At 54.6% G+C, this 461,373-nt stretch carries 394 protein-coding genes, 16 tRNA genes, 12 rRNA genes, 1 other RNA gene, 1 pseudogene and 3 riboswitches (2 of these 427 running past the window's edge); of the genes and pseudogenes, 260 read left to right on the top strand and 164 right to left on the bottom strand.

Annotated elements, in window-relative coordinates:
- The 7 genes and pseudogenes from hmsP to bcsR form a co-directional block, all read right to left on the bottom strand.
- A protein-coding gene (hmsP, locus tag FOC35_RS09355) for a biofilm formation regulator HmsP (protein ID WP_216845783.1) crosses the window boundary here: on the bottom strand, window positions 1-1,133 show its 5' portion. 853 nt of this gene lie to the left of the window's left edge; 1,133 of the gene's 1,986 nt are visible here — the first part of the coding sequence; its start codon is at window positions 1,131-1,133; its stop codon lies off the left edge, out of view.
- A gap of 201 nt (window positions 1,134-1,334) precedes the next feature.
- Window positions 1,335-4,827: pseudogene (gene bcsC / locus FOC35_RS09350) on the bottom strand (cellulose synthase complex outer membrane protein BcsC).
- A complete protein-coding gene (gene bcsZ / locus FOC35_RS09345) occupies window positions 4,809-5,915 on the bottom strand; it encodes a cellulose synthase complex periplasmic endoglucanase BcsZ (protein WP_172568755.1) in 1,107 nt (368 codons plus the stop codon). The pseudogene bcsC and the gene bcsZ overlap by 19 nt, the downstream one beginning before the upstream one ends.
- Before the next feature lie 5 nt (window positions 5,916-5,920).
- Entirely contained in the window at window positions 5,921-8,314 is a 2,394-nt protein-coding gene (bcsB, locus tag FOC35_RS09340; RefSeq protein WP_172568754.1) for a cellulose biosynthesis cyclic di-GMP-binding regulatory protein BcsB, read from the bottom strand.
- A 16-nt stretch (window positions 8,315-8,330) separates the two neighbouring features.
- A complete protein-coding gene (bcsA, locus tag FOC35_RS09335) occupies window positions 8,331-10,928 on the bottom strand; it encodes a UDP-forming cellulose synthase catalytic subunit (protein ID WP_172568753.1) in 2,598 nt (865 codons plus the stop codon).
- Window positions 10,925-11,659 (bottom strand): cellulose biosynthesis protein BcsQ, encoded by a 735-nt coding sequence (bcsQ, locus tag FOC35_RS09330; protein WP_016538730.1) that lies wholly within the window; start codon window positions 11,657-11,659, stop codon window positions 10,925-10,927. Before bcsQ (FOC35_RS09330) ends, bcsA (FOC35_RS09335) begins: the two co-directional genes overlap by 4 nt.
- A 12-nt stretch (window positions 11,660-11,671) precedes the next feature.
- On the bottom strand, window positions 11,672-11,857 hold the full coding sequence (gene bcsR, locus FOC35_RS09325; RefSeq protein WP_039898950.1) for a cellulose biosynthesis protein BcsR: 186 nt from the start codon (window positions 11,855-11,857) through the stop codon (window positions 11,672-11,674).
- Window positions 11,858-12,033: 176 nt separating this feature from the next.
- Here bcsR and bcsE point away from each other — a divergent pair, with 176 nt between their 5' ends.
- The 5 genes from bcsE (at window position 12,034) to FOC35_RS09300 (ending at window position 16,210) form a co-directional block, all read left to right on the top strand.
- Window positions 12,034-13,596, top strand: a complete 1,563-nt coding sequence (gene bcsE, locus FOC35_RS09320) for a cellulose biosynthesis protein BcsE (protein WP_172568752.1) — start codon at window positions 12,034-12,036, stop codon at window positions 13,594-13,596.
- A complete protein-coding gene (gene bcsF, locus FOC35_RS09315; protein ID WP_244878537.1) occupies window positions 13,596-13,787 on the top strand; it encodes a cellulose biosynthesis protein BcsF in 192 nt (63 codons plus the stop codon). The genes bcsE and bcsF overlap by 1 nt, the downstream gene beginning before the upstream one ends.
- Window positions 13,780-15,453 carry a cellulose biosynthesis protein BcsG gene (gene bcsG, locus FOC35_RS09310; protein WP_172568751.1) on the top strand — a complete coding sequence of 558 codons (1,674 nt, stop codon included), beginning with the start codon at window positions 13,780-13,782 and terminating at the stop codon, window positions 15,451-15,453. The genes bcsF and bcsG overlap by 8 nt, the downstream gene beginning before the upstream one ends.
- 254 nt (window positions 15,454-15,707) lie before the next feature.
- Window positions 15,708-15,959, top strand: a complete 252-nt coding sequence (gene yefM, locus FOC35_RS09305; RefSeq protein WP_039899469.1) for a YoeB-YefM toxin-antitoxin system antitoxin YefM — start codon at window positions 15,708-15,710, stop codon at window positions 15,957-15,959.
- The gene (locus tag FOC35_RS09300) at window positions 15,956-16,210 is read left to right on the top strand and encodes a Txe/YoeB family addiction module toxin (RefSeq protein ID WP_016538736.1); all 255 of its coding nucleotides are present in this window, start codon (window positions 15,956-15,958) and stop codon (window positions 16,208-16,210) included. The genes yefM and FOC35_RS09300 overlap by 4 nt, the downstream gene beginning before the upstream one ends.
- 67 nt (window positions 16,211-16,277) lie before the next feature.
- Here FOC35_RS09300 and FOC35_RS09295 read toward each other — a convergent pair whose 3' ends face one another.
- Window positions 16,278-16,940 (bottom strand): OmpA family lipoprotein, encoded by a 663-nt coding sequence (locus FOC35_RS09295; RefSeq protein WP_016538737.1) that lies wholly within the window; start codon window positions 16,938-16,940, stop codon window positions 16,278-16,280.
- Between the two features lie 153 nt (window positions 16,941-17,093).
- Between FOC35_RS09295 and FOC35_RS09290 the strand changes: the two genes are divergently transcribed.
- Window positions 17,094-19,424 (top strand): molybdopterin guanine dinucleotide-containing S/N-oxide reductase, encoded by a 2,331-nt coding sequence (locus FOC35_RS09290; RefSeq protein ID WP_172568750.1) that lies wholly within the window; start codon window positions 17,094-17,096, stop codon window positions 19,422-19,424.
- Here FOC35_RS09290 and FOC35_RS09285 read toward each other — a convergent pair.
- Complete coding sequence (locus FOC35_RS09285) at window positions 19,393-19,833, bottom strand: N-acetyltransferase (RefSeq protein ID WP_172568749.1); 441 nt, start codon at window positions 19,831-19,833, stop codon at window positions 19,393-19,395. The genes FOC35_RS09290 and FOC35_RS09285 overlap by 32 nt on opposite strands.
- Complete coding sequence (gene tag / locus FOC35_RS09280; protein ID WP_172568748.1) at window positions 19,833-20,393, bottom strand: DNA-3-methyladenine glycosylase I; 561 nt, start codon at window positions 20,391-20,393, stop codon at window positions 19,833-19,835. The genes FOC35_RS09285 and tag overlap by 1 nt, the downstream gene beginning before the upstream one ends.
- A gap of 362 nt (window positions 20,394-20,755) precedes the next feature.
- Between tag and FOC35_RS09275 the strand changes: the two genes are divergently transcribed.
- The 16 genes from FOC35_RS09275 (at window position 20,756) to FOC35_RS09200 (ending at window position 44,619) form a co-directional block, all read left to right on the top strand.
- A complete protein-coding gene (locus FOC35_RS09275) occupies window positions 20,756-21,964 on the top strand; it encodes an MFS transporter (RefSeq protein WP_016538744.1) in 1,209 nt (402 codons plus the stop codon).
- A gap of 218 nt (window positions 21,965-22,182) precedes the next feature.
- Window positions 22,183-23,868: an LTA synthase family protein gene (locus tag FOC35_RS09270; RefSeq protein WP_172568747.1), complete on the top strand. Its 1,686-nt coding sequence runs from the start codon at window positions 22,183-22,185 to the stop codon at window positions 23,866-23,868.
- A 245-nt stretch (window positions 23,869-24,113) separates the two neighbouring features.
- On the top strand, window positions 24,114-25,796 hold the full coding sequence (gene eptB, locus FOC35_RS09265; protein WP_172568746.1) for a kdo(2)-lipid A phosphoethanolamine 7''-transferase: 1,683 nt from the start codon (window positions 24,114-24,116) through the stop codon (window positions 25,794-25,796).
- Window positions 25,797-26,358: 562 nt separating this feature from the next.
- On the top strand, window positions 26,359-27,966 hold the full coding sequence (gene dppA / locus FOC35_RS09260; RefSeq protein WP_016538747.1) for a dipeptide ABC transporter periplasmic-binding protein DppA: 1,608 nt from the start codon (window positions 26,359-26,361) through the stop codon (window positions 27,964-27,966).
- 171 nt (window positions 27,967-28,137) lie between these two features.
- Entirely contained in the window at window positions 28,138-29,157 is a 1,020-nt protein-coding gene (gene dppB / locus FOC35_RS09255; RefSeq protein WP_016538748.1) for a dipeptide ABC transporter permease DppB, read from the top strand.
- Window positions 29,158-29,166: 9 nt separating this feature from the next.
- Window positions 29,167-30,084, top strand: a complete 918-nt coding sequence (gene dppC / locus FOC35_RS09250; protein WP_016538749.1) for a dipeptide ABC transporter permease DppC — start codon at window positions 29,167-29,169, stop codon at window positions 30,082-30,084.
- 10 nt (window positions 30,085-30,094) lie between these two features.
- Window positions 30,095-31,078 (top strand): dipeptide ABC transporter ATP-binding protein, encoded by a 984-nt coding sequence (gene dppD, locus FOC35_RS09245; protein ID WP_172568745.1) that lies wholly within the window; start codon window positions 30,095-30,097, stop codon window positions 31,076-31,078.
- Window positions 31,075-32,082: a dipeptide ABC transporter ATP-binding subunit DppF gene (gene dppF, locus FOC35_RS09240; RefSeq protein WP_016538751.1), complete on the top strand. Its 1,008-nt coding sequence runs from the start codon at window positions 31,075-31,077 to the stop codon at window positions 32,080-32,082. The genes dppD and dppF overlap by 4 nt, the downstream gene beginning before the upstream one ends.
- 329 nt (window positions 32,083-32,411) lie before the next feature.
- Window positions 32,412-32,975, top strand: a complete 564-nt coding sequence (locus tag FOC35_RS09235) for an AlpA family transcriptional regulator (RefSeq protein ID WP_254065379.1) — start codon at window positions 32,412-32,414, stop codon at window positions 32,973-32,975.
- Between the two features lie 495 nt (window positions 32,976-33,470).
- A complete protein-coding gene (gene bcsO, locus FOC35_RS09230; RefSeq protein ID WP_172568743.1) occupies window positions 33,471-34,043 on the top strand; it encodes a cellulose biosynthesis protein BcsO in 573 nt (190 codons plus the stop codon).
- Window positions 34,034-34,837: a cellulose biosynthesis protein BcsQ gene (bcsQ, locus tag FOC35_RS09225; RefSeq protein ID WP_016538754.1), complete on the top strand. Its 804-nt coding sequence runs from the start codon at window positions 34,034-34,036 to the stop codon at window positions 34,835-34,837. The genes bcsO and bcsQ (FOC35_RS09225) overlap by 10 nt, the downstream gene beginning before the upstream one ends.
- Before the next feature lie 17 nt (window positions 34,838-34,854).
- Entirely contained in the window at window positions 34,855-36,975 is a 2,121-nt protein-coding gene (gene bcsA / locus FOC35_RS09220; protein WP_172568742.1) for a UDP-forming cellulose synthase catalytic subunit, read from the top strand.
- On the top strand, window positions 36,972-39,326 hold the full coding sequence (gene bcsB / locus FOC35_RS09215) for a cellulose biosynthesis cyclic di-GMP-binding regulatory protein BcsB (RefSeq protein WP_172568741.1): 2,355 nt from the start codon (window positions 36,972-36,974) through the stop codon (window positions 39,324-39,326). Before bcsA (FOC35_RS09220) ends, bcsB (FOC35_RS09215) begins: the two co-directional genes overlap by 4 nt.
- Complete coding sequence (locus FOC35_RS09210) at window positions 39,316-43,140, top strand: cellulose biosynthesis protein BcsC (RefSeq protein WP_172568740.1); 3,825 nt, start codon at window positions 39,316-39,318, stop codon at window positions 43,138-43,140. The genes bcsB (FOC35_RS09215) and FOC35_RS09210 overlap by 11 nt, the downstream gene beginning before the upstream one ends.
- A gap of 2 nt (window positions 43,141-43,142) precedes the next feature.
- Complete coding sequence (bcsD, locus tag FOC35_RS09205; protein WP_172568739.1) at window positions 43,143-43,610, top strand: cellulose biosynthesis protein BcsD; 468 nt, start codon at window positions 43,143-43,145, stop codon at window positions 43,608-43,610.
- Between the two features lie 13 nt (window positions 43,611-43,623).
- Window positions 43,624-44,619 (top strand): glycosyl hydrolase family 8, encoded by a 996-nt coding sequence (locus FOC35_RS09200; RefSeq protein WP_172568738.1) that lies wholly within the window; start codon window positions 43,624-43,626, stop codon window positions 44,617-44,619.
- Window positions 44,620-44,662: 43 nt separating this feature from the next.
- Here FOC35_RS09200 and FOC35_RS09195 read toward each other — a convergent pair whose 3' ends face one another.
- Both FOC35_RS09195 and FOC35_RS09190 read right to left on the bottom strand, forming a co-directional pair.
- Window positions 44,663-44,959: a HigA family addiction module antitoxin gene (locus FOC35_RS09195; RefSeq protein WP_016538760.1), complete on the bottom strand. Its 297-nt coding sequence runs from the start codon at window positions 44,957-44,959 to the stop codon at window positions 44,663-44,665.
- A complete protein-coding gene (locus FOC35_RS09190) occupies window positions 44,959-45,237 on the bottom strand; it encodes a type II toxin-antitoxin system RelE/ParE family toxin (protein ID WP_172568737.1) in 279 nt (92 codons plus the stop codon). The genes FOC35_RS09195 and FOC35_RS09190 overlap by 1 nt, the downstream gene beginning before the upstream one ends.
- A 266-nt stretch (window positions 45,238-45,503) precedes the next feature.
- On the opposite strand from FOC35_RS09190, the gene FOC35_RS09185 reads away from it, so the two are divergent.
- The 5 genes from FOC35_RS09185 (at window position 45,504) to ghrB (ending at window position 50,706) form a co-directional block, all read left to right on the top strand.
- Complete coding sequence (locus tag FOC35_RS09185) at window positions 45,504-46,523, top strand: LacI family DNA-binding transcriptional regulator (protein ID WP_172568736.1); 1,020 nt, start codon at window positions 45,504-45,506, stop codon at window positions 46,521-46,523.
- A gap of 113 nt (window positions 46,524-46,636) precedes the next feature.
- Window positions 46,637-47,386: a sugar phosphate isomerase/epimerase gene (locus FOC35_RS09180; protein WP_172568735.1), complete on the top strand. Its 750-nt coding sequence runs from the start codon at window positions 46,637-46,639 to the stop codon at window positions 47,384-47,386.
- 2 nt (window positions 47,387-47,388) lie between these two features.
- Window positions 47,389-48,324 (top strand): sugar kinase, encoded by a 936-nt coding sequence (locus FOC35_RS09175; RefSeq protein ID WP_172568734.1) that lies wholly within the window; start codon window positions 47,389-47,391, stop codon window positions 48,322-48,324.
- Between the two features lie 67 nt (window positions 48,325-48,391).
- Complete coding sequence (locus FOC35_RS09170) at window positions 48,392-49,672, top strand: MFS transporter (RefSeq protein WP_016538765.1); 1,281 nt, start codon at window positions 48,392-48,394, stop codon at window positions 49,670-49,672.
- Window positions 49,673-49,731: 59 nt separating this feature from the next.
- Complete coding sequence (gene ghrB, locus FOC35_RS09165) at window positions 49,732-50,706, top strand: glyoxylate/hydroxypyruvate reductase GhrB (protein ID WP_172568733.1); 975 nt, start codon at window positions 49,732-49,734, stop codon at window positions 50,704-50,706.
- A 40-nt stretch (window positions 50,707-50,746) separates the two neighbouring features.
- Here the strand turns inward: ghrB and FOC35_RS09160 are convergent, their stop codons facing one another.
- The 3 genes from FOC35_RS09160 to FOC35_RS09150 all read right to left on the bottom strand — a co-directional run bounded on the left by FOC35_RS09160 (window position 50,747) and on the right by FOC35_RS09150 (window position 52,231).
- Entirely contained in the window at window positions 50,747-51,082 is a 336-nt protein-coding gene (locus FOC35_RS09160; protein WP_172568732.1) for a hypothetical protein, read from the bottom strand.
- 12 nt (window positions 51,083-51,094) lie between these two features.
- On the bottom strand, window positions 51,095-51,364 hold the full coding sequence (locus tag FOC35_RS09155) for a hypothetical protein (protein WP_172568731.1): 270 nt from the start codon (window positions 51,362-51,364) through the stop codon (window positions 51,095-51,097).
- A gap of 156 nt (window positions 51,365-51,520) precedes the next feature.
- On the bottom strand, window positions 51,521-52,231 hold the full coding sequence (locus FOC35_RS09150; protein ID WP_039899476.1) for a DUF3053 domain-containing protein: 711 nt from the start codon (window positions 52,229-52,231) through the stop codon (window positions 51,521-51,523).
- A gap of 402 nt (window positions 52,232-52,633) precedes the next feature.
- On the opposite strand from FOC35_RS09150, the gene FOC35_RS09145 reads away from it, so the two are divergent.
- Window positions 52,634-52,921: an HTH-type transcriptional regulator gene (locus FOC35_RS09145; RefSeq protein ID WP_016538770.1), complete on the top strand. Its 288-nt coding sequence runs from the start codon at window positions 52,634-52,636 to the stop codon at window positions 52,919-52,921.
- Between the two features lie 47 nt (window positions 52,922-52,968).
- Here FOC35_RS09145 and FOC35_RS09140 read toward each other — a convergent pair whose 3' ends face one another.
- The 4 genes from FOC35_RS09140 to FOC35_RS09125 form a co-directional block, all read right to left on the bottom strand.
- A complete protein-coding gene (locus tag FOC35_RS09140) occupies window positions 52,969-54,624 on the bottom strand; it encodes a methyl-accepting chemotaxis protein (protein WP_172568730.1) in 1,656 nt (551 codons plus the stop codon).
- A gap of 171 nt (window positions 54,625-54,795) precedes the next feature.
- Window positions 54,796-56,865 carry a glycine--tRNA ligase subunit beta gene (gene glyS / locus FOC35_RS09135; RefSeq protein WP_172568729.1) on the bottom strand — a complete coding sequence of 690 codons (2,070 nt, stop codon included), beginning with the start codon at window positions 56,863-56,865 and terminating at the stop codon, window positions 54,796-54,798.
- Between the two features lie 10 nt (window positions 56,866-56,875).
- On the bottom strand, window positions 56,876-57,787 hold the full coding sequence (gene glyQ / locus FOC35_RS09130; RefSeq protein WP_016538773.1) for a glycine--tRNA ligase subunit alpha: 912 nt from the start codon (window positions 57,785-57,787) through the stop codon (window positions 56,876-56,878).
- Window positions 57,788-57,895: 108 nt separating this feature from the next.
- Entirely contained in the window at window positions 57,896-58,234 is a 339-nt protein-coding gene (locus tag FOC35_RS09125) for a YsaB family lipoprotein (protein ID WP_083478390.1), read from the bottom strand.
- A 130-nt stretch (window positions 58,235-58,364) separates the two neighbouring features.
- On the opposite strand from FOC35_RS09125, the gene FOC35_RS09120 reads away from it, so the two are divergent.
- Window positions 58,365-59,360, top strand: a complete 996-nt coding sequence (locus tag FOC35_RS09120) for an acyltransferase (protein WP_172568728.1) — start codon at window positions 58,365-58,367, stop codon at window positions 59,358-59,360.
- On the opposite strand, the gene FOC35_RS09115 is transcribed toward FOC35_RS09120, so the two are convergent.
- From FOC35_RS09115 to xylA, 4 genes are all read right to left on the bottom strand, one after another.
- Window positions 59,353-60,279, bottom strand: coding sequence for a GlxA family transcriptional regulator (locus FOC35_RS09115; RefSeq protein WP_172568727.1), 927 nt, complete (start codon window positions 60,277-60,279; stop codon window positions 59,353-59,355). The genes FOC35_RS09120 and FOC35_RS09115 overlap by 8 nt on opposite strands.
- Window positions 60,276-60,818, bottom strand: a complete 543-nt coding sequence (locus FOC35_RS09110) for an isochorismatase family protein (protein WP_172568726.1) — start codon at window positions 60,816-60,818, stop codon at window positions 60,276-60,278. Before FOC35_RS09110 ends, FOC35_RS09115 begins: the two co-directional genes overlap by 4 nt.
- Before the next feature lie 236 nt (window positions 60,819-61,054).
- Complete coding sequence (xylB, locus tag FOC35_RS09105; RefSeq protein ID WP_172568725.1) at window positions 61,055-62,509, bottom strand: xylulokinase; 1,455 nt, start codon at window positions 62,507-62,509, stop codon at window positions 61,055-61,057.
- Between the two features lie 46 nt (window positions 62,510-62,555).
- Entirely contained in the window at window positions 62,556-63,878 is a 1,323-nt protein-coding gene (xylA, locus tag FOC35_RS09100; RefSeq protein WP_039899478.1) for a xylose isomerase, read from the bottom strand.
- Window positions 63,879-64,250: 372 nt separating this feature from the next.
- Here xylA and xylF point away from each other — a divergent pair, with 372 nt between their 5' ends.
- The 4 genes from xylF (at window position 64,251) to xylR (ending at window position 69,280) form a co-directional block, all read left to right on the top strand.
- The gene (gene xylF, locus FOC35_RS09095) at window positions 64,251-65,243 is read left to right on the top strand and encodes a D-xylose ABC transporter substrate-binding protein (protein ID WP_172568724.1); all 993 of its coding nucleotides are present in this window, start codon (window positions 64,251-64,253) and stop codon (window positions 65,241-65,243) included.
- Between the two features lie 49 nt (window positions 65,244-65,292).
- The gene (locus FOC35_RS09090) at window positions 65,293-66,834 is read left to right on the top strand and encodes a xylose ABC transporter ATP-binding protein (RefSeq protein ID WP_172568723.1); all 1,542 of its coding nucleotides are present in this window, start codon (window positions 65,293-65,295) and stop codon (window positions 66,832-66,834) included.
- On the top strand, window positions 66,812-67,993 hold the full coding sequence (xylH, locus tag FOC35_RS09085; protein ID WP_172568722.1) for a xylose ABC transporter permease XylH: 1,182 nt from the start codon (window positions 66,812-66,814) through the stop codon (window positions 67,991-67,993). Before FOC35_RS09090 ends, xylH begins: the two co-directional genes overlap by 23 nt.
- A 108-nt stretch (window positions 67,994-68,101) precedes the next feature.
- Window positions 68,102-69,280, top strand: coding sequence for a D-xylose utilization transcriptional activator XylR (xylR, locus tag FOC35_RS09080; protein WP_016538783.1), 1,179 nt, complete (start codon window positions 68,102-68,104; stop codon window positions 69,278-69,280).
- 61 nt (window positions 69,281-69,341) lie between these two features.
- Here the strand turns inward: xylR and FOC35_RS09075 are convergent, their stop codons facing one another.
- Window positions 69,342-70,178: a protein bax gene (locus FOC35_RS09075; protein WP_172568721.1), complete on the bottom strand. Its 837-nt coding sequence runs from the start codon at window positions 70,176-70,178 to the stop codon at window positions 69,342-69,344.
- A gap of 346 nt (window positions 70,179-70,524) precedes the next feature.
- Here FOC35_RS09075 and FOC35_RS09070 point away from each other — a divergent pair, with 346 nt between their 5' ends.
- The 3 genes from FOC35_RS09070 to avtA all read left to right on the top strand — a co-directional run bounded on the left by FOC35_RS09070 (window position 70,525) and on the right by avtA (window position 75,070).
- Window positions 70,525-71,292 carry a hypothetical protein gene (locus FOC35_RS09070; RefSeq protein WP_172568720.1) on the top strand — a complete coding sequence of 256 codons (768 nt, stop codon included), beginning with the start codon at window positions 70,525-70,527 and terminating at the stop codon, window positions 71,290-71,292.
- Window positions 71,293-71,412: 120 nt separating this feature from the next.
- Complete coding sequence (locus FOC35_RS09065) at window positions 71,413-73,443, top strand: alpha-amylase (protein WP_172568719.1); 2,031 nt, start codon at window positions 71,413-71,415, stop codon at window positions 73,441-73,443.
- Between the two features lie 376 nt (window positions 73,444-73,819).
- On the top strand, window positions 73,820-75,070 hold the full coding sequence (avtA, locus tag FOC35_RS09060; RefSeq protein WP_016538787.1) for a valine--pyruvate transaminase: 1,251 nt from the start codon (window positions 73,820-73,822) through the stop codon (window positions 75,068-75,070).
- Window positions 75,071-75,104: 34 nt separating this feature from the next.
- Here avtA and FOC35_RS09055 read toward each other — a convergent pair whose 3' ends face one another.
- From FOC35_RS09055 to hycA, 13 genes are all read right to left on the bottom strand, one after another.
- Window positions 75,105-76,127, bottom strand: coding sequence for a HoxN/HupN/NixA family nickel/cobalt transporter (locus tag FOC35_RS09055; RefSeq protein ID WP_172568718.1), 1,023 nt, complete (start codon window positions 76,125-76,127; stop codon window positions 75,105-75,107).
- Between the two features lie 4 nt (window positions 76,128-76,131).
- On the bottom strand, window positions 76,132-78,363 hold the full coding sequence (hypF, locus tag FOC35_RS09050) for a carbamoyltransferase HypF (protein ID WP_172570341.1): 2,232 nt from the start codon (window positions 78,361-78,363) through the stop codon (window positions 76,132-76,134).
- A gap of 104 nt (window positions 78,364-78,467) precedes the next feature.
- A complete protein-coding gene (fdhF, locus tag FOC35_RS09045; RefSeq protein ID WP_172568717.1) occupies window positions 78,468-80,618 on the bottom strand; it encodes a formate dehydrogenase subunit alpha in 2,151 nt (716 codons plus the stop codon).
- Window positions 80,619-80,654: 36 nt separating this feature from the next.
- Window positions 80,655-81,200: an electron transport protein HydN gene (gene hydN, locus FOC35_RS09040; RefSeq protein ID WP_016538791.1), complete on the bottom strand. Its 546-nt coding sequence runs from the start codon at window positions 81,198-81,200 to the stop codon at window positions 80,655-80,657.
- Between the two features lie 148 nt (window positions 81,201-81,348).
- Window positions 81,349-81,831: a hydrogenase maturation peptidase HycI gene (gene hycI / locus FOC35_RS09035; RefSeq protein ID WP_172568716.1), complete on the bottom strand. Its 483-nt coding sequence runs from the start codon at window positions 81,829-81,831 to the stop codon at window positions 81,349-81,351.
- Window positions 81,824-82,234 (bottom strand): formate hydrogenlyase maturation HycH family protein, encoded by a 411-nt coding sequence (locus tag FOC35_RS09030; protein WP_016538793.1) that lies wholly within the window; start codon window positions 82,232-82,234, stop codon window positions 81,824-81,826. The genes hycI and FOC35_RS09030 overlap by 8 nt, the downstream gene beginning before the upstream one ends.
- Window positions 82,234-82,998, bottom strand: coding sequence for an NADH-quinone oxidoreductase subunit B family protein (locus tag FOC35_RS09025; RefSeq protein ID WP_016538794.1), 765 nt, complete (start codon window positions 82,996-82,998; stop codon window positions 82,234-82,236). The genes FOC35_RS09030 and FOC35_RS09025 overlap by 1 nt, the downstream gene beginning before the upstream one ends.
- Entirely contained in the window at window positions 82,998-83,540 is a 543-nt protein-coding gene (locus FOC35_RS09020; RefSeq protein ID WP_172568715.1) for a formate hydrogenlyase complex iron-sulfur subunit, read from the bottom strand. Before FOC35_RS09020 ends, FOC35_RS09025 begins: the two co-directional genes overlap by 1 nt.
- A 154-nt stretch (window positions 83,541-83,694) precedes the next feature.
- A complete protein-coding gene (locus tag FOC35_RS09015) occupies window positions 83,695-85,404 on the bottom strand; it encodes an NADH-quinone oxidoreductase subunit C (protein WP_172568714.1) in 1,710 nt (569 codons plus the stop codon).
- Between the two features lie 17 nt (window positions 85,405-85,421).
- Entirely contained in the window at window positions 85,422-86,348 is a 927-nt protein-coding gene (locus FOC35_RS09010) for a respiratory chain complex I subunit 1 family protein (RefSeq protein ID WP_016538797.1), read from the bottom strand.
- A 9-nt stretch (window positions 86,349-86,357) separates the two neighbouring features.
- Window positions 86,358-88,166 (bottom strand): formate hydrogenlyase subunit 3, encoded by a 1,809-nt coding sequence (gene hycC, locus FOC35_RS09005; RefSeq protein ID WP_172568713.1) that lies wholly within the window; start codon window positions 88,164-88,166, stop codon window positions 86,358-86,360.
- The gene (locus tag FOC35_RS09000) at window positions 88,163-88,768 is read right to left on the bottom strand and encodes a 4Fe-4S dicluster domain-containing protein (RefSeq protein ID WP_172568712.1); all 606 of its coding nucleotides are present in this window, start codon (window positions 88,766-88,768) and stop codon (window positions 88,163-88,165) included. Before FOC35_RS09000 ends, hycC begins: the two co-directional genes overlap by 4 nt.
- A 90-nt stretch (window positions 88,769-88,858) precedes the next feature.
- Complete coding sequence (gene hycA / locus FOC35_RS08995) at window positions 88,859-89,314, bottom strand: formate hydrogenlyase regulator HycA (protein ID WP_016538800.1); 456 nt, start codon at window positions 89,312-89,314, stop codon at window positions 88,859-88,861.
- Window positions 89,315-89,610: 296 nt separating this feature from the next.
- Between hycA and hypA the strand changes: the two genes are divergently transcribed.
- From hypA to yiiM, 13 genes are all read left to right on the top strand, one after another.
- Window positions 89,611-89,973: a hydrogenase maturation nickel metallochaperone HypA gene (gene hypA, locus FOC35_RS08990; protein ID WP_016538801.1), complete on the top strand. Its 363-nt coding sequence runs from the start codon at window positions 89,611-89,613 to the stop codon at window positions 89,971-89,973.
- Window positions 89,966-90,829 (top strand): hydrogenase nickel incorporation protein HypB, encoded by an 864-nt coding sequence (gene hypB, locus FOC35_RS08985; RefSeq protein WP_172568711.1) that lies wholly within the window; start codon window positions 89,966-89,968, stop codon window positions 90,827-90,829. The genes hypA and hypB overlap by 8 nt, the downstream gene beginning before the upstream one ends.
- On the top strand, window positions 90,820-91,080 hold the full coding sequence (locus FOC35_RS08980) for a HypC/HybG/HupF family hydrogenase formation chaperone (protein ID WP_016538803.1): 261 nt from the start codon (window positions 90,820-90,822) through the stop codon (window positions 91,078-91,080). Before hypB ends, FOC35_RS08980 begins: the two co-directional genes overlap by 10 nt.
- Window positions 91,080-92,201 (top strand): hydrogenase formation protein HypD, encoded by a 1,122-nt coding sequence (gene hypD, locus FOC35_RS08975; RefSeq protein ID WP_172568710.1) that lies wholly within the window; start codon window positions 91,080-91,082, stop codon window positions 92,199-92,201. Before FOC35_RS08980 ends, hypD begins: the two co-directional genes overlap by 1 nt.
- The gene (gene hypE / locus FOC35_RS08970; protein WP_172568709.1) at window positions 92,198-93,208 is read left to right on the top strand and encodes a hydrogenase expression/formation protein HypE; all 1,011 of its coding nucleotides are present in this window, start codon (window positions 92,198-92,200) and stop codon (window positions 93,206-93,208) included. The genes hypD and hypE overlap by 4 nt, the downstream gene beginning before the upstream one ends.
- A gap of 108 nt (window positions 93,209-93,316) precedes the next feature.
- The gene (gene flhA / locus FOC35_RS08965; protein ID WP_039899479.1) at window positions 93,317-95,401 is read left to right on the top strand and encodes a formate hydrogenlyase transcriptional activator FlhA; all 2,085 of its coding nucleotides are present in this window, start codon (window positions 93,317-93,319) and stop codon (window positions 95,399-95,401) included.
- A gap of 45 nt (window positions 95,402-95,446) precedes the next feature.
- Window positions 95,447-95,794, top strand: a complete 348-nt coding sequence (yajD, locus tag FOC35_RS08960) for an HNH nuclease YajD (protein WP_016538807.1) — start codon at window positions 95,447-95,449, stop codon at window positions 95,792-95,794.
- A gap of 164 nt (window positions 95,795-95,958) precedes the next feature.
- On the top strand, window positions 95,959-96,927 hold the full coding sequence (locus FOC35_RS08955) for a chemotaxis protein (protein WP_016538808.1): 969 nt from the start codon (window positions 95,959-95,961) through the stop codon (window positions 96,925-96,927).
- Between the two features lie 77 nt (window positions 96,928-97,004).
- Window positions 97,005-97,721, top strand: coding sequence for an IclR family transcriptional regulator (locus FOC35_RS08950; RefSeq protein ID WP_254065378.1), 717 nt, complete (start codon window positions 97,005-97,007; stop codon window positions 97,719-97,721).
- 80 nt (window positions 97,722-97,801) lie between these two features.
- Window positions 97,802-98,212, top strand: coding sequence for a heme-binding protein (locus FOC35_RS08945; protein WP_016538810.1), 411 nt, complete (start codon window positions 97,802-97,804; stop codon window positions 98,210-98,212).
- Entirely contained in the window at window positions 98,212-99,378 is a 1,167-nt protein-coding gene (locus FOC35_RS08940) for an MFS transporter (RefSeq protein ID WP_172568708.1), read from the top strand. Before FOC35_RS08945 ends, FOC35_RS08940 begins: the two co-directional genes overlap by 1 nt.
- 162 nt (window positions 99,379-99,540) lie before the next feature.
- Window positions 99,541-100,161, top strand: coding sequence for a superoxide dismutase [Mn] (gene sodA, locus FOC35_RS08935; protein WP_172568707.1), 621 nt, complete (start codon window positions 99,541-99,543; stop codon window positions 100,159-100,161).
- 73 nt (window positions 100,162-100,234) lie between these two features.
- Window positions 100,235-100,912 carry a 6-hydroxyaminopurine reductase gene (yiiM, locus tag FOC35_RS08930; RefSeq protein WP_016538813.1) on the top strand — a complete coding sequence of 226 codons (678 nt, stop codon included), beginning with the start codon at window positions 100,235-100,237 and terminating at the stop codon, window positions 100,910-100,912.
- A 49-nt stretch (window positions 100,913-100,961) separates the two neighbouring features.
- Here the strand turns inward: yiiM and FOC35_RS08925 are convergent, their stop codons facing one another.
- The 6 genes from FOC35_RS08925 to pstS all read right to left on the bottom strand — a co-directional run bounded on the left by FOC35_RS08925 (window position 100,962) and on the right by pstS (window position 106,567).
- Entirely contained in the window at window positions 100,962-101,576 is a 615-nt protein-coding gene (locus FOC35_RS08925; RefSeq protein ID WP_172568706.1) for a lytic polysaccharide monooxygenase, read from the bottom strand.
- A 476-nt stretch (window positions 101,577-102,052) separates the two neighbouring features.
- Window positions 102,053-102,778 carry a phosphate signaling complex protein PhoU gene (gene phoU / locus FOC35_RS08920; protein ID WP_008457720.1) on the bottom strand — a complete coding sequence of 242 codons (726 nt, stop codon included), beginning with the start codon at window positions 102,776-102,778 and terminating at the stop codon, window positions 102,053-102,055.
- 13 nt (window positions 102,779-102,791) lie between these two features.
- Complete coding sequence (gene pstB, locus FOC35_RS08915) at window positions 102,792-103,565, bottom strand: phosphate ABC transporter ATP-binding protein PstB (protein WP_008457722.1); 774 nt, start codon at window positions 103,563-103,565, stop codon at window positions 102,792-102,794.
- 47 nt (window positions 103,566-103,612) lie between these two features.
- A complete protein-coding gene (pstA, locus tag FOC35_RS08910) occupies window positions 103,613-104,503 on the bottom strand; it encodes a phosphate ABC transporter permease PstA (protein WP_016538817.1) in 891 nt (296 codons plus the stop codon).
- The gene (pstC, locus tag FOC35_RS08905; protein WP_016538818.1) at window positions 104,500-105,462 is read right to left on the bottom strand and encodes a phosphate ABC transporter permease PstC; all 963 of its coding nucleotides are present in this window, start codon (window positions 105,460-105,462) and stop codon (window positions 104,500-104,502) included. The genes pstA and pstC overlap by 4 nt, the downstream gene beginning before the upstream one ends.
- Before the next feature lie 64 nt (window positions 105,463-105,526).
- The gene (gene pstS / locus FOC35_RS08900) at window positions 105,527-106,567 is read right to left on the bottom strand and encodes a phosphate ABC transporter substrate-binding protein PstS (protein ID WP_016538819.1); all 1,041 of its coding nucleotides are present in this window, start codon (window positions 106,565-106,567) and stop codon (window positions 105,527-105,529) included.
- Window positions 106,568-106,965: 398 nt separating this feature from the next.
- Here pstS and uraH point away from each other — a divergent pair, with 398 nt between their 5' ends.
- Entirely contained in the window at window positions 106,966-107,382 is a 417-nt protein-coding gene (uraH, locus tag FOC35_RS08895) for a hydroxyisourate hydrolase (RefSeq protein WP_172568705.1), read from the top strand.
- 108 nt (window positions 107,383-107,490) lie between these two features.
- On the opposite strand, the gene glmS is transcribed toward uraH, so the two are convergent.
- From glmS to asnC, 15 genes are all read right to left on the bottom strand, one after another.
- Window positions 107,491-109,320 (bottom strand): glutamine--fructose-6-phosphate transaminase (isomerizing), encoded by a 1,830-nt coding sequence (gene glmS / locus FOC35_RS08890; protein ID WP_172568704.1) that lies wholly within the window; start codon window positions 109,318-109,320, stop codon window positions 107,491-107,493.
- 240 nt (window positions 109,321-109,560) lie between these two features.
- A complete protein-coding gene (glmU, locus tag FOC35_RS08885) occupies window positions 109,561-110,931 on the bottom strand; it encodes a bifunctional UDP-N-acetylglucosamine diphosphorylase/glucosamine-1-phosphate N-acetyltransferase GlmU (RefSeq protein ID WP_172568703.1) in 1,371 nt (456 codons plus the stop codon).
- A 296-nt stretch (window positions 110,932-111,227) separates the two neighbouring features.
- On the bottom strand, window positions 111,228-111,647 hold the full coding sequence (locus FOC35_RS08880) for a F0F1 ATP synthase subunit epsilon (RefSeq protein ID WP_016538822.1): 420 nt from the start codon (window positions 111,645-111,647) through the stop codon (window positions 111,228-111,230).
- Window positions 111,648-111,666: 19 nt separating this feature from the next.
- Entirely contained in the window at window positions 111,667-113,049 is a 1,383-nt protein-coding gene (atpD, locus tag FOC35_RS08875; protein ID WP_016538823.1) for a F0F1 ATP synthase subunit beta, read from the bottom strand.
- Between the two features lie 156 nt (window positions 113,050-113,205).
- Window positions 113,206-114,069, bottom strand: coding sequence for a F0F1 ATP synthase subunit gamma (gene atpG / locus FOC35_RS08870; protein ID WP_016538824.1), 864 nt, complete (start codon window positions 114,067-114,069; stop codon window positions 113,206-113,208).
- Window positions 114,070-114,119: 50 nt separating this feature from the next.
- Window positions 114,120-115,661, bottom strand: coding sequence for a F0F1 ATP synthase subunit alpha (gene atpA, locus FOC35_RS08865; protein ID WP_016538825.1), 1,542 nt, complete (start codon window positions 115,659-115,661; stop codon window positions 114,120-114,122).
- Window positions 115,662-115,673: 12 nt separating this feature from the next.
- Entirely contained in the window at window positions 115,674-116,207 is a 534-nt protein-coding gene (gene atpH, locus FOC35_RS08860) for a F0F1 ATP synthase subunit delta (protein WP_016538826.1), read from the bottom strand.
- A 14-nt stretch (window positions 116,208-116,221) separates the two neighbouring features.
- Window positions 116,222-116,692 (bottom strand): F0F1 ATP synthase subunit B, encoded by a 471-nt coding sequence (gene atpF / locus FOC35_RS08855; RefSeq protein WP_016538827.1) that lies wholly within the window; start codon window positions 116,690-116,692, stop codon window positions 116,222-116,224.
- Between the two features lie 61 nt (window positions 116,693-116,753).
- On the bottom strand, window positions 116,754-116,993 hold the full coding sequence (atpE, locus tag FOC35_RS08850) for a F0F1 ATP synthase subunit C (protein WP_000429386.1): 240 nt from the start codon (window positions 116,991-116,993) through the stop codon (window positions 116,754-116,756).
- 47 nt (window positions 116,994-117,040) lie between these two features.
- Complete coding sequence (gene atpB, locus FOC35_RS08845) at window positions 117,041-117,859, bottom strand: F0F1 ATP synthase subunit A (RefSeq protein WP_016538828.1); 819 nt, start codon at window positions 117,857-117,859, stop codon at window positions 117,041-117,043.
- 8 nt (window positions 117,860-117,867) lie between these two features.
- Window positions 117,868-118,248 carry a F0F1 ATP synthase subunit I gene (gene atpI / locus FOC35_RS08840; protein ID WP_016538829.1) on the bottom strand — a complete coding sequence of 127 codons (381 nt, stop codon included), beginning with the start codon at window positions 118,246-118,248 and terminating at the stop codon, window positions 117,868-117,870.
- Window positions 118,249-118,867: 619 nt separating this feature from the next.
- Window positions 118,868-119,491 carry a 16S rRNA (guanine(527)-N(7))-methyltransferase RsmG gene (gene rsmG, locus FOC35_RS08835; protein WP_016538831.1) on the bottom strand — a complete coding sequence of 208 codons (624 nt, stop codon included), beginning with the start codon at window positions 119,489-119,491 and terminating at the stop codon, window positions 118,868-118,870.
- Between the two features lie 56 nt (window positions 119,492-119,547).
- Window positions 119,548-121,437, bottom strand: coding sequence for a tRNA uridine-5-carboxymethylaminomethyl(34) synthesis enzyme MnmG (gene mnmG, locus FOC35_RS08830; protein WP_016538832.1), 1,890 nt, complete (start codon window positions 121,435-121,437; stop codon window positions 119,548-119,550).
- Between the two features lie 369 nt (window positions 121,438-121,806).
- Window positions 121,807-122,256 carry an FMN-binding protein MioC gene (mioC, locus tag FOC35_RS08825; RefSeq protein WP_016538833.1) on the bottom strand — a complete coding sequence of 150 codons (450 nt, stop codon included), beginning with the start codon at window positions 122,254-122,256 and terminating at the stop codon, window positions 121,807-121,809.
- Window positions 122,257-122,345: 89 nt separating this feature from the next.
- Entirely contained in the window at window positions 122,346-122,804 is a 459-nt protein-coding gene (gene asnC / locus FOC35_RS08820; protein WP_008457765.1) for a transcriptional regulator AsnC, read from the bottom strand.
- Window positions 122,805-122,959: 155 nt separating this feature from the next.
- Here asnC and asnA point away from each other — a divergent pair, with 155 nt between their 5' ends.
- Complete coding sequence (asnA, locus tag FOC35_RS08815; protein WP_172568702.1) at window positions 122,960-123,952, top strand: aspartate--ammonia ligase; 993 nt, start codon at window positions 122,960-122,962, stop codon at window positions 123,950-123,952.
- Window positions 123,953-123,955: 3 nt separating this feature from the next.
- Here the strand turns inward: asnA and viaA are convergent, their stop codons facing one another.
- Together viaA and ravA are read right to left on the bottom strand one after the other, a co-directional pair.
- Window positions 123,956-125,407, bottom strand: a complete 1,452-nt coding sequence (gene viaA / locus FOC35_RS08810) for an ATPase RavA stimulator ViaA (protein ID WP_172568701.1) — start codon at window positions 125,405-125,407, stop codon at window positions 123,956-123,958.
- Window positions 125,404-126,897, bottom strand: a complete 1,494-nt coding sequence (ravA, locus tag FOC35_RS08805; RefSeq protein WP_172568700.1) for an ATPase RavA — start codon at window positions 126,895-126,897, stop codon at window positions 125,404-125,406. Before ravA ends, viaA begins: the two co-directional genes overlap by 4 nt.
- Before the next feature lie 221 nt (window positions 126,898-127,118).
- Here ravA and kup point away from each other — a divergent pair, with 221 nt between their 5' ends.
- From kup to rbsR, 7 genes are all read left to right on the top strand, one after another.
- Entirely contained in the window at window positions 127,119-128,987 is a 1,869-nt protein-coding gene (gene kup, locus FOC35_RS08800; protein WP_172568699.1) for a low affinity potassium transporter Kup, read from the top strand.
- A gap of 254 nt (window positions 128,988-129,241) precedes the next feature.
- A complete protein-coding gene (gene rbsD, locus FOC35_RS08795) occupies window positions 129,242-129,661 on the top strand; it encodes a D-ribose pyranase (RefSeq protein ID WP_172568698.1) in 420 nt (139 codons plus the stop codon).
- A 9-nt stretch (window positions 129,662-129,670) separates the two neighbouring features.
- Window positions 129,671-131,185 (top strand): ribose ABC transporter ATP-binding protein RbsA, encoded by a 1,515-nt coding sequence (gene rbsA / locus FOC35_RS08790; protein ID WP_172568697.1) that lies wholly within the window; start codon window positions 129,671-129,673, stop codon window positions 131,183-131,185.
- Window positions 131,182-132,147 (top strand): ribose ABC transporter permease, encoded by a 966-nt coding sequence (rbsC, locus tag FOC35_RS08785; RefSeq protein ID WP_016538841.1) that lies wholly within the window; start codon window positions 131,182-131,184, stop codon window positions 132,145-132,147. The genes rbsA and rbsC overlap by 4 nt, the downstream gene beginning before the upstream one ends.
- Before the next feature lie 27 nt (window positions 132,148-132,174).
- Complete coding sequence (gene rbsB, locus FOC35_RS08780) at window positions 132,175-133,062, top strand: ribose ABC transporter substrate-binding protein RbsB (RefSeq protein ID WP_172568696.1); 888 nt, start codon at window positions 132,175-132,177, stop codon at window positions 133,060-133,062.
- Between the two features lie 68 nt (window positions 133,063-133,130).
- Window positions 133,131-134,057, top strand: coding sequence for a ribokinase (gene rbsK / locus FOC35_RS08775; protein WP_172568695.1), 927 nt, complete (start codon window positions 133,131-133,133; stop codon window positions 134,055-134,057).
- A gap of 3 nt (window positions 134,058-134,060) precedes the next feature.
- Window positions 134,061-135,053 (top strand): ribose operon transcriptional repressor RbsR, encoded by a 993-nt coding sequence (gene rbsR / locus FOC35_RS08770; protein ID WP_172568694.1) that lies wholly within the window; start codon window positions 134,061-134,063, stop codon window positions 135,051-135,053.
- Here rbsR and mdtD read toward each other — a convergent pair.
- A complete protein-coding gene (gene mdtD / locus FOC35_RS08765) occupies window positions 135,050-136,444 on the bottom strand; it encodes a multidrug transporter subunit MdtD (RefSeq protein WP_172568693.1) in 1,395 nt (464 codons plus the stop codon). The two genes, rbsR and mdtD, sit on opposite strands and share 4 nt — an antisense overlap.
- A gap of 30 nt (window positions 136,445-136,474) precedes the next feature.
- Entirely contained in the window at window positions 136,475-137,173 is a 699-nt protein-coding gene (locus tag FOC35_RS08760) for a FadR/GntR family transcriptional regulator (RefSeq protein WP_172568692.1), read from the bottom strand.
- 473 nt (window positions 137,174-137,646) lie between these two features.
- Between FOC35_RS08760 and FOC35_RS08755 the strand changes: the two genes are divergently transcribed.
- The 4 genes from FOC35_RS08755 (at window position 137,647) to rrf (FOC35_RS08740) (ending at window position 142,678) form a co-directional block, all read left to right on the top strand.
- Window positions 137,647-139,188 (top strand): 16S ribosomal RNA (locus tag FOC35_RS08755).
- 85 nt (window positions 139,189-139,273) lie between these two features.
- Window positions 139,274-139,349, top strand: a tRNA-Glu gene (locus tag FOC35_RS08750).
- Between the two features lie 211 nt (window positions 139,350-139,560).
- Window positions 139,561-142,468: ribosomal RNA gene (locus tag FOC35_RS08745) — 23S ribosomal RNA — on the top strand.
- A gap of 94 nt (window positions 142,469-142,562) precedes the next feature.
- Window positions 142,563-142,678 (top strand): 5S ribosomal RNA (gene rrf, locus FOC35_RS08740).
- Together the 16S, 23S and 5S rRNA genes with 1 tRNA gene alongside form the textbook arrangement of a ribosomal RNA operon.
- 91 nt (window positions 142,679-142,769) lie before the next feature.
- On the opposite strand, the gene mobB is transcribed toward rrf (FOC35_RS08740), so the two are convergent.
- Window positions 142,770-143,294: a molybdopterin-guanine dinucleotide biosynthesis protein MobB gene (gene mobB, locus FOC35_RS08735; RefSeq protein ID WP_172568691.1), complete on the bottom strand. Its 525-nt coding sequence runs from the start codon at window positions 143,292-143,294 to the stop codon at window positions 142,770-142,772.
- On the bottom strand, window positions 143,279-143,860 hold the full coding sequence (mobA, locus tag FOC35_RS08730) for a molybdenum cofactor guanylyltransferase MobA (RefSeq protein WP_172568690.1): 582 nt from the start codon (window positions 143,858-143,860) through the stop codon (window positions 143,279-143,281). The genes mobB and mobA overlap by 16 nt, the downstream gene beginning before the upstream one ends.
- 74 nt (window positions 143,861-143,934) lie before the next feature.
- Between mobA and FOC35_RS08725 the strand changes: the two genes are divergently transcribed.
- The 3 genes from FOC35_RS08725 to dsbA all read left to right on the top strand — a co-directional run bounded on the left by FOC35_RS08725 (window position 143,935) and on the right by dsbA (window position 145,918).
- Window positions 143,935-144,204: a YihD family protein gene (locus tag FOC35_RS08725; RefSeq protein WP_172568689.1), complete on the top strand. Its 270-nt coding sequence runs from the start codon at window positions 143,935-143,937 to the stop codon at window positions 144,202-144,204.
- A 76-nt stretch (window positions 144,205-144,280) separates the two neighbouring features.
- A complete protein-coding gene (locus FOC35_RS08720; protein ID WP_172568688.1) occupies window positions 144,281-145,267 on the top strand; it encodes a serine/threonine protein kinase in 987 nt (328 codons plus the stop codon).
- Between the two features lie 27 nt (window positions 145,268-145,294).
- Window positions 145,295-145,918, top strand: a complete 624-nt coding sequence (dsbA, locus tag FOC35_RS08715) for a thiol:disulfide interchange protein DsbA (protein WP_016538851.1) — start codon at window positions 145,295-145,297, stop codon at window positions 145,916-145,918.
- A 14-nt stretch (window positions 145,919-145,932) separates the two neighbouring features.
- Here the strand turns inward: dsbA and FOC35_RS08710 are convergent, their stop codons facing one another.
- Window positions 145,933-146,841, bottom strand: a complete 909-nt coding sequence (locus FOC35_RS08710; protein ID WP_016538852.1) for an acyltransferase — start codon at window positions 146,839-146,841, stop codon at window positions 145,933-145,935.
- A gap of 40 nt (window positions 146,842-146,881) precedes the next feature.
- Here FOC35_RS08710 and FOC35_RS08705 point away from each other — a divergent pair, with 40 nt between their 5' ends.
- Complete coding sequence (locus FOC35_RS08705) at window positions 146,882-147,040, top strand: hypothetical protein (protein ID WP_172568687.1); 159 nt, start codon at window positions 146,882-146,884, stop codon at window positions 147,038-147,040.
- Window positions 147,041-147,287: 247 nt separating this feature from the next.
- Complete coding sequence (gene polA, locus FOC35_RS08700; RefSeq protein ID WP_172568686.1) at window positions 147,288-150,074, top strand: DNA polymerase I; 2,787 nt, start codon at window positions 147,288-147,290, stop codon at window positions 150,072-150,074.
- A gap of 293 nt (window positions 150,075-150,367) precedes the next feature.
- Here the strand turns inward: polA and yihA are convergent, their stop codons facing one another.
- Window positions 150,368-151,003 carry a ribosome biogenesis GTP-binding protein YihA/YsxC gene (gene yihA, locus FOC35_RS08695; protein WP_016538854.1) on the bottom strand — a complete coding sequence of 212 codons (636 nt, stop codon included), beginning with the start codon at window positions 151,001-151,003 and terminating at the stop codon, window positions 150,368-150,370.
- Between the two features lie 194 nt (window positions 151,004-151,197).
- Between yihA and yihI the strand changes: the two genes are divergently transcribed.
- Together yihI and hemN are read left to right on the top strand one after the other, a co-directional pair.
- Window positions 151,198-151,710 carry a Der GTPase-activating protein YihI gene (gene yihI, locus FOC35_RS08690; protein WP_016538855.1) on the top strand — a complete coding sequence of 171 codons (513 nt, stop codon included), beginning with the start codon at window positions 151,198-151,200 and terminating at the stop codon, window positions 151,708-151,710.
- 190 nt (window positions 151,711-151,900) lie between these two features.
- On the top strand, window positions 151,901-153,274 hold the full coding sequence (hemN, locus tag FOC35_RS08685; RefSeq protein WP_172568685.1) for an oxygen-independent coproporphyrinogen III oxidase: 1,374 nt from the start codon (window positions 151,901-151,903) through the stop codon (window positions 153,272-153,274).
- A 54-nt stretch (window positions 153,275-153,328) separates the two neighbouring features.
- Here hemN and glnG read toward each other — a convergent pair whose 3' ends face one another.
- From glnG to glnA, 3 genes are all read right to left on the bottom strand, one after another.
- Window positions 153,329-154,744 (bottom strand): nitrogen regulation protein NR(I), encoded by a 1,416-nt coding sequence (gene glnG, locus FOC35_RS08680; protein ID WP_172568684.1) that lies wholly within the window; start codon window positions 154,742-154,744, stop codon window positions 153,329-153,331.
- Window positions 154,745-154,752: 8 nt separating this feature from the next.
- On the bottom strand, window positions 154,753-155,802 hold the full coding sequence (gene glnL, locus FOC35_RS08675) for a nitrogen regulation protein NR(II) (RefSeq protein ID WP_016538859.1): 1,050 nt from the start codon (window positions 155,800-155,802) through the stop codon (window positions 154,753-154,755).
- 137 nt (window positions 155,803-155,939) lie between these two features.
- A complete protein-coding gene (gene glnA, locus FOC35_RS08670; RefSeq protein WP_016538860.1) occupies window positions 155,940-157,349 on the bottom strand; it encodes a glutamate--ammonia ligase in 1,410 nt (469 codons plus the stop codon).
- 376 nt (window positions 157,350-157,725) lie between these two features.
- Here glnA and typA point away from each other — a divergent pair, with 376 nt between their 5' ends.
- The 5 genes from typA (at window position 157,726) to fabY (ending at window position 162,584) form a co-directional block, all read left to right on the top strand.
- Window positions 157,726-159,552, top strand: a complete 1,827-nt coding sequence (gene typA / locus FOC35_RS08665) for a ribosome-dependent GTPase TypA (protein WP_016538861.1) — start codon at window positions 157,726-157,728, stop codon at window positions 159,550-159,552.
- A 152-nt stretch (window positions 159,553-159,704) separates the two neighbouring features.
- Complete coding sequence (gene yihX, locus FOC35_RS08660) at window positions 159,705-160,301, top strand: glucose-1-phosphatase (protein ID WP_016538862.1); 597 nt, start codon at window positions 159,705-159,707, stop codon at window positions 160,299-160,301.
- Window positions 160,298-161,170: a virulence factor BrkB family protein gene (locus tag FOC35_RS08655; protein WP_016538863.1), complete on the top strand. Its 873-nt coding sequence runs from the start codon at window positions 160,298-160,300 to the stop codon at window positions 161,168-161,170. The genes yihX and FOC35_RS08655 overlap by 4 nt, the downstream gene beginning before the upstream one ends.
- Entirely contained in the window at window positions 161,167-161,604 is a 438-nt protein-coding gene (dtd, locus tag FOC35_RS08650) for a D-aminoacyl-tRNA deacylase (protein ID WP_016538864.1), read from the top strand. The genes FOC35_RS08655 and dtd overlap by 4 nt, the downstream gene beginning before the upstream one ends.
- A gap of 38 nt (window positions 161,605-161,642) precedes the next feature.
- On the top strand, window positions 161,643-162,584 hold the full coding sequence (fabY, locus tag FOC35_RS08645) for a fatty acid biosynthesis protein FabY (protein ID WP_016538865.1): 942 nt from the start codon (window positions 161,643-161,645) through the stop codon (window positions 162,582-162,584).
- Window positions 162,585-162,600: 16 nt separating this feature from the next.
- On the opposite strand, the gene FOC35_RS08640 is transcribed toward fabY, so the two are convergent.
- Complete coding sequence (locus tag FOC35_RS08640; protein WP_172568683.1) at window positions 162,601-164,283, bottom strand: AsmA family protein; 1,683 nt, start codon at window positions 164,281-164,283, stop codon at window positions 162,601-162,603.
- A gap of 120 nt (window positions 164,284-164,403) precedes the next feature.
- Window positions 164,404-165,795 (bottom strand): NCS2 family protein, encoded by a 1,392-nt coding sequence (locus FOC35_RS08635; protein WP_172568682.1) that lies wholly within the window; start codon window positions 165,793-165,795, stop codon window positions 164,404-164,406.
- A gap of 227 nt (window positions 165,796-166,022) precedes the next feature.
- Here FOC35_RS08635 and gltS point away from each other — a divergent pair, with 227 nt between their 5' ends.
- A complete protein-coding gene (gene gltS, locus FOC35_RS08630; protein ID WP_016538868.1) occupies window positions 166,023-167,225 on the top strand; it encodes a sodium/glutamate symporter in 1,203 nt (400 codons plus the stop codon).
- On the opposite strand, the gene recG is transcribed toward gltS, so the two are convergent.
- Genes recG through gmk form a run of 5 tightly spaced genes read right to left on the bottom strand, consistent with a single transcriptional unit; the run spans window position 167,222 to window position 173,093 of the window.
- The gene (gene recG / locus FOC35_RS08625; protein WP_172568681.1) at window positions 167,222-169,303 is read right to left on the bottom strand and encodes an ATP-dependent DNA helicase RecG; all 2,082 of its coding nucleotides are present in this window, start codon (window positions 169,301-169,303) and stop codon (window positions 167,222-167,224) included. The two genes, gltS and recG, sit on opposite strands and share 4 nt — an antisense overlap.
- Before the next feature lie 3 nt (window positions 169,304-169,306).
- The gene (gene trmH / locus FOC35_RS08620; RefSeq protein ID WP_172568680.1) at window positions 169,307-169,996 is read right to left on the bottom strand and encodes a tRNA (guanosine(18)-2'-O)-methyltransferase TrmH; all 690 of its coding nucleotides are present in this window, start codon (window positions 169,994-169,996) and stop codon (window positions 169,307-169,309) included.
- Between the two features lie 4 nt (window positions 169,997-170,000).
- Complete coding sequence (gene spoT / locus FOC35_RS08615; protein WP_172568679.1) at window positions 170,001-172,121, bottom strand: bifunctional GTP diphosphokinase/guanosine-3',5'-bis pyrophosphate 3'-pyrophosphohydrolase; 2,121 nt, start codon at window positions 172,119-172,121, stop codon at window positions 170,001-170,003.
- Between the two features lie 18 nt (window positions 172,122-172,139).
- The gene (rpoZ, locus tag FOC35_RS08610) at window positions 172,140-172,415 is read right to left on the bottom strand and encodes a DNA-directed RNA polymerase subunit omega (RefSeq protein ID WP_008457417.1); all 276 of its coding nucleotides are present in this window, start codon (window positions 172,413-172,415) and stop codon (window positions 172,140-172,142) included.
- Between the two features lie 54 nt (window positions 172,416-172,469).
- Window positions 172,470-173,093, bottom strand: coding sequence for a guanylate kinase (gmk, locus tag FOC35_RS08605; protein ID WP_016538872.1), 624 nt, complete (start codon window positions 173,091-173,093; stop codon window positions 172,470-172,472).
- A 255-nt stretch (window positions 173,094-173,348) separates the two neighbouring features.
- Here gmk and ligB point away from each other — a divergent pair, with 255 nt between their 5' ends.
- On the top strand, window positions 173,349-175,040 hold the full coding sequence (gene ligB / locus FOC35_RS08600) for an NAD-dependent DNA ligase LigB (RefSeq protein WP_172568678.1): 1,692 nt from the start codon (window positions 173,349-173,351) through the stop codon (window positions 175,038-175,040).
- Here ligB and FOC35_RS08595 read toward each other — a convergent pair.
- Complete coding sequence (locus tag FOC35_RS08595) at window positions 175,034-175,651, bottom strand: trimeric intracellular cation channel family protein (RefSeq protein WP_016538874.1); 618 nt, start codon at window positions 175,649-175,651, stop codon at window positions 175,034-175,036. The genes ligB and FOC35_RS08595 overlap by 7 nt on opposite strands.
- A 194-nt stretch (window positions 175,652-175,845) precedes the next feature.
- Here FOC35_RS08595 and FOC35_RS08590 point away from each other — a divergent pair, with 194 nt between their 5' ends.
- Window positions 175,846-176,238 carry a hypothetical protein gene (locus FOC35_RS08590; protein ID WP_172568677.1) on the top strand — a complete coding sequence of 131 codons (393 nt, stop codon included), beginning with the start codon at window positions 175,846-175,848 and terminating at the stop codon, window positions 176,236-176,238.
- A gap of 37 nt (window positions 176,239-176,275) precedes the next feature.
- Here the strand turns inward: FOC35_RS08590 and FOC35_RS08585 are convergent, their stop codons facing one another.
- A complete protein-coding gene (locus tag FOC35_RS08585; RefSeq protein WP_016538876.1) occupies window positions 176,276-177,139 on the bottom strand; it encodes a YicC/YloC family endoribonuclease in 864 nt (287 codons plus the stop codon).
- Window positions 177,140-177,264: 125 nt separating this feature from the next.
- Here FOC35_RS08585 and rph point away from each other — a divergent pair, with 125 nt between their 5' ends.
- A complete protein-coding gene (gene rph, locus FOC35_RS08580; protein ID WP_039898994.1) occupies window positions 177,265-177,981 on the top strand; it encodes a ribonuclease PH in 717 nt (238 codons plus the stop codon).
- A gap of 65 nt (window positions 177,982-178,046) precedes the next feature.
- Window positions 178,047-178,688 (top strand): orotate phosphoribosyltransferase, encoded by a 642-nt coding sequence (pyrE, locus tag FOC35_RS08575; protein ID WP_172568676.1) that lies wholly within the window; start codon window positions 178,047-178,049, stop codon window positions 178,686-178,688.
- Window positions 178,689-178,721: 33 nt separating this feature from the next.
- Here pyrE and slmA read toward each other — a convergent pair whose 3' ends face one another.
- The 3 genes from slmA to coaBC all read right to left on the bottom strand — a co-directional run bounded on the left by slmA (window position 178,722) and on the right by coaBC (window position 181,086).
- The gene (gene slmA / locus FOC35_RS08570; RefSeq protein WP_016538879.1) at window positions 178,722-179,318 is read right to left on the bottom strand and encodes a nucleoid occlusion factor SlmA; all 597 of its coding nucleotides are present in this window, start codon (window positions 179,316-179,318) and stop codon (window positions 178,722-178,724) included.
- Between the two features lie 120 nt (window positions 179,319-179,438).
- The gene (dut, locus tag FOC35_RS08565) at window positions 179,439-179,897 is read right to left on the bottom strand and encodes a dUTP diphosphatase (RefSeq protein ID WP_172568675.1); all 459 of its coding nucleotides are present in this window, start codon (window positions 179,895-179,897) and stop codon (window positions 179,439-179,441) included.
- Window positions 179,875-181,086, bottom strand: a complete 1,212-nt coding sequence (gene coaBC / locus FOC35_RS08560; RefSeq protein ID WP_172570339.1) for a bifunctional phosphopantothenoylcysteine decarboxylase/phosphopantothenate--cysteine ligase CoaBC — start codon at window positions 181,084-181,086, stop codon at window positions 179,875-179,877. The genes dut and coaBC overlap by 23 nt, the downstream gene beginning before the upstream one ends.
- Before the next feature lie 164 nt (window positions 181,087-181,250).
- On the opposite strand from coaBC, the gene radC reads away from it, so the two are divergent.
- The 4 genes from radC (at window position 181,251) to mutM (ending at window position 183,445) form a co-directional block, all read left to right on the top strand.
- On the top strand, window positions 181,251-181,928 hold the full coding sequence (radC, locus tag FOC35_RS08555; RefSeq protein ID WP_172568674.1) for a DNA repair protein RadC: 678 nt from the start codon (window positions 181,251-181,253) through the stop codon (window positions 181,926-181,928).
- Window positions 181,929-182,142: 214 nt separating this feature from the next.
- Complete coding sequence (gene rpmB, locus FOC35_RS08550; protein WP_008457442.1) at window positions 182,143-182,379, top strand: 50S ribosomal protein L28; 237 nt, start codon at window positions 182,143-182,145, stop codon at window positions 182,377-182,379.
- Between the two features lie 20 nt (window positions 182,380-182,399).
- Entirely contained in the window at window positions 182,400-182,567 is a 168-nt protein-coding gene (gene rpmG, locus FOC35_RS08545) for a 50S ribosomal protein L33 (RefSeq protein ID WP_001051798.1), read from the top strand.
- 68 nt (window positions 182,568-182,635) lie between these two features.
- On the top strand, window positions 182,636-183,445 hold the full coding sequence (gene mutM, locus FOC35_RS08540; RefSeq protein WP_172568673.1) for a bifunctional DNA-formamidopyrimidine glycosylase/DNA-(apurinic or apyrimidinic site) lyase: 810 nt from the start codon (window positions 182,636-182,638) through the stop codon (window positions 183,443-183,445).
- Here mutM and coaD read toward each other — a convergent pair whose 3' ends face one another.
- Window positions 183,446-183,925, bottom strand: coding sequence for a pantetheine-phosphate adenylyltransferase (gene coaD, locus FOC35_RS08535; RefSeq protein WP_172568672.1), 480 nt, complete (start codon window positions 183,923-183,925; stop codon window positions 183,446-183,448). It abuts the gene before it with no gap.
- 8 nt (window positions 183,926-183,933) lie between these two features.
- Window positions 183,934-185,211: a lipid IV(A) 3-deoxy-D-manno-octulosonic acid transferase gene (waaA, locus tag FOC35_RS08530; protein ID WP_172568671.1), complete on the bottom strand. Its 1,278-nt coding sequence runs from the start codon at window positions 185,209-185,211 to the stop codon at window positions 183,934-183,936.
- A gap of 378 nt (window positions 185,212-185,589) precedes the next feature.
- Between waaA and rfaQ the strand changes: the two genes are divergently transcribed.
- The 6 genes from rfaQ to FOC35_RS08500 all read left to right on the top strand — a co-directional run bounded on the left by rfaQ (window position 185,590) and on the right by FOC35_RS08500 (window position 191,887).
- Complete coding sequence (rfaQ, locus tag FOC35_RS08525; protein WP_172568670.1) at window positions 185,590-186,660, top strand: lipopolysaccharide core heptosyltransferase RfaQ; 1,071 nt, start codon at window positions 185,590-185,592, stop codon at window positions 186,658-186,660.
- A complete protein-coding gene (locus tag FOC35_RS08520; RefSeq protein WP_172568669.1) occupies window positions 186,657-187,781 on the top strand; it encodes a glycosyltransferase family 4 protein in 1,125 nt (374 codons plus the stop codon). The genes rfaQ and FOC35_RS08520 overlap by 4 nt, the downstream gene beginning before the upstream one ends.
- Window positions 187,774-188,571: a lipopolysaccharide core heptose(I) kinase RfaP gene (gene rfaP / locus FOC35_RS08515; RefSeq protein WP_172568668.1), complete on the top strand. Its 798-nt coding sequence runs from the start codon at window positions 187,774-187,776 to the stop codon at window positions 188,569-188,571. Before FOC35_RS08520 ends, rfaP begins: the two co-directional genes overlap by 8 nt.
- 65 nt (window positions 188,572-188,636) lie before the next feature.
- A complete protein-coding gene (waaO, locus tag FOC35_RS08510) occupies window positions 188,637-189,647 on the top strand; it encodes a lipopolysaccharide 3-alpha-galactosyltransferase (RefSeq protein WP_172568667.1) in 1,011 nt (336 codons plus the stop codon).
- 71 nt (window positions 189,648-189,718) lie between these two features.
- Complete coding sequence (locus FOC35_RS08505; protein WP_172568666.1) at window positions 189,719-190,738, top strand: glycosyltransferase; 1,020 nt, start codon at window positions 189,719-189,721, stop codon at window positions 190,736-190,738.
- A gap of 6 nt (window positions 190,739-190,744) precedes the next feature.
- Window positions 190,745-191,887, top strand: coding sequence for a lipopolysaccharide N-acetylglucosaminyltransferase (locus tag FOC35_RS08500; protein ID WP_172568665.1), 1,143 nt, complete (start codon window positions 190,745-190,747; stop codon window positions 191,885-191,887).
- Between the two features lie 45 nt (window positions 191,888-191,932).
- Here the strand turns inward: FOC35_RS08500 and rfaL are convergent, their stop codons facing one another.
- From rfaL to rfaD, 4 genes are read right to left on the bottom strand one after another with little or no spacing between them, the layout of a single operon-like run.
- Window positions 191,933-193,141, bottom strand: coding sequence for an O-antigen ligase RfaL (gene rfaL, locus FOC35_RS08495; RefSeq protein ID WP_172568664.1), 1,209 nt, complete (start codon window positions 193,139-193,141; stop codon window positions 191,933-191,935).
- Window positions 193,142-193,169: 28 nt separating this feature from the next.
- Window positions 193,170-194,132, bottom strand: coding sequence for a lipopolysaccharide heptosyltransferase RfaC (rfaC, locus tag FOC35_RS08490; protein WP_172568663.1), 963 nt, complete (start codon window positions 194,130-194,132; stop codon window positions 193,170-193,172).
- On the bottom strand, window positions 194,132-195,181 hold the full coding sequence (rfaF, locus tag FOC35_RS08485; protein WP_172568662.1) for an ADP-heptose--LPS heptosyltransferase RfaF: 1,050 nt from the start codon (window positions 195,179-195,181) through the stop codon (window positions 194,132-194,134). The genes rfaC and rfaF overlap by 1 nt, the downstream gene beginning before the upstream one ends.
- Before the next feature lie 16 nt (window positions 195,182-195,197).
- Window positions 195,198-196,130 (bottom strand): ADP-glyceromanno-heptose 6-epimerase, encoded by a 933-nt coding sequence (gene rfaD / locus FOC35_RS08480; RefSeq protein WP_016538897.1) that lies wholly within the window; start codon window positions 196,128-196,130, stop codon window positions 195,198-195,200.
- 284 nt (window positions 196,131-196,414) lie between these two features.
- On the opposite strand from rfaD, the gene yibB reads away from it, so the two are divergent.
- The 3 genes from yibB to tdh all read left to right on the top strand — a co-directional run bounded on the left by yibB (window position 196,415) and on the right by tdh (window position 199,795).
- Window positions 196,415-197,272: a protein YibB gene (gene yibB, locus FOC35_RS08475; RefSeq protein WP_172568661.1), complete on the top strand. Its 858-nt coding sequence runs from the start codon at window positions 196,415-196,417 to the stop codon at window positions 197,270-197,272.
- Window positions 197,273-197,562: 290 nt separating this feature from the next.
- Window positions 197,563-198,759, top strand: a complete 1,197-nt coding sequence (gene kbl, locus FOC35_RS08470) for a glycine C-acetyltransferase (RefSeq protein WP_172568660.1) — start codon at window positions 197,563-197,565, stop codon at window positions 198,757-198,759.
- 10 nt (window positions 198,760-198,769) lie between these two features.
- On the top strand, window positions 198,770-199,795 hold the full coding sequence (gene tdh / locus FOC35_RS08465; RefSeq protein ID WP_016538899.1) for an L-threonine 3-dehydrogenase: 1,026 nt from the start codon (window positions 198,770-198,772) through the stop codon (window positions 199,793-199,795).
- Window positions 199,796-199,837: 42 nt separating this feature from the next.
- Here tdh and FOC35_RS08460 read toward each other — a convergent pair whose 3' ends face one another.
- Genes FOC35_RS08460 through gpmM form a run of 3 tightly spaced genes read right to left on the bottom strand, consistent with a single transcriptional unit; the run spans window position 199,838 to window position 203,596 of the window.
- Complete coding sequence (locus tag FOC35_RS08460) at window positions 199,838-200,728, bottom strand: divergent polysaccharide deacetylase family protein (RefSeq protein ID WP_254065389.1); 891 nt, start codon at window positions 200,726-200,728, stop codon at window positions 199,838-199,840.
- A 48-nt stretch (window positions 200,729-200,776) separates the two neighbouring features.
- Window positions 200,777-202,039 (bottom strand): murein hydrolase activator EnvC, encoded by a 1,263-nt coding sequence (gene envC, locus FOC35_RS08455; protein ID WP_172568658.1) that lies wholly within the window; start codon window positions 202,037-202,039, stop codon window positions 200,777-200,779.
- A gap of 9 nt (window positions 202,040-202,048) precedes the next feature.
- Window positions 202,049-203,596 carry a 2,3-bisphosphoglycerate-independent phosphoglycerate mutase gene (gene gpmM / locus FOC35_RS08450; RefSeq protein WP_172568657.1) on the bottom strand — a complete coding sequence of 516 codons (1,548 nt, stop codon included), beginning with the start codon at window positions 203,594-203,596 and terminating at the stop codon, window positions 202,049-202,051.
- A gap of 248 nt (window positions 203,597-203,844) precedes the next feature.
- On the opposite strand from gpmM, the gene FOC35_RS08445 reads away from it, so the two are divergent.
- From FOC35_RS08445 to cysE, 5 genes are all read left to right on the top strand, one after another.
- The gene (locus tag FOC35_RS08445; protein ID WP_016538904.1) at window positions 203,845-204,276 is read left to right on the top strand and encodes a rhodanese-like domain-containing protein; all 432 of its coding nucleotides are present in this window, start codon (window positions 203,845-203,847) and stop codon (window positions 204,274-204,276) included.
- A gap of 23 nt (window positions 204,277-204,299) precedes the next feature.
- Complete coding sequence (gene grxC, locus FOC35_RS08440; RefSeq protein ID WP_172568656.1) at window positions 204,300-204,551, top strand: glutaredoxin 3; 252 nt, start codon at window positions 204,300-204,302, stop codon at window positions 204,549-204,551.
- A gap of 57 nt (window positions 204,552-204,608) precedes the next feature.
- Window positions 204,609-205,076 carry a protein-export chaperone SecB gene (gene secB / locus FOC35_RS08435; RefSeq protein ID WP_016538906.1) on the top strand — a complete coding sequence of 156 codons (468 nt, stop codon included), beginning with the start codon at window positions 204,609-204,611 and terminating at the stop codon, window positions 205,074-205,076.
- Window positions 205,076-206,095: an NAD(P)H-dependent glycerol-3-phosphate dehydrogenase gene (gpsA, locus tag FOC35_RS08430; RefSeq protein ID WP_172568655.1), complete on the top strand. Its 1,020-nt coding sequence runs from the start codon at window positions 205,076-205,078 to the stop codon at window positions 206,093-206,095. Before secB ends, gpsA begins: the two co-directional genes overlap by 1 nt.
- A gap of 78 nt (window positions 206,096-206,173) precedes the next feature.
- Window positions 206,174-206,989 carry a serine O-acetyltransferase gene (cysE, locus tag FOC35_RS08425; RefSeq protein ID WP_016538908.1) on the top strand — a complete coding sequence of 272 codons (816 nt, stop codon included), beginning with the start codon at window positions 206,174-206,176 and terminating at the stop codon, window positions 206,987-206,989.
- On the opposite strand, the gene trmL is transcribed toward cysE, so the two are convergent.
- The 3 genes from trmL to cpxR all read right to left on the bottom strand — a co-directional run bounded on the left by trmL (window position 206,986) and on the right by cpxR (window position 209,606).
- Complete coding sequence (trmL, locus tag FOC35_RS08420; protein WP_016538909.1) at window positions 206,986-207,459, bottom strand: tRNA (uridine(34)/cytosine(34)/5-carboxymethylaminomethyluridine(34)-2'-O)-methyltransferase TrmL; 474 nt, start codon at window positions 207,457-207,459, stop codon at window positions 206,986-206,988. The genes cysE and trmL overlap by 4 nt on opposite strands.
- An 81-nt stretch (window positions 207,460-207,540) precedes the next feature.
- Window positions 207,541-208,911, bottom strand: coding sequence for an envelope stress sensor histidine kinase CpxA (cpxA, locus tag FOC35_RS08415; RefSeq protein WP_016538910.1), 1,371 nt, complete (start codon window positions 208,909-208,911; stop codon window positions 207,541-207,543).
- Window positions 208,908-209,606, bottom strand: coding sequence for an envelope stress response regulator transcription factor CpxR (gene cpxR / locus FOC35_RS08410; protein ID WP_016538911.1), 699 nt, complete (start codon window positions 209,604-209,606; stop codon window positions 208,908-208,910). Before cpxR ends, cpxA begins: the two co-directional genes overlap by 4 nt.
- A 150-nt stretch (window positions 209,607-209,756) precedes the next feature.
- On the opposite strand from cpxR, the gene cpxP reads away from it, so the two are divergent.
- From cpxP to FOC35_RS08385, 5 genes are all read left to right on the top strand, one after another.
- Window positions 209,757-210,266, top strand: a complete 510-nt coding sequence (cpxP, locus tag FOC35_RS08405; RefSeq protein WP_016538912.1) for a cell-envelope stress modulator CpxP — start codon at window positions 209,757-209,759, stop codon at window positions 210,264-210,266.
- 124 nt (window positions 210,267-210,390) lie between these two features.
- The gene (gene fieF / locus FOC35_RS08400) at window positions 210,391-211,293 is read left to right on the top strand and encodes a CDF family cation-efflux transporter FieF (RefSeq protein ID WP_016538913.1); all 903 of its coding nucleotides are present in this window, start codon (window positions 210,391-210,393) and stop codon (window positions 211,291-211,293) included.
- Between the two features lie 183 nt (window positions 211,294-211,476).
- Window positions 211,477-212,439 (top strand): 6-phosphofructokinase, encoded by a 963-nt coding sequence (gene pfkA / locus FOC35_RS08395; RefSeq protein WP_016538914.1) that lies wholly within the window; start codon window positions 211,477-211,479, stop codon window positions 212,437-212,439.
- Between the two features lie 148 nt (window positions 212,440-212,587).
- Window positions 212,588-213,577: a sulfate ABC transporter substrate-binding protein gene (locus tag FOC35_RS08390; RefSeq protein WP_016538916.1), complete on the top strand. Its 990-nt coding sequence runs from the start codon at window positions 212,588-212,590 to the stop codon at window positions 213,575-213,577.
- A 99-nt stretch (window positions 213,578-213,676) separates the two neighbouring features.
- Window positions 213,677-214,981, top strand: coding sequence for an SLC13 family permease (locus FOC35_RS08385; RefSeq protein ID WP_172568654.1), 1,305 nt, complete (start codon window positions 213,677-213,679; stop codon window positions 214,979-214,981).
- Between the two features lie 47 nt (window positions 214,982-215,028).
- Here FOC35_RS08385 and tpiA read toward each other — a convergent pair whose 3' ends face one another.
- Both tpiA and FOC35_RS08375 read right to left on the bottom strand, forming a co-directional pair.
- Complete coding sequence (tpiA, locus tag FOC35_RS08380; protein ID WP_039899006.1) at window positions 215,029-215,796, bottom strand: triose-phosphate isomerase; 768 nt, start codon at window positions 215,794-215,796, stop codon at window positions 215,029-215,031.
- 108 nt (window positions 215,797-215,904) lie between these two features.
- On the bottom strand, window positions 215,905-216,504 hold the full coding sequence (locus FOC35_RS08375) for a YiiQ family protein (protein WP_039899007.1): 600 nt from the start codon (window positions 216,502-216,504) through the stop codon (window positions 215,905-215,907).
- A gap of 115 nt (window positions 216,505-216,619) precedes the next feature.
- Here FOC35_RS08375 and FOC35_RS08370 point away from each other — a divergent pair, with 115 nt between their 5' ends.
- Window positions 216,620-217,039 (top strand): DUF805 domain-containing protein, encoded by a 420-nt coding sequence (locus FOC35_RS08370; RefSeq protein ID WP_016538921.1) that lies wholly within the window; start codon window positions 216,620-216,622, stop codon window positions 217,037-217,039.
- 1 nt (window position 217,040) lies between these two features.
- On the opposite strand, the gene fpr is transcribed toward FOC35_RS08370, so the two are convergent.
- The 4 genes from fpr to FOC35_RS08350 form a co-directional block, all read right to left on the bottom strand.
- Entirely contained in the window at window positions 217,041-217,787 is a 747-nt protein-coding gene (fpr, locus tag FOC35_RS08365; RefSeq protein ID WP_039899009.1) for a ferredoxin--NADP(+) reductase, read from the bottom strand.
- A gap of 99 nt (window positions 217,788-217,886) precedes the next feature.
- Window positions 217,887-218,897: a class II fructose-bisphosphatase gene (gene glpX, locus FOC35_RS08360; protein WP_172568653.1), complete on the bottom strand. Its 1,011-nt coding sequence runs from the start codon at window positions 218,895-218,897 to the stop codon at window positions 217,887-217,889.
- 119 nt (window positions 218,898-219,016) lie between these two features.
- Entirely contained in the window at window positions 219,017-220,531 is a 1,515-nt protein-coding gene (gene glpK / locus FOC35_RS08355; protein ID WP_039899011.1) for a glycerol kinase GlpK, read from the bottom strand.
- Between the two features lie 21 nt (window positions 220,532-220,552).
- Window positions 220,553-221,407, bottom strand: coding sequence for an MIP/aquaporin family protein (locus FOC35_RS08350; protein ID WP_016538925.1), 855 nt, complete (start codon window positions 221,405-221,407; stop codon window positions 220,553-220,555).
- 436 nt (window positions 221,408-221,843) lie between these two features.
- Here FOC35_RS08350 and zapB point away from each other — a divergent pair, with 436 nt between their 5' ends.
- A complete protein-coding gene (zapB, locus tag FOC35_RS08345; protein ID WP_016538926.1) occupies window positions 221,844-222,083 on the top strand; it encodes a septal ring assembly protein ZapB in 240 nt (79 codons plus the stop codon).
- A 64-nt stretch (window positions 222,084-222,147) separates the two neighbouring features.
- On the opposite strand, the gene rraA is transcribed toward zapB, so the two are convergent.
- The 7 genes from rraA to priA all read right to left on the bottom strand — a co-directional run bounded on the left by rraA (window position 222,148) and on the right by priA (window position 230,217).
- Complete coding sequence (rraA, locus tag FOC35_RS08340; protein WP_008457535.1) at window positions 222,148-222,633, bottom strand: ribonuclease E activity regulator RraA; 486 nt, start codon at window positions 222,631-222,633, stop codon at window positions 222,148-222,150.
- Between the two features lie 95 nt (window positions 222,634-222,728).
- Complete coding sequence (menA, locus tag FOC35_RS08335; protein ID WP_172568652.1) at window positions 222,729-223,655, bottom strand: 1,4-dihydroxy-2-naphthoate polyprenyltransferase; 927 nt, start codon at window positions 223,653-223,655, stop codon at window positions 222,729-222,731.
- A 78-nt stretch (window positions 223,656-223,733) separates the two neighbouring features.
- Entirely contained in the window at window positions 223,734-225,068 is a 1,335-nt protein-coding gene (gene hslU, locus FOC35_RS08330; RefSeq protein ID WP_016538928.1) for an HslU--HslV peptidase ATPase subunit, read from the bottom strand.
- A 9-nt stretch (window positions 225,069-225,077) separates the two neighbouring features.
- Window positions 225,078-225,608 carry an ATP-dependent protease subunit HslV gene (gene hslV / locus FOC35_RS08325; RefSeq protein ID WP_039899013.1) on the bottom strand — a complete coding sequence of 177 codons (531 nt, stop codon included), beginning with the start codon at window positions 225,606-225,608 and terminating at the stop codon, window positions 225,078-225,080.
- A gap of 89 nt (window positions 225,609-225,697) precedes the next feature.
- Complete coding sequence (ftsN, locus tag FOC35_RS08320; RefSeq protein ID WP_172568651.1) at window positions 225,698-226,747, bottom strand: cell division protein FtsN; 1,050 nt, start codon at window positions 226,745-226,747, stop codon at window positions 225,698-225,700.
- 88 nt (window positions 226,748-226,835) lie between these two features.
- Entirely contained in the window at window positions 226,836-227,870 is a 1,035-nt protein-coding gene (gene cytR / locus FOC35_RS08315; RefSeq protein WP_016538931.1) for a DNA-binding transcriptional regulator CytR, read from the bottom strand.
- Between the two features lie 148 nt (window positions 227,871-228,018).
- Complete coding sequence (gene priA, locus FOC35_RS08310; RefSeq protein ID WP_172568650.1) at window positions 228,019-230,217, bottom strand: primosomal protein N'; 2,199 nt, start codon at window positions 230,215-230,217, stop codon at window positions 228,019-228,021.
- A 206-nt stretch (window positions 230,218-230,423) separates the two neighbouring features.
- Between priA and rpmE the strand changes: the two genes are divergently transcribed.
- Window positions 230,424-230,639, top strand: coding sequence for a 50S ribosomal protein L31 (gene rpmE, locus FOC35_RS08305; RefSeq protein WP_016538934.1), 216 nt, complete (start codon window positions 230,424-230,426; stop codon window positions 230,637-230,639).
- A 106-nt stretch (window positions 230,640-230,745) separates the two neighbouring features.
- Here rpmE and metJ read toward each other — a convergent pair whose 3' ends face one another.
- A complete protein-coding gene (metJ, locus tag FOC35_RS08300; protein WP_008457553.1) occupies window positions 230,746-231,063 on the bottom strand; it encodes a met regulon transcriptional regulator MetJ in 318 nt (105 codons plus the stop codon).
- Window positions 231,064-231,338: 275 nt separating this feature from the next.
- Between metJ and metB the strand changes: the two genes are divergently transcribed.
- From metB to metF, 3 genes are all read left to right on the top strand, one after another.
- Complete coding sequence (metB, locus tag FOC35_RS08295; protein ID WP_172568649.1) at window positions 231,339-232,499, top strand: cystathionine gamma-synthase; 1,161 nt, start codon at window positions 231,339-231,341, stop codon at window positions 232,497-232,499.
- Window positions 232,500-232,501: 2 nt separating this feature from the next.
- The gene (locus tag FOC35_RS08290; RefSeq protein WP_016538936.1) at window positions 232,502-234,934 is read left to right on the top strand and encodes a bifunctional aspartate kinase/homoserine dehydrogenase II; all 2,433 of its coding nucleotides are present in this window, start codon (window positions 232,502-232,504) and stop codon (window positions 234,932-234,934) included.
- Between the two features lie 233 nt (window positions 234,935-235,167).
- A complete protein-coding gene (gene metF / locus FOC35_RS08285) occupies window positions 235,168-236,058 on the top strand; it encodes a methylenetetrahydrofolate reductase (protein ID WP_016538937.1) in 891 nt (296 codons plus the stop codon).
- A gap of 64 nt (window positions 236,059-236,122) precedes the next feature.
- On the opposite strand, the gene FOC35_RS08280 is transcribed toward metF, so the two are convergent.
- The 3 genes from FOC35_RS08280 to argE form a co-directional block, all read right to left on the bottom strand.
- On the bottom strand, window positions 236,123-237,856 hold the full coding sequence (locus tag FOC35_RS08280) for a phosphoethanolamine transferase CptA (RefSeq protein ID WP_172568648.1): 1,734 nt from the start codon (window positions 237,854-237,856) through the stop codon (window positions 236,123-236,125).
- 332 nt (window positions 237,857-238,188) lie between these two features.
- A complete protein-coding gene (ppc, locus tag FOC35_RS08275; protein WP_172568647.1) occupies window positions 238,189-240,840 on the bottom strand; it encodes a phosphoenolpyruvate carboxylase in 2,652 nt (883 codons plus the stop codon).
- A 234-nt stretch (window positions 240,841-241,074) separates the two neighbouring features.
- A complete protein-coding gene (gene argE / locus FOC35_RS08270; protein WP_039899019.1) occupies window positions 241,075-242,226 on the bottom strand; it encodes an acetylornithine deacetylase in 1,152 nt (383 codons plus the stop codon).
- A 48-nt stretch (window positions 242,227-242,274) separates the two neighbouring features.
- Between argE and FOC35_RS22880 the strand changes: the two genes are divergently transcribed.
- From FOC35_RS22880 to oxyR, 6 genes are all read left to right on the top strand, one after another.
- Complete coding sequence (locus FOC35_RS22880; RefSeq protein WP_256380167.1) at window positions 242,275-242,400, top strand: hypothetical protein; 126 nt, start codon at window positions 242,275-242,277, stop codon at window positions 242,398-242,400.
- A 9-nt stretch (window positions 242,401-242,409) separates the two neighbouring features.
- The gene (argC, locus tag FOC35_RS08265) at window positions 242,410-243,414 is read left to right on the top strand and encodes an N-acetyl-gamma-glutamyl-phosphate reductase (protein WP_172568646.1); all 1,005 of its coding nucleotides are present in this window, start codon (window positions 242,410-242,412) and stop codon (window positions 243,412-243,414) included.
- Window positions 243,415-243,430: 16 nt separating this feature from the next.
- Entirely contained in the window at window positions 243,431-244,207 is a 777-nt protein-coding gene (gene argB, locus FOC35_RS08260) for an acetylglutamate kinase (RefSeq protein WP_172568645.1), read from the top strand.
- 30 nt (window positions 244,208-244,237) lie between these two features.
- Window positions 244,238-245,455, top strand: a complete 1,218-nt coding sequence (locus tag FOC35_RS08255; RefSeq protein ID WP_172568644.1) for an argininosuccinate synthase — start codon at window positions 244,238-244,240, stop codon at window positions 245,453-245,455.
- A 77-nt stretch (window positions 245,456-245,532) separates the two neighbouring features.
- Window positions 245,533-246,906, top strand: coding sequence for an argininosuccinate lyase (gene argH / locus FOC35_RS08250; protein ID WP_039899024.1), 1,374 nt, complete (start codon window positions 245,533-245,535; stop codon window positions 246,904-246,906).
- Between the two features lie 256 nt (window positions 246,907-247,162).
- Window positions 247,163-248,080: a DNA-binding transcriptional regulator OxyR gene (oxyR, locus tag FOC35_RS08245; RefSeq protein WP_172568643.1), complete on the top strand. Its 918-nt coding sequence runs from the start codon at window positions 247,163-247,165 to the stop codon at window positions 248,078-248,080.
- On the opposite strand, the gene sthA is transcribed toward oxyR, so the two are convergent.
- On the bottom strand, window positions 248,063-249,463 hold the full coding sequence (gene sthA, locus FOC35_RS08240) for a Si-specific NAD(P)(+) transhydrogenase (RefSeq protein WP_016538947.1): 1,401 nt from the start codon (window positions 249,461-249,463) through the stop codon (window positions 248,063-248,065). The two genes, oxyR and sthA, sit on opposite strands and share 18 nt — an antisense overlap.
- A gap of 196 nt (window positions 249,464-249,659) precedes the next feature.
- On the opposite strand from sthA, the gene fabR reads away from it, so the two are divergent.
- Together fabR and FOC35_RS08230 are read left to right on the top strand one after the other, a co-directional pair.
- Window positions 249,660-250,301, top strand: coding sequence for an HTH-type transcriptional repressor FabR (gene fabR, locus FOC35_RS08235; RefSeq protein ID WP_039899028.1), 642 nt, complete (start codon window positions 249,660-249,662; stop codon window positions 250,299-250,301).
- Between the two features lie 10 nt (window positions 250,302-250,311).
- Entirely contained in the window at window positions 250,312-250,668 is a 357-nt protein-coding gene (locus tag FOC35_RS08230) for a YijD family membrane protein (RefSeq protein WP_016538949.1), read from the top strand.
- 42 nt (window positions 250,669-250,710) lie between these two features.
- Here FOC35_RS08230 and trmA read toward each other — a convergent pair whose 3' ends face one another.
- Window positions 250,711-251,811, bottom strand: a complete 1,101-nt coding sequence (gene trmA / locus FOC35_RS08225) for a tRNA (uridine(54)-C5)-methyltransferase TrmA (protein WP_172568642.1) — start codon at window positions 251,809-251,811, stop codon at window positions 250,711-250,713.
- A 132-nt stretch (window positions 251,812-251,943) separates the two neighbouring features.
- Window positions 251,944-252,133, top strand: a riboswitch (cobalamin riboswitch).
- Window positions 252,134-252,201: 68 nt separating this feature from the next.
- On the opposite strand from trmA, the gene btuB reads away from it, so the two are divergent.
- The 8 genes from btuB (at window position 252,202) to FOC35_RS08185 (ending at window position 260,628) form a co-directional block, all read left to right on the top strand.
- Window positions 252,202-254,049, top strand: coding sequence for a TonB-dependent vitamin B12 receptor BtuB (gene btuB / locus FOC35_RS08220; protein ID WP_172570338.1), 1,848 nt, complete (start codon window positions 252,202-252,204; stop codon window positions 254,047-254,049).
- Complete coding sequence (murI, locus tag FOC35_RS08215; protein WP_071704125.1) at window positions 253,994-254,875, top strand: glutamate racemase; 882 nt, start codon at window positions 253,994-253,996, stop codon at window positions 254,873-254,875. The genes btuB and murI overlap by 56 nt, the downstream gene beginning before the upstream one ends.
- Before the next feature lie 344 nt (window positions 254,876-255,219).
- A 16S ribosomal RNA gene (locus tag FOC35_RS08210) occupies window positions 255,220-256,761 on the top strand.
- Between the two features lie 74 nt (window positions 256,762-256,835).
- A tRNA-Glu gene (locus FOC35_RS08205) sits at window positions 256,836-256,911 on the top strand.
- A gap of 206 nt (window positions 256,912-257,117) precedes the next feature.
- Window positions 257,118-260,025 (top strand): 23S ribosomal RNA (locus FOC35_RS08200).
- A gap of 94 nt (window positions 260,026-260,119) precedes the next feature.
- Window positions 260,120-260,235 (top strand): 5S ribosomal RNA (rrf, locus tag FOC35_RS08195).
- A 190-nt stretch (window positions 260,236-260,425) separates the two neighbouring features.
- Window positions 260,426-260,502: transfer RNA gene (locus FOC35_RS08190), tRNA-Asp, on the top strand.
- A 50-nt stretch (window positions 260,503-260,552) separates the two neighbouring features.
- Window positions 260,553-260,628, top strand: a tRNA-Trp gene (locus FOC35_RS08185).
- 79 nt (window positions 260,629-260,707) lie between these two features.
- Here FOC35_RS08185 and hdfR read toward each other — a convergent pair.
- Window positions 260,708-261,532, bottom strand: a complete 825-nt coding sequence (gene hdfR, locus FOC35_RS08180) for an HTH-type transcriptional regulator HdfR (RefSeq protein ID WP_016538952.1) — start codon at window positions 261,530-261,532, stop codon at window positions 260,708-260,710.
- Window positions 261,533-261,651: 119 nt separating this feature from the next.
- Between hdfR and FOC35_RS08175 the strand changes: the two genes are divergently transcribed.
- Window positions 261,652-261,990: a DUF413 domain-containing protein gene (locus tag FOC35_RS08175; protein ID WP_016538953.1), complete on the top strand. Its 339-nt coding sequence runs from the start codon at window positions 261,652-261,654 to the stop codon at window positions 261,988-261,990.
- A gap of 26 nt (window positions 261,991-262,016) precedes the next feature.
- Here the strand turns inward: FOC35_RS08175 and FOC35_RS08170 are convergent, their stop codons facing one another.
- Entirely contained in the window at window positions 262,017-263,537 is a 1,521-nt protein-coding gene (locus tag FOC35_RS08170) for a YifB family Mg chelatase-like AAA ATPase (RefSeq protein WP_172568641.1), read from the bottom strand.
- A 353-nt stretch (window positions 263,538-263,890) separates the two neighbouring features.
- Between FOC35_RS08170 and ilvL the strand changes: the two genes are divergently transcribed.
- From ilvL to ilvA, 6 genes are all read left to right on the top strand, one after another.
- Complete coding sequence (gene ilvL, locus FOC35_RS08165; protein ID WP_071530467.1) at window positions 263,891-263,989, top strand: ilv operon leader peptide; 99 nt, start codon at window positions 263,891-263,893, stop codon at window positions 263,987-263,989.
- A gap of 140 nt (window positions 263,990-264,129) precedes the next feature.
- The gene (gene ilvG / locus FOC35_RS08160) at window positions 264,130-265,776 is read left to right on the top strand and encodes an acetolactate synthase 2 catalytic subunit (protein ID WP_172568640.1); all 1,647 of its coding nucleotides are present in this window, start codon (window positions 264,130-264,132) and stop codon (window positions 265,774-265,776) included.
- Window positions 265,773-266,030 (top strand): acetolactate synthase 2 small subunit, encoded by a 258-nt coding sequence (gene ilvM / locus FOC35_RS08155; RefSeq protein WP_016538957.1) that lies wholly within the window; start codon window positions 265,773-265,775, stop codon window positions 266,028-266,030. Before ilvG ends, ilvM begins: the two co-directional genes overlap by 4 nt.
- Before the next feature lie 18 nt (window positions 266,031-266,048).
- Window positions 266,049-266,978 (top strand): branched-chain amino acid transaminase, encoded by a 930-nt coding sequence (locus tag FOC35_RS08150; RefSeq protein WP_172568639.1) that lies wholly within the window; start codon window positions 266,049-266,051, stop codon window positions 266,976-266,978.
- A 74-nt stretch (window positions 266,979-267,052) separates the two neighbouring features.
- Entirely contained in the window at window positions 267,053-268,903 is a 1,851-nt protein-coding gene (ilvD, locus tag FOC35_RS08145) for a dihydroxy-acid dehydratase (RefSeq protein ID WP_172568638.1), read from the top strand.
- A 2-nt stretch (window positions 268,904-268,905) separates the two neighbouring features.
- Window positions 268,906-270,450 (top strand): threonine ammonia-lyase, biosynthetic, encoded by a 1,545-nt coding sequence (gene ilvA, locus FOC35_RS08140; protein WP_016538960.1) that lies wholly within the window; start codon window positions 268,906-268,908, stop codon window positions 270,448-270,450.
- On the opposite strand, the gene ilvY is transcribed toward ilvA, so the two are convergent.
- Complete coding sequence (gene ilvY, locus FOC35_RS08135; protein ID WP_039899035.1) at window positions 270,447-271,340, bottom strand: HTH-type transcriptional activator IlvY; 894 nt, start codon at window positions 271,338-271,340, stop codon at window positions 270,447-270,449. The genes ilvA and ilvY overlap by 4 nt on opposite strands.
- 165 nt (window positions 271,341-271,505) lie before the next feature.
- Between ilvY and ilvC the strand changes: the two genes are divergently transcribed.
- From ilvC to FOC35_RS08120, 3 genes are all read left to right on the top strand, one after another.
- Entirely contained in the window at window positions 271,506-272,981 is a 1,476-nt protein-coding gene (gene ilvC, locus FOC35_RS08130) for a ketol-acid reductoisomerase (RefSeq protein WP_172568637.1), read from the top strand.
- An 89-nt stretch (window positions 272,982-273,070) separates the two neighbouring features.
- A complete protein-coding gene (locus FOC35_RS08125) occupies window positions 273,071-273,511 on the top strand; it encodes an Rrf2 family transcriptional regulator (protein WP_172568636.1) in 441 nt (146 codons plus the stop codon).
- Window positions 273,508-273,885, top strand: a complete 378-nt coding sequence (locus FOC35_RS08120) for a hypothetical protein (protein WP_016538964.1) — start codon at window positions 273,508-273,510, stop codon at window positions 273,883-273,885. The genes FOC35_RS08125 and FOC35_RS08120 overlap by 4 nt, the downstream gene beginning before the upstream one ends.
- Window positions 273,886-273,914: 29 nt before the next feature.
- Here the strand turns inward: FOC35_RS08120 and ppiC are convergent, their stop codons facing one another.
- Window positions 273,915-274,196 (bottom strand): peptidylprolyl isomerase PpiC, encoded by a 282-nt coding sequence (ppiC, locus tag FOC35_RS08115; protein ID WP_008455569.1) that lies wholly within the window; start codon window positions 274,194-274,196, stop codon window positions 273,915-273,917.
- An 83-nt stretch (window positions 274,197-274,279) separates the two neighbouring features.
- Between ppiC and rep the strand changes: the two genes are divergently transcribed.
- A complete protein-coding gene (rep, locus tag FOC35_RS08110; RefSeq protein ID WP_172568635.1) occupies window positions 274,280-276,301 on the top strand; it encodes a DNA helicase Rep in 2,022 nt (673 codons plus the stop codon).
- Window position 276,302: 1 nt separating this feature from the next.
- Here the strand turns inward: rep and gppA are convergent, their stop codons facing one another.
- Both gppA and rhlB read right to left on the bottom strand, forming a co-directional pair.
- Window positions 276,303-277,787: a guanosine-5'-triphosphate,3'-diphosphate diphosphatase gene (gene gppA / locus FOC35_RS08105; RefSeq protein ID WP_039899040.1), complete on the bottom strand. Its 1,485-nt coding sequence runs from the start codon at window positions 277,785-277,787 to the stop codon at window positions 276,303-276,305.
- An 8-nt stretch (window positions 277,788-277,795) separates the two neighbouring features.
- Window positions 277,796-279,064, bottom strand: coding sequence for an ATP-dependent RNA helicase RhlB (gene rhlB, locus FOC35_RS08100; protein ID WP_016538968.1), 1,269 nt, complete (start codon window positions 279,062-279,064; stop codon window positions 277,796-277,798).
- Window positions 279,065-279,195: 131 nt separating this feature from the next.
- On the opposite strand from rhlB, the gene trxA reads away from it, so the two are divergent.
- The 19 genes from trxA to FOC35_RS08005 all read left to right on the top strand — a co-directional run bounded on the left by trxA (window position 279,196) and on the right by FOC35_RS08005 (window position 294,756).
- Window positions 279,196-279,525 (top strand): thioredoxin TrxA, encoded by a 330-nt coding sequence (trxA, locus tag FOC35_RS08095; protein ID WP_016538969.1) that lies wholly within the window; start codon window positions 279,196-279,198, stop codon window positions 279,523-279,525.
- A gap of 359 nt (window positions 279,526-279,884) precedes the next feature.
- On the top strand, window positions 279,885-281,144 hold the full coding sequence (gene rho / locus FOC35_RS08090; RefSeq protein ID WP_008455558.1) for a transcription termination factor Rho: 1,260 nt from the start codon (window positions 279,885-279,887) through the stop codon (window positions 281,142-281,144).
- Between the two features lie 253 nt (window positions 281,145-281,397).
- Entirely contained in the window at window positions 281,398-282,489 is a 1,092-nt protein-coding gene (gene wecA / locus FOC35_RS08085) for a UDP-N-acetylglucosamine--undecaprenyl-phosphate N-acetylglucosaminephosphotransferase (protein ID WP_172568634.1), read from the top strand.
- A 22-nt stretch (window positions 282,490-282,511) separates the two neighbouring features.
- On the top strand, window positions 282,512-283,558 hold the full coding sequence (gene wzzE / locus FOC35_RS08080) for an ECA polysaccharide chain length modulation protein (RefSeq protein WP_016538972.1): 1,047 nt from the start codon (window positions 282,512-282,514) through the stop codon (window positions 283,556-283,558).
- Between the two features lie 61 nt (window positions 283,559-283,619).
- A complete protein-coding gene (gene wecB, locus FOC35_RS08075) occupies window positions 283,620-284,750 on the top strand; it encodes a non-hydrolyzing UDP-N-acetylglucosamine 2-epimerase (RefSeq protein WP_172568633.1) in 1,131 nt (376 codons plus the stop codon).
- Window positions 284,747-286,009, top strand: a complete 1,263-nt coding sequence (wecC, locus tag FOC35_RS08070) for a UDP-N-acetyl-D-mannosamine dehydrogenase (protein WP_016538974.1) — start codon at window positions 284,747-284,749, stop codon at window positions 286,007-286,009. The genes wecB and wecC overlap by 4 nt, the downstream gene beginning before the upstream one ends.
- Window positions 286,006-286,683: a dTDP-4-amino-4,6-dideoxy-D-galactose acyltransferase gene (gene rffC, locus FOC35_RS08065; RefSeq protein WP_172568632.1), complete on the top strand. Its 678-nt coding sequence runs from the start codon at window positions 286,006-286,008 to the stop codon at window positions 286,681-286,683. Before wecC ends, rffC begins: the two co-directional genes overlap by 4 nt.
- Before the next feature lie 4 nt (window positions 286,684-286,687).
- Window positions 286,688-287,818 (top strand): dTDP-4-amino-4,6-dideoxygalactose transaminase, encoded by a 1,131-nt coding sequence (rffA, locus tag FOC35_RS08060; RefSeq protein WP_172568631.1) that lies wholly within the window; start codon window positions 286,688-286,690, stop codon window positions 287,816-287,818.
- Between the two features lies 1 nt (window position 287,819).
- Window positions 287,820-289,070, top strand: a complete 1,251-nt coding sequence (wzxE, locus tag FOC35_RS08055) for a lipid III flippase WzxE (protein WP_172568630.1) — start codon at window positions 287,820-287,822, stop codon at window positions 289,068-289,070.
- The gene (locus tag FOC35_RS08050; RefSeq protein WP_172568629.1) at window positions 289,067-290,146 is read left to right on the top strand and encodes a TDP-N-acetylfucosamine:lipid II N-acetylfucosaminyltransferase; all 1,080 of its coding nucleotides are present in this window, start codon (window positions 289,067-289,069) and stop codon (window positions 290,144-290,146) included. The genes wzxE and FOC35_RS08050 overlap by 4 nt, the downstream gene beginning before the upstream one ends.
- Window positions 290,143-291,504 carry an ECA oligosaccharide polymerase gene (gene wzyE / locus FOC35_RS08045; protein WP_172568628.1) on the top strand — a complete coding sequence of 454 codons (1,362 nt, stop codon included), beginning with the start codon at window positions 290,143-290,145 and terminating at the stop codon, window positions 291,502-291,504. Before FOC35_RS08050 ends, wzyE begins: the two co-directional genes overlap by 4 nt.
- 11 nt (window positions 291,505-291,515) lie before the next feature.
- Window positions 291,516-292,256 (top strand): lipopolysaccharide N-acetylmannosaminouronosyltransferase, encoded by a 741-nt coding sequence (gene wecG / locus FOC35_RS08040; protein WP_172568627.1) that lies wholly within the window; start codon window positions 291,516-291,518, stop codon window positions 292,254-292,256.
- Between the two features lie 251 nt (window positions 292,257-292,507).
- Window positions 292,508-293,893, top strand: a complete 1,386-nt coding sequence (locus FOC35_RS08035) for an amino acid permease (RefSeq protein WP_172568626.1) — start codon at window positions 292,508-292,510, stop codon at window positions 293,891-293,893.
- A 114-nt stretch (window positions 293,894-294,007) separates the two neighbouring features.
- Window positions 294,008-294,084: transfer RNA gene (locus FOC35_RS08030), tRNA-Arg, on the top strand.
- Window positions 294,085-294,140: 56 nt separating this feature from the next.
- A tRNA-His gene (locus FOC35_RS08025) sits at window positions 294,141-294,216 on the top strand.
- A gap of 15 nt (window positions 294,217-294,231) precedes the next feature.
- Window positions 294,232-294,318, top strand: a tRNA-Leu gene (locus FOC35_RS08020).
- A gap of 34 nt (window positions 294,319-294,352) precedes the next feature.
- A tRNA-Pro gene (locus tag FOC35_RS08015) sits at window positions 294,353-294,429 on the top strand.
- 103 nt (window positions 294,430-294,532) lie between these two features.
- Window positions 294,533-294,609 (top strand) — tRNA-Pro (locus FOC35_RS08010).
- A gap of 33 nt (window positions 294,610-294,642) precedes the next feature.
- A non-coding RNA gene (locus FOC35_RS08005) (RtT sRNA) lies at window positions 294,643-294,756 on the top strand.
- A 569-nt stretch (window positions 294,757-295,325) separates the two neighbouring features.
- On the opposite strand, the gene hemY is transcribed toward FOC35_RS08005, so the two are convergent.
- Genes hemY through hemC form a run of 4 tightly spaced genes read right to left on the bottom strand, consistent with a single transcriptional unit; the run spans window position 295,326 to window position 299,403 of the window.
- Window positions 295,326-296,522 carry a protoheme IX biogenesis protein HemY gene (gene hemY, locus FOC35_RS08000; protein WP_172568625.1) on the bottom strand — a complete coding sequence of 399 codons (1,197 nt, stop codon included), beginning with the start codon at window positions 296,520-296,522 and terminating at the stop codon, window positions 295,326-295,328.
- A gap of 2 nt (window positions 296,523-296,524) precedes the next feature.
- Window positions 296,525-297,700 (bottom strand): uroporphyrinogen-III C-methyltransferase, encoded by a 1,176-nt coding sequence (gene hemX / locus FOC35_RS07995; protein ID WP_172568624.1) that lies wholly within the window; start codon window positions 297,698-297,700, stop codon window positions 296,525-296,527.
- An 18-nt stretch (window positions 297,701-297,718) separates the two neighbouring features.
- Entirely contained in the window at window positions 297,719-298,465 is a 747-nt protein-coding gene (gene hemD, locus FOC35_RS07990) for a uroporphyrinogen-III synthase (protein WP_016538986.1), read from the bottom strand.
- Window positions 298,462-299,403 carry a hydroxymethylbilane synthase gene (hemC, locus tag FOC35_RS07985; protein ID WP_016538987.1) on the bottom strand — a complete coding sequence of 314 codons (942 nt, stop codon included), beginning with the start codon at window positions 299,401-299,403 and terminating at the stop codon, window positions 298,462-298,464. Before hemC ends, hemD begins: the two co-directional genes overlap by 4 nt.
- Window positions 299,404-299,691: 288 nt before the next feature.
- Between hemC and cyaA the strand changes: the two genes are divergently transcribed.
- A complete protein-coding gene (gene cyaA, locus FOC35_RS07980; protein ID WP_172568623.1) occupies window positions 299,692-302,241 on the top strand; it encodes a class I adenylate cyclase in 2,550 nt (849 codons plus the stop codon).
- Here the strand turns inward: cyaA and cyaY are convergent, their stop codons facing one another.
- Together cyaY and FOC35_RS07970 are read right to left on the bottom strand one after the other, a co-directional pair.
- On the bottom strand, window positions 302,242-302,562 hold the full coding sequence (cyaY, locus tag FOC35_RS07975) for an iron donor protein CyaY (protein WP_016538989.1): 321 nt from the start codon (window positions 302,560-302,562) through the stop codon (window positions 302,242-302,244).
- Window positions 302,563-302,625: 63 nt separating this feature from the next.
- Window positions 302,626-302,985, bottom strand: coding sequence for a DUF2620 family protein (locus FOC35_RS07970; protein ID WP_172568622.1), 360 nt, complete (start codon window positions 302,983-302,985; stop codon window positions 302,626-302,628).
- Between the two features lie 214 nt (window positions 302,986-303,199).
- Here FOC35_RS07970 and FOC35_RS07965 point away from each other — a divergent pair, with 214 nt between their 5' ends.
- The 8 genes from FOC35_RS07965 (at window position 303,200) to corA (ending at window position 310,154) form a co-directional block, all read left to right on the top strand.
- Entirely contained in the window at window positions 303,200-303,406 is a 207-nt protein-coding gene (locus FOC35_RS07965) for a lipoprotein (protein ID WP_016538992.1), read from the top strand.
- A gap of 38 nt (window positions 303,407-303,444) precedes the next feature.
- Window positions 303,445-304,269 carry a diaminopimelate epimerase gene (gene dapF, locus FOC35_RS07960; RefSeq protein ID WP_172568621.1) on the top strand — a complete coding sequence of 275 codons (825 nt, stop codon included), beginning with the start codon at window positions 303,445-303,447 and terminating at the stop codon, window positions 304,267-304,269.
- On the top strand, window positions 304,266-304,970 hold the full coding sequence (locus FOC35_RS07955) for a DUF484 domain-containing protein (protein WP_016538994.1): 705 nt from the start codon (window positions 304,266-304,268) through the stop codon (window positions 304,968-304,970). Before dapF ends, FOC35_RS07955 begins: the two co-directional genes overlap by 4 nt.
- On the top strand, window positions 304,967-305,872 hold the full coding sequence (gene xerC / locus FOC35_RS07950; protein ID WP_172568620.1) for a tyrosine recombinase XerC: 906 nt from the start codon (window positions 304,967-304,969) through the stop codon (window positions 305,870-305,872). The genes FOC35_RS07955 and xerC overlap by 4 nt, the downstream gene beginning before the upstream one ends.
- Window positions 305,872-306,588: a 5-amino-6-(5-phospho-D-ribitylamino)uracil phosphatase YigB gene (gene yigB, locus FOC35_RS07945; RefSeq protein ID WP_172568619.1), complete on the top strand. Its 717-nt coding sequence runs from the start codon at window positions 305,872-305,874 to the stop codon at window positions 306,586-306,588. The genes xerC and yigB overlap by 1 nt, the downstream gene beginning before the upstream one ends.
- Before the next feature lie 80 nt (window positions 306,589-306,668).
- Window positions 306,669-308,831, top strand: a complete 2,163-nt coding sequence (gene uvrD / locus FOC35_RS07940; protein ID WP_016538997.1) for a DNA helicase II — start codon at window positions 306,669-306,671, stop codon at window positions 308,829-308,831.
- 149 nt (window positions 308,832-308,980) lie between these two features.
- A complete protein-coding gene (gene ysgD, locus FOC35_RS22940; RefSeq protein WP_353591484.1) occupies window positions 308,981-309,037 on the top strand; it encodes a YsgD/CorL family protein in 57 nt (18 codons plus the stop codon).
- Between the two features lie 166 nt (window positions 309,038-309,203).
- Window positions 309,204-310,154: a magnesium/cobalt transporter CorA gene (gene corA, locus FOC35_RS07935; protein WP_016538998.1), complete on the top strand. Its 951-nt coding sequence runs from the start codon at window positions 309,204-309,206 to the stop codon at window positions 310,152-310,154.
- Window positions 310,155-310,192: 38 nt separating this feature from the next.
- On the opposite strand, the gene rarD is transcribed toward corA, so the two are convergent.
- Together rarD and yigI are read right to left on the bottom strand one after the other, a co-directional pair.
- Entirely contained in the window at window positions 310,193-311,089 is an 897-nt protein-coding gene (gene rarD, locus FOC35_RS07930) for an EamA family transporter RarD (RefSeq protein WP_172568618.1), read from the bottom strand.
- A 52-nt stretch (window positions 311,090-311,141) separates the two neighbouring features.
- Window positions 311,142-311,612 (bottom strand): acyl-CoA thioesterase YigI, encoded by a 471-nt coding sequence (gene yigI / locus FOC35_RS07925; protein ID WP_016539000.1) that lies wholly within the window; start codon window positions 311,610-311,612, stop codon window positions 311,142-311,144.
- 167 nt (window positions 311,613-311,779) lie between these two features.
- Here yigI and pldA point away from each other — a divergent pair, with 167 nt between their 5' ends.
- The 3 genes from pldA (at window position 311,780) to rhtC (ending at window position 315,224) form a co-directional block, all read left to right on the top strand.
- Window positions 311,780-312,646: a phospholipase A gene (gene pldA, locus FOC35_RS07920; RefSeq protein ID WP_016539001.1), complete on the top strand. Its 867-nt coding sequence runs from the start codon at window positions 311,780-311,782 to the stop codon at window positions 312,644-312,646.
- Window positions 312,647-312,709: 63 nt separating this feature from the next.
- Entirely contained in the window at window positions 312,710-314,539 is a 1,830-nt protein-coding gene (recQ, locus tag FOC35_RS07915; RefSeq protein WP_016539002.1) for an ATP-dependent DNA helicase RecQ, read from the top strand.
- 64 nt (window positions 314,540-314,603) lie between these two features.
- Window positions 314,604-315,224, top strand: coding sequence for a threonine export protein RhtC (gene rhtC / locus FOC35_RS07910; protein WP_016539003.1), 621 nt, complete (start codon window positions 314,604-314,606; stop codon window positions 315,222-315,224).
- Here the strand turns inward: rhtC and rhtB are convergent, their stop codons facing one another.
- Window positions 315,225-315,845: a homoserine/homoserine lactone efflux protein gene (rhtB, locus tag FOC35_RS07905; RefSeq protein WP_016539004.1), complete on the bottom strand. Its 621-nt coding sequence runs from the start codon at window positions 315,843-315,845 to the stop codon at window positions 315,225-315,227.
- Window positions 315,846-315,945: 100 nt separating this feature from the next.
- Here rhtB and pldB point away from each other — a divergent pair, with 100 nt between their 5' ends.
- From pldB to FOC35_RS07890, 3 genes are all read left to right on the top strand, one after another.
- On the top strand, window positions 315,946-316,938 hold the full coding sequence (pldB, locus tag FOC35_RS07900) for a lysophospholipase L2 (RefSeq protein WP_172570337.1): 993 nt from the start codon (window positions 315,946-315,948) through the stop codon (window positions 316,936-316,938).
- A gap of 33 nt (window positions 316,939-316,971) precedes the next feature.
- Window positions 316,972-317,778 (top strand): sugar/pyridoxal phosphate phosphatase YigL, encoded by an 807-nt coding sequence (gene yigL, locus FOC35_RS07895; RefSeq protein ID WP_016539006.1) that lies wholly within the window; start codon window positions 316,972-316,974, stop codon window positions 317,776-317,778.
- Window positions 317,779-317,890: 112 nt separating this feature from the next.
- The gene (locus FOC35_RS07890; protein ID WP_172568617.1) at window positions 317,891-318,790 is read left to right on the top strand and encodes a carboxylate/amino acid/amine transporter; all 900 of its coding nucleotides are present in this window, start codon (window positions 317,891-317,893) and stop codon (window positions 318,788-318,790) included.
- Here the strand turns inward: FOC35_RS07890 and metR are convergent.
- Window positions 318,678-319,631 (bottom strand): HTH-type transcriptional regulator MetR, encoded by a 954-nt coding sequence (metR, locus tag FOC35_RS07885; protein ID WP_016539008.1) that lies wholly within the window; start codon window positions 319,629-319,631, stop codon window positions 318,678-318,680. The two genes, FOC35_RS07890 and metR, sit on opposite strands and share 113 nt — an antisense overlap.
- A 117-nt stretch (window positions 319,632-319,748) precedes the next feature.
- Between metR and metE the strand changes: the two genes are divergently transcribed.
- On the top strand, window positions 319,749-322,010 hold the full coding sequence (metE, locus tag FOC35_RS07880; RefSeq protein WP_172568616.1) for a 5-methyltetrahydropteroyltriglutamate--homocysteine S-methyltransferase: 2,262 nt from the start codon (window positions 319,749-319,751) through the stop codon (window positions 322,008-322,010).
- Between the two features lie 38 nt (window positions 322,011-322,048).
- Here metE and FOC35_RS07875 read toward each other — a convergent pair whose 3' ends face one another.
- Complete coding sequence (locus FOC35_RS07875) at window positions 322,049-322,876, bottom strand: dienelactone hydrolase family protein (protein ID WP_172568615.1); 828 nt, start codon at window positions 322,874-322,876, stop codon at window positions 322,049-322,051.
- 254 nt (window positions 322,877-323,130) lie between these two features.
- On the opposite strand from FOC35_RS07875, the gene udp reads away from it, so the two are divergent.
- From udp to hemB, 10 genes are all read left to right on the top strand, one after another.
- Window positions 323,131-323,892, top strand: coding sequence for a uridine phosphorylase (udp, locus tag FOC35_RS07870; RefSeq protein WP_172568614.1), 762 nt, complete (start codon window positions 323,131-323,133; stop codon window positions 323,890-323,892).
- Between the two features lie 146 nt (window positions 323,893-324,038).
- On the top strand, window positions 324,039-325,472 hold the full coding sequence (rmuC, locus tag FOC35_RS07865; RefSeq protein WP_172568613.1) for a DNA recombination protein RmuC: 1,434 nt from the start codon (window positions 324,039-324,041) through the stop codon (window positions 325,470-325,472).
- Window positions 325,473-325,563: 91 nt separating this feature from the next.
- A complete protein-coding gene (ubiE, locus tag FOC35_RS07860) occupies window positions 325,564-326,334 on the top strand; it encodes a bifunctional demethylmenaquinone methyltransferase/2-methoxy-6-polyprenyl-1,4-benzoquinol methylase UbiE (protein WP_016539014.1) in 771 nt (256 codons plus the stop codon).
- A 14-nt stretch (window positions 326,335-326,348) separates the two neighbouring features.
- On the top strand, window positions 326,349-326,954 hold the full coding sequence (locus FOC35_RS07855; RefSeq protein ID WP_172568612.1) for an SCP2 domain-containing protein: 606 nt from the start codon (window positions 326,349-326,351) through the stop codon (window positions 326,952-326,954).
- The gene (gene ubiB / locus FOC35_RS07850; protein ID WP_172568611.1) at window positions 326,951-328,591 is read left to right on the top strand and encodes a ubiquinone biosynthesis regulatory protein kinase UbiB; all 1,641 of its coding nucleotides are present in this window, start codon (window positions 326,951-326,953) and stop codon (window positions 328,589-328,591) included. The genes FOC35_RS07855 and ubiB overlap by 4 nt, the downstream gene beginning before the upstream one ends.
- 77 nt (window positions 328,592-328,668) lie before the next feature.
- The gene (tatA, locus tag FOC35_RS07845) at window positions 328,669-328,923 is read left to right on the top strand and encodes a twin-arginine translocase TatA/TatE family subunit (RefSeq protein ID WP_016539017.1); all 255 of its coding nucleotides are present in this window, start codon (window positions 328,669-328,671) and stop codon (window positions 328,921-328,923) included.
- A 3-nt stretch (window positions 328,924-328,926) separates the two neighbouring features.
- Window positions 328,927-329,475 (top strand): Sec-independent protein translocase protein TatB, encoded by a 549-nt coding sequence (gene tatB, locus FOC35_RS07840; RefSeq protein ID WP_172568610.1) that lies wholly within the window; start codon window positions 328,927-328,929, stop codon window positions 329,473-329,475.
- Between the two features lie 2 nt (window positions 329,476-329,477).
- Window positions 329,478-330,257: a Sec-independent protein translocase subunit TatC gene (gene tatC, locus FOC35_RS07835; RefSeq protein ID WP_016539019.1), complete on the top strand. Its 780-nt coding sequence runs from the start codon at window positions 329,478-329,480 to the stop codon at window positions 330,255-330,257.
- Between the two features lie 45 nt (window positions 330,258-330,302).
- Window positions 330,303-331,103 carry a 3'-5' ssDNA/RNA exonuclease TatD gene (tatD, locus tag FOC35_RS07830; protein WP_172568609.1) on the top strand — a complete coding sequence of 267 codons (801 nt, stop codon included), beginning with the start codon at window positions 330,303-330,305 and terminating at the stop codon, window positions 331,101-331,103.
- Complete coding sequence (gene hemB / locus FOC35_RS07825) at window positions 331,100-332,122, top strand: porphobilinogen synthase (RefSeq protein ID WP_172568608.1); 1,023 nt, start codon at window positions 331,100-331,102, stop codon at window positions 332,120-332,122. Before tatD ends, hemB begins: the two co-directional genes overlap by 4 nt.
- Window positions 332,123-332,158: 36 nt before the next feature.
- Here hemB and rfaH read toward each other — a convergent pair whose 3' ends face one another.
- Window positions 332,159-332,647 carry a transcription/translation regulatory transformer protein RfaH gene (gene rfaH, locus FOC35_RS07820; RefSeq protein ID WP_039899059.1) on the bottom strand — a complete coding sequence of 163 codons (489 nt, stop codon included), beginning with the start codon at window positions 332,645-332,647 and terminating at the stop codon, window positions 332,159-332,161.
- A 178-nt stretch (window positions 332,648-332,825) separates the two neighbouring features.
- Between rfaH and ubiD the strand changes: the two genes are divergently transcribed.
- Complete coding sequence (gene ubiD / locus FOC35_RS07815; protein ID WP_172570336.1) at window positions 332,826-334,319, top strand: 4-hydroxy-3-polyprenylbenzoate decarboxylase; 1,494 nt, start codon at window positions 332,826-332,828, stop codon at window positions 334,317-334,319.
- A 47-nt stretch (window positions 334,320-334,366) separates the two neighbouring features.
- Entirely contained in the window at window positions 334,367-335,068 is a 702-nt protein-coding gene (gene fre / locus FOC35_RS07810; RefSeq protein ID WP_172568607.1) for an NAD(P)H-flavin reductase, read from the top strand.
- A gap of 119 nt (window positions 335,069-335,187) precedes the next feature.
- Here fre and fadA read toward each other — a convergent pair whose 3' ends face one another.
- Together fadA and fadB are read right to left on the bottom strand one after the other, a co-directional pair.
- The gene (gene fadA, locus FOC35_RS07805) at window positions 335,188-336,351 is read right to left on the bottom strand and encodes an acetyl-CoA C-acyltransferase FadA (RefSeq protein ID WP_172568606.1); all 1,164 of its coding nucleotides are present in this window, start codon (window positions 336,349-336,351) and stop codon (window positions 335,188-335,190) included.
- Between the two features lie 9 nt (window positions 336,352-336,360).
- Window positions 336,361-338,550 carry a fatty acid oxidation complex subunit alpha FadB gene (gene fadB / locus FOC35_RS07800; RefSeq protein ID WP_172568605.1) on the bottom strand — a complete coding sequence of 730 codons (2,190 nt, stop codon included), beginning with the start codon at window positions 338,548-338,550 and terminating at the stop codon, window positions 336,361-336,363.
- A 191-nt stretch (window positions 338,551-338,741) separates the two neighbouring features.
- Here fadB and pepQ point away from each other — a divergent pair, with 191 nt between their 5' ends.
- The 11 genes from pepQ to birA all read left to right on the top strand — a co-directional run bounded on the left by pepQ (window position 338,742) and on the right by birA (window position 350,677).
- The gene (pepQ, locus tag FOC35_RS07795) at window positions 338,742-340,073 is read left to right on the top strand and encodes a Xaa-Pro dipeptidase (protein ID WP_016539028.1); all 1,332 of its coding nucleotides are present in this window, start codon (window positions 338,742-338,744) and stop codon (window positions 340,071-340,073) included.
- Window positions 340,073-340,684 carry an IMPACT family protein gene (locus FOC35_RS07790; RefSeq protein WP_172568604.1) on the top strand — a complete coding sequence of 204 codons (612 nt, stop codon included), beginning with the start codon at window positions 340,073-340,075 and terminating at the stop codon, window positions 340,682-340,684. The genes pepQ and FOC35_RS07790 overlap by 1 nt, the downstream gene beginning before the upstream one ends.
- Before the next feature lie 43 nt (window positions 340,685-340,727).
- The gene (gene trkH, locus FOC35_RS07785) at window positions 340,728-342,179 is read left to right on the top strand and encodes a Trk system potassium transporter TrkH (protein ID WP_016539030.1); all 1,452 of its coding nucleotides are present in this window, start codon (window positions 340,728-340,730) and stop codon (window positions 342,177-342,179) included.
- Window positions 342,180-342,190: 11 nt separating this feature from the next.
- Window positions 342,191-342,724 (top strand): menaquinone-dependent protoporphyrinogen IX dehydrogenase, encoded by a 534-nt coding sequence (gene hemG / locus FOC35_RS07780; protein ID WP_172568603.1) that lies wholly within the window; start codon window positions 342,191-342,193, stop codon window positions 342,722-342,724.
- A 364-nt stretch (window positions 342,725-343,088) separates the two neighbouring features.
- Window positions 343,089-344,630, top strand: a 16S ribosomal RNA gene (locus FOC35_RS07775).
- A 69-nt stretch (window positions 344,631-344,699) separates the two neighbouring features.
- Window positions 344,700-344,776 (top strand) — tRNA-Ile (locus FOC35_RS07770).
- A 153-nt stretch (window positions 344,777-344,929) separates the two neighbouring features.
- Window positions 344,930-345,005: transfer RNA gene (locus FOC35_RS07765), tRNA-Ala, on the top strand.
- A gap of 195 nt (window positions 345,006-345,200) precedes the next feature.
- Window positions 345,201-348,108, top strand: a 23S ribosomal RNA gene (locus FOC35_RS07760).
- Between the two features lie 94 nt (window positions 348,109-348,202).
- A 5S ribosomal RNA gene (rrf, locus tag FOC35_RS07755) occupies window positions 348,203-348,318 on the top strand.
- A 371-nt stretch (window positions 348,319-348,689) separates the two neighbouring features.
- The gene (murB, locus tag FOC35_RS07750; protein ID WP_172568602.1) at window positions 348,690-349,718 is read left to right on the top strand and encodes a UDP-N-acetylmuramate dehydrogenase; all 1,029 of its coding nucleotides are present in this window, start codon (window positions 348,690-348,692) and stop codon (window positions 349,716-349,718) included.
- Window positions 349,715-350,677, top strand: coding sequence for a bifunctional biotin--[acetyl-CoA-carboxylase] ligase/biotin operon repressor BirA (gene birA / locus FOC35_RS07745; protein ID WP_172568601.1), 963 nt, complete (start codon window positions 349,715-349,717; stop codon window positions 350,675-350,677). Before murB ends, birA begins: the two co-directional genes overlap by 4 nt.
- A 27-nt stretch (window positions 350,678-350,704) precedes the next feature.
- Here the strand turns inward: birA and coaA are convergent, their stop codons facing one another.
- Window positions 350,705-351,658, bottom strand: coding sequence for a type I pantothenate kinase (gene coaA / locus FOC35_RS07740; protein WP_071704126.1), 954 nt, complete (start codon window positions 351,656-351,658; stop codon window positions 350,705-350,707).
- A gap of 450 nt (window positions 351,659-352,108) precedes the next feature.
- Here coaA and FOC35_RS07735 point away from each other — a divergent pair.
- The 13 genes from FOC35_RS07735 to rpoC all read left to right on the top strand — a co-directional run bounded on the left by FOC35_RS07735 (window position 352,109) and on the right by rpoC (window position 366,194).
- Window positions 352,109-352,184: transfer RNA gene (locus FOC35_RS07735), tRNA-Thr, on the top strand.
- A 12-nt stretch (window positions 352,185-352,196) separates the two neighbouring features.
- Window positions 352,197-352,281: transfer RNA gene (locus FOC35_RS07730), tRNA-Tyr, on the top strand.
- Window positions 352,282-352,398: 117 nt separating this feature from the next.
- Window positions 352,399-352,473, top strand: a tRNA-Gly gene (locus FOC35_RS07725).
- Window positions 352,474-352,482: 9 nt separating this feature from the next.
- Window positions 352,483-352,558, top strand: a tRNA-Thr gene (locus tag FOC35_RS07720).
- 112 nt (window positions 352,559-352,670) lie between these two features.
- Window positions 352,671-353,855, top strand: a complete 1,185-nt coding sequence (tuf, locus tag FOC35_RS07715) for an elongation factor Tu (RefSeq protein WP_115586309.1) — start codon at window positions 352,671-352,673, stop codon at window positions 353,853-353,855.
- A 234-nt stretch (window positions 353,856-354,089) separates the two neighbouring features.
- Entirely contained in the window at window positions 354,090-354,473 is a 384-nt protein-coding gene (gene secE / locus FOC35_RS07710) for a preprotein translocase subunit SecE (RefSeq protein WP_016517379.1), read from the top strand.
- A gap of 1 nt (window position 354,474) precedes the next feature.
- On the top strand, window positions 354,475-355,020 hold the full coding sequence (gene nusG, locus FOC35_RS07705) for a transcription termination/antitermination protein NusG (protein ID WP_003862341.1): 546 nt from the start codon (window positions 354,475-354,477) through the stop codon (window positions 355,018-355,020).
- A 155-nt stretch (window positions 355,021-355,175) separates the two neighbouring features.
- The gene (gene rplK / locus FOC35_RS07700) at window positions 355,176-355,604 is read left to right on the top strand and encodes a 50S ribosomal protein L11 (protein ID WP_016517380.1); all 429 of its coding nucleotides are present in this window, start codon (window positions 355,176-355,178) and stop codon (window positions 355,602-355,604) included.
- 3 nt (window positions 355,605-355,607) lie between these two features.
- Window positions 355,608-356,312: a 50S ribosomal protein L1 gene (rplA, locus tag FOC35_RS07695; RefSeq protein WP_016517381.1), complete on the top strand. Its 705-nt coding sequence runs from the start codon at window positions 355,608-355,610 to the stop codon at window positions 356,310-356,312.
- Window positions 356,313-356,610: 298 nt separating this feature from the next.
- Window positions 356,611-357,108, top strand: coding sequence for a 50S ribosomal protein L10 (gene rplJ / locus FOC35_RS07690; protein ID WP_007704673.1), 498 nt, complete (start codon window positions 356,611-356,613; stop codon window positions 357,106-357,108).
- Between the two features lie 66 nt (window positions 357,109-357,174).
- A complete protein-coding gene (rplL, locus tag FOC35_RS07685; RefSeq protein WP_000028882.1) occupies window positions 357,175-357,540 on the top strand; it encodes a 50S ribosomal protein L7/L12 in 366 nt (121 codons plus the stop codon).
- Between the two features lie 326 nt (window positions 357,541-357,866).
- Complete coding sequence (gene rpoB / locus FOC35_RS07680) at window positions 357,867-361,895, top strand: DNA-directed RNA polymerase subunit beta (RefSeq protein ID WP_016517382.1); 4,029 nt, start codon at window positions 357,867-357,869, stop codon at window positions 361,893-361,895.
- A 75-nt stretch (window positions 361,896-361,970) separates the two neighbouring features.
- Window positions 361,971-366,194, top strand: a complete 4,224-nt coding sequence (gene rpoC, locus FOC35_RS07675) for a DNA-directed RNA polymerase subunit beta' (protein ID WP_016517383.1) — start codon at window positions 361,971-361,973, stop codon at window positions 366,192-366,194.
- A 67-nt stretch (window positions 366,195-366,261) separates the two neighbouring features.
- Here the strand turns inward: rpoC and FOC35_RS07670 are convergent, their stop codons facing one another.
- The 8 genes from FOC35_RS07670 to FOC35_RS07635 form a co-directional block, all read right to left on the bottom strand.
- Window positions 366,262-366,579 (bottom strand): PTS lactose/cellobiose transporter subunit IIA, encoded by a 318-nt coding sequence (locus tag FOC35_RS07670; RefSeq protein ID WP_016517384.1) that lies wholly within the window; start codon window positions 366,577-366,579, stop codon window positions 366,262-366,264.
- A gap of 3 nt (window positions 366,580-366,582) precedes the next feature.
- The gene (locus tag FOC35_RS07665) at window positions 366,583-366,888 is read right to left on the bottom strand and encodes a PTS sugar transporter subunit IIB (protein ID WP_016517385.1); all 306 of its coding nucleotides are present in this window, start codon (window positions 366,886-366,888) and stop codon (window positions 366,583-366,585) included.
- A 319-nt stretch (window positions 366,889-367,207) separates the two neighbouring features.
- Window positions 367,208-368,341: a 2-iminoacetate synthase ThiH gene (gene thiH / locus FOC35_RS07660; RefSeq protein ID WP_172568600.1), complete on the bottom strand. Its 1,134-nt coding sequence runs from the start codon at window positions 368,339-368,341 to the stop codon at window positions 367,208-367,210.
- Window positions 368,341-369,120 (bottom strand): thiazole synthase, encoded by a 780-nt coding sequence (gene thiG / locus FOC35_RS07655; RefSeq protein WP_172568599.1) that lies wholly within the window; start codon window positions 369,118-369,120, stop codon window positions 368,341-368,343. The genes thiH and thiG overlap by 1 nt, the downstream gene beginning before the upstream one ends.
- Window position 369,121: 1 nt before the next feature.
- Entirely contained in the window at window positions 369,122-369,322 is a 201-nt protein-coding gene (gene thiS / locus FOC35_RS07650) for a sulfur carrier protein ThiS (protein WP_016517388.1), read from the bottom strand.
- On the bottom strand, window positions 369,306-370,061 hold the full coding sequence (locus FOC35_RS07645) for a HesA/MoeB/ThiF family protein (protein WP_172568598.1): 756 nt from the start codon (window positions 370,059-370,061) through the stop codon (window positions 369,306-369,308). Before FOC35_RS07645 ends, thiS begins: the two co-directional genes overlap by 17 nt.
- Window positions 370,054-370,737 carry a thiamine phosphate synthase gene (thiE, locus tag FOC35_RS07640; RefSeq protein WP_254065377.1) on the bottom strand — a complete coding sequence of 228 codons (684 nt, stop codon included), beginning with the start codon at window positions 370,735-370,737 and terminating at the stop codon, window positions 370,054-370,056. Before thiE ends, FOC35_RS07645 begins: the two co-directional genes overlap by 8 nt.
- An 87-nt stretch (window positions 370,738-370,824) precedes the next feature.
- A riboswitch (TPP riboswitch) is annotated at window positions 370,825-370,935 on the bottom strand.
- Between the two features lie 51 nt (window positions 370,936-370,986).
- Window positions 370,987-371,490, bottom strand: a complete 504-nt coding sequence (locus FOC35_RS07635) for an Rsd/AlgQ family anti-sigma factor (RefSeq protein ID WP_016517391.1) — start codon at window positions 371,488-371,490, stop codon at window positions 370,987-370,989.
- Window positions 371,491-371,587: 97 nt separating this feature from the next.
- Between FOC35_RS07635 and nudC the strand changes: the two genes are divergently transcribed.
- From nudC to FOC35_RS07605, 6 genes are all read left to right on the top strand, one after another.
- Window positions 371,588-372,361, top strand: coding sequence for an NAD(+) diphosphatase (gene nudC / locus FOC35_RS07630; RefSeq protein ID WP_172568597.1), 774 nt, complete (start codon window positions 371,588-371,590; stop codon window positions 372,359-372,361).
- 36 nt (window positions 372,362-372,397) lie between these two features.
- The gene (gene hemE, locus FOC35_RS07625) at window positions 372,398-373,465 is read left to right on the top strand and encodes a uroporphyrinogen decarboxylase (protein WP_016517393.1); all 1,068 of its coding nucleotides are present in this window, start codon (window positions 372,398-372,400) and stop codon (window positions 373,463-373,465) included.
- Window positions 373,466-373,479: 14 nt separating this feature from the next.
- Complete coding sequence (gene nfi / locus FOC35_RS07620) at window positions 373,480-374,151, top strand: deoxyribonuclease V (protein WP_172568596.1); 672 nt, start codon at window positions 373,480-373,482, stop codon at window positions 374,149-374,151.
- Window positions 374,152-374,194: 43 nt separating this feature from the next.
- On the top strand, window positions 374,195-374,785 hold the full coding sequence (locus tag FOC35_RS07615; protein WP_016517395.1) for a YjaG family protein: 591 nt from the start codon (window positions 374,195-374,197) through the stop codon (window positions 374,783-374,785).
- A 186-nt stretch (window positions 374,786-374,971) separates the two neighbouring features.
- Entirely contained in the window at window positions 374,972-375,244 is a 273-nt protein-coding gene (hupA, locus tag FOC35_RS07610) for a nucleoid-associated protein HU-alpha (protein ID WP_002884342.1), read from the top strand.
- Window positions 375,245-375,258: 14 nt separating this feature from the next.
- Window positions 375,259-375,951: a DUF1481 domain-containing protein gene (locus FOC35_RS07605; RefSeq protein ID WP_172568595.1), complete on the top strand. Its 693-nt coding sequence runs from the start codon at window positions 375,259-375,261 to the stop codon at window positions 375,949-375,951.
- A gap of 32 nt (window positions 375,952-375,983) precedes the next feature.
- Here FOC35_RS07605 and purD read toward each other — a convergent pair whose 3' ends face one another.
- Window positions 375,984-377,276: a phosphoribosylamine--glycine ligase gene (gene purD, locus FOC35_RS07600; protein ID WP_172568594.1), complete on the bottom strand. Its 1,293-nt coding sequence runs from the start codon at window positions 377,274-377,276 to the stop codon at window positions 375,984-375,986.
- Window positions 377,277-377,294: 18 nt separating this feature from the next.
- Window positions 377,295-378,884: a bifunctional phosphoribosylaminoimidazolecarboxamide formyltransferase/IMP cyclohydrolase gene (purH, locus tag FOC35_RS07595; protein ID WP_016517398.1), complete on the bottom strand. Its 1,590-nt coding sequence runs from the start codon at window positions 378,882-378,884 to the stop codon at window positions 377,295-377,297.
- A gap of 618 nt (window positions 378,885-379,502) precedes the next feature.
- Between purH and FOC35_RS07590 the strand changes: the two genes are divergently transcribed.
- From FOC35_RS07590 to aceK, 8 genes are all read left to right on the top strand, one after another.
- Window positions 379,503-381,044, top strand: a 16S ribosomal RNA gene (locus tag FOC35_RS07590).
- A gap of 85 nt (window positions 381,045-381,129) precedes the next feature.
- Window positions 381,130-381,205: transfer RNA gene (locus FOC35_RS07585), tRNA-Glu, on the top strand.
- A 211-nt stretch (window positions 381,206-381,416) separates the two neighbouring features.
- Window positions 381,417-384,324: ribosomal RNA gene (locus FOC35_RS07580) — 23S ribosomal RNA — on the top strand.
- 94 nt (window positions 384,325-384,418) lie between these two features.
- Window positions 384,419-384,534: ribosomal RNA gene (gene rrf, locus FOC35_RS07575) — 5S ribosomal RNA — on the top strand.
- Window positions 384,535-384,983: 449 nt separating this feature from the next.
- Window positions 384,984-385,913 carry a homoserine O-succinyltransferase gene (metA, locus tag FOC35_RS07570; RefSeq protein WP_016517399.1) on the top strand — a complete coding sequence of 310 codons (930 nt, stop codon included), beginning with the start codon at window positions 384,984-384,986 and terminating at the stop codon, window positions 385,911-385,913.
- Between the two features lie 246 nt (window positions 385,914-386,159).
- The gene (gene aceB / locus FOC35_RS07565) at window positions 386,160-387,758 is read left to right on the top strand and encodes a malate synthase A (protein WP_172568593.1); all 1,599 of its coding nucleotides are present in this window, start codon (window positions 386,160-386,162) and stop codon (window positions 387,756-387,758) included.
- A 30-nt stretch (window positions 387,759-387,788) separates the two neighbouring features.
- Window positions 387,789-389,096 carry an isocitrate lyase gene (gene aceA / locus FOC35_RS07560; RefSeq protein WP_016517402.1) on the top strand — a complete coding sequence of 436 codons (1,308 nt, stop codon included), beginning with the start codon at window positions 387,789-387,791 and terminating at the stop codon, window positions 389,094-389,096.
- A gap of 52 nt (window positions 389,097-389,148) precedes the next feature.
- A complete protein-coding gene (gene aceK, locus FOC35_RS07555) occupies window positions 389,149-390,891 on the top strand; it encodes a bifunctional isocitrate dehydrogenase kinase/phosphatase (RefSeq protein WP_172568592.1) in 1,743 nt (580 codons plus the stop codon).
- Here aceK and iclR read toward each other — a convergent pair.
- Complete coding sequence (gene iclR / locus FOC35_RS07550) at window positions 390,888-391,721, bottom strand: glyoxylate bypass operon transcriptional repressor IclR (RefSeq protein ID WP_172568591.1); 834 nt, start codon at window positions 391,719-391,721, stop codon at window positions 390,888-390,890. The two genes, aceK and iclR, sit on opposite strands and share 4 nt — an antisense overlap.
- Window positions 391,722-391,914: 193 nt before the next feature.
- On the opposite strand from iclR, the gene metH reads away from it, so the two are divergent.
- From metH to rluF, 3 genes are all read left to right on the top strand, one after another.
- Window positions 391,915-395,598, top strand: a complete 3,684-nt coding sequence (gene metH / locus FOC35_RS07545; RefSeq protein WP_172568590.1) for a methionine synthase — start codon at window positions 391,915-391,917, stop codon at window positions 395,596-395,598.
- 142 nt (window positions 395,599-395,740) lie between these two features.
- Complete coding sequence (locus FOC35_RS07540; protein WP_016517406.1) at window positions 395,741-397,372, top strand: Na/Pi cotransporter family protein; 1,632 nt, start codon at window positions 395,741-395,743, stop codon at window positions 397,370-397,372.
- Window positions 397,373-397,497: 125 nt separating this feature from the next.
- Window positions 397,498-398,379: a 23S rRNA pseudouridine(2604) synthase RluF gene (gene rluF, locus FOC35_RS07535; RefSeq protein WP_172568589.1), complete on the top strand. Its 882-nt coding sequence runs from the start codon at window positions 397,498-397,500 to the stop codon at window positions 398,377-398,379.
- Between the two features lies 1 nt (window position 398,380).
- On the opposite strand, the gene FOC35_RS07530 is transcribed toward rluF, so the two are convergent.
- Together FOC35_RS07530 and lysC are read right to left on the bottom strand one after the other, a co-directional pair.
- Window positions 398,381-398,653, bottom strand: coding sequence for a DUF3811 domain-containing protein (locus FOC35_RS07530; protein ID WP_016517408.1), 273 nt, complete (start codon window positions 398,651-398,653; stop codon window positions 398,381-398,383).
- A gap of 109 nt (window positions 398,654-398,762) precedes the next feature.
- The gene (gene lysC, locus FOC35_RS07525) at window positions 398,763-400,112 is read right to left on the bottom strand and encodes a lysine-sensitive aspartokinase 3 (RefSeq protein ID WP_016517409.1); all 1,350 of its coding nucleotides are present in this window, start codon (window positions 400,110-400,112) and stop codon (window positions 398,763-398,765) included.
- A 103-nt stretch (window positions 400,113-400,215) separates the two neighbouring features.
- A riboswitch (Lysine riboswitch) is annotated at window positions 400,216-400,435 on the bottom strand.
- Between the two features lie 240 nt (window positions 400,436-400,675).
- On the opposite strand from lysC, the gene pgi reads away from it, so the two are divergent.
- The 6 genes from pgi (at window position 400,676) to psiE (ending at window position 406,962) form a co-directional block, all read left to right on the top strand.
- The gene (pgi, locus tag FOC35_RS07520; RefSeq protein WP_172568588.1) at window positions 400,676-402,325 is read left to right on the top strand and encodes a glucose-6-phosphate isomerase; all 1,650 of its coding nucleotides are present in this window, start codon (window positions 400,676-400,678) and stop codon (window positions 402,323-402,325) included.
- A 369-nt stretch (window positions 402,326-402,694) separates the two neighbouring features.
- On the top strand, window positions 402,695-402,946 hold the full coding sequence (gene yjbE, locus FOC35_RS07515; protein WP_008455862.1) for an exopolysaccharide production protein YjbE: 252 nt from the start codon (window positions 402,695-402,697) through the stop codon (window positions 402,944-402,946).
- A 63-nt stretch (window positions 402,947-403,009) separates the two neighbouring features.
- Window positions 403,010-403,648 (top strand): YjbF family lipoprotein, encoded by a 639-nt coding sequence (locus FOC35_RS07510; RefSeq protein ID WP_172568587.1) that lies wholly within the window; start codon window positions 403,010-403,012, stop codon window positions 403,646-403,648.
- A complete protein-coding gene (locus FOC35_RS07505) occupies window positions 403,645-404,373 on the top strand; it encodes a capsule biosynthesis GfcC family protein (RefSeq protein ID WP_172568586.1) in 729 nt (242 codons plus the stop codon). Before FOC35_RS07510 ends, FOC35_RS07505 begins: the two co-directional genes overlap by 4 nt.
- Entirely contained in the window at window positions 404,373-406,469 is a 2,097-nt protein-coding gene (locus tag FOC35_RS07500) for a YjbH domain-containing protein (protein WP_172568585.1), read from the top strand. Before FOC35_RS07505 ends, FOC35_RS07500 begins: the two co-directional genes overlap by 1 nt.
- Window positions 406,470-406,554: 85 nt before the next feature.
- A complete protein-coding gene (psiE, locus tag FOC35_RS07495) occupies window positions 406,555-406,962 on the top strand; it encodes a phosphate-starvation-inducible protein PsiE (protein ID WP_016517415.1) in 408 nt (135 codons plus the stop codon).
- Window positions 406,963-407,063: 101 nt separating this feature from the next.
- Here psiE and malG read toward each other — a convergent pair whose 3' ends face one another.
- The 3 genes from malG to malE all read right to left on the bottom strand — a co-directional run bounded on the left by malG (window position 407,064) and on the right by malE (window position 410,875).
- Window positions 407,064-407,954 carry a maltose ABC transporter permease MalG gene (malG, locus tag FOC35_RS07490; protein WP_172568584.1) on the bottom strand — a complete coding sequence of 297 codons (891 nt, stop codon included), beginning with the start codon at window positions 407,952-407,954 and terminating at the stop codon, window positions 407,064-407,066.
- A gap of 11 nt (window positions 407,955-407,965) precedes the next feature.
- On the bottom strand, window positions 407,966-409,510 hold the full coding sequence (malF, locus tag FOC35_RS07485; protein ID WP_172568583.1) for a maltose ABC transporter permease MalF: 1,545 nt from the start codon (window positions 409,508-409,510) through the stop codon (window positions 407,966-407,968).
- A 174-nt stretch (window positions 409,511-409,684) separates the two neighbouring features.
- Window positions 409,685-410,875, bottom strand: a complete 1,191-nt coding sequence (malE, locus tag FOC35_RS07480) for a maltose/maltodextrin ABC transporter substrate-binding protein MalE (RefSeq protein ID WP_172568582.1) — start codon at window positions 410,873-410,875, stop codon at window positions 409,685-409,687.
- Between the two features lie 373 nt (window positions 410,876-411,248).
- Between malE and malK the strand changes: the two genes are divergently transcribed.
- The 5 genes from malK to ubiA all read left to right on the top strand — a co-directional run bounded on the left by malK (window position 411,249) and on the right by ubiA (window position 416,350).
- Window positions 411,249-412,358, top strand: coding sequence for a maltose/maltodextrin ABC transporter ATP-binding protein MalK (malK, locus tag FOC35_RS07475; RefSeq protein ID WP_016517419.1), 1,110 nt, complete (start codon window positions 411,249-411,251; stop codon window positions 412,356-412,358).
- A 24-nt stretch (window positions 412,359-412,382) separates the two neighbouring features.
- Complete coding sequence (locus FOC35_RS07470; RefSeq protein ID WP_016517420.1) at window positions 412,383-413,723, top strand: maltoporin; 1,341 nt, start codon at window positions 412,383-412,385, stop codon at window positions 413,721-413,723.
- Between the two features lie 99 nt (window positions 413,724-413,822).
- A complete protein-coding gene (malM, locus tag FOC35_RS07465) occupies window positions 413,823-414,773 on the top strand; it encodes a maltose operon protein MalM (protein WP_172568581.1) in 951 nt (316 codons plus the stop codon).
- 192 nt (window positions 414,774-414,965) lie between these two features.
- Window positions 414,966-415,478 carry a chorismate lyase gene (ubiC, locus tag FOC35_RS07460; RefSeq protein WP_016517422.1) on the top strand — a complete coding sequence of 171 codons (513 nt, stop codon included), beginning with the start codon at window positions 414,966-414,968 and terminating at the stop codon, window positions 415,476-415,478.
- The gene (gene ubiA / locus FOC35_RS07455; protein WP_016517423.1) at window positions 415,478-416,350 is read left to right on the top strand and encodes a 4-hydroxybenzoate octaprenyltransferase; all 873 of its coding nucleotides are present in this window, start codon (window positions 415,478-415,480) and stop codon (window positions 416,348-416,350) included. Before ubiC ends, ubiA begins: the two co-directional genes overlap by 1 nt.
- 49 nt (window positions 416,351-416,399) lie before the next feature.
- On the opposite strand, the gene plsB is transcribed toward ubiA, so the two are convergent.
- Complete coding sequence (plsB, locus tag FOC35_RS07450) at window positions 416,400-418,829, bottom strand: glycerol-3-phosphate 1-O-acyltransferase PlsB (protein ID WP_172568580.1); 2,430 nt, start codon at window positions 418,827-418,829, stop codon at window positions 416,400-416,402.
- Between the two features lie 131 nt (window positions 418,830-418,960).
- On the opposite strand from plsB, the gene FOC35_RS07445 reads away from it, so the two are divergent.
- The 4 genes from FOC35_RS07445 to FOC35_RS07430 all read left to right on the top strand — a co-directional run bounded on the left by FOC35_RS07445 (window position 418,961) and on the right by FOC35_RS07430 (window position 421,827).
- Entirely contained in the window at window positions 418,961-419,329 is a 369-nt protein-coding gene (locus FOC35_RS07445; protein ID WP_016517425.1) for a diacylglycerol kinase, read from the top strand.
- Between the two features lie 108 nt (window positions 419,330-419,437).
- On the top strand, window positions 419,438-420,046 hold the full coding sequence (gene lexA, locus FOC35_RS07440) for a transcriptional repressor LexA (protein ID WP_016517426.1): 609 nt from the start codon (window positions 419,438-419,440) through the stop codon (window positions 420,044-420,046).
- A gap of 75 nt (window positions 420,047-420,121) precedes the next feature.
- The gene (gene dinF, locus FOC35_RS07435) at window positions 420,122-421,456 is read left to right on the top strand and encodes an MATE family efflux transporter DinF (RefSeq protein WP_172568579.1); all 1,335 of its coding nucleotides are present in this window, start codon (window positions 420,122-420,124) and stop codon (window positions 421,454-421,456) included.
- A 161-nt stretch (window positions 421,457-421,617) separates the two neighbouring features.
- Window positions 421,618-421,827, top strand: coding sequence for a CsbD family protein (locus tag FOC35_RS07430; protein WP_016517428.1), 210 nt, complete (start codon window positions 421,618-421,620; stop codon window positions 421,825-421,827).
- A gap of 70 nt (window positions 421,828-421,897) precedes the next feature.
- On the opposite strand, the gene zur is transcribed toward FOC35_RS07430, so the two are convergent.
- Window positions 421,898-422,410: a zinc uptake transcriptional repressor Zur gene (gene zur, locus FOC35_RS07425; protein ID WP_172568578.1), complete on the bottom strand. Its 513-nt coding sequence runs from the start codon at window positions 422,408-422,410 to the stop codon at window positions 421,898-421,900.
- 95 nt (window positions 422,411-422,505) lie between these two features.
- On the opposite strand from zur, the gene FOC35_RS07420 reads away from it, so the two are divergent.
- From FOC35_RS07420 to dusA, 3 genes are all read left to right on the top strand, one after another.
- On the top strand, window positions 422,506-423,009 hold the full coding sequence (locus FOC35_RS07420; RefSeq protein WP_172568577.1) for a cupin domain-containing protein: 504 nt from the start codon (window positions 422,506-422,508) through the stop codon (window positions 423,007-423,009).
- Between the two features lie 171 nt (window positions 423,010-423,180).
- The gene (locus FOC35_RS07415) at window positions 423,181-424,488 is read left to right on the top strand and encodes a conjugal transfer protein TraF (RefSeq protein WP_172568576.1); all 1,308 of its coding nucleotides are present in this window, start codon (window positions 423,181-423,183) and stop codon (window positions 424,486-424,488) included.
- An 85-nt stretch (window positions 424,489-424,573) separates the two neighbouring features.
- A complete protein-coding gene (dusA, locus tag FOC35_RS07410) occupies window positions 424,574-425,572 on the top strand; it encodes a tRNA dihydrouridine(20/20a) synthase DusA (RefSeq protein WP_039897800.1) in 999 nt (332 codons plus the stop codon).
- A 199-nt stretch (window positions 425,573-425,771) separates the two neighbouring features.
- Here the strand turns inward: dusA and FOC35_RS07405 are convergent, their stop codons facing one another.
- Window positions 425,772-426,755, bottom strand: coding sequence for a quinone oxidoreductase (locus tag FOC35_RS07405; protein ID WP_016517433.1), 984 nt, complete (start codon window positions 426,753-426,755; stop codon window positions 425,772-425,774).
- Window positions 426,756-426,834: 79 nt separating this feature from the next.
- On the opposite strand from FOC35_RS07405, the gene dnaB reads away from it, so the two are divergent.
- From dnaB to FOC35_RS07380, 5 genes are all read left to right on the top strand, one after another.
- Window positions 426,835-428,241 carry a replicative DNA helicase gene (dnaB, locus tag FOC35_RS07400; RefSeq protein WP_016517434.1) on the top strand — a complete coding sequence of 469 codons (1,407 nt, stop codon included), beginning with the start codon at window positions 426,835-426,837 and terminating at the stop codon, window positions 428,239-428,241.
- A gap of 165 nt (window positions 428,242-428,406) precedes the next feature.
- Entirely contained in the window at window positions 428,407-429,486 is a 1,080-nt protein-coding gene (gene alr / locus FOC35_RS07395; RefSeq protein WP_172568575.1) for an alanine racemase, read from the top strand.
- 58 nt (window positions 429,487-429,544) lie between these two features.
- Window positions 429,545-430,738 carry an amino acid aminotransferase gene (locus FOC35_RS07390; RefSeq protein WP_172568574.1) on the top strand — a complete coding sequence of 398 codons (1,194 nt, stop codon included), beginning with the start codon at window positions 429,545-429,547 and terminating at the stop codon, window positions 430,736-430,738.
- 202 nt (window positions 430,739-430,940) lie between these two features.
- Window positions 430,941-431,654, top strand: a complete 714-nt coding sequence (gene aphA / locus FOC35_RS07385) for an acid phosphatase AphA (protein ID WP_016517438.1) — start codon at window positions 430,941-430,943, stop codon at window positions 431,652-431,654.
- 142 nt (window positions 431,655-431,796) lie between these two features.
- Entirely contained in the window at window positions 431,797-432,150 is a 354-nt protein-coding gene (locus tag FOC35_RS07380; RefSeq protein WP_172568573.1) for an MmcQ/YjbR family DNA-binding protein, read from the top strand.
- Here FOC35_RS07380 and uvrA read toward each other — a convergent pair whose 3' ends face one another.
- Window positions 432,151-434,976, bottom strand: coding sequence for an excinuclease ABC subunit UvrA (gene uvrA / locus FOC35_RS07375; RefSeq protein ID WP_016517440.1), 2,826 nt, complete (start codon window positions 434,974-434,976; stop codon window positions 432,151-432,153).
- A gap of 231 nt (window positions 434,977-435,207) precedes the next feature.
- On the opposite strand from uvrA, the gene ssb1 reads away from it, so the two are divergent.
- Window positions 435,208-435,741 carry a single-stranded DNA-binding protein SSB1 gene (gene ssb1 / locus FOC35_RS07370; RefSeq protein ID WP_172568572.1) on the top strand — a complete coding sequence of 178 codons (534 nt, stop codon included), beginning with the start codon at window positions 435,208-435,210 and terminating at the stop codon, window positions 435,739-435,741.
- Between the two features lie 148 nt (window positions 435,742-435,889).
- Here the strand turns inward: ssb1 and FOC35_RS07365 are convergent, their stop codons facing one another.
- Window positions 435,890-436,795, bottom strand: a complete 906-nt coding sequence (locus FOC35_RS07365; RefSeq protein ID WP_172568571.1) for a LysR family transcriptional regulator — start codon at window positions 436,793-436,795, stop codon at window positions 435,890-435,892.
- A 144-nt stretch (window positions 436,796-436,939) separates the two neighbouring features.
- On the opposite strand from FOC35_RS07365, the gene FOC35_RS07360 reads away from it, so the two are divergent.
- Window positions 436,940-437,875, top strand: coding sequence for an aromatic alcohol reductase (locus tag FOC35_RS07360; RefSeq protein WP_172568570.1), 936 nt, complete (start codon window positions 436,940-436,942; stop codon window positions 437,873-437,875).
- 54 nt (window positions 437,876-437,929) lie between these two features.
- Here FOC35_RS07360 and FOC35_RS07355 read toward each other — a convergent pair whose 3' ends face one another.
- The 3 genes from FOC35_RS07355 to FOC35_RS07345 form a co-directional block, all read right to left on the bottom strand.
- Window positions 437,930-439,402 (bottom strand): aspartate aminotransferase family protein, encoded by a 1,473-nt coding sequence (locus FOC35_RS07355; protein WP_172568569.1) that lies wholly within the window; start codon window positions 439,400-439,402, stop codon window positions 437,930-437,932.
- A 14-nt stretch (window positions 439,403-439,416) separates the two neighbouring features.
- Window positions 439,417-440,802: a diaminobutyrate--2-oxoglutarate transaminase gene (locus tag FOC35_RS07350; protein WP_172568568.1), complete on the bottom strand. Its 1,386-nt coding sequence runs from the start codon at window positions 440,800-440,802 to the stop codon at window positions 439,417-439,419.
- 372 nt (window positions 440,803-441,174) lie between these two features.
- The gene (locus tag FOC35_RS07345; RefSeq protein WP_172568567.1) at window positions 441,175-442,041 is read right to left on the bottom strand and encodes a LysR substrate-binding domain-containing protein; all 867 of its coding nucleotides are present in this window, start codon (window positions 442,039-442,041) and stop codon (window positions 441,175-441,177) included.
- A 97-nt stretch (window positions 442,042-442,138) separates the two neighbouring features.
- Here FOC35_RS07345 and FOC35_RS07340 point away from each other — a divergent pair, with 97 nt between their 5' ends.
- The 4 genes from FOC35_RS07340 to modA all read left to right on the top strand — a co-directional run bounded on the left by FOC35_RS07340 (window position 442,139) and on the right by modA (window position 444,696).
- Complete coding sequence (locus tag FOC35_RS07340; RefSeq protein WP_016517450.1) at window positions 442,139-442,471, top strand: carboxymuconolactone decarboxylase family protein; 333 nt, start codon at window positions 442,139-442,141, stop codon at window positions 442,469-442,471.
- Between the two features lies 1 nt (window position 442,472).
- A complete protein-coding gene (locus FOC35_RS07335; protein ID WP_016517451.1) occupies window positions 442,473-442,859 on the top strand; it encodes a tautomerase family protein in 387 nt (128 codons plus the stop codon).
- Between the two features lie 80 nt (window positions 442,860-442,939).
- Window positions 442,940-443,992: an ABC transporter substrate-binding protein gene (locus tag FOC35_RS07330; RefSeq protein ID WP_172568566.1), complete on the top strand. Its 1,053-nt coding sequence runs from the start codon at window positions 442,940-442,942 to the stop codon at window positions 443,990-443,992.
- Window positions 443,992-444,696, top strand: a complete 705-nt coding sequence (gene modA / locus FOC35_RS07325) for a molybdate ABC transporter substrate-binding protein (protein WP_016517453.1) — start codon at window positions 443,992-443,994, stop codon at window positions 444,694-444,696. The genes FOC35_RS07330 and modA overlap by 1 nt, the downstream gene beginning before the upstream one ends.
- 43 nt (window positions 444,697-444,739) lie before the next feature.
- Here the strand turns inward: modA and FOC35_RS07320 are convergent, their stop codons facing one another.
- Window positions 444,740-445,021: a YjcB family protein gene (locus tag FOC35_RS07320; RefSeq protein ID WP_016517454.1), complete on the bottom strand. Its 282-nt coding sequence runs from the start codon at window positions 445,019-445,021 to the stop codon at window positions 444,740-444,742.
- Window positions 445,022-445,461: 440 nt separating this feature from the next.
- Between FOC35_RS07320 and FOC35_RS07315 the strand changes: the two genes are divergently transcribed.
- Window positions 445,462-447,060, top strand: a complete 1,599-nt coding sequence (locus FOC35_RS07315; protein ID WP_172568565.1) for an EAL domain-containing protein — start codon at window positions 445,462-445,464, stop codon at window positions 447,058-447,060.
- Here the strand turns inward: FOC35_RS07315 and soxS are convergent.
- The gene (soxS, locus tag FOC35_RS07310; protein ID WP_016517457.1) at window positions 447,051-447,374 is read right to left on the bottom strand and encodes a superoxide response transcriptional regulator SoxS; all 324 of its coding nucleotides are present in this window, start codon (window positions 447,372-447,374) and stop codon (window positions 447,051-447,053) included. The two genes, FOC35_RS07315 and soxS, sit on opposite strands and share 10 nt — an antisense overlap.
- Window positions 447,375-447,454: 80 nt before the next feature.
- On the opposite strand from soxS, the gene soxR reads away from it, so the two are divergent.
- The 4 genes from soxR to FOC35_RS07290 all read left to right on the top strand — a co-directional run bounded on the left by soxR (window position 447,455) and on the right by FOC35_RS07290 (window position 452,340).
- Complete coding sequence (gene soxR / locus FOC35_RS07305) at window positions 447,455-447,910, top strand: redox-sensitive transcriptional activator SoxR (protein WP_016517458.1); 456 nt, start codon at window positions 447,455-447,457, stop codon at window positions 447,908-447,910.
- A 283-nt stretch (window positions 447,911-448,193) separates the two neighbouring features.
- Window positions 448,194-448,862 carry a glutathione S-transferase family protein gene (locus FOC35_RS07300; protein WP_172568564.1) on the top strand — a complete coding sequence of 223 codons (669 nt, stop codon included), beginning with the start codon at window positions 448,194-448,196 and terminating at the stop codon, window positions 448,860-448,862.
- Window positions 448,863-449,199: 337 nt separating this feature from the next.
- On the top strand, window positions 449,200-450,549 hold the full coding sequence (gene ghxP / locus FOC35_RS07295; protein WP_172568563.1) for a guanine/hypoxanthine transporter GhxP: 1,350 nt from the start codon (window positions 449,200-449,202) through the stop codon (window positions 450,547-450,549).
- A 144-nt stretch (window positions 450,550-450,693) separates the two neighbouring features.
- Window positions 450,694-452,340 (top strand): Na+/H+ antiporter, encoded by a 1,647-nt coding sequence (locus FOC35_RS07290; protein ID WP_172568562.1) that lies wholly within the window; start codon window positions 450,694-450,696, stop codon window positions 452,338-452,340.
- A 5-nt stretch (window positions 452,341-452,345) separates the two neighbouring features.
- Here FOC35_RS07290 and FOC35_RS07285 read toward each other — a convergent pair whose 3' ends face one another.
- Window positions 452,346-453,245 carry a LysR family transcriptional regulator gene (locus tag FOC35_RS07285; protein WP_016517463.1) on the bottom strand — a complete coding sequence of 300 codons (900 nt, stop codon included), beginning with the start codon at window positions 453,243-453,245 and terminating at the stop codon, window positions 452,346-452,348.
- Between the two features lie 101 nt (window positions 453,246-453,346).
- On the opposite strand from FOC35_RS07285, the gene FOC35_RS07280 reads away from it, so the two are divergent.
- Both FOC35_RS07280 and FOC35_RS07275 read left to right on the top strand, forming a co-directional pair.
- Window positions 453,347-453,772, top strand: a complete 426-nt coding sequence (locus FOC35_RS07280) for a CidA/LrgA family protein (RefSeq protein ID WP_039899072.1) — start codon at window positions 453,347-453,349, stop codon at window positions 453,770-453,772.
- Window positions 453,765-454,454, top strand: coding sequence for an LrgB family protein (locus FOC35_RS07275; RefSeq protein ID WP_016517465.1), 690 nt, complete (start codon window positions 453,765-453,767; stop codon window positions 454,452-454,454). Before FOC35_RS07280 ends, FOC35_RS07275 begins: the two co-directional genes overlap by 8 nt.
- 37 nt (window positions 454,455-454,491) lie before the next feature.
- On the opposite strand, the gene actP is transcribed toward FOC35_RS07275, so the two are convergent.
- From actP to acs, 3 genes are all read right to left on the bottom strand, one after another.
- The gene (gene actP / locus FOC35_RS07270) at window positions 454,492-456,141 is read right to left on the bottom strand and encodes a cation/acetate symporter ActP (RefSeq protein ID WP_172568561.1); all 1,650 of its coding nucleotides are present in this window, start codon (window positions 456,139-456,141) and stop codon (window positions 454,492-454,494) included.
- Complete coding sequence (locus FOC35_RS07265; RefSeq protein ID WP_172568560.1) at window positions 456,138-456,452, bottom strand: DUF485 domain-containing protein; 315 nt, start codon at window positions 456,450-456,452, stop codon at window positions 456,138-456,140. The genes actP and FOC35_RS07265 overlap by 4 nt, the downstream gene beginning before the upstream one ends.
- A 73-nt stretch (window positions 456,453-456,525) precedes the next feature.
- The gene (gene acs / locus FOC35_RS07260) at window positions 456,526-458,484 is read right to left on the bottom strand and encodes an acetate--CoA ligase (protein WP_172568559.1); all 1,959 of its coding nucleotides are present in this window, start codon (window positions 458,482-458,484) and stop codon (window positions 456,526-456,528) included.
- A 425-nt stretch (window positions 458,485-458,909) separates the two neighbouring features.
- Here acs and gltP point away from each other — a divergent pair, with 425 nt between their 5' ends.
- Window positions 458,910-460,223 carry a glutamate/aspartate:proton symporter GltP gene (gene gltP / locus FOC35_RS07255; RefSeq protein ID WP_016517470.1) on the top strand — a complete coding sequence of 438 codons (1,314 nt, stop codon included), beginning with the start codon at window positions 458,910-458,912 and terminating at the stop codon, window positions 460,221-460,223.
- A 60-nt stretch (window positions 460,224-460,283) separates the two neighbouring features.
- Here gltP and fdhF (FOC35_RS07250) read toward each other — a convergent pair whose 3' ends face one another.
- A protein-coding gene (gene fdhF, locus FOC35_RS07250; protein ID WP_083478377.1) for a formate dehydrogenase subunit alpha crosses the window boundary here: on the bottom strand, window positions 460,284-461,373 show its 3' portion. It continues 1,058 nt past the right edge of the window; 1,090 of the gene's 2,148 nt are visible here — the last part of the coding sequence; its start codon lies beyond the right edge, outside the window; its stop codon occupies window positions 460,284-460,286.

Genomic DNA, 461,373 nt, shown 5'->3' with positions numbered 1-461,373 from the left:
CGGTATAGCTGCTCGGCGCTGAGGCCCGCTTTAAACATCGCGATGCCGATGCTGGCAGTCGGCTTAAGCTGAATGGCCTGTACCGGCAACCGCTCGTTCAGCGTCTCCATAACCTGCTGTGCCAGCGTCATGGCGTACCACGGGTCGCTGGTGCCGTAAGCCAGTAGCGCAAAATCATTGCTGCTTAACTGGGCCAGCACGGTATGGGCGGGCAATACTGCCTTAATTTTCTCCACCAGCGTCAGCAGCAGCATTTCCCGCTGCTCTTCATTGAGCACCCCGGCAGCATCCTGCAACGTCTCGCTGGCGATAAGCATCAGCGCTCCGTGCTTTTCATTCGCCACCATCTGTTCAAGCAGCGCAATCAGCAGCGCTTTATTCGGCAGGTCGGTCAGCGGGTTGCGGGTGCTGAGGGTGTTCATCTGCTCCTGCAAACGCTGGGTTATCTGCTGGTTGCGGTTATAGCTGCGCACCAGCATGCCGATTTCATCGTCATGGTGCAGCGGCGGCAGCGCCAGCTGGTGCTCCCCTGCCTGCTGAGGGTTAAGCCCATCAAGCTCGCGGCTAATTTTACGGATTGGGTGCACAACCAGCCGGTTAATACACCAGCTAATCGCCACGGTGAGGATCAGCGCCAGCAGCAAATAGGTGGTTAACAGCGTGGAGATAGTGCTGATGATGATGCGATACATGCGCCAGGAATCGGCCTGTAACACCAGGTAGGCCAGCGGCTGCGGGTTAGCCGGTCGTTCAAGCGAATAGAGCGGCAGGGATATCTGCACCGGCAGCTCAAACACCCGGGCGATAAGCATCGGGATTTGGTGCTCCGGTATAAAGCTCAGGCGCAGCGCCTGGAACTGATTCGGCAGCACCACGTCCGCCCGGCTGATAATGCCCGAAGGCTGAATTTGATGCAGGATGGCTTCGGCCTGCGGAATATCGGCACGCAGGATTGCGTCAGACAGCGGAAGGCGCACGGAGTGGGCGATTTTCTCCATCTGCATGGCGGTGTCGTACCGACTTTGCTGAACGAAATGGAACAGCTGAATGACGATAAAAATGAAAATAAAGACCAGGGCCACGGCCGACACCATAGCCATCTGTTTTATCGTTAAGGAACGACTGACTCGCAAGCTGACTCTCCGATATTGCTTAACCCACGCCACGCCCGGCATCAGGATATTCTTATGCCCGCAGAGTATACTGCATTGTCACAGGTTTTAATCCTGGCGGCAGGATAATCGGGTAATTCTGCTTTTACCGGCAAAACCGGCTGAGTTTCGTCCGAATTAGCAGGCGACAAGAGCAATCCCGCCACCTTCATAAGCCGTTAATCAGAAGTCCGCATAAGGCACCAGCGGCTGCGGCGGCATATCCATATCACCCTGCCATCCCCCCATTGAATAGCGAACAAAAATCAGCGCATGGCTTGGGGTGTAATCCTTGGCCTGTTGAATATCAAACCCGGCACCGATTGACCAGTGCGAGCTGATACGGCGCTCCACCAGCGCCCTGGCGGTGTAGCCAAAGCCGTTGCTGCTGCTGGCGGCGAAAGGCTCGTTGCGATCCGGGTAGCCCACGGGGTTGCCTCTGGGCAAAGGATTCAGATCGTTCGGCACTAAATCAGGGAGAGGGTAGCGTCGGCCCGCATTACTGTGGGAATAAGACCACGAGCCGGAAGCGCCCAACTCCCAGGACCAGTTCTCCGTACGCTTGCGCCAAATCACCGGCACGGCAAACGAGAGGTATTTTTGCGGACTGTAATAGCCGCCCTGGCCGAGGAAATAGTCGCTGAGATCTTTTTCGTAGTGCCAGACCATATTGGTGAGGCCAACGGTCAGCCGCTGGTTATTCTCATTGATAAGCTTGTAGTAATAACCCGTCATCCAGCGTACACGCCAGTTATCGGCAACGTTTTTACCGGTCAGCGAGTCCGCGCTCAGGCTCGACCACACGCCGTTCGCTTCACCTTTATCGTAGCTGAGGCTAAGCCCGCCCCCCGTGGCACGCACGCCGCCCCATACGGTATTAGTATTCGGATCGCGCTGCCCGCCGAAAGAGAGCAGCGAGCTGGAGATGGACCGCCGGTGAGCATTAACGGTGTAGCCAAACGGGCCGAGATCGTTGCTGTAGCTAATGCCGCCGACAACATCAACAACGTCAAAACCTAGCGGCGTAGTGCCGACATCCGTTTGCCAGGTGTTATTTTTCCAGCCCACCGCCAGGCTTGCGCCGTTGGCGCTCTGGTTGGTGTTACCGTGGCAGGTATGTTCGTTACAGGTCCCCCAGCGCTCATGGTAGCCCGCGCCGCCATCTTTAAACGACCCGGCATCCATGTTTACCATATCGGTACGGAACCACATTCGCCCGTCGCTTAGCGGAGCATCAACTTCCAGCATCGTAGTATGTGCTTTCAGGTCAGAGTAGCCCGGCGTACCGCTGGATCCCCAGTATTCATGATCGAGGGTAACGTTCACATCTTGCTGACGATAAAGGTCAGCGGCATCGCTACGCACCCCGCGCTTCAGCCAGTCGTCTTTCTCATCGTTGCGGGTCAGGCGGGTAAAACTGTCGTTATCCATCGGGCGTTTGTCGGTAACGCCCGATGCAACCATCGCATCTTTATAGGTTTCCAGCGCCTGCTGTGGCTGGCCGTTAGCAGCCTGGAAGCTTGCGGCATCGCGCATCACCAGCGCACTTTCCATGGAAGGCGGCTGCCGTTTAGCACTTGCCAGAATAGGCGCAAAGGTTTTTTCAGCCCTGCTATTGTCGCCCAGCGCGGCCCACGCGTTGGCTACCCGCCGTTGGGTATTGATTGTCGGTGCTTCTGCCGTCGGAGCCTGCTCCAGTTTCGCCAGCTGCGCACGGGCCTGAACATTATCGCCATCGGCAATCAGCACCTCGGTTAGCCCGAGCAGGGCATCATCGTTTGCCGGAGAGCGCTGCAACACTTTTTGATACTGATTTTTAGCCTCAGCGCGGTCACCGCGCTCTGCTGCCCAGTCTGCCAGAGTCAGGTCTACGCGGTCGGAAACCGGCTGCTGGCGTAGCAACGCGATAGCTTCTGGCTCTTTGCCGCCATCCCGCAGGCGATTCACCGTTTGCATCACCTCGTTGAACCGCAACCGGCTCGCCAGCTCCTGGATATTGTCGTTCCACTGCGCTTTTGGCAGCGTATCGAGATGGCTGAGCGCCGCCGCATCATTATCATTGCCGGACAGATAAAGCCCGTAGGCATAAACCTGTTCAGGATCGCCCGGCTTACGCTGAGCAAGCCCGCGCATCAGGCCATCGGCCTCGCTATGCTGCCCCGCCGAATAAAGATCGTTTGCCAGGCGATAAGTTATCCACACGCTGCCCGGATCCATTTGCAAACGCTGACGCTGCACCTGCGCAGCCCTCGCCCATTGGCCCTGGCTTTCCAGCGCGCTGGCCTGCTGTTCAAGGCGCTCGCCCGTAATACTGCGCTCAATATCATCGATACTGCGGCGCTGGCTGGCCGACAGGCTTTGAATATAGGCCATAGCCCGCTCCGGGGACTGGCGGCGGTAGACATTAGCCAGACCGCGAACCGCGTTGCTGTTGCCGCGATCCATCCGCAGAGCCTGCTGGTAATAGCGTTCGGCGCTGGCGTCATCTTTTTTGGCCACGGCCACATCGCCAAAGCCCAGCACCGCATAGCTGTCGGTGTTATCAACCGACTGCGCCTGCTGATATTTGAGGCGTGCTGCATCAGGATTATTAGCCTTCAGCAGGGCGTCCCCCTGCTCGATAAGCAGCCAGTAACGGTTGGTTTTTAGCAGGCTGTCCCACTTGCCGCGATTGTCGCTGTCAGGGTCCATCTGAATGGCTTTCTGGAACTGCTGTACCGCCAGGGCGCGGTTGCCCTGCTGGGAATAAGCCTGCCCGAGCGCGCCCACAACCTCGCTGTCGTTTTGCTTAGCACTTAACGCCTCTTTCAGCTGCCCGATAGTTTTACTCCCACCGCCACTGCTTACCCCGGCAAGCCCCTGGGCGCGGGCGCGGAATGCAGGGTCAGCCAGCTGTTTTTGCTGCTGCTCGAGCCGCGCACGGGCGGTGGTCACCGTATCTCCATCGCTAAAAACGGTCAGGAAGCGCTGCAGGGCGGCAACGCTTATCGGCCCTGCGGGAAGGCTGTCTATTTGGTTGTACCAAAGCGTCGCGGCATCTTCACGGCTGGTATCAGACTTCGCCATCTGCTCCAGAATTTGAAACGCCTCGGCGCTGCGGCCGTTGGCAAACATCAGCCGCGCAAGGCTTCCCCGAAGCTCGGCGTTGCCCGGCGCTGCCGCATCCAGCGCTTTTAACTTATCAATGGCCTGATTAACGCCGCCTGGCCATCAGCGTCCAGTATTCAATCGCCAGGTCACCAGCCGGAGGGTTGCCGTTAAACAACTTTTCGTAAGCCGCGATAGCTTCATCGGTATGCCCGCTGGTCGCCAGCAAACGCGCCTGCTGTAGCTGCTGGCGGCCTTCTGCACCGGTCAGCATCATGGTGGTTTGCGACTGTTTGTATTCGTCGGAGTCCGGCGCCTGCTTTGCCAGCCGGTCTAGCAGTTTTTTCGCTCCGGCGTTGTCACCCTGGCGCAGCAGGTAGCGCATACGGGCGGCAATAACGTCCGGGTCGTCAGGCGCCATCAGCTCCAGCCGGTAAAGCGACTGGCGCACAATATCTTCGCGCTTGCTGGCCTCGCCAAGCCGCACCTGCTCAAGTAGCTGCTGCTGAGGCGTCAGCGCGGCCTGAGCTGCCGGTGTCAGCGCTATGGCCAGCGAGAGGGCGATAAAACTTAATGAGAACCTGCGCATACCTGCCCCCAGCCCGGGAGTAATTCACCCAGAGAATTAAAGCGAAAACGTTTTTGGTCCCATCCCTGACCAAAGAGCGTCAAGACGAAGCTGTAGTAGGCATCCGCCTGTGGAAAGTTATCGTTTACCCGCTGGCGCTGGACCTCACGCGCATTGCCGTCCTGTAAAAAGGGCAGCATGGCGGCAGAGAAACCAACCGGTCCTTTGCCCCGGGCAATGCCGCTTTTCACATCAACTTTTTCCGGCGGCACGCCCTGCCTCGTCGTAAGGTCGGCCATCGGCTGGAACCGTTTAAGCAGCAGTGCCTTGTGCGGATCGTTATCGGCCATCATGCCGACCCAGAGATACACACGAATAGCGTTATAGCTGCCGTAGCGGCTGTCATCTTCATTAAACTGCCAACCTTTACCCTGTTGCCAGCTGGCCCAGTCTGGCGAAAAGCCTTTGGGGGCCGTTTCCAGAAGCAAACGCTGGTTTGCGGCTCTCATGGCGGGCCATGGCCCTTCATAGCGAACAACGCGTTGCAACACCTGCGGCGGAATGTAGCTTGGGTTCAGCCGCCACGCAGGGGCATGATTAAAGCCGACTTTACCGGGCAAAAGCGTAAAACCGAGCCCCGGGATTTTGACCACTTCCTCTTTGGCGACGCGTTTGAGCAACTGCTCGCCGAGGCGGATATAATCGGGCTTTTTCCACAGCCTTCCGGCCTCCAGCAGGCTCCAGACTATCCACATATCGGCATCCGAGGCAGAGTTGCTGTCCAGCACCGTCCATTCACCCTTTTCATCCTTTCCCCACAGCCAGGCGGGAAGATGGGCTTTCAGCGCCCCTTCTGCGAGGTTGTTCTCGGTCCAGCGCAATAGCCTGTCGAACATGTCAGGATCGTTGGCGACCAGGGCAAAAAACAGCGCATAGCTTTGCCCCTCGGAGGTGGTGATTTTGCGCTCGTCGCTCGGGTCGATAACCCTTCCCTGGTCACTGATATAGTTCTGCCTGAACTGTTCCCAGGCGGGCCAGTTACAGGCCGCCCGCCCGCTGACGGCTATCAACATCAGCCCTGCCATTAGCAGCGCAGACCTTAATCTCATGGCAATTACTCGTCTTCCGGGTCGATACGGCGGCGGCTAAGAATACGCAGCACTCGCCACAGCACCCAGGCCAGCAGCACAACGCTTATTGCCGCGAAAATCGCCAGCAGAACCGGGTGGTTAGACAGCGCGTACCAGATACGCTCGAACCACGGCAAATGGCCGACATAGTAAATATCACCTACGCGAAGGCTATTCACCCCGGACTCGCGGATCACCGCAACCGAGCCCGAAATTGCCGCTCGCTTACCGCTGTCATTTAACGCGCCGTTCAACAACTCATAACCACGCGGGCTATCAGCCAACAGAGCAAGAACGCTGCGCTGGTCGTTATACGGTGACTGGAATCCAACAATAGCGGCCATCGGGCCGGCGGAGGATACCGTGGTCTGTATATCGGCCACGCGATCGTTCGGGTCAGAAACCGCACTCAGCAGAGGCGACTGGCGAACCGGCGTTTTCACCCAGCTCTGCGCCGCCTCGACCAGCAGATCGATACGTTTATCATCCTTCAGGCCCGGCGGAATAGAGCCGATTATTATGATATCGGCATCTTTGCCCTGAATAGCGCTGCCGTCATCGGTCAAATCGACATTCAGCGCCGGAAGCCCGGTCTGGGAGCCAAGGGTGCCGAGCGTATCCAGCAGGGCGGTCATCTGCGCTGGTTCAGGCGTTTTGCCTACGACCACGATAGTTTGAGACAGATCGGCCATGCGGCTGAACGGGAAGCCCGCATTAGCAAACGAGCGCAGATCCGGCATCGCGATAAAGTGGTGGTAGTTGGAGAAATCGATGGTCGATTCGTCCTCAACCACAACGTGGTTCTGCACCGGCTGGAAGGTAATACAGTTCTCAATTGAGCCACCCGGCATCGGGTTCATGTACGGGAAGTCAAAGCGCAGCTGATTGGCGGCACCCAGGCGCAAAGCCGGGATCGCCACATCGGTTTTGCCGTCCAGCAGCCCCTGTAACACCGGCAGGCGTAGCAGCAGCTTGTTATTTTCTTCGTTCGGCGTCAGGTTGAACGATTGCAGGAACTGGTTGTTCAGGCTGATGTCCATGCGCGAGCTGTCCTTCATCGCCGGTGCGGTATAGCGATATTTCAGGTTCAGATCGATACCGTTGCTGCGCAGCAGATAGAGATCCGGCGGCAGATTCATCGTGATGTTAATAGCGGCAGGTTCCAGCCCGCTGGACTGAAGCTGCTCCTGGTAGGTTTTTAGCTCGCCGAGGGTAATTGGCCTGTCGGTTCGTACCCAATTTGGCGCGTCGTATGGCTGGCGCGGCAGCAGCGGCTTCACGTCGTCGACGGTGACGCTGCTGCCCCGGAACAGAATATTCCCCTGAGCGATGCCTTTGGCGGCCTGCAGCAAGTCTTTATCATCGCGGCCAAAGACCACCAGCAACTTGATATACGGGTTGCCCGGATGGTTAATCATTTCAACGGTTGGCGCTTTCACCGGCGGGTGGTCACGCAGGAAGTCGGGCCGCTTATCGTTGGTGGCAAACACGATGCCGTTGCTGTCCGGCAGCTGGTTATACAATACCGGGAAGCTCTGGCCCCGCCAGGCGGTGCGGGAGCCAAACCATGAGGCCACAATCCCGGCGGCACGCTGCTGCTCTATATCCGGGCTGGCGGCGAAAACAAAAGGCAGGGTCAGCGGGCGGTCGTCGCGTGGGTCAAAGAAAGGTATCGGGAAGTGCGACAGATCGTTTTTCACCGCCAGCCGCTGGTAGGTCAGCGCCAGAGAGCTGCTGCGCCCGACGTCCATCCACAATGTGGTGCTGGCCGGGTTTTCACAGATATCGCGATAATGACCGACAAACTCCAGCCGCACGCGGTTAAAGTCGGTGATGTAGAGCGGGTTAATCGGCACCTGGGCGAAAGTTTTCTTGCCCAGTTGCTCTTTGGTCACCGGCAGAACGCCCATCAGCTCGTCGTTAAGATAAACCTTCAGCTGCGACTGCACCGGCAGCAGCGCCGGAGAAGGCGTGTACTCGAGGTTCAGAAGGGCTTTGGACACCACCTCATCGCTGCGCATGCCGAACTCGACCGAGCCGGTCGGGTTGACGCCGCGTAGCACCATACTGCCCGGCGGCGGCGCGATTTGTGCGAAATTCAGTTTTACATCGCGCGAAGGGATGTTTTCGGCGACGATCGGCGCATTTTCTCCGGTCACGCCCGGCAGCACTTGCCCCACCTGAGCCGCAGCATCCGGCGGAGTAGCCGGTATTAGCGCCTCCGTCTGAGCAGGCGCAGGTGTCACCGCCGCCTGGTTTGCCGTAGCCACCGTCGGCACCGTTGGGGTCGGCGTCGCATCAGCCGCATTCACCGCTGTAACAGGCAGGGCGCTCATGCCTACCGCCGCTGCGCAAAACCAGGATATTTTTCTTTTCATCGCGTTTTCATCAAAGTTAGGCCATTGCAGTTTTTGCCGGTTTAGCGACCGGGTTGTGCGGAATAAATGACACAACCCAGTCCACCAGCGCGGTGATGGCGTGGAAAATAAATTTCAAAGACGGCGGGGCAAACTCGGCCAAATGGCGGTAGCCCCGGAAGCCAAGTTTGAGAATATCCAGCAGGCTTTCCAGCGGCTTATCCTCGGGGAAACTGTCCTGCCACAGCGCCCATGTATCGGCCCGGGCAAAAGTACACTGGATAAAATCAATATGTTGCCGGGTCGTCATCTGAGCCAGCTGCAGGCCGACTTCATCCCCAAACACGCGGACCACCTGCGCCGGGAAGAAATATTCCTGCGCGCCACGCTTCAGCAGCAGGTTGATCTTCTGCCCTTCCAGCACCTGAGCAGGCCCATGAATTTTGATCCCCACGCCGCCGTCGGAGTAGTCATGAACCGTACACGGGAACAGGTGCCCGTCTTCACGGGCAAGCGCCGCAGGCATGGCTATTTCAACGCGGTGCGCCCGCCTGACCTGCTTGCTCTCAACTGAAACCGCCACCGCGCCGCCAAGGATTATCAGGTTGTAGAACACCCAAAGCAGGCTGACGACCACCGTTAGCGCTTCATTTTCAGGGCCGTAGAAGAAACGCCACGCGCCCACAACCACGCCGAGCAGGTTTATCAGGACCAGCATCAGATACGGCCTGGTGATGACCCAATCCACATACTCGTTCTCGACCAGACCGCCTTTTGCGGTAACGTTGAACTTGCCTTTATGCGGGTTAAACAGCGCCACCAGGGTCGGCTGGGCGATGTACCACGCCAGCACCGTTTCGTAGATTTCACTCCAGAAAGAATGGCGGTATTTGCCCTGAATTTTCGAGTTGGTCAGGCTGGCGTGGATCATGTGCGGCAGCACAAACAGGGCAATCATGATCGCCGGGGCATAAATGATGTAGGCGTGGAACAGCAGAAACGCCAGAGGTGCGGTCAGGAAGATGAGCCGCGGCACCCCGGAGAGGAAATGGAACATGGCGTTGGCGTAGCAGAGCCGCTGGGCGAACTTCAGCCCTTTGCCGAAGAACGGATTATCCAGGCGGAAGATTTGCGTCATGCCCCGCGCCCAGCGAATACGCTGCCCAATATGCGCCGAGAGGCTTTCCGTCGCCAGGCCCGCCGCCTGCGGGATCCGCAGATAAGCAGAGGTATAACCCCGGCGATGCAGGCGCAGAGAAGTGTGGGCATCTTCGGTAACCGTTTCGACCGCAATCCCGCCAATTTCATCCAGCGGCCCGCGGCGTATAACGGCGCAGGAGCCGCAGAAGAAGGTGGCGTCCCACATATCATTTCCGTCCTGCACCAGGCCATAAAACAGCGTGCCTTCGTTAGGCGTTTTGCGAAAACGCCCGAGGTTGCGTTCAAACGGGTCCGGGGAGAAGAAGTGGTGCGGGGTCTGCATCATCGCCAGCTGTTTCTCTTTGAAGAACCAGCCCATAGTCAGTTGCAGGAACGAGCGTGTCGGCACATGGTCGCAGTCAAAAATCGCCACAAAGTCGCCTTTGGCGTGCTTCAGGGCGTTATTAATATTCCCGGCTTTAGCATGTTCATGAGTGGTACGGGCGATGTAGTTCACCCCGACCATATCGGCAAACTGCTTAAACTCGTCCCGGCCGCCGTCGTCCAGGATCCAGATATTGAGCTTGTCCTTAGGCCAGTCGATACCCATCGAGGCATAAATCGTGCCCTTCACGACGTGCAAGTCTTCGTTATAGGTCGGGACAAAGATATCCACCACCGGCCAGGTGTTGATGTCTTTCGGCATCGGCACCGGCTGGCGGTTAAGCGGCCAGACAACCTGGAAATAGCCCATCACCAGCACCAGCCAGGCATAGGTTTCGGCGAACAGCAGGACAAGGCCAAACACCAGGCTGACAGGTTCGTTCCAGTTCAGGGTCGAGGTGTAGCGCCACCAGATGTAGCGACAGGAGACGGTGAGCGACAGCACTATCAGCATCAGGGCAGAGAAGCGCCCCGGCAGGCGACGCACCAGCAGCGCCACGCCCCACAGCAGCATCAGGAAGATAAATTGCGCCAGCGGGTTAAACGGCTGGGTAATACACAACAGCGCCAGAACGGAGGAGAACACGACGATAACGCCGAGAATAATGCGCCGGGCGGTATCGCTGATATGTCCCAGCTCTTTCTCATCTTCGAGGTGCTGAGTCTTCTGGCTAAAGCTTTCCGGGAGTTTATCAAGCCAGCCGTGCCAGCTCTCGCGCCATGCCTGCATACGGCCGAATGAGCGCAGGCGTGGGCGCCCAACCCGCCGCTGAGAAAACAGCAGCAGCCAGGCGCTTTGAATACCGTAGCGCAGGAAGTCCAGCGGGCGCGGTTTATTGGGGTTGATGTGGGGATAAAGCCTATGGTGTTCGTCGCGGACCCGGCTCCAGCGCTCTCCCTCCAGCGGCAACAGGGACCAGGCCACAATCAGCCACAGGCAGCCAAGCGCGGCGCTAAACGGAGGAGCGCCGTTGCGGCGAAAGGTGAGATAACGTTCCCCCAGCCGCTGGCTGGCAGCGGGGAGCAACAGCCACGACGCTATGCTGCTCATATATCCTTCCCAGGCAGATTCAGCAGGCACCAGTTGGCGAGCGTCATCATCTCTTCAGCGATGAGCGAGTCCGGGCGGTATTCCCCCAGAGGCTGTTTCACCGCCGCGCTTTCGGCCATCGCCTCATCGCGGTGAAGAATAATCGGGATCATCGCGCGCTGGCTTTGCAGCCAGAGTTGATAGATATCGTCCTGCAGCTGGCTGGCGACCAGCAAATAGTTCACCAGCAAATGCGCGCCCTGAGGCAGGGCCTGCTGGTGTAAACGGGTATGGCAGTTGGAGTCAGGCTTGGCTACCGTCAGCACGCTGTCCGTTTCGCTAAGCAGCTGGCGCGTCAGGGCTTCAAACCCGTGCGGCAGGTCTACCAGAATCCACCGGTAGCGCTGGCTTTCTTTCAGGTCGGCAAGGTAATGGCTGAACTGGCCCAATGCGGTTTCTACCGAGGAGAAGGTCTCACGCTCCGCCGGACTAAGCTTGCCAAACGGCAGCACGTCCAGATGGCTGGTATAGCGCCATGCGCTTTTACGCCAGTCCTGATTATCCAGCATGGCGCGCGCCCAGCCCTGAGGGTTGGCGAAATCAATATTAAAAAACAGGCGCAGCAGGTTATCCGGCGAGGTATCAATCACCAGCACCGTCTCCCCAAGCTGCTGCAATGACCAGCCCAGCGCCGCAGTGATAGAGGTGGTTCCTACTCCACCGCGCAACCCCTGTAACCCAATGACCGCCATCAGGCACGCTCCCTATTGTTGCGTTAACTCCGCCAGCAGCGGCCAGCGCTTAATTGCCGCCGCCAGTTGCTCTCGCTGAGAGATATCTGTGTAATCTATTTCAGGTATCGAAAAAGCTTTGCTTAGCGCCAGAAAATCATTCTGGAAGGCATACACAAGTTTACCCTCCTGAACATCATCAGTTTCATTCTCGGACATTACCCCTACCATCCTCAGGCAAATCATTGTTATCAACAATTAAAGACAAAGATGCAGAAAATGCAGTGTGATTTACAATACTAAAGCGGGTGAGATTTATTTTTAAGGGTAGATTTATTTCTCAACGTGCGCTAGTAAATTGACATGTATACTAAATTTATACCCAGGTGAAAGTCATGGAACCCATATTCTCGCTTGGCATTACATCTTTGTGGGACGAATTAAGCCACATGCCGACCGGTGGAGTCTGGTGGCTGGATGTGGGGCGCAGAGATGACGCCATCACCTTGATTAATCAAACCATTTCAAAGCAAAAAGAGCAGGATAACATTGCGGTTATTACGATGGGAGAAAAGCCCAAAAAGATAATAAAACTGGACGCACTTCACGGCCCCAAAAAAATTGATCTTTTTTCCATGCCAAATTCTTATAATGGTCTAAACTGCATGCCCCAAGATTTAATGTGTAGCGTTAATCCGAAAAATTATTTATTTATCCTGTTGAGTTCAGATAATGTCTGGGAAAATATACCCAGCGCCTCTTTGCTTCGCTGGATTCATTCTATTGGGCGATGGACAAAGCGCCACAATTGCAGCCTGCTGTTTGTGAATGTTGGAAATAATATCGACAAACAGTTTTCGTTATTAATTAACGAACACCGCAGCCTGTCCGGCCTTGCCAGCCTGCGGGCGCAAACGGACATTCACCGCTATGACGTTGCCTTCTGGTGCAACGAAAGAGGGGTGACCGCCGATCAACAGCTCGATGTCCAGTGGCATAAGCAAAGCTGGCAGGTGGTGGAAAACGTTGAAAATACGCCTCAGCCCCGCAGCGATGAAAAGCGGGTGATGAGCCATATTGCCGTGCTGGAAGGCGCACCCGCCCTGTCCGAAAACTGGCAGCTGTTTGAAAATAACGAGCAGCTGTTTGAAGCGGCGAGAAGCGCCCAGGCGGCGACAATCATTTTTTCCCTGACGCAAAACAGCCAAATAAACAGCATTGCCCGGCAAATCCACGCCCTGCGCCGCCAGCGAGGTAGCGCGCTGAAGCTGATCGTACGTGAAAATCATGCCAGCCTGCGCGCCACGGACGAACGCCTGATGCTCGGCTGCGGGGCTACGCTTATCATTCCGTGGAACGCGCCGCTCTCCCGCTGTCTGACGATGATAGAAAGCATTCAGGGCGTTAAATTTACCCGCCACGTACCGGAAGAAATTGGCGTGCTCATCGACCAGATGCAGCCGTTAAAACTGCGCGGCTACCAGCCCTGGGAAACGTTCTGCAACGGCATAGCGGCATTGATGAATAACTCGCTGCTGCCCCAGGACGGTAAGGGCGTAATGGTTGCCCTGCGCCCGGTACCGGGGCTACGCGTTGAACAGGCGCTTACGCTGTGCCGCCCAAACCGCATGGGCGATATCGTCACGCTCGGCGAAAACCGGCTGGTGCTGTTCCTTTCGTTCTGCCGTATTAACGATCTCGATACCGCCCTGAACCATATCTTCCCGCTGCCGGTTAACGATATCTTCACCAACCGCATGGTGTGGTACGAAGACGGCCAGATAGCCGCAGAGGTGTTACAGATGCAGGCCATGCGCCCGGAAAAATGGGCTAAACCTCTTGCCGCAACCCTCAACCAAAATGCCGTGCCTCAGGTAAGCCGCGAGGGCCACGGCTGGCGCCGCCAGCCCACCGCAATCACCCTGCTTGACGATACCGCCGGGGAGCAAACATCATGATGAATATCACCGACATCATTCAGCTGGTTGTGCTTTGCGCGATTATCTTTATCCCGCTGGGCTACACCGCCCACCGCTGGCTTCCCCGGCTGAGCAATTCAGTACGGTTAATGTTTCTAAAACCACGCTACGTCAAACCGGCCGGAACGCTGCGCCGGGCTTCAGTCAAGGCAGACCACCAACATGACTAATCACGCTCAAACGGCAAAACCGCTCGCATCTTTCCGGCAATACTGGCGCGGGCTGGGCGGCTGGAACTACTACTTTCTGCTGAAATTTGGGCTGCTGTGGACCGGCTATCTCAATTTTCACCCGCTGGCAAACCTGGTCTTTCTCGCCTTTTTACTGTTCCCGCTGCCGCCGATTAACCTCCACAAGCTGCGTAACTGGATAGCGCTGCCCATCGGTATCGGGCTTTTCTGGCACGATACCTGGCTGCCCGGCCCCGACAGCATTATTAGCCAGGGGTCGCAGGTCGCCGGTTTTAGCTTTGCCTATCTCGTTGACCTGGTTACCCGGTTTATTAACTGGCAGATGATAGGTGCCGCCTTTGTGCTGCTGGTTGCCTGGCTTTTTGTCTCACAATGGCTGCGCGTGACGGTATTTGTGGTCGCAATTCTGGTTTGGCTTAACCTGTTAACCGTGGCCGGGCCAGCTATCTCCCTGCTGCCTTCCGCCGCACAAACTACCGCTTCGGTTAATACCGGCGCACCGGCAGCTTCCGGTGCGGCTCCGGCTCCGGTGCCCGGCGACATTCCGGCACAGACCGCCCCTCCCACCAGCGATAACATTACCGCCTGGCTGAACAGTTTTTATGCCGGCGAAGCCAAACGGCAGACCAAATTCCCGGACGCGCTGCCCGCGGACGCTCAGCCTTTTGAGCTGCTGATAATAAATATCTGCTCGCTTTCATGGTCGGACATTGAAGCGGTCGGCCTGGATTCACACCCGCTGTGGAAACACTTCGATATTCTGTTCAAAAACTTTAACTCGGCCACCTCCTACAGCGGCCCGGCGGCTATTCGCCTGCTGCGTGCCAGCTGCGGCCAGTCTTCTCATAAAGGGCTTTACGAGCCTGCCGGTAATCAGTGCTATCTGTTTGATGATCTTGCCCGTCTGGGCTTTAAACAGCAGCTGATAATGGATCATAACGGCGTGTTCGGTGATTTCCTGAAAGAAGTCCGTGAGTACGGCGGCGTTCAGGTTCCGCTGATGGACCAGGGCGGGCTGCCGAGTGGGCTGCTCGCCTTCGATGGCTCACAAATTTATGACGACACGGCGGTGCTACATCGTTGGTTGCAGGGCGAACAGAACGACGGCGCTAACCCGCGTACCGCCACCTTCTATAATCTGGTGCCGCTGCACGACGGCAACCATTATCCGGGCAATAGCAAAACCGCCGACTATAAAGCCAGGGCGCAAAAGCTGTTTGACGAGCTGGACTCGTTCCTGACCGAGCTTGAAAAGTCGGACCGCAAAGTGATGGTAGTGATTGTGCCAGAGCACGGCGCGGCGCTGAAAGGCGATAAAATGCAGGTCTCCGGCCTGCGTGACATCCCGAGCCCGGACATCACCCACGTTCCGGCAGGCGTAAAATTTGTTGGGATGAAGGCTCCGCATCAGGGAGAGGCTGTCGAAATCAGCCAGCCGAGCAGTTATCTGGCCATTTCGGAGCTGGTTTCCCGTTCGGTTGACGGCAAAAATTTCGTGGCAGACCAGGTGGACTGGAATGCGTTAACCGGCAACCTGCCGCAAACCGCACCGGTCTCTGAAAACGCCACGGCGGTGGTGCTGAAATACCAGGATAAGCCGTATGTTCGGCTCAGCGGCGGCGACTGGGTGCCTTATCCGCAGTAATTTTTACGCGACGTTATCATCAGCAAAACCGGCACTCTGTTGCCGGTTTTTTTATCAGCTTATAGCTGCATCTCCAGAAAATAAATGCGATTTAGCACAATAGTTTGCGAGCCAGGTTCCTGAATTAAAAACAAAGACTGTGATCGGAAGTCGAGAGGGAATAGAGTGTTTACGGCGGCGCATTGTACTCAAAACTGTACAATATCTGTATAAATTATATACTGATGGAAATATTGTACATCCCGGGGGTTTCCGTGCGCACAATCACCTACAGTAAAGCTCGGCAGGAGCTGGCAGATACCATGCAAAATGCAATAGACGATCGGGCACCAGTCCTGATAACCCGACAGAATGGAGGCAACTGCGTGCTACTTAGTGAAGAGCAATATAACTCTCTGGAGGAGACGGCTTATCTGATGCGTTCTCCGGCCAACGCCGCGCGTCTGAATCAGGCCATAGAAGATATCAATAACGATCGGTATACAGAACGAGACCTTATCGAATGATCCTCTGCTGGCACCGTCAGGCCTGGGAGGACTATCTCTGGTTTCAGGCCAGCGATAAAAGAAGGGTGAAGCGCATTAACGATCTCATTAAAGATATCAAACGAACGCCGTTTCAGGGCCTGGGCAAACCTGAGCCGCTGAAATTTAACTGGGCAGGTTTCTGGTCACGCCGCGTAGATGAAGAGCATCGGCTGGTTTATACCGTTAAAGAAGATCGCCTGATTATCGTAGCCTGCCGCTACCACTACTAAAAATACCAGCAGGGTAGCGGCTCCCGGCGGCGGGTTTGCTGTTGCCAGGCCCACCGTCTGATTCAATTTACCCCAAAGGGCTAAGAGTGATTTCTACCCGGCGGTTCTGCGCTTTGCCTTCGGCAGTGCTGTTGCTGGCGATAGGGTTCGCCGGGCCAGCGCCGGAAGTGCGAACGCGGCTGGCGTCCACGCCCTGGGTAATCAACGCGCTGCCTACGCCGTCAGCACGCTGCTGAGAAAGACGCATGTTCAGCTCGTTGCTGCCGGTGCTGTCGGTATAGCCCACGACGTTTACCGCCGTTTTCGGATACTCTTTCAGCACCATCGCAACGCCGGTCAGGGTATTCGCGCCTGCGGGCTTCAGCGTCGCGCTACTGCTGTCGAAGGTAACGTTGTTCGGCATATTGAGCACGATATTGTCGCCGTTACGGGTCACGCTGACGCCGGTTCCGCGCATTTTGTCGCGCAGTTTCGCCTCCTGCACATCCATGTAATAACCCACGCCGCCGCCCAGTGCCGCACCGGCCGCCGCGCCAATAAGAGCGCCTTTGCCGCGATCTTTTTTCGACGAAGAGAGCACGCCGACTCCCGCACCCACCAGCGAACCAATCCCGGCTCCGATGCCGGATTTGCCCGCCTGGCTTTCGCCGGTGTAAGGGTTAGTGGTGCAGCCTGAAACCGCTAAGGTGCCGCAAACCACGGCAGCCATAATCATGACGCGTTTTTTCATCTTCTTTCCTTCAATCCTTATGAATCCTTGGCCGTATACGATATCGGCGATTGATTATGACGGCGGATCGTGTAGAAAATTCCGGGAAGTATTCTGATAGTTGTAAATAATATGCGTGGGCGCAGCCCACCACCTGCAAACGCGGAGCCCAAATTGGCAAACTCATCTTCTTCACGCAAACAGATCCTCACCGCCGCGCACTGGGGGCCGATGCTGGTTGAAACCGACGGCAAGCGGGTTTATAGCTCGCGCGGAGCGCTGGAAACCGGCCACCTCAACTCGTTACAAACGGCTGTTCCGGACCAGGTACACAGCAAAGCGCGAGTGGCGTTTCCGATGGCGCGAAAAGGATTTTTGGCCTCCCCGAATAGCCCACAGGGCATTCGAGGAAAGGACGAGTATGTGCGCATCAGCTGGGATGAGGCCCTTGAGCTTATCCACCGGCAGCATAAACGCATCAGGGAGAGCTACGGCCCGGCGGCGATTTTTGCCGGTTCCTATGGCTGGCGCTCTAACGGCGTGTTGCATAAAGCCTCCACCCTGCTTCAGCGCTACATGAGCCTGGCGGGCGGCTACACCGGGCACTCAGGCGACTACTCTACCGGCGCCGCGCAGGTGATCATGCCCTATGTCGTCGGCTCCAGTGAGGTTTACCAGCAGCAGACCAGCTGGCCGCTGCTGCTTGAGAACAGCGAAGTTGTGGTGCTGTGGAGCGCTAATCCGCTAAATACATTAAAAATTGCATGGAACGCCAGCGACGAGCAGGGCGTGAAGTTTTTTGAGCAGCTCAAAAACAGCGGAAAAACCATTATTGCCATCGACCCGATGCGCTCCGAAACCGTGGATTTTTTTGGCGAGCATGCTGACTGGATTGCGCCGCATATGGGCACCGACGTGGCGCTGATGCTTGGCATCGCCCATACGCTCGTCGCGCTTAATAAGCACGATACTGAGTTTCTGCAACGCTGCACCACCGGCTACGACAAGTTTGAAGCCTATCTGCTTGGCACCCGCGACGGCACGCCGAAAAGCGCGGCCTGGGCGGCAGAAATATGCGGCATTCCGGCAGAGAAAATCGAGAAGCTGGCGACGCTGTTCAGCGGCCAGCGCACCATGCTGATGGCGGGCTGGGGCATGCAGCGCCAGCAGTACGGCGAGCAGAAACACTGGATGCTGGTGACGCTGGCGGCAATGCTGGGCCAGATAGGCACGCCGGGCGGCGGGTTCGGCCTCTCCTACCACTTTGCTAACGGCGGCAACCCAACCCGCAGCGCGGCGGTTCTCGGTTCGCTGCAAGGCTCTCTGGCCGGGGGAACCGACGCGGTAGATAAAATACCGGTGGCGCGCATTGTCGAGGCGCTGGAGAATCCGGGTGGCGTTTATCAGCACAACGGTCGGCAGTACACCTTCCCGGACATTCGCATGCTTTGGTGGGCGGGCGGCAGCAACTTTACCCATCATCAGGACACTAATCGCCTGGCTGCCTCATGGCAAAAGCCTGAGTTTATCGTCATCTCCGAATGCTTCTGGACGGCGGCAGCTAAGCACGCCGATATCGTGCTGCCGGTAACCACCTCGTTTGAACGCAACGACATGACGATGACCGGAGATTACAGCAACCAGCATCTGGTGCCGATGAAGCAGGTTGTTGCGGCCCAGGGCGAAGCACGTAACGATTTCGATATTTTCGCCGAACTGAGCGAAATATGGGAAGCGGGCGGAAAACTGCGCTTTAACGAAGGTAAAAGCGAACTTGAATGGCTGGAAAGCTTTTATGAGATAGCTCGCCAGCGGGGAGCCGCACAGCACATTACGCTGCCAGCATTCAGTGAATTCTGGGAAGCTAACCAGCTGATAGAAATGCCGGAAAATGCGAAAAATGCAGAATTTATTCGCTTCTCCGCCTTCCGGGAAGATCCTCAGGCGAACCCGCTGAAAACGCCGAGCGGTAAAATTGAGATCTATTCCGAGCGTATAGCAAGCTTTGGCTATGAGGATTGTCCTCCGCATCCGAGCTGGCTGGCCCCTGATGAGTGGCAGGGCAACGCCGAGTCCGGCCAGCTTCAGCTGCTCTCCTCGCATCCGGCTCACCGCCTGCACAGCCAGCTCAACTATGCCACGCTGCGCGACCAATACACTGTTGCCGGGCGAGAACCCATCACGCTACACCCGGATGACGCAAAAGCTCGCGGCATCGCAGATGGTGATTTAGTTCGCGTCTGGAACGCTCGTGGGCAGGTATTGGTTGGTGCTCAGGTTACGGACGGCATCAGGCCAGGCGTGGTTTGCATTCATCAGGGTGCGTGGCCCGATCTCGACGAAAATCAGCTGTGTAAAAACGGGGCCGTTAACGTGCTGACGATGGATATCCCGTCTTCGCGCCTCGCAAACGGCTGTGCGGCAAATAATTCGCTGGTCTGGGCAGAGAAGTTTACCGGCCAGCCGCCGGTTGTTACCGCTTTTGACCCGCCTGCCAGCCCATAATCCAGGTCGGGTGCTGCGTTTCTTCCTGCCACGCGCTTTCCTCGATGTGAAAGCCGTGGCGGTGGTAGAAATGCACCGCCTTCCGGTTTTTCTGGTACACCTCAAGGCTTAAAGCCGGATATTCGGCTTTAGCCTGCTCAAGCAGCGCACCGCCAATCCCTTGCCCGCAGCAGGACGGGGCCACAAACAGCGCGCCGATAAACTGCTTCTCCATGACGCTGATAAACCCCACCAGCCTTTCCTGTTGCAGGTAAACCCAGGTTTTTGACTGCGGAATATAAACATTGCGTACCAGGTTTTCGCTCTCACGCCAGTAACTTTCGGCGATAAAGGGGTGCCCGGCGATTGTGCTCTCGAGCCACAGCGCCATCAGAACATCCATTTCCGATAACTCAAAACGGCGGATCATCAGCCGTGGTCCGGATGACAGAAGCAGCCGGTAACGTGATCGTTTACCAGCCCACAGGCCTGCATAAAAGAGTAGCAGATAGTCGAGCCTACGAATTTAAAGCCGCGTTTTTTTAGCGCTTTAGATAATGCATCCGACGCTGGGGTAAAGGCCGGGATTTCGCTCAGCGTGGCGGCATGCCTCACCTGAGGAGTATTGTGGACAAACGACCAGACGAATTCGGGGAATTTTTCGCCGTTTGCTTCCATCGCCAGAAACGCTTTGGCGTTATTAATGATGGCTTCAATTTTCCCCCGATGCCGGATAATGCCCGCATCCTGCATCAGCTCTTCAATCTCTTCCGGCTGAATAAGCGCAACGGCATAGGGATCAAAGTCTCTAAAACGGCGGCGATAATTCTCGCGTTTTTTCAGCACGATAATCCAGGAAAGCCCGGCCTGCTGGCCTTCGAGACAGATCATCTCGAACAGCTTTTGCCCGTCGGTTACCGGCACGCCCCACTCTTTGTCGTGATACTCAAGATACAGCGGATCCTGAGTCACCCAGCCACAACGTTCCATATTCTGCTCCCTGATTATTTTTTCGCATCGGCGAACAAATCTAGTACCAGGACAATAGCGAATCCCGCAAGATTCACAACCTTGATCGAATCAAAGTAAGGCTCTTTCCCGGCGACATTTTTGCAAACTGTTAACCACATCTCACTTATGATTTAACATTTAATATACAGCAAATACGCACCATACAACGATAGTAGGCACTAACAAACGAAAAGTAAAAACCGCTTTCAAGGTCATTCATACCCTCAGGGATGCATTTCATTCCGTTCTCCACGCATTTCATGCCGTTTTCTCCTGGAATAAACTGCACTTCGCTATCGTAGGCGGCAGATAACTTCCCTTAGATTCGCAGGACACCTGCCATGAATACTGCCACCTACAACCGTACACGCTGGTTAACTCTTATCGGCACCATCATTACCCAGTTCGCTCTGGGTTCCGTTTATACCTGGAGCCTGTTCAACAGCGCGCTGTCCGACAAGCTCAACGCCCCTATCAGCCAGGTCGCTTTCTCCTTCGGCCTGCTGAGCCTTGGTCTTGCCATCTCTTCCTCCGTAGCGGGCAAGCTGCAGGACCGCTTCGGGGTTCGCAAAGTGACGATGGCGGCGGGCGTGCTGCTTGGCGCGGGGCTGTTCTTCACCGCTCACGCAAACAACCTGATGATGCTGTGGCTAACCGCTGGCGTGCTGGTCGGTCTGGCGGACGGCGCGGGTTACCTGTTAACGCTTTCCAACTGCGTGAAGTGGTTCCCCGAGCGTAAAGGCCTGATTTCTGCCTTCTCCATCGGCGCTTACGGCCTCGGTAGCCTGGGCTTCAAATATATTGATACTCACCTGATGGCGGCCTACGGCCTGGAAAACACCTTCATGATTTGGGGTGGCCTGGCAATGGTGATGGTGCTGTTCGGCGCCACCATGATGAAAGATGCTCCGCTCCAGGAAACCAAAACCGCTGGCGGCGTGGCAAAAGCAGACTTCACCCTCGCCGAATCTATGCGTCAACCACAATACTGGATGCTGGCGCTGATGTTCCTGACCGCCTGCATGAGCGGCCTGTACGTTATCGGCGTAGCAAAAGATATCGCTCAGGGAATGGTACACCTGGATGCCCTGTCCGCCGCCAACGCGGTAACCGTTATCTCTATCGCGAACCTCAGCGGTCGCCTGGTGCTCGGTATCCTGTCAGACAAAATCGCCCGCATTCGCGTTATTACTATCGGCCAGGTAATTTCTCTGGTGGGTATGGCAGCCCTGCTGTTCGCCCCGCTCAACGAAGCAACCTTCTTCGCGGCCATCGCCTGCGTTGCCTTTAACTTCGGCGGCACCATCACCGTATACCCTTCTCTGGTGAGCGAATTCTTCGGCCTGAACAACCTGACTAAAAACTACGGTGTGATTTACCTGGGCTTCGGTATCGGCAGCATCTGCGGCTCTATTATCGCTTCGCTGTTCGGCGGCTTCTATGTGACCTTCTGCGTCATCTTCGCCCTGCTGATTTTGTCCCTGGCTATCTCCACCACAATTCGCCAGCCGGTTCGCGCCATGATGAAACATCGCCATGCACATGCCTGATACCCTCTAAGTATTCAGACTGCCCAAAACCGCCGCCAGGCGGTTTTTTTATTGCGGCTTTCCCGGTCACATGCATACGGCACAAAGTAGTCCTTTCACAAACAGAAGCACAACCAGCCTCATTCAATAGCAGTATTCAATACGATTTTTCTGGTTGAAGTTGTAGTATGCCGGACTGCGTTTGTTGCCCAGAAAAATAATACATCCCACAGGATAATATGAGCATGATGAAACCAGGCTCCGGCCGAAAAGCTCGTTGGACATACCTTTATGTCGCGCTGCTGCTCATTGCGGCCCTTATCATTGTCGCAGGTAATTCACCGCGTGATGTCTACCCGCTGGTTATCGCGGCATGTGCCTTTATTTTCTGCGGCGGGCTGCTTTATTTAGTCTCTGCCAGAGCCGCATTCGCCATCGCCACCAGCAGCCTGCTGGTCATCCTGCTGCAATTTTTAAACCAGCTTAAGGTTCACTATTACAAAGATCAGCTGCTGTTCCCTGATATCTTTATGATGGCCGACCCTTCCAACGCCGGCACGCTGCTGCACTATCCGTCCGCCGGTGTAGCCGTGGTGGCCATGCTAGCACTGCTTATATTAACGCTCGTCGTCAGCTGGCGCGTTGCGCCGCGCCGCGCCGGTTTGGCCGCACCGCTGGTCGCCGTTGGCATCATGCTGGGCAGCGCTGCGCTTTTAAGCCACAGCGTGCTGCGCAATCAGCATGACTGGTCAACCAAGCTACCGGGCGGCACCGGCGTGCTGTCCAACCTGGCGATGTCGGGAATACAGACGATTTATGACTCCCCAACCTTCCCTGAAGAACCAGCTCAGGAATTTATCACCCGTGCCGCAGCGCTCAATAAAGCTCAGCCAACGCCGAACGGCGTGCGCCCCGACATCGTTCTGCTATTGCAGGAGTCCACGGTTGACCCACGTCTTTACAAGGTGCCGACCCCGGGTGTGCTGCCGCATCTCGCTATGTTCGACCAGGACAGCAAGGTAAAAGCCCATTCTCTGATGCGCGTACAAACTTTCGGCGGCGGTACCTGGCTGTCTGAATTTGCGGCGCTCACCGGCCTGCGTAGCGATGATTTTGGCGCGATGAAAAACGCGGTGTTTTATTCCGTCATCGACCACGTCAACGACAGTCTGTTTAAACAGATGAAAGATAACGGTTATTACACCGTAGTCCTGACGCCATTCAATAAATCGGCCTACAACGCTGGCCACGCCTATAGCATGATGGGCGTGGATAAAATTATTCAGCCTCAGGAGCTGGGCTACCCTGGTGATATCTCGGAAAACCTTTGGCACATCAGCACTGGCGATGTTCTGAGCTACGTCAAAAAGCTCCTCGGCAGCCAGACCGACAAACCAATTTTTGTCTACGCCCTGACTATGTATGAGCACGGCCCTTACGATGCCTCTCATCACGATGATTACCAGCTGGCATCGGTGGTGAAAAATGAAGGTTCGGCGGGTAAATTCAGCCACTACGTGGAAAAAATCAAAAACTCCGACATCGCGCTCAAGGACTTCTTCCAGTTCGTTGACCAGCGTAAGCGGCCTACGATGTTCATGTATTTTGGTGACCACCAGCCCGCTATCGACTGGGCTAACGGCTATACCTCACCGCTGCCGGACGCCATGCACCTGTCGCAGTTCAGCCTGCGGGACAACTTCAATCTTCCGCCGGTTTCGGACCTGGGCCAGGTCACCGACATCGCATTCCTGGGTGGGATATTGCTCGAGCAGGCGCAGCTGAAAGTGTCTCCGTTCTACCAGGCCAATATCGACATGCGCCACTTATGCAAGGGCGAACTCAATGATTGCCAGGACACCGCGCTGTTTAACAGCTACAGAAACTACATTTACGACAAGCTGCATGCCGCCTCGAAAGAGTGAGTCATTCCGGCCACTTAGCTGAATAAAAACCTCGCCCGAAAGGCGGGGTTTTTCACTTTTCGCACCAAAGAGACTTTATCCGGGTGACCGCCAGGCAATCGGGCATTACAATCCCCCACCGTTCTAATTTGAGCCAGCGCCAGGAATTATCCCCTAATCGCAACTAATTCGGCTTCATTGAGAACTCCCCACCCGCCCTACGGTCTGAATAGCGCTTATATGTCTATATCGCCAGGATACCCTGCATGAATTACTTTAAAACAATGTCCCACCAGAAGTTGTGTTTGCTGCTGGCGGTATACATTGGTTGGTTTTTGAATATCTCTGTTTTCTACCAGCGCTTTGATAGCCGCGCACAAGTTTTCATTGCCTGGAAAGGAATAGCCGCGGCGGCAGAAGTGCTGGCCTGCCTGCTGGTCACCTTTTTCCTGTTCCGCCTCCTTTCGCTGTTCGGACGTTCCGCGTGGCGGATTCTGGCTTCGTTTGTGGTGCTGTGCTCGGTGGCCGCCGGCTATTACATGACGTTCTTTAACGTGGTGGTGGGCTACGGCATTATCGCCTCGGTGATGACCACCGATATCGATCTTTCTAAAGAAGTCGTAGGCTATCACTTCGCCATCTGGATGGTGCTGGTCAGCGCCATACCGCTGCTCCTTATCTGGATGAATCAATCCCGCGATACGCTAATTCAGCAGCTATTAACCCCCGGCCAGCGGACAAAAAATATCGCTATCGTGCTGCTTTCCGCCCTGCTGGTCTGGGCGCCTCTGCGTTTTTTAGGCGAGGTACAGTCCGACGATGAACAAGGCTCGACCACCGATATGGCCAGCTATGGCGGCGTGGTAGCAAGCTCCTATTTACCCTCTAACTGGGTCTCGGCCCTCGGTTTGTTCGCCTGGGCGCGCGCGGACGAATCCAGCGGCAATACCTCGTTGCTGAATCCGGCAAAGAAGTTTACCTATGTTGCTCCGCAGGGCATCGATGATACCTACATGGTGTTTATTATCGGGGAAACCACGCGCTGGGATCACATGGGGATACTCGGCTACGAACGTGACACGACGCCGAAGCTTTCAAAAGAGAAAAACCTTGTCGCGTTCCGCGGCGAGTCCTGCGACACCGCCACCAAACTTTCGCTGCGCTGCATGTTTGTGCGTGAGGGCGGTACGGCAGATAACCCACAGCGGACCCTGAAAGAGCAAAACGTCTTTGCGGTTCTCAAGCAGCTTGGTTTCAGCTCGGAGCTGTTCGCGATGCAGAGTGAAATCTGGTTCTACAAAAATGCCATGCCGGACAGCTTCTCCTTCCGCGAGCAAATTGCCGCCGAACCGCTTAATCGCGGCAAAACCGTTGATGACATGCTGCTGGTTGAGGAAATGAAGCAGTCGGTCGACGAGAACCCGGAAGGTAAACACCTGGTGATTCTTCACACCAAAGGCTCCCACTTCTCCTACGCGCAGCGCTACCCGCGCAGCTTCGCCAAATGGACGCCGGAGTGCATCAGTCTTGATAAAGGCTGCTCAAAAGAGATGCTGATTAACGCTTTCGACAACTCGGTGCTCTACACCGACACGGTTATCGACAGCGTGATTGATAAGCTGCGTGATAAGAAAGCCATCGTCTTCTATGCGGCAGACCACGGCGAGTCGATTAGCGAGTCCAAACACCTGCACGGCACCCCACGAGAAATGGCGCCACCGGAGCAGTTCCGCGTGCCGCTGCTGGTCTGGGCGTCGGATAAATATCTGGAAAATCCTGCCTCTGCCGAGTCGTTCAGGCATATGCAGGAACAGGCGAAAATGAAGGTACCGCATCGCCATGTTGAACTGTATGACACCATCCTGGGCTGCCTGGGCTACACCTCGCCGAACGGCGGGATCAACCAGAATAACAACTGGTGTCACGTACCGGAAAAAACTGCGCAATAGGGTTTAAAAAAACCGTGGGCGGCGGGAGTCACAACCTGCCGCCATGGCGAATCTGGCAGAATATAAGCCATCGAATTTAGTTATGAAAAAGCGTGGTTTTTTGCGCCATTACTTATGATGGCGGACAGCATTTTTCGCTGTGAGCGATGCAGATCACAAAATAAATCGTGCAACAATTCATCATTTAACACAAAATTTTGCCCATTGTAAGCAATCGATTACCACTAGCGTACGCAAAAGAAGCAGTTTAATATTCTGGTAACAAGCGCGTAGCATAATTTTCTCTGCTGGAAACTGCCCCCGAAGGTTTTTTTAATCTTTGCCCACCGAATCCCACCTTGCTTGTAAATCCCCGTGACCTGTATTGACGTTTCCTTAATCTGTTGACAGATTGTAGGACGAGAGGGGCTATTTACGGACCGTCTGTGCTACCTCCACGCATGACTCGCGAAAGGAACTGCTGACCTCACCATCGCCTCCGGGCACACCGTACCGACCTCACACAAATAACAATGGTCAGACGGTTACAAAACACAACACGACACATAATTGGAGCAGAATAATGAGTATTTCCTTGAAGAAGTCAGGGATGCTGAAATTTGGTCTGAGCCTGGTTGCCATGACCGTTGCAGCAAGCGTACAAGCCAAAACCCTGGTTTATTGTTCAGAAGGTTCCCCGGAAGGGTTTAACCCGCAGCTGTTCACCTCCGGCACCACTTACGATGCCAGCTCCGTACCGATTTATAACCGTCTGGTCGAGTTCAAAACCGGCACCACCGAAATCATTCCGGGCCTTGCTGAAAAGTGGGACGTTAGCGCGGACGGCAAAACCTATACCTTCCACCTGCGCAAAGGCGTGAAGTGGCAGGATAATAAAGACTTCAAACCGACTCGTGATTTCAACGCCGACGACGTAGTGTTCTCTTTCGATCGTCAGAAAAACAAAGACAACCCGTACCACAAAGTTTCTGGCGGCAGCTATGAATACTTCGAAGGCATGGGCCTGCCTGACCTGATTACTGAAATCAAGAAGGTGGACGACAACACCGTTCAGTTCGTTCTGGCTCGCCCGGAAGCGCCATTCCTTGCGGATATGGCCATGGACTTCGCCTCTATTCTTTCTAAAGAATATGCGGACAACATGATGAAAGCCGGCACCCCGGAAAAAACCGACCTGAACCCAATCGGCACCGGTCCATTCCAGCTGCTGCAATACCAGAAAGACTCCCGCATTCTGTATAAAGCGTTCCCTGGCTTCTGGGGCACCAAACCACAGATCGATCGCCTGGTGTTCTCCATCACCCCGGATGCTTCCGTACGTTACGCCAAGCTGCAGAAAAACGAATGTCAGGTAATGCCGTTCCCTAACCCGGCCGACATCGCCCGCATGAAAGAAGACAAAAACATCAATCTGATGGAACAGGCTGGCCTGAACGTGGGTTACCTCTCCTTCAACACCGAGAAGAAGCCGTTTGACGACGTAAAAGTTCGCCAGGCGCTGACTTACGCGGTGAACAAAGAAGCGATCATCAAAGCGGTTTACCAGGGCGCGGGCACCGCGGCTAAAAACCTGATCCCACCAACCATGTGGGGCTACAACGATGACGTGAAAGACTACACCTACGATCCTGAGAAAGCGAAAGCGCTGCTGAAAGAAGCGGGCCAGGACAAAGGCTTCACCGTTGAGCTGTGGGCAATGCCGGTCCAGCGTCCTTACAACCCGAACGCTCGCCGTATGGCCGAGATGATTCAGGCTGACTGGGCGAAAATCGGCGTTCAGGCCAAGATTGTGACCTACGAGTGGGGCGAATATCTGAAGCGTGCTAAAGCCGGTGAACACCAGGCCGTAATGATGGGCTGGACCGGCGATAATGGGGACCCGGATAACTTCTTCGCGACCCTGTTCAGCTGCGCGGCAGCCAAAGATGGCTCTAACTACTCCCGCTGGTGCTACAAGCCGTTTGAAGACCTGATTCAGCCGGCTCGCGCAACCGACGACCACAACAAGCGTATTGAACTGTACAAACAGGCTCAGGTTGTGATGCATGACCAGGCTCCGGCGCTGATCATCGCTCACTCCACCGTGTTCGAGCCGGTGCGTAAAGAAGTTAAAGGCTACGTGGTCGATCCGTTGGGCAAACACCACTTCGAGAACGTGTCCGTCGAATAATAAGTAGAGATCCCCCCTCTCCCTTGAGGGAGAGGGCCGGGGTGAGGGTGTTTTAATTTCCCCCTCACCCTAACCCTCTCCCCTCAGGGGAGAGGGCATTTATATTCATTATTTGTGAGCAATACAGACGAAGCGTCACCAGGCGCGCCGTCACTACAGAGAATCCGGGATATGCTGCAGTTCATCCTCCGAAGACTGGGGTTAGTCATCCCCACGTTTATAGGTATTACCCTACTCACCTTCGCTTTCGTTCATATGATCCCCGGTGACCCGGTGATGATCATGGCCGGAGAGCGCGGTATTTCTCCTGAGCGCCATGCCCAGCTGCTGGCTGAGCTTGGCCTCGACAAACCTATGTGGCAGCAATACCTCCATTACATATGGGGCGTAATGCATGGCGACCTGGGGATTTCATTAAAGAGCCGCCTTCCGGTATGGGACGAATTTGTTCCGCGCTTTAAAGCGACGCTGGAACTCGGCATCTGCGCGATGATGTTCGCCGTTGCGGTAGGCATCCCGGTGGGCGTACTCGCCGCCGTGAAGCGGGGTTCTATCTTCGACCATACCGCCGTTGGCATCGCGCTGACCGGCTACTCAATGCCGATTTTCTGGTGGGGCATGATGCTTATCATGCTGGTCTCCGTTCACTGGAACCTGACGCCGGTTTCCGGGCGAGTCAGCGATACGGTGTTCCTCGATGACTCCCTGCCTCTGACCGGTTTTGCGCTGATAGACACCGCAATCTGGGGCCAGCAGGGCGACTTTATTGACGCCGTTGCCCATATGATCCTGCCCGCTGTCGTGCTTGGCACTATCCCGCTGGCGGTTATCGTGCGTATGACCCGTTCTTCGATGCTGGAAGTGCTGGGCGAAGACTATATCCGTACCGCTCGCGCCAAGGGCTTAACCCGCATGCGCGTCATCGTGGTTCACGCTCTGCGCAACGCCATGTTGCCGGTTGTTACCGTTATCGGCCTGCAGGTCGGTACGCTGCTGGCGGGCGCAATCCTGACCGAAACCATCTTCTCCTGGCCGGGTCTGGGTCGCTGGCTGATTGATGCCTTGCAGCGCCGTGACTATCCGGTGGTTCAGGGCGGCGTGCTGCTGGTAGCGACGATGATTATCCTCGTCAACCTGCTGGTAGACCTGCTGTACGGCGTGGTGAACCCGCGTATACGCCATAAGAAATAAGGGGCCATCATGACGCCATCTACTGAAAATATAAGCACTGAAAACAAAGTGCAGGCAGCACCCAAGCCGATGACCCCTTTCCAGGAGTTCTGGCACTACTTTAAACGCAATAAAGGCGCGGTGATCGGCCTGGTGTACGTCGCCGTAATGATCTTCATCGCCGTGTTCGCCAACTTTATCGCTCCCCACGCGCCTGCCGAGCAGTTCCGCGACGCGCTGCTGCATCCGCCGGTCTGGCAGGAAGGCGGCAGCTGGAGCTACATCCTCGGCACCGATGACGTAGGCCGCGATGTGCTTTCCCGCCTGATGTACGGCGCACGCCTGTCGCTGCTGGTTGGCTGCCTGGTGGTGGTGCTCTCGCTGGTGATGGGCATCGTACTTGGCCTGGTCGCCGGTTACTTTGGCGGCGTAGTTGATAACATCATCATGCGCGTTGTCGACATCATGCTGGCCCTGCCAAGCCTGCTGCTGGCGCTGGTACTGGTAGCTATCTTTGGCCCGTCTATCGGTAACGCCGCGCTGGCGCTGACCTTTGTTGCGCTGCCGCACTATGTTCGCCTGACTCGCGCCGCCGTACTGGTAGAAGTAAACCGTGACTACGTGACCGCATCCCGCGTGGCGGGTGCAGGCGCAATGCGCCAGATGTTTGTGAATATATTCCCGAACACCCTTGCGCCGCTGATTGTTCAGGCGTCGCTTGGTTTCTCGAACGCCATTCTCGATATGGCCGCCCTTGGCTTCCTCGGCATGGGTGCGCAGCCGCCAACACCGGAGTGGGGCACCATGCTCGCCGACGTGTTGCAGTTCGCGCAGAGTGCCTGGTGGGTTGTGACCTTCCCTGGGGTTGCGATTCTGCTGACGGTACTGGCATTTAACCTGATGGGTGACGGTCTGCGTGACGCGCTCGATCCCAAACTGAAGCAGTAAGAGGTTCGAGATGGCGTTATTAAATGTAAATAAATTATCGGTGCATTTCGGCGACGAAAGCGCACCGTTCCGTGCCGTTGACCGCATAAGTTATAGCGTGGATCAGGGGCAGGTCGTCGGGATTGTCGGCGAGTCCGGCTCCGGCAAATCGGTCAGCTCGCTGGCAATTATGGGGCTTATTGACTTCCCGGGCCGCGTGATGCCTGAGAAGCTGGAGTTTAACGGCCGGGATCTGAAGCGCATTTCTGAGAAAGAGCGCCGCAACCTGGTCGGTGCCGAAGTGGCGATGATTTTCCAGGACCCGATGACCAGCCTGAACCCTTGTTACACCGTCGGCTTCCAGATTATGGAAGCGATTAAGGTGCATCAGGGCGGCAACAAGAAAACCCGTCGCCAGCGGGCAATCGACCTGCTGACCCAGGTAGGCATTCCCGATCCGGCTTCGCGCCTGGACGTTTACCCGCACCAGCTTTCCGGCGGTATGAGCCAGCGCGTAATGATTGCGATGGCGATTGCCTGCCGTCCTAAACTGCTGATTGCCGATGAGCCGACCACCGCCCTCGATGTCACCATCCAGGCGCAAATCATCGAGCTGCTGCTGGAACTTCAGCAGAAAGAGAACATGGCGCTGATCCTCATCACCCATGACCTCGCGCTGGTTGCCGAAGCGGCGCATAAAATCATTGTTATGTACGCAGGCCAGGTCGTAGAGGCCGGTTCGTCCCACGATATCTTCCGTGCGCCGCGCCATCCTTATACCCAGGCGCTGCTGCGTGCGCTGCCGGAGTTTGCTCAGGACAAAGCGCGCCTTGCGTCGCTGCCGGGCGTAGTACCGGGCAAATACGACCGTCCGAACGGCTGCCTGCTTAACCCGCGATGCCCGTACGCCACCGACAAATGTCGCAGCGAAGAGCCGGAGCTCACCATGCTGGCCGACGGGCGTCAGTCCAAATGCCACTACCCACTCGATGATGCCGGGAGGCCAACCCTATGAGTACCGAACAGGCCACCGCGCAACCGCTGTTGCAGGCCATCGACCTGAAAAAACACTACCCGGTGAAGAAGGGATTTTTTGCACCTGAACGCCTGGTCAAAGCGCTGGACGGCGTAACCTTTACCCTCGAGCGCGGCAAAACGCTGGCGGTCGTGGGCGAGTCCGGCTGCGGGAAATCCACCCTTGGCCGCCTGCTGACCATGATTGAAGTCCCGACCGGCGGTGAGCTGTACTACCAGGGGCAGGATCTGCTGAAACCAGACGCCTCGGCGGAAAAACTGCGCCGCCAGAAAATCCAGATAGTTTTCCAGAACCCTTATGGCTCGCTGAACCCGCGTAAAAAAGTGGGCCAGATTCTGGAAGAGCCGCTGCAAATTAACACCAGCCTGAGCAAAGCCCAGCGCCGTGAAAAAGCGCTGGAGATGATGGCAAAAGTCGGCCTGAAAACCGAACACTACGACCGCTATCCGCATATGTTCTCCGGCGGCCAGCGCCAGCGTATCGCCATCGCCCGCGGCCTGATGCTGGACCCGGACGTGGTAATTGCCGACGAACCGGTCTCCGCGCTGGACGTATCCGTGCGCGCTCAGGTTCTGAACCTGATGATGGATTTGCAGCAGGATTTGGGGCTCTCTTACGTGTTTATCTCTCACGACCTGTCGGTAGTGGAGCACATTGCCGATGAAGTGATGGTGATGTACCTCGGCCGCTGCGTGGAGAAAGGCAGTAAAGAGCAGATTTTCTCCAACCCGCTGCACCCGTACACTCAGGCACTGCTGTCCGCCACGCCGCGTCTGAACCCGGACGAACGCCGCGAGCGCATCAAATTGACCGGCGAGTTGCCAAGCCCGCTGAACCCGCCGCCAGGCTGCGCCTTTAATGCTCGCTGCAGCCGTCGTTTTGGGCCATGCACCCAGCTCCAGCCGCAGCTTAAGGATTACGGCAACGGCCAGCTGGTCGCCTGTTTTGCCGTCGATCAGGACGTCAACGGGGAAATTCGCTAACCGTTTTTACCCTCTCCTGCAAAGGAGAGGGTATCTGCCCCTCCTCCCACGCCTCTCCCACTTGCGCCTTCGGCGTGTACATTCCAGGTTGAGAAGTGGCTTCGCATGACTACCCTTTTTGCCTCAAAACACTGGCATTAAACCCAACCCCAATTTGCAGACAGCAGCATCTTGCTACCGCGGCAATCTATAGGGGTTGCGAAACACCCACTGTTGACACACGCTCACACACTGGTTATTATTTACGCAGAAGAAGGCTAATGAAGAAGCATCCAAACAATGAAATCCAAAGGCGGCGCCACTACCGCCTTTGTCAAGAAGGAGTCCATATGGAACTCTACAATTTCACGCTCACGGTATCCGGCATCACCCTCAATACACCGGGCCATGAAGATGCGCTTTTTGAGGCCGGTTGTGATGACGCCATGATTAGCTATTACGGCAACGCTATCTATCTTGAGTTCGACCGTGAATCCCCCTCCCTCAAGAATGCAATTGCTACGGCTATCCGGGATATCGAAAGTGCAGGCATTGGGGCGAGAGTCGAGTCTGTTGATTCCACGCTGGTCGGGCTAAGCGACATAGCTGAGCTTTCTGCTTTATCTCGCCAGGCTATCACCATGCTGAAAGATGGCATCCGTGGGAAAGGTGATTTTCCAAACCCAATCCAACGGATTACCGGCCAGTCACCGCTCTGGGATTGGGCTGAGGTAGCCGAATGGCTTGAGAATTGCGGCAGAATCGCTAAAGACTCCGGCCCGGCCGCTAATGCAAAGGAACTCAATACCTGGAACCTTGCACTTCGCATACGTGCCTCGCGAGCAGAAGCGAAGGTTGCAGAGCACCTGCATATGCTTGAGCATACTGAAACCCAGTCATACCGTCAGGCCTAACCAGCAAAGCAAACCTCTCCGGAGCCATTAAGTATTGTTCCGCTGGCTCCGGGCGCAACGTACCTACTCTTTCGTTTTTCACGAACGATAATTGCCACGTGCCCCCAAAAGAAAGTATTACCTGCCGACGAATCGAGCGCCGTAACTACCATTATTAATGCTAATAAAGAAATAAAAACCAGCATTTAAACCTGGGTAAACACTCCGAATTGAGGGGTGAATTTGATATTAATTAATGCTCTTTCACGCCAGATATGAATTTCTTCAAAAAAAGAAACAGAGTGCTCGTCAACGGCCGATATTTTGGCTTAATATCCGCGCTAATGGAGCCATCAATAATTATTCATAACAGAAGGCATCCACTCTCGATTAAACCCCAGCAAAAGGGTGAAAACGTTATAGGCTGTAATATAGACGGCGAATAATACCTCTCGCTAAGCGCCGCCCTGTAGCCGTGCGTGAGTTCATAAATAATTGTAAATCATGGATATATTTATGAAAAACTATGATGATTTGCAGCGTTTCAAGGAAAAGACACGCACAGGCGCCATTAAATTTAAGGACATGTCGGCGCAGACCCAGACCGCAGATAGCGGGCGCTGGGCGATTATTAAACAATTAAACCAGGTTCCGGGAGAGGAAAATGCCCTTTCCCACGCGGGCAGCGTGTCCGTTCCCGTTCCACAATCAGTTGCGGCGGATGCCTTCGATATTAGTCTGGCAAAACCTGCACCCGCCTCGCCGCAAATCCCTGCCGCCGGGCAAACCTCAATTCTCAATAGCGTAGCTTCCGCGGTTTCCTCCGCACAGGTACAACCTGCCCCTCAGCCGGTTCCTGAAGCGCCGGTTATCAAACCGCAACCAGCAGCGTCTTCTCTGTTTGATCAATTAACGCCTGCCCCGGTTGTCAGCCCTCAGGCTCCTGCTGTGCCGCCCGCTGCGCGCCAGCAGGCCGAAGCCATTCCGTTTAATAAACTGTTTGCCGCCAAAACCGCGCCAGCCGCGACTCAGGCCGGTAAAGACCTGCCGCTACAACCCTTGCTGGAGATGATTGCCTCATGCCGTTAGTTTGTGTTTGCTCGCCAAAAGGCGGCGTGGGGAAAACCACCGTTACCGCAAACCTGGCCTGGGCGCTGGCGCGCGCTGGCAGCAAAGTGTTAGCCATTGATTTCGACGTGCAGAACGCGCTGCGCCTGCATTTTGGCGTCCCGCTTTCGGACGGACGTGGCTATGTGGCAAAAGCGGGAGAGTCCTCCGACTGGAGCCAGTCGGTGCTGACCGCAGGCGGCAACATCTTTGTGCTGCCGTATGGCGACGCCACCGAAGCCCAGCGCCTCGACTTCGAGCAGCGCCTGGCCAACGATAGCCACTTTCTGCAACGCGGCCTCGGCACTCTGCTTAATTACCCGGGCCTGGTTATCATCGCGGATTTCCCTCCGGGGCCAAATCCGGCGCTGAAGGCGGTCTCCCGGCTTGCGGATTTACACCTCATCACCCTGCTCGCGGACACCGCCTCGCTGTCTCTGCTGCCGCAAATTGAAAACCACCGCCTGACCGGCGAGCCGCTGAATAACCGGCTGGGCCATTATTTCGTGGTTAACCAAAGCGACAGCCGCCGCCATATCAGCCGCGACGTCACGGCATTTATGCAGCAGCGGCTCGGCGACAGCCTGCTCGGGGTTATTAATCGGGATGAAAGCGTGGCGGAAGCCAATGCTTCGCAGCAATCGATATTCGATTTCAGCCCGGTTTCTGCGGCCGCATTCGATATTGAATTAATCAGTAAACGGGTTGCGGGCCTGCTGGGGATCCACGTTGGCGACGGCGCAGTTCATTCCGGTTTGAGAACATCAAACTTCTGAAATATTCAGGAAGTCCTATGAAAAAGGCTTTGTTTTATTTACTGCTGCTGGTGCTGGCACCGGTGGCGGTGTTGGTCATCATTACGCCTATGGACAGCCAGAAACAGTATATTTTTGGCTTAATCAGCATCGGAGTATTGCTGTTATTAGGCCTGAGCAAAAAGCGCAGCGTTTCCATCATATTGATTATCGTGTCGGGCTTAATGTCCACGCGCTATATCTGGTTTCGCACCACCCAGACGCTACATTTTAATTCCGAAATCGAGGCAATTCTCGGCATCGGGCTTTATCTGGCAGAACTGTATATTTGGCTGCTGCTGCTGCTAAGCCACCTCCAGACATTATTCCCGCTGAAGCGTGAAATTGTTCCCCTGCCGGACGACACTTCGCTTTGGCCAACCGTCGATGTCTATATTCCGACATATAATGAAAGCCTCGACGTCGTACGGGACACCGTGCTGGCCGCACAGTGTATTGATTATCCTCAGGATAAAATGAAGATTTACCTGCTGGATGACGGCAAGCGCAGCGAGTTTGCGGTATTCGCCGCCAACGTAGGCGTAGGTTACATTACGCGTAACGATAACTCGCACGCCAAGGCGGGCAACCTTAACCACGCCATGAAGCTGACCAGCGGCGAGTTAATTACCGTCTTCGACTGCGACCACGTCGCCACGCGTATCTTCCTGCAGGCAACCGTGGGTGCATTCCTGCAAGATCCTAAGCTTGCGCTGATCCAGACGCCGCACTACTTCTACTCGCCCGATCCGTTCGAGCGTAATCTCTCCGTAGGGCGCGATATCCCGAACGAAGGGGCGCTGTTCTATGGCCCAATCCAGCGCGGCAACGACTTCTGGAACGCGACCTTCTTCTGCGGCTCCTGCGCGGTTATCCGCCGCAGCGCGCTGGAAGAAATTGGCGGTTTTGCGGTTGAAACGGTGACCGAAGATGCTCACACCGCGCTGAAAATGCAGCGTCGGGGCTGGAAATCCGCATTCCTCGATATCCCGCTGGCGGCCGGGCTGGCGACCGAACGCCTGGTGCTGCACGTTATTCAGCGTACCCGCTGGGCGCGCGGAATGACGCAAATATTTCGCACCGATAACCCTCTGTTTGGCCGCGGGCTGGCCTGGCAACAGCGGCTGTGCTACCTGAGCGCGATGCTTTACTACCAGTTTGCCCTGCCGCGTGTCGCCTTCCTTACCGCACCGCTGGCTTACCTGCTGTTTAACCTGAATATTATTCACTCCTCGGCCAGCATGCTGTTTGCCTATGCGCTGCCGCACCTGTTCCTCGCCATCTGGCTGAACTCGCGGCTCAACGGCCGCTATCGCTACAGCTTCTGGGGGGAAATCTACGACCTGGTGATGGCCTTCCACCTGATCCTGCCGACGGCGATAACCATGCTCTTCCCGAAGCGCGGCAAGTTCAACGTTACCGATAAGGGAGACCTGCTGGATGTCGGCTATTTCGACTTCCGCGTTGTGCGCCCTCATGTGATTGTCGCCGTTCTGCTTGCGATGGCGGTGATTGCCGGGATTGTGCGCGCCTGCGCCCACGACTACTTCGGCGTTGACCCCAAAGTTATCGCCCTCAACGTAGGCTGGGGTTTGTATAGCCTGATCTTCCTGCTGGCGGCCATCGCCGTCGCCAGAGAAACGCGGCAGACCCGCAAAACGATTCGCATCGAGGTCGATGTCCCGGTGGTTATCCACTACGCCAGCGGCATCTCTTCCCGCAGCCATACGCTCGACCTGTCGATGGGCGGCTGCCGCATCAAAGTACCGGATGAGCGCCACCTGACAGACGAAATTGAAGAGGTAGAGTTACAGCTTCATTCCGGTGCCATCAGCATTCCGGTGAAAGTAATTGCCTCGGACGAGTCCACTATCCGCTTGATGTTTGAAGAGATCCCTCTGGCCCGCCGCCGCGAGCTGGTACGCGTGGTGCTTGCCCGCGCCGACGCCTGGATCCAGCCGCCAAAACCACAGGACAACCCGTTCCGCTCGCTGCTGACCATTATCCGCTGCGTGTTCGAGCTGTTCTGGCTGACCTGGAAAGATCGCCGCGCCGCTCGCCGGGCAAAGCATGAGCAACCCAACCGACTGGACGGTTCCGGTGAGGACAGCGCCCTATGAAAAGGATGACGAAAGTAGCAGCCGGGATCGTTCTGGCTCTGAGCGTGCTGGCGCTCCCCGCAGCGGCAGAAGAACCGGGCATGACTGAACAGCCAACCACGGTGGAGTCGATGCTGCCCGTCAGCCTGCCGCCGCCGGTTGAACAGACGCCGCAGCCGGTCCAGACGGCGATTAACCCCGGCACCGCGAGCAGCATTACCGTGGCGCAAATGGGCCAGCCGCGCGGCATCGTGCTTAGCGGCGGCCAGCTGCAAACGGGTATCGACTTTACGCTGCCTGCCGACCAGGTGATTACCAGCGCCCAGCTGACGCTGAACCTCAAAGTCTCCCCGGCGATGGCGGCACGTAACACGACCATGCAGCTGATGATGAACGGCCAGCCGCTCGGCAGCGTGCCGCTCGGTTCAGCCGACAGCAACGTCACCAGCTATCAGCTGGATATTCCGGCCGCGCTGGTGGTGTCCAGCAACAACATTAACCTCAAAATCAACGATGCCGACGCCCTGCTTTGCCAGCGCGACCTGAACGATAATTACCAGGTCACCATCATGCCGGACACGCGTCTCACTCTTGAAGGGCAGCAGTTGAATATCGGCTCCGACCTGAGCCACTTCCCGCGCCCGTTCTTTGACTCGATGCAGATGACGCCGACCACGCTGAGCTTCGCTTTCCCGGCGCAAACTCAGCCGGAGCAGGTAAGCGCCGCGGCGCTGGTGGCTTCGTGGCTTGGCATTGCCGCTGACTACCGCGGGATCTCTTTTGAAGCCCTCAACGACCGTCTGCCGGAGAAAAATGGCATTCTGTTCGGTAAACCCGGCGACACTATCGGCGGAATTACCTTACCGGCCAGCAGCGGGCCGCTGCTGAAGATGATTGATAACCCTGGGAACCCGGTTTACAAACTGCTGCTGGTGGTGGGTAACAACGAATCCCAGCTTCGCAGCGCGGCCTGGCGCCTGACTCGTGGGCAGTTTGAGCCGCAAACCGCCAGCCTGCCGATAGAACCTCAGACTATCCCGCTCAGCGCCCCATACGACGCCCCGCGCTGGATACGAACCGATCGCCCGGTGCGCCTGAGCGAACTGCTGCGTAAAGATCAAAGCCTCACGGCTCCGGGCATCTGGCATGATGCGGTAAACCTCGCGTTCCGCGCGGCGCCGGATCTGTTCCTCTGGGACGGCGAAGCCATCCCGCTGAAGATTGGCTACCGCTTCCCGTCAGAAAGCTGGATCGACGAACAGCGCTCTCTGCTGTCGATGACCCTGAACGGTACTTTCCTGCACAACCTGCCGGTTAACAAACAGGGCGCGCTGGAAACGCTGTGGCATAAGATTGGCGGCGATGCACGCCAGGAAAACTACGATATGGCTCTGGAGCCGTATCTCATCTACGGCGATAACCAGCTGGCGCTCTATTTTAAAATCGTACCAAAGGAAGATGCGCCGTGCAGCGTGCTGCTGAATAACAACATCAAGAGCCGCATCGATGAAAACTCGTGGATTGACCTGAGCAAAACTCGCCACTTCACGCTGCTGCCAAACCTCTCTTACTTCGTCGGCGCTTCGTTCCCGTTCACCCGCTTTGCCGACTATTCGCAGACCGTTCTTCTGCTGCCGGAGCATCCGGGCGAAACCGAGATATCCACCCTGCTTGACCTGGCGGCACGCTCGGGTAACGCCACCGGCACAGCGCTGAACAATAACCGCGTGATGTTCGGCCTGCCGGAGGGCGGCGCTAACCTGCTGTATTTGTCTCAGAGCGACGTGCTGGCGGTTTCAACGATGGAGCAGAGCGCTTTTAACCGCACCCTGCTCGCCGGGTCCCCGTTCGTCACCAATGAGCATTTATTTGGGGTACGCCAGCCCACCACCTGGGAAAAGGTGCAGCGCCTGCTGGCAGGCGACTGGAACTCCACGGGCGTTGAGGCAGACCGCTACTTCTCCTCTAATGAGGCCTGGCGCGGGTTTGTCAGCTTCCGCTCACGCTGGAACGCCTCGCGGGTTGTGGTGCTGGCTATCGGCAGCAATAACGACCAGCTTGCCCACCTGCACAGCGATTTGTCCTCTGCAAAAATTAACGCCAGCGTGCGCGGCGATGCCGCCATCATTACCGATGAGAACGGCGTTCGCAGCTTCCGGGTTGGGCCGCAGTTCCCGAGCGGAGAGCTGCCGTGGTACATGTTGATAGTTTGGTACGCCAACCAGCATTCTGCGCTGCTGGCGATTCTGGGCCTGCTGTTCGCCGCTATTGTCGGCGGCACCCTCTACCCGCTGCTGAAGCGCCGGGCAAGAAGCCGCATTAACCCGCAGGCTGAAGAGAGTGAGCAAAGGGATAACAATAATGAAAAATAAAAAGACCCCCCGCCGCTGGCCAAGGATTTGCCTGTCCGGCGCGCTCGCGCTGGCGGCGGTAAATGCCCTGGCCGCGGACAATAATCCCGCCCTCAAGGCGCTTTTCGACCAGGCAAACTACTGGCACGAAAAATCCCATGATGAGCTGGCGATGGAAGCCCTGAAAAAAGTGCTGATGGTGGATGCCAACAACGCGCAGGCCTTATATCTGATGTCGCTCTGGGCGCAGCAGAGCGGAGATTTGAAATCCGCCGCTCAGTGGCGCGGCCGCCTCTCGGCAGTATCGCCGCAGGACCCGAACCTTCAGGCGCTGGATAACGCGAAGCAGGTTCAGCAGATCCCACGCGGTCAGCTTGAGCTGGCTCGCCAGCAGGCCCGAAGCGGGAATATCAGCGCGGCGCTCGCCACCTGGCAAACGCTGTTCACCGGCGACCAGCCGCCGTCCGGGCTGGCACCTGAATATTATCTGACGATGGCCGGGGATAAATCACTTTATCCCCAGGCGGTTAGCGGGCTACAGCAGTTTATTGCTCAGCATCCGCAGGATAACGGCGCGCGCATTGCGCTCGGCAAGATCCTGACCTTCCGGGAGCCGACCCGGCGGGACGGTATCGGCATGCTCCAGGAGATGGCGAGCGGCAACCCGGACGCGGATAAATCATTGCGTCAGGCGCTGCTGTGGCTGGGGCCGACCGCCGGAGACGAACAGTATTATCAGACCTGGATCCAGCGCCATCCGGATGATAAAGAAGTGCAAAATCATTACCGGAACGCCATCGGCGGCGTGGCTAAAGGTGCGGGTTTTGCCGATCTTAATAGCGGCAATACCGACGCGGCGCGCGGCCAGTTTGAACAGGTACTTCAGGCCAATCCTCAGGATGCCGAGGCGCTGGCGGGGATGGGCTACATCGCGCAGCGGCGCGGCGACTATGCGGCGGCCGCGCAATATCTTAATCGAGCAGCAAGCCTCGGTGGCGACCAGTCTGCAGAGCGTAAACAGCAGGCGGATGACGCGGCATTTTACGGCCAGCTGGCGGGTGCTCAGGCGGCCTACAAACAGGGCAACGTTAGCCAGGCTCTGGCGCTCAGCGCCCCTTTGGCGGACGCCAGCGGCGAGCGCGGCACGGCGGTAAAACTGTTCCGCGCCGACGTTTTACGCCACAACAAAGACTACCCGCAGGCGGAGCAGACGCTGCGCAGCCTGCTAGAAGCACAGCCGAACAACGGCCCGGCTCGGGAAAACCTCTACTACGTGCTGCGTGATGCAGGCAAAACTGCCGAGGCTCAGGCGGTGCTGCAAACGCTGCCCGCTTCGCTCCAGGCCAAACTCCAGCCGCGCACGGGCGGAGGCAACCCGGCCGATCCGATTCGCCGCCAGGCCCAGCAGGCGGCGGCCGGAGGCAACGTCCAGCAGGCGATAGCGATTTTGCGCCAGGGGATGAGCCGCCTGCCGTCCGACCCGTGGCTGCGCCTCGACCTTGCCCGGTTGCTGCAAAAACAGGGCAACAGCGCCGAAGCGGCAGACCTGATGCAGCCCGCTTTCCGCCCCGGAGCCAGCAACACTGAAATCTACGCGGCGGCGCTGTTCGCCAGCGAAAGCAATGCGTGGCCGCAGGCGCAAAACCTGCTGTCACGTATACCGGCCTCTGCCCGCAACGGCGAGATGCGCGAACTCGGCCAACGCGTGAACTACAACCTGCAAATGGGCGTAGCAGAGCGCTATCTGGCTCAGGGGGATAACGTTGCGGCAGCTAACACCTTAAAAGCGCTCAGCGTTAATCCTCCGCAAAGCCCGGCAGACGCCGGTAAGCTGGCGCGCATGCTGGCGCAGAGCGGCGATATGAGCGGTGCTGTTGCGCTGGTACGCAATAACATGCGCCGTGGCGTGCAGGGCAATGCCGGTGATTATGCCGACCAGATAACCGTCCTGAACCAGGCGGGACTGGACAGCGAAGCACAGGCGTTCCTTGCGAACCCGGAGCTGCAATCCCACAGCACCACCGCCCAGCTGGCAGGTATTCGCAACGGCTATGTGATAAACGAAGCCGATCGGCTGCGAGCCCAGGGCAATTATGCTGCCGCCTACGACAAGCTCATCCGCGCCCTGCAAAGCGACCCGCAGAATACCGACCTGATGTTCGCGATGGCGAGGCTTTACCAGTCCGGCAAAATGAACAAAGAAGCGGGCGTAGTTTATGACTATCTGATGACCCGCGACACGCCGGACCAGGATGCCCGTGCGGGTGCTATCGACATCGCGCTGGCGGGCAATGACGTAGACAAAGCCCAACAGCTTACCACCGGGTTGCACAACACCAATACGCCTGAGCGCCTGATACTGCTGGCACGAGTGGCCGAAGCGCAGGGCAACCACCAGCAGGCCATGAGCTACCTGCGCACCGCGCGCGGCAGGTTAACGGGTATTCAGGGCAGCGACAGCGGCGTGACTCCAACCATCGGCGGGCTGGCTCTGGCGGACAACCCGTTCATCAGTACCAGCTCCGGCGGCAGCCAAAGCGGCAACGTTTATGGCCAGGCTTCGATGCCGTGGCAGGTTAACGAGCTGGCGCGCAACCCGCAGGCCGCGCCGCCGGGAACAGCACGCCAGGACTTACCGGTAGAAAACGCCAATGCGGGCATGCTGCGCCAGGTCAACAGCATGATGGAGCAGCTAACCGATAAAACCGCCACCTGGGCGCTGGGTTCGGTAGCGATGCGAAGCCGAGACGGTGAAAACGGTCTTAGCAAGATGACCGAGATAAAAGCCCCGCTCCAGTGGTCCACGGTGCCGTTTGGCGATTCGCGCTTCGACATCAACATTACGCCAATTACCTTAAATGCAGGCAGCTCTTCGGACCAGGCAAGCACGCGCTTTGGCACCGGGGCGCTGATTCAGGGCCAGGTGTCCGAAACGCTGCCCGAACAGCCGCCGGCGGTGCTGCCAATTGTGCCCTCCCAGGGCGCACAGAGCGCTTCTGGCGTAGAGCTCGGTATGGCGCTCACCGGGAATCAGTACAAACTCGACGTTGGCTCAACGCCGCTTGGGCAGGATCTAAATACCCTGGTCGGCGGCGTACAGTGGTCGCCGCAGCTCACCGACTACCTCCAACTTATCCTCACCGGCGAAAGGCGTGCGGTAGTGGACAGCCTGCTCTCTTATGTCGGCGCGAAGGATAAATACAGCGGTGAAAAATGGGGGCAGGTAACCAAAAACGGCGGTAACGCGCAGCTGAGCTACGACAACGGCGATGCCGGTTTCTACGCGGGCGTTGGGCTGTATAGCTATATCGGCACCAATGTCCCGAGCAACCAAAGCGTTAATGGGTCGGCCGGGGTTTATCTGCGTCCGTATCACTTTGACGACCGGGAGCTGAAAACCGGCGTCAGCATGAGCTATATGGACTTCTCCAAAAACCTTAGCTACTTCAGCTATGGCCAGGGCGGCTACTTCAGCCCGCAGAACTACATTAGCGTGTCGTTCCCGGTGGATTACACCCAGAAATACGACAACTGGAAAATGTCCGTTGGCGCGTCAATCGGCTACCAGGCCTACAGCCAGGATCCGAGCGCATACTTCCCTAACAACCCGGGCCTACAGGGCCAGTTGGAGGACTATGTTGCGCGCGGCATGGCAAAAGAAGCGTTCTATAGCGGCGGCAGCGAAAACGGCCTCGGCTATACTTTGCGCGCCTCAGCCGACTATAACGTGAATAAAGACATGAGCATTGGTGGCCGGGTTGGCTACGACACCTTTGGCAACTATAACGAAAGTACCGCTCAGCTTTACCTGCGCTACCTGCTTGGGGATCATTAATCATGCAAGAAAAGCAGCTTTTACACTATTTTCAGACCCAGCAAACGCCGCCGGGCTGGTTCGATCTGCTGAATATTATGCTTGAAGGGATGGTCAGCAATGCGGGCTACCACGACAGCCGTCCGTTCCTGAATCAAATGGGCGAAACTCTGGCCGAGCGCTACCCGCTGCCGCTCGCGGAAACCGTAGGTGAACTTGAGCAGCAAATTAATGCCCAGCTTGCTCGCTTTAACTGGGGCTATATCGAGATTGAAGCCAACGAAAAAATGCTGATTATCCACCACCAGGCGCTGCCCGTGACCAACGAACAGCACCGGCAGCAAAGCTGGAGCCAGGCGTTTAGCGCGGTGCTGGAAGGGCTGTACGCCCGCTGGCTTATCGCTCAGGGCGGCCAGCCGCATGTTTCGCTGTGGCAGGAGCCGTCTCATAACGCTTCGGCGGTCACCTTCAGATATCAAACCAGGGCATAAACGGAGAGACGTAATGGTTAACCGCCTGATAACGCTGTTATTCACCGGAATGGTATGGCTGATGGCGAGCCTGCCGGCTAAAGCCGCCGCCGAGTGGGACAGCTATAAATCCCGCTTTCTGATGGCCGACGGCAGAATTATTGATACCGGCAATAACAATGTCAGCCACACCGAAGGCCAGGGATTCGCCATGATGATGGCGGTGTCGAACGACGACCGCGCCAGTTTCGACAAAATCTGGAACTGGACCAACGCCACGCTGCGTAACCCAAAGAACGGCCTGTTTTACTGGCGCTATAACCCGGTAGAGGCTGACCCAATAGCGGATAAAAACAACGCGACCGACGGGGATACTTTTATCGCCTGGGCTCTGCTGAAGGCCGGGCAAAAGTGGCACGATAGCGGTTACCTGAAAGAGTCTGATGCCATCGCGAAAGCGCTGGTCACCCATAACGTCATTCAGTTTGCCGACAAGCGCGTGATGCTGCCGGGCGTAAACGGGTTTAACCTCAATAGTTCCGTCACGCTCAATCCGTCCTATTTTATCTTCCCGGCCTGGCAGGACTTCGCCCAACGCAGCCATTTAGTGGTGTGGAAAGAACTGATTACCGACGGCAAAACGCTGCTCGACAAAATGCGCTGGGGCAACAGCCAGCTGCCAACAGACTGGGTTTCGCTGGCCGCCGACGGCAAGCTAACGCCGGATGCCAACCACCCGCCGCGCTTTAGCTACGACGCAATACGCGTTCCGCTCTATCTCGCCTGGCAGGATCCTGCAAGCCCGGAACTGGCTCCTTTTAAAAGCTTCTGGAGCCGCTACCCGCGCGCGCAAACGCCGGCCTGGATAAACGTCGCCAATAACCAGACAGCGCCTTATATGATGACCGGAGGCCTGCTGGCAGTCAGAGATTTGGCGCTTGGCGACACCAGCCAGCCGCCTCATATCATCCCGCAGGATGACTATTACTCGGCCAGCCTGAAAATGCTGGTATTGCTGGCAAAACAGTAGGTTTTTCATGGCACGGGCCGCGCACTGCGTGGAACGTTTTGCCCTAAGCCCCGGGCGAAACTAACACCAGCCGGTGAAGACGGGAGGTATCAACGGTTTTTTCTGCCTGTGCCAGGCTAAAAGCGTTCTGAATTTTCATCCAGACATCGGGCGAACTACCGATCACGATCGAAAGCTTGAATGCCATTTCAGGCGTTAATGCCGCCTTTCCGGTAAGCAGGCGGCTGGCGGTTGAAGGGGCGATATCCATTGCCCGGGAGAAATCTCGCAGGCTCACGTTAAGCGCTTCAAGCGACTCCTGAATAATCAGCCCTGGGTGCGGTGGGTTTGCCATTTTCATCAGTGATAGTCCTCATAATCCAGTATCCAGGCATCGCCTTTCCAAAACTCAAAGGTTAACCGCCAGTTACCTGAAACATTAACTGCCCAAATGGACTCCCGCTCCCCCTGCAGGGCGTGCAAACGATAGCCCGGTAAGTCGATGTCGCTAATGTGGCTTGCAGCATCGATAATAGCCAACCGCGCCCGGAGCCTGTTGATATGCTCAAAACGGACGCCGCGGGCCTGGCTTTTCATAAATAAATCCCGCAGTCCTTTATGCCTGAAGCTTCTTATCATCCTGATAGTGTTCCGTTAGGAGGAACGTTACGGCATTGTTCCCTTACGCGCAACAATAAAGTCGCGCATCTGTGAATAGCGAGCAGAAAGAATATGAGGATATAAAGCAGCCGGAAAGTGGCCGTGGGCAAAGCAGGAATCCGTCTCGCAGAAACCCATTTTTATTATTTTAAGCGCTCAATATGCTCAGCATAATCCTCTGGCGTAGCCTTACCCTTCGAAAAAAATATGTTACTCTCCGCTGAGTTACCTCTCTGGAGACGGACATGAACGGCAAGGCTGCACGCCCCACGATAAGCGACGTCGCAAAAGCGGCGAAGACCGGTAAAACCAGCGTTTCGCGCTATCTTAACGGCGAGCAGAACGTGCTGTCCGACGACCTGCGCGGGCGCATTGAACGCGCCATTGCTGACCTCGATTACCGCCCAAACCAGATGGCACGGGGCCTGAAGCGGGGCAGAACGCGCCTGATTGGCCTGATCATCGCCGACATCACCAACCCTTATTCCGTTGACGTCCTCAGCGGTATAGAAGCCGCCTGCCACGAGAAAGGCTTTACCCCGCTGGTCTGTAACACCAACAATGAAGTGGACCAGGAACTGCATTACCTCGATTTACTGCGCAGTTACCAGGTTGAGGGCATCGTGGTTAACGCAGTTGGCATGCGTGAAGAGGGGCTAAACCGGCTCCAGCAGTCCGCGCTGCCGATGGTGCTTATCGACCGTAAGATCCCGGATTTTGCCTGCGATGTGGTCGGGCTGGATAATATTCAGGCCGCCACCACCGCCACCGAGCATCTCGTCGAGCAGGGCTTCGAAGCGATTCTGTTTCTCAGCGAACCGCTGGGCATGGTTAATACTCGCCGCGAGCGTTTGCGCGCATTTCGCAGCACGATTGAGCGTTATCCCGGCATCGTTGCTGAAAATGCCGAAACACCGCTTCATGAAACCGACCTACTGGATAACACGCTGCGCCAGTTCCATACCCGCCATCGCGGCATGCGCAAAGCGGTTATCTCCGCCAACGGCGCGCTGACGCTGCAAGTTGCCCGCTCCCTGCGCCGCATTGGCCTGCACTGGGGCAGCGATATCGGCCTGCTGGGGTTTGACGAACTGGAGTGGGCCGAGCTTGCGGGCGTGGGCATTACTACCCTGAAGCAGCCAACCTGGCAAATTGGCTATGCCGCGCTGGAGCAAGTAGTAAGGCGTATTGAAGGCACGGGCGAAACGGTGCGCGAACAGCTTTTCTCCGGCGAGCTTATCGTGCGCGGCTCCACCTCCCGCTAAATTTTATCTTCGTGATGTCGCTCAAAAATTAGCAGCAGTCCGCTTTTCTTTGGAACCGGTTCCATCTAGCGTAATAACTATATTATTTAGCCGTTATCGCTATGGGGCCTTCCATGCCGCGCAAAATTATCGTTGTTACCGCCGCCTACGGCCACGACCGCATTTCCGCCCTCGGCGGCCAGCAGGCTTTATTGCCGATTATCGCGGAAGCCGGTGCGGACGGCGTCGAAATCCGCCGTGAACTGTTTACGCCCTCCCAGCTGGATTTCCTCTCCGGAATAGCCGGAGAGATGACCCAGCTAGGCCTGGAGGCCTGTTATTCCGCACCTGAACCGCTGTTTGTCGGCGACGGCAGCCTCAACCCGCTGATCCCCTCTCTACTACAGGAAGCCCACCAGCTAAACGCGGCCTGGCTAAAGCTCTCGCTCGGCCAGTTCAACAACGCGCGCTCGTTTGGCACCCTGAAGCAGTGGCTAAGCGACAGCCCGGTCGCCCTGGTGGTCGAAAACGACCAGACCGCCTGCGGAAAACTGGCGCCAATGCAGCGCTTCCAGGCCGCCATCAAGGTGCACAACCTGCCGGTTACGCTCACTTTTGATATGGCGAACTGGCTGTGGGTGGATGACTCCCCGCAGCAGGCCGCCCGCGCCCTTGCGCCTTCGGTGAGCTATATCCACGTCAAAACGGCTGTTGCCCACCACAACCATTATCGCGCCGTACCGCCGGACGAGTCCGGCTCAGACTGGAAAGGAATGCTGAATATGCTGCCGGCGGATGCGCCACGCGGGATCGAGTTTCCGCTGGAAGGGCGAGATTTGGTCGCCGTTACCCGCCGCTACGTCAACCTGTTACGCGAGGAATAGAGATGAAACAGCTGGATGTCGTCACCATTGGCGAAGCCATGGCGATGTTTGTCGCAACCGAAACCGGAGATCTTGCCGCGGCGGAGCACTTTGTAAAACGTGCAGCCGGTGCCGAACTTAACGTTGCAACCGGCCTGGCGCGCCTCGGCCTGAACGTGGGCTGGGTAAGCCGCGTAGGTAACGACTCATTTGGCCGCTACGTGTTACGGCAGCTGGCAAAAGAGAACATCGACGGCCAGGGTGTCAGCGTTGATGAGCGCTATCGCACCGGCTTTCAGCTCAAATCTAAAGTCGAAGATGGAACCGATCCCATCGTGGAATATTTCCGCAAAGACTCGGCGGCAAGCCACCTGTCGATAGCCGATTTTGACGAAAAGTATTTTTTCTCCGCGCGCCATCTGCATCTCAGCGGCGTGGCGGCTGCGCTGTCACCAACGTCGCTTGAATTATTGAATCATGCAGCCAAAAGCATGAAACAGCAGGGGAAAACAATTTCCTTTGACCCAAACCTGCGCCCGGTGCTGTGGAGCAGCGAGGCCGAAATGGTGAAACAGCTTAATCACCTGGCATTCCAGGCCGACTGGGTTCTGCCGGGGCTGAAAGAAGGCGTCATTCTCACCGGCCAGACGACGCCGGAAGGGATTGCCGATTTTTATCTGCATCATGGGGTAAAAATCGTGGTGCTGAAAACCGGCGCGGACGGCGCCTGGTATAAAACCGCCAGCGGCGAGCAAGGTGCCGTGGCGGCGGTAAAAGTGGACAACGTAGTGGACACCGTGGGCGCCGGAGACGGCTTTGCGGTCGGGGTAATTAGCGCCCTGCTGGAAGGGAAACCTTTGCATCAGGCCGTAAGCCGGGGCAATAAAATCGGCTCGCTGGCGATACAGGTCATCGGTGATAGCGAAGGGTTACCTACCCGTAGCGCACTGGGCGAATAAATCATCCGACCTCGCCTGTACCCTACAAACAAGGCGATGCGGCTAACCTCAACATAGAGGCCTTATTATGAAAAACCAGACAATCGCGCCAAGGCGCTGGTGGTACATCATGCCTATCGTGTTTATCACGTATAGCCTGGCATACCTCGACCGCGCTAATTTCAGCTTCGCTTCCGCCGCCGGAATCAACGACGACCTCGGTATCACCAAAGGGATCTCTTCCCTGCTGGGTGCCCTGTTCTTCCTCGGCTATTTCTTCTTCCAGATCCCCGGCGCGATGTACGCCGAGCGCCGCAGCGTGCGCAAACTTATCTTCGTTTGCCTGATTTTATGGGGCGGCTGCGCGTCGTTAACCGGCATGGTCAGCAACATCCCGATGCTGGCGGCCATTCGCTTCGTTCTTGGCGTCGTTGAGGCGGCGGTCATGCCAGCGATGCTGATTTATATCAGCAACTGGTTTACTAAATCCGAACGCTCCCGCGCGAATACCTTCCTGATCCTCGGTAATCCGGTCACCGTGCTGTGGATGTCGGTGGTTTCCGGTTATCTGATTCAGGCCTTCGGCTGGCGCGAAATGTTTATCTTCGAAGGTATTCCTGCTGTCATCTGGGCGTTTGCCTGGTGGGTGCTGGTAAAAGATAAACCGGCCCAGGTGGGCTGGCTGTCCGAAGATGAAAAATCCGCATTGCAGGCGCAGTTGCTGAAAGAGCAGGAAGGCATCAAGGCGGTGCGTAACTACGGTGAAGCATTCCGTTCACGTAACGTTGTTATCCTGTGCATGCAGTATTTTGCCTGGAGTATTGGCGTGTACGGCTTTGTGCTGTGGTTGCCGTCAATCATCCGCAGCGGCAGCGCAGGAATGGGGATGGTGGAAGTAGGCTGGCTCTCTTCCGTGCCTTATCTGGCGGCCACTATCGCGATGATTGCCGTCTCATGGGCGTCCGACAAAATGCAAAACCGCAAGCTGTTCGTCTGGCCGCTACTGCTGATTGGCGCCCTGGCGTTCCTCGGTTCCTGGCTCGTCGGCGCTAACCATTTCTGGGCCTCCTACACGCTGCTGGTGATTGCCGGTGCTGCCATGTACGCCCCTTATGGCCCGTTCTTCGCCATTATCCCGGAGATGCTGCCGAGAAATGTCGCAGGGGGCGCGATGGCGCTGATTAACAGCATGGGCGCATTGGGCTCCTTCGTCGGATCCTGGTTTGTCGGCTACCTGAACGGCGCAACCGGCAGCCCGGCGGCATCCTATGTCTTTATGGGGCTGGCGCTGCTGGCCTCGGTATGGCTTACTTTGATTGTTAAGCCTGCTAAGCAACAACAAATCCCGGCGGGCGCTCACCGCGCCTGACCCCGCACCGGGTGGCGTTTGCCGCCCGGTTTGCGTTTACCCGAACAACGGAGAATCTCATGAAGCCGTCCGTCATCCTCTACAAGACGCTGCCTGATAACCTGCTGTCCCGTCTTGAAAGTCACTTTACCGTCACCCAGTTTGACGATATCAGCCCGGAAACCGTAAAGGCGAATGCCGACGTGTTCGCCAATGCCGAAGGTATCCTGGGTTCCGGCGGCAAAGTCGACGGCGCGTTTCTGGCGAGTACGCCAAAGCTACGGGTGGCTTCCACCGTTTCCGTCGGCTATGACAACTTCAATGTTGATGCCCTGAACGAACGCGGCGTAGTGCTGATGCACACCCCAACCGTGCTGACGGAAACCGTTGCCGACACGGCAATGGCGCTCATTCTCTCCAGCGCCCGCCGCGTAGTCGAAGTGGCCGAACGCGTGAAGAACGGCGAGTGGCAAAGCAGCATCGGCGCTGACTGGTTCGGTATCGACGTGCACCATAAAACGCTCGGCATTTTGGGTATGGGGCGCATTGGACTGGCGCTGGCGCAGCGCGCTCACTTCGGCTTCAGCATGCCGATTCTGTATAACGCCCGCCGCCATCACAAAGAAGCCGAGGAGCGTTTTAATGCCCGCTACTGCGACCTCGATACCCTGCTGGCGGAGTCTGATTTTGTCTGTATTCTGCTGCCGCTAAGCGACGAAACCCGTCACCTGATCGGCGCGGAGCAAATTGCAAAAATGAAATCTTCGGCAGTGCTGATAAACGTCGGGCGCGGCCCGGTAGTGGATGAGAAGGCGCTGATTCAGGCACTACAGGAAGGTAAAATTCACGCCGCCGGGCTGGACGTATTCGAGCAGGAACCGCTGGCCGTGGACTCGCCGCTGCTGAGCCTGCCGAACGTGGTCGCCCTGCCGCACATCGGCTCCGCAACCCATGAAACCCGCTATGGCATGGCGGAGTGCGCGGTAGAGAACCTGATTACCGCGTTAACCGGCAAGATTGAGGTGAACTGCGTGAATCCTCAGGTACTGAAGTAATCTGGTTAATAGAGTGGGTTACGCACAAGCTAACCCACCACTAATAAATCACACTGTGTCTATATAATGCGGCCTCGAAGTCTTCCTTCATGCTGGCGTAAAGCAAGATATTGACTGATGCAGGATCGCCGTCATCATAGAAACAGCGATAATCATTTTCAGTATCCAGCCATTCCCGAATTCTTATCCCTTTATCAGCCAGAATGCCATTAAAGCGATATCGGGTAGGATCTTGCGATATTGCCGCTACTGCACGCATAAGCAGAGAGTCGATTAGCTTTGCGGCCTCGGCATGGACGATAAACTGCGCCTTGAAAAACTCCAGATCCTGAAGGCTGATAACCGCAGTCCCCGCAAACTCGACTGGCTTATTCATCCCTGATTGCCCTTATTTTCTGGCTGACCGCAGTTTTGCTAATGCGTCTTCAGGAGAAAAGGTCTCGCCCGCCACAACATCCTGTTTTGCTTTCATAATAAGCTTCAGCAACGCATTACTCTGACGCTCCCTGGCCCGCTCTGCTTCTTCAAGCTGGCGCTCGGCAACTGTTTGCACAAATAACTCTGCAACACCATTTTTGGTCACGTAGACGCCCCCCTCAAACAGCTCTGGGTTGCTCAATCCTTCGCGGGGGGTTTTTTGCGACATGGTATTTGGCATGATTGTACCCTCAGCTTAAATAGACATGGTGATTTTATGAGCAATCAGGGGCGGGATCCAATTTATACTAAATTTACTCACGGATGCAGATATTAACGCCATAAAAAAGGTGGAGCAGCCGCGAGGCCCTCCACCTTTTTTTACTGCAAAATCAGCTTACTGCATTGCGCTCTGCGCGGCAGTCCAGGCCTGAGTAAATGCCTGATGCTGCGCGGCCAGCGGGGCAATCAGCGAGTTGTACTGGCTGGCCTGCTGAGAGGTCGGGAACTGGATACCGCCGTTGGCAAAGCCCACCTGATTATTCTGCTGAGCGATAAAATCGCCCACCTGCACCAGCTGCTGGGTCAGGGTCTGGGCCGCCGGGATCAGCGGAGCCATCGCGTTAGCCGGACCGGTTACCACTTTCTGGTACACCTGATAGTAAACGGTTTTCAGGTCATCCGGCTGTTTCAGCGCCGCAAGCGCGCCATCGGCCTGCATTTTTGCATTCTGAACCTGCTGGCCTAATACGTTCAGCGAGCCGTTAGCCTGGCGCAGCGCGTCGCGCTGGGTCATATAATCCTGTGGAGCTCGGATGCTGTTGACGCTGTCCACAACCGGCTTCATGCCTTCGTCCATTGCCTGGCTTACCTGCTGAGAGAAGCCGTACAGAATGGCGTAGTCTGATACCAGCGGGCCAAACTGTTTTTTCTGATCGGACGTCAGCGTCGGCAGGCGATCGCCGCTACGCATAGCCGTGTTTTGCAGAAAATCGATGAACGCCTTGCGCTGGTCGCCTTCTTTATCGAAGCAACCGCTGAGGCTCACCACCATTAACAACGCCGCCAGCGGCGCAAACCAGCGAGACCAGGACTTACCTGTCGCCATCATTTCTACTCCTATTACCAATGCACTACCTGGCAAATTGCCACCCAATAACGATGCTAAGAATAGTCCAAGCGCCCCTCGCAAGATACCCTTTCACGATAATCTCTTATGCCTGCCGCGTTCATCAGCCGGACCGCTAAAAAGGCCGCGGCGGTTGGCAGCTCTGCCCGCCGGTCTCAGCTTGCTAACTATTTGCATAACTATTTACAGTTTTATACTAACCCAGCGCTCTGAGAGCGTTTTCAAGCGCTTACTTCGCCTGAGCATTCAGCTGAAACGCATAAGCTTTTTCTAAAGCACGATTGGTTCAGGGCAGGACGATACGCGGGCGTCAAAGCAGACTACAGTTAATAAGCTTCTTAGCGTTCACGTTCTCGCTGTGTGATTTATGAGGAGTTCTCAATGGAATATAAAGATCCAATGATTGAGCTGCTTAGTAGCCTTGAGCAGATTGTTTTTAAAGATAAACAGGCTCTTAGCCTGAGTCAGAAATCCAACGCCTTCTCCGAATTTGAGCAACTGCGCAAAAGCACCGGACTAAAAATTGATGATTTTGCTCAGGCGATGGGTGTTAGCGTTTCCATGGTGCAGGAATGGGAGTCGCGACGACTAAAACCGTCAAGCACCGAGCTGAAACTGATGCGCCTGATTCAGGCGAATCCGGCACTCAGCAAGCAGTTAATGAGTTAGAAAAAACCCCGCTGCGATGCGGGGTTTGTCATTTCTGAGTCTAAGCCTTAGAAAGTTTCCCAGTTTGCATCCGCACCCGCAGTTTGCGGTTTTAAGGCTGCCGGTTGAGGCCGTAGTTTTTCGCCAACCGGCTCGGCCCGGCGTCCCCCGCCCTGTAGCTGGAACACCGCCACCGCCAGACGCAGCTCGCTGGCCTGATCTTCAAGCGCCGCCGCCGCCGAAGCGGACTCTTCCACCAGGGAGGCGTTTTGCTGGGTCACGCTGTCCATCTCGGAAACCGCCTGCGCCACCTGCTCAATGCCTTTGCTTTGCTCATCGGAAGCCGAAGCAATTTCACCCATGATGTCGGTTACGCGGGTCACCGCGGCGACTATCTCTTTCATGGTCGCCCCTGCCTCCCGCACCTGGCTTGAGCCGGTATCAATGCGTGAAACCGAGTTCTCAATCAGCACTTTAATCTCTTTTGCCGCCTGGGCGCTGCGGCTCGCCAGGGTTCTCACCTCGCCTGCTACTACGGCAAAACCACGCCCCTGCTCGCCCGCCCGCGCGGCTTCTACCGCGGCGTTTAGCGCCAGGATATTGGTCTGGAAGGCGATGCTGTCGATGACGCTGGTGATATCCACAATCTTGCCGGAGCTTTCGGCAATCTCGTTCATGGTGCTGACCACGCTTTCCACCACGCGCCCGCCTTTCTGCGCGGTTTCCGAGGCATTTTTCGCAAGGCCCGTTGCCTGGCGAGCGTTGTCGGTGTTTTGCTTCACGGTGGCGGTGAGCTGTTCCATGCTGGCCGCCGTCTCTTCAAGCGCCGCAGCCTGCTGCTCGGTACGGGAGGAGAGGTCGCTGCTGCCCGCTGAGATTTCGCTCGCGCCTGTGTAGATGGAGTCGGCATTGTCGCGCACCGAGCTTACGGTCTTAATCAGCGACTGCTGCATCGTCTTCAGCCCGGCCGAGAGGCGGCTCATTTCGCTGCGCCCTTCGGCTTCGATATTGCGCGTTAAATCCCCTTCTGAAATAGCCTGTATATGCCCCATAACGGTTTTTAAAGGCCACAGCAGCACGCGCTGCAACCCCAGCCAGATTATCACCAGCGCAGCAATCACGATCAGCAGAATAGCGCCAAGCGTCCACAGCATGCTGGTAAAACTACTTTGGTTCTGCTCGCTGGCCGCCTTCAACAGATGGGTATTTTGCGTCAGCCACTGGCCGTAAACCGCCTTGAAGTCGTCCTGAGCCTGCTGCGCATCCAGGTTGCCGTAGGCCTGGTAGTTATCGGCCTTCAGGAACTCAATGGACTGCAACAACACGTCATGCATCTGCTTAAAGCTGGCAGCGGCTTTATCGTCGATGGCTTTTTCCTGGCCGGGAACATCGTCAGAGTCCATGTAATTGGAAAACTGCTTCTGCGACTCGCCCAGCAAAACTCCGGCATTCGCCAGCAGCTTATTCATCGCCTCCAGCGCGGCGGGATCGCGCTGATTTTTTAGTACCCGAATGGCCACGCGGTTGATAGTAACGCGAGCCTCAACCAGCGTCAGGAAGCTGCCGCCCAGCTGTTCCTGCTGGTAATTCAGCAGCCCGGTTTTTTGGAAGTTAAGACGATCGCCGCTGACCGAGGAGTAAAAGAGCGCTCCGGTCAGCAGCAGCAGCGCGCTGAAGATCCCAAGCGTGGTAACGATTCCGGTGATGACTTTGACATTTTTCATGGGGCCGAACATTCCTGAGGTGGTAGGCGATATTAGATATATCGGTTCGGCGCGGATTAACCTTATCGCTGCTGGCAGAGTTTTTTGTTAATCCATTGATATTTGAAAGTAAAAAAATCGACAAAAAAACCCGCCGAAGCGGGTTTATGACAGAGAGTAGCTTTTAAGCGATTATTGCAGCAGAGAAATGTCCGCTACCTGCAAGAACAGCTCGCGCAGCTTGGTCAGCAAAGTCAGGCGGTTAATGCGCAGCTCTTTGTCTTCCGCGTTAACCATCACCTTATCGAAGAACTCATCCACCGGCTCACGCAGGTTAGCCAGCTCTTCCAGCGCTTCCTGGTAGCGGCCTTCCGCGAAGTACGGCTGCAACTTATCGCGCAGAACCACTACATTGGTCGCCAGGCGAATTTCTTCGGCTTCTTTCAGCACGGAGGCACGAACGGTCTCGTTCAGCGCTTCGTCGGACTTGGCAAGAATGTTGGATACACGCTTGTTAGCCGCCGCCAGAGAGGCCGCCGCTTCCAGAGTACGGAAGTGGGAAACCGCCTTCATACGGGCATCAAAGTCGGCCGGTTTGGTCGGACGACGAGCCAGTACCGCCTGGATGGTGTCAACCGCGTGACCTTCTTCCTGATACCAGGCGCGGAAGCGGCCCAGCATGAAGTCGATAACGTCATCAACCACATTGGCATTGGTCAGCTTGCTGCCGTAGAGGCGCACGGCTTCTTCGGCCAGGGTTTGCAGATCCAGCGGCAGGTTTTTCTCAACGATAATACGCAGCACGCCCAGCGCAGCACGGCGCAGCGCAAACGGGTCTTTATCGCCTTTAGGGTGCTGACCGATGCCGAAGATACCCGCAAGGGTGTCCATCTTGTCGGCAATCGCTACCGCACAGGCAACCAGGTTAGACGGCAGAGCGTCACCGGCAAAGCGCGGCTGATACTGCTCGTTCAACGCAACAGCTACATCTTCCGCTTCGCCGTCGTGGCGCGCGTAGTGCATGCCCATCACGCCCTGAGTGTCGGTAAATTCGAACACCATGTTGGTCATCAGGTCGCACTTGGAGAGCAGGCCTGCGCGGGTCGCGTGGTTCACGTCGGCACCAATCTGCCCGGCAATCCAGCCAGAAAGCGCTTCGATGCGGTTGGTTTTGTCGCGCAGGGTGCCCAGCTCTTTCTGGAACAGAACGGTCTCCAGACGCGGCAGGTTGTCTTCCAGGCGCTTTTTACGGTCGGTATTGAAGAAGAACTCCGCATCCGCAAGGCGCGGGCGCACAACTTTCTCGTTACCGGAGATAATCTGTATCGGATCTTTAGACTCGATGTTGGCTACGAAGATGAAGTTCGGCAACAGCTTGCCGTCGTCGGCGTAAACCGGGAAATACTTCTGGTCGCCCTTCATGGTGTAAACCAGCGCTTCGGCAGGCACCGCGAGGAATTTCTCTTCGAATTTCGCGGTCAGCACGACCGGCCATTCCACCAGCGAGGTGACCTCTTCCAGCAGGCTTTCGCTCAGGTCAGCGTTGCCGCCAATCTTACGCGCAGCTTCTTCGGCGTCGCGCTTGATAACTGCTTTACGCTGTTCGTAATCGGCGATCACCTTGCCGCGTTCCAGCAGGATTTGCGGATACTGTTCGGCGTTGTCGATGGTGAATTCCGGCTCGCCCATAAAGCGGTGGCCGCGAATCACGCGATCGGACTGAATGCCGAGAATGGTGGCGGGGATAAGCTCGTCGCCCAGCAGCAGCGTGAGGGTATGAACCGGACGCACAAAGTGGATGTCGGACGCGCCCCAGCGCATCAGCTTAGGAATTGGCAGCTTAGCCAGCGAAGTTGCAATCATGTTCGGCAGCAGCGCCTGAACGCTTTCGCCCTTCACATGAGCGCGGTACAACAGCCACTCACCTTTGTCGGTCGCCAGACGCTCGGCCTGGTCAACGGTAATACCGCAGCCGCGCGCCCAGCCTTCTGCCGCTTTGCTCGGCTTGCCTTCGGCGTCAAACGCGGCGGTTACCGCAGGGCCGCGTTTTTCAACTTCGCGATCCGGCTGAGAGGCAGCCAGGTTAGCGATTTTCAGCGCCAGACGGCGCGGGGCCGCAAACCATTTTACTTCACCGTGGGCGATGTTTGCCGCATCCAGCTCGGCGGTGACGTTGGCAGCGAAGGACTCAGCCAGGCTGCGCAGGGCTTTTGGTGGCAGCTCTTCAGTGCCAAGCTCCACCAGGAAAGTTTTTTCAGACATGCCAGCCTCTCTAGTTTTTCTTATTGCACATCGGGAAGCCAAGCGCTTCACGAGAAGCGTAGTAGGCTTCGGCCACGGCTTTGGTCAGGGTGCGAATGCGCAGAATGTAGCGCTGACGCTCGGTCACCGAGATGGCCTTGCGCGCATCCAGCAGGTTAAAGCTGTGAGCGGCTTTCAGAATACGTTCGTAGGCCGGCAGCGGCAGCGGAGTTTCCAGCGCCAGCAGCTGCTGGGCTTCTTTCTCATACTGCTCGAAGCAGGTGAACAGGAAGTCCACATCGGCGTATTCGAAGTTATAGGTGGACTGCTCCACTTCGTTCTGGTGGAACACGTCGCCGTAGGTGGTTTTACCCAGCGGGCCGTCGCTCCACACCAGGTCGTAAACGCTGTCTACGCCCTGAATGTACATAGCAAGACGCTCTAAACCGTAGGTGATTTCACCGGTTACCGGCTTGCACTCCAGGCCGCCAACCTGCTGGAAGTAGGTAAACTGGGTGACTTCCATACCGTTCAGCCACACTTCCCAGCCCAGGCCCCACGCGCCAAGCGTTGGGTTTTCCCAGTTATCTTCCACGAAGCGAATGTCATGAATCGTCGGATCCATTCCCAGCTCTTTCAGCGACCCGAGGTACAGCTCCTGAATATTGTCCGGGGAAGGCTTAATCACCACCTGGAACTGATAGTAGTGCTGTAAACGGTTCGGGTTTTCGCCGTAACGGCCATCGGTAGGACGGCGGGACGGCTGCACATAAGCGGTGGCCATTGGCTCCGGGCCTAAGGCACGCAGGCTGGTCATCGGGTGAGAGGTGCCTGCGCCTACTTCCATGTCCAAAGGTTGAACAATGGTGCAGCCCTGGCGAGCCCAGTAGTCCTGTAAGGTCAGGATCAGGCCTTGAAAGGTCTTGGTATCAAACTTTTGCATGTTGAATTCGCACGCGTTCGGTGGATTTAAGAGAAGCGGCCAGTATATACGCAAAAGCGGTTGAGTTGTATCAACACGGCAACGGAACGGCCCGGAGGCGAAAAGCCGTTAAGTTGTTGCGCGTTGGTTGAGGTTTTCGCGACTGGAAAGGTGTGAAAACTGACCACTTTGGTCAAAAGAACAGGTAAAGCCCTCTTTGCGGGCAGTATTGCCTGCCAGTTCATAGCTTGCCTGATACTGCTTAAAATCGGACACATTAATACGCTGCGGCTGGGTGTTGTAGCGTAATGCGGCTTCGTTTTTACACGCCAGCTCCATAGCACCGGCATTGACCCGCGGGCGAGCCTGCTGCGCATATTGGCTTTCCTGCTGTGGGGCGCTACACGCGCTCAGGAAAAACGCAAAAAATACCGTTAAGAGGAGTCGATTTCTTTTTTCTTCCATCATCATTCGCTGCCAGTACGTTAAACTCGGTTTCTTATTCATACTCCCCGTGAACCACGCATTCTGCGAAGCGACGGCGGGGATGACAAGATGCGCGGCACAAACTCAGAAATATCCAGGCTCAGGGGAACGAATGCAGCAGAAGATAAACTGGATCGATAACCTTCGTGGCATCGCTTGCCTGATGGTCGTCATGATCCACACCACGACCTGGTACATTACCAATCCACACAGCGTGACCGCTTTTAGTTGGGATCTGTCGAACGTACTTAATTCAGCCTCACGCGTCAGCGTGCCGCTCTTTTTTATGATTTCAGGTTATCTGTTCTTCGGTGAGCGCAGCGCTCAGCAGCGCCACTTCCTGCGGATTTCCAGCTGCCTGCTGTTCTATAGCGCCATCGCCCTGCTTTACATCTGGCTGTTTACGCCAATAAGCGTCGGCCTGGCGCTGCGCTACATCCTGCAAAAACCGGTGTTTTATCACCTGTGGTTTTTCTTCGCGATTATGGTGATTTACCTGCTTTCGCCGCTGATACAGGTCAAAAAGGTCAGCGCCGTCACCATTCTGGGCCTGATGGTGCTGCTGGGCGTAGTGGCGAACCCCAATACCGTGCCGCAGACTCTGGGCAATATGAAGTGGATGCCGGTTAATCTTTATATCAACGGCGATACTTTCTATTACGTGCTGTACGGGCTGTTAGGGCGGGCAATTGGCATGCTGGAGACGAGGAAAAACTGGGTTAGCGTGCTGGCGGGTGGCCTGTTCCTGCTGTGCGTGATGTCTATCTCTCTGGGCACCCGCAGGCAGCTGGAAATTAACCAAAACTTCGCCGAAACCTTTTACGTTTACTGCGGCCCGCTGGTGTTTATCGCCGCCATCAGCCTGCTGGTCTTCGCCAAAAACTGTCTTAACCAGCGCCCGCTGCCCGGGCTGGCGTTTATTTCACGTTATTCGCTGGGGATTTACGGTTTTCACGCGCTGATTATTCATTATCTTCGCACGCACGATATCGAGATAACCGCCTGGCCGGTGCTGGATATCCTCTGGATATTTGGCGCAACCCTTGCTGGCAGCCTGCTGCTGGCGTTGGCGGTTGGCAAACTCGACCGCTGGAAGCTGGTCAGCTAGCCCCGCTTGCTCTGGAGCGGGCCCGGTGCAGCTGTCGGGGTGAAGAAAACCCGGCGGCGCTGGCTGCCTGCTCCATGCGCTGCCCCTGCAATAGCCGCTGTTCGGCAACCGCAAGCCTTAGCTGCTCCAGATAGTCGCGTACAGAAATGCCAAGATGTTGCTGGAAAAGACGGGAAAGATGCCGAGGGCTGACGTGAACCCGGCTGGCGATTTCCGGCACCGGCCAGGGTAGCTCGGGGGCCCCGGACAGCAAATCCTGGGCGCGGTGTACCGCCGGATGAATATGGTTGCGGTAGCGCAGCCAGGGAGAAAGCTGCGGATCGTCGCCGGAACGCCGGAACCAGACCACCATTTCTCTCGCCACCTCCAGCGCCACGCGCGGGCCGCAGTAGCGGTTAATCAAATGCAGGGAAAGATCGATGCCGGAAGTGATCCCCGCGCTGGTCCAGATGCCCCGGTCCTCAACAAAAATTCGGTTGTCCTTTACCTGCGCGCCCGGTGCCGCCGCTTTTAAACGCTCGAGCACATCATGATGGGTGGTGCACTGCACGCCGTTCATCAGGCCCGCCCGTGCCGCCAGCAGCGAGCCGGAGCATACGCACATCAGATTAAGCTGCTGGCTGTGGATCTGCGGCTGAAGCCGGGTCAGCCAGCGCCGTACCTCTTCGGCCTGCGGCGTGGCAAAAAAACGGTTTGAATCGCACACCCCGGGCAGCACCAGCAGACTGCCCGGAGGAAGCCGCTCCGGCAGAGGCTGAATGCCGCTGAAGGTCAGGCCGATGGAGGTTTCTACCTGTGGGTCCGGGCCGATGTAGTGCAGATCAAACGCGTTCTTCGCCAGCCCCAGCGTTTCCGCCGGGCCGCTCAGGTCGAGGGATAACACCCCCGGCAGCACCACAAACCAGACCCCAATACTCATTCCAGCGACTCCAGACACTCGGCTACGGTTTGTATCTCTGCGAAGCGCCCTGCCAGTACCGTTTCAGTGCGATGGCGCAGGATCGCGGCGTCCAGCGTAACGCCTTTCCAGCTCATCGGGAAGGTCAGCATCGCTTCGCTGACGAAAGTAACGCGATAGCCCAAATCGGAGGCGACCCGAGTCGTTGTTTCGCAACACTGCTCGGTACGAATACCGCAAATAATCAGGTGGTTAATGTCCCGGTCGCGTAGCCAGCGATCCAGCCCGGTATCGGTAAAGGCGTTATGAACGTGCTTCCGAAAGCTGACGGCAGGTTGATGCTGTAAGAACGGCATCGGCGTCACAAAACCGGAATCCAGCGAAAACGCGCCGTCGCCGTCAACGTGGAAGATATCCACCACCGGCACGCCTTTGACCTGACAGCCGGCAATCAGTGCCAGTATGGCCTGCTGAAACGCCGGAACATCGTCCTCCTGCCAGTAGTCACGGTGGAAGAAGGATTGTTGAGTATCGATATTAATAAGCGCGTTGCGTGACATTTTCGGACTCCTCATCTGTTGGCCTGAAGCCATTCTGACAAGGCTTAACTGCAATGCTAATACCAAAAACGGACAGGATGAGGGTGGTTTGGGACGATCCGTTATCACTTGGTTACCGGTGTTTATGCTAATCCGGAGATAATTCCGTTCACGCAATATCCCGTTGCCACGCCATCGTCCCCGGCTTTGACCCAATTCAGGCGGGGTGGAGCTGCCGCGCTCCAGGGGAAGTGCTATCACGACATCAGCGGTAAAAGCTGCTGATAAATCTGATTAAACACCTGACGTCGCCCGGCGTAGCGCTGGTGGCGATTGAAATCAGGTTGATGCCTTTGCTCCAGCGGCAGCTGTGGGAGCAGAGATTGCAGCGACTGGCCGGGCGAAAGCGCGATTTGTGCCAGCCGCGCCGCGCCAAGCGCTGGCCCAACGTCGCCGCCGGTGCGGTAGTCCAGCACCTGGCCGCTGATATCCGCCAGCATTTGCCGCCAGTACGGGCTGCGCGCCCCGCCGCCTATCAGCGTTACGCTATCCGGCGTGATACCGCAAAGGTGTACCACATCCATGCCGTCCGCCAGGGCATAGCCCACGCCTTCAAGCACCGCGCGGGCAAGCTCTGCCGGGCCGTGTTGATGGGTCAGGCCGAAGAAGGTGCCTTTTGCCTGCGGGTTATTATGCGGCGTTCGCTCCCCGGAGAGGTACGGCAAGAACCAAACTACGCCAGCGTCCTGGTTAGCCTGCTCGGCGGCGGCCAGCAGGGCGGGAACAGAGCCAAGCCCGGTCAACTTAGCCGCCCAGTCAAGGCAGGAAGCCGCACTCAGCATTACCGACATCAAATGCCAGCGGTTCGGCAAAGCGTGACAAAAACTGTGCACCGCGCTTTCGGGGTTGCTGCGAAAGCCGTCGCTCACCGCAAAGTAAACGCCGGATGTCCCGAGGGAAAGCATTGCCTGCCCGGCATCCACCATTCCCACGCCAATCGCGCCCGCCGCGTTATCGCCACCACCGGCTACCACGGGAACCGCAGCCATATTCCAGGCCGCAGCCACTTCAGGTTTCAGCACGCCGGTGACTTCGCTGCCTTCAAACAGCTCCGGCATATGCTGGCGGGAAAGACGGCAGGCATCCAGCATGATGTCGCTCCAGTCGCGCTTCGCGACATCCAGCCACATCGTTCCCGCCGCGTCTGACATGTCGCTGGCGAACTCGCCGGTCATTCTCAGGCGCAGGTAATCTTTTGGCAGCAGCACTTTGTTAATCTGGGCGAAGACTTCAGGCTCGTGGCGCTCCACCCACAACAGTTTTGGCGCGGTAAAGCCCGGCATCATCAGGTTGCCGGTAATCGCCCGCGCTTCCTCAACATTGCTTTCAAGCAGCGCGCACTCTTCACCGCTGCGGCCATCGTTCCATAAAATCGCCGGGCGCAGCACCCGTTGTTTACTGTCCAGCAGCGTGGCACCGTGCATCTGCCCGGCAAGCCCGATAGCCTTTACGCCCTTCAGCGGATGCTCAGCGCCCAGGGCGCGCATTGCCCGATCGGTTGCGAGCCACCAGCTTTCGGGATCTTGCTCGGACCAGAGCGAATGAGGCCGGGACACGGTAAGCGGTTCGCTATGCGCGGCCAGCACCTCGCCTGCTTCACCCAGCAGGATTGCCTTCACGCCCGAAGTGCCAAGATCGATGCCGATATACATGGTAGCTCCTTAATATCGCGCCGCGTTACCGGCGGCGCAGGAAGGTTTATTTATCAAATAGATAGTGATTCACCAGGTTTTCCAGCAGCTCCTGATGCCCGCTCTGATGCTGGGGTGCCAGGTTATGCTGCTCAGCGTACTGTGCCAGCTGCGTGAGCGATATCTGCCCTTTAAGAATTTGCTGGCCCAGCTCACTATTCCACCCGGCGTAACGTTTGGCTACTCGCTTATCAAGCTCGCCGTCCTCGACCATGCGTGCGGCAATTTTCAGCGCCAGCGCCATGGTGTCCATCGCGCCGATATGGCCGTAGAACAGGTCATATTTATCGGTGCTCTGGCGCCGCACTTTGGCATCAAAGTTCAGGCCGCCGGTGGTTAACCCACCCGCTTTGAGGATTTCGTACATGACCAGGGCGTTTTCTTCCACGCTGTTCGGGAACTGGTCGGTATCCCAACCCAGCTGCGGGTCCCCCCGGTTGGCATCCACCGAACCAAAGATCCCCAAAGCAATGGCGCTGGCGATTTCGTGGTGGAAGGAGTGGCCCGCGAGCGTGGCGTGGTTGGCCTCAATATTCACTTTGATCTCTTTTTCCAGACCAAACTGCTTCAGGAAGCCGTAGACCGTCGCGACATCGTAATCATACTGGTGCTTGGTCGGCTCCTGCGGCTTAGGCTCGATAAGCAGCGTGCCGCGGAAGCCGATTTTATGTTTATGCTCAACCACCATCTGCATAAAGCGGCCGATCTGCTCGCGTTCCTGCCGCAGGTCGGTATTCAGCAGGGTTTCATAACCTTCTCGCCCGCCCCAGAGCACATAGTTTTCGCCGCCCAGCTGATGAGTCGCGTTCATCGCCGTTACAACCTGCGTGGCGGCCCAGGAGAATACGTCCGGATCGGGGTTAGTCGCCGCCCCGGCGCCATATCGTGGATGGGTGAAGCAGTTAGCCGTGCCCCACAGCAGCTTCACGCCGCTTTCCTGCTGTTTTTGCGCCAGCACTTCTGTCATCTGCGCAAAATTGTTCAGGTACTCTTTCAGGGAAGCGCCTTCGGGCGAGACGTCGACATCGTGGAAACAGTAGTAAGGCACGTTTAGTTTGTGGAAAAATTCAAATGCCACGTCGGCCTTGCGTTTCGCCAGCGCCATTGCGTCACCGGCCTGCTGCCACGGGCGCTCAAACGCCCCCACGCCGAACATATCCGCGCCGGTCCAGCAGAATGTATGCCAGTAGCAGGCGGCGAAGCGCAGGTGCTCTTCCATACGTTTGCCGAGAATCAGCTCGTCCGGGTTGTAGTGGCGAAACGCCAGCGGGTTGGTGGTTTTCGGCCCTTCAAAGCGAACGCGATCAAGTTGGTCAAAATAGGCTTGCATAATTAACTCCGTCATCAGGAAAACAGCTGCCAGGATAGAAAGTTATTTCATCCTGGTGTCTCCCGAACGGTTGCTCAATTACGTTATTTCACACCGGGATTAAGAGAATACTCAAACGTGCGCTGGCTCTCAAAAAAGAGGCTAAAAATAATTAGCAACAGCCTGAATCAGGGCAATAAATTATCTCCACAGGTTATTCACTCGATATAAAACCCGATCGCCATCATAAATTGACAATTAAACCAAAAAACATAATGCCAGGATAAAAATCTGTAATTGAAGGTTGCGCCCGCAGCGATAACAATCCGAAGGTCTACTGATGTGAACCATTCTTTACTCCGATAAGCCCTCTCTCCCTACAGGTAAAATAAAATGAAGATAAAGAACATCTTACTGACGTTATGTGCCGCACTTGTCCTCACCAGCGTGAGCGGCATGGCAAAAGAAGTCAAAATCGGTATGGCGATTGATGACCTGCGCCTCGAGCGCTGGCAAAAAGACCGCGATATCTTTGTTAAAAAAGCCGAATCTTTAGGGGCGAAAGTATTTGTGCAGTCCGCCAACGGCAATGAAGAAACGCAGATGTCGCAGATTGAAAACATGATAAACCGCGGCGTTGACGTGTTGGTTATTATTCCTTACAACGGCCAGGTATTAAGCAACGTGATCGCAGAGGCCAAACGTGAAGGCATAAAAGTATTAGCCTATGACCGTATGATAAATAATGCCGACATTGATTTTTATATTTCCTTCGACAATGAAAAAGTCGGTGAATTACAGGCTAAAAGCATTGTTAACAAAGCACCCCAGGGAAATTATTTTTTAATGGGCGGCTCGCCGGTGGATAATAATGCAAAATTATTCCGTGCCGGGCAGATGAAAGTATTAAAACCTTATATTGATGAAGGGAAAATTAAAGTCGTCGGCGATCAGTGGGTTGACGGCTGGCTGCCGGAAAACGCGCTGAAAATAATGGAAAACGCATTGACGGCGAATAATAACAAGATTGATGCGGTAGTGGCTTCTAACGATGCCACGGCCGGCGGCGCTATTCAGGCGCTTAGCGCCCAGGGGCTGGCGGGTAAAGTCGCTATTTCCGGCCAGGATGCGGACCTTGCGGGGATCAAGCGCATTATTGCCGGGACCCAGACCATGACCGTGTATAAACCCATTACCAAACTGGCAAATACCGCCGCCGAAATTGCCGTCGAATTGGGCGAAGGTAAGCAGCCAGCCTCCGATACCAAACTGAATAACGGCCTGAAAGAGGTCCCTTCCCGCCTGTTGACGCCAATCGAAGTGGATAAAACCAATATCGACAGCACCGTCATCGCCGATGGTTTCCACAAAAAAGCCGAGCTGTAGGCCGCAGGCCCGCCATAACGCGGGCCATCTCTGACCCGGAGGAGAGGTTATGCCTCATTTGCTGGAAATGAAAAATATCACCAAAGCCTTTGGCGCGGTGAAAGCGGTGGACAACGTAAGCCTGGCGCTCGAGGCCGGAGAGGTCATGTCGCTGTGCGGCGAAAATGGTTCGGGCAAATCAACGTTGATGAAAGTTCTGTGCGGGATCTACCCTCACGGCAGCTATGAAGGCGAAATCTGGTTTGCGGGCGAGCTGTTACAGGCCAGCCACATCCGCGATACCGAGCGTAAGGGCATCGCCATTATTCACCAGGAGCTGGCGCTGGTTAAGCACCTCACCGTGCTGGAAAACATCTTCCTCGGCACGGAGATAACCCGCCGCGGGGTGTTGGACTACGACACCATGACGCTGCGCTGCCAGAAGCTGCTGGCTCAGGTGAACTTGCCTCTCTCCCCGGATACCCGGGTGGGCGATTTAGGCCTCGGGCAGCAACAATTGGTGGAGATAGCGAAAGCGCTGAACAAGCAGGTTCGCCTGCTGATTCTGGATGAGCCGACCGCCTCGCTCACCGGGCAGGAAACCGACACGCTGCTGGGGATCATTCGCAGCCTTCAGGCCCACGGCATCGCGTGTATTTATATCTCCCACAAGCTCAATGAAGTGAAAGCCATCTCAGACAGCATCTGCGTTATCCGGGACGGGCAGCCCATCGGCACCCGCCAGGCCGCACAGATGAGCGAGGACGATATCATCACTATGATGGTAGGCCGCGAGCTTACCGCGCTCTACCCGAGCGAGCCGCACCAGGCCGGGGATGAAATCCTGCGCGTGGAACACCTCACCGCCTGGCACCCGGTTAACCGGCACATTAAGCGGGTTAACGATGCTTCTTTTTCCCTGCGCAAAGGCGAAATCCTCGGTATTGCCGGACTGGTCGGCGCAGGGCGAACCGAGGCGGTGCAGTGCCTGTTTGGCGTCTGGCCGGGGCGCTGGGAAGGCGAAGTGTACATTGACGGCCAGCGCGTCCATATCAACAACTGCCAGCAGGCGATTGCCCACGGTATCGCGATGGTGCCGGAAGACCGCAAAAAAGACGGCATCGTGCCGGTGATGGAGGTTGGGCAAAACATCACCCTGGCCGCGCTGGACAGGTTTTCCGGCCCTCTCAGCAGCCTGGACGAGGCGGCGGAGCAGGACTGTATGCTGCAATCGCTCAGGCGCCTGAAGGTAAAGACCTCATCGCCGGAACTTGCCATTGGCCGCCTCAGCGGCGGAAACCAGCAAAAAGCGATTCTCGCCCGCTGCCTGCTGCTCAACCCACGCATCCTGATACTCGACGAGCCAACGCGCGGGATCGATATCGGCGCGAAGTACGAAATTTATAAATTAATCAATCAATTGGTGCAGCAGGGGATTGCTGTGATTGTCATCTCTTCGGAACTGCCGGAGGTGCTCGGTCTCAGCGACCGGGTGCTGGTAATGCACGAAGGGCGCATAAAAGCCGATTTGATTAACCGCAACCTGACCCAGGAAAGGGTGATGGAAGCCGCCCTGAGGAGTGACCCCTATGTCGAAAAGCAACTCGCCTGAACTGAAACTTGCGGCACCGGGCCGCCCGGCATTTGGCGGCCTCAGGGCGCTTAATTTGCAGGTCTTCGTGATGATAGCCGCCATCGTCGTCATCATGCTGTTCTTCACCTGGCAAACCGAGGGGGCTTATCTCAGCGCCCGCAACGTCTCCAACCTGCTGCGCCAGACGGCTATCACCGGCATCCTGGCCGTGGGCATGGTGTTTGTGATTATTTCCGCTGAAATCGATCTCTCGGTGGGGTCGATGATGGGGCTGCTCGGCGGCGTCGCGGCGATTTTTGACGTCTGGCTCGGCTGGCCGCTGCCGCTGACGATTGTCGTCACCCTCGCGCTTGGCCTGCTGCTCGGGGCCTGGAACGGCTGGTGGGTCGCCTACCGTAAAGTGCCGTCGTTCATCGTCACCCTCGCCGGGATGCTGGCCTTTCGCGGCGTACTGATCGGCATTACCAACGGCACGACCGTATCGCCAACCAGCGCGGGGATGTCGCAAATTGGGCAGAGCTACCTGCCGGACGGTATCGGCTTTGGCGTTGGCGTCATCGGGCTGATGGGGTTCATTGCCTGGCAGTGGCGGCTGCGCATGCGCCGCCAGGCGCTTGGGCTTGTCGCTCCTGCATCCAGCGGCATGGTGGGTCGCCAGGCGTTAACCGCCGTGATTATCCTCGGGGCTATCTGGCTGCTGAACGACTACCGTGGCGTGCCAACCCCGGTATTAATCCTCGCCCTGCTGCTGCTGGCCGGCATGTTCATGGCGACGCGTACCGCCTTTGGCCGCCGTATTTACGCCATCGGCGGCAACATCGATGCCGCGCGCCTGTCCGGGATTAACGTCGAACGCACCAAGCTCGCGGTCTTCGCGATTAACGGCCTGATGGTGGCGATTGCCGGGCTGATTTTAAGCTCGCGCCTCGGTGCGGGTTCCCCTTCTGCCGGGAATATTGCCGAACTGGACGCCATCGCCGCCTGCGTTATCGGCGGCACCAGCCTGGCAGGAGGCATCGGCAGCGTGGCTGGCGCGATAATGGGGGCTTTTATCATGGCCTCGCTGGACAACGGCATGAGCATGATGGATGTGCCCACCTTCTGGCAGTACATCGTCAAAGGGGCCATTTTGCTGCTGGCGGTATGGATGGATTCCGCGACCAAACGTCGGGCTTAAACGACCAGCGGCAAAACGTGCAAGCGATCACAATGCCGGGGCGGCGTTCCCCGGCGCTGTTATGGCTGTGATATTGAGACACGAGGCTATTTTCAGGAAACCATCAGCATGTTTGAGAAACGTCATCGCATCACGCTGTTATTCAATGCCAATAAAGTGTACGACCGCCAGGTGGTCGAGGGCGTCGGTGAATATTTGCAGGCGTCTCAATCCGAGTGGGATATTTTCATCGAAGAGGATTTCCGCGCTCGTATCGACAACATAAAGGAGTGGCTGGGCGACGGCGTTATCGCCGACTTCGATGACCGGGAAATTGAGCGCCTGCTGGCCGGTGCCGGCGTGCCGATTGTCGGGGTGGGCGGTTCATATCATCTTCCTGAGCACTACCCGCCGGTGCATTACATCGCCACGGACAACCACGCGCTGGTGGAAAGCGCCTTTTTGCATTTGAAAGAGAAAGGCGTACAGCGCTTCGCTTTTTACGGGCTGCCTGGCTCCAGCGGTAAGCGCTGGGCCGCGGAGCGTGAGCACGCCTTCCGCCAGTTAGTGGCGCAGGAAAAATATCGCGGCGTGGTTTATCAGGGGATCGAAACCGCACCGGAAAACTGGCAGCACGCGCAAAATCGGCTCGCCGACTGGGTGCAAACCCTGCCTCCGCAAACCGGGATAATCGCGGTGACGGATGCGAGGGCGCGCCATCTGCTCCAGGTTTGCGAGCATCTTCATATCCCGGTGCCGGAAAAGCTGTGTGTCATTGGAATCGATAATGAAGAATTAACCCGCTACTTATCGCGGGTGGCGCTCTCCTCCGTTGCCCAGGGTACTCGCCAGATGGGCTACCAGGCGGCCAAGCTGCTGCACCGGCTGCTGGCTGATGAAAACCTGCCTTTGCAGCGCGTGCTGGTCCCGCCGGTGAGGGTCGTGGAGCGCAGCTCAACCGACTACCGCTCGCTGCACGACCCGGCGGTCATACAGGCGATGCATTACATCCGCAATCATGCCTGCAAGGGTATTAAGGTCGAGCAGGTGCTGGATGCGGTGGGTATTTCTCGCTCCAATCTGGAGAAGCGCTTTAAAGAGGAAGTGGGGGAGACGATCCACGCGGTTATCCACGCGGAAAAACTTGAAAAGGCGCGCAGCCTGCTAATTTCGACCTCGCTCTCTATCAACGAGATATCACAAATGTGCGGCTACCCTTCTTTGCAATATTTCTATTCGGTATTTAAAAAAGAGTACGACGCGACGCCAAAAGAACACCGCGACCGATTTAGCGAAGTTTTAGTTTAACACCATAAATAACAATGCCCTCCTGAGAGGGCATTTGTATTATTTCGCTAGCGTACCGACTTTAATTTGGCACCATTAAACGCTGGTTAGTCTGGAACATAGCAAACAGATAATTGTTATAGCTTGAACCCTTAGTCGAATACCCTTTCAGCTTATGGATCATATTGTTGGCGGTAACTTCCTGGTCCGCTTTACGCAGCTTGGCGCGCTCTTTGCGGAACGAAGAATAGGCCGGATGAGTATTCAGATTGGCAACATAAGAGCTCACGCCTTCTTTCAGCGAGCCGTAATGCAGGTAGCCCTTCACTTTTCCAGGCTCGCTGTTGCAGTGGCGCTTAGTGCACTTCATGCCAAACAGGTTGTTATTGCTTCGCGCCAGCTTCGAGGTTCCCCAGCCGCTTTCTGCAGCCGCCATCGTCGCCACCATATTGGTAGGGATGATATCAACCTTCTCCAGCAGATTGTTCCACGGCACGCGATTGGTGTTGCCGCGCCATGCGACCTTGTAGCGCTGGGTGATTCCTTTCAGACGAGCACGTTCGCTCGGCGACCAGCGCTTCTCGTACTGTTTTGAAATCAACCAGTTACGATCTGCGGTAATCGCTGCATTTTGGCGGGTAATATATGGCATGACCGTCCGGAGAAACGCTTTTTTCCTTGGTGTTCCGGAAGGGTATTTTCGCAAATCAGGAAGCGAACCATTTTCACTATTGCGAGAATACTCTTTTTTACTACTTGCCAGTTTACTACTTACCGTTTTTTTACTGCTTACTTTCGTTATATGGGCTTTACTGTGCGACTTAGGCTCATGTTTACTGGCTAATACCTGGCTTGAAAAGCCCACGGTCAGTAACATGAGTATCGCGGCCCCGAATCGTCGGAATGGGGGTGATATCATGAGTTCTCCTGGTCGGATCGATCGTTTCCAGTGCCTTATTTTATAAAAGGTTTTAGAAAATTAGGGGCGAATACTATCAAATTTAACCGTTCAGAGCACGTTAAGAAATAGTCCCATTCCGAAACAATGTCACCTAAGAACTTCTTATAGTGGTAAAAAGTATTGTAAAATTCGGGGGTTAATCACAGTTCAGCATTTCAGTAAAAAATGGACTGTTGAGGCTTATTCCTGGGTTTAGAGAGTTTAATTTTTGGTTATATTTTTAAGATGGCGGCAGCTGTGCTTCGGCGAGGTGTAACCGGGCAAAAGCGCTCAGATAACATTTAATACAGGAAAACTGGCAAACATGAGCCTGGTTCAGAACCTGATAAAAAAAGCCTTCGCTACCGCTAATGCAAATGAAGCCGCAAGCTTCTTAGCCAGCGCATGCAACCGTATGAAGATGCATAATAAAGAGCAAATTCAGGCGGAAGTCAGCGCGGCCCTGGTGAACGTAAATCTGGTACGCATTAGCGAGAAACCGCCGCAGGCCAAAACGGTTTATCAGGACTCTCCGGAAACCCTCAAACGCCTCAGAGAAGCCGAGTCGCTCTCCGCCAGCCTGCTTGCCCAGCTGCGCCAGGCGCAGCAAAACGCAGGTCAACAACCCTTACAGCAAGACAGGCCGGAAACCACCGAGCGCCTGCGTAAATATGAAAAACAGGTCTCCGAACTGCAAAAAGCCCTGAACATTAGCCAGGAGATGCACCTTAAGGAGTCGGCCCTGGTGCGCAGCGTCATGCAGCGCGAAATCGACGAGCTTAAAAGCCTGTTTAACCGCCAGAAAGAATCAGGCTCCGGGCTGGTTGAAAGCCACCAGCGTGAAAAAGCCGAGCTAAACCAGCGCCTGCAAGCCGCCGACGAGCTGATCAAAACCCAGCAGGAAGCACGCCACAGGGCCGAGGCGGAAGTCGCCAGCCTGCGCGAAAAACTCGAAAATCTGCGTGCCGACAGCCATTACAACTTCGAACAGTGTGAAACCCTGAACGCCAGGCTGACCAAAACCATCGACGAACTGCTGGCGACCCGCAATACCCTGAGCGCCCATTTCGGCCAGTGGCTGCCGAACAAATAGCAAAACGTTATCTCCGTCACTCACCCTCTCTGCTCCACCCCGCATAACGGGCAGGCGGGATGAGCGAAAAAACTTCATCCGGTGGCACACTGCGCAATAAATCCCCACCGGACGACGCGTATGAAACGGCTTACCCTCAGTCTGCTACTCGCTCCCTGCCTGGCCCATGCGGGCTGGAGTGCCTCTGGCCTGCCTCCCTTTCAGGAAACCAGCCCCGGCCTGTTTATCAGCAATGCTCAGTTGGATAAAGGCGCGCGTCCGCTGAGCCTGATGCTGGATAGCCGCTGCTGGCAGCCCGCAGAAGCCATCAGGCTGAATCAGGTACTCTCGCTTAAACCCTGTGAAGGCGATGCCCCCCAGTGGCGGCTTTTCCGTTCCGGGCAGTATCAGATTCAGGTGGATACCCGCAGCGGCACGCCAACCCTGCTGCTGAACGTTAAACAGGAAACCAGCAGCGAGCCTGAGCAAATCGTCAAACAGTGCCCGCGATGGGATGGCCAGCCGCTCACGGTTGACGTCAGCAGCACCTTCGCGGAAGGCTCTACGGTGCGGGACTTCTACAGCGGCGCAACGGCGAAAGTCGAACAGGGCCACATTACCCTGACTCCGGACGCAGGAAGCGGCGGCCTGCTGCTGCTCGAGCAGGCCGCCACGACCGGCACCGCGCCGTTCAGCTGGCATAACGCCACGGTTTATTTCGTCCTTACCGACCGCTTTGAGAACGGCAACCCGGCCAACGACAACAGCTATGGCCGCCATAAAGACGGCATGCAGGAAATCGGCACCTTCCACGGCGGCGATCTCGCCGGACTAACCGGCAAACTGGACTATCTTCAGCAGCTTGGGGTCAACGCGCTGTGGATAAGCTCGCCGCTGGAGCAAATCCACGGCTGGGTTGGCGGCGGCACTAAAGGCGATTTTCCACATTATGCCTATCACGGTTATTACACCCAGGACTGGACGCGTCTCGACGCCAATATGGGCGACGAGGCGGATCTACGAAGACTGGTCGATGAGGCGCACAAACGCGGGATGCGTATCTTATTCGACGTAGTCATGAACCACACCGGTTATGCCACGCTCGCCGACATGCAGGAATACCAGTTTGGCGGACTCTATCTCAAAGGCACAGAGCTTAAGGCGACTCTCGGCAAGCGCTGGACAGACTGGAAGCCGGGTCCCGGCCAGAGCTGGCACAGCTTTAACGACTACATCAATTTCAGCGACAAGGCCGCCTGGGATAAATGGTGGGGAAAAGCGTGGATAAGAACCGACATCGGCGACTACGACAACCCCGGCTTTGACGATTTAACGATGTCTTTGGCCTTCCTGCCAGACCTGAAAACCGAAGCTACTGCGCCCGCAGGGCTGCCAACCTTCTACGCCCATAAGCCGGATACCCATGCGCAGGCGCTGCCCGGCTATACCGTGCGGGATTATCTGACCCATTGGCTTAGCCAGTGGGTACGCGACTACGGCATTGACGGGTTCCGCGTGGATACCGCCAAACACGTTGAAAAGGCCGCGTGGCAACAGCTAAAAGACCAGGCCAGCACGGCATTAGTCGAATGGAAAAAAGCGAACCCGGAGAAAAAACTCGACGACGCGCCGTTCTGGATGACCGGCGAATCCTGGGGCCACGGCGTGATGAAAAGCGATTACTACGCCAGCGGCTTCGACGCAATGATCAACTTCGACTATCAGGAGCAGGCGGCGAAGGCGACGGACTGCCTGGCAAACATCGGCCCCACCTGGCAGCAAATGGCGGAGAAGTTGCAGCAATTCAACGTGCTGAGTTATCTATCCTCCCACGACACCCGCCTGTTCCGGGAGGGCGGCCAGAAACCGGCTGAGCTGTTAATGCTCGCACCCGGCGCGGTGCAAATATTTTATGGCGACGAAACCGAACGCCCATTTGGCCCAACGGGCTCCGACCCGCTCCAGGGCACGAGGTCAGACATGAACTGGCAGGATATTAACGGCAAGAGCGCCGCCACGCTCGCCCATTGGCAAAAACTCAGCCAGTTCCGCGCCCGCCACCTGGCCGTGGGAGCCGGAAAACAGACGACGCTAAGCGCGAAGCAGGGTTACGCCTTTAGCCGGGAGAGTGGAGATGACAAGGTGATGGTGGTTTGGGCGGGTAACCGGTAGCCGCCATTCTGAAACTTTGAATCCCACAGCCACGCCCTTTTCCCCGGCTCTCAGCGCCGGGGGTTGTCAGGGGGAATGGCGTAATTTCCCCTGACACGTTCACCGTTCTCTGCGCGTGCAGGGAAAACAAATTTACGGGTGAACGGAATATAACCGGGCTTGCAGAGGTTATTTGTTCTGTTTAGCTAACAGCCATCCTGAAAGTAAGCGTTGCTTTCAATCTCGCAGTTACGCCCTCACCATTCAACAGATCCTGCTGCATAGCACGAATCACACAGCACATTCACAAATAGAGGCTACGATTACCGGGTTTGCACGGCGTTATTTGTAGCGCTATGGTTAGCCTCTTTCTAAAAGTATTCAGCAGACCCACGTTATGACGTTTTCACTTTTCGGCGACAAATTTACCCGCCATGCAGGCATTACACGCCTGATGGAGGATCTCAACGACGGTTTACGCACCCCCGGCGCTATCATGCTCGGCGGCGGCAATCCTGCGCAAATTCCGGCGATGAACGATTATTTCCAGCAGCTGCTATCCGGGATGCTGGCCAACGGCCAACTGACCGATACGCTCTGCAACTACGACGGTCCGCAGGGGAAAAGTGAGCTGCTAAAACTGCTGGCCGAAATGCTGCGCGAAGAATTAGGCTGGGATATCGAACCACAGAATATTGCACTGACAAATGGCAGTCAGAGCGCGTTTTTCTACTTGTTTAACCTTTTCGCCGGACGTCATGCGGATGGCAGCACCAAAAAGGTGCTTTTCCCGCTTGCTCCTGAATACATTGGCTACGCGGATGCCGGGCTTGAAGAAGACCTGTTTGTCTCAACCCGCCCGAACATCGAACTGCTGCCGGAAGGCCAGTTTAAGTATCATGTTGACTTCGAACACCTCCATATCGGCGAAGATACCGGCATGATTTGTGTTTCGCGTCCGACCAACCCAACCGGCAACGTGATAACAGACGAAGAGCTGATGAAGCTCGATGCCCTGGCAAATCAGCACGGCATTCCGCTGGTTATCGATAACGCCTACGGCGTGCCGTTCCCCGGCATTATCTTTAGCGAAGCTCGCCCCCTGTGGAACCCGAACATCATTCTGTGCATGAGCCTTTCCAAGCTCGGCCTGCCGGGAAGCCGCTGCGGCATTATTATCGCTAACGAGAAAATCATCTCCGCCATCGGCAACATGAACGGCATTATTAGCCTGGCACCCGGCGGTATTGGCCCTGCCATGGCCTGCGAAATGATTAAGCGCAAAGACCTGCTGCGCCTGTCAGAGACGGTTATCAAACCGTTCTACTACCAGCGCGTGCACGAAACTATTGCCGTTATTCGCCGCTACCTGTCGCCGGAACGCTGCCTTATCCACAAGCCGGAAGGCGCAATCTTCCTGTGGCTGTGGTTTAAAGACCTGCCTATCACTACCGAGCTGCTGTATCAGCGCCTGAAAAAGCGCGGCGTGCTGATGGTGCCGGGCGACTACTTCTTCCCGGGGCTGGATAAGCCGTGGCCGCATACGCATCAATGCATGCGCATGAACTACGTGCCGGAGCCGGAGAAAATTGAAGCCGGAGTGAAAATTCTGGCAGAAGAAATTGAGCGAGCCTGGGCGGAAGCTTAAAAACAAAACGGGGCTTTGCGCCCCGTTTTTCATATTAATGAACAGCTAAAGAGTCATACCCCTTCCAGCGGTAGTTGAGCATCGAAACCCCCCAGCAGGCGATAAACAGCGCCACCACCACAAAACCGGCGTTGCCGAGGTTGTCATTCAGCATGCCGACCCATTCCCAGACGCCGCCCTGAAGATCCAGCTTATCCACCAACAGGCCAAGCGCCTCAAGGCCGCCGATGAACAATGCCACCACCACGGAAGTGCCGGTGATGGTCATGTTGTAGTAGAGCTTGCGCTGCGGCTTGTTGAAGGCCCAGCCGTACGCGCCCACCATAATCACGTTGTCGAGGGTGTCTATCAGCGCCATGCCGCTGGCAAACAGCGCCGGAAATACCAGAATTGACCAGATGGACATCCCGCTGGATGCGCTGGCGGCCGAGATACCAAGCACCCCAATTTCGGTGGCGGTGTCAAAGCCCAGGCCAAACAGGAAGCCCACCAGATACATATGCCAGCTTTTACCAATCAGTCGGAAGGTGGAGTTAAACAGCCAGCTCATCATGCCGCCGCCGGTGATTTCCGTCTGCTCGGCCGTTAACGCTCCGCCGCGCCTGAACTGGTTGAAGTTACGCCAGATGCCTTTCAGGATAATCAGGTTCACCAGCGCCATTGCCAGCAGGAAGCAGGCCGATACCGCCGTACCGATGGTGCCGCCGACATCATGGAACCAGCCCATATTTTTCTGGAAAGCCGCCGCCGTGGCGGCAATCGCTATCGACGCCAGGATAACAATGCTGGAGTGCCCGAGCGAGAACCACGCGCCGACGCCAAACGGGCGCTTGCCCTCCTGCATCATCTTGCGCGTAACGTTATCGATAGCCGCGATATGGTCGGCATCTACCGCATGGCTCAGGCCATAACACCAGGCGAGCAGGCTTGCCGCCATCAGCGCCGAACTGTGGTGAAAGGTCACCAGCGCCCAGGCCCAGGCCGCAAGATTAGCCGCCGCTAAAACCGCCAGCAGGAGACCGGCGCGTGGATTGGCACGAAGAACACGCAAAAACATCTTTTTATCCTTGTGGGTCGTTCATAAGACGGGCGGCAGCAACCACTGCCTGCCCCAGAGAAAGGGTACCGTCGCCCGCAGGCAACCGTGTCGGGAACAAAACATTTAAATCGCAGAGATAGAAGGCGAGACGTTCGCGCATCAGGCGGTTATGTAATACGCCGCCGCAGCAAACAACGGTCGTTGTACCGGCAAGTGCCGCATGGTGGCGAGCCAGCTCCGCCAGGCCTTTAGCCAGCGCGTCGTGGAACGCCCAGGCGCGGGCAGCGAGCGGTGCCTGCCAGCCAAGCCACTGCTGCCAGAAAACGGCCATATCGTGATGACCGTTCATCAACGACAGCGTCACCGGGTGGCGGCAAAAACCGCTTTCCAGCGCCAGAGTTTCAAGCTGACAGGCGGCCTCGCCCTCGTAGCTTTGCTCAAGCGGTGCGCAGCCAAGCGCGGCGGCAACCGCATCGAAAAGACGGCCACAGGAGGAGACGAGCGGCGAGTTAACGCCGCGCACAATGGCCCTCGCCAGCGGCTGCCAGTTCTGCTCGCGCAGCACCGCAGTGTCACAATACTGCTCCCAGCCGGGGACAAACGCCTCGCACTGAGCCAGCAGGTTGCGCCAGGGCTGCCGCGCCGCGAGGTCACCGCCGGGCAGCGCTACCGCAGGCAGGCCGCCAGCGTGAACGCAGGTCTGGTAATCCACCAGCAGGCATTCTCCGCCCCAGAGTTGGTCATCCGCGCCGTAGCCAATTCCGTCCAGCGCCAGAGCGATAACCTTGCCGCCGTCTAAAGGCCAGCCATGCTCGGCCAGGCAGGCGGCGGCGTGGGCATGATGATGCAGAACCGGGCTAACCGGGAGCGCCATCTCGCGCCCCAGGCTCGCGCTACGGTAAGCAGGATGAGCATCCAGGGCGACGTGCTCCGGCCTGAAGCTGTAAATATCGCACATCAGCGTCAGCGCCCTCCGCCACTGCTGCTCTACGCCTTCCTGAGCGAGATCGCCCAAATGCTGACTCAGCACGGCCTGCCCGCCGCGAACCAGGCAGAAGGTATTTTTGAGATCGCCCCCCAGAGCCAGAATCGGCGGCACGCCGCTAAATCCCGGCGGGAGAGGCAGGGCATCCGGCACAAAACCTCGGGCGCGGCGCAGCACCTCGCCGCTGGCGCGCACCACGGAATCATCCATGCGCTGGAGTATGTCGCGGTTGTGCAGCAGCCAGCCGTCGGCAATCTCCGCCAGCTCATCCAGAGCCTGCTGGTTGTCGATAGCGGGCGGCCTGCCGTTCACATTCCCGGAGGTCATCACCAGCGGGCCGTCGAAATCCTGCATCAGCAGGTGCTGAAGCGGGTTGGCGGGCAACATCACGCCGATTTCATTACGCCCCGGCGCAACGGCGCCGCTCAGCCCTTCCAGAGTGCTGCTCGCCACAAGAACAATGGGCGAGGCAGGCGTGGCAAGCTGGCTGACGGCCTGAGCTGGTAATCCTTCGGCATCCGGCACCATCACGGCCAGCGGTTTTGCAGGCCGCTGTTTACGCTTGCGCAGCCGCTCAACCGCAGCGGTGTTGCGGGCGTCCACCGCGAGATGGAAGCCACCCAGCCCTTTGATTGCGACAATACCGCCGCTTTTCAGGATGCTAACGGCCCGCTGAAGCCCCTGCTCGCCCCCAATACGCTGCTTGCCGCACTGCCAGAAGATCTGCGGCCCGCAGTCCGGGCAGGCCACCGGCTGGGCGTGAAAACGCCTGTCCATCGGGTTGCGATACTCTTCATCGCAGGCGGCGCAGAGCGGAAATGCCGCCATCACAGTTGCCGGGCGGTCATAAGGCATGGCGCGGATAATGGTAAAGCGCGGCCCGCAGTGGGTGCAGTTGATAAACGGATAGCGATAGCGCCTGTCAGCTGGATCGTTGAGTTCTCGCAGGCACGCCGGGCAGGTTGCGGCATCCGGCACAATCTGGGTATCCATCGAGCCGCTATTGCTGTGGCGGATAGTAAAGCCCCGGGGCAATGCCTCTCCCTCTAAGGGCCATTGTTCCACGCTGTCGATCCGCGCCAGCGGAGGGCATTCACGGTAAAGCGCGGCAATAAGCTCGTCCGGGCCGCAGCCAAGGCGCACCAGTACGCCTTCGCCGTCGTTGCAGACGTCGCCGCTTAGCTTAAGGCGCTGTGCAAGCTGCCAGACGAATGGCCGGAAGCCAACACCCTGCACTTTGCCGCGAATACGGAGTACGGTGCCCCTCACCCTCTGCCCAAAGGGACTGGAGGACGGATCGAGTTTTGGCTCTGCTCCGGACTCCGATCGTCCCTCGCTCTCTTCCAGAGAGAGAGCCGGGGTGAGGGTAAAGATCACGCTTCTACCGCCTCGCGCAGGCGAGCTTTCATCGCGTTATAGGTCGTTTGCGCATAATTCTCAGCCCAGGTCTGGTCCTCAATCGCACTCACGTTCACCGCGCAATATTTGGTCTCCGGCGTTTTGGAGATAGGGTCGAGGTTGTCCTGGGTAAGTTCGTTGCAGGCCCCGATCCACCACTGGTAGGTCATATATACCGAGCCTTTGTTAATGCGCTCGTTGACGTCCGCCCGGCTAATCACCTTGCCCCGGCGAGAGCTAACCCAAACCAGCTGATTGTTTTTGATCCCCAACTCGTCGGCATCCTGCGGGTTGATTTGCATAAAGCCCGGCTCGTCGGCGAGGGTTTGCAGCGCCGCGCAGTTGCCGGTCATCGAACGGCAGGAGTAGTGGCCCACCTCACGCACGGTACAAAGCACCAGCGGGTAAGTTTCGTCCGGGACCTCGGCAGGCGCACGCCACTCGGCGGCAAACAGCTGGCCTTTGCCGGTCGGCGTATCGAACTTGCTGTCTTTGTAGAGATAAGGCGTACCGGGGTGATCCAGCGTCGGGCACGGCCATTGTACATGCCCCATATCGCCCATTTTTTCGTAGGTCACGCCGTAGAACAGCGGGCATAGCTCGCGCAGCTCGTCCCAGATTTGCTGGTTATCTTCGTAGTGCATCGGGTAGCCCATCTCTGTGGCGAGAAGGCTGATGATTTCCCAGTCACGCTTGACGTTGTATTTCGGCTCAATGGCTTTTTCAAAGCGCTGGAAGCCGCGGTCGGCGCAGGTAAACACCCCGCCGTGCTCGCCCCAGGAGGTCGCGGGCAGCAGCACGTCGGCCACTTCGGCGGTCTTGGTCATGAAGATATCCTGCACCACGACAAAATCGAGCGCCTCAAAGCCTTTGCGTACCAGGCCCAGGTCCGCTTCGGTCTGGAGCGGGTCTTCACCCATGATGTAGTAGGCTTTTACCTTGCCCTCCATCGCCAGGTGCGGCACTTCGGTAATGCGCACGCCGACTTTGTCATCCATCACCGCCGGGTCGATTCCCCAGGCTTTGGCGAATTTAGCGCGAACCTCCGGGTCAACCACGTCCTGGTAGCCGGGGAACTGATTTGGCAGCACGCCCATATCACAGGCGCCCTGCACGTTGTTCTGGCCGCGCACCGGGCCAACGCCGACGTTCTCGCGTCCGAGGTTGCCGGTCAGCAATGCCAGGCTCGACAGCCCTTTCACCACGTCCACCGCCTGGCCAAACTGGGTTACGCCCATGCCCCACATAATGGTGGCGGACGGCGCGGCGGCGAAGGTGCGCATCGCCTGGCGAACCTGCTGAGCAGGAATGCCGGTTAAATGCTCCACGTCTTCCGGGGCATAGCCTTTAACGGTTTCGCGGTAGGCCTCCAGCCCTTCGGCATATTTCGCCACGTATTCTTTGTCGTACAGCTGCTCTTCCAGCAGCACATAGCCAAAGGCGTTGACCAGCGCCATATTGCAGCCGTTTTTGATTTGCAGATGCTGGTCTGCGATGCGGGCGGTTTCGATGCGACGCGGGTCGCAAACGATAATTTTTGCCCCGTTGCTTTTGGCCTTAATCACCCGGCGAGCCACGATGGGATGCGAGTCGGCGCAGTTGTAACCCACCACCAGCAGGCATTTGGAGTTTTCGATATCGCCGATGGAGTTGCTCATCGCCCCGTTCCCTAACGTGGCTTGTAGCCCGGCAACGGACGGCCCGTGGCAAACGCGGGCGCAGCAGTCTACGTTGTTGGTATTCAGCACCGCGCGGGCGAATTTCTGCATCACGAAGTTGGTTTCATTCCCGGTACCGCGGGAAGAGCCGGTGGTCATAATGGCGCGAGGGCCAAACTGTTCTTTAATCGCCTTCAGGCGTTTCGCGGTGTAGCTAATCGCCTCTTCCCAGCTTACCGGCTGAAGCTTGCCGCCTTTCTCGTAGCGAATCATCGGCTGAGTGAGCCTTGGCGTCAGCAGCTTGGTGTCGTTGAGAAAATCCCAGCCGTAATAGCCTTTCAGGCACAGCTGGTTCTGGTTTGTGACGCCTTCCGCCGCTTCGGCGCGAATAATTTTATTGTTCTCTACGACCAGTTTCAGTTTGCAGCCCGCACCGCAGTATGGGCAGACGCTGGTAATCTTTTTCATCAGTAACAGACCTGTTAAAAGTTGAAATGCTTGGGATTAAAAACTCAGGGAGACGTTGGTATCGAACGCGGCACGGCGGCGTTTTTCGGCGCTCATCTGCTCCAGCATATTGCGGTCAATGCAGAGGATGGCGTTGGTTGGGCAGGCTTCCATACAGGCAGGGCCAGCCTCGCGGTGATGGCAAAGGTCGCACTTGTTGGCTTCGGCTTTTTCAGCGCGCACCTTAAGCCCTGCGCCGCTGTTGCGGATAACCGGGCGGACAACGACTTCCATCGCACCGTACGGGCAGGCAACAACGCAGGTTTTACAGCCGATGCAGCGTTCCTGCATGACGTGGACAAAGCCTTTATCGCGGCTAATTGCGCCGTTCGGGCAGACGTTAGCGCAGGGCGCGTCTTCGCACTGGCGGCACATGGTTGCGGTGGAGATATCTACGCCTTTGATGACGTGAATACGCGGCAGAAAAGTTTGCGCGGTCAGCGCAGAGCAGTCCTGTTCTTCCTGGTGGGATACAACACAGGCTACCTCACAAGTGCGGCAGCCAATACATTTGCTCGAATCAGCAATGATGAAGCGGTTCATCATAAACTCCTGCAATAAGTGCGTTATTGCTGACTCTTATTCATAAACCGTGCCAGTTTTTAAAATTCAATATTTTCATTATGTTATAGAGAATCCCTTCTCTAACTTCGGTGACGTCGACACTTATGACGATGACATCACGGGCGACTTAGTCACCCGTGTCCTCGAAAGAAGCCTCCAGCGCCGCAAAACCACCGTCACCTTCCCAGCTTGCCAACCGCTGATAAACGGTTTCCACCGCCGTTTTTATCGCTTCGGTCATCGGGTAGTAAAAACCGACGATATCTGGCTGAATGCCGAGGAAAATAACTTCCCCCACGTCCTCTTTAAGCTGATCGACCAGATAATTCAGCGGCATATTGTGGGTGGTCATCATAAACATCTCGGCAATGTCGTCCGGGTCGATAGTGCGAGTCTCGCCGGGACTGAGCATCATGTCTGTAGCATCGACAATCAGCAGCAGCTCCGGGCGCCGCTCGCGAATAGCAACCACGTCGTTTTCCGGCGCGGTGCCGCCGTCAATGACAATCCAGTCGCCCTGAGGGGAGGCCTGGCACTTTTCTGCCAGCAGCGGGCCGGCGCCGTCGTCGCCCATCATGATATTGCCGACGCAGAGTAAAACTTTAGTCATAACGCCTCCGAACCATCAGGTAGATGGCGGGTTCCTGTTGAATGGCCTGAAGCATATCGAGCAGCGCCTGGCTCCAGGCCTGCTGCTCCGGGGTCTGAGTCGGTTTGGCCGCATCCAGCGCCCGCGCCAGCATCACAACGTGGTTCTGGTCGATGACGATTTCGCCGTAGCGCGGCACGCCTTCCATTTTGCGCCGCGCCTCGCTGCCGCCTTCAAGCGTGGAGATCCACTCCCGGTAAGCCTCATACGGGCAGACCAGACTCTCTTTCAGGCAATCAATGATGCCAAGATGATGGCCGATAGCCAGGCTGTAATAGACCACCTGCTGCGCGTCAGCCGGGGTATTGTCGTTATCATCGACAAATTTGCGGCTGAGCTGGCAAAACACCACCGACTCGCTCATTACACGCGCTCCTGATGCACCAGATTTTCAAGATTGGCCACAATCTCGGTCAGGCGCGGATCGTTTTCCGTGCTCAGCCACCGCTGCACGGCATCGCCGCCTGCGGTCAGGTTTGTCATGTAGTTGTCGGCAATCTGGCGGCCATAGCGGTAGCCCGCCAGGCGACGAGCGGCCCGGTCAATGCGCACGCGCAGCGGCTGAACCATATCCGGGTGCAGGATTTTCGCCGGTTCCACATCCAGCTCGCTTGCCGGACGGGCCTGAATTTTCTGCTCCAGCAGGCCGAGCGCCATCGCAAAGCCGTACAGCGTGGCGGCGGGCGACGGCGGGCAACCTGGGATATAAACGTCTACCGGCACTATTTTATCGGTGCCGCCCCACACGCAGTAAAGGTCGTGGAAGATACCGCCGCTATTGCCGCACGCGCCGTAGGAAATGCAGATTTTAGGGTCGGGAGCCGATTCCCACGCCCTCAGCGCCGGGGAACGCATAGCGCGGGTTACCGCTCCGGTAAACAGCAAAATATCAGCATGACGCGGAGAAGGAACCACTTTGATACCAAAGCGTTCAGCATCGAAAAGCGGAGAAAGCGTGGCAAAAATCTCAATTTCACAGCCATTGCAGCCGCCACAGTCCACGCGGTAAACGTAGGCCGAGCGTTTGATGTTTTTCAGCAGCGAAGCCTTCATGCTGGCGATGGACTCGTCCACCGTCAGCGGCACCGGAATGCCGTTATGGTCGCGTGGCCCAAGTAAATCACTCATTAGCTGGCCTCTCTCATCTGGCGGGTAAAATCAATACGGTCGGAAGACACCAGGCTCTGCTGGCGTTTGCATTCCGGGCAGGTTTCAAAGCCCTGGCGACGAGCCTGCGCGCGCGCATCGCCGTTGTGCTCCAGCAGCGCAATCGCGTAGTCGATCTCTTTTTGAACCGCGAATGGACGCCCGCACTCCCGGCAATTACACAGCGGGAAATGGGCTTCCTGGAGGAAGTCCGCCTTGTTCCACACCGCCAGCTCGTACTGCTGAGAAAGCTTAATGGCGGCGGTCGGGCAGACTTCTTCGCAGCGGCCGCAGAAGATGCAGCGCCCGAGGTTAAAGCGCCATGCCAGTTGCCCTTTAGCCAGATCGGTTTCCACGCTAAGAGCGTTGGAAGGACAGGCATTTACGCACGCCGCGCAGCCGATGCACTGCTGCGGGTTATGTTCCGGTTTACCGCGGAAATTTGGGTCAACGGCAATCGGCTGAAGCGGATATGACTCGGTTGCGACGCCGCCCTTGATGGCTTTTTTAATGAAGTTAAACATGCGTTTTCCTTGTTTGCTTGGTCTTAGAACAACCCCTCACCCCGGCCCTCTCCCTGGAAGGGAGAGGGGGGAAAGCTAGCTCGATCCAGTTCCCTCTCCCCTTTGGGGAGAGGGTTAGGGTGAGGGGCTGCTCATCACCGACCAGGCATCAAAATCATTTCAGCGGCGAATTCGTGCGCTCAATGCTGTAGCGCTCCAGCTCTTTGTAAGGCACCACCTTGCTTTTCTTCTTGCGCACATCGACCACCGTCATGCGGTCGGTGCAGGAATAGCAGGGGTCGAGGCTGCCGATAATCAGCGGCGCGTCCGATACCGTGTTGCCGCGCAGCATATAGCGCAGCGTTGGCCAGTTGGCATACGTCGCCGCACGGCAGCGCCAGCGGTAGAGTTTTTGGTTGTCGCCGGTCATGCTCCAGTGGATATCATCCCCGCGAGGCGCTTCGGAGAAACCGAGCGCAAAGCGGTTTGGAATATAGGTGAAACCCTCCACGGCAAGCGCGCCGCCCGGCAGGTTATCCAGCCCAAAATCAATCATATTCAGCGCGGTAAAGACTTCGTTGATACGCACTTTCAGGCGTGAGAGCACGTCACAGCCGTCGAGGCTGTGTACTTCCATCGGCAGCAGGCCGTAACCCACAAAGGGATGATCGGCTCGGGTATCCCTTGCATGGCCGCTGGCGCGAACCATCGGGCCAACGTTGCTGAAGTCACGCGCGATTTGCGGGTCGAGGCGGCCAATCCCGACGGTGCGCTGCTCAATGTTCGGCGTACTCATCAGGATATCCACCAGATCCTTCACTTCCCGGCGCATCTGCTGTGCCAGCTGGCGGGTCTGGATCATGTCGTCTTTCAGCAAGTCGCGGCGGATGCCGCCGATCAGGTTAAGGCCGTAAGTTTTACGCGCGCCGGTGAGGATTTCCGCCATCTTCATCGACATTTCACGTACCCGGAAGAACTGCATAAAACCGGAGTCAAAGCCGACAAAGTGGCAGGCCAGGCCGAGGTTAAGCAGGTGGCTGTGCAGACGTTCGACTTCCAGCAGGATGGCGCGGATCATTTGCGCACGCTCCGGCACCACAATCCCCATAGCGTTCTCGACCGAAGTGGTATAGGCGGTGCTATGGGCAAAGCCGCAAATACCGCACACGCGGTCGGACAGGAAAGTCACTTCGTTGTAACCCATGCGGGTTTCCGCCAGCTTTTCCATGCCGCGATGGACGTAGAACAGGCGGTAATCGGCGTCGATAATGTTTTCGCCGTCAACAAACAGACGGAAGTGGCCGGGTTCATCGGAGGTGACGTGCAGCGGGCCAATCGGCACCACGTTGTTCTTTTTCGACCCCAGTTCGTTAATGAACTCGTAGGTTTCTTTATCCGTGGTCGGGGCCGGACGCTGGCGGTAATCCATGCTGTCTTTACGCAGCGGATACAGATCGTCCGGCCAGTCGTCCGGCAGTACCAGGCGGCGCTCGTCCGGCAGGCCAACCGGCTGAAGTCCGTACATATCACGCACTTCACGCTCGCCCCATACGGCGGCGGGCACGCGCGGCGTAACGGACGGGAATTCAGGCTTGTCGGCATCCACTTCCACACGCACGGTAATCCAGCACTTCACGCCGCTTTCCATCGACAGCACGTAATAAACCGCATAGTTGCCGCACAGCTGGCGCTCGTCGTTGCCAAACAGCACCGACAGCCAGCCGCCCTGCTGGTAGTAAAGCCACTCCACCACTTCCGGCAGCATGTTGAGCTTCACGGTGACGGTGATTTGATCTTTAGTCTGCCAGGCCTCGTCGATCACGGCATGCGGAAATTGCTGATGCAGCGCGGCGAGGTAATGTTGACCAATCTTTTCTTCAGACATCGATAAATTCTCTTAAATCACGCCGCCAGCAAGGAGACGAAGGCTAAAAAGGCAAAGCCAAAACCGGCCCAGGTAATGCGGGAGGTTTCGAGCATCCGCAGGCGCGCCATGCTGTTTTCGAACAGCGCGATGATAAGTACGCCCGCCACCAGCTTCACGACCGCCAGCACCACGGCGATAGCCAGACCGCTCCAGCTGAAGGCGCTCATCTGGCCCCACGGCAGGAACACGCCGACAAACATTTGCAGCACCACTAACTGCTTGAGGGAAATGCCCCATTTGAGCACCGCAAAGCCCGCGCCGCTGTATTCGGACAGCGGGCCTTCCTGTAGCTCCTGCTCGGCTTCAGCGAGGTCAAACGGCAGCTTGCCCATCTCGATGAAAGTGGCAAAAGCGCAGGCGGCAAACGCCAGAATCAGCGTCAGGCTCTGGGCAACCGGCCAGGCATGAATCGTGCCTGCGATATTGCTGATGTGCGTGCTGCCGGCAACCTGCGCGGCAACCCACAGCCCGAGCAGCAAAATCGGCTCCACCAGCACCCCAAGCATGGCTTCACGGCTGGCACCGATGCCGGTGAACGGGCTACCGGTATCCAGCCCGGCAATCGCAAAGAAGAAACGGGCGATGGCGAACAGATAAATTAAGGTGATCAGGTCACCTAATGACGGCAGCGGCGAGGCGAGAGTGACAACGGGCAGCGCGGTAGCGATAGTCAGCATCACGCCGACCATCACAAAAGGCATCAGGCGGAATACCCAGCCGGACGCCGCCGGTGCCACACTCTGGCGGCCAAACAGCTTGAACAAATCACGGTATTCCTGGAGCACGCCAGGCCCGCGGCGGTTATGCAGCCGGGCGCGGGTTACGCGGGTAATGCCGGAGAGCAGCGGCGCGGCCAAAAACAGCACCAGCGCCTGGGTCAGGGCAAAGTAAAATGTAGTCATATCAGCTCCTCAGGCAACCATCGCGACCAGCAGAATCGCCAGCTCGACCATCGCCAGACGGCGGAACGTACCGGCGAGGCAGTCACACTGCCAGCCCGGCACCCATTTCCCCGGATTCAGGGTATTGCGCAGCTTGAGCAGCGGCGCAAAAGCCGCTTTCACCGGCTGTGCGAAGCCCGTCGCGGTAATAACCATCGCCTGCTCGTGATCGTAGCCGCAGACCCATGCCGCGCCGCGCGAACGGTTCGGTAAACGGTCGCCACGGAAAACGATCATCAAAATAAACGGCAGCAGCGGAGAGGCCACCAGCAGCAGCGTAATCATCGGTTGGGAAACGGCGGTATGCGCGGTTTGCAGCGGCAACGGAACGGCATGTTGCAGCAGCGGCAGCAGCCACGGAGCGGCAACACCTGCGGCAACGCAGCTCAGCGCCAGCAGGCCAACGGAGAGGTTCATCAGCCACGGCGCAGAGGTGGCGTTTTCAGCCTCCTTGCTGCGCGGCGCGCCGAGGAAGGTCACGCCGTAAACCTTCGCCATGCACATCACGGCCAGCGCTCCGGTTATAGCCAGCCCGACGGCCAGCAGCGGGCCGATAAAACGCCCGACAAACAGCGGCAGGCTGCCAAGACGGAAGAACGACTGGTAAATCACCCACTCACCGGCGAAGCCATTGAGCGGAGGCAGGGCCGCCATCGCCATCAAACCCACCAGCATAAAGAGCGAAATCAGCGGCATACGTTTGCCGATCCCGCCCAGTTTTTCGATGTCGCGATGCCCGGTGCGGAACCACACCGCGCCTGCGCCGAGAAACAGCGTGGTCTTAAACAGGCTGTGGTTGAACAGGTGATACAGCCCGCCGGTCATGCCAAGCGCCAGCAGCACCGGCTCGTTAAGCGCGATACCTATCATGCCGCAGCCCAGGCCCAGCAGAATGATGCCGATATTTTCCAGCGAGTGGTAAGCCAGCAGGCGGTTGATATTGTGCTCCATCAGCGCGTACAGCCCGCCAATGAACGCCGTCACCATGCCAAGCACCACGATAATCACGCCCCACCACAGCGGCAGCACGTTGCTGATAAGCGAGAAGCACATAATGCCGTAGAGGCCGATTTTCAGCACCACGGCGGAGAACAGCGCGGCGGCAGGAGCCGAAGCATTGGCGTGCGCCTGCGGCACCCAGCCATGCAGCGGGATTATTCCTGCGAGAATGCCAAAGCCGAGCAGCGCGAGAATCAATACCTGCGGAGGAAGAGAGGCCCCGCTGGTTAAATGGCGCAACTCGCCATAGCCGAGCGTGCCGAATTCCCGCCACAGCAGCCAGCAGGCAATCACCAGCAGCACGGTGCCAAGGCGCCCGAGCGCAAACCAAAGCTGCCCGGACTTCTGGCAGCCGGTAAGGAAGTAGCCCGCCAGAGAGATGATTTCCGCCATCGCCACCAGGGTGACGAAGTTATCGGCCACCAGGGCAGCCACGCTGGCGGCAAGGATCAGATTTATCAGCAGTCCGTTGGCTTTTACCGCGTGATGGCGATGCCATGAGAGGTTAAACAGCGAGATAAACAGGCCGCAGAACGCCACGGTGACCAGCCAGATGCCGTTGAAGGCGTTAAGCTGAAGGTGCCAGTGCCAGATTTCTGCGTCGCCGCTGAACCCGAGCAGGCCCTGCGCGCCAGCAATCAGCAGCAGTACCGAGCTAATTACGCCGCCAATTCCGGCAATAAAGCCGCTAACTGGCTTATAAAATGCGCTAACACCGGCCAAAACAGCGCTAATAACAAATCCCAGTAGCGCCCAGTGAATCAATAGAAAAGCATTCATTTTCTCGCCTCTGGCTGGGTAAACAGGGTCAGATCGCCGAGCGAGGCCCCAAGGGTTAGCTCACGTTTACGCTTGCTCGCCTGCGCGATGTCGCTGTTGTCGATAACCCGCAGCGCGCCGGTCGGACAGGTGCGAACGCACGCCGGGCCGCTTTCGTCGAAGCTGCACAGGTCGCATTTCACCGCGATAGCGCGAATGCCGGGAACCCAGTCAAGCAAAGTGCTGACGCGGGCAGGAGCCGGTGGCGCAGGCGGGGCTTTCGGGCTGTTGACGTTAGCGGGGATGTGCAGCGGGCGGCTGCCGGAGAATTCAATAGCGCCGAACGGGCAGGCAATGCCGCAAAGCTTGCAGCTTACGCACAGGCTTTCATGCAGCTGTACCGCGCCGTCCACCCGGGTAATTGCGTTCACCGGGCAGACCCCGGCGCAGGGCGCATCTTCGCAGTGGTGGCACATCTGCGGTGCGGATTCTGTCGCACTGCGCATAACTTTCAGGCGCGGCATAGACTGCAAACCGTGCAGGCGGTGCGTCTCCGCACAGGCGGCTTCACAGGTGTGGCAGCCGATACATAATTTGGAATCAGCGATTACAAAACGATTCACCAGGACTTCCTCAGGTGACTGTCGTCATTTTTGACGAAAACATGCCGAAAAGCTGTCGTTTCGACAGGCTTCCGACACCCCAGAGCGCATTCACGCCACGGCAGACTGCTGAAGCAGCGCCAGGGAAAGCGGGGTGTTGTCATGCACCGCCTGATAAAGGCTGTCGTACACCGGGCGAATAAGCTCGAGGTAATGGTCGAGCACTTTTTCGCGATCGCGGTTGCTGATGAGGTTGTCGATACGGCCATCGTCATCGATAACGGCTTTTGCAATCAGCACCTTATCGCTACCGTCCCGCAGGGCAATGGCGTACTCAATGGTGTGGCTGTTAAAGCCTTCGGCCAGGCTGATATGGATGGCGAAGTGGTCAAATAAAAAGAAGCGCAGGCTTTCGTCGGCATTGCAGCCCACGGAGTGGTGCAGCTTCGCTTTCGACAAGGTTATTCCCTGAATCAGGGTGTTACCGTAGTGATGCCACTGCGAAAGTAAGCGCTGATGCTTATCGGCAATATATTCAGCTTTCTCGCTCAGTTCCCAAATGTTCATTCTTTATTCACTCTGTATGTACTTGTTCCTCCGTAAGGCATGTTTCATGCCATGTTTTTAATTAACTGTATTTAAAGTATTTTATCACTTAGCCCTTCGAAATATGTGCGGGAGTGACATGTCATTTCGTCATCTTTGACTTTCAGTGACGGAGGTTTTTTACCCTAACCCTCTCCCTGGAAGGGAGAGGGAACAAACAAGAGGCCCTCTCTCACGCGAATTCCCCAGGGTAGAGAGGCAAACAAAAGGCCTGGCACCGTCTTTGCATTACCTCCCCCAGTTAACCCGGAGGCACCATGCACGAAATCACCCTCTGCCAGCGCGCAGTCGAATTAATTGATACCCATGCCCGTCAGAATCATGCCCGCCGCGTCACCGGCGTCTGGCTGGAAGTGGGTGCTTTTTCCTGCGTAGAAATCAGCGCCATGGAGTTCTGTTTTGAACTGGTCTGCCGGGGCACGCTGGCGGAAGGCTGTGAACTCCACATCCACCAGCAGGAAGCGGAATGCTGGTGCTACGACTGCCAGCAACACATCACCCTGCTGACCCAGCGAGTGCGGCTTTGCCCGCTCTGCGACGGCAGCAACCTGCGTATTGTGGCGGACGATGGCGTGCAGATTAAGCGTCTGGAAATTGATCAGGAGGTAGCTCATGTGTAGCACTTGCGGTTGTGGCGAAGGCAACCTGTATATCGAAGGGGATGAACGTAACCCGCATTCAGGATTTCGCAGCGCCCCTTTTTCCCCGGCATCCCGTCCGGTATTACAAATTACCGGCGTAAAATTTTCCCCAACGGCGGACGAGCAGGGCGACCTGCATTACGGCCACGGCGCGGCGGGAACCCATGCGCCCGGCATCACCCAGCGCAAAATGCTGGAAATAGAACTCAACGTGCTGGATAAAAATAACCAGTTGGCAGCCCATAACCGGGAGCAATTCGCCAAACAGAATCAGCTTGTGCTTAACCTCGTCTCAAGCCCCGGCTCCGGCAAAACCACCCTGCTGACCGAAACGCTAAAACGGCTCAATGGCGATGTGCCCTGCGCGGTCATTGAAGGAGACCAGCAGACGGTTAACGATGCGGCGCGCATTCGTGCCACCGGCACCCCGGCAATTCAGGTGAATACCGGCAAGGGCTGCCATCTTGATGCCCAGATGATCCGCGACGCCATGCTGCGCCTGCCGCTGGAGCGGGACGGAGTCTTGTTTATAGAGAATGTGGGTAATCTGGTGTGCCCGGCGAGCTTTGACCTTGGCGAACGCCACAAAGTGGCGGTGCTGTCGGTAACCGAAGGGGAAGATAAGCCGCTGAAGTACCCGCATATGTTTGCCGCCGCCTCGCTGATGCTGCTGAACAAAATAGATCTGCTGCCATACCTGCAATTCGACGTTGAAAAGTGCATGGCTTATGCCCGGGAAGTTAATCCGGACATCAAAATTATTCTGGTTTCCGCCACCAGCGGCGAAGGCATGAACGACTGGCTGGCCTGGCTGGAGGCGGAAAGATGTGCATAGGCATTCCCGGCCAAATCGTTGAGCGCCTGGCGGACGGCAGCGCAAAAGTTGACGTCTGCGGCGTGCAGCGCGATGTCAATCTGGCCCTGGTGGGAGACGCCACCGTCGGGCAATGGGTGCTGGTTCACGTAGGCTTTGCCATGAGCGTTATCGACGAAGCGGAAGCGCGGGATACGTTAGACGCTTTGCAAAACATGTTTGAAGTAGAGCCGGACGTGGGCGCGCTGCTGTACGGCGAGGAGCGTAGCTAATGCGCTATGTGGACGAATATCGCGACCCCGAACGCGTGATGCAGCTGATTGAGACCCTGAAACAGCGGGCACCGCTGCTGGCTAACACCGCTTCACGCCCGCTGCGCATTATGGAGGTCTGCGGCGGCCATACTCACGCTATTTTTAAATTTGGCCTCGACCAACTGCTCCCGGAAAACGTTGAGTTTATCCACGGCCCCGGCTGCCCGGTTTGCGTCCTGCCGATGGGCCGCATCGACAGCTGTATCGAAATAGCCAGCCACCCGGAAGTGATTTTCTGCACCTTTGGCGACGCTATGCGCGTGCCGGGTAAAAATGGCTCGCTGATGCAGGCGAAAGCCCGCGGAGCCGACGTGCGGGTAATTTATTCGCCGATGGACGCCCTGACGCTGGCGAGCCAGAACCCGCAGCGCAAAGTGGTGTTTTTCGGCCTCGGATTCGAAACTACCATGCCCGCCACCGCCATCATGTTGCAGCAGGCGAAAGCTCAGGGGCTGGAGAACTTTTACTTCTTCTGCCAGCACATCACGCTGATCCCAACTTTACGCAGCCTGCTTTCCGAGCCGGACAACGGTATTGATGCATTCCTCGCTCCCGGCCATGTCAGCATGGTGATTGGTACAGCCGCCTACGATTTTATTGCCTCGCAGCACCAGCGCCCGCTGGTTGTCGCCGGTTTTGAACCTATGGATCTTATGCAGGGCGTGCTGATGCTGGTGGAGCAAAAAATTCGCCAGCATAGCGAGGTGGAAAATCAGTACAAACGCGTGGTGCCCGACGAAGGCAACTTGCTGGCGCAGCGGGCGATTAGCGAAGTCTTCAGCGTGCAGGGCGAGGCCGAATGGCGCGGCCTGGGCGTTATCAGTGAATCCGGCGTGCAGCTTAACCCTGCCTATCGCCAGTTTGATGCCGAAGCCCACTTTAAACCGCTTCCGCAGCAGGTTTATGACGACCCGCAGGCACGCTGCGGCGACGTGCTGACCGGGCGCTGCAAACCGCAGCAATGCCCGCTGTTTGGCAGCGGCTGTAATCCGCAAAACGCCTTCGGCGCGCTGATGGTTTCCTCCGAAGGAGCCTGCGCGGCGTGGTATCAGTATCGTTCGCAGGAGTGTGAAGTATGAAAACCATTGAGCTGGCCCACGGCAGCGGCGGCCAGGCGATGCAGCAGCTGATCGCCGGGTTGTTTATGCGGGAGTTTGCTAACCCGTGGCTGGCAGAGCAGGAAGATCAGGCCCGGCTTCCGCTTGCACAACTGACCGCCAGCGGCGACAGGCTGGCGTTTTCTACAGACAGCTATGTTATCGACCCGCTGTTTTTTCCCGGCGGGGATATCGGCAAGCTGGCCGTTTGCGGAACCGCCAATGATGTGGCTGTAAGTGGAGCCATACCGCGCTGGCTTTCATGCGGTTTTATCCTCGAAGAAGGGCTGCCGCTTGAAACGCTGGAGCGCGTGGTCACCAGCATGGCCGGAGCCGCCCGCGCGGCGAATATTGCCATTGTTACCGGTGACACCAAAGTGGTGCCGCGCGGCGCGGCGGACAAAATTTTCATCAACACGGCAGGGATAGGCGCCATCCCGACATCCGTTAACTGGGGTGCGGCTCAAATAGAAGCCGGGGATGTGCTCATCGTCAGCGGAACGCTGGGCGACCACGGGGCTACGATCCTTAACCTGCGCGAGCAACTGGGAATGGACGGCGATTTACAAAGCGACTGCGCGGTGCTGGCACCAATGATTGCACCGCTGGTTAACATCCCGGGCGTAAAAGCCCTGCGTGACGCCACCCGCGGTGGAGTGAATGCGGTTCTGCACGAATTTGCCGATACCAGCGGCTATGGTATGGAAATCGTTGAAAATCAGCTTCCGCTAACGCCCGCGGTGCGCGGCGTTTGCGAACTCCTGGGGCTGGATGCCTTAAATTTTGCTAATGAAGGCAAGCTGGTTATTGCCGCCTCACGCGAGGCCGCTCCCGCCATTTTAAACGCGCTAAAGCAGCATGAGCTCGGTAAACAAGCCGCCATTATCGGCGAAGCCGTAGAACGCAAAGGCGTAAGGGTGACGGGGCTTTATGGCGTTAAACGCTCACTCGACCTGCCGCATTTTGAGCCGTTACCGCGCATTTGTTGACCTGCGCCATGACGCGTCCGCCCGGCACTGATTAAACTTAAACTATATTTATATTAATAAAATATTTTAACCCTTTGTTTTGCAAAGGGTTTTTCAATGGAAAGCAAAATGCCATACACCCCGATGAGCGATCTCGGGCAGCAGGGGTTGTTTGATATCACCCGGACTCTGCTGCAACAACCCAGTCTTACTGAACTCGCTACCTGCCTGACCCGGCTTGCAAAACAGTCCGGCCTGGCGGAGCGGGTCAACGTCCTGCTTTACCACCCTCAGCACCAGCGGGTGAGCTTTTATGGCAAGGATAAGCAGGGTAAAGAGCTGCACTACGAAGATGAGATGGCGCTGGCAAACGGCCCTGTCCGCCGGGTACTTTCACGCCCGGAGGCGCTGGTTTGCAGCCAGGATGAATTTTATGAAACATGGCCCCAGATGACAGACCTGGAGCTGTATGCGCCCTTTGGCCGCTACTGCCTGCTGCCGCTGGCCGCCGAGGGGCGGATCTTCGGCGGCTGCGAGTTTATTCGCAATAGCGAGACGCCCTGGAGTGAAAAAGAGCTTAACCGCCTGCACACTCTGGCCCAGGTTGTAGGCCTGGCGGCCGAACAGATCCAGACCCGGCTGGACACCAATCACGACCACCAGCTTTTATGCCGCGAGCGTGATGATTTTCGCATCCTTGTTGCGGTAACCAATGCGGTGCTGTCGAAGCTCGACCTGGACGAGCTGATTAGCGAGATTGCCCGCGAGATCCATTACCACTTCTCCATTGATTCCATCAGCATTGTGCTGCGAAGCAGCCGCAAATCCCGGTTAACGCTCTACTCAACCCATTTTGTTGATGAGGCCTCACCGATTCATGAGCAGAGCGATGTGATTGAAGCAGGCACGCTCTCGGAACGGGTGTTTAAAAGCGGCGAAATGCTGCTGCTTAACCTGTGTCCGGGAGACAAACTGGCGCCTTATGAACGTATGCTGCTGGAGATGTGGCGCAACCAAACCCAAACGCTTTGCCTGCTGCCGCTGAAGTTCGGCAACAATATGCTGGGCGTGCTCAAGCTTGCGAAGTGCGGCGAGCAGGGCTTTACCCCGGCCAACCTCAAGCTGCTGTGCCAGATTGCCGAGCGCATTGCCATTGCGGTGGATAACGCCCTCGCCTACCAGGAAATTAACCGCCTGAAAGAGAATCTGGTGGATGAAAACCTTTATCTCACCGAGCAGATTAACAATGTCGGCAGCGACTTCGGCGAAATCATCGGCCGGGGCGAAGCGATGTCTATCGTGCTCAAACAGGTGGAAATGGTCGCCAATAGCGACAGTACGGTGCTGATCCTCGGCGAAACCGGAACCGGCAAAGAGCTGATTGCCCGCGCCATTCATAACCTGAGCGAGCGCAATAGCCGCAGGATGGTAAAAATAAACTGCGCGGCGATGCCTGCCGGGCTGCTGGAAAGCGACCTTTTCGGCCATGAACGCGGGGCGTTTACCGGGGCCAATACCCAGCGCATCGGGCGTTTTGAACTGGCGGATAAAAGCTCACTGTTCCTTGATGAAGTCGGCGATATGCCTCTTGAGCTACAGCCCAAACTGCTGCGCGTATTACAGGAGCAGGAATTTGAACGCCTTGGCAGCAACAAAATCCAGCAGGTGGATGTGCGCCTGATTGCCGCCACCAACCGCAATCTCAAGCAGATGGTGGCCGACCGGGAGTTTCGCAGCGATCTCTATTATCGGCTAAACGTTTTTCCCATCACCCTGCCGCCGCTGCGCGAGCGCCCGGAAGATATCCCTCTGCTGGTGAAATCCTTCACCTTTAAAATTGCGCACCGCCTGAATCGCAATATCGACAGCATCCCGGCGGAAACGCTGCGCGCCCTGAGCCGTATGGAATGGCCGGGCAACGTTCGCGAGCTGGAAAATGTGATAGAAAGGGCGGTTCTGCTAACGCGGGGCAACGTGCTGCATCTTTCCCTGCCGGAGATGACGGTGCAGCCTCCGCTTGAGCGCAACCTATCCTCCTTCGTCAGCGAGGAAGTTCGCGAAGATGAGGACGAGCGCCAGCGCATTTTACGGGTGTTGAAAGAAACGAACGGCGTTGTTGCCGGACCGCGCGGCGCGGCACAGCGCTTAGGCCTCAAACGGACCACGCTGCTTTCACGTATGAAGCGCCTGGGGATTGATAAAGAGGCGCTTTAGCCGGAAACTGGGCATAACCCTGTCTTTCTGCCTGGAACAATAATTATGGCGATTATCCCGAAAAACTATACGCGGCTGGAGAGCGGCTACCGCGAAAAAGCGCTGAAACTCTTCCCGTGGGTATGCGGACGCTGCTCGCGGGAGTTTGTTTACTCCAATCTGCGCGAGCTGACCGTTCATCATATGGATCACGATCATACCAATAACCCGGAAGATGGAAGCAATTGGGAGCTTTTATGCCTGTATTGCCACGATCATGAGCACTCCAAATATACCGAAGCGGACCAATATGGCTCCAGGGTCATTGCCGGAGAAGATGCGCAGAAGGACGTTGGCGAAGCCACCTATAATCCGTTTGCCGATTTGAAATCGATGCTGAACAAGAAGAAATAAGCGCGATTGACCCGCTAAGCCGCCCTACAGAGGGAATTATTTCCCTCTAATCTAAATCATTTCCCCTCTTCCCCTTCATTTTTCCTCGCCGCTGCCGATAACTTATACAGAGTATTTATTCCGCACGGTTAGGTTCTCAGGCCGGGTTATCACTTGAGGTTAAAATGGATAGTTTTCAGAAAGATATCGATGAAAGGGCCAACCTGGCGTTATCCAACAAGTTTGAGCTGCTGCTGTTTCGCTTAGGCGCCAGCCAGCACGACAGCAAATCAGAGCTGTACGGCATTAACGTGTTTAAGCTGCGCGAAATCGTTCCGATGCCGAAGATCAACCGCGCCGCGGGCATGGAGTCACCGCTGCTGGGGATGGCGAATATTCGCGACCAGATTATCCCCGTCATTGACCTGCCTGCCGTGACCGGCTGCAAGCCAACCACCGGCCTGAATCTCTTGCTGATAACCGAATATGCCCGCAGCACTCAGGCCTTTGCCGTTGAGTCGGTGGAAAACATCATTCGCCTCGACTGGAGCCAGGTACACGCCGCCGAGGCCGGCGTCAGCAGCCGCAATATCACCAGCATCGCCACCATTGACGATCCGTTAACCGGCAAGGACCTGGCGCTGGTGCTGGACGTAGAGCAAATTCTCTATGACATCATTCCTTCGGGAAGGGACGTCAATATCGCAGCGATTGAAGAGAAAAATTACACCCTGAAGCCCGGCGCGGTAGCGATAGTCGCGGAAGACTCCAAAGTCGCCCGCTCGATGCTGGAGCAGGGTTTGAAAGGCATGGGTATCCCGGCAATCATGCACGCTACCGGCCTTGAAGCATGGGAGAAAATCAAAGCCATCGCCGCCGAGGCTAAAGCGTCCGGTACGCCGATAACCGACAAAATAGGCCTGGTGTTAACCGACATAGAAATGCCGGAAATGGACGGTTTCACGCTGACCCGTAATATCAAAACTGAGCCTTCGCTGAAGCATATTCCGGTGGTGATTCACTCCTCGCTCTCGGGCAGCGCAAACGAAGACCATGTGAGAAAAGTCGGTGCCAACGGCTACGTAGCAAAGTTTGACGTGGCCGAACTCTCTTCTGTTATCCATAAAGCGCTGGAAGACGCAGCTCAAGGATAAAACGCGACTTCATTACCTGGGGAAATATCACTATTATCAAAAGGTGATTATTTCCCCATGTTCAGGAAGGATGCGCGGTGAGCCAGGCTAAAAGTATTCAGTCCGTTGAGCGGGCAATGGCGGTGCTGGAAACCCTTGCGGCCCACGGAGGCGAAGCTCGCCTGACCACGTTATCCGAATCGCTGGGGCTGAATAAAAGCACCCTCCATGGCCTGCTGAAAACGCTATTAGAGCTGGGATATATTTCCCGCCGCGAGCAAAACTATACCCTCGGCCTGCGGCTCAGGGAGATAGCCCAGCCGCTTCAGGATGCAGACTCCTTGATTCGCACGGCCTTCAGCCCCGCTCTGCGTAGGCTTTCCGCCATGAGCGGCGAAACTTGCTGGCTGGCCGTCCCCTGCGGTACACGAGAATACCTGTATATTGATGCGGTTGAGGGCGGTAAAAACCTGCGTGTCGCCAGCCCCAGAGGCAAACGCGAGCGGCTCACAACTTCGGCCATTGGCCGCATTTTTCTGGCCTTTAATGACGACCTGCTGCGGGCGCTAAGAAAATCGGATGCGGTCTCCTCTGCACTAAATGGTGAAATATCCCGCATCCGCGAGCAGGGGTTTGCCCTGGATACCGGCGAGGCGGAAGAAGGCCTGCATTGCCTGGCTTTGCCGCTACGGCAATCCGGGCAGGTGATAGCCGCGCTGGGAATGGCCGGGCCAGCCGCCCGACTCCATCCCGATTATATGCGGCGCTTTGCGCAGCGCGTATTAAGCGAAATGTTCGACATTATCAAACTTTAGCCCTGCAACCGCGCTTCTGATTGGCGTGTTTCAAGTCACCTGCCACTATCGCGGCTCCCAAATTTTCAGGAGCCATATCCATGTTTGAACACATTACCCGCGATGCCATTCTCAAAATCACCGAGCTTGCTCAGTCCCGCAAACAGGCAGTCTGCATCAGCGTGGTGGACGATGCCGGGCTGCTAAGAGGATTCCTGCGCATGGACAGCGCGGTTGCTGGCGCGATTGATGTCTCAATTAAGAAAGCCCGCACCGCCGCTCTCTTCGGCAGTGATTCGCTTTCTCTGGGCCAGGAAGCACGCCCTGGAGGCAATATTTATTCCTTAGAATCGACTAACGGCGGCCTGATTAGCTTTGGCGGCGGCATCGTTTTACGCGGTGATAACGGGCAAATCATCGGCGGGCTGGGCGTAGCCGGAGCCACTGTCGATGACGATCAGTCTCTGGCGCTAGCCGGTGCGGCGGCAACCCAGGCGGCAGGGCGAGTGTAATGGATTCGCGACGAATACATCCGGGCCTGGTTGCGCTTTCGGTAACAGCATTCGCTATCGGGGTAGCCGAGTTTATTGTGGTAGGGATCCTGCCCGATATTGCCGCAGCCCTGAATATTGAGCTGACGCGAGCGGGCAATCTTGTGGGACTCTATGCCCTGGCGCTGGCGCTGGGTTCTCCGGCACTGGTGCTACTGTTGTCCGGGCTACCGCGCAAGCCGGTGCTGATGTCGCTTATCCTGCTGTTTTTGGTCGGCAGCCTTATCTCCGCCCTGTCCAGCAGCTATGCCCTTTTTCTCACCGGTAGAGTGCTTACCGCCGTTGCTCACGGCAGCTTTTTCGCCATCGGGTCAACCATCGCATCCCGCCTTGCACCAGCTGGGCAGGCTGGTAAAGCGATTGCCGTAATGTTTGCCGGGCTGACGCTGGCGATGGTGATTGGCGTGCCGCTGGGCAGCCTTGCAGGCCACACTCTGGGCTGGCGTTTTCCACTTTTCGCCGTCTCGGCTCTCGCCGTGCTGTCGCTGGTAGCTATTGCTTTATGGCTGCCAGAGATGCCAATGGCAAAAGCTGCAAAGATGGCGAAACAGCTGTCAGCGCTAAAGAGCCCGGCGGTGCTCACCATGATGCTGGTGACCATCTTTGGATTTGGCGCCAGTTTCGCGGCATTTACGTTCATCATCCCGCTGCTGACAACCGTAACAGGATTTTCATCAGCCGCGGCCAGTACGCTGCTGGTGGTGTTCGGGGCGGCAACGCTTGTCGGGAATCTGGTGGGAGGGAAAATGACCTCCACGCTTGGATGGGCTTCCTCATTGAGGATACTGTTTGTGTTGCTGGCGATTATTCTGGCCGCCATGACGCTGACGCTTAACCTCAAAATACCGGTGGTAGTGCTGCTCTTTTTATGGGGAATGATCGCTTTCGCCGTCTCACCCGCCGTTCAGCACGGCATGCTGACGACCGCCACCCGGCACACGCCCGGCGCGATCGACTTTGCCTCGGGCCTGAATATCTCTGCTTTTAATCTGGGGATATTCTTCGGGGAGAACGTCGGCGGATTGCTGGTGAAAATGGAACTGATGCGCTTTACGCCTTTGGCTGGCGTCGCAATGGTACTGGCGGCGCTTTTACCTCTGGCCTGGGTTACGGCTCGCAATCGATAGCTAATCGCTCATATTCTCGTCATCATGACAAAAAGTTATAACCTTATTAAAACTACGGCATTGATAAGCATTTTCAATATCATTTAATTAACTATAATGGACCAACTGATTACGCGGCGTTAACAGCATCACAGCCGCTCTACGTTAATGGAGACGATGAATATGAGCTATACACTGCCATCCCTGCCTTACGCTTACGACGCGCTGGAACCGCATTTCGACAAAGAAACGATGGAAATCCATCACAGCAAACACCACCAGGCTTATGTTAACAACGCGAACGCCGCGCTGGAGTCCCTGCCTGAGTTTGCCAACCTGTCTGCTGAAGAGCTGATTACTAAACTGGATCAGCTGCCTGCTGATAAGAAAACCGTACTGCGTAACAACGCCGGCGGCCACGCTAACCACAGCTTCTTCTGGAAAGGCCTGAAAAAAGGTACCGAGCTGAAGGGCGACCTGAAAGCCGCTATCGAGCGCGATTTCGGCAGCGTTGACGCGTTCAAAGCCGATTTCGAGAAAGCAGCAGCAACCCGTTTCGGCTCCGGCTGGGCGTGGCTGGTTCTGAAAGGCGACAAACTGGCTGTAGTGTCTACCGCTAACCAGGATAGCCCGCTGATGGGTGAAGCTATCTCCGGCGCTTCCGGCTTCCCAATTGTGGGCCTGGACGTTTGGGAGCACGCTTACTACCTGAAATTCCAGAACCGCCGCCCGGACTACGCTAAAGAGTTCTGGAACGTGGTTAACTGGGACGAAGCAGCAGCACGTTTCGCCGCTAAAAAATAAGGTTGCATTGTCGCCTTAGAGAAGCGAGCCTGATGGCTCGCTTTTTTTATGCCTATAACGCAGGGAACCGCTCATGCATCGCAATCCATTACAGGTTTACGTCGGCAAAATTCGTGACTATGACGGCAGCAGGCCAAGCGCCATCGCCAAAGTTCAGGTGGATGGAGAACTCCGGTTAACCGAACTCGGTATCGAAGGCGATGAGCAGGCGGAAAAGGTTATCCACGGCGGGCCGGACAGGGCGCTCTGCCACTATCCGCGCGAACATTATCAGTACTGGGCGCAGCTGTTCCCGGAAAAAGCAGAGCTGTTTAACGCCCCCGCTTTTGGCGAGAACCTTTCCACAGAAGGGATGACCGAGAAAAACGTCTATATGGGCGATATCTACCGCTGGGGCGAAGCGTTGATTCAGGTCACTCAGCCACGCTCGCCGTGTTTTAAGCTCAACTATCACTTTGGCGTCAGCGATATGTCATCAAGGATGCAGGAAGCGGGCTATTGCGGCTGGCTTTATCGCGTGATTCTGGCGGGGAGCGTTTCCGCTGACGCGCCGCTGGAGCTGGCATCACGCCTGAGCGATGTTACCGTGGCCGAAGCGATTGCCATAGCCTGGCATATGCCGTTTGATGATTCGCAATATCATCGCCTGTTGTCAGCCGCCGGGCTTTCGACCAGTTGGACAAGGACGATGCAGAAAAGGCGTATTTCAGGAAAGATTGAGGATAATTCGCGGCGTTTGTTCGGCAAATAATAACGTTGTGATAACCATGCCCTGAAAGCATGGTTATCATCCGTCAAGGCTATTTGATATCAGTATCAATTACCTGATAGAACGCATTACCGGTATCGGCAATATCCCAGACGCCGAGAATAACATGGTAGCCTTTATAATCTGTCGGGATAGTACAATCCTTGATGGTAATACTATTTGCAGGAACCTCACCTTTACCGTCCTGATCGCAAATTGGCTTATCAAGGTCAAACTGCGCACGGGTCAATTTCTTGCTTGGATCCCAGTCTTTTTTAGTAATAAAGAAACGCCATCTTTCGGTTTTATGAGCTGCGGTCAAAGTCCAGGTAAAACTTTGCTTACCTGTATTCAATTCCACCTTGTGCCAACGAGTAGGGCTTTGCTCATCAAGTTGCGCATAATTATCATGCCCGGCACTGGCGATGTGACCATCAGCAGGGCCGTTTGCAGGGAACCCTTTAGGCCCTTCCAGCGACTGCGGTTCATACTGAATAGCCCCGCAGTTTTTATTAAGATTACCGGCTTGTGAAGTACAAAGAAAAGCGCGTGAAGGCGGATTACTGACGTAGCCATGGAAAGGTTTTGCCTGCTCGGCATAACTTAGTGAAGATGCCGCCATTAAGACCAAACTGGCACAAGTAGTTAATACTGTCGTTTTACGCATGAACAGAACCCTCTATTTATTGTGAAAGAGTTAAATAAATACTTTATATATTCAAGGCTGGCTTTCATTCCGCTAATAAAATAAAAGCATGATATTGAACACACGATATAACCTTCGCGCGTGAAATACATAATAACAACCACCCTCAAACCATGGATTTTATTGCAACGACAATTAGTCTAGACCACAAATAAAAACATGAAAAAAATATATCTTTCTGCAACGTCAGGCAGAATAACGTGTAAAAACACAACGAGAAATAATGGGAAAACAATACCCACCCACAAAGAATAAAATATAGTTATCTAACAATATAATAAGAAAATATATTATTCACTGACGATGGTTATTTAGCCATTTCAGGAAACCGGGAGGGAATTTGCAGAAAACGCTCATTTTAAGGGAGAGGCGGATAACTCAGGAATTTGATTAAACGATCATCATCCCTCTCCCTGAGGAGAGGGAAACAGAGAAGCTTATTCTTTTGGGTCTTTACCTGCCAGCAGCTTGTCCAGCTCGTCGCCGCCAACGTGACGGAAGTCCTGACCCTTCACGAAGTAGAAAATATACTCACAAATGTTCTGGCAGCGGTCGCCGATGCGCTCGATTGAACGGGCGCAGAACAGCGCGGTCAGCACGCTTGGAATAGTGCGGGAGTCTTCCATCATGTAAGTCATTAGCTGACGCACGATGCCTTCGTACTCCTGATCCACTTTCTTATCTTCACGGTAAATACGCACCGCTTCGTCCAGATCCATACGCGCAAATGCATCCAGCACATCGTGCAGCATCTGTACGGTGTGGCGGCCCAGAGACTCCAGGCTCACCAGCAGAGGCTGGTGTTGCTGGGAGAATTTCTCCAGCGCGGTGCGGCAGATTTTATCCGCTACGTCACCAATACGTTCCAGCTCGGCGATGGTCTTGATGATGGCCATCACCAGGCGCAGGTCGCTGGCGGTTGGCTGGCGTTTAGCGATGATGCGCACGCAGGCTTCATCGATAGCCACTTCCATCATGTTGACCTTCTGGTCACCGGCAATAACGCGCTTAGCCAGTTCGCTGTCCTGGTTATGCATGGCGGTGATAGCGTCGGAAAGCTGCTGCTCCACCAGCCCGCCCATGGTCATGACCTGAGTGCGGATGTACTCCAGCTCGGCGTTGAACTGGCCGGAAATATGTTTATTTAAATTGAGGTTGTCCATCGCGCTCTCCAAATCAACCGTAGCGGCCAGTAATATAATCTTCGGTTTGTTTCTTCGCTGGCGTAGTAAACAGCGTATCGGTTTCGCTAAATTCAATCAGCTCGCCGAGGTACATAAACGCCGTGTGGTCAGAACAACGCGCCGCCTGCTGCATGTTGTGGGTCACGATCACCACGGTATAGTCTTCTTTCAGCTCGGTAATCAGCTCTTCAATGCGCCCGGTAGAGATTGGATCAAGAGCGGAGCACGGCTCATCCAGCAGTAACACTTCCGGGCGAATAGCGATACCGCGAGCGATGCACAGACGCTGCTGCTGGCCACCGGAGAGACTGTAGCCGCTCTGGTGCAGTTTATCTTTAGTTTCGTTCCACAATGCGGCTTTAGTCAAAGCCCACTGCACGCGCTCGTCCATATCGCTACGGGAAAGCTTTTCAAACAGGCGAACGCCGAAGGCGATGTTGTCGTAAATCGACATCGGGAACGGCGTCGGCTTCTGGAAGACCATGCCCACTTTGGCACGCAGCAGCGCGATATCCTGGCTCTGGGTGAGGATGTTTTCCCCATCCAGCAGGATTTCACCTTCTGCACGCTGCTCCGGGTAGAGCGAGTACATTTTGTTAAAGGTGCGCAGCAGGGTGGACTTGCCACAACCTGACGGCCCGATGAAGGCGGTAACCTGGTTCTTCGCGATATCCAGATTGATGTTCTTCAGGGCGTGGAACTTACCGTAGTAGAAGTTCAGGTCACGAACCTGGATTTTGCCTGGGGCTAAATCAACCTTACTCATCTGTTTCTTAATCTCCGTCCGGCGCCGCGATGGCCGCGCCGTAAAATTTAACCGTGTTTACTCTTTGAGAAAATCACGCGCGCCAGAATGTTCAGCAGCAGCACGCAGAGGGTAATAATCAGCACCCCTGCCCAGGCCAGCTGTTGCCATTCGGCAAACGGGCTCATAGCAAATTTGAAAATGGTCACCGGCAGGTTAGCGATAGGCTGCATCATGTCCGTACTCCAGAACTGGTTGGAGAGGGAGGTGAACAGCAGCGGCGCGGTTTCACCGGCGATACGGGCAATCGCCAGCAGCACCCCGGTGATAATCCCGGAGACCGACGCTTTCAGCGTAATGGCGGAGATCATTTTCCACTTCGGCGTACCCAGAGCATAAGCCGCTTCACGCAGGCTGTCCGGCACCAGTTTCAGCATGTTCTCAGTGGTACGAATCACGATTGGCACCTGCAGCAGCGCCAGCGCAATAACGCCCGCCCAGCCGGAGAAGTGCTCCATCTTCGCCACCACGATGGTGTAAACAAACAGGCCTACAACAATCGATGGCGCGGACAGCAGGATGTCGTTAATAAAGCGAATCACTTCAGCCAATGCAGATTTGCGGCCATATTCCGCCAGGTAAATCCCGGCCATGATGCCAAGCGGAGTCCCGATAACGGTCGCCCACAGGATAAGCAGGCCGCTGCCCGCGAGGGCGTTCGCCAGGCCACCGCCTGCGGTATTTGGCGGAGGCGTCATTTCGGTGAACAGCGCCAGCGACATACCGTCGATGCCGCGCGTCACCGTTGAAAACAGGATCCATACCAGCCAGAACAGACCGAATACCATGGTCGCCATTGAAAGCGTCAGGGCAATACGGTTTTTTACGCGGCGGCGCGCCTGCATCTTACGGCGCGATTCAGCCAGCGCCGCGTTGCTTTGCATTTCCATCGTGGTCATGAGCGAGCCCCTTCATTTTTCGCCAGGCGCATAATCATGAACTTAGAGATAGCCAGCACGATAAAGGTAATCACGAACAGAATTAAGCCCAGTTCCATCAGCGCGGCGGTATGCAGCCCGGATTCCGCTTCGGCAAATTCGTTTGCCAGCGCGGAGGTGATGCTGTTCCCCGGCATATACAGCGATGCGCTGTCGAGCTGGTAGGTGTTGCCGATGATAAAGGTCACCGCCATGGTTTCACCCAGCGCGCGGCCAAGGCCAAGCATCACGCCGCCGATCACGCCATTTTTGGTGAACGGCAGAACGATTCGCCAGATAACTTCCCATGTGGTGCAGCCTATGCCGTAGGCCGACTCTTTCATCATCACCGGGGTTTGTTCGAATACATCGCGCATGACTGAGGCGATGTAGGGAATGATCATAATCGCGAGGATCACGCCAGCAGCGAGGATACCAATACCGAAGGCCGGGCCAGAGAACAGCGCGCCAACAATAGGCACGGCGGACAGCACATCGCCTACCGGCTGCTGGAAGTAAGTCGCGAACAGCGGAGCAAAGATAAACAGGCCCCACATGCCGTACACGATACTTGGAATAGCCGCCAGCAGTTCAATAGCAATACCCAGCGGGCGCTTCAGCCAGCCGGGCGCAAGTTCGGTCAGGAACAGGGCGATACCAAAGCTTACCGGCACCGCAATAAGCAGCGCGATGAACGAGGTCACCAGGGTTCCGTAAATCGGCACCAGCGCACCGAAGACTTCGTTAGGCGCATCCCACTCTTTGGTCCAGAGGAAGGAGAAACCAAACTTCTCGATGCTCGGCAGGGAGGAGATAAACAGCGAGATGATAATCCCACCCAGCAGAAATAGCACAATCAGCGCAGCCAGTTTTACCAGCGCACTGAAAATTACATCGCCTTGTTTGCCAGGGGCTTTAAACGTCGGCTTAGTCACAGCCATAGCGTACTCTTTGTAGTTGCTGAATAAACCGGGGTAACATACCCGTTACCCCGGATTTTTGCACTTAGTACAGCGCCTTACCGGAGCTGTCTTTTACATTCGTTTTCCATGCAGCGCGAACCTGCTCAACCACGGAGGCTGGCAGCGTTGCATAGTCCAGCGCGTTAGCTTCTTTAGCGCCAGATTTGTATGCCCAGTCAAAGAACTTCAGCACTTCTGCGCCCTGCTCAGGGTTTTTCTGCTCTTTGTGGACCAGGATAAAGGTGGTGGAGGTGATTGGCCATGCTTCATCACCCTTCTGGTTGGTCAAGTCCTGTGCGAAGGATTTGCTCCAGTCAGCGCCTTTAGCCGCGTTAGCAAAGTTGGCTTCAGTCGGGCTAACCGGCTTGCCGTCAGCGGACAGCAGCTTGGTGTAGGTCAGGTTGTTCTGCTTCGCGTAAGCGTATTCAACGTAGCCGATGGAGCCTGGCAGACGCTGTACGAATGCAGCGATACCGTCGTTGCCTTTACCGCCCAGACCGGTTGGCCAGTTTACGGTAGAGCCTGCGCCGATTTTGGTTTTCCACTCTTCGTTCACTTTAGCCAGGTAGCTGGTGAACACGAAGGAAGTACCGGAGCCGTCAGCACGACGTACAACCGCGATGTTCTGATCCGGCAGTTTGTGGCCAGGGTTCAGTTTGGCAATCGCCGGGTCGTTCCATTTTTTGATGGTGCCCAGGTAGATATCACCCAGGGTTTTGCCGTCCAGCACCAGTTCGCCAGATTTGAAGCCCGGCAGGTTAACTGCCAGCACTACGCCGCCGATAACTGTCGGGAACTGGAACAGGCCTTCTTGCTGTAATTTGTCATCCGCCAGAGGGGCGTCAGAAGCGCCGAAGTCAACGGTGTTAGCAATGATTTGCTTAACGCCGCCGGAGGAACCGATACCCTGGTAGTTAACCTTGTTACCAGTTTCTTTCTGGTAGGTATCTGCCCACTTGGCATACACCGGCGCAGGGAAAGTTGCACCAGCGCCGGTCAGGCTTGCAGCTGCAAACGCAGTAGAAGCGCTCAGAGATAAGGTCGCGGCGACAACAGTTGCGACAGTGGTACGCATAACGTTCATAATGTCTCCTGCCAGATGTTCATAAATTGTTGTTTAATTAAATACAGGGTAGAAAATAGGACAGTTTGGTGACAGTTAAATGTACGAATTATGACAGTTTTATGACAAGGCGCTTCCAATAAAAAAAATAGCATCAATACATTGTTTATTAACTTCTTTTTAAAATAATCCGTCCAAAAAAAGCTCGAATGATGAGAATATATTTGTTCAATTTGCTTAGAGCCTCACTATTCATGGTGCCCCTTTTAACAATTTTGTATCAAGGGCTATAACGCAATCTGCAATCGCCACAGGTTCCTCAGCCATACAACCTGCGTTCAAGTATCACAATTTATTTAATTTTTATTCCCGCCCCCCACCACTAAGATGAGAGGACCTCAATAAAGAAGGGTTAAAGGATGAAAATAAAACAAGCTCTATTCATATCTCTGCTCGCCTGTTCTGCTTCCGTCTTCGCAGCCGATACGCCAGCCAAGAACCCGTTAAGCGTTCACGTCCTGAACCAGCAGACAGGTACGCCGTCGGAAGGGATAAAAGTCACGTTGGATAAGCAGGAAGGCGCAAAGTGGGTGAAGCTGGGTGAGGGTCTGACTAACGTTGACGGTCGAATCAGCGCGCTTTATCCAGCGGGAAAAGACATTGAGCCGGGTAACTATAAAGTGACGTTTGAAACCGGTGAGTACTACAAGGCGCACAACCAGGAGACATTCTTTGTGGATGTGCCGGTCGTCATCCATGTCAGTAAGTCGGGCGAGCATTATCACGTCCCACTGCTGCTGAGCCCCTACGGGTATTCGACCTACCGCGGCAGCTAGCCAATCAACATAAATAGAAAAGCCCCGTATCCTTTAAGATCAGGGCTTTTTATATATATTACGGAGAGTTTTCTTTATCCTTAATCGCAACCGATTGGTGGCAGAAAATTACTCAACCGTTACCGATTTCGCCAGGTTACGCGGCTGGTCCACGTCTGTGCCTTTGATAAGCGCGACGTGGTAAGAAAGCAGCTGTAGCGGCACGGTGTAGAAGATTGGGGCAATCACCTCTTCCACATGCGGCATCTCGATGATGTGCATATTGTCGCTACCGGTGAAACCGGCATCCTGGTCGGCGAAGACATACAGCTGGCCGCCACGGGCGCGCACTTCTTCAATGTTGGATTTCAGTTTTTCCAGCAGTTCGTTGTTTGGTGCCACAACGATAACCGGCATATCAGCATCAATTAACGCCAGCGGGCCATGTTTCAGCTCGCCTGCGGCGTAGGCTTCAGCGTGAATATAAGAAATCTCTTTCAGCTTCAGCGCACCTTCCATCGCGATCGGGTACTGATCGCCACGGCCAAGGAACAGCGCATGATGTTTGTCGGAGAAATCTTCTGCTAATGCTTCAATGCGTTTGTCCTGAGACAGCATCTGCTCGATGCGGCTCGGCAACGCCTGCAGGCCGTGAACGATCTCGTGCTCAACGGAAGCATCAACACCCTTAAGACGCCCCAGCTTAGCCACCAGCATCAGCAGAACGGTAAGCTGAGTGGTAAATGCCTTGGTGGAAGCTACGCCGATTTCAGTTCCGGCTTTGGTCATCATCGCCAGGTCGGATTCGCGCACCAGAGAAGAACCCGGCACGTTACAAATCGCCAGAGAGCCAAGGTAACCCAGCTCTTTGGAAAGACGCAGCGCAGCGAGCGTATCGGCCGTTTCGCCAGACTGGGAAAGGGTGATCATCAGGCTGTTACGGCGAACCGCAGATTTGCGATAGCGGAATTCCGAGGCAATTTCGACGTCACAAGGTACGCCAGCAAGCGCTTCGAACCAGTAACGGGAAACCATACCGGAGTTATAAGAAGTTCCGCAGGCGACGATTTGAATGTGCTCAACCTGAGACAGCAGCTCGTTGGCTTTTGGCCCCAGCTCGCTCAAGTCCACCTCACCGTGGCTGATGCGCCCGGTCAGCGTATTTTTGATGGCGTTTGGCTGCTCGTAGATCTCTTTCTGCATATAGTGGCGATAAATACCTTTGTCGCCCGCGTCATATTGCAGGTTTGATTCGATGTCCGGACGCTTAACCAGCTCGCCTGTATTATCGAAAATCGTCACCGAGCGGCGGGTGACTTCGGCAATATCGCCCTCTTCCAGGAAGATAAAGCGACGGGTCACCGGCAGCAGCGCCAGCTGGTCGGAAGCAATGAAGTTTTCGCCCATGCCGAGACCGATAACCAGCGGGCTGCCAGAACGAGCGGCCAGCAGGGTGTCAGGATGACGAGTATCCATGATGACCGTGCCGTAGGCACCGCGCAGCTGAGGGATGGTGCGCAGCACGGCTTCGCGCAGCGTACCGCCCTGTTCCAGCTCCCAGTGCACCAGGTGAGCAATCACTTCGGTGTCGGTTTCGGAAACAAAGACGTAGCCGCGCTGTTGCAGCATTTCGCGCAGCGGTTCGTGGTTTTCAATGATACCGTTGTGCACCACCACGATGTAGTCAGAGACATGCGGGTGAGCATTGGTTTCTGAAGGTTCGCCGTGGGTTGCCCAGCGGGTGTGAGCGATCCCGGTGCCGCCGTGCAGCTCGGTTCCCTCAACCGCTTCGGCAAGCTTTTGCACTTTACCCAGGCGACGCAGACGAGTCATATGACCCTTTTCGTCCACAACCGCCAGACCCGCAGAGTCATAACCGCGGTATTCCAGGCGACGTAACCCTTCAAGAAGGATTTCAGCGATATCACGTTGCGCTACTGCGCCAACAATTCCACACATAATTTTAAGTCCTGATAATGGCGTTAGCCATGTGTTGTCGCTGACCTGTTTTTTCCGGTTTTCCGGAGCCCCGAGCCTTGTAGAGAGTGGGGTTATTTTTATGCTTACTGCTTTTGGGTGGAGGATTATGTTATCCCCTCACCCCGGTCCTCTTCCCAAAGGGGCGAGGGAGAAAAACACCGCACCTAACGATCCCCTCTCCCCTGTGGGGAGAGGGTTAGGGTGAGGGGTATAAATCCGTTACTTTTTCTTCACCGGACGCTGCCAGCCCTGAATATGGGTCTGCTTCACGCGGCTAATCACCAGTTCGTTTTCCGCCACATCACGCGTGATTGTCGTCCCGGCGCCAATAGTTACGCCGCGAGCCACGGTGACAGGAGCCACCAGCTGAGTGTCGGAGCCGACAAAGACATCGTCGCCGATGATGGTTTTGTGTTTGTTTGCACCGTCGTAGTTACAGGTGATGGTGCCCGCGCCAATGTTTACGTTGTCGCCAATTTCCGCATCACCGAGGTAGCTCAGGTGGCCAGCTTTAGAACCTTTGCCCAGGCGAGCTTTCTTCATTTCAACGAAGTTACCGACGTGTGCGCCTTCTGCCAGCTCGGCGCCTGGGCGCAGGCGGGCAAACGGCCCAATGGTGCAGGCTGCTTCAAGCGTGGCGTCTTCGATAACGGTATAAGGACTGATTTCACAGTCATCACCGATTACCGCGTTCTTGATAACACAGCCGGTGCCAATTTTGACGCGATTGCCCAGCGTGACCTTGCCTTCCACAATCACATTAGTATCAATCTCGACATCACGCCCGTGAACCAATTCACCGCGCAGATCGAAACGTGCCGGATCGCGCAGCATGACGCCGGCCAGCAGCAGCTTGTCCGCCTGTTCGGTCTGGAATACGCGCTCAAGGCGGGAGAGTTGCAGGCGGTTATTCACGCCCTCAACTTCACTCAGTCGATCCGGATGAACGGCGGCGATTTCGCGCCCTTCACCGTGGGCCAGGGCAATAATGTCCGTGATGTAGAACTCGCCCTGGGCGTTGTTGTTATCCAGCTTACCAAGCCAGCGCTTCAGGTCTGCGCCGTTAGCCACCAGAATCCCGGTGTTGATCTCGTTGATTTTGCGCTGCTCTTCGCTCGCGTCTTTATGTTCAACAATGCCGACAACTTTCCCGTTTTCACGCGCAATACGGCCATAGCCGGTTGGATCGTCAAGCTTAACGGTCAGCAGGCCAATGCCGCCTTGCGGTTTGGCTTCACGCAGGCGCCGTAAAGTATCAACAGAGATCAGCGGCACGTCGCCGTAAAGCATCAGAATGTCTTCGTCATCGGCAAAGAAAGGCGCGGCCATTTGCATTGCGTGGCCGGTTCCCAGCTGTTCCGCCTGAAGCACCCAGTTCAGAGAGTCATCGCTCAGGGTCTGCTTAAGCAGTTCGCCGCCGTGGCCGTATACCAGGTTAACCCGCTGAGCGCCCAGCTTATTAGCCGCATCAATAACATGCTGAACCATTGGCTTTCCGGCCAGAGTGTGCAGCACTTTCGGGAGGTCTGAATACATGCGGGTCCCTTTGCCTGCGGCAAGGATAACCACGCTCATTGCACTGTTTGACATACGTGTCCTGAATCGTGTGAGTTCGAGAAGTAAACCGATTTAGCCTTGAAAATTCTACATATTTTGCAGCAAAAAATGCATTGCCGCTAAATCATCCATTACCGGGCGTTTTGGGGCCTGTTTTTTATAAACACCGGCACCAGCCTGAGGGTAAAAAGTAGAAATTTGGCCTAATCTCTCTTTGTTACAGCTATATAGCGAGTTTAGAGCTTATTTTAGCGCCGGAATAAAGCTGAGGGATAAAAAAAATGCCAGTCTGGTTTCCCGGACTGGCATTTGTCTTTTCAAGCAGGTAGTTACATCGCTTTTCTGGTTAACTCGATAACGCGCAGTTTGGCGATAGCCTTAGCCAGTTCAGCAGAAGCCTGAGCGTAGTCCACGTCGCCGTGGGAGCTATGCATGTGTTCTTCAGCTTTACGTTTCGCTTCCAGGGCTCGCGCTTCGTCGAGATCCTGGCCGCGAATCGCTGTGTCAGCCAGTACGGTTACGTTACCCGGCTGCACTTCCAGAACACCACCGGACAGGTAGATAAACTCTTCATGTCCGTGCTGCTTCACGATGCGGATCATACCAGGCTTAATGGCGGTGAGCAGCGGGGCGTGGCCCGGGAAAATACCCAGTTCACCTTCGCTACCCGTTACCTGGATCTTCTCGACCAGACCGGAGAACAGTTGCTTCTCCGCGCTGACGACGTCCAGGTGATATGTCATAGCCATGTCACCCTCCGATTAGGCGTTAAAGTTTTTTAGCTTTCTCAACGGCTTCGTCGATAGAGCCAACCATGTAGAACGCCTGCTCTGGCAGATGGTCGTATTCGCCGTCCATGATGCCTTTAAAGCCACGGATGGTATCTTTCAGCGAAACGTATTTGCCTGGAGAACCGGTAAAGACTTCTGCTACGAAGAATGGCTGGGACAGGAAGCGCTGGATCTTACGCGCACGTGCCACAACCAGTTTGTCTTCTTCAGACAGTTCGTCCATACCCAGGATGGCGATGATGTCTTTCAGTTCCTGGTAACGCTGCAGGATAGACTGTACGCCACGAGCGGTATCGTAGTGTTCCTGACCAACAACCAGCGGGTCCAGCTGACGGCTGGTGGAGTCCAGCGGGTCTACTGCCGGGTAAATACCCAGAGATGCGATCTGGCGGCTCAGCGTAACGGTTGAGTCCAGGTGCGCAAAGGTGGTCGCCGGAGACGGGTCAGTCAAGTCATCCGCAGGAACGTAAACGGCCTGTACGGAGGTGATGGAACCGGTCTTGGTGGAGGTAATACGCTCCTGAAGAACACCCATCTCTTCCGCCAGAGTTGGCTGGTAACCTACCGCAGAAGGCATACGACCCAGCAGCGCGGATACTTCAGTACCGGCCAGGGTGTAACGGTAGATGTTATCAACGAACAGCAGAACGTCACGACCTTCGTCACGGAATTTCTCCGCGATGGTCAGACCGGTCAGCGCTACGCGCAGACGGTTACCCGGTGGCTCGTTCATCTGGCCGTAAACCAGGGCAACTTTGTCCAGAACGTTGGAGTCGGTCATTTCGTGATAGAAGTCGTTACCCTCACGAGTACGCTCACCCACGCCCGCAAACACGGAGTAGCCGGAGTGCTCGATCGCGATGTTACGGATAAGCTCCATCATGTTTACGGTTTTACCCACGCCCGCACCACCGAACAGACCTACTTTACCGCCCTTAGCGAACGGACAGATAAGGTCGATTACTTTGATGCCGGTTTCCAGCAGTTCCTGAGAGCTGGACAGCTCTTCATAGGAAGGTGCCGCGCGGTGAATAGCCCAACGGTCTTCTTCGCCGATATCGCCTTTCATGTCGATCGGCTGACCCAGCACGTTCATGATACGGCCAAGGGTCGCTTTACCTACCGGGACTTCGATCGGGTGCTCGAGGTCTTTAACTTCCAGACCACGACGCAGACCGTCGGAAGAACCCATAGCGATGGTACGCACGATACCGCCGCCGAGCTGCTGCTGAACTTCCAGCACCAGCTGCTCGCTGTTATTTTGTACTTCAAGCGCATCATAAACGCGCGGTACGCCGTCCTGAGGGAACTCGACGTCCACCACGGCGCCGATTACCTGGACAATCTTTCCAGTAGCCATCTTGAATCCTCTACGTAATTCGTTTACCCGTCATATTTCAATTTGCAGACGCGTTGACTGCCTTCCCTCACCTCAGTCACTTACTTAAGCAAGCTCCGAAGGATTCGCTCAGTTGCCGTCTTTCTGCAAACCGAACTATTTAGGGTAATAACCTGGTTAAACCGCGGACGCGCCACCGACGATTTCGGTGAGTTCCTGAGTAATGCTGGCCTGACGAGCTTTGTTGTAGACCAACTGCAGCTCTTTAATCAGGCTGCCGCCATTATCGGTCGCGGCTTTCATCGCCACCATACGCGCGGCCTGCTCGCTGGCCAGGTTTTCTACGACGCCCTGATAAACCTGAGATTCGACATAACGACGCAGCAGGGTGTCCAGCAGCGCTTTCGGATCCGGTTCGTACAGGTAGTCCCAGGATTTACGCTTCAGCTCCTCATCTTCTGATGCCGGTAACGGCAGCAGCTGAGTGATGGTCGGAACCTGAGACATGGTGTTGATAAATTTGTTGCTTACAACGTACAGCTTGTCCAGACGACCTTCGTCGTAGGCCTGTAACATCACTTTCACCGGGCCAATCAGTTCGGACAGGGAAGGGTTATCTCCCATACCGGTCACCTGAGCAACCACGTTGCCACCAACGGAATTGAAGAAAGACACGCCTTTTGAGCCGATCATCGCGAGTTCGCTCTGAACGCCTTTATCGGACCATGCTTTCATATCCGCCAGCACTTTTTTGAACAGGTTGATGTTCAAACCACCGCACAGACCACGATCGGTCGACACCACCAGGTAGCCCACGCGCTTAACGTCGCGTTCTTCCAGGTAAGGGTGCTTATATTCCAGATTACCGGTTGCAAGGTGACCAATCACTTTGCGCATGGTATCTGCATAAGGACGGCTGGCCGCCATGCGATCCTGCGATTTACGCATTTTGGAAGCGGCGACCATTTCCATCGCTTTGGTGATCTTCTGCGTGTTCTGGACGCTTGCGATCTTACTACGTATCTCTTTTGCGCCGGCCATGAGCTTCTCCTCAATGCCTCGCGGCCTGCCCTAAGGCAAGCCGCCAGACGTTACCAGGACTGGGTTGCTTTAAACGAGTCGAGGATGCCTTTCAGCTTGCCTTCGATCTCATCGTTATAGCCACCGGTCTGGTTAATCTCTTGCATCAGCGGAGCGTGATCACGGTCAGCGTAAGCCAGCAGAGCGGCTTCGAAGCTACCGATTTTCGCCAGTTCCACGTCTTCGAGGTAACCGCGTTCAGCCGCGAACAGCACCAGGCCCTGCTGTGCAACAGACATTGGGGCATACTGTTTCTGTTTCAGCAGCTCGGTCACTTTCTGACCATGGCTCAGCTGTTTACGGGTTGCTTCGTCCAGATCGGATGCGAACTGAGAGAACGCAGCCAGTTCACGATACTGTGCCAGCGCGGTACGAATACCACCGGACAGTTTCTTGATGATCTTGGTCTGAGCAGCACCACCAACACGAGATACCGAGATACCCGGGTTAACTGCCGGACGAATACCGGAGTTAAACAGGTTGGTTTCCAGGAAGATCTGACCATCGGTAATCGAAATTACGTTGGTCGGAACGAACGCAGAAACGTCACCAGCCTGAGTTTCGATGATCGGCAGCGCGGTCAGGGAGCCGGTTTTACCTTTTACTTCACCTTTGGTGAAGTTCTCGACGTATTCAGCGTTAACGCGGGATGCGCGCTCCAGCAGACGGGAGTGGAGGTAGAACACGTCGCCAGGGAAGGCTTCACGGCCCGGTGGACGACGAAGCAGCAGGGAAACCTGACGGTAAGCAACAGCCTGTTTGGACAGGTCATCGTATACGATCAGCGCATCTTCACCGCGGTCACGGAAGTATTCACCCATTGCACAACCGGCATATGGCGCCAGGTATTGCAGTGCAGCGGATTCAGAAGCGGTCGCCACAACAACGATGGTGTTAGCCAGCGCGCCGTGCTCTTCCAGCTTACGAACTACGTTAGAAATGGTGGACGCTTTCTGGCCGATAGCCACGTACACACATTTGATGCCGGAGTCACGCTGGTTGATGATGGCGTCGATTGCCATCGCGGTTTTACCGGTCTGACGGTCACCGATGATAAGTTCACGCTGACCACGACCGATTGGGATCATGGCATCAACGGATTTATAACCCGTTTGAACCGGCTGATCGACGGACTGACGTTCGATAACGCCCGGTGCGATAACTTCGATTGGCGAGAAGCCATCGTTATCAATCGGACCTTTACCGTCAATTGGTGCACCCAGGGTGTTCACCACGCGGCCCAGCAGGCCACGGCCAACCGGTACTTCGAGGATACGGCCAGTACACTTAACTTTCATGCCTTCGGCAAGGTCAGCGTATGGGCCCATAACTACGGCACCTACGGAGTCGCGCTCCAGGTTCAGTGCGATAGCGTAACGGTTTCCCGGCAGGGAAATCATCTCACCCTGCATACAATCGGCCAGGCCGTGAACGCGGATAATACCGTCACTTACAGATACAATTGTACCTTCGTTGTGAGCTTCACTCACAACATTGAACTGAGCAATGCGCTGCTTGATCAGTTCGCTGATTTCGGTGGAATTCAGTTGCATGCTCCAGTCCCCTTAAGACTGCAAGACGTCTGCAAGGCGTTCAAGACGGCCGCGTACGCTACCGTCAATGACCATATCACCCGACTGGATGATAACGCCCGCCATAACAGACTTATCGATTTTGCAATTCAGCTTAACTTTGCGTGACAGACGTTTTTCCATTGCAGCGGTAATATTCGCAAGCTGTTCATCACTCAGGGAAGCCGCAGAAGTTACTTGAACTTCAGCAATGGCTTCGCTCAGGGCGCGTAAATGCGCAAACTGCTCGAGAACATCCGGGAGCGCTTTCAAACGACCATTATCAGCCATAACCCGAATCAGGTTTTGGCCGTTGGCATCCAGCTGCTCGCCGCAAATGGCGATGAACGAATCTGCGAGCGTTTCAGGTGCCAGTGCACCGGAAAGGAGCTCTTCCATTTGTTCGTTTTTCGTTACCTCGGCAGCAAACGCCAGCATGTTCTGCCAGCGGTCTACGCTCTGGTGTTCGACGGCAAAGTCAAAAGCTGCTTTGGCGTAGGGGCGAGCTACAGTAACAAATTCAGACATCAGCCCCTCCCTCCTTACAGTTCAGCGACCAGTTTATCGACGATGTCGCTGTTAGCAGCTTCATCTACGGAACGTTCGATTATCTTCTCGGCACCGGCAATTGCCAGCAGAGCGACCTGCTTACGCAGCTCTTCACGAGCGCGCTTACGCTCCGCGTCGATTTCTGCCTGAGCCTGTTCAACGATTTTATTACGTTCCTGCTCTGCCTCAGTTTTCGCTTCATCAAGGATCTGCGCACGGCGTTTGTTCGCCTGCTCAATAATCACCTGAGCTTCCGCTTTGGCTTTTTTCAGCTGGTCGGTCGCGTTGGCCTGTGCAAGGTCAAGGTCCTTGTGAGCACGTTCAGCAGAAGCAAGACCGTCAGCAATTTCTTTTTGACGTTTCTCGATGGCTGCCATTAAAGGCGGCCATACATACTTCATGCAGAACAGAACAAACAGGACAAACGCGATGGCCTGGCCGAGGATTGTTGCGTTAATGTTCACAGCACAATGCCTCTTTGTTAGTTAACGTTCTGATATTGCTTGATGACTCAAACATCGCTCACTACGCGACGGCGAACATCACGTACAGACCCAGACCAACAGCGATCATTGGGATTGCATCCACCAGACCCATAACGATAAAGAACTGAGTACGCAGCAGTGGAATCAGATCTGGTTGGCGTGCAGCGCCTTCCAGGAATTTGCCCCCGAGGATGCCGATACCGATCGCAGCACCGATTGCCGCCAGACCCATCATCACAGCGGCAGCCATGTACAGCAGATCCATATTCAGGTTTTCCATGACAGTCTCCAAGTTTGTTTCAGTTAAACGCAGTAGTGGTAAGTAAATTAATGTTCTTCAGACGCCATCGACAGATAGACGATCGTCAGAACCATGAAGATGAAGGCTTGCAGCGTAATAATCAGGATGTGGAAAATGGCCCATGGCACATTCAGAATCCACTGTGACCACCACGGCAGCAGGCCAGCAATCAGAATGAAAATCAGCTCACCGGCATACATGTTGCCGAACAGTCGCAGACCCAGCGATACAGGTTTGGACAGCAGGCTTACCCCTTCAAGGATTAAGTTGAACGGAATAAATGCCCAGTGATTGAACGGCTGCAGCGTCAGCTCTTTCGTGAAGCCGCCAATGCCTTTCATTTTGATGCTGTAGAACAGGATCAGGACAAACACGCCCAGCGCCATTGAGAGGGTGATATTCACGTCAGCAGACGGCACCACACGCAGGGCAGGGAGGCCAAAGATGTGCTCGCCGATGTACGGCAGCAGATCGATTGGCAACAGGTCCATCACGTTCATCAGGAAGACCCAGACGAAAATCGTCAGAGCCAGTGGAGCGATAACCTTGCTTTTGCCATGGTACATGTCTTTCACGCTGCCATGTACAAAGCCAATGATCAGCTCTACAAAAGTCTGAAATTTACCCGGGACGCCGCTGGTCGCGGTTTTCGCCACTTTACGGAACAACACCAGGAACACCAGACCCAGAAATACTGAGAAGAACATGGAGTCGATGTTGAGCGTCCAGAAGGTAGCCGGGGGGTTATGCGGATCCACCAGCGAGAAAGTACGCAGGTCCAGCTGAAGGTTATTCAGGTGGTGACCTATATACTCCTGCGGTGTAGAGATTTCTCCTGCAGACATGATGCCTCTTACCCTTTGTTGTTAATTACAGCTGGTGCGAGTATCTGCACAACCAGCACCGAAACCCACGTCACTATTAGCGGCAAAAACACCGCCTTAAAGTACGCCAGCGCCACCACCAGAATAGTAAAGGTCGCAATCACCTTCAGCACTTCGCCGATGGCGAATGTCCAGGCCACGCGGCCTTTAGAGGGTGTATGCGCCTGATGGCGCCAGGCAAAAATCATAAACAGTACGTTTGGCAGCCAAACTGCCATGCCTCCGCCAACGGCAGAAGCGCCCCATGAGGGAGCTTTCAGGCAAAACAGCAGTCCGATTGCCACTACAGCCAGAAGTTGGATGAACAGAAGCTTACGGGCTACGTTCTTACTCAAGAGCGACACTGACATGACGTTTCCTAACTCCTGCCACCTATGAGGTATGTCGCGTGTCGTATAAAACTGTCTTTGCGACTCTGAGTCAAGCCTCAAAAAGCGAGCAAATTATACGGTGCGGCCCAGTGATTTCAAACAATAAGTAGCGAAAAGGTGAACAAATGTTTAATTAATTTTCCGCACGGCCATTTTCTTACTTTTGATGAATCCCGTCAGCTTCCTCAAAAAGTGCAAATAAGCCGAAATAGCCAGCAGCAAAGCGTGCACGGGATCACAAATTAAACATCTTATCCCCGGCCGCGATTTTGCTGCCTCATAAAGCACTAATTACATATGACTGATAATTAAGCTGATTAATGCATACTCTGTTTAAAACAACCTGAAACGTCATTTAAACCTTTCATTGACATCGCAGTAAAACTTTTAACATCCAATACAGACCATTCTGCGACGTAATTTTAGCCGGATGATATTTTCAAATAAAACTATTACCCTGGTAATTAACTCATCCGGCGTTAAGGTTAGGATAATTCCTGGTTAAAGTTTGGTTAAATGTAACCAACCATTTCATCGGTAACGATGGGGAATTTTAACCTGGGTGAAACATCTCTATCGCGTCGTTTTTTGACAAATATTAAGTTTTGTTTGGCTTAATGCGCACCAAATGCCTCTCCCCTTCCAGGCCGGGGACCTCAAGTTTGACGATATCTTCGACGGCAAACCCTGCCGGTAAAGCGCTTATCTCGTCATCCGGGCGAATGCCTTTCAGCGCATAGAAGCGGCCGTGCTCACCCGGCAGGTGGTGGCACCAGGTCACCATGTCGTTCAGCGAAGCGAAAGCGCGGCTGATAACCCCGTCAAACGGCGGTTCTGCCGGGAAATCTTCAACCCTGCTCTGCACCGGCGTGATGTTCTCAAGCTTAAGTTCGTGCTGGACCTGGCGCAGAAAACGCACGCGCTTGCCGAGGCTGTCCAGCAGGGTGAAATGCGAGTCCGGACGAACGATCGCCAGCGGAATACCCGGCAGGCCAGGACCCGTGCCAACGTCGATAAAGCGACTCCCCTGCAGGTGAGGCTCAACCACGATGCTGTCGAGAATATGGCGTACCAGCATTTCGTCCGGATTGCGGACCGAAGTGAGGTTGTAAGCCTTGTTCCATTTGTCGAGCAGCGAGACGTAGCCCACCAGTTGCTGCTGCTGAGTTTCCGGTAGAGTGATGCCCGCTTCTTTCAGCAGACGGGATAATTTAGTCAGCACGTTGTAAAACCCATAAAAAAATAGGCCAGGTTTGCCTGGCCCGTTATCGTTTATTTTCAGGCGCTGCGTCGCAGCAGACCCTGTTTTTTCAGCCAGATAAGCAAAATAGAGATCGCCGCAGGGGTAATACCCGAAATGCGTGTCGCCTGGCCAATAGAAACCGGTTTATGATCGTTAAGCTTGGCAATCACTTCGTTGGACAGCCCGTTAACCTGGCTGTAATCAAGCGTCGCAGGCAGCAAAGTATTCTCGTTACGCTGCTGTTTTTCAATCTCATCCTGCTGGCGAGCGATGTAGCCTTCGTATTTCACCTGGATCTCAACCTGCTCTGCAGCCTGAGGATCTTCAAGCCCCGGAGCAAACGGCGAGAGCTGCATCATGGAAGCATAGGTCATTTCCGGGCGACGCAGCAGATCTTCACCGTTAGCTTCCCGCGAGAGCGGTGCGCTAAGGCGAGCATTTACTTCTTCGATTTGCTCAGAATGCGGGTGCAGCCAGACATCTTTCAGGCGCTGACGCTCACGCTCGATCATTTCAAGCTTGTCGTTAAAGCGTGCCCAGCGCTCGTCGTCAACCAGGCCCAGCTCGCGGCCCGCTTCGGTAAGACGCAGGTCGGCGTTGTCTTCACGCAGCATCAGGCGATACTCGGCGCGTGAGGTAAACATGCGGTACGGCTCTTTGGTCCCCAGAGTGCACAGGTCATCGACCAGGACACCAAGGTAGGCCTGGGAGCGCGCTGGCGCCCAACCGTCTTTTTCGGCCGAAGAGCGCGCGGCGTTCAGACCCGCGAGCAGACCCTGGGCAGCGGCCTCTTCATAGCCGGTCGTCCCGTTGATCTGTCCGGCAAAGAACAGGCCCTGAATATATTTACTTTCCAGCGTAGGTTTCAAATCACGCGGATCGAAGAAATCGTACTCAATAGCGTAGCCAGGACGAACGATCTTCGCGTTTTCCATCCCTTTCATCGAGCGGACGATTTGCATCTGCACGTCAAACGGCAGGCTGGTGGAGATGCCGTTCGGGTAAATTTCGTTGCTGGTCAGGCCTTCCGGCTCAAGGAAGATCTGGTGTGCGTTGCGGTCGGCAAAACGCATTACTTTATCTTCGATAGACGGGCAGTAACGTGGGCCAATACCTTCGATAACACCCGCATACATTGGGCTGCGGTCGAGGTTATTACGAATAACCTCGTGAGTTTGCTCGTTGGTATAGGTCATGTAACACGGCACTTGCGCAGGATGCTGGTTAACGTTCCCCATGAACGAGAACACCGGCATTGGATTATCGCCATGCTGCTGGGCAAGTACGCTGAAATCGATAGTGCGTGCGTCAATACGCGGAGGCGTGCCGGTTTTAAGGCGACCGACGCGCAGCGGGAGTTCACGTAAACGACGGGAAAGCGGGATCGAAGGAGGATCGCCTGCACGTCCGCCGCTGTAGTTATCCATCCCGATGTGGATCTTGCCGTCGAGGAAGGTGCCTACGGTGAGCACAACCGCTTTGGCGCGGAATTTAAGCCCCATTTGGGTCACGGCGCCGACAACGCGATCGTTCTCGACGATCAGGTCTTCAACCGCCTGCTGGAAGATCATCAAGTTAGGCTGGTTTTCCAGTGCGGTACGAACGGCTTGCCGGTAAAGCACGCGGTCTGCCTGAGCACGAGTGGCGCGAACCGCCGGGCCTTTGCTGGCGTTTAGTATCCTAAACTGGATGCCGGCACTGTCGATGGCCTTCGCCATCAAGCCACCGAGGGCGTCCACTTCCTTAACCAAATGTCCCTTGCCAATACCGCCAATTGCCGGGTTACAGGACATCTGTCCCAGCGTGTCGATATTGTGTGTCAGAAGCAGGGTCTGCTGACCCATACGAGCTGCGGCCATTGCCGCCTCTGTGCCTGCATGACCCCCGCCGATGATGATGACGTCAAAAGGATCTGGATAAAACATGGTAACTGCCTCGGTTGCGCGATGAGGGTTTGTGACTTCCCGGGCTGGGGATTCTACTCAACTTTAGTCTTTCGAGAAAGCATCGGGATCTTTGGTAATTAAAAGAAGATCTTTTTTATTTAAAGATCTCTTTATTATGATCTCTTATTAGGATCGACCACTTCTGTGGATAACCCATTTTACTGCATCAGGATCAATGACCTGGAAAGGATCGTTTGCTGTGAATGATCGGTGATCCCAGACAGTATAAGCTGGGATCAGAATGGAGGTTTATACACAACTCAAAAAGTGAACAGGAGTTATTATTTGGATAACTACTGCTTAATCCAAGCTTTTAACCAGACTTATCCACATCTGATCGGACGATCTTTACACTTCAGGGAGTAAATTTTTCCATGATCCGACCCAAACCTCTGCCGGATCTTCAGGAATATCGTGTTCGAGGATGTTTATTTTGAGCAATTCCCCCAAACGGGTGGCCCCACATTCACTCAGCAACAGGTCTATCTTCTCTATTGCACCGCAAAACGTATCGTATTCGCGGCTGCCTATTCCGACTGCGCCGTAGATTACGCCGCTCAAGTTCGGACGCTGTTCATTTATAGCGTCATATAAAGGCTGCAGGTTATCCGGCAGATCGCCAGCGCCGTGCGTAGAGGAGATAACCAGCCAGATACCGCTGGTGGACAGATCTTCCAGCAGAGGGCCGTGCTGAATTTCAGTGCTATGCCCCGCTTCCTCCAGCTTTTCAGCCAGGTGTTCTGCTACATACTCGGCGCTGCCAAGCGTACTGCCGCTAATCAGAGTGATATCTGCCATTATGTCCCGCCTTTTCAGATCGAGGCGTATTGTACGCTGTGAAAGAGCGGGGATCTACCTGTGGATAATATGGGTATTAAAATTAACGCTTAGGGGCGGATGGTGCGCATGATCGGGTTTTGCAGGGAGATCAGCGTTTCCGTGGACTGAATTTCATCGATTGTTTGGATCTTGTTGATAAGTACCTGCTGCAGGGCATCAATAGATCGGCACATTACTTTAATAAAGATGCTGTAGTGGCCCGTGGTGTAATAGGCCTCGGTCACTTCGTCGAGGTTTTCCAGCTTGGTCAGTGCCGAGGGGTAATCTTTGGCGCTCTTAAGAATAATGCCGATAAAGCAGCAAACGTCATAGCCGAGCTGCTTTGGACTGATGTCGATGCGTGCCCCGGTAATGATGCCAGCCTGCTTCATCTTCTCTACGCGAACGTGAATCGTCCCCGGGCTGACGCCAAATTGTTTGGCCAGTTCGGCATAAGCGGTGCGCGCATTTGCCATTAATGCTTCCAGTATCCCGCGATCGAGATTGTCGATCTGATAATTATCCATCACTTTTTCCTATGATAAATGCCGATTCTCCATTTTTTATAGCCTTAAATTCGTCGATTAAAAAGAGGAAGGGCTTTTTTATTATTGATTATTGAATCTGGTGCCATGTTTGTTGCTTAATCGTTGACAGAAACAACACAACAAAGAGAAAAACCATGAAAACTACCTACATTGCTAAACAGCGCCAGATTAGTTTTGTGAAAGCTCATTTTTCCCGTCAGCTGGAAGAGAAGCTTGGTCTGATTGAAGTCCAGGCCCCGATTCTTAGCCGCGTGGGTGATGGCACACAGGACAACCTCTCAGGCAGCGAAAAAGCGGTGCAGGTAAAGGTGAAAACCTTGCCTCAGGCGCAGTTTGAAGTGGTGCATTCGCTGGCCAAATGGAAAAGAAAAACGCTCGGCCAGCATGACTTCAGCGCGGGCGAAGGGCTTTACACGCACATGAAGGCCCTGCGCCCCGATGAAGACCGTTTATCACCGATTCACTCGGTATATGTGGATCAGTGGGACTGGGAACGCGTGATGGGAGACGGCGAGCGTCACCTGGGGACGTTGAAACAGACGGTAGAAAGCATTTGGGCGGCAATAAAAGCCACCGAAGCTGAAGTAAGCGAGCATTTTGGGCTGGACGCTTTCCTGCCGGAGCAGATTCATTTTGTTCACAGCGAAACCTTGCTACAACGCTTCCCTGAGCTGGACGCCAAAGGCCGCGAACGTGCGATTGCCAAAGAACTTGGCGCGGTATTTTTGATGGGCATCGGCGGCAAACTGTCGGACGGCAAGCGTCACGATGTTCGCGCCCCGGATTATGATGACTGGTCTACTCAGGCTGAAGGCGGCCTGGCCGGTTTAAACGGCGATATTCTGGTGTGGAACCCGGTGCTTGAAGACGCTATCGAGCTCTCTTCTATGGGGATCCGCGTGGATGCTGAAACCCTGAAGCGCCAGCTGGCTACAACCGGCGATGAAGATCGCATGGCGCTGGAGTGGCACCAGTCGCTGGTAAAAGGCGAGATGCCGCAAACCATCGGCGGCGGTATCGGTCAGTCACGCCTGACAATGTTGCTGCTACAGCTGCCGCACATCGGCCAGGTTCAGTGCGGCGTATGGTCGCCAGAGATTCAGGGCAAGGTCAGCGGTCTGCTGTAATTCTCAGCGCCGCCAGCGACGCAGCAGGCGGCTTCTCATCCCGGTATCAAAGCGCCAGATATGGTCGAAAATACGCATGATGCCGGGTTTCCCGTGCCCCGACATTGCCACGGCATGAAAACGGTTCTGATACTGGCGCTGTAGCGCTTTCACGCTGCTGACAACGTCGTCGGGCAACCGCTGGGCGATGAAATCAGAGATAACCACCGCATCGGAGTCGTGCCAGTCCCCGGTTTGCATTTTTTCAAGGATCGAGCGGAAGCAGCTGGCCAGATCGGTGCCGCCGCTGAAATGCTGGCTTAAAAAACGGATAGCCTGATCGATGCCGTCCCGGCCGCTCACCTCGTAACGCACCACTTCGCTGGAAAACAGCATAATGAAGCAGCGCCGGTTATCGGCCAGCGCGATGCGCATCAACGCCAGGCAGAAAGCCTTTGCGCACTGCTCGTTGAAACCGCCCATTGAACCGGAAGTGTCCACGCAGACGATAAACGGGCCGCGTGGCTGCTCGTCGAAGTCCTGGTGAGCAACCGGACGCTCCACTATCTTCTCTCGCCACGCGTCGCCATGGAGCCGGTAAGTGAGTAACTGCTTCTCCACCAGCCGCCGGTAGAACTCAAATTCCAGCTCGGTAATGCCCAGCGTTGCAAGCTCGGGGGGCAGCAGGCGCAGGATATCGTCGCTGCGTTGCAGGCCGTCTACCTGCTCCGGCACTGTTGCAGGTTCACGAACCAGCATGCGCCAGGGCTCGGTGGGAGAATCTTTACGCGGGACCGATTTGGCTTCGCGAGAGCGGCCAAGCTGTTCGGCAAGCTGCATCAGCTCCGGCTGGCCGGTAAGAAACTCGCCGTACTGGACAATCAGCTGATAGTCCCCGCGCTTTAACGTGCCTCCGCTCATATCCCACAGCTTGCCTGCGGCCTTGTCATTTTCCGCCAGGGCCGGGTCTAACTGACCGCTGAGCGCCAGGCGTTCCTGGATCTCTGCCAGCAGCTTATCGCGCTCATCGTCCAGTAACTGCTGGTTAAGGGAAGTCGCCTGAACCACCAGACTTAACCGCCAGCGTTGCAGAAACAGGGTATGGAGCGCCGGAGTAAAATGCGGATTGTCGGCGACCAGCCGTTTCGCCTGTTCATGAAAGGGAGAGCCGAGCTTATGCAAAAGCTCGATGATATCGGGCAGCCTGGCCGTAAGCTGCCCGGTCGTGAGCAGCTGACTCTGTTGGTAACAAAGCACCTCCTGGGCCAGCTCATCAGGAACGTGGCCATCTTTCAGGCGGCTTTTTAACTGGTCCCGCCAGCGAGGTAAGTCTTCACTAACTGCTTTCTTTAAACGCGGAAACTTTTCAAAGAACACCGCCAGCTGAGGCGCCGCCAGTAGCGTAATAATAATCTCTTCTATCAGCTCGCCTTCGCCAATAGCCAGGATCATATCCAGCGTTTCCACACTTATCATTGACGCGCCTGTTTCAGCTGGGCGGCGACATCCTGCAGGCTGGCCTCAATTTTCCCCAGCCATTCATTTTCGATAAACAGGCATTTTTGCTGATCATTAAAGCGTTCATGCTGCTGATGCAGCGCGGCGTCGAGATCGTCGAACTGCTTTTTGATTTCGTCAGGAACGCCCTGCTGCTGGTGGCCCGGCAGCGCGAGGCGCGTCCCCTGAAGGCTGACATCACGGATAGTCAGATGCTGGCTACCGTCTACTTCAAGGTTGAGCTGCTGAGCAAAACCGATCCCATTGAGCTTGCCGCGGATCTCGCCACCTTTATTAAGCCATAGCGCCAGCGCTTCACGGGCAAGGGTGATATGGATAACTTCAATATCGTGCAGCTTCAGCGGCTTCTGTAGCTGCAGGGTTAGCGTTTCTCCCGCGAGTTCGTCCGGCAGCTGATACTGCGGCTTACGGCTGAACATCCCGTTTTGTTTGATAACCGTGAAGGCGTCCCTGTCGCTGCTTTGCTGCTGGAGCTGGAGCCTGCGCTGTACGATGCCGCTCAGTTTGCTGAGGATGGCCTGCTGCTGCCACGCGTGTCCGGTCATCAATACTTCAATCTGCTGCTGCATTAAATTCATGGTGGCGGTGTCGTGCCACAGGCAGTCTTTGAGCAGGATAAGATCGATAGGCGCAACCGCGTCACGGCCGTTAAAGAAGGCGCTTGCCTGGAGCAGGCGAATGGCTTTCTTCCAGCGGCGGTCTGAGACATAAGGCGCGCCGGGCGTAGCCTCAAGCTGCTGTCTCAGAGTGAAAATCAGCTCAAAGACTTCATCCGGCAGCGCGACGCCGCCAATTTGCTGCTGCCAGCTGAAATACTCCTCGTCGGTGACCTGAAGGCTTTCAGGTACCGGATTAAAGTTTTCATCGTGCTGGCTTATCAGCATCGAACGGAAGTTGGCCTTGTCCTGGACTTTGTCCAGCCACAGGCGAATCAGCATGCGGTCATAAAGCGCTTCCAGGCTGTTGTCGGCTTCCGGCAGTTCGTTGGAAGCGGCCACCAGCAGGCGCATCGGGATTTTTTCTTCGCTGGCGCCGTTGCGGAAGCGACGTTCGTTAATCGCGGTTAGCAGGGTATTCAGGATTGCCGGTCCGGCTTTCCAGATTTCGTCGAGAAACACAATTTCTGCTTCCGGCAGGTAACCCGCGGTAAGGCGCTCATAGCGGCCTTCATCTTTTAAAGCCTGGATAGATAGCGGGCCAAAAACTTCTTCTGGCGTTGAGAAGCGAGTCATTAGATATTCGAAGGCACGAGCTTCGCGAAACGCGAACTTGAGGCGGCGAGCGATCAAACTTTTGGCTATTCCCGGCGGGCCGAGTAAAAAAACGCTCTCGCCGCTCAGCGCCGCCAGCAGGCAGAGGCGAACGGCGTGCTGACGCTCAAAAAGTCCTTTTTCCAGCGCCTGGCTGAGGCGTGAAATTCTTTCAGCCAGCAAATGTGATTGAGCCATAATTAGCTTTGCATCCTTACGCGGTTACCCAGGAGGAACGCGAGTATAGCGTTTATTTTTAGCCAGTTAATGTGCTGATTATGCCGCACACAACATTTGAGCTGAGTTAAGGCAAATGCATTTAGGGGTACGATTTACACAATAATCGTGCATACTGTGCGCCGTTTTGTGGGCCAAGGGACTAAGCACACGTTTTCGGGATTCCAACAAAAGATTAGTCTATGAGCGCTGATAATAAACAATCGTTGCCTGCCGTTACGCTGGCTGCTATCGGGGTTGTGTACGGTGATATCGGTACCAGCCCGCTTTATACCCTTAGAGAATGCCTGTCCGGGCAGTTTGGGTTTGGCGTTGAACGCGACGCCGTATTTGGCTTTTTGTCGTTAATTTTTTGGCTGCTGGTTCTGGTCGTCTCCATTAAATATCTCACCTTTGTGATGCGTGCGGATAACGCAGGAGAAGGCGGGATCTTAACCCTGATGTCGCTTGCCGGGCGCAATACGACGGCACGTATGACCTCGGTGCTTGTGATCATGGGGTTGATTGGCGGCAGCTTCTTCTACGGCGAGGTGGTTATCACGCCGGCGATATCGGTGATGTCGGCCATAGAAGGCCTGGAGATAGCCGCGCCGCAGCTGGATCAATACATCGTCCCGCTTTCTATCATTGTCCTGACGCTGCTGTTTATGATTCAGAAGCACGGCACCGGGATGGTGGGCAAGTTGTTTGCTCCGGTGATGCTGCTGTGGTTCCTGACGCTCGCCGTCCTGGGCGCGCGCAGTATTATCGGCAACCCGGAAGTCCTGCAGGCGCTTAACCCTGCCTGGGCGGTGAATTTCTTCGTGCAGTATAAAACGGTGTCATTCGTTGCCCTTGGTGCGGTGGTGCTGGCGATAACCGGCGTTGAAGCGCTGTATGCCGATATGGGGCACTTCGGTAAGCTCCCGATTCGCATCGCATGGTTTATTGCGGTTCTGCCTTCTCTGGTCCTTAACTATTTTGGCCAGGGCGCGCTGCTGCTGAAGAACCCGGAAGCGATTAAAAACCCATTCTTCCTGCTGGCCCCTGACTGGGCGCTGATCCCGCTGCTGATTCTGGCGACGCTTGCCACGGTTATCGCCTCTCAGGCCGTTATTTCCGGGGTCTTTTCGCTGACGCGCCAGGCGGTTCGTCTGGGCTATCTCTCGCCAATGCGCATCATCCACACCTCGGAAATGGAGTCCGGGCAGATTTACATTCCAGCGATTAACTGGATCCTGTATATCGCGGTGGTTATCGTCATTGTCAGCTTTGAACACTCAAGCAACCTGGCCGCGGCATACGGCATTGCGGTAACTGGCACAATGGTGCTGACCTCGATTCTTTGCTGCACCGTAGCGCGCAAAAACTGGCACTGGAATAAAATTGCCGTGCTCCTGATGTGTGCGGGCTTCCTGTTTATCGACATACCGCTGTTCTCCGCCAACCTCGAGAAGATCGTCTCCGGCGGCTGGCTGCCGCTGACGCTCGGCCTGGTGATGTTTACCATTATGACCACCTGGAAAAGCGAGCGTTTCCGCCTGCTGCGCCGCATGCACGAGCACGGCAATTCTCTGGAAGCGATGATTGCTTCGCTGGAGAAATCTCCGCCGGTTCGCGTGCCGGGCACGGCGGTGTATATGTCGCGCGCCCTGAACGTGATTCCGTTTGCCATGCTGCATAACCTCAAGCACAACAAAGTGCTGCACGAACGAGTGGTGCTGCTGACGTTGCGCACGGAAGATGCGCCGTATGTTCATAACGTGCGTCGCGTTTCCATCGAACAGCTGTCGCCGACTTTCTGGCGGGTTGTCGCAAGCTACGGCTGGCGTGAAACGCCGAACGTGGAAGAGATTTTCCATCGCTGCGGGCTGGAAGGCCTGAGCTGCCGGATGATGGAAACCTCATTCTTTATGTCGCACGAGTCGCTGATTATCGGCAAACGCCCCTGGTACCTGCGCCTGCGCGGTAAGCTATTCCTCGCCCTGCAGCGAAATGCGCTGCGCGCGCCTGACCAGTTTGAGATCCCGCCAAACCGGGTTATTGAGCTGGGAACCCAGGTCGAGATTTAACCCCTCTAATATTGCCCGGTGGCGCTATGCTTACCGGGCAATTTTTTTATTGTTGCGCGCAGATGCCCTCACCCCGGCCCTCTCCCACAGGGAGAGGGAGTAAACACTAAAAACGGCAACCCAAGTTGCCGTTTTACTTTTACTGTCGAAACGTTTCGATGCCGATCACATTTCTTTAACCTGGTGGTTGTTTTATCGGCACCTCATTTCCTACACTCATCATTAGCGAAACGTTTCGCTAGTGGAGCAGGAAAATGAAGAAAGGTACCGTTCTTAACGCTGATATTTCGTCCGTTATCTCCCGTCTTGGGCACACCGACACGCTGGTGATTGCCGATGCCGGGCTGCCAATCCCGCGCAATACGCCGCGCATTGATTTGGCGCTGACTCACGGCGTTCCGGGCTTTATGCAGGTCGTGGACGTGGTAACTCAGGAAATGCAGGTTGAGGCGGCTATTCTGGCTTCTGAAATCAAACAACATAATCCCGCGCTTCACGAAACGTTGCTCAAACAGCTTGAGCAACTGCAAAAACACCAGGGAAACACCATTACTATTCGTTACATCAGTCATGAGCAGTTCAAGCAGCACACCGCTGAAAGCCGGGCGGTTATTCGCAGCGGGGAGTGTTCCCCGTATGCGAATATCATTCTCTGTGCTGGCGTAACCTTCTAGGAGGCCGGTATGGAACCTTTACTGCAACTGAAAGGGATCGACAAGTCGTTCCCCGGGGTGAAAGCTCTGTCCGGCGCGGCGCTAAACGTCTATCCTGGCCGGGCAATGGCGCTGGTGGGTGAGAACGGCGCCGGCAAATCGACCATGATGAAAGTGCTGACCGGGATCTACACCAAAGATGCCGGTTCGCTGCTGTGGCTGGGCAAAGAAACCGCCTTCAGCGGCCCTAAAGCCTCTCAGGAAGCGGGCATCGGCATTATTCACCAGGAGCTGAACCTTATTCCGCAGTTAAGCATCGCCGAGAACATCTTCCTTGGCCGTGAGTTTGTCGGGCGTTTTGGCAAAATCGACTGGAAAAAGATGTACCGGGAAGCCGATAAACTGCTGGCTAAACTCAACCTGCGTTACACCAGCGAACGTCTGGTTGGCGAGCTGTCGATTGGCGACCAGCAGATGGTTGAGATTGCCAAAGTACTGAGCTTTGAGTCGAAGGTCATCATTATGGATGAACCGACGGATGCGCTGACCGATACCGAAACCGAGTCGCTTTTCCGCGTTATCCGCGAGCTGAAGTCTCAGGGCTGCGGCATCGTCTATATCTCCCACCGCATGAAAGAAATCTTCGAAGTTTGCGATGACGTTACCGTCCTGCGCGACGGGCAGTTTATTGCCGAGCGCGAAGTGGTTTCACTTAATGAAGACACGCTTATCGAGATGATGGTTGGCCGTAAGCTTGAAGACCAGTATCCGCATATCGATAAACAGCCGGGGGAGGTTCGCCTGCGGGTTGATAACCTCGCTGGCCCGGGCGTGAAGAATGTTTCTTTCGAGCTGCGTAAGGGCGAGATCCTCGGCGTTGCCGGGCTGATGGGCGCCGGGCGCACAGAATTAATGAAGGTGCTGTACGGCGCGCTGCCGAGAACCGGCGGTTATGTGGCGCTGGATGGCCGCGAAGTGGTGACCCGCTCGCCGCAGGATGGGCTGGCAAACGGCATCGTTTATATCTCTGAAGACCGCAAGCGTGACGGGCTGGTGCTCGGTATGTCGGTAAAAGAGAACATGTCGCTTACCGCGCTGCGCTACTTCAGCCGGGATGTTGGCAGCCTGAAGCATAAAGATGAGCAGCAGGCGGTGCAGGACTTTATCCGCCTGTTTAACGTGAAAACGCCTTCGATGGAGCAGCCCATCGGCCTGCTTTCCGGCGGTAACCAGCAGAAAGTGGCGATTGCCCGCGGCCTGATGACGCGCCCAAAAGTGCTGATCCTCGATGAGCCGACGCGTGGCGTTGATGTCGGGGCGAAAAAAGAGATTTATCAGTTAATTAACCAGTTTAAAGCTGATGGCTTGAGCATCATCCTTGTGTCCTCGGAAATGCCGGAAGTGCTGGGCATGAGTGACCGCATTATGGTTATCCACGAGGGGCGTCTGAGCGGAGAGTTCTCCCGCGAAGAGGCAACCCAGGAAGCGCTTATGGCCGCGGCCGTCGGCAAGCTTAATCGAGTGAATCAGGAGTTACATAAATGAGTACCCAGACCGTATCCACCCGTCGCTGGTTCACCAAAGCGTGGCTGCTGGAGCAAAAATCGCTGATCGCTCTGCTGGTGCTGATTGCGATTGTCTCTGCCCTTAGCCCGAACTTCTTTACCGTAAATAACTTGTTCAACATCCTGCAGCAAACCTCGGTCAACGCCATTATGGCCGTCGGGATGACGCTGGTTATCCTGACTTCAGGAATCGACCTGTCCGTCGGTTCTTTGCTGGCGCTGACCGGGGCGGTGGCCGCCTCGATTGTCGGTTTTGAGGTGAACGCTCTGGTCGCCGTTGCCGCAGCCCTGGCGCTTGGTGCTGCTATCGGTGCGGTGACCGGGGTCATCGTCGCCAAAGGCCGGGTGCAGGCATTTATCGCCACGCTGGTGATGATGCTGCTGCTGCGCGGGGTGACGCTGGTTTATACCAACGGCAGCCCGATGAATACCGGGTTCTCGGATAACGCGGATCTGTTCGGCTGGTTTGGTATCGGCCGCCCGCTGGGCATCCCGACGCCGGTATGGATTATGGGCGTTGTCTTCCTGGCCGCCTGGTACATGCTGCATCACACTCGTCTGGGGCGCTATATCTATGCCCTTGGCGGTAACGAAGCCGCAACTCGCCTGTCCGGGATTAGCGTCAACAAAGTTAAAATCATCGTCTACTCTCTTTGTGGCCTGCTGGCTTCGCTGGCCGGGATAATCGAGGTTGCACGTCTTTCTTCCGCTCAGCCTACGGCGGGTGCGGGCTACGAACTGGATGCCATTGCGGCGGTCGTGCTCGGCGGTACCAGCCTCGCAGGCGGTAAGGGACGGATTGTCGGGACGCTCATCGGGGCATTGATCCTCGGATTCCTGAACAACGGTCTGAATTTATTAGGTGTTTCTTCTTATTACCAGATGATCGTCAAAGCGGTGGTTATTTTGCTGGCGGTGCTGGTAGACAACAAAAAGCAGTAAAACCATAACCCTACAGGACATCTGACTATGAATATGAAAAAACTGGCTACTCTGGTTTCTGCCGTAGCGCTTAGCGCCACCGTAAGCGCCAATGCGATGGCTAAAGACACTATCGCGCTGGTGGTTTCCACTCTGAATAACCCGTTCTTCGTGTCGCTGAAAGACGGCGCGCAGAAAGAAGCCGACAAACTAGGTTACAACCTGGTCGTGCTCGACTCGCAGAACAACCCGGCTAAAGAGCTGGCTAACGTGCAGGACTTAACCGTTCGCGGCACCAAACTGATGTTGATTAACCCAACCGACTCTGACGCGGTAGGTAACGCCGTCAAAATGGCTAACCAGGCTAAAATCCCGGTGATCACTCTTGACCGCGTAGCCAGCCAGGGCACGGTTGTCAGCCACATCGCTTCTGATAACGTAGCGGGCGGTAAAATGGCCGGTGATTTCATTGCTAAGAAACTGGGCGAAGGCGCTAAAGTGATTGAGCTGCAGGGCATTGCCGGTGCATCCGCCGCCCGTGAACGTGGCGAAGGCTTCAAACAGGCTGTTGCGGCGCATAAATTTGACGTACTGGCCAGCCAGCCGGCCGACTTCGACCGCACCAAAGGCCTGAACGTTATGCAGAACCTGCTGACTGCGCACCCGAACGTGCAGGCCGTGTTTGCTCAGAACGACGAAATGGCGCTTGGCGCGCTGCGTGCGCTGCAAACTGCCGGAAAATCTGACGTGCTGGTGGTTGGCTTTGACGGTACGGCTGACGGAGTGAAAGCGGTTGAAGGCGGTAAGCTGGGCGCGACCGTGGCCCAGATGGCTGACCAAATCGGCGTTATCGGCGTGGAAACCGCTGATAAAGTGCTGAAGGGCGAGAAAGTGGATGCAAAAATCCCGGTAGATTTAAAACTCGTCACTAAATAAGACTAAAAGAAAAGCAGGGCACCGCGCCACTCCGCAGGGAGTGGCGTATCTAAACTGGATATTAAGAAATGAAAAGCACAGGCAAACTCGTCGTTCTTGGCAGCATCAACGCTGACCATATCCTTAACCTCGAAGATTTCCCTGCTCCGGGTGAAACCGTCACCGGCCAGGGCTACCAGGTGGCGTTCGGCGGTAAAGGTGCGAATCAGGCAGTTGCGGCAGGGCGCAGCGGAGCGGATATCGCTTTTATTGCCTGTGTTGGCGATGACGATACCGGCGGGCGCGTGTGCAAACAGCTCGCCAGCGACGGCATCGACACCGCGCCAATCAGCACTATTAAAGATGAAGCAACCGGCGTGGCGCTGATTTTCGTCAACGAGTCGGGCGAGAACGTTATCGGCATTCATTCAGGGGCCAACGCGGCCTTAACGCCGGATCTTGTTGCGGCGCAGCAGCAAAAAATCGCCGAGGCTTCTGCTTTATTAATGCAGCTAGAATCTCCGCTGGATAGCGTGCTTGCGGCGGCAAAAATAGCCCATCAAAACCAGACCAAAGTTATTCTCAACCCGGCACCGGCCTGCGAGCTTTCCGATGAGCTGCTGTCGCTGCTGGATATGATCACCCCGAACGAAACCGAAGCTGAAAAGCTGACCGGCGTGCGGGTAGAAAACGATGAAGATGCCGCTAAAGCTGCTGATGTACTGCACGGTAAAGGCATCGATACCGTCATTATTACGCTCGGTAGCCGCGGGGTGTGGCTAAGCGAGAAAGGTCACGGGCAGCGAGTGCCGGGCTTTAAAGTCAAAGCCGTAGACACTATTGCTGCCGGAGACACCTTTAACGGCGCGCTGGTGACAGCCCTGCTGGAAGAGAAGCCGATGGAAGAGGCCGTTCGTTTTGCCCATGCGGCAGCGGCAATTGCGGTCACTCGTAAAGGTGCTCAGCCATCGGTGCCTTGGCGCCATGAAATCGATGAGTTTCTGCAACAGAGGTAAACCGTGGCGACCATGAAAGATGTCGCCCGCCTGGCGGGCGTTTCTACCTCAACCGTTTCTCACGTCATTAATAGCGATCGCTTCGTTAGCGATGCTATTCGCCAGAAAGTTGAGGATGCGGTTAAGACGCTGAATTATGCCCCTTCTGCGCTGGCGCGAAGCCTCAAGCTCAATCAAACCCACACCATCGGGATGCTTATTACCGCCAGTAGCAACCCCTTTTATTCAGAACTGGTGCGTGGCGTTGAGCGCAGCTGCTTTGAACGCGGTTACAGCCTGGTGCTGTGCAACACAGAGGGGGACGAGCACCGCATGAACCGAAATCTGGAAACGCTGCTGCAAAAGCGGGTGGATGGATTGCTTCTGCTGTGCACCGAAACGCACCAGCCCTCACCGGAAATTATTAACCGCTATCCGACTATCCCGACCGTGATGATGGACTGGGCGCCGTTCGAAGGGCAAAGCGATGTCATTCAGGACAACTCGCTGCTCGGCGGTGAGATGGCGACACAGCATCTTATTGATAACGGCTATACCCGTATCGCCTGTATTGCCGGGCCGCAGGATAAAACCCCGGCGCGGCTGCGTCTTGAAGGCTACCGTAAAGCGATGGCGCAGGCGGGGCTGGAAATCCTCCCCGGCTATGAAATTATCGGTGACTTTGAATTCCAGGGCGGTTTCAGCGCAATGGGCGAGCTGCTGGCGCTCGAGGAGCGGCCCGATGCGGTATTTATGGGTAACGATGCGATGGCCGTTGGGGCTTATCATGCTTTATATCAGGCTGGCCTGAGCGTACCGCAGGATATGGCCGTTATTGGCTACGACGATATTGAGCTTGCCCGCTATATGACGCCGCCGCTCACCACTATTCATCAGCCAAAAGATGAGCTGGGAGAGCTGGCGGTTGACGTGCTTATCCATCGAATGGCGCAGCCCGACCTGGCGCAGCAGCGTTTACTGCTGACGCCAGAGCTGGTGGAACGCGGTTCGGTTTAGTGTTTATGACGTTCTTTAATTAAGTTGCGCCCGTCTTTTGGGCGCAGCAGCAGAAAGACCGCCGAGGAAACCAGCGTTATCGCTCCCATCGTCAGCAGGGTGTAGTGGAACTGCTCGATGGTATTGACGTTATCCACTCCTTCCCAGGCGCGCAGAACCGCGGCGCTAACCGCAACCCCCAGGCTTATCGAAAGTTGCTGAGTCACCGCCAGCACGCTGTTACCGCTGCTGGCGTTTTCGTCCGTCAGGTCGGCAAGGGTGATGGTGTTCATCGCTGTGAACTGAGTCGACATCGCCATACCTAATATAAAGAGAGGAAGAATCAGCAGCCAAACCTCCATCCCCGGCGATTGCAGCGAAAACTGGCCGATAAGCAGACCTATCACCAGCGTTATGCCGACCAGCGTTTTACGATAGCCAAGCCAGCGTAGTACCTGAGTGACTGTTGATTTGGCCAGGAGCGAACCCACGGCCGTGGGTGCCATCATGCAGCCAGCTATCAGCGCCGAGTAGCCAAAGCCAACTTGCAACATCAGCGGCATCAGGAACGGTACGCAGCCGGTACCAAGGCGTGAGGCAATATTGCCTACAATGCCAACCGAGAAAGTTCGTGTCTTAAAGAGAGGAAGAGGAATAAGCGGTGCAGGAACGCGGCGAGCGTGCCAGATATAGGCTAATAAAAGAAGGATGCCGCCGAAGATGACCAGCATGCCGATGTAGCTGGCAACAATCCGCTCCCCAAACAGCTCAACGCCGCTTGAGATCATCACCAGACCCGCGCCAAAAAGCAGGAAGCCGCTCATATCAAACCCGCGCTTCGGCGTAGTGAAGTTGGGCATATATTTGCGCGCGTACAGCAGTCCCAGGATACCAATTGGAATATTGATTAAGAAGATCCAGTGCCAGCTTGCCCAGGTGACCAGCACCCCGCCGAGCAACGGCCCCAGAATCGGCCCGACCAGGCCGGGCATGGTGACGAAGTTGAGCACCGGTAATAATTCGCTGCGCGGGTAGGCCCGCAGTAAAGCAAGCCGCGCCACCGGCATCATCATGGCCCCGCCAATCCCCTGAACGACGCGGAAAGCCACCAGTTCAGTTAAGGTGCCGGACATGGCACAGGCGAAAGACCCGAGGGTAAAGAGGCTAACGGCAATCATAAACACGCGCCGCGTGCCGAAACGGTCGGCCAGCCAGCCGCTAACCGGGATAAGCATGGCAACGGTTAAGGTGTAGCTAATGATGGCAGCCTGCATTGCCAGCGGAGAGCGGTTAAGGCTATGGGCGATAGCCGGTAGCGCGGTATTAAGAATGGTGGCATCCAGCGCCTGCATAAAGAAAGCCATTGCGGCTATCCACGGAAGCCCGGCCATGCTGCGTGCTGTTTTAGTCATTATGATCCTGAAGGTTGAATACGCCTGAAATTACCGATGAGTGAACGGTTCCTTTAACAGTGCCTGGCAGGCGTTAAGCGCGGCCTGCGCCTCTCCATGGACAATGGCATCGACAATGGCCTGATGCGAGTCGAGCTTAATCACTTCATTATCGGTAATCGCGGTGAAGTAATTGTAATAAATAGACCTGAATAAGTTCGCGAAAGATGTCATGAAAGGGTTACCACTCATTTCATAGATAAGCTCGTGATAAGCCATGTCCACCTCAACCCAGCGCTGGCGGTCGAAGGTGTGCTGCAATTCAATCATTTGCTCCATCAGGCGCATCAGTTCCGTACGCTGCTCTTCATTACTGTTTATTGCTGCTAATGCGCAGGCCTGCGGCTCCAGGCTATTACGCATAATCAGAAAGTCTTCTACTACATAGCTGAAGTTGTCTTTGGTCATCCACCAGGAGATAAGCTCCTTATCAAGGAAGTTCCAGTGGCTGCGTGGCATAACACGAGTGCCGATTCTCGGCCGGGATAACAGCATGCCTTTGGCGGTTAGCGTCTTTACGGCTTCACGAACTGCGGTGCGGCTGACGCCAAACAACTCTCCCAGCTCGATCTCACCCGGTAGAATGCTGCCGACAGCATATTCTCCCTTTAGTATTCGCTGGGCCAGGTTCTCCGCCAGCATATAAGAAAGGTTTTTTTGGGCGGCTAGTTGTTGGGTGGATAAAGACATAAAGCATTTCCTTAAGCAGTATTTCGCAGCCTAGTATGCCATTGGCAGCAATTTAGCGGTGATTTATGCAGCAAATGCCCGTTATTTGCTGGCTTTCTGTACTTGGTTGGTGAAAAAGAATGCGGTCAGAAAGTTTTTTCAAATTAGGGGTTGTCAGGCTCTGAGAACTCCCTATAATGCGCCTCCACTGACACGGCAAAGCGGCTTCGAAAGCGGCTTAACAACCCGGTAGTCAGTCAGACGAAAGCGAAAATAAACGCTTGACTCTGAAAGAGGAAGGCGTAATATACGCCACCTCGAGTTAGCAAGCGAAAGCGCGTAACTCACTGCTCTTTAACAATTTATCAGACAATCTGTGTGGGCACTCGCAGGATTGATATCTCAGCATCTTCGGATGCAAAAAAATATCAAGTCTTGAAGAGTGACTACTGATTTTATAAACAGTTTTAATTCTTTGAGCATCAAACACTTTTAAATTGAAGAGTTTGATCATGGCTCAGATTGAACGCTGGCGGCAGGCCTAACACATGCAAGTCGAGCGGTAACAGGGAGTAGCTTGCTACTTTGCTGACGAGCGGCGGACGGGTGAGTAATGTCTGGGGATCTGCCTGATGGAGGGGGATAACTACTGGAAACGGTAGCTAATACCGCATAACGTCGCAAGACCAAAGAGGGGGACCTTCGGGCCTCTTGCCATCGGATGAACCCAGATGGGATTAGCTAGTAGGTGGGGTAATGGCTCACCTAGGCGACGATCCCTAGCTGGTCTGAGAGGATGACCAGCCACACTGGAACTGAGACACGGTCCAGACTCCTACGGGAGGCAGCAGTGGGGAATATTGCACAATGGGCGCAAGCCTGATGCAGCCATGCCGCGTGTGTGAAGAAGGCCTTCGGGTTGTAAAGCACTTTCAGCGAGGAGGAAGGCATTAAGGTTAATAACCTTGGTGATTGACGTTACTCGCAGAAGAAGCACCGGCTAACTCCGTGCCAGCAGCCGCGGTAATACGGAGGGTGCAAGCGTTAATCGGAATTACTGGGCGTAAAGCGCACGCAGGCGGTTTGTTAAGTCGGATGTGAAATCCCCGGGCTCAACCTGGGAACTGCATTCGAAACTGGCAAGCTTGAGTCTTGTAGAGGGGGGTAGAATTCCAGGTGTAGCGGTGAAATGCGTAGAGATCTGGAGGAATACCGGTGGCGAAGGCGGCCCCCTGGACAAAGACTGACGCTCAGGTGCGAAAGCGTGGGGAGCAAACAGGATTAGATACCCTGGTAGTCCACGCCGTAAACGATGTCGACTTGGAGGTTGTGCCCTTGAGGCGTGGCTTCCGGAGCTAACGCGTTAAGTCGACCGCCTGGGGAGTACGGCCGCAAGGTTAAAACTCAAATGAATTGACGGGGGCCCGCACAAGCGGTGGAGCATGTGGTTTAATTCGATGCAACGCGAAGAACCTTACCTACTCTTGACATCCAGAGAACTTTCCAGAGATGGATTGGTGCCTTCGGGAACTCTGAGACAGGTGCTGCATGGCTGTCGTCAGCTCGTGTTGTGAAATGTTGGGTTAAGTCCCGCAACGAGCGCAACCCTTATCCTTTGTTGCCAGCGGTTCGGCCGGGAACTCAAAGGAGACTGCCAGTGATAAACTGGAGGAAGGTGGGGATGACGTCAAGTCATCATGGCCCTTACGAGTAGGGCTACACACGTGCTACAATGGCGCATACAAAGAGAAGCGACCTCGCGAGAGCAAGCGGACCTCATAAAGTGCGTCGTAGTCCGGATTGGAGTCTGCAACTCGACTCCATGAAGTCGGAATCGCTAGTAATCGTAGATCAGAATGCTACGGTGAATACGTTCCCGGGCCTTGTACACACCGCCCGTCACACCATGGGAGTGGGTTGCAAAAGAAGTAGGTAGCTTAACCTTCGGGAGGGCGCTTACCACTTTGTGATTCATGACTGGGGTGAAGTCGTAACAAGGTAACCGTAGGGGAACCTGCGGTTGGATCACCTCCTTACCTAAAAGATACAACCCGCGTAGTGCTCACACAGATTGTCTGATAGATGTAGAGAAGCAAGGCGTCTTGCGATTGAGACTTCAGTGTCCCCTTCGTCTAGAGGCCCAGGACACCGCCCTTTCACGGCGGTAACAGGGGTTCGAATCCCCTAGGGGACGCCACTTGCTGGTATGTAAGTGAAAGTTGCGTGCCGAACTATCTCAAAACTGACTTGAAAGAGTCATGTTTGAGATATTTGCTCTTTAACAATCCGGAACAAGCTGAAAATTGAAACGACACACTGTTTCTGTTCTCCGTAATAAGAACAGAATAGAAGTGTGTTCGAGTCTCTCAAATTTTCATAATTCGAAGCGAAACATCTTCGGGTTGTGAGGTTAAGCGACTAAGCGTACACGGTGGATGCCCTGGCAGTCAGAGGCGATGAAGGACGTGCTAATCTGCGATAAGCGTCGGTAAGGTGATATGAACCGTTATAGCCGGCGATTTCCGAATGGGGAAACCCAGTGTGTTTCGACACACTATCGTTAAGTGAATACATAGCTTAACGAAGCGAACCGGGGGAACTGAAACATCTAAGTACCCCGAGGAAAAGAAATCAACCGAGATTCCCCCAGTAGCGGCGAGCGAACGGGGAGCAGCCCAGAACCTGAATCAGTTTGTGTGTTAGTGGAAGCGTCTGGAAAGTCGCAGGGTACAGGGTGATACTCCCGTACACTAAAATGCACATACTGTGAGTTCGAAGAGTAGGGCGGGACACGTGGTATCCTGTCTGAATATGGGGGGACCATCCTCCAAGGCTAAATACTCCTGACTGACCGATAGTGAACCAGTACCGTGAGGGAAAGGCGAAAAGAACCCCGGCGAGGGGAGTGAAACAGAACCTGAAACCGTGTACGTACAAGCAGTGGGAGCCTCATTTATGGGGTGACTGCGTACCTTTTGTATAATGGGTCAGCGACTTATATTCTGTAGCAAGGTTAACCGTATAGGGGAGCCGCAGGGAAACCGAGTCTTAACTGGGCGTTAAGTTGCAGGGTATAGACCCGAAACCCGGTGATCTAGCCATGGGCAGGTTGAAGGTTGGGTAACACTAACTGGAGGACCGAACCGACTAATGTTGAAAAATTAGCGGATGACTTGTGGCTGGGGGTGAAAGGCCAATCAAACCGGGAGATAGCTGGTTCTCCCCGAAAGCTATTTAGGTAGCGCCTCGTGAACTCATCTTCGGGGGTAGAGCACTGTTTCGGCTAGGGGGCCATCCCGGCTTACCAACCCGATGCAAACTACGAATACCGAAGAATGTTATCACGGGAGACACACGGCGGGTGCTAACGTCCGTCGTGAAGAGGGAAACAACCCAGACCGCCAGCTAAGGTCCCAAAGTCATGGTTAAGTGGGAAACGATGTGGGAAGGCACAGACAGCCAGGATGTTGGCTTAGAAGCAGCCATCATTTAAAGAAAGCGTAATAGCTCACTGGTCGAGTCGGCCTGCGCGGAAGATGTAACGGGGCTAAACCATGCACCGAAGCTGCGGCAGCGACGCTTATGCGTTGTTGGGTAGGGGAGCGTTCTGTAAGCCGTTGAAGGTGGACTGTGAGGTCTGCTGGAGGTATCAGAAGTGCGAATGCTGACATAAGTAACGATAAAGCGGGTGAAAAGCCCGCTCGCCGGAAGACCAAGGGTTCCTGTCCAACGTTAATCGGGGCAGGGTGAGTCGACCCCTAAGGCGAGGCCGAAAGGCGTAGTCGATGGGAAACAGGTTAATATTCCTGTACTTGGTGTTACTGCGAAGGGGGGACGGAGAAGGCTATGTTAGCCGGGCGACGGTTGTCCCGGTTTAAGCATGTAGGCGGGAAGTTTAGGTAAATCCGGACTTCTGTTAACGCTGAGGTGTGATGACGAGGCACTACGGTGCTGAAGTAACAAATGCCCTGCTTCCAGGAAAAGCCTCTAAGCATCAGGTAACATTAAATCGTACCCCAAACCGACACAGGTGGTCAGGTAGAGAATACCAAGGCGCTTGAGAGAACTCGGGTGAAGGAACTAGGCAAAATGGTGCCGTAACTTCGGGAGAAGGCACGCTGTCGGTAGGTGAAACCCCTTGCGGGTGGAGCTGAAGGCAGTCGAAGATACCAGCTGGCTGCAACTGTTTATTAAAAACACAGCACTGTGCAAACACGAAAGTGGACGTATACGGTGTGACGCCTGCCCGGTGCCGGAAGGTTAATTGATGGGGTTATCCGCAAGGAGAAGCTCTTGATCGAAGCCCCGGTAAACGGCGGCCGTAACTATAACGGTCCTAAGGTAGCGAAATTCCTTGTCGGGTAAGTTCCGACCTGCACGAATGGCGTAATGATGGCCAGGCTGTCTCCACCCGAGACTCAGTGAAATTGAAATCGCTGTGAAGATGCAGTGTACCCGCGGCAAGACGGAAAGACCCCGTGAACCTTTACTATAGCTTGACACTGAACATTGAGCCTTGATGTGTAGGATAGGTGGGAGGCTTTGAAGCGTGGACGCCAGTCTGCGTGGAGCCAACCTTGAAATACCACCCTTTAATGTTTGATGTTCTAACGTAGACCCGTGATCCGGGTTGCGGACAGTGTCTGGTGGGTAGTTTGACTGGGGCGGTCTCCTCCTAAAGCGTAACGGAGGAGCACGAAGGTTAGCTAATCACGGTCGGACATCGTGAGGTTAGTGCAAAGGCATAAGCTAGCTTGACTGCGAGAGTGACGGCTCGAGCAGGTGCGAAAGCAGGTCTTAGTGATCCGGTGGTTCTGAATGGAAGGGCCATCGCTCAACGGATAAAAGGTACTCCGGGGATAACAGGCTGATACCGCCCAAGAGTTCATATCGACGGCGGTGTTTGGCACCTCGATGTCGGCTCATCACATCCTGGGGCTGAAGTAGGTCCCAAGGGTATGGCTGTTCGCCATTTAAAGTGGTACGCGAGCTGGGTTTAGAACGTCGTGAGACAGTTCGGTCCCTATCTGCCGTGGGCGCTGGAGAATTGAGGGGGGCTGCTCCTAGTACGAGAGGACCGGAGTGGACGCATCACTGGTGTTCGGGTTGTCATGCCAATGGCATTGCCCGGTAGCTAAATGCGGAAGAGATAAGCGCTGAAAGCATCTAAGCGCGAAACTTGCCCCGAGATGAATTCTCCCTGGGTCCTTGAGACCCCTGAAGGGACGTTGAAGACTACGACGTTGATAGGCTGGGTGTGTAAGCGTAGCGATACGTTGAGCTAACCAGTACTAATGACCCGTGAGGCTTAACCTTACAACACCAAAGGTGTTTTGCGAGACAAATCGATTTTCAGCGAAGTTCAGGATTGAACTGATGGTCACGAGATGACGGTCAGTAACAGAATTTGCCTGGCGGCCGTAGCGCGGTGGTCCCACCTGACCCCATGCCGAACTCAGAAGTGAAACGCCGTAGCGCCGATGGTAGTGTGGGGTCTCCCCATGCGAGAGTAGGGAACTGCCAGGCATCAAATAAAACATCAAGGCCACCCTTACGGGTGGCCTTTTTGTGTTATGAGACAGTAAAAATGCCACTTTGCGGCTCCTTCTATTATCCTCTACTGCTGTTTTATCCAGTCAAGAATGAAATCAGCAATCATTTCCGGGTCATTGAGATCAAGACTTGGTACCGGGACCGGCAGCGTGACGTCGCTGGCTACGGCGATAACATGCCGATCGAGCTCCAGATCTTCAGCGCTGTGCCCCGTTTCACTCCGATACAGCACTATTTTCGCTACCGGTTCATGCTTAAAACCCTCAACCAGTACCAGATCCAGCATGCTGGCATCCATTCTTGAAACCAGATAGTCCAGGTTTAACTCCGGTTCTTCTGGTGTTTCAGTCATCAATGCCCAGCGCTTCTGGCTCGCGACTATGGTTTGGGCCGCGCCGGCTTTACGAAGCTCATAGCTGTCCTTACCGGGTTTATCGACATCCATATCGTGGTGAGTATGTTTTATCAGCCCCGGGCGGATGCCTCTCGCGAGTAAAAGAGGGATTAATTGCCTGAGCAGGGTGGTTTTTCCTGTCCCACTCCAGGCAGCAATTGCCAGTAAGGGGGGTTTAGTTAGTTTTTTTGCCATTGGGATAGCTCATCTGGCGTGTTGATGTTGGCAAAGCTGGCTTTATCGTTATTGAAAATAACTGCATGCCCGCCAGCACTAAGTAAAAACTGCATCACTCGCCTTTCTCCGGAGCGCAAATACTCGCTCAGAGATGAACGTAATGAGCGATGAATCAAAGTGACGCCAGGGTGATCGCGTTGGCCGTCATTAGCCCAGACTGCTAGCGAGTTGCCGCGAGCCTGCCAAAGGCGCTGAGCCAGGTCGTAGGGAATATTTGGCGTGTCGCAGGGGCAGAATAATAGCCAATCGCTTTCAACGGCCTTGATAACGGCTAGCATACCGGCCAGAGGCCCCTGATAGTCTGCTAATGAATCCTCAATTACGCGAACGTTCTGCTCGCGGTAAGTTTCGATATTCCTGTTGGCGCTAATAACGACATTGCCGACCTGCGGGGCTAAGGCTTGCAGAACATAGAGAAAAAGAGGCTTGCCGTTTAACAGGGCTAACCCCTTATCCTTCCCGCCCATTCTGCTTCCCCGGCCGCCGGCCAATACGACACCCGTTATCTCAGTTAATCTCTGCACCAATATCGCCTCTTTTAATGTGGGTTTGAGCCTGCTAACGTGTTGCTTCTCGCATGTGATAAGGGAACACCAACATGAAATGTAAGCGCCTCAACGAACTTCTTGAACTGCTTCAGCCCGCATGGCAGAAGGAGCCAGATCTTAACCTGATACAATTCTTACAGAAACTCGCCAGCGAGTCAGGCTATAACGGTGAACTTACCGATCTCACCGACGATGTGCTGATCTATCACCTGAAAATGCGTGATTCTGCAAAAGATGAAGCCATTCCTGGTCTTAAAAAAGATTATGAAGTGGACTTTAAAACGGCCCTGCTGCGGGCTCGTGGAGTAATTAAAGAGTAAAAGCTTGTAAGTCGGGGCACTTAAGCGGTTTTGAAATGTTATCCTGAAGTATTCGTATTTACTTCCGGTTGCCGGGATGACAGACAGCGCTTTTAATTTCCAGACTCTACACCCGGATACCATCATTGATGCCCTATTTGAACAGGGTATAAGGGTGGATTCGGGGCTAACGCCTTTAAACAGCTTTGAGAACCGCGTCTACCAGTTCCAGGATGAAGATCGCCAGCGCTTCGTGGTGAAGTTCTATCGTCCTCATCGCTGGTCACCTGAGCAAATTGAAGAAGAGCATCAATTTGCGCTGGAATTGCAGGCCGACGAAGTTCCTTTAGCTGCCCCTCTGCGTTTTGCCGGCAAAACCCTGTTGCAGCATCAGGGTTTTATGTTTGCCGTCTTCCCAAGCCTGGGCGGTCGCCAGTATGAAACCGATAATCTCGATCAAATGGAGTGGGTTGGTCGTTATCTGGGGCGCATTCATCAAACGGGTCGGCAGAAGCTGTTTCAGCATCGGCCTGGCATCGGGCTGGATGAATACCTTTTCCAGCCTCGCGAGCTGTTCGAGCAAAGTAAGCTTATTCCCGCAGCGCTTAAGAAAGAGTTCCTGATAGCGACTGACTCGTTAATAGAGGAAGTAAAACGCAGCTGGAACGCTGACTTTGAGCCACTTCGCCTGCACGGCGACTGCCATCCGGGCAATATTCTTTGGCGCGACGGGCCGCTGTTCGTTGACCTGGATGATGCCCGCAACGGCCCGGCAGTACAGGATATCTGGATGCTGCTTAACGGCGACAAAGCTGAACAGCGCATACAGCTGGAAACCATCATTGAGGCCTACGAAGAGTTCTCCCCGTTTGATACCGGCGAGCTGGCTCTTATCGAACCGTTACGCGCTATGCGTATTGTTTACTATCTCGCGTGGCTAATGCGGCGCTGGGATGACCCCGCATTCCCCCGAAACTTCCCGTGGTTTAGCGAGGAGGATTTCTGGAGAAGACAAACTGCAACATATCTAGAGCAGGTCCGGGTTCTGCGTGAACCTCCATTACAATTAACGCCAATGTATTAATCAGTAAAATTCAGGAGAGAGTTGATTATGAAGAAGATTTGGCTGGCGCTGGCGGGCATGATCCTGGCATTTAGCGCATCTGCAGCACAGTTTACCGACGGTAAACAGTACGTTACCCTGGACAAGCCGGCTACCGGTGAGCCGCAGGTATTAGAGTTTTTCTCTTTCTATTGCCCACACTGCTATCAGTTCGAACAGGTTCTTCATGTTTCTGATAACGTGAAGAAAAAGCTGCCGGAAGGCACCAAAATGACCAAATACCACGTCGAGTTCCTTGGCCCGTTGGGCAAAGACCTGACTCAGGCGTGGGCCGTTGCAATGGCGCTGGGTGTGGAAGATAAAATCACCTCCCCAATGTTTGAAGCCGTGCAGAAAAGCCAGACCGTGCAGAACGATGCCGATATCCGTAAAGTGTTTATCGACGCTGGCGTGAAGCCGGAAGAGTATGACGCGGCGTGGAACAGCTTCGTGGTGAAATCCCTGGTCGCTCAGCAGGAGAAAGCGGCTGCCGATCTTCAGCTGCAGGGCGTACCGGCTATGTACGTTAACGGTAAATATCAGCTGAATATGCAGGGCATGGATACCAGCAGCATGGATATCTTTGTTCAGCAGTATGCCGACACGGTGAAATACCTGGTCGAGAAGAAATAATAAGGAAAAGCCGGTCATTGACCGGCTTTTTTACCTCCAGCATGTAGCTGTTCAAGCTGCCCATCTTTTTCACTCCACAGCGTATTAAGCCACAGCTGAAAACGGCGTTTAAAATTCTTATCGTTAACGTAATCACCGTGCAGCTCTTCGCTAATCGGCACCAGCGAAATCCTCACCACAATTCTCGTCATCTTTCCTGAGAGCATATCGTAGAACGGTGATGATACATTTTCTGGATAGCACAACGTAACGTTCAGCATCTTGTCGAACTGCTTTCCTAATACGCCCATCGCCATCGCTATACCGGCCGCTTTTGGTGGCAGCAGGTAGTTAAAAGCTGAGCGAGTCTGAGTCTGCTTTTGTGGCGTGAAGCGCGAGCCTTCGACAAAATTCACGATAGTTGTAGGATGCGAGCGAAATTTCATGCAGGAGCGGCGGGTGGTTTCCACATCTTTACCCCGGCGTTCCGGATGGCGTAGCAAATAGGCTCGCGAATAGCGCTTCATAAAAGGCATATCCAGCGCCCAGCAGGCCAGCCCCATAAAAGGAACCCAGGCAAGTTGCTGTTTAAGAAAGTATTTATTCATCGGAATATGCTTGCGGAACAGCACGCACAGAATAACGATATCGGCCCAGCTGCGATGGTTACAAATCAGCAGATACCAGTTCTTTTTACTCAGCCCTTCCAGACCTTCCACATCCCATTTTAAATAAGGGTTGAGGCGTAACAGCAGCGCCAGTCCTTCGCACCAGCAATACATCATAAAGTCAGCAAATGCCGAGATCGAACGCCAGATGGCCGGAACGGGTAATAGCAGCTTAACGATCCCGGCAATAATGATCGGAACGGAGCAGGCGACCGTGAGCAAAATAGTCAGCACAACACTTAAAGTCAGGGTGAGCGCTGCGAGTAATCTCGACATAAATAATATTTCAGAAGGTTAGAATAGTGGAGATGCTGGTATGAACGACAATAAGCGGCGAATTTTATCAGAAACCCCTAATGGCGGCTCGGCAAATGAAAAGGATTTTAATCCGTTGCTTTTCGCGGCAGAACAAACTCTCGCCAGTTGTGGCTCGTCTGAGTATATATCCACATCAAACGATCCACTGCCTATTTAGTGCGGCTAAACTATCATTTAGTTAACTTCATGAAAATTATAAATATTTAATGTTTTCCTGAGAAGGATCATTTTATGGAATGCATAAGCTAAAAAAATATGCACAAACTTATCCACAGCATTGATCCTGCGTAGGATCGCCCAAACTACGAATTCTTTTCAGCATATTGCTGCCAATAGTTCATGTTTTTGTTCAGGCTATGGCATCCTTGAACAATAAATTAATCACAGGCATGGAACGGAACACTATGGTCCAGATCGCAGACAACCCGCTTATCCTCGTTGATGGCTCCTCCTACCTTTACCGGGCATATCACGCCTTTCCACCGCTGACGAACAGCCGTGGAGAGCCAACGGGGGCAATGTACGGCGTGCTTAACATGCTGCGTAGCCTGATTCTGCAATACCAGCCTACGCACGCGGCGGTGGTGTTTGATGCCAAAGGCAAAACGTTCCGTGATGAGCTATTTGAAGACTATAAATCGCATCGCCCGCCGATGCCGGACGATCTGAGAGCGCAGATTGAGCCGCTCCACGCGATGGTCAAAGCCATGGGGCTGCCACTGCTGGCGGTATCCGGCGTTGAGGCCGATGACGTTATCGGTACGCTGGCGCTGGAGGCTGAAAAAGTCGGCCGCCCGGTGCTTATCAGCACCGGTGATAAAGACATGGCGCAGCTGGTAACGCCGGGCGTTACGCTGATTAACACCATGACCAACACGATTCTGGGGCCGGAAGAAGTTCAGACCAAATACGGCGTGCCGCCGGAACTGATCATCGATTTCCTGGCTCTGATGGGCGATTCGTCGGATAACATCCCCGGCGTTCCCGGCGTGGGTGAAAAGACCGCCCAGGCGCTGCTGCAGGGGCTTGGTGGTCTGGACACACTTTATGCAAACCCGGAAAAAATTGCCGAGCTTTCTTTCCGCGGTGCTAAAACCATGGCGGCGAAGCTTGAGCAAAGCAAAGAGCTGGCCTACCTCTCCTACAAGCTGGCGACGATTAAAACCGACGTTGAGCTGGAGCTGGGCTGCGAGCAGCTTGAAGTCCAGCAGCCGGCGGCAGAAGAGCTGTTGGGGCTGTTTAAGCAGTATGAGTTTAAACGTTGGATAACCGACGTTGAAAACGGTAAATGGATGCAGGCTAAAGGCGCAAAACCGGCCGCTCAGCCGCAGAAAACTATCGAAATTGAGGCCGAACCGGAAGAGCCAGCCAGCCAGCTCTCTTATGACAACTACGTCACGATCCTCGATGAGAAAGTGCTGGTGGAATGGATTGAGCGCCTGAAAAAAGCGCCGCTTTTTGCCTTCGATACCGAAACCGACAGCCTGGATAATATCAGCGCCAACCTGGTCGGACTTTCCTTTGCCACCGAACCGGGCGTTGCCTGCTACATCCCTGTGGCACATGACTACCTTGATGCCCCGGATCAGATTTCCCGCGAGCGTGCTCTTGAGTTGCTGAAGCCGCTGCTGGAAGACGAAAAAACGCTGAAGGTTGGGCAAAACCTGAAGTATGACCGCGGCATCATGCAGAACTACGGCATTGAGCTGCGCGGCATTGCTTTTGACACCATGCTTGAATCCTACACGCTGGACAGCGTTGCTGGCCGCCACGATATGGACAGCCTCGCCGACCGCTGGCTGAAGCATAAAACCATCTCGTTTGAAGAGATTGCCGGTAAAGGCAAAAAACAGCTGACCTTCAACCAGATAGACCTGGAAACTGCCGGGCGCTATGCGGCGGAAGATGCCGACGTTACCCTCCAGCTGCACCTGAAAATGTGGCCGAAGCTTGAGAAGACCGAAGGTCCTCTGAATATCTTTAAAAACGTTGAAATGCCGCTGGTGCCGGTGATTTCCCGCATTGAGCGCAACGGCGTTAAAATCGATCCGGCTATCCTGCACGCGCATTCCCTGGAATTAACCAAACGCCTGGCCGAGCTGGAGCTGAAGGCTCATGAGATTGCCGGTGAGGAGTTTAATCTCTCCTCCACCAAGCAGCTGCAAACGATTCTGTTTGAGAAGCAGGGTATTAAACCCCTGAAGAAAACGCCGGGCGGAGCACCTTCTACGTCAGAAGAAGTGCTTGAAGAGCTGGCGCTGGACTACCCGCTGCCAAAAGTTATCCTCGAATACCGCGGGCTTGCCAAGTTGAAGTCCACCTATACCGATAAACTGCCGTTGATGATTAGCCCAAAAACCGGGCGTGTGCATACCTCTTATCATCAGGCCGTTACGGCAACCGGTCGTCTGTCTTCAACCGACCCGAACCTGCAAAATATTCCGGTACGCAACGAAGAAGGCCGCCGTATCCGCCAGGCCTTTATTGCGCCTGAGGATTACGTGATCCTCTCTGCGGACTACTCTCAGATTGAGCTGCGCATTATGGCCCATCTCTCCCGTGATAAAGGCCTGTTGACCGCCTTTGCTGAAGGGAAAGACATCCACCGTGCCACCGCCGCGGAAGTCTTTGGGCTACCGCTGGAGAGCGTAACCGGAGAGCAGCGCCGCAGCGCCAAGGCTATTAACTTTGGCCTGATTTACGGTATGAGCGCGTTCGGCCTCTCCCGCCAGCTCAACATCCCGCGTAAAGAGTCCCAGAAATATATGGATCTCTACTTCGAACGCTACCCGGGCGTGCTTGAGTACATGGAGCGCACGCGGGCGCAGGCAAAAGATAAAGGCTACGTTGAAACCCTGGATGGTCGTCGCTTATACCTGCCGGATATCAGCTCCAGCAACGGTGCCCGCCGTGCAGGTGCAGAGCGAGCGGCTATCAACGCCCCAATGCAGGGAACGGCGGCGGATATTATCAAACGAGCGATGATAGCCGTGGATGCCTGGCTGCTGGCGGACAAGCCGCGGGTGAAAATGATCATGCAGGTACACGATGAACTGGTGTTTGAAGTACATCAGGACGATGTGGAAGCCGTCTCCCGGAAAATCCACGAGCTGATGGAAAGCAGTATGACGCTCGACGTGCCGCTGCTGGTGGAAGTGGGCAGCGGTAAAAACTGGGATCAGGCACATTAATGCTAAAAGCTCAGATCACGTTTTTGTAACTAAGCAACATAAGTCATAGCTTTTTGTGATGATGGTTCAAGAATGTGATGCAAAAAGTGAAAAAAAACTACAAAAAATGCTTTTTTGAGCGATTAAAAAGGAGTAGAGTTATTCGCGTAGGGTACAGAGGTAAGATGTTCTATCTTTCAGACCTTTTACTTCACGTAATCGGATTTGGCTGAATATTTAGCCGCCCCAGTCAGAAATGACTGGGGCGTTTTTTATTGGGCGAAAAAAAACACGGCCTCAGCCGTGCTTCGTGATTACTCTTCAGCCGCGTCTTCTTCTACCGCCGGCGGAAGGTCGTTGTACCAGCTGTCCAGCTTGAGGCGCAGCTTATCAACGCCGATTTTCTTCAGGGAAGAAAACGCTTCAATCTCAATATTACCGCCAAACGCCAGCGCGGCTTCACGCACCATATTGAGCTGTGCTTTGCGTGCGCCTGACGCCAGCTTGTCCGCTTTGGTTAACAGCACCATCACCTCAATATTGCTGGCGACGGCCCACTGGATCATTTGCTGATCGAGATCTTTAAGCGGATGGCGGATGTCCATCAGTACGACCAGCCCTTTCAGGCTGTTGCGCTTTTGCAGGTATTCTCCCAGCGCGCGCTGCCATTTGTGCTTCACTTCTTCAGGCACTTCGGCATAACCGTAGCCCGGTAAATCCACCAGGCGCTTGCCTTCTGCCACTTCAAACAGGTTGATAAGCTGAGTACGCCCAGGCGTTTTACTGGTACGTGCAAGGCCTTTCTGATTGGTCAGCGTATTCAGTGAGCTGGATTTACCCGCGTTAGAGCGGCCTGCGAAAGCAACCTCAATACCGGTATCAGAAGGAAGATGGCGAATGTCCGGTGCGCTGAGCACGAACTTAGTCAGTTGGTAGTTCCAGTTTTTCACAACGGTGTCCCCGTCAGGTAATCATTTGCCGGGGATTATACCTGAACGAGCAGAAAACGCCGTGTTTCTCGCCAGAAGAGGAACAAGATGAAGAAAATGACGGCTGGTTAACCTGTCGCCTTTTTTCTTTGCTTGCTTTCTGCTAGATTCCGCCGCAATTCTATACTGAATAAAATGGCTTAAGACGACTTATTATGAAGCAACAAAATGCAGCGCCGCAGGGCAAAAAACCGGCAAAAGTACGCCGTAAATCGCGTGAAGAAGTAGATCAGGAAGCGCGTGAGCGTAAACGTCAGAAAAAACACCGCGGTCACGCGGCTGGCAGCCGTGCAAATGGTGAAAGCCAGGCGCAGGGCGGCAAATCCGCAGGTAAGACTAAAGACCCGCGTATTGGCAGTAAAAAACCGATTCAACTGGGCGTAACCGAAGCACCACCGGTCGCTAAACAGCACAAACCGAAGAGCGAGAAACCTATGCTAACACCACAGGCTGAGCTGGATATGCTGGAAAACGATGAGCGCCTGGACGGGCTGCTGGAACGTCTGGAAGCGGGCGAAACCCTGAGTAAAGAAGAGCAGTCATGGGTTGATGCGAAGCTGGACCGCATCGATGCCCTGATGGCCGAGCTCGGCATCGCCTGGGAAGACGATGAAGAGGAAGAAGAGAAAGCCGACGATTTAATGCGTCTGCTCAAGGGCGGTAACTAAAGGTTACTCCCATGGGATTACCTGTTCTTATTATGGTTATTCCGCTGGTGTGTTATCTGCTGTGGTTATTCGTTAAACTACGGCGGCTGTCGCGGCTGCAGAATTCGCTGCGGCGAAGGGCGATGGCTCGTGGAATGAGCGGGCCTCCTTCGCCTCGTCGGCGCCGGCGACATCACCGCAAGGAGTGAGTATGTCTGAGCAGTTAATCGACTGGGATCTGGCCCTGATCCAGAAATATAATTATTCAGGGCCACGTTACACCTCTTACCCGACCGCGCTGGAGTTCTCTGAAGCCTTCGGCGAGCCGGAGTTTTTGCAGGCGGTTGCCCGTTACCCGGAGCGCCCGCTCTCGCTTTACGTGCATATCCCGTTTTGCCACAAGCTTTGCTATTTCTGCGGCTGCAACAAGATTGTTACCCGGCAGCAGCACAAGGCTGACCAATATCTGGACGCGCTGGAGCAGGAAATTATCCATCGCGCACCGCTGTTTAAAGGCCGCCATGTCAGCCAGCTGCATTGGGGCGGCGGGACGCCGACTTATCTGAGTAAAGCGCAAATCAGCCGCCTGATGGCGCTCCTGCGCACGCATTTCAGCTTTAATAGCGATGCCGAGTTATCGATTGAAGTTGACCCGCGAGAAATCGAACTCGACGTGCTGGATCACCTGCGCCAGGAAGGGTTCACCCGCCTGAGCATGGGCGTTCAGGACTTCAACAAAGAGGTGCAGCGCCTGGTAAACCGCGAGCAGGACGAAGAGTTTATCTTCGCTCTTATCAAGCGCGCCAGAAAGCTGGGCTTTACCTCAACCAATATTGACCTGATTTACGGCCTGCCAAAGCAAACTCCGGAAAGCTTCGCCTTTACGCTGAAACGCGTCGCGGAGCTTAGCCCGCACCGGCTTAGCGTCTTTAACTACGCCCACTTGCCAACGTTGTTTGCCGCCCAGCGCAAGATTAAAGATGCCGATCTGCCGAGCGCCCAGCAGAAGCTGGATATTCTCCAGGAAACCATCGCTTCGCTAACGGGATCGGGTTACCAGTTTATCGGCATGGATCACTTTGCCCGCCCGGATGACGAACTGGCGATTGCCCAGCGTGAAGGCAAACTGCACCGTAATTTCCAGGGCTACACCACCCAGGGCGATACCGACCTGCTGGGGCTTGGCGTCTCGGCCATCAGCATGATTGGCGATTGTTACGCCCAGAACCAGAAAGAACTTAAGCAGTATTATCAGCAGGTGGACGAGCGGGGCAACGGGCTGTGGCGTGGGCTTGCCTTAACGCGTGATGATTGTATTCGTCGCGACGTGATTAAGGCGCTTATCTGCAATTTCCAGCTCAACTTTGCTGAGATTGAACAGCTCTGGTCGCTAAACTTTGCCGACTATTTTGCCGAAGACCTGCGCCTGCTGGCGCCGCTGGCGAAAGACGGGCTGGTGGAGCTGGACGAGCAGGGAATTAAGGTGAGCGGGAAGGGGCGTTTGCTGATTCGCAACATCTGCATGTGCTTTGATACTTACCTGCGGCAAAAAGCGCGCCTCCAGCAGTTCTCACGCGTGATTTAAAAACGGCGGGGTTTAGCCCCGCCGTTATTTTACCCTTCGCAAAGCGCTGAAGCGCTACTCCATTCCCAGCTCTTTTAGCTTACGAGTCAGCGTATTTCGTCCCCAGCCCAGCAGGCGGGCCGCTTCCTGTTTATGCCCCTGAGTGTGGCGTAGCGCGGTAGTCAGCAGCGTTCGCTCCATCTCCGGCTGCGCTTCTGAAAGCAGGTCCTGGTGCCCTGAACGAAGCGCTCTCTCCGCCCACTGAGCCAGCAGCATAGCCCAGCTATCGGGATTGGTTTGCGCCACGCCGCCGCTCTCGGTCACGGTGGTCTCAAACAGCTCGCTCGGCAGGTCCTGAATCAGCACTTCCTGGCCCGCGGCCATCACGGTTAACCAGCGGCAGGTATTCTCCAACTGGCGCACGTTGCCCGGCCAGGCTAGGCGGGTTAAGGCATTTTCCGTCTCAGGATGCAGGAGCTTGGCTTCTACGCCCAGTTCACGGGCGGCCACCTGCAGGAAGTGGCGAGCCAGCCGGGGAATATCTTCCCGGCGTTCACGTAGCGGCGGTAAATGCACGCGGATAACGTTCAGGCGGTGGAACAAGTCCTCACGGAATTTGCCTTCCTGCACGCGCAGTTCAAGGTTCTGGTGGGTCGCCGCGATGATGCGCACGTCTACTTTTACCGCGGCATAGCCGCCAACCCTGTAGAACTGGCCGTCGGCCAGCACGCGCAGCAGGCGGGTTTGTACGTCCAGCGGCATATCGCCGATTTCATCGAGGAACAGCGTGCCGCCATCGGCCTGTTCAAAGCGTCCCTGACGGATCTGGTTAGCCCCGGTGAAGGCCCCTTTTTCATGACCGAACAGCTCAGACTCGATCAAATCTTTGGGGATAGCTGCCATGTTGAGTGCGATAAACGGTGATTTAGCCCGTGGGCTATGGCGATGCAGGGCATGAGCAACCAGCTCTTTACCGGTGCCTGATTCGCCGTTGATCAGCACGCTGATGGAGGAGCGCGACAGGCGGCCGATAATACGAAAAACGTCCTGCATCGCAGGCGCTTCACCGATGATATCGGTAGTTGGCCCGCTTGCTGGCGTGTTGCGCGGCTGCTGCTGCTCCTGATAATGGCTAATAGCGCGCTCTACCAGCGCCACGGCTTCATCGATATCAAACGGTTTTGGCAGGTAGTCGAAAGCGCCCTGTTGATAGGCGCTAACCGCGGCATCTAAATCAGAATGTGCCGTCATTATGATGACCGGAAGCATCGGATGGCGCTGTTTAATCTGTTTCAGCAGCGCAAGACCGTCCATGCCGGGCATGCGAATATCCGACAGCAAAACATCCGGGGTTTTGGTGGCAAGGGCGTCCAGCACCTCATTGCCACTTTCAAAGGTGGTGCAACTTAACCCGGCCCCGGTTAACGCGCGCTCAAGCACCCAGCGGATGGAGCTATCGTCGTCAACGACCCAAACTATCCCTCGTTGCATAAAGACCTCTACTTCCGAATAGGCAGGTAAACCGAAAATTCGGTATGACCCGGCCAACTGTTGAATTCGATTTTGCCCGAATGCTGATCGATAAGGCTGCGCGCTATAGAAAGCCCCAGTCCGGTGCCGCCTTCTCGTCCGCTGACCATCGGATAGAACAACGTATCCTGCAGATGAGCCGGGATACCCGGGCCGTTATCTTCAATATCAATTCTTGCTGCCAGCCGATAGCGCGTGCCGTGCAGCGTTAGCTGGAAGGCGGTACGGGTACGCAAGACTATCTCGCCTCCTTCGCTGCCCAGCGCCTGCAGCGCATTACGCACGATGTTCAGCAGAACCTGTTCTATCTGGTCGGGATCATGTGCAAACTCAGGCAGGCTGGGGTCGTAATCCCGCACCAGCGTGACGTTAGCCGGTAGTTCCATCGACACCAGTTTCACAACGCGCTCGGCGACTTTGTGAATGCTTTCGGTGACGTGCATACCGGGCTGCTGCGGCCCCAGCAGCCTATCGACAAGGTTTCGTAGCCTGTCGGCCTGCTCGATAATAACTTTGGTGTATTCCGCCAGCGACGGGTCCGGCAGCGCCTTACTTAGCAGCTGTGCCGCCCCACGCAGCCCGCCAAGCGGGTTTTTAATCTCATGTGCCAGCCCACGCACTAAATCTCGGGCGGCAATCTGCTGTGCGTGCTGTAGCTGTTCCTGGCTTAAACGACGCTGGTTATCCATCGGCGCCATTTCCATCAGGATGTACCCTTCGGGCAGCCTCTGCGCCGTCAGGGAAAGAATATGTGAGCGGCTATCTATCACCAGCGTCACTTCGTTATCGGTGAAGCCCTGGCCAGCCATCAGGCTTTCCTGCATAACGGCAATATTCAAAGAGAAATAGCTCAACAGATCGGGCAGCGGCGTGCCGTACAGCTTACGTGAGCTTTGCGCCAGCAGTTGCTGAGCCGCAGGGTTGGCGTAATGCACCGCCAGCTCGTCATCCACCAGCAGGATGCTGTTGATAAGAGAGTTCAGAATCTGCCCAGCATCGGGCAGCGCGCCAGTTGCCATACAGCAGTCTCCGTGCACCGTTTTAGTGCATTATAGTGTTTGGGTGACAAAAAGCAGCGTCACAGGGGATTCTGGTGGAGAAAAAAGCCCATCCGAAGATGGGCTAAAGTTTCCACGGCAACAAAAAACAACTTCAATTAGACGCTGTAGTACAGCTCAAACTCTACCGGGTGCGGAGTCATGCGCACGCGGTCGTTTTCTTCGGTACGCAGTGCGATGTAAGCATCGATAGCGTCGTCGGTGAATACGCCGCCCGCGGTCAGGAACTCGCGGTCTTCGTTCAGCGCGTTCAGTGCTTCTTCCAGAGAGCCAGCAACTTGTGGGATCTCTTTTGCTTCTTCCGGCGGCAGGTCGTACAGGTTTTTGTCCATTGCTTCGCCCGGATGGATTTTGTTCTTGATACCGTCAAGACCAGCCATCAGCAGCGCTGCAAAGCACAGGTACGGGTTAGCAGCCGGGTCAGGGAAGCGCACTTCGATACGACGTGCTTTCGGGGACGCTACGACAGGAATACGGATAGAGGCAGAACGGTTACGGGCGGAGTAAGCCAGCATAACCGGTGCTTCATAACCCGGGACCAGACGCTTGTAGGAGTTGGTGGTCGGGTTAGCCAGGGCGTTAATCGCTTTAGCGTGTTTGATTACGCCGCCGATGTAGTACAGCGCTTGCTCAGACAGGCCAGCATATTTGTCGCCGGAGAACAGGTTAACGCCGTTCTTGGACAGGGACATGTGGCAGTGCATCCCGGAACCGTTATCGCCAAACATTGGTTTTGGCATGAAGGTCGCGGTTTTGCCGTAGGCGTGAGCAACGTTATGTACGACATATTTGTAGATCTGAATTTCGTCTGCTTTCTTGGTCATGGTGTTGAAGCGGGTAGCCACTTCGTTCTGACCAGCAGTTGCCACTTCGTGGTGGTGAGCTTCAACAACCAGGCCCATCTGCTCCATGGTCAGACACATAGCAGAACGCAGGTCCTGCGCGGAGTCAACCGGTGGAACCGGGAAGTAACCGCCTTTAACCGCAGGACGGTGACCTTTGTTGCCGCCTTCGTATTTGGTGCCGGTGTTCCATGCGCCTTCGATATCATCGATAGCAACGTGGGAGCCGGAGATGGAGCTGCCGAAGCGAATGTCGTCGAACAGGAAGAACTCTGGCTCTGGCCCGAACAGAACGGTGTCTGCGATGCCGGTAGCGCGCAGGTAGTCTTCAGCGCGTTTCGCGATGGAACGCGGGTCACGGTCGTAGCCCTGCATGGTGCCTGGCTCGAGAATGTCGCAGCGGATAATCAGGGTAGAGTCCGCGAAGAACGGGTCAATCACGGCGCTAGTTGGGTCAGGCATCAGCACCATGTCGGATTCGTTGATACCTTTCCAGCCACCAATCGAGGAGCCGTCAAACATTTTGCCTTCTTCGAAGAAGTCAGCATTTACCTGATGAGCAGGAATAGTGACGTGCTGTTCTTTACCTTTGGTATCGGTAAAACGCAGATCGACAAACTTCACTTCATGCTCATTCAGCATCGTCAAAACGTGTTCAGCGGACATACTTAAACTCTCCCGGATTGGTCGTTGTCGTCGTGGTACGAGGTAATCAAACACTTCTTAATGTGGCTTTTCGCCATAAAATCTTTAAAGCGAAATCTGTGCCAACTTTTAAATCACCCTAAAAAGGCGCTATCATGCACACCATAGTGCAAAAGGGCTGCACCAGGATGAATAAATTGCACCAATATAGTGCCTCAGCATCATGCCAGAGCACCATATTGGTGCAATTTACGTTATGGCTCCCTTTTTAGCTCCGTGAAAGCGATCACAAACCCTTACTTTCTACATTGTTTGTAAAGGTTCTTTGTGATCCTGTTCTGTCCTTCGATTAATACGTGTACAATAACGCGCTATTTCTAATGCCTGAGGCAAAGTTGTGATCGAAAATCTGCGTAATATCGCCATCATCGCGCACGTTGACCATGGTAAAACTACCCTGGTTGATAAGCTGCTGCAGCAATCCGGTACTTTCAGTAACGAACGTGCTGAAGCTACTGAACGCGTGATGGACTCCAACGATTTGGAGAAAGAGCGTGGGATTACCATCCTCGCTAAAAACACCGCTATCAAATGGAATGACTACCGTATCAACATCGTTGATACCCCTGGGCACGCCGACTTCGGTGGTGAAGTTGAACGCGTAATGTCCATGGTAGACTCCGTTCTGCTGGTGGTTGACGCAATGGATGGCCCAATGCCGCAGACGCGCTTCGTAACCAAGAAGGCGTTTGCCCATGGTTTGAAGCCGATCGTGGTTATCAACAAAGTTGACCGTCCTGGCGCGCGTCCTGACTGGGTTGTTGATCAGGTCTTCGACCTGTTCGTTAACCTGGATGCGACCGACGAGCAGCTCGACTTCCCAATTATTTATGCATCCGCGCTGAACGGCATCGCGGGTATGGATCACAATGATATGGCGGCGGACATGACCCCGCTGTACCAGGCTATTGTCGATCGCGTACCGGCGCCAAGCGTTGACCGTGATGGTCCGCTGCAGATGCAAATTTCCCAGCTGGACTACAACAACTATGTTGGCGTTATCGGCATCGGCCGCATCAAACGCGGCAAAGTGAAGCCAAACCAGCAGATCACTATCATTGATAGCGAAGGGAAAACCCGTAACGGTAAAGTCGGTAAAGTTCTGACCCACCTGGGCCTGGAGCGTATCGAGTCTACCGAAGCCGAAGCGGGCGATATCATCGCCATCACCGGCCTGGGCGAGCTGAACATCTCCGACACCATTTGCGACCCGCAAAATGTTGAAGCGCTGCCGGCGCTGTCCGTAGATGAGCCAACCGTTTCCATGTTCTTCAACGTAAATACCTCTCCGTTCTGCGGTAAAGAAGGTAAGTTCGTGACCTCTCGTCAGATTCTGGATCGTCTGAACAAAGAGCTGGTACACAACGTTGCACTGCGCGTTGAAGAAACCGAAGATGCGGATGCATTCCGCGTATCCGGTCGTGGCGAACTGCACCTCTCCGTTCTTATCGAAAACATGCGTCGTGAAGGTTTCGAGCTGGCGGTATCCCGTCCGAAAGTTATCTTCCGCGAAATCGATGGCCGTAAACAAGAGCCATTCGAGAACGTGACGCTGGATATCGAAGAGCAGCATCAGGGTTCTGTGATGCAGGCACTCGGTGAGCGTAAAGGCGACCTGAAAAACATGAATCCGGACGGCAAAGGCCGCGTGCGTCTTGATTACGTTATCCCAAGCCGTGGTTTGATTGGCTTCCGTAACGAATTCATGACCATGACTTCCGGTACCGGTCTGCTGTACTCCACCTTCAGCCACTATGACGATATCCGTCAGGGCGAAGTGGGCCAGCGTCAGAACGGCGTACTGATCTCTAACGGTCAGGGTAAAGCGGTTGCGTTTGCTCTGTACGGTTTACAAGATCGCGGTAAGCTGTTCCTGGGCCACGGTGCTGAAGTTTACGAAGGCCAGATCATCGGTATTCACAGTCGTTCTAACGACCTGACTGTAAACTGCCTGACCGGTAAGAAACTGACCAACATGCGTGCTTCCGGTACTGACGAAGCGACCACCCTGGTTCCAGCTCAGAAAATGACCCTGGAGCAGGCTCTGGAGTTCATCGATGACGACGAACTGGTAGAGGTTACTCCGCTGTCCGTGCGTATTCGTAAGCGCCATCTGACTGAAAACGACCGCAAACGTGCGGGCCGTGGCAGCAAAGAAGCTTAAGTTTCTTTTCTGACGTCAAGTGAAGCCCTGCCTGAAAAGGCGGGGCTTTTTTTGTTTTATGTCTCGCAGAATGCTCATCCTCGCTTTCCTCTGATAGTCAAAGCCGCCCTTTCCCGCTACAGTTATTTCTCCATGTCGGAAAGGAGGTGCGCATGCTGTATATCTTTGATTTAGGTAACGTCATCGTTGATATCGACTTTAATCGAGTGCTTGGCGTCTGGAGTGATTACAGCCGGGTGCCGTTAGCCAACCTGCAAAAGAGCTTTGCAATGGGAGAGACCTTCCATCAGCACGAGCGCGGGCAGATTACCGATGAAGTTTTTGCCGAAAGGCTGTGCCATGAAATGGATGTTGCGCTGAGCTACGAGCAGTTTGCCGCGGGCTGGCAGGCCATCTTCGTCGGGCTGCGTAAAGAGACGATTACCGTGATGCAGACGCTGCGCGAGCAGGGCCATCGCGTGGTGGTGCTCTCCAATACCAACCGCCTGCATACCGGCTTCTGGCCGGATGAGTACCCGGAAGTTGCCCAGTCGGCGGATAAGATCTATCTCTCCCAGGAGATGGGCATGCGTAAGCCTGATGCGGAAATTTATCTCAAGGTGCTGGAAGAAGAGGGCTTTGCGGCTGATAAGGCGGTATTTTTTGACGATAACGTCGATAACATCAACGGCGCGCAGAAGCTTGGTATCACCTCTATTTTGGTGACCGATAAAAATACCATCCCCGACTGGTTCAGCAAAAAAGCATGATAAAAAGGGTTCATCGCAAAACCACTCATCGCCTCCGGCCTCTGTTGGCCTGGGCAAAACTGCTCTGGCAGCGCATCGACCAGGACAATATGACTACGCTGGCGGGTAACCTTGCCTACGTCTCGCTACTTTCTTTGGTCCCGCTGGTGGCGGTGGTTTTTGCGCTGTTTGCCGCATTTCCGATGTTTGCCGATATCAGCGTCCAGCTGCGCCACTTTATTTTTACTAACTTTATGCCGGCAACGGGCGACGTTATTCAGCGCTATATTGAACAGTTCGTTGCCAACTCCAACAAAATGACCGCCGTTGGCGCAATTGGGCTGATCGTCACCTCATTGCTGCTGATGTATGCCGTAGACAGCGCCCTGAATACCATCTGGCGTAGCAAGCGTGCTCGGCCAAAAGTTTACTCGTTTGCCATTTACTGGATGATCCTTACGCTCGGGCCGCTGCTGGCCGGGGCCAGCCTGGCTATCAGCTCATATCTGCTCTCCCTGCGCTGGGCTTCCGAGCTGAATAGCGTCCTGGACGAGGTATTACGCGTCTTTCCGCTGCTGCTCTCCTGGCTCTCATTCTGGCTACTCTACAGCCTTGTGCCGACCACCAGCGTACCGGCAAAGGATGCCATGATAGGTTCGCTGGTCGCCGCGCTGCTGTTTGAACTGGGTAAAAAAGGCTTTGCCCTCTACATCACAATGTTTCCGTCATACCAGCTGATTTACGGCGTGCTGGCGGTGATCCCCATATTATTTGTCTGGGTCTACTGGACCTGGTGTATTGTGTTGCTGGGCGCGGAAATTACCGCCACGCTGGGCGACTATCGCCACTTGCGGCAACAGGCAGAGCAGGAAGAACTGGAACAACCATGATTGCATTAATTCAGCGCGTAACCCGTGCCAGCGTCACCGTGGAGGGTGAGGTGACGGGCGAAATCGGCCCCGGACTTTTAGTCTTGTTGGGTGTCGAAAAAGAAGATAACGAGCAAAAAGCCAACCGCCTCTGCGAGCGGGTGCTGGGCTACAGAATTTTCAGCGACGAGCAGGGCAAAATGAACCTGAACGTTCAGCAGGCGGGAGGCAGCCTGCTGGTGGTTTCTCAATTCACCCTGGCGGCAGATACCGAGCGCGGTATGCGCCCGAGCTTCTCCGGAGGGGCGGCACCACAGCTGGCTGAGGCCCTTTATGAATACTTTGTTGAGCGCTGCAAACAGCAGGGGATTGAAACCTCAACCGGGCGCTTTGCCGCCGATATGCAGGTTTCGCTAATTAATGATGGGCCGGTGACGTTCTGGCTGCAGGTGTAAACCTTCGCCACCCGGCCCGCGCAACGAGAGAGCAATGTATGTATCACCTCCGTGTGCCCCAAACAGAAGAAGAACTCGACCGTTATTACCAGTTCCGTTGGGAGATGCTGCGTAAACCGCTGCATCAGCCAAAAGGCTCCGAGCGAGACGCATGGGATGCGATGGCGCATCATCAAATGGTGGTGGATGAAGAGGGCAATACCGTTGCGGTAGGCCGCCTCTATATTAACGCCGATAACGAAGCGGCTATCCGCTTTATGGCGGTGCATCCTTCGGTTCAGGATAAGGGGCTGGGCACGCTGGTGGCGATGACGCTGGAGTCCGTTGCACGTCAGGAGGGCGTTAAGCGCGTAACCTGTAGCGCCCGGGAAGACGCGGTCGCATTTTTCGCCAAGCTGGGCTTCGTCAATCAGGGCGAAATTACCACGCCGCAAACCACGCCGGTGCGCCACTTTCTGATGATTAAGCCGGTAGCGACGCTTGACGATATTTTGCATCGCGCGGACTGGTGTGGCCAGCTTCAGCAGGCCTGGTATGAGCATATCCCGCTTAGCGAAAAAATGGGCGTGCGCATTCAGCAGTACACCGGGCAGAAATTTATTACCACCATGCCGGAAACCGGCAACCAAAATCCGCACCATACGCTGTTTGCTGGCAGTTTGTTTTCGCTGGCAACTTTAACCGGCTGGGGGCTTATCTGGCTGATGCTTCGTGAGCGCCATCTTGGCGGCACCATTATTCTGGCCGACGCCCATATCCGTTATAGCAAACCGATCTCCGGAAAACCGGGGGCGAGTGCGAGCCTGGGATCGTTAAGCGGCGATCTCGACAGGCTGGCTCGTGGCCGCAGAGCTCGGGTCGTGCTGGAAGTCGAACTCTACGGCAATGACACCCTCGGCGCGGTATTTGAGGGCGTTTACATGGTGCTGCCCGCCAAACCGTTCGGCCCTCTGGAAGAGGGCGGCAACGAAGAGGAATAAACATCCGGCGCGCAGTTTATGCGCCGGGGACTACTCCGTTATGCATCGTTTGCTGGATTTGTTTCCCACCGGCGTCGGTGGCCTTCAGGCTCCCGTTAACGCTCGGCTTCAGGGCCGCGTCTGCCGCCAGATTTCCGCTTACCGAGAGCTGTAAATTACCGTCACCCTCGAGCGGCAGCGCAGGCCAGCCCCATGCCTGAAGCACGTTAACCGGTATGCTCTGGCCCTTCAGGTTAACGCTCACCGCCCTCTGAGGCGTCTGGCTCACGTTTGCCGTTGCCTCGAGTAATCCTTTACCGGTAAAGGCGCTAATCTCGTTTATCGCAATTTGATTCTGGCTGGCATTCAGCGAAATGGACGGGCGGCGGACATCAACGCGATTAAACGTCGCGGCGGCGGCATTGAACGACGCATTGCCCGCCCAAATTCCCCACTGATGCTCCCGCACCAGCTCAATATTGGTGGCCGTTCCGTCAAGCCCGGTTAGCTGGAACGGCCAGTTAGCATCGATATCAATAATCAGGTTGCGGTTAGCCGAGAATTTTTTCACCGTCACAGAACTCAGCCAGTCAGGCAGTTTCTCCATCCACAGCGCCTTCCAGTTTGCTGGAAGAGTATATTCGAGACCGCTAATCACGGCTTCGTCCACCAGAGCCCGGTTGCCGTCGCGCAGCCACTGGCCGGAAGCGCGAACCAGGCCGCCTTCCCAGCGCGAGCTGAACTGGCGCAGCGTGGCGCCCTCTGGAGCAAAATCGACATTCACAATCGGATCCTGCAAATGCAGAGAGCCGTTAATAAATTCGCTGGCGTTCATCGATAGCTGGCCGTCATCGCTCTGCCAGCCACCGTTGGCCAGCGTGAGATTGCGCAAGCTGAGAGCCAGGTCGTTTACCGCCCACTCTTTTCCTTCCAGACGGGCATCGGTGATTTCCAGCCGATCTATTTTGAGAGAAGGAACCGACGTGACCGGCGCGAGAAAATCGGTGAGCGACGAGGCGGTTTGCAGTCGAATATCGTTGAGCCGAAGGCTGCCAACCTGCCAGGAGCCATCGGCGTTACGGTGTGCGCTCCCCGTCAGGGAGCCGCGAGCAACATCCGCCCCGATAGTCGTCAGCGTGACCCGATCGTTGTCCAGCGCCCCCTGGAGCAATACATTGCTGGCGTTTATGCCGTTGAGCGTCAGTGAACCAGCGCTGAAGGAGATATTGGCTTTATTTCCGAGAACCTTGCCCGCTTCCGGTTGCCACGGAGAGACGCCGCCCTCTACGCGCTGGGCGCTGAGGCTCCATTCGCTGCCCGGGCTGTTAATAGCCATATCCTGAAGCTGGAGCTTGTCCGCATCCAGAGGCAGCGGAACGGCGCTGGCGCTGAGGCTTAGCGTGCCCTGTTGCAGCAAAATGGTGTCAACGTAGAAGGGTTGTGAGAACTGGCGCGTGCTCAGCCCAATATCCACATTCTTTGCCACCAGCGTGGCGGGCTGGCCGGACCGGCCAAATGTGACGTTATGAAACACCAGATGAGTGGGAGAAGACCAGCTGTGCTCCATCTCATTAAACGAGAGGTGATACTGGCTCTTTTCATTCACCCAACTGCTGATTTGGCTCGCGCCCCAGCGGGTCTGCAACAAAATATAAAAGGCGACCAGCGCCAGAATCACCAGGCCCAGCAGAGCAAGAATTAGCTTTCCGAGAAATTTCATTGTCTTCCGTCCCATGAAGTTTCGGTAAGGGTGTTATGCCCCATTTACCGCTTTAGCTCAAGGAAGGGATTGTCAGAGGAGGTTTCGCGCCGGCAAAAAGATCGCCGGCGCGTGAGGATATTACTCTTTTTCCGGCGGGAAAATCAGGTTCAGAACGATGGCCGTAATACCGCCGGCAGCGATACCTGAAGAGAGCAGAGTTTTCATCCAGTCAGGCGCGAACTGCAAAATCAGCGGCTGCTGTGATACGCCAAGACCTACGGCGAGAGACAGGGCAATTATCATAATAGCGCGGCGGTTTAACGGCTCGCGGGAGACGATACGCACGCCGGAAGCGGCGATAGTCCCGAACATGACGATAGTTGCGCCGCCGAGCACCGGCTCAGGGATATGCTGCACGAAGCCGCTTACCGCCGGGAACAGGCCGAGTACAATCAGCATCAGCGCCACCACAAAGCCCACGTAGCGGCTGGCTACGCCGGTCAACTGAATCACGCCGTTGTTCTGGCCGAAGCAGGAGTTGGGGAAGGTGTTGAACACCGCCGAAACGCAGGAGTTCAGGCCATTTGCCAGCACGCCGCCCTTGAGGCGTTTCATATACAGCGGGCCGGAAACCGGCTGCTCTGAAACGTCTGAGGTGGCGGTAATATCGCCGATGGTTTCCAGCGAAGTCACCATAAATACCAGCATCAGCGGGATAAGCAGGCTCCAGTCAATGCCCAGGCCGTAATACAGCGGCGTTGGAACCGTAATCAGGCTGGTATTGGTCGGTGCGGTGCTGGCAGGCAGCATGTCGAGTGCCCAGGCCAGCAGATAGCCGACGGCCATCGCGATAACCAGCGAGGCTACGCGCAGGTAAGGGTTACGCTGGCGGTTAAGCAGAATGATGACCAACAGTACGGCGCCGGCCAGCAGCAGGTTTTTAGGCGCGCCAAAAGAGTGATCGGCCATCGCACCATAGCCGCCGCCGATGGAGGTCAGCCCGACCTGAATCAGCGACAGGCCGATAATCATGACCACCACGCCGGAAACCAGCGGGGTAATGATGCGGCGGGCGAGATGCAATACGCGGGAAATAACCATTTCCGTGCAGCTGGCGAGCATCAAAGTACCGAACAGCGCGGCCATCATTGTCGGCACGTCGGCACCGCCGTTTTTCAGCGCCATACCGCCCATAATCAGCGGTGAAACAAAGTTAAAGCTGGTTCCCTGAATCGACAGCAGGCCAGAGCCAACCGGCCCCCAGGCTTTGATTTGAATAATTGAGGCTACGCCGGAGGCGAACAGCGACATACTGATGATGTGCTGAGTATCTGATGCCGGTAATCCTAATGCCTGGCAAATCAGCAGCGCCGGAGTGATAACCGCGACAAACATGGCCAGCAGGTGCTGACAGGCGGCGAAAAGCGTTTGCGGAAGCGGCGGGCGGTCTTCAAGGCGATAGATCAGTTCGCTCGGATGAGTCTGCGCAACCGGTTGCTCATTTTCTGACTCGACGGCATTTACGGACATCAGAGGTTATCTCGTGGCTGGAAAAGCGCTGATTTTAACGGACTGGGCGGCAAAAGCAAACGATTGCCAGTAAAAGTCAATAAGAGTGAAATTTCATAACTCTGCCGTTAGTTATAACTTTCACCCTGTTTTTGGTTAAAATATGGCAGCTGATTTCCCAAAGAGGGGAAATAACAGCAAAGGATAATCAAGCGCGCTGTCAGGCATGCGCAAAAAGGAGCACTGCAATGTTTCATCTTGATACGCTTTCTACTCTGGTCGCCGCCACGCTTGTTTTATTGCTGGGGCGAAAAATGGTCCATTCGGTCCCCTTTCTAAAGAAGTACACCATTCCTGAGCCGGTCGCCGGTGGCTTGTTGATAGCCGTTGCGCTGCTGGTGCTGAAAAAAAGCATGGGCTGGGAAATTGAGTTTGATATGAGCCTCAGAGACCCCCTGATGCTCGCATTCTTCGCCACTATCGGGCTTAACGCTAATATCGCCAGTTTGCGCAAGGGCGGAAGAGTGGTGGGAATTTTCCTGTTTGTCGTCGTCGGGCTGCTGGTGATGCAAAACGCCATCGGTATCGGTATGGCAAGCATGTTGGGATTAGATCCGTTGATGGGACTGCTTGCCGGTTCGATTACGCTTTCCGGCGGCCACGGTACGGGGGCGGCATGGAGCAAGCTGTTCACCGAGCGCTATGGCTTCCAGAATGCGACGGAAGTGGCCATGGCCTGTGCAACCTTTGGTCTGGTTCTGGGCGGTTTAATCGGCGGCCCGGTTGCCCGCTATTTGGTTAAGCACTCCTCAACGCCAAACGGCGCGCCGGAAGACAATGAGATCCCGGGGGCTTTTGAAAAGCCTGACGTTGGCCGCGTGATAACTTCCCTGGTGCTGATAGAAACCATCGCCCTGATAGCCATATGCCTGACGGCAGGGCGTGTCGTGGCCGGGCTTTTGCAAGGTACGGCGTTTGAGCTGCCGACGTTTGTCTGCGTGCTGTTTGTCGGCGTGATCCTCAGCAATGCGCTGGCAATTATGGGCTTTTATCGTGTATTCGAACGTGCGGTTTCGGTACTCGGCAACGTCAGCCTGTCGCTGTTCCTGGCGATGGCGTTGATGAGCCTCAAGCTCTGGGAGCTGGCTTCCCTCGCGCTGCCGATGCTGGCCATTCTGGCGGTACAAACGCTGTTTATGGCGCTGTATGCCATCTTTGTCACCTGGCGTTTGATGGGCAAAAACTACGATGCGGCGGTGCTGGCTGCGGGGCATTGCGGATTTGGTATGGGCGCAACGCCAACGGCGATTGCTAACATGCAGGCTATTACCGAGCGTTTTGGCCCTTCGCATATGGCGTTTCTGGTGGTGCCGATGGTCGGGGCGTTTTTTATCGATATTGTAAACGCAGTCGTCATCAAGCTGTTCCTGATGCTGCCGCTGTTTGGCTAAGCGTTTGAATAACGCTCGGTTTCCGGCATCCATCGCTCGATGAGCGCCAGAGCCTGCTCGGGATAGCGCTCATGAATATGGCGCGCCAGGCGCTGAACCTGCGGGATCATCCCCTGGTCCCGCAGCAGGTCGGCAACTTTGAACTCAGCGGTGCCGGTCTGGCGGGTGCCGAGCAGCTCGCCAGGACCGCGGATTTCGAGATCTTTCTGCGCGATAACGAAACCGTCATTACTGTCCCTTAGCACCTGCAGGCGCAGCTGGGCGGTTTTCGACAGCGGCGATTTATAAAGCAGTACGCAGTGGGAAGCAACCGCGCCTCGGCCAACGCGGCCGCGAAGCTGGTGGAGTTGCGCAAGACCCAGACGCTCCGGGTTTTCGATGATCATCAGGCTGGCATTGGGCACGTCCACGCCGACTTCGATGACCGTCGTCGCAACCAGGAGATGCAGTTCGCCCTGCTTAAAGGCCTGCATAACCGCCTGCTTTTCCTGCGGCTTCATGCGGCCGTGTACCAGACCGACGTTAAGCTCCGGCAATGCGCCTTTTAACTCTTCCCACGTCACTTCTGCCGCCTGGGCTTCCAGTAGCTCCGACTCTTCTATCAGGGTACAAACCCAGTAGGCCTGGCGGCCTTCATCGCGGCAGGCGCTGCGCACTCGTTCGATAATTTCATTGCGGCGCGTATCGGCTATTGCCACCGTGGTAACCGGCGTGCGGCCCGGCGGCAGCTCGTCAATAACCGAGGTATCAAGATCGGCGTATGCGGTCATCGCCAGGGTGCGTGGGATAGGCGTGGCGGTCATGATCAGCTGATGAGGGTGGAAGCCCTGTATCTGGCCTTTTTCCCACAACGCAAGGCGCTGGTGAACGCCAAAGCGGTGCTGTTCATCAATGATAACCAGCGCCAGGCCGGCAAACTGTACCTGTTCCTGGAAAATAGCGTGAGTACCCACCACCATAGAAACCTGGCCGCTGGCAATGGCTTCCTGTTGCGCAATCCTCGCTTTACCTTTCTGCTTCCCGGCCAGCCAGCCCACTTCTATGCCCAGCGGAGCAAACCACTGGCGGAAGTTATTGGCGTGCTGCTCTGCCAGCAGTTCCGTGGGGGCCATCAGGCCAACTTGTTTGCCGTGCGCAATAGCCCGCAGCGCGGCAAGCGCGGCAACCAGCGTTTTGCCCGATCCAACATCCCCCTGTACCAGGCGCATCATCGGCACGTCCTTCGCTAAATCCTGCTCTATCTCAGCGACTACGCGCGCCTGCGCCCCGGTTGGTTTAAACGGCAGCGCCGCCAGCAGCCTATTTTTTAGCTCGTCGTGATGGGTTAGCGGCAGAGCATGGTAGCGCTGCGCCCCGGCCCGGAGAGCGAGCATACTCAGGTTGTGGGCGAGCAGCTCTTCCAGAATGAGGCGCTGCTGAGCAGGGTGTTTACCGGTTTCGAGGTCGGCAAGCTTCATGTCCGGCGGGGGGCGATGCAAAGTACGCAGAGCTTCCGGCAGGCTAATCATGCCCTGGCTTAGCTCGGTCGGCAGCAGTTCGGCAATGGCGCAGGTATCCAGTAACTCAAGCGCCTGGTCGGTAAGCTTACGCAACGTGGCCTGGCGAATACCTTCGGTTGTCGGGTAAACAGGGGTTAGCGTTTCCTGTAGCTCAGGAGTGCTCAGGTCGCCCTGAATACGGTATTCCGGGTGGATCATCTCCGCGCCATATTTACCACGTTTGGCTTCGCCGTAAGCAAGCACGCGCTTGCCGGTGGCAAGGCTATTTTTCATCGCCGCGTTGAAGTTGAAGAAACGCATCGTCAGTATGCCGGTGCCGTCGCTTATCTGGCAGGTCATCATGCGGCGGCCGCCGAAAGTGATATTGCAGTTCAGCACTTCGCCTTCCACCGTGGCGTAAACGCCGGGTAGCAGGTCGTTAATCGAATAAAGATGGGTGCGGTCTTCGTAACGCAGAGGCAGATGAAGCAGCAGATCCTGGAGGGTGTGCAGGCCAATTTTGGCCAGCTTTCCGCTCTGGCTGGCACCCACTCCGGCAAGCGTGCTTAACGGTATGGCATCCAGCAGGCGGCCTTTCATGGCTTACTCCGCGGACTGCATCGTTGCCCACCATGCGGCATCAGCTTCTATCTCACCTTGCTGATTCACATGTGGGTAAGGCAGGCCTTTGCGGCGGGACACCTTCGCCAGCACCGGGTAACCGCCTTCAAATAACAGTCTTTGCTGCTCGGCTTCCGGCAGTGCGCTATTTTCGCGCTGGTACATACCTGCGTTCTGACGCTGGCGCTGGGCTTCATAAAGAATCAGCGCGGAAGCGACGGAGACGTTGAGCGACTGCACCATGCCCGTCATCGGAATAATGATGTCCTGGTCTGCGAGAGCCAGCGCTTCTGCGGTAATACCGGTTTTTTCCTGGCCCATCAGAATGCAGGTTGGGCGCGTATAGTCTATCTCGCGGAAATCTACGGCTTTGTCGGAAAGGTTGGTTGCCAGAATTTGCATACCGCTGCTTTTTAGCTGGCTAACGGCTTCGCCGATGGTGGCGTGGGTTTTCACTTCTACCCACGAGTTGCTGCCCGCGGCCGAGGAGGCCATGGTGCGCATACGGCTTCCCGGCCAGACCGCGTGCACTTCATGCACGCCGACGGCATCGGCGGTACGAATTATTGCGGAGACGTTATGGGGCTTGTGCACCTGCTCCATGCAAACGGTCAGGTCAGGCTGGCGTCTGGCGAGCATCTCGCAAATACGCGCATAACGTTGAGGATTCATAACACTAGTTTCTGTTGCGGGTAACTTTAATCACATCCGGCATCACGCGGATCTTGCGCATGATGTTTGCCAGATGGACGCGGTCCCGGGCGGTCAGTCGAATAAAGGCGCTGTAAACGCGGCCGTCTTTCTCTTCGGTATTCAGGCTCTGAATATTAGAACCCGCGGTGTTGATAGCCGCAGTCAGGTTGGCCAGCGCGCCCTGGTGGTTGAACATGTCCACCTTGATCTCGGTAATGAATTCCTGCTCGGTCTCTTTATCCCACTCTACCGCCATAAACTTCTCAGGCTCTTTCTGGTAGCCACGAATATTTCGACAGGACTCATGGTGGATAACCAACCCTTTTCCAGGGCTGACGTGAGCAACGATAGGATCTCCCGGGATAGGGCGACAGCACTTGGCGAAGGTAATCAGTACGCCGTCAGCGCCTTTGATTGGCAAGTTGCTGTGGGTTGACGTCGTCGCCGAGCTGGGTTGTGAGGTGACCGGAGCTTCACCCTGAAGGTTTTTTGCCACCACCACGCTCATCGCGTTGCCGAGGCCGATTTCTGCCAGCAGGTCGTCAAGAGACGCCAGTTTCATGCGTTCCAGCTCGCGCTGAACGTTCTCGGCCGGGATCTCGGCAAGCTTGCGGCTGCCGCCCAGCGCATGGTTGAGCAGGCGACGCCCAAGGCTGACGGAGTCGTCGCGCTTGAGGTTTTTCAGCATCTGGCGAATTTTGGCGCGTGCTTTGGAGCTGACGACAAAATTGAGCCACGCGGCATTCGGGCGTGCGCCCGGCGCGGTGATGATTTCGATAGTCTGGCCGCTGGTCAGCGACTGTGACAGCGGATATGGCTGGCGGTCTACGCGTGCGCCTACGCAGGCATGGCCGATGTCGGTATGAACCGCATAGGCAAAATCCACCGGCGTTGCGCCCGCAGGCAGCTCCACGATGCGGCCTTCCGGGGTGAAAACGTAAATCTCATCCGGGAACAGATCGGATTTTACGCTCTCGATAAATTCAAACGAGCTACCTGCGCTTTGCTGAAGCTCCAGCAGGCTTTGCATCCAGCGCTGGGCGCGGATTTGTGCGGTTGTGCTGCTTTCGCCCTGCTCTTTGTAAGCCCAGTGCGCAGCAACCCCCATTTCCGCCATCTGATCCATATCTTCGGTACGGATTTGCACTTCAACCGGCACGCCGTGTGGCCCGATCATTGAAGTGTGCAGGGACTGATAGCCGTTCGCTTTTGGAATGGCAATATAGTCCTTAACCCGGCCTGGACGCGGTTTATAGAGGCTGTGCATCTGCCCGAGTACGCGGTAACAGGTATCCATATCGTGAACGATTACGCGGAAAGCGTAGATGTCCATAATTGAATGGAAACGCTGCTCTTTGAGCGTCATCTTGCAGTAAATGGAGTAAAGGTGTTTTTCGCGACCGCTGACGCGGCATGGAATACCGGCTTCCTGCAAACGTCCGTCGATTTCTGAGAGGATTTTTTGAATCATCTCTTTGCGGTTACCGCGCGCCGCTTTTACCACTTCTTTAATTACGCGGTAACGGTTCGGGTAAAGCGCTTCAAAGCCTAGCTCTTCCAGTTCGGTTTTCAGATGATGAATACCAAGGCGGTGGGCCAGCGGGCTGTAGATTTCGAGGGTTTCACGGGCAATGCGGCGGCGCTTGTCCGGGCGCAGTGAACCCAGGGTTCGCATATTGTGGGTGCGGTCTGCGAGCTTGATCAAGATGACGCGGATGTCCTGCACCATCGCCATGATCATTTTGCGGAAGTTTTCGGCCTGCGCCTCTTTCTTATCGCGGAACTTCAGTTTGTCTAGCTTAGAGACCCCTTCCACCAGCTCGGCAACGCTTTTGCCAAACAGTTGTTCCATATCCTGGTAGGTGGCAGGGGTGTCTTCAATCACATCATGCAGCAGCGCCGCCATTAGCGTTTCATGGTCGAGTTTCATCTCGGCCAGAATGCAGGCGACGGCTACCGGATGGGTGATATAGGGTTCACCGCTTGAACGAGTTTGTCCCTCGTGAGCATCACGCGCGACAAGGTATGCCTGCCGAAGGCGCTTGATTTGCTCCTCGGGCAGATAGTTTTGAATCAGCTGATTCAGGCTCTCAAACAGATACAAGGGCTACCCGCGGGCTAATTAACGACGACCTTCAGCAATAGCAGTAACGGCCTGCAGTTCTGCGGCTTCCTGCTCTTGCTGTTCCTGGCGCTCACGTACATCGAGGATCTGGTTGGTTATCAACCCTTCTTCGATTTCGCGCAGTGCGATAACGGTCGTTTTGTCGTTTTCTTCCGGTACAAGCGGATCTTTACCGCCAACCTGCATCTGACGAGCGCGACGCGCGGCGACAAGTACCAGGTCAAAACGGTTACCAATTTTCTCTACTGCGTCCTGAACGGTTACGCGTGCCATAATTAAAATGCTCCACAGGTGAAGAAATGACTGGGCATGATACTGAAACTGGTGTCAGTCTGCCAATAGTTTGCTGATTAAAGCGTCATGTCGCATCTTTTGGCGACCCATTCGTAGACGCTCGGCACGAATGATTATCTTTAAATCAGACAGCGCGGTATCAAAATCATCATTAACGATGAGGTAATCATACTCCGCATAGTGACTCATTTCCGCAACGGCTTGTTCCATGCGTTTTGCAATCACTTCTTCGCTGTCCTGACCGCGGCCGCGCAGGCGTCTGTCCAGCTCGTCTTTTGACGGTGGCAGAATAAAGATGCTGCGGGCCTGAGGCATTTTCTGACGAATCTGCTGTGCGCCCTGCCAGTCTATATCCAGAAACACATCCACGCCCGTCGCCAGCACGTCTTCAATTGCGCGGCGTGAAGTACCGTAATAGTTGCCAAATACTTCCGCATGTTCGAGGAAAGCATCTTCAGCAATCATCTGCCGGAATTCATCTTTAGCCACAAAGAAATAGTGCTCGCCGTGGTTTTCGCCCGGGCGCATACCGCGAGTGGTATGCGAGATGGAAACCTGCGTGTCGTACAGCGGTTGTGTCTTTAACAAAGCCTGGATGAGGCTGGATTTACCCGCGCCACTTGGAGCGGAAACAATATAAAGCGTGCCTTGAGCCATGAGTTCTAACTTAGTCGGTATGCATAAAAGGAAGAGCGTCTACCGGCATATTATACACACCGCCGCCGCGCGACGAAGATTTTGTGATCGGCTACGGTGGTTTTTCTCGCGCTTTACGTGATGTTTCCCTTTTATTTACTTCATTTTCTGCAACGCCTCAGGTTTTCAGGAAGCACTGCCTCATAAATGAGATTCCTCGTTAGTGACCGGTCATCAATCCGGCTATATCTCCGTTCAGGCAGTTACGGAGGCAATATGAGAACAATAATAGGGGCGTTTATCTTAGTGTTACTGGCAGGCCAGGCTTCGGCCTCAGCGTCCTGTCCGGCATGGCCGGAAGTCAGAACCAGGCAGGAGATTGAAAAGCTGGCTCAGCAGGTCTCTGCCTGGGATGAAGCCTACTATCAACAAGGAAAGAGCCTGGTTAGCGATGCAGTCTACGATAGCCTGCTGGAAACGCTGGCGGCCTGGCGGGGCTGCGTGGGGTCGGGACAGCAGGCTCACCCTGTTCGGCTTGGGGCTGCCGGGCGCTTGTCCCACCCGGTCGCCCACACTGGAGTGAAAAAGCTGCGGGATAAGCAGGCTGTCGCTCTGTGGATGAGGGGGCGGAACGACTTATGGGTACAGCCAAAAGTCGACGGTGTTGCGATAACGCTTGTGTACCGTAACGGCAGGCTGGAAAAAATGCTCAGTCGCGGCGATGGGCTAAAAGGGGAGGACTGGACTCATAAGGCTACCGGGATAGCAGCAATTCCTCGCCAGGTCCCTGCTTCACTTGAAAATAGCGTGCTGCAAGGCGAATTGTTCCTTAAACGCAGCGGCCATATTCAAAGCAACATGGGCGGAGTTAATGCCAGAGCTAAGGTAGCGGGTGAAATGCTGCGTATCGGTTCAATCACCGATAGCGACGCATGGGGCGTTTTTATCTGGGCGTGGCCGGATGGCCCTGAAAATATGATTAAAAAGACTGAGCTATTGAAACAGGCCGGATTTTCGCTTACTGCGGCCTGGACGAAGCCGGTCTCTAACGTTGGAGAAATTGCTCTTCTGCGTGATAGCTGGTTTCGCCAGCCTTTGCCCTTTGTTACCGATGGCATCGTTATTCGGCAGGCGCGTGAACCGCAGGCGAAGTTTTGGCGCCCCGGCGAGGGTGAGTGGGTGGTGGCGTGGAAGTTTGCCCCGGCGGAGCAGCTCACCGGCGTCAGAAAAGTCCATTTCACCGTTGGCAGGACAGGGAAAATAGCGGTGGTGCTTGAACTTGAAGAGACACAGCTGGACGACAAACACGTCAGGCGGGTGAATATTGGCTCAGTGAAGCGCTGGCGGGAGTGGGATGTGGTCGCTGGCGATAGAGTGAAAATCAGCCTTGCGGGGCAGGGTATTCCCCGGCTGGAGAAGGTTGTCTGGCGCGTTGGTCAGCGGGATAAACCCAAGTCGCCTGGTGCTCAGGCTAGTGCGGTGAGCTGCCTTTTCGCATCAGTAGAGTGCCACGAGCAGTTTCTTGCGCGACTTACGTGGCTGAGCCAAAAATCGCTACTCGACTTGCCCGGGGTTAGCCAAAACAGCTGGCGGCAGTTGCTGACGGGCACGCGCTTGCAGCATATTTTTTCATGGCTGGCGCTGAGCCGGGAGGCGTTGTTGGGGCTACCGGGGTTAACGGCAAAAAAATCTGAATTGCTGTGGCACCGATTTTCTTTAGCAAGACAGCAGCCGTTTATCCGCTGGATACAGGCGATGGGAATGCCTTTACCGGCAAAGGCCCTGAATGAAATTAAAGAGAAGAGCTGGCAACAATTGTTGCGCCGGGACGAAACCGGCTGGCGTCGTCTGCCGGGCGTAGGCGCTACCCGGGCAAGGCAACTTATAGATTTTATGACGCATCCTCAGGTTGCTGCCCTGGCGATTTTCCTGGGGCAGCAAAAGATCGGCGGCTTTAGCCCTCAGTGATCGGCATGTTTGTAATGAAAAACGGGCAGGCCAAGCCGCAGGCGAAGCGCTAGCAGGCGCGTAGTGAAACCAAAGAGCAGGGTTGCTATCACCACAATATCGTGGCTGCTGACATAGTGCTGGAGTGCGATGTAAAGCACCGCTGAGGCAAAGGCGATGCCAGCGTACAGCTCTTTCTGGAAGACCAGAGGAATACGTTTGCAGAACATATCGCGCAGTACGCCGCCAAATACGCCCGTGACCACTGCCGCAATAGTCGCAATGATTGGGCCTTCACCCATATCAAGGGCGACCTGTGCGCCAATGATGGAAAAAACAACCAGCCCCAGCGCATCAAGAACTAAAAACAGCTTACGCAGGTGCGGCATAACAGGCGCCATGATGGTGGTGAGCACTGCGGCAATGGCCACGATAACAACATATTCAGGGTGTTTGACCCAGCCGAGGGGGTAATGGCCCAGCAGAATGTCGCGTACAGAGCCGCCGCCGAGAGCGGTTGCTGTGGCGATAATGATGACGCCAAAGGTATCCATACGGCGACGGCCAGCGGCCAGTGCGCCGGTCATAGCTTCCGCTGTGATACCGATAAGATAAAGGATGTGTAGCAGCATGAATGTCCCCTCAGAAGTTGCCCGAGGGTAGCGTTTTGTGCGTTGTATCACGATTGAGATTTTCTAAATTGAATGTGTATTGATTAGTTTTATTTATTCGAAAATATCAATTTATCCTCAATTATAGGGTTATCTATGAAATTAATCTTTAAAAAATGGATTAGTAGAACTATCGGTAACCGGAGGGGCTGACGATGAAAACTGTCTCTGCGGTGCTCAAGGCGTTAGCGAAAGGTATCAATCCTGAAACGGGAGAGCTGCTGGCATCCGGTTCGCTGGCGAATCAACCCGATGCGATAAGAATGCTGTTTGCACTTTCTGAGGAGCTGGCGGAGAGGCCGGAGAAGCAGAAACAGATCAAACTCACTCCCGAAGAACGGCAGCGAAAGAATATCGCTGAAGGCAGGCCAGCTAAAGCTTATTTTCCCTGGGCTGCCGATGAGAAAGTATTGCTGGACGTGAAGTATCGGCAAAATGAAGACATAAATGCATTAAGTCAGCAGTTCGGTCGCTCGGCGCGAGCGGTCGCTATTCAGCTGGAAAAGATGGGTTTAATTACGGCGGAACAGCTTCTGGCGACGCGCTGAGAAAGTTGAGAGGCCCATAAATCAGGGCCTCGCGGTATCACTCGATGTTCTGAATCTGCTCGCGCATTTGCTCGATCAAGACTTTCAGCTCGATGGCTGAGGTGGTGACATCTGAGTTTATCGATTTGGAGGCCAGCGTGTTCGACTCGCGGTTGAACTCCTGCATCATAAAGTCGAGGCGACGGCCAACGGCTTCTTTTTTCTTCAGGATGTTATAGGTCTCTTTAACGTGAGCTTCCAGGCGGTCAAGCTCTTCAGCGACGTCGATTCGCTGTGCCATCAGCACCAACTCTTGCTCAAGGCGGCTATTTTCAAGCTGTACTTCGGCTTCTTCCAGCTTGCTGACCAGGCGCTCACGCTGCCATTTAACCACTTCTGGCATTTGCGCTCGTACTTTCACCACTTCGGCGCTGACGCCTTCGAGGCGTTGCTCGATAAGCGCTTTTAATGCGTGGCCTTCAGTTTCGCGGGCAACAATAAAATCATCCAGTGCGCCATCCAGTGCGGCAAGGATCTCCGCGGCGATAGCGTCCAGGTCCTGCTCCTGAGCGGACATTACGCCGGGCCAGCGCAGAATATCAACCGGATTTATTTCCCCTTCGTCACTCTGCATTTTGACCCAGTTAGCGGCGTCAACCAGCTGCTTAGCCAGTTTTTCATTAAGGAGCAAAGCGCCTTGCGAGCGGGAGTCTGGTTCGAAGCGCAGGTTGCACTCGATTTTGCCGCGAGTCAGTCGATTGCGGATGCGTTCGCGCGCTACAGGCTCAAGGCTGCGGAACTGTTCCGGCATGCGGATGTAAGTTTCGAGATAGCGCTGGTTAACCGAGCGTAATTCCCAGGAGGCTGAGCCCCATTCACCTTTTACTTCACGCCGGGCGTAGGCGGTCATACTGCGGATCATAGCAGGTACCCGTTTTCAGCTAATGTATGAGGGGATTATAGCCATCAGGGGTCTTGCAGGATAGGAATAAGCGCCTGAAGTCCGTATAATGCGCAGCCACATTCGTTTTAGCCGGAGATAAGCCCATGCGTCCATCAGGTCGTAGCGCCGAACAAGTGCGCCCAGTTACCCTGACCCGCCATTACACTAAACACGCAGAAGGTTCCGTGCTTGTCGAGTTTGGTGATACCAAAGTGCTTTGCACCGCCACCCTTGAAGAAGGCGTTCCTCGCTTCCTGAAAGGTCAGGGCCAGGGCTGGATCACCGCCGAATACGGCATGCTGCCGCGTGCAACTCATAGCCGTAATGCGCGTGAAGCTGCAAAAGGCAAGCAGGGCGGCCGTACCCTTGAAATTCAGCGTCTGATCGCCCGCTCGCTGCGCGCGGCGGTAGATTTAAAGGCGCTGGGTGAATTCACCATCACTCTGGACTGCGACGTCCTGCAGGCCGATGGTGGCACCCGCACTGCTTCTATCACCGGTGCCTGCGTGGCGCTGGCCGATGCGCTGAACGGCCTTGTGGCTGCCGGTAAGCTGAAAACCAACCCAATGAAGGGAATGGTGGCGGCGGTTTCCGTCGGCATCGTCAAGGGTGAAGCGCTTTGCGATCTGGAGTATGTCGAAGACTCCTCGGCTGAAACCGATATGAACGTAGTGATGATGGAAGATGGGCGCATGATTGAAGTGCAGGGCACCGCCGAAGGCGAGCCGTTCTCCCATGAAGAGCTACTGGCGCTGCTAGCGCTGGCCCGAGGGGGAATTGATTCCATTATCGCGTCGCAGAAGGCGGCGTTAGAAAATTAATTTTTAAAAAGCGACTGAGAAGTCGCTTTTTTTATGTCCGTGTAACAACGCTAAGGAGCGAATCCATGAAACCGTATCAGCGCCAGTTTATTGAGTTTGCGCTTAACAAACAGGTACTCAAGTTTGGCGAATTTACGCTGAAATCCGGGCGTACCAGCCCCTATTTCTTCAACGCCGGGCTGTTTAATACCGGGCGCGATCTGGCGTTACTGGGGCGTTTTTATGCCGCCGCGCTGATGGATTCCGGTATCGACTTCGACCTGCTTTTTGGCCCGGCCTATAAGGGCATCCCTATCGCGACAACCACCGCGGTTGCGCTGGCCGAGCATCATGAACGGGATGTGCCTTATTGCTTCAACCGTAAAGAAGCGAAAGATCACGGCGAGGGTGGCAATCTGGTCGGTAGCCCGCTGAAGGGGCGTGTAATGCTGGTGGATGACGTGATAACCGCCGGAACGGCCATTCGTGAGTCGATGGAAATCATTGCCGCTAACGGTGCCAGCCTTGCGGGTGTTTTGATTTCTCTCGACAGGCAAGAACGCGGGCGCGCCGATATTTCTGCAATTCAGGAGGTTGAGCGTGATTATAAATGCCAGGTCATCTCTATCATCACTTTGAAGGACCTGATTGCCTATCTGGAAGAGAAACCAGAAATGGCCGACAAACTTGCTGCGGTGCGTAAGTATCGCGAAGAGTACGGCGTATAAGCCAGAAAAGAAAAGGGCCATCAGGCCCTTTTCTTAGTACAGCTGTGCGGCAATCAGCGGCCAGCGGGTATCGAAATCATCCGTGGGCAGATAGCGGAAGTCGCTGCGAACAAAACGCGAAAGCATCCCTTCACAGAAAGCCAGTAGCTGGCTTGCCAGCAGGGCTTCATCGGTAGTAAACCCTTCGCCTTCACGCATTTTCTTTTCGCGCATTACCTGACGCAGCTGAACCTCAATACGCTCAAACAGCTGATTGATGCGGTCCTGCAGGCGATCTTGTTCAAACATCAGCGCATGGCCGGTAAGAATGCGGGTTAACCCCGGGTTCCGTTCACCAAAACCCAGCACCAGCAGAACGATTAGCCGCAGGCGAGCCAGCGTATCTTTCTCATCTTTCAAAATCAGGTTAATGCGGGTAATCAGGCTGTCTTCGATAAACTCAATCAGGCTATCGAACATTTTCATCTTGCTGGGAAAATGCCGATAGAGCGCCGCTTCGGACACGCCAACCGTTGCCGCAAGTTTCGCGGTGGTAATGCGCTGGCTGCCGTCGCTGGATTCAAGCATTTGGGCCAGAGACTGAAGTATTTCCTCGCGACGATTCCTTTTCGCGGTCTGTTTTTCTGCCATGTTCTAAAATACCCCTGAAAATTACCTTGTCAGGCAAGCACCGCACCGCGCCCGCAAACGCCTGGTTTGCGGTCTGTTATAACGTTATCTACGCGGTAGGGTTACGTTTATAAAACGGTATTACTGGCGGCCAGAATGGCCAAAGCCGCCTTCGCCACGGTCGCTGGCATCAAAATCTTCGACCAGATTAAATTCTGCCTGTACCACAGGTACAAAGACCATTTGCGCGATGCGCTCGCCAGGCTGGATGATGAAGCTGTTCTGGCCACGGTTCCACACGGAAACCATCAACTGCCCCTGATAATCGGAGTCGATTAAACCCACCAGGTTGCCCAGCACAACGCCATGTTTATGACCCAGGCCTGAACGCGGGAGAATCACCGCCGCCAGGGATGCATCGGCAATGTGAATAGCCAGGCCGGTAGGCAGCAGCGTTGTGGCACCTGGAGCCAACTCTACGGCGTCATCTAAACAGGCGCGCAGGTCAAGACCGGCTGAACCGGAGGTGGCGTAGGTCGGCAGCGGAAATTGTTGGCCAACGCGCGGGTCCAGAATTTTAACGTCGATTTTTTTCATCATAGCGGGTAACGATCTCGTCCAGTAAAAGGTGGCCAAGGAGCTCTTTACGCTCAAGCGGTAAGACTTTATCTCCATCCTGCCAGAAAAGGTGTAATGCATTGCTGTCGCTGTTAAACCCCTGATTTTGCTTAGATACGTCATTAGCACAGATCAGGTCGAGGTTTTTAGCAGCGCGCTTTTTCCGGGCGTATTCTTCCACATTATTTGTTTCGGCGGCAAACCCTACAACATAGGGGCGACCTTCTGAAAGTGCGGCAACGCCGGCGACCACATCCGGGTTTTTCACCATTTTTAGAGTAATTTCATCACCTTGCTTTTTGATTTTCTCGTCAGCAACGGTGGCTGCCCTATAATCGGCAACGGCCGCACAGCCGATAAAAATCTGCTGGCTTGTGGCCTGCCGTTGTACGGCTTCGTTCATTTCCAGCGCGGTTGTTACATCTACCCGATTTACCCCGGCAGGCGTTGGCAAAGTTACCGGCCCGGCAACTAAAGTCACGTTTGCTCCGCGGGCGGCTGCGGCTGCGGCGATAGCAAAGCCCATTTTACCGGAGCTGTCATTGGTAATGTACCGAACGGGATCCAACCGCTCGCGAGTGGGGCCGGCGGTAATCATGACGTTCAGATGTTGCAGATCTTTGACTACCGAGAAATGCTCCACTGCCATGTCGACGAGTATTAACGGGTCCAGCATACGCCCCGGGCCGATGTCGCCGCACGCCTGGCTGCCGCTATCCGGCCCCCAAATCAGCAAGCCACGAGAGCCGAGTACGCCAAGATTATGTTGGGTTGACGCTGCCCGGTACATTTGCTGGTTCATGGCGGGAACGACCGCAACCGGTGCCGCAGTAGCAAGGCAGATGGTGCTGACCAGGTCGTTTGCCATCCCTGCTGCGATGCGGGCAATCAGGTCTGCGGTGGCGGGAGCAATAATGACTAAATCAGCCCATTTTCCCAGTTCGATGTGGCCCATTGCCGCTTCGGCAGCCGGGTCAAGCAGGCTGTCCGACACTGGATACCCGGAGACGGCCTGTAAGCTTAATGGTGTGATAAAGGCCTTCGCCGCCTCGGTCATTACCACTCGTACATCCGCTCCGCGATCGCGCAGACGACGCACCAGCTCAGGTGTTTTGTAAGCAGCAATACCGCCGCTGACACCAAGAACAATTTTCTTGCCGGAAAGCCCCATCATGATTTTTATCCGTTGGAAGTCACAGTCAGGAGGCTATTTTATCACAATCCCCGGCAAGGGACTTTTTGCTGTTTGCGAGGCATTACGCAAGACAGTAATCCGGAATCGCCCGATAAGAAAAAACGTCGCACTATAGCGTGGGTAAGCCAGGAGGGGATGCCATGAAAGGGAATAATGCTATTGAAAAATCGACGTTGCCGCGTGAAAAGTTGCTGAAGTTTGGCGTCAGTTCGCTAACCGATACCGAACTGTTGGCGCTATTTTTACGAACCGGGTGCCGGGGGATGCACGTTCTGGTTTTTGCCAACATGTTATTGCGTGAGTTTGGTTCACTGCATCGCCTACTGTCAGCCGACTTTTCTCATTTCGAAAAAGTGAACGGAATCGGTGTTGCAAAATATACCCAACTGAATGCAATAGCTGAGCTGGCAAGGCGCTATTACTCTTCTCAGGGAGTGAGTGAGCTTTCTCTGCTCAACCCTGGGAAGGTGCGCGAATACATCCAAAGCCAGATAATGACCGAAGAACGAGAGGTTTTTCTGGTGTTGTTTCTGAATAATCAGCATCAGGCCATCAAATGTGAGCGCCTTTTTGCCGGTACGCTGGGGCACGTTGAGGTTCATCCGCGAGAAATTGTGCGCGAAGCGATGAAATGTAACGCCGCAGCTATTATACTGGCGCACAACCACCCTTCAGGTAAGGCTGAGCCGAGCAAAGCCGACCGGGCCATAACAGAGCGTATCGTTAAAGTCTGCCTGTTTATGGAGATTCAGGTGCTTGATCATCTGGTTATTGGCCATGGAGAGTACGTTTCTTTCGCTGAGCGAGGGTGGATTTAGGCCAATGAGCGCGATCCATAGGGATCTTTGTCTGTTCGGGACTTGAGCACATGCCTCACACAGCGTATACTACGCCACCTTTGAGAATCTCGGGTTTGGCATTATGCGCCTGGCACTGTGGTTCACATTGAACCGCCAGGGACCAGGCTTGCAGCCTGACGAGGCGCCTAACCCTATACGAAGCTCGAGCTAATTTGATTTTTGGAGAATAGACATGTCCCGAGTCTGCCAAGTTACTGGCAAGCGTCCGGCGACCGGTAATAACCGTTCCCACGCACTGAACGCGACTAAACGCCGTTTCCTGCCGAACCTGCACTCTCACCGTTTTTGGGTTGAGAGCGAGAAGCGTTTTGTCACCCTGCGCGTATCTGCTAAAGGTATGCGTGTAATTGATAAGAAAGGCATCGATACAGTTCTGTCTGAACTGCGTGCCCGTGGCGAAAAGTACTAAGTACTTAGAGGAAATAAATCATGGCTAAAGGTATTCGTGAGAAAATCAAGCTGGTTTCTTCTGCTGGTACTGGTCACTTCTATACCACCACGAAGAACAAGCGTACTAAGCCGGAAAAACTGGAACTGAAAAAGTTCGATCCAGTTGTCCGTCAGCACGTTATTTACAAAGAAGCCAAAATTAAATAATTCTGGTAACTTTGTTGAAGAAACCCGGCTCAGGCCGGGTTTTTTTATGCCTGTTTCCCGGAGGAGCGATGCCTGAATTACCAGAGGTTGAAACCAGCCGCCGCGGTATTGAACCGCATCTGGTCGGCCAAACGATTTTGCATGTCGTGGTACGCAATTCACGTTTGCGTTGGCCGGTATCAGATGAAATTCATGCCCTGAGCGATAAGCCGGTGCTGAGCGTACAGCGTCGGGCAAAGTATTTACTGCTGGAACTGCCGGACGGCTGGATAATCATCCATCTTGGTATGTCCGGTAGCCTGAGGATCCTTCAGGACGAGCTTCCCGCAGAGAAGCACGATCATGTTGATCTGGTTATGAGTAACGGCAAAGTTCTGCGCTATACAGACCCGCGCCGTTTCGGGGCGTGGTTATGGGCTAAAGAGCTTGAGGGCAGTAATGTTCTGTCTCATCTTGGGCCAGAACCGCTGAGCGATGAATTTAACGCTGATTACCTGCGTGAGAAATCGGCGAAAAAGAAAACGGCGATCAAACCGTGGTTAATGGATAACAAACTTGTGGTTGGCGTGGGGAATATCTATGCCAGCGAGTCGCTGTTTGCCGCCGGGATCCACCCTGACAGGGCAGCAAATTCACTCTCGAAACGTGAGTCTGAAATTTTAGTCGCGACGATCAAAGCGGTACTGCTGCGTTCAATTGAGCAGGGCGGGACAACGCTAAAAGACTTTCTTCAGTCTGATGGTAAACCGGGATACTTTGCGCAGGAACTGCAAGTTTATGGCCGGGCAGGTGAACCGTGTCGGGTATGTGGTGCGCCGATTGTTGCCGGTAGGCACGGGCAGCGCAGCACTTATTATTGCCGCCGCTGCCAGCGGTAATTATTTAAGCCGTTCGATAAGAGCTTTGCAAACCTGCTCTGGCAGGAAGTGGGCGACGTCTCCGTGATGGCGGGCCACTTCTTTTACCAGTGAAGAAGAGACAAACGACCACTCTTTCGACGGCATCAGAAATACGCTTTCCAGCTCCGGCATTAAATGGCGGTTCATATGCGCCAGCTGCATCTCATATTCAAAATCAGCGGCGGTGCGCAAACCACGAACCAGCACATTTGCCCGCTGCTTACGGGCAAAATTTGCCATTAAATCACTAAAGCCGATCACCTCAACGCCGGGAAGATGCGCCACGGCCTGTTGTGCCAGAGCAACACGCTCTTCCAGCGTAAATAAAGCATTTTTGCTGGGGCTGGCAGCAATCGCAAGGATCACCCGATCAAACATACTGGCAGCACGGGTAATGATATCAAGATGGCCGTTGGTGATGGGATCGAAGGTTCCCGGATAGATTGCCCGCTTTTGCATATCAGACCTTAGTGTGTTTTTGGGGGGAGATAGGGTTCCAGCAGCTGTAGCAGGCGCTGTAAGGCGCCCTGATTCTGATAGAGCACTTCCACGGCATGGCGGCCATAGAAGTTACGATAATCTTCATCGGTGAGCAAAGACGCAATCTCTTTTACTAATGACTGGTCGTCGGTCACTGTAATCAGGCCGTCTGCCTGTGACAGACGGGCACAGATATCTTTGAAGTTAAAAGTGTGTGGCCCCATCAATACGGGAATGGCGTGTGCAGCAGGCTCCAGAGGGTTATGGCCGCCTCTTTCTACTAATGAGCCCCCCACAAAAGCTAAGTCTGCGATGCCGTACAGCAGCATTAACTCACCCATCGTATCGCCGATAACAACCTGAGTACCTGAGGACGGGACTTCGCCGGATGAGCGCGTTGTGTAACTTAATCCGGCATTTCGCACCAGGTTTACGGCGTCCGGGAAGCGTTCCGGGTGACGTGGCACGAGAATCAGCAACAAATTAGGGAATTGTTTGAGCAGCGTTTGATGGGCCTGAAGAATAATGCTCTCTTCACCTTCATGCGTGCTGGTTGCTATCCAAACCGGGCGATGAGGTGCCCACTGGCGGCGTAACGTTACCGCCCGGGCGGCAAGCTGAGGCGTAACTGAAATATCAAATTTCAGGCTGCCTGTTACCGTTAGCTGGCTGCGCTTTGCACCAAGCGCGACAAAGCGCTCGCCGTCTTCTTCATTTTGCGCAGCGATCAGAGTAATGCGCTGCAGCAGCGTGCGGACAAACTGGCCCAGTTTTGCATAACCTTTAGCGGAGCGAGCAGAAAGCCTGGCGTTGGCTATGACTAATGGAATGTAGCGTTTGTGCAATGCTGCTATCAGGTTTGGCCACAGCTCTGTTTCCATAATCAGCACCAGCTTCGGATCGACTTTATTCAGGAAACGGTTGAGCGCGCAGGGTAAATCGTAAGGCAGGTAGACGTGCTGAACGTCTTCCCCAAAAGCGGACATAACCCGCTCCGAGCCCGTTGGTGTCATAGTGGTGACGGTAATCGGGAGCTCAGGGTAGCGATGGCGCAGGGCCCGGACCAGTGGTATGGCCGCGAGCGTTTCCCCGACGGAAACGGAATGCAGCATGATGCCGCCTGGCTTAAGCGGTTTTTTATAGAAACCGTAGCGTTCGCCGATGCGTTTGCGGTATGCGGGAGCTTTACGACCGCGCACCCACAATCGCAGCCAGATGAGTGGCTGTATGAGGTAAAGCAGTGTGGTGTAAAGCAACTGAAGCATAGGACATGACTGACATTATGAATGTGCTGGGGATTCTATGTATTTAACCTGAGCTTTGCCATTACTTTTCCCCTATTTGGCTTAAAAGCTATGCGCATTGCACCGGGATGGTGCGCTCCCGGGTTTTCGCTTTCTGCTTAGGTTAGCTATAAAGGGGCTAAAATTGACCGGAAATAGCCTTTCGTCATGATGTACACGTAACAATATTTCTATTCTTATCATGTTGTTATGCTTAGGGATATTCGTTTCGGAATGGCCGGGAATAAGTGATACACTAGATATAAAAATGAACACGTTGTCAGTGGACAGGTAGCTGTTGAGCCTGGGGCGGTAGCGTGTTTTTTTGTTTTTCAGTATTGCTGATATTAAGAGCCGACGGTGAATACGACATTTAAAAGAATTCTGGTGATAAAAATGCGCTTTCACGGCGATATGTTGCTGACAACGCCCGTGATCGGTACCCTCAAGCGCAACTATCCTGAAGCAAAAATAGATGTCCTGCAGTATCAGGATACGATTCCGATTCTTTCTGGAAACCCAGAAATCAATGCAAGTTACGGTATAAGCAACAAAGGCGTAAAGACCGGAAAGAAAATCAGTAATTTCCTCTCGCTGATAAGCCGCCTGCGAAAGAACCAATATGATCTGATAGTAAACCTGACCGATCAGTGGAGCGTGGCAATGATGGTTCGTTGCCTTGGCCCGGCGGTAAAAATTTCCCAGGATTACGATCATCGGCAATCATCGTTCTGGAAAAATAGCTTCACCCATCTTGCTCCTGTTGTTGGCGATCATGTGGTTGAAGCCAGTCTTTCCGTTCTGGCTCCTTTGGGCATTACCGATTTCTGTACCGAAACGACCCTGTTTTATGCCCCGGCGGACTGGCAGAAGATTCGTGGAATGCTGGATGAGCAAGGTATCAGAGATAACTATGTTGTCATCCAGCCGACTGCCCGGCAGCTGTTTAAATGCTGGGATAACGACAAGTTTTCACGGGTTATTGATTTCTTGCAGGATAAGGGGTTTCCGGTTGTATTGACTTCCGGCCCAGGCGCTGCCGACCTTGCCTGCGTTAACGAAATTGCACAGGGTTGCCAGCGCCCCCCGATTGTGGCGCTCGCCGGCAAGACGAGTTTCCCCGAGTTGGGTGCATTAATCGATCACGCGGCATTGTTCATCGGCGTTGACTCTGCTCCCGGGCATATTGCTGCTGCGGTGAAAACGCCGGTAATTAGCCTGTTTGGCGCAACGGATCATGTTTACTGGCGTCCATGGACCGAGCAGATTACCCAGTTCTGGGCGGGTAACTATCAACCGATGCCCCCTCGAGCTCAGCTCGATCGGAATAAAAAATACATGTCGGTTATCCCCGCAGAGGATGTGATTGCCGCCGTTTCAAAAATGCTCCCCGTAACTGAGGCAGAGCCACAAACTGGCGGAACACTATGACCGTTGCTTTTTGCCTGTATAAATATTTTCCCTTTGGTGGCCTGCAGCGGGACTTCATGCGTATTGCGCAGGCGGTTGCAGCGCGTGGTCATGCTGTTCGCGTTTACGTGCAGTCCTGGCAAGGGGATAAGCCTGAAGAATTTGAGATTATTACCGTCCCGGTTCGCTCAAAGACAAACCATGGCCGAAATACCGAATATTATCAGTGGGTGAAGGCGCATCTTAGCCAGCATCCGGTCGCGCGAGTGGTTGGCTTTAATAAAATGCCGGGCCTGGATGTTTATTACGCCGCCGACGTTTGTTACGCCGAGAAAGTGGCAAAAGAAAAAGGTTTCTTTTACCGCCTGACTTCCCGCTATCGGCACTATGCGGAGTTCGAACGAGCCACATTCGAGCAGGGAAAACCGACAAAACTGCTTATGCTGACGGATAAGCAAATCGCTGACTTTGAAAAACACTACGGCACGGAATCCTCCCGTTTCCTGATCCTTCCTCCCGGCATCTATCCTGATCGTAGATTCGATAACCATCAGCCAGGAAGCCGGGATCGTTATCGGGAAAAAAATGAGATTGGCGCAGAGGACTACCTTGTATTGCAGGTAGGTTCCGATTTTTCGCGTAAAGGGGTCGATCGCTCTATTGAGGCGCTTGCTGCTTTGCCAGAAGCCATTCGCAACAGGACCACGTTATTTGTCGTCGGCCAGGATAAACCTGGGCGCTTTAAGGCATTAGCGCAAAAACGTGGCGTGGAAAACCGGGTTCGTTTCTTTTCCGGGCGAAATGACGTCTCTGAACTGATGATTGCCGCCGACTTGCTTATCCACCCTGCCTATCAGGAGGCGGCCGGGATTGTGCTGCTCGAGGCTATTGCAGCCGGATTGCCTATCCTTGTGACGGAGGTTTGCGGCTACGCGCATTATATTGCGGATGCAAAATGCGGCAGGGTAATTGCCGAGCCGTTTAATCAAAAGTCGCTAAATGAGGCTTTATCTGGCGCTCTGACGAACACAGAGCAGCGCCAGCTTTGGGCCGAACATGCCCGTCATTACGCCTGCACCCAGGACATTTATAGCCTGGCAGAAAAAGCAGCTGACATTATTGTGGGGGAGCCGCGTGGTTGATTTAAAAGAGCCTTTTGCCTCCCTTTGGCGGGGTAAGGATGTTTTTGCTGAAGTTAAAAAGCTTCAGGGTGAGGTTTTTCGCGAGCTGGAAACCCGGCGAACGCTTCGCTTCGAAGCCGCAGGAAAGAGCTATTTCCTGAAATGGCACCAGGGCACTGCCTTTAAAGAAGTCGTAAAAAACCTTATTTCATTCCGTATGCCGGTCCTGGGTGCCGACCGTGAATGGAAGGCTATTCATCGCCTGAAGGCGCTGGATGTGGACACCATGCAGGGCGTTGGATTTGGTGAAAAAGGGCTGAATCCAATCAATAAAACGTCATTTATCATTACCGAAGATCTGACCCCAACAATTAGCCTCGAAGATTACTGCGCCGACTGGGCAACTAACCCGCCTGATGTGAAAGTAAAGCGGATGCTGATCGGGCGTGTTGCCGCTATGGTGCGCAAAATGCACGGCGGCGGCGTGAACCATCGTGATTGCTATATTTGCCACTTTTTATTGCATCTGCCGTTTGATGGCCAGGAAAGCGACTTAAAGATTTCGGTAATTGACCTGCATCGCGCGCAGATTCGTTCAAAAGTTCCTCTCCGTTGGCGGGACAAGGATCTTATCGGACTTTACTTCTCATCGATGAATATTGGGCTGACTCAGCGGGATATTTGGCGGTTTATGAAGCGCTATTCTAATCAGCCTCTAAGAGAGATGATAGAAACAGAACATGCACTGTTGGCTAAAGCGGAAGAAAAAGCGAACAAAATAAAGGAAAGAACGATTCGTAAATCGTTATAGCTGCCTGTAAAGTGAACCTTAAAGGTTCCAGTGACCTATTCATTTAAATTGGATAAGAATTAAAAATGTCTCAATTCAGTGATGAAGATATCATGCTTTCGGCTTTCGAATTCAATCATCAGAGAGTGAATGCTGATGATGTTTTAAATATAGCTTTTGGTATTGATAAGAATTTTCTTTTTGGATGTGGCGTAGCTATTTCATCAATCCTGTTGAGTAATCCGTCAGCATGCTTTGAGTTTCATGTTTTCACTGACCATTTCAGTGAAGATGATAAAATTCGATTCTCGGCATTAGCTAAGCAATATAAAACATGTATTCATATTTATGTGATTAACTGCGAAAAACTTAAGTCCTTGCCCAGCACAAAAAACTGGAGTTACGCGACTTATTTTAGGTTTATTATTGCTGATTATCTTTATGGCAAGCTTGATAAGCTTCTCTATCTGGACGCGGATATTGCTTGTAAAGGAAGCATCCAGGAGTTAGCGAACTATACTTTTTCGGATAAAGAAATTGCCGCAGTAGTTGTTGAACGAGATATTGATTGGTGGACTAATCGTTCTATTACTCTTTCGACCCCAGAGTTGATTTCCGGCTACTTCAATGCAGGCTTTCTGCTTATTAATATTAATGAGTGGAATGCGAATAATATTTCCTCTAAAGCAATAGAAATGCTGCGTGATCCGGTGTGGGTTGAGAAAATAACTCATCTTGATCAAGACGTACTAAATGTGCTGTTGGTTGGGAAAGTTAATTTCATTAATGGGAAATATAATACACGTTTCAGCATAAATTATGAGTTGAAAGATAACGTTGTTAATCCCGTCAATGATGAAACCGTTTTTATTCATTATGTAGGGCCAACAAAGCCATGGCATAACTGGGCGAGTTATCCTGTTTCTCTGAGCTTCCTGACGGCTAAAGCAGCCTCGCCATGGCAGAGTGTTGAGCTTCTTAAGCCAATAAATAGTCATCAATATAGATACTCTGCTAAGCATCAATTTAATCAAAAGCGCTACTTCCATGGCATTATGAATTATATTAATTACTACGTTGCTAAATGCAAAGAATAATAAAGTGACGGCTGTAATATATAACCATAATTTTATACTGCACAATGAGTTGTGATGAAAGGTTATTAAAATTGGATTTTAAAAAACTTACTCAATTTAAAAATATAATCGTTCTGGATCGTCGCTCTGAAAAATGTGAAGATCGTTCGACTTTTAATATTTCTTGGGGGATTGATAGGAATTATCAGGTTGGTGCTGCAATATCTATTGCATCAATTCTTGAAAGTAATAAACAGCATGATACTGATTTTACCTTTCATATTATTGCTGACTATTTAGATAATGACTATATTGAGCTTTTAACACAATTAGCAGAGCAGTATAAAACTGTTATTAAATTATATCATATTGATTCTGCACCGCTGATTTCGCTGCCCAGAACCAACATTTGGCCTGTATCTATATATTATCGTTTGCTTTCATTTGATTATTTCTCTGAGCGCCTTGATAGTTTACTCTATCTGGATGCTGACGTTACATGTAAAGGATCCCTACAAGATCTTGTCTCTTTAGAATTTAATGAAGAGTATGGCGCTGTGGTGATTGACGTCGATTCAATGCAGAGAAAGAGTGCCGTACGGTTACAGAATTCAGAATTTGAAGGGCATTATTTTAATTCTGGAGTAATGTATATTAATTTAAAGCAATGGTTAAAGTCCGAGTTGACAGCAAAGTTTTTTAATTTACTCGCCGATGAAGATATTGTAGCTAAATTGAAGTACCCTGATCAGGATATTTTAAATATTATGTTCCTAAATCATGCAAAGATATTACCAGGGGAATATAATACTATTTACTCTTTGAAGTCAGAGTTTGAGAAAAAAGAAAGTGGTTACTATAAGAAATTTATCAAAGAGGATACTGTTTTTATACATTACACCGGTGTGACTAAGCCGTGGCATGATTGGGTTGATTATCCGGCAGCACAGTTTTTCCGTACGGTTTATGAGCTTTCACCATGGAAAGGAATACCTTACCAGGCTGCTGTAAAAAAACATGAGTATAGAGAGAAATATAAACACCTGCTTTATCAGGGTAAAGTAATAAGTGGCCTCTTAGCAGCAGCAAAATATAATTTAATGAAAGGTTAAGATTTTATGGTTGATAAAATTATATTTACTGTGACACCTATTTTCTCTATTCCTCCTCGTGGAGCCGCAGCTGTCGAAACATGGATGTATCAGGTAGCACAGAGAACATCAATTCCAAACCGGTTAGTGTGTATTAAAAACGAAGGATATGCGGATTTTACTCCGGTAAACGATAACTGCAGCATCTATCGAATTGGTTTTAGTCGAATCTATAAGCGTCTCTTCCAGAAGTGGACCCGCCTTGACCCGCTGCCGTACTCACAACGAATACTGAATATTGCAAAAGACTTTCATATCACAGATGAAAGTGTCGTTGTTGTGCATAACAGTATGAAGCTGTATCACCAGATTCGACAGCGTGCTCCACAACAAAAAATCGTTATTCATATGCATAATGCGTTCGAGCCTAAAATGCTTGAGCAAGATGTAAAAATGATTGTACCGAGTTTTTTCCTGAAGGATTACTATCAGAAGTATTTGCCAGATGCAGATATTGTGATTGTACCCAATGGAATTGATTTAGATATTTATCAGTCCTCTTATGAGTCGGTTTCCAGAGCAAGTTTGGATATTGCTGATAAGGACAAGGTTATCTTCTATGCGGGGCGTATTGTACCGGATAAAGGTGTCTTACTATTGATGCAGGCATTTGAAAAACTCACTGCGAAGCATCAAAATCTAAAGCTTGTGGTGGTTGGTGATCACCAGGAAGTGAATAAGGGTGAGAATGGTGCCTATCAACGTGAAGTTGTTGAGATTGCTGAACGTTTGCAGAACCAATGCCTCATGCTGGGAAGTATAGCACCCGAGCAAATACACCGTTACTACCCTCTTGCTGATTTAGTTGTTATTCCGTCTCAGTTCCAGGAACCATTCTGTATGGTGGCCATCGAGGCAATGGGAGCAGGTAAACCCGTGTTGGTTAGTACTCGTGGCGGTATGGTTGAGTTCGCCAGGAAGGGAGAAACAGGTTTTCATCTGCGAGAACCAATGACGGCGGACTCTATTGCTCAGGATATAATGAGTACGTTGCAAAGTAATGATATAGATATTGTTGCTAAACGTGGTCAGAGCTATGTATATGAACATTTTAGCTGGGATGGCGTCACACAACACTTTGAGGAAGTTATTCATAACTGGTTTCATTAATAAAAAAGGCTACGGAATGTAGCCTCTTTTATTTTTGAGGTTTTATTATTTATTTTTCATGGCTATCAGAAAACCAATCAGTATACCTAACAGGTCCAACTGTATTTGCTCAACATTTCCTCGAATAATGAAATAGCCGATAAATGATAATAAAATAATCATGTATGCATTTATTTGAGAGTACTGGCTTCTCTCAAAAGCGTTTGCAAGACACTCTTTTGTAATTGCTGCATAAATCAGTAACAGGCCAGTCAATCCGAGTAAACCGGTACCAAACCAAACAAATAATGCTAAATTATGTGGTCCAATAGATTCACGAAAAGTCCAGTCAGGATAATCAACAGCACGCTTATTGTAGACGTCTTTATAAGCAACGTTCCCAAAACCGTATCCAGTAATGGGGTTTTCCATAATAAGATCGTAGGCACTGCCTTGCGTACCATTTGTATAGCGATAAGAGCTGTCGGTTTGCTGAAGTTTAAATGTCAGATTTGCAGACATTTGCTTATGTGAGAAAATTGCTGCCAGCGCAATCGCTGAAATTATGATCCCTGTAATAAGCAGTTTCCATTGCTTATTTAATAAAACCCATATAAGGCTAACAACCAATACGGAAAGCCATGCACCCCGTGAAAGTGTACCTAAAATAAGAAGTAGATAAACCAGGCTCAGCATAATGAACCCAATCCTGTATTTTAGTGATTTAATTAACCACATGCTGAGGAGGGCCGGGAAGAGAAATACCATCGAATCAGAAATACTGCGATGCCGATAATCTGTAAACGGCATAATTCCCTGTTTATAATCCTGATAATAAAATATGAGTTCTGATAAGCAGCGTAAGCTCAGTGCCGTAATGAAAGAAAAGAAAATCAGCTTTGAAATTAACTCTTTGCTTTCATTTCTTAGCAAAACAGGGATAGCGATAGTGCACAATAGTGTGTTTTCTAAAACAGATCTGCTGATTTCTTTCAAACTGGCTTTGAAATCAGGGGTTTGTAGTAGAGAAAGTAATACAGCAACGGTTAAAAAAGCAACGCTGTAGAAGAGAAACGTTTTGAAAACAGGTAAGTAGTGCCGTGGTTGTCTACAAAGATATAAAATTGTCGTTATCGCCATCAGCATAACAATGAGATGCTTATAACGAGTGATATTTCCTAAAAAATAGGTGGCGATAAACAAGAATACAAGCGTTCTATTCCAGTATAAGGTCCAGTTTTTTTTCTCATTAGAAAAAAATAATATATGGGCCATCTCTTCTCCGCTGTCGAAATTCGAGTGCTTAAATATTAACCGTAAGTTGATTGAATACGGTAGAGGCAGTCAAATCACCAAGACTGCTGCTGGGCGACCGGCACTCGACCTGATTTTTCCCATACCCACCAATGAGACCCGGATCTGTCGGTCCGTAAAGCGTCACATTCGGCCGGTCTAATGCTGCGGTAAGATGACTTAATCCTGTATCAACGGAAACGACATATTTTGCCCCCGCCAGCACTTTAGCCACTTCCTCCAGCGTCATCTTCGGTAACACATCAACAAAATCAAACCCTTCTGCCAGTCTTTTTGCACGTGCTTCTTCATGAGGTGCTCCCCACGGCAGCTTAATGCGAATCCCTGAATCCTCCAGCAGACCAATTAGCTCTCGCCAGTTCGTCTCCGGCCAGTGTTTATCATCCCGCGTGGTCGCATGTAAGAATACGGCATATTGGCCGTTATCGGCGTTCAGATTGTTCAGGAAATGCCGCGCGATGGCGTAATCGCCCTGAGTTTGCGGCTTGCTATAGCCCAGACTTTTGGCAAAAAGCTCACGCACACGTTCAACAGCATGTTGCTGTTTGGCAACGCTGTGTTTTACGTTGTAGAACAGGCTGGCTAAAGGTTCACGGGCGCTGTTCCAGTCCATGCCATGTTTAACGCCATGCGCATTACGAGTCACCAGAGCCGCGCTCTTTACCAGGCCCTGAGCGTCGATAATGCAGTCATATTTCCTGGCTTTCAGGATCTGGTAGAATGCTTTGCGCTCGGCGCGCGTCTCAGAAGCAAACCAGCTCTTTCTCCAGCGACGGATAGCGACCGGAAACACATTCTCCACGGCAGGATGCCAGCCGGGGATCTGAGCGAAACCTTCTTCAACAACCCAGTCGAATTTGATACCCGGAATAGCATGCATCGCGTCGGTCAACGCGGGAAGGGAATGCAGTACGTCGCCCATTGAGGACGTTTTGACCAGAAGCACCCGCATTAGTCTTCCTTACTGGTAGTTAACAGCTCGGTTAACGCGACCAGCACGCTGTCCGGAGTAATATCAATCAGGCTCTGGTGATACCCTTCTGCCGCATCACCTTTGCGTACTTTATGGTAGCCGCTAATCAGGCGGATTACTTTTGCTTTGTGGGACAGCGGCGGCGTGAAGTCAGGGCTGCTTGGGCCATATAGCGCCACCAGGGGGCGCCCTAGCGCGGCGGCAACGTGCATCAGGCCGGAATCATTAGTCACTACGCCCTGGCAGGCGGAGAGCAGGATAACGGCCTGTTCAAGCTGAGTATCACCGGCAAGATTACGGCACCAGGCCTGCTGTTCGGTAGTAAGCGTGGCGAGAATATCGTTACCCGCATCTTTGTCTTTGGCTGAGCCAAATAGCACGACCTGATAGCCAGCATCGATGAGTTTGGCTGCCAGATCCGCGTAATGATAATGTGGCCAGCGTTTAGCCGGGCCAAACTCTGCACCAGGACAAAAACCTATAATCGGGCGCTGCTGGTCGAGATTGAAGGCGGCGCAGGTCTGCGCTTTCTCGCCCTCATTAACCTGTAACTTAGGCCACAGCAGCGGTTGGGGTAAGTCTTTGGCGGATTGCATAACGCCCTTGTCGTATGCAAGAGCGACATAGCGCTCCACCATTAGCGGCCACGCCTGTTTGTCCAACTTCCGGCTGTCGTTGAGCAGGCCATAACGCATTTCGCCTAGCCAGCCGGTACGATGAGGAATTTTGGCAAAGAAGGGAACCAGAGCGGACTTGAACGAGTTTGGCAGGACGTAAGCGCGATCGTAGTGCTTATTACGCAGGCTGTGGCCAAGACGGCGACGTTCGCCGATTTCCAGCGCGCCGTGGCCGAGCGGCATGGCTATTGCCTCGTTAACTTCCGGCATGCGGGATAATAATGGACGGCACCACGCGGGTGCCATCACATCAATTATCGCCTGGGGATAACGCGCCTTGAGCGTGCGATAGAGACTTTGCGACATCATCATGTCGCCCACCCATGACGGGCCAATCACCAGAATTTTCATGCTTCAGTTGGCCTGCTTATGCGTCACGATTTAACCATGTCATATACTCCGCAACCCCTTCGGCTACGGTTTTAAACGGCTTGTCGTAGCCGGCGGCGCGCAGGTTTGTTAAGTCGGCTTCGGTGTAAGCCTGGTAGCGGCCTTTCAGCTTATCCGGGAAAGGAATGTACTCGATACTGCCTTTCTTGTGGAACGCCAGCGCGGCATCCGCTACGGCCTGGAAGGACTCTGCACGGCCTGTTCCGCAGTTGAAAATACCTGACACGCCATTCTGCCAGAACCACAGATTGACCGCAGCCACGTCGCCCACATAGATGAAGTCACGTTTGAAACTGTCGCTGCCTTCAAACAGTTTTGGGTTCTCGCCGTTGTTTAACTGGGTATTAAGGTGGAATGCTACGCTTGCCATGCTGCCTTTGTGGCCTTCGCGCGGTCCGTAGACGTTGAAGTAGCGGAAGCCGGTAACCTGTGAGTTGGCTTCAGGCAGGATCTGGCGTACATATTCGTCGAACAGGAACTTTGAGTAGCCATAAACATTCAGAGGCTGCTCAAACTCGCGGGATTCAATAAAGTCTTTATTGCGGCCGCCGTAAGTGGCTGCGGAAGAGGCATACAGGAACGGAATTTCGTGCTCCAGGCAATAGTGAAGCACCTCTTTGGAGTACTGATAGTTGTTATCCATCATGTACTTGCCATCCCACTCGGTGGTGGAAGAGCAGGCACCTTCGTGGAAGATAGCTTCGATATCGCCAAACTCTTCACCGGCCATAATCTGGATCAGGAAGTCTTCCTTATCCATATAGTCGGCGATATCCAGGTCAACCAGGTTGGCGAACTTGGTGCCGTCCTTCAGATTGTCGACAACCAGGATATCCCGGTAGCCCTGATCATTCAGGGATTTAACAATGTTGCTGCCGATCATTCCGGCGCCGCCAGTAACGATGATCATAACTGTAACCTTCAAATTATGGAGTCAGAGACAATCTCAGACCTGAATGTGCATAATCATACCATCACATTTGCATCCCTTCAGCCATTTACACAGTGAGGTAAACCAACTGTCTCGGAGAGTTACATTGACGGGCTATTGGCTATGTTTTCAATTTTTATCGGGAAGGTTATTTAATTGAAAGCTGCTAATAAGATTGATGCCTGCACACAAAACGTACTGTGTACAGAGAGTAAGTTATTGTGATATAATATATTTCTTTATATTAATGGTTTTTATTGGCGATGAAATCATCTACCACGATTGTAACGGCATATTTTGATATTGGTAGAGGGGAGTGGACTGCTAATAAAGGGTTCCGTGATCAACTTGCCCGCTCTGTTGACGTCTATTTTAATTATTTCGAGCGATTGGCTGCTTTAGAAAATGATATGGTCGTTTTCACCTCACCCGATCTTAAGGAAAGAGTTGAAGCAATTCGACAGGGAAAACCTACGACAGTTATTGCCATTGATATAAAAAATAAATTTAAACATATTCGTGGTCTCATTGAGAAAATCCAACATGACGAAGCATTTACGGATAAGTTAGAGACCAGGCAGTTAAAAAACCCAGAGTATTGGTCTCCAGAGTACGTATTGGTCTGTAATCTAAAGACCTACTTTGTCAATAAAGCTATTAATTCTGGATTGGTAAAGACTCCACTGGTTGCATGGGTTGATTTTGGTTATTGCCGTGAGCTAAAAGTGACTCGTGGTTTAAAAGTTTGGGATTTCCCATTTAATAAAAATACTATGCATCTATTCACCATCAAGAAAGGGCTGAATGTAAAGTCATTGCAGCAGGCGTTTGATTTCATGATTGGTAACCATGTCTATATTATCGGTGGTGCTATTGTTGGCTCTCAGGATAAATGGAAAGAGTTTTATCCTCTGGTCATGGAAAGTCAAAAAATAACTCTGGAACATAACATTGTGGATGATGACCAGGGAATTTTTGTTATGTGTTATTACAAGCGGCCTGAATTATTTACCCTTAACTATCTTGGGAGGGGAAAATGGTTCGATTTGTTCCGTTGCTTCAAACGCTCAGCTTTGGGGGCCAGGCTGCAGGCGCTGAGAATTTTTCTTTCGAGGAAATAGTCGCCCTGGAGTTAATTATAATCCTGATGAATGTTATTTGAGCTGGCCCGATAGCGCTGAAGTTATCTGGCCTTTTATTTATGTTAATTTATGGCGTTTTTCACAAAGCTAATGGATTCAACACATTACGCCACTTTCGGATGTGTTTTTTATCCCGCTCAAAAGGGCGGCTGTCTACGTTTTGTTACGTGATTTATCCTGCAAAAATCAGATTCCCTGAAGCGTAATCTCGTCTCCTGGTATAGGTTTGGGTAATATGTGCCGAAATTTGCCATGCCTGGAGAATCGCGATGCGCGAAGATTTTTACAAGCAGTTGACCTCCCAGCTCGAGACGGCTCGTGCGGAAGGGTTATTTAAAGAAGAGCGTATTATCACCTCCGCCCAGAATGCGGATATCACCGTTGCCGACGGCAGCCACGTTATCAACTTCTGCGCCAACAACTATCTGGGACTGGCTAACCATCCGCAGCTGATTGAAGCGGCTAAGCAGGGGATGGACAAGCACGGGTTTGGTATGGCTTCTGTGCGCTTTATCTGCGGAACTCAGGACAGCCATAAAGCGCTGGAAGGCAAGCTGGCGGAATTCCTTGGAATGGATGATGCGATTCTGTATTCCTCCTGCTTTGACGCCAACGGCGGGCTATTTGAAACGCTGCTCGGCCCGGAGGACGCCATCATTTCTGACGCGCTGAATCATGCGTCAATCATCGACGGCGTTCGCTTGTGCAAAGCCCAGCGCTACCGCTATGCCAACAACGACATGCAGGAACTGGAAGCTCGACTCAAAGAAGCGCGTGCGGCCGGTGCTCGCCACGTCATGATTGCTACCGACGGCGTGTTCTCCATGGACGGCGTGATTGCCAACCTGAAAGGCGTTTGTGACCTGGCGGACAAATACAACGCGCTGGTGATGGTGGATGACTCCCATGCCGTCGGTTTTGTCGGCGAAAACGGGCGCGGTACACATGAATACTGCGAAGTGATGGATCGCGTGGATATCATCACCGGTACTTTAGGTAAAGCGCTCGGCGGCGCATCTGGCGGTTATACCGCAGGCCGCAAAGAAGTGATTGAGTGGCTTCGTCAGCGTTCCCGCCCGTATTTATTCTCCAACTCTCTGGCTCCGGCCATTGTTGCCGCCTCCATTACAGTACTCGAGATGCTGGCTTCCGGCGCCGACCTGCGTGAGCGTCTGTGGTCTAACGCTCGCCTGTTCCGTGAAAAAATGAGCGCTGCCGGCTTTACCCTCGCAGGGGCTGACCACGCAATCATTCCGGTGATGCTGGGCGAGGCGGTAGTGGCGCAAAACTTTGCTCGTGAACTGCAAAAAGAAGGTATTTACGTCACCGGCTTCTTCTACCCGGTGGTGCCAAAAGGTCAGGCGCGTATTCGCACCCAAATGTCGGCGGCGCATACCCCTGAGCAAATTGAACGTGCGGTGGATGCATTTACGCGCATCGGTAAGCAATTAGGCGTTATCGCTTAAGGGAGCGGTCATGAAAGCATTAGCAAAACTGAAAGCAGAAGAAGGTATCTGGATGACGGATGCGCCCAAGCCGGAAATGGGCCATAACGATTTGTTAATCAAAATCCGCAAAACCGCCATCTGCGGCACCGACGTGCACATCTACAACTGGGACGAATGGTCGCAAAAAACGATTCCAGTGCCGATGGTTGTCGGCCACGAATACGTGGGCGAAGTGGTGGGCATTGGTCAGGAAGTGAAAGGTTTTAAAATTGGCGACCGCGTTTCTGGCGAAGGGCACATCACCTGCGGCCACTGCCGTAACTGCCGCGGCGGGCGTACCCACTTGTGCCGTAATACTACCGGCGTTGGTGTGAACCGCCCCGGCTGTTTTGCCGAGTATTTGGTTATTCCGGCCTTTAATGCGTTCAAAATTCCGGACAATATCTCCGATGACCTGGCCTCTATCTTTGACCCATTCGGCAACGCAGTGCATACCGCACTTTCGTTCGATCTGGTGGGCGAAGATGTGCTGGTGTCCGGAGCTGGCCCAATTGGTATCATGGCGGCTGCGGTAGCAAAACACGTTGGGGCGCGTAACGTTGTCATTACCGACGTGAACGAATATCGCCTGGAGCTGGCTCGTGAGATGGGTATTACCCGCGCGGTTAACGTCAGCAAAGAAAGCCTGCAGGACGTGATGAGCGAGCTGGGGATGACCGAAGGATTTGACGTCGGTCTGGAGATGTCCGGTGCACCTCCTGCGTTTCGCGCCATGCTGGACACTATGAACCACGGCGGCCGCATTGCGATGCTGGGTATTCCGCCGTCCGATATGTCTATCGACTGGACAAAAGTTATCTTTAAAGGGCTGTTTATTAAAGGTATCTACGGGCGGGAAATGTTTGAAACCTGGTATAAAATGGCGGCTCTGATTCAGTCCGGTCTGGATCTTTCGCCAATCATTACCCACCGCTTCTCAATTGATGAGTTCCAGAAAGGCTTTGATGCGATGCGTTCCGGGCAATCCGGTAAAGTCATCCTGAGCTGGGATTAATCGTGCAGCCAGAGGACGAAAGTCCTCTGGCTTCTTCCTCGATCAGGCCTGCTTACCCCAGCCCTGCCACTGATGTTGTAAATATTTCACCAGCGAACTTTCGCTAATACTCTCGCTCAATACTTTGAAGTAGGTCGTCGCATACACCGGCTCAAGCGGCTTTTTCGGCTTACAAATTTTCACGCCCCGGAACGGGTTACGTGGTGGCTGTTGCTTGCCCGGCTGCGCGGTATTCGGCGTGGAGGTGTCAATTTGAGGTTCGTTCAGCAGGCTGCTCGGCCGCACCAGAGTAATGTCCGGCGGCAGGTTATAAATCATCTGCTGCAATACACGAACGGTCGCTGGATGCGGGTGGCCGATAGCAATGGCCGAGCCAGTTTTACGGGCCAGCTGAATCGCCCGATTAAACTGGAAGCGAATATCCGCTTCGTTCTGGGTATCGTCGAGAAACACTTTACGCTTAATCACTTTCACCCGGGTTCCGGCCGCGGCGCGCGTGGCCTGGCTGTTGCCGATGGTCATGCTATCGAGGAAGTAGAGATTATATTGCTCCAGGGACTGCATGACCTTTTGCATGCCGAACAGGCTGGAGGTCATAGCGCTGCCCATATGGTTGTTCATCCCGACCGCGTAAGGCACTTTATTCACCGCATCACGAATAATGCGTTCTATCTCCTCGCTGCTCATATCCGGGCGCAGCGTATCTTTCTCCAGAGGCTGCTTGCTCAGCGGAGCCATTGGCAGATGGATAAGCACTTCATGACCGGCATTATGAGCTTTGGTGGCCATTTCACGGGAGTGAGGAGCGTTGGGCAGGACGGCGACGGAGACATTGGTCGGCAGAGCCAGAACCAGATTTTCCTGCTGAGGGCGATAGCCAAAATCATCGATAACTATCGAGAGCTTACCGGCCCAGGCGGTTGTTGCCAGCATTAGCCCGCTGGCGGCGGCGAAAAAAAAGGTGCGAAACTGAGGCAAAACTTATCTTCCCAACCACGGTTGTGGATTCACTGCCTGGCCCTGGCGACGAATTTCGAAATAGAGTGACGGACGGCCCTGGCCGCCACTGCTACCCACGAGCGCGATAGCCTGGCCCGCGCGCACCTGGGTGCCCACGCTGACCAATGCGCTCTGGTTGTAGCCGTAGAGACTCATATCGCCTTTACCATGCTCGATTACCACCACAAGGCCGTAGCCCTGCAGCCAGTCGGCAAGAATAACGCGCCCGTCAGCAATGGCTTTAACTTCCGTTCCCTCTGACGCGCCGATAACGATACCTTTCCAACGTAGTTCACCTTGCAGCTGTTCGCCATAACGATGAAGTAACGAACCGCGAACCGGCCAGTACGCCTGGCCGCGAGGGGAACCCAGCCCGCCGGTTCTGGACATCAGCGAACGCTCGCTTTCGGTCGGCTTGTAGGTGGTGCCTTTGTTCGACGCCTGCTGCTGTTTGTCGCGAACCTGCTCTGCTTCTCGCGCTTCGCGTTCGGCACGGGCTTTGGCTGCGGCTTCCGCACGGGCAATCTGGTTTTGCAGGCGGCTCTGGTTTTGGCGCATCTCGCTCAGTTTCTGCTGATCTTGCTGGATGGATGACTCCAGCCCGGCGAGGGTTTTCTTGCGTTCGTTGCGTGCGCTTTCTAGTTTGGCCTGCTGCGCCTGTTGCTCATAAAGCAGCGTTTGCTGTTCGCTTTGTTTACCTTCCAGCTCGGACTTTTGCTGTGCAGCTTCCGCTTTGGTTTGCTTTAACTCTTCGATGGTCTGCTGGCGTGCGGTATTGAGATAGCCAAAATAGGCCTGCAGGCGCTGGCCACGCTGGCTTTCCTCACCGCTGAGGATCAGCTGAAGACCGGTATGCTGCCCCTGACGGAATGCGGCATCCAGCTGGGCCGCCAGGTTGCGTTCCTGGGTTGCCTGCTGTTTTTGCAGCTTTGCGAGAGAGTTATTCAGGGTGGCAATTTGATTATTTAAATCAGCGAGCGTGTTTTGCGTCTCGCGCAGCTTACGGCTGGCGGCAGAAATCGCTTCTTCCTGGGTCTTCAACTGAGCCAGCAGAACCGATCGCTGTTGCTGCTGCTGGCGTACCGCGCGCTCTTTGGCGGCGATATCCTGCTGAATAGACTGTAGCTGCTGTTTGTCATCGGCGTGACTGGAAAAAGAGCATAACAAGACGCCAGCGCTGAGCACGCTGGCGTAGATAACGGGCTTCACAGCCCAGGTGTTTGAAAAAATCGCCTTTCCCCTCATGGGGAGGGATTATTCCACGATGAACAGCGGCTTGCCAGTCATCTCTTGCGGGATTTCCATGTCCATCAGGCTCAGCATGGTTGGCGCGATGTCGGACAGCTTGCCGCCTTCTACCGCTTTCAGATTTTTCTCGCCAATATAAATCAGCGGAACCGGCAGGCTGGTGTGGGCGGTGTGCGCCTGGCCGGTAGCCGGATCGCGCATTTGTTCGGCGTTGCCGTGGTCTGCGGTGATCAGCAACTGGCCGCCAACGGCTTCAACGGCTTTAACCACCTGAGCAACGCAGTTATCCAGCGCTTCGACCGCAGAAATAGCCGCTTCATAAACACCGGTGTGGCCAACCATATCGCCATTCGGGTAGTTACAGATGATGGTATCGTACTTACCGCTGTTGATGGCGCTAAGCAGCTTGTCGGTCAGTTCTAACGAGCTCATTTCCGGCTGCAAATCGTAGGTTGCTACTTTCGGCGAGTTCACCAGCACGCGGTCTTCACCGGCAAACGGCTCTTCCACACCGCCGTTATAGAAGAAGGTAACGTGAGCATATTTCTCGGTTTCGGAAATACGCAGCTGGGTTTTGTTGTGCTTCGCCATCCACTCGCCGAAGGTATTGCTCAGGGAGGCTGGTGGATAAGCACAGGCAGTTTTAATGTCCGCAGCGTATTCAGTCAGCATCACGAAATCACCAAACTGAACGACTTTTTTACGGCTGAAGCCGTCAAAGTCGGCGTTAACGAAGGCGCGGGTAATCTGGCGGGCGCGGTCGGCACGGAAGTTCATGAAGATCAGCGCATCGCCGTCGTTCATGATGGACTCGGCTTCACCGGCGGCGCGGATAACGGTTGGTTTGACGAATTCGTCATTCTCATCACGCGCGTAGGCGGCTTCCAGAGCGGCGACCGCCGTTTCGGCCTGGTATTCACCTTTGGCCTGAGTCATCAGGTCATAAGCCAGTTCAACACGATCCCAACGGTTATCCCTGTCCATCGCGTAGTAGCGGCCAATCACGGTGGCGACACGGCCTTTGCCCAGAGCGGCAAATTTATCAGCAAATTTTTTCAGCGAAGATTCAGCGCTGCGCGGCGGCGTATCGCGGCCGTCGAGGAAAGCGTGCAGATAGATAGCTTCGGCACCGCGCTCGGCCGCCAGCTCGATCATCGCAAGGATGTGATCTTCGTGGCTATGAACGCCGCCTGCGGAAGCCAGCCCCATAATGTGAACGGCTTTTCCTGCGGCAACTGCTTTGTCAACGGCAGCGGTAAGCACCGGATTAGCAAAGAAAGTACGTTCTTTAATTTCAACGTCCAGGCGAGTCAGGTCCTGGTAAACAATACGCCCTGCGCCCAGGTTTACGTGGCCAACTTCGGAGTTACCCATTTGCCCGTCAGGCAGGCCAACTTCAAGCCCTGAAGCGTTGATCAGGGTATGCGGACGTTGAGCCCACAGGCTATCCATCACCGGAGTTTTAGCATTAAGAATGGCATTATCCTGCTGCTCTTCACGGTGGCCGTAGCCATCGAGAATCACCAGAACCATAGGTTTTTTAGTAACCGACATTGCAACAACCTCTGAGTCAAAGACAAAAAATTTGCGTAATTTTACTACAGGCGATCCCGGCAAATAGCCGCAGAAGATCAAAGAAAGGGGTTGGATGGCGATCGGATTGCTTCAGTCCGGTTCTTTTTTTCCGTAACAGCACGCAGAATCCACATAACATTATTCAGACTGGCTGTAATTGCCACAACGCGAAGGTATACTCCCCACCTGGTTTTCTCATCATTACTTAGTCGGGAGTTACTACCCCCATGCAAGAAATTATGCAATTCGTTGGCCGTCACCCCATACTTAGTCTGGCGTGGGTCGGTTTGCTGGCCGCGGTACTTTTCATGACCTTTAAGGGGTTAACCTCCAAAGTTAAAGTCATTACCCGTGGTGAAGCTACCCGCTTAATTAACAAAGAAGACGCGGTAGTTGTTGATGTGCGCCAGCGTGACGATTTCCGTAAAGGCCACATTGCTAACTCGCTGAACGTGCTGCCAACTGAAATCAAAAGCGGCAACTTCGGTGAGCTGGAAAAACACAAAGCGAAGCCGGTGATTGTGGTGTGCGCCAACGGCGTCTCTTCACAAGAGTCTGCCGCACTGTTAAATAAAGCAGGTTTTGAGCAGGTATCACTGCTGAAAGAAGGCATCGCCGGCTGGAGCGGGGAAAACCTGCCGCTGGTTCGCGGTAAATAATCTGGAACAGACTGAGGTAAACCATGGCGAATATTGAACTCTACACTAAAGCGACCTGCCCGTTTTGCCACCGCGCAAAAGCCCTGCTCACTAGCAAAGGGGTGACGTTCCAGGAATTGCCTATCGACGGCGATGCCGCTAAGCGTGAAGAGATGATCAAGCGCAGTGGCCGCACCACGGTTCCGCAGATTTTTATTGATGCACAGCACATTGGCGGTTGCGATGACTTGTACGCACTGGATGCGCGTGGTGGACTCGATCCCCTGCTGAGCTAGTGCGGTTTGTCTGCCGTGTATCGCAGATTAAGGACGTTTAAATTTTAAGGGTTAACAATGTCAGAACAAAATAATGCAGAAATGGCTTTCCAGATTCAGCGCGTTTACACCAAGGATGTTTCTTTTGAAGCACCAAATGCGCCGCACGTTTTCCAAAAAGACTGGCAGCCGGAAGTTAAACTGGATCTCGATACCGCGTCCAGCCAGCTGGCTGATAACGTGTATGAAGTGGTGCTGCGCGTAACCGTGACCGCAACGCTTGGCGAAGACACCGCTTTCCTGTGCGAAGTGCAGCAGGCCGGTATTTTCTCTGTTGAAGGTATCGACGGGAATCAACTGGCGCATTGCCTGGGTGCATACTGCCCGAACATCCTGTTCCCGTATGCGCGTGAATGTATCACTAGCCTGGTTTCTCGCGGTACTTTCCCTCAGCTGAACCTTGCACCGGTTAACTTTGATGCGCTGTTCATGAGCTATCTGCAGCAGCAAGCTGGCGAAGGTGCTGAAAACCATCAGGATGCCTGATGAACAGCCTTAATGCTTCAATGACTGTGATCGGTGCCGGTTCTTACGGCACCGCTCTCGCCATCACCCTGGCGAGAAACGGCCACCACGTTGTGTTGTGGGGGCACGATGCTCAACATATCGCAACGCTGCAGGCCGATCGCTGTAATGTTGCGTTCCTGCCGGATGTTCCTTTCCCCGATACGCTCCATCTGGAGAGTGATTTAGCCACTGCCCTGGCGGCCAGCCGCAATATTCTGGTTGTTGTCCCGAGTCATGTGTTCGGGCAGGTGCTGCGCCAAATCAAACCTCTGATGCGCCACGATGCGCGTATTGTCTGGGCAACTAAAGGCCTTGAGGCAGAAACGGGCCGCTTATTGCAGGATGTTGCTCGCGAAGCGCTGGGCGATGATGTGCCACTGGCCGTTATCTCCGGGCCGACTTTTGCTAAAGAGCTGGCCGCAGGTTTGCCGACGGCTATTGCTCTTGCGGCGACAGACGACCAGTTTGCGCACGACCTCCAGCACCTGCTGCACTGTGGTAAAAGCTTCCGCGTCTACAGCAATCCCGATTTTATCGGCGTACAGCTGGGCGGGGCGGTGAAGAACGTTATTGCCATCGGCGCAGGGATGTCTGACGGCATCGGCTTTGGCGCTAACGCTCGTACCGCGCTCATTACCCGTGGTCTTGCAGAGATGACGCGTCTGGGCAGCGCGCTTGGCGCTTCGCCTGAAACCTTTATGGGGATGGCGGGCCTGGGTGACCTGGTGCTGACCTGTACCGATAACCAATCCCGCAACCGTCGCTTTGGCATGATGCTGGGTCAGGGTATGGATGTGGACGGTGCGCAGCAGAAAATCGGCCAGGTGGTTGAAGGGTATCGCAACACCAAAGAAGTTCGCGAGCTGGCAGCGCGGGTAGGTGTTGAAATGCCAATAACCGAGGAAATTTATCAGGTATTGTATTGCGGAAAAAACGCGCGCGAGGCAGCATTAACGTTGCTTGGTCGTACCCGTAAGGATGAACGAAGCGGCAACTGACGGATCGTTTAATTCACCGCAATAACTGAAACGTCCCGACCCTGGTGTCGGGCGTTGTTTTTCTGTCTGGAGAGAGCAATGTCATCTGAAGAACTGGATTTGGTGTGGAGCAATATTAAAGCCGAAGCGCGTGCGCTAGCGGATTGTGAACCCATGTTGGCCAGTTTTTATCACGCGACGCTGCTCAAGCATGAAAACCTCGGGAATGCGCTGAGCTATATGCTTGCCAACAAACTGGCTTCGCCCATCATGCCGGCGATTGCGATTCGTGAAGTGGTTGAAGAGGCTTATGCGGCCGACCCGCAAATGATAGCCTCTGCGGCCTGTGATATTCAGGCGGTGCGCACCCGTGACCCGGCGGTGGATAAATACTCCACGCCGCTTCTTTACCTCAAAGGCTTCCATGCGCTGCAGGCTTACCGCATCGGGCACTGGCTCTGGCTCGAAGGGCGCCAGGCGCTGGCGATTTTCTTGCAGAATCAGGTTTCCGTCTCTTTCCAGGTGGATATTCACCCGGCGGCAAAAATTGGCTGCGGCATTATGCTCGACCACGCTACCGGCATTGTGATCGGTGAAACGGCGGTAGTAGAAAATGACGTCTCGATTCTGCAATCTGTGACGCTGGGCGGCACCGGGAAAACCAGCGGTGACCGCCATCCGAAGATCCGTGAAGGCGTGATGATTGGCGCCGGGGCGAAGATCCTCGGCAATATTGAAGTGGGAACGGGCGCTAAAATTGGCGCGGGTTCCGTCGTGTTACAGCCGGTGCCACCGCATACCACTGCCGCTGGCGTACCGGCAAGAATCGTCGGCACGCCGGAAAGCGACAAACCGTCGATGGACATGGATCAGCACTTCAACAGCATCGGCTTCGAGTTCGGAGACGGTATCTAGCTTCTGAGAACGGCGCCGCGGTATCCCAGCTGGCGCCAGGCTTCATACACTACAACAGAAACCGAGTTCGACAGGTTCATGCTACGGCTGTCGGGCATCATCGGGATGCGAATTTTTTGCTCCGGCGGCATCGCATTCAGGATCTCGGCAGGTAGCCCGCGGGTTTCCGGGCCAAACATCAGATAATCCCCTTCTTGATAACTCACCGCGCTGTGGGCTGGCGTTCCCTTGGTGGTTAAAGCAAACAGGCGCTGGGGCTTTTCTGCCTCCAGAAACGCGCTGTAGTCGCGATGGCGCAGAACGGTAGTAAATTCGTGGTAATCCAGTCCGGCGCGACGCAGGCGCTTATCATCCCAGGGAAATCCCATTGGCTCAATGATGTGCAACCGAAACCCGGTATTTGCACACAGGCGAATAATGTTCCCGGTATTGGGCGGAATTTCTGGCTCAAACAAAACGATATTTAACATACAACCCCCATCGACAAGGGGCGCAGAATAGCAAAATTGCTGCTAAGCAGAAATGAAAACAGGCTCCGTAGAGCCTGCTTGTTAACGGTGATAAAGCGGCAGCCAGAGCGTCAGGCGCAGGCCGCCTAGCGGGCTGTCATCTGCTTTGACCCAGCCGCGATGCTGCTGTACCGCAGTCTCAACGATAGCGAGGCCAAGGCCGGTGCCGCCGGACTCGCGGTCGCGTGCTTCATCGGTGCGGTAGAACGGGCGGAAAATTTGCTCGCGATCTTCCGGGCTAACGCCCGGGCCATCATCGTCAACCGTCACCGTAATGCCCTGGTTATCCACGGAGAAGTTAACGGCAATTTTAGTATGCGAGTAGCGCAGTGCGTTGCGAATGATATTCTCAAGCGCACTTTCCAGCGCATTTGGGTTGCCGTACATCAGCCACGGACCGGGTGGATAGGTAATTTCCAGAGATTTACCCATCTGTTCGGCTTCGAAAGCGGCGTTATCCAGCATTTCCGTCCAGATCTGGTTTGCCTTCATGGTTTCGCTAACCAGCGCATTTTTCTGCTGATTACGCGACATAACCAGTAAATCGTTGATCATGCCATCCAGCCGCTGAGCTTCGGTTTCTATACGCCCCAGCTCCTTACTCTCACCGCTGCGGCGGCGAAGCAGGGCAGTACCAAGCTGCAGTCGAGTGAGCGGAGTACGAAGCTCATGAGAGATGTCGGACAGCAGCCGCTGCTGCGCCGTCATCATTCTTTCCAGCGCGGTCACCATCTGGTTAAAGCTGGCGCCTGCGGCCTGGAACTCCTGCGGCCCGGCTTCCAGCTCAGGATGCTGACGCAAATTCCCCTGCGCAACCTCATCCGCCGCGTTTTTCAGCTTACGAGCCGGTTTTGCCAGGCTCCATGCCAGCCACAGCAGCAGTGGAGAGCTCACCAGCATGGTGACAATCAGCAACAGCAGAGGCCGGTCGAACAGCAGGTTGATAAAGTCGGACTGTGAGCTGCTGGCGGGGCGAATTAGATAAAGTTGGTAGTTATCTTCGCCATCTCGTACCGAAAATGGGCCAACAAGCTCAACCCGGCCATATTTCTTTTTCTGGGGATGATCGGCGTTATCGGACTGGCCGATAAAGTTACGGATGATCTGCATTTCGTTGCGTTGGGCGCCAATGACTCGCCCTTCGCTGGTGACCAGCAGCAGGCGCTGGCCAGGAGGTGCCCATTTGTCGATGGCGCGAAACAGACGCCTCCACCACATTAAATCATTGGGCGGATCGGTCGCCAGCTCGGCTTCGACGTGCTGCTCAATCATGTAGCCCTGACGTTGCTCATTCTCCATCAGCTCGGTCATCTGGCGTGAATCCAGCTTTGGCAGCATTAAAACTAACATCAGTACCAGAGCCAGCGTCAGCCAGAAGATGGCAAAAATGCGCGCGGTAAGGCTACTTATCATGAAGCGGAAACCATCAGATAGCCGCGACCACGTAATGTTTTAAACCACGGGTGACCGTCTTTGCGATCCGGCAATTTGCGGCGCAGGTTGGAAATATGCATATCGATTGCGCGATCGAATGGCGTCAGGCGTTTACCGAGGACTTCCTGGCTAAGATGTTCACGTGAAACTACCTGACCAAGATGCTGGGCCAGAAGATAGAGCAGGGTGAACTCGGTGCCGGTTAAATCCAGCGCCTGGCCATCGAAGCTCGCTTCCTGACGGCCCGGGTTCAGGCTCAGCCCGTCCACCTCTACCGTTGGAGAACTGCTGTCGCTGTTTTGTTGTTGCTCGCTCCAGTGTGAGCGACGCAGGATGGCGCGAATACGCGCAACCAGCTCGCGGTCGTTAAAGGGTTTTGGTAAATAGTCATCGGCACCCAGCTCAAGGCCGAGTACGCGGTCAAGTTCGCTCCCGCGTGCGGTAAGCATAATGACTGGTGTCTGGTGTGTCTGGCGAAGCTCTTTCAAGGTATCGATACCGTTTTTCTTCGGCATCATTACGTCGAGCAATAACAGGTCGATGCTGTCGTCCAGAAGGGCCAACGCTTGCTCGCCGTCGTGGGCGACAGTTACGTCAAAACCTTCCATGTCGAGCAATTCCTTTAGCAGGGAAGTCAGCTCTCGGTCATCATCAACTAACAGGATTTTATTCATTGTGAAATTACCTCCGAGGCAGAAATTACGTCATCAAGCGGCGCTAATCCATGACTTTACGTTGTTTTACACCCCCTGACGCTAGTTTGCAGCGGGAATCGTAGACTGGCTCTCGTTGAATCGCAGCACAAAAGATTTTGGGAGCAAGTGATGCGCAATGTTACCGCTGCCGTCATGGCCTCAACGCTGGCGTTTATCTCTTTAGCCAGCCAGGCCGCTGATTTACAGACCGGCGTTAACTGGCCGCAAAGCGACAATCTGGCAAAGCGCAGTAACGCTCAGAATCATATGTTTGACGGCATAAGTTTGACCGAACAGCAGCGCCAACAGATGCGCGATCTTATGCAACGGGCAAGGCATGATAGCCCACCCGTTAATGTTAGCGAAATGGAGATCATGCATAGGCTGATCACCGCAGATAAATTTGATGAAGCGGCAGTAAAAGCCCAGGCTGAAAAAATGGCACAAGAACAGGTTGCCCGCCAGGTAGAGATGGCAAAAGTACGCAACCAAATGTACCACTTGTTAAGCCCGGAACAGCAGTCCGCTTTAAATGAAAAACACCAGCAGCGCATGGATAATCTCCGTGAACTGTCGGACCAGCAGCAGGGCATTTCGCTGCAGGCAATGAGTAGTAGCAGTAACCGTAGTAACCAGTAACAAACCCTGTTTTCCTTGCCATAGACACCATCCCTGTCTTCCCCGCCTACCCAGGCGGGTTTTTTTTGCCCAAAGCTCAGAGCGGGATCCGCTATACTAGCCGCATTCACCTGCGGGAGCCTCCATGAATCAACAATATGGGCAGCTGGTTAGCCGGGCCGCAATAGCAGCGACCGCCATGGCCTTGCTGCTGCTGATCATTAAAATTTTTGCCTGGTGGTACACCGGTTCGGTCAGTATTCTGGCGGCGCTGGTGGACTCGCTGGTTGATATTGCCGCCTCGCTGACCAATCTGCTGGTGGTGCGCTATTCACTGCAACCGGCAGATGAAGAACACACGTTCGGCCATGGCAAAGCAGAGTCGCTTGCCGCGCTTGCGCAAAGCATGTTTATCTCAGGGTCGGCATTGTTCCTGTTTTTGACAGGTATTCAGCATCTTGCCGACCCTTCCCCAATGAAGGATCCCGGTATCGGCATCGCCGTGACGGTCGTTGCGCTGTTAAGTACCTTAATTCTGGTGACCTTTCAGCGCTGGGTGGTGCGAAAAACTCAAAGCCAGGCCGTCCGGGCAGATATGCTTCATTATCAGTCTGATGTTATGATGAATGGCGCAATTCTTATTGCGCTGGCTCTGTCCTGGTACGGCTGGCACCGCGCGGATTCGCTGTTTGCATTGGGCATTGGCGTCTACATTTTATATAGCGCGCTGCAAATGGGTTATGAAGCCGTGCAATCGCTGCTTGATCGGGCGTTACCGGATGAGGAGCGCCAGGCTATTATCGATATCGTGAATACGTGGCCCGGGGTAAGAGGGGCACACGATCTTCGAACGCGGCAGTCAGGGCCGACCCGCTTTATACAGCTTCATATTGAAATGGAAGATAATTTGCCGCTGGTTCAGGCGCATATTATCGCCGAACAGGTGGAACAGGCGATCCTTCATCATTTTCCGGGGTCGGATGTCATTATCCACCAGGATCCTTGCTCGGTTGTACCGACCGGGCGACAGGGACATTTCGAGCTTTAGTTTTACGTTGGAAGGTTGGTGCTAACGGGCAGTTTTTGCACAAAGTACCGCCAGTTGGCCTGACCTGAATCAATTCAGCAGGAAGCCGTTGTTATACTATTTGCTGCAGAGTCGAGGCTTCGGATTGCCCGCAGCGGTTTCCGGCACCAGGATTAATTTTGCTTTCAAAGTTCAGAGGTAGTCATGATCAAAAAAATTGGTGTGTTGACGAGTGGCGGTGATGCGCCGGGCATGAATGCGGCAATTCGCGGCGTAGTGCGTGCGGCATTGTCAGAAGGTCTGGAAGTCATGGGCGTCTATGACGGCTACCTGGGCCTGTATGAAGACCGTATGGTGCAGCTGGACCGCTATAGCGTGTCCGACATGATCAACCGTGGCGGCACATTCCTGGGTTCAGCTCGCTTCCCGGAATTCCGCGACGAAAATGTTCGTGCAGTGGCTATCGATAACCTGAAAAAGCGCGGTATCGATGCGTTGGTTGTTATCGGCGGCGACGGTTCCTACCTGGGCGCGATGCGCCTGACCGAAATGGGCTTCCCGTGCATCGGCTTACCTGGCACCATTGATAACGATATCAAAGGCACCGACTACACCATCGGCTACTTCACCGCGCTGGAAACCGTCGTTGAAGCCATTGACCGCCTGCGTGACACCTCTTCTTCCCACCAGCGTATCTCCATTGTGGAAGTGATGGGCCGCTATTGTGGCGACCTGACTCTGGCTGCGGCTATCGCCGGTGGCTGCGAGTTTGTGGTACTGCCAGAAGTAGAATTCAGCCGTGAAGATCTGGTGGCAGAAATTAAAGCCGGGATTGCCAAAGGTAAGAAACACGCGATAGTGGCTATCACCGAGCACATCTGCGACGTGGACGAGCTGGCGAAATATATCGAAACCGAAACCAAGCGTGAAACCCGCGCGACCGTTCTGGGCCACATTCAGCGCGGCGGTTCTCCGGTAGCTTACGATCGCATTCTGGCTTCCCGCATGGGCGCTTACTCTATCGAGCTGCTTTTGCAGGGCTTCGGTGGTCGTTGCGTCGGCATCCAGAATGAAAAACTGGTTCACCATGACATTATTGACGCCATCGAAAACATGAAGCGTCCGTTCAAAGGTGACTGGCTGGACTGCGCTAAGAAGCTGTACTAAGAGTATTTTTCTCAGAAACCGGGCCTGGCCCGGTTTTTTTATGGGTTGTTATATCTCCAAAAGTTATAGCCAATCTTTTTTTATTCTTTAATGTCAGAAATAGTTTCTGGCACGCTGGGTTCATCAAACTTCATAAAGAGAACGAGCGATGAATAAGTGGGGCGTGGGTTTAACATTACTTTTGGCTTCTGGCGGCGTGCTGGCAAAGGATATTCAGCTACTTAACGTGTCTTACGATCCGACTCGTGAACTGTATGAAGAATATAACAAAGCGTTTAGCGCTCACTGGAAGCAGCAGACCGGCGATACCGTGACCGTGCGCCAGTCTCACGGCGGCTCCGGCAAGCAGGCGACTTCGGTTATCAACGGCATTGAGGCGGACGTTGTCACCCTCGCGCTGGCCTATGATGTTGATGCGATTGCCGAGCGTGGCCGTATCGACAAAAATTGGATCAAGCGGCTGCCGGACAACTCCGCGCCGTACACTTCCACCATCGTTTTCCTGGTGCGTAAAGGCAACCCGAAACAAATCCATGACTGGAACGACCTGATAAAACCGGGCGTCTCGGTTATTACGCCTAACCCGAAAAGCTCCGGTGGCGCACGCTGGAACTATTTAGCCGCATGGGGTTACGCCTTGCATCACAACAATAACGATCAGGCAAAGGCTCAGGACTTCGTAAAAGCGCTGTTTAAGAACGTTGAGGTGCTGGACTCCGGCGCCCGTGGCTCGACCAATACCTTTGTAGAACGCGGGATTGGCGACGTGCTGATTGCGTGGGAAAACGAAGCGCTGTTGGCAACCAATGAACTGGGCAAAGATAAATTCGAAATCGTGACGCCAAGTGAATCGATTCTGGCGGAGCCGACCGTCTCGGTAGTTGATAAAGTGGTTGAGAAGAAAGGCACTCAGGCGGTGGCGGAAGCCTACCTGAAGTATCTCTACTCTCCGGAAGGGCAGGAAATTGCCGCGAAAAACTACTATCGCCCGCGCGATCCTGATGTAGCGAAGAAATACGAAAAAGCGTTTCCTAAACTCAAGCTGTATACCATCGACGAAGAGTTCGGCGGCTGGACTAAGGCCCAGCAAGAGCACTTCTCCAACGGCGGCAGCTTCGACCAAATCAGTAAACGTTAATCAGAATGGCCCTGCGGGGCCATTTTTGTTTCCATCGTCTTACATTTACTCGCTGAATATCTTCCCGTAGAGTGCTGAAAAACTCTACAGGAGACAGGTATGTCACTCTGGTTTTCAGACCCACTTTTCCTGCCCGGAATGATTGTGCTGGTGACTATCATCCTTTGGGCGACATCGGCCCTGCCTGAATACCTCACTGCTCTGCTGTTTTTTGCCGCCGCGATGGTGGCAAAGATTGCTCCTGCCGGGGTTATCTTTAGCGGCTTTGCCTCTTCAGCTTTCTGGCTGGTATTCAGCGGTTTTGTGTTGGGAATTGCGATTCGTAAAACCGGCCTTGCCGACAGGGTCGCCCGTGCGCTTTCCGCCCGGCTTACCGACTCCTGGCCTCATATGGTTGGAAGCGTGGTCTTGCTTAGCTACGCGCTGGCTTTTGTCATGCCTTCTAATATGGGGCGGATTGCCCTCCTGATGCCGATTGTTGCCGCCATGGCCAGGCAAGCCGCTATTGGTGAGGGGACCCGAGCCTGGTACGGTCTGGCGCTGGCCGTGGGGTTTGGGACATTCCAGCTTTCAGCAACGATTTTGCCCGCCAACGTCCCTAATCTGGTAATGAGCGGCGCCGCAGAGGGCTCTTACGGTCTGCATCTCAATTATCTGCCATACCTGCTGCTGCATACGCCGGTGCTGGGCATTCTTAAAGGACTCATTCTGATTGGTCTTATCTGCTGGCTATTTCCCGGCAGACCTCAGCCGCCGCAGCATATTGAGCATCCTGGGCCGATGAGCGTTGAAGAAAAGCGTCTGGCGTGGCTGCTCGCTGTAGTTCTTGGTCTGTGGGTAACGGAAAGCTGGCACGGCATTGGTCCGGCATGGATAGGGCTGGTGGCCGCCTGTATTACGCTGCTGCCGCGTATCGGGTTTATCACCAGCGAGGAGTTTGCCAGCGGGGTAAATGTGCGGACCTGTTTCTATGTGGCGGGCATTCTGGCTCTGGCAACTACGGTTACGCATATCGGGCTTGGCGCTATCGTAGGTGAAAAACTGATGGCGATAATGCCGCTGGATGCGGATAAACCTTTTACCAGTTTTGCCGCGCTGACCGGCATTACCAGCCTGCTCAACTTTATCGTTACCGCTAACGGGGTGCCTGCGCTGTACACCACTTTTGCCGAAAGTTTCTCTCAGGCAACCGGGTTCCCGCTGCTGTCGGTCATTATGATTCAGGTTCTGGGATATTCCACGCCGCTGCTGCCGTATATGGCCTCGCCGATTGTGGTGGCGATGGGGCTGGGGAAGGTTCCTGCGAAAGAGGGAATGAAGCTTTGCCTGGCGCTGGCCGTCGTGACTTTTCTGCTGCTTTTGCCGCTGGACTACGGTTGGTTCCGGCTGTTGCATAAGCTATAAAAAAACGGCTCCGCAAGCGGAGCCGTTTCGTTTAATCGAGTGCGGGATTACGCTTTTTTCGCTTCAGCCGCAGCTTTAACGATAACGGCGAAGGCGTCGGCTTTCAGAGAAGCACCGCCAACCAGCGCGCCGTCGATATCCGGCTGAGCGAACAGCTCGGCTGCGTTTTTATCGTTAACGGAACCGCCGTACTGGATGATCACTTGCTCAGCCACTTTAGCGTCAGCTTTAGCAATGTGGTCACGAATGAATTTGTGTACTGCCTGAGCCTGAGCTGGGGTAGCAGATTTGCCGGTACCGATTGCCCAAATTGGTTCGTAAGCGATAACCGCGCCTTCGAAAGCAGCCGCGCCCTGAGTCTTCAGTACGGCGTCAATCTGGCGAGCACAAACTTCTTCAGTTTTGCCGGCTTCGTTTTCTGCTTCGGTTTCACCGATGCACAGAACCGGAGTCAGGCCAGCTTCTTTCAGCACGGCGAATTTCTTCGCGATGAACTCATCAGACTCTGCGTGGTAAGTACGACGCTCGGAGTGGCCGATGATGATGTATTTAGCGCCGATATCTTTCAGCATTTCTGCGGAAACTTCACCGGTGAACGCGCCGGACAGGTTCACGTCAACGTTCTGCGCGCCAAGAATGATGTGGCTACCGGAAGCAGCGTGTTTTGCCAGGTCCAGATACATAGTTGGTGGGGCAATAGCTACGCCACAGCCGTCAACGCCGGACAGCTCTTTACGCAGGTTGGCGATAAGCTCGTGAACCATGTGTTTGCTGCCGTTCAGTTTCCAGTTACCCATCACTAAAGGATGTCGCATTTTAATTCTCCACGCGGTAAGCAATAAAAAGAATCACTGCCCTATGGGCAGCTTGGTCTGTGAAACAGTATAGAGATCCAACGGGCGAAAGGCTTTGCTTTTTGTCATTTATTCGCCGTTGTTTAGCGCCTCAGATAGCGCCAGCTTAATCGGTTCAACCGCGAAGGTAAGCCCCTTTTCGCCGTTATCCGCTACAACATAGCGAATGGCGCCGTCGTTCTGCGAAAAATAGCGTTTATTCTTGCCGTCGCTCAGTAATTTGGTCAGTTTTTGCTGGCTCTGTGCTTTTGAAAGCGAAGGCGTGAAGCTACGAATAATCGCGGCCATATACTCCAGCGCTTTGCCGCGAGCGGCCTTTTGTTCCGGGCCCTGAATCGGCAGCCAGGTTATCTGTATCGATTTAACCTTAAGCGTTCCGCGCTCCAGCGCCGCCGAGGCGTAGAGGTTTTCGTTGATCTTGGTCGCGGCTCGCGTCAGGTTAGCTTTATCGCGGCTGTTTTCAACGGCGCGAAACTCGTTTAACGGCAACGAAGGATTATCGATATTGAATTTGCCGCGAAACTGGGTAATGGTCAGATCGAACGTTGGGGCGCCCGGCAGCAGGTAAGGCGCGGCCGGGAGCTGAGAAGCCGTATCTGACGGAGGATCCGCCCGGCTCACCGCCAGAGGCAGCGCCAGCAGCACGAGGGCAGGTAGCAGATATTTCATCGACACACTTCTCCTGTAATTTGTCTTCCCGATTAAATCGGCAATCCGTTGGCTTGTCAAAACGGGTCGCGACCAGGGTACACTACGCCGCGATAAAATAATAAGGACCTTACCCATGACCATACAGCAATGGTTGTTCTCTTTTAAAGGGCGCATTGGGCGCCGCGATTTTTGGATCTGGATTGGGGCCTGGATTATCGGCCTGATTATTCTGTTTACCCTGGCGGGGGCGGAAATCATGCCTTACTCCACGGCGGGCTTCTTCCTCACTGGTTCGCTTATTCCGACTGCCGCGGTTATCGTCAAGCGGCTGCACGACAGGGATAAAAAAGGCTGGTGGGCGCTGCTGTTCATTCCTGCGTGGCTTCTGCTGGCAGGGAACTGGGAGACCTTTGGTACTTTGTGGCAGTGGGGGCTTGGGCGCTTCATCCCGACATTGATTCTGGTGATGGTCATCATGGACCTGGGCGCGTTTATTGGCACCCAGGGCGAGAATCGCTTTGGTAAAGAGACCAGCGAAGTTAAATTCCGCTGAATTACCAGTAATGCTCCGCAGTCATATGGCCCGGTCGGCGACGCAGATGTTTGCTCATCTGCCGGGTATCTTTCAGTAGTTGCTGGGTATCACGCACCATCTGCGGGTTACCGCACAGCATCACATGGCTGGTTTCGGTATCCATCGGCAGGCCGACAGCCTTTTCAAGCTCCCCGCTTTCAATCAGCGCCGGTACGCGTCCGGTGAGAGAGCCGGATACCGTTTCGCGGCTAACCACGGTCTGAACACGTACTTTGCCCTGATAACGTTCCTGTAGCTCCAGCATTAGCGGCAGATAGCTTAAATCGCTGGCGTAGCGCACGGCGTGAAGCAGCACGATATTTTCAAAGCGCTCAAGGTCTTTGCCTTCCTGGAGAATAGACAGATAGGGGCCGAGCGCGGTGCCGGTCGCAAGCATCCACAGCGTTTTGCAGTCGGGAATTTCTTCGAGGACGAAGAACCCGGCGGCCTCGCTTACCAGCTGAACTTCATCGCCGGGCCGCAGGGCGTGCAGGCGTGGGCTGAGTTTACCCTCCGGCACGGTGACCAGATAGAATTCAAGGTCGGGATTACTCGGGGCGTTGACGTAGGAGTAGGCACGCTGCACGCGCTCGCCGTCTATCTCTAACCCAAGCTTGGTAAACTGCCCGGCCGTAAACGGGGGGACCGGGGCGTGAACCGTCAGGCTAAAGAGAGAATCTGTCCAGTTTTGAACCCGGGTGACTTTACCTGTAACCCAATCCGCCATGTTGCTCTCCAGTCGTTGCTTTTTGCCTATCTTCACCAGGTTGCAGAGACATTTCCAGCCCAAACGAGCCGGAAAGCTCGAACCAACAAATGAGAAGCGTTACAGAATATGCTTCTGTACTTCGGTATCTTTACGATCGAGATAATGAATCGACTGAATGCGGCGGATGGTACGGGATTTGCCGCGGATCAGCAGGGTTTCGGTGGTTGCCATGTTGCCTTTGCGGGTGATCCCGTCCAGCAGGTCGCCTTTGGTGATACCGGTGGCGGAGAAGATAACGTTGTCATTGCGAGCCATTTCGTCGAGCGCTAATACCCGTCCGGCCTCAATGCCCATTGCTTTGCAGCGCGCCAGCTCCTGTTCGCCGATGCGGCGATTCTCTTCGCTGTCGCCTTTTACGTGATGGCGAGCCAGCAGGCGGCCCTGCATGTCGCCGTCCAGCGCGCGGATCACCGCCGCGGAAACAACACCTTCCGGTGCGCCGCCGACGCCATACAGCACGTCCACTTCGCTATCCGGCATGCAGGTCAAAATGGATGCGGCTACGTCACCGTCGGGAATGGCAAATACGCGCACGCCCAGCTGCTGCATTTCTTTAATGGTCGCATCGTGGCGAGGTTTAGCCAGAATGGTGACCGTCAGTTCGCTAAGCGGCTTGTTCAGCGCGGCGGCAATATTGCGCAGGTTGTCGCTAAGGCTGAGATTAAGGTCGATAGCGCCTTTGGCTCCCGGGCCGACAATCAGCTTTTCCATATACATATCGGGCGCGTTGAGGAAGGTGCCCTTATCGCCGACGGCTAGTACGGCCAGAGCGTTGGCCTGGCCCATTGCCGTCATGCGTGTGCCTTCAATTGGGTCTACGGCAATATCTACCGCGTCGCCTTTTCCGGTGCCGACTTTCTCGCCGATGTAGAGCATTGGCGCTTCGTCGATTTCCCCTTCGCCGATGACAATCTCACCGTCGATATTGATTTGGTTTAACACGATACGCATTGCATTTACGGCCGCGCCGTCGGCGACGTTTTTATCGCCCCGGCCAAGCCATTTGTAGCCAGCAAGCGCTGCGGCTTCGGTCACGCGGGAAAATTCGATGGCAAGTTCTCGTTTCATAGCAGACTCATTTAGCAAACAGAATTGCCGGGGAGTTTAGCACAGGCGGGGAAGGGGGCGGGAAACCGCCGGGCAGGGCAGCTAATGAAAAAGGCCCCTGAGAGGGGCCTTTTGAGAGATTACTGTTCTTCGTGATCTTCCCAGGCAAGGGCGCGTTTAACCGCTTTTTTCCAGCCTGCATAGCGATAGTTACGCTCGGTAGTTTCAATCCCCGGACGGAACTCTTTCTCGATGACCGATTTTTCCTGCAGTTCGTCGAGATTCTGCCAGAAACCGACTGCCAGACCGGCGAGGTAGGCCGCACCCAGGGCGGTAACTTCGCGTACTTCAGGGCGCTCAACGCGCGTGCCGAGAATATCGGACTGGAACTGCATCAGGAAGTTGTTTGCTACCGCACCGCCGTCCACGCGCAGGGCGTGCAGACGAATACCGGAGTCGGCCTGCATGGCTTCCAGCACATCGCGGGTTTGGTAAGCGATAGACTCAAGCGTTGCGCGAATGATGTGGTTGGAGTTCACGCCACGGGTCAGGCCGAAAATCGCGCCGCGGGCATACGGGTCCCAGTAAGGTGCGCCGAGGCCGGTAAACGCGGGAACCACGTACACGCCGTTAGTATCTTTCACCTTGTTGGCGAAATATTCGGAGTCAAATGCATCGCCAATCAGTTTCATCTCATCACGCAGCCACTGAATTGACGCCCCGGCCATAAACACCGCACCTTCCAGCGCATAGTTCACTTCGCCTTTAGGGCCGCAGGCGATGGTAGTCAGCAGGCCGTTGGTGGAGGCTACCGCTTTTTCACCGGTGTTCATCAGCATGAAGCAGCCGGTGCCGTAGGTGTTCTTCGCCATACCTTCTTTGACACACAGCTGGCCAAACAGGGCCGCCTGCTGGTCACCGGCGATACCGGCGATAGGAATACGCGTGCCGCCTTTACCGCCGATGTTGGTCTGGCCATAAACTTCTGACGACTTACGGACTTCAGGCAGCATCTCGCGCGGGATATCCAGCGCTTCCAGCATACGGTCGTCCCAGTCCAGCTCGTGAATGTTGAACAGCATAGTACGAGAGGCATTCGTGTAGTCGGTAACGTGAACGCGTCCCTGGGTCATTTTCCAGATAAGCCAGGTATCCACGGTACCGAACAGCAGTTCGCCGCGGCGAGCGCGCTCGCGTGAACCTTCTACGTGGTCGAGGATCCACTTCACCTTGGTGCCGGAGAAATACGGGTCAACGACCAGGCCGGTATTGTGGCGAACATACTCTTCCATGCCGTTGCGCTTCAGCTCTTCACAGATATCTGCGGTACGGCGGCACTGCCAGACAATCGCATTGTAAATCGGCTTACCTGTTTCACGCTCCCAGACCACGGTCGTTTCGCGCTGGTTAGTGATACCGATAGCGGCAATTTCGTCAGAGTTAATATCGGCTTTGGCCAACACTTCTACCAGCGTGGAGCTTTGGGTGGCCCAGATTTCCATCGGGTCATGCTCTACCCAGCCTGGCTTAGGATAGATTTGCTCAAATTCACGCTGCGCGACGCTGATGATGTTGGCGTCATGATCCAGGACAACGGCACGCGAGCTGGTGGTTCCCTGGTCGAGAGCGACGATGTATTTTTTCTCTGTAGTCATAATCATGTCCTGAAGTCAGTATTACAGTGCTTTTTGCTGAGTGGTCGCTTTGCTGTCCGGTTTATCTTCTTCGACAACGCAGACATCGCAAGGAAGGTGACGGCCAATCAATTTACGGTAACCGAATGCGCCAAGCGACGCGCCGACGATTGGAGCGAACAGCGGCACCAGGAAGTAAGGAATATCTTTCCCGCCGGTGAAGGCTACGTCGCCCCAGCCTGCCAGCCATGCGAAGGTTTTCGGCCCAAGGTCACGAGCCGGGTTCATCGCAAACCCCGTCAGTGGCCCCATAGAGGCGCCGATAACCGCAATCAGCAGGCCAATCAGCAGCGGAGCCAGCGGGCCACGCGGCACGCCGTTGCCGTCATCGGTCAGGGCGAGGATCACGCCCATCAGAATAGCGGTAATCACCATCTCTACGGCAAACGCCTGCACAAAGTTAATGTGCGGGTTAGGATAGGTGGAGAAGATACCGGCTAAATCCAGGCTTTCTACGCTGCCGCGAACCATATGATGCGTCTGCTCATAATCGAAGAACAGATTGTAATACAAGCCATAAACCAACGCTGCGGCGCAAAACGCGCCAAGGAATTGTGAAATAATAAACGGCACGACTTTGCGTCCGTCAAAACAGGCGAACAGCCATAGTGCAATCGTCACCGCCGGGTTAAGATGTGCGCCAGATACCCCTGCGGTCATATAGATAGCCATCGCTACCCCTAAGCCCCAGATGATACTGATTTCCCACTGCCCGAAGGTGGCTCCTGCCACTTTCAATGCAGCAACACATCCCACACCGAAGAAAATCAACAACGCGGTACCCATGAATTCGGCGATGCACTGGCCTTTTAAGGTTGTTGTAGCTGTCTGACTCATAGTCGGGTCCTGAAGGCAAATTGATGATTATTGTTAGTCGAGCGTCCTTGCCACCCTTTATGCCATGTAGGCACGGTGTTAATTTATCGTTAACGAACACAAACGAGAAATATCGAACTTAAAATGTGCGTGGTGCGTCAAGAAAATGAGCGTTTTCGCGCTAAAAAGTGAGCACATCCTCACGTGTGACGGGCCGAAATTCCCCGTGAGCACAACGATTTTTTTAACAATTCAGGCTAGCAACCCGGCCATGCTTTCGGCATAGACTGAAAAACGTCATGTTACGCAAAGAGCGCCGTAAGCCGCTGGACACGGGCATCCGCGCTACTTACAATCGAGTTACGCTACGTGTGCGCATACGTTCATAAAGGCGTCGCCGAAGAATCGGGACGAGGATAGCCATCCATCTACGCCTTGCAATTCAGGAGAGTTCGAAATGTCATTTGAAGTGTTTGAGAAACTGGAAGCAAAAGTTCAGCAGGCGGTTGACACGATTACGCTGTTACAGATGGAAATCGAAGAGCTGAAAGAGAAAAATAACAGCCTGGCTCAGGAAGTACAGCAGGCGCAGAGCAATCAGGAAGAGCTGGTGCGTGAAAACGGCAGCCTGAAAGAACAACAGCACGTCTGGCAGGAGCGTTTGCACGCGCTGCTGGGCAAAATGGAAGAAGTGTAATTACTCCCTGCGGGTAAAAAAGAACGGGCGCCTCAGGCGCCCGTTTTGCTATGCATCAGCTGGACTATTCGATATCCAGCGGATCTTCGGAGAGAATAATTCCGGTGTTGTCGGCATACAGATGGTCGCCGGAGAAGAAGGTTACGCCGCCGAAATTAACGCGTACGTCACTCTCGCCGATGCCTTCGCCAGCGGAACCCGCCGGAATAGCCGCAATGGCCTGAATGCCAATATCCAGCTCTTCAAGGTCGTCCACCTGGCGTACCGCGCCGTAAACCACAATGCCTTCCCACTCGTTTTGCAGGGCAAGGCGAGCCAGTTCAGCATCGATCAGCGCGCGACGTACTGAACCGCCGCCGTCTACCAGCAATACGCGTCCACGGCCATTCTCTTCGAGCAGATCGTACAGCAACCCGTTGTCCTCGAAACATTTCACCGTGATGATTTGCCCACCGAATGACGAGCGGCCACCAAAATTGGAGAACAACGGCTCAACGACGTTGACCTCTTCCTGGTAGATGTCACAAAGCTCAGAAGTATCGTATTTCATAGGATTAAGGTTCTTTTGCTGCAGGAGCTGTCAGTATATCGCGTTCTGTTAACTGTTGGCAAAATCATCAATTGTTAATTGATATTTGTCAGTCATCAGCCAAAGGTGCTTAGCACCACGCCAAGCGCGAACAGCAGGTTAGTCAGCAGCGCCGCTTTGACGGTACGTTCCAGCATCGGGCGCATTGCAACGGGTTCCCGCTCGCGCAGCACGTAGGCGACTTGTTTTATCAGCAGCGGTGCCGCCAGCACAAACAGCCAGCCCCACAGGCTTTTGAGCCAGATGAGGTTAAACAATGCGAGGCAGACCAGCGCGCCAACCAGCAGGCAGGCATGGTAGCGGCGGGCGATAACCGGACCAAGGCGAACCGCCAGCGTGTTTTTACCGTTCTCACGGTCGCTGTCGATATCGCGCAGGTTATTAATATTCAGCACCGCCGTTGCCAGCAGGCCGCACGCGGTTGCGGGCAGAATAACTAAAGGTGCCAGCGAATGAGCCTGCAAATACCAGGTCCCGGCCACGCTAATCCAGCCGAAGAATACCAGCACTGAAATATCCCCCAGGCCCATATAGCCATAAGGGCGGGTGCCAACGGTATAGCTGATGGCGGCAACGATAGACAGCACGCCGAGCAGCAAGAAGCCCATAAAATCAGCAAAGGTGTTGCAGGCAAGCGCCACCAGAGACAGACCGGAGAGGCAAATAAGCACCACCGTTATCACCAGCGCGCGTTTCATCTGGGCCTGGGTAATCACTCCTTTCTGCATGCCGCGCAGCGGCCCGATGCGGTCTTCGGTGTCGCTACCCTTAACGGCATCGCCATAGTCGTTGGCGAGGTTTGACAGAATTTGCAGCAGCCCGGCGGTTAACAATGCCAGCAGCGCAACGGCGGGATCGAATACGCCCTGCCACCAGGTCAGCGCAGAGCCACAGACTATTGAGGCAAATGCCAGAGGCAGCGTGCGTGGGCGCAGGCTTTCCAGCCAGGCCTGGGTGACACTAATAGGTTGCGAATTGCTCATAGTTTTGGTTGCCAGTTTAGATAAAAAAATGGAGGGCATAAGCCCTCCATTTCAAATGAAGAAAATGCGTTAGCCGGATTATAGGATAAAACGGCTCAGGTCTTCATCTGCAACCAACTCATCCAGATGCTTACCAACATATTCCGCATCAATCACGATAGACTGGCCGTTCAAATCGCTGGCGTCATAGGAGATATCTTCCATCAGGCGCTCAAGTACGGTGTGCAGACGGCGGGCACCGATATTTTCGGTAGACTCGTTCACCTGCCATGCGGCCTGGGCAATACGGCGAATACCGTCTTCGGTGAAGTCGATATTCACGCCTTCGGTCGCCATCAGCGCTTTGTACTGAACGGTCACGGAGGCATTTGGCTCGGTCAGGATGCGCTCAAAATCGTCAACCGTCAGCGCCTGCAGCTCTACGCGGATCGGCAGGCGACCCTGCAGCTCAGGGATCAAGTCTGACGGGCTGGCGACCTGGAATGCGCCGGAAGCGATAAACAGAATGTGGTCGGTTTTCACCATCCCGTGCTTGGTCGAAACGGTGCAGCCTTCCACCAGCGGCAGCAGGTCACGCTGTACGCCCTCGCGGGACACGTCCGGGCCAGAGCTGTTGCCGCCGCGCTTACAGATTTTGTCGATTTCGTCGATGAACACGATACCGTGCTGCTCAACCGCATCGATAGCGTCCTGCTTCAGCTCTTCCGGATTCACCAGCTTCGCGGCTTCTTCTTCCACCAGCAGCTTCAGTGCATCTTTGATTTTCAGCTTACGCGGCTTCTGCTTCTGGCCGCCGAGGTTCTGGAACATGGACTGCAACTGGCTGGTCATCTCTTCCATGCCCGGAGGAGCCATAATCTCTACGCCCATTGGCGCAGCGGCGAGATCGATTTCAATCTCTTTGTCATCCAGCTGGCCTTCGCGCAGCTTTTTACGGAACGACTGGCGTGCCGCAGACGGCTCTGGCTGGGTTTCGGATTGGCCCCAGTTATTCTTCGCCGGCGGGATCAGCACGTCGAGAATGCGTTCCTCGGCCATTTCTTCGGCACGATAACGGTTTTTCTCGATGGACTGCATGCGCACCATTTTTATGGCCGAATCGGTCAAATCACGGATGATAGAATCCACTTCTTTACCAACATAGCCAACTTCGGTGAACTTAGTCGCTTCAACTTTGATGAACGGCGCATTAGCCAGTTTTGCCAGGCGACGGGCGATTTCGGTTTTACCTACGCCGGTTGGGCCAATCATCAGAATATTTTTTGGAGTCACTTCGTGACGCAGCTCTTCATCAAGCTGCATACGGCGCCAGCGGTTACGCAGGGCGATTGCAACGGAACGTTTGGCGTTATCCTGGCCGATAATGTGTTTGTTCAGTTCGCTGACAATTTCGCGTGGGGTCATTTCAGACATGGGAGATCCTTACGCTTTAGACGGTAATTCTTCGATGGTATGGAAGTGGTTGGTATAAATGCAGATATCGCCTGCAATATCCAACGCCTTGACAGCGATATCGCGCGCGTTCATGTCGGTGTTTTCCAGCATGGCGCGGGCTGCGGCCTGGGCGTACGGGCCGCCGGAGCCGATAGCAATCAGGTCGTTTTCCGGCTGAACGACGTCGCCGTTGCCGGTGATAATCAGAGAGGCGTTTTCGTCGGCCACCGCCAGCAGCGCTTCGAGCTTGCGCAACATTCGGTCGGTACGCCAGTCTTTCGCCAGCTCAACGGCCGCTTTAACCAGATGGCCCTGGTGCATCTCAAGCTTACGTTCAAACAGCTCGAACAGCGTGAAGGCATCCGCCGTACCACCGGCAAAACCGGCGATCACTTTGTCGTTGTACAGGCGGCGGACTTTTTTGACGTTGCCCTTCATTACGGTGTTACCCAGTGTGGCCTGGCCATCACCGGCAATCACCACCTGGCCGTTACGGCGTACGCTTACTATTGTTGTCACGGGCAGACCCCTTTTGCATCAGCTAAACACGAGCCCTGCGCGTTACGCAGGGCCTAATGCCAATATAAATGGGGGGCAATTTTGGGGTTTCAACCCCCGGAAGCAAGACGAATGCAGCTGGTGTGGCCGGCCATCTTCAGGCGGTTGATAGTGATATCGGCATTATCTTTACCTTTGATTGGGCCAATCACTACGCGGTTCCAGCCGTTGTTGGTGGTAATGCGGGAGTCAAAGCCTTCAAACGCCAGCTGCGCACGAACGGTTTCCGCCTGCTCGCTGCCTTTGAATGAGCCGCACTGAACCATCCAGCGCTTCTCATCCTTCTTCTCCTGGGTCGCAGGAGCGGCCTGCTTCGCCACTTCCGGCTCGCGCGTTATTGGGGCGGCCTGCTGCGTCTCACGCTGGGCCGGTTTTGGCTGCTGAGGCGCTTTTTGCTGGCTGTGTGGCGGCGTTTGCAACAGATCCTGATAAGGCTGCTGATTGCTGCTGGCGGTGGCCTTCGGCTGTTGCTGCTGCACGGTACGCGGCTGTTGATAAGGCTGGGTAGTTTGCTGCGTGCTGCGTGGCTGCTGGTAAGGCTGCTCGGCTACGCGTTGCTGAACGCGCGGTTGCTGCTGTGTTTGCGTATTCCACTGCTGCTGTACCGGCTGAGTTTGCTGTATTTGCTGCTTTTGGCGCTGCAGCGTTTGCTGGCGCTGGGCAGGAGTTTGCTCGTTCCACGGCACTTCATTCAGCTGCGTTGGCTGCTGGCGCATATCCGCCTGCATCTGCTCAAGCAACTGACGTTGTTCGTTGGTTAACTGGCTCTGATTTTGCACTTCGCCACCGGCGGTCGGTTCCGTAGGCGTGCGCACGCCCGGCTGGCGGTTCTCCAGCTCTTTAATATAACGCCAGCGTTCTTCCGGTTTTGGCGGCAGGCCGTTTCCGGTCACTTTATGGCCGGGAAGCGTGTCGCTCTCTTCTTTTTTATGGTGAGTAATAAAGTAAAGGGCGCCGACGAAGGCCACCACGACAGCCGCCGCAATGGCTACCATTGTCGGAGAGACGGATGGCAGACTACGTTGCTTTTTGCGGGATGTACTTTTCTTGCGCCGCGTCCCTGCCGACTGCCCGCGGCTTACATAATCTCGTTGTGCCACTATCGTTTCGCTGTCTTTATTCGTTTATCAGTCCGCCATGTTACTTAAGGGGCGGGGCTTTGACCAGTTTATGGAGTCCTAAAACGGCTCATTTTCTGCTGCCGGGAGCAGCGGTGCTGCCGCGCTCAATAAGGTCACAGTCCAGCAGCCGGGATCCGCTGTTAACATCTTCGCCGTTCATGTTGTCCAGCAGTAGCAGCATAGCTTCCCTGCCTATATCGAAGCGGGGTTGTGCCACTGTGGTGAGGGGCGGGTCACAAAACTGCGATAGCGCGATATCGTCGAAGCCCATGATCGATAAATCTTCCGGTACTTTCAGGCCGCTACGCTTAGCCTGAGAAAGCGCGCCCAGCGCCATGACGTCGCTGTGGCAGAAAATGGCGGTCGGCGGTTCCGGGAGTTCAATTAGCTGCGCCAGTGCCGCGGCGCCCGCTTCAAAGGTGAAGTCGCCGCGCGCAATATAGTGAGGATCGACCACAAGCCCGTTGCGGCGCAGCGCCTGGACATAGCCCTGTAGGCGATAGTGGCACAGCGGCATCTCTTCCGGACCGGCAATGCAGGCGATGCGTTTGTGGCCCAGCTCCTGGAGGTAATAAACGGCGTTGAAGGCTGCGGTGAGGTTGTCGATATGCACCGTCGGTAATTCCAGCTCCGGGGCAAATTCGTTCGCCATTACCATCGGCGGCAGGTTGCGCTGCTCTTCCTTGCTGGCATCAAACGGCAGGCGGGATCCGAGCAGCAGCATGCCATCAATCTGTTTGGTGATAATCAGGTCGATAAAGGTTTTTTCTTGCTGATTCTGGTGGGCGCAGTCGCCAATCAGCACCAGATAACCCTGCGAAGCGGCGGTCACTTCAATGCCGCGTATGATTTCGCTAAAAAACGGATCGCAGATATCAGGCACGATGACGAGGATAGTGCGCGACTCACTGCGTTTGATACTGCGGCCTAAAGAGCTGGGCAAATAGCCCACTTCAATCGCCGCCTGCTCCACGCGGTTACGGGTGCTTTGAGAGACTTTATCAGGGTTCATTAAGGCGCGGGACACCGTCGCAGTAGACACTTTCGCCTGCACGGCCACATCTTTCATGGTGGCATTGGCCACCTGTTTCTTCGGCTTCACTTCTTCTCCTCACATGCACACCGCCGTCGTCAACGCATCCTGTGTATCTGACAGTCATCACATTCTTAGCAGAAGTTGGCTGTAAGCGGTTACAATTTTTTCACAAGAAATGTGATGAGCATTAGATTTTTCGATCCGCTTCTCATAACTAGCCGTCGATAGGGTCGACATCCAGCATCCATTTCACCTTGCGCGCCTCGGGCAGCGTATTAACCAAAGCCAGCGAGTGGCTAACCAGCTTTTGCAGGCGCGCTCGGGAAGGATGCTGGAGCAAAATTTGCCAGCGGAAACGGCCGCCGCGTTTAGCCTGCAACGACGGAACGGGTCCCATAATCCAGAGCTGTTCATCCCGCAGCGGGCTGGCTTCCAGCAGGTTGCGAAGCTGCTGTAAAAACAGCGGTGCCTGCTGGTTATTCTGATCCTCAGCGCGGATGAGCACATGGCTGGTGTACGGCGGTAAGAACACCGTCTTACGTTCGCCGAGCGCCTGGCTGGAGAAAGCGTCATAACCTTTTGTGAGCAGCGTTTGTAGCAGAGGGTGGTCGGGGTGATGCGTTTGCAGCAGCACCTCACCCTGTTTTCCCGCACGCCCGGCGCGGCCGGAAACCTGAACGTAAAGCTGAGCAAAACGCTCGGCGGCGCGGAAGTCAGCCGAAAACAGCGCTCCGTCTACGTCCAGCAACGCAACCAGCGTGACGTCAGGGAAGTGGTGCCCCTTGGCCAGCATCTGGGTGCCGATTAAGATACGCGCCCCGCCGCGATGCACTTCTGCAAGCTGCTGCTCGAGCGCCCCTTTGCGGCTGGTGGTATCGCGATCGATACGGGAGATCGGTACGTTCGGGAACAGCGGCTCAAGGCTATGCTCAAGCTGTTCCGTACCCATCCCCACGGGGACCAGGTTTGTTGAACCGCACTGAGGGCACTGGTGCGGAATGGCCCGCTGGCTATCGCAGTGGTGGCAGCGCAGATGCCGCTGCCCCTGGTGCAGCGTGTAATAGTGATCGCAGCGCGTGCATTCTGCTATCCACCCGCACTCATGGCACAGCAGCGCAGGAGCAAAGCCCCGGCGGTTAAGAAACAGAATCACCTGGTTGTCGGCGGCCAGGTGCTCACCTATCTTTTTGATCAGCGCCGGAGCCAGCCCTGATTTCAACTGCTGGCCTTTCAGGTCAACCACCTGCTGATGTGCAGGCCGCGCGTTCCCGGCTCGTTTGGTGAGCCGCAGCTGGCGATATTTCCCCAACTCGACGTTATGTAACGTTTCCAGCGCTGGGGTAGCAGAACCAAGGATGATGGGAATGTCTTCTGCGTGAGCGCGATAGACGGCGAGATCGCGAGCGTGATAGCGCCAGCCTTCCTGCTGCTTGTAGGAGCTGTCGTGCTCTTCATCGATAACGATAACGCCGAGGCGGCAGAAAGGGGTAAACAGCGAAGAGCGCGTACCAATAACGATTGCCGTCTCGCCGCTGCGTGCTTTCAGCCAGACGTTTAATCTTTCGCTGTCATTTAGCCCGGAATGCAGCACTTCAACCGGGGCGTTAAAACGCTCGCGGAAGCGGGCAATAGTTTGCGGCGTCAGGCCAATTTCGGGAACCAGAACCAGCGCCTGCTTGCCCTGGGCCAGCACGTTCTCCAGTACGCTAAGGTAAACCTCGGTTTTCCCCGAGCCGGTGATACCTGCCAGCAGCCAGGCGGAAAAATGGTCGGACTCGCTGTGGATGGCTCCAACGGCGGTGGCCTGCTCGGTATTCAGCCTTAAACGCTCTCCGGCAACGGAATAGTTTTTACGCCAGTCCTCTTCTTCCGGGGCCGCACTTTTCAGGTCGCACAGCCCTTTGGTCCGTAGCGCCTGCAGGCCGGGTTCGTTTATCTCCAGCTCGCCAATTTGATGCCGCCAGATGATATTGTGACGCAGCGCCGCCAGCGCCTGCTGCTGTTTGGGCGCACGTTTCAGGCTATTGAGATCGACTGCTTTTCCTTCTTCGGTCGCAAACCAATACCAGAGCGGAGCGTGGTGCGCGGGTTTGCCCTGGCGAAGCAATATCGGCAGAGCGTGAAACAGCACTTCGCCAATCGGGTGATGATAATACTCCGCCGACCACAGCAGAACGCGCCACAGAGAAGGGGTGAACAGCGAAACGCCGTCGAGTACATCGGCGACCGGCTTGAGCTTCTCAAGAGGAAGATCGCTGTTATCGCTGACGGCCATAACTATGCCGACAGCCTGGCGCTGCTTGCCAAATGGCACCTGCACGCGGCAGCCGACATTGACCTGCATGCCCGCGGGAAGCAGATAATCAAAGGTGCGGGCCAGAGGAACCGGCAGGGCGACATGGGCTACGGGCATGAAAGCGTCCAGGCTGAAAAAAATGACGTATTAGTGTACACTGTGTGCTTGCAAAAATGCGGATCAGTTTGCACCGGCAGGTTAATCTCTGTATGATTCGCCGCCTTTGATGCGCAGTTTTGGTATCGAAAAAACCTAATTATTAACATCGCGTGGTGTCTGGCGTTAGGGCTGGAAGAGCGACGCGGCCTTTACCGAGGTTTACCATGAAAAAAGATATCCATCCTAAATACGAAGAAATTACTGCAAACTGCTCTTGCGGTAACGTTATCAAAATCCGCTCTACCGCGGGTCACGACCTGAACCTGGACGTATGTGGCGAATGCCACCCGTTCTACACTGGTAAACAACGTGATGTTGCTACCGGCGGCCGTGTTGATCGCTTCAACAAGCGCTTCAGCGTACCAGGCGCGAAAAAATAAGTTTCGCGAGCTGGAAAGAGAAAGGCACCCAAGGGTGCCTTTTTTGTGCCCGCAATCCGGCAAACGGATAAAGAAAAGGCGCCTTTCGGCGCCTTAACCATCGAGCTTAATATTCCCACGTATCCGGATCGATACCCAGTTCACGCATAATGACCTTGGCATCTTCCGGGATCTCATCGCTGCGTTCTTTACGCAGGTCAGCATCGTTCGGCAGCGGCTGGCCGGTGAATGCGTGCAGAAAAGCTTCGCACAGCAGTTCACTGTTGGTCGCATGACGCAGGTTATTCACCTGGCGACGAGTGCGCTCGTCGGTGAGGATCTTCAACACTTTCAGAGGAATGGAAACCGTAATTTTCTTTACTTGCTCACTCTTCTTACCGTGCTCAGCGTAGGGGCTGATATATTCGCCGCTCCATTCAGCCATGAGATACCTAATCCTCTTAATCTATGAAAATGTGCCAAAGCCGGGCATAACCGCGGCGCTGACGATTATCTCTTTTAGTGTACAGCGTAGGATAACCCTTTACCGAGCGCGAAACTCAGACACATACACTCTAAAACGCATAATTTTAACGGCTATTTGTCTTTTGCTCAATCTATACGCAAAGAGGTTTAGATGTCCAGATGTATTGACGTCTATATCGGGGTTGTTTACTCTGAGGCCTGACTTTTATTCGACCAGCAAGGATCGGGAACACCATGACGCGTAAACAGGCAACTATAGCAGTACGTAGCGGTTTGAATGATGACGAGCAGTACGGCTGCGTCGTTCCGCCTATCCATTTGTCCAGCACCTATAACTTCACCGGCTTCAACGAGCCGCGTGCCCATGACTATTCGCGCCGTGGCAACCCGACGCGTGATGTAGTGCAGCGCGCGCTGGCGGAACTGGAAGGTGGCGCGGGTGCGGTAATGACCAATACCGGCATGTCTGCGATTCACCTGGTGACGACGGTGTTCCTCAAGCCCGGCGATCTGCTGGTAGCGCCTCATGACTGCTATGGCGGCAGCTATCGCCTGTTTGATAGTCTTGCAAAACGTGGGGCTTATCGCGTTTTATTCGTCGATCAGGGTAACGAAGAAGCTTTAAAATCTGCGCTGGCGGAAAAACCCAGGCTGGTACTGGTAGAAAGTCCAAGTAATCCATTGTTGCGCGTCGTAGATATTGCGAAAATCTGCGCCGCCGCTCGCGAAGCGGGTGCGGTTAGCGTGGTGGATAACACGTTCCTGAGTCCGGCGCTGCAAAATCCGCTGGAGCTGGGTGCCGACCTGGTGCTGCATTCCTGCACCAAATACCTTAACGGCCACTCGGATGTGGTTGCTGGCGTAGTGATTGCGAAGGATCCTGAAACCGTCACCGAACTGGCATGGTGGGCGAATAATATCGGCGTAACCGGTAGCGCGTTTGACAGCTATTTGCTGCTGCGCGGCCTGCGTACCCTGTCGCCGCGTATGGAAGTGGCCCAGCGTAACGCCCAGGCGATTGTTGAGTTCCTTAAGCAGCAGCCGCTGGTGAAAAAGCTGTATCATCCTTCCCTGCCGGAAAACCAGGGCCACGAGATTGCCGCTCGCCAGCAAAAAGGCTTTGGGGCGATGCTGAGTTTTGAACTGGACGGCGATGAGCAAACGCTACGTCGTTTCCTGAGCGGCCTGTCGCTGTTTACCCTGGCGGAATCGCTGGGGGGCGTTGAGAGCCTGATTTCTCACGCCGCAACCATGACCCATGCGGGCATGGCTCCGGAGGCGCGTGCCGCCGCCGGTATTTCTGAGACGCTGCTACGTGTTTCAACGGGTATAGAAGATAGTGAAGATTTAATTGCCGATCTGGAAAATGCCTTCCGGGTCGCTGCCGAGGGGTAAGCATGAGTGTTTCAGCACCAGCAGGGACGCCGGTTCGTCAACTGCACAAGTTTGGTGGCAGCAGTCTCGCCGATGTGAAGTGTTACCTGCGCGTGGCGGGTATCATGACCGAGTATTCCAGACCGGGTGACATGATGGTGGTTTCGGCCGCCGGTAGTACTACTAACCAGTTGATTAACTGGCTCAAATTGAGCCAGAGCGACAGGCTTTCCGCCCATCAGGTTCAGCAGACGCTGCGTCGCTATCAGAGCGACCTTATCGGCGGACTGCTGCCGCCGGATATTGCCGACGGCCTGATTAGCGATTTTGTCCACGATCTGGAGCGCCTCGCTGGCCTGCTGGATGGCAAAATGACCGATGCGGTCTACGCCGAAGTGGTTGGGCACGGCGAAGTCTGGTCTGCACGCCTGATGTCGGCGGTGTTGAATTTACAAGGCGTAGAAGCCGCATGGCTGGATGCGCGCGATTTTATGCGTGCCGAGCGTGCTGCGCAGCCGCAGGTCGATGAAGGGCGCTCCTGGCCGCTGCTGCAAAACCTGCTTGCCCAGCATCCGAATAAACGCCTGGTGGTTACCGGCTTTATCTGTAGCAACGAAGCCGGTGAAACCGTGCTGTTGGGCCGTAACGGCTCCGACTATTCCGCCACGCAAATTGGCGCGCTGGCCGGGGTTTCCCGCGTGACCATCTGGAGCGACGTAGCCGGCGTTTACAGCGCGGATCCGCGCAAAGTGAAAGATGCCTGCCTGCTGCCGCTGCTGCGCCTTGACGAAGCCAGCGAGCTGGCTCGCCTTGCCGCTCCGGTGCTGCATGCCCGTACTTTGCAGCCGGTCTCCGGCAGCGATATCGATCTTCAATTGCGCTGCAGTTATTCCCCGGAACAGGGTTCCACACGCATTGAGCGTGTACTCGCTTCCGGTACCGGCGCACGTATTGTTACCAGCCACGACGACGTTTGCCTGATTGAGTACCAGGTACCGTCGCATCAGGATTTCAAGCTGGCGCAAAAAGAGCTGGATCTGATTCTAAAACGCGCTCAGGTGCGGCCGCTCTCTATTGGCGTGCATCCTGACCGTAACCTGCTCCAGCTTTGCTATACCTCGGAAGTAGCCGGAAGTGCGCTGCACATTCTGCAGGATGCGGCTTTACAGGGCGAACTGCGTCTGCGGGAAGGGCTGGCGCTGGTAGCGATGGTCGGGGCAGGTGTTTGCCGCAATCCGCTGCACAGCCACCGTTTCTGGCAGCAGTTAAAAGATCATCCGGTGGAGTTTATCTGGCAGTCCGAAGACGGCATCAGCCTGGTTGCGGTGCTGCGGGTTGGCCCGACCGAAAGCCTGATTCAGGGGCTGCACAAGTCGCTGTTCCGCGCCGAGAAGCGCATTGGCCTGATGCTGTTCGGAAAAGGTAACATCGGCTCCCGCTGGCTTGAGCTGTTTGCCCGCGAGCAGGAAATCCTCTCCGCGAGGACCGGCTTTGAATTTGTGCTGGCCGGGGTCGTGGACAGCAGCCGCAGCCTGCTGAATTATGAAGGGCTGGATGCCAGCCGCGCGCTGGCGTTCTTTAACGACGAGGCCGTTGAGCAGGATGAAGAATCACTGTTCCTGTGGATGCGCGCCCACCCTTATGACGATTTAGTGGTGCTGGACGTGACCGCCAGCGAGCAGCTTGCGGATCAGTATCTTGATTTCGCCAGCCACGGTTTCCATGTGATCAGCGCCAATAAGCTGGCCGGGGCAGGGAATGGCCATAAGTATCGCCAGATTCGTGATGCGTTTGAGAAAACGGGGCGTCACTGGCTGTACAACGCGACGGTAGGTGCAGGCCTGCCGGTTAACCACACGGTGCGTGACCTGCGCGACAGCGGTGACGCGATTCTTGCCATCAGCGGTATTTTCTCCGGCACGCTCTCCTGGCTGTTCCTGCAATTCGATGGCACGGTTCCGTTTACCGAGCTGGTGGATCAGGCTTGGCAGCAGGGGCTGACCGAGCCGGATCCGCGAGTTGATCTGTCCGGTAAAGATGTGATGCGTAAGCTGGTGATCCTTGCCCGTGAAGCGGGTTACGACATTGAGCCGGATCAGGTGCGCGTGGAGTCTTTAGTGCCTGCGGGTTGTGAAGGTGGCTCCATCGATCATTTCTTTGAAAACGGCGACGAGCTGAACGACCAGATGGTGCAGCGCCTGGAAGCGGCTCAGGAAATGGGGCTGGTGCTCCGCTATGTGGCGCGGTTCGATGCGAACGGCAAAGCGCGCGTTGGCGTTGAGGCTGTGCGCCCTGAGCATCCTTTGGCCGCTCTGCTGCCGTGCGATAACGTATTCGCCATCGAAAGCCGCTGGTATCGCGATAATCCGCTGGTTATCCGCGGGCCTGGCGCAGGCCGTGATGTGACGGCAGGCGCTATTCAGTCTGATTTAAACCGACTGGCGCAACTGCTGTAGCTATTTTGGCCCTCTTCTTCCGGGAGAGGGCCAGTTATCCTCCATTTTCGCTTCACACCTTCTCCCCGTCCTGAAAAAAATTCATCTTGAGTGAGAATTCCTCCACTCCCAGTAATGATATTTCTGTTGACGCCTTTGTTCTTTTCGGTCATCTTTCTATCTGGACGTCTAAACGTCTGGGTGGCAGTAGGCATAAAAACACACGATAACGATGCGATTGAAGAGGTAAGGGTATGAGCTTTTTTCACGCCAACCAGCGGGAAGCGCTGAACCAGAGTCTGGCCGAAGTGGCCGGGCAGATTAACGTTTCTTTTGAGTTTTTCCCGCCGCGTACCAGTGAAATGGAGCAGACTCTGTGGCGCTCAATTGACCGTCTTAGCAGCCTGAAGCCCAAATTTGTTTCCGTTACCTACGGCGCGAACTCCGGCGAGCGAGACCGCACCCACAGCATCATTAAAGGCATTAAAGAACGTACCGGCCTGGAAGCGGCACCGCATCTGACCTGCGTGGATGCTACTCGCGATGAGCTGCAAACCATTGCGAAGGACTACTGGGACAACGGCATTCGCCATATTGTTGCCCTGCGCGGCGACCTGCCCCCCGGCAGCGGCAAACCGGAGCTCTATGCCACCGATCTTGTGGCCTTGCTGAAGGACGTGGGCGACTTTGATATCTCCGTTGCCGCCTATCCTGAAGTGCACCCGGAAGCCAAAAGCGCCCAGTCAGACTTGTTGAATCTGAAGCGCAAAATCGAAGCCGGTGCTAACCGGGCGATTACCCAGTTCTTCTTTGATGTTGAAAGCTACCTGCGTTTTCGCGACCGCAGCGTGGCTGCCGGGATTGACGTCGAAATTATTCCTGGCATCCTGCCGGTGTCTAACTTCAGGCAGGCGAAGAAATTTGCCGACATGACTAACGTGAGAATTCCGGCGTGGATGGCGCAGATGTTTGAAGGGCTGGATAATGACGCGGAAACTCGCCAGCTGGTCGGCGCGAATATCGCAATGGATATGGTGAAGATCCTGAGCCGCGAGGGCGTGAAGGACTTCCACTTCTACACCCTGAACCGCGCGGAAATGAGTTACGCTATTTGCCACACGCTCGGCGTTCGCCCCGCGCTTTGAGTGCAGTTCCAAAATAAAAAGCCCCGCTAATTAGCGGGGCTTTGTGTTTATATCGGCGAAATCATTACTGATTGCCAACCTCATTGCCGTAAGGCAGCGTGTCGTAATCTTTCAACGCACCCTTTTCATACGGGTTGCCAATCCAGCGGGTTGCTTCAACAAACTGCGGGCTGGTTATTGAGCGAGTCTCATCATAGCCGTCGTAGGTTAAGCCAGCCAAATCAGACCAGGTATGAATAAGCTGTGAGCTGCTGTATTTGCGGTTCACGTCAGCGGAGAAATCGCGCGGATGCGTCTGCTGCCAGGTCGGCGATGTCCAGACGATAAACGGCACGGTGTACATATGGCGCGTTGGGTTGCTTTCATTACGCCCCTGGGTCTGGTGAGGCGTGGTGTCGTAAACCTCTTCCCCGTGGTCGGAGAAATAGAGCATAAAGCCGTTAGGATCGCTGGCCTTAAAGTCTTTTATCAGGGTAGCAACCACATGGTCATTAAACAGATTGGCGTTGTCGTAGCTGTTATACGCTTCCTGCTGATCTTTGCTTAACCCTGCCGGTAAATCGTCGGTTTTGCCGTCAAATTTGTTCCAGTTTTCCGGGTAGCGGAAATCGTAGCGGATATGGGTTCCCAGCAAATGCACGACGATGAATTTCTTCGGCGCCGGGTCGGCTAATACTTCTTTAAACGGTGCCAGCACGTTGGTGTCATATTCGCGTGCGCTCTGGGTGCGCTGCTGGTTCATGTAATATTGCTTGTCGGTCTGCTTTGAGAACACCGCCAGCATGGTGTTGCGCTCGGTCATCGTCTGCTGGTTGGTTATCCAGAAGGTTTTATACCCGGCCTGCTTCATCATGTTCATTAGCGACGGTTTGGTCAGGTAGAGGTCCGGATTTTTTTCGTCCGCGAACGTCAGCGCCTGCTGAAGAATTTCAATGGTGTAAGGACGCGAAGTCACTACGTCATTGAAGACGGTCATCTGCGGGTCGGTTTTATGTAACTCATCCAGCTCAGGCGTGGTCTGGCGATGATAGCCGTACAGGCTCATACGGCCGCGCTGCGTGGACTCGCCAATGACCAGAACCAGCGTGCGCGGCTCGTTGCCGGAAGCGTCTTTCATGTTTGCCAGCGGCGGCAGCGCATTGTTGGTGCTGAGCAGGCTGTTCAGGCTGTCCAGTTGCTGGCGATATTCGGTATAAGCCACGATGAACTGCCACGGTGCCGCAGGCTCCAGACGGTAGGAGATGCTGGAGAAAGCATCGGCCAGGCTGCTCTTTTTGATAAGCCACTCTTTGCCGACCGGGTTGAGGATCAGGCCGAACAGGATCGCGAAGGAAACCAGCCAGCGCCATGGGTTTGGAATATAGACCGGGCGCAGGCGAGTCCACAGCAGTATCGCCACCAGGGTGTAGGCAAGCGTGATGAGCAGCAATTTCAGGCTGAAATACTGGCTGAGGTATTCGCTGGCTTCATTGGCGTTGGTTTCAAACATTACAAACAGAACGCTTTGCGAAAACTCCTGCCCGTAAACCACATAGTAGCCCAGCGCGGCAATTGAGGCCGCCCATAAGACGACACCGATAACGGCGGCAATAATCTTGGTGCGCTGTGGGAAAAGAAATACAGGAATAAACCACAGGGAGCTGAACAGCAGGGAATCACGTAAGCCGGTCGTACCGCTGTATCCCGTGGCTAAAATGGCAACCTGAAGAACCGAAGAGAAGTACCAAAAATAGAGCAAAACCCATCCAAGGGCTTTTAAACTGAACTTTCGTTCAGAATGATTCTGTGTGAAGTGCATACTCTTGCCTGTGCTATAAAATAATCATTAACCGTAATGAGAAAACCTTAAGTAAGCCTTAGTTATGGACGCTACGGTGGCTTGTAATCACGAAAAAAGCCACCCATGAATGGGTGACTTTTGCGCACAATATAGAAAATGTGTCGGAACAATGACAGCGGAATTTAAGGCTCGTTCCACTGCGATTTACGGTGGCGATATTTTTGAGTGTTTATTGCCGTTTTATTTAAGAAGAATAAGAAGTTAAGGTAAATGAAATAATGATGAGCCTTTTAATTAGCCTGCAATAAAAAACCCCGCCGAAGCGGGGTTTGGGTGTGGCGCAAAAACAATTAACCGGTATTACGCATCCCGGCGGCTACGCCAGCGATGGTCACCATCAGCGCCTGCTCAACGCGCGCATCCGGTTCTTCACCTTTCTCTTCGGACTGGCGCGAACGATGCAACAGCTCGGCTTGCAGAACGTTAAGCGGGTCGGTGTAGATATTACGCAGGGTAATCGACTCGGCAATCCACGGTAAATCGGCCATCAGATGCGAGTCGTTGGCGATATCCAGCACCACTTTGATATCGGCTTCCAGCTGGTCGCGAAGCTGTTTGCCCAGGGCCCACAGTTCTGGCTTCACCAGACGCTGATCGTAATATTCCGCCAGCCACAGGTCGGCTTTTGCGAAGACCATTTCCAGCATGCCCAGGCGAGTGGAGAAGAACGGCCAGTCGCGGCACATGGCTTCAAGCTCATCCTGCTTACCATCTTCCACGACTTTTTGCAGCGCGGCGCCCGCGCCCAGCCAGGCCGGAAGCATCAGGCGGTTTTGCGTCCAGGCGAAGATCCACGGGATCGCACGCAGTGATTCTACGCCGCCGTTTGGACGGCGTTTGGCCGGGCGTGAACCCAGCGGGAGCTTACCTAATTCCAGCTCCGGCGTAGCGGAGCGGAAGTATGGAACGAAGTCTTTGTTTTCGCGGATATAGCCGCGATACATTTCGCACGACGTTGCTGAGAGCGACTCCATAATATGGATCCACTCTTTCTTCGGCTCCGGCGGCGGCAGCAGGTTCGCTTCAAGTATTGCGCTGGTATACAGCGACAGGCTGCTGATGGTGATTTCCGGCAGGCCGTATTTAAAGCGGATCATCTCGCCTTGTTCGGTTACACGCAGGCCGCCTTTCAGGCTTCCCGGCGGCTGGGAAAGCAGCGCGGCATGAGCCGGAGCGCCGCCACGGCCGATGGAGCCGCCACGACCGTGGAACAGCGTCAGGGCAATGCCGGCCTTCTCGCAGGTTTTAATCAGGGCATCCTGCGCTTCGTACTGCGCCCAGGATGCGGCCATTACGCCCGCGTCTTTTGCCGAGTCAGAATAGCCAATCATGACCATCTGTTTGCCCTGGATAAAGCCGCGATACCAGTCGATGTTCAGCAACTGGGTCATTACATCGTCGGCGTTGTTCAGGTCGTCGAGGGTTTCAAACAGCGGGGCAACCGGCAGGGCGAAGGTACAGCCAGCTTCTTTCAACAGAAGGTGAACGGCCAGCACGTCGGACGGCGTTTTGGCCATTGAAATCACATACGCTGCGATGGAGCCGCGAGGGGCTTCAGCCACCACTTTACAGGTGTCCAGCACTTCACGGGTGTCTTCGCTTGGTTCCCACTGGCGCGGCAGAAGCGGGCGCTTGGAGTTCAGTTCGCGGATCAGGAATGCTTGTTTATCGGCTTCAGACCAGCTTTCGTAGTCGCCAATGCCGAGATAGCGGGTCATTTCACCCAGCGCCTCGCTGTGGCGGGTGCTTTCCTGGCGGATATCAATACGCACCAGCGGCACGCCGAAGCATTTCACGCGGCGCAGCGTATCCAGCAGTTGGCCGTTGGCGATAATGCCCATGCCGCAGGCCTGCAGGGATTGGTAGCAGGCGTAGAGCGGGTCCCACAGCTGCTCGTTCTGGATCAGCAAACCTTCCGGCTTCGGCAGGCGCTGGCCTTTCAGGCGCGCTTCGAGCCAGGCCTGGGTGGCCAGCAGCTGCTGACGCAGGCCTTTCATGATGTGGCGGTAAGGTTCCTGCCCGGCGTCCGGCCCTGCCAGCTCGCTCAGTTCGTCGGTGCATTCCACCATCGAAAGTTCGGAAACCAGTACGGCGATATCACGCAGGAACAGATCGGTTGCTTTCCAGCGGCTAAGCAGCAGCACATGGCGCGTGATTTCTGAGGTGACGTTCGGGTTGCCGTCGCGGTCACCGCCCATCCAGGATGTGAAGCGCACCGGTACGAAATCCACCGGCAGCTTGTAGTTCAGGTTCTCTTCGAGCTGTTCGTTTAGCTCGCGCAGGTAGTTTGGCACCCCTTCCCAGAGGCTATTTTCCACCACCGCAAAGCCCCATTTGGCTTCGTCCACCGGTGAAGGGCGATGCTTACGAATCTCATCGGTATGCCAGGCCTGGGCAACCAGCTGGCGCAGGCGGCGCATGATTTGGTTGCGTTCGTAGTCCGCGAGGTCGCTGTGGTCGAGCTGCTTGAGACAGCTATTAACCTCAACCAGCTTGTGAATCAGGGTACGGCGGGTAATTTCCGTCGGGTGGGCTGTCAGAACCAGCTCAAGAGAGAGAGACTCAACGGCTTCGCGGATGTCGGCTTCGCTGATATCGGGCTGGTTCTTTAATTTTTGCAGCGTCTTAGCGATAACTTCCGGGTTGCTTGCTGCTTCACCCGTCGCGGAGATGCTGTGGTATTGCTCTGCGGTGTTGGCGAGATTAAGAAACTGGCTAAAGGCGCGGGCGACGGGCAGCAGTTCATCATTTGAGAGGTTCTGCAGCGTGCTCAGCAGCTCCTGACGATTCGCTTCATTACCGGCGCGGGAGGACTTGGATAACTTACGGATAGTTTCAACGCGGTCGAGAATATTCTCTCCCAGCGCATCTTTGATAGTATCTCCGAGCAGTTTACCGAGCATGCTGACATTACTTCGCAAAGCAGAATAGCGTTCGTTCATATGACTCCAGCCCAATCTAATATGTAACTTAATTTCACCCGTGAAGGTTCAACACCGCCTTTTATAAAGCCACGTCGCTACCCATTCGTCAATTGCTACGAAATCGTTTCAGCAAACGAAGAAATGACGCGAATTTATGAAATTTAATTACCAACTTCGCTCATAAGCATTTCTTATAAGAATAGCGGTAAAACCAGATAAAAAGGGGGTAAAAACCCCCTTTCCCGCTATTTATCAATGCCAGCAAAAATGATGAACCACCTGGGTAATTAATTTTCTGGTCGGCTCAATAAAGCGTGTTTCGATGTATTCATCCGGCTGATGCGCCTGGTTGATGGAGCCGGGGCCGAGGACAAGCGTCGGGCAGACGGTCTGGATAAACGGCGCTTCGGTGCAGTAATTCACCACTTCGGTCTGCGCGCCCAGCAGTTTTTCGACGACCTGAACTAAATGATGATCCTGAGGGCATTCGTAGCCGGGGATCGGCGGATGCAGTTCGGAAATCGTCAGGCGGCCCGGCCAGCGCTGGCTTACCGGCTCTAATGCTTCGCTCAGCAGACCGTTAAGGTCGTTTAATGTCATTCCCGGCAGCGGGCGAATGTCCATATGCAGGTCACAGCAGGCACAAATACGGTTGGCCGCGTCTCCGCCGCTGATATGGCCGAGGTTGAGGGTCGGATATGGCACGGTGAACGCATCGTGGTGATAGCGATCCTTGAGCGTATTTCTCAGCGTCAGGATGTGGCCAATGGCGTCATGCATCAGTTCGATGGCGTTTACACCGCGAGCCGGGTCGCTGGAGTGGCCGGACTGGCCAAGAATGCGGATGGCATTAGATATATGGCCTTTGTGCGCGCGAACCGGCTGCAAGGAGGTTGGCTCGCCAATAATTGCGCAGTCCGGGCGCAGGGCGGTGGTTTCAGAGAAGTAGCGTGCGCCCGCCATGGTGGTTTCTTCATCGGCGGTTGCCAGCACGTAGAGCGGCTTTTTCAGGGTTGTCACATCCACGTCGCGCAGCGCATCCAGAATAAAGGCGAAGAAGCCCTTCATGTCCGCGGTGCCCAGACCGTAAAGCTTATTGTCGTGTTCGGTCAGGCTAAACGGGTCGCGCGTCCAGCGGCCGTCATCAAACGGAACGGTATCCGTATGCCCCGCCAGCAGCAGGCCACCGGCGCCCTGGCCGGTACTCGCCAGCATATTAAATTTATTGCGCGTGCCGGGAACGGGCTGGATTTCGACGCTAAAACCGAGGTCGCGGAACCAACCTGCCAGTAAATTGATTAAAGACTCATTGCTCTGATCCAGCGCGCTATCGGTGGCGCTGATGGAGGGAGTCGCGATCAGAGCGCGGTAGATCTCGATAAAAGGCGGTAATTTCATCTTCACTGTTGACAGGCCTTAGGTTAGGATAGTATCAATATTCATGCAGTAATTATGAATAAAAATACAGTAACGTTGAGCGTAAAGGAACAGTTAAGCGTTCCGGTGAATAAAACCACGCTTGCGGACGTGGGTGAAAGCTTCTGGCTGCACCCTGAATTGACCGACCAGACAAGGTGAACGACCCCGATGTTGAATACGCTGATTGTGGGTGCCAGCGGTTATGCAGGCGCAGAGCTTGTGAGCTACTTGAATCGCCATCCTGATATGAACATAACCGCTTTGACGGTTTCAGCGCAAAGTGCAGATGCAGGAAAATTGTTATCTGATTTGCACCCGCAATTAAAGGGCATCGTTGATTTGCCGCTGCAGCCGATGTCCGACATCAGCGAGTTTAGCAAAGGGGTGGACGTGGTGTTTCTCGCCACCGCTCACGAAGTCAGCCACGACCTGGCGCCGCAGTTCCTCGCGGCGGGCTGCGTGGTTATCGACCTCTCCGGCGCGTTTCGTGTTAACGACGCCGAGTTTTATCAGCGCTATTACGGTTTCACTCATCAGCATCCTGAGCTGCTGGAACAGGCGGCATATGGCCTGGCCGAGTGGGAAAACGAAAAGATTAAGCAGAGCAAGCTGATTGCGGTGCCGGGCTGCTACCCAACGGCGTCACAGCTGGCGTTAAAACCGCTTATCGATGCAGGCCTGTTGGAGTTGAGCCAGTGGCCGGTTATCAATGCGACCAGCGGCGTCAGCGGCGCGGGCCGTAAAGCGGCAATAGCTAACAGCTTCTGCGAAGTTAGCCTGCAGCCGTACGGCATCTTTAATCACCGGCACCAGCCGGAAATTGCTGCTCATCTCGGGGCGCAGGTTATCTTTACTCCGCATCTGGGCAACTTCCCGCGCGGCATTCTGGTGACGATTACCTGCCGCCTGAAGCCCGGCGTAAGCCAGCAGCAGATTGCCGATGCTTTTACTCAAGCCTACGGAGATAAACCGCTGGTACGCCTTTACGAAAAGGGCGTTCCGGCGCTGAAAAACGTCGTTGGCCTGCCGTTCTGCGATATCGGCTTTGCCGTGCAGGATGAGCATCTGATTGTGGTCGCAACCGAGGATAACCTCCTTAAAGGTGCCGCGGCCCAGGCAGTACAGTGCCTGAATATTCGTTTTGGCTTCGCCGAAACGCAGTCTCTTATTTAACCGTCGGTCGGGTGAAATGATGAATCCTTTAATTATCAAATTAGGCGGCGTTCTGCTGGATAGCGAAGAGGCGCTGGAGCGCCTGTTTACCGCGCTGGTGAATTACCGTCAGGCGCATCAACGCCCGCTGGTTATCGTCCACGGCGGTGGCTGCCTGGTAGACGAGCTGATGAAAAAGCTGGCGCTGCCTGTAGAGAAGAAAAACGGCCTGCGCGTTACCCCGGCTGACCAGATAGACATTATCACCGGCGCTCTGGCCGGTACGGCCAACAAGACGCTGCTGGCGTGGGCGAAGAAGCACGGCATTAACGGTGTTGGGCTTAGCCTGGGTGACGGCGATAGCGTAACGGTGACTCAGCTTGATGAAGCATTAGGGCACGTAGGGCTGGCTAAGGCGGGTTCGCCAAAACTTATCAACACGCTGCTGGAAGGCGGCTTCCTGCCGATTGTTAGCTCTATCGGCGTGACCGCAGAAGGCGAGCTGATGAACGTTAACGCCGACCAGGCTGCGACGGCACTGGCGGCCACGTTGGGCGCAGACCTGATCCTGCTGTCTGATGTAAGCGGCATTCTTGACGGCAAAGGCCAGCGCATCGCCGAGATGACCGCCGCCAAAGCCGAGCAGCTGATTCAGCAGGGCATTATTACCGACGGCATGATAGTGAAAGTAAACGCGGCACTGGATGCGGCCCGCACCCTGGGACGCCCGGTTGATATCGCCTCCTGGCGTCACGCGGATCAGCTACCCTCTTTATTCAACGGCGTGGCTATCGGCACCCGGATTCTGGCATAGACAAAGAATAGATTTAACAAGGACAAGACAATGCAAAATCACGGCATCAAAAAAATCGTTCTCGCATACTCTGGCGGCCTCGACACTTCAGCCATCATTCCATGGCTTAAAGAAAACTACGGCGGCTGCGACGTTGTCGCCTGCGTAGTGGACATCGGCCAGGATCGTGAAGATCTGAAAGGCGTTGAGCAGAAGGCGCTGCGCTCCGGCGCTTCCGAGTGCTACGTGGTGGATGCGCGTGAAGAGTTCATCAGCGACTATGTTTATCCGGTATTGCAGACCGGTGCGCTGTATGAGGGAAGCTACCTGCTGGGCACTTCTATGGCTCGCCCGCTGATCGCCAGGGTGCTGGTGGATGTGGCAAACAAAGTCGGTGCTGATGCGCTGTGCCACGGCGCGACCGGCAAAGGTAATGACCAGGTACGTTTTGAGTCAACATGGGCGGCGCTGGCTCCGCACCTGAAAGTAGTAGCACCGTGGCGTGAGTGGAACCTGCGTTCCCGTGAAGCGCTGCTCGACTACCTGAAAGAGCGTGATATTCCGACCACCGCGTCGCTGGAAAAAATCTACAGCCGTGACGAGAATGCGTGGCATATCTCCACCGAAGGCGGCGTGCTGGAAAGCCCGTGGAATGCCCCGAACAAAGATTGCTGGGTGTGGACCGTTGACCCGCAGGAAGCCCCGGACCAGGCCGAGCAGGTGAGCGTTACCGTCAAGCAGGGCAAAGTTGTTGCCGTTAACGGCGAAGCTATGAGCCCGTTCAAGTGCCTGGAAGCGCTGAATGCTATCGGTTCTAAACACGGTATTGGCCGTATCGATATCGTAGAAAACCGCCTGGTGGGGATTAAATCCCGCGGCTGCTATGAAACCCCAGGGGGCACTATCATGATGGCCGCTCTGCGCGGCGTTGAGCAGCTGGTGCTGGATCGTGATTCCTTCAAATGGCGTGAGCAGTTGGGCCTGGAAATGTCCTACGTGGTGTACGATGGCCGCTGGTTTGCGCCGCTGCGTAAATCTCTGCAGGCTTCTGCCGAGTCGCTGGCGGAAGAGGTGAATGGCGAAGTTGTGCTTCAGCTGTACAAAGGCCAGGTGACTGCGGTTCAGAAAAAATCTCAGAACAGCCTCTACAGCGAAGAGTTCGCTACCTTTGGCGAAGATGAAGTATACGATCACAGCCACGCTGGCGGCTTTATCCGCCTGTTCTCGCTCTCTTCACGTATCCGTGCGCTGAACGAACTTAAGAAGTAATTTTTTACCCTCACTCTTTCCCCGTATGGGGAGAGGGTGAGGGGCAATGAACATCAATAATGTAATGGAGCATGACTATGGCACTTTGGGGTGGGCGTTTTACTCAGGCAGCAGACCAGCGGTTTAAGCAGTTCAATGACTCTTTACGCTTTGACTACCGCCTGGCTGAGCAAGACATCGTAGGTTCCGTCGCCTGGTCCAAAGCGTTGGTCACCGTGGGCGTGCTGACTGCGGCTGAGCAAGTTCAGCTTGAGCAGGCGCTGAACGTGCTGCTGGAAGAAGTGCAGTCCAATCCGCAGGTTATTCTCGAGAGCGATGCGGAAGATATTCATAGCTGGGTGGAAGGCAAGCTTATCGACAAGGTGGGCGCGCTGGGTAAAAAACTCCACACCGGCCGCAGCCGCAACGACCAGGTCGCGACCGACCTGAAGCTGTGGTGCAAAATGCAAATTAGCGAACTGCTGGCGGCAACTCGCCATCTGCAGCAGGCGCTGGTGGAAACTGCCGACGCAAACCAGGATGCCGTAATGCCGGGCTATACGCACCTGCAACGCGCGCAGCCGGTAACGTTTGCCCACTGGTGCCTGGCATACGTTGAGATGCTGGCGCGTGATGAAAGCCGCCTGCAAAGTACTCTGACCCGGCTCGACGTTAGCCCGCTGGGCAGCGGCGCGCTGGCGGGAACGGCCTATGAGATTGACCGCGAGCAGCTGGCCGGTTGGTTAGGTTTTGCTTCTGCGACCCGCAATAGCCTCGATAGCGTTTCCGACCGCGATCATGTTCTGGAGCTGCTGTCTGATGCTTCTATCGGCATGGTTCACCTGTCCCGTTTTGCAGAAGATCTTATTTTCTTCAACACCGGGGAAGCCGGTTTTGTTGAGCTGTCTGACCGCGTGACTTCCGGTTCTTCACTGATGCCGCAGAAGAAAAACCCGGATGCTCTGGAGCTTATCCGCGGCAAATGTGGCCGCGTGCAGGGCGCATTGACCGGCATGATGATGACCCTGAAAGGTCTGCCGCTGGCGTATAACAAAGATATGCAGGAAGACAAAGAAGGCCTGTTCGACGCGCTCGACACCTGGCTCGATTGCCTGCATATGTCGGTACTGGTGCTGGACGGCATTCAGGTGAAGCGCCCGCGTTGCAAAGAAGCCGCAGAGCAAGGCTATGCCAATGCGACGGAACTGGCTGATTACCTGGTTGCTAAAGGCGTGCCGTTCCGTGAAGCTCACCATATCGTGGGTGAAGCGGTGGTTGAGGCCATTAAGCAGGGGAAAGCGCTGGAAGCTCTGACGCTGGCTGATTTACAGAAATTCAGCCCGGTAATTAGCGACGATGTTTATCCGATTCTGTCGCTTCAGTCGTGCCTGGATAAGCGAGCTGCAAAAGGCGGCGTTTCGCCGACTCAGGTTGCTCTGGCGATTGCCGAGGCTAAACAGCGTCTGGTGTAAGTTCCTTTCAAATCTCCCTTCAGATTTTGAACAAAAAAAAGCGGACATAATGTCCGCTAAAAGTTCACGTTGGCTTTAATAATTCGTCAGGTTCAGAGAACAGAGAGTCTCTGCAACAGGTGCTTCGTTTCCGGGTAAGGTAGAGTGAAGCACCTGCTGTTGCTGGCTATTATTCATCAACATCGCTTGATAGGGATAATCGTTCGTTGCTATGCTATCTATCGCCATGAACTATCGTGGCGCAGGAGGATGGATAATGAATATTCGAGATCTTGAATACCTGGTGGCGCTGGCCGAGCACCGCCACTTTCGCCGCGCGGCGGATTCTTGTCACGTTAGTCAGCCCACGCTGAGCGGCCAGATCCGCAAGCTGGAAGATGAGCTGGGCGTAATGCTGCTGGAGCGTACCAGCCGCAAAGTGTTATTCACCCAGGCAGGTTTATTGCTGGTTGATCAGGCGCGTACCGTTCTGCGTGAAGTTAAAGTGCTGAAGGAGATGGCGAGCCAGCAGGGCGAAGCGATGTCTGGTCCGCTGCATATCGGCCTGATCCCGACCGTCGGGCCTTATCTGCTGCCGCAAATTATTCCGATGCTGCACCAGACTTTCCCGAAGCTGGAAATGTATCTGCACGAAGCGCAGACCCATCAGCTGCTGGCGCAGCTCGATAGCGGCAAGCTCGACTGTGCGATTCTGGCGCTGGTGAAAGAGAGTGAAGCCTTTATTGAAGTGCCGCTGTTTGACGAGCCGATGGTACTGGCGGTTTATCAGGATCACCCGTGGGCGAACCGCGACCGCGTGCCGATGTCTGACCTGGCCGGTGAAAAACTGCTGATGCTGGAAGACGGCCACTGCCTGCGCGACCAGGCTATGGGCTTCTGTTTTGAAGCCGGAGCGGATGAAGATACCCATTTCCGTGCCACCAGTCTGGAAACGCTGCGCAACATGGTTGCCGCGGGGAGCGGTATCACGCTGCTGCCGGCGCTTGCCGTACCGCAGGAACGCCAGCGCGACGGCGTAGTCTATCTGCCATGTTATAAACCAGAACCACGGCGTACCGTTGGCCTGGTTTATCGTCCGGGTTCACCGCTGCGCGGCCGCTATGAGCAGCTGGCAGAGGCCATCCGCACGCAGATGGATGGCCATTTCGATTCGGCGTTAAAACAGGCGATTTAAGCCGTTTAGCGCCGCTACCCGGTAGGCTTCCGCCATTGTCGGGTAGTTGAAGGTGGTGTTAACGAAGTATTCGATAGTGTTACCGCCACCTTTCTGCTCCATTATCGCCTGGCCGATGTGAATGATTTCGGCCGCGCGCTCGCCAAAGCAGTGGATCCCCAGAATCTCTTTTGTTTCACGGTGGAACAGGATCTTCAGCGTCCCCACGTTCATGCCGACAATTTGCGCTCGCGCTAAATGCTTGAACTGCGCGCGGCCCACTTCGTAAGGCACTTTCATTGAGGTCAGCTGCTGTTCGGTTTTACCCACCGAGCTGATTTCAGGAATGGTGTAAATCCCGGTTGGGATATCTTCTACCAGATGGCCGGTCGCCTCACCTTTGACCAACGCCTGAGCCGCAATGCGCCCCTGGTCGTAGGCCGCAGAGGCCAGACTTGGGTAGCCAATAACGTCGCCCACTGCGTAAATGTGCGGTAGCGCGGTCTGGTACATGCTGTTGACCTTGATAAGCCCGCGGCTGTCGGCTTCGAGACCGATATTTTCCAGCGCCAGCGAATCCGTGTTCCCGGTACGTCCGTTGGCGTACAGCAGGCAATCTGCCTTCACTTTTTTGCCGGATTTCAGGGAGACAATTACGCCATCGTCCACGCCTTCAATCTTCTCGAACTCTTCGTTGTGGCGAATCACCACGCCGCTGTTCCAGAAGTGGTAGGAGAGCGAGTCTGACATCTCCTGATCGAGGAAGGCGAGCAGGCGGTCACGGGTGTTGATCAAGTCAACTTTTACGTTCATTCCGCGGAAGATAGAAGCATATTCGCAGCCGATGACCCCCGCGCCATAAATGATCACATGGCGCGGTTCATGATGCAGGCTGAGAATGGAGTCGCTGTCGTAGATTCGCGGGTGGGTGAAATCGACTTCCGGCGGGCGGTATGGACGCGAGCCGCATGCAATAACAAACTTCTCGGCGGTATAGGTTTCTACCGAACCATCGTGGCATTGCAATGCGATGGTATGCTCATCAACAAAATGCGCATCGCCCTGCAACATCTCGCAGCGGTTGCGCTCGTAAAAGCCCTGGCGCATGCGGGTTTGCTGGTTAATCACGCTATCAGCGTGGTTAAGGATATCGGCAAAAGAGGAACGGAGAAGGTGAGTATGGTCGCTGTATAACGGGTTTTGATTGAATTCAATGATGCGGCTGACGGCGTGTCGGAGGGCTTTCGAAGGAATGGTGCCCCAGTGGGTGCAACCGCCGCCGACATTATGGTAGCGCTCAATCACCGCTACCCTGGCTCCCTGTTTCACCAGACCCATGGCAGCACCTTCGCCCCCGGGACCGGAACCAATCACTATTGCGTCATAATCGTAGGTTTGTGGCATGGTATGACTTACCTGTTTTTATACATAAAGGCAACACGATGGTAACATCAACCGGGGAATTACCCAATTACCGTTGTGCTTTTTACCGTTACAGCGCGTTAATATCGCGTAAACAATCATTCACAATACACTATAAAAGCGGTAGCTTGATTCTCTGATATAGTTCCAGCTCTGTTTGAAGGATTCAGGCAATATAATGGGTGTAAGAGCGCAACAAAAAGAGAGAACACGGCGTTCTTTGGTAGAAGCCGCGTTTAGCCAGCTAAGCGCCGAAAGAAGCTTTGCCAGCCTGAGCCTGCGAGAGGTTGCCCGCGAAGCCGGTATCGCTCCAACATCATTTTATCGCCATTTTCGCGATGTTGATGAACTCGGTCTTACCATGGTAGATGAGAGTGGCCTGATGCTGCGCCAGCTGATGCGGCAGGCACGTCAGCGCATCGCAAAAGGCGGCAGCGTTATCCGCACGTCGGTCTCAACCTTTATGGAATTCATCGGCAATAATCCCAACGCCTTCAGGCTGCTGCTGCGCGAGCGTTCGGGAACCTCGGCGGCTTTTCGTGCCGCGGTAGCGCGTGAAATTCAGCACTTCATTGCGGAACTTGCCGATTATTTAGAACTCGAAAACCGCATGCCCCGCAGCTTCACCGAAGCGCAGGCAGAAGCGATGGTCACGATTGTTTTTAGTGCGGGCGCCGAAGCGCTGGACGTTGATATCGATCAGCGTCGTCAGCTCGAAGAGCGACTGGTGCTCCAGCTGCGTATGATCTCGAAAGGGGCTTACTACTGGTATCGCCGGGAACAAGAAAAAATGGCGCTTGCTCAATTTTCCGAAGAGTGAAGGACGAGCAATGAAACAGTTGCAAGATAGAGGTACGCTGGTGCTGGCGTTTGTCGCTGGCCTGTCGATTAACGGATCTTTTGCCGCGCTGTTTAGCTCGGTAGTGCCGTTCTCGATTTTCCCGATAATTGCGCTGGTGCTGACGGTTTATTGCCTGCATCACCGCTATCTTAACCGCACGATGCCGGTAGGCCTGCCAAGCCTTGCCGCCGCCTGTTTTGTGCTGGGCGTGCTGCTTTATAGCTCGGTTGTTCGCGTGGAGTACCCGGCTATTGGCTCAAACTTCCTGCCTTCGATTCTTTCGGTGGTGGTGCTGTTCTGGATCATGTTTAAGCTGAGAACCCGCAAGCCGGAAACTTCTGAGTAATCAGAAAAACAAAAGAGAGAAGGACGCCGTGGCGTCCTTTTTTTATTTGCGAGTGAGCAGCACGCCGCACTCCATATGGTGCGTGTAGGGGAACTGATCGAACAGCGCAAGCCTTGCCACCTCGTGAGTTTGAGACAGCGTTTCGAGGTTCTCACAAAGCGTTTGCGGATTGCAGGAGATGTAGAGAATATTTGGGTATGCCTGCACCATTTTCACCGTGTCCGCATCGAGGCCGCTGCGCGGCGGATCGACAAAGATGGTTTCACACTGATAGCTCTTCAGGTCTATGCCCTGCAGGCGATTAAATTCCCTGACGCCGTTCATCGCCTGGGTAAACTCTTCGGCCGCCATGCGGATAATCTGCACGTTGTCGATGTTATTGGCCGCAATATTGTACTGCGCTGCCGCCACCGATGGCTTAGCGATTTCCGTCGCCAGCACGCGATTAAAGTTACGCGCCAGCGCTAAAGAGAAGTTGCCGTTGCCGCAATACAGCTCGAGTAGGTCACCGCTGGAGTGTTGGGTGGCGTTCAGCGCCCATTCCAGCATTTGAATATTCATCGCCGCGTTTGGTTGGGTAAAGCTGTTTTCAACCTGACGATAAATCATCTCTTTGCCCGCGACGGGCAGGCGTTCATCGATGAAGTCCTGGTCCAGCTCAATCTTGGTTTTGGTCGCCCGACCAATCAAGTGCACGTTAAAACCGCGTGCACGGAGGCTGTCGCGTAGCGCCTGAGCATGCAGCTGCCACTCGTCGTCCAGCTTACGGTGGTAAAGCAGAGAAACTACCGCCTGATTGCTCAGGGTGGTGAGATAGTCAATCTGGAACAGTTTGTGGCGCAGAGCCGGGATATCGCGCACACCGTCGAGCATGGCGGGCATCAGGGCATTAATGAGCTCGCTTGCGGCCGGAAAGCTGTTTACGCGGATGCGGCTTTTGGTCTGCTGGTCGAACATGATGTGGTAAAGGTCGTCGCCTTCATGCCAGATACGAAACTCTGCCCGCATACGGTAGTGGCTTACCGGTGAACGGAATACCTCCGGGGCAGGCGCGGCAAAGGGTGCCATCATGCCTTGCAGGCGAGTGACTTTTTCCGCCAATTGCGCGTCGTACTGATCTGTCGGGAGGTGTTCAGGGGTCATGGCAAGCTATCCAGTCGGTCAATGAATACGTGAATATAAACTACGCGGCGATTGTAGGGATTCAACTCACGATGTCCAGCCCGATCGGTATAAGAAGTTCTGCGGGAAGTCTGGACATCTTTATAAGCCTAACGGTAGCATGGCTTTTCCGGCCTCCTGAGAGTTAAAAGGGAACCCAGTGCAATTCTGGGGCTGACGCGCAGCGGTAAGGAACGGCGAGATGAATGCATAACGCAGACACTGCTTTCTATATATAAGCGGGAAGTCCTCATCTCAATAAAGCCCCCAAGCCCGAAGACCTGCCGGAATGACGTCGCAAGTGATATGGCTATCGCGTGCTATCTGCCATATCTGCGGCATCCTATTCGAAAGCGGATGCTTATATAAATGATGATAAAGAAGGTTTCGCTGTTGTCGGCTCTGTCCGCAACGGCTTTTTCAGTTTGGGCGCAGGACAGCAACAACGATAATACCCTGATGGTAACGGCTAACCGTTTTCAGCAGCCGGTGAACAGCGTGCTGGCGCCGAACTCTGTGGTGACGCGCGAAGACATCGACCGCTGGCAGTCAAAATCACTGACCGACGTGATGCGTCGCCTGCCTGGCGTTGATATTGCGCAGAGCGGCGGACTTGGCCAGTTTTCCTCCGTGTTTGTTCGCGGGACTAACTCCAGCCACGTGCTGGTGCTTATCGACGGTATCCGCCTCAATCAGGCCGGAGTGACCGGCTCTTCCGACCTCAGCCAAATCCCTGTTTCTCTGGTCCAGCGCGTGGAGTACATTCGCGGGCCTCGTTCAGCAGTCTATGGTTCTGATGCGATCGGCGGGGTTATCAACATCATTACCACGCGGGATAAAGACGGCACGACGCTGACTGCGGGAATGGGATCGAATGGCTACCAGAACTATGATGCCAGCACCCAGCAAAAGCTTGGAGAAAATACGCGAGTGACCCTGGCGGGTAACTATGAGTATACCAAAGGCTTTGATGTAGTTGCGGATGGCAATACCGGCGGCCTGCGCCAGCCTGACCGCGACGGCTTTATGAGCAAATCCCTGTACGGAGCGCTTGAGCATAATTTCTCTGAGCAGTGGAGCGGCTTTGTGCGCGGCTACGGCTACGACAATCGCACGGCTTATGACGGTTTCTACAGCAGCTTCACGCCGAATCAGCTGGTGGATACCCGACAGCTCTACAGCCAGACCTGGGATACCGGGCTGCGCTTTAATAACGATATATTCCATTCACAGCTGATCTCCAGCTACGGCCACAGCAAAGATTACAACTTCGACCCGCGCCTTGGCCGCTACGACTCCAGCGCCACTCTCGACGAAATTAAGCAGTACAACCTGCAGTGGACTAACTCCGTTGATGTCGGGGCCGGGAACGTAGGTGCGGGCGTTGACTGGCAGAAGCAGAGTACCGAGCCGGGCACCAACTACGTAACCAACGGCTACGACCAGCGTAATACCGGTGTCTATCTGACCGCGCTGCAAAAACTGGGTGATTTCACCTTCGAAGGCGCTGCACGTAATGATGATAACTCTGAGTTTGGCAATCACGGGACCTGGCAGAGCAGCGCCGCATGGGAATTCGTAGAGGGCTATCGCTTTATTGCATCCTACGGCACCGCCTTTAAGGCGCCAAACCAGGGGCAGCTGTTTGGTTTCTACGGGAACAGAAATCTGAATCCAGAAGAAAGCCGCCAGTGGGAAGGGGCATTTGAAGGTCTGACCTCGGGTGTGAACTGGCGCGTTTCTGGTTATCGCAACCTTATTGATAACCTGATCGACTTCAACAATAACACGCTGAGCTATTACAACGTCGGCAAGGCCAATATTAAAGGGATTGAAGGTACGGCTTCCTTCGATACCGGGCCTGTACAGCATAGTATCAGCTATGACTATGTTGATGCCCGTAACGGCCTGACCGATGCACCGCTGGCCCGCCGCGCTAAGCAACAGGCGAAGTACCAGCTTGACTGGCAGCTTTACGATTTGGACTGGAGCGTAACGTATCATTACCTGGGGTCACGTTACGACACCGACTACAACACCGGTCAAACGGTGAAAATGGGCGGTGTGAGCCTGTGGGACGTTGCCTTGTCATATCCAGTCACGTCACAACTGACCGTTCGTGGTAGAATAGCTAACCTGTTCGATAAAGATTACGAGACGGTTTATGGCTACCATACTGCAGGACGGGAATACTACTTGTCTGGCAGCTACACCTTCTGATGCACATCCCACCGTGCTGGTTTTTGACTCCGGCGTCGGTGGGCTGTCCGTCTACAATGAGATTCGGCAGCTTTTGCCGAATCTCCATTACATCTACGCTTTCGACAATGTGGCGTTTCCTTACGGTGAAAAAAGCGAAGAGTTCATCGTCGAGCGAGTCGTATCGATAGTCACTGCCGTACAGCAACAATATCCTCTGGCTCTTGCCGTTATCGCTTGTAATACCGCAAGCACCGTATCTCTCCCTGCGTTACGTGAAAAGTTTGGCTTCCCGGTAGTTGGCGTTGTGCCTGCCATCAAACCGGCCGCCCGCCTGACGACGAACGGCGTGGTGGGGCTGCTTGCAACACGCGGCACGGTAAAGCGTCCTTATACTCATGAGCTAATTTCTCGGTTTGCCACAGAGTGCAAAATTGAAATGCTGGGTTCAGCGGAGCTGGTGGAGTTAGCCGAGGCGAAGCTGCACGGTGAGCCGGTATCGCTGGACGAGTTGCGCAGGATCTTGCGCCCGTGGCTGCGTATGGCCGAGCCGCCGGATACCGTCGTGCTGGGCTGCACCCACTTCCCTCTATTACAGGAAGAGCTGCTGGCAGTATTGCCGGAAGGTACAAGGATGATTGATTCCGGGGCCGCAATTGCAAGGCGCACCGTTTGGTTGTTGGAGCATGAAGCACCCGATGCTTCTTCAGCGGATCAGAATATTGCTTATTGTATGGCGTTTACGCCCGAGACTGCGCAATTAATGCCCGTTTTACAACGTTATGGCTTCGAAAAGCTCGAAAAACTGGCACTTCAGGGCGATTCTGAGCAAAAAAGCGACGCTTAAACATTTTTTTCAAATTAGGGGTTGTCAGGCTCTGAGAACTCCCTATAATGCGCCTCCACTGACACGGCAAAGCGGCTTCGAAAGCGGCTTAACAACCCGGTAGTCAGTCAGACGAAAGCGAAAATAAACGCTTGACTCTGAAAGAGGAAAGCGTAATATACGCCACCTCGAGTTAGCAAGCGAAAGCGCGTAACTCACTGCTCTTTAACAATTTATCAGACAATCTGTGTGGGCACTCGCAGGATTGATATCTCAGCATCTTCGGATGCAAAAAAATATCAAGTCTTGAAGAGTGACTACTGATTTTATAAACAGTTTTAATTCTTTGAGCATCAAACACTTTTAAATTGAAGAGTTTGATCATGGCTCAGATTGAACGCTGGCGGCAGGCCTAACACATGCAAGTCGAGCGGTAACAGGGAGTAGCTTGCTACTTTGCTGACGAGCGGCGGACGGGTGAGTAATGTCTGGGGATCTGCCTGATGGAGGGGGATAACTACTGGAAACGGTAGCTAATACCGCATAACGTCGCAAGACCAAAGAGGGGGACCTTCGGGCCTCTTGCCATCGGATGAACCCAGATGGGATTAGCTAGTAGGTGGGGTAATGGCTCACCTAGGCGACGATCCCTAGCTGGTCTGAGAGGATGACCAGCCACACTGGAACTGAGACACGGTCCAGACTCCTACGGGAGGCAGCAGTGGGGAATATTGCACAATGGGCGCAAGCCTGATGCAGCCATGCCGCGTGTGTGAAGAAGGCCTTCGGGTTGTAAAGCACTTTCAGCGAGGAGGAAGGCATTGAGGTTAATAACCTCAGTGATTGACGTTACTCGCAGAAGAAGCACCGGCTAACTCCGTGCCAGCAGCCGCGGTAATACGGAGGGTGCAAGCGTTAATCGGAATTACTGGGCGTAAAGCGCACGCAGGCGGTTTGTTAAGTCGGATGTGAAATCCCCGGGCTCAACCTGGGAACTGCATTCGAAACTGGCAAGCTTGAGTCTTGTAGAGGGGGGTAGAATTCCAGGTGTAGCGGTGAAATGCGTAGAGATCTGGAGGAATACCGGTGGCGAAGGCGGCCCCCTGGACAAAGACTGACGCTCAGGTGCGAAAGCGTGGGGAGCAAACAGGATTAGATACCCTGGTAGTCCACGCCGTAAACGATGTCGACTTGGAGGTTGTGCCCTTGAGGCGTGGCTTCCGGAGCTAACGCGTTAAGTCGACCGCCTGGGGAGTACGGCCGCAAGGTTAAAACTCAAATGAATTGACGGGGGCCCGCACAAGCGGTGGAGCATGTGGTTTAATTCGATGCAACGCGAAGAACCTTACCTACTCTTGACATCCAGAGAACTTTCCAGAGATGGATTGGTGCCTTCGGGAACTCTGAGACAGGTGCTGCATGGCTGTCGTCAGCTCGTGTTGTGAAATGTTGGGTTAAGTCCCGCAACGAGCGCAACCCTTATCCTTTGTTGCCAGCGGTTCGGCCGGGAACTCAAAGGAGACTGCCAGTGATAAACTGGAGGAAGGTGGGGATGACGTCAAGTCATCATGGCCCTTACGAGTAGGGCTACACACGTGCTACAATGGCGCATACAAAGAGAAGCGACCTCGCGAGAGCAAGCGGACCTCATAAAGTGCGTCGTAGTCCGGATTGGAGTCTGCAACTCGACTCCATGAAGTCGGAATCGCTAGTAATCGTAGATCAGAATGCTACGGTGAATACGTTCCCGGGCCTTGTACACACCGCCCGTCACACCATGGGAGTGGGTTGCAAAAGAAGTAGGTAGCTTAACCTTCGGGAGGGCGCTTACCACTTTGTGATTCATGACTGGGGTGAAGTCGTAACAAGGTAACCGTAGGGGAACCTGCGGTTGGATCACCTCCTTACCTAAAAGATACAAACCCGCGTAGTGCTCACACAGATTGTCTGATAGAAATTAACGAGCAACAGTAGTACCAGAGTCCCCATCGTCTAGAGGCCCAGGACACTGCCCTTTCACGGCTGTAACAGGGGTTCGAATCCCCTTGGGGACGCCATACCGATAATGAGTGAAAGACATTATCACTGAATATCTTAAAGATGACTTTCGAGTCGTGTTTAAGATATTGCTCTTTAACAATCCGGAACAAGCTGAAAATTGAAACGACACACTGTTTCTGTTCTCCGTAATAAGAACAGAATAGAAGTGTGTTCGAGTCTCTCAAATTTTCATAATTCGAAGCGAAACATCTTCGGGTTGTGAGGTTAAGCGACTAAGCGTACACGGTGGATGCCCTGGCAGTCAGAGGCGATGAAGGACGTGCTAATCTGCGATAAGCGTCGGTAAGGTGATATGAACCGTTATAGCCGGCGATTTCCGAATGGGGAAACCCAGTGTGTTTCGACACACTATCGTTAAGTGAATACATAGCTTAACGAAGCGAACCGGGGGAACTGAAACATCTAAGTACCCCGAGGAAAAGAAATCAACCGAGATTCCCCCAGTAGCGGCGAGCGAACGGGGAGCAGCCCAGAACCTGAATCAGTTTGTGTGTTAGTGGAAGCGTCTGGAAAGTCGCAGGGTACAGGGTGATACTCCCGTACACTAAAATGCACATACTGTGAGTTCGAAGAGTAGGGCGGGACACGTGGTATCCTGTCTGAATATGGGGGGACCATCCTCCAAGGCTAAATACTCCTGACTGACCGATAGTGAACCAGTACCGTGAGGGAAAGGCGAAAAGAACCCCGGCGAGGGGAGTGAAACAGAACCTGAAACCGTGTACGTACAAGCAGTGGGAGCCTCATTTATGGGGTGACTGCGTACCTTTTGTATAATGGGTCAGCGACTTATATTCTGTAGCAAGGTTAACCGTATAGGGGAGCCGCAGGGAAACCGAGTCTTAACTGGGCGTTAAGTTGCAGGGTATAGACCCGAAACCCGGTGATCTAGCCATGGGCAGGTTGAAGGTTGGGTAACACTAACTGGAGGACCGAACCGACTAATGTTGAAAAATTAGCGGATGACTTGTGGCTGGGGGTGAAAGGCCAATCAAACCGGGAGATAGCTGGTTCTCCCCGAAAGCTATTTAGGTAGCGCCTCGTGAACTCATCTTCGGGGGTAGAGCACTGTTTCGGCTAGGGGGCCATCCCGGCTTACCAACCCGATGCAAACTACGAATACCGAAGAATGTTATCACGGGAGACACACGGCGGGTGCTAACGTCCGTCGTGAAGAGGGAAACAACCCAGACCGCCAGCTAAGGTCCCAAAGTCATGGTTAAGTGGGAAACGATGTGGGAAGGCACAGACAGCCAGGATGTTGGCTTAGAAGCAGCCATCATTTAAAGAAAGCGTAATAGCTCACTGGTCGAGTCGGCCTGCGCGGAAGATGTAACGGGGCTAAACCATGCACCGAAGCTGCGGCAGCGACGCTTATGCGTTGTTGGGTAGGGGAGCGTTCTGTAAGCCGTTGAAGGTGGACTGTGAGGTCTGCTGGAGGTATCAGAAGTGCGAATGCTGACATAAGTAACGATAAAGCGGGTGAAAAGCCCGCTCGCCGGAAGACCAAGGGTTCCTGTCCAACGTTAATCGGGGCAGGGTGAGTCGACCCCTAAGGCGAGGCCGAAAGGCGTAGTCGATGGGAAACAGGTTAATATTCCTGTACTTGGTGTTACTGCGAAGGGGGGACGGAGAAGGCTATGTTAGCCGGGCGACGGTTGTCCCGGTTTAAGCATGTAGGCGGGAAGTTTAGGTAAATCCGGACTTCTGTTAACGCTGAGGTGTGATGACGAGGCACTACGGTGCTGAAGTAACAAATGCCCTGCTTCCAGGAAAAGCCTCTAAGCATCAGGTAACATTAAATCGTACCCCAAACCGACACAGGTGGTCAGGTAGAGAATACCAAGGCGCTTGAGAGAACTCGGGTGAAGGAACTAGGCAAAATGGTGCCGTAACTTCGGGAGAAGGCACGCTGTCGGTAGGTGAAACCCCTTGCGGGTGGAGCTGAAGGCAGTCGAAGATACCAGCTGGCTGCAACTGTTTATTAAAAACACAGCACTGTGCAAACACGAAAGTGGACGTATACGGTGTGACGCCTGCCCGGTGCCGGAAGGTTAATTGATGGGGTTATCCGCAAGGAGAAGCTCTTGATCGAAGCCCCGGTAAACGGCGGCCGTAACTATAACGGTCCTAAGGTAGCGAAATTCCTTGTCGGGTAAGTTCCGACCTGCACGAATGGCGTAATGATGGCCAGGCTGTCTCCACCCGAGACTCAGTGAAATTGAAATCGCTGTGAAGATGCAGTGTACCCGCGGCAAGACGGAAAGACCCCGTGAACCTTTACTATAGCTTGACACTGAACATTGAGCCTTGATGTGTAGGATAGGTGGGAGGCTTTGAAGCGTGGACGCCAGTCTGCGTGGAGCCAACCTTGAAATACCACCCTTTAATGTTTGATGTTCTAACGTAGACCCGTGATCCGGGTTGCGGACAGTGTCTGGTGGGTAGTTTGACTGGGGCGGTCTCCTCCTAAAGCGTAACGGAGGAGCACGAAGGTTAGCTAATCACGGTCGGACATCGTGAGGTTAGTGCAAAGGCATAAGCTAGCTTGACTGCGAGAGTGACGGCTCGAGCAGGTGCGAAAGCAGGTCTTAGTGATCCGGTGGTTCTGAATGGAAGGGCCATCGCTCAACGGATAAAAGGTACTCCGGGGATAACAGGCTGATACCGCCCAAGAGTTCATATCGACGGCGGTGTTTGGCACCTCGATGTCGGCTCATCACATCCTGGGGCTGAAGTAGGTCCCAAGGGTATGGCTGTTCGCCATTTAAAGTGGTACGCGAGCTGGGTTTAGAACGTCGTGAGACAGTTCGGTCCCTATCTGCCGTGGGCGCTGGAGAATTGAGGGGGGCTGCTCCTAGTACGAGAGGACCGGAGTGGACGCATCACTGGTGTTCGGGTTGTCATGCCAATGGCATTGCCCGGTAGCTAAATGCGGAAGAGATAAGCGCTGAAAGCATCTAAGCGCGAAACTTGCCCCGAGATGAATTCTCCCTGGGTCCTTGAGACCCCTGAAGGGACGTTGAAGACTACGACGTTGATAGGCTGGGTGTGTAAGCGTAGCGATACGTTGAGCTAACCAGTACTAATGACCCGTGAGGCTTAACCTTACAACACCAAAGGTGTTTTGCGAGACAAATCGATTTTCAGCGAAGTTCAGGATTGAACTGATGGTCACGAGATGACGGTCAGTAACAGAATTTGCCTGGCGGCCGTAGCGCGGTGGTCCCACCTGACCCCATGCCGAACTCAGAAGTGAAACGCCGTAGCGCCGATGGTAGTGTGGGGTCTCCCCATGCGAGAGTAGGGAACTGCCAGGCATCAAATTAGCAGTAATGGTAGTAATACGAGGCAGTTCGCTACTCTCAGAGAGTAGGACTGACAAACCGAAAGGTGAGTCTGAACGCTGCGAAGCAGCGGCCCGTAGGGTGAACGTAAGTTCATCAACTGCCAGGCATCAAATTAGCAGTAAACCGGGGAAACAAACCGGTGGTTGTAAAGAAATTCGGTGGAGCGGTAGTTCAGTCGGTTAGAATACCTGCCTGTCACGCAGGGGGTCGCGGGTTCGAGTCCCGTCCGTTCCGCCACTTATTAAAATTAAGCCTGCTAAATTAGCAGGCTTAATAGCAAGAAATTTAGGGGCGTAGCTCAGTTGGTAGAGCACCGGTCTCCAAAACCGGGTGTCGCGAGTTCGAGTCTCTCCGCCCCTGCCATATATAATCCTTTGCTTCGGCAAAGGATTTTTTTTGTCCAAAATTTCCCTCATTCTTTTCCTCTGCGATTAAAAGCGCATTACTGCGCCATTAATTGTGTCTTTAATAACTCTTTGATTATGCTTTGTTTATCGGTGTTTTGTAGCCAGACGGCATACAAAGGTCTGGATAAAGTCGTACTCTCCGCTACCGGCCAGATCTCTGCTTGCTCTTTTGCCCATTCAACCGGCAGGTAGGTACAACCGTTGAGTTCCGGCATCAGCTTACAGGCCATTTTTGCCGAACTGGTGGTTAAAACAGGAATATCATCGCTGCCAATCAACTCCCCTTCATACTGATGAAAATCGGCTCCCCACTCAATACGTAGATAGTTGAGAGAAGCTTTATGACTTTCCGCGGAGGAGGAATAAAGCGCCAGGCTGAAATGGCCGAGCAGCTGGCTGGCGAACTCATCCATTTTTGGTGTTTCCGTTGTTAGCAACAGATCCAGCTGGCGCTCATGAAGCTGTTTTACCAGCGACTGTCGTTGTGCAATTCGTGCTTCAAACTGCAGGCCACTATGCTGTTGATAAAGTGAGATTAACCATTCGGAAAGCATACATTCCCAGAGCGAAGCGCTTGCCCCCAGGGTTAACTGATTATGCTGAGAAGTATGTGATACCTCTTTTTTCGCGGCCAACCAGGTATTCATCAGGTTTTCCGCGTAGGGCAGCAGCCGTTCTCCGGCAGTTGTCAGCCGTATGTTATTGCGATGACGGGTAAAAAGGTTTACACCCAGCTGATTTTCGAGCTGTCGAATACGAAAGCTGACCGCTGACTGCGTCAAATAAAGTGCTTCTGCAGCACGTCCAAAATGTCGGGTTCTACTCACTTCCAGGAAGGTTTTTAGTAATTCGGTATCCACGCCTTACTCCCAAAAATAATTTGTCGTTATGATTTAAATGTTTTGTTTTACACTCTGTCAAGCGTAACTAATACTCCGCGCCATAAATAGCTCGACCAAGAAAATCAGGAGCGTGTAGGATGGCGGAAAGCTTTACGACGTCTAATCGGTTTTTCGACAATAAACATTATCCGCGTGGGTTTGCTCGCCATGGTGATTTCACCATCAAAGAGGCGCAGCTGTTAGAACGCCATGGTTTTGCGTTTAATGAGCTGGATCTCGGCAAACGTGAACCCGGAACTGAAGAAGAAGTTCAGTTTGTTGCTGTATGCCGCGGTGTACGCGAGCCTTCCACAGAGGCAGAACGTGTCTGGAGCAAGTATATGGCACGTATTAAGCGTCCAAAACGTTTTCATACTCTGTCCGGCGGTAAACCGCAGATGGACACCGTTGAAGACTACACGGACAGCGATGACTAAGAAAAATGGGGCGAAAGCCCCATTTTTTATTCAGCCAGTCTTTGTAGATGCAGCAGCAGGCGATCTATAGCCCGATAGCTGAGTGCTTCCCGAAGATGCTCCCGCTCTATCTTCTCAGCATGCTGCATATCGGCAATCGTGCGCGCGACTTTCAGCAGCCGCTGCCAGGCTCTTACCGACAAGCCCAACTTCACCAGCGTATCCTCCAGCCAAACGGAATCATCCGGCTGAAGCCTGCAGTACTCGCGTATTTCATGATTGCTTAGCAGCGCATTGAGCTTATTCTGGCGGGCAACCTGGCACTCTCTTACCCCGGCGACTCTCTTCCTTATTACGGCGCTGCCTTCGCCGTTATGCCCAGACTGGCTTAGCATTCCTGCAGGAAGGAGGGGAATATCTACGGATAAATCAAAACGATCCAGGAAAGGGCCCGAGAGACGGTTCATGTAGCGTAATGTCTGCTGTGGGCTAGAGCGATTATGCTTACCTTCAAAATGCCCGGTCGGGCCAGGATTCATGGCGGCAATGAGCTGGAATCTTGCCGGGTAGGTAATTTTTGCCCGGGTGCGTGAAATATGAATTTCACCCGACTCAATAGGTTCCCTGAGCGAGTCCAGCACCCGGCGTTCAAATTCGGGAAGCTCATCCAAAAATAGCACGCCGTTATGCGCAAGGGAGATCTCCCCGGGCTGTGGAAGAGATCCACCTCCGACGACGGAGGTAAGGGAGGCGCTGTGGTGCGGGGCCCTGAACGGACGCTGTCGCCAGTGTCGCTTAAGAAGCGAGGACTGCACCAGGCTAAGAATAGCCGCACTCTGAAGCGCCTCAGCGTCATTTAACGGGGGAAGAAGGGTGTTTAGCCTGCTTGCCAGCATCGTTTTGCCGGTACCCGGAGGGCCAATAAGCAGGAGATTGTGCCCGCCGGAGGCTGTAATCTCGAGCGCCCGTTTCCCCAGGCTCTGCCCGATAATTTCATTCATATCCTCGGCGTAGTCTGCCTGCCAGGACGAAGGGCTTGCAGGCTCACGAAGCTCTCCTTTTCCTTCAAGCCAGGCGCAAACCTCGCTCAGATGGCTGGCAATGAAACAGCCGGGCTGGCTTATCAGGCCCACCTCATCCTCATTTTCTGCGGCAACAACAATTCTCCTTCCGGCTTTTAATGCCTCCGTTGCAGAAGATATTGCCCCTGAAACCGCGCGTAATTCACCCGTGAGCGCAAGTTCGCCGATAAACTCAAGCTGTGGCAGTCTTTCGCCGCTGAGCTGCTCAGAAGCGGCCAGCAGCGCTAATGCTATGGGGAGATCGTAGCGCCCACCCTCCTTGGGAAGGTCTGCTGGCGCGAGGTTGATGGTTATCTTACGTGCGGGAAAGGTATAACCGCTGTTAATCAGCGCGCTCCTGACCCGATCCCTTGCCTCTCTGACGGTGGTTTCCGGCAGACCAACAAGCGTTAGCCCGGGAAGCCCGGCACTGATATGTACTTCAACAGTGACCTGTGGCGCATGAATGCCCAGTGCTGCTCTGGTGAAGACAACAGACAGTGACATTATTCCTCCGCGTAAAACTCCATGTTGCGGGAGGATATGGTGATTAAATATTACCCTTTTCTTTTTCCAGGAAACGCTTCGCGGACTTTTTCATCCGCACTCTTTTTTGCAAACTTCGCTGCGAGGCAGATCCCAGAACGATAATTTTTTTCTGGGTTTCATCGGGGAAATGGCTGAGTGAACCTGTTTTATGAATTATTTTCACTTTGCCCTTATTAACTGAAATTAAATAGTTTTTATGCTAATTATTTTTTGCTTGATTCTTTTCGTCATAAAAAAATATTGTGCTTTGCGTCAACTCTGTGATAACTCTGTAGGCATTACTTCGAACTAGACGTTAGAACATACAGAAAATGACAGCCCTTCTACGAGTGATTAGCCTGGTCGTGATTAGCGTGGTGGTGATTATTATCCCACCGTGCGGGGCTGCACTTGGAGAAAGAAAGGCTTAAAAATCAAGCCTGAATCGAAAAGAACCCCCGCACCGAAAGGTCCGGGGGTTTTTTGTTGACTGAAGAATGTGAAGCGAGGAACAGAGCATGCGTTGCAGAATAAAATGCTGTTTCTCCGGTAATGAGACGGGGAACTAACTATGAATGGTGCACAGTGGGTAGTACATGCGTTGCGAGCGCAGGGTGTTGAGACAGTTTTCGGTTATCCGGGCGGCGCAATTATGCCGGTGTACGATGCATTGTACGACGGCGGTGTGGAACATCTACTGTGTCGCCATGAGCAAGGTGCTGCGATGGCGGCCATCGGTTATGCGCGTGCAACCGGCAAAACCGGAGTGTGTATCGCGACTTCCGGCCCCGGCGCCACCAACCTGATAACCGGTCTGGCCGATGCTCTGTTAGATTCTGTTCCGGTTGTGGCTATCACCGGCCAGGTGGCCGTTCCGCTGATGGGCACCGATGCTTTTCAGGAAGTTGATGTTCTGGGCTTATCCCTTGCCTGTACCAAGCACAGCTTCCTGGTTGAATCTCTCGATGAGCTGCCGCGTGTGCTCGCTGAGGCGTTTGAGATAGCGAATTCTGGCCGTCCTGGCCCGGTGCTGGTTGATATCCCTAAGGATATCCAACTGGCTTCCGGCGAACCTGAACCGTGCTTGTCCACCGTTGATGATGAGCCAGATTTGCCTTTTGCTGCACTGCAACAGGCCCGCGAGATGATTTCGCACGCCAAAAAGCCGATGCTTTACGTCGGTGGTGGCGTTGGGATGGCTCAGGCTGTGCCTGCATTACGTGAGTTTATCGCCGTCACAAATATTCCCTCTACCGCCACTTTAAAAGGGCTGGGTGCGGTGCCTGCCGGGCATCCTTTTTACACCGGCATGCTCGGCATGCACGGGACAAAAGCAGCGAACCTGGCGGTTCAGGAGTGTGATTTACTGATTGCCGTGGGCGCTCGCTTTGATGACCGCGTAACCGGCAAGCTGAATACCTTTGCCCCACATGCCAAAGTTATTCATATGGATATCGACCCTGCCGAGCTGAGCAAACTGCGCCAGGCGCACGTTGCTTTGCAGGGGCCCTTGAACCAGCTGCTTCCCGCTTTACAGCAGCCTGTGCATATTGCTGAATGGCAGCAGCATATCGCCGCGCTGAATGAAGAACATCAGTGGCGCTATGACCATCCGGGTGAGGCAATTTATGCTCCTCTTCTGCTGAAGCAGCTTTCCGAACGCAAGCCGAAAGAATCCATTGTGACCACCGACGTGGGCCAGCATCAGATGTGGACCGCGCAGCATATGACCTTCACTCGTCCGGAAAATTTCATTACCTCAAGCGGTCTGGGCACCATGGGGTTTGGCCTGCCTGCCGCTGTAGGTGCGCAGGTTGCCAGACCGGAAGATACGGTTATCTGCGTCTCTGGCGACGGTTCATTCATGATGAATGTCCAGGAGCTGGGTACGATTAAGCGCAAGCAGCTGCCGGTAAAAATCCTGCTGCTGGATAACCAGCGTCTGGGGATGGTGAGACAGTGGCAGCAGCTGTTTTTCGACGAGCGTTACAGCGAAACAACCCTTACCGACAACCCTGATTTCCTCACGCTGGCCAGCGCCTTTGGCATTCCTGGACAGCACATCACCCGTAAAGACCAGGTAGAAGCCGCGTTAGACGCCATGCTGAACAGCGACGGCCCGTACATGCTTCACGTCTCAATTGATGAGTACGAAAATGTCTGGCCGTTGGTGCCGCCCGGTGCCAGTAACTCGCAAATGCTGGAGAAATTATCATGATGCAACATCAGCTCGCAGTACAGGCACGCTTTCGTCCGGAAACTTTAGAGCGCGTTTTGCGCGTAGTGCGCCACCGTGGCTTCCAGATCTGCGCCATGAATATGGCCGCGGCGGGAAATACCGACAATATTAATATTGAATTGACCGTTGCGAGCCTGCGACCTGTCGAATTACTGTTTACTCAATTAAGCAAGCTGGTTGACGTTGCCTGCGTTGAAATCCAGCAACCAACATCACAACAAATTCGCGCCTGAGCGTAAAGGAAGAGAACAATGACGACCAAGAAAGCTGATTACATCTGGTTCAACGGCGAGATGACTCCGTGGGGCGAAGCAAAAGTACACGTCATGTCCCACGCGCTGCACTACGGGACTTCGGTATTTGAAGGCATCCGCTGCTATGACTCGCACAAAGGACCAGTGGTGTTCCGCCATCGTGAACACATGCAGCGCTTGCGTGACTCAGCAAAAATCTATCGCTTCCCGGTATCGCAGAGCGTCGATGAACTGATGGAAGCCTGCCGCGCGGTTATCCGTAAAAACAACCTCACCAGCGCTTACATTCGCCCGTTGGTCTTTGTGGGTGACGTGGGCATGGGCGTTAACCCGCCTGACGGCTACACCACCGACGTCATTATCGCGGCCTTCCCGTGGGGCGCTTACCTGGGTGCAGAAGCGCTGGACCAGGGCATTGACGCGATGGTTTCTTCCTGGAACCGTGCGGCGCCTAACACTATCCCAACCGCGGCTAAAGCGGGTGGTAATTACCTGTCTTCCCTGCTGGTTGGGAGCGAAGCCCGCCGCCACGGCTATCAGGAAGGGATCGCGCTCGATGTGAACGGCTTCCTGTCAGAAGGCGCAGGTGAAAACCTGTTTGAAGTGAAAGATGGCGTTATCTATACCCCGCCGTTCACCTCTTCCGCACTGCCGGGCATCACCCGCGATGCCATTATCAAACTGGCAAAAGATTTGGGGATCGAAGTTCGCGAGCAGGTATTGTCCCGTGAATCGTTGTACCTGGCGGATGAAGTATTTATGTCCGGCACCGCGGCGGAAATCACCCCGGTGCGCAGCGTAGACCGTATTCAGGTTGGCGAAGGCCGTTGTGGCCCGGTCACCAAACGTATTCAGCAGGCATTCTTTGGCCTGTTCACCGGCGAAACCGAAGATAAATGGGGCTGGCTGGACCCGGTAAACCAATAAGTTTTACATAAAAAATATAATCAGGCGGGCGGCGACAGACCGCCTGCGACCCGACAGACTGGAGTAAATAAAGCATGCCTAAGTATCGTTCTGCCACCACAACCCATGGCCGTAATATGGCGGGTGCCCGCGCTCTGTGGCGCGCAACGGGGATGACCGACGCCGATTTCGGCAAACCTATTATCGCGGTAGTGAACTCCTTTACCCAATTCGTTCCGGGCCACGTTCACCTGCGCGACCTGGGTAAGCTGGTTGCTGAACAAATCGAAGCGTCCGGCGGCGTAGCCAAAGAGTTCAACACCATTGCGGTAGATGATGGCATTGCGATGGGACATGGCGGCATGCTTTATTCACTGCCGTCTCGCGAGCTGATTGCCGACTCGGTTGAGTACATGGTCAACGCCCACTGCGCCGATGCCATGGTGTGTATTTCGAACTGCGACAAAATCACCCCGGGGATGTTAATGGCGTCTCTGCGCCTGAATATTCCGGTTATCTTCGTTTCCGGTGGCCCGATGGAAGCCGGGAAAACTAAGCTCTCGGACCAGATAATCAAACTGGATCTGGTTGATGCGATGATTCAGGGCGCGAACCCGAACGTTAGCGACGAGCAAAGTGAGCAAATTGAGCGCTCCGCCTGCCCGACCTGCGGCTCCTGTTCCGGGATGTTCACCGCCAACTCGATGAACTGCCTGACCGAAGCGCTGGGCCTGTCGCAGCCAGGCAACGGCTCGCTGCTGGCGACCCATGCCGACCGCAAAGAACTGTTCCTCAATGCCGGGAAGCGTATTGTCGAACTGACCAAACGCTATTACGAACAGGACGATGCCAGCGCGCTGCCGCGCAACATCGCCAGCAAAGAAGCGTTCGAAAACGCCATGACGCTGGATATCGCAATGGGCGGCTCAACCAATACCGTGCTGCACCTGCTGGCCGCTGCTCAGGAAGCCGAAATTGACTTCACCATGACCGATATTGACCAGCTGTCCCGCAAAGTCCCTCAGCTGTGTAAAGTGGCGCCAAGTACCCAGAAATACCATATGGAAGACGTGCACCGTGCGGGTGGCGTTCTCGGCATCCTCGGCGAGCTGGATCGCGCCGGGTTGCTGAACCGTGAAGTGAAAAACGTGCTGGGTCTTTCCCTGCCGCAGACCCTTGATCAATACGATGTGATGTTGACCAAAGACGAGGCAGTGAAAACCATGTTCCGTGCGGGCCCTGCGGGTATTCGCACCACCCAGGCCTTCTCCCAGAGCTGCCGCTGGGACACGTTGGATGACGATCGCGCTGAAGGCTGTATCCGCTCGCTGGAAAATGCCTACAGCAAAGATGGTGGTCTGGCCGTTCTGTACGGCAACTTCGCTGAAAACGGCTGTATTGTTAAAACGGCCGGCGTTGATGAAGGCAGCCTGGTATTCTGTGGCCCGGCGAAAGTCTACGAGAGCCAGGATGACGCGGTAGAAGCTATCCTCGGCGGAAAAGTGATCGCAGGCGATGTGGTCGTTATTCGCTACGAAGGGCCGAAAGGCGGGCCGGGTATGCAGGAAATGCTCTACCCAACCACCTTCCTGAAATCTATGGGCCTCGGTAAAGCCTGCGCCCTGGTCACCGACGGCCGTTTCTCCGGCGGCACCTCCGGCCTGTCGATTGGTCACGTTTCACCGGAAGCGGCCAGCGGCGGCAACATTGCCCTGATTGAAGACGGCGACATGATTGCCATCGATATTCCAAACCGTGGCATTGATTTGCAGCTTAGCGAGCAGGAGCTGGCGGCTCGCCGTGAAGCGCAGGAAGCTCGCGGCAGCGAAGCCTGGACGCCGCGCAACCGTGAACGTCAGGTTTCCTTCGCACTGCGCGCTTACGCAAGCCTGGCTACCAGCGCGGACAAAGGCGCAGTACGCGATAAAAGTAAGCTTGGAGGCTAACCATGGCTGAGTCACAACCGCTACCCGACGCCCCCTGCGGGGCGGAGTATCTGCGAGCGGTGCTGCGCGCGCCGGTTTATGAAGTCGCACAGGTCACGCCGCTGCAGAAAATGGACAAGCTTTCTTCGCGCCTGGATAACGTTATCCTGGTGAAGCGCGAAGACCGCCAGCCGGTGCACAGCTTCAAGCTGCGCGGGGCATATTCGATGATTGCCGGGCTGAATAGCGAGCAGAAAGCCTGCGGTGTAATCACCGCTTCCGCAGGGAATCACGCTCAGGGCGTGGCGCTTTCTTCCACGCGGCTTGGCATCAAGTCGCTGATCGTTATGCCGGTGGCAACGGCGGATATCAAAGTGGACGCCGTGCGGGCGTTCGGTGGAGAAGTGTTGCTGCACGGCGCGAATTTCGACGAAGCAAAAGCTAAGGCCATCGAGCTTTCGCAATTGCAGGGGCTGACCTATGTTCCTCCGTTTGACCACCCGGCCGTCATTGCCGGGCAGGGGACGCTGGCGCTGGAGCTGTTGCAGCAGGATGCCCACATCGATCGAGTCTTTGTACCGGTTGGCGGCGGCGGGCTGGCGGCGGGCGTGGCGGTTCTGATCAAGCAACTGATGCCGCAGATCAAAGTGATCGCGGTGGAAGCGGAAGACTCAGCCTGCCTGAAGGCGGCGCTCGATGCCGGTAAACCTGTCGATCTGGCTCGGGTTGGGCTGTTTGCGGAAGGCGTCGCGGTTAAACGCATCGGGGATGAAACATTCCGCGTTTGTCAGGAATATCTGGACGACATCATCACCGTGGATAGCGATGCCATCTGTGCGGCGATGAAGGACCTGTTTGAGGATGTGCGTGCCGTTGCTGAGCCTTCCGGGGCGCTGGCGCTGGCCGGAATGAAAAAGTACATCCAGCAGCACAATATCCGCGGTGAACGCCTGGCGCATGTGCTGTCCGGAGCTAACGTTAACTTCCACGGATTGCGTTATGTTTCCGAACGCTGTGAGCTGGGTGAACAACGTGAAGCGCTGCTGGCGGTAACCATTCCCGAGCAGAAGGGCAGCTTCCTGAAGTTCTGCCAGCTGCTGGGCGGACGTTCGGTAACCGAGTTTAACTATCGCTATGCCAGCTCCGACAATGCCTGCATTTTTGTCGGCGTACGTCTGACCCGGGGTGTGGACGAGCGTAAGGAAATTATCGGCCAGCTGAGCGAAGGCGGTTATGGAGTGGTCGATCTCTCTGACGATGAGATGGCGAAGCTTCATGTTCGCTACATGGTCGGCGGGCGGCCTTCCAAGCCGCTGCGCGAAAGGCTCTACAGCTTTGAATTCCCGGAATCTCCGGGCGCGCTGCTGAAGTTCCTCAGTACGTTGGGTACGCACTGGAACATTTCCCTGTTCCATTACCGTAGCCACGGCACCGACTACGGACGGGTACTGGCGGCGTTCGAGCTGGGTGAGAACGAGCTGGATTTCGAAACCCGCCTCAACGAGCTGGGCTACGAATGCCACGACGAAACCAATAACCCGGCGTTCCGTTTCTTCCTGGCCGGTTAATGACTGCCGGGCAGTAGTTTCCAGAACGCACTAACAAGCGGCTCATTGAGCCGCTTTTTTTGTACACAAACGCCAAGCTCGAACGGCGTGTTCTCATCGCTACGCTCCAGGATCAGCACGCGGTTGCGAACCGGCTCGGGGCTGTTTTCCAGCACTATCTCGGGGATTAGCGCTACGCCGCAGCCCAGCGCCACCATCGAAACCATGGCTTCGTGCCCGGCAACCGTGGCGTAAATCAGCGGGTTACTGACTTTCTGGCGGCGGAACCACAGCTCAATACGGCGGCGGACCGGCCCCTGTTCGGGCAGGATAAACGGAATTTTGGCCCAGTCGGGTTCCGGCTGGCTGACCTGAGCGCGAACCGGGCAAGGAAGCGCGGGGGCAATGAGCGCGACGGACAAATTTTCTAGCATCGAAAAAGCGACGCCCGGCGGCAGAGATTCCGGCTTTCCGGCAATGGCGAGATCGGCTTCGTTGGAGTCGACTTTTTCCACCGCATCGGCAGCATCGCCGGTAGTGAGCTTGATTTCAACGGAGGGATGCTCGGCTCGGAAGCGGTCAAGGATCGGCGGTAAGTGACTGTAGGCGGCGGTGACCGAGCAAAACAGATGCAGCTCGCCGCTCAGGGAAGGCCCCTGCTGGCCTAGCGTATGCCGCATCTGCTGATATTGAAGCAGCGTATGCTGGGCAAACTGGCGCAGCTGCTCCCCGGCCTCGGTCAGCGTAACGGTGCGGTTATCACGTAAAAATAGCGGCTGACCAAGGTCGTCTTCCAGGCGCTGGATCTGGCGCGAAAGTGTAGAGGGGCTGACGTGCATCGCGCGGGCGCTACGCCCGAAATGACGGCTTTCGGCCAGATGCAGAAAGGTTTTCAGATCGCGTAAATCCATGGTTGCCTGCCCTCGGTTTGGCATTGCAATAATTGCAACGCGACGTTGTTAATATATCAATTTAAGCAACGCATTTCCTGTCATATAGTGGGTTCATTCTATGCAGCACGACACGGCTGCAGAGCCCTTACAATAAGCACAACACGACACATACGGAGTTCTACGATGGCTAATTATTTCAACACTTTGAACCTGCGTCAGCAGTTAGCGCAGTTGGGTAAATGTCGCTTCATGGGGCGCGATGAATTCGCCGATGAAGCAAGCTACCTCAAAGGTAAAAAAGTGGTCATCGTCGGCTGTGGCGCTCAGGGTCTTAACCAGGGCCTGAACATGCGCGACTCCGGGCTGGATGTTTCCTATGCTCTGCGTGCAGAAGCGATTGCGGAAAAACGTGCTTCATGGCGTAAAGCGACCGAAAACGGCTTTAAAGTAGGAACTTACGAAGAGCTGATCCCGCAGGCCGACCTGGTTGTTAACCTGACGCCTGACAAGCAGCACTCCTCCGTCGTTCAGGCCGTGCAGCCGATGATGAAAGATGGCGCTGCGCTGGGCTATTCCCACGGCTTCAACGTGGTTGAAGTGGGCGAAACCATCCGTAAAGACATCACCGTTGTTATGGTGGCGCCGAAGTGCCCGGGTACTGAAGTTCGTGAAGAATATAAACGTGGTTTCGGCGTGCCGACGCTTATCGCCGTTCACCCGGAAAACGACCCGAAAGGCGAAGGCATGGCTATCGCTAAAGCCTGGGCTGCTGCAACCGGCGGCCACCGTGCTGGCGTGCTGGAGTCTTCCTTCGTGGCTGAAGTTAAATCTGACCTGATGGGCGAGCAGACTATCCTGTGCGGTATGCTGCAAGCCGGTTCTCTGCTGTGCTTCGACAAGCTGGTGGCTGAAGGGACGGATGCGGCCTATGCCGAAAAACTGATTCAGTTTGGCTGGGAAACCATCACCGAAGCATTGAAGCAGGGCGGTATTACGCTGATGATGGACCGTCTGTCCAACCCGGCTAAAATCCGCGCTTATGCGCTGTCTGAGCAGCTGAAAACCATCATGGCGCCGCTGTTCCAGAAACATATGGATGACATCATCTCCGGTGAATTCTCCTCTGGCATGATGGCTGACTGGGCAAACGACGATAAAAACCTGCTGACCTGGCGCGAAGAGACCGGCAAAACCGCGTTCGAAACCGCTCCGCAGTTTGAAGGTAAAATCTCCGAGCAGGAATACTTCGATAAATGCGTTCTGATGATCGCCATGGTGAAAGCGGGCGTTGAGCTGGCCTTCGAAACCATGGTAGACGCGGGCATCATCGAAGAGTCTGCTTACTACGAATCACTGCACGAACTGCCGCTGATCGCCAACACCATCGCTCGTAAGCGTCTGTACGAAATGAACGTGGTCATCTCTGATACCGCTGAATACGGCAACTACCTGTTCTCCTATGCAGCCGTTCCGCTGCTGAAAGAGTTTATGACGACTCTGCAGGCGGGCGATCTGGGCAAAGAGATCCCGGCTGCCGCGGTAGATAACGCCCAACTGCGCGATGTGAACGAAGCGATTCGTAACCACGAAATCGAAAACGTGGGCAAGAAACTGCGTGGCTATATGACTGATATGAAACGCATTGCTGTTGCTGGCTAATAGCTCAGTGAAAAGGAAAAGGCGCTCAGGCGCCTTTTTTTGTGCCCGTCATCTTGCCCCCTCTCTTTTTATGTAATATTGTAAGTTACATGAAAACAAACAACTCCTTCTCAGCAACGCTGCACATCCTGCTCCACCTCGAGCAGATGGAAAAACCGTTAACATCGGAGCAGATGGCCGCTTTTATCGACGGCAACCCGGCATTTATTCGTAAAGTTCTGGCTGGCCTGCGCGAGAGCAAAATCGTCTGCTCGACCAAAGGGCATCACGGCGGCTGGAAGCTCTGCCGCCCGGCAAGCGAAGTCACGCTGCTGGATATTTATCTGGCGCTGGGTTCGCCTGGGCTCTTTGCCCTGGGCAACCGTAATGAAAACCCGGAATGTCTGGTTGAGCAGGGGGTTAATCGGGTGATGTCCGATACCTTCGCCGCGGCCGAAGAGCTGGTGCTGGCGCGCTTTAAAAGCCTGACATTACGGGATATAGGCAGCGAATTTATCAGCTATTTCAATGAAAAGGGGCACGATGAATGATCTCTACTTTAACTACTGACCTGCCGGTCTGCCTGATGATAGCGCTGGCCGCCGCCAGTATTTCGATGACGATTACGCAAACAGAGCTGTTTGCCGGTTTACGCGGCTGGACGGCAAGAAAGAATGCCATGCTGGGCCATCTATTCCAGTGTTTCTACTGCCTTAGCCACTGGGTTGTATTTGCAGGCATGCTTGTTTATCGCCCGTATCTGCTGCACAGCGGAATGCCGGTAATTGACTGGATCATGACGGCGTTTATTACCCTCACGCTGACCACTTTTGTGAACGGGATTATCTTTAAAGTGTTCCAGATGGCGGTCGGTACCCATTTGCTGAAGCATGAGGCTCAGCAGACGTTACACCCGACAAAATAATGTAAAGGCCGGGAAACCCGGCCTTTAACTTAGTTGCGGTACAGCACCTTGATGATGTGGTAACCGAACTGAGTGTGCAGCGGGCCATAAGGCTCCAGCAGCGGGCAGGAGAAAACCACTTTATCGAAAGCAGGAACCATCTGGCCCTGGCGGAATTCACCCAGGTGGCCGCCTTTTTTACCCGATGGGCAGGTGGAGTGTTTCTTGGCCAGTTTTTCGAAGTCGCCGCCGTTTTTCAGCTGTTCGAGAAGGTCTAAAGCCAGTTTTTCTTCCTTTACAAGGATATGCAGTGCTGCTGCGGTTTTTGCCATGATAGTGCCTTGAGTCATGTTGATTACGCTCGCTATACTACCACGCTGTTTTTCTCCCCTCCCGACTTTCATTGAGTGACCTTATGCGTTTAAACCCTGGCCAACAACAAGCCGTCGAATTTGTCACCGGACCCTGCCTCGTATTGGCCGGCGCTGGCTCGGGTAAAACTCGCGTAATCACTAATAAAATCGCCCATTTGATTCGCGAGAGTGGCTACCAGGCTCGGCACATTGCGGCGGTGACTTTTACCAATAAAGCCGCGCGCGAAATGAAGGAGCGTGTGTCGCAAACGCTGGGGCGTAAAGAAGCCAGAGGGCTGATGATTTCCACCTTCCACACTCTGGGGCTGGAAATTATCAAGCGCGAGTACGCGGCATTGGGAATGAAGTCTAATTTCTCGCTGTTTGACGATACAGACCAGACGGCGTTACTAAAAGAGTTAACCGAGGGGCTGCTGGAGAATGACAAAGTTCTGCTCCAGCAGTTGATTTCGACTATCTCTAACTGGAAAAACAGCCTGCTGACTCCGGCTCAGGCCGCGGCACAGGCTAAAGGCGAGCGGGATCGTATTTTTGCCCACTGCTACGGGCTTTATGACACGCACCTGAAGTCCTGTAACGTTCTGGACTTCGATGATTTGATTCTGCTGCCAACTCTGCTTCTGCAACGTAATCAAGAGGTTCGGGAGCGCTGGCAAAACCGCATCCGTTATCTGCTGGTGGATGAATATCAGGATACCAACACCAGCCAGTACGAGCTGGTGAAGCTGCTGGTAGGCGCCCAGGCACGATTTACCGTGGTAGGCGATGACGATCAGTCGATTTACTCGTGGCGTGGTGCGAACCCACAAAACCTGGTTTTACTGAGTAAGGATTTCCCGGCGCTGCAGGTGATTAAGCTTGAGCAAAACTACCGCTCATCTCGCCGCATTTTGAATGCGGCAAATATCCTGATAGCCAATAATCCGCACGTTTTCGAAAAGCGGCTTTTCTCCGAGCTTGAACACGGCGCGGCGTTAAAAGTAGTGACGGCGAATCATGAAGAACATGAGGCGGAGCGGGTAACGGGGGAGCTTATCGCTCACCACTTTATCAATAAAACTGACTATAAAGATTACGCCATTTTGTACCGCGGTAACCATCAGTCGCGGGTGTTTGAAAAGATGTTGATGCAAAACCGCATTCCGTATCGTATTTCCGGCGGCACCTCATTTTTCTCGCGTCCTGAAATTAAAGATCTGCTGGCTTACCTGCGCGTGCTCACCAACCCGGATGACGATAGCGCCTTCTTGCGCATCGTTAACACGCCGAAACGCGAAATTGGCCCGGCAACGCTGCAAAAGCTTGGCGAGTGGGCGACGCAGCGCAATAAGAGCCTGCTGACCGCCAGTTTTGATATGGGGCTGAGCCAAACCCTCAGCGGGCGAGGGCTGGAGTCTTTACAGCGTTTTACCCACTGGCTGCGCGAAGTGGCTACGCTCGCCGAACGGGAGCCGGTTGCCGCAGTACGTGACCTTATCCACGGCATTGATTACGAAAGCTGGCTGTATGAAACGTCGCCCAGCCCGAAGGCCGCCGAAATGCGCATGAAAAACGTTAATCAGCTGTTCAGTTGGATGACGGAAATGCTGGAAGGAAGCGATCTGGACGAACCGATGACTCTGGTTCAGGTGGTGACTCGTTTTACCCTGCGCGACATGATGGAGCGCGGCGAAAGCGAAGATGAGGCCGATCAGGTCCAACTGATGACGCTGCACGCATCCAAGGGGCTGGAATTCCCGTACGTCTATCTGGTTGGCATGGAGGAAGGGATCCTGCCGCATCAGAGCAGCATTGATGAAGATAATGTGGATGAAGAGCGTCGGCTGGCTTACGTGGGCATTACGCGCGCTCAAAAAGAGCTGACCTTCACGCTTTGCAGGGAGCGCCGTCAGTACGGTGAACTGGTGCGCCCCGAGCCGAGCCGCTTCCTGCTGGAGCTGCCGCAGGATGATTTAAGCTGGGAAACCGAGCGTAAAGTCGTTTCTGCTGAAGAGCGAATGCAAAAGGGACAGAGTAATGTCGCCAACATCCGCGAAATGTTGGCAAAAGCGCGTAAAAGCTGAGTTAGTTAACGTTAAGCGGCCAATGAACGTAGCTTTGCCAGAGTTTTTCCTGCTCGAGCAATTCGGCGCCGAGCGGGTGGCAGGCCAGCCAGTGTTCAGGCAGCCCGAGATGCAGCATTTCACCCTCTGCCCGAAGGTCGATAACCGGCAAAATGTCGTCGCGACGGCGGCTGGCGAAAATAATAGCCAGACGCAACAGGCGGCAAAGGCGCTCGGCCACGCGCGGCGGCACCGCGTTCTGCTGGTGCAAAGATGAAAGATCGACGGGATTGGTCTGATTAAGCAACAACGTTGCCAGCAGTTTTTTCTGGGCAGGCGTGTAGCCCGGCAGGTCCAGATTTTTCACCAGATAGGCCGCGTGCTGTGGCGCATGTCTGAAATCAATGCTTAGGCCAATTTCATGTAGCAGAGCGCTGCTTGCGAGCATTTGCTGACTGAGGGGATCGAGTTCCCACGGCCCAGCGACCTGGGAAGCAAAGTTTTGCGCCAGCTGTTCCACGCGGGCAGCCTGGCCGGTATCTACCATGAAACGCCGCTGTACGTTACGCAGCGTTCTCTGGCGAATCTCCTGGTCGACCGCGAGATGCAGCATGCCGTACACCAAACCCTCACGCAGCGCGCCGCCGGCGAGCGTCATGCATTCGATGCCGAGTTGCTCGAAAATGGCGATAAGTATGGCTAAACCACTTGGGAAAACTAAAGCGCGTTCCAGGGTTAAGCCTTCTATTTCAAGCTCTTCAAGGCGACCACATTGTATCGCTCGCTGTTTTAGCTGTTGCAGTTTTGCCAGGGTAATGCGTTCATCCATCCCCTGCGCCATCATGATTTCCTGCAAAGCCTGAACGGTACCTGAGGCACCCACGCAGATTTTCCAGCCATGGCTTTTGAGCTCGTCAATGACCGGCTTGAGCACTTCGCTGGCCGCTGCTTCAGCAGCAGCAAAGTTTTCCTGGGCGAGATTGCGGTCACTAAAGAAGCGTTCCAGCCAGGTCACACAGCCCATAGAAAGGCTGAACAGGGAAGTCGTTTGCGCCCCCGTACCCGTCACCAGTTCGGTGCTCGCGCCGCCGATATCCACTACCAGGCGCTGGTCAGCGCCGCCGGTCGTATGGGCCACGCCCTGATAAATCAGGCGAGCTTCTTCTTCGCCGCGTATAACCTGCACCGGGCAGCCGAGGATCTGCTGAGCTTTTTGCAAAAAAACGTCGGCGTTAACCGCAAGACGAAGCGTCGCTGTGGCTACCACGCGGATTTGGCTCTGAGGAATATCCTGAAGACGTTCGGCGAATAAGCGCAGGCATTGCCAGCCGCGCTCCATTGCTTCCGGGGAGAGAACGCACTCGCTGTTTAAACCGGCAGCGAGGCGAACTTTTCGTTTGATGCGGGTTAAAGTTTGTATGCTTCCCGCCACCTCACGCACAACCAACATATGAAAACTGTTAGAACCCAGATCAATTGCTGCATACAGTGAGGTGGAGCTAAGCATAGATTTTTTTAACCTGCGCGACGACGATTACCACGGGGAGCACCACCGCGACGTGGGCCGTTGCCCGGGCGGGCGCGGGTCAGACGTTTTGGCGGAGGAAGCTCGTTTAACAGCGCTTCGGCATTGTATTTACTGACCGGAATCGAGTGGCCGATATAGGTTTCGATCGCCGACAGGTTCAGGGCGTAATCTTCACATGCGAGGCTTATCGAGTGACCGCTTGCCCCGGCACGACCGGTACGGCCAATGCGGTGCACGTAATCTTCGCAATCGTCAGGCAAATCGTAGTTGAAGACGTGAGTGACGGCCGGAATGTGTAAGCCACGAGCCGCAACGTCGGTTGCTACCAGAATATCGAGGTCGCCACGGGTAAATTCTTCGAGAATGCGCAGACGCTTCTTCTGTGCAACGTCGCCGGTTAACAGCCCAACGCGGTGGCCGTCTGCGGCCAGATGACCCCAGATATCTTCGCAGCGATGCTTGGTGTTAGCAAAGATGATGGCGCGGTCCGGCCATTCTTCTTCGATGAGCGTTTGCAGCAGGCGCATTTTTTCATCGTTAGAAGGATAGAACAGCTCTTCTTTAATGCGGTGGCCGGTTTTCTGTTCCGGTTCAACTTCTACATATTCCGCATTGTTCATCTGCTCAAAGGCAAGTTCACGTACGCGGTAAGAGAGGGTGGCGGAGAACAGCATGTTCAGGCGCTGGGTAACCGGCGGCATGCGGCGGAACAGCCAGCGAATATCTTTAATAAAGCCGAGGTCGTACATGCGGTCGGCTTCATCCAGCACCACAACCTGAATGGCGCCTAAATTAATGTGGTTCTGTTTGGCATAGTCGATTAAGCGACCGGTAGTGCCAATCAAAATGTCTACGCCGCTTTCCAGCACTTTCAGCTGTTTATCATAGCCGTCGCCGCCGTAGGCAAGGCCAAGCTTCAGGCCGGTGGCCTGCGCGAGAGGCTCGGCATCCGAGTGAATCTGTACCGCTAACTCGCGGGTTGGCGCCATAATCAAGGCGCGCGGCTGATTCACCTGACGGTTCTCAGGAACCGGGTGTGAGAGTAAATAGTGGAACGTTGACGTCAGAAACGCCATCGTTTTGCCTGTACCGGTTTGCGCCTGCCCTGCAACGTCACGATTCGCCAGTGTCAGCGGAAGTGCCAGTGCCTGAATTGGGGTGCAGTTATGAAAGCCTTTACTTTCAAGGGCTTCAATCACCTTAGGGTGCAGGGCGAAGTCGGAAAACTTCTTTTCGGTCAAATGTGTTTTGCTCATAGTGTGGTAGAATATCAGTTTACTATTGCTTTACGAAAGCACATCCGTTGAAATAAACCGGGTGAAATAAAGTCACCCCAAGTTGGTTAATGCTACACCAACAAGGTAGACACAATCCTGTGGAGTAGAACATGAGCGATAAAATTATTCACCTGACTGACGGCAGTTTCGACACGGACGTGCTTAAATCTGACGGGTTGATTCTGGTTGATTTCTGGGCAGAGTGGTGTGGTCCTTGCAAAATGATTGCCCCGATTCTCGACGAGATCGCTGATGAATATCAGGGCAAACTCACCGTGGCTAAGCTGAACATCGACCAGAACCCGGGTACAGCGCCAAAATACGGCATTCGCGGTATCCCAACCCTGCTGCTGTTCAAGAACGGTGAAGTGGCCGCCACCAAAGTGGGTGCGCTGTCTAAAGGCCAGTTAAAAGAGTTCCTCGACGCTAATCTGGCATAATGGAATCTCAGCCGGTGCGTGCCGGGCTTGCATTTTTTTGTGAGCTGCTGGACGCCCGGCGTCAGTCATGCTAAGTTAAGTTTGACTTCGCTTTGAACTTGCCTTTTAGTTTGAATCTTTGTATTACCTAATGCTTCCCGCTCGCTGTCAAATCAACTCTCTTTTACAGCAATCACAGCGGATGCATAACCGATTTCGGGCTTATCACTCATTCCGTTATATCGTTTCAGTTCTGCGTTTTTCCTATGACCAGGCAGCGATTAGCATGTGTGGTAGCCATTAAACAGGCATGGATGACCCTGCCATACCATTCACGAAACTAAGTTCGAGATTTACCCCGAGTTTAAGAACCCACCATTATGAATCTTACCGAATTAAAGAATACGCCGGTTTCTGAGCTGATTACTCTCGGCGAAAATATGGGGCTGGAAAACCAAGCCCGCATGCGCAAGCAGGACATCATTTTCTCCATCCTGAAGCAACACGCTAAGAGTGGCGAAGATATCTTTGGTGATGGCGTGCTGGAGATACTGCAGGATGGATTTGGTTTCCTCCGCTCCGCAGACAGCTCCTACCTTGCCGGTCCCGATGACATCTACGTTTCTCCCAGCCAAATCCGCCGTTTCAACCTCCGCACAGGGGATACCATCTCCGGTAAGATTCGTCCGCCGAAAGAAGGCGAACGTTACTTTGCGCTGTTGAAAGTTAACGAAGTTAACTATGACAAGCCGGAAAACGCCCGTAGCAAGATCCTGTTTGAAAACTTAACCCCGCTGCATGCCAACTCTCGTCTGCGCATGGAACGTGGTAACGGTTCAACCGAAGACTTGACTGCTCGCGTACTGGACCTGGCATCGCCTATCGGTCGTGGCCAGCGTGGCCTGATCGTCGCGCCGCCAAAAGCCGGTAAAACTATGCTGCTGCAAAACATCGCTCAGAGCATTGCTTACAACCATCCGGACTGTGTGCTGATGGTTCTGCTGATCGATGAACGTCCGGAAGAAGTGACCGAGATGCAGCGTCTGGTAAAAGGTGAAGTTGTTGCTTCTACCTTTGACGAACCAGCTTCCCGCCACGTTCAGGTAGCCGAAATGGTTATCGAGAAGGCGAAGCGCCTGGTTGAGCATAAGAAAGACGTTATCATCCTGCTGGACTCCATCACCCGTCTGGCTCGTGCGTACAACACCGTGGTTCCGGCCTCAGGCAAAGTGCTGACCGGTGGTGTGGACGCTAACGCCCTGCACCGTCCAAAACGCTTCTTCGGCGCCGCGCGTAACGTGGAAGAGGGCGGCAGCCTGACCATCATTGCTACCGCGCTTATCGATACCGGCTCTAAAATGGATGAAGTTATCTACGAAGAGTTTAAAGGCACCGGCAATATGGAACTGCATCTCTCCCGTAAGATCGCAGAAAAACGCGTCTTCCCGGCTATCGATTACAACCGTTCCGGTACCCGTAAAGAAGAGCTGCTGACGACCCAGGAAGAGCTGCAGAAAATGTGGATCCTGCGCAAAATCATCCACCCTATGGGTGAGATCGATGCAATGGAGTTCCTCATCAATAAGTTGGCGATGACTAAAACCAACGACGACTTCTTTGATATGATGAAGCGCTCTTAAGTAACAAAAACTCGGGGAACGCCACGCTTAGTCGTGGCGTTTTTCTTTTCTGCTCTATACGATATGCTCGCGGCAAATTCCTATAGCTTGCCTTCATCCAACAATGGATACTGCGTTATCTTTCGGATTATGCATCAGCCTGGATTAATAATGAGCAATTATTTCAAGGAGGAGCCGTGACGAATACCGGTCTTGCAGAGAGATACTATGATGCTAATGAGCCTGGTCTTTTATTTTGTCGAGAGTTTTCACTGTGAATCTATTCACCGCTGGAACTGAGCTAACTCTGGTTTTTTTATTTACTACCGCATTTCTCTTTTGCGCGCGTAAGGTTGCTCGCAAAGTTGGGCTGGTCGATAAACCCAATTTCCGTAAGCGCCACCAGGGCTCTATTCCGCTGGTAGGCGGCATTTCCGTATACGCCGGAATATGTTTTACCTTTTTAATCAGCAACTATTATATTCCTCATCTCTGGCTCTATATGTTCTGCGCTGGGGTGTTGGTTTTGGTCGGTGCGCTGGATGATCGCTTCGACATCAGCGTAAAGATTCGGGCCTTTGTGCAGGCTGTTATCGCTATAGTTATGATGTCAGTCGGCAAGCTTTATCTCAGCAGTCTTGGCTACATCTTTGGTCCCTGGGAGCTGCTGCTTGGCCCGTTCGGCTACTTCCTGACGCTGTTTGCCGTCTGGGCGGCTATCAACGCCTTTAATATGGTCGACGGCATTGATGGCCTGCTGGGTGGACTTTCCTCTGTTTCCTTTGCGGCAATGGGTGTAATCCTTGTTCTTGAAGGTCAGTACAGCCTGGCAATGTGGTGTTTTGCCATGATAGTTGCCATTCTTCCCTACATTCTCCTGAACCTTGGGGTGCTGGGCCGCCGTTACAAGGTCTTTATGGGGGACGCCGGTAGCACACTAATCGGCTTTACTGTTATCTGGATTTTGCTGGAAACAACACAGGGTAAAACACCTTCTATAAGTCCGGTGACCGCCCTGTGGATAATAGCTATCCCGTTGATGGACATGATAGCTATTATGTATCGTCGCCTACGCAAAGGGATGAGTCCGTTCTCTGCCGATCGCCAGCATATTCACCATTTAATTATGCGAGCTGGCTTTACTTCACGACAGGCCTTTGTGCTGATAACCCTTGTAGCAGCGCTGCTTGCAGCGTTCGGTGTTGCTGCCGAATATGCCCATTTCATCCCTGAGTGGGTAATGTTGGCATTGTTCTTGCTTGCATTTGTACTATACGATTTTTGTATTAAACGAGCCTGGAAAGTGGCCCGCTTTATCAGACGTCATAAGCGTCGCATTCGCAGAAACAACAACGTAAACATTTAGTCTGACTTGAATTGGGGAAGCGATGAAAGAGAACGTGCCGGGCAGCAACCCTGCGGTGGATAATGAGCTGGATATCCGCGGCTTGTTTCGTACGCTGTGGCAGGGCAAATTCTGGATTGTTGGCATTGCGTTTATTTTTGCCATTATCGCACTGACCTACACCTTTTTAGCCAAACAAGAGTGGAGCGCGACGGCGATAACCGATCGTCCAACGGTCAATATGCTGGGGGGGTACTACTCCCAGCAGCAGTTCCTGCGCAACCTGGATATCAAATCTGATATGGCTTCGACGGACAGGCCATCGGCCATGGATGAGGCGTATAAAGAGTTCATCGTTCAGCTCTCCGCCTACGATACCCGAAGAGATTTCTGGCTGCAGACCGATTACTACAAGCAGCGTCAGGTCGGCAATAGCAAAGCGGATGCCGCGCTGTTGGATGAAATTACCGACAATATTCAGTTTACCTCCGGGGATGCCGCCCGCAACATCAGCGATAGCGTGAAGCTGACGGCTGAAACCGCGGCGGATGCCAATAACCTGCTTCGTCAATATGTTGCCTTCGCCAGCCAGCGTGCGGCCAGCCATCTCAACGAAGAGCTGACCGGAGCATGGGCGGCGCGAACCACTCAGATGAAGGCCCAGGTCAAACGTCAGGAAGCAGTGGCGCAGGCTATCTACGACCGTAAAATGAAAAGTATTGAGCAAGCGCTGAAGATTGCTCAACAGCAGAATATCACCCGCAGCGAAACCAACGTACCGGCAGATGAACTTCCTGATTCAGAGATGTTTATGCTCGGTCGTCCGATGCTGCAGGCGAGGCTGGAAAGCCTGCAGGCCGTAGGGCCTGATTTTGATATCGACTACGATCAGAATCGGGCGATGCTAAATACCCTGAACGTCGGCCCTACCGTCGATGCTCGTTTCCAGACCTATCGTTATTTACGCACTCCTGAAGAGCCGGTCAAACGCGACAGCCCACGTCGTGCGTTCCTGCTCATCATGTGGGGCGCGGTCGGGGCGCTTATCGGTGCTGGCGTGGCATTGGCTCGCCGCCCCAAAATCGCTTAAGCCCTTTATTAGTGGAGGAGCGATGGAATGCCTCCACTTTATTCAAAAGAAGAGAATCACCGTGAAAGTGTTAACTGTTTTTGGCACGCGTCCTGAAGCTATAAAAATGGCTCCTCTGGTGGACGCGCTGGCGAAAGACGCGTTTTTTGACGCGAAAGTATGTGTAACGGCGCAGCATCGCGAGATGCTGGATCAGGTATTACATCTGTTCTCAATTAAACCTGATTATGATTTAAATATTATGAAGCCGGGGCAGGGCTTGACGGAAATCACCTGTCGGATCCTGGAAGGCCTGAAGCCTATTCTGGAGTCTTTCAAGCCGGATGTTGTTTTGGTGCATGGCGATACCACCACGACCGTTGCGGCCAGCCTGGCGGCGTTTTACCAGCGTATTCCCGTGGGGCACGTTGAGGCGGGCCTGCGCACCGGTGATATTTATTCTCCGTGGCCGGAAGAGGCGAACCGTACTTTGACGGGGCATCTCGCCACCTGGCATTTTGCGCCAACGGAAACTTCCCGGCAGAACCTGCTGCGGGAAAACATTGCTGAACAGAAAATTTCGGTCACCGGAAATACGGTTATTGATGCGCTTCTTTCCGTACGTGACCGCGTCTTAATGCAGGATGATGTACGCAAGGAAATTGAGGCGAAGCATACTTTCCTCGATGCCAGCAAAAAAATGATCCTGGTCACCGGGCACCGTCGCGAAAGCTTTGGCGATGGCTTTGAGCGTATTTGCCACGCGCTGGCGAAAATAGCCGAACAAAACAGTGATGTGCAGATAGTTTATCCGGTTCACCTGAATCCAAACGTTAGCGAGCCGGTTCGGCGCATTCTGGGCCATGTGGACAACGTCGTCCTGATTGAGCCTCAGGAGTATCTGCCGTTTGTTTACCTGATGAATCACGCCTGGCTTATCCTCACCGACTCCGGCGGTATCCAGGAAGAGGCTCCGTCTCTCGGCAAACCTGTGTTGGTGATGCGCGAAACCACCGAGCGCCCTGAAGCTGTGGCCGCAGGTACTGTGCGCCTGGTCGGAACCAATGAAGAGACGATCGTAGCCGAAGTGACCCGGCTGCTTCGTGATGAGCAGGAATATCATGCGATGAGCCGCGCTCACAACCCTTACGGGGATGGCGAAGCCTGCAGCCGAATTCTGAATGCTTTGAAACAAAATCAGGTGACATCATGAGTTTTACCACCATCTCCGTCATTGGCCTGGGTTATATCGGTTTGCCTACCGCAGCGGCGTTTGCTTCCCGTAAGCGTAAAGTTATTGGCGTTGATATTAATCAGCGCGCGGTAGATACCATTAATCGCGGGGCGATTCATATCGTCGAGCCTGATTTAGACAAGGTGGTGAAATCTGCGGTGGAAGAGGGGTTCTTGCGGGCCACCACCCAGCCGGTTGAAGCAGATGCTTATCTGATTGCTGTTCCAACGCCTTTTAAAGGCGAGCACCAGCCGGATATGGTGTATGTCAAATCCGCGGCGGACTCCATTGCACCTGTGCTAAAAAAAGGCGCTCTGGTGGTGCTGGAGTCTACCTCACCGGTCGGCGCTACGGAGCAAATGGCCGAATGGCTGGCTGCTCTGCGCCCCGATTTAAGCTTCCCTCAGCAGGTCGGAGAAGAGGCTGATATCAACATAGCCTATTGCCCGGAGCGTGTCTTGCCGGGGCAGGTAATGGTTGAACTCATTAAAAACGATCGTGTGGTTGGCGGAATGACGCCGGTATGCTCGGCTCGTGCCAGCGAGCTCTACAAAATCTTCCTCGAAGGTGAATGCGTAATCACTAATTCCCGCACCGCCGAGATGTGCAAGTTAACCGAAAACAGCTTCCGTGATGTAAACATTGCCTTTGCTAACGAACTGTCGCTTATCTGTGCCGACCAGGGAATTAACGTCTGGGAGCTGATTCGCCTTGCGAATCGTCACCCTCGGGTCAATATTTTGCAGCCGGGGCCAGGCGTAGGCGGGCACTGCATTGCGGTCGACCCGTGGTTTATCGTGTCGCAAAATCCTGAACAGGCTCGCCTGATTCGTACCGCGCGTGAAGTGAATGACGGCAAGCCATTCTGGGTTATCAATCAGGTAAAAGCAGCGGTTGCCGACTGCCTGAGTGAAACCGGCCGCCGTGCCAGCGAACTGAAAATCGCCTGCTTTGGGCTGGCGTTCAAACCGAATATTGATGACCTGCGCGAAAGTCCGGCGATGGAAATCGCTGAGCTGCTGGCCGAATGGCATAGCGGAACAACGCTAGCGGTCGAACCCAATATTCATGAGCTTCCGGCAAAATTGACGGGCCACTGCGAGCTGGTGTCTACCGACGTGGCTCTGGAACAGGCCGATATCCTGGTGATGCTGGTCGATCACAAAGAATTTAAAGCTATTCCGGCCACAAGCGTACGGCAGCCGTGGATTGTCGATGCTAAAGGCGTGTGGCGATGAGCCTGATTTACGCAACCCTGAACGCTCTGGAGTGGGAAAACCATTTCTTCGGGATCAACAGCAGCGCGGTGCGAATTGCTGAGGATGCCCCGGCGCTGACGCCAGAACGGTTAAACGCCTGGGGACGGGTTCAGGCAAAGATCCCAACGCATCGAACCGACTGGCTCGATGCCCTGCAGCAGCTCGGTTTTCAACTGGTTGAAGGTGAAGTGGATTTAGCGCTTTGTGTTGGCACGCAAAATGCAGATATTCACGTCGATATTGCTCAGCCAGATGAGATCCCGGCCCTGCGTAACGCGGCGGCTCAGGCTTTTAAGCAAAGCCGCTTTCGCGCACCCTGGTTTCAGGAGGCGGACAGCGGTCGTTTCTATGCTCAGTGGATTGAAAATGCGGTACTCGGCACCTTTGATAACCAATGCCTGTTGCTGAAAGATACCGGCACTATGCGGGGCTTTGTGACGCTGCGCCAGCTTAACGGCGACGAAGCGAGAATTGGCCTGCTCGCCGGGCAGGGTGCGGGCGGTGAGCTTATGGCCGCGGCAAAATATTGGTGCCAGCAGCGCGGTATCCGGACGCTACGGGTAGCTACCCAGGTGAGCAATATCGCCGCTCTGCGTCGCTATATTAACAGCGGCGCCACGATAGAAAGCACGGCTTTCTGGTTATACAGGTGAAAAAATGATCCCATTTAACGCTCCGCCGGTTGTAGGTACAGAACTCGAATATATGCAGGCTGCAATGGGCAGCGGCAAGCTTTGCGGCGACGGCGGTTTTACCCGTCGCTGCCAGCAGTGGATGGAGCAACGTTTTGGCAGCAAGAAAGTCCTGCTGACTCCGTCCTGCACCGCTTCACTGGAAATGGCCGCCATCCTGCTTGATATCAAGCCAGGCGATGAAGTGATTATGCCGAGCTACACCTTCGTCTCGACGGCAAATGCTTTTGTGCTGCGTGGAGCCGTTATCATATTCGTGGATGTTCGTCCTGACACCATGAATATTGATGAAACCAAAATTGAAGCGGCTATCACCGAGAAAACCCGCGCCATCGTGCCGGTGCATTACGCGGGCGTTGCCTGTGAAATGGACACCATCATGGCTATCGCCAATAAACACGGCCTGTTTGTGGTGGAAGATGCCGCCCAGGGCGTGATGTCGACCTATAAAGGGCGGGCGCTGGGCTCAATTGGCCATATCGGCTGCTTTAGCTTTCATGAAACTAAAAACTACACCGCGGGCGGCGAAGGCGGAGCGACGCTGATTAATGACCCGTCGCTTATCGAGCGTGCGGAAATTATTCGTGAAAAGGGCACTAACCGCAGCCAGTTCTTCCGCGGGCAGGTGGACAAATACACCTGGCGCGATATCGGTTCAAGCTACCTGATGGCAGACTTGCAGGCCGCTTATCTGTGGGCGCAGCTTGAGGCCGCCGAGAAAATTAATCAGCAGCGCCTGAAGCTATGGCAAACCTACCATGATGCGCTTGCTCCGCTGGCAACATCCGGGCGTATTGAGCTGCCGTCGATACCGAAAGACTGCGTGCAGAATGCCCATATGTTTTATATCAAGCTGCGTGATATTGAAGACCGCAGCGCGCTGATTGCCTACCTTAAAGAAGCGGAAATCATGGCGGTGTTCCATTACATTCCGCTTCACGCTTGCCCGGCCGGTGAGCGGTTTGGCCGCTTCCACGGCGAAGATAGTTTCACTACCCGTGAAAGCGAGCGCCTGCTGCGCCTGCCTCTGTTCTACAACCTTTCTGCCGTGAACCAGCGTACCGTTATCAATACGTTGCAAAGCTACTTCGCCTGATATGTCTCTTGCCAAAGCTTCGGTGTGGACCGCGGGGTCCACGCTAGTCAAAATCGGCGCGGGCCTGCTGGTGGTCAAAATGTTGGCGGTGGCTTTTGGGCCTTCCGGCGTAGGGCTTGCCGGTAACTTTCGTCAGATGGTTACCGTGCTTGGCGTGCTGGCGGGTGCAGGCATTTTTAATGGCGTAACCAAATATGTTGCTGAACATCATGACGATCCGGCTCAACTTAAACGAGTCATAGGCACGTCGTCGACAATGGTGCTCGGCTTCTCATCCGTACTGGCGGTTATTTTTGTTCTGGCCGCCCGCCCAATCAGCATTGGATTATTTGGCCACGCTGACTATCAGAACCTGGTACGCCTGGTGGCGCTGGTGCAAATGGGCATAGCCTGGGCGAACCTGTCGCTGGCTATAATCAAAGGTTTTCGGGATGCGGCAGGCAACGCCTTTGCGCTGATCGCCGGCAGTATAATCGGGGTTATCGCTTATTATCTTTGTTACCGCTTGGGCGGCTATCCGGGCGCACTGCTGGGCCTGGCCCTTGTGCCTGCTCTGGTCGTTATCCCGGCGTCGCTTATGCTGCTAAGGCGCGGGCATATTCCTCTGGATTACCTGAAGCCGGGCTGGGATAAGCTGCTGGCAAGCCATCTGGGTAAGTTCACCATTATGGCGCTGATTACTTCCGTCACGCTGCCGGTGGCTTACGTGATGATGCGAAATCTGCTGGCCGCGCACTATAGCTGGGACGAGGTTGGTATCTGGCAAGGGGTGAGCAGTATTTCAGATGCCTACCTGCAATTTATCACCGCGTCCTTTAGCGTTTATTTATTGCCGACGCTGTCGCGGCTGAAGGAAAAAAGCGCCATCACGCGTGAGATTACGCGTTCGCTGAAGTTTGTGCTGCCTGCGGTGGCCGCTGCGAGCCTGACCGTGTGGCTGCTGCGCGACTTTGCCATCTGGCTGCTGTTTTCGCCTAAATTTATTGCGATGCGCGATCTGTTTGCCTGGCAGCTGGTTGGCGATGTATTAAAAGTGGGGGCTTATGTATTTGGCTATCTGGTCATTGCGAAGGCATCGCTGCGTTTTTATATTTTGACTGAAATTAGTCAGTTTGCTTTATTGACCGGCTTCTCACGCTGGTTAATACCGGCTCATGGCGCGCTGGGTGCAGCTCAGGCCTACATGGCAACTTACATTGTCTATTTTGCGCTCTGCTGTGGCGTTTTCTTTATTTATCGTAGACGAGCATGACAACACTGATTCACGTTTTGGGATCTGATATCCCGCATCATAATCAGACGGTACTGCGTTTTTTCAATGACGTTTTAGCCGCCACGACTCCCCATGCTCAGGAATTTATGGTGGTCTCCGGGGATAGCTCTCTGCCGTCCGCTTTTCCGTCTCTTTCCGTCTCGCTTTACGCCTCTAAGCAGGCTATCGCTGCTGAAGTGCTGGCAAAAGCACGAGCCAACCGCCAGCAGCGTTTTTTCTTCCACGGGCAGTTTAACAGCAGTCTGTGGATTGCTTTATTAACCGGCGGTCTGAAACCGGAACAGGTGAACTGGCATATCTGGGGAGCCGACCTTTACGAGGTTTCCCGTAGCTTTAAATTCCGCCTGTTTTACCAGCTGCGCCGGTTTGCTCAGGGACGCGTTGGGCAGATCTTTGCGACTCGCGGCGATTTAAACTATTTCCATCAGCGGCATCCGCAGGTGCCGGGTGAACTACTTTATTTCCCTACGCGCATGGACCCGAGCCTTAACGCAATGGCTACGGACAAAGAACCCGGTAAGCAGTTGACGCTGCTGGTGGGCAATTCCGGCGACCGCAGTAACCAGCACATTGCCGCGCTTAAGGCCATTCACCAGCAGTTTGGCGATGCGGTTCGCGTGGTGGTGCCGATGGGCTATCCTGATAATAACCAGCCGTATATCTCGGAAGTACAGCAGGCCGGGAAAGCCTTATTCAGCCCGGAAAATCTGCAAGTGCTGACGGAAAAAATCGAATTCAACGCCTACCTGGCTCTGCTCCGGCAGTGCGACCTGGGTTATTTCGTTTTTGAACGCCAGCAGGGCATTGGTACGCTATGCCTGCTTATTCAGGCCGGGATCCCTTGCGTACTGAATCGCAAAAATCCTTTCTGGCAGGATATGGTTGAGCAGCATGTTCCGGTGCTGTTCACCGAAGATGCGCTGGATGAAGCGACCGTGCGTGAAGCGCAGCGTCAGCTTCGCCTGCTGGATAAGCAGAATATCGCCTTCTTTAACCCGGGCTTTATCGACGGTTGGCACCAGGCCCTTAACGTGGCCGCGGGAGAGAATGCATGAGCCTCACGCAATTTGGCGGTTTATTTGTCGTCTGGTTCCTGTCGGTCATGTTCATCGGGCTGCTGACTTACCAGGAGTTCCGTCGCGTACGGTTTAACTTCAACGTATTCTTCTCGCTGCTCTACCTGCTGACCTTTTTCTTTGGTTTTCCGTTCACCTGTACCCTGGTGTTCCGGTTCGGCGTTGCCGTGGTGCCTGCGGACGTCCTGCTCCAGGCGCAGCTTGCGGCAGCATGCTTCTACGGGATTTATTACGTCAGCTATAAAACCCGGCTGCGGGCCAAAAGTGAGGGCAGAGAACGCCGCCCATTATTCCGAATGAACCGCGTCGAGACGCATCTTACCTGGCTCATGCTGGTGCTGGTGGCGCTTATCAGCGTGGGGATTTTCTTCGCCCACAACGGGTTCCTGCTGTTTAAGCTGCACTCTTACAGCCAAATTTTCTCCAGCGAAGTTTCCGGGGTAGCGCTCAAACGTTTCTTCTACTTCTTCATCCCTGCGATGCTGGTGGTGTATTTCCTGCGTCAGGATAGCCGCGCCTGGATTTTCTTCCTGGTGAGCACCGTGGCCTTTGGTCTGCTGACTTACATGATTGTGGGCGGCACGCGCGCCAATATCATCATCGCCTTTGCCATCTTCCTGTTTATCGGCATTATCCGCGGCTGGATCTCGCTGTGGATGCTGGCGGCGGCGGGCGTGCTGGGTATTGTCGGTATGTTCTGGCTGGCGCTAAAGCGCTACGGACTGAACGTCAGCGGAGACGAAGCGTTTTATACCTTCCTCTACCTGACGCGCGATACCTTTTCGCCGTGGGAGAACCTGGGGCTGCTGCTGCAAAACTACGATAAAATCGAGTTTCAGGGGCTGGCTCCAATTATCCGCGACTTCTACGTATTTATTCCCGGTTGGCTGTGGCCGGACCGGCCTGGTACCGTGTTGAATACTGCGAACTACTTTACCTGGCAGGTGCTGAATAATCACTCCGGGCTGGCCATTTCACCGACGCTGATTGGTTCGCTGGTGGTCATGGGCGGCGTGTGGTTTATTCCACTTGGCGCGGTTGTGGTGGGACTCATCATCAAATGGTTTGACTGGCTTTATGAGCTGGCAAATCGGGAAGCGAACCGCTACAAAGCCGCGATAATCTACGCATTCTGCTTCGGAGCCATTTTCAATATGATTGTGCTGGCCCGCGAAGGGCTGGACTCATTCGTTTCGCGAGTGGTGTTTTTCCTGGTAATTTTTGGCGCCTGCCTGGTAGCGGCCAAACTTCTTTATTGGCTATTTGAAAGCGCGGGCCTTATTCATCAGCGCCTGCGCCGCGTGTCTCGTCCCATGACGAATACGCAAAATGCATGACAAGGATATTCATGAATAACCCTATTGATGCCCCTTTTTACTCGATTCGAGGCCTCAATCTGCTGGGATGGCGAGATATGCAGCACGCGCTGGACTATCTCTATGCCGACGGCCACCTGCGGCAGGGAACGCTGGTTGCGATTAATGCTGAAAAAGTGCTTACCGCAGAAGATGATGAGCAAGTTCGCGGCCTGATTGCCGCAGCGGAATATAAATATGCCGATGGTATCAGCGTCGTGCGTTCAATCCGCAAAAAGTATCCTGAAGCGCGGGTAAACCGTGTCGCAGGGGCCGACCTGTGGGAAGCGCTGATGCTGCGTGCCGGGCGGGAAGGTACGCCGGTCTTTTTGATAGGCGGCAAGCCCGAGGTGCTGGCACAAACCGAGGCAAAATTGCGCCAGCTTTGGCAGGTTAACATCGTTGGCAGCCAGGACGGTTATTTCACGGCATTGCAGCGGCAGGCGCTGTTTGAGCGAGTGCGCGACAGCGGAGCCGCCATTGTGACGGTAGCCATGGGCTCTCCACGCCAGGAGCTCCTGATGCAGGAATGCCGCAAGGTTCATCCTCATGCGCTGTATATGGGCGTGGGCGGGACTTATGATGTCTTTACCGGGCGCGTAAAGCGTGCGCCAAAGATCTGGCAAAATCTCGGTCTTGAATGGTTGTACCGCCTGCTTTCACAGCCGAGCCGGATTAAACGCCAGTTGAGACTGCTGCGTTACCAGGGCTGGCACTTTAGCGGCAAGCTCTGACTCATAACGCGCCCATCCGGGCGCGTTTTTACTTCCGCGATTTTCCACCACTCTCCTTGCGATTTGTTACGCGTTTATTTGTAATTTTTTAAAAAATGCGAAACCATTGCGCCCACTCAATGCAGTGCCGTAGTGATGTTGCGCCAGCAAATCTATTGCCGGTGCTGCATGGCCTGTTATTGAGCTATGGCTTTGACCATCACAATAACCGGTAAAAACCGGAGTAAAAGCAAACACAAAACAGAGGATTTATGGCAGAGAAACAAGCAGAGCTGCAGCGCGGGCTGGAAGCTCGACATATTGAACTTATTGCCCTTGGGGGGACAATTGGCGTTGGCCTGTTTATGGGCGCCGCCAGTACCCTGAAGTGGGCGGGCCCCTCGGTATTGCTGGCGTACATTGTTGCGGGCCTGTTCGTCTTCTTCATTATGCGTTCGATGGGGGAGATGCTGTTCCTTGAACCGGTAGCCGGTTCCTTCGCGGTTTATGCCCACCGTTATATGAGCCCTTTCTTTGGCTATCTTACCGCCTGGTCCTACTGGTTTATGTGGATGGCGGTGGGGATCTCCGAGATAACGGCGATAGGCGTTTATGTCCAGTACTGGTTCCCTGAGTTACCCCAGTGGCTCCCGGCTATCTTTGCCGTTGGCCTGGTCGCGCTGGCAAACCTTGCCGCGGTGCGCCTGTACGGTGAAATAGAGTTCTGGTTCGCAATGATTAAGGTCACAACCATTATTGTGATGATTGTCGTGGGGCTTGGGGTTATCTTTTTCGGATTTGGGAATCACGGCCAGGCCATCGGCTTTAGCAACCTGACCGAGCACGGCGGCTTCTTTGCCGGAGGCTGGAAGGGCTTCCTGACGGCGTTATGTATTGTTGTGGCTTCCTATCAGGGCGTTGAGCTTATCGGCATTACCGCCGGTGAAGCGAAGAACCCGCAGGTCACTCTGCGCAGCGCCGTGGGTAAAGTTTTATGGCGTATTCTGATTTTCTATGTGGGCGCCATTTTCGTTATCGTGACTATCTTCCCGTGGAACCAGATTGGTACCACCGGCAGCCCGTTTGTGCTGACCTTCGCCAAAATCGGCATTACCGCGGCGGCAGGTATTATCAACTTTGTGGTGCTGACCGCCGCGCTCTCCGGCTGTAATAGCGGGATGTATAGCTGCGGGCGTATGCTGTATGCGTTGGCTAAAAATCGCCAGCTACCGGCTAAAATGGCTAAAGTCTCGCGCAGCGGCGTGCCCGTGGCAGGCGTTGCCGTTTCCATTGTGATTTTGCTGCTTGGTTCATGCCTGAACTACGTTATCCCTAACCCGCAGCGCGTATTCGTTTATGTCTACAGCGCCAGCGTATTGCCGGGAATGGTGCCATGGTTTGTTATCCTGATAAGCCAGATTCGCTTCCGTAAAGCACATCGCCAGGCGATTGCCAGCCATCCTTTCCGTTCCATTATGTTCCCGTGGGCAAATTACCTGACGATGGCATTCCTGGTATGCGTGCTGGTCGGCATGGGGCTGAATGAAGATACGAGAATGTCGCTGACGGTAGGGGTTATCTTTTTGGCCGCCGTAACGCTGATATACAAGGTCTTTGGCCTGAATAAGCATGTCGTTAGCGAAAAACTGGATGGATAAGCATCAGGATGCGCAAAGCATAACCAAACGCGCAGTTTTACGAGTATTTTATTGAAATAACCACTAGACAGCTGAGCACGAAGCCCGTATTATCCGACCCCGCAACGGCGCTACGCGCCCGTAGCTCAGCTGGATAGAGCGCTGCCCTCCGGAGGCAGAGGTCTCAGGTTCGAATCCTGTCGGGCGCACCATTTTATATGGCGCTAGAGCTGCGGTGGTATTTATACCGCGTGAAAGATTGACAGTGGTGGCTATAGCTCAGTTGGTAGAGCCCTGGATTGTGATTCCAGTTGTCGTGGGTTCGAGTCCCATTAGCCACCCCATTAATTTAGATGTATGCGAAGGTGGCGGAATTGGTAGACGCGCTAGCTTCAGGTGTTAGTGTTCTTACGGACGTGAGGGTTCAAGTCCCTCTCTTCGCACCACACCTAAATTAATAAAGCAGTAAGGGCAGTATTTCGGCGAGTAGCGCAGCTTGGTAGCGCAACTGGTTTGGGACCAGTGGGTCGGAGGTTCGAATCCTCTCTCGCCGACCACATTTAGAAAGCCCTGCTAAAGCAGGGTTTTTGCTTTCGACACCGAATGTTTAAGCTCACAGAGTTTAGCCGAGTGTAGAAAGCGGCAGTAAAAGCAGTATTTCGGCGAGTAGCGCAGCTTGGTAGCGCAACTGGTTTGGGACCAGTGGGTCGGAGGTTCGAATCCTCTCTCGCCGACCACCTTAAAAAAGGCCAGCTTTCGAGCTGGCCTTTTTGCATCCGTAATTAAAGAGGATGAGAACCTCCGAAGGAGGTTTGAGCCGAGCGTAGCGAGACAACGTTGCTTTAGCAACGGCCCGCAGGGGAATAATCCTCTCTCGCCGACCACCTTAAAAAAGGCCAGCTTTCGAGCTGGCCTTTTTGCTTTTCTGAATCCACCATTTGCTCTCCGGCATTGTCGTTGAACCGCGACAAATCGCCCATTTCTCGTCTCTAAATGGAGACATTTAATTCATTGATTAGTAGGCGATTTTAAATTGAATCGGTTAACCGTCTCTTATGGGAGACACTCTGGTTAAGTGGGGCTGGCGCACTTTATCTCTCAGGCAGCAAAATTCCCTCCGAACTAATACTATGAAACTACTAATATTAGCGGTTGGTTTACTTTTCAAATGCAAACATGGCATGCATTGTGCAATAATAACCGGGTAGATGCTCATTCCACTTCTTATGTTCGCTTAGGCTTCATAAACCAAGGAATGACGCAGAGCCAATTACGGTGCTTATCGTCCACCCACAGATGTCGCCCCAAAGGGGTCTCATCCAACACCATGGACATAACGTTGAGTGAAGCACCACTTAGTTGTCAAACAGACCTGTTTTAACACCAGCCAATTGGCTGGTGTTTTTTTTTGTATGCGGGAAAGAAAAGGGCGACTGAACGCCGCCCCTGAATGCTATGAATTGGGATTGTTTTGCAGCGTCAACAACAGGCCATCGCGGCGCATCATTGCTGCTTCTTCCGGTTTGTGAAGCTTGTCGAGAGAGTCCGCAAGCCAGGCATAATCGAAGGCATCCGGGCGCTGTTTAATCGCTTCGCGGAACGCATCCGCCGCCTGCTGCCATTCACCATGCTTCATCAGCAACTGGCCCAGCGTACTTAGCAGTAGAGGAAGCGCGCCCTGGGTTTTGATCTGCTGGCGCAGCGCTTTCTCGAGCTGTTCCGGGTTGCCTGACTTCAGGCGCGGCATCAGCAGCACCAGACGATCGTCGTACTGGCGTTTCAATCCGTCGAGAACTATCTCCTGGGCGGCATCGCTATCGTCACATTCGATCAAATGCTCGGCCATTGCCACCTGCAACGTGGTTTGATGACGCGTTTTGCGGCTCTGGTTGCGCCACCAGCTTTTCAGCCCGTCGTTACCTTGATCGGCCATAGCCTGATCCATCAGCCCGATCCACGCTTGCTGTTGCAGAGCCGTGCGCTGTGCCTCGTCGCCTATTTGAACCTTTTCCATTGCGGGCAGAATATCCAGCAGCGAGCCCCAGGCTCCGGTTCGTAAATAGGCCTGCTCTGCCAGACGCAGCACCTCAGGGTGGCGAGGGGCAACTTCCAGAAGCTTATCAACGCCGTGTCTTGCCGCGTGGTTTTCATTGCGGGCCAGCTGCAGGCGAACGCGAGTTATCTCAACAGGCAGCTGATCGTTATCCGCCAGTTCGGCAGCGCGTTCCAGATGCTGATTGGCACGGATCTCATCGCCACGCTGCTGGGCAGCTTCGGCGGCGAGAAGGTAATTCACCACCGGCTGCTCCGCATGGTCGGCATTTTTACTCATCAGCTTTTCAACTTGCTGATAATCGCCCTCGGCCAGTTTTAGCAGCGCGGCTTTGGTTTGCTTACGAGCGCGGCTGCGTTTACGGCCAAGGAACCAGCCGCGAGTGCGCGCTCCGGTGCGGAAAATACGGCGCAGCACCCACTCGATAGCAAACAGCACGAGCATGGTCAGAACCAGAATAATGACTAAGCCGGTCACGCTGGTTTCGATGTTGTAGTTATCGGTTTGGATCAGCACATATCCCTGATGTCCCGCCAGCATGGGGCCGAGCACGATACCCGCAATCAGCAGCAGGAAGAGCAATAAGACTTTAATCATGCTTATTCCCCCTGGCTTACGGCAGGAGCAGGTTGCTCAGGCGCGGAGTTAAGCGGCGCTGCGTTTGCTGTCGGCTGGGACAGCAAATTACGCACTCTGGTCTGCATCAGCTTTTCCAGCAGGGCCTGGCTTTGCAGGGTCTGCGGAATATCCATATGTATGCTCTGCTGGCTCAGGCCATCAAGCTCATCCAGAAACGCTTTAGTGGCCGAGTCGTTGGTATCGTAATAAGCGCGAACCCAGGTAGAGACGTTATCCAGCGCCTGTTTATAGGTTTCTTCCTGATGGCGAGGCACCGCCTGGGCGGCAACCAGCAGGCGAGAGCGGATGTTCTCGCGCAGGTAGATATCCTGATTTGGCGCCAGCAGCGGTACGGCGGTTTCATCGCGGCGGCGAATGGTAATAAAGCTGTCCATAAAGTTGTGCCAGCTCTTCACCAGATTTTGACGCCACTCGGTGATGCTGCCCGAAAGCTCGCTGCTGTCCGAGTCCATCGGTGAATCATCGCTGTCGTTATCGGCGAGGCGCAGGTTGTCCAGGCCGTTAGACAGCTGGTTTAGCTTGAGAATAATGCCGTCGTAATCAACCTGAGTAACCGTGGAAAGCGTCGAGATATCGTCCGTCAACGCGCGACGGGCGGTTATCAGACTTGGATCATTCATGTCCGCCAGGCTGGCATCGGCGCTTTTCAGCAGCGCGGCGGCGGTCGTCACGTCCTGGTCGCTCCACAGCTTGCGGCCGGCCAGCTTAACGAGGAAGTCGGCCTGAGCCAGCAGCCATGTTTTGGAATCACTGTCGGAAATGGTGGCTACTTTTTGCTGCACTTCGTCCAGCTGGCGCGTTAATGCAGCCTGCTGTTTCCCGGCTTCACCCAGGGCATCGGCCTGCTTCTTCAGCGTGGTTTCAAATTCGCTTTTTTGCGCATCCTGCTGTTTTTGCAGGGCGATCAGCTGGTTTGCCAGCGCATCGCTGGTTGCGGTTTGCGTGGAGACCTGATGCTTGCCATAGCTATAAAGCCCGCCGCCTAACGCCAGAGCGATGGCTATTGCTATCGCCCCCAGCGCGATGCCCGCCACGCCGGAACGACTCTTCTTCGGCGTTGAATCGGGCTGCGATGGCGTTTCCACCGTCGATGTGGTTTCCTCAACCATGGCGGAGGAATTATTTTGTTCCGTCATTGTGGCGTCCTGTTATTGTTAGGTTTGTTGTAACGCGCGCAACAGCGCGTCATTGTCCGCATTCGCGGCGACCTGAATATTCTGCCAGCCCATCTCCCGGGCAAGGCTCGCCAGGCGCTCGCTGACAACCAGCAGCCGGCAGCGGAGCAGCCAGTTTTCGCGATACCAGGCTGGCGTTAGCGTGTAGAGCTGTTGCAGCATTTCACCGCTGGTCACAACCAGCGTCGAGACACCTCGTTCCCGCCAGCGGTGCGCCTCTTCTGTTCCATCATAAATGATAGCGCTTCGCTGATAACACTCACAGAAGCTTACCTGCGCGCCGCGCGCTTCAAGCGTTTCGCCCAGTAGTTCACGGCCGCCGTTACCCCGCAGAATCAGCGCACGTTTTCCGGCAACATTCTGTAATTCAGGTAATTGTAGCAAGACTTCGCTGGTTTCCCGATCTTGCGGGTAGCGAATCGGCAGATGGCTGACGGTATGCAGAGCCAGCGCCGTGGTACGGCCAATGGCAAACCAGGAGAGATGCTCAGGCCAGGTTATACCCTGGCGGCGTAAAAGAGGGCTGGCATATTCGATAACATGCTGCGAAAGCACAAACACCAGATCGCCAGGCGCAAGCGCCGCCAGCAGGGCCGGTAGCTGAGCGAGCTGTCGGCCTGGAGAGAATTCAATAAGCGGGAAGCTATACGCCACCTGCCCGAGTGCGCGCAAACGGCTCACTAACTCTTCCCCGGCTGGGGAGGGGCGGGTGACAAGAATAGTCATGCGGGAGCGTCTCCGTTATAGACTTCGGCCAGGATCTCGCGTGCGCCTTTATTCAGCAACTCTTCTGCCAGCGAAACGCCCATGGCAACGGCATCTTCCGGTTTGCCCCGGCGTTCGCCGCGAACCATCACCGAGCCGTCCGGCGCGCCCACCAGCGCACGCAGCCAAAGCTCATTATCTTTCAATTCTGCATAGCTGCCGATTGGCACCTGGCAGCCGCCTTCAAGGCGCATGTTCATCGCCCGTTCGGCGCTCACACGAACCGCGGTTTCATGATGATTGAGGGGGGCAAGCAACGCTCGCGTGCGCTCATCATCCAGGCGGCACTCAATGCCCACGGCACCCTGGCCGACGGCAGGTAAGGAGACTTCCGGCGGTAACGCGTAGCGGATACGGTCCTGCATCTCAAGGCGTTTCAGCCCGGCCACGGCAAGAATAATGGCATCATATTCGCCTTTATCCAGCTTGCCCAGACGGGTGCCCAGGTTGCCGCGCAGGGAGCGAATGACTAAATCTGGGCGCTGCTCGGCAATTTGGCACTGTCGGCGCAGGCTCGAGGTGCCGACGATGCTGCCCGGTGGAAGGCTGTCCAGCGTTGGATAGTGATTCGAGACAAAGGCATCACGCGGATCGTCGCGCTCGCAGATGGTGACCAGCCCAAGACCCTCGGGGAACTCCACCGGCACATCTTTCAGCGAGTGAACGGCGATATCCGCCCGCCCGTCCAGCATTGCCAGCTCCAGCTCTTTAACGAACAATCCTTTCCCGCCTACTTTGGCTAATGGCGTGTCCAGCAGGACATCACCGCGCGTCACCATAGGCACCAGCTCAACGGTCAGCTGCGGGTGGAAAGCTTCAAGATGTTGCTTAACATAATGTGCTTGCCAAAGTGCAAGAGGACTTTGGCGAGTGGCAATTCTGAGTATATTGTCTAACATGCTTGTTACCGTAATTATCGTCCACCGACCATCCTACCACTGTTAGCGGAAGGCTGTCAGGTACGGCGGCTTTTGCGGCAACAGAGGGACGAGATTCGTATTATGGAAGAAATCGCCTTTGGCCGGGCGTTTACCCTTTTTGGTAGCGCATCTTTCTTTACGGTCAACAGGCAAGGTGTTAAATTGATCACGTTTCCAGCAATTGCTGTCCCGATCGTTTATAATCACGGGGACAACAAACCACGAAACGGGTTTTTTCGTAATACTGAAACCATCAGGCGATATGTCTTGTACCTCTATATTGAGACACTTAAACAGAGACTGGATGCCATCAACCAACTGCGCGTAGATCGCGCGCTTGCTGCCATGGGGCCTGCTTTCCAACAGGTCTACAGTCTACTGCCAACGTTATTACATTATCATCACCCGCTGATGCCGGGTTACCTTGACGGTAACGTTCCCCGGGGCATCTGCATTTACACGCCTGATGAAACCCAGCGCCACTACCTGGACGAACTCGAACTGCAGCGCGGAATGCCGCGGCAGGAGTCGGCCACGGGCGAACTGCCGATTACCGGCCTCTATTCTATGGGCAGCACCTCCTCCGTGGGGCAGAGCTGTTCATCCGACCTCGATATCTGGGTATGCCACCAGTCCTGGCTCGATAACGACGAGCGCCAGCTGTTGCAGCGCAAATGCAGCCTGCTTGAAAGCTGGGCCGCATCGCTTGGCGTCGAGGTTAGCTTCTTCCTGATTGACGAAAACCGCTTCCGCCACAATGAAAGCGGCAGCCTGGGCGGCGAAGACTGCGGCTCCACTCAGCACATCCTGCTGCTGGATGAGTTTTACCGCACCGCTGTTCGCCTCGCCGGGAAACGTATTCTCTGGAACATGGTCCCGGGCGATGAAGAAGAGCATTACGACGATTACGTCATGACGCTTTATGCCCAGGGCGTACTGACGCCGAACGAATGGCTGGATCTCGGAGGGTTGAGCTCGCTCTCCGCCGAGGAATACTTTGGTGCCAGCCTGTGGCAGCTCTATAAAAGTATCGACTCGCCTTACAAAGCGGTGCTTAAAACGCTGCTGCTGGAAGCCTACTCCTGGGAATATCCGAATACGCGCCTGCTGGCAAAAGATATCAAGCAGCGCCTGCACGATGGCGAAATTGTCTCGTTTGGCCTCGATCCATACTGCATGATGCTGGAACGCGTGACCGACTACCTCACGCAAATTGAGGACAACGCGCGCCTTGACCTCGTACGCCGCTGCTTCTATCTGAAAGTCTGCGAAAAACTGTCACGGGAACGCGCCTGCGTCGGCTGGCGCAGAGAAGTGCTGACCCAACTGGTGAAAGGCTGGGGCTGGGACGAGGCTCGCCTCACCATGCTGGATAACCGCGCCAACTGGAAAATAGACCAGGTGCGCGAAGCGCATAACGAGCTGCTCGACGCGATGATGCAAAGCTATCGCAACCTGATTCGCTTTGCGCGCCGTAATAATCTGAGCGTTTCCGCCAGCCCGCAGGATATCGGCGTGCTTACGCGTAAGCTGTATGCGGCTTTTGAAGCGCTTCCGGGGAAAGTCACGCTGGTTAACCCGCAGATCTCGCCCGATCTCTCCGAGCCAAACCTGACCTTTATCCATGTGCCGCTGGGCCGCGCAAACCGCTCCGGCTGGTATCTGTACAACCGTGCGCCGAACATGGATTCCATCGTCAGCCATCAACCGCTGGAATATAACCGTTATCTTAATAAGCTGGTGGCATGGGCCTACTTTAACGGCCTGCTGACCTCACGCACTCGCCTGTTTATTAAGGGCAACGGCATTTGTGATTTACCGAAGCTGCAGGAGATGGTGGCGGATGTTTCACATCACTTCCCGCTGCGTCTTCCGGCCCCAACGCCAAAAGCGCTCTACAGCCCGTGCGAAATTCGCCATCTGGCGATAATCGTCAACCTCGAATATGACCCGACGGCTGCCTTCCGCAATCAGGTGGTTCATTTTGATTTCCGCAAGCTGGATGTGTTCAGCTTCGGTGAGCAGCAGCAATGCCTGATAGGCAGCGTCGACCTGCTGTACCGCAACTCCTGGAATGAAGTGCGTACCCTGCACTTTAACGGCGAGCAGGCGATGATCGAGGCGCTGAAGACTATTCTGGGCAAAATGCACCAGGACGCCGCGCCGCCGGATAGCGTTGAAGTGTTCTGCTATAGCCAGCATCTGCGCGGACTTATCCGCACTCGCGTTCAGCAACTGGTCTCCGAGTGTATTGAATTCCGCCTTTCCAGCACCCGCCAGGAACCCGGCCGCTTTAAGGCGCTACGCGTTTCCGGCCAGACATGGGGCCTGTTCTTCGAACGCCTGAATGTTTCGGTTCAGAAACTGGAAAACGCCGTCGAATTTTATGGCGCTATCTCGCACAACAAGTTGCACGGCCTGTCCGTTCAGGTTGGCACTAATCAGGTTCAGCTACCCGCCGTGGTAGACGGTTTTGCCAGCGAAGGGATTATTCAGTTCTTCTTCGAAGAGGCTGGTGAAGATCAGGGCTTCAATATCTATATTCTGGACGAAAGCAACCGGGCGGAGGTTTACCACCACTGCGAGGGGAGCAAAGAGGAGCTGGTGCGCGACGTTAGCCGCTTCTATTCGTCATCCCACGACCGCTTTACTTACGGCTCAAGCTTTATCAACTTCAACCTGCCGCAGTTCTATCAAATCGTGAAGGTCGATGGCCGGATGCAGGTCATTCCGTTCCGCACCCAGTCGATAGCAACAGCCGCGCCGGTTAATCAGGACGACAACTCAGCGCCGCTGCTGCAGCAGTATCAGCAGTAATTAGCGGAAGCTAACGGCTTCACCCGCCTGCTGGGAACTTGCTTCTTCCATTAACTGCCAGAATTCAGCGCCGCTGCGGTCGCAAATCCACTCATCACCTTTGAGGTTGAAATGGTAGCCGCCGCTTTTGGTTGCCAGCCACACCTGATGAAGCGGCTCCTGGCGATTGATAATAATTTTGCTGCCGTTTTCGAAGCTGATGGTCAGCACCCCGCCGTTGATTTCGCAATCAATGTCGCTGTCGCCGTCCCAGTCATCGAGACGTTCTTCAATGGTGCGCCACAGGTCATCGGCTAATAGATGAAATTCGCTGTCGTTCATGTCTGCTTCCTGTTGGTATTTCAGGGCAGTATAAAAGCATCGGGGATATTAAGAAACTCTGCTTCAGGCATCATCGAGATAGTGAACCAGCAGGGGGATGGCGCGGGAAGCATTCTCGATGGAAATGCCAAATGCGACCTTCCCATCCCGCACCCAGCGCGCAATTTGCTGCTCTCTGGCCGGTGAGTCCGGGCTGGAGATTGTGCAGCATTTCTCTGAACCCAAAACGGCGACTGCAACGGCCAGAGCCGGGCCAATCCCGGAGTGAAAAGCGCCGATGGTATAATGGAGATCGCCACGCTTGACCGAATTTGCCGCTTCCATATCGCTGACCAGCTGTGTGGTAAATCTGCCGGGGGCCGCCTGTTCAATTAAAATCTGCACTGCTTCACGTTCCAAATCCGTTATGCCGATCCGTTTCATCTATGTCACCTCATTAAAAGACAACAAGCGTTCGTTCCGAGCAGCTGCGGGGCGGCAATCGAAGATGCCCCTTAATCAGGGTAAACCAGAGATTATTTTCTTGCCTGGTTTGGCAGGTGACGATTTTCAGCGGTAATGGGCAACGAGAGTATTGCTTTTCAGGGTTCACCTGCGATGATAGACGGCAGAATAGTGAATCACAGGCAACCCCATAATGAAGAAGATTTTCTGCCCTCTTGCTCTGGCGCTGATGCTTGCAAGCCTTACCGGCTGCGGCCTGAAGGGGCCTCTTTACTTCCCGCCGGCGGATACCAAAGCCAAGCCGACGACCCATAGCGCAACCCCTGAACAGACAATCCAGACGACGCCATCCCGTAACAGCCGTGGTACGGACAATGGGCCGACTCAGGTTATTTACTAGCTAAACCGTGCTTTGTCACCGCGCTAATGGAGCAGAAGATGCAGTTCTCTAAAATGCATGGCCTTGGTAATGACTTTATGGTCGTGGACGCGGTAACGCAGAATATCTATTTCTCTCCGGAACTGATCCGGCGTCTGGCGGATCGTCATCTCGGCGTAGGCTTCGATCAGCTATTGATCGTCGAACCGCCGTACGATCCCGATCTCGACTTTCATTACCGGATCTTCAACGCAGACGGCAGCGAAGTCTCCCAGTGCGGCAACGGCGCGCGCTGCTTTGCCCGTTTTGTGCGTCTCAAGGGGCTGACCAATAAGCGAGAAATTCGCGTCAGCACCGCGAATGGCCGCATGGTGCTCACCGTGACGGAAGATGAGATGGTGCGCGTCAATATGGGCGAACCAAACTTCGAGCCTTCTCAGGTTCCGTTCCGGGCAAACAAAGCGGAAAAGACCTATATTATGCGTGCCGCCGAGCAAACCATTATGTGCGGCGTGGTCTCGATGGGTAATCCCCACTGTGTGATTCAGGTCGACGATATAGAAACCGCAGCGGTGGAAACTCTGGGGCCTGTGATGGAAAGCCATGAGCGTTTTCCTGAACGAGCCAACATCGGTTTTATGCAGGTTGTTAGTCGCGAGCACGTAAAGCTGCGCGTTTATGAGCGCGGAGCCGGTGAGACTCAGGCCTGCGGCAGCGGAGCCTGCGGTGCGGTAGCGGTTGGCATTCAGCAAGGTTTACTGGCGGAGCAGGTGCGCGTTGAGCTGCCCGGCGGCCGCCTTGATATCGCCTGGAAAGGGCCGGATTCACCGCTGTATATGACCGGCCCGGCGGCCCATGTCTACGATGGATTTATACATCTATGAAGAACGCCGAGGAACAGCAAGAAGCCCTTCTGGAACTTAACGATCTCGCGGTTGCCGAGTACCTTCAGCGCAACCCCGATTTCTTTATTCGTAACGCCCATCAGGTGGAGAGCATGCAGGTGCCGCACCCGGTGCGCGGCACCGTTTCGCTGGTGGAGTGGCATATGGCCCGGAGCCGTAACCACATTAACCACCTTGAAGAGAACATGACGCTGCTCATGGAGCAGGCAAGCGCTAACGAAGGCTTGTTCTACCGTCTGTTGAAGCTTCAGGGGCGTCTGGCTTCGGCCTCCAGCCTGCAGGAGATGCTTAATCGCCTGCACCGCTGGGCGCGGGAAATGGGGCTGGCGGGTGCGAACATCCGGCTTTTTGCTGACCGCTGGCGTATCGGCGCGCCGTCCGACTTTACTCATCTGGCGCTAAACCGGCAGGCGTTTGAGCCGCTGCGTATTCAGCGCCTCGGTGAAAGCCAGCACTATCTTGGCCCGCTGAACGGCCCGGAGCTGCTGCTGGTGCTGCCGCAGGCGAAAGCTATTGGCTCGGTAGCGCTGTCGCTGATGGGCAACGAAGGTGACCTTGGCGTACTGCTGTTCAGCAGTCGTGATCCCCAGCATTATCAGCAGGGTCAGGGTACACAGCTGTTGCACGAACTGGCGCTGATGCTGCCCGACCTGCTGGAGCGCTGGATTGAACGCGCATGACGGACTCCTCGCTACAGCTCCATGTTGATGGCTTCCTGCGTTATTTGAAGGTTGAGCGCCAGCTCAGCCCGCTCACCCTGCTTAACTACCGGCGCCAGCTGGGGGCGATTGTCCACCTTGGCGAAGAGATGAAGCTGAAAAGCTGGCAGCAGTGCGATGCCGCCACGGTTCGCTCGCTGGCGGTACGCAGCCGCAGAGCCGGTCTTCAGGCTTCCAGCCTGGCGCTCAGGCTCTCTGCATTACGCAGCTTTTTCGACTGGATGGTCAGCCAGGGCGAGCTAAAAGCCAACCCGGCGAAAGGCATTACCACCCCGAAGGCCGGGCGACACCTGCCAAAAAACATTGAAGTGGATGACGTTAATCATCTGCTGGATATCGATCTCAACGATCCCCTGGCGGTACGCGACCGGGCGATGCTGGAAGTGATGTACGGTGCGGGTCTGCGCCTTTCCGAGCTGGTGAACATGGACTGCGGCCATATTGACTTGTCTACCGGTGAAGTGTGGGTCATGGGCAAGGGCAGCAAAGAACGCCGCGTACCCGTTGGCCGCAGCGCCGTAACATGGGTTGAGCACTGGCTTGATCTGCGTGAGCTGTTTGGCCCGGACGATGACGCTTTGTTCCTCGCCAAAACAGGGAAAAGGATCTCCGCACGTAATGTGCAAAAGCGTTTTGCCGAATGGGGCATCAAGCAGGGGCTAAGCAGCCATGTACACCCTCATAAGCTGCGCCATTCGTTCGCCACGCACATGCTGGAGTCCAGCGGCGACTTGCGAGCGGTTCAGGAGCTGCTGGGCCACGCTAACCTCTCTACCACGCAAATCTATACCCATCTCGACTTTCAACATTTAGCCTCGGTGTATGATGCAGCGCATCCACGCGCCAAACGGGGGAAATCGTAATGCATTTTTACCGCCCGCTCGGGCAAATTGCCGCTCTGACCTTCGATCTTGACGACACGCTGTACGATAACCGCCCGGTTATCCTGCGTACCGTGCAGGAATCGCTGACTTTCGTGCAGAATTACCATCCAAACCTTAGCACTTTGACCACGTCGGACTTCTACCGCAGGCGTGAAGCATTGCTAAAGAAAGAGCCTGAAATTTATCATGACGTTACGGAATGGCGTCGCCGTTCCGTTGAACAACTCATGCTGGATGCCGGCCTAAGTGCGGAAGACGCTTTTGCCGGTGCCGCCGCCGCGATGGAAAACTTTGCCAAATGGCGCAGCCGGATTGATATCCCACAGGAAACTCACGACACGCTGGCCGCGCTCGCCGCGAAATGGCCGCTGGTGGCTATCACCAACGGCAATGCTGAGCCTCACCTGTTTGGGCTGGATAAATACTTCAAATTCATTCTGCGTGCCGGGCCGGATGGCCGTGCCAAGCCGTTCAGCGATATGTATCACCTGGCCGCGAGCAGGCTGGGCGTGCCGCTGGAGCAAATTCTGCACGTTGGCGATGACCTGACGACCGACGTGGCGGGCGCGGTTCGCTGCGGCATGCAGGCATGCTGGATAAATCTGCGCGAAGGCGACCTGATGCGGATAGATGACAGCCGTTTGTTGCCCCATCTGGAGATTTCGCGGTTGGCATCCCTGAGCGCGCTGATATAATCGTCAATAATTCTGTATAAATCACCAGTGGTTAATACTCGTCATCATTCGAGTTTTAACAACTTTACACGGCGGTGCCAATGGACGTTTCTTACCTGCTTGATAGCCTCAATGATAAACAGCGTGAAGCGGTTGCCGCCAAGCGCAGCAATATGCTGGTGCTGGCCGGGGCGGGCAGTGGTAAGACTCGCGTGTTGGTTCACCGCATCGCGTGGTTGATGACGGTCGAAAACTGTTCACCGTATTCCATTATGGCGGTGACCTTTACCAACAAAGCGGCGGCGGAAATGCGCCATCGTATTAGCCAATTGATGGGCACCAGCCAGGGCGGCATGTGGGTTGGCACCTTCCACGGGCTGGCTCACCGCCTGCTGCGCGCCCACCATATGGATGCCAACCTGCCGCAGGATTTCCAGATTCTCGATAGCGAAGACCAGCTGCGCCTGCTCAAGCGCCTGATTAAGGCGATGAACCTTGACGAGAAGCAGTGGCCACCGCGTCAGGCTATGTGGTACATCAACGGCAAAAAAGACGAAGGCCTGCGCCCCCACCACGTCGAAAGCTATGGCAATCCGGTGGAGCAAACCTGGCAGAAGGTTTACCAGGCTTATCAGGAAGCGTGCGATCGCGCCGGGCTGGTGGATTTTGCCGAGCTGCTGCTGCGTGCCCACGAGCTTTGGCTGAACAAACCGCATATCTTGAACCACTACCGCGAACGCTTCACCAATATCCTGGTGGACGAATTCCAGGATACTAACAACATTCAGTACGCGTGGATCCGCCTGCTGGCCGGGGATTCCGGCAAGGTAATGATCGTCGGCGATGATGACCAGTCTATCTACGGCTGGCGCGGCGCTCAGGTTGAAAACATTCAGCGCTTCCTTAACGACTTCCCCGGCGCACAAACTATTCGTCTGGAGCAAAACTACCGCTCGACGAACAACATTCTGAACGCCGCCAACGCCCTGATTGCCAACAACTCGGGCCGCCTCGGGAAAGAGCTGTGGACCGACGGTAGCGACGGCGAACCTATCTCTATCTATTGCGCCTTCAACGAGCTGGATGAAGCGCGCTTTGTGGTAAACCGCATCAAGACCTGGCAGGAAAACGGCGGCGTGCTGGAAAAATGCGCCATTCTTTACCGCAGCAACGCCCAGTCGCGTGTGCTGGAAGAGGCGCTGCTTCAGGCCAGCATGCCTTACCGTATCTACGGCGGCATGCGATTCTTCGAACGCCAGGAAATCAAAGACGCGCTTTCTTATCTGCGCCTGATGGCAAACCGCAATGACGATGCCGCCTTCGAGCGTGTGGTCAATACGCCAACCCGCGGCATCGGCGACCGCACCCTGGACGTCGTGCGCCAGGCGTCCCGCGACCAGCAGCTAACGCTGTGGCAGGCCTGTCGACTGCTGTTGCAGGAAAAAGCGCTGGCCGGGCGCGCGGCCTCGGCGCTCCAGCGCTTTATGGAGCTTATCGATGCTCTGGCGCATGAAACTGCCGACATGCCGCTGCACGTTCAGACCGATCGCGTGATTAAGGATTCCGGCCTGTTCATGATGTACGAGCAGGAGAAAGGCGAGAAAGGCCAGACCCGTATTGAGAACTTAGAGGAGCTGGTCACCGCTACGCGCCAGTTTAGCTATCAGGATGAAGACGAAGATCTGATGCCGCTGCAGGCGTTTCTCTCCCACGCCGCGCTGGAAGCGGGTGAAGGGCAGGCGGACACCTGGCAGGATGCGGTGCAGCTGATGACGCTTCACTCGGCAAAAGGCCTCGAATTCCCGCAGGTGTTTATCGTCGGGATGGAAGAAGGGATGTTCCCGAGCCAGATGTCGCTCGACGAAGGCGGGCGCCTGGAAGAAGAGCGTCGCCTGGCCTACGTGGGCGTCACCCGCGCGATGCAGAAACTGACCCTGACCTACGCCGAAACCCGCCGTCTGTACGGTAAAGAGGTCTATCACCGGCCTTCACGTTTTATCGGGGAACTGCCGGAAAACTGCATTGAAGAAGTTCGCCTGCGCGCCAGCATCAGCCGACCGGTAAGCCATCAGCGTATGGGCACGCCGGTTGCGCAGAATGATTCAGGCTTTAGTCTTGGGCAGCGCGTGCGCCATCCTAAATTCGGCGAAGGCACCGTGGTTAACCTTGAAGGTAGCGGCGAGCACAGCCGCCTTCAAGTGGCGTTTCAGGGGCAGGGAATTAAGTGGCTGGTTGCCGCCTATGCCCGCTTGGAAACCGTGTAAGTTACAGAAAATAATCGCAATTATCTGAGTTTGCGCTACCCTTTATGTGTCACTGGTATGAACTTATTCAGCCGTGTCCCGTTGCGTGTTGACGCCATATTAGCGGTGGCGTAACATGCGCGCACGATTACGCTAAGAGGACACTCGCCTTGGACACACCCAGTAGATGCTGGCTCAATAACCTGTCATCCAGGTACAACTTCTAAGGCTATCCTCCGGTGCTGATAGCCTTCGTGGTTGTCAGCGACCTCATATATTTTATATCCCGTCGCCCCTTGAGTCAGACTGTTTAATGGTCTGAAACCTCTATCGTTTCTGTCTGTGTGCCAACCGAATTGTCCCTGATATTTTTTTGCATTGGGAGTCCCGGTCATGCTGAGCGCATTTCAACTGGAAAATAATCGCCTTGCCCGCCTCGAGCTGGACGAGACCGATAACCTGACCAATTCGGTCTGGGTTGACTTGGTCGAGCCGGAAGAGAGCGAGCGAGAGCGTGTGCAAACGGAACTTGGCCAAAGCCTGGCAACCCGACCAGAGCTGGAAGACATCGAAGCATCCGCGCGTTTCTTTGAAGACGAAGACGGGCTTCACATCCACTCCTTTTTCTTCTTTGAAGATGCGGACGACCACGCGGGCAACAGCACGGTAGCCTTTACTATTCGTGAAGGCCGCCTGTATACGCTGCGCGAGCGCGAACTGCCGGCGTTTCGTCTTTACCGCATGCGCGCCCGCAACCAGTCGATGGTAGACGGCAACGCCTGGGAGCTGCTGCTTGACCTGTTTGAAACCAAAATCGAACAGCTGGCGGATGAAATAGAAAACATCTACAGCGACCTCGAACAGCTGAGCCGCGTGATCATGGAAGGGCATCAGGGCGATGAATACGACGCCGCGCTTTCCACCCTGGCCGAGCTGGAAGATATCGGCTGGAAGGTGCGCCTGTGCCTGATGGATACCCAGCGTGCGCTGAACTTCCTGGTGCGTAAAGCCCGCCTGCCGGGTGGGCAACTGGAACAGGCTCGCGAGATCCTGCGGGATATCGAATCCCTGCTGCCGCACAACGAATCGCTGTTCCAGAAGGTTAACTTCCTGATGCAGGCGGCGATGGGCTTTATCAACATCGAGCAGAACCGCATTATCAAAATCTTCTCGGTGGTTTCCGTCGTCTTCCTGCCGCCAACGCTTGTGGCCTCCAGCTACGGGATGAACTTCGAGTTTATGCCCGAGCTGAAATGGAGCTTTGGTTACCCCGGGGCGATTATCTTTATGATGCTCGCGGGCTTAGCGCCGTATCTCTACTTTAAGCGTAAGAACTGGTTGTAAGAAAAAAGGAGCCGCAGGGCTCCTTTTTCGTATCTGGCTTAACGGCCGGATTTCGTTCGCCGTTGGGTATAAATAGCATCGGCAATAAATAGCGCCAGCGCCGCCCAGATAAAGCCGAAGGTTATCATTTTGTCCTGGGTGATAACTTCATCGTAGAAGCTCACGGCCAGCAGGAACATCAGCGTTGGCCCCAGGTACTGGAAGAAACCGAGCGTTGAGAGGCGCAGGCGGGTTGCGGAGGCGGTGAAGCACAGCAGCGGCACGGTTGTGATAACGCCTGCGGCGATGAGCATCATGTTCAGAGACCACGGGTTCAGCCCCATATGGCTGGTGGCACTATCGGCAATGCCAAACAGATAAATCGCCGCAATCGGCAGCAGCCAGAGCGTTTCGAACAACATCCCGGTCTGCGCGTCGACGGCAATTTTTTTACGGATAAGTCCGTAAAAAGCAAAGCTGAAGGCCAGGCCAAGGCCGATGAGCGGCAGCGAGCCGAAGGTCCACAGCTGTACCAGCACGCCGCAGACCGCCAGCAGCACGGCGACCCATTGCATACGGCGAAAACGCTCGGCTAAAAACAGCATCCCCAGCACAACGTTAACCAGCGGGTTAATAAAATACCCGAGGCTGGCTTCCAGCATATGGTGGTTATTAACCGCCCAGATATACAACAGCCAGTTGCCGCCGATAAGCACGGCGGTCAGCGCCAGCGCTAAGATTTTTTTGCGGTTCTGGCAGGATCTTTTCACCTGCGGCCACTGGCGGCAGACGCTTATCAGGGCAAGCATAAAGAAGAATGACCAGATAACGCGGTGGGTAAGAATTTCGGTGGCCGGTACGTAGTGTATAAATTTGAAGTAAACCGGCGCGATGCCCCAGATAAAATAGGCAGTCAGAGCAAGCATCACTCCCTGACGAGTCTGTTTCGGATCCATGAAAAACGCTCAGCAAAAAAATAGTGCGCAAATAGTAACAGGATTTATCTTCTCACCCTACCATGTAGGTTGCGGTTGCGCTGGCAATGTAGACCTGGTCCTGGTTATGCAGCTCGACCCTGGCGACCGCGACCTTATTACCGGCACGAAGCAAGCTGCTGCTGGCGGTAAAACGCTCTCCGCGGCCGGGGCGCAGATAATCGACGCGTAAATCGATGGTGCCCATTTTGGACAGGCGCTGGCGCAGTTCGTCTTCGGTTATCGTATCGTGGCGGGTGAGCGTGCTGCCGACGCAGACCAGCCCGGCCGCCACGTCCAGTACGGAAGCAATAACGCCTCCGTGTAAAATGCTTTGCGCCCAGTTCCCGACCATCATCGGCTGGTTATTAAAGCTAAGCTGGGCGAATGCCTTTTCGTAGCGCTCCAGTTCAAGGCCGAGGGCGCGGTTAAAAGGCATGTGGTAAACGAAAATTTCGCCCACCAGCTTTAGCGCTTCTTCGGTGGTCAGCAGAGGGGAAGACATGGTTCATTCCTCGAACAAATAATGAATAAGTTAACAAGGTGTTTATTTTATGCTTCTCATTTGTTGCTTTCCACTTTAAGAGTGATAGCTATCGGGCGGAAACCCTGAGTCTGTAGAATGAATGCCGCTTAATATTTTGAAACCTTGTGTTATGGAGAACGAGACTAATGCTGAAATCTCTGGGATGGGGAATGGCCGCGCTGCTGCCGCTCTCCGCCTTTGCTCAAGAAGCCACTATTGATAAAGTTCACGACAAGCCAGCGGTACGCGGCAGCGTTATTGCCAACCTGCTGCAAGAGCATGACAACCCCTTTACGCTTTACCCGTACGACACGAACTACCTGCTCTACACCTGGACCAGCGACCTGAATAAAGAAGCCATTAGCTCCTATGACTGGGCCAGCAACGCCCGTAAGGATGAGGTGAAATTTCAGCTCAGCCTGGCATTCCCGCTGTGGCGCGGCATTCTTGGGGATAACTCGGTGCTGGGAGCCTCTTATACCCAGAAGTCCTGGTGGCAGCTTTCCAACCGCAATGAGTCCTCGCCGTTTCGCGAAACCAACTATGAGCCGCAGCTGTTCCTGGGCTTTGCTACCGATGCGAGCTTCGCCGGCTGGACGCTGCGCGACGTTGAATTTGGCTATAACCACGATTCAAATGGCCGCTCTGACCCGACTTCACGCGGCTGGAACCGCCTGTATACGCGCCTGATGGCGCAAAACGGCGACTGGCAGGTAGAAGTTAAGCCCTGGTACGTTGTGGGCAGCGTTGACGACAACCCGGATATCACCAAATACATGGGTTATTACCAGCTCAAAGTTGGCTATGCGCTTGGCGATGCGGTATTCAGCGTGAAAGGGCAGTACAACTGGAATAGCGGCTACGGCGGCGCGGAACTCGGCGTTAGCTACCCGATAACGAAGCACGTTCGCTTCTACACTCAGGTGTACAGCGGCTATGGTGAATCGCTCATCGACTACAACTTTAACCAGACACGGGTTGGCGTAGGCGTTATGCTTAACGATCTTTTCTAAAGCATTGCAGTTTCTTTTCCGGGCGCTGAAAATGGCGCCTGAATTTTAGGTAGTGGGGATAGCGTGACACAGGCGGAAGTAATCAATCAGGCGTCGCTGGCAAGGCAGGTTTTGCAGGAAACCTTCGGGTATCAGCAATTCCGTCCGGGCCAGGAAACCATCATCGATACGGTGCTGGAGGGGCGTGACTGCCTGGTGGTGATGCCGACCGGCGGCGGTAAATCGCTGTGCTATCAAATACCTGCTCTGGTATTTGGCGGCCTTACCGTAGTGGTCTCTCCGCTTATTTCCCTGATGAAAGACCAGGTCGATCAGCTGCTGGCTAACGGCGTAGCGGCGGCCTGCCTCAACTCGACCCAAAGCCGTGAGCAGCAGCAGGAAGTGATGGCTGGCTGCCGTACCGGGCAAATTCGCCTGCTGTATATCGCGCCCGAACGCCTGATGATGGACAACTTTATTGACCATCTCAGCAACTGGCAGCTTTCGATGGTAGCGGTGGACGAAGCGCACTGTATTTCCCAGTGGGGGCACGACTTCCGCCCTGAGTATGCCGCGCTTGGTCAGCTTCGCGAGCGCCTCCCGGCTGTGCCCTTTGTCGCATTAACCGCGACGGCGGACGATACTACCCGGCTGGATATTGTGCGCCTGCTCGGCCTTAACGATCCGCTCATCCAAATCAGCAGCTTTGACCGGCCCAATATCCGCTACATGCTGATGGAGAAATTCAAACCTCTCGATCAGCTGACTCGATATATTCAGGAGCAGCGCGGCAAATCCGGCATTATTTACTGCAACAGCCGCGCCAAAGTGGAAGACATTGCCGCCCGTCTGCAAAGCAAGGGCGTGAGCGCCGGAGCCTACCATGCCGGGCTGGAGCACCAGGTCCGCGGCGAAGTGCAGGAAAAATTTCAGCGTGACGATCTGCAAATCGTGGTGGCTACCGTCGCGTTTGGTATGGGCATCAACAAGCCGAACGTGCGCTTTGTTGCCCACTTTGATATTCCGCGCAACATCGAATCCTATTACCAGGAAACAGGGCGCGCCGGGCGAGATGGTCTTCCTGCGGAAGCGATGCTGTTTTACGATCCTGCCGATATGGCCTGGCTGCGTAAGTGCCTGGAGGAGAAAGCCCCCGGGGCGCTCCAGGATATTGAGCGCCACAAGCTCAACGCGATGGGCGCTTTTGCCGAAGCGCAAACCTGCCGCCGTCTGGTGCTGCTCAACTATTTCGGCGAAGGCCGCCAGCAGGCCTGCGGCAACTGCGATATCTGCCTTGACCCGCCGCGTCGCTACGACGGGCTGATGGATGCCCAGAAAGCGCTGTCCTGCATTTACCGGGTCGGCCAGCGGTTTGGTATGGGCTATGTGGTTGAAGTGCTTCGCGGCTCCAATAACCAGCGTATTCGCGACCTCGGCCACGACAAGCTGAAAGTTTATGGCGAAGGCCGCGACCACACGACGGAGCACTGGGTGAGCGTTATTCGCCAGCTGATCCACCTTGGCGTTGTCACGCAGAACATCGCCGCGCACTCGGCATTACAGCTGACGGAAGCGGCCCGCCCTTATCTGCGTGGCGAAGAGCCGCTGATGCTGGCGGTGCCGCGCGTTGTGGTGCTCAAGCCGCGCGCCAGCCAGAAAGTGTTTGGCGGCAACTACGACCGCAAACTGTTTGCCAAGCTGCGCAAACTGCGAAAATCTATTGCCGACGAAGAAAATATCCCGCCATACGTGGTGTTCAACGATGCAACGCTTATCGAAATGGCGGAGCAAATGCCGCTCTCTCCGGGTGAAATGCTGGGGATTAACGGCGTGGGCACCCGCAAACTTGAGCGCTTTGGTCGCCCGTTTATGACGATGATCCGCGACCATGTTGACGGGGTTGATGAAGAGTAGCCTGCCTGCAGGAAAAGTGGCAGGATACTGACTCTATGAATTATCTGCACGCGAGCTATCTCCTATGTTAATGCTATTCCTGACCGTGGCGCTGGTGCACATTGTTGCCCTGATGAGCCCGGGCCCTGACTTTTTCTTTGTTTCCCAGACCGCCGTAAGCCGCTCCCGCAAAGAAGCGATGATGGGCGTAATGGGCATTACCGCTGGCGTGATGGTTTGGGCGGGTGTTGCGCTGCTTGGCCTGCACCTGATCCTCGAAAAAATGGCGTGGCTTCATAACGTCATTATGGTCGGCGGCGGCCTGTATCTGTGCTGGATGGGCTATCAAATGCTGCGCGGTGCGCTGAAGAAAGAGGTCAAAAGCGAGGAAGCGCCGACGGTGGAGCTGGCGAGCGGCGGAAAGAGCTTTGTTAAAGGGCTGCTGACCAACCTGGCTAACCCGAAAGCGATTATCTACTTCGGCAGCGTGTTCTCGCTGTTCGTGGGCGACAATGTGGGCAGCGCGGAACGCTGGGGCCTGTTTGTGCTGATCGCGATTGAAACCTTTGCCTGGTTCAGCCTGGTGGCGAGCCTGTTCGCGTTACCGAAAATGCGTCGCGGCTATCAGCGCCTCGCCAAATGGATCGACGGTATGGCGGGCGCGTTGTTCACCGGATTTGGTATCCACCTGATCATTTCCCGATAATCAGGCCTGGCGCGCTCCGGCAAGCAGCGCGCCAATCAACATAAACAACGAACCAAATACCCGGTTCAGGGCTTTCATCTGGCGCGGCCCTTTTATCCAGCCGGCAATGCGTTTTGCCAGTGTCGCATAGCCAATCATCACGAACACATCCACAACCACCGTTGTTACCCCCAGCACCACGTACTGCATCATCTGTGGCTGGTGCGGCACGATAAACTGCGGGAATAATGCGGCAAGAAACACGATGCTTTTGGGGTTGGTCAGGTTGACGAACACCGCTCGTTTGAACAGCCTGCTGCGCGGCTGGCTGGTGGCCAGCGTGTTCAGGTCTAGCGCCCCGGCGGCACGCCATTGCTGAATGCCCAGCCAGATAAGATAGGCGGCACCGGCCCATTTCAGGACTTCGAAAGCCAGTAAAGAGCGCGAGAAGAGCGCACCAAGGCCGATGCCAACCAGCACAATATGGGTCGCCAGCCCGGTTTGCAGCCCGGCAATAGACGCCACCGTGCCGCGGTAGCCGTGGCTGATGGCTGTCGTCATGGTGTTAATGGCCCCGGAACCGGGTGAAAGGCTAAGAATTAATGTGGTTAGCAGGTAGGTAAACCACCACTCGAAGGTCATGCTAAGCTCCCTGGATGCGCACTTTTATGCCACAATACGCTATTGTTGATAAGCGTGCCACGAGCCACAAAAAAACCAAAGATACCTGATGCCGACCCCTATGTCTCAGCATAAAAATGGATGGTTAGAACGCGAAGACGCATTTGCTGCTTTCGCGACAGGCCCGCTTACGGAATTCTGGCGCAGGCGTGAAGAGCGTGAATTCACCGGCGTTGATGACATTCCTGTGCGCTACGTCCGTTTCACTTCGCCACAGCACGATCGCGTTATCGTGGTCTGCCCTGGCAGAATCGAAAGCTATGTGAAATACGCCGAGCTTGCCTGGGACTTATTCCACAGCGGTTTCGATGTTCTCATCATCGACCACCGCGGGCAGGGGCGATCCGGACGACTGCTTTCGGACAGCCACCGCGGGCATGTTGTGAACTTCAGCGACTACGTTGAGGATTTTGACCGTTTTTACCAGCAGGAAGTTGCGCCGGGCAGCTGGCGTGAACGCTATATGCTGGCCCACTCAATGGGCGGCGCGATTGCCGCACTCTGGCTACAGCAGAACCCCGATGCCTTCAGCGCGGTTGCGCTTTGTGCGCCGATGTTTGGTATTACGCTGCGTTGGCCAGAGTGGATGGTTCGCCATATTCTTGACTGGGCTGAAGGGCACCCGCGTATTCGGGAAGGCTACGCAATAGGAACAGGTCGCTGGCGTGCGCTGCCGTTTAGCGTTAACGTCCTGACCCACAGTGAGGAGCGCTACCGCCGTAGCCTGCGTTTTTATGCTGATGAGCCAGCATTGCGGGTGGGGGGGCCAACGTTCCACTGGGTACGAGAAGGAATACTCGCCGGAGAAAAGGTGTTAGCAGGAGCCGCTGCCATCACCACGCCGATTTTTTTACTCCAGGCAGAAGAGGAGCGCGTGGTGGACAACCGTGCGCACCAGCGTTTCTGCGAAATTAAGGCCGCGGCGGGTCATCCCTGTGAGGGGGAATCACCTTACGTTATTGAAGGTGCGTATCACGAGATCCTGTTTGAAAAGGACACTATGCGCGCCAGAGCGCTGTCTGCCGTACTCGAGTTTTTCGACCGGCATAACTAATTGAAAATATCTCACCAGAGGCTGAATAATCCTATGTACCACGTCGTTGCATCCGATTTAGATGGCACGTTGCTGTCTCCCGACCATTTCCTCTCCGCTTATGCGAAAGAAACATTAAAACTGCTCACAGCCGAAGGCGTTAACTTTGTTTTTGCCACCGGCCGCCATCACATTGATGTGGCACAAATCCGCGATAATCTTGAGATCTCGGCCTACATGATCACCTCCAACGGTGCTCGCGTGCACGACACCGACGGCAATCTGGTGTTCTCTCACGACCTTGACCACGATATCGCTCAGGACTTGTTTGGCGTGATGCACAACAGCCCTGACATCGTGACCAACGTCTACCGCGGCGACGAGTGGTTTATGAACCGTCATCGTCCGGAAGAGATGAAATATTTCCAGGAAGCTAAATTTAGCTACACGCTGTTTGAACCTGGCCTGCTGGAAGCCGACGGGGTCAGCAAAGTGTTCTTCACCTGTGACGACCACGACGCGCTGCTGCCGCTTGAGCAGGCCATTAACGCCCGCTGGGGTGACCGTGTAAACGTGAGCTTCTCTACGCTCACCTGCCTCGAAGTGATGGCGGGCGGCGTTTCCAAAGGCCATGCGCTGGAAGCGGTGTCTAAAGCGATGGGCTTTGGGCTGAAAGACTGTATTGCCTTCGGCGACGGGATGAACGATGCCGAGATGTTGAGCATGGCCGGAAAGGGCTGCATCATGGGCAACGCCCACCAGCGCCTTAAAGACCTGCTGCCGGAGCTTGAGGTTATCGGCACCAACGGGGATAACGCGGTGCCGCACTATCTGCGTAAACTGTTCCTGAAAGCCGAGTAATGGGCAAAATGACGGGTGGTTTAATAATGACCACTCGTCAACTAAATAGTTAAGCCAGCCTGCTGTCCACTGGTTACAATGGCGCAATATCGTTCGCTTCGGATTGCTCATCGTGCCATTACTTATCATCACCACAATTCTGTGGGCCTTCTCTTTTAGCCTGATAGGCGAATACCTTGCCGGGCATGTAGATAGCTACTTTTCCGTGCTGATGCGCGTTGGGTTGGCGGCACTGGTGTTCCTGCCGTTCCTGCGCTTTAAGGGCTACCGGCCAAAAACGCTGCTGCTGTACATGCTGGTGGGGGCGCTTCAACTGGGCGTAATGTACCTCTTCAGCTTCCGCGCCTACATGTACCTGACGGTTTCCGAATTCCTGCTGTTTACGGTGATGACGCCGCTGTACGTGACGCTTATCTACGATCTGTTGAGCGGCAATAAGCTGCGCTGGGGCTACGCTCTGAGCGCGGGGCTGGCGGTGATTGGGGCGGCGATTATTCGCTATGACAAAGTGAGCGAGCACTTCTGGATTGGCCTGCTGCTGGTGCAGGGGGCTAATATTTGCTTCGCTATTGGGATGGTGGGCTATAAGCGCCTGATGGAAACCCACCCGATGCCGCAGCATTGCGCGTTTTCCTGGTTTTATCTCGGGGCATTTATTGTCGCCGTCGTGGCCTGGTTCACCCTCGGTAATCCGCAGAAGCTTCCTGCCACTTCGCTACAGTGGGGGATTCTGGTTTGGCTGGGTGTGGTGGCTTCCGGGCTGGGCTACTTTATGTGGAACTACGGCGCGACTCAGGTGGATGCCGGTACGCTCGGCATCATGAATAACGTGCACGTTCCGGCCGGGCTGCTGGTCAACCTTGCTATCTGGCAGGAGCAGCCGCACTGGCCGAGCTTTATCATTGGGGGAACGGTGATAATGGCCTCGCTGTGGGTACATCGCCGGTGGGTCGCTCCGCGTTCTTCACAAACGGAAGGTGGTCGCAGGCATGCTGGCGCGTCGAGCGAATAAACGCCTCGGTTACCGGCTGGCGCTGCTCTCCGTCGCGCACTGCCGCATACAGGCGGCTCCATAATCCCTCGCCCAGGGTTTTGGTGACTATCAAACCCTGGTGCTCAAAACTCTCCACCACCCAGTGCGGTAGGGCGGCAATGCCCATCCGCGCCGACACCATCTGGATCAGCAGCAGCGTGTTATCTACGCTTTTCAGCGAAGGGCTAACGCCCGCTGGCTGGAGGAAGTTACGCCAGATGTCCATGCGGCTACGCTGTACCGGGTAAATCAACAGCGTTTCGCTGGCTAAATCTTCAGGTTCAATACTCGCTTTGTGCGCCAGCGGATGGTCAGTGGCGACAACCAGGCGCACTTCAAAATCAAACATCGGCGAATAATGCAGCCCGCTGCGCGGCAGGATATCGGAGGTTAATACGATATCCAGCTCGCCTTGTTGCAGGGCCGGCTGCGGGTCAAAAGTGACGCCTGATTTAAAGTCCATTTCCACCTGCGGCCAGTGCAGACGGAAGTTTTCCAGCGCCGGGGTCAGCCATTGAATACAGCTGTGGCACTCAATCGCAATGCGCAGCCGCGTTTGATGAGGCTCGTTACATGCCTGCAGGGCGCGGCCAATTTGCGGAAGCACCTGCTCCGCAAGCTGCAACAGAATTTCGCCCTGAGGCGTAAAACGAAGTGGCTGACTTTTACGAACGAACAGGCGGAAGCCGAGACGCTGCTCCAGATCGCTGAACTGGTGAGAGAGAGCAGACTGAGTCTGATGCAGGGCCGCAGCCGCGGCGGCGAGGGAGCCGCAGTTTTGCAACGCTTGCAGCGTCCGCAGGTGTTTAATCTCGATCATGAAAGTCCTTCACTTCGTCATGAACAAATTGCGCTTGAGGAATATACAGTACCTGCTGATTATAGCGGTGTAAACATCTGGATGGCTAAATACATCGAACCGAATAGAGGAAACACCATGACAATCCATAACCACACCCTCGGGTTCCCTCGCGTCGGCCTCAAGCGCGAGCTGAAAAAAGCACAAGAAAGCTACTGGGCAGGCAATACCTCCCGCGAAGAATTACTGGCGGTTGGCCGCGAACTGCGTGCCCGCCACTGGGACCAACAAAAACAGGCTGGCGTTGAGCTGCTTCCGGTGGGCGATTTCGCCTGGTACGACCATGTTCTGACCACCAGCCTGCTGCTCGGTAACGTGCCGGCTCGTCATCAGAGCAAAGATGGCAGCGTAGATATCGACACCCTGTTCCGTATTGGCCGCGGCCGCGCACCGACCGGTGAACCGGCTGCCGCCGCTGAAATGACCAAGTGGTTCAACACTAACTACCATTACATGGTGCCGGAATTCACCAAAGGCCAGCAGTTCAGACTCACCTGGACCCAACTGCTGGAAGAAGTGGATGAAGCGCTGGCGCTGGGCCATAAAGTGAAGCCTGTGCTGCTGGGGCCGGTAACTTACCTCTGGCTTGGCAAAGTGAAAGGCGAGCAGTTTGACCGCCTCAGCCTGCTGAAAGATATCCTGCCGGTGTACCAGCAGGTGCTGGCCGAGCTGGGAAGACGCGGCGTTGAATGGGTACAAATTGACGAACCTGCGCTGGTTCTTGAACTGCCGCAGGCATGGTTAGATGCCTTTAAACCGGCCTATGACGCGCTGACCGGCCAAGTTAAGCTGCTGCTGACTACTTACTTCGAAGGCGTTGGCCCGAACCTGAACACCATCACCGCGCTGCCGGTGCAGGGCCTGCACGTAGACTTCGTGCACGGTAAAGACGACGTGAACGAAATCCACAAGAAGCTGCCTGCTGACTGGCTGCTGTCCGCCGGAGTAATCAACGGTCGTAACGTATGGCGTGCTGACCTGACCGAGAAATACGCGCAGCTTAAAGCGCTGGTGGGCAAGCGTGACCTGTGGGTGGCTTCTTCTTGCTCCCTGCTGCACAGCCCAATCGACCTGAGCGTGGAGACTCGTCTGGATGCGGAAGTGAAGAGCTGGTTTGCCTTCGCCCTGCAAAAGTGTGCCGAACTGTCTCTCCTGACCGAAGCTCTGAACAGCGGCGACACCGCTAAAATTGCCGAGTGGAGTGCGCCGATTCAGGCTCGCCGTAATTCTAAACGCGTACATAATGCCGCCGTTGGCGAGCGTCTGGCGCAGGTAACGGCTCAGGATAGCCAGCGTCAGAGCAGCTATAACGCCCGTGCCGTTGCCCAGCGCGCGCGCTTTAACCTGCCGGCATGGCCAACGACGACCATCGGTTCCTTCCCGCAAACCACTGAGATTCGCGGCCTGCGCCTGGACTTCAAGAAGGGGAATCTGGACGCTAACAACTATCGCACCGGCATTGCCGAACACATTAAGCAGGCGATTATCGAGCAGGAACGCCTGGGGCTGGACGTGCTGGTACACGGCGAAGCCGAGCGTAACGACATGGTTGAATACTTCGGTGAGCACCTGGATGGCTTCGTATTCACCCAAAACGGCTGGGTACAGAGCTACGGTTCCCGCTGTGTTAAGCCGCCGGTTGTTATCGGCGATATCAGCCGCCCTGAGCCAATTACCGTTGAGTGGGCTAAGTATGCGCAGTCCCTGACCGACAAACCGGTTAAAGGCATGCTGACCGGGCCTGTAACCATCCTCTGCTGGTCTTTCCCGCGTGAAGATGTGTCTCGCGAGACTATCGCTAAGCAGATTGCGCTGGCGCTGCGCGATGAAGTGGCGGACCTCGAAGAAGCGGGTATCGGCATCATTCAGATTGATGAACCGGCCCTGCGCGAAGGCTTACCGCTGCGCCAGTCCGACTGGCAGGCTTATCTGGAGTGGGGCGTTGAGGCCTTCCGCCTGAACGCCGCCGTGGTGCGAGATGACACCCAGATCCACACCCACATGTGTTACTGCGAGTTCAACGACATCATGGACTCCATTGCGGCGCTGGATGCGGACGTTATCACCATCGAAACCTCGCGCTCAGATATGGATCTGCTGGAGTCGTTCAAAGAGTTCGAATACCCGAACGAAATTGGGCCGGGCGTTTACGACATCCACTCCCCGAACGTGCCTGATGTGGAATGGATCGAGGCCCTGCTAAAGAAAGCGGCTGAGTCTGTCCCTTCAGAACGCCTGTGGGTTAACCCAGACTGCGGCCTGAAAACACGCGGCTGGCCGGAAACCCGCGCGGCGCTGGCTAATATGGTGAAAGCGGCGCAGAACCTGCGTAACGAATAATCCAAAAAAACAAAGCGGGGGCATTTAGCCCCCGTTTCTTACTTCCTTACCCCATAGCGCTTAAACCACGCCAGCATTCGCTCCCAGCCATCCTTCGCCGACTCCTCATGATAGCTCGGGCGATAGTCCGCATTAAAAGCATGGCCCGCTTCCGGGTAAACTATGATTTCAGCATTGGCATTGGCCGCGCGTAAAGCCTGGCGCATGCTTTCAACGCTCTCCTGTGAAATGCCGGTATCCTGGCCGCCATAAAGTCCGAGAACTGGCGCATTAAGATTGATGGCGATATCGACCGGGTGATGCGGAGAGTTCATCGTTTTCTCGCCAGTCAGCTTGCCGTACCAGGCCACTGCGGCTTTAAGCTGCGGGTTATGCGCCGCGTACAGCCATGCTATGCGCCCGCCCCAGCAAAAGCCGGTGACCATCAGGCGGTGGGCGTCGCCGCCGTTGCGTGAAGCCCAGCTGGCTACGTGGTCGAGATCGCCCAACACCTGGCTGTCCGGTACTTTAAAGACCAGGCCGCTTAGCAACGTGGGGATATCGGCGAAATCTCCCGGCTCGCCCTGGCGAAAATAAAGTTCGGGGGCGATGGCCAGATAGCCCTCGAGGGCCAGACGGCGGCAGACATCACGGATATATTCATGTACGCCAAAGATTTCCTGAATAACGATAACTACCGGCAGCGGGCCGTCGGCGTTTTTGGGCCTGGCATGGTAAGCAGGCATGTTGTCGCCCTGGCTTGGAATAGATGTTTCCCCGCACTGGATTGCTTCCTCCGGAGTGGAAACGACGGTAGAGGCAACGGGGGAGGCCGCCGGTGCGAAGCCTTCGCCCGGTGTGTTATGTGTTGTTTGCTTTTGTTTCATGGTTTTCTCCGAACCAGCATTAGCGCAGTGTGATAACTATAGCCAGGATTAGTAACAAATCTGGTCGGCAAAAAACGCGAGCAATGGACAAAAAACAGGCCGATCGTCCTTTATGTGTGATGTGAATCACTACTGTGAATACAAATAATGTAATTTGTTTCATTCAAAGTGAGCGTCATCACGAAATTATGCTCAGGGGTTCTGTAAAGTACCGCTTTGCTTCTCCTGAAACCTACTCTACAGAGGAGTCTGTTATGTCCAAGTCTGATGTTTTCCATCTCGGCCTCACCAAAAATGACCTCGAAGGGGCTACGCTTGCGATTGTCCCGGGCGATCCTGAGCGTGTGGAAAAAATCGCCGCGCTGATGGATAAGCCGGTTAAGCTGGCTTCCCACCGTGAATTCACTTCCTGGCGTGCTGAACTGGACGGCAAGCCGGTTATCATCTGTTCTACCGGTATCGGCGGCCCTTCTACTTCTATCGCGGTTGAAGAACTGGCGCAGCTGGGTATTCGTACCTTCCTGCGCGTGGGCACGACCGGCGCCATTCAGCCAAATATCAACGTGGGTGAGGTGCTGGTGACAACCGCCTCCGTTCGCCTCGACGGTGCCAGCCTGCACTTTGCGCCGATGGAATACCCGGCAGTGGCAGACTTCGCTTGTACTACCGCGCTGGTGGAGGCCGCTAAGGCCGTGGGCGCAACCACCCACATCGGCGTGACCGCTTCTTCAGACACCTTCTATCCGGGCCAGGAGCGCTATGACACGCTGTCCGGCCGCGTAGTGAGCCGCTTTAAAGGCTCCATGAAGGAGTGGCAGGAGATGGGCGTGATGAACTACGAAATGGAATCCGCAACTCTGCTGACTATGTGTTCCAGCCAGGGCCTGCGTGCGGGGATGGTTGCCGGGGTAATCGTGAACCGTACCCAGCAAGAGATCCCGAACGCTGAAACCATGAAGAAAACCGAAAGCCACGCGGTAAAAATCGTGGTGGAAGCGGCACGCCGCCTGCTGTAGTTTTCCCCTCATGATGTCAAAGAGCCGGCGCTTGCCGGCTTTTTTTATGCTTTGCGCACCTCCTTCCGGAAAATCCCTTTTCATCTGGACATTTATACAGCAGAATTTTACCGTGCAGCTGTTAGCGATGGTTTCTGGGGGGAAGCATGGATATTTCACTGTTGTTTGGGCTGGGTATTGGGCTGGTCGGCTTATTAACCGGCTGGCTGCTCGCGAGCTTGCGTGCGGCTCAGCGCCGGGCGCTATTGCATGAAGAACAGCGTGAAATCTATGGCGAGCTGGCTGCGGCACGGCAAGAGCTACAACAGAGCCAGCACTGGCGGGAAGAGTGCGAGCAGCTCAACAGTGAAGTCCGTGCCCAAATGGAGATCAACAGCGGGCAGGAGGCGGATATCCGCGAGCTGACCACGCTGCTGGAGCAAACCCGGCTGAATGCCGAAGACAAACATCGCCAGATGCTCAACAGCGAGCAGCGCCTGAATGAACAGTTCGAAAATCTGGCTAACCGCATCTTCGAGCAGAGCGGGCGCAAGGTGGAAGAGCAAAATCGCCAGAGCCTGAACTTACTGCTGTCGCCGCTGCGTGAACAGCTGGACGGTTTCCGCCGCCAGGTGCAGGAAAGCTTTGGCCAGGAAGCGCGTGAGCGCCATACGCTAACTCACGAAATCAGGAACCTACAGCAGCTTAATGCACAAATGGCGCAGGAAGCCCTGAACCTGACAAAAGCGCTGAAGGGCGATAATAAAACCCAGGGCAACTGGGGCGAAGTGGTGCTAACTCGCGTACTTGAAGCTTCCGGCCTGCGTGAAGGGCATGAATACCAGACCCAGGTAAATATCCAGCTGGAAAACAACAGCCGCATGCAGCCGGATGTGATAGTTCGCCTGCCGCAGGGCAAAGACGTAGTTATTGACGCTAAAATGACGCTGGTCGCCTACGAGCGCTATTTTAACGGTGAAGATGAGTTAACGCGTGAAAGCGCGCTGAGCGAGCACATCGCCGCCGTTCGCAACCATATCCGCCTGCTGGGCCGCAAAGATTATCAGCAGCTTCCGGGGCTGCGCTCCCTCGACTACGTGTTGATGTTTATTCCCGTCGAGCCCGCTTTCCTGCTGGCTATCGACCGTCAGCCCGAATTGATTAGCGAAGCGTTGAAAAACAATATTATGCTGGTCAGCCCAACGACGCTGCTGGTGGCGCTGCGCACCATCGCCAATTTATGGCGCTATGAGCATCAGAGCCGTAATGCCCAGCAGATTGCCGAGCGGGCTGGAAGGCTGTACGACAAGATGCGCCTGTTTGTTGACGATATGTCCGCCATCGGCCAGAGCCTCGATAAAGCGCAGGACAATTATCGCCAGGCGATGAAAAAACTTTCCTCCGGGCGTGGCAACATTCTGGTGCAGGCGGATGCCTTCCGCGGGCTTGGCGTTGAGGTTAAACGTGAGATTAATCCCGAATGGGTAGATAAGGCCCGTCAGGATGACGAAGATAACGCGGCGCGTCTTGGCCACGAAGACGAAGAGTCGGCAAGCGAGGTCAATGATTTAACGCCGCGACGGTCGGTTGGAGAGCGTTGAGCTAAGGTTTAGTCGCGCGGTTGAATCATAGGGCTTTAGCGCCCATTCTGTTACACTTCACGAACATTTTCTTGATTAAGCAGGCATTGAGATGGTTGACGAATCCCAGGAATCTAAGTCCCAGGAAACAACGCACTTTGGCTTCCGTACCGTAGCTAAAGAGCAAAAGGTCGATATGGTGGCGAATGTGTTCCACTCTGTTGCGGCAAAATACGATGTGATGAACGATTTAATGTCGTTCGGTATTCATCGCCTGTGGAAGCGCTACACGATTGACTGCAGCGGCGTACGCCGCGGCCAGCGCGTGCTCGATCTGGCGGGTGGCACCGGTGACCTGACGGCGAAGTTCTCGCGTCTGGTGGGTGAAACCGGCGAAGTCGTACTGGCGGATATCAACGACTCAATGCTGAAAATGGGGCGCGAAAAACTGCGCAACATCGGGATTGTCGGCAATGTAAGCTACGTTCAGGCCAACGCCGAAGCGCTGCCGTTCCCGGACAATACTTTTGACTGCATCACCATCTCCTTCGGTTTGCGTAACGTTACGGATAAAGACGCCGCGCTGCGCTCGATGTTCCGCGTGCTGAAGCCGGGCGGCCGCCTGCTGGTGCTGGAGTTCTCCAAACCTGCCTTTGAGCCGCTGAATAAAGCTTATGATGCTTATTCGTTCCACATTCTGCCGCGTATCGGCGAAATGGTGGCTCAGGACGGCGAAAGCTACCGTTATCTTGCGGAGTCCATCCGCATGCACCCTGACCAGGAAACGCTGAAGGCGATGATGGAAGAAGCCGGGTTTGAAAACACCACCTATTTCAATTTGACCGGCGGGATTGTTGCCCTGCACCGCGGTTATAAATTTTAACCAGGGGAGCATCGATGCCATTCACTCCGCTTATCACCGCCGGAATTGAGGGTGTGCTTAACACCTTCCTCTGGCGCGATCGCAGCCTCAAATCAGCGCGCCAGCGTCTTCAGGGCAAGACGCTTCGCGTAACGTTGAAAGAGATTTCTTCGCCGCTGGTGCTGGTGTTCAGTGAACAGCAGCTGGACGTCTTAAGCCAGTGGGAAGGTGAGGCGGACTGTAGCGTCACGACCCGCATCGGCGTGCTGCCTAAGCTGCGCGACCGCCAACAGCTCACCGCGCTTATCCGCAGCGGCGAGCTGGAAGTGGAGGGCGATATTCAGGTGGTACAAAACCTGGCTTCGTTGATGGATCTCGCGGAATTCGATCCTGCGGAGCTGCTGGCGCCGTATATCGGTGACATCGCGGCTGAAGGTATCAGCAAAGTGGCCCGTAACGGCGGTAAGCTGCTCAAAAAGGGTTTTAGCCGTAATCGGCAATACCTGGCTGAAACGCTTACCGAAGAGTGGCGCGTGGCGCCGGGGCAGCTGGAAGTGGCATGGTTCGCAGAGGAAACCGCAGCGCTGGCACGCTCGGTCGAAGCCTTTCGCGAGCGTCTGGACAAGCTGGAGGGCAAATGACGCCAGGAGAACTTCGTCGTCTTTACTTCATTGTCCGTATCTTCCTGAGCTATGGTCTCGATGAGCTAATCCCCAAAATTCGCCTTACGCTGCCGCTTCGAATCTGGCGGCGCTGCCTGTTCTGGATGCCAAATCGCCACCGCGACAAGCCGCTTGGCGAACGCCTGCGCCTTGCGCTGCAGGAGCTTGGGCCGGTGTGGATAAAGTTTGGTCAAATGCTCTCCACGCGCCGCGATCTCTTCCCGCCGGTGATTGCCGACCAGCTTGCGATGTTGCAGGACAGGGTTGCCCCGTTTGACGGCAAGCTCGCGCAGCAGCAGATAGAGCTGGCGATGGGCGGGATCCCGGTGGAAAGCTGGTTCGACGATTTTGACATTAAGCCGCTGGCTTCCGCCTCTATTGCTCAGGTGCATACCGCGCGCCTTAAAGAGAGCGGCAAAGAAGTGGTTATTAAGGTTATCCGCCCCGATATCCTGCCGGTGATTAAGGCGGATATGAAGCTTATCTACCGCCTCGCCCGCTGGGTTCCGCGCCTGCTGCCTGATGGCCGCCGTTTGCGCCCGCTCGAAGTGGTTCGCGAGTATGAAAAGACGTTGATCGACGAGCTAAACCTGCTGCGTGAAGCCGCGAACGCCATTCAGTTGCGGCGGAACTTCGAAAATAGCCCGATGTTGTATGTGCCTGAGGTTTACTCGGACTACTGTAGCGAAAACATGATGGTAATGGAGCGGATTTACGGTATCCCGGTTTCCGATACCGCCGCGCTTGAAGCCCAGGGCACCAACATGAAACTGCTCGCCGAGCGAGGCGTGCAGGTGTTCTTTACCCAGGTATTCCGCGACAGCTTTTTCCATGCGGATATGCATCCGGGGAATATCTTTGTCAGCTATGAGCACCCGGAAGATCCGAAGTATATCGGCATCGACTGCGGCATTGTCGGCTCACTCAACAAGGAAGATAAGCGCTATCTGGCGGAAAACTTTATCGCCTTCTTTAACCGCGATTATCGTAAAGTGGCCGAGCTGCATGTGGACTCAGGCTGGGTTCCGCCGGACACCAATGTTGAAGAGTTCGAGTTTGCCATTCGCACAGTTTGCGAGCCGATTTTTGAGAAACCGCTGGCGGAGATTTCGTTTGGTCACGTGCTGCTGAACCTGTTCAACACCGCGCGTCGCTTCAATATGGAAGTTCAGCCACAGCTGGTTTTACTGCAAAAGACGCTTTTATACGTTGAAGGGGTCGGTCGGCAGCTCTATCCACAGCTTGATTTGTGGAAAACGGCGAAACCTTTCCTGGAAAGTTGGATCAAAGATCAGGTGGGTATTCCTGCCCTGGTGAGAGCTTTTAAAGAAAAAGCGCCCTTCTGGGTGGAAAAAATGCCGGAGTTGCCGGAACTGGTGTACAACAGTTTGCGCCAGGGCAAGCAATTACAGCATAGCGTTGATAAAATTCAGCGCGACCTGCAACTTCATCACGTGCGGCAGGGACAGTCGCGTTATCTGTTCGGCATAGGCGCCACGCTGATTTTGAGCGGCACGCTGCTGCTCATCAATAAGCCGGAGTGGGCGTTGATGCCCGCCTGGCTGATGGCGGGCGGTATCGTCGTCTGGCTGATTGGCTGGCGGCGCTCTGCCTGAACTTTAATCGGAATTAACGGATGATTGCCGTATAATAGCGGCTCTCATTTCCTGAATATCTTTATACGGGAGTCGGTATGGGCATCAGTTGGCCACAATTGTTAATCATTGTTGTTATCGTTGTTTTATTGTTTGGCACCAAGAAACTGGGCTCTTTAGGCTCGGATCTCGGCGCATCAATCAAAGGCTTCAAAAAAGCCATGGGCGATGATGACAGCAAAGAGAAAGAAAATGGCGAGAAGGATGCTGATTTTGCAGCGAAATCCCTCTCTGAGAAACCGAGCGACGTGAAAAAAGACGAAGCTAAGAGCAACGATAAAGAGCAGGTATAAATCGTGTTCGACATTGGTTTTGGCGAACTGCTGCTGGTATTCGTGATTGGCCTCATTGTGCTGGGCCCCCAGCGGCTGCCGGTGGCGGTAAAAACGGTGGTGGGTTGGGTGCGCGCGCTGCGTTCACTCGCCACTACGGTGCAGAACGAACTCGCTCAGGAACTGAAGCTGCAGGAACTGCAGGACAGCCTGAAAAAGGTCGAGAAAGCCAGCATGGACAATCTGACGCCCGAGTTGAAGGCGTCGATGGACGAGCTGCGCCAGGCCGCCGAGTCGATGAAACGTTCCTATACCCAACACGATCCTGAAAAGAAAAGTGACGAAGCCCATACTATCCATAACCCGCTGGTGAAGGATGAGGAGCTAAGTCACGAAGGCGTGACGCCAGCCGCAGCGGCGCACCAGGCCAGCGCGCCTGACGTTGTTCCGCAGGAGCCTGCTCCTGAGCCTGCGGCGGCAGTAGAGCCGGCTGTGGTTGAACACCCGGTTAAACCTGCCCCGGAAGCCGCGCCCGTCGCGCCCTCAATGCAACCCCCGAGTGAAAAATCGTAATCATGGCTGTTGAAGATACCCAACCGCTCATCAGTCATCTGATAGAGCTGCGCAAGCGCCTGCTGAACAGCATGATTGCCGTGCTGGTGATTTTCCTGGCGCTGGTTTATTTTGCCAACGATATCTACCAGCTGGTTTCAGCTCCGCTGATCAAGCATATGCCGCTGGGGTCAACGATGATCGCGACGGACGTAGCGTCGCCGTTCTTTACCCCAATTAAGCTGACTATCTACGTCTCGGTGTGTTTGGCCGCGCCGGTCATCCTGTATCAGATCTGGGCCTTTATTGCTCCTGCGCTGTATAAACACGAACGTAAGATGGTGATGCCGCTGCTGTTCTCCAGCACGCTGCTGTTTTATATCGGCATCGCTTTTGCCTATTTCGTGGTCTTCCCGCTGGCCTTCGGCTTCCTGACCAAAACCGCGCCGATAGGGGTGGTGGTGTCAACGGACATCACTAAATACCTCGATTTTGTCATGGCGCTGTTTATGGCGTTTGGCGTCGCGTTTGAAGTCCCGGTAGCAATAATCCTGCTGTGCTGGATGGGCATTACTACGCCGGAATCTCTCAAGCAGAAGCGTCCTTATATTCTGGTTGGCGCTTTTGTTGTCGGGATGCTGTTAACGCCTCCGGACGTGTTCTCGCAAACGCTGCTGGCTATCCCGATGTACTGCCTGTTTGAAGTAGGCGTGTTCTTCTCTCGCTTCTACGTCGGCAAAGGCCGGGGGCAAGGCGAAGAAGACGAGCCTGAAGTTGAAGACGAGCGCTCTGAAAAAGAGTAATGATTAAAAGCCGCCCTCAGGGGCGGTTGTCGTTTGGAGGGACAAATGTTTGATATCGGCGTAAACCTTACCAGCTCGCAGTTTGCAAAAGACCATGCTGAAGTGGTTGCCCGCGCGAAGCAGGCTGGCCTGAGCGGTTTGATGCTGACCGGCACGAACCTCCACGAAAGCGAACAGGCGCTGCTTATGGCGCAGCAGTACGACAACTGCTGGTCCACGGCGGGCGTGCATCCGCATGATGCCAGCCAGTGGCAGGACAGCACCGCAGAGTCTCTTCGCAGGCTGGCCGCGGCGCCTCAGGTAGTCGCGATAGGTGAATGCGGCCTGGACTTTAACCGCAACTTTTCTACGCCTGCCGAGCAAGAGCGCGCTTTTACCGCTCAGCTTGCGCTGGCCGCAGAATTGATGATGCCGGTATTTTTGCACTGTCGCGATGCCCACGAGCGCTTTCTTGCCCTGCTTGATCCGTGGCTCGAACAGCTGCCCGGCGTCGTGCTGCACTGTTTTACAGGCACCGAAGCAGAGGCGCGTGATTGCCTGCTGCGCGGGCTATTTATCGGTATCACCGGCTGGATCTGTGATGAACGGCGTGGCCTGGCGCTGCGCGAACTGCTGCCGATTATTCCGGCCCAGCAACTGCTGCTGGAGACCGATGCTCCCTATTTGTTGCCCCGGGATCTACAACCAAAACCTGCGTCCCGCCGCAACGAACCCTGTTATCTGCCCCATATCCTGAATAAGGTAGCCGAGTGGCGCGGTGAAGATCCGGCCTGGCTTGCGCAGGTAACAGATGACAATGCTCGTCGGTTATTCCGACTGGGTTTTAACCAGGAGAAAGTTAAATGAGCTATGCATTTCCAGGTACGTTTCCCGGCCGCCGTATGCGCCGCGTACGCCGCCATGACTTCAGCCGCCGCCTGGTGGCCGAAAATCAGCTAACGGTAAACGACCTGATCTACCCTGTGTTTGTCATGGAAGGCCACAATCAGCAGCAGGAAGTGCCGTCGATGCCGGGCGTGTACCGCATGACCATCGACCAGCTGTTGAAAGAAGCTGAAGCGGTAGCGAAGCTGGGGGTGCCGGTGCTCTCCCTGTTCCCGGTTATTGAAAGCGACGGTAAATCACTGCATGCCGAGGAAGCGTACAACCCGAACGGGCTGGTACAGCGTGCCGTTCGTGCGCTGAAAGATGCTGTGCCGGAACTGGGACTGCTGACCGACGTAGCGCTCGACCCGTACACTACTCATGGCCAGGACGGCGTAATTGATGCCGACGGTTATGTCATTAACGACGTGACCCGTGAAATTCTGGTGCGCCAGGCGCTTTCCCACGCGGAAGCCGGAGCGGAGATTGTTGCGCCAAGCGACATGATGGACGGGCGTATCGGCGCCATTCGCGATCAATTGGAAGCCGATGGCTTCGTTAATACCCAGATTATGTCTTATGCCGCGAAATACGCCTCCTGCTATTACGGTCCGTTCCGCGATGCTATTGGTTCTTCGGGGAACCTGAAGGGCGGCAATAAGAAAACCTACCAGATGGACCCTGCCAACGGCGATGAAGCGCTGCAGGAAGTGGCGCAGGATCTGCAGGAAGGGGCTGATATGGTGATGGTTAAGCCGGGGATGCCGTATCTGGACGTGGTGCGCCGCGTAAAAGATACCTTCGGCGTAGCGACTTTTGCCTACCAGGTTTCCGGTGAATACGCGATGCATATGGCGGCAATTCAGAACGGCTGGCTGGCAGAGAAGCCCGCTATTCTGGAATCACTGATGTGCTTTAAGCGTGCCGGCGCCGATGGTGTGCTGACCTACTTCTCAAAACGTGTCGCCCAGTGGCTGCACGACGAGCAGATGCAGCGCTAGAAACAAAAAGGCCAGCATATGCTGGCCTTTTTACTGTTAAACCTTGCGGAAGTCGGTATTACGTACGCTTTGCCGTACCTGCTTATTTAACAGGTTAAGCAGCAGCATGGAGCGAGCTTCCCCGTCCGGCTCGGCAAAAATCGCCTGCAACCCTTCGAAAGCCCCCTCGGTAATCACCACGCTGTCGCCGGGATACGGCGTTTCCGGGTCGGTGATATTGTCCGCCTGGTAATGCATCAGCTCACAGATAACCTTTTCAGGCACCGTTGCCGGCTGTGCGCCAAAGCGAACAAAATGGCTGACGCCACGGGTCGAATGGACCGTGGTGGTATGAATAGATTCGGGGTCGAATTCGACAAAAAGATAGTTGGGGAACAAAGGCTCACTGACCGCAGTTCTTTTGCCACGCACCATTTTTTCCAGCGTGATCATTGGAGTAAGGCAATTCACCTCCTGGCGCTCAAGATGTTCTTTCGCACGCAGCAATTGGCCTCGTTTACAGTACAGAAGATACCAGGATTCCATAATTTCTCTTTCCACCCGCTCAAGCGCGCCAGAATAACAAAACGTCCCGCGCAGAGATAGACGACATTAGTATAACCTGGCTGTCGGCGGCGACCTGCGGCGGTTTCACGCTAATTTAACAAAAATACAGCATGGCGGCAGTGAAGTCCGTATAATGGCGGCAAAATCCGACGTCATGATAAATTGCATGAAATACCACGACCTACGCGAATTTCTTGCGCTGCTCGAGCAGCAGGGCGAACTCAAACGTATCGCATTGCCTGTCGATCCGAACCTGGAAATGACCGAGATTGCCGATCGCACTTTGCGGGCGGGCGGCCCGGCGCTGCTGTTTGAAAACCCGAAGGGCTACGACATGCCGGTGCTCTGCAACCTGTTTGGCACGCCAAAACGGGTGGCGATGGGCATGGGGCAGGATGATGTTTCTGCGTTACGTGAGGTGGGAAAACTTCTGGCGTTTCTCAAAGAGCCGGAGCCGCCGAAAGGCTTCCGCGATCTGTTCGATAAACTCCCTCAGTTTAAGCAAGTTTTAAATATGCCGACCAAACGGCTGCGCAACGCGCCTTGCCAGGAGCAGGTTTGGGAAGGCGATGAAGTTGACCTGAACCGCATTCCTATTATGCGCTGCTGGCCGGATGATGTTGCCCCGCTGATTACCTGGGGCCTGACGGTTACCCGCGGCCCTCATAAAGAGCGGCAAAATCTGGGCATTTATCGCCAGCAGCTGATTGGTAAAAATAAGCTGATCATGCGCTGGTTATCTCATCGCGGCGGCGCGCTGGACTTCCAGGAGTGGTGCGAAGCACACCCAGGCGAGCGTTTCCCGGTATCTGTCGCTCTCGGGGCAGACCCCGCAACGATTCTTGGTGCGGTTACGCCGGTGCCTGATACGCTTTCTGAATATGCCTTTGCCGGTTTGCTGCGTGGCACTAAAACCGAGGTCGTTAAATGTATTTCTAACGATCTTGAGGTGCCTGCAGGTGCGGAAATCGTGCTCGAGGGCTATATTGAGCCGGGTGAAATGGCGCCTGAAGGCCCTTACGGAGACCACACGGGCTACTACAATGAAGTGGATAGCTTCCCGGTGTTTACCGTGACGCATATTACCCAGCGTCAGGATGCGATTTATCATTCGACCTATACCGGGCGTCCGCCGGATGAACCTGCGGTCTTAGGCGTGGCGCTGAATGAAGTGCTGGTTCCTATTTTGCAAAAGCAGTTCCCGGAAATTATCGACTTCTATCTGCCCCCTGAAGGCTGCTCTTATCGCCTGGCGGTGGTGACGATTAAGAAACAGTATGCCGGGCACGCCAAGCGAGTCATGATGGGCGTCTGGTCATTCCTGCGCCAGTTTATGTACACCAAATTCGTTATCGTCTGCGATGACGATGTTAACGCCCGCGACTGGAATGATGTTATCTGGGCTATCACTACGCGTATGGACCCCTCCCGTGATACGGTACTGATTGATAACACACCAATAGATTATCTGGATTTTGCCTCGCCGGTTTCCGGGCTTGGCTCAAAAATGGGACTGGATGCCACCAATAAATGGCCAGGGGAAACCCAGCGTGAATGGGGACGTCCAATTAAAAAAGATGCCGAAGTTTGCGCTCGCATCGACGCCATCTGGGATGAACTGGCTATTTTTGATAAACACAAAGACGCCTGAGCGGCAGTCTATACGGTATAGCTTTATTGACCCGACAGAGGGGACGCATGACAACCTTAAGCTGTAAAGTGACCTCGGTAGAAGCGATAACCGATACGGTATATCGCGTTCGATTGCTGCCGGAAGCAGAATTCTCATTCCAGGCCGGGCAGTATTTGATGGTGGTGATGGACGAGCGGGACAAGCGCCCGTTCTCTATGGCATCCACGCCGAGCGAACATGAGTTTATCGAGCTGCATATCGGTGCATCTGAACTCAACCTCTACGCCATGGCGGTGATGGAACGTATTCTGAAGCAGCAGGAAATCCTGGTAGATATGCCCCACGGTGATGCCTGGCTGCGAGAAGATGAAAGCCGGCCGCTGATCCTGATTGCCGGTGGCACCGGTTTCTCCTACGTTCGCTCTATTCTGCTGACGGCGCTGGCCCGTAATCCGCAGCGTGAAATTGCTATCTACTGGGGCGGGCGTGAAGAGAAGCATCTTTATGACTTGTCCGAGCTTGAGGGGCTGACGCTCAAGCATGAGAACCTGCGCGTTGAGGCGGTGGTTGAGCAGCCTGAGGAAGGCTGGCGTGGCCGCAGCGGCACGGTTCTTACCGCGGTGATGCAGGACTACGATTCATTAAGCGGGCACGATATTTATATTGCTGGCCGTTTTGAGATGGCAAAAATCGCCCGTGACCTGTTCTGCAATGAGCGCGGTGCGCTGGCTGAACACATGTTTGGTGATGCTTTCTCGTTTATCTGAGATAGGCCGCAGGTAAGCTAAGCCACCGCTTCGTCGGTGGTTTTTTTATTTCTGCACCATAAAAAAACCCGCCCCTGACAGGCGGGAAACACGGCAACTAAACTCGGCTAAGTTTTTTATTAAACGCGTTCAAACACGGTTGCGATGCCCTGACCCAGACCAATACACATGGTCGCAAGGCCAAACTGCGCATCGCGGCGCTCCATCAGGTTTATCAGCGTCGTGCTGATACGTGAACCGGAGCAGCCCAGCGGGTGACCCAGAGCAATAGCCCCGCCGTTCAGGTTAATCTTCTCGTCGATCTTATCCATCAGCCCCAGATCTTTAATGCACGGAAGGATCTGCGCGGCAAAGGCTTCGTTCATCTCAAACAGGTCGATGTCCTGGGCGGTTAGCCCGGCTTTTTTCAGCGCCAGTCTTGATGCCGGGACCGGACCATAGCCCATAATGGATGGGTCACAGCCGACCACCGCCATGGAACGGACGCGAGCGCGTATTTTCAGCCCCAGTTCTTTAGCGCGCGATTCGCTCATCAGCAGCATGGCCGAAGCCCCGTCGGATAATGCTGACGAAGTCCCTGCGGTGACGGTGCCGTTGACCGGATCAAACGCTGGCTTCAGCGCGGCAAGACCTTCGACGGTGGTTTCCGGGCGGATAACCTCGTCGAAGTCATAGCGCTTCAGCACGCCGTCGGCATCGTGGCCAGTGGTAGGCATGATTTCGTTTTTGAAATGGCCTGCTTCGGTGGCGGCCCAGCCGCGCTGGTGAGAGCGAGCGGCAAACTGATCCTGCATTTCACGGCTGATACCGTGCAGGCGGGAGAGCATTTCAGCCGTCAGGCCCATCATTCCGGCGGCCTTAGCAACGTTGCGGCTCATGCCCGGGTGAAAGTCAACGCCGTGGTTCATCGGCACATGGCCCATATGCTCCACGCCGCCAATCAGGCAGGCATGTGCATCGCCGGTTTGGATCATGCGTGCCGCGTCGTGCAGCGCCTGCATTGAGGAGCCGCAAAGGCGGTTTACCGTCACAGCGGGAACCGAATGCGGGATTTCAGCCAGCAGTGAAGCATTACGGGCAATATTAAAGCCCTGCTCAAGGGTCTGTTGCACGCAGCCCCAGTAGATGTCATCCAGCGCCGCAGCTTCCAGAGCCGGGTTGCGGGAAAGAATACTGCGCATCAGATGCGCCGACAGATCCTCGGCACGCACGTTGCGGAACGCGCCTCCTTTGGAGCGACCCATCGGCGTACGGATGGCATCAACAATAACAACCTTTTCCATAATCACTCCTCAGGCGCTTTTCAGGTCACTGGCCGGGCGGGCTGGCTCGACCGGGGGATAGTACGGCTCATTGCGTGAAGCTTTCGCTTTCAGGCCCTCAGGCACGGCATACAGCGGGCCGAGGTTTTCATATTGTTGCGCCATATCGAAATATTTCGCACTGCCCAGCGTATCCAGCCAGCGGAATGCGCCGCCGTGGAACGGAGGGAAGCCAAGGCCGTAAACCAGAGCCATATCGGCTTCTGCCGGGCTGGCGATAACGCCTTCCTCGAGGCAGCGCACAACTTCGTTAACCATTGGGATCATCATGCGGGCGACAATCTCTTCGTCGGTAAAGCTGCGCTTCGGCTGGCTGACTTCTGCCAGCAGGCTATCAACGGTTTCGTCCTGCTCTTTACGCGGTTTACCTTTGCTGTCTTCTTTAAAGCGGTAGAAGCCATGCTGGGTTTTCTGCCCGTAGCGCCCGGCGTCGAACAGGACGTCAATGGCGTCACGGTAATCTTTGCTCATGCGCTGCGGGAAACCGGCGGCCATGACTGCCTGTGCGTGGTGCGCGGTATCAATCCCGACAACGTCCAGCAGATAAGCCGGGCCCATTGGCCAGCCAAACTGTTTCTCCATGACCTTGTCGATTTGGCGGAAGTCAGCGCCGTCGCGCAGCAGCTGGCTAAAGCCTGCAAAGTAAGGGAACAGAACGCGGTTAACAAAGAAGCCCGGGCAGTCGTTAACCACAATCGGGGTTTTGCCCATTTTACTTGCCCATGCCACGACTTTAGCGACGGTCGCTTCTGAGGTCTTCTCTCCGCGAATGACTTCAACCAGCGGCATACGATGAACAGGGTTAAAGAAATGCATGCCGCAGAAGTTTTCCGGGCGTTTCAGAGCGTTTGCCAGTTCGCTGATTGGAATGGTCGAGGTGTTTGAAGCCAGGACGGTATCGGCACGAACTTTATCTTCGGTCTCGGCCAGCACCGCTTTTTTCACTTTCGGATTTTCTACAACCGCTTCTACCACAACATCCACGCGATCGAACCCGGCGTATTCCAGCGTTGGCTGAATAGTCGCGATGATTTGAGCCAGCTTCAGGCCGTCAATTTTGCCGCGTTCCAGCTGTTTGTTCAGCAACTTGCCCGCTTCGTTGATGCCCAGAGCCAGAGACTTCTCATTAATATCCTTCATTAACACCGGCAAGCCTTTCCAGGCCGACTGGTAAGCGATGCCGCCGCCCATAATTCCGGCACCAAGCACCGCGGCGTGCTTAGGTGTTTCGATATCTTTGGTCAGCTTTTTCGCCTGGCTTTTAACGAACTGGTCATTAAGGAAAATGCCGACCAGCGCGCGTGCTTCGTTAGAACGAGCCAGCGGGACGAAGCTTTGGGTTTCAAGTTTTAGCGCTTCGTCGCGGCCCAAACCAGCGGCTGCTTCGATAGTTTTTACCGCGGTCATCGGGGCCGGATAATGCTTCCCGGCAATCCGTGCAACCATGCCTTTGGCAATGGTGAAGCTCATACCGGCTTCGATTTTGCTTAAGTGCAGCGGCTCAAGTTTTGGCGCACGGCGAGCCTTCCAGTCCAGCTCGCCTTTAATAGCCTGGCGCAGAATGGCGAGCGCGCCATCACGCAGTTTTTCGTTTTTAACGATACCGTCGACCAGGCCGATTTTTTGCGCTTCTACTGCACCGACATCTTTACCGGCGGTGATTATCTCGAGCGCGCTGTCTGCACCCAGAAGGCGCGGCAGGCGAACGGAGCCGCCAAAGCCCGGCATGATCCCGAGTTTAGTTTCCGGCAGGCCGATACGGGTATCCGGCGTCGCCAGGCGGAAGTCGGTCGCCAGCACACATTCGCATCCGCCGCCCAGCGCGTAGCCATTGACGGCGGCGATGGTCGGAACCGGCAAATCTTCCAGTCGGTTAAACACGCTATTAGCGAATTGCAGCCAGTGGGTCAGCTGTTCGGCAGGAACCAGGAACAGCGATAAAAATTCGGTAATATCAGCGCCGACGATAAAGGCGGATTTGCTTGAGCTTAGCAGCAGACCTTTGAGGTTTGGCTGCTTTTCAAGCACGGCCAGCGCTTCGCCGAGGCTGGCGACGGTTGCCGTGTCCAGCTTGTTGACGGAGCCGGGAGCATCGAACACCAGTTCGGCGATGCCGTCTTCCAGCCAGTCGAGATGTAGGGTTTCACCTTGGTAGAGCATGTCAGTCTCCTGAATCCAGCAATGGGATCTGGTCGTACCAGATGAAGCGGAGTGTGGAATTGATGTTAATGAAATGCAAATTTCTGTTTAAATATTTGCTAACAGGATCACAGGTGGCGGAAATAACTCGGCTGTTTTACCGGTGTGCTAAGATGCGTGGCGAACAGGTAAAAAAAACAGAAGGGTAAATTATGGAATCACTGGCCGCGCTGTATAAAGATCATGTGGCAACTCTGCAGGAGCGTACCCGTAACGTTCTGGCGCGTTTTAACCTTGATGCATTACTTATTCATTCCGGGGAGCTGTTCAACGTCTTCCTCGATGACCATGCCTATCCGTTTAAAGTTAACCCGCAGTTTAAAGCCTGGGTTCCGGTAACGCAGGTTCCTAACTGCTGGCTGCTGGTGGATGGCGTGAATAAGCCGAAGCTGTGGTTCTATCTGCCGGTGGACTACTGGCATAACGTAGAGCCGCTGCCGGAATCCTTCTGGACCGACGATATCGACGTCATTGCGTTGCCGAAAGCCGACGGTATTGGCAGCCAGCTGCCGGCCGCTCGTGGCAACATCGGTTATATTGGCCCGGTGCCTGAGCGCGCTTTGCAGCTTGATATTGCCGCTGCCAACATCAACCCGAAAGGGGCGATCGACTACCTGCATTATTACCGCGCCTATAAAACTGACTACGAACTGGCGTGTATGCGGGAAGCTCAGAAAACGGCGGTTGTCGGCCACCGGGCAGCCCATGAGGCATTCCTGTCCGGGATGAGCGAGTTTGATATCAATAGTGCTTACCTGACGGCGACCGGCCACCGCGATATCGATGTGCCTTACGGCAACATCGTTGCGCTAAATGAGCACGCGGCGGTACTGCACTACACAAAACTGGATCACCGTGCTCCCGCTGAGTCACGCAGCTTCCTGCTGGACGCTGGGGCAGAGTACAACGGGTATGCCGCCGATCTGACGCGCACCTGGACCACTCATGCCGACAGCGACTTTGCACAGCTGATCAAAGACGTTAATACCGAGCAGTTGGCGCTTATTGACACCATGAAGTCCGGCGTGCGCTATACCGACTACCACATCCAGTTCCATCAACGCCTTGCTAAGATCCTGCGTCGCCATAAGCTGGTGAACGATATTAGCGAAGAAGCCATGCTGGAAGCCGGTATTACCAGTCCGTTTATGCCGCACGGTATTGGCCATCCGCTGGGTCTGCAGGTGCATGATGTCGCCGGGTTTATGCAGGACGACACCGGGACACATCTTGCTGCGCCAACCCAACACCCTTACCTGCGTTGTACCCGCGTGCTGGAACCGCGCATGGTGTTGACCATTGAGCCTGGTCTCTATTTCATTGAGTCCCTGCTGGCTCCATGGCGCGAAGGGAAGTACAGCAAGCACTTCGACTGGAAGCGCATCGAAGCGCTGAAGCCGTTTGGCGGCATCCGCATCGAAGATAACGTTGTTATCTATGAAAACAGCACCGAAAACATGACGCGTAATCTGAAGCTCGCGTAATGGAAAGCTGGCCAATCCCCGCTGAGCCAGTAACGGTCAGCGAGGAAATCAAAAAAAGCCGTTTTATTACCCTTGTCGCGCATACCTACGGGGTTATAGCGGCTAAATCATTCGTAGAGAAAGTACGCGCCGAACACCCGGATGCTCGGCATCACTGTTGGGCCTGGGTGGCGGGGGCGCCGGATGATTCGCAACAGCTGGGGTTTTCCGATGACGGCGAGCCTGCCGGAACGGCGGGGAAACCTATCCTGGCGCAGCTGATGGGCAAAGGTATTGGTGAAATAACAGCGGTAGTCGTGCGCTATTATGGCGGGGTCAAGCTAGGCACTGGCGGCCTGGTCAGGGCCTATGGAGGCGGCGTGCAGTTGGCGCTAAATCAGCTGCCGGTGGTGCTCAAAGTACCGCTGACCGAATATACTTTGCAGTGCGACTATTCGCATCTGGCGGGCGTTGAAGCTTTGCTCAAGCAGTTCGAAGGAATCATTGTCGAAAGTGACTTCCAGGCTTCCATTGCGTTGCGCGTTGCTCTGCCGCAAAACCAGGTGGCGACCTTCGGCGCACGGCTGACTGATTTTAGCCGTGGTGCATTGCATTTATTGCCGTTTGAATAATAATCCCCCTCGTTATTTATAGATATTTAAGGAAACGGCTGAAATGCATTTTCGCGCCATAACCCGAATCGTTGGCCTGTTGGTTATCCTCTTTTCCGGAACCATGATACTTCCCGGCTTAGTGGCTCTGATCTATCGCGATGGTGCCGGCCGCGCCTTTACTCAGACGTTTTTTGTCGCCCTCGTTATCGGCTCCCTGCTGTGGTGGCCTAACCGGCGGGAGAAGGGGGAGCTCAAACCGCGGGAGGGCTTCCTTATAGTCGTCCTGTTCTGGACCGTGCTGGGAAGTGTGGGGTCGCTGCCGTTTATCTTTTCCGAGCGGCCAAACCTGACGGTGACCGATGCATTCTTCGAGTCCTTTTCCGGGTTGACGACGACCGGTGCGACGACGCTGGTGGGCCTGGACTCCTTACCTCACGCGATTCTCTTTTACCGTCAGATGTTGCAGTGGTTCGGCGGGATGGGGATCATCGTCCTGGCTGTGGCAATCCTGCCTATCCTCGGCGTCGGGGGGATGCAGCTTTACCGGGCGGAAATGCCGGGGCCGCTGAAAGATAATAAGATGCGCCCGCGTATTGCCGAGACGGCGAAAACGCTGTGGCTGATTTATGTCCTGCTGACGGTTGCCTGTGCGCTGGCGCTTTGGTTCGCGGGAATGCCCGCATTTGATGCCATCGGCCACAGCTTCTCCACTATCGCTATCGGCGGCTTCTCTACTCATGATGCCAGCGTCGGCTACTTTAATAGCCCGACGATTAATACCATCATCGCTATCTTCCTGCTGATATCTGGCTGTAACTACGGCCTGCACTTCTCTTTACTCAGCGGACGCAGCCTGAAAGTGTACTGGCGTGATCCCGAATTCCGCATGTTCATCGGCGTGCAGTTAACGCTGGTATTAGTTTGTACTCTGGTGCTGTGGTTCCACAATACTTACCAGTCAGCGCTGCAAACGCTAAATCAGGCCTTCTTCCAGGTTGTCTCAATGGCGACAACGGCGGGCTTTACCACAGACAGTATTGCCCGCTGGCCTCTATTCTTGCCGGTGTTGCTGCTTTGTTCCGCGTTTATCGGCGGCTGCGCAGGCTCTACCGGCGGCGGCCTGAAAGTTATCCGTATTCTTCTGCTGTTCAAACAGGGTAACCGCGAGTTGAAAAGGCTGGTGCACCCGAATGCGGTTTACAGTATTAAGCTGGGTAACCGTGCGTTGCCGGAGCGTATTCTTGAAGCGGTGTGGGGCTTCTTCTCCGCTTATGCGCTGGTCTTCATCGTCAGCATGCTGGCGATTATTGCCACCGGGGTCGATGACTTCTCCGCGTTTGCTTCTGTTGCGGCAACCCTCAACAACCTGGGGCCTGGCCTTGGGGTGGTGGCCGATAACTTCGCCAGCATGAATCCCGTTGCCAAATGGATACTGATCGTGAATATGCTGTTTGGTCGTCTTGAAGTCTTTACCTTGTTAGTACTGTTCACGCCTACATTCTGGCGAGAGTAACCGGAGCCTGTGTGAAAACCTTAATTCTGTTTTCGACCCGAGATGGTCAAACTCGTGAGATTGCTTCTTATATAGCATCCGAGCTGAAAGAGCTGGGTGTAGACAGTGATGTGGTGAATCTACATCGCTGCGACGATATCGCCTGGGCTAATTATGATCGAGTGGTGATTGGGGCTTCCATTCGCTATGGGCATTTCCACTCCTCGGTTGATTCCTTCGTTAAGCAATACCAGCAGCAGCTTAATCAACGTGCCAGCGCATTCTTCTCTGTAAACCTGGTTGCGCGTAAGCCGGAGAAGCGTTCCCCGCAAACCAACTCTTATACGCGTAAGTTCTTGCTCAACTCGGTCTGGCGTCCCGATCATTGTGCTGTGTTTGCCGGTGCGCTGCGTTATCCACGTTACGGCTGGCTGGACCGCTTCATGATTCGCTTAATTATGAAAATGACCGACGGTGAAACGGATACCAGTAAAGAAGTGGTTTATACGGATTGGCAGCAAGTCGCCCGTTTTGCCCATGAAATTGAACAGTTAAACACCAAATAGCGTTGTAAATAAGCGAGTTGGCGAAAAAGAATGCGGTCAGAAAGTTTTTTTAAATAAACCCTTGTCACCGCCGAAGAACTCCCTATAATGCGCCTCCACTGACACGGAACAACGGCTTGCAAAGCGGCGTGTCAGGCGGAGTGAAGCGAGAAATAAATGCTTGACTACGCAGCGGGAAAGCGTAATATGCACACCCCGCGCTACTGAGAAAGTAGCACTGCTCTTTAACAATTTATCAGACAATCTGTGTGGGCACTCGCAGGATTGATATCTCAGCATCTTCGGATGCAAAAAAATATCAAGTCTTGAAGAGTGACTACTGATTTTATAAACAGTTTTAATTCTTTGAGCATCAAACACTTTTAAATTGAAGAGTTTGATCATGGCTCAGATTGAACGCTGGCGGCAGGCCTAACACATGCAAGTCGAGCGGTAACAGGGAGTAGCTTGCTACTTTGCTGACGAGCGGCGGACGGGTGAGTAATGTCTGGGGATCTGCCTGATGGAGGGGGATAACTACTGGAAACGGTAGCTAATACCGCATAACGTCGCAAGACCAAAGAGGGGGACCTTCGGGCCTCTTGCCATCGGATGAACCCAGATGGGATTAGCTAGTAGGTGGGGTAATGGCTCACCTAGGCGACGATCCCTAGCTGGTCTGAGAGGATGACCAGCCACACTGGAACTGAGACACGGTCCAGACTCCTACGGGAGGCAGCAGTGGGGAATATTGCACAATGGGCGCAAGCCTGATGCAGCCATGCCGCGTGTGTGAAGAAGGCCTTCGGGTTGTAAAGCACTTTCAGCGAGGAGGAAGGCATTGAGATTAATAACCTCAGTGATTGACGTTACTCGCAGAAGAAGCACCGGCTAACTCCGTGCCAGCAGCCGCGGTAATACGGAGGGTGCAAGCGTTAATCGGAATTACTGGGCGTAAAGCGCACGCAGGCGGTTTGTTAAGTCGGATGTGAAATCCCCGGGCTCAACCTGGGAACTGCATTCGAAACTGGCAAGCTTGAGTCTTGTAGAGGGGGGTAGAATTCCAGGTGTAGCGGTGAAATGCGTAGAGATCTGGAGGAATACCGGTGGCGAAGGCGGCCCCCTGGACAAAGACTGACGCTCAGGTGCGAAAGCGTGGGGAGCAAACAGGATTAGATACCCTGGTAGTCCACGCCGTAAACGATGTCGACTTGGAGGTTGTGCCCTTGAGGCGTGGCTTCCGGAGCTAACGCGTTAAGTCGACCGCCTGGGGAGTACGGCCGCAAGGTTAAAACTCAAATGAATTGACGGGGGCCCGCACAAGCGGTGGAGCATGTGGTTTAATTCGATGCAACGCGAAGAACCTTACCTACTCTTGACATCCAGAGAACTTTCCAGAGATGGATTGGTGCCTTCGGGAACTCTGAGACAGGTGCTGCATGGCTGTCGTCAGCTCGTGTTGTGAAATGTTGGGTTAAGTCCCGCAACGAGCGCAACCCTTATCCTTTGTTGCCAGCGGTTCGGCCGGGAACTCAAAGGAGACTGCCAGTGATAAACTGGAGGAAGGTGGGGATGACGTCAAGTCATCATGGCCCTTACGAGTAGGGCTACACACGTGCTACAATGGCGCATACAAAGAGAAGCGACCTCGCGAGAGCAAGCGGACCTCATAAAGTGCGTCGTAGTCCGGATTGGAGTCTGCAACTCGACTCCATGAAGTCGGAATCGCTAGTAATCGTAGATCAGAATGCTACGGTGAATACGTTCCCGGGCCTTGTACACACCGCCCGTCACACCATGGGAGTGGGTTGCAAAAGAAGTAGGTAGCTTAACCTTCGGGAGGGCGCTTACCACTTTGTGATTCATGACTGGGGTGAAGTCGTAACAAGGTAACCGTAGGGGAACCTGCGGTTGGATCACCTCCTTACCTAAAAGATACAAACCCGCGTAGTGCTCACACAGATTGTCTGATAGAAAACGAGCAGTAAAACCTTATAGGCTTGTAGCTCAGGTGGTTAGAGCGCACCCCTGATAAGGGTGAGGTCGGTGGTTCAAGTCCACTCAGGCCTACCAAATTCTCCCTGATACTGCGTTATGAAATAACTCACATACTTTAGTATGCTTCGTTATTCCATGCCTTGTCTCAGAACGAATTGCATTTTCTTTTTCGGAAGAAAAAGGAAAGGCCTCAGTGTGAGTGGTAATCAAAGGTTTTACGAAATCGATGGGGCTATAGCTCAGCTGGGAGAGCGCCTGCCTTGCACGCAGGAGGTCAGCGGTTCGATCCCGCTTAGCTCCACCATCATTTCATGCACCAAACCTACTTCAGAGTGTACCGGCAACGGTGTACTGCGAAGTATTTGCTCTTTAACAATCCGGAACAAGCTGAAAATTGAAACGACACACTGTTTCTGTTCTCCGTAATAAGAACAGAATAGAAGTGTGTTCGAGTCTCTCAAATTTTCATAATTCGAAGCGAAACATCTTCGGGTTGTGAGGTTAAGCGACTAAGCGTACACGGTGGATGCCCTGGCAGTCAGAGGCGATGAAGGACGTGCTAATCTGCGATAAGCGTCGGTAAGGTGATATGAACCGTTATAGCCGGCGATTTCCGAATGGGGAAACCCAGTGTGTTTCGACACACTATCGTTAAGTGAATACATAGCTTAACGAAGCGAACCGGGGGAACTGAAACATCTAAGTACCCCGAGGAAAAGAAATCAACCGAGATTCCCCCAGTAGCGGCGAGCGAACGGGGAGCAGCCCAGAACCTGAATCAGTTTGTGTGTTAGTGGAAGCGTCTGGAAAGTCGCAGGGTACAGGGTGATACTCCCGTACACTAAAATGCACATACTGTGAGTTCGAAGAGTAGGGCGGGACACGTGGTATCCTGTCTGAATATGGGGGGACCATCCTCCAAGGCTAAATACTCCTGACTGACCGATAGTGAACCAGTACCGTGAGGGAAAGGCGAAAAGAACCCCGGCGAGGGGAGTGAAACAGAACCTGAAACCGTGTACGTACAAGCAGTGGGAGCCTCATTTATGGGGTGACTGCGTACCTTTTGTATAATGGGTCAGCGACTTATATTCTGTAGCAAGGTTAACCGTATAGGGGAGCCGCAGGGAAACCGAGTCTTAACTGGGCGTTAAGTTGCAGGGTATAGACCCGAAACCCGGTGATCTAGCCATGGGCAGGTTGAAGGTTGGGTAACACTAACTGGAGGACCGAACCGACTAATGTTGAAAAATTAGCGGATGACTTGTGGCTGGGGGTGAAAGGCCAATCAAACCGGGAGATAGCTGGTTCTCCCCGAAAGCTATTTAGGTAGCGCCTCGTGAACTCATCTTCGGGGGTAGAGCACTGTTTCGGCTAGGGGGCCATCCCGGCTTACCAACCCGATGCAAACTACGAATACCGAAGAATGTTATCACGGGAGACACACGGCGGGTGCTAACGTCCGTCGTGAAGAGGGAAACAACCCAGACCGCCAGCTAAGGTCCCAAAGTCATGGTTAAGTGGGAAACGATGTGGGAAGGCACAGACAGCCAGGATGTTGGCTTAGAAGCAGCCATCATTTAAAGAAAGCGTAATAGCTCACTGGTCGAGTCGGCCTGCGCGGAAGATGTAACGGGGCTAAACCATGCACCGAAGCTGCGGCAGCGACGCTTATGTGTTGTTGGGTAGGGGAGCGTTCTGTAAGCCGTTGAAGGTGGACTGTGAGGTCTGCTGGAGGTATCAGAAGTGCGAATGCTGACATAAGTAACGATAAAGCGGGTGAAAAGCCCGCTCGCCGGAAGACCAAGGGTTCCTGTCCAACGTTAATCGGGGCAGGGTGAGTCGACCCCTAAGGCGAGGCCGAAAGGCGTAGTCGATGGGAAACAGGTTAATATTCCTGTACTTGGTGTTACTGCGAAGGGGGGACGGAGAAGGCTATGTTAGCCGGGCGACGGTTGTCCCGGTTTAAGCATGTAGGCGGGAAGTTTAGGTAAATCCGGACTTCTGTTAACGCTGAGGTGTGATGACGAGGCACTACGGTGCTGAAGTAACAAATGCCCTGCTTCCAGGAAAAGCCTCTAAGCATCAGGTAACATTAAATCGTACCCCAAACCGACACAGGTGGTCAGGTAGAGAATACCAAGGCGCTTGAGAGAACTCGGGTGAAGGAACTAGGCAAAATGGTGCCGTAACTTCGGGAGAAGGCACGCTGTCGGTAGGTGAAACCCCTCGCGGGTGGAGCTGAAGGCAGTCGAAGATACCAGCTGGCTGCAACTGTTTATTAAAAACACAGCACTGTGCAAACACGAAAGTGGACGTATACGGTGTGACGCCTGCCCGGTGCCGGAAGGTTAATTGATGGGGTTATCCGCAAGGAGAAGCTCTTGATCGAAGCCCCGGTAAACGGCGGCCGTAACTATAACGGTCCTAAGGTAGCGAAATTCCTTGTCGGGTAAGTTCCGACCTGCACGAATGGCGTAATGATGGCCAGGCTGTCTCCACCCGAGACTCAGTGAAATTGAAATCGCTGTGAAGATGCAGTGTACCCGCGGCAAGACGGAAAGACCCCGTGAACCTTTACTATAGCTTGACACTGAACATTGAGCCTTGATGTGTAGGATAGGTGGGAGGCTTTGAAGCGTGGACGCCAGTCTGCGTGGAGCCAACCTTGAAATACCACCCTTTAATGTTTGATGTTCTAACGTAGACCCGTGATCCGGGTTGCGGACAGTGTCTGGTGGGTAGTTTGACTGGGGCGGTCTCCTCCTAAAGCGTAACGGAGGAGCACGAAGGTTAGCTAATCACGGTCGGACATCGTGAGGTTAGTGCAAAGGCATAAGCTAGCTTGACTGCGAGAGTGACGGCTCGAGCAGGTGCGAAAGCAGGTCTTAGTGATCCGGTGGTTCTGAATGGAAGGGCCATCGCTCAACGGATAAAAGGTACTCCGGGGATAACAGGCTGATACCGCCCAAGAGTTCATATCGACGGCGGTGTTTGGCACCTCGATGTCGGCTCATCACATCCTGGGGCTGAAGTAGGTCCCAAGGGTATGGCTGTTCGCCATTTAAAGTGGTACGCGAGCTGGGTTTAGAACGTCGTGAGACAGTTCGGTCCCTATCTGCCGTGGGCGCTGGAGAATTGAGGGGGGCTGCTCCTAGTACGAGAGGACCGGAGTGGACGCATCACTGGTGTTCGGGTTGTCATGCCAATGGCATTGCCCGGTAGCTAAATGCGGAAGAGATAAGCGCTGAAAGCATCTAAGCGCGAAACTTGCCCCGAGATGAATTCTCCCTGGGTCCTTGAGACCCCTGAAGGGACGTTGAAGACTACGACGTTGATAGGCTGGGTGTGTAAGCGTAGCGATACGTTGAGCTAACCAGTACTAATGACCCGTGAGGCTTAACCTTACAACACCAAAGGTGTTTTGCGAGACAAATCGATTTTCAGCGAAGTTCAGGATTGAACTGATGGTCACGAGATGACGGTCAGTAACAGAATTTGCCTGGCGGCCGTAGCGCGGTGGTCCCACCTGACCCCATGCCGAACTCAGAAGTGAAACGCCGTAGCGCCGATGGTAGTGTGGGGTCTCCCCATGCGAGAGTAGGGAACTGCCAGGCATCAAATAAAACATCAAGGCCACCCTTACGGGTGGCCTTTTTGTTTTTATCAGAACCATGGAAATTTTCTACACGAGCATGGCCATGCGACAAACGTGTCGGGAACACGTTTGAACGCCGCGAGCGGCGGCCCCGGAGGGGCGAGTATCAGGATGATACGAGTAGTGTGGGAACTGCCAGGCATCAAATAAAACAAAAGACCTCAGCCTGACGGCCGGGGTTTTTTGCTTTCTAAGAAATATTCAAATCAGGTGAAAGGGCTCAATCAAAAGACTGGGCCCTTTTGCTATGCGCGTTATACGGAGACAGGCAAGCCAATCCCGGCAGGATCGGGTAAACTACTTCGGTTTATATTCCGGAAAATGGCTGACATGAACTCCTCTCTTAAAACCTTCAATACCTTCGGTATTCAGGCAAATGCAGCGCAGATAGTCGTTGCTGAATCTGCACAACAACTTACAGAATCATGGGCGAAAGCCGCTCGTGCTGGGCAGCCGGTACTTATTCTGGGTGAAGGAAGCAATGTTCTATTCCTGAAGGATTTTGAGGGAACGGTAATTGTGAATCGTATTAAAGGGATTCAGGTTACTGAATCTGACGATGCATGGTTACTTCATGTCGGCGCAGGCGAAAACTGGCATCAGCTGGTTGAATATACGTTACAGCAGGAGATGCCGGGCCTGGAAAACCTTGCTCTTATACCCGGCTGCGCAGGGTCTTCGCCAATTCAAAACATTGGCGCTTATGGCATGGAGATCAAAAAGGTCTGCAATTATGTGGACTGTATTGAGTTGAGTACCGGTAAGGCTCTGCGTTTGAGTAATGAAGAGTGTCGGTTTGCTTACCGTGACAGTATCTTCAAACATGAATATCAGGACCGTTTTGCCATTGTGGCCGTTGGTTTCCGTCTTCCTAAAGTATGGCAGCCAATACTGAGCTACGGCGATCTGACCAGGCTTGATCCTGCCAGCGTAACCCCACGACAAATATTTGATAGTGTTTGCCACATGAGAATGTCGAAGCTTCCCGATCCTAAAGTAAATGGCAACGCGGGTAGCTTCTTTAAAAACCCGGTTATTACCGCCGAGCAGTCTGAAAAGTTATTATCCAGCTTTTCTAACGTACCACATTATCCTCAGCTGGACGGCAGCGTTAAACTTGCTGCTGGCTGGCTTATCGATCAATGTCAGCTAAAAGGTCATCGCATAGGTGGGGCAGCCGTTCATCGCCACCAGGCATTGGTGATAATTAATGAAGATGGCGCAAGCAGCGCCGATGTTATTGCTTTGGCACACTACGTCCGCCAACAGGTCGGGGTGAAATTTGATGTCTGGCTTGAGCCTGAAGTTCGCTTTATTGGCAGCACGGGTGAAGTCAGCGCTGTGGAGACGATTGCGTGAAAGATAATAAAGTCCCTCTGACGCTAATTAGCATTCTGGCCGACGGTGAGTTTCACTCTGGCGAACAGCTGGGTGAGCAGCTTGGCATGAGCCGGGCCGCAATCAATAAGCATGTTCAAACCCTGCGGGACTGGGGCATTGATGTCTTTACCGTACCGGGTAAGGGCTACAGCCTGCCGGAGCCTATTCAACTCCTGGATGAATCATTTATTAAATCTCAGGTTGCTGAAGGAACAGTTGCCGTATTACCGGTGATTGATTCAACCAACCAATATTTGCTTAACCGGCTCGATACGCTCCAGTCTGGTGATGCTTGTATAGCCGAATATCAACAAGCCGGGCGCGGTAGAAGAGGGCGCCAGTGGTTTTCCCCCTTCGGCGCCAATCTCTATCTTTCTATGTACTGGCGTCTTGAGCAGGGGCCAGCGGCGGCTATTGGTCTGAGTTTAGTCATCGGTATCGTTATGGCAGAAGTGTTGCAACGGCTTGGGGCCGAAGATGTCAGAGTTAAATGGCCAAACGATCTCTATCTCAACGACCGCAAACTTGCCGGGATCCTGGTAGAGTTGACCGGTAAAACCGGCGATGCCGCGCAGATTGTCATTGGCGCAGGAATTAATCTCGCCATGAGAAATGTAGCGGCCGATGTCATTAATCAGGGCTGGATCAACCTGCAGGAAGCCGGGATAAGCATTAATAGAAATACGCTGGCAGTGACCCTGATCCAGGAGCTGCGTACAGCGCTTCAGCTGTTTGAGCAGGAAAGTCTGGTTCCATTCCTTCCTCGCTGGGAAAAACTGGATAATTTCATTAATCGACCGGTTAAATTGATTATCGGGGAACGAGAAGTTCTTGGTATTTCCCGCGGTATTAATGAGCAGGGTGGGTTATTGCTGGAACAGGACGGAATAATAAAGGCCTGGGTTGGCGGTGAGATCTCGTTGAGAGGGGCAAATTAATAAAGGGGGGTATTCCCCCTTTATTTTCTATTTCCGCAATTTAACGCAGTCCACGGCGTGATTGGCGCTCTTTGTCATAATCAGGCTAGCGCGATCGCGTGTTGGGAGTATGTTCTGATTTAAATTCAGAAGGTTAATTTCTTTCCAGAGCTGAGTCGCAATATTAATTGCCTCATCTTCTGAGAGTTTTGCGTAGCTATGGAAATAAGAGTTAGGATCGGTAAACGCACCTTCACGGAATTTCAGGAAACGATTGATATACCAATTCTGTAATAATTCTTCAGGCGCATCCACATAAATAGAGAAGTCCACAAAATCCGAAACAAATACATGATGAGGATCGTGTGGATAGTCCATGCCGCTTTGCAGAACATTTAATCCTTCAAGAATTAGGATATCCGGCTGAGCGACGATTTTATCTCCATCCGGGATAACATCGTATACCAGGTGCGAATAGACCGGAGCGGTGACGTTGGTTGCGCCGGATTTAATATCAGACACAAACTTCACCAGACGATGCATATCGTAGGACTGAGGGAAGCCTTTCTTCTTCATCAGATTGCGCTCTTTAAGCACTTTGTTCGGATGAAGGAAGCCATCGGTGGTAATCAGCTCAACACGTCTATGCTCAGGCCAGCGGCTTAACAGGGCCTGTAAGACACGAGCTGTCGTACTTTTCCCCACGGCAACGCTTCCGGCGATGCTGATAACATACGGAATACGCTGCCCATTAGTGCCGAGGAACTGCTCAAGCACTGCCTGGCGGCGCAGATTCGAACTGATATAAAAATTAAGCAGACGAGACAGCGGCAGGTAAATCTCCGCCACTTCCTCAAGGGAAAGGTCTTCGTTAATGCCTTTTAACCGTGCGATTTCCCCTTCTGTCAGGGTCATGGGGACCGAGTCGCGCAAAGCTGCCCACTGGCTCCGGTTAAATTCTAAATAAGGGGTCGTTGCTAACATTTGCTCTTTATTACTCATAAGCATGCTTCTGCCTGTAATTCAGGACAAAATTTACGCACTACACCCACTAACGAATGCAATCAAACGCCGTGGATTAAAGGTATGTAGCGTATTTAACTTTTCAATAGTGGCAGGAGGGTAACACCGGAAGGGAGAGATCGATAAGAAAAAATCGACGGCAGTGATGTATTACGATGGATACATCACGTTGTCAGTTAGGCCAGAACATCAGTCTTATGAGTCCGTTTGCCCAGATTTCCTCTTTGATCGGGAAAAAGCCGGCGAATATTGCGCGGCTAAAAGCTGAGGTATGAAAAAACGTATTCGAAGTGGGTTAAATTTGCTCCGGGTTGCTTCTTTAGTCGCCAGATTTTCGAGATCTCGCGCAAAATGTGAGCGGTAGTGCATTTTATGCGATTTTTTTGTTGCATGAGCGGCTCTGTCTTCCTAGAATGCGCGCTACTTGATGCCGGCTTAGCTCAGTAGGTAGAGCAACTGACTTGTAATCAGTAGGTCACCAGTTCGATTCCGGTAGCCGGCACCATCAAGTACCCCAGGTGGGGTTCCCGAGCGGCCAAAGGGAGCAGACTGTAAATCTGCCGTCATCGACTTCGAAGGTTCGAATCCTTCCCCCACCACCATATTCGGCAACGCATTGCGTGGCCCGAGACGATAAGCACTTAGTTTGTCGGCTCGAATACTGAGAGGCTTCCTCTCATATTCACTACAGAAAGATTCAGGTAGCCGAGTTCCAGGATGCGGGCATCGTATAATGGCTATTACCTCAGCCTTCCAAGCTGATGATGTGGGTTCGATTCCCACTGCCCGCTCCAACAAGATGTGCTGATATAGCTCAGTTGGTAGAGCGCACCCTTGGTAAGGGTGAGGTCGGCAGTTCGAATCTGCCTATCAGCACCACTTCTTTATCTCCTCCCTGTTTCTCTTCTGTTAATGCATTCAGCTAATTCAGGCATATGCCTGGTTGATGTGGTGATACCACCGATTTATCCGTGTCTTAGAGGGACAATCGATGTCTAAAGAAAAGTTTGAACGTAAAAAACCGCACGTTAACGTCGGTACTATCGGCCACGTTGACCATGGTAAAACAACGCTGACCGCTGCAATCACTACCGTTCTGGCTAAAACCTACGGTGGTTCTGCTCGTGCATTCGACCAGATCGATAACGCACCAGAAGAAAAAGCTCGTGGTATCACCATCAACACTTCCCACGTTGAATATGACACCCCGACTCGCCACTACGCGCACGTTGACTGCCCAGGGCACGCCGACTACGTTAAAAACATGATCACCGGTGCTGCTCAGATGGACGGCGCTATCCTGGTTGTTGCTGCGACTGATGGCCCAATGCCACAGACCCGTGAGCACATCCTGCTGGGTCGTCAGGTTGGCGTTCCGTACATCATCGTGTTCCTGAACAAATGCGACATGGTTGATGACGAAGAGCTGCTGGAACTGGTAGAAATGGAAGTTCGTGAACTTCTGTCCCAGTATGACTTCCCGGGCGACGATACTCCAATCGTTCGTGGTTCTGCTCTGAAAGCGCTGGAAGGCGAAGCAGAGTGGGAAGCTAAAATCGTTGAGCTGGCTGGCTACCTGGATTCTTACATCCCTGAGCCAGAGCGTGCTATCGATAAGCCGTTCCTGCTGCCAATCGAAGACGTATTCTCCATCTCCGGCCGTGGTACTGTTGTTACCGGTCGTGTAGAGCGCGGTATCATCAAAGTTGGTGAAGAAGTTGAAATCGTTGGTATCAAAGATACTGCGAAATCTACCTGTACCGGCGTTGAAATGTTCCGCAAACTGCTGGACGAAGGCCGTGCTGGTGAGAACGTTGGTGTTCTGCTGCGTGGTATCAAACGCGAAGAAATCGAACGTGGTCAGGTACTGGCTAAGCCAGGCTCTATCAAGCCACACACCAAGTTCGAATCTGAAGTGTACATCCTGTCCAAAGACGAAGGCGGCCGTCATACTCCGTTCTTCAAAGGCTACCGTCCACAGTTCTACTTCCGTACAACTGACGTGACCGGCACCATCGAACTGCCAGAAGGCGTTGAGATGGTAATGCCTGGCGACAACATCAAAATGGTTGTTACCCTGATCCACCCAATCGCGATGGATGACGGTCTGCGTTTCGCAATCCGTGAAGGCGGTCGTACCGTTGGCGCGGGCGTTGTTGCCAAAGTTATCGCTTAATCGCGGATAATATTTGACGCAATGTGCAAGAAAAGGGCATCATTTGATGCCCTTTTTGTACGCTTTCGAACCAGAACCTGGCTCATCAGTGATTTTTTATCGATAATCATTGCTGAGACAGGCTCTGAAGATGGCGTTTATGCCGGATTGCGCCTGAAAAGAGCCATTCGGTTTGGTTTGCCTCGCCTGCGCGGGGCAAAAATGTTTGTCTGATTTATTGTGACAGGTTGGTTTATGAGTGCGAATACCGAAGCTCAAGGGAGCGGGCGTGGCCTCGAAGCGATGAAGTGGCTGGCAGTAGTCGTTTTGCTGCTCGTGGCAATCGTGGGCAACTACATTTATCGTGATATCACTCTGCCTCTGCGTGCGCTGGCTGTGGTAATTCTGATTGCAGCGGCGGGCGGTGTTGCTCTGCTGACCACGAAAGGCAAGGCGACCGTTTCCTTTGCCCGTGAAGCGAGAACTGAAGTACGCAAGGTTATTTGGCCTACCCGCCAGGAAACTCTGCACACCACTTTAATCGTGGCAGCCGTTACCGCTGTGATGTCACTGATTTTGTGGGGGCTGGATGGTATTCTGGTCCGCCTGGTATCTTTTATTACTGGCCTGAGGTTCTGAGATGTCTGAAGCCCCTAAAAAGCGTTGGTACGTCGTTCAGGCGTTTTCCGGTTTTGAAGGCCGCGTAGCGACCTCGCTGCGTGAGCATATCAAATTACATAACATGGAAGAGCTGTTTGGCGAAGTCATGGTTCCGACCGAAGAGGTTGTTGAAATCCGTGGTGGCCAGCGTCGTAAAAGCGAGCGTAAATTCTTCCCGGGTTACGTTCTGGTTCAGATGGTGATGAACGATGCAAGCTGGCACCTGGTGCGCAGCGTTCCACGTGTGATGGGGTTCATCGGTGGAACCTCTGACCGTCCAGCGCCTATCAGCGACAAAGAAGTTGATGCGATCATGAACCGTCTGCAGCAGGTTGGTGACAAACCGCGTCCGAAAACGCTGTTTGAGCCGGGCGAAATGGTTCGTGTTAACGATGGTCCGTTTGCTGACTTTAACGGTGTGGTCGAAGAAGTGGATTACGAGAAGAGCCGCCTGAAGGTCTCCGTATCGATCTTTGGTCGTGCAACGCCGGTTGAACTGGACTTTGCTCAGGTCGAAAAAGCCTGATAATTTGATCGTTAATGCAGCGATTTTTCGTTGCGAAGGGCGCGAAATTGACATACAATTTCGCGCCTTTTGTTTTTATGTGTCTCGTACACATAAAACGATTTATTCACGGGGAGCCTTGTAAGAGGCGCTATAACCCACTAGAGGAAATTTAGATGGCTAAGAAAGTACAAGCCTACGTCAAGCTGCAGGTTGCAGCTGGTATGGCGAACCCAAGTCCACCAGTTGGTCCAGCTCTGGGTCAGCAGGGTGTTAACATCATGGAATTCTGTAAAGCGTTTAACGCCAAAACTGATTCCATCGAGAAAGGTCTGCCAATTCCGGTTGTTATTACCGTTTACGCTGACCGTTCTTTCACTTTCGTTACTAAAACCCCACCGGCTGCTGTTCTGCTGAAGAAAGCTGCTGGCATCAAGTCTGGTTCCGGCAAGCCGAACAAAGACAAAGTGGGTAAAGTAACCCGTGCTCAGGTACGCGAAATCGCAGAAACCAAAGCTGCGGACATGACTGGTTCCGACATTGAAGCGATGACTCGCTCCATTGAAGGTACTGCTCGTTCCATGGGCCTGGTAGTGGAGGATTAAGAAATGGCTAAACTGACCAAGCGCATGCGCGTGATCCGTGACAAAGTTGATGCGACCAAACAGTACGACATCAACGAAGCCATTGCTCTGCTGAAAGAGCTGGCCACTGCTAAATTCGTTGAAAGCGTAGACGTTGCCGTTAACCTCGGCATCGACGCTCGTAAATCTGACCAGAACGTACGTGGTGCAACTGTACTGCCGCACGGTACTGGCCGTTCAGTTCGCGTAGCCGTATTTGCACAGGGCCCTAACGCTGAAGCAGCTAAAGCTGCTGGCGCAGAGCTGGTAGGTATGGAAGATCTGGCTGATCAGATCAAGAAAGGCGAAATGAACTTTGACGTTGTTATTGCTTCCCCGGATGCAATGCGCGTTGTTGGCCAGCTGGGCCAGGTTCTGGGCCCACGCGGCCTGATGCCAAACCCGAAAGTTGGTACCGTAACCCCTAACGTTGCTGAAGCAGTTAAGAATGCTAAAGCGGGTCAGGTTCGTTACCGTAACGACAAAAACGGCATCATCCACACCACCATCGGTAAAGTGGACTTTGACACTGACAAACTGAAAGAAAACCTGGAATCTCTGCTGGTTGCGCTGAAAAAAGCAAAACCATCTCAGGCGAAAGGCGTGTACATCAAGAAAGTTAGCCTGTCTACCACCATGGGTGCAGGTGTTGCGGTTGACCAGGCTGGTCTGAACGCAGTGGCGAACTAATAATCGCCTTTACGCGGGCGAAAGATTAGTCTAATATCTTACGCCCGTTGTTCTGCTTATGCAGAGCACAAGAATTTTCGGTTGGAGCCTGGCCTTATCCAGGCCTCCGTCCAAGACCGCAGGTGTTTCGCAAGAAACTTAATTGCCTGCGTAGACGGTGACAGAACCTGAAGAATATTTTTAGATAGTCTTTAGCTTGTTTCTGCTCACCGTATGTAGACGCGTTTTTCCATTGTGGGTAAACGCGAAGTGAGTTTCGGGACGTAATGTCCCGGCTAAAACCCAGGAGCAAAAGCTAATGGCTTTAAATCTTCAAGACAAACAAGCGATTGTTGCTGAAGTCAGCGAAGTAGCCAAAGGCGCGCTGTCTGCAGTAGTTGCGGATTCCCGTGGCGTTACTGTAGACAAAATGACCGAACTGCGTAAAGCAGGTCGCGAAGCCGGCGTTTACATGCGTGTTGTTCGCAACACCTTGCTGCGCCGTGTTGTTGAAGGTACTCAGTTTGAGTGCCTGAAAGACGCGTTCGTTGGTCCGACCCTGATTGCATATTCTATGGAACACCCGGGCGCTGCTGCTCGTCTGTTCAAAGATTTCGCGAAAGCGAATGCAAAATTTGAGGTCAAAGCCGCTGCCTTTGAAGGTGAGCTGATCCCGGCGTCTCAGATCGACCGCCTGGCAACTCTGCCGACCTACGAAGAAGCAATTGCACGCCTGATGGCAACCATGAAAGAAGCTTCGGCTGGCAAACTGGTTCGTACTCTGGCTGCTGTTCGCGATGCAAAAGAAGCTGCTTAATTGCCGCTTTCTTTATCAAGCATCTGCTTACGTATAAACTTATTCTGATATTCAGGAACAATTTAAATGTCTATCACTAAAGATCAAATCATTGAAGCAGTATCCGCTATGTCCGTAATGGACGTTGTAGAACTGATCTCTGCAATGGAAGAAAAATTCGGTGTTTCTGCTGCTGCTGCTGTAGCTGTTGCTGCTGGCCCAGCTGAAGCTGCTGAAGAGAAAACTGAGTTCGACGTTATTCTGAAAGCTGCTGGCGCTAACAAAGTTGCCGTAATCAAAGCAGTTCGCGGCGCAACTGGCCTGGGTCTGAAAGAAGCTAAAGACCTGGTTGAGTCTGCACCAGCTGCACTGAAAGAAGGCGTGAGCAAAGATGACGCTGAAGCACTGAAAAAATCTCTGGAAGAAGCTGGCGCTGAAGTTGAAGTTAAATAAGCCAACCCTTCCGGTTGCAGCCTGAGAAATTAGGCTGATGGCTGGTGACTTTTTAGTCACCAGCCTTTTTGCGCTGTAGGGTATCAGTAGCGTTTCACGCTGTTTGACTGCTGATTACCTCCCAATGTTTGTTCCTATCGACGCCTTAATATATTGCGACTTTCTGCGCCGGGAGTTCCGGGGCAAAGCGTAACGAAATGGTTTAAGAGTGATAGAAACAAGTATTGCGGGAAGTGTTCCACTTTCCGGTCCACAAAATAGTGTTGCATAAACTGCCCCTTTCGACGGGCAGATGGGTCGACTTGTCAGCGAGCTGAGGAACCCTAATGGTTTACTCCTATACCGAGAAAAAACGTATTCGTAAGGATTTTGGAAAACGTCCGCAAGTGCTGGACATTCCTTATCTCCTTTCTATCCAGCTTGACTCGTTCCAGAAGTTCATCGAGCAAGATCCCGAAGGTCAATACGGCCTGGAAGCGGCATTCCGCTCCGTATTCCCGATCGCAAGCTACAGCGGCAATTCTGAGCTGCAGTATGTTAGCTATCGCCTGGGCGAACCTGTATTTGACGTTAAAGAATGTCAGATCCGTGGCGTGACGTATTCTGCTCCGCTGCGTGTAAAACTGCGTCTGGTGATCTACGAGCGCGAAGCGCCGGAAGGCACCGTTAAAGACATCAAAGAACAAGAAGTTTACATGGGCGAAATTCCGCTCATGACCGACAACGGTACTTTTGTTATCAACGGTACTGAGCGCGTTATCGTTTCTCAGTTGCACCGTAGCCCGGGCGTGTTCTTTGACAGTGACAAAGGTAAAACCCACTCCTCAGGGAAGGTACTGTATAACGCACGTATCATTCCTTACCGTGGTTCCTGGCTGGACTTCGAATTCGACCCGAAAGATAACCTGTTCGTGCGTATTGACCGTCGCCGCAAACTGCCTGCGACCATCATCCTGCGCGCGCTGAACTTCACCACTGAGCAGATCCTTGACCTGTTCTTTGAGAAAGTTAATTTCGAAATCCGTGACAACAAGCTGCAGATGGAGCTGGTGCCGGAACGCCTGCGTGGCGAAACCGCATCCTTCGACATCGAAGCTGACGGCAAAGTGTACGTTGAAAAAGGCCGCCGCATCACAGCGCGCCACATTCGCCAGCTGGAAAAAGACGATATCAAACATATCGAAGTTCCAGTTGAGTACATTGCCGGTAAAGTTGCGGCTAAAGACTACGTTGACACTTCTACCGGCGAACTGATTTGCCCGGCGAACATGGAGTTGTCACTGGACCTGCTGGCTAAGCTGAGCCAGTCTGGCCACAAACGTATCGAAACGCTGTTCACCAACGATCTTGATCACGGTGCTTACATCTCCGAGACCATCCGCGTCGACCCTACCAATGACCGCCTGAGCGCGCTGGTTGAGATCTACCGCATGATGCGTCCTGGTGAGCCACCAACGCGTGAAGCAGCTGAAAGCCTGTTCGAGAACCTGTTCTTCTCCGAAGACCGCTATGACCTGTCTGCGGTTGGTCGTATGAAGTTCAACCGTTCTCTGCTGCGTGATGAAATCGAAGGCTCCGGCATCCTGAGCAAAGACGACATCATCGAAGTGATGAGAAAACTGATCGGTATTCGTAACGGTCAGGGTGAAGTGGATGACATCGACCACCTCGGCAACCGTCGTATCCGTTCCGTAGGCGAAATGGCGGAAAACCAATTCCGCGTTGGCCTGGTGCGTGTTGAGCGTGCGGTGAAAGAGCGTCTGTCTCTGGGCGATCTGGATACCCTGATGCCTCAGGATATGATCAACGCCAAGCCAATCTCTGCGGCAGTGAAAGAGTTCTTCGGCTCCAGCCAGCTGTCTCAGTTCATGGACCAGAACAACCCGTTGTCCGAGATTACGCACAAACGTCGTATCTCTGCACTGGGCCCGGGCGGTCTGACCCGTGAGCGTGCGGGCTTCGAAGTACGTGACGTACACCCAACCCACTACGGTCGTGTGTGTCCAATCGAAACCCCAGAAGGTCCGAACATCGGCCTGATCAACTCCCTGTCTGTTTATGCGCAGACTAACGAATACGGCTTCTTAGAAACCCCGTATCGTCGCGTAGTTGACGGCATCGTGACCGACGAAATTCATTACCTGTCTGCTATCGAAGAAGGTAACTACGTAATCGCTCAGGCGAACACCAACCTGGACGAAGAAGGCCGTTTCGTAGACGACCTGGTTACCTGCCGTAGCAAAGGCGAATCCAGCTTGTTCAGCAACGACCAGGTTGACTACATGGACGTTTCCACCCAGCAGGTGGTTTCCGTCGGTGCGTCCCTGATCCCGTTCCTGGAACACGATGACGCCAACCGTGCCCTGATGGGTGCGAACATGCAACGTCAGGCGGTTCCAACTCTGCGTGCTGATAAGCCGCTGGTTGGTACCGGTATGGAACGTGCTGTAGCCGTTGACTCCGGTGTTACTGCCGTAGCCAAACGTGGCGGTACCGTTCAGTACGTGGATGCTTCCCGTATCGTTATCAAAGTTAACGAAGACGAGATGTACCCGGGCGAAGCCGGCATCGACATTTACAACCTGACCAAATACACGCGTTCTAACCAGAACACCTGTATTAACCAGATGCCATGTGTGTCTCTGGGTGAGCCAATCGAGCGCGGCGACGTGCTGGCAGATGGCCCATCTACCGACCTGGGTGAGCTGGCGCTGGGTCAGAACATGCGCGTAGCGTTCATGCCGTGGAACGGTTACAACTTCGAAGACTCCATCCTCGTTTCCGAGCGTGTTGTTCAGGAAGACCGCTTCACTACCATCCACATTCAGGAACTGGCTTGTGTGTCCCGTGACACCAAACTGGGGCCAGAAGAGATAACGGCTGACATCCCTAACGTGGGTGAAGCTGCGCTCTCCAAACTGGATGAGTCCGGTATCGTGTATATCGGTGCTGAAGTGACCGGTGGCGACATTCTGGTTGGTAAGGTAACGCCGAAAGGTGAAACCCAGCTGACGCCAGAAGAGAAGCTGCTGCGTGCAATCTTCGGTGAGAAAGCGTCTGACGTTAAAGACTCTTCCCTGCGTGTACCAAACGGCGTTTCCGGTACCGTAATCGACGTTCAGGTCTTCACCCGCGATGGCGTGGAAAAAGACAAACGTGCGCTGGAAATCGAAGAGATGCAGCTGAAGCAGGCTAAGAAAGACCTGTCTGAAGAACTGCAAATCTTCGAAGCTGGCCTGTTTAGCCGTATCTATGCCGTGCTGGTTTCCGGTGGTGTTGAAGCTGACAAGCTCGACAAACTGCCGCGCGACCGCTGGCTTGAACTGGGCCTGACCGACGAAGAAAAACAAAACCAGCTCGAGCAGCTGGCCGAGCAGTACGACGAGCTGAAGCACGAGTTTGAGAAGAAACTCGAAGCTAAGCGCCGCAAAATCACTCAGGGCGATGACCTGGCACCTGGCGTGCTGAAAATCGTTAAAGTGTATCTGGCCGTTAAACGTCAGATTCAGCCTGGTGACAAGATGGCAGGTCGTCACGGGAACAAAGGTGTTATCTCCAAGATCAACCCGATCGAAGATATGCCTTACGATGAAAACGGCACGCCGGTAGACATCGTACTGAACCCGCTGGGCGTACCATCTCGTATGAACATCGGTCAGATTCTGGAAACCCACCTGGGTATGGCTGCTAAAGGTATCGGCGAGAAAATCAACGCCATGCTGAAACAGCAGCAGGAAGTCGCCAAACTGCGCGAATTCATCCAGAAAGCGTATGACCTGGGCACAGACGTTCGTCAGAAAGTCGACTTGAACACCTTCACTGATGAAGAAGTTCTGCGCCTTGCTGAAAACCTGAAAAAAGGTATGCCGATTGCTACTCCGGTATTCGACGGTGCAAAAGAGTCTGAAATCAAAGAACTGCTGCAACTCGGCGGTCTGCCATCTTCTGGCCAGATCACCCTGTTTGACGGCCGTACTGGTGAACAGTTCGAGCGTCAGGTAACCGTAGGTTACATGTACATGCTGAAACTGAACCACCTGGTTGATGACAAGATGCACGCGCGTTCTACCGGTTCTTACAGCCTCGTTACTCAGCAGCCGCTGGGTGGTAAGGCTCAGTTCGGTGGTCAGCGCTTCGGTGAGATGGAAGTGTGGGCGCTGGAAGCATACGGCGCCGCGTATACCCTGCAGGAAATGCTGACCGTTAAGTCTGATGACGTGAACGGCCGTACTAAGATGTATAAAAACATCGTGGACGGCAACCATCAGATGGAACCGGGCATGCCGGAATCCTTCAACGTTCTGTTGAAAGAGATCCGCTCGCTGGGTATCAACATCGAGCTGGAAGACGAGTAATCGTTGCTCAAAAGGTCCAGGGTGCCCGGCTAACGCCGGGCATCACAGAGTGCTAACTCCGACGGGAGCAAATCCGTGAAAGACTTATTAAAGTTTCTGAAAGCGCAAACTAAAACCGAAGAGTTTGATGCGATCAAAATTGCTCTGGCTTCGCCAGACATGATCCGTTCATGGTCTTTCGGTGAAGTTAAAAAGCCGGAAACCATTAACTACCGTACGTTCAAACCTGAGCGTGACGGCCTGTTCTGCGCCCGTATTTTTGGGCCAGTAAAAGACTACGAGTGCCTGTGCGGTAAGTACAAGCGCCTGAAACACCGTGGTGTTATTTGTGAGAAGTGTGGCGTAGAAGTTACCCAGACTAAAGTTCGTCGTGAGCGTATGGGTCACATCGAACTGGCATCTCCAACTGCCCACATTTGGTTCCTGAAATCTCTGCCATCCCGTATCGGCCTGCTGCTGGATATGCCGCTGCGTGATATCGAACGCGTACTGTACTTCGAATCCTATGTGGTTATCGAAGGCGGGATGACCAACCTCGAGCGTCGTCAGATCCTGACTGAAGAGCAGTATCTGGACGCGCTGGAAGAGTTCGGTGACGAGTTCGACGCGAAGATGGGTGCGGAAGCTATTCAGGCCCTGCTGAAAAGCATGGATCTGGAGCAAGAGTGTGAAACTCTGCGTGAAGAGCTGAACGAAACCAACTCTGAAACCAAGCGTAAAAAGCTGACCAAGCGTATCAAGCTGCTGGAAGCGTTCGTTCAGTCTGGTAACAAGCCAGAGTGGATGATCCTGACCGTTCTGCCGGTTCTGCCGCCAGACCTGCGTCCGCTGGTTCCGCTGGATGGTGGTCGTTTCGCGACTTCAGATCTGAACGATCTGTACCGTCGTGTTATCAACCGTAACAACCGTCTGAAGCGTCTGCTGGATCTGGCTGCGCCAGATATCATCGTACGCAACGAAAAACGTATGCTGCAGGAAGCGGTAGATGCCCTGCTGGACAACGGCCGTCGCGGTCGTGCCATCACCGGCTCTAACAAACGTCCTCTGAAATCTTTGGCCGATATGATCAAAGGTAAGCAGGGTCGTTTCCGTCAGAACCTGCTGGGTAAACGTGTTGACTACTCCGGTCGTTCTGTAATCACCGTAGGTCCATACCTGCGTCTGCATCAGTGCGGTCTGCCTAAGAAAATGGCGCTGGAGCTGTTCAAACCGTTTATCTACGGCAAGCTGGAACTGCGTGGCCTCGCGACCACCATCAAAGCTGCTAAGAAAATGGTTGAGCGCGAAGAAGCTGTCGTTTGGGATATCCTGGACGAAGTTATCCGCGAACACCCGGTACTGCTGAACCGTGCACCAACCCTGCACCGTTTGGGTATCCAGGCATTTGAACCTGTTCTGATCGAAGGTAAAGCTATCCAGCTGCACCCGCTGGTTTGTGCGGCATATAACGCCGACTTCGATGGTGACCAGATGGCTGTACACGTTCCGCTGACGCTTGAAGCTCAGCTGGAAGCGCGTGCGCTGATGATGTCTACCAACAACATCCTGTCACCAGCGAACGGCGAGCCAATCATCGTTCCTTCTCAGGACGTTGTATTGGGTCTGTACTACATGACCCGTGACTGTGTTAACGCCAAAGGCGAAGGCATGGTACTGACTGGCCCGAAAGAAGCTGAGCGTATTTATCGCGCTGGCCTGGCCTCTCTGCATGCGCGCGTTAAAGTGCGTATCACCGAATACGAAAAAGATGCTCAGGGCACATTCGTTGCGAAAACCAGCCTTATCGACACCACCGTTGGTCGTGCGATTCTCTGGATGATCGTGCCGAAAGGCCTGCCTTTCTCCATCGTCAACCAGGCGCTGGGTAAAAAGGCAATCTCCAAGATGCTGAACACCTGTTACCGTATTCTGGGCCTGAAACCGACCGTTATTTTTGCGGACCAGACGATGTACACCGGCTTTGCTTATGCAGCGCGTTCAGGTGCATCCGTTGGTATTGATGACATGGTCATCCCGGAGAAAAAATACGAAATCATCAGCGAAGCAGAAGCTGAAGTTGCTGAGATTCAGGAACAGTTCCAGTCCGGTCTGGTTACCGCTGGCGAACGCTACAACAAAGTTATCGATATTTGGGCAGCAGCGAACGACCGCGTATCCAAGGCGATGATGGACAACCTGCAAACTGAAACCGTTATTAACCGTAACGGCGAAGAAGAGCAGCAGGTTTCCTTCAACAGCATCTATATGATGGCCGACTCCGGTGCTCGTGGTTCCGCGGCACAGATTCGTCAGCTGGCTGGTATGCGTGGTCTGATGGCTAAGCCAGATGGCTCCATCATCGAAACGCCAATCACCGCGAACTTCCGTGAAGGTCTGAACGTACTCCAGTACTTCATCTCTACTCACGGTGCTCGTAAAGGTCTGGCGGATACCGCACTGAAAACGGCTAACTCCGGTTACCTGACTCGTCGTCTGGTAGACGTTGCGCAGGACCTGGTTGTTACCGAAGACGACTGTGGCACCCTGGAAGGCATCACGATGACTCCGGTTATCGAAGGTGGCGACGTTAAAGAACCTCTGCGTGACCGCGTTCTGGGTCGTGTAACGGCAGAAGACATTCTGAAGCCGGGTACTGCGGATATTCTGGTTCCACGCAACACTCTGCTGCACGAGCAGTGGTGTGACCTGCTGGAAGCTAACTCTGTTGACAGCGTAAAAGTTCGTTCCGTAGTAGGTTGCGAAACTGACTTTGGCGTATGTGCGCACTGCTATGGTCGTGACCTGGCACGTGGCCACATCATCAACAAAGGTGAAGCTATCGGGGTTATCGCGGCACAGTCCATCGGTGAGCCTGGTACACAGCTGACGATGCGTACGTTCCACATCGGTGGTGCGGCATCTCGTTCTGCTGCTGAGTCCAGCATTCAGGTTAAGAACAAAGGTAGCATCAAGCTCAGCAATGCGAAGTCGGTTGTTAACTCTACCGGCAAGCTGGTTGTGACTTCTCGTAACACCGAGCTGAAGCTGATCGACGAATTCGGTCGTACCAAAGAGAGCTATAAAGTGCCTTACGGTGCTGTTATGGCCAAGGGTGATGGCGAGCAGGTTGCCGGCGGTGAAACCGTTGCAAACTGGGATCCACACACCATGCCGGTTATCTCCGAAGTCAGTGGTTTCATCCGCTTTACTGACATGATTGACGGCCAGACCATTACCCGTCAGACCGATGAATTAACCGGCCTGTCATCCCTGGTTGTTCTGGATTCTGCAGAACGTACCGCGGGTGGTAAAGACCTGCGTCCGGCGCTGAAAATTGTTGATGCACAGGGCAACGACGTTCTGATCCCAGGCACCGATATGCCTGCTCAGTACTTCCTGCCGGGCAAAGCAATTGTACAGCTGGAAGATGGGATCCAGATCAGTGCGGGTGACGCGCTGGCACGTATTCCTCAGGAATCCAGCGGTACCAAGGATATCACCGGTGGTCTGCCGCGCGTTGCTGACCTGTTCGAAGCGCGTCGTCCGAAAGAGCCTGCTATCCTGGCTGAAATCAGCGGTATCATTTCGTTTGGTAAAGAAACCAAAGGCAAACGCCGTCTGGTTATCTCCCCAATCGACGGCAGCGATGCTTACGAAGAGATGATTCCGAAATGGCGTCAGCTGAACGTGTTCGAAGGTGAACGCGTAGAACGTGGTGACGTTGTTTCCGATGGTCCAGAGTCTCCGCACGACATTCTGCGTCTGCGTGGCGTGTATGCTGTAACTCGTTACATCACCAACGAAGTGCAGGACGTTTACCGTCTGCAAGGCGTTAAGATTAACGATAAACACATCGAAGTCATCGTGCGTCAGATGCTGCGTAAAGCAACCATCGTTAACGCCGGCAGCTCCGACTTCCTGGAAGGCGAGCAGGCTGAATACTCTCGCATCAAGATCGCTAACCGCGAAATTGAAGCGAACGGTAAGATCAACGTGACCTTTGCACGCGATCTGCTGGGTATCACCAAAGCCTCTCTGGCAACTGAGTCCTTCATCTCCGCGGCATCGTTCCAGGAGACTACTCGAGTGCTGACCGAAGCAGCCGTTGCGGGTAAACGTGACGAACTGCGCGGCCTGAAAGAGAACGTTATCGTGGGTCGTCTGATCCCGGCCGGTACCGGTTATGCGTACCACCAGGATCGTATGCGCCGTCGCGCAGCGGGTGAAGTTCCTGCTGCACCGCAGGTCACTGCTGAAGATGCAACTGCCAGCCTGGCAGAGCTGCTGAACGCAGGAAACCTCGGCGGTAACGACGAGTAATCGTGCGAAACGCCTGAAATAAAAAACCCGCCTCGGCGGGTTTTTTTTCGTCTGTATAAATGAAAAATTATTTAATCAGCGGCAGACGACGATAAAGCTCAATCATGTCACCGGCAAGGTCCTGAATAACCATGGCATTCATCAGGTGATCCTGAGAGTGAACGGTAATCAGGTTTACCGGCAGCTTGCCGGTGCCTTCATCCAGACCGATAAGCTGGGTCTGAATTTTATGAGCGTGTTTCACGAATTCGTGTGACTCTTCCATCGCCTTTTCGGCACCGTCAAAATCACCTTTACGTGCCAGCTGCAAAGCAGTCAGGGCCTGGCTACGCGCGCTGCCGGCGTTAACCAGCAGTTCCATAATAATCGACTCTAAATCTTCCACATCTTACTCCATCATTTTCAGGGCTTTCTCAAGCACCACGTCGCCCTTCATCAGGCCGTAATCCATCATGTCGATAACGACGACTTTCTTACCCAGAGGATCGGCGATGGCCTGCAACTTGGCCTGCTCGTATTTTACCTGCGGACCGAGCAATACGATGTCAGCGCGCTCGATGTTCTCTTTAAACTCGGCAACGGGAACGGCCTTAATAGCGACCTCGATGCCTTTCTTTTGTGCGGCATCCACCATACGTTGAACCAGGATGCTGGTAGACATACCAGCAGCACAACACAACACGATATTTTTCATATTCCGCTCTCAATGTCCGAAGGATACAGTGATATTTATCCGTCGAGGGGGGCGGCAACAACCGCTTTAACCTGATTGTGTGTCAGGTATCACAAAAGAAACTGCAGAAAACTGAAACCGGTTACATTTTTGCTTTTCCCTGAGGAATCAAGACGACGAGCGGGGAGGCGGAGCGGCGCAGAGAAGAGGAAGGTGCCGCTCCGGTCAGGTGTTCATTCCGACCGGAGGACATTATTTTATCGACCGGAGGTCAGCAATCATCCTCCTGCCTTCTTTCGGAAAGGGCCGTAAATAATCGTCGCCCTTGCGGTGTGTTACATCAGGGTTGTGTGCCTCTCCCCAAAAAGCTGTCCCAGTCTTTCCATACCGGCTGCAGGCCTGAATCACGAAGCGCGGCCGCAACTTCCTGCGGCGTTCGGCCATCATGCGGGGAAAACTGCTCCAGCTCAGGATGGTTGTCGGCATAGCCGCCGGGCTGCGTCTTCGAAAATGCGCTGACATTGTTAATCGCCAGCGGAATAACGTGATCGCGAAACCATGGCGATTCGCGCGTTGAAAGCGACAGCTCCACGTCCGGAGCCAGCAGGCGGAAGGCGCAAATCACCTGAACCAGCTGCTGCTCGGTCATGATGGATGCCGGTTCCACGCCGCCGGTACACGGGCGCAAACGCGGGAAGGAGATGGAATAGCGGGTTTGCCAGTAGCGCTGCTGGAGCCACAGCAAATGCTCCGCCACCATAAAGCAGTCGGTTCGCCAGCTATCCGACAGCCCAATCAGTGCTCCCAGCCCTATCTTGTCTATCCCGGCGCGGCCCAGCCGGTCAGGCGTTTCCAGCCGCCAGAAGAAATCTTGTTTATTGCCGCGCAGGTGATGTTGCGCGTAGGTCGCGGGGTGATAGGTTTCCTGATACACCATCACGCCGTCCAGACCGAGCGTTTTCAGTTCGGCATACTCGTGCTCGTCCAGCGGCTGGACTTCCATTTGCAGCGAACTGAACCTGCTGCGGATTGCAGGAAGGTGCTGGCGGAAATAGTCCATCCCAACTTTGGTTTGATGCTCACCGGTGACCAGCAGCAGGTGCTCAAAACCCAGCGCCCGAATAGCCGCACATTCGCGCTCAATCTCCGCCTCGTCGAGCGTTTTACGCTTCAGCTTGTTGCTCATGGAAAAGCCACAATAAGTACAGTCGTTGGCGCAGAGATTGGAAAGATAAAGCGGAACATAGAAGCTAACGGTGTTACCAAAACGCTGGCGGGTAAGCTGCTGTGCCCGCCGGGCCAGCGGTTCAAGATAGCGGCTGGCGGCCGGAGAGAGCAGGGCCATAAGATTATCCTGCGTCAGGCGCGGGGCGGCCAACGCCCGCTCTACATCCGCAGAAGTTTTGCTGTTGATACGCAGATTGATGTCATCCCAGTCGAGCTGCCGCCAGCGATCGCTAAAAGTTTCCGTCATTAGCCGTTGTCCTCGCTGAATTGCAGGAAGCTGGTCAGCGGGCTGGATGCCTGCGCCTGCTGGTGGCGAGGGCCTAGGCCTGCCCCGGCGGCAAAGCTTCCTGCTTCCACGGCCAGGCGGAAGGCATGCGCCATCTGCACCGGATCGCGCGCAACGGCTATCGCCGTATTGACCAGTATCGCAGAAGCCCCCATTTCCAGCGCTTCTGCGGCGTGGCTTGGCGCACCAATTCCGGCATCCACAACTACCGGCACTCTGGCCTGCTCGATGATTATCTCCAGCAAACCACGCGTTTGTAACCCCTGGTTCGAACCGATGGGCGCCCCAAGAGGCATCACCGCCGCACAGCCAACCTCTTCAAGACGTTTACACAAAACCGGATCTGCGCCGCAGTAAGGCAGCACAACAAAACCCTGTTTGACCAGCGCTTCGGCCGCCTTTAGCGTCTCGATAGGGTCGGGAAGCAGGTAGCGTACGTCAGGGTGGATCTCAAGCTTCACCCAGTGGGTATCCAGCGCCTCGCGAGCAAGTTGAGCCGCAAATATGGCCTCTTCTGCCGTTTTTGCTCCGGAGGTATTAGGCAGCAGCTGAATACCCGCCTCCAGAAGCGGCTGCAGGATTTCATCGCTGCGGGTGCGCAGGTCAACGCGTTTCATCGCCATAGTGACAAGCTGGGAGCCGGAAGCTTGGATCGCCGCGATCATCAGCTGGCTGGAGGCGAATTTTCCGGTGCCGGTGAACAGGCGGGAAGAAAAGGTTTTATCGGCAATTTTTAACATATCAGCCTCCGGCAATCGCCTGAAACAGCAAAATAGAGTCGCCCTCACGCAGCAAATGGTCGCTCCATTGCTCACGCGGCACGATAATGTGGTTCACCGCCAGCGCGACGCCCGTTTTACCCTGCTCAAGCTGAGCGAGCAGGGCGGCGAGCGTCAGGCCAGCGGCACATTCCAGAGGTTCATCATTAAATTGAATGCGCATTTCGCCCTCCGCAAACCGGGCAATTTGCCGACTTCTGCATCTTCAGCGTCTGCCAGCCATGCTGGCGGGCGTCAAACAGGCGCAATAAGCCGGTAGCCGGAGCCATGCCGGTAAGTAATTTGATTGCTTCCAGCGCCTGGAGTGTTCCCATCACGCCAACGACCGGGCCTATAATTCCGGCGCTACGGCAGTTGAGTTCCGGCTCGCTTTCATCCGGCCAGACGCAGCGGTAGCAGCCATGCTCCCAGGGCGGGGCGAGAACCATCATTTGGCCGCTAAAACCGACCGCGCTGGCGGTAACGAGCGGCGTACCGGTTGCCACGCAGGCTGCGTTCACTGCCTGGCGGGTGGGCATATTGTCGCTACAGTCCAGCACCAGATCGGCTTCATTTACCGCGTTATGCAGCGTTTCGCCGGTTAATCTCTCCTGCAAGGGCACAACTGTTACGCCCGGGTTCAGGCGCTGCAAATGCTGGTGGGCTACGGCAGACTTTGGCTGATTGATATCTTCGGAAGTAAACAGGATCTGGCGTTGCAGGTTGCTGATATGCACTTTGTCATCGTCCGCCACGGCCAGCGTGCCAACGCCCGCAGCGGCCAGGTACAGCGCCGCCGGAGAGCCCAGACCGCCAAGCCCGATAAGCAAAACCCGGCTGGCGAGCAGTTTTTCCTGCCCTTTGATAGCCACATCCTCCAGTAGAAGCTGACGGCCGTAGCGCATAAAGTCCGCGTCATTCATCGCCGGTTCCCACCAGTTCAAGCAGCGTGGCGGTGGCGGCACGCCAGTCTGCGGCCTGAGTGATCGCGCTGACCACGGCAACGCTGCCGACGCCGGTCGCCAGAACGGCGGGTACTCTGTCAATGCTGATGCCGCCGATGGCGACGGTGGAATACTCGCCGAGCGTTTGAATATGCTCTGCCAGCTTAGTCAGACCCTGCGGAGAGGATGGCATCTGTTTAGTTTGCGTCGGGAAAACGTGGCCGAGTGCGATGTAGGAAGGACTGGCGCTCAGGGCGCGATCCATTTCCATATTGTCGTGCGTGGAAAGACCAAGACGTAATCCGGCCTCGCTAATGGCGACAAGGTTGGCTACGTCCATATCTTCCTGGCCGAGATGGACACCGTAAGCGCCGTGTTTAATGGCAAGCTTCCAGTAGTCGTTAATAAATAAGCGAGCGTTATAGCGTTTGCCGAGGGCTATAGCCGCGGCAACATCTGCTTCAACCTCTTCATCTCGCTTGTCTTTTATTCGTAGCTGGAGGGTGCGTACACCGGCGTCTAACAGACGCTCAATCCACTCAACGCTATCAACAACCGGGTACAGGCCGAGCCTCTTTGAGGTGGCGGGATAGGGTTTTATCTTAGCAAGGGCGCGCGATTCGCGGCGACCAGAATTTTTCTCAGATGCAGACATAGCGCATTCCAGTATTTATCAGGAAGTGGCTTGCCGGGAGGACGGAGGGAGTACTGGATGTGGGCCGCCCGAACCGGGGTACCCAAAATCAGAATTACTCTTGTTCCCTTCGCAGGTTTTAACCTGATCAGGTTCCGCGGATCCCGAATTAACGGTCTCAGCCGGTGCATAACACACTCGGCACTCCGACAAGAATGCTTCCCGCCTTGCGGCGGGGAAGTTGTAAATTACTCGTTAATAGCTAACAACTCAAGCGGGACTTGCCACCCCGGCAGGATCGCTGGCGCTGCTATCCAGATTGTTATCGATAGCCAGTAAAACCAGCCTGTCTTCCAGCGAGAAGCGGGATTCCAGGCATTCGCCTATCTCGGAAAGCGCCTGCTGAAACTCGACCCAGCTGTCGCGGTCGATGGCGTTTTCGAGATGCGAATCATAAAGATCCATGATCTGCTGGGTATTGGCTTCCAGCTGGGGGTAAAGTTGGGCGGCGCTCAGCAGCGGGCTGCTCCCTTCCAGGTTGCTGATAATTCGCTCGTAAATACTAAAATGACCGGAAGAGAGGTAATCCACCAGGCCATGGCAGAAATTATCTAATGCTTTTTCGTCGAGCGCGGTGTGCGATTCCTTGTTAGGCTTGATCCCGACCATGTTGTAATAGGCAACCAACAGGTGTTTACGGGCCTGGAGCCAATGGTCAACTAACTCATTACTACCACCAACGCGCTCAGTCAGATTGGCTAACTGGTTAAGCATGATCGAGACTCCGTGAGTTAAAAGATTGAACGCAAACTAACCCAAAATGTATTAACTAATTGTTTATATCAGTGAACTCGGGGATGTGCACCAGGTTATGGAACGTGTTATTCAAAACTTAGATCATGGTTGGTGGATAGTCAGCCATGAGCAAAAAATATGGCTGCCGCAAGGTGATTTACCTCACGGTAACGCCGCCGAGTTCCAGCTTATTGGCGCCAGCGGCAGGCAGATTGGCGAATGGGAAGGTGAGCCGGTCTGGCTGGTGCGTGAAAATCGCCGGGCAGAAATGGGCTCTTTACGGCAGTTACTGGACCAGGATGTCGGTCTTTTCCAGCTTGCCGGGCGCGGCGTTCAGCTAACGGAATTCTTCCGTTCGCACAAGTTTTGCGGCTACTGTGGCCATGAAATGCACCCCAGCAAAAGCGAATGGGCCATGCTTTGCGGCCACTGCCGCGAGCGTTATTATCCGCAAATTGCGCCATGCATCATCGTGGCCATCCGCCGAGATGATCATATCTTGCTGGCGCAGCACACCCGGCATCGAGGCGGTGTGTATACCGTTCTGGCCGGGTTTGTCGAGGTAGGAGAAACGCTGGAGCAGGCCGTCGCCCGGGAAGTGATGGAAGAGAGCAGTATCCAGGTGAAAAACCTGAAGTATGTTACTTCTCAGCCCTGGCCTTTCCCGCAGTCGCTGATGACCGCTTTTACGGCGGACTACCACAGCGGTGAGATAAAAATCGATCCGAAGGAGCTGCTGGATGCGGGCTGGTATCGCTACGACCAGCTGCCTTTGCTTCCGCCGCCGGGAACCGTTGCGCGCCGATTGATTGAAGATACCGTCGCCCTGTGTCGGGCAGAGTATGAGTGATAAACTGCCCGCATACAGCCAAAGGAAATTCTAAAAATGACTGAACTGAAGAACGATCGTTACCTGCGCGCCCTGCAGCGCCTGCCCGTTGATATTACCCCGGTGTGGATGATGCGCCAGGCGGGCCGCTATTTGCCGGAATATAAGGCAACCCGCGCCCAGGCCGGCGATTTTATGTCGCTGTGCAAAAATGCGGAACTGGCCTGCGAAGTCACATTGCAACCTCTGCGCCGCTATGCGCTGGACGCCGCGATCCTCTTCTCCGATATCCTGACTATTCCTGACGCGATGGGGCTTGGGCTCTACTTTGAAGCCGGTGAAGGCCCGCGCTTCAGTTCGCCGATTAAGAACATGGCCGACATTCAAAAGTTGCCGATCCCCGATCCGGAAGGCGAACTGGGCTACGTGATGAACGCGGTGCGCACTATCCGCCGCGAGCTGAAGGGCGAAGTCCCGCTGATTGGCTTCTCCGGCAGCCCGTGGACGCTGGCGACCTATATGGTTGAAGGCGGCAGCAGCAAAGCCTTTACCGTGATTAAAAAGATGATGTTTGCGGATCCGAAAGCGCTGCATCTGCTGCTGGACAAGCTGGCTCAGAGCGTGACGCTCTACCTGAATGCGCAAATCCGTGCAGGTGCGCAGTCGGTGATGATTTTCGATACATGGGGCGGGGCGCTCAGCGGGCGTGACTATAAAGAGTTCTCGCTTTACTACATGCATAAAATTGTCGACGGCCTGCTGCGTGAAAACGAAGGCCGCCGCGTGCCGGTGACTTTGTTCACCAAAGGCGGCGGGCAGTGGCTGGAAGCGATGGCGGAAACCGGCTGTGATGCCCTGGGCCTGGACTGGACTACGGACATCGCCGACGCTCGCCGTCGCGTAGGCCACAAAGTGGCTCTGCAGGGTAATATGGACCCGTCGATGCTTTACGCTCAGCCGGCGCGTATCGAAGAAGAAGTTGCTACCATTCTGGCCGGTTTCGGGCAGGGAGAAGGCCACGTCTTCAACCTTGGGCACGGCATTCATCAGGATGTGCCGCCTGAACATGCTGGCGTCTTCGTTGAAGCCGTTCACCGCCTATCAGCGCAATATCACCGTTCCTGACGGGGAGGGAAGAGATGGATCTCGCAGCATTACGAGAGCAGCAGCTTAAACTGGCCTCAAAGGTCATCCGCGAGGACGAGCTTGAACAGTCTCCTCCGGGGCTGATAGCCGGGGCCGATGTTGGCTTTGAGCAGGGCGGGGAAGTGACCCGGGCCGCTATTGTTTTGCTGAAATATCCCTCCCTCGAGCTGGTTGAGCACCGGGTGGCTCGCATTGCCACCACCATGCCCTATATTCCCGGCTTTTTGTCTTTCCGCGAATATCCGGCGCTGCTGGAGGCGTGGGGAATGCTGTCTCAGAAACCGGATCTGGTATTCGTCGATGGCCACGGCATTTCTCATCCTCGCCGCCTTGGCGTCGCCAGTCATTTTGGCCTGCTGGTGGATGTTCCTACTATCGGCGTGGCCAAAAAGCGGCTGTGCGGCAAGTTTGAGCCGCTCAGCGACGAGCCGGGTGCCTGCGCGCCGCTGATGGATAAAGGCGAGCAGCTGGCGTGGGTCTGGCGCAGCAAAAAACGCTGTAATCCGTTATTTATCTCTACCGGGCATCGCGTTAGCCTGGATAGCGCTCTGTTTTGGGTAAAGCGCTGTATGGCGGGTTATCGCCTGCCGGAGCCTACCCGCTGGGCCGATGCCGTTGCCTCCGGACGCCCGGCCTTTAAGCGCCTGCAAGCAATTGGCAGGTGATTCAGGTAAACTGCCGCTAATTTTCCGTCTTTGAGACATCGTCATGTTACAGAACCCAATTCATTTACGCCTGGAGAAGCTGGAAAGCTGGCAGCACGTCACTTTTATGGCTTCTTTGTGCGAGCGTATGTATCCGAACTACGCCATGTTTTGCCAGCAAACTGGCTTTGGCGATGCCCAGCTGTATCGCAAAATTCTTGACCTCATTTGGGAAACCCAAACGGTAAAAGATGCCAAAGTAAACTTTGATAGCCAGCTTGAGAAACTTGAAGAGGCAATTCCCGCCGCTGACGACTATGATATTTACGGTGTCTATCCGGCGATTGACGCCTGCGTGGCGCTGAGTGAATTGATTCACTCTCGTCTCTCAGGCGAAACGCTGGAGCATGCGATCGAAGTCAGTAAATGTTCAATCACTTCGGTGGCGATGCTGGAAATGACTCAGGCTGGTCGTGAAATGACCGATGAGGAGTTGAGAGCAAACCCGGCGGTAGAAGAAGAATGGGACATTCAGTGGGAGATTTTCCGGCTGCTGGCGGACTGCGAAGAACGCGATATTGAGCTCATCAAAGGGCTACGTGCCGACCTCCGTGAGGCGGGTATCAGCAATATCGGTATAAATTTGCAGCAATAAGACAGTAAAACGTGACATACAGTCTGATTTGTCCTCCCTGGAGGCTTCCAATTAACCCCCCGTCTGGTCTACATTTGTGGGGCGAATAAAAGTGGCTATCGGTGCGTGTATGCAGGAGAGTGCTTTTCAGCCATTTCCGTCGCACTCGATGCTTAGCAAGCGATAAACACATTGTAAGGATAACTTATGAACAAGACTCAACTGATTGATGTAATTGCTGACAAGGCTGACCTGTCTAAAGCACAGGCTAAAGCTGCTCTGGAATCCACTCTGGCTGCAATTACTGAGTCTCTGAAAGAAGGTGATGCTGTACAACTGGTTGGTTTCGGTACCTTCAAGGTGAACCACCGTGCTGAGCGCACAGGCCGCAACCCACAGACCGGTAAAGAAATCAAAATCGCTGCTGCTAACGTGCCGGCATTTGTTTCTGGTAAAGCACTGAAAGACGCGGTTAAGTAAGTTAACGCGTGTCGGTGAACAGTTTTAACAGAGGGGCGTTTACGCCCCTTTTGTCCGTCTGGCGTCCGCTGCTGGCGCTGGTGGGTGCCGTGGTGCTTACCGCATGCAGCAGTAACAAACTCCCTCCCTTTACCGCGACTGGCTATGTAGCAGACCAGGGCGTGGTGCGCATCTGGCGCAAAGATAATGCCGATGAATCCACCCATATGCTTACGGCGTTTAGCCCGTGGCAGCACGGCGCAACCACCACCGGCGAATACCGCTGGCAGGGCGACAAACTTATCTTTATCGAGCTGAATATTCAGGGCAAGCAGCCGGAGCATGTCAAAGTTCGCTTTGATGACCGCGGCGAGCTGAGCTTTATGCAGCGAGAAGTGAATAACCAGAAGCAGCAGCTCTCAAACGACCAAATCGCGCTCTATCAGTACAACGCGGACAGGATAAGAGCGACCAGCGAAGCTTTGCGCATTGGCCATGTGGTTTTGCGACAGGGGCGCTGGCATCGGAACGGCACGGTAACCACCTGCGAAGGTGAAACTCTTAGCCCTAAACTCGACGCCGCCTCGCTCAGCCATATTGAGCGTCGGCAGAATAACTCCTCGCTTGAGGTCAGCATTGCATGGCTGGAAGCGCCGGAAGGCTCACAGCTGTTGCTGGTGGCTAACCAGGACTTCTGTAGCTGGCAGCCCAAACCCGGCGATTTCTGAGTTAAAAAAACCGCCTCGAGGGCGGTTTCGTTTTACTTAGCGTTTTCACGCTCTATGGCGCGATAGCCGATATCCGAGCGGCTGAAGCTGCCGTCCCAGTGAATCGTCTTTTTCAGCTCCAGAGCACGCTGCTGGGCTTTTGCGACGGTATCGCCCAAAGCGGTCACGCACAGCACTCGTCCGCCGTTTGTGAGCACCTGCTCGTCATCGCTCAGCTTTGTTCCGGCATGGAAGACTTTACCGTCGGCGACTTCTTCCAGCGGCAGGCCGTGGATAATGTCGCCATTGCGGTAATCGGCAGGATATCCGCCAGCGGCTATAACGATCCCCAGCGCAGGACGTTCGTCCCATTCAGAGGTTTTCTCATCAAGTTTGCCGTCACAGGCGGCGAGACACAGCTCAACCAGGTCAGACTGCATGCGCAGCATAATCGGCTGAGTTTCCGGATCGCCAAAGCGGCAGTTGAACTCAATGACCTTCGGGTTGCCCTGCTTGTCGATCATCAGCCCGGCATACAGGAAACCGGTGTAGGTATTACCTTCTGCCGCCATACCGCGAACCGTAGGCCAGATAACGCGCTCCATCGTGCGCTGGTGCACTTCATCCGTGACAACCGGAGCAGGGGAGTAAGCGCCCATGCCGCCGGTATTCGGGCCGGTGTCGCCGTCGCCAACGCGCTTATGATCCTGGCTGGTCGCCATCGGCAGAACGTTTTCGCCGTCCACCATTACGATAAAGCTGGCTTCTTCGCCGTCGAGGAACTCTTCAATAACAATGCGGTGGCCCGCATCGCCAAAAGCGTTGCCCGCCAGCATGTCATTAACCGCAGCCTCGGCTTCTTCCAGCGTCATCGCGACGATAACGCCTTTACCCGCCGCCAGGCCGTCGGCCTTAATCACGATTGGCGCACCTTTCTCACGCAGGTAAGCCAGGGCAGGCTCAACCTCGGTAAAGTTTTGGTATTCCGCCGTCGGGATATTGTGGCGAGCGAGAAAATCTTTGGTAAATGCTTTAGAGCCTTCCAGCTGCGCGGCACCTTCGGTTGGCCCGAAGATCTTCAGGCCAGCGGCGCGGAATGCATCCACCACGCCAATCACCAGCGGGGCTTCCGGGCCGACAATTGTCAGGTCAATTTTTTCGTTCTGCGCAAAGCTCAGCAGAGCCGGAATATCCGTGGCGCTAATAGCCACGTTTTGCAGCGCTGGCTCCAGTGCCGTACCGGCGTTGCCCGGAGCAACAAATACCGTGCGAACTAAAGGAGACTGGGCGGCTTTCCAGGCCAGCGCATGTTCGCGCCCGCCGTTACCAATAATTAAAACTTTCATCTATAAACGCTCCGGGGATTAATGGCGGAAATGGCGCATATCGGTGAAGATCATCGCGATCCCGTGCTCGTCGGCGGCCGCGATCACTTCATCATCACGGATTGAGCCACCCGGCTGGATAACGCAGCTAATGCCAACGGCCGCTGCGGCATCAATACCGTCGCGGAACGGGAAGAAGGCGTCGGAAGCCATGGCTGAGCCTTTCACTTCCAGACCTTCGTCGGCTGCTTTAATCCCGGCAATTTTGGCAGAGTAAACGCGGCTCATCTGGCCCGCCCCTATTCCGATGGTCATATTGTCACGGGCATAAACAATGGCGTTGGATTTCACGAACTTCGCTACCTTCCAGCAGAACAGCGCATCGCGCAGCTCTTGCTCTGTCGGCTGGCGTTTGCTCACTACACGCAGATCGGCCGCGGTAACCATCCCCAGATCGCGATCTTGTACCAGCAGGCCGCCATTTACGCGTTTGAAGTCGAGGCCTGAAGTGCGCTGCTGCCACTGGCCGCAAACCAGTACACGCACATTCTGTTTGGCCGCGGTAATCTTCAATGCTTCTTCACTGGCGGATGGCGCGATGATCACTTCCACAAACTGGCGAGAAATGATGGCTTGTGCAGTTTCAGCATCCAGTTCGCGGTTGAAGGCGATGATGCCGCCGAATGCGGAGGTTGGGTCGGTTTTATAAGCCTGGTTGTACGCATTAAGGATAGAGCCGCTGACGGCAACGCCGCATGGGTTAGCGTGTTTGACGATAACGCAGGCCGGCTCGTCGAATTCTTTCACGCATTCCAGCGCGGCATCGGTATCGGCGATGTTGTTATAGGAGAGCGCTTTGCCCTGAACCTGGGTGGCGGTCGCGACGGACGCTTCTTTAATTTCTTCTTCTATATAGAAGGCGGCCTGCTGGTGGCTGTTTTCACCGTAGCGCATATCCTGCTTCTTAATGAAGTTGAGATTCAGCGTGCGCGGGAAGCGACCGGCAGGTTCTTTGCTCTCACCGTGATAAGCAGGAACCAGGCTGCCAAAGTAGTTGGCAATCATGCTGTCGTAAGCCGCGGTATGTTCGAAAGCTTTAATTGCCAGATCGAATCGGGTTTCGAGCGTCAGGGATCCTTCATTAGCATCCAGCTCGGCTACGATCGTCTGGTAGTCGCTGCTCTTCACAACGATCGCGACATCTTTATGGTTCTTGGCGGCGGAGCGCACCATGGTCGGGCCGCCGATATCGATATTCTCAACCGCGTCTTCCAGAGAGCAGCCTTCGCGAGCAACGGTCTGGGCAAACGGATAAAGGTTAACAACAACCATGTCGATAGGCGCGATGGCGTGTTCCGCCATGATTGCATCATCCTGTCCGCGACGGCCAAGAATGCCGCCATGAACTTTTGGGTGCAGCGTCTTGACGCGTCCGTCCATCATCTCCGGGAAACCGGTGTAGTCAGAGACTTCGGTAACCGGCAGGTTTGCTTCGGCCAGCAGGCGAGCGGTGCCGCCGGTGGACAGCAGCTCTACTCCGCGCTGGGAGAGTGCCTGAGCGAATTCGACGATACCGGCTTTATCAGAAACACTGAGCAGAGCGCGGCGTACAGGACGACGTTGTTGCATGGTTTTATCCCTTGGCTTTGGTTCGCATATAGAAGAGCGTTAGCTGAATTTTAGTCTTCACCTTCGCTCTGGCGGTGCAGGAAAGGGAATTTATGTATAAGAAGAGACGAAAACTCAGCTAACGCCCCCAACGGGGGTGTCTTTTTTATCGCGGTGCATTGTAGCGAAAACGTTTGCGTCACGCTCGCGAATTTTCAGTTCAAATCCGGATTGTGGATAAGTCTGTGTGCAAAAGGGTATAAGGAGGGGTTTTGCTGTGGAATGCAGCAGTCAGTCATTTTTCTGTCATTTTAGTGTTGCAGCGCCGGGAGAACTCCCTATAATGCGCCTCCATCGACACGGAACATGTGAACAACATCACAGAGTAACGGCGGCGATGAGAGTTAAAAATCCTGAAATTAAGGGTTGACTCTGAAAGAGGAAAGCGTAATATACGCCACCTCGAGTTAGCAAGCGAAAGCGCGTAACTCACTGCTCTTTAACAATTTATCAGACAATCTGTGTGGGCACTCGCAGGATTGATATCTCAGCATCTTCGGATGCAAAAAAATATCAAGTCTTGAAGAGTGACTACTGATTTTATAAACAGTTTTAATTCTTTGAGCATCAAACACTTTTAAATTGAAGAGTTTGATCATGGCTCAGATTGAACGCTGGCGGCAGGCCTAACACATGCAAGTCGAGCGGTAACAGGGAGTAGCTTGCTACTTTGCTGACGAGCGGCGGACGGGTGAGTAATGTCTGGGGATCTGCCTGATGGAGGGGGATAACTACTGGAAACGGTAGCTAATACCGCATAACGTCGCAAGACCAAAGAGGGGGACCTTCGGGCCTCTTGCCATCGGATGAACCCAGATGGGATTAGCTAGTAGGTGGGGTAATGGCTCACCTAGGCGACGATCCCTAGCTGGTCTGAGAGGATGACCAGCCACACTGGAACTGAGACACGGTCCAGACTCCTACGGGAGGCAGCAGTGGGGAATATTGCACAATGGGCGCAAGCCTGATGCAGCCATGCCGCGTGTGTGAAGAAGGCCTTCGGGTTGTAAAGCACTTTCAGCGAGGAGGAAGGCATTGAGGTTAATAACCTTGGTGATTGACGTTACTCGCAGAAGAAGCACCGGCTAACTCCGTGCCAGCAGCCGCGGTAATACGGAGGGTGCAAGCGTTAATCGGAATTACTGGGCGTAAAGCGCACGCAGGCGGTTTGTTAAGTCGGATGTGAAATCCCCGGGCTCAACCTGGGAACTGCATTCGAAACTGGCAAGCTTGAGTCTTGTAGAGGGGGGTAGAATTCCAGGTGTAGCGGTGAAATGCGTAGAGATCTGGAGGAATACCGGTGGCGAAGGCGGCCCCCTGGACAAAGACTGACGCTCAGGTGCGAAAGCGTGGGGAGCAAACAGGATTAGATACCCTGGTAGTCCACGCCGTAAACGATGTCGACTTGGAGGTTGTGCCCTTGAGGCGTGGCTTCCGGAGCTAACGCGTTAAGTCGACCGCCTGGGGAGTACGGCCGCAAGGTTAAAACTCAAATGAATTGACGGGGGCCCGCACAAGCGGTGGAGCATGTGGTTTAATTCGATGCAACGCGAAGAACCTTACCTACTCTTGACATCCAGAGAACTTTCCAGAGATGGATTGGTGCCTTCGGGAACTCTGAGACAGGTGCTGCATGGCTGTCGTCAGCTCGTGTTGTGAAATGTTGGGTTAAGTCCCGCAACGAGCGCAACCCTTATCCTTTGTTGCCAGCGGTTCGGCCGGGAACTCAAAGGAGACTGCCAGTGATAAACTGGAGGAAGGTGGGGATGACGTCAAGTCATCATGGCCCTTACGAGTAGGGCTACACACGTGCTACAATGGCGCATACAAAGAGAAGCGACCTCGCGAGAGCAAGCGGACCTCATAAAGTGCGTCGTAGTCCGGATTGGAGTCTGCAACTCGACTCCATGAAGTCGGAATCGCTAGTAATCGTAGATCAGAATGCTACGGTGAATACGTTCCCGGGCCTTGTACACACCGCCCGTCACACCATGGGAGTGGGTTGCAAAAGAAGTAGGTAGCTTAACCTTCGGGAGGGCGCTTACCACTTTGTGATTCATGACTGGGGTGAAGTCGTAACAAGGTAACCGTAGGGGAACCTGCGGTTGGATCACCTCCTTACCTAAAAGATACAACCCGCGTAGTGCTCACACAGATTGTCTGATAGATGTAGAGAAGCAAGGCGTCTTGCGATTGAGACTTCAGTGTCCCCTTCGTCTAGAGGCCCAGGACACCGCCCTTTCACGGCGGTAACAGGGGTTCGAATCCCCTAGGGGACGCCACTTGCTGGTATGTAAGTGAAAGTTGCGTGCCGAACTATCTCAAAACTGACTTGAAAGAGTCATGTTTGAGATATTTGCTCTTTAACAATCCGGAACAAGCTGAAAATTGAAACGACACACTGTTTCTGTTCTCCGTAATAAGAACAGAATAGAAGTGTGTTCGAGTCTCTCAAATTTTCATAATTCGAAGCGAAACATCTTCGGGTTGTGAGGTTAAGCGACTAAGCGTACACGGTGGATGCCCTGGCAGTCAGAGGCGATGAAGGACGTGCTAATCTGCGATAAGCGTCGGTAAGGTGATATGAACCGTTATAGCCGGCGATTTCCGAATGGGGAAACCCAGTGTGTTTCGACACACTATCGTTAAGTGAATACATAGCTTAACGAAGCGAACCGGGGGAACTGAAACATCTAAGTACCCCGAGGAAAAGAAATCAACCGAGATTCCCCCAGTAGCGGCGAGCGAACGGGGAGCAGCCCAGAACCTGAATCAGTTTGTGTGTTAGTGGAAGCGTCTGGAAAGTCGCAGGGTACAGGGTGATACTCCCGTACACTAAAATGCACATACTGTGAGTTCGAAGAGTAGGGCGGGACACGTGGTATCCTGTCTGAATATGGGGGGACCATCCTCCAAGGCTAAATACTCCTGACTGACCGATAGTGAACCAGTACCGTGAGGGAAAGGCGAAAAGAACCCCGGCGAGGGGAGTGAAACAGAACCTGAAACCGTGTACGTACAAGCAGTGGGAGCCTCATTTATGGGGTGACTGCGTACCTTTTGTATAATGGGTCAGCGACTTATATTCTGTAGCAAGGTTAACCGTATAGGGGAGCCGCAGGGAAACCGAGTCTTAACTGGGCGTTAAGTTGCAGGGTATAGACCCGAAACCCGGTGATCTAGCCATGGGCAGGTTGAAGGTTGGGTAACACTAACTGGAGGACCGAACCGACTAATGTTGAAAAATTAGCGGATGACTTGTGGCTGGGGGTGAAAGGCCAATCAAACCGGGAGATAGCTGGTTCTCCCCGAAAGCTATTTAGGTAGCGCCTCGTGAACTCATCTTCGGGGGTAGAGCACTGTTTCGGCTAGGGGGCCATCCCGGCTTACCAACCCGATGCAAACTACGAATACCGAAGAATGTTATCACGGGAGACACACGGCGGGTGCTAACGTCCGTCGTGAAGAGGGAAACAACCCAGACCGCCAGCTAAGGTCCCAAAGTCATGGTTAAGTGGGAAACGATGTGGGAAGGCACAGACAGCCAGGATGTTGGCTTAGAAGCAGCCATCATTTAAAGAAAGCGTAATAGCTCACTGGTCGAGTCGGCCTGCGCGGAAGATGTAACGGGGCTAAACCATGCACCGAAGCTGCGGCAGCGACGCTTATGTGTTGTTGGGTAGGGGAGCGTTCTGTAAGCCGTTGAAGGTGGACTGTGAGGTCTGCTGGAGGTATCAGAAGTGCGAATGCTGACATAAGTAACGATAAAGCGGGTGAAAAGCCCGCTCGCCGGAAGACCAAGGGTTCCTGTCCAACGTTAATCGGGGCAGGGTGAGTCGACCCCTAAGGCGAGGCCGAAAGGCGTAGTCGATGGGAAACAGGTTAATATTCCTGTACTTGGTGTTACTGCGAAGGGGGGACGGAGAAGGCTATGTTAGCCGGGCGACGGTTGTCCCGGTTTAAGCATGTAGGCGGGAAGTTTAGGTAAATCCGGACTTCTGTTAACGCTGAGGTGTGATGACGAGGCACTACGGTGCTGAAGTAACAAATGCCCTGCTTCCAGGAAAAGCCTCTAAGCATCAGGTAACATTAAATCGTACCCCAAACCGACACAGGTGGTCAGGTAGAGAATACCAAGGCGCTTGAGAGAACTCGGGTGAAGGAACTAGGCAAAATGGTGCCGTAACTTCGGGAGAAGGCACGCTGTCGGTAGGTGAAACCCCTCGCGGGTGGAGCTGAAGGCAGTCGAAGATACCAGCTGGCTGCAACTGTTTATTAAAAACACAGCACTGTGCAAACACGAAAGTGGACGTATACGGTGTGACGCCTGCCCGGTGCCGGAAGGTTAATTGATGGGGTTATCCGCAAGGAGAAGCTCTTGATCGAAGCCCCGGTAAACGGCGGCCGTAACTATAACGGTCCTAAGGTAGCGAAATTCCTTGTCGGGTAAGTTCCGACCTGCACGAATGGCGTAATGATGGCCAGGCTGTCTCCACCCGAGACTCAGTGAAATTGAAATCGCTGTGAAGATGCAGTGTACCCGCGGCAAGACGGAAAGACCCCGTGAACCTTTACTATAGCTTGACACTGAACATTGAGCCTTGATGTGTAGGATAGGTGGGAGGCTTTGAAGCGTGGACGCCAGTCTGCGTGGAGCCAACCTTGAAATACCACCCTTTAATGTTTGATGTTCTAACGTAGACCCGTGATCCGGGTTGCGGACAGTGTCTGGTGGGTAGTTTGACTGGGGCGGTCTCCTCCTAAAGCGTAACGGAGGAGCACGAAGGTTAGCTAATCACGGTCGGACATCGTGAGGTTAGTGCAAAGGCATAAGCTAGCTTGACTGCGAGAGTGACGGCTCGAGCAGGTGCGAAAGCAGGTCTTAGTGATCCGGTGGTTCTGAATGGAAGGGCCATCGCTCAACGGATAAAAGGTACTCCGGGGATAACAGGCTGATACCGCCCAAGAGTTCATATCGACGGCGGTGTTTGGCACCTCGATGTCGGCTCATCACATCCTGGGGCTGAAGTAGGTCCCAAGGGTATGGCTGTTCGCCATTTAAAGTGGTACGCGAGCTGGGTTTAGAACGTCGTGAGACAGTTCGGTCCCTATCTGCCGTGGGCGCTGGAGAATTGAGGGGGGCTGCTCCTAGTACGAGAGGACCGGAGTGGACGCATCACTGGTGTTCGGGTTGTCATGCCAATGGCATTGCCCGGTAGCTAAATGCGGAAGAGATAAGCGCTGAAAGCATCTAAGCGCGAAACTTGCCCCGAGATGAATTCTCCCTGGGTCCTTGAGACCCCTGAAGGGACGTTGAAGACTACGACGTTGATAGGCTGGGTGTGTAAGCGTAGCGATACGTTGAGCTAACCAGTACTAATGACCCGTGAGGCTTAACCTTACAACACCAAAGGTGTTTTGCGAGACAAATCGATTTTCAGCGAAGTTCAGGATTGAACTGATGGTCACGAGATGACGGTCAGTAACAGAATTTGCCTGGCGGCCGTAGCGCGGTGGTCCCACCTGACCCCATGCCGAACTCAGAAGTGAAACGCCGTAGCGCCGATGGTAGTGTGGGGTCTCCCCATGCGAGAGTAGGGAACTGCCAGGCATCAAATAAAACATCAAGGCCACCCTTACGGGTGGCCTTTTTGTTTTTATCAGAACCATGGAAATTTTCTACACGAGCATGGCCATGCGACAAACGTGTCGGGAACACGTTTGAACGCCGCGAGCGACGGCCCCGGAGGGGCGAGTATCAGGATGATACGAGTAGTGTGGGAACTGCCAGGCATCAAATAAAACAAAAGACCTCAGCCTGACGGCTGGGGTTTTTTGCTTTCTGCTATCTTAAAAAGCATCAAAAAAACGGCCTTCCAAAACAATCAAATCTACTGCCTTTAAGCCAGAAAACCAGCATAACCCTCTGTTTATCATTGCCGTCTCTAAATGAAACATTTTCACCTTTTCGCTTCCGGCTCGACATTATTCACTAATTTCGGTATCTTCAGCTGTCTGGATGTCTAAACGTTTAAACGTATGCTTTGAGGATATAAGGTTATGCCGATTCGGGTGCAGGACGAGCTACCAGCCGTCAATTTCCTGCGTGAGGAAAACGTCTTTGTGATGACATCTTCGCGCGCCAGCAATCAGGAAATCCGTCCGCTAAAGGTGCTGATCCTGAATCTGATGCCAAAGAAGATTGAGACGGAAAATCAGTTCCTGCGTTTGCTCTCCAACTCGCCGCTGCAGGTGGACGTTCAGTTGCTGCGTATCGACAGTCGTGAATCGCGGAATACGCCCAGCGAACATCTCAATAACTTCTACTGTAATTTTGAAGATATCCAGCACGATAACTATGACGGCCTGATAGTCACCGGCGCGCCGCTTGGGCTGGTCGAATTTAACGATGTTGCCTACTGGCCGCAGATCCAGCAGGTGCTGGAATGGGCAAAAGATCACGTCACCTCAACGCTATTTGTCTGTTGGGCCGTACAGGCCGCTCTGAATATTTTGTATGGCATTCCGAAGCAGACCCGCAATGAAAAACTCTCCGGCGTTTATGAGCATCACATTACACATCCCCACGCTCTGCTGACTCGCGGATTCGACGATTCATTCCTGGCGCCTCATTCCCGCTATGCCGACTTCCCGGCCCAGCTGATCCGTGACTATACCGATCTGGAGATTCTGGCCGAAACGGAACAGGGTGACGCTTACCTGTTTGGCAGTAAGGACAAGCGCATCGCGTTTGTGACCGGCCACCCGGAATACGATGCTCTGACACTCTCCGGCGAATACTTCCGGGACATTGAAGCCGGGCTTGAGACTGAAGTGCCTTATAACTACTTCCCGGACAACGATCCGGGTAAAACACCCCACGCCACCTGGCGCAGCCACGGTAATTTGCTGTTCACAAACTGGCTAAACTACTACGTCTACCAGATCACACCGTTCGATCTGCGCCATATGAATCCTACGCTGGATTAAGCGTTTCAGCGTCCCACCACAAGCGCCTTCGGGCGCTTTTTTTATGCTCTGAAAACCACTTCCCTCTACGATAAAACTTTAATCATATAAATATCAATATGATAAATGATTTTTAATTAGAAAATGGAAATTGTTTTTGATTTTAAAAAATCATGAAGTAGTCTTAATTCTGTTGCATGAAAACTGCACAGCCGTGCCTGATCCACTTTTGGCCGTATCGACGGGATAAGACGAAGGAGTAACCGAATGACACAACAGACAGTTAGCGAAGAGTTGGCCTTTAGCCAGCCGTTTGGCGAGCAAGAGAGACAAATCCTGACGCCGGAAGCCGTAGAATTCATCGGCGAACTGGTGGCTCGCTTCACCCCGCAGCGTAACAAGCTGCTGGCGTCTCGGATTGCTGAACAGCAGGCTATTGATGCCGGTAAACTCCCTGACTTCAATTCGGAAACTGCTTCCATTCGTAATGGTGACTGGACAATTCGTGGCATCCCGCAGGACTTACTCGACCGCCGTGTGGAAATCACCGGGCCGGTTGAGCGCAAAATGGTAATCAACGCCCTGAACGCTAACGTGAAAGTGTTTATGGCCGACTTTGAAGATTCTCTTGCGCCGAGCTGGAGCAAAGTGATCGACGGCCAAATCAACCTGCGCGATGCGGTTAATGGCACCATTAGCTGGACCAACGAAGCCGGTAAAATCTACCAGTTAAAGCCCGATCCTGCGGTGCTGGTTTGCCGTGTTCGCGGTCTGCATCTACCTGAAAAACATGTGACCTGGCGCGGGGAAGCTATCCCGGGAAGTCTGTTCGACTTCGGGCTTTATTTCTTCCATAACGTTGATGCGCTGCTGGCCAAGGGCAGCGGCCCATACTTCTACCTGCCAAAAACGCAGTCCTGGCAGGAAGCCGCCTGGTGGAGTGAGGTGTTCAGCTTTACGGAGGATCATTTCTCCCTGCCTCGCGGCACGATTAAAGCTACGCTGCTTATCGAAACGCTGCCGGCGGTATTCCAGATGGACGAGATCCTCCACGCTCTGAAAGATCACATCGTTGGCCTGAACTGCGGCCGCTGGGATTACATCTTCAGCTATATCAAAACGTTGAAGAATCACCCGGATCGTGTCCTGCCCGACCGTCAATCGGTCACGATGGATAAGCCGTTCCTCAACGCCTACTCGCGCCTGTTAATTAGAATCTGTCATCGCCGGGGCGCTTTTGCCATGGGCGGCATGGCGGCATTTATTCCCAGCAAAGACAGCGCCCGCAATGAGTGGGTACTGAACAAGGTTAAAGCGGATAAAGAAATGGAGGCCAGCAATGGCCACGACGGCACCTGGATTGCTCACCCGGGCCTTGCTGACACGGTAATGGAAGTGTTTGGCAAGAAACTGGGTTCAGGCCATAACCAGCTGGATGTTAAGCGCCGCGAAGACGCGCCGATTACCGCGGCTCAGCTGCTTGAGCCTTGCCCCGGAGAGCGCACCGAAGAAGGGATGCGCGCCAATATTCGCGTTGCCGTTCAGTACATCGAAGCGTGGATCTCCGGCAACGGCTGCGTGCCTATCTACGGCTTGATGGAAGATGCCGCGACCGCTGAAATTTCCCGTACTTCAATCTGGCAGTGGATACATCACCAAAAGACGCTGAGTAACGGCCAGACCGTGACCAAAGCGCTGTTCCGCCAGATGCTTGCCGAAGAGATGTTGGTGATTCAGGAAGAGCTGGGCGACCAGCGTTTTAGCCAGGGACGCTTCGACGAAGCTGCGCGGCTGATGGAACAAATTACCACCTCAGAAGAATTAATCGACTTCCTGACGCTGCCGGGCTACCGCCTGCTTGCCTGAACCTAACCCTACAAATATGGAGCATCTGAAATGAAAACCTCACGTAGCCAACAGATTCAACAATTACAGCAAGAATGGACGCAGCCTCGTTGGGAAGGTATTCAGCGTACCTATAGCGCCGAAGACGTGGTGAAACTGCGCGGCTCGCTGAACCCGGAATGCACGCTGGCGCAGCACGGAGCGGCTAAGCTCTGGCGCCTGCTGCACGGGGAGTCGAAAAAAGGTTACGTCAACAGCCTCGGGGCATTAACCGGTGGCCAGGCTTTACAGCAGGCAAAAGCGGGTATTGAGGCTATCTATCTTTCCGGCTGGCAGGTCGCGGCGGACGCAAACCTCGCCTCCAGCATGTACCCGGATCAATCGCTCTACCCGGCGAACTCGGTTCCGTCCGTGGTCGATCGGATCAACAACAGCTTCCAGCGTGCGGATCAGATCCAGTGGGCTTCAAACATCGAGCCGGGCGATCCGCGCCATGTCGACTACTTCCTGCCGATCGTTGCCGATGCGGAAGCTGGTTTCGGCGGCGTACTTAATGCTTTCGAGCTGATGAAATCGATGATTCAGGCCGGTGCTGCCGGGGTTCACTTTGAAGACCAGCTGGCCTCGGTGAAGAAATGCGGGCATATGGGTGGCAAAGTGCTGGTACCGACCCAGGAAGCCATTCAGAAGCTGATTGCCGCTCGTCTGGCGGCTGACGTAATGGGCGTTCCGACGCTGCTGATTGCCCGTACCGACGCCGATGCGGCCGACCTGATCACTTCCGACTGCGATGAATACGACCGCGAATTTGTGACCGGCGAGCGTACTCAGGAAGGCTTCTATCGCACCCGCGCCGGTATTGAGCAGGCTATCAGCCGCGGCCTGGCCTACGCGCCTTATGCCGACCTCGTCTGGTGTGAAACCTCTAAACCGGATCTGGATCAGGCTAAGCGCTTTGCGGATGCTATTCATGCTCGCTTCCCGGGCAAACTGCTGGCCTACAACTGTTCGCCGTCGTTTAACTGGAAGAAAAACCTTGATGACAAAACCATCGCGGCCTTCCAGCAGGAACTGTCGAATATGGGCTACAAATACCAGTTCATTACCCTGGCCGGTATCCATAGCATGTGGTTCAACATGTTCGACCTGGCCCATGCCTACGCTCAGGGCGAGGGGATGAGGCACTACGTCGAGAAAGTGCAGCAGCCAGAATTTGCCGCGGCTTCTGAAGGCTACACCTTCGTTTCCCATCAGCAGGAAGTTGGCACCGGCTACTTTGACCGGGTGACCACCATCATCCAGGGCGGCGCTTCCTCTGTCACCGCGCTCACCGGCTCCACTGAAGAAGAGCAGTTCTGATCCTAAAATCCCTCTCTCTACGGGGAGAGGGAGCAATCTGGCGGAGAAGCCTATGACGCGCGGCCTGGAACTTCTGATTGCCCACACCATCCTGCAGGGGTTCGACGCGCAATATGGTCGATTCCTTGAAGTGACCGCCGGCGCTCAGCAGCGCTTTGAGCAGGCCGACTGGCACGCCGTCCAGCAGGCGATGAAAAGCCGTATCAATCTTTATGACCATCACGTTGGCCTGGTGGTGGAGCAACTTCGCTGCATCACCGGCGGGCAGAACACCGACGTGGCCTTTTTGCTGCGTGTGAAAGAGCAGTACACCGGACTATTGCCGGATTATCCGCGTTTTGAAATTGCCGAGAGTTTCTTCAACTCTGTCTATTGTCGGCTGTTCGACCACCGCTCGCTTACTCCCGAGCGGCTTTTTATTTTTAGCTCGCAGGCAGGAAAGCAGCTCCGGCCGCTGCCTCGTCCGCTGGCGAAAATCTTCTTCCCTGAGCAGGGATGGAACAAATTGCTGACAACCCTGCTTGCCGACCTCCCGCTGCGCCTTCCGTGGCAGGACCTGGCTCGTGACGTTAGTTATATTACTGCCCATCTTACTGAAACCGTTGATGCCCAGGCGATGAGTCATGCGTCTCTGGAAGTGGCTAATGAACTGTTTTATCGCAATAAGGCGGCGTGGTTGGTCGGCAAACTGGTGCTGCCGGAGGGCAAAATCCCTTTCTTATTGCCCATCCACCGTACCGACGACGGACAGCTGATGGTCGATACCTGCCTGACCAGTTCCGCGGAGGCGAGTATCGTCTTCGGCTTCGCTCGTTCGTATTTTATGGTGTACGCCCCATTCCCTGCCGCACTGGTGGAGTGGCTGCGCGAGCTGCTGCCGGGTAAAACCACCGCCGAGCTGTATATGGCGATTGGCTGCCAGAAGCACGGGAAAACGGAAAGCTACCGCGAATACCTGACTTATATTACGGGGACGGACGAGCAGTTTATCGAGGCGCCGGGCATTCGCGGCATGGTGATGCTGGTGTTCACCCTGCCGGGCTTTGACCGCGTTTTTAAGGTGATTAAAGATAAATTTGCGCCGCAGAAGGAGGTCAGCGCTGAGAGAGTGCGGGCCTGCTATCAGCTGGTTAAAGAGCACGATCGCGTCGGGCGCATGGCGGACACCCAGGAGTTTGAAAACTTTGTGCTGGATAAACGTCAGATAGGCCCCGAGCTAATGGCCCTGCTACGCCAGGAAGTGCCGGAGAAACTCACTGATTTGGGTGAACGCATCGCCATCAGCCATCTCTACATTGAGAGGCGTATGGTGCCGCTTAACCTGTGGCTGGAGCAGGTTGAAGGCCAGCAGCTGCGTGATGCGGTAGAAGAGTACGGCAATGCCATTCGCCAGCTCGCGGCGGCTAATATCTTTCCGGGCGATATGCTGTTTAAGAACTTTGGCGTTACGCGCCACGGGCGGGTGGTGTTCTACGACTACGATGAGATTTGTTATATGGCGGAGGTGAATTTTCGCGATATCCCGCCGCCGCGCTACCCGGAAGACGAGCTTTCGGCTGAGCCGTGGTACAGCATCTCACCGGGCGACGTTTTCCCCGAAGAGTTTCGCCACTATCTCTGCGCTGACCCGCGCATTCGGCCGCTATTTGATGAAATGCACGGCGACCTTTTCCGCGCTGAGTTCTGGCGTGCCCTGCAAACCCGCATTCGTAATGGCCACGTCGAAGATGTCTTTGCCTATCGCCGCCGCCAGCGTTTCAGCCTGCGATTTGGCGAGGTAAAACGGGCGAGTTAGCGCCCGCCGCCGTAAGCCTGAGTAATTTCTTTCGCCGCCTTAATCACCAGCGCGCCCAGTTCCGTAACCCGGTCGTCGGTCACGCGGGAAATCGGGCCGGAAATAGAAATAGCGGCAAACGCTTCTCGATGCTCATCATAAATACATGAGGCCACGCAGCGCAGGCCCAGGGCGTGTTCTTCATCATCAAACGAATAGCCGCGCTTACGCGTCTGGGCTAAATCTTCTTTCAGATGCAGGGGCGATGTGAGGGTGGCTGGGGTGTAGCTGTGCAGCCCTTTGCGGTGCAGCAGCCCGGCAACTTCATCGTCGCTAAGGTGCGCCAGAAACGCTTTCCCGGCTCCGGAAGCATGCATCGGCAGCTTGCCGCCAATGGGAGCCGACATGCGCATCAATTGGGTACACTGAACCTGGTCGATAATAATCGCCTGATGGTCGCTGCTATCGAGCACGGCAAGGTTAACCGTTTCGCCGGAATCTTCCATCAGCTTGCGCAGGATCGGGTGAACAATCGCCAGCAGATTACGGCTTTGCAGGAAGCTGCTGCCAACCACAAAAGCGTGGGCGCCAATCGTCCAGTGGCCAAGGTCGCCAATCTGGCGAACGAAGCCCAGCTGCTGCATGGTGGTCAGCAGGCGGTGCGTGGTGGAGTTCGGTAAACCAGCCTGCTGAGCCAGCTCGGTGAGCGCCACGCTGCCGTGAGACTCGGCAATCCATTCCAGCAGTTTTAGCCCGCGGGTGAGGGATTGAACCTGCCCGGTAGCCGGTGGGGCCGCAGCGGCGGCGGCACGCGGTTTTTTACCTCGTTTAACGGGAACGGTGGCAACCATAGCGGACTCCTTTTTCGTATCGTGGAAATCATTTTCGTTTTATTTGGCGATTTTGCAACCGCTAAGCAGACTGATCGGAGGAGTGATGCTGAACATCTCTCATGTTACCGACTAGCGACTTTTCCGCCCCTGCAGTTTGTGCAAGTATGGGTCTGCAGGTCTGTCTGGCCCGGGAAAACAGGTGGGAGTGAGAGTGAGCAACAACGTAGAACGGCTTCATCAGCAATTAAGCGAACGCATTCTGGTACTGGACGGCGGCATGGGCACTATGATCCAGAGCTATCGTCTTGATGAAAGTGATTTCAGAGGAGAGCGCTTTGCCGACTGGCCGTGCGACCTGAAAGGCAACAACGACCTGCTGGTGCTAAGCAAGCCCGAGGTTATCGCCGCGATCCACTACGCCTACTTCGAGGCCGGGGCGGATATCGTTGAAACCAACACCTTCAACTCCACCACCATCGCCATGGCCGACTACCAGATGGAATCCCTGTCGGCAGAAATTAACTACGAAGCGGCGAAGTTGGCACGAGCCTGCGCCGATGAATGGACGGCGAGAACACCGGAAAAACCGCGCTATGTTGCCGGGGTGCTTGGCCCCACAAACCGTACCGCATCAATTTCTCCTAACGTTAACGATCCCGCATTCCGTAACATCACTTTCGATCAACTGGTAGAAGCTTACCGCGAATCCACCCGAGCGCTGGTGGAAGGCGGGGCTGACCTGATTATGATCGAAACGGTGTTCGACACCCTGAACGCAAAAGCGGCGATATTCGCCGTTAAAACAGAATTTGAAGCGCTTGGCGTCGAGTTACCCATCATGATTTCCGGCACCATTACCGATGCTTCAGGCCGTACGCTTTCCGGGCAGACGACCGAGGCATTCTACAACTCGCTGCGCCATGCGGATGCGCTCAGCTTTGGCCTTAACTGTGCTTTGGGGCCGGACGAGCTGCGCCAGTACGTTGCCGAGCTGTCACGCATTGCCGAATGCTACGTTACCGCACACCCTAACGCCGGGCTGCCAAATGCCTTCGGCGAGTACGATCTCGACGCTGACGTAATGGCCCTGCAGATTGGCGAATGGGCGCAGGCGGGTTTCCTGAATATCGTCGGCGGCTGCTGCGGCACTACGCCAGCGCACATTGCCGCGATGAGCAAAGCGGTGGAAGGCATTGCCCCACGCAAGCTTCCCGAGCTGCCGGTTGCCTGCCGTCTTGCCGGGCTGGAGCCGCTCAATATCGGCGCGGAGAGCCTGTTTGTGAACGTCGGGGAGCGTACCAACGTGACCGGCTCTGCAAAATTTAAGCGGCTGATTAAAGAAGAAAAATATAACGAAGCGCTGGACGTGGCGCTGCAACAGGTCGCCAGCGGGGCACAAATCATCGACATCAACATGGATGAAGGAATGCTCGACGCCGAAGCGGCGATGGTGCGTTTCCTGAATCTGATTGCCGGTGAGCCGGACATTGCCCGGGTGCCGATTATGATCGACTCCTCAAAATGGGAGGTCATCGAAAAAGGGCTCAAATGCATCCAGGGCAAAGGCATCGTCAACTCTATTTCCATGAAAGAAGGGATTGAGCCGTTTATCCACCATGCCAGGCTGGTACGCCGTTACGGCGCGGCCATGGTCGTCATGGCGTTTGATGAAGTCGGCCAGGCGGATACCCGCGAGCGCAAAATTGATATTTGCCGCCGTGCCTACAAGATCCTTACCGAAGAGGTTGGTTTCCCGCCTGAAGATATTATTTTTGACCCAAATATCTTCGCCGTGGCGACCGGCATCGAAGAACACAACAACTACGCTCAGGACTTTATCGGCGCCTGCGAAGACATTAAGCGTGAGCTGCCGCATGCGATGATTTCCGGCGGCGTTTCCAACGTTTCCTTCTCGTTCCGCGGCAATGAGCCGGTGCGTGAAGCCATCCACGCGGTCTTCCTCTACTACGCTATCCGCAACGGTATGGATATGGGGATTGTTAACGCCGGGCAGCTGGCGATTTACGACGATCTGCCTGCCGAGCTGCGGGACGCGGTGGAGGACGTTGTTCTCAACCGTCGCGACGACAGTACCGAGCGACTGCTGGATCTGGCCGAGAAATATCGCGGCAGCAAAAGCGATGAAGCCGCCAACGCGCAGCAGGCTGAATGGCGCAGCTGGGACGTTGTTAAGCGCCTGGAGTATTCGCTGGTGAAAGGTATCACCGAATTTATCGAAGCGGACACAGAAGAAGCGCGCCAGCAGTCCACGCGCCCGATAGAGGTTATCGAAGGCCCGCTGATGGCGGGAATGAACGTGGTTGGCGACTTGTTCGGCGAAGGGAAAATGTTCCTGCCGCAGGTGGTGAAGTCGGCCCGCGTGATGAAGCAGGCGGTGGCTTATCTGGAGCCTTACATTGAAGCCAGCAAGGAAAAAGGCTCGACGAATGGCAAAATCGTGCTTGCCACGGTAAAAGGCGACGTACACGACATCGGGAAAAACATCGTTGGCGTGGTGCTGCAATGTAACAACTACGAAATTATCGACCTCGGCGTGATGGTGCCGGGGGAGAAGATTTTGAAGACCGCCCGTGAAGTCGGCGCGGATATTATCGGCCTCTCCGGGCTGATTACGCCGTCGCTGGACGAGATGGTTAACGTCGCCAAAGAGATGGAGCGTCAGGGCTTTAAGCTGCCGCTGTTGATTGGCGGGGCGACGACTTCCAAAGCCCACACGGCGGTGAAAATCGAGCAAAACTACAGCGGTCCGACGGTGTATGTGCAGAATGCCTCCCGCACCGTCGGCGTGGTCTCCTCCCTGCTTTCAGAAACTCAGCACGATGATTTTGTCGCCCGCACGCGCAAAGAGTATGAGGTCGTGCGTACTCAGCATGCCCGCAAAAAACCGCGCACGCCGCCGGTAACGCTCCAGGCCGCGCGTGAGAACGACCTCGCCTTCGACTGGGATAGCTACACTCCGCCGGTTGCCCATCGCCTGGGCGTGCAGGAAGTCACCGCCAGTATCGAAACGCTGCGTAACTACATCGACTGGACGCCGTTCTTTATGACCTGGTCTCTGGCCGGTAAATATCCGCGCATCCTGGAAGATGAAGTGGTGGGGGAAGAGGCGAAGCGGCTGTTTAAAGACGCCAACGAAATGCTCGACATGCTTCATAACACTAAGGCGATGACGCCGCGTGGCGTAGTGGGCCTGTTCCCGGCAAACCGGGTGGGCGATGACGTGGAAGTTTACGCCGACGAGACGCGCACCCAGGTGAAGGCCGTGAGCCGTCATCTGCGCCAGCAAACTGAAAAAACCGGTTTTCCAAATTACTGCATCGCCGACTTCGTTGCGCCTAAACATAGCGGCAAAGCGGACTACATCGGCGCGTTTGCGGTTACCGGCGGCATCGAGGAAGACGCGCTGGCGGAGGCTTATGATGCCCAACATGATGATTACAACAAAATCATGGTGAAAGCGGTGGCGGACCGCCTGGCTGAAGCATTTGCAGAATATCTTCACGAGCGCGTGCGTAAGGTTTACTGGGGCTATGCGGCAACGGAGAATCTCAGCAACGAGGAGCTTATTCGCGAAAATTACCAGGGCATTCGCCCCGCGCCCGGCTATCCGGCCTGCCCCGAACATACCGAGAAAGCGGCTATCTGGGCGCTGCTCGACGTGGAAAACGTTATCGGCATGAAGCTGACCGAGTCCTACGCCATGTGGCCAGGCGCGTCGGTTTCCGGCTGGTACTTCAGCCACCCTGATAGCAAATACTTCGCCGTGGCGCAGATCCAGCGTGACCAGGTAGAAGACTATGCGCGGCGCAAAGGGATGCCGGTTAGCGAAGTCGAACGCTGGCTGGCGCCTAACCTGGGCTACGACGCAGACTAGTCGCCAAAAATAACCTTTCCTTACAACTTACAAGGCGCTCTGTGAGCGCCTTGTCTCTTTATTGAAGTTAAACCCTTATACTGAAGGATGGTGGCTATTTTTGCCTCAGGAACCCTAAAAACTATAAGGAGAACAAGAATCCGTGCTGACATTGTTACACCTGCTGTCCGCCGTCTCGCTGCTGGTTTGGGGCACGCATATCGTGCGTACCGGCATCATGCGGGTATACGGTGCCAACCTGCGCAGCGTGCTTAGCCGCAGCGTAGAAAAGAAACCGCTCGCCTTCTGCGCCGGTATCGGCGTTACCGCTCTGGTGCAGAGCAGCAATGCAACCACTATGCTGGTCACGTCCTTCGTGGCTCAGGATCTGGTGGCGCTGACGCCTGCGCTGGTAATTGTGCTGGGGGCCGACGTAGGGACCGCGCTGATGGCGAGGGTCCTGACTTTCGATCTCTCGTGGCTTTCGCCGCTGCTGATATTTATCGGCGTCATTTTCTTCCTCAGCCGCAAGCAAACCCGTGCCGGGCAGCTTGGCCGCGTGGGGATTGGCCTTGGCCTGATCCTGCTGGCGCTGGAGCTGATTGTTTCGGCCGTCACGCCGATGACCCAGGCCAACGGCGTGCAGGTGATTTTCGCCTCTTTGACCGGCGACATCATGCTGGATGCGCTTATCGGCGCTATGTTCGCGATTATCAGTTACTCAAGCCTTGCTGCCGTGCTGTTAACCGCCACGCTGACCTCAACCGGCGTTATCTCGTTTGACGTCGCGCTGTGCCTGGTCATTGGCGCGAACCTCGGCTCCGGCCTGCTGGCGATGATCAATAACAGCGCGGCTAACGCTGCCGCTCGTCGCGTTGCGCTCGGCAGCCTGCTGTTTAAGCTGGTGGGGAGCCTGCTGGTGCTGCCGTTTGTGCACATCCTTGCCCGGCTGATGCACCACCTGCCGCTGCCTGAGTCCGAGCTGGTTATCTACTTCCACGTCTTCTACAACCTGATCCGCTGCCTGGTGATGGTGCCCTTTGCCGAGCCCATGGCGCGTTTCTGCCGCCGGGTTATTAGCGAGGAGCCGGAAGTGGATGCCCGCATGAAGCCGAAGCACCTTGACCCAACCGCGCTGGATACTCCGGCGCTCGGTTTGTCTAACGCCGCGCGCGAAACTCTCCGAATGGGCGACGTGCTGGAGCAGATGCTGGAGACCTGGAGCAAGGTGATGCACGGCGAGCCGCGCCAGGAAAAAGAGCTGCGCAAGCTGGCCGACGACGTAGATGTGCTTTATACCGCCATCAAGCTCTACCTTGCTCAAATGCCGAAGGAAGATTTGGCGGAAATGGAATCGCGCCGCTGGGCGGAAATTATTGAGATGTCGCTTAACCTTGAGCAGGCGGCGGATATCATTGAGCGTATGGGTAGCGAAGTTGCGGATAAATCCCTTGCCGCCCGTCGCGCCTTCTCGCCGGATGGCCTGACCGAGCTGGATAACCTGCTCCAGCAGTTGATCAGCAACCTGCAGCTTAGCCTGTCGGTATTTTTCTCAAGCGACCTGGGCAGCGCCCGCCGCCTGCGCCGCAACAAGCATCGCTTCCGCATTATGAACCGCCGCTTCTCCCACGCGCACGTTGACCGCCTGCATCAGCAAAACGTGCAGAGCATCGAAACCAGCTCGCTGCACCTTGGGCTACTGGGCGATATGAAACGCCTGAACTCCTTGTTCTGTTCGGTGGCCTATAGCGTGCTGGACCAGCCGGACGACGACGATGAGCGGGACGAGTATTGATTAAGCCGCGCCTTCATGACGAAGGCGCTTAAAGCGCATGCCGGGCTAAGATCGCGGGGCAATCACAGAAAGGCTGTTCGCAACGCCCTGCGGGTAAGGTATAGTCCTGGGTTTTCGGAGGAGCCATGCTGACTAATTCATCTATTCGTCTTAACAAATACATCAGCGAGAGCGGTATCTGCTCGCGCCGTGACGCCGATCGCTACATCGAACAGGGCAACGTTTTTATCAACGGCAAACGCGCCAAAGTGGGCGATCAGGTTTTTTCCGGCGATAGCGTGAAGGTGAATGGTCAGTTAATCGAGCCTCGCGACGAAGAAGACCTGGTGCTGATTGCGCTGAATAAGCCGGTGGGCATCGTGAGTACCACCGAAGACGGTGAGAAAGACAACATCGTGGATTACGTGAACCACAGCAAGCGCGTGTTTCCAATTGGCCGTCTCGACAAAGATTCCCAGGGGCTGATTTTCCTCACTAATCACGGCGACCTGGTAAACAAGATCCTGCGCGCCGGTAATGACCACGAAAAAGAGTACGTGGTAACGGTGAATAAGCCTGTGACCGACGAGTTTATTCGCGGCATGGGCGCGGGCGTGCCGATCCTCGGCACCGTGACCAAAAAATGCAAAGTGAAAAAAGAAGCGCCGTTTGCGTTTCGCATCACGCTGGTTCAGGGATTAAACCGCCAGATCCGCCGCATGTGCGAACATTTTGGTTATGAAGTGACGAAGCTTGAGCGCACGCGCATCATGAACGTCAGTCTTTCCGGGATACCGCTGGGTGAATGGCGTGACCTGACCGATGATGAACTGATTGAGCTGTTTAAGCTGATTGAGAATTCTTCTTCTGAAGCCAAACCGGCTCAAAAAAAGGCGAAACCAAAAGCTACCACGGCCGCGGTGAAAAAGCCGCAGGTCAGCGGGCCGAAAAGCTCAGCCAAAACGCCTGCTGAGCTTGCTTCCCGTAAACGCTTTGCCGCCCCGGGCCGTAAGAAAAAAGGCCGTTAAACTAGCGCTTACCGCGCGTGTGGGTGTTGGCCGACCATGAAAAGGTCGCCGAAGTATCCGGCTTTAAGGCATTTTTCTTCTTCAGCTGGCGAGCTTTTTTAGCCGCCAGCTCTCGTTCCGCCATCAGTTTGTCGATGTACTCTTTTTTTACCTGATTGGTTTCTGAGTTGGTCAACGTACGACCGTGTGCAATGCGGGCGCGATCCAGCAGCGTCTTTAATTCTCGCTGCTCGCTTTCCGTCATGTCCTGCTGTGTCAGTCTGGCTGTGGCCATCGTTGAAACCTCCTGGGAAAGGACTTTCAGTGTAAAGCAAACCTTCTGATTTACTGAAACAAAAAAGCCCGCATTGGCGGGCTTTTATCGGAATCTCTGGCGCGGTGGATTATTCAAACAGGTTGTGATGAAGCTTTTTCACCACCTGTTCTGCGTCATCGCCCGGCACCAGGAAGCAGAGGTTATAGCTGGAAGCTCCGTAGCAAATCATGCGGATATTGAACGGGTCGAGCACGCCAAACACCTCTTTACCCACGCCGCAGGCCTGGGACAGCTTGTTGCCGATGATGGCGACCAGAGCTAGATTCTCTTCCACTTCTACGCGGCACAGCGATGAAAGCTCGGTCAGCAGGGCGCTGGTCAGCAGGCTGTCGCCGGTTGAGGTGGAGCCGGTGGTATCCAGCGTCAGGGCGATGCTCACTTCTGAAGTGGTTATCAGGTCTACCGAAATATTATGGCGCGCCAGAATACTGAACACTTCAGCCAGGAAGCCCTGGGAGTGCAGCATGGTCAGGCTGTGCAGGGTTAACAGCGTTTGTTTGCGGCGTAATGCCAGGGCGCGGAACAGCGGTGGATTTTCGGTTTTTTTGCACACCAGCGTGCCGCCGGCCGCCGGGTCTTTGCTGGAACCAACAAACACCGGAATATCACAGCGCACGGCGGGCAGCAATGTAGCTGGGTGCAGCACCTTCGCGCCAAAGGTTGCCATCTCGGCGGCCTCTTCAAACGCAATGCGGTCGATTCGTTTTGCCGCCGGAACAACGCGCGGGTCGGTAGTGTAAATCCCCGGAACGTCGGTCCAGATATCTACGCGAGCGGCATGCAGCGCTTCGCCAAGCAGGGCGGCGGTATAGTCGCTGCCGCCGCGGCCAAGCGTGGTGGTACGGCCTTTTTCTTCGCTGCCGATAAAGCCCTGAGTAATTACCAGTGCGTCGTTAAGGCGCGGGAGCAACTGTTGTCCGGCTAATTCAGCCAGGGCCGCAATATCAGGCTCGGCACGGCCAAAGCGGTCGCTGGTGCGCATGATTTTACGGATGTCGAACCACTGGGCCTCAACGCTGCGCTCGCGCAGGATCTCAACAAATAGCAGGGTAGACATCAGTTCGCCGTGGCTAACCAGCTCGTCGGTCAGCGCGGTGGAGGTGGCAAGGGATGCGGCTTCCGCGAGCGTGGTGATGTTCTCAAGCAGGCGCTCAATCTCTTCACGAATAACGTGCGGGTTAGCCAGACGCTCGACGATGTCGTACTGAATTTTACGGATAGCATCGAGCTTGACGAAGCGTTCGGTAGCCTCAAGTCCCTCAGCAAGAGCGACCAGCAGGTTGGTCACGCCAGCGGAAGCGGAAAGCACCACTACGCGGACGTTATTATCGGCAAGCACAACGTCGGCACTGCGGTTCATCGCGTCGAAGTCGGCAACGCTGGTACCGCCAAATTTGGCTACTACGGTTTGGGACATAACTACCTCGTGTCAGGGGCCATTCAACTGGCAATAAAATATTCAGCCTTGGCACAAGGGAAGAGCGATAAACGGGTGGGCGCAGAGCAGGAGAACTACGAGATCACCCAGAAGTGCTCCACCTTGTCTATCCGGCTGACTGCGCCGAATATGAAACGATCGACTGCGAACGTTCCTGGTGACAACCCAGAGGATTCAGCCCCTGCAGCCGACAATAAGCGTGACCAGACGCTCCATCATCTCGGCGTTGCTCCCCCTCACGTATCTTCACAGTACTGGTTCCTCGGATACGATTATCTGGGCAACGCGCCTCTTCTGGCCTGCGCATGCGCAGGTAGCGCCTAATAAATAAAGCTTCGGCGATGGCATGTCAATGTCGGGGTTATGCGGATTTTTCATGTTCAATCGATAACCAGGAATTTAACTTATAACAGGCGCTTTTTTGGCGCTTTTTAGAGGGTTACGGTAAAGCGCCGGTTAATGGCATAAAAACCATCACAATTTTCGCCTGCAGGCGCTACAATCGACCGAAGTCACAATTCTCAAATCAGAAGAGTATTGCTATGAAAAACATCAACCCGAAGCAGACCTCTGCCTGGCAGGCGCTCCAGAAACACTACGATGAGATGAAAGACGTTACTCTCTCCGAGCTTTTCGCGAAAGATAACGACCGCTTCACCAAATTCTCCGCCACCTTCGATGATTTAATGCTGGTGGACTTCTCCAAAAACCGCATCACGACCGAAACCCTCGAAAAACTGCAGGCTCTTGCAAAAGAGACCGACCTGCAAAGCGCCATCAAATCCATGTTCGCCGGTGAAAAAATCAACCGCACCGAAGACCGTGCGGTGCTGCACGTTGCCCTGCGTAACCGCAGCAATACGCCGATTGTGGTAGACGGCAAAGACGTGATGCCGGAAGTGAACGCGGTGCTGGAGAAGATGAAAGCCTTCTCTGAAAGCATTATCAGCGGCAGCTGGAAAGGTTACACCGGCAAAGCAATTACCGACGTAGTTAACATCGGTATCGGCGGCTCCGACCTCGGCCCATTCATGGTGACCGAAGCGCTGCGTCCGTACAAAAACCACCTCAATATGCACTTTGTTTCCAACGTCGATGGCACCCACATCGCCGAAGTGCTGAAAAAGATTAACCCGGAAACAACGCTGTTCCTGGTGGCTTCAAAAACCTTTACCACTCAAGAAACCATGACCAACGCCCACAGCGCGCGTGACTGGTTCCTGCGTGCCGCCGGTGATGAAAAACACGTAGCGAAACACTTCGCCGCGCTGTCTACCAACGGTAAAGCCGTAGGCGAGTTCGGTATCGACACTGCCAACATGTTCGAGTTCTGGGACTGGGTGGGCGGTCGTTATTCCCTGTGGTCCGCGATTGGCCTGTCCATCATCCTGTCCGTTGGCTTCGACAACTTTGTTGAACTTCTTTCCGGCGCGCATGCCATGGACAAACACTTCAGCACCACGCCAGCCGAGCAGAACCTGCCGGTGCTGCTGGCGCTGATTGGTATCTGGTACAACAATTTCTTCGGCGCCGAAACTGAAGCGATTCTGCCGTACGACCAATACATGCACCGCTTTGCTGCTTATTTCCAGCAGGGCAACATGGAGTCTAACGGCAAGTACGTTGACCGTAATGGCAACGCGGTAGACTACCAGACTGGCCCAATCATCTGGGGCGAGCCGGGCACTAACGGCCAGCACGCGTTCTATCAGCTGATTCACCAGGGCACCAAAATGGTTCCTTGCGACTTTATCGCACCGGCCATTAGCCACAACGCGCTGTCCGACCATCATCCTAAGCTGCTGTCTAACTTCTTCGCGCAGACCGAAGCGCTGGCGTTCGGCAAATCTCGCGAAGTGGTTGAGCAGGAATATCGCGACCAGGGTAAAGATCCTGCAACCCTGGATCATGTTGTGCCGTTCAAGGTGTTTGAAGGCAACCGACCAACCAACTCCATTCTGCTGCGTGAAATCACTCCGTTCAGCCTTGGCGCGCTGATCGCGCTGTATGAGCACAAGATCTTCACCCAGGGCGCAATCCTGAACATCTTCACCTTTGACCAGTGGGGCGTAGAGCTTGGCAAGCAGCTGGCTAACCGCATCCTGCCGGAACTGGGCGACGATAAGCAAATCGAGAGCCACGACAGCTCTACCAACGGCCTGATTAACCGCTATAAGTCCTGGCGTGATTAATTAAGACCTGAGTGTGAAATATGCCAGCCTCGTGCTGGCATATTTTTTATAAGAGTTATCCCCTTGCCGTCATAATTTATGATTTTTCCAGCCTGAGGTTAATCCTAAAATTAGATTGTCATCAATAAACACAGGTATTAAATTTAAGAGTAATTGGAATTATACTTCTTTGTAAAATAATCGTAATGCTATGTTTTATATTGTCTTATTTTTAATTAAATAACTCTTCATTTTTGTTTTTTACTCTTTTTCTTAAAGTTCACTCCTTATTTCCCGCAAGCCGGATCATCACATTGTGTTGTGTATACTCGATGGCGCCTGAAAGCCTTTTCGGGCAAATCTCCATTCATTCAATGAAGGGAAATTGTGATGAGAAAAACCCTTTATGGCGCTTTAGCCATATTTACGCTGGCAGCCGCCGGCGCGGCGAATGCTGACCCTGTAGCAGTGGGTGATGCGGCCGGCGCGCAGGCGACCTCTGTGTCTGCAGGCAGTTCCGCTGCAACCAGCGCCAGCACTGTTGGGTCGGCGGTCGGTGTGGCGCTAGCCGCAACCGGTGGCGGCGACGGTTCTAACACCGGGACCACCACAACCACCACCACCAGCACCACCACCCGCTAACGCTGCGGGTGTTTTTAACCATAACCACACTTCGGTGTGGTTATTTTAAACCGGGGAATCATCGTGTCGCGACTCGCAATACTTTTTGTCTGCCTGTTACTTCAGGGCTGCTCAGCTACAACCCGGGGGCTTGGTGCCTCGCTCTGGCACAGCGTTGCCGGAGGGGGTGGCGTGCAGCTCACCGATGATGAAATCGCCGGGATGCGCTACGCCAGCCAGTACATGAGTATTAACAACGGTCCGCAGCTTTTTGTGGTGCTGGCCTACAACGAAAATGACCAGCAGAAATGGGTCACCCAGGACCGGGCGGTTATCGTCACGCAGAATGGACGCATCGTGAAAACCAGCGGGCTTGGCGACAACCTGACCGAGACAACGAACCTGGGTAATGACCCTCTGGCGAAGGTAAAACAGATAACCGAAGGCGCCGGCTGGACGCGGCAGATTGCATGGACCGAGCATCAGCAGGTGCGCTATGCCACCGCCAGCTCGACCTTCTGCTATGACGGCACCGACACGATAAAAGTCGGTAGCAGCGTCACCAAAGTTCGGGTGCTGGAAGAAGAAGTCACCGCGTTGGGTAAAAGCTGGACTAACCGCTATTGGGTTGATGATGACGGACAAATCCGTAAATCAAAACAGTACCTTGGTCCGGGCTACTGGCCGATTACCACGCTTCTTGTGAAGGCGGCAAAGCAATGAAAAAAATCTTCCTCGCGCTGGCCTTCATAAGCCCATTTGGCTATGCCGAAAGCACCGTTACCGTTTATGCCACCCCGCAGGCCCAGCCGGTAGTCATCAACGATGCCGGGCGGCTTGCCGATTTAGTCACACGCCCCGATCTCAGCCGCAGCTGGTGGCCCGCGGCGGTAATTAGCGAGCGGCAGGCAACAGCCGTTCAGGAGCAAAAAAACCAGCAGCTGCTGACCCGCCTTGGCGAGCTGGCCGCTGATGAAGGCGGCGATGACGGGGCGGCCATTAACGGGCTGCGCCAGCAGCTGAACGCAATTCATGTCACCGGGCGGCAGTTTGTGAACCTTGACCCTGACTGGGTTCGTCTGCGCCCGCAGGCCAACGTGCCGCTGCAGGGGGAATACAGCCTGTGGACCGGCCCTCAACCGACGACGATTACGCTGGCGGGGCTGGTCAGCGCGCCGGGCGTTAAGCCGTTCAAGCCGGGGCGCAGCGTCGATGAATACCTTGACGAAACTAGCCTCCTCAGCGGGGCGGATAACAGTTATGCCTGGGTTATTTATCCCGACGGCAAAACGGAAAAAGCGCCGGTGGCTTACTGGAACAGGCGCCATATCGAACCCTCTCCCGGCAGCATTATTTTTGTTGGTTTCTCCAGCCATCTTTTCAGCTCCACTTTTGACGAGCTGAACCAGCAAATTCTTAATTCCCTGACCCATCGGATACCGGATTAATGAAAAAACGTTACCTGTATAGTCTGATTGCGCTGGCCGTGACTACCGCCTGCCGCGCCGAAACGTATCCGGCACCCGTTGGTCCCTCTCAGGCTGACTTTGGCGGCGTTGGGCTGCTGCAAACGCCTACCGCCCGCATGGCACCGGAAGGGGAGTTTAACCTCAACTATCGCGATAACGATCAGTACCGCTTCTATTCGGCCTCGATGCAGCTGTTCCCGTGGCTGGAAACCACGCTGCGTTATACCGACGTGCGTACTCGACGCTACAGCAGCGTGCAGGCATTCTCGGGCGACCAGACCTATAAAGATAAGGCCTTCGACGTCAAGCTGCGGCTTTGGGAAGAGAATTACTGGCTGCCGCAGGTTTCTGCTGGGATACGCGATTTAGGCGGCACCGGCCTGTTTGACGGCGAATATGTGGTGGCAAGCAAAGGCTGGGGCCCGTTCGATTTCAGCCTGGGCATGGGCTGGGGCTATTTAGGCACCAGCGGCAACATCAAGAACCCGCTGTGCGAATACAGCAATAAATATTGCTACCGCGATAACAGCTATAACATGGCCGGCTCGTTTGACTTCAGCAACATGTTCCACGGCCCAACCTCGCTGTTTGGCGGCGTGGAATATCAGACACCCTGGCAGCCGCTGCGCCTGAAAGTGGAGTATGAAGGCAACAACTACAGCCATGAATTCGCGAGGAAAATAGAGCAGCGCAGCAGCGTAAACGTCGGTGCAATCTACCGCGTGACCGACTGGGCCGATGTGAACATGAGCTATGAACGCGGCAATACTTTTATGTTTGGCGTCACGCTGCGAACCAATTTCAATAAGCTGAAACCAGGCTATAACGACGCTCGTCGCCCTGAATACCAGCCTCACCCGCAGGATGAAATCCTGCAACATAGCGTGGTGGCGAACCAGCTTACGGACCTGAAATACAACGCCGGGCTGGCTAATCCAAATATTCAGATCAAAGGTGACACGCTGTATGTCACGGGAGAGCAGGTGAAATACCGCAACTCCCGGGAAGGTATCGAACGTGCAAACCGCATCGTGATGAATAATCTGCCGGACAATATTCGCACCATTCGCATTACCGAAAGCCGCATCAATATGCCGCAGGTGACAACCGAAACCGACGTTGCCAGCCTGCGCAATCACCTTGCCGGTGAGCCGCTCGGGCATGAAACAGAGTTGGTGCAAAAACGCGTTGAGCCGATTGTGCCGGACAGCACCGAACAGGGCTACTACATTGAGAAATCACGCTTCAACTATTCGATAGACCCGATTCTCAACCAATCTATCGGCGGCCCGGAAAGCTTCTATATGTACCAGGTCGGGATAATGGGCAATGCTGATTTCTGGCTGACGGATCATCTGTTAACCAGCGGCAGCATCTTTGCCAACGTGGCGAATAACTACGACAAATTCAATTACACCAACCCGCCAAATGACTCTTCGCTGCCGCGCGTGCGTACGCATGTGCGTGAGTATGTAGAGAATGACGTCTATATCAATAATCTACAGGCTAACTACTTCCAGTACTTCGGCCATGGCGTTTACGGACAGGTTTATGCGGGCTATCTGGAAACCATGTACGGCGGTGCGGGGGCCGAACTGCTTTATCGCCCGGTGTACAGCAACTGGGCAATTGGCGTGAACGGCAACTATGTGAAGCAGCGCGACTGGCGCAGCTCGCAGGATATGATGAAGTTTACCGACTACAGCGCCAAAACCGGGCATATCACCGGCTACTGGACGCCGCCATTTGCTCAGGATGTTTTAGTGAAACTCAGCATCGGCCAATATCTGGCGCAGGATAAGGGCGGCACGCTGGAGATCTCCAAACACTTCGACAGCGGCGTGGTAGTTGGCACTTATGCCACCATCACCAACGTATCGAAGAAAGAGTACGGGGAAGGGGACTTTACTAAAGGCTTCTACATCAACGTCCCACTGGATATCTTCTCCGCCTACCCAACCCGCAGCCGCGCGCAGGTGACCTGGACGCCGCTGACGCGTGACGGCGGGCAGATGCTGGGCCGTAAGTTCGATCTCTACGGCGTCACCAGCGATCGCAGCGAGAATTTCCGTTAGTGAGGATAAGTAAATAAGCTAGATCCAGATCACACTTTCAACGTATAACAGCCTCCTGATACCACAATAATAATGAGAGGCTGTTATGCCTGCGACACCGCGTTTTGCCTGGATCTCTACCGTCATGCAGACGGTACTTAACCTTGGCCTGCTTGCGCTGGGCCTGATCCTGATTATCTTCCTCGGCAAAGAGACTATTCACCTTGCCACTGTGCTGTTTACGCCGGGCGATGAGGCCAGCTCCTATCTGTTTATCGAAGGGCTGGTGGTCTATTTCCTCTATTTTGAATTTATCGCCTTGATAGTGAAGTATTTTCAGTCGGGCTATCACTTCCCGCTGCGCTACTTCATCTATATCGGCATTACCGCGATTGTGCGGCTGATCATCATCGATCATAAGTCGCCGAGCGATGTTCTTATCTACTCCGGTGCGATCCTGCTGCTGGTGATAACCCTCTGGCTTTGCAACAGCCAGCGCCTGAAACGCGAATAAAAAAGGGCGGCCCGTAGGCCGCCTGAAGTATTACGAAGGTCAAAGTGAGGGTTGCAGTGGTATGGCATAAAGATGAAGCAAGTGACTTTCAGGGATAAACTTTAACCTTTCACCCCGCCAGCGGTCAGGCCGCTAACCAGCCAGCGCTGCGCCAGCAGGAACACAAGGGTAATCGGAATAGCGGAGAGTACCGCCGCGGCGGCAAAGTCGCCCCACAGGTAGTTTTGCGGGTTGAGGTATTGCTGCATACCTACGGCCAGCGTATAGCTGTCCACGTCGCGCAGCAGTAAAGAAGCCACCGGCACTTCGGTAATCGCGCCGATAAACGAAAGAATAAACACCACCGCCAGAATCGGCACCGATAGCGGCAGCAGCACCAGTCGGAACGCCTGCCACGGCGTTGCTCCGTCCAGCGCGGCGGCTTCTTCCAGCGAACCGTCGATGGTTTCGAAGTAGCCTTTAATCGTCCAGACGTGCAGCGCAATCCCGCCCAGATAAGCAAAGATAACCCCGCCGTGGGTATTCAGGCCGATAAACGGAATGTACTGACCCAGGCGGTCAAACAGGGCATACAGCGCCACCAGCGACAGCACCGCAGGGAACATCTGGAAAATGAGCATGCCTTTCAGCAGCGTCGCTTTCCCTGGGAAGCGCATGCGGGCGAAGGCGTAAGCGCAGGTGGTAGAAAGGGCGACGATGCTAATCGCCGTAATGCCGGCAATTTTTACCGAGTTCCACAGCCACAGCAGGACCGGGAACGGCGGCGGCGTCACGCGGCCATCTGCATGCTCGACGCTAAAGCCAAGCGCCAGCTTCCAGTGCTCCCACGAAACCTGATCGGGGATCAGGCTGCCGGTGGCGAAGTTGCCGGGCCGCAGCGAAATGGCAATAACCATCAGCAGCGGGAACATGATTGCCGCAATAAATAACAGCAGCAGCAGATGCGTGACAAACAGACGCAGCTTTTGAGATTTGGGTTGCACCATAGCCATAGTCAGGTTCCTTAATCAAACTTCATGCGGGTGGCTTTCAGGTTCACAATGGCCAGCGCCCCAACCAGCAGGAAGATAAGCGTAGCGATAGCCGCGGCGAGGCCGAAGTCCTGGCCGCCGCCGCCCTCAAAGGCGATGCGATAGGTGTAGCTCACCAGCAGGTCGGTATAGCCAGCTGGCGTGGTGGTGCCAAGTCTGTCCGGCCCGCCGTTGGTCAACAGCTGGATAAGCACAAAGTTGTTAAAGTTAAACGCAAAGCTTGCAATCATCAGCGGCGTTAGCGGCTTGATAAGCAGCGGCAAAGTAATTTTAAAGAAGTTCTGGAACGGCCCCGCGCCGTCCATGGCCGAGGCCTCATAGAGGTCATCGGGAATGGCCTTCAGCAGCCCCATGCACAAAATCATCATGTACGGATAGCCAAGCCAGGTATTGACGATGATTATCATCGAGCGGGCGGTTATCGGGTCGGTAAACCATGCCGGTTTAATGCCAAACAGCGCGCTCAGCATCATGTTGATTTCGCCGAAGCTTTGGTTGAACAAGCCTTTGAAAATCAAAATCGAAATAAACGAAGGCACCGCATACGGCAGGATCAACAGCAGGCGGTAAGCGGCTTTGCCTTTCAGCGATTCCCACTGCACCACGCAGGCCAGCACCATGCCGACCGCAACGGTCAGAATCACCGTCAGTACAGAGAAGATAACCGTCCAGACGAAGATGGCGAGGAACGGTTTCTGGATGCCGTCGTCGTGGAACACCCGCAGGAAGTTTTTCCAGCCGATGGTAACGGTGTAGCCGGGGCTTAGCTGTTCACCGGCCCAGCTGCCGTCGGCGTTAATCGCCTGGTAATAGCCGATGTGCTCATTTGGCGCGTATTTTACGCCGCTTTGGTTATTGGTTAGCTCGCCGTTGGCCGCCAGGGTATAGAGCGGACGCGTGCCGGAGAACTGGCGTAATGAACTCATCACTACTTTGCTTTCATCCGGCAGGACGGCGGTTATCTGGCCGAGCGCCTGGCGGTTTTGGGTAATCACACGCAGGTTACCGCGCTCGCCTTCCGGCAGGGCGTCAGCCTGTTTTAGCTGAATTTTTTGCTCGCCGCCAAAATCAAATTTATCGGAGACATAATGAGTGTCGGTTTCTCCGTCAGTAAGCGCTAACTTCCATTCGCTTCCTTCCGGGTAAAGGCCGAAATTGAAGGTTTTGCCTGCCTGATACTGGCGGTCCAAAAGTACCTGCTGGGCGCGTTCAAATGTCAGCTGGTTGGTGCTGCTGTAGTTGGTGAAGGCGATGGCGATGGTGCAAATAAGCGGAAACAGGACGAACAGCCCCATACCGGCCATACCGGGGTAAACATAGCGCCATGCGTAGGTCTTACGGTTGGCGAAAATATAGAGGCCAAGTGAGCTTAATATCAGCGTCATAATGGCGAACAGGTACTCCCCCTGGGCGTACATTAAAACCACAAGATAGCCCACCAGCAGGGCTAACGCGCCGATGACTGACCACTTCAGTCCCTCGCTTTGCCACCAGCGACTCTTTTTAACTGCATCCATGGGGTCTTCCTCTACAGCGTATTGTTTCCCCTCACCCTAACCCTCTCCCCACGGGGGAGAGGGAACAGAAAGGGCCTGACTTTTTATTTCCGTCTTCCCCTGAGGGAGAGAGCTGAAACCCAACCGAATTCCCCCTCTCCCCTGTGGGGAGAGGGTCGGGGTGAGGGGCAAGGCTTACTTAGTGATACGTCCCTGAGCATCCTTCAGCGCAGCATCAACGGTCTGGCGGCCGCTAACGGCGTTGATTACAGCGGTACGCACCGCATACCAGAAGGCAGACATCTGAGGAATATTCGGCATGATTTCGCCTTTCTGGGCGTTATTCATGGTGGCGGCAATACGAGGATCTTTTGCCAGTTGTTCCTGGAAGGATTTCAACGCCACCGCGCCGAGCGGTTTGTCTTTGTTCACATCGGCCAGACCCTGGTCGGTGAGCAGGTAGTTTTCAAGGAACTCTTTCGCCAGTTCTTTATTCGGGCTGGCGGCGTTAATCCCCGCGCTGAGTACGCCAACAAACGGTTTAGACGGCTTGCCTTTAAAGGTTGGCAGCAGCGTGACGCCGTAGTTGATTTTGCTCTTGTCGATGTTGGACCAGGCCCACGGGCCGTTGATGGTCATCGCGGTTTCGCCTTTGTTAAAGGCCGCCTCGGCGATGGAGTAGTCGGTGTCGGCATTCATCTCTTTGTTCTTGATCATATCAACCAGGAAGCCGAGACCCGCTTTTGCGCCCGCACTGTCTACGCCAACATCTTTCACGTCGTACTTGCCGTTTTCAAACTTGAAGGCGTAACCGCCGTTCGCTGCAATCAGCGGCCAGGTGAAGTACGGTTCTTGCAGGTTGAACATCAGGGCGCTCTTGCCTTTTGCCTTCAGCGACTTATCCAGTGCCGGGATTTCTTCCCAGGTTTTCGGCGGGTTTGGCACCAGATCTTTGTTATAAATCAGCGACAGGGCTTCTACCGCAACCGGATAAGCGATGAATTTGCCGTTGTAGCGAACCGCGTCCCAGGTGAACGGGTAGAGTTTGTCCTGGAAGGCTTTATCAGGGGTAATTTCGGCCAGCAGGCCAGACTGCGCATACCCGCCAAAGCGGTCGTGTGCCCAGAAGATGATATCCGGACCGTCACCCGTTGCTGCCACCTGTGGGAATTTTTCTTCAAGTTTATCAGGATGTTCGATGGTGACTTTAATACCGGTATCTTTCTCAAATTTCTTACCGACCTCGGCCAGGCCGTTGTAGCCTTTATCGCCGTTAATCCAGATGACCAGTTTGCCTTCTTCGATTTTTGCCAGTGCAGAGGCGGAAAGCATCATCGTTGTCAGAGCTGACAGGGCGAGAATGCGGGCGCCGGTTTTAATTTTCATGTTCCCATCCTTTGAGTGGTGGTTTGCGCTTTATAGGGTAGTGCAGATTAACGTTGTTAAGTCTGCGGAGATGGCAAGCGCTTCTCATCCTCCTTTGCTCTACGCCCCTGGGTGGTTATCTGTGATCTGCTTTGCATAACTGGCCGTTATGTGTCCTGGAGCACATAAAAACGCGCTGAAAACTGACGCCACGATCACGAAAATCCCTTGCCGTGCCTGTAACCGGTTGCAGATACCCCTCTCTCATCCTCCCGCCTCCTCCCCCACAAAAAAGCCGAAGGGTGGAGGATTTACCAAATGTAGCCATCCCTCATAGTCGGACACATCTTGAATCACCTGCCCGGCGGCAGGCGGCAGTAATAAGGGAGTGGTAATGGCAAGCGTACAGCTGCGGAACGTAACAAAAGCCTGGGGTGACGTGGTGGTATCGAAAGATATTAATCTCGACATCAATGAAGGAGAGTTCGTGGTTTTTGTCGGACCTTCTGGCTGCGGTAAGTCAACTCTGCTGCGTATGATTGCGGGCCTGGAAACCATCACCAGCGGCGAACTGCTGATTGGTGAAAAACGCATGAATGACATTCCTCCCGCCGAGCGTGGCGTCGGGATGGTGTTCCAGTCCTATGCCCTCTACCCCCATCTTTCTGTCGCGGAAAACATGTCTTTTGGCCTGAAGCTTGCCGGGGCAAAAAAAGACGATATCAACCAGCGCGTCACTCAGGTTTCCGAAACCTTACAGCTCGCGCATCTACTGGAGCGCCGCCCGAAGGCGCTTTCCGGCGGGCAGCGTCAGCGCGTGGCGATTGGCCGTACCCTGGTGGCCGAGCCGCGAGTCTTCCTGCTGGATGAGCCGCTTTCAAACCTTGATGCGGCGCTGCGCGTACAGATGCGCATTGAGATTTCCCGTCTGCACAAGCGGCTGGGCCGCACGATGATTTACGTGACCCATGACCAGGTGGAAGCGATGACCCTGGCCGACAAAATTGTGGTGCTGGATGCCGGGCGCGTAGCGCAGGTCGGCAAACCGTTAGAGCTGTACCACTACCCGGCAGACCGCTTCGTGGCGGGCTTTATCGGGTCACCGAAGATGAACTTCCTGCCGGTAAAAGTGACCGCTACGGCCATTGACCAGGTGCAGGTGGAATTGCCGAACCGCCAGCACGTATGGCTGCCGGTGGAAAGCCGCGATGTTCAGGTGGGGGCCAATATGTCACTTGGCATCCGCCCGGAACACCTGCTGCCGAGCGACATTGCTGATGTCACCCTGGAAGGGGAAGTGCAGGTCGTTGAGCAGTTGGGACATGAGACTCAGATCCACATCCAAATCCCCGCCATTCGTCAGAACCTGGTCTACCGCCAGAATGACGTGGTGTTGGTAAAAGAGGGTGCCACATTCGCTATTGGCCTGCCGCCAGAGCGTTGCCATCTGTTCCGAGAAGATGGCACCGCATGTCGTCGGTTGCATCAAGAGCCCGGCGTTTAAGCATTCCCATAAAAAAGAAAAGCAATGATCTCAGGAGATAGAATGATGATTACTCTGCGCAAACTCCCACTGGCGGTTGCCGTTATTGCAGGTATCGTGTCTGCACAGGCCGGCGCCGTTGATTTCAAGGGTTATGCACGTTCTGGTATTGGCTGGACAGGTAGCGGCGGCGAGCAGCAGTGTTTTAAAGCGACAGGCGCGGGTTCTAAATACCGTCTGGGTAACGAATGCGAAACTTATGCTGAAGTTGAATTAGGTCAGCAAGTTTGGCAAGAAGGTGAAAAAAGCTTCTACGTTGACACCATGATCGGTTACGCCACCAGCCAGCTGAACGACGTTGAAGACACCGACGGCGGCCCACGCGTGCGCCAGATGAACGTTGTGGGTAAAAACCTGATCGACGCGCTGCCGGGTGCGAATATTTGGGCAGGTAAACGTTACTACAAACGTCATGACGTCCACATGATTGACTTCTACTACTGGGATATTTCAGGCCCTGGCGGCGGTATCGAAGATATCGACCTGGGCTTCGGTAAAATCTCCCTGGCTGCAACCCGTAATGGTGAAGCCGGTGGTTCAGAGGCCTTTATCAACGGCCAAACCAAAAACAAAGATCTGGCGAACGATATCTTCGACGTGCGTTTAGGCCAGATGCAAGTTAACCCAGGTGGTTCTCTGGAAGTTGGTTTTGACTACGGTCGCGCCAACACCACCAAGCACTACGATTTTGGCGTGCAGGATGCGACTAAAAACGGTTGGTTGGGTACCGTGGAACATACCCAGACCTTCCTTGGTACCAGCCTGAACAAATTTGTGGTGCAGTACGGTACTAACGCGATGGCGCAAACCAACGGTACCGGTCGTCCGGATACTTCCAGAAACAACGACGGCAAAATGCTGCGCGTGATCGACCACGGTGCTATCGACTTCAACGATACCTGGGGCCTGATGTACGTAGGTATGTACCAGGATCTCAACCGTGATGATAACAACGGCACCAAATGGTGGACCGTTGGCGTGCGCCCAATGTACAAATGGACGCCAATCATGAGCACCCTGCTGGAAGCGGGCTACGACAACGTGAAGTCTCAGCTGACCGACAAGAGCAACAACCAGTACAAAATTACCCTGGCGCAGCAGTGGCAGGCGGGCAACAGCATCTGGTCTCGTCCGGCTATCCGCGTCTTCGCGACCTATGCCAAGTGGGATGAGAAGTGGGGTTATTCCTCCAGCAATGCCAGCGATGCTAACTACGTCGCGAATACGCCATCCGGTATTGCTTTCAGCGATACCAGCGCCCGTACCTTTAGCCGCGGCAACGATAGCGAAGTGACCTTCGGGATCCAGATGGAAGCCTGGTGGTAAGTTAACCCGCTGCGCGGGTGCTTAGCACCCGCCAGTTTCACATGCCTGACCCGTCTCTTTTTTGCCTGAAGGAGGCGGGTTCGCTTCGAGGATAAAACAATGAAAAAACATCTTCTTGCGCTTTGCCTGCTTCCTGTTCTGGGCTTATCGTCCGTGCCGGCTGCTTTTGCTGCGAATACCGCGATTAACCCACAAAACGTCTCAACCGCACCGGCTATTCCTGCGGAAAAATTACAGAGTCTGCCGTGGATACCTCTGATGCCGCCAGTCAGCCAGAATGTTGTTCTGGATGCGTCATCGGCCAGTATTAACGCGGGTGACCTTACCGGGGGCGTAGCCGCCTTCGTGCTGCCAGCCGATCAGGGCTCGCTCGAAATTACGCTCTCCAGCGTGGTGAAAGACTTAAGCGTTTACGCACCAAACGTATTGATTCTTGACGCTCAAATGCAGCCTTCTGCTTTCTTCCCGAGCAGCTATTTCCAGTATCAAAAACCGGGAATGACCTCCGGCAACCGTCTGGAAAACGTCATGAAACTGACCCCGATGATGGGCCAGAAACAGATCTATATGCTGGTGTACACCACCAAACGCGATCTGACCGAAACTACCCGTATGATTAACCCGGCGAAGCTCTACGCTGAGGGAGCAAGCAACGCCATTCCTGATGTTGCTGACCCGGTTGCCCGCCACGCCGGGCAGGGCGCGCTGACGGTACAAGTCAAAACTGAACAAAACAGCGGCAACATCATGATTGGCAAGATCTTCGGCGGGTCCGATGCCAAACCTGTTGTGGTAGGCAACGTCGCTCCTCCGACGGCTTACTCCGCACCGACCGCCGCTTCTGCACCTGTGGCAGCACCTGCTCCGGCACCTGCCGCGAAGAGTGAGCCGGTGCTCAACGATACTGAAAGCTATTTTAACCACGCGATTAAACAGGCTGTGGATAAAGGCGACATCGATAAAGCCCTGAAACTGCTGAATGAAGCCGAGCGCCTGGGTTCCACCTCCGCCCGTAAAACTTTTATCAGCAGTGTAAAAGGCAAGGGGTAACCATCTCCCCACGTTGCTGATGCTTGAAGTATTGGTGCGCTCCGGCGCACCTTTTTTTTCTCCGTAGCCCGACGGGCTTTGAGCTGCTGTTGCTCAATTGTTGCGATATTTACGGCCAGTGTTGCCATTGCCTGCCGCACGGCGGCGTTCTGCGTTACAATGCCTTCAGGTTATGTATCGGAGAGCATCCCCATGTCCGACGCGCTGTCGCCTTTGCGCGCTCTGAATTTCTTTACGGAGGTCCCGCAAGGGCTTAGCTCCGCTTATCTCGACTGGCTGCTGCTGGAAGATTCGATGACGAAGCGCTTCGAACAGCACTGCTCAAAAGTTACCGTACGCATTGTGCGTGAAGGTTTTATCGACCCGAATAGCGATGATGTGCCCGAGGCTGAACTGCTGCCCCATACCGGGCGCTACTGGCTGCGGGAAATCATTCTCTGCGGGGATGAGGTGCCATGGCTGCTTGGTCGCACCGTAGTGCCAGAAACCACGCTCGACGGGCCGGAACTCGCGTTGCAGAAGCTGGGTAGCACGCCGCTGGGCCGCTACTTGTTTAGCTCATCGACCCTGACGCGAGATTATATCCAGGTTGGCCGCAGCGCCGAACTGTGGGGGCGTCGCTCCCGCCTGAGGCTCTCCGGCAAGCCACTGCTGCTTACCGAACTGTTCCTGCCAGCGTCTCCGCTGTATGAGGAGGAAAAATAATGGAATGGAGTTTGAGCCAGGAAAAACTTCTGGCTTACCACCGGCTGATGCGTACCGATAAGCCGATAGGCGCGCTGCTGCTGCTGTGGCCGACGTTGTGGGCGCTGTGGGTCGCTTCGCCGGGCATGCCGCCGCTGACAATTCTGGCGGTATTTATTGCCGGAGTCTGGCTGATGCGCGCCGCGGGCTGCGTGATTAATGATTATGCGGATCGCAAATTTGACGGTCACGTTAAGCGTACGGCTCAGCGCCCAATACCCAGCGGAGCGGTAAGCGAGAAAGAAGCCCGCACGCTATTTGTGGTGCTGGTGGCGCTGGCTTTTGTGCTGGTGCTGACGCTGAACACGATGACGATTTTGCTGTCCGTTGCGGCGCTGGCGCTGGCCTGGATTTATCCGTTTATGAAGCGCTACACCCATCTGCCGCAGGTGGTGCTGGGAGCGGCGTTTGGCTGGTCCATTCCCATGGCGTTTGCCGCGGTTAGTGAGTCCGTGCCGCTGAGCTGCTGGCTGATGTTCCTGGCGAATATTTGCTGGGCGGTAGCTTACGATACGCAATACGCGATGGTTGACCGCGATGATGACCTGAAAATTGGCATTAAATCGACGGCAATTTTGTTTGGCCGTAATGACAAACTGATTATCGGGATTTTGCAGGTTGCCACGATGGTGCTGATGGCGATGGTTGGCTGGCTAAACGGTCTGGGCGGCACATTTTACTGGTCGATTCTACTGGCCGGCGGGCTGTTTGTTCACCAGCAGAAGCTGATTGCCAAACGTGAACGTGAAGGCTGCTTTAAAGCGTTTATGAATAATAACTATGTGGGTCTGGTGTTGTTTATCGGGCTGGTGCTCAGCTACCTGCACTTCTGATTCGGGCCAACAATAAAAAAGGCGGGTTTCTCACCCGCCTTTTTGCATTTTAAGAAACCGCGTCCTGGGACGCCGCGCTCTCAATGGTCAGGCGCACGTCCGAGGTAACGAGATCTGCCAGCATCTGGTAAACCTTCATGGTTTCGGCCGCATCCGCGTCGCCGGTATCGCTGATGTAGCCTTCATCGCGCAGGGTCAGTACCAGCGAGGTGAAGACGGCTTTATCAAAGAATTCCGGGGCGTTAATACCGTGCAGGACCGACAAACGCTGCGCCACGGTGCGGCTTTCGCGCTCCAGGGTGCCGCGGTTAATCGCCGGGTTGGCGCTCAACTGCCAGAAGGTAATGGCATAACGCTGGATAGTCTCGCGCACGCCCGCCGCCAGAAGCTGCAAGGTGCGTGAGCGGTTCGGATTGATCTGCACTTCATCATTGGCAACGACAACCAGCCCCTGACGCTCCATCTCCGCAATCATTGCATCGATTTCAGCGCCCAACTCGCTCTTCTCCCAGCGCAGAAACAGTTCGGCCTTAAGCATCGGATAAATAACTTCTATCTGACGCAGCAGCTCGGCACGCGAGATATGGCGATGCTGGGTGATAATAGAGGCCATCAGCGAAGGCAGCACCAGCATGTGCATGATGTTGTTGCGGTAATAGGTCATCAGCACTGCCTGCTCGCGCGGCAGAATGATGATGTCGCCGATGGTGTCTTTCTCAACTTCGAACTTGTTCATCTGCAACGCGTGGTCGATAAGCGCATCGGCGGTGACCGTTGGCGCCGTCGCGTCCGGAGAATAAGGCACGTTACGCAGCAGATTCAGGTAGCAGTCCAGCTGTTCGGTCAGCTGTTCGCGGGTAAGAGAACGCTGGCGCGAAGCGAGCAGTGCGGTACAGCACAGGTTCATGGCATTTGCCGCGCCTGCGTTGTTGATGCGCACCATCAGGTCAGCCGCAATTTCATTAACCGTCGGCGTCAGCCAGGCCGGGCGAATCGATTCGATTGGGTCGATAGAGTCGCGCCACTCAGGAACGTGCTGATTCAGATAGGTCATCAGCGGCAGCGGTTCACCGAAGTTCACATAGCCCTGACCCAGATTACGCAGCTTGCTCAGACCGCGGACCATTTGCATAAAGCCTTCTTTCTCTTTGGTCGCGCCGCGCAGCTCTTTGGCGTAGGTTCCGACCTCCATCACATGCTCGTAGCCGATATAAATCGGCACCAGAGTAATAGGGCGGGTGCCACCGCGCAGCATGGCCTGAATGGTCATCGACAGGGTGCCGGTTTTCGGGTCAAGCAGGCGGCCGGTACGTGAGCGCCCCCCCTCCACGAAATACTCAACCGAATAGCCGCGGCTGAATAGCTCGCCGAGGTACTCGCGGAATACCGTAGAGTAGAGCTTGTTGCCCTTAAAGGTTCGGCGAATAAAGAACGCACCCAGGCGGCGGAATATCGGGCCTGCTGGCCAGAAGTTCAGGTTAATACCGGCGGCGATATGCGGCGGCACCAGCCCCTGGTGGTAAAGCACGTAAGAGAGCAGCAGGTAGTCCATGTGGCTGCGGTGGCACGGCACATAGACGATTTCGTGGCCGTCGTGAGCAAGCTGGCGCACGCGCTCGGCATTGTGCACGTTAATGCCCTGATAGAGACGGTTCCAGGTCAGCCCCAGTACGCGGTCCGTCAGGCGAACGGCTTCATAGGAGAAGTTAGCCGCAATCTCTTCCATCAGCGCGACGGCATTCTGCTGTGCCTTCTCGTGAGAAATTTTCTTGCTGCGCGCTTCATCTTCTACCGCACGTGCAATCGCTTTCGATGCCAGCAGCTTGTTAAACAAGTCCTGACGCACCGGCAGGCGCGGCCCAACGGCAGCTAAGCGCTGGCGAGCGAAGTGGGTACGCGCGACGCGAGCCAGCTTCTGGGCGATGATTTTGTCGGTGCCGTGTTCGGTTGCCATACGGCGCAGCGAAACAGGGGGAGAGAAGCGCACAAAGCTGTCGCGACCCAGCCACGAAACGGCAAAGAATTTTTGTACGCCGTTGAGCGTGCGCAGAGGAGGATTAACTTCCCCTTTCTCGCGGCCGGGTGAGCGGCCAAACATCACGGAAACCGGCACCATCTGTACATCGAGATCGGGATTGCTGCGGTGCAGGTCCAGATAATCGTGGAACAGTTTTACCGACTCTTCTTTTGGCGTGTAGTAAGTAAAGACGCGCGGCCCGCCGTGAATAAACACGTAGCGCGGCAGCAGTGCGCCGTCAATTTCCAGAGGTTCCAGCGGATCGGGCAGGTCATGCTCCAGGCATTGGGCGCGCAGGGTCAGTAGGTCTGCCTTCGAGTTATAAGGCAGGACATACATAATTGGGCGCGAGGGATCCAGACCGAGTTCGGTTTGTGGATCCGCCGGGATAGACTTGCTTTTTACCAGAACACTTAATGGTAAATTCAGTAATTTGTAGTAAATTCTTGGCCAGCCTGACATAGATGATGTAAAGCCTCAGGTTAATAATGCAAATGCGCCGCAAGGATATCAGAAACTCCGGGGAATTTCTGTGGCGCTGCGATTTAGACTCAATGAGCATTGACGCTCAATATTTAAAAAGGTTTCCTTGAATGGCGAATAATACCACCGGCATCACCCGCATTATTAAGGCTGCAGGCTACTCGTGGAAGGGGCTGCGTGCGGCCTGGATAAACGAAGCTGCATTTCGTCAGGAGGGCGTGGCCGCGGTAATTGCTATTATAATCGCCTGCTGGCTGGACGTTGACCCGATCACCCGCATTTTGCTGATTGGCTCCGTGGTGCTGGTGATGATTGTTGAAATTCTGAATAGCGCCATCGAGGCATTGGTCGACCGCGTAGGCACCGACTACCACGAACTTTCCGGGCGCGCCAAAGATATGGGATCTGCCGCCGTACTGATTGCGATTATCCTGGCGGTTGTCACCTGGGTCACGCTGCTTTGGTCACATTTGCGATAGGCTTTCCATAATCGGTTAAGTGGCTGGTTTTTGCTTAATTTGTGGTTTCAAATTCACCCGGGGCTGTATATACTCACAGCATAACTGTATAAACACCCAGGGGGCGGAATGAAAGCACTAACTACCAGGCAGCAAGAGGTGTTTGATCTCATTCGGGATCATATCAACCAAACCGGCATGCCACCTACGCGCGCCGAGATTGCACAACGTCTGGGGTTCCGTTCTCCAAACGCCGCTGAGGAACATCTCAAAGCGCTGGCCCGCAAAGGGGTCATTGAGATTGTTTCCGGCGCGTCGCGCGGCATTCGCCTGCTGGTTGAAGAAGAAACCGGCCTGCCGCTGGTCGGGCGCGTTGCCGCCGGTGAGCCGCTTCTGGCGCAGCAGCATATCGAAGGCCATTATCAGGTCGATCCGTCGTTGTTTAAACCTAATGCCGACTTCCTGCTGCGCGTGAGCGGCATGTCGATGAAAGACATCGGCATTATGGATGGTGACCTGCTGGCGGTGCATAAAACGCAGGACGTACGTAATGGCCAGGTTGTGGTGGCGCGTATTGACGACGAAGTGACGGTTAAACGTCTGAAAAAACAGGGCAACACCGTTCAGCTACTGCCTGAAAACAGCGAGTTTCAGCCTATCGTTGTCGATCTGCGCGAGCAAAACTTTAGCATTGAAGGTCTGGCCGTGGGCGTAATCCGCAACGGCGAATGGCTGTAACACGTCTTTCGGTGGTGCGGTAACACGCCGTACCACCCGCTCTATTCCCCCTCATTATTTTCCTGGGTCACTCTGATGCGATTTTTTTCGTCGACGGATAGTGCGCTGTGGCGTCTTGCGCTTCCCATGATTTTCTCCAATATCACGGTGCCGCTGCTGGGGCTGGTTGATACCGCCGTTATTGGTCATCTCGACAGCCCGACCTATCTGGGCGGCGTGGCGATAGGCGCAACCGCGACCAGTTTCCTGTTTATGCTGCTGCTGTTTCTGCGTATGAGCACTACCGGGCTTGCGGCTCAGGCGTTTGGCGCTAACGATCCGCTGCGTCTCGCCCGCGCTTTGCTTCAGCCGCTGATACTGGCGCTGGCAGCCGGTTTGGCCATTATGGTGCTGCGCGGGCCGCTAATCGGTCTTGCTTTGCATATTGTCGGCGGCAGCGAAGAGGTGCTTTATCAGGCCCGGCGTTTTCTTGAAATTCGTTGGCTAAGCGCTCCGGCGTCGCTGGCTAATCTGGTGCTGCTGGGCTGGCTGCTCGGCGTGCAGTACGCTCGCGCCCCGGTTATTTTGCTGGTGGTGGGTAACCTGCTGAATATCGTGCTCGACCTTTGGCTTGTCATGGGCCTGCATATGAACGTGCAGGGGGCCGCACTGGCGACCGTTATTGCCGAGTATGCGACGTTTATCATCGGCTTAGCGATGGTACACAGGGTGTTAAAGCTGCGCGGTATTGATTGGTCATGCCTGAAGATGGCATGGCGAGGAGATCTGCGAAGGCTGCTGGCCCTCAACCGTGACATCATGCTGCGCTCGCTTCTGCTGCAAGTTTGCTTTGCCTCAATGACCATTTTTGGCGCTCGGCTGGGGGGCGAAATTGTCGCGCTGAATGCGGTTTTGATGACGCTGCTGACCTTTACCGCCTACGCGCTGGACGGATTTGCTTATGCCGTTGAGGCGCATTCCGGGCAGGCGTATGGCGCCCGTAATCGCGGGCAGCTTCTCAAGGTCTGGGGGGCAGCATGCAGGCAGGCCGGGCTGGTTGCATTGGCTTTCGCCGCTGTTTATGCCGTGGCGGGCGAGCAGATAGTCTCGATGCTGACTTCGCTGCCAGAGCTACGCCAACTGGCGAATAGCTATCTGCCATGGCAAATCATACTGCCGGTTGTTGGCGTCTGGTGTTACCTGCTGGACGGAATGTTTATCGGCGCTACGCGTGGGGCTGAAATGCGTAACAGCATGGCCGTTGCGGCGCTGGGGTTTGGTCTAACCTTGCTGACACTGCCTCTCTTTGGCAACCATGCGCTGTGGCTGGCTTTGGCGGTGTTTCTGGCGCTGCGCGGCCTTTCGCTTGGTTTTATCTGGCGTCGCCACTGGCGTAACAACAGCTGGTTTCCCGCCGACGGCAGGCAGTAGTGATTTCTCTCTGAATGGTTAAAGATTCTTAGTTTTTCCCAGAGGTCGAAATCATTAACTACAATTAATCTCACGTTCAGCAGATAGTGGGTGACTGTTCAAAGGAAAGCACCCAACGGCTGATATGTTCAGAACCTAAACCGAACGATGAGGAGACGACTATGAATAAGGACGAACTCGGCGGTAACTGGAAACAGTTCAAAGGTACGGTTAAAGAAAAATGGGGCAAGCTGACCGATGACGATATGACCGTTATCGAAGGTAAGCGTGACCAGCTGGTGGGTAAAATCCAGGAACGCTACGGCTATGCCAAAGACCAGGCAGAGAAAGAAGTGAAGGACTGGGAGTCCAGGAATGACTATCGCTGGTAGCCTGCCAGCCTCTCAAATGTGCTAATGCTCACAGGCTATCCTACCCGGGTACAAGGATGTACCAACCCTTCTAACGTTTTTTCTTGGATTGCACCGTGTGGTCGTGGCCGCAGGCATCGTGATGCCGACAGGCTTCAACTTCTGCGCAGTCACAGCATAAACCATGCGCTTCAATCACGTTGTGGCGCAGCGCAAATCCCATCTTTGACGCAAGATTTTGCATAATATCTTCCACACCCTCAGCCGTCTGCTCTTTCACTGAGCCACATCTGTCGCAGATAAACATGGCCGAAGAGTGGGTAGGGCTTTCGATGAAATTACACAGCACATAGCTGTTATTGGATTCCACTCGATGCACAAAGCCCTGCTCCAGCAGAAAGTCCAGCGCACGATAAACGGTCGGAGGTTTCGCCTGAGGCTCACTGACGCGCAGGAGATCGAGCAGGTCATAGGCGCTGATGGCTCCGGTTTGCTCGGACATCAGGCGCAGCACCTCAAGACGCTGTGGCGTCAGGCGTACATTGCGTTGCAGGCACAGCTTTTCTGCCTGTGCTAACACGTTTTGCGTTGTGGTGGTATCCATCAGCCTCTCCCGGTCATTGACCTGATACTTTACCATAATGCGGATAAAACGCCGAATCCTGGTACATAATGACCCTATCTACCCCGGAGGATGTTATGCAAAAACCAGATTGTATTCGCCACTGGCGCGAACTTGAAGGCGCAGATGACTCGAGCTACCCAGACAGCCCGGAACGCTTTTCCATTGGCGCTCCGCTGGCCCGGAATTTAGGTCTGACGCGACTCGGCATTCACCATGAGCGTATTCCCCCCGGCAGACGAACCTCTTACCCTCATGCAGAAAGCAGCGAAGAGGAGTTTGCCTATGTGCTCGAAGGGCACCCTGAAGTGTGGATTAACGGCCACCTGTGGCGGCTTGAACCGGGTGATAGCGTCGGTTTCCCCGCCGGAACCGGTATTTGCCATACCTTCATTAATAATACTGAGCAGGATGTTCGACTGTTAGTCGTGGGGGAAGCGAATAAGGCTGAAAATAAAATTTATTACCCGCTAAATCAGTCTTATGCCATGCAGCGTAAGGATCGCTGGATCGACCACCCGCCACAATTCTTTGGGCCGCATAACGGTCTTCCTTCACGAAAGCCCAAGGGTAAACTATAAATTAATTAGCAAGGAAACAATAAGACTCGAACCCTAAGGATATATTGGGGATGCTGATGGCTTAAATATCCATCCTTTTATCGCGCTATTCACAGCAATAGTCCGCCTCTGTTCAGTCATAACTGTCAGGGGTGAATTACTTAATCTGACAATCAGACAGGCGTGCTGTGAATGAATAAAATAAAATCTTCGGTGGCGACACTCGCCGCAACGTTATTTATTGCTAATCAGGCCGGGGCGGCAGGAACCTGGTCCGAAGCGCGTAACGATGCGATGGGCGGAACAGGGGTGGCCTCTGCCAACTATGGTAGCGGAGTGTTAATCAACCCAGCGTTATTAGCAAACTCTCAACCTGATGACAATATTACGGTTATTCTCCCGACGGTGGGGGCGCAAATAACCGATAAAGACAATCTCCAGGACAGAATTGATGATATCAGCGACAAAGTTGATAACTATAAACTCGCCATCGGGTCGTTAACGCCGCGAGATATAATTTTAAATCCCGGCGGAACATTAAATCAGTTCCGCAGCGCGGCGGGCGATTTAGCCGGTGAACTGGAAGATTTACGCGGTGAAACGGCAAACGCTAAAGCTGCCGCAGGTATCGCTGTCAGCATTCCCAATGACACGCTGTCCGTCGCCTTCGTCACTAAAGCCTACGCGCGGGCCAGAGTCAGCTCTTCTATCGACCAGAACGACATCGACTATTTGCGCAGTATTCAGAACTCCAGCCTGGTTGCAGGAAGCGTGGCGATTGATGCCGCGCTTAATGGTTCTAACCGTATCACCAGTAATCTGAATTCTACTGCCTCCGGGCGGGCTGCAATTGTTTCCGATTACGGGATCGCTCTGGCGCATAAGTTCGATGTTGGCGGCGTGCCGGTTTCGGTTGGCGTGACGCCAAAACTGCAGAAAACCTGGCTGTATAATTACACGACTTCGATTTACTCCTATGACAGCGGTGACTGGAAAAAAGGGCAATATCGCAACGACGATACCGGCTTTAACCTTGATGCGGGCGTTGCCGCAGACTTAGGGCAAAACTGGACCGTAGGTCTGAGCGGTCAGAACCTGGTTTCACGCGATATCGACACCAAAGATATTCGCATCACCAACGGGCGCACCGGTGAAACCCGCAGCTACAAAGATACTTTCCAGATTAGCCCTCTGGTGACTGCTGGCGTAGCCTGGCATAACGAATTTGTTACGCTCAGCGCCGACGGCGACCTTACCGAAACGAAAGGTTTCAAGAGCGAAGCTAATTCCCAATATGTTGGTGTGGGTGCAGAAGTCAGGCCGCTTTCCTGGCTGGCGCTGCGGGCAGGTTATCGTGCGGATATGAAAAACAACGACAGCAATGTCTTCACCGGCGGCGTTGGCTTCGCGCCAGGCAAACGCGTACATGTCGATCTGATGGGATTGTACGGCGAAGAAAAGACCTGGGGCGCAGGCGCACAGCTGAGCGTGACTTTCTAATGAGGCTCACCGGGGCAGGCAGATGCTCCGGTGCTGCTTTATGCTATAGTAGCGACCCTTTTTAAACCGTAGCCCGCGTAAACGTATGTCCTCACAAAGCAACCAGACTCCTTTCCAGCCGCATCGTTTCTCTATTGCTCCGATGCTGGACTGGACCGACCGCCACTGCCGCTATTTCCTGCGTCAGCTGTCTCGCCACACGCTGCTGTACACCGAAATGGTGACTACCGGGGCGATCATTCACGGCAAAGGGGACTATCTGGCCTATAGCGAAGAGGAGCATCCCGTCGCGTTGCAACTGGGCGGTAGCGATCCACAGGCGCTGGCTCAGTGCGCAAAACTTGCTGAAGCCAGGGGATACGATGAAATCAACCTCAACGTTGGCTGCCCTTCAGACCGCGTGCAAAATGGCCGCTTTGGTGCCTGCCTGATGGGCGACGCGCAGCTGGTTGCCGACTGCGTAAAAGCGATGCGCGATGTGGTTTCGATTCCGGTTACGGTAAAAACCCGTATCGGTATTGATGACCAGGACAGTTACGAGTTCTTGTGTGACTTTATCGGCACCGTAGCCGGTAAGGGCGAGTGCGAGATGTTTATCATCCACGCGCGTAAAGCCTGGCTTTCTGGCCTTAGCCCGAAAGAGAACCGCGAAATACCGCCGCTGGACTATCCTCGCGTTTATCAGCTTAAGCGCGACTTCCCGCACCTGACGATGGCTATCAACGGCGGGGTAAAAACGCTGGAAGAAGCCAAAACGCACCTCCAGCATCTGGATGGCGTAATGGTCGGGCGTGAGGCTTATCAAAATCCTGGCCTGCTAACCACCGTCGATCGTGAGATTTTTGGCGCGGACGTAGAAGACCGCGATCCGGTTGCCGTTGTGCGTGCGATGTATCCTTATATTGAGCGCGAACTGGCAAACGGCACTTATCTTGGCCACGTCACCCGGCATATGCTCGGTCTGTTCCAGGGCATTCCGGGAGCGCGCCAGTGGCGGCGCTATTTAAGTGAAAATGCCCACAAAGCCGGAGCAGGGATCGATGTTGTGGAACACGCGCTGTCTCTGGTAGCCGACAAACGGTAGCCGTAGAGACGGAATAAGCCGGGTTAATTTGGGTATTGCGGAGCCGATCACAAGCCTGCACTTAATCCCGGCAGGGCCGTTTCAATTAGCCATCAAATCTGAGAATATCTTTTCGCAGTAACAGAATTCATCGCGCTGTACCCTACATACGGCACGAACAAAAAAAGAAAGGGCTTCCTGCGGGAAGCCCTAATTCTTTCTAAGGGATCAACAAACTTGAGCCTTGAGTTGCACGGCTTTCCAGCGTTCGGTGAGCAAGCACCGCATCCTTCAGCGCAAATTTCTGGTTTTCAGCCACATCCACCTTGATTGCTCCGCTGGCAATTAGCGAAAACAGCTCGTTACAGGCTTCGTCAAATTCTGCTCGGGTAGTCAAATAGCCGTTCAGAGACGGGCGAGTGACGTACAGCGACCCTTTCTGATTCAGAATGCCGAGGTTGACGCCGGTCACCGGGCCAGATGAATTGCCGAAGCTGACCATCAGCCCGCGGCGCTGCAGGCAGTCGAGCGAAGCTTCCCAGGTCTCTTTACCCACCGAATCGTAAACCACCGCTACCTTTTTCCCGCCGGTCAGCTCTTTCACGCGTTCAGAGATATTTTCGTGCTGGTAATTAATTGTCTGCCAGGCCCCGGCCTGCTGAGCACGTTCGGCTTTTTGCGCGGAACCCACCGTACCAATCAGCTTCGCGCCGAGCGCTTTCGCCCACTGGCAGGCAATCAGCCCCACGCCGCCCGCCGCCGCGTGAAACAGGAAGGTTTCGTTGGCTTTGATTTCATAGGTTTTGCGCAGCAGATAAAACACCGTCAGGCCTTTCAGAAACGAAGCCGCGGCCTGTTCGAATGAGATAGCATCTGGAATTTTAGCGACCTTGTCGGCCGGAGCATTATGCACGCTGCTGTAGGCTCCCAGCCCTGACTGGGCGTAAACAACGCGATCGCCGACTTTCAGGTGCGTGACCTGGCTGCCGACCTTACTGACAACGCCTGCGGCTTCGGTTCCCAGCCCGCTGGGCAGCGATGGAGGCGGGTAAAGTCCGCTGCGAATATAGGTATCGATATAGTTGATGCCTATCGCCTTATTCTCCACCTGAACTTCGTTTTCTGTAGGATCTTTCGGTGTAAATTCAACCGACTTCAGCACTTCAGGCCCGCCGTGCTGGCTAAATTCTATGCGCGTTGCCATGGAAACTCCTTGTGTCGAAGAGTGACAAGAATGGTTATACTTCCGGGTCTCTCACTATGAATTTGGTAACTCCCTCACTATGGCAGGAAATAAACCCTTCAACAAACCGAACGAACCCCGCGACCGCCAGGTGGAAGGGCTGAAAATGCCGCCGCACTCGCTTGAGGCGGAGCAGTCGGTGTTGGGCGGTTTAATGCTGGATAACGAACGCTGGGACAACGTCGCCGAGCGCGTCGTCGCCAACGACTTCTTCAGCCGACCGCACCGCATGATCTTTACCGAAATGCAGCGCCTGCTCGAAATGAGCAAACCCATCGACCTGATTACGCTTTCCGAATCCCTTGAGCTACAGGGAAATCTGGAGAGCGTCGGCGGTTTTGCTTATCTCGCTGAATTGTCAAAAAATACACCAAGTGCGGCGAACATCAGCGCTTATGCAGACATCGTTCGTGAACGTGCGGTTGTGCGTGAAATGATCGCGGTAGCTAACGAAATTGCCGATGCCGGTTATGACCCGCAGGGACGCAGCAGCGAAGACCTGCTGGACCTCGCCGAATCCCGCGTGTTCCAGATTGCCGAAAACCGGGCTAATAAAGATGAAGGCCCGAAAAGCATCGACCAGATCCTCGAGGCCACGGTTTCGCGTATTGAATCGCTGTATCAGACGCCGCACGATGGCGTAACCGGCGTGGATACCGGCTACCAGGATCTCAACAAGAAAACCGCCGGCCTGCAGCGCTCTGACCTGATTATCGTTGCGGCCCGTCCGTCGATGGGTAAAACCACTTTCGCGATGAACCTGTGTGAAAACGCCGCGATGACGCAGGACAAGCCGGTACTGATTTTCAGCCTTGAGATGCCCGGCGAGCAGATCATGATGCGTATACTGGCGTCGATGTCGCGTGTGGATCAGACCAAAATTCGTACCGGCCAGCTGGATGACGAGGACTGGGCGCGTATTTCCAGCACCATGGGCATCCTGCTGGAGAAGCGCAATATGTATATTGATGACTCCTCCGGCCTGACGCCGACCGAAGTCCGCTCCCGCGCGCGCCGTATTTACCGCGAGCATGAAGGCCTGAGCCTGATAATGATCGACTACCTTCAGCTGATGCGTGTGCCTTCGCTGTCTGATAACCGTACCCTGGAAATTGCCGAAATTTCACGCTCCCTCAAGGCGCTGGCGAAAGAGCTTCAGGTGCCGGTTGTTGCGCTTTCTCAGCTTAACCGCTCTCTGGAGCAGCGCGCCGAAAAACGTCCGGTCAACTCCGACCTGCGTGAATCTGGGTCCATCGAGCAGGATGCTGACTTGATTATGTTCATCTACCGCGACGAGGTTTACCACGAAAACAGCGACCTGAAAGGCATCGCCGAAATCATCATCGGTAAACAGCGTAACGGCCCAATCGGCACCGTGCGCCTGACCTTTAACGGCCAGTGGTCGCGCTTCGATAACTACACCGGGCCGCAGTACGACGAAGAATAAAAATCCTCGTCATCCCTCAAGCCACAACTGCGTTGGCTGCACTCACTCACCCGAATCACTTACTTTAGTAAGCTCATCAGGCTGAGTTCTCTTGCCGCCTTGCTGTGACCTGAAAGATTTAGAGGATTTGCACAAATTAATCCAAACATTGAGCAAGGAACGAACATGCAAGCGGCAACCGTCGTAATTAACCGCCGCGCTCTGCGACACAACCTGCAACGCCTGCGCGAACTGGCCCCGAACAGTCGTATGGTGGCGGTAGTGAAAGCAAACGCCTATGGGCATGGTCTGCTGGAGACCGCCCGCACTTTAGATGACGCCGATGCCTTCGGCGTTGCCCGCCTTGAAGAAGCGCTGCGCCTCCGGGCTGGCGGAATAGAAAAACCGATTCTGCTGCTGGAGGGGTTTTTTAACGACGGCGATTTGCCGACGATTGCCGCGCAAAATTTTCATACCGCAGTGCACAGCATCCAGCAGCTTGAAGCGCTGGAGCAGGCCGAACTCAGCCAGCCGATTACCGTCTGGATGAAGCTGGATACAGGCATGCACCGCCTTGGCGTGCGCCCGGAAGACGCCGAAGCTTTCTACCAGCGCCTCACGCATTGCAAAAACGTCCGTCAGCCGGTCAATATAGTCAGCCATTTTGCCCGCGCAGATGAGCCGGACTCGGATGCCACGCCGCGCCAGCTCGATATCTTTAATAGTTTTAGCGCAGGCAAACCCGGCCAGCGTTCGATAGCTGCATCCGGTGGTATTTTGCTTTGGCCGGAATCGCATATGGACTGGGTCCGCCCGGGTATTATCCTGTACGGCGTTTCTCCGCTGGAGCAGAAGCCGTGGGGCGAAGATTTTGGGTTCCAGCCAGCAATGTCGCTCACTTCCAGCCTGATAGCCGTGCGCCAACACAAAGCGGGCGAACCGGTGGGCTACGGCGGCACCTGGATTGCCGGGCGTGATACCTGCCTCGGCGTTGTCGCTATGGGTTACGGAGACGGTTATCCTCGTAGCGCGCCTTCGGGTACGCCGGTGCTGGTGAACGGCAGGGAAGTTCCTCTGGTTGGCCGTGTGGCAATGGATATGATTTGCGTCGATCTTGGCCCGGATGCAGCCGAAAAACCGGGTGATAACGTAGTGCTGTGGGGCGAAGGATTACCGGCTGAGCGCATCGCAGAATATACGAATGTAAGTGCTTACGAACTTATCACCCGCCTGACCTCAAGGGTGACGATGAAGTATCTGGACTGATTGTCCTCGCCTGGTTTACAGTGGAAATCCGCGAACTGTAAACCAGGAGAACCTCACCGTGTTTCAAAAAGTTGACGCCTATGCTGGCGACCCCATCCTTTCCCTCATGGAACGCTTCAAAGTCGATCCTCGCAGCGACAAGGTCAACCTCAGCATCGGCCTCTATTACAATGAAGACGGGGTTATCCCGCAGCTGCAGGCTGTCGCGGAAGCTGAAGCTCGCCTGAATGCGCAGCCTCACGGCGCTTCTCTCTATTTACCGATGGAAGGGCTTAACGGCTACCGCAGCGCCATCGCACCGCTGCTGTTTGGTGCCGAACACCCGGCTCTGACCGAAGGCCGCATTGCCACCATTCAGACTCTCGGGGGCTCAGGCGCCCTGAAAGTAGGTGCCGATTTTCTGAAATCTTATTTCCCTGATTCTCAGGTTTGGGTCAGCGATCCGACCTGGGAAAACCACGTAGCCATCTTTGAAGGCGCGGGTTTCACCGTTAATACCTACCCTTGGTTTGATAGCGAAACCAACGGCGTGCGCTTCAAAGCACTGCTGGAAAAACTGAACACGCTGCCGGAAAAAAGCATTGTTCTGCTGCATCCGTGCTGCCATAACCCAACCGGCTCCGACCTGAACAACGGCCAGTGGGACGCGGTAGTTGAAATCCTCAAAGCACGTAATCTGATCCCGTTCCTCGACATCGCCTATCAGGGCTTTGGTGCCGGGATTGAAGAGGACGCTTACGCTATCCGCGGCATTGCATTGGCCGGGCTGCCGATGCTGGTCAGCAACTCGTTCTCTAAAATCTTCTCCCTTTACGGCGAGCGCGTAGGCGGCCTTTCCGTAGTCTGCGAAGATAGCGATGCCGCGGGCCGCGTGCTGGGGCAGCTGAAAGCCACCGTGCGCCGCAACTACTCCAGCCCGCCAAACTTTGGTGCGCAGCTTGTTGCTACCGTCCTGAATGACGAGAAGCTGAAAGCCAGCTGGATTGCCGAAGTGGAAAGCATGCGTGTGCGTATTCTGGAAATGCGCCAGGTGCTGGTTGAAGTGCTGACGAAAGCGGTACCGGGGCGTAATTTTGACTATCTGGTGAAACAGCGCGGTATGTTCAGCTACACCGGGCTCAGCGCTGCTCAGGCAGATCGCCTGCGCGAAGAGTTTGGCATCTATCTGCTCGCCAGCGGCCGTATCTGCGTGGCTGGCCTGAACCACGGCAACGTGCAGCGCGTGGCGCAGGCGTTCGCCGCTGTAATGTAAGTACTTGCTAACTATCTCTTCTTGCCCCTCTTCTTTAGAGAGGGGCATTATTTCCCAGGTTCTGTGATCTCTTCTGTCTTCTCCGATATAAAACAAATAAAACCTTTATATATCAGGCTCCGGCAGGTATGGTCGGGATGCTTTATTATCCGTTTGCGCAATTTAACAACGATTAAAACCAATAAAATAGAAAGGGAAAACAATGCGTAAGATTGCTTTGGCACTGAGTGCCGTCTGCCTGCTGGTCGGCCTTAATCATTCCGTGATGGCGAAGGAATCCGTTCCCGCCCCGCTTAACCCTGGCGTAACCGTGGCTCAACTGGCACAGCAGGTGCCGGTGCATTGGGTTTCCGTGGCGCAAATAGAAAATAGCCTGCTGGGGCGCGCGCCTATGGCAGTTGGCTTTGATATTGATGACACCGTCCTGTTTTCTAGCCCGGGCTTTTATCGCGGGCAGAAAGAGTATTCTCCCGGCAAGCAGGATTACCTGAAGAACCCTGAGTTTTGGGAAAAAATGAACAACGGCTGGGATGAATTCAGCATGCCGAAAGAGGTGGCGAAAAGCCTGATAACCATGCACCTCAAGCGTGGCGACAGCGTTTACTTTGTTACCGGACGCAGCCAGACCAAAACTGAAACCGTGACCAAAACGCTGCAAAACGACTTCCTGATCCCGGAACCAAACGTTAATCCGGTTATTTTTGCCGGAGATAAAGAAGGCCAGAACACCAAAACTCAGTGGCTGAAAGATAAGAAAATCAAGATCTTCTACGGTGACTCGGATAACGACATCACGGCAGCGCAGGAAGTCGGCGCTCGTGGTATTCGTATCCTGCGAGCTTCTAATTCCAGCTATCAGCCGCTGCCAAAAGCTGGCTCATTTGGTGAAGAAGTCATCGTTAACTCCGAGTATTAACTCTGCTTCGGAAAACGGCAGCTAAAATAAATTATCTGCCGTTTTTTTAATCAATATCCTCGTCGGTTGTGCGCTTTTGGCACACAATTAGTTTTGCCGCGGGCTTTTCCGGGCAAAGGCTATTCAGGACGAGGAAATCAAGATGACGAATTCGGATCTTTTAGAATATTGCATGAATAAACCCGGTGCCGCGCAAAGCGTGCACAGCGACTGGAAAGCGACTCAAATTAAGGTTGCCGATGTGCTGTTTGCGATGGTACACGCCGATGGGCAGCGCCCGGCCGTGTCGCTTAAGGCAACGCCGGAGCTGGCTGATTTACTGCGGCAGGAACATCAGGATGTTTTTCCCAGCGCTCATCTGAATAAAACCCACTGGAGCACGCTGTATCTGGACGGTTCTCTGCCGGGATCGCAAATTTACTATCTGGTGGATGCTTCGTATCAGCAGGCGCTGACATTGCTGCCTGAACAGGTCAGGCAGCAACTATCGGAGTGACTACTTCAGCAAAGGTTTGAGGAAGCGCGCGGTATGAGAAGCTTTGCAGGTGGCGACGGTTTCCGGCGTGCCGGAGACCAGAATCTCGCCGCCGCCGCTGCCGCCTTCCGGCCCCAGGTCCACAATCCAGTCTGCGGTTTTAATCACGTCGAGATTATGCTCAATCACCACGATGGTGTTGCCCTGATCTCTGAGCTGATGCAGGACTTCCAGCAACTGCTGGATATCCGCGAAGTGCAGGCCGGTCGTCGGCTCATCGAGGATATACAGCGTTTGCCCTGTGCCGCGTTTGGACAGCTCTCGCGCCAGCTTAACGCGCTGTGCTTCACCGCCTGAAAGCGTGGTTGCCGACTGGCCAAGTCGAATATAGGACAGGCCAACGTCAATCAGCGTTTGCAGCTTACGCGCCAGCGCCGGAACCGCATCAAAGAACGCGCGTGCGTCTTCAATCGTCATATCCAGCACTTCGTGAATGCTCTTGCCCTTGTACTTAATTTCCAGCGTTTCGCGGTTATAACGCTTGCCTTTGCACTGGTCGCACGGCACGTAAATATCCGGCAGGAAGTGCATCTCGACTTTGATTACGCCGTCACCCTGGCAGGCTTCGCAGCGCCCACCGCGTACGTTAAAGCTGAAGCGCCCCGGCGTATAGCCACGAGAACGTGCTTCCGGCACGCCAGCAAACAGCTCGCGCACGGGCGTGAAAACGCCGGTGTAGGTCGCCGGGTTGGAGCGCGGAGTACGGCCTATAGGGCTCTGGTCGATGTCGATAACTTTGTCGAAATGCTCCAGGCCGTGAACTTCACGGTAGGGGGCCGGTTCGACAATCGTTGCGCCATTCAGCTGGCGCTGGGCAATCGGGAACAACGTATCGTTGATAAGCGTTGATTTACCCGAGCCGGAAACGCCGGTGATGCAGGTAAATAGCCCAACCGGCAGCGTCAGTGTGACATCTTTCAGGTTGTTGCCCTTCGCGCCGACCAGCTTGAGCACCTTTTCCGGATCTGCGGCAACGCGTTTTTTCGGAACAGCTATCTCGCGTTTACCGCTGAGGAACTGCCCCGTCAGGGATTCCGGCACCGCGATAATATCCTTCATGGTGCCTTCAGCGACCACCTGGCCGCCGTGTACGCCCGCGCCCGGGCCAATATCGATAATGTGGTCGGCGGCGCGAATCGCATCTTCATCGTGCTCAACCACAATCACCGTGTTGCCGAGGTTACGCAGGTGGATAAGCGTTTCCAGCAGGCGCTCGTTATCGCGCTGGTGCAGGCCGATAGACGGTTCATCCAGCACATACATGACGCCAACCAGGCCGGCGCCAATCTGGCTCGCCAGACGAATACGCTGGGCCTCGCCGCCGGAGAGCGTTTCCGCCGAGCGGGAGAGAGAAAGATAGTTCAGGCCGACGTTCACCAGGAACTTCAGGCGATCGCCTATCTCTTTCAGTACTTTTTCTGCAATCTGCGCGCGCTGGCCGCTGAGCTTCATGTTCTGGAAGAATTCCATCGCATGGCCGATGCTCATGTCGGAAATTGTCGGCAGCGCGGTATTTTCAACGAAGACGTGGCGAGCTTCGCGACGCAGGCGAGTGCCTTCGCAGCTGGCACAAGGACGGTTGCTGATAAACTTCGCCAGCTCTTCACGCACGGCGGAGGATTCCGTCTCTTTATAACGGCGCTCCATATTGTGCAGCACGCCTTCAAACGGATGACGGCGCACGGAGGTATCGCCGCGGTCGTTCATATATTTGAATTCAATCGTTTCTTTACCTGAACCGTGCAGCACGACTTTTTTCACCGTGTCGCTCAGCTCGTTCCACGGTGCTTCAACGTCAAATTTATAGTGCTCGGCCAGGGAACGCAGCATGGTGAAGTAGTAGAAATTACGGCGATCCCAGCCGCGGATGGCTCCGCCAGCCAGAGACAGTTCACCGTTCTGCACTACGCGGTCCGGGTCAAAATATTGTTGTACGCCCAGGCCGTCGCAGGTCGGGCAGGCCCCGGCCGGGTTATTGAAGGAGAACAGGCGCGGTTCAAGCTCGCGCATGCTGTAGCCGCAAATAGGGCAGGCGAAGTTGGCGGAGAACAGCAGTTCTTCGGCTTTTTCGTCGTCCATGTCGGCCACTACCGCAGAGCCGCCGGACAGTTCCAGCGCGGTTTCAAATGACTCGGCCAGGCGCTGGGCAATGTCTTCGCGCACCTTAAAGCGGTCAACAACGACTTCGATGGTGTGCTTCTTCTGAAGCTCCAGCTTTGGCGGGTCGGAAAGGTCGCACACCTCGCCGTCGATACGCGCGCGGATATAGCCCTGGCTTGCCAGGTTTTCCAGCGTTTTGGCGTGCTCGCCTTTGCGGTCTTTAATGATGGGTGCCAGCAGCATCAGGCGCTTGCCTTCCGGCTGCGCCAGCACGTTGTCGACCATCTGGCTCACGGTTTGCGCCGCCAGCGGGATATCGTGATCCGGGCATCGTGGCTCGCCTACTCGGGCGTACAGCAGACGCAGGTAGTCATGAATTTCAGTGATAGTGCCGACGGTTGAACGCGGGTTATGGGACGTGGATTTCTGTTCAATAGAAATCGCAGGCGACAACCCTTCGATATGGTCGACATCCGGCTTCTCCATCAGCGACAGGAACTGACGCGCATAGGCGGAGAGAGACTCGACGTAGCGGCGCTGCCCCTCTGCGTACAGGGTATCAAATGCCAGTGAGGATTTGCCTGAACCCGACAGCCCGGTGACAACGATCAGCTTGTCGCGCGGGATGACGAGGTTGATATTTTTGAGATTGTGGGTGCGGGCGCCCCGAACTTCGATCTTATCCATTCACCTTTCCCGGAATGATGACTACATGCGCCTGGTATATAAAGGAACAACCGACGGCCAGAAACGGCTAATTATGACACAATAAAACCTGAATGGATATCCAGTGCTTTAATGAAACGAGCTATACTTACCCGACATTCTGGAATGTCCCTCGCAGCTATAAACATTGTGGGTGGCATAGTGTAGAATCCCCGGTTTAGACTATCTATAAACGTTTCAGGAGACACGAACATGGCCAGCAGAGGCGTAAACAAGGTGATTCTCGTTGGGAATCTGGGTCAGGACCCGGAAGTACGCTATATGCCAAATGGTGGCGCAGTTGCCAACATTACACTGGCCACGTCAGAGTCCTGGCGTGATAAGCAAACCGGCGAAACCAAAGAAAAAACAGAATGGCACCGCGTTGTGCTGTTCGGCAAACTGGCAGAAGTGGCCGGTGAATACCTGCGTAAAGGCTCTCAGGTTTACATCGAAGGCGCACTGCAAACCCGTAAATGGACCGACCAGGCTGGCGTAGAAAAATACACCACCGAAGTCGTGGTTAACGTTGGCGGCACCATGCAGATGCTCGGCGGCCGTCAGGGCGGCGGTGCACCGGCAGGCGGCAACGGCGGCGGCCAGCAGCAGGGCGGGTGGGGTCAGCCTCAGCAGCCACAGGGCGGCAACCAGTTCAGCGGCGGCGCGCAGTCTCGTCCGCAGCAGCAGAGCGCACCAGCTCCGTCTAACGAACCGCCAATGGACTTCGACGACGATATCCCGTTCTGATGAATTCAGGTTCCAGACCTGTACATTAAGAACAGACAAACCCTGCTCCGGCAGGGTTTTTTGTATTCTGGCGGCTGGATCAGGCGGCGCACGCTACTTTCCGTGAAGCGAAAGCTTGCTGCCGTTTTGCCCTGATAAAGGGGCTGGCTTACCGCTCTACTGCCTGCATGCCCAACATCATCTTGCTCCAGTCGTAAAAAGCCCGAATAGCCGGGGAAACGTGGCGGCTTTGCGGGTAAACCAGAAACAGAGGCATATCGACGGCGTGTTCTTCCAGGCAGGGGTGCAGCTCACCGGTCTTAACGTAATGTTTCACTAAATAGCTGGCAACGCGAATCAGGCCGATGCCCTGAAGACCGGCCTGGATATAGGCGTCGGTGTCATCAACAGTTAGCGTTTCATTCATCCGTACCGGCACTACGCCGCTTTTATCAATAAAGCTCCACTCCGTTGTGCGCCCCGTGCTGTGGATGAGGTAGCCAACGGCGTGGTGATTTTTGAGGTCTTCTAGGCGGGCAGGCTTACCGTGCCGGGCAATGTACTGCGGGGAGGCCAGCACCGACCATTTGAACTGGGCGAGCTGGCGGGCAACCAGCGTGGTGGAATCTTCCACGCTGCCCGTCCTGATAACACAGTCGAATCCTTCCTGAATCAGGTCTACCACCCGATCGCTGGAGCAGAGAATTAGCTCAAGCTCAGGGTAGCGCTCAAGAAATTCCGCGACGCCCGGTAAAATACAGTGCCTGGCAAGAGACTGCGGCATACCAATCTTAAAGCGCCCTCGTGGCTGCCCGGCTTTTCCGGGGAAGGAGGATTCAAGGGCGGCAATATCACCGAGAATTTTTTTACACTCAGCGTAATAGTTCTGGCCGTCGCTCGTGACGCTCAGTTTTCTCGTCGTACGCTGAAGAAGCTGCACCGCCAGAGAGTTCTCAAGGTCTTTAATCATGCGGGAGACGGTTGATCTCGGTAACCCAAGCAGCTCCGAGGCTCGGGAGAAACTTTGCGTTTCAACCACGTGGCGGTAGACCCGCATGGCTTCCAGTTTATCCATTGAATCCTCCATCAGTTCAGCACTATTGTGCCATTTTTATGAACAGTCTAACCCAGTCAGGACGGCTTATCGCTCGCTAAACACGTCGGTAGACTCTCCAGTGATGTAGCAATTCAGCTGCAAGTAAAGGGTGAGGAGAGTGATATGACCATCAATGCTGAGAAGGCGGGTGAGAAAATATTGGTGCTTGGCGTGGGACAACTGGGTGCCGCAGTTCTGGACGCATTGCTTCCGGCGGCGGCTTCTCACGGACACATTGTTACGGCAGGCGTTTCGCCAGGTTCGCTCGACGAAAATGGGCAGCTTCTTTCGCAAAAATATAAGAAATACGCGGCCGCGGGCGCTGATTTTATTGCGCTGGATATTTCCGCCAGCGGCATCGAGCCGTTGGCTTCGCTGTTCCAGCAATTCGACACCGTCATCAACTGTATGGGATTTGTCGCAGGTGAAGGTACGCAGCTCAAAATTACCCGTGCGGTGATTCAGGCAGGCGTTAAACGCTATTTCCCGTGGCAGTTTGGCGTCGATTACGATGTGGTGGGCAAAGGCAGCGGCCAGCCGGTGTGGGATGAGCAGCATGATGTCAGGACATTGTTGCGCAGCCAGTCTTCTACCGAGTGGGTGATTGTTTCTACCGGCATGTTTACCAGTTTCTTGTTTGAGCCCGCGTTCGACGTGGTGAACTTGCAGGCCCGGACAATCAACGCTCTGGGCAACTGGCAGACCCAGGTAACTGTCACTTCTCCGGAAGATATTGGGCGTTTAACGACGGCCATTTATCTCGAGCAGCCGCGCTTCGTTAATCAGGTGGTTTTTATCGCGGGCGAAACGCTTAGCTACGGCAAACTGGCAGAGATTGTCGAAAGCGTTAGCGGAACGGACTTTAGCAAAGCGGTGCTCAGCCTGCCGGATTTGCAAAGCGAACTGGGGCGTCATCCGGATGAGCAGATGCTGCGTTATCGCACCGCCTTCGCGCGCGGAGAAGGTGTCTGGTGGCCGATGGAGAAAACGTATAATTTCGGGAAAAATATTCCCACTCAGAAGGTTGAGGATTGGCTGCGGGTGTTACTGGCTGAATAAAATAAAAAGCCGACGGCGATTGCTCACCATCGGCTTTTCTCTGAGTACAAAAGCTTAGGCGTTCAGTAGCGGATCTGCGGTTTTCTCAACCAGCGCCAGCAGGACTTTTACGTCTTCCAGCGTCACGGTTGGGTTCAGCAGGGTCAGCTTCAGGCAGGTAACGCCCCGGTGCTCGGTCACGCCGACATTGGCGCGGCCGGACTCCAGCAATGCATCGCCGATTTTCTGGTTCAGCAGCGCCACTTCGGCGTCGCTGTAGCCAGCAAGGCTTGCAGGGCGGAAGCGGAACAGCACGCTTGCCAGCTGCGGCTGCATCACCAGCTCCAGAGAAGCATGGTCAGCCACATAGGCCGCTACGTTCTGCGCCATGGTCACGCCGTGATCGATGATTTCGGCATACTTTTTCTGGCCCAGGGCTTCCAGACCCATCCACAGCTTCAATGCATCAAAGCGGCGGGTTGTTTGCAGAGATTTGGAGACCAGGTTTGGCACGCCTTGCTCTTCGTCGAACTCGGAGTTCAGGTATGCAGCCTGGTAGCGCATCAGCTCGTAATGGCGTTCATCCTTGAGCAGGAACGCGCCGCAGCTGATGGTCTGGAAGAACTGTTTGTGGAAGTCCAGAGTCACGGAATCCACCAGCTCCAGGCCGTCCAGGTAATCGCGATACTTTTCGGAAAGCAGCAGTGCGCCGCCCCAGGCCGCATCAACGTGTACCCAGATTTTGTGTTCGGCAGCCAGCTTAGCAATCTCGCGCAGCGGGTCGATAGCACCGGCGTCGGTTGTCCCGGCGGTAGCGACAATCGCCATAATCTGCTCGCCGTTCGCTTTTGCCTGAGCGATTTTGTTCGCCAGGTCGCTAACGTCCATGCGGGCAAACTCGTCGGTTTTCACCAACGTGACGGACTGGTAGCCCATGCCCATCAGCGCCATGTTTTTCTGCACGGAGAAGTGGGCATTTTCAGAGCACAGTACCCGAATTTTGCGAATATCGCCGGTCAGACCGTCCTGCTGGACGGAGTGACCCTGACGCGCAAAGTAAGCGTCACGCGCCAGCATCAGACCCATCAGGTTGCTCTGAGTGCCGCCGCTGGTGAACACGCCCGCGTCGCCAGCCGGGTAGCCAACTTGCGCGCGCAGCCATTCAATCAGCTTCATCTCAATGATGGTGGCCGACGGGCTTTGGTCCCAGGAGTCCATGCTCTGGTTGGTGGCGTTAATCAGCACTTCCGCGGCCTGGCTTACCACCAGGCTAGGGCAGTGCAGGTGCGCCACGCACTGCGGATGGTGCACCAGCAGGCTGTCTTTCAGGAAATACTCAATCGCGCGTTCAATCGCGACCTGGTTGCCCAGGCCCTGAGGATTGAAGTCGAGCTGAATACGTTCTTTCAGCTCGGCGACGGTTTTGCCCTGGTACATCTGAGGCTGCTGCAACCATTCCACTACGGCCTGGCTGGTCTGGGCGATCGCCTGCTGGTATTCCTCAATGCTCTGCGCTGAGGAGGCCAGAATCGGGTTAGATCGGGACATATTATTCACTCCGGTCAGGCAGCTTTGGCGCCAGCGGCTAACAAGGCTTGTTCAAATTTGCTCAGGAAAATTTCCAGCTCATCGTCGGTGATCAGCAGAGATGGCAGCAGGCGCAGCACGCAGCCGTTACGGCCACCGCGCTCCAGAATCAGGCCCGCTTCGAAGCATTTCTTCTGAATAAGAGCAGACAACGCGCCGTCGGCCGGGTAGCAACCCATATGATCCTGGGCTTCTTCAGGCTTAACGATTTCAATCCCGAGCATCAGGCCCAGGCCGCGAACGTGGCCGATAACCGGGTAGCGCTTTTGCAGCTCAACCAGTTTGCCTTTCAGCCATTCGCCCTGAGCGGCAACTTTGTCTGCAACTTTGTTGTTTTTCAGGTATTTCAGCGTGGTCAGGCCGGTCGCCATTGCCAGCTGGTTACCGCGGAAGGTGCCGGTGTGGTGGCCAGGCTCCCAGGCATCGATCTCTTTTCTCAGGCCCAGCACGGCCAGCGGCAGACCGCCGCCAACGGCTTTGGACATCACGATGATGTCTGGCTCAATACCGGCGTGTTCGTAGGCGAACAGCTTGCCGGTACGGGCAAAGCCAGCCTGAACTTCGTCGATAATCAGCACGATGCCGTGCTCTTTGGTCACTTTACGAATGCGTTGCAGCCACTCGGCCGGAGCCGGGTTCACGCCGCCTTCGCCCTGCACCGCTTCGAGAATAACGGCCGCAGGTTTGCGCACGCCGCTTTCAACGTCGTTGATCAAGTTGTCGAAGTAGTAGGTCAGCGCTTTCACGCCGGCGTCACCGCCAATGCCCAGCGGGCAGCGGTACTGGTGCGGATACGGCAGGAACTGGACTTCCGGCATCAGGCCGTTGATGGCCTCTTTCGGAGACAGGTTGCCGGTTACCGACAGCGCGCCGTGGGTCATGCCGTGATAGCCGCCGGAGAAGCTGATAACGCCGCTGCGGCCGGTGTGCTTTTTAGCCAGCTTAATCGCCGCTTCTACTGCGTCAGCGCCGGAAGGGCCGCAGAACTGCAGGCAAAATTCTTTACCCTGGCCCGGCAGCAAGGACAGCAGATATTCGGAGAACTCGTCTTTTAACGGGGTCGTCAGGTCGAGTGTATGTAACGGCAAGCCGCTGGTAATGACATTTTGGATGCTTTGCAGGATATCAGGATGGTTATGGCCAAGCGCCAACGTTCCCGCACCGGCCAGACAGTCGAGATAACGATTATTCTCAACGTCAATTATCCAGGCGCCCTGGGCTTTGGCTATAGCGAACGGTAATTTGCGCGGGTAACTTCTGACATTCGATTCGAATTCAGCCTGTCTTGCCAAATAGGTTTCGTTGGTAGCGTTTGCAGATTGTGCATCTAAAGTATCAATACGGACTTTATCCGTCATCATATCTCTCCTACAACCGTCGGCAGAAGCGCAACGGCTGAATTAAGTAAACTAAATGTTATTCAGGGTGCGTAAAACGCGGCCAATATATGGCTTTTTACCCCCCCGCTCAATCATTTATTTTCCTCGATATTTTTAATTTAAAATCAGATGGTTGATGAAACGTTTCGCAGATATCCAGACATCGGATCTGCCAACTATTGGCAATTGCAGGGAAAAAAGCCGCCGTAAGGCCTCTATTTTTCTTATTGCTTCAATCTGGCCAGACCAGATCGGGAGCTATCTGGAAACAATTAAGCACAAAAAGTTACCGGGGGAAATTCATCGGCAACAGAGGTTTTATTTTTGGCGTGTAGCGGGAAGCTATGGCGGCGTTTAGCGGTAAAAAATGGCTATACGTTCTTCGATAAGTCTGGTCAAAAAATCCAGCGTGGGCTTGTCACCGGACGAGCCATGTTGCAGGCAGAGGCCCAGAGCAGGGAGGCGGGGAAGGGTGTGGAGAACCGCTAAATCGTCAGGTTTACCCACCAGCGTACGTGCGGTAATCCCTAACCCGGCACGGGCTGCCGACCAGAGGCCATTAAGACTGCTGCTGGTGAATGCAATCCGCCAGCTAATACCGGCTGCGTCCAGGGCTTCGAGGGCGCGGGTACGAAGTATGCAGGGGGCGTCAAAGAGCGCAAGGGGAAGCGGTTGTCCGGCGGCAAGGCACTCTGCTACTCGCCCGGCGGAACCTATCCAGTGTAGAGGGATTTTTCCCAACTCGTTCTGAAGGGCGCCGGTATTCGTTTGCCAGAGTAAAGCCATATCCAGCTGGGAGCGCTGAACGGCCGATTCCAGCTCCGCATTGCGCGCAATTCTGGCTTCAACAATTACGCCGCTGTGAGCCCGGGTAAAGTCGCCCAGTATGTCGGTTAAAACACCTTCGCCAAAATCCTCCTGAAAACCCACTCGCACTTTGCCGCCCAGTCGTGCGCCGCTGGCGGCGACTATTGCGGCATCGTTGAGCGCCAGCAGGCGTTTTGCATAGCTAAAAACGATTTCACCTGTCGGCGTCAGCGCCAGGCCTCGGCCCGCCTTTTTAACAACCGGGGCACCAACCTGCTCCTCCAGTTTTTTGAGCTGGGCGCTGACCGCAGAGGTGGAGCGCCCGTGCCTGTCCGCAGCCCGTGAAAACGAGCCCAGTTCAATGCCGGAGACAAAGGTTCGCAGAACATCGAGATCTAAATGAGTCATCGCCATTGTTCCAAAAAACGGGATTGTTAGTAAAAAATTATCTGATTTTTGGAATGATAGTTGATGAGTATGCTCAGTTTGTCAACGCCAATAAGGAGACATCATGAGCGAGGAAATACAAGAGATTCAGCGGGTTTTGAGCAGGGCTCCTAAGCTTGCCAGCCTGAGTACCGAGTTGTTATTTAAAGATATATGGGAGCGACCGGAGCTTAACAAACGCGACCGCAGCTTGATAACCGTGGCGGCATTGCTGGCGCTTTACCGGCCTGAACAGCTTCCTTTTCATCTGAGCCTGGCACGTCAAAATGGTGTTCGTGACGAGGAAATCAGCGAGCTGATTACCCACCTCGCCTTTTATGCAGGCTGGCCCGCAGCGCACAGTGCATTACTAGCTTTTGATCGGCTGATTATCGCCGGTAGCAACGAGGAGAAATAATATGCCGATTATTCATCTCAGCTTACTTAAAGGTAAAACGACAGCACATCTGGATGCGGTTTCGGCCAGCGTGCAGCAGGCTTTGGTCGAGGCTTTTGACGTGCCTGCTGATGACCTGTTCCAGGTTGTCCATCAACTGGCTGAAACGGAACTGCGTTTTGACCGTCATTATATGGCTGGCCCGCGCAGTAATGCATGGTTGCTGGTTGAGATTACGGCGGGAAAGCCGCGCAATATCGAAACTAAAAAACGCTTCTATCAGGTGCTTACGGAGAGGCTGGCCGCCAAACCAGGGATCCATCCCAATGACGTTATGGTGGTTATCCGGCATAACAATCCTGAGGACTGGTCTTTTGGCGGCGGAACGGCAAGCCTGGTTCCGGCGTAGCCTCTACCCCTTAAAATCGCTGGGCGCGGGGGAGTCATCGCTGTATATTTCAATGCACAACGATTATCAGGACTCCCGCCGTGAACTTATTGACTCGCCGCCTGACTATAGGCGCTCTGTTACTGCTTTCCCCGCTCGCCGCGCTGGCGAACCGCACCATAACCGATCAACTTGGCCGCCAGGTGACTATTCCCGATGAGGTTGACCGCGTGGTGGTGTTGCAGCATCAAACCCTCAACCTGCTGGTGCAGATGAACGCCACCGACAAAGTGGTCGGCATTCTGGCTAACTGGAAGCAGCAACTGGGCGACGGCTATGCCCGGTTGGCTCCTGAGCTTGAGCATAAGGCTCAGCTTGGTGATTTGACCCACGTTGACGCGGAAAAACTGGTGGCGCTACATCCGCAGGCGGTCTTTGTCACCAACTACGCGCCGCAGGAGATGATCGACAGCATCAGCAAGCTCGGTATTCCGGTGATAGCGATCTCCCTGCGGCACGACAAGCCGGGCGAGCAGGACAAGCTGAATCCTTCTATGGGCGATGAAGAGCAGGCCTATAACCTGGGTCTTAAAGAGGGCATCACGCTGATTGGCGAAGTGGTCAACAAACGGCAGCAGGCTAAAGAGCTTGTGGAGGCCACTTTCGCCGAGCGTAAGCTCGTCAGCGAGCGGCTGAAAGACATCCCTGAAAGCCAGCGCGTTCGGGCCTATATGGCTAACCCTGACCTGACGACCTACGGTTCCGGCAAATACACGGGCTTGATGATGGCTCATGCGGGGGCGCTAAACGTTGCGGCAGCCACCGTTAAAGGGTTCAAACAGGTATCAATGGAGCAGGTGATCGCCTGGGATCCACAGACGATCTTCGTGCAGGATCGCTACCCGAAGGTAGTGAATGAAATCAAAAACGATCCGCAGTGGCAGACTATTGATGCGGTGAAGAACCACCGCGTCTGGCTTATGCCGGAGTACGCCAAGGCCTGGGGCTACCCGATGCCGGAGGCGATGGCTATAGGCGAGCTATGGATGGCGAAAAAACTCTACCCGGAAAAATTTCGCGACATTGATATGAAGAAAATCGCCGACAGCTGGTATCAGCGTTTTTATCGTACGCATTATGAGGGCGTTGAGTGATGGATTTGCAGGTGCTGGCGGCGGGAAGCCTGCGCCTTGCCTGGCAGCCGCTGATGGCGCAGTTCTGCCGTGAAACCGGCATCCATGTTGATACCCGGTTTGCTCCGGCAGGCATGCTGAGGGAACGTATTGAGGCTGGTGAATATTGCAGCCTGTTTGCTTCGGCGAATATGGCTCATCCTCAGGCGCTGCTGGAGCAGGGGATAGCTTCTGCGGTTCAGCGTTTTGCCGGGAACACGCTTTGTGTGACGGCGGCGGCGCAAGTGGTGGAGGAGAAGAGCGACTGGCTAAGCCTGCTGGCTAATCCCGCGCTTCGCATTGCCACTTCCACGCCCGGCAGCGACCCTTCAGGTGATTACACCTGGCAGCTATTTGCCGGGTTGCAGTCGCGATTTGGCGTTGAGCTACACCACCGGGCCATACCGCTGGTTGGCGGGCCGGACAGCAAACCGGTTCCGCAGGGAGAGCTTGCCGCCGCGTGGTTAATCGGCAGCGGCCAGGCCGATCTCTTTATTGGCTATCGTAGCTATGCCGGTGTTTTAAAGCAGCATAAGGAGCTGAGAGTGTTTGAAATTCCTCAGCCTTATAATATTGAAGCGAATTACGGCGTGGCGCTGTGCGATGAACGGGCAAGGCCGCTGTGGGCATTTCTCGGCTCCGATAGCGCCCGGGGAATATTATTGCAGAGTGGTTTTAGCGCCTGAATAATAAAAAACCGCTGGCAGCAGCGGCTTTTATGAGGCCCCGTCAGGGCATCATGGTTGGCCATTCTGCCGGCATGCGTGAGATTACGTTCACCAGCAGTTGCTTAAAGGATGCCCAGATAAGCGGGAAATCCTCCAGCGTCAGGCCCAATAAACCCATAGCAAACCAGCATGACGCGGCGATGCCCAGCCCGCTGCAGGCAAATGCCAGTATCCGATAGTCGGAGCGGCGAAACTGGATATTGAGGCTACTTGCCAGAAACATCAAAACGGCACTGACCAGCGGCCAGCGCAGCAAAAAAACGCCGGTAGTAATTGTTGCCATTCACCTTATTCCTCGATCACTGCAACTCTCTTGTTTGTTGCATCAATAATGTGAAGTCTATCACTATTGTGCATTTAATCACCAGTTTTGAGCGTGTTTTTTCGTCGTTTTTATCGCCGGAAAGGCGTCTTTTTAAGCTGGAATTAGCCGCGCAGCGGTGAACATTTTGTTTATCTGACGTTTACCGCAATTTCGTTTAAATAATCATTCCCTGCTGCTTTAACCCCAGAAAAAATCATATTCACTCGGCAGGTCAAATCTTAAGCTAAACAGTCTCCCGATTTAACTTATCTTATTGTTGCGCAAATTAATTTTCGCTGAGTTAACGCCTGAATCCTATTGCTAAAACAGGCTTTATGATGCAACGTAATCGGCGGTCATCAGGTGGTTCCGGTAAGACATAAAAAATGAGCGGTTAATAGCAGGGACATGTGGGCATCATGGTGAAACGAGTCTATTTAAAGGTGTTGCGCACATCAGGATTTGTCCTGATGGTTTGCCTGCCGGTTATGCTGGCTATCTATTTTGCGCATATGCGCGCAACCAGCGACACCCAGCAGCATCTGCACTCTTTTGGCAAGCTGGTGATGGAAAAGACGGAAATTGTCATCAGCCACGTTAATGACGCCCGCAGCGAAGCCGAGAATTTTTCCGGAAATATATGTAGCCCGGAACATATGGCTAACATGCTGGATATTGTGCGCAGTAAACTTTTTGTCGCCGACTTAATTTACGCTAAAGGCAATCAGCTGCTTTGTTCTACCAGCTATAAAACGTTAAAACCCATTCCTGCCCCTCCGCCGACCTATACCCGCAAGCCGGATGTGGCAATTAACTATTATCTGGATACGCCTTTTTACGCCGGTCATAAAATGACTTATATGCGGCGCGGTAATTATATCGCGGTAATTAATCCGCTTACCTGGTCGGAAGTTTTGTCTGAGGACGATTCTTTGGTCTACGGCGTGTTTGATACCGTCACCAGGAGTTTCTTTTCTTTAAGCCCCGGCGCCGATAGCGATCTGCTGCACGGATTTATTCTGCGTGGAGAGAAAACCTTTACCCACGATAACCGCTTTTACACCATTAACTATTCGGCAAAAAGACCGATAGCGGTCATTGTTTCGACTTCAGAAACGCTATTTAACCGCCAGTGGTATCACCAGCTGACGCTGACTTTGCCGCTGGGTGTTATTTGCAGTCTTATAATTCTTATGATGTGGTCGCGAACCCGACAGCAGCTTAATTCACCACGTCGTATGCTGCAAAGAGCGCTGGCCAGAAAACAGCTTAAGCTTCATTACCAGCCGATAATTGATATTCAGAACGGCCACTGCGTTGGGGCAGAGGCGCTGTTGCGCTGGGTTAATTTTAACGGGCAGACCATCAGCCCCGGCACATTTATTCCGCTGGCTGAATCTGAAGGCTTGATTCAAAAAATATCAGACTATGTGGTGGATGCGGTATTTAAAGACATTGGTGAGTTCCTTGCGGACCATCCGGGGCTGTACGTTTCGATAAATCTTTCGGCGGCGGATTTTCACTCTTCACGCCTGATTAATGTTCTCTCCGAGCGCATTAAAACCTATAACATCAGGCCCGGGCAGATAAAAATTGAAGTTACCGAGCGTGGATTTATTGAAGTTGAAAAAACCAGGCCGGTTATTCAGGAGTTTCGTAATGCCGGGTTTAAAGTGGCGATTGATGATTTTGGCACCGGTTATTCGAACCTGCACAACCTGCAATATTTAAACGTCGATATCTTAAAAATCGATAAAAGCTTTATTGATTCGGTCACCAGCGAGCGCGCCAGCCACTTACTGGTAGAACATATTATTGAAATAGCCCACAGCCTTAACCTGACGACTATCGCCGAAGGCGTGGAAACCGAAGCACAGCTTGCGTGGCTGGTGGAGCACGGCGTGGAGTTCTGCCAGGGCTGGTATTTTGCGAAGGCGCTTCCACCTCAGGAATTTATTGCCTGGCTGTATACGCCAGGCGGCATCAACCTTGCTTCCGGGCGAGCCACTCAGGCCTGATGGCGGTAGTCCGTTGGCGTGCGGTCGAATTCACGGCGAAATACGCGGGAGAAGGTTTGCTGCGAGACGTAGCCGTAGTCCATAGCGATATCAAAAATTGGCCGCTGAGTGGTTCTTAGCTCGGTAGCCGCCATCAGCAGGCGGCGCTGGCGAATATAGTCGCCCAGCGTTTGATGCATCACGGTGCGGAACATCCGCTGCAAATACCACTTTGAATAACCAGATTTTTTTGCCACCACGTCGATGTTAAGCGGCTGGTCAATATGTTCATCAATCCATTCAGTCAGCGTATAAATGATGTCCTGGTGAGCCATGAGTCGTCCTCATTTACGGGTTAGCAAGTTTCGTTGAGCCGGAGTATAATTCCTCAAGTTAACTTGAGGTAAAGAGCATTGTGGAAAAGAAAATCTCTCGACTAAAAACGTTGTTAACGCCGGGCGAAGTCGCAAAGCGCAGCGGCGTGGCGGTTTCCGCACTGCATTTTTACGAAAGCAAAGGGTTGATTAAAAGTACGCGGAACGCGGGCAATCAGCGGCGCTACCAGCGCGATGTGCTGCGAACGGTGGCGATAATCAAAATAGCCCAGCGCATCGGCATTCCGCTCAGTACCGTAGGGGATGCTTTTGGCGTGCTGCCTGACGGGCATTCGATCAACAAAAACGACTGGAAGAAGCTCTCTTCGCAATGGCGTGAGGAGCTGAATCACCGCATTGCCACGCTGACCGCGCTGCGTGATGAGCTAAACGGCTGCATCGGGTGCGGCTGTCTGTCCGGGGTGGACTGCCCGCTGCGTAACCCTGGCGACAAACTCGGCGAGCAGGGCACCGGCGCCCGCCTGCTGGAAGACTAAATCTCTCACTGCATAAAAAACTAAAGCGCCACAAGGGCGCTTTAGTTTTATTCCCGGTCTTTGTCTTTCGCTCTATCCCGCTCTGGCAGGAGGGTTTCCCCCGACGTCAACGCCCCTCAATTACGCTTTCTCAGGAGGTTCCGGTCTGCGTTGATAATTAAAGTGTAGGCCCCACCCCGAACTTCGCAAGGTCAATTTGCTCTTTTTTTGTACATTTTTTGACGGGCTTTTCGGGAGCGTGTTTCCTATAGTTACTCCATCAGGCTAAACAAAAGGTTACCGAATGCTGACGGTTCATCATCTCAATAACTCTCGCTCACAACGCGTTCTCTGGATGCTCGAAGAGCTGGAGCTGCCTTATCAAATCATTCGCTATCAGCGTGAACCGACCATGCTGGCGCCGGAGGCGTTAAAGAAAATTCACCCGCTGGGTAAATCGCCGCTAGTGGAAGATAATGGCCATATCCTCGCGGAGTCAGGCGCAATCCTCGAATACTTGCAGGAGAGTTACGATAAAGAGGGCCGCCTTAAGCCCGCAGAGATAAACGACAAGCTGCAATATCGATTCTGGCTGCATTATGCCGAAGGGTCGCTCATGCCGCTGTTGCTGCTGAAACTGGTCTTTAGTCGCCTGGGTAAAGCGCCGGTTCCCTGGCCGCTGCGTCCGGTCGGCAAAGCGCTGGGGCAGGGAGTGCAAAAGGCGTATCTCAATAAGCAAATTGCCACCCATGCTCGCTACGTTGAAGGGCACCTGAGCCAGTTCCCGTGGTTTGCCGGGCAGCAGTTCAGCGCGGCGGACATCCAGATGAGCTTCCCGGTTGCCGCGCTCCTTGCTCGCGGAGAGGTGAATGATATGCCGCATACCCAGGCATGGATGAAAAACGTGCAAATGCGGCCTGCGTGGCAGCGGGCGCTGAACCAGGGTGGGCCGTTTGAGATCCCCGGCGACTAATTTTTGAATCGGGTGAAAACTGCGCCAACAGTTTGCTGTTTTGTTGCGAAATTGCGCATCGACGATAACGTTTGCGCATGATGCGGTGATTTATTCATCAGCTGGGCATATTTTCCACGAAAAGCGCAAAAGTTAGGTTGAAAATCCCGTAAGGAAGGCTGGATAATCGTTTGCCTTAATTCTGATACACCGATTTGTCTGTGCGGAGTTAAACGTTTGCTTTTTTGTGACACCCCTTTTGTCACAATCGTAGCGCAGGGAGACAACGTTTAACTGGCAGCGGGTTGTCCACCGCCCGGGCAAACGTCATTCTAAAAATCTCAGGGGATTTTTCACTATGTCTACACCTTCTCCGCGTGCCGGCGGCTCACTCGAGGCCTGGTTCAAAGTTTCTGCACGTGGCAGTACCGTGCGCCAGGAAGTTGTCGCCGGTCTGACAACCTTCCTCGCCATGGTTTACTCCGTGATAGTGGTTCCGGGCATGCTCGGTAAAGCCGGTTTCCCTCCGGCGGCGGTCTTCGTCTCCACCTGTCTGGTTGCGGGCGTTGGCTCCATCGTTATGGGACTGTGGGCAAACCTGCCGCTGGCTATCGGCTGCGCCATCTCGTTGACCGCATTCACCGCTTTCAGCCTGGTGCTCGGCCAGCACATCAGCGTGCCGGTTGCGCTCGGTGCGGTATTCCTGATGGGCGTGCTGTTTACCATTATCTCCGCCACCGGCATTCGTAGCTGGATTTTACGCAACCTGCCAATGGGCGTTGCCCACGGCACCGGGATTGGCATCGGCCTGTTCCTGCTGTTGATTGCCGCTAACGGCGTGGGCCTGGTTATCAAGAACCCGCTGGACGGTCTGCCGGTTGCGCTGGGCCACTTCGCCAGCTTCCCGGTAATCATGTCGCTGATTGGCCTGGCGGTGATTATCGGCCTGGAAAAACTGAAAGTACCGGGCGGTATTCTGCTGACCATTATCGGGGTTTCGATCATCGGCCTGATTTTTGACCCGAATGTTCACTTCTCCGGTATCTTCGCTATGCCTTCCCTGAGCGATGATAAAGGCAATTCGCTGATTGGCAGCCTCGACATCATGGGCGCGCTGAACCCGATTGTGCTGCCAAGCGTGCTGGCGCTGGTCATGACCGCGGTATTTGACGCAACCGGCACTATCCGCGCGGTTGCCGGTCAGGCAAACCTGCTGGATAAAGACGGCCAGATTATCGACGGCGGCAAAGCGCTGACAACTGACTCCCTGAGCAGCGTGTTCTCAGGCCTGGTGGGTGCGGCTCCGGCTGCGGTTTACATCGAGTCCGCAGCGGGTACGGCGGCGGGCGGTAAAACCGGCCTGACAGCCATCACCGTTGGCGTGCTGTTCCTGCTTATCCTGTTCCTCTCCCCGCTCTCCTATCTGGTTCCTGCCTACGCAACCGCTCCGGCGCTGATGTATGTTGGCCTGCTGATGCTGAGCAACGTGGCAAAAATCGACTTTGCCGACTTCGTAGATGCGATGGCTGGCCTGATAACTGCGGTCTTCATCGTGCTGACCTGTAATATCGTTACCGGCATCATGATCGGCTTTGCTTCTCTGGTTATCGGCCGTGTAGTGTCCGGCGAATGGCGTAAGCTGAATATCGGCACCGTGGTTATTGCCGTGGCGCTGGTGGCGTTCTACGCCGGTGGCTGGGCAATCTGATTTTCAATTCGTGCGGGTTGCGTTCTGTAACCCGCCGCTTTTCCTCTCTTCGGGCATTTCCGGTTCCAATGTGGTGCAAAAAGTTGTTTTATTATTAAAACAACCTTCAAAGGTGGCACTTCACACATCGCTTACAAGGAAAACATGGAAATTTTCTTTACCATCCTCATTATGACCCTCGTGGTTTCGCTCTCCGGAGTGGTAACACGCATGTTGCCCTTCCAGATCCCGCTCCCTCTGATGCAAATCGCCATTGGCGCGCTGCTGGCGTGGCCGCATTTTGGCCTGCACGTTGAATTTGACCCGGAACTGTTCCTGGTGCTGTTTATCCCGCCGCTGCTGTTTGCCGACGGCTGGAAAACGCCGACCCATGAGTTTCTTAACCATGGGCGGGAGATTATCGGCCTTGCGCTGGTGCTGGTGCTGGTCACCGTGGTCGGGATCGGCTTCCTGATTTACTTCCTGGTGCCGGGTATTCCGCTAATTCCTGCTTTTGCGCTGGCGGCGGTGCTGTCGCCGACGGATGCCGTGGCGCTGTCGGGGATTGTTGGCGAAGGGCGCATCCCGAAAAAAATCATGGGAATTTTGCAGGGCGAGGCGCTGATGAACGACGCCTCTGGCCTGGTATCGCTGAAGATGGCGGTCGCCGTTGCCGTGGGTACAATGGTGTTCACCGTTGGCGGAGCATCGCTTGAGTTCTTTAAAGTAGCGATTGGCGGTCTGCTGGCGGGGATTGCCGTCAGCCTGCTGTACGGTAAGTCGCTGCGCCTGATGAGCCGCTGGAGCGGCGATGAACCGGCAACTCAAATTCTGCTGCTGCTTCTGTTACCGTTCGCCTCTTATCTGATTGCCGAACATATTGGCGTTTCGGGCATCCTGGCTGCGGTTGCCGCGGGGATGACCATTACCCGGTCCGGCGTGTTACGCAGCGCACCGCTCGCTATGCGCCTGCGTGCAAACAGCGTCTGGGCGATGCTGGAATTTGTCTTCAACGGCATGGTGTTCCTGCTGTTGGGCCTGCAACTGCCCGGCATTCTTGAGACCTCCGTAGCGGCGGCAAATGCCGACCCGAACGTAGAGTTGTGGATGCTGTTCCTCGACGTGGGTATGATTTATTTCGCGCTGATTGCCGTGCGTTTCCTGTGGCTGTGGTCGATGAAGCGCATTAGCCTTCGCTTTATGAAAAAGCGCCCGCTGGAGTTTGGCTCGTTTACCACGCGTGAGCTGTGCATCGCCTCTTTCGCCGGGGTACGCGGAGCAATTACTCTCGCCGGTGTGCTCTCTATTCCGCTGTTCCTGGGAGACGGTACGCCGTTCCCGGCTCGCTATGAGCTTATCTTCCTCTCCGCTGGCGTTATCCTGTTCTCGCTGTTTGCCGGGGTCATTATGCTGCCTATCCTGCTGAGAAACGTCGAAGTGGGAGATAAAACGGTAGCGCGCAAGGAAGAGCGGCTGGCGCGTTCGGCAACGGCTGAAGTCGCGATCGTTGCCATTCAGAAAATGGAAGAACGCCTTGCAGCGGATAGCGAAGAGAACATAGATGACCAGCTTTTGAAAGAGGTCAGTTCAAGGGTTATCGGCAACTTACGCCGCCGCGCCGACGGGCGTAATGATGTTGAAAGCAGCGAGCTGGAAGAGAATCTTGAACGCCGCTTCCGCCTCACCGCGCTGCGTTCGGAGCGCGCGGAGCTTTACCATCTGCGTGCTACCCAGCAAATCAGCAACGAGACCCTGCAAAAGCTGCTGCACGATCTCGACCTGCTTGAAGCTCTGCTGATCGAACGTCAGTAAACCGTTTAGTTCTGGCCTGCCTCAAGCGCGGGCCAGAACTCTCTGCAACAATCTATCCACGCCTGCGCGCTCTGCGAAATATAAACCCCTTCGCGCCAAATCATGCCCAGTTGCCAACTTAAATCGCTGTTCAGCGGGAGCCACATCAGCGTGGTGTGATCCAGCTTCTGGCAGATAGGTTCGGGAAGGATGGCTATGCCCACGCCGCCCTGGACCATTGCGGCCAGGAAATCCCACTGACCGCTGCGTACCGCGATGCGCGGCGTAAACCCGTGGGACTCAAAAAGCTGCATCAGCTGGCGGCTAAGGGAAAAATCTTCGTTGTAAATAAGCAGCGGGTGTTCGGCAAGTTCCGCCGGGTCAACGCTGGTGCGGCCCAGCCACGGGCCTGAGCGGGGTACCAGCACGCAAAGCGGGTGGCGAAACAGCGGCAGCACGGTGAAGACGCTTTCGTCCTCAACCGGCATGGCGGTGACCGCTAAATCCAGCTCGCCGTTAAGTACAGCCTGCTGGACAGTCAGGCCGCCAAACTCGGAGATCTTAAATTCAACGCCGGGATAACGATGCTGATAAACGCCAATCGGGCCGGTCATCAGGGTGCCGACCATCGGTGGAATACCCAGCCGTAATACGCCGTTGGTGAGCTGCTTGATGTCGTTAAGCTCGGCTTCCAGCTGGCGGAACTCGGCCAGAATAGCCAGCCCGCGCTGGAAGACCACCTGCCCGGTATCGGTAAGCAACAGGCGGCGGCCGTCGCGGATCAGCAGCGTACAGTTCAGCTCATCTTCGAGATTACGCAGCATCTTGCTGATGGTCGGCTGGGTGACGAACATCTTCTCCGCCGCGCGAGTGAAGCTCTGCTGGCGTACCACTTCAACGAAGTAACGCAGCGTTCTGATGTCCATAACTATTCCTGTTGACTATGCATGCAATGATTTTAATTCATTTCAGTAGCGATTAACCGCTATCTATAATCGTGGCTGGTATTTTTTGGAGAATGCATATCATGGCTCTGGCGTTAGGTCGTTTTACGCCTGCTGTAATTCATAGCCTGCGGGTTCCCGTCCAGGTCGCGCTGTACGCCGGGCTTTTTGTTTTTGCCGAACAGCTTGTGGCCTGGGGGCACTTGCCGCTTCCCGCCAACCTGGTTGGCATGCTGTTGTTACTGGCGTTGATTATTTTCCGCATCGTGCCGCTGAAATGGGTACGAGAAGGCTCAAAGTGGCTGCTGGCGGAAATGCTGCTGTTCTTTGTACCGGCGGTCGTCGCGGTAGTTAACTACGCCCAACTGCTTATGGTGGACGGCTGGCGCATCTTCGTGGTGATTGCGGTCAGCACGCTGCTGGTGCTCGGCAGCACGGCGTGGGTGGTGGAAAAAGTTTACCGCTTTGAACTGGCGCGCGAAGCCCGCAGGCAGACTAAACATGACTAATTTCCAGCTTAGCCTGCTGTGCCTGGCGGTGACGCTCATTTTCTATTTTGCCAACAAACGCCTTTACCGCCGTTTTCGCAAATTGCCGCTGATGCCGCTGGTTTTTACCCCGCTGCTGCTGGTGGCGATGCTGATTTTTGGGCATATCTCCTACAGCAATTATATGGGGGAGGCGCACTGGCTGCTGTGGCTGCTGGGGCCTGCCACTATCGCCTTCGCGGTGCCGGTCTATGACAACCTCAGGGTAATTAAACGCCACTGGATGTCGCTCACCGCAGGGGTGATGACCGCGATGGTTGTGGCGGTAACCAGCTCAATCTGGCTGGCGAGGCTGCTGACATTGCCGGACGACATTCAGCGCAGTCTTGCTGTGCGCTCTATTACCACGCCTTTTGCCCTGGCGGCGGCAAAACCCATTGGCGGAGAGCCAGAGCTGGTGGCGCTGTTTGTGGTCATCACCGGCGTGTTTGGCATGGCGGTGGGAGACGTACTGTTTTTGCGCTTGTCGATTCGGGAAGGGATTGCTAAAGGTGCCGGGTTTGGCGCGGCCTCTCACGGGGCGGGAACCGCACGCTCTTACGAGCTTGGCCCTCAGGAAGGGGTGATTGCCAGCCTGGTGATGATGCTTTCCGGCGTGGTGACGGTGCTGGTTGCGCCGCTCGTTAGCCTGCTGATGTTTTAACCTACCGGGGCGAGTTGCCCCGGTAAGCGCTTACTTACTAATGGGCACGGCCCTGATCGATGCCGATGCCGGTCTGGGAACGAATAAACTGCGCACGGAATTTCTCGCGCTCAAGCTTACCTGCCGCCGTATTGTCGGTGATTGAGAACAGCCAGATCCCGACGAAGGCCACCAGAATAGAGAACAGAGCCGGGTATTCATACGGGAACAGCGCTTTCTCATGGCCTAGTATTTGCACCCAAATCGTCGGGCCGAGGATCATCAGCACCACCGCGGTCAGAAGACCCAGCCAGCCGCCCACCATCGCGCCGCGCGTGGTCAGCTTCGACCAGTACATCGACAGCAGGATAATCGGGAAGTTACAGCTTGCGGCAATCGAGAATGCCAGCCCGACCATAAAGGCAATATTCTGATTTTCAAACAAAATCCCCAGCAGAATGGCGACCACGCCGAGCACCAGCACGGTAATTTTCGACACCTTCAGCTCGTCGCGCTCTGAAGCACCTTTGCGGAACACATTGGCGTAAAGATCGTGAGAAACCGCAGAAGCACCGGCAAGCGTCAGACCCGCAACGACCGCCAGAATAGTGGCGAAGGCAACGGCAGAAATAAAGCCGAGGAACAGATTGCCGCCAACCGCATCGGCGAGGTGAACCGCCGCCATATTGTTACCGCCAATCAGCGCGCCAGCGGCGTCTTTGAACGCCGGGTTTGCGCCCACTAACATAATGGCGCCAAAACCGATAATAAAGGTCAGGATGTAGAAGTAACCCATAAAACCGGTGGCATAAAACACGCTTTTACGCGCTTCACGAGCGTCGCTCACGGTAAAGAAGCGCATCAGGATATGCGGCAAACCGGCGGTGCCGAACATCAGGCCAAGGCCAAGAGACAGGGCGGATATCGGGTCTTTCACCAGCCCGCCGGGGCTCATGATGGCCGCACCTTTAGGGTGAACCGCCATGGCTTCGTTGAACAGGTTATTAAAGCTAAAGCCGACATGCTTCATCACCATAAAGGCCATAAAACTTGCGCCGAACAGCAGCAGCACCGCCTTGATAATCTGTACCCATGTGGTGGCCAGCATGCCGCCGAACAGGACATACATCACCATCAGGACGCCAACCAGCACTACCGCAATGTGGTAGTTGAGGCCGAACAGCAACTGAATGAGCTTACCGGCGCCGACCATCTGGGCAATGAGATAAAGCGCCACGACCACCAGCGAACCACAGGCGGAAAGCGTGCGGATAGGCCCCTGTTTGAGGCGGTACGAGGCAACATCGGCGAAGGTATAGCGGCCGAGGTTGCGCAGGCGTTCGGCAATCAAAAACAGAATAATGGGCCAGCCGACCAGGAAACCAAGCGAGTAAATCAGCCCGTCGTAGCCGGAGGTATAAACCAGCGCCGAAATCCCGAGGAACGAGGCCGCAGACATAAAGTCGCCGGCAATCGCCAGCCCGTTCTGGAAGCCGGTGATATTCCCGCCAGCGGTGTAATAATCGCTGCGAGAGCGAACGCGTTTAGAAGCCCAGTAGGTAATGTACAGCGTGAAAGCGACGAATATCAGGAACATGATAATCGCCTGCCAGTTAGTTGGCTGGCGCTGAACGGCACCGGTTATGGCGTCGGCGGCTAAAGCGCCGGTGGGCAGCAGGGCGGTAGAAACCGCAAGTAAACGTTTCATTTAACCCCCGCTTCGCGCAGCACTTCTTTGTTCAGGCGGTCAAATTCGCCGTTAGCGCGCCAGACGTAAATACCGGTGAGCAGGAAAGAGATGACGATAACGCCTATCCCGATAGGGATGCCGCGCGTCACGCTGGTGCCCGGATGCAAGGGCGTACCGAGCCACGCTGGCGCAAAAGCGATCAGCAGAATAAAACCAACGTAAATCAATAACATAATCAGTGACAGAATGGCGGCAAACCGTTGCCTTTTAGTGACCAGCTCCCTGAAATGCGCACTGCTTTCTATCCGCTGATAAATGGTGTCATTCATCACAGAGTCTCCAGAGGTAAGGTAGGTAATTATTATTCCCTCTCCCTGAGCGGGAGAGGGTTAGGGTGGGGAGTTATGAAGGCATGGTTAAAGCCTGTTTTTCTTCCAGCAGTTTCTCTACCACGCCAGGGTCGGCGAGGGTTGAGGTGTCTCCCAAGTTGCTGGTATCGCCGGAGGCAATTTTGCGCAGAATGCGGCGCATTATCTTGCCGGAGCGGGTTTTTGGCAGCGAGTCGGTCCAGTGCAGTACGTCCGGCGTGGCAAGCGGGCCAATCTCTTTGCGAACCCAGTTGCGTACTTCGGTATACAGCTCCGGTGTAGGCTCTTCGCCGTGGTTCAGCGTGACGTAGGCGTAAATCGCCTGGCCTTTAATGTTATGCGGGATGCCGACAACGGCGGCTTCGGCAATTTTAGGGTGCGAAACCAGGGCAGATTCGATTTCCGCAGTGCCGAGGCGGTGGCCGGAAACGTTGAGCACGTCATCCACGCGGCCGGTTATCCAGTAATAACCGTCTTCGTCGCGGCGTGCGCCATCTCCGCTGAAATACATATTTTTGAAGGTGGAGAAGTAGGTCTGCTCGAAGCGCTCATGATCGCCAAACAGCGTGCGGGCCTGGCCCGGCCAGGAGTCGGTAATCGCCAGGTTGCCTTCGGTCGCGCCAGTCAGCGGGTTGCCTTCGTTGTCCACCAGCGCAGGTTGAACACCAAAGAACGGCTGGGTTGCTGAACCGGCTTTCAGCTCGGTCGCGCCCGGCAGCGGGGTAATCATGAAGCCGCCGGTTTCCGTCTGCCACCAGGTGTCCATCACCGGGCATTTTTCATTGCCGATGTGCTTCCAGTACCACTCCCAGGCTTCCGGGTTAATCGGCTCGCCTACCGAGCCAAGAATGCGCAGGGAGGAACGGTCAGTGCCTTCGGTTGCTTTATCGCCCTCGGCCATCAGGGCACGGATAGCCGTTGGCGCGGTGTAGAGAATATTCACTTTGTGCTTGTCTACCACCTGGGCCATGCGGTTTGGCTTCGGCCAGTTTGGCACGCCTTCAAACATCAGCGTAATTGCGCCGCAGGCCAGCGGGCCATAAAGCAGGTAGCTGTGGCCGGTGACCCAGCCGACGTCGGCGGTACACCAGTAAACATCGCCCGGATGGTAGTCAAAAACGTATTTGAAGGTGGTTGCGGCGTAAACCAGATAGCCGCCGGTGGTGTGCAGTACGCCTTTTGGTTTACCGGTGGAGCCGGAGGTGTAGAGAATGAACAGCGGATCTTCGGCATTCATCTCTACCGGCTGATGCTGGTCGCTGGCGTTGGCGACCAGGTCGCTCCACCACAGGTCGCGATCCTGGTGCCAGTCAATTTTGCCGCCGGTACGTTTCAGGACCACAACGTGCTCAACGGTTTTGACGTTTGGATTTTTCAGCGCGTCGTCGACGTTCTTTTTCAGCGGGATGGAACGCCCCGCGCGAACACCTTCGTCGGCGGTGATAACCAGCTTCGAGCTTGAGTCGATAATACGCCCGGCAACCGCTTCAGGTGAGAAACCGCCGAAGATAACGGAATGCACCGCACCAATACGCGCGCAGGCCAGCATCGCTACGGCTGCCTCAGGCACCATTGGCATGTAGATAGCAACGACGTCACCCTTTTTAATCCCCAGGTCTACCAGAGTGTTGGCAAAACGGCAGACATCGCGATGTAGTTCGCGATAGGTGATGTTTTTACTCTGAGTTGCGTCATCACCTTCCCAGATAATTGCAGTTTGATCGCCTCGTTCTTCCAGGTGCCTGTCGAGGCAGTTCGCCGCTAAATTGAGCGAACCATCCTCATACCACTTGATAGAGATGTTTCCCGGCGCGAAAGAGGTGTTTTTCACCTTTTTGTAGGGCTTTATCCAGTCGAGGATTTTACCCTGCTGGCCCCAGAATTCATCAGGCTCCTGTATCGACTGCTGATACAGCGTTTTGTACTGCTCCGGATTTATCAGGCAACGGTCCGCAATGTTTGCGGGAATAGCATGTTTGTGTACTTGGCTCATGGCTTTTTTTCTCCTTTAGGATGTTAATAATATGTCACACAAACGTTAATTGTAGGGGTATTGGCAGCTTTGTTTACTTTTTGGGCGGCAGATCACGCATTAAAATTATTGCGTAAAAAATGTTCAAACGGATGAATCGTAAGAAATAATTGCTTTTGATGATTATTGCGAAAATTGATAGTAAAACTTTTTCCATAACAATAGGTTATGGTGATAAGCTCGATGAAAATCCTATTTGTGTAAAGAATGTGAGTGTATAGCTCTGAAAATGAATGGTTGCATAGCATGCTATCGGGATGATACTGATACCGAGCTTTAAAAAACCCCACGTAACACCTGACGTTTGTCATACCCCCTTTCAGTTTGTGACGTTCTCCTTGGTCAACAGCATGGGAATGGCGCTTTTTTGAGGAACTGTAGTCGTTATGAAAAACTTTAAAATCAGCCTGGCCTGGCAAATTTTGCTCGCGCTGGTGTTGGGCATTATTCTAGGAAGTTTTCTTCATTATCAAAGTGATAGCCGAGAGTGGCTGGTTGCTAACCTGCTGTCACCGGCGGGTGATATCTTCATTCACCTGATCAAAATGATCGTCGTGCCGATTGTTATTTCTACCCTGGTGGTCGGTATCGCAGGCGTTGGCGACGCAAAACAGCTTGGCCGAATTGGGGCGAAGACCATCATTTATTTCGAAGTGATCACGACGGTTGCCATCATTCTGGGCATTACGCTTGCGAATGTGTTCCAGCCGGGTCACGGCATTGATATGTCGCAGCTTGCTACCGTGGATATTTCGAAATACCAGAGCACCGCCCAGGATGTTCAAAGCCATGCTCACGGCCTGATGGGCACCATTTTGTCTCTGGTGCCGACCAATATCATCGCCTCGATGGCGAAGGGTGAAATGCTGCCGATAATCTTCTTCTCGGTGCTGTTTGGTCTGGGGCTGTCATCGCTACCGGCGACCCACCGCGAGCCGCTGGTTACCGTATTCCGCTCTATTTCCGAAACCATGTTTAAAGTCACGCATATGGTAATGCGCTATGCGCCGGTCGGCGTTTTTGCGCTGATTTCCGTTACCGTGGCGAACTTTGGGTTCGCTTCGCTCTGGCCTCTGCTGAAGCTGGTGGTGCTGGTTTATGTCGCCATTATCTTCTTCGCGTTTGTGATACTGGGTGCGGTGGCGCGTCTCTGCGGGCTGAAAATTACTATCCTGATGCGCATTCTGAAGGATGAGTTGATTCTGGCTTACTCAACCGCCAGCTCGGAAAGCGTACTGCCTCGCATTATTGAGAAGATGGAAGCCTATGGCGCTCCGGCGTCGATAACGAGTTTTGTGGTGCCAACCGGCTATTCGTTTAACCTCGACGGCTCAACGCTTTATCAGAGCATCGCGGCTATCTTTATCGCCCAGCTGTACGGCATTGAACTGTCGCTGTGGCAGGAGATAATCCTGGTGCTGACGCTGATGGTGACTTCGAAAGGGATTGCTGGCGTACCGGGCGTTTCTTTTGTCGTGCTGCTGGCAACGCTTGGGAGCGTAGGTATTCCGCTGGAAGGGCTGGCGTTTATTGCCGGTGTTGACCGAATTCTCGACATGGCGCGTACCGCGCTGAACGTGGTCGGGAATGCGCTGGCGGTGCTGGTTATTGCTAAATGGGAACACAAGTTCGACAGTAAAAAAGCCCGGGCCTATGAGCGCGAGCTTTTTGGTAAGTTTGACAGTAAAGCGAGCAGTTAAGTAAAGCCCCTCACTCCGGCCCTCTCCCCTATGGGGAGAGGGTTAGGGTGAGGGGATGTATTATCCCCTCGCGCTCTCGCGCAGACGGGCCTTCAGTTTGCTGTACTCATCTATCACGTACTGCTCGGCGGCCTGCTGATCTGCAATCGGCTCAACGCGCACGGCGCAGTACTTGTACTCCGGCGTTTTGGTTATCGGGCTAAGGTTTTCCGCCACCAGTTCGTTACAGGCGCCAATCCACCATTGATAGGTCATATAAACGGCCCCTTTATTAGGGCGTTCACTGACCTCTGCGCGGGTGATAACCCGACCTTTGCGCGAACTCACCCACACCAGCGCCTGATCCTCAATGCCCAGTCTTGCGGCATCTTCAGCGTGGATTTGGGCGTATCCTGGTTCGTCGGCCAGCGCCGCCAGAGCCGCACAGTTGCCGGTCATCGAACGGCAGGAGTAGTGGCCGACTTCGCGCACCGTAGAGAGTACCATCGGATATTCTTCGCTAACGCGATCGATAGGCGGAGCCCAGTCGCAGGTGAAGAACTGGCCCAGGCCGTTAGGGCGCTCGAATTTGCTCTCATACAGATAAGAGGTTCCCTGATCCGCTTCGGACGTATCGCGGCACGGCCACTGGATGTAGCCCAGTTCGCCCATTTTCTCGTAGGTTGCGCCGTAGAAGTCCGGGCACAGGTGGCGCAGCTCATCCCAGATTTCCTGGGTGTTGCTATAGCTCATTGGGTAGCCCATACGGGTAGCGATTTCGCTGATAATCTGCCAGTCCGTTTTCAGATCCCACTTCGGTTCAACCGCTTTGAAGAAGCGCTGGAAGCCGCGGTCGGCTGCGGTGAACACGCCTTCATGCTCGCCCCATGAGGTTGACGGTAAAATAACGTCGGCCTCGGAGGCTGTTTTAGTCATGAAGATATCCTGCACAATCACCAGTTCCATGTCGGCAAAAGCCTGGCGCACGGCGGAAAGCTCGGCGTCCGTTTGCAGCGGATCTTCGCCCATAATATAGGCGGCGCGAACTTCGCCGTGGGCGACCCTATGCGGCATCTCGCTGATGCGGTAACCGTTCTGTTCCGGCAGAGCGTCCACTCCCCAGGCGGCGGCAAATTTGCTGCGCGTTTCCGGGTCTCTGACGTACTGGTTG

Origin of the sequence: Cedecea sp. FDAARGOS_727 (assembly GCF_012273235.1) — a bacterium.
In the GTDB taxonomy this organism is placed as follows: domain Bacteria; phylum Pseudomonadota; class Gammaproteobacteria; order Enterobacterales; family Enterobacteriaceae; genus Cedecea; species Cedecea davisae.
This window is presented reverse-complemented; position numbering and strand designations above follow the sequence as displayed.

What these genes read in the sequence shown, in the direction of transcription:
- bcsZ (WP_172568755.1), bottom strand. Translation starts at nt 5,915, where the DNA reads ATGAGATTAAGGTCTGCGCTGCTAATGGCAGGGCTGATGTTGATAGCC.
- bcsB (WP_172568754.1), bottom strand. Translation starts at nt 8,314, where the DNA reads ATGAAAAGAAAAATATCCTGGTTTTGCGCAGCGGCGGTAGGCATGAGC.
- bcsA (WP_172568753.1), bottom strand. Translation starts at nt 10,928, where the DNA reads ATGAGCAGCATAGCGTCGTGGCTGTTGCTCCCCGCTGCCAGCCAGCGG.
- bcsQ (WP_016538730.1), bottom strand. Translation starts at nt 11,659, where the DNA reads ATGGCGGTCATTGGGTTACAGGGGTTGCGCGGTGGAGTAGGAACCACC.
- bcsR (WP_039898950.1), bottom strand. Translation starts at nt 11,857, where the DNA reads ATGTCCGAGAATGAAACTGATGATGTTCAGGAGGGTAAACTTGTGTAT.
- bcsE (WP_172568752.1), top strand. Translation starts at nt 12,034, where the DNA reads ATGGAACCCATATTCTCGCTTGGCATTACATCTTTGTGGGACGAATTA.
- bcsF (WP_244878537.1), top strand. Translation starts at nt 13,596, where the DNA reads ATGAATATCACCGACATCATTCAGCTGGTTGTGCTTTGCGCGATTATC.
- bcsG (WP_172568751.1), top strand. Translation starts at nt 13,780, where the DNA reads ATGACTAATCACGCTCAAACGGCAAAACCGCTCGCATCTTTCCGGCAA.
- FOC35_RS09300 (WP_016538736.1), top strand. Translation starts at nt 15,956, where the DNA reads ATGATCCTCTGCTGGCACCGTCAGGCCTGGGAGGACTATCTCTGGTTT.
- FOC35_RS09295 (WP_016538737.1), bottom strand. Translation starts at nt 16,940, where the DNA reads ATGAAAAAACGCGTCATGATTATGGCTGCCGTGGTTTGCGGCACCTTA.
- FOC35_RS09285 (WP_172568749.1), bottom strand. Translation starts at nt 19,833, where the DNA reads ATGATCCGCCGTTTTGAGTTATCGGAAATGGATGTTCTGATGGCGCTG.
- tag (WP_172568748.1), bottom strand. Translation starts at nt 20,393, where the DNA reads ATGGAACGTTGTGGCTGGGTGACTCAGGATCCGCTGTATCTTGAGTAT.
- FOC35_RS09275 (WP_016538744.1), top strand. Translation starts at nt 20,756, where the DNA reads ATGAATACTGCCACCTACAACCGTACACGCTGGTTAACTCTTATCGGC.
- FOC35_RS09270 (WP_172568747.1), top strand. Translation starts at nt 22,183, where the DNA reads ATGAGCATGATGAAACCAGGCTCCGGCCGAAAAGCTCGTTGGACATAC.
- eptB (WP_172568746.1), top strand. Translation starts at nt 24,114, where the DNA reads ATGAATTACTTTAAAACAATGTCCCACCAGAAGTTGTGTTTGCTGCTG.
- dppA (WP_016538747.1), top strand. Translation starts at nt 26,359, where the DNA reads ATGAGTATTTCCTTGAAGAAGTCAGGGATGCTGAAATTTGGTCTGAGC.
- dppB (WP_016538748.1), top strand. Translation starts at nt 28,138, where the DNA reads ATGCTGCAGTTCATCCTCCGAAGACTGGGGTTAGTCATCCCCACGTTT.
- dppC (WP_016538749.1), top strand. Translation starts at nt 29,167, where the DNA reads ATGACGCCATCTACTGAAAATATAAGCACTGAAAACAAAGTGCAGGCA.
- dppD (WP_172568745.1), top strand. Translation starts at nt 30,095, where the DNA reads ATGGCGTTATTAAATGTAAATAAATTATCGGTGCATTTCGGCGACGAA.
- dppF (WP_016538751.1), top strand. Translation starts at nt 31,075, where the DNA reads ATGAGTACCGAACAGGCCACCGCGCAACCGCTGTTGCAGGCCATCGAC.
- FOC35_RS09235 (WP_254065379.1), top strand. Translation starts at nt 32,412, where the DNA reads ATGGAACTCTACAATTTCACGCTCACGGTATCCGGCATCACCCTCAAT.
- bcsO (WP_172568743.1), top strand. Translation starts at nt 33,471, where the DNA reads ATGAAAAACTATGATGATTTGCAGCGTTTCAAGGAAAAGACACGCACA.
- bcsQ (WP_016538754.1), top strand. Translation starts at nt 34,034, where the DNA reads ATGCCGTTAGTTTGTGTTTGCTCGCCAAAAGGCGGCGTGGGGAAAACC.
- bcsA (WP_172568742.1), top strand. Translation starts at nt 34,855, where the DNA reads ATGAAAAAGGCTTTGTTTTATTTACTGCTGCTGGTGCTGGCACCGGTG.
- bcsB (WP_172568741.1), top strand. Translation starts at nt 36,972, where the DNA reads ATGAAAAGGATGACGAAAGTAGCAGCCGGGATCGTTCTGGCTCTGAGC.
- FOC35_RS09210 (WP_172568740.1), top strand. Translation starts at nt 39,316, where the DNA reads ATGAAAAATAAAAAGACCCCCCGCCGCTGGCCAAGGATTTGCCTGTCC.
- bcsD (WP_172568739.1), top strand. Translation starts at nt 43,143, where the DNA reads ATGCAAGAAAAGCAGCTTTTACACTATTTTCAGACCCAGCAAACGCCG.
- FOC35_RS09200 (WP_172568738.1), top strand. Translation starts at nt 43,624, where the DNA reads ATGGTTAACCGCCTGATAACGCTGTTATTCACCGGAATGGTATGGCTG.
- FOC35_RS09195 (WP_016538760.1), bottom strand. Translation starts at nt 44,959, where the DNA reads ATGAAAATGGCAAACCCACCGCACCCAGGGCTGATTATTCAGGAGTCG.
- FOC35_RS09190 (WP_172568737.1), bottom strand. Translation starts at nt 45,237, where the DNA reads ATGATAAGAAGCTTCAGGCATAAAGGACTGCGGGATTTATTTATGAAA.
- FOC35_RS09185 (WP_172568736.1), top strand. Translation starts at nt 45,504, where the DNA reads ATGAACGGCAAGGCTGCACGCCCCACGATAAGCGACGTCGCAAAAGCG.
- FOC35_RS09180 (WP_172568735.1), top strand. Translation starts at nt 46,637, where the DNA reads ATGCCGCGCAAAATTATCGTTGTTACCGCCGCCTACGGCCACGACCGC.
- FOC35_RS09175 (WP_172568734.1), top strand. Translation starts at nt 47,389, where the DNA reads ATGAAACAGCTGGATGTCGTCACCATTGGCGAAGCCATGGCGATGTTT.
- FOC35_RS09170 (WP_016538765.1), top strand. Translation starts at nt 48,392, where the DNA reads ATGAAAAACCAGACAATCGCGCCAAGGCGCTGGTGGTACATCATGCCT.
- ghrB (WP_172568733.1), top strand. Translation starts at nt 49,732, where the DNA reads ATGAAGCCGTCCGTCATCCTCTACAAGACGCTGCCTGATAACCTGCTG.
- FOC35_RS09160 (WP_172568732.1), bottom strand. Translation starts at nt 51,082, where the DNA reads ATGAATAAGCCAGTCGAGTTTGCGGGGACTGCGGTTATCAGCCTTCAG.
- FOC35_RS09155 (WP_172568731.1), bottom strand. Translation starts at nt 51,364, where the DNA reads ATGCCAAATACCATGTCGCAAAAAACCCCCCGCGAAGGATTGAGCAAC.
- FOC35_RS09150 (WP_039899476.1), bottom strand. Translation starts at nt 52,231, where the DNA reads ATGGCGACAGGTAAGTCCTGGTCTCGCTGGTTTGCGCCGCTGGCGGCG.
- FOC35_RS09145 (WP_016538770.1), top strand. Translation starts at nt 52,634, where the DNA reads ATGGAATATAAAGATCCAATGATTGAGCTGCTTAGTAGCCTTGAGCAG.
- FOC35_RS09140 (WP_172568730.1), bottom strand. Translation starts at nt 54,624, where the DNA reads ATGAAAAATGTCAAAGTCATCACCGGAATCGTTACCACGCTTGGGATC.
- glyS (WP_172568729.1), bottom strand. Translation starts at nt 56,865, where the DNA reads ATGTCTGAAAAAACTTTCCTGGTGGAGCTTGGCACTGAAGAGCTGCCA.
- glyQ (WP_016538773.1), bottom strand. Translation starts at nt 57,787, where the DNA reads ATGCAAAAGTTTGATACCAAGACCTTTCAAGGCCTGATCCTGACCTTA.
- FOC35_RS09125 (WP_083478390.1), bottom strand. Translation starts at nt 58,234, where the DNA reads ATGATGGAAGAAAAAAGAAATCGACTCCTCTTAACGGTATTTTTTGCG.
- FOC35_RS09120 (WP_172568728.1), top strand. Translation starts at nt 58,365, where the DNA reads ATGCAGCAGAAGATAAACTGGATCGATAACCTTCGTGGCATCGCTTGC.
- FOC35_RS09115 (WP_172568727.1), bottom strand. Translation starts at nt 60,279, where the DNA reads ATGAGTATTGGGGTCTGGTTTGTGGTGCTGCCGGGGGTGTTATCCCTC.
- FOC35_RS09110 (WP_172568726.1), bottom strand. Translation starts at nt 60,818, where the DNA reads ATGTCACGCAACGCGCTTATTAATATCGATACTCAACAATCCTTCTTC.
- xylB (WP_172568725.1), bottom strand. Translation starts at nt 62,509, where the DNA reads ATGTATATCGGCATCGATCTTGGCACTTCGGGCGTGAAGGCAATCCTG.
- xylA (WP_039899478.1), bottom strand. Translation starts at nt 63,878, where the DNA reads ATGCAAGCCTATTTTGACCAACTTGATCGCGTTCGCTTTGAAGGGCCG.
- xylF (WP_172568724.1), top strand. Translation starts at nt 64,251, where the DNA reads ATGAAGATAAAGAACATCTTACTGACGTTATGTGCCGCACTTGTCCTC.
- FOC35_RS09090 (WP_172568723.1), top strand. Translation starts at nt 65,293, where the DNA reads ATGCCTCATTTGCTGGAAATGAAAAATATCACCAAAGCCTTTGGCGCG.
- xylH (WP_172568722.1), top strand. Translation starts at nt 66,812, where the DNA reads ATGTCGAAAAGCAACTCGCCTGAACTGAAACTTGCGGCACCGGGCCGC.
- xylR (WP_016538783.1), top strand. Translation starts at nt 68,102, where the DNA reads ATGTTTGAGAAACGTCATCGCATCACGCTGTTATTCAATGCCAATAAA.
- FOC35_RS09075 (WP_172568721.1), bottom strand. Translation starts at nt 70,178, where the DNA reads ATGATATCACCCCCATTCCGACGATTCGGGGCCGCGATACTCATGTTA.
- FOC35_RS09070 (WP_172568720.1), top strand. Translation starts at nt 70,525, where the DNA reads ATGAGCCTGGTTCAGAACCTGATAAAAAAAGCCTTCGCTACCGCTAAT.
- FOC35_RS09065 (WP_172568719.1), top strand. Translation starts at nt 71,413, where the DNA reads ATGAAACGGCTTACCCTCAGTCTGCTACTCGCTCCCTGCCTGGCCCAT.
- avtA (WP_016538787.1), top strand. Translation starts at nt 73,820, where the DNA reads ATGACGTTTTCACTTTTCGGCGACAAATTTACCCGCCATGCAGGCATT.
- FOC35_RS09055 (WP_172568718.1), bottom strand. Translation starts at nt 76,127, where the DNA reads ATGTTTTTGCGTGTTCTTCGTGCCAATCCACGCGCCGGTCTCCTGCTG.
- fdhF (WP_172568717.1), bottom strand. Translation starts at nt 80,618, where the DNA reads ATGAAAAAGATTACCAGCGTCTGCCCATACTGCGGTGCGGGCTGCAAA.
- hydN (WP_016538791.1), bottom strand. Translation starts at nt 81,200, where the DNA reads ATGAACCGCTTCATCATTGCTGATTCGAGCAAATGTATTGGCTGCCGC.
- hycI (WP_172568716.1), bottom strand. Translation starts at nt 81,831, where the DNA reads ATGACTAAAGTTTTACTCTGCGTCGGCAATATCATGATGGGCGACGAC.
- FOC35_RS09030 (WP_016538793.1), bottom strand. Translation starts at nt 82,234, where the DNA reads ATGAGCGAGTCGGTGGTGTTTTGCCAGCTCAGCCGCAAATTTGTCGAT.
- FOC35_RS09025 (WP_016538794.1), bottom strand. Translation starts at nt 82,998, where the DNA reads ATGAGTGATTTACTTGGGCCACGCGACCATAACGGCATTCCGGTGCCG.
- FOC35_RS09020 (WP_172568715.1), bottom strand. Translation starts at nt 83,540, where the DNA reads ATGTTTAACTTCATTAAAAAAGCCATCAAGGGCGGCGTCGCAACCGAG.
- FOC35_RS09015 (WP_172568714.1), bottom strand. Translation starts at nt 85,404, where the DNA reads ATGTCTGAAGAAAAGATTGGTCAACATTACCTCGCCGCGCTGCATCAG.
- FOC35_RS09010 (WP_016538797.1), bottom strand. Translation starts at nt 86,348, where the DNA reads ATGACTACATTTTACTTTGCCCTGACCCAGGCGCTGGTGCTGTTTTTG.
- hycC (WP_172568713.1), bottom strand. Translation starts at nt 88,166, where the DNA reads ATGAATGCTTTTCTATTGATTCACTGGGCGCTACTGGGATTTGTTATT.
- hycA (WP_016538800.1), bottom strand. Translation starts at nt 89,314, where the DNA reads ATGAACATTTGGGAACTGAGCGAGAAAGCTGAATATATTGCCGATAAG.
- hypA (WP_016538801.1), top strand. Translation starts at nt 89,611, where the DNA reads ATGCACGAAATCACCCTCTGCCAGCGCGCAGTCGAATTAATTGATACC.
- hypB (WP_172568711.1), top strand. Translation starts at nt 89,966, where the DNA reads ATGTGTAGCACTTGCGGTTGTGGCGAAGGCAACCTGTATATCGAAGGG.
- FOC35_RS08980 (WP_016538803.1), top strand. Translation starts at nt 90,820, where the DNA reads ATGTGCATAGGCATTCCCGGCCAAATCGTTGAGCGCCTGGCGGACGGC.
- hypD (WP_172568710.1), top strand. Translation starts at nt 91,080, where the DNA reads ATGCGCTATGTGGACGAATATCGCGACCCCGAACGCGTGATGCAGCTG.
- hypE (WP_172568709.1), top strand. Translation starts at nt 92,198, where the DNA reads ATGAAAACCATTGAGCTGGCCCACGGCAGCGGCGGCCAGGCGATGCAG.
- flhA (WP_039899479.1), top strand. Translation starts at nt 93,317, where the DNA reads ATGCCATACACCCCGATGAGCGATCTCGGGCAGCAGGGGTTGTTTGAT.
- yajD (WP_016538807.1), top strand. Translation starts at nt 95,447, where the DNA reads ATGGCGATTATCCCGAAAAACTATACGCGGCTGGAGAGCGGCTACCGC.
- FOC35_RS08955 (WP_016538808.1), top strand. Translation starts at nt 95,959, where the DNA reads ATGGATAGTTTTCAGAAAGATATCGATGAAAGGGCCAACCTGGCGTTA.
- FOC35_RS08945 (WP_016538810.1), top strand. Translation starts at nt 97,802, where the DNA reads ATGTTTGAACACATTACCCGCGATGCCATTCTCAAAATCACCGAGCTT.
- FOC35_RS08940 (WP_172568708.1), top strand. Translation starts at nt 98,212, where the DNA reads ATGGATTCGCGACGAATACATCCGGGCCTGGTTGCGCTTTCGGTAACA.
- sodA (WP_172568707.1), top strand. Translation starts at nt 99,541, where the DNA reads ATGAGCTATACACTGCCATCCCTGCCTTACGCTTACGACGCGCTGGAA.
- yiiM (WP_016538813.1), top strand. Translation starts at nt 100,235, where the DNA reads ATGCATCGCAATCCATTACAGGTTTACGTCGGCAAAATTCGTGACTAT.
- FOC35_RS08925 (WP_172568706.1), bottom strand. Translation starts at nt 101,576, where the DNA reads ATGCGTAAAACGACAGTATTAACTACTTGTGCCAGTTTGGTCTTAATG.
- phoU (WP_008457720.1), bottom strand. Translation starts at nt 102,778, where the DNA reads ATGGACAACCTCAATTTAAATAAACATATTTCCGGCCAGTTCAACGCC.
- pstB (WP_008457722.1), bottom strand. Translation starts at nt 103,565, where the DNA reads ATGAGTAAGGTTGATTTAGCCCCAGGCAAAATCCAGGTTCGTGACCTG.
- pstA (WP_016538817.1), bottom strand. Translation starts at nt 104,503, where the DNA reads ATGACCACGATGGAAATGCAAAGCAACGCGGCGCTGGCTGAATCGCGC.
- pstC (WP_016538818.1), bottom strand. Translation starts at nt 105,462, where the DNA reads ATGGCTGTGACTAAGCCGACGTTTAAAGCCCCTGGCAAACAAGGCGAT.
- pstS (WP_016538819.1), bottom strand. Translation starts at nt 106,567, where the DNA reads ATGAACGTTATGCGTACCACTGTCGCAACTGTTGTCGCCGCGACCTTA.
- uraH (WP_172568705.1), top strand. Translation starts at nt 106,966, where the DNA reads ATGAAAATAAAACAAGCTCTATTCATATCTCTGCTCGCCTGTTCTGCT.
- glmS (WP_172568704.1), bottom strand. Translation starts at nt 109,320, where the DNA reads ATGTGTGGAATTGTTGGCGCAGTAGCGCAACGTGATATCGCTGAAATC.
- glmU (WP_172568703.1), bottom strand. Translation starts at nt 110,931, where the DNA reads ATGTCAAACAGTGCAATGAGCGTGGTTATCCTTGCCGCAGGCAAAGGG.
- FOC35_RS08880 (WP_016538822.1), bottom strand. Translation starts at nt 111,647, where the DNA reads ATGGCTATGACATATCACCTGGACGTCGTCAGCGCGGAGAAGCAACTG.
- atpD (WP_016538823.1), bottom strand. Translation starts at nt 113,049, where the DNA reads ATGGCTACTGGAAAGATTGTCCAGGTAATCGGCGCCGTGGTGGACGTC.
- atpG (WP_016538824.1), bottom strand. Translation starts at nt 114,069, where the DNA reads ATGGCCGGCGCAAAAGAGATACGTAGTAAGATCGCAAGCGTCCAGAAC.
- atpA (WP_016538825.1), bottom strand. Translation starts at nt 115,661, where the DNA reads ATGCAACTGAATTCCACCGAAATCAGCGAACTGATCAAGCAGCGCATT.
- atpH (WP_016538826.1), bottom strand. Translation starts at nt 116,207, where the DNA reads ATGTCTGAATTTGTTACTGTAGCTCGCCCCTACGCCAAAGCAGCTTTT.
- atpE (WP_000429386.1), bottom strand. Translation starts at nt 116,993, where the DNA reads ATGGAAAACCTGAATATGGATCTGCTGTACATGGCTGCCGCTGTGATG.
- atpB (WP_016538828.1), bottom strand. Translation starts at nt 117,859, where the DNA reads ATGTCTGCAGGAGAAATCTCTACACCGCAGGAGTATATAGGTCACCAC.
- atpI (WP_016538829.1), bottom strand. Translation starts at nt 118,248, where the DNA reads ATGTCAGTGTCGCTCTTGAGTAAGAACGTAGCCCGTAAGCTTCTGTTC.
- mnmG (WP_016538832.1), bottom strand. Translation starts at nt 121,437, where the DNA reads ATGTTTTATCCAGATCCTTTTGACGTCATCATCATCGGCGGGGGTCAT.
- mioC (WP_016538833.1), bottom strand. Translation starts at nt 122,256, where the DNA reads ATGGCAGATATCACTCTGATTAGCGGCAGTACGCTTGGCAGCGCCGAG.
- asnC (WP_008457765.1), bottom strand. Translation starts at nt 122,804, where the DNA reads ATGGATAATTATCAGATCGACAATCTCGATCGCGGGATACTGGAAGCA.
- asnA (WP_172568702.1), top strand. Translation starts at nt 122,960, where the DNA reads ATGAAAACTACCTACATTGCTAAACAGCGCCAGATTAGTTTTGTGAAA.
- viaA (WP_172568701.1), bottom strand. Translation starts at nt 125,407, where the DNA reads ATGATAAGTGTGGAAACGCTGGATATGATCCTGGCTATTGGCGAAGGC.
- ravA (WP_172568700.1), bottom strand. Translation starts at nt 126,897, where the DNA reads ATGGCTCAATCACATTTGCTGGCTGAAAGAATTTCACGCCTCAGCCAG.
- kup (WP_172568699.1), top strand. Translation starts at nt 127,119, where the DNA reads ATGAGCGCTGATAATAAACAATCGTTGCCTGCCGTTACGCTGGCTGCT.
- rbsD (WP_172568698.1), top strand. Translation starts at nt 129,242, where the DNA reads ATGAAGAAAGGTACCGTTCTTAACGCTGATATTTCGTCCGTTATCTCC.
- rbsA (WP_172568697.1), top strand. Translation starts at nt 129,671, where the DNA reads ATGGAACCTTTACTGCAACTGAAAGGGATCGACAAGTCGTTCCCCGGG.
- rbsC (WP_016538841.1), top strand. Translation starts at nt 131,182, where the DNA reads ATGAGTACCCAGACCGTATCCACCCGTCGCTGGTTCACCAAAGCGTGG.
- rbsB (WP_172568696.1), top strand. Translation starts at nt 132,175, where the DNA reads ATGAATATGAAAAAACTGGCTACTCTGGTTTCTGCCGTAGCGCTTAGC.
- rbsK (WP_172568695.1), top strand. Translation starts at nt 133,131, where the DNA reads ATGAAAAGCACAGGCAAACTCGTCGTTCTTGGCAGCATCAACGCTGAC.
- mdtD (WP_172568693.1), bottom strand. Translation starts at nt 136,444, where the DNA reads ATGACTAAAACAGCACGCAGCATGGCCGGGCTTCCGTGGATAGCCGCA.
- FOC35_RS08760 (WP_172568692.1), bottom strand. Translation starts at nt 137,173, where the DNA reads ATGTCTTTATCCACCCAACAACTAGCCGCCCAAAAAAACCTTTCTTAT.
- mobB (WP_172568691.1), bottom strand. Translation starts at nt 143,294, where the DNA reads ATGGCAAAAAAACTAACTAAACCCCCCTTACTGGCAATTGCTGCCTGG.
- FOC35_RS08725 (WP_172568689.1), top strand. Translation starts at nt 143,935, where the DNA reads ATGAAATGTAAGCGCCTCAACGAACTTCTTGAACTGCTTCAGCCCGCA.
- FOC35_RS08720 (WP_172568688.1), top strand. Translation starts at nt 144,281, where the DNA reads ATGACAGACAGCGCTTTTAATTTCCAGACTCTACACCCGGATACCATC.
- dsbA (WP_016538851.1), top strand. Translation starts at nt 145,295, where the DNA reads ATGAAGAAGATTTGGCTGGCGCTGGCGGGCATGATCCTGGCATTTAGC.
- FOC35_RS08710 (WP_016538852.1), bottom strand. Translation starts at nt 146,841, where the DNA reads ATGTCGAGATTACTCGCAGCGCTCACCCTGACTTTAAGTGTTGTGCTG.
- FOC35_RS08705 (WP_172568687.1), top strand. Translation starts at nt 146,882, where the DNA reads ATGAACGACAATAAGCGGCGAATTTTATCAGAAACCCCTAATGGCGGC.
- polA (WP_172568686.1), top strand. Translation starts at nt 147,288, where the DNA reads ATGGTCCAGATCGCAGACAACCCGCTTATCCTCGTTGATGGCTCCTCC.
- yihI (WP_016538855.1), top strand. Translation starts at nt 151,198, where the DNA reads ATGAAGCAACAAAATGCAGCGCCGCAGGGCAAAAAACCGGCAAAAGTA.
- hemN (WP_172568685.1), top strand. Translation starts at nt 151,901, where the DNA reads ATGTCTGAGCAGTTAATCGACTGGGATCTGGCCCTGATCCAGAAATAT.
- glnG (WP_172568684.1), bottom strand. Translation starts at nt 154,744, where the DNA reads ATGCAACGAGGGATAGTTTGGGTCGTTGACGACGATAGCTCCATCCGC.
- glnL (WP_016538859.1), bottom strand. Translation starts at nt 155,802, where the DNA reads ATGGCAACTGGCGCGCTGCCCGATGCTGGGCAGATTCTGAACTCTCTT.
- glnA (WP_016538860.1), bottom strand. Translation starts at nt 157,349, where the DNA reads ATGTCCGCTGAACACGTTTTGACGATGCTGAATGAGCATGAAGTGAAG.
- yihX (WP_016538862.1), top strand. Translation starts at nt 159,705, where the DNA reads ATGCTGTATATCTTTGATTTAGGTAACGTCATCGTTGATATCGACTTT.
- FOC35_RS08655 (WP_016538863.1), top strand. Translation starts at nt 160,298, where the DNA reads ATGATAAAAAGGGTTCATCGCAAAACCACTCATCGCCTCCGGCCTCTG.
- dtd (WP_016538864.1), top strand. Translation starts at nt 161,167, where the DNA reads ATGATTGCATTAATTCAGCGCGTAACCCGTGCCAGCGTCACCGTGGAG.
- fabY (WP_016538865.1), top strand. Translation starts at nt 161,643, where the DNA reads ATGTATCACCTCCGTGTGCCCCAAACAGAAGAAGAACTCGACCGTTAT.
- FOC35_RS08640 (WP_172568683.1), bottom strand. Translation starts at nt 164,283, where the DNA reads ATGAAATTTCTCGGAAAGCTAATTCTTGCTCTGCTGGGCCTGGTGATT.
- FOC35_RS08635 (WP_172568682.1), bottom strand. Translation starts at nt 165,795, where the DNA reads ATGTCCGTAAATGCCGTCGAGTCAGAAAATGAGCAACCGGTTGCGCAG.
- gltS (WP_016538868.1), top strand. Translation starts at nt 166,023, where the DNA reads ATGTTTCATCTTGATACGCTTTCTACTCTGGTCGCCGCCACGCTTGTT.
- recG (WP_172568681.1), bottom strand. Translation starts at nt 169,303, where the DNA reads ATGAAAGGCCGCCTGCTGGATGCCATACCGTTAAGCACGCTTGCCGGA.
- trmH (WP_172568680.1), bottom strand. Translation starts at nt 169,996, where the DNA reads ATGAATCCTCAACGTTATGCGCGTATTTGCGAGATGCTCGCCAGACGC.
- rpoZ (WP_008457417.1), bottom strand. Translation starts at nt 172,415, where the DNA reads ATGGCACGCGTAACCGTTCAGGACGCAGTAGAGAAAATTGGTAACCGT.
- gmk (WP_016538872.1), bottom strand. Translation starts at nt 173,093, where the DNA reads ATGGCTCAAGGCACGCTTTATATTGTTTCCGCTCCAAGTGGCGCGGGT.
- ligB (WP_172568678.1), top strand. Translation starts at nt 173,349, where the DNA reads ATGAGAACAATAATAGGGGCGTTTATCTTAGTGTTACTGGCAGGCCAG.
- FOC35_RS08595 (WP_016538874.1), bottom strand. Translation starts at nt 175,651, where the DNA reads ATGCTGCTACACATCCTTTATCTTATCGGTATCACAGCGGAAGCTATG.
- FOC35_RS08590 (WP_172568677.1), top strand. Translation starts at nt 175,846, where the DNA reads ATGAAAACTGTCTCTGCGGTGCTCAAGGCGTTAGCGAAAGGTATCAAT.
- FOC35_RS08585 (WP_016538876.1), bottom strand. Translation starts at nt 177,139, where the DNA reads ATGATCCGCAGTATGACCGCCTACGCCCGGCGTGAAGTAAAAGGTGAA.
- rph (WP_039898994.1), top strand. Translation starts at nt 177,265, where the DNA reads ATGCGTCCATCAGGTCGTAGCGCCGAACAAGTGCGCCCAGTTACCCTG.
- pyrE (WP_172568676.1), top strand. Translation starts at nt 178,047, where the DNA reads ATGAAACCGTATCAGCGCCAGTTTATTGAGTTTGCGCTTAACAAACAG.
- slmA (WP_016538879.1), bottom strand. Translation starts at nt 179,318, where the DNA reads ATGGCAGAAAAACAGACCGCGAAAAGGAATCGTCGCGAGGAAATACTT.
- dut (WP_172568675.1), bottom strand. Translation starts at nt 179,897, where the DNA reads ATGATGAAAAAAATCGACGTTAAAATTCTGGACCCGCGCGTTGGCCAA.
- coaBC (WP_172570339.1), bottom strand. Translation starts at nt 181,086, where the DNA reads ATGGGGCTTTCCGGCAAGAAAATTGTTCTTGGTGTCAGCGGCGGTATT.
- radC (WP_172568674.1), top strand. Translation starts at nt 181,251, where the DNA reads ATGAAAGGGAATAATGCTATTGAAAAATCGACGTTGCCGCGTGAAAAG.
- rpmB (WP_008457442.1), top strand. Translation starts at nt 182,143, where the DNA reads ATGTCCCGAGTCTGCCAAGTTACTGGCAAGCGTCCGGCGACCGGTAAT.
- rpmG (WP_001051798.1), top strand. Translation starts at nt 182,400, where the DNA reads ATGGCTAAAGGTATTCGTGAGAAAATCAAGCTGGTTTCTTCTGCTGGT.
- mutM (WP_172568673.1), top strand. Translation starts at nt 182,636, where the DNA reads ATGCCTGAATTACCAGAGGTTGAAACCAGCCGCCGCGGTATTGAACCG.
- coaD (WP_172568672.1), bottom strand. Translation starts at nt 183,925, where the DNA reads ATGCAAAAGCGGGCAATCTATCCGGGAACCTTCGATCCCATCACCAAC.
- waaA (WP_172568671.1), bottom strand. Translation starts at nt 185,211, where the DNA reads ATGCTTCAGTTGCTTTACACCACACTGCTTTACCTCATACAGCCACTC.
- FOC35_RS08520 (WP_172568669.1), top strand. Translation starts at nt 186,657, where the DNA reads ATGACCGTTGCTTTTTGCCTGTATAAATATTTTCCCTTTGGTGGCCTG.
- waaO (WP_172568667.1), top strand. Translation starts at nt 188,637, where the DNA reads ATGTCTCAATTCAGTGATGAAGATATCATGCTTTCGGCTTTCGAATTC.
- FOC35_RS08500 (WP_172568665.1), top strand. Translation starts at nt 190,745, where the DNA reads ATGGTTGATAAAATTATATTTACTGTGACACCTATTTTCTCTATTCCT.
- rfaL (WP_172568664.1), bottom strand. Translation starts at nt 193,141, where the DNA reads ATGGCCCATATATTATTTTTTTCTAATGAGAAAAAAAACTGGACCTTA.
- rfaC (WP_172568663.1), bottom strand. Translation starts at nt 194,132, where the DNA reads ATGCGGGTGCTTCTGGTCAAAACGTCCTCAATGGGCGACGTACTGCAT.
- rfaF (WP_172568662.1), bottom strand. Translation starts at nt 195,181, where the DNA reads ATGAAAATTCTGGTGATTGGCCCGTCATGGGTGGGCGACATGATGATG.
- rfaD (WP_016538897.1), bottom strand. Translation starts at nt 196,130, where the DNA reads ATGATCATCGTTACTGGCGGCGCCGGAATGATCGGCAGCAACATTGTT.
- yibB (WP_172568661.1), top strand. Translation starts at nt 196,415, where the DNA reads ATGAAATCATCTACCACGATTGTAACGGCATATTTTGATATTGGTAGA.
- kbl (WP_172568660.1), top strand. Translation starts at nt 197,563, where the DNA reads ATGCGCGAAGATTTTTACAAGCAGTTGACCTCCCAGCTCGAGACGGCT.
- tdh (WP_016538899.1), top strand. Translation starts at nt 198,770, where the DNA reads ATGAAAGCATTAGCAAAACTGAAAGCAGAAGAAGGTATCTGGATGACG.
- FOC35_RS08460 (WP_254065389.1), bottom strand. Translation starts at nt 200,728, where the DNA reads ATGCTGGCAACAACCGCCTGGGCCGGTAAGCTCTCGATAGTTATCGAT.
- envC (WP_172568658.1), bottom strand. Translation starts at nt 202,039, where the DNA reads ATGAGGGGAAAGGCGATTTTTTCAAACACCTGGGCTGTGAAGCCCGTT.
- gpmM (WP_172568657.1), bottom strand. Translation starts at nt 203,596, where the DNA reads ATGTCGGTTACTAAAAAACCTATGGTTCTGGTGATTCTCGATGGCTAC.
- FOC35_RS08445 (WP_016538904.1), top strand. Translation starts at nt 203,845, where the DNA reads ATGCAAGAAATTATGCAATTCGTTGGCCGTCACCCCATACTTAGTCTG.
- grxC (WP_172568656.1), top strand. Translation starts at nt 204,300, where the DNA reads ATGGCGAATATTGAACTCTACACTAAAGCGACCTGCCCGTTTTGCCAC.
- secB (WP_016538906.1), top strand. Translation starts at nt 204,609, where the DNA reads ATGTCAGAACAAAATAATGCAGAAATGGCTTTCCAGATTCAGCGCGTT.
- gpsA (WP_172568655.1), top strand. Translation starts at nt 205,076, where the DNA reads ATGAACAGCCTTAATGCTTCAATGACTGTGATCGGTGCCGGTTCTTAC.
- cysE (WP_016538908.1), top strand. Translation starts at nt 206,174, where the DNA reads ATGTCATCTGAAGAACTGGATTTGGTGTGGAGCAATATTAAAGCCGAA.
- trmL (WP_016538909.1), bottom strand. Translation starts at nt 207,459, where the DNA reads ATGTTAAATATCGTTTTGTTTGAGCCAGAAATTCCGCCCAATACCGGG.
- cpxA (WP_016538910.1), bottom strand. Translation starts at nt 208,911, where the DNA reads ATGATAAGTAGCCTTACCGCGCGCATTTTTGCCATCTTCTGGCTGACG.
- cpxR (WP_016538911.1), bottom strand. Translation starts at nt 209,606, where the DNA reads ATGAATAAAATCCTGTTAGTTGATGATGACCGAGAGCTGACTTCCCTG.
- cpxP (WP_016538912.1), top strand. Translation starts at nt 209,757, where the DNA reads ATGCGCAATGTTACCGCTGCCGTCATGGCCTCAACGCTGGCGTTTATC.
- fieF (WP_016538913.1), top strand. Translation starts at nt 210,391, where the DNA reads ATGAATCAACAATATGGGCAGCTGGTTAGCCGGGCCGCAATAGCAGCG.
- pfkA (WP_016538914.1), top strand. Translation starts at nt 211,477, where the DNA reads ATGATCAAAAAAATTGGTGTGTTGACGAGTGGCGGTGATGCGCCGGGC.
- FOC35_RS08390 (WP_016538916.1), top strand. Translation starts at nt 212,588, where the DNA reads ATGAATAAGTGGGGCGTGGGTTTAACATTACTTTTGGCTTCTGGCGGC.
- FOC35_RS08385 (WP_172568654.1), top strand. Translation starts at nt 213,677, where the DNA reads ATGTCACTCTGGTTTTCAGACCCACTTTTCCTGCCCGGAATGATTGTG.
- tpiA (WP_039899006.1), bottom strand. Translation starts at nt 215,796, where the DNA reads ATGCGACATCCTTTAGTGATGGGTAACTGGAAACTGAACGGCAGCAAA.
- FOC35_RS08375 (WP_039899007.1), bottom strand. Translation starts at nt 216,504, where the DNA reads ATGAAATATCTGCTACCTGCCCTCGTGCTGCTGGCGCTGCCTCTGGCG.
- FOC35_RS08370 (WP_016538921.1), top strand. Translation starts at nt 216,620, where the DNA reads ATGACCATACAGCAATGGTTGTTCTCTTTTAAAGGGCGCATTGGGCGC.
- fpr (WP_039899009.1), bottom strand. Translation starts at nt 217,787, where the DNA reads ATGGCGGATTGGGTTACAGGTAAAGTCACCCGGGTTCAAAACTGGACA.
- glpX (WP_172568653.1), bottom strand. Translation starts at nt 218,897, where the DNA reads ATGAAACGAGAACTTGCCATCGAATTTTCCCGCGTGACCGAAGCCGCA.
- glpK (WP_039899011.1), bottom strand. Translation starts at nt 220,531, where the DNA reads ATGACTACAGAGAAAAAATACATCGTCGCTCTCGACCAGGGAACCACC.
- FOC35_RS08350 (WP_016538925.1), bottom strand. Translation starts at nt 221,407, where the DNA reads ATGAGTCAGACAGCTACAACAACCTTAAAAGGCCAGTGCATCGCCGAA.
- zapB (WP_016538926.1), top strand. Translation starts at nt 221,844, where the DNA reads ATGTCATTTGAAGTGTTTGAGAAACTGGAAGCAAAAGTTCAGCAGGCG.
- rraA (WP_008457535.1), bottom strand. Translation starts at nt 222,633, where the DNA reads ATGAAATACGATACTTCTGAGCTTTGTGACATCTACCAGGAAGAGGTC.
- menA (WP_172568652.1), bottom strand. Translation starts at nt 223,655, where the DNA reads ATGAGCAATTCGCAACCTATTAGTGTCACCCAGGCCTGGCTGGAAAGC.
- hslU (WP_016538928.1), bottom strand. Translation starts at nt 225,068, where the DNA reads ATGTCTGAAATGACCCCACGCGAAATTGTCAGCGAACTGAACAAACAC.
- priA (WP_172568650.1), bottom strand. Translation starts at nt 230,217, where the DNA reads ATGCCCGTAGCCCATGTCGCCCTGCCGGTTCCTCTGGCCCGCACCTTT.
- rpmE (WP_016538934.1), top strand. Translation starts at nt 230,424, where the DNA reads ATGAAAAAAGATATCCATCCTAAATACGAAGAAATTACTGCAAACTGC.
- metJ (WP_008457553.1), bottom strand. Translation starts at nt 231,063, where the DNA reads ATGGCTGAATGGAGCGGCGAATATATCAGCCCCTACGCTGAGCACGGT.
- metB (WP_172568649.1), top strand. Translation starts at nt 231,339, where the DNA reads ATGACGCGTAAACAGGCAACTATAGCAGTACGTAGCGGTTTGAATGAT.
- FOC35_RS08290 (WP_016538936.1), top strand. Translation starts at nt 232,502, where the DNA reads ATGAGTGTTTCAGCACCAGCAGGGACGCCGGTTCGTCAACTGCACAAG.
- metF (WP_016538937.1), top strand. Translation starts at nt 235,168, where the DNA reads ATGAGCTTTTTTCACGCCAACCAGCGGGAAGCGCTGAACCAGAGTCTG.
- FOC35_RS08280 (WP_172568648.1), bottom strand. Translation starts at nt 237,856, where the DNA reads ATGCACTTCACACAGAATCATTCTGAACGAAAGTTCAGTTTAAAAGCC.
- ppc (WP_172568647.1), bottom strand. Translation starts at nt 240,840, where the DNA reads ATGAACGAACGCTATTCTGCTTTGCGAAGTAATGTCAGCATGCTCGGT.
- FOC35_RS22880 (WP_256380167.1), top strand. Translation starts at nt 242,275, where the DNA reads ATGAATAAAAATACAGTAACGTTGAGCGTAAAGGAACAGTTAAGCGTT.
- argC (WP_172568646.1), top strand. Translation starts at nt 242,410, where the DNA reads ATGTTGAATACGCTGATTGTGGGTGCCAGCGGTTATGCAGGCGCAGAG.
- argB (WP_172568645.1), top strand. Translation starts at nt 243,431, where the DNA reads ATGATGAATCCTTTAATTATCAAATTAGGCGGCGTTCTGCTGGATAGC.
- FOC35_RS08255 (WP_172568644.1), top strand. Translation starts at nt 244,238, where the DNA reads ATGCAAAATCACGGCATCAAAAAAATCGTTCTCGCATACTCTGGCGGC.
- argH (WP_039899024.1), top strand. Translation starts at nt 245,533, where the DNA reads ATGGCACTTTGGGGTGGGCGTTTTACTCAGGCAGCAGACCAGCGGTTT.
- oxyR (WP_172568643.1), top strand. Translation starts at nt 247,163, where the DNA reads ATGAATATTCGAGATCTTGAATACCTGGTGGCGCTGGCCGAGCACCGC.
- sthA (WP_016538947.1), bottom strand. Translation starts at nt 249,463, where the DNA reads ATGCCACAAACCTACGATTATGACGCAATAGTGATTGGTTCCGGTCCC.
- fabR (WP_039899028.1), top strand. Translation starts at nt 249,660, where the DNA reads ATGGGTGTAAGAGCGCAACAAAAAGAGAGAACACGGCGTTCTTTGGTA.
- FOC35_RS08230 (WP_016538949.1), top strand. Translation starts at nt 250,312, where the DNA reads ATGAAACAGTTGCAAGATAGAGGTACGCTGGTGCTGGCGTTTGTCGCT.
- trmA (WP_172568642.1), bottom strand. Translation starts at nt 251,811, where the DNA reads ATGACCCCTGAACACCTCCCGACAGATCAGTACGACGCGCAATTGGCG.
- btuB (WP_172570338.1), top strand. Translation starts at nt 252,202, where the DNA reads ATGATAAAGAAGGTTTCGCTGTTGTCGGCTCTGTCCGCAACGGCTTTT.
- murI (WP_071704125.1), top strand. Translation starts at nt 253,994, where the DNA reads ATGGCTACCATACTGCAGGACGGGAATACTACTTGTCTGGCAGCTACA.
- FOC35_RS08175 (WP_016538953.1), top strand. Translation starts at nt 261,652, where the DNA reads ATGGCGGAAAGCTTTACGACGTCTAATCGGTTTTTCGACAATAAACAT.
- FOC35_RS08170 (WP_172568641.1), bottom strand. Translation starts at nt 263,537, where the DNA reads ATGTCACTGTCTGTTGTCTTCACCAGAGCAGCACTGGGCATTCATGCG.
- ilvL (WP_071530467.1), top strand. Translation starts at nt 263,891, where the DNA reads ATGACAGCCCTTCTACGAGTGATTAGCCTGGTCGTGATTAGCGTGGTG.
- ilvG (WP_172568640.1), top strand. Translation starts at nt 264,130, where the DNA reads ATGAATGGTGCACAGTGGGTAGTACATGCGTTGCGAGCGCAGGGTGTT.
- ilvM (WP_016538957.1), top strand. Translation starts at nt 265,773, where the DNA reads ATGATGCAACATCAGCTCGCAGTACAGGCACGCTTTCGTCCGGAAACT.
- FOC35_RS08150 (WP_172568639.1), top strand. Translation starts at nt 266,049, where the DNA reads ATGACGACCAAGAAAGCTGATTACATCTGGTTCAACGGCGAGATGACT.
- ilvD (WP_172568638.1), top strand. Translation starts at nt 267,053, where the DNA reads ATGCCTAAGTATCGTTCTGCCACCACAACCCATGGCCGTAATATGGCG.
- ilvA (WP_016538960.1), top strand. Translation starts at nt 268,906, where the DNA reads ATGGCTGAGTCACAACCGCTACCCGACGCCCCCTGCGGGGCGGAGTAT.
- ilvY (WP_039899035.1), bottom strand. Translation starts at nt 271,340, where the DNA reads ATGGATTTACGCGATCTGAAAACCTTTCTGCATCTGGCCGAAAGCCGT.
- ilvC (WP_172568637.1), top strand. Translation starts at nt 271,506, where the DNA reads ATGGCTAATTATTTCAACACTTTGAACCTGCGTCAGCAGTTAGCGCAG.
- FOC35_RS08125 (WP_172568636.1), top strand. Translation starts at nt 273,071, where the DNA reads ATGAAAACAAACAACTCCTTCTCAGCAACGCTGCACATCCTGCTCCAC.
- FOC35_RS08120 (WP_016538964.1), top strand. Translation starts at nt 273,508, where the DNA reads ATGATCTCTACTTTAACTACTGACCTGCCGGTCTGCCTGATGATAGCG.
- ppiC (WP_008455569.1), bottom strand. Translation starts at nt 274,196, where the DNA reads ATGGCAAAAACCGCAGCAGCACTGCATATCCTTGTAAAGGAAGAAAAA.
- rep (WP_172568635.1), top strand. Translation starts at nt 274,280, where the DNA reads ATGCGTTTAAACCCTGGCCAACAACAAGCCGTCGAATTTGTCACCGGA.
- gppA (WP_039899040.1), bottom strand. Translation starts at nt 277,787, where the DNA reads ATGCTTAGCTCCACCTCACTGTATGCAGCAATTGATCTGGGTTCTAAC.
- rhlB (WP_016538968.1), bottom strand. Translation starts at nt 279,064, where the DNA reads ATGAGCAAAACACATTTGACCGAAAAGAAGTTTTCCGACTTCGCCCTG.
- trxA (WP_016538969.1), top strand. Translation starts at nt 279,196, where the DNA reads ATGAGCGATAAAATTATTCACCTGACTGACGGCAGTTTCGACACGGAC.
- rho (WP_008455558.1), top strand. Translation starts at nt 279,885, where the DNA reads ATGAATCTTACCGAATTAAAGAATACGCCGGTTTCTGAGCTGATTACT.
- wzzE (WP_016538972.1), top strand. Translation starts at nt 282,512, where the DNA reads ATGAAAGAGAACGTGCCGGGCAGCAACCCTGCGGTGGATAATGAGCTG.
- wecC (WP_016538974.1), top strand. Translation starts at nt 284,747, where the DNA reads ATGAGTTTTACCACCATCTCCGTCATTGGCCTGGGTTATATCGGTTTG.
- rffC (WP_172568632.1), top strand. Translation starts at nt 286,006, where the DNA reads ATGAGCCTGATTTACGCAACCCTGAACGCTCTGGAGTGGGAAAACCAT.
- rffA (WP_172568631.1), top strand. Translation starts at nt 286,688, where the DNA reads ATGATCCCATTTAACGCTCCGCCGGTTGTAGGTACAGAACTCGAATAT.
- wzxE (WP_172568630.1), top strand. Translation starts at nt 287,820, where the DNA reads ATGTCTCTTGCCAAAGCTTCGGTGTGGACCGCGGGGTCCACGCTAGTC.
- FOC35_RS08050 (WP_172568629.1), top strand. Translation starts at nt 289,067, where the DNA reads ATGACAACACTGATTCACGTTTTGGGATCTGATATCCCGCATCATAAT.
- wzyE (WP_172568628.1), top strand. Translation starts at nt 290,143, where the DNA reads ATGAGCCTCACGCAATTTGGCGGTTTATTTGTCGTCTGGTTCCTGTCG.
- wecG (WP_172568627.1), top strand. Translation starts at nt 291,516, where the DNA reads ATGAATAACCCTATTGATGCCCCTTTTTACTCGATTCGAGGCCTCAAT.
- FOC35_RS08035 (WP_172568626.1), top strand. Translation starts at nt 292,508, where the DNA reads ATGGCAGAGAAACAAGCAGAGCTGCAGCGCGGGCTGGAAGCTCGACAT.
- hemY (WP_172568625.1), bottom strand. Translation starts at nt 296,522, where the DNA reads ATGATTAAAGTCTTATTGCTCTTCCTGCTGCTGATTGCGGGTATCGTG.
- hemX (WP_172568624.1), bottom strand. Translation starts at nt 297,700, where the DNA reads ATGACGGAACAAAATAATTCCTCCGCCATGGTTGAGGAAACCACATCG.
- hemD (WP_016538986.1), bottom strand. Translation starts at nt 298,465, where the DNA reads ATGACTATTCTTGTCACCCGCCCCTCCCCAGCCGGGGAAGAGTTAGTG.
- hemC (WP_016538987.1), bottom strand. Translation starts at nt 299,403, where the DNA reads ATGTTAGACAATATACTCAGAATTGCCACTCGCCAAAGTCCTCTTGCA.
- cyaY (WP_016538989.1), bottom strand. Translation starts at nt 302,562, where the DNA reads ATGAACGACAGCGAATTTCATCTATTAGCCGATGACCTGTGGCGCACC.
- FOC35_RS07970 (WP_172568622.1), bottom strand. Translation starts at nt 302,985, where the DNA reads ATGAAACGGATCGGCATAACGGATTTGGAACGTGAAGCAGTGCAGATT.
- FOC35_RS07965 (WP_016538992.1), top strand. Translation starts at nt 303,200, where the DNA reads ATGAAGAAGATTTTCTGCCCTCTTGCTCTGGCGCTGATGCTTGCAAGC.
- dapF (WP_172568621.1), top strand. Translation starts at nt 303,445, where the DNA reads ATGCAGTTCTCTAAAATGCATGGCCTTGGTAATGACTTTATGGTCGTG.
- FOC35_RS07955 (WP_016538994.1), top strand. Translation starts at nt 304,266, where the DNA reads ATGAAGAACGCCGAGGAACAGCAAGAAGCCCTTCTGGAACTTAACGAT.
- xerC (WP_172568620.1), top strand. Translation starts at nt 304,967, where the DNA reads ATGACGGACTCCTCGCTACAGCTCCATGTTGATGGCTTCCTGCGTTAT.
- yigB (WP_172568619.1), top strand. Translation starts at nt 305,872, where the DNA reads ATGCATTTTTACCGCCCGCTCGGGCAAATTGCCGCTCTGACCTTCGAT.
- uvrD (WP_016538997.1), top strand. Translation starts at nt 306,669, where the DNA reads ATGGACGTTTCTTACCTGCTTGATAGCCTCAATGATAAACAGCGTGAA.
- corA (WP_016538998.1), top strand. Translation starts at nt 309,204, where the DNA reads ATGCTGAGCGCATTTCAACTGGAAAATAATCGCCTTGCCCGCCTCGAG.
- rarD (WP_172568618.1), bottom strand. Translation starts at nt 311,089, where the DNA reads ATGGATCCGAAACAGACTCGTCAGGGAGTGATGCTTGCTCTGACTGCC.
- yigI (WP_016539000.1), bottom strand. Translation starts at nt 311,612, where the DNA reads ATGTCTTCCCCTCTGCTGACCACCGAAGAAGCGCTAAAGCTGGTGGGC.
- pldA (WP_016539001.1), top strand. Translation starts at nt 311,780, where the DNA reads ATGCTGAAATCTCTGGGATGGGGAATGGCCGCGCTGCTGCCGCTCTCC.
- rhtC (WP_016539003.1), top strand. Translation starts at nt 314,604, where the DNA reads ATGTTAATGCTATTCCTGACCGTGGCGCTGGTGCACATTGTTGCCCTG.
- rhtB (WP_016539004.1), bottom strand. Translation starts at nt 315,845, where the DNA reads ATGACCTTCGAGTGGTGGTTTACCTACCTGCTAACCACATTAATTCTT.
- pldB (WP_172570337.1), top strand. Translation starts at nt 315,946, where the DNA reads ATGTCTCAGCATAAAAATGGATGGTTAGAACGCGAAGACGCATTTGCT.
- yigL (WP_016539006.1), top strand. Translation starts at nt 316,972, where the DNA reads ATGTACCACGTCGTTGCATCCGATTTAGATGGCACGTTGCTGTCTCCC.
- metR (WP_016539008.1), bottom strand. Translation starts at nt 319,631, where the DNA reads ATGATCGAGATTAAACACCTGCGGACGCTGCAAGCGTTGCAAAACTGC.
- metE (WP_172568616.1), top strand. Translation starts at nt 319,749, where the DNA reads ATGACAATCCATAACCACACCCTCGGGTTCCCTCGCGTCGGCCTCAAG.
- FOC35_RS07875 (WP_172568615.1), bottom strand. Translation starts at nt 322,876, where the DNA reads ATGAAACAAAAGCAAACAACACATAACACACCGGGCGAAGGCTTCGCA.
- udp (WP_172568614.1), top strand. Translation starts at nt 323,131, where the DNA reads ATGTCCAAGTCTGATGTTTTCCATCTCGGCCTCACCAAAAATGACCTC.
- rmuC (WP_172568613.1), top strand. Translation starts at nt 324,039, where the DNA reads ATGGATATTTCACTGTTGTTTGGGCTGGGTATTGGGCTGGTCGGCTTA.
- ubiE (WP_016539014.1), top strand. Translation starts at nt 325,564, where the DNA reads ATGGTTGACGAATCCCAGGAATCTAAGTCCCAGGAAACAACGCACTTT.
- FOC35_RS07855 (WP_172568612.1), top strand. Translation starts at nt 326,349, where the DNA reads ATGCCATTCACTCCGCTTATCACCGCCGGAATTGAGGGTGTGCTTAAC.
- ubiB (WP_172568611.1), top strand. Translation starts at nt 326,951, where the DNA reads ATGACGCCAGGAGAACTTCGTCGTCTTTACTTCATTGTCCGTATCTTC.
- tatA (WP_016539017.1), top strand. Translation starts at nt 328,669, where the DNA reads ATGGGCATCAGTTGGCCACAATTGTTAATCATTGTTGTTATCGTTGTT.
- tatC (WP_016539019.1), top strand. Translation starts at nt 329,478, where the DNA reads ATGGCTGTTGAAGATACCCAACCGCTCATCAGTCATCTGATAGAGCTG.
- tatD (WP_172568609.1), top strand. Translation starts at nt 330,303, where the DNA reads ATGTTTGATATCGGCGTAAACCTTACCAGCTCGCAGTTTGCAAAAGAC.
- hemB (WP_172568608.1), top strand. Translation starts at nt 331,100, where the DNA reads ATGAGCTATGCATTTCCAGGTACGTTTCCCGGCCGCCGTATGCGCCGC.
- rfaH (WP_039899059.1), bottom strand. Translation starts at nt 332,647, where the DNA reads ATGGAATCCTGGTATCTTCTGTACTGTAAACGAGGCCAATTGCTGCGT.
- fre (WP_172568607.1), top strand. Translation starts at nt 334,367, where the DNA reads ATGACAACCTTAAGCTGTAAAGTGACCTCGGTAGAAGCGATAACCGAT.
- fadA (WP_172568606.1), bottom strand. Translation starts at nt 336,351, where the DNA reads ATGGAAAAGGTTGTTATTGTTGATGCCATCCGTACGCCGATGGGTCGC.
- fadB (WP_172568605.1), bottom strand. Translation starts at nt 338,550, where the DNA reads ATGCTCTACCAAGGTGAAACCCTACATCTCGACTGGCTGGAAGACGGC.
- pepQ (WP_016539028.1), top strand. Translation starts at nt 338,742, where the DNA reads ATGGAATCACTGGCCGCGCTGTATAAAGATCATGTGGCAACTCTGCAG.
- FOC35_RS07790 (WP_172568604.1), top strand. Translation starts at nt 340,073, where the DNA reads ATGGAAAGCTGGCCAATCCCCGCTGAGCCAGTAACGGTCAGCGAGGAA.
- trkH (WP_016539030.1), top strand. Translation starts at nt 340,728, where the DNA reads ATGCATTTTCGCGCCATAACCCGAATCGTTGGCCTGTTGGTTATCCTC.
- murB (WP_172568602.1), top strand. Translation starts at nt 348,690, where the DNA reads ATGAACTCCTCTCTTAAAACCTTCAATACCTTCGGTATTCAGGCAAAT.
- coaA (WP_071704126.1), bottom strand. Translation starts at nt 351,658, where the DNA reads ATGAGTAATAAAGAGCAAATGTTAGCAACGACCCCTTATTTAGAATTT.
- tuf (WP_115586309.1), top strand. Translation starts at nt 352,671, where the DNA reads ATGTCTAAAGAAAAGTTTGAACGTAAAAAACCGCACGTTAACGTCGGT.
- secE (WP_016517379.1), top strand. Translation starts at nt 354,090, where the DNA reads ATGAGTGCGAATACCGAAGCTCAAGGGAGCGGGCGTGGCCTCGAAGCG.
- nusG (WP_003862341.1), top strand. Translation starts at nt 354,475, where the DNA reads ATGTCTGAAGCCCCTAAAAAGCGTTGGTACGTCGTTCAGGCGTTTTCC.
- rplK (WP_016517380.1), top strand. Translation starts at nt 355,176, where the DNA reads ATGGCTAAGAAAGTACAAGCCTACGTCAAGCTGCAGGTTGCAGCTGGT.
- rplA (WP_016517381.1), top strand. Translation starts at nt 355,608, where the DNA reads ATGGCTAAACTGACCAAGCGCATGCGCGTGATCCGTGACAAAGTTGAT.
- rplJ (WP_007704673.1), top strand. Translation starts at nt 356,611, where the DNA reads ATGGCTTTAAATCTTCAAGACAAACAAGCGATTGTTGCTGAAGTCAGC.
- rplL (WP_000028882.1), top strand. Translation starts at nt 357,175, where the DNA reads ATGTCTATCACTAAAGATCAAATCATTGAAGCAGTATCCGCTATGTCC.
- rpoB (WP_016517382.1), top strand. Translation starts at nt 357,867, where the DNA reads ATGGTTTACTCCTATACCGAGAAAAAACGTATTCGTAAGGATTTTGGA.
- FOC35_RS07665 (WP_016517385.1), bottom strand. Translation starts at nt 366,888, where the DNA reads ATGAAAAATATCGTGTTGTGTTGTGCTGCTGGTATGTCTACCAGCATC.
- thiH (WP_172568600.1), bottom strand. Translation starts at nt 368,341, where the DNA reads ATGACGGAAACTTTTAGCGATCGCTGGCGGCAGCTCGACTGGGATGAC.
- thiG (WP_172568599.1), bottom strand. Translation starts at nt 369,120, where the DNA reads ATGTTAAAAATTGCCGATAAAACCTTTTCTTCCCGCCTGTTCACCGGC.
- thiS (WP_016517388.1), bottom strand. Translation starts at nt 369,322, where the DNA reads ATGCGCATTCAATTTAATGATGAACCTCTGGAATGTGCCGCTGGCCTG.
- FOC35_RS07645 (WP_172568598.1), bottom strand. Translation starts at nt 370,061, where the DNA reads ATGAATGACGCGGACTTTATGCGCTACGGCCGTCAGCTTCTACTGGAG.
- thiE (WP_254065377.1), bottom strand. Translation starts at nt 370,737, where the DNA reads ATGTCTGCATCTGAGAAAAATTCTGGTCGCCGCGAATCGCGCGCCCTT.
- FOC35_RS07635 (WP_016517391.1), bottom strand. Translation starts at nt 371,490, where the DNA reads ATGCTTAACCAGTTAGCCAATCTGACTGAGCGCGTTGGTGGTAGTAAT.
- nudC (WP_172568597.1), top strand. Translation starts at nt 371,588, where the DNA reads ATGGAACGTGTTATTCAAAACTTAGATCATGGTTGGTGGATAGTCAGC.
- hemE (WP_016517393.1), top strand. Translation starts at nt 372,398, where the DNA reads ATGACTGAACTGAAGAACGATCGTTACCTGCGCGCCCTGCAGCGCCTG.
- nfi (WP_172568596.1), top strand. Translation starts at nt 373,480, where the DNA reads ATGGATCTCGCAGCATTACGAGAGCAGCAGCTTAAACTGGCCTCAAAG.
- FOC35_RS07615 (WP_016517395.1), top strand. Translation starts at nt 374,195, where the DNA reads ATGTTACAGAACCCAATTCATTTACGCCTGGAGAAGCTGGAAAGCTGG.
- hupA (WP_002884342.1), top strand. Translation starts at nt 374,972, where the DNA reads ATGAACAAGACTCAACTGATTGATGTAATTGCTGACAAGGCTGACCTG.
- purD (WP_172568594.1), bottom strand. Translation starts at nt 377,276, where the DNA reads ATGAAAGTTTTAATTATTGGTAACGGCGGGCGCGAACATGCGCTGGCC.
- purH (WP_016517398.1), bottom strand. Translation starts at nt 378,884, where the DNA reads ATGCAACAACGTCGTCCTGTACGCCGCGCTCTGCTCAGTGTTTCTGAT.
- metA (WP_016517399.1), top strand. Translation starts at nt 384,984, where the DNA reads ATGCCGATTCGGGTGCAGGACGAGCTACCAGCCGTCAATTTCCTGCGT.
- aceB (WP_172568593.1), top strand. Translation starts at nt 386,160, where the DNA reads ATGACACAACAGACAGTTAGCGAAGAGTTGGCCTTTAGCCAGCCGTTT.
- aceA (WP_016517402.1), top strand. Translation starts at nt 387,789, where the DNA reads ATGAAAACCTCACGTAGCCAACAGATTCAACAATTACAGCAAGAATGG.
- aceK (WP_172568592.1), top strand. Translation starts at nt 389,149, where the DNA reads ATGACGCGCGGCCTGGAACTTCTGATTGCCCACACCATCCTGCAGGGG.
- iclR (WP_172568591.1), bottom strand. Translation starts at nt 391,721, where the DNA reads ATGGTTGCCACCGTTCCCGTTAAACGAGGTAAAAAACCGCGTGCCGCC.
- rluF (WP_172568589.1), top strand. Translation starts at nt 397,498, where the DNA reads ATGCTGACTAATTCATCTATTCGTCTTAACAAATACATCAGCGAGAGC.
- FOC35_RS07530 (WP_016517408.1), bottom strand. Translation starts at nt 398,653, where the DNA reads ATGGCCACAGCCAGACTGACACAGCAGGACATGACGGAAAGCGAGCAG.
- lysC (WP_016517409.1), bottom strand. Translation starts at nt 400,112, where the DNA reads ATGTCCCAAACCGTAGTAGCCAAATTTGGCGGTACCAGCGTTGCCGAC.
- pgi (WP_172568588.1), top strand. Translation starts at nt 400,676, where the DNA reads ATGAAAAACATCAACCCGAAGCAGACCTCTGCCTGGCAGGCGCTCCAG.
- yjbE (WP_008455862.1), top strand. Translation starts at nt 402,695, where the DNA reads ATGAGAAAAACCCTTTATGGCGCTTTAGCCATATTTACGCTGGCAGCC.
- FOC35_RS07505 (WP_172568586.1), top strand. Translation starts at nt 403,645, where the DNA reads ATGAAAAAAATCTTCCTCGCGCTGGCCTTCATAAGCCCATTTGGCTAT.
- FOC35_RS07500 (WP_172568585.1), top strand. Translation starts at nt 404,373, where the DNA reads ATGAAAAAACGTTACCTGTATAGTCTGATTGCGCTGGCCGTGACTACC.
- psiE (WP_016517415.1), top strand. Translation starts at nt 406,555, where the DNA reads ATGCCTGCGACACCGCGTTTTGCCTGGATCTCTACCGTCATGCAGACG.
- malG (WP_172568584.1), bottom strand. Translation starts at nt 407,954, where the DNA reads ATGGCTATGGTGCAACCCAAATCTCAAAAGCTGCGTCTGTTTGTCACG.
- malF (WP_172568583.1), bottom strand. Translation starts at nt 409,510, where the DNA reads ATGGATGCAGTTAAAAAGAGTCGCTGGTGGCAAAGCGAGGGACTGAAG.
- malE (WP_172568582.1), bottom strand. Translation starts at nt 410,875, where the DNA reads ATGAAAATTAAAACCGGCGCCCGCATTCTCGCCCTGTCAGCTCTGACA.
- malK (WP_016517419.1), top strand. Translation starts at nt 411,249, where the DNA reads ATGGCAAGCGTACAGCTGCGGAACGTAACAAAAGCCTGGGGTGACGTG.
- FOC35_RS07470 (WP_016517420.1), top strand. Translation starts at nt 412,383, where the DNA reads ATGATCTCAGGAGATAGAATGATGATTACTCTGCGCAAACTCCCACTG.
- malM (WP_172568581.1), top strand. Translation starts at nt 413,823, where the DNA reads ATGAAAAAACATCTTCTTGCGCTTTGCCTGCTTCCTGTTCTGGGCTTA.
- ubiC (WP_016517422.1), top strand. Translation starts at nt 414,966, where the DNA reads ATGTCCGACGCGCTGTCGCCTTTGCGCGCTCTGAATTTCTTTACGGAG.
- ubiA (WP_016517423.1), top strand. Translation starts at nt 415,478, where the DNA reads ATGGAATGGAGTTTGAGCCAGGAAAAACTTCTGGCTTACCACCGGCTG.
- plsB (WP_172568580.1), bottom strand. Translation starts at nt 418,829, where the DNA reads ATGTCAGGCTGGCCAAGAATTTACTACAAATTACTGAATTTACCATTA.
- FOC35_RS07445 (WP_016517425.1), top strand. Translation starts at nt 418,961, where the DNA reads ATGGCGAATAATACCACCGGCATCACCCGCATTATTAAGGCTGCAGGC.
- lexA (WP_016517426.1), top strand. Translation starts at nt 419,438, where the DNA reads ATGAAAGCACTAACTACCAGGCAGCAAGAGGTGTTTGATCTCATTCGG.
- dinF (WP_172568579.1), top strand. Translation starts at nt 420,122, where the DNA reads ATGCGATTTTTTTCGTCGACGGATAGTGCGCTGTGGCGTCTTGCGCTT.
- FOC35_RS07430 (WP_016517428.1), top strand. Translation starts at nt 421,618, where the DNA reads ATGAATAAGGACGAACTCGGCGGTAACTGGAAACAGTTCAAAGGTACG.
- zur (WP_172568578.1), bottom strand. Translation starts at nt 422,410, where the DNA reads ATGGATACCACCACAACGCAAAACGTGTTAGCACAGGCAGAAAAGCTG.
- FOC35_RS07420 (WP_172568577.1), top strand. Translation starts at nt 422,506, where the DNA reads ATGCAAAAACCAGATTGTATTCGCCACTGGCGCGAACTTGAAGGCGCA.
- FOC35_RS07415 (WP_172568576.1), top strand. Translation starts at nt 423,181, where the DNA reads ATGAATAAAATAAAATCTTCGGTGGCGACACTCGCCGCAACGTTATTT.
- dusA (WP_039897800.1), top strand. Translation starts at nt 424,574, where the DNA reads ATGTCCTCACAAAGCAACCAGACTCCTTTCCAGCCGCATCGTTTCTCT.
- FOC35_RS07405 (WP_016517433.1), bottom strand. Translation starts at nt 426,755, where the DNA reads ATGGCAACGCGCATAGAATTTAGCCAGCACGGCGGGCCTGAAGTGCTG.
- dnaB (WP_016517434.1), top strand. Translation starts at nt 426,835, where the DNA reads ATGGCAGGAAATAAACCCTTCAACAAACCGAACGAACCCCGCGACCGC.
- alr (WP_172568575.1), top strand. Translation starts at nt 428,407, where the DNA reads ATGCAAGCGGCAACCGTCGTAATTAACCGCCGCGCTCTGCGACACAAC.
- aphA (WP_016517438.1), top strand. Translation starts at nt 430,941, where the DNA reads ATGCGTAAGATTGCTTTGGCACTGAGTGCCGTCTGCCTGCTGGTCGGC.
- FOC35_RS07380 (WP_172568573.1), top strand. Translation starts at nt 431,797, where the DNA reads ATGACGAATTCGGATCTTTTAGAATATTGCATGAATAAACCCGGTGCC.
- uvrA (WP_016517440.1), bottom strand. Translation starts at nt 434,976, where the DNA reads ATGGATAAGATCGAAGTTCGGGGCGCCCGCACCCACAATCTCAAAAAT.
- ssb1 (WP_172568572.1), top strand. Translation starts at nt 435,208, where the DNA reads ATGGCCAGCAGAGGCGTAAACAAGGTGATTCTCGTTGGGAATCTGGGT.
- FOC35_RS07365 (WP_172568571.1), bottom strand. Translation starts at nt 436,795, where the DNA reads ATGGATAAACTGGAAGCCATGCGGGTCTACCGCCACGTGGTTGAAACG.
- FOC35_RS07360 (WP_172568570.1), top strand. Translation starts at nt 436,940, where the DNA reads ATGACCATCAATGCTGAGAAGGCGGGTGAGAAAATATTGGTGCTTGGC.
- FOC35_RS07355 (WP_172568569.1), bottom strand. Translation starts at nt 439,402, where the DNA reads ATGTCCCGATCTAACCCGATTCTGGCCTCCTCAGCGCAGAGCATTGAG.
- FOC35_RS07350 (WP_172568568.1), bottom strand. Translation starts at nt 440,802, where the DNA reads ATGATGACGGATAAAGTCCGTATTGATACTTTAGATGCACAATCTGCA.
- FOC35_RS07345 (WP_172568567.1), bottom strand. Translation starts at nt 442,041, where the DNA reads ATGGCGATGACTCATTTAGATCTCGATGTTCTGCGAACCTTTGTCTCC.
- FOC35_RS07340 (WP_016517450.1), top strand. Translation starts at nt 442,139, where the DNA reads ATGAGCGAGGAAATACAAGAGATTCAGCGGGTTTTGAGCAGGGCTCCT.
- FOC35_RS07335 (WP_016517451.1), top strand. Translation starts at nt 442,473, where the DNA reads ATGCCGATTATTCATCTCAGCTTACTTAAAGGTAAAACGACAGCACAT.
- modA (WP_016517453.1), top strand. Translation starts at nt 443,992, where the DNA reads ATGGATTTGCAGGTGCTGGCGGCGGGAAGCCTGCGCCTTGCCTGGCAG.
- FOC35_RS07320 (WP_016517454.1), bottom strand. Translation starts at nt 445,021, where the DNA reads ATGGCAACAATTACTACCGGCGTTTTTTTGCTGCGCTGGCCGCTGGTC.
- FOC35_RS07315 (WP_172568565.1), top strand. Translation starts at nt 445,462, where the DNA reads ATGGTGAAACGAGTCTATTTAAAGGTGTTGCGCACATCAGGATTTGTC.
- soxS (WP_016517457.1), bottom strand. Translation starts at nt 447,374, where the DNA reads ATGGCTCACCAGGACATCATTTATACGCTGACTGAATGGATTGATGAA.
- FOC35_RS07300 (WP_172568564.1), top strand. Translation starts at nt 448,194, where the DNA reads ATGCTGACGGTTCATCATCTCAATAACTCTCGCTCACAACGCGTTCTC.
- ghxP (WP_172568563.1), top strand. Translation starts at nt 449,200, where the DNA reads ATGTCTACACCTTCTCCGCGTGCCGGCGGCTCACTCGAGGCCTGGTTC.
- FOC35_RS07290 (WP_172568562.1), top strand. Translation starts at nt 450,694, where the DNA reads ATGGAAATTTTCTTTACCATCCTCATTATGACCCTCGTGGTTTCGCTC.
- FOC35_RS07285 (WP_016517463.1), bottom strand. Translation starts at nt 453,245, where the DNA reads ATGGACATCAGAACGCTGCGTTACTTCGTTGAAGTGGTACGCCAGCAG.
- FOC35_RS07280 (WP_039899072.1), top strand. Translation starts at nt 453,347, where the DNA reads ATGGCTCTGGCGTTAGGTCGTTTTACGCCTGCTGTAATTCATAGCCTG.
- FOC35_RS07275 (WP_016517465.1), top strand. Translation starts at nt 453,765, where the DNA reads ATGACTAATTTCCAGCTTAGCCTGCTGTGCCTGGCGGTGACGCTCATT.
- actP (WP_172568561.1), bottom strand. Translation starts at nt 456,141, where the DNA reads ATGAAACGTTTACTTGCGGTTTCTACCGCCCTGCTGCCCACCGGCGCT.
- FOC35_RS07265 (WP_172568560.1), bottom strand. Translation starts at nt 456,452, where the DNA reads ATGAATGACACCATTTATCAGCGGATAGAAAGCAGTGCGCATTTCAGG.
- acs (WP_172568559.1), bottom strand. Translation starts at nt 458,484, where the DNA reads ATGAGCCAAGTACACAAACATGCTATTCCCGCAAACATTGCGGACCGT.
- gltP (WP_016517470.1), top strand. Translation starts at nt 458,910, where the DNA reads ATGAAAAACTTTAAAATCAGCCTGGCCTGGCAAATTTTGCTCGCGCTG.